The sequence below is a fragment of the Altererythrobacter epoxidivorans genome, from assembly GCF_001281485.1.
GTDB classification, from domain to species: Bacteria; Pseudomonadota; Alphaproteobacteria; order Sphingomonadales; family Sphingomonadaceae; genus Erythrobacter; species Erythrobacter epoxidivorans.
In genome coordinates this window covers 835733-1290668 of sequence record NZ_CP012669.1, presented here as the reverse complement: position 1 = coordinate 1290668, position 454936 = coordinate 835733, and the positions used below count along the sequence as shown (strand labels likewise).

General features: G+C 60.6%; 437 protein-coding genes, 9 tRNA genes and 1 riboswitch (1 of these 447 only partly in view). Of the genes, 228 read left to right on the top strand and 218 right to left on the bottom strand.

Annotation, left to right across the window (positions count from 1 at the left end):
• The 3 genes in view from AMC99_RS06495 to AMC99_RS06485 are tightly spaced (at most 41 nt apart) and all read left to right on the top strand, a layout consistent with a single transcriptional unit that may run on beyond the window.
• Positions 1-645: the end of a cryptochrome/photolyase family protein gene (locus AMC99_RS06495; RefSeq protein ID WP_061924379.1), read on the top strand. It extends 738 nt beyond the left edge of the window; only the last 645 of its 1383 coding nucleotides appear in the window; the start codon falls outside the window, past its left edge; it ends in the stop codon at positions 643-645.
• A gap of 41 nt (positions 646-686) precedes the next feature.
• The gene (locus tag AMC99_RS06490) at positions 687-1928 is read left to right on the top strand and encodes an SAM-dependent methyltransferase (RefSeq protein ID WP_061924376.1); all 1242 of its coding nucleotides are present in this window, start codon (positions 687-689) and stop codon (positions 1926-1928) included.
• A 2-nt stretch (positions 1929-1930) separates the two neighbouring features.
• A complete protein-coding gene (locus AMC99_RS06485) occupies positions 1931-3115 on the top strand; it encodes a serine hydrolase domain-containing protein (protein ID WP_061924372.1) in 1185 nt (394 codons plus the stop codon).
• 21 nt (positions 3116-3136) lie between these two features.
• Here AMC99_RS06485 and AMC99_RS06480 read toward each other — a convergent pair whose 3' ends face one another.
• From AMC99_RS06480 to purF, 3 genes are all read right to left on the bottom strand, one after another.
• Positions 3137-3481 carry a PilZ domain-containing protein gene (locus AMC99_RS06480; protein ID WP_061924369.1) on the bottom strand — a complete coding sequence of 115 codons (345 nt, stop codon included), beginning with the start codon at positions 3479-3481 and terminating at the stop codon, positions 3137-3139.
• 141 nt (positions 3482-3622) lie between these two features.
• Complete coding sequence (locus tag AMC99_RS06475) at positions 3623-4339, bottom strand: SDR family NAD(P)-dependent oxidoreductase (protein ID WP_061924366.1); 717 nt, start codon at positions 4337-4339, stop codon at positions 3623-3625.
• On the bottom strand, positions 4339-5811 hold the full coding sequence (gene purF, locus AMC99_RS06470; protein WP_061924363.1) for an amidophosphoribosyltransferase: 1473 nt from the start codon (positions 5809-5811) through the stop codon (positions 4339-4341). Before purF ends, AMC99_RS06475 begins: the two co-directional genes overlap by 1 nt.
• A 194-nt stretch (positions 5812-6005) precedes the next feature.
• On the opposite strand from purF, the gene AMC99_RS06465 reads away from it, so the two are divergent.
• The 6 genes from AMC99_RS06465 to dnaE all read left to right on the top strand — a co-directional run bounded on the left by AMC99_RS06465 (position 6006) and on the right by dnaE (position 13677).
• Entirely contained in the window at positions 6006-7247 is a 1242-nt protein-coding gene (locus AMC99_RS06465) for a lipoprotein-releasing ABC transporter permease subunit (protein WP_061927788.1), read from the top strand.
• The gene (locus tag AMC99_RS06460; RefSeq protein ID WP_061924360.1) at positions 7240-7914 is read left to right on the top strand and encodes an ABC transporter ATP-binding protein; all 675 of its coding nucleotides are present in this window, start codon (positions 7240-7242) and stop codon (positions 7912-7914) included. Before AMC99_RS06465 ends, AMC99_RS06460 begins: the two co-directional genes overlap by 8 nt.
• 46 nt (positions 7915-7960) lie before the next feature.
• Positions 7961-8239 carry a hypothetical protein gene (locus AMC99_RS06455; RefSeq protein WP_061927786.1) on the top strand — a complete coding sequence of 93 codons (279 nt, stop codon included), beginning with the start codon at positions 7961-7963 and terminating at the stop codon, positions 8237-8239.
• 64 nt (positions 8240-8303) lie between these two features.
• On the top strand, positions 8304-8783 hold the full coding sequence (locus AMC99_RS06450; protein ID WP_061924357.1) for a glutathione peroxidase: 480 nt from the start codon (positions 8304-8306) through the stop codon (positions 8781-8783).
• 171 nt (positions 8784-8954) lie between these two features.
• Positions 8955-10115 carry a DUF418 domain-containing protein gene (locus tag AMC99_RS06445; RefSeq protein WP_198143584.1) on the top strand — a complete coding sequence of 387 codons (1161 nt, stop codon included), beginning with the start codon at positions 8955-8957 and terminating at the stop codon, positions 10113-10115.
• A gap of 73 nt (positions 10116-10188) precedes the next feature.
• Positions 10189-13677: a DNA polymerase III subunit alpha gene (dnaE, locus tag AMC99_RS06440; protein ID WP_061924352.1), complete on the top strand. Its 3489-nt coding sequence runs from the start codon at positions 10189-10191 to the stop codon at positions 13675-13677.
• Here dnaE and AMC99_RS06435 read toward each other — a convergent pair.
• Complete coding sequence (locus tag AMC99_RS06435; RefSeq protein ID WP_061924349.1) at positions 13660-14004, bottom strand: hypothetical protein; 345 nt, start codon at positions 14002-14004, stop codon at positions 13660-13662. The two genes, dnaE and AMC99_RS06435, sit on opposite strands and share 18 nt — an antisense overlap.
• Positions 14005-14083: 79 nt before the next feature.
• Between AMC99_RS06435 and AMC99_RS06430 the strand changes: the two genes are divergently transcribed.
• Entirely contained in the window at positions 14084-15682 is a 1599-nt protein-coding gene (locus AMC99_RS06430) for a long-chain fatty acid--CoA ligase (RefSeq protein ID WP_157058358.1), read from the top strand.
• Between the two features lie 3 nt (positions 15683-15685).
• Positions 15686-16120, top strand: a complete 435-nt coding sequence (locus tag AMC99_RS06425; RefSeq protein WP_083440106.1) for a DUF1330 domain-containing protein — start codon at positions 15686-15688, stop codon at positions 16118-16120.
• On the opposite strand, the gene AMC99_RS06420 is transcribed toward AMC99_RS06425, so the two are convergent.
• From AMC99_RS06420 to AMC99_RS06400, 5 genes are all read right to left on the bottom strand, one after another.
• Entirely contained in the window at positions 16121-17104 is a 984-nt protein-coding gene (locus tag AMC99_RS06420) for a phosphatase PAP2 family protein (protein ID WP_061924346.1), read from the bottom strand.
• Between the two features lie 88 nt (positions 17105-17192).
• Positions 17193-18281 carry a PA0069 family radical SAM protein gene (locus tag AMC99_RS06415; RefSeq protein ID WP_061924345.1) on the bottom strand — a complete coding sequence of 363 codons (1089 nt, stop codon included), beginning with the start codon at positions 18279-18281 and terminating at the stop codon, positions 17193-17195.
• An 89-nt stretch (positions 18282-18370) separates the two neighbouring features.
• A complete protein-coding gene (moaB, locus tag AMC99_RS06410) occupies positions 18371-18910 on the bottom strand; it encodes a molybdenum cofactor biosynthesis protein B (protein WP_061924342.1) in 540 nt (179 codons plus the stop codon).
• Positions 18894-20609, bottom strand: a complete 1716-nt coding sequence (locus AMC99_RS06405) for a lytic transglycosylase domain-containing protein (RefSeq protein WP_232301523.1) — start codon at positions 20607-20609, stop codon at positions 18894-18896. The genes moaB and AMC99_RS06405 overlap by 17 nt, the downstream gene beginning before the upstream one ends.
• A 58-nt stretch (positions 20610-20667) precedes the next feature.
• Positions 20668-21351: a uracil-DNA glycosylase family protein gene (locus AMC99_RS06400; RefSeq protein ID WP_198143583.1), complete on the bottom strand. Its 684-nt coding sequence runs from the start codon at positions 21349-21351 to the stop codon at positions 20668-20670.
• Positions 21352-21524: 173 nt separating this feature from the next.
• Here AMC99_RS06400 and AMC99_RS06395 point away from each other — a divergent pair, with 173 nt between their 5' ends.
• The 7 genes from AMC99_RS06395 to AMC99_RS06365 all read left to right on the top strand — a co-directional run bounded on the left by AMC99_RS06395 (position 21525) and on the right by AMC99_RS06365 (position 29650).
• Positions 21525-23174 carry an electron transfer flavoprotein-ubiquinone oxidoreductase gene (locus AMC99_RS06395; RefSeq protein ID WP_061924332.1) on the top strand — a complete coding sequence of 550 codons (1650 nt, stop codon included), beginning with the start codon at positions 21525-21527 and terminating at the stop codon, positions 23172-23174.
• 12 nt (positions 23175-23186) lie between these two features.
• Positions 23187-23999, top strand: coding sequence for a 4-(cytidine 5'-diphospho)-2-C-methyl-D-erythritol kinase (locus AMC99_RS06390; protein WP_061924330.1), 813 nt, complete (start codon positions 23187-23189; stop codon positions 23997-23999).
• Entirely contained in the window at positions 23996-24730 is a 735-nt protein-coding gene (locus tag AMC99_RS06385) for an N-formylglutamate amidohydrolase (RefSeq protein ID WP_061924328.1), read from the top strand. Before AMC99_RS06390 ends, AMC99_RS06385 begins: the two co-directional genes overlap by 4 nt.
• A 125-nt stretch (positions 24731-24855) precedes the next feature.
• Complete coding sequence (gene ilvD / locus AMC99_RS06380; protein WP_061924325.1) at positions 24856-26715, top strand: dihydroxy-acid dehydratase; 1860 nt, start codon at positions 24856-24858, stop codon at positions 26713-26715.
• Between the two features lies 1 nt (position 26716).
• Positions 26717-27052, top strand: coding sequence for a hypothetical protein (locus tag AMC99_RS06375; RefSeq protein ID WP_061924323.1), 336 nt, complete (start codon positions 26717-26719; stop codon positions 27050-27052).
• Positions 27052-28443, top strand: a complete 1392-nt coding sequence (locus AMC99_RS06370; protein ID WP_061924321.1) for an NAD(P)H-hydrate dehydratase — start codon at positions 27052-27054, stop codon at positions 28441-28443. The genes AMC99_RS06375 and AMC99_RS06370 overlap by 1 nt, the downstream gene beginning before the upstream one ends.
• A gap of 10 nt (positions 28444-28453) precedes the next feature.
• Positions 28454-29650: a class I SAM-dependent RNA methyltransferase gene (locus AMC99_RS06365; protein WP_061924318.1), complete on the top strand. Its 1197-nt coding sequence runs from the start codon at positions 28454-28456 to the stop codon at positions 29648-29650.
• Here the strand turns inward: AMC99_RS06365 and AMC99_RS06360 are convergent.
• Genes AMC99_RS06360 through AMC99_RS06345 form a run of 4 tightly spaced genes read right to left on the bottom strand, consistent with a single transcriptional unit; the run spans position 29647 to position 32595 of the window.
• Positions 29647-30429 carry a hydrolase 1, exosortase A system-associated gene (locus AMC99_RS06360; RefSeq protein ID WP_061924315.1) on the bottom strand — a complete coding sequence of 261 codons (783 nt, stop codon included), beginning with the start codon at positions 30427-30429 and terminating at the stop codon, positions 29647-29649. The genes AMC99_RS06365 and AMC99_RS06360 overlap by 4 nt on opposite strands.
• Positions 30426-31118 carry a hypothetical protein gene (locus AMC99_RS06355; protein ID WP_061924312.1) on the bottom strand — a complete coding sequence of 231 codons (693 nt, stop codon included), beginning with the start codon at positions 31116-31118 and terminating at the stop codon, positions 30426-30428. Before AMC99_RS06355 ends, AMC99_RS06360 begins: the two co-directional genes overlap by 4 nt.
• 9 nt (positions 31119-31127) lie before the next feature.
• Positions 31128-31445 carry an acyl carrier protein gene (locus AMC99_RS06350; protein ID WP_061924310.1) on the bottom strand — a complete coding sequence of 106 codons (318 nt, stop codon included), beginning with the start codon at positions 31443-31445 and terminating at the stop codon, positions 31128-31130.
• 34 nt (positions 31446-31479) lie between these two features.
• Positions 31480-32595 carry a GNAT family N-acetyltransferase gene (locus tag AMC99_RS06345; protein WP_157058269.1) on the bottom strand — a complete coding sequence of 372 codons (1116 nt, stop codon included), beginning with the start codon at positions 32593-32595 and terminating at the stop codon, positions 31480-31482.
• Here AMC99_RS06345 and AMC99_RS06340 point away from each other — a divergent pair.
• From AMC99_RS06340 to AMC99_RS06280, 13 genes are all read left to right on the top strand, one after another.
• Positions 32491-34017 (top strand): acyl-CoA ligase (AMP-forming), exosortase A system-associated, encoded by a 1527-nt coding sequence (locus AMC99_RS06340; protein WP_061924307.1) that lies wholly within the window; start codon positions 32491-32493, stop codon positions 34015-34017. The genes AMC99_RS06345 and AMC99_RS06340 overlap by 105 nt on opposite strands.
• On the top strand, positions 34014-35240 hold the full coding sequence (locus AMC99_RS06335; protein WP_061924305.1) for a pyridoxal-dependent decarboxylase, exosortase A system-associated: 1227 nt from the start codon (positions 34014-34016) through the stop codon (positions 35238-35240). Before AMC99_RS06340 ends, AMC99_RS06335 begins: the two co-directional genes overlap by 4 nt.
• 170 nt (positions 35241-35410) lie before the next feature.
• Positions 35411-36055 carry an XrtA/PEP-CTERM system exopolysaccharide export protein gene (locus tag AMC99_RS06330; protein WP_061924302.1) on the top strand — a complete coding sequence of 215 codons (645 nt, stop codon included), beginning with the start codon at positions 35411-35413 and terminating at the stop codon, positions 36053-36055.
• 15 nt (positions 36056-36070) lie between these two features.
• Positions 36071-37594 carry an XrtA system polysaccharide chain length determinant gene (locus AMC99_RS06325; RefSeq protein ID WP_061924300.1) on the top strand — a complete coding sequence of 508 codons (1524 nt, stop codon included), beginning with the start codon at positions 36071-36073 and terminating at the stop codon, positions 37592-37594.
• A gap of 358 nt (positions 37595-37952) precedes the next feature.
• Positions 37953-38612 carry a P-loop NTPase gene (locus AMC99_RS06320; RefSeq protein WP_338021462.1) on the top strand — a complete coding sequence of 220 codons (660 nt, stop codon included), beginning with the start codon at positions 37953-37955 and terminating at the stop codon, positions 38610-38612.
• Between the two features lies 1 nt (position 38613).
• On the top strand, positions 38614-40248 hold the full coding sequence (locus AMC99_RS06315) for a hypothetical protein (protein WP_061924294.1): 1635 nt from the start codon (positions 38614-38616) through the stop codon (positions 40246-40248).
• A gap of 20 nt (positions 40249-40268) precedes the next feature.
• Positions 40269-41402 (top strand): XrtA/PEP-CTERM system-associated ATPase, encoded by a 1134-nt coding sequence (locus tag AMC99_RS06310; protein ID WP_061924291.1) that lies wholly within the window; start codon positions 40269-40271, stop codon positions 41400-41402.
• Positions 41402-42310 carry an XrtA system polysaccharide deacetylase gene (locus AMC99_RS06305; protein ID WP_232301522.1) on the top strand — a complete coding sequence of 303 codons (909 nt, stop codon included), beginning with the start codon at positions 41402-41404 and terminating at the stop codon, positions 42308-42310. The genes AMC99_RS06310 and AMC99_RS06305 overlap by 1 nt, the downstream gene beginning before the upstream one ends.
• Complete coding sequence (locus AMC99_RS06300) at positions 42307-43371, top strand: FemAB family XrtA/PEP-CTERM system-associated protein (RefSeq protein ID WP_061924288.1); 1065 nt, start codon at positions 42307-42309, stop codon at positions 43369-43371. Before AMC99_RS06305 ends, AMC99_RS06300 begins: the two co-directional genes overlap by 4 nt.
• Before the next feature lie 10 nt (positions 43372-43381).
• A complete protein-coding gene (locus AMC99_RS06295; RefSeq protein WP_061924285.1) occupies positions 43382-44605 on the top strand; it encodes a TIGR03087 family PEP-CTERM/XrtA system glycosyltransferase in 1224 nt (407 codons plus the stop codon).
• The gene (gene xrtA, locus AMC99_RS06290; RefSeq protein ID WP_061924282.1) at positions 44595-45623 is read left to right on the top strand and encodes an exosortase A; all 1029 of its coding nucleotides are present in this window, start codon (positions 44595-44597) and stop codon (positions 45621-45623) included. The genes AMC99_RS06295 and xrtA overlap by 11 nt, the downstream gene beginning before the upstream one ends.
• Before the next feature lie 11 nt (positions 45624-45634).
• The gene (locus AMC99_RS06285; RefSeq protein WP_061924280.1) at positions 45635-47533 is read left to right on the top strand and encodes an XrtA/PEP-CTERM system amidotransferase; all 1899 of its coding nucleotides are present in this window, start codon (positions 45635-45637) and stop codon (positions 47531-47533) included.
• 203 nt (positions 47534-47736) lie between these two features.
• Positions 47737-48660 carry a crotonase/enoyl-CoA hydratase family protein gene (locus AMC99_RS06280; RefSeq protein WP_061924277.1) on the top strand — a complete coding sequence of 308 codons (924 nt, stop codon included), beginning with the start codon at positions 47737-47739 and terminating at the stop codon, positions 48658-48660.
• A 7-nt stretch (positions 48661-48667) separates the two neighbouring features.
• Here AMC99_RS06280 and AMC99_RS06275 read toward each other — a convergent pair whose 3' ends face one another.
• The 4 genes from AMC99_RS06275 to AMC99_RS06260 form a co-directional block, all read right to left on the bottom strand.
• The gene (locus AMC99_RS06275) at positions 48668-49366 is read right to left on the bottom strand and encodes a pirin family protein (RefSeq protein ID WP_061924274.1); all 699 of its coding nucleotides are present in this window, start codon (positions 49364-49366) and stop codon (positions 48668-48670) included.
• Positions 49367-49439: 73 nt separating this feature from the next.
• Positions 49440-50555 carry a cell division protein ZapE gene (gene zapE, locus AMC99_RS06270; protein ID WP_061924271.1) on the bottom strand — a complete coding sequence of 372 codons (1116 nt, stop codon included), beginning with the start codon at positions 50553-50555 and terminating at the stop codon, positions 49440-49442.
• Complete coding sequence (locus tag AMC99_RS06265) at positions 50552-51007, bottom strand: PaaI family thioesterase (protein ID WP_061924269.1); 456 nt, start codon at positions 51005-51007, stop codon at positions 50552-50554. Before AMC99_RS06265 ends, zapE begins: the two co-directional genes overlap by 4 nt.
• A 5-nt stretch (positions 51008-51012) precedes the next feature.
• Entirely contained in the window at positions 51013-51795 is a 783-nt protein-coding gene (locus AMC99_RS06260) for a succinate dehydrogenase iron-sulfur subunit (RefSeq protein WP_061924266.1), read from the bottom strand.
• A gap of 239 nt (positions 51796-52034) precedes the next feature.
• Between AMC99_RS06260 and AMC99_RS06255 the strand changes: the two genes are divergently transcribed.
• Positions 52035-52769 carry an SDR family NAD(P)-dependent oxidoreductase gene (locus AMC99_RS06255; protein ID WP_061924263.1) on the top strand — a complete coding sequence of 245 codons (735 nt, stop codon included), beginning with the start codon at positions 52035-52037 and terminating at the stop codon, positions 52767-52769.
• Here the strand turns inward: AMC99_RS06255 and AMC99_RS06250 are convergent.
• Positions 52766-54118: a lipopolysaccharide biosynthesis protein gene (locus AMC99_RS06250; RefSeq protein WP_061924261.1), complete on the bottom strand. Its 1353-nt coding sequence runs from the start codon at positions 54116-54118 to the stop codon at positions 52766-52768. The two genes, AMC99_RS06255 and AMC99_RS06250, sit on opposite strands and share 4 nt — an antisense overlap.
• Positions 54119-54229: 111 nt before the next feature.
• Here AMC99_RS06250 and AMC99_RS06245 point away from each other — a divergent pair, with 111 nt between their 5' ends.
• The gene (locus AMC99_RS06245) at positions 54230-54976 is read left to right on the top strand and encodes a phosphocholine cytidylyltransferase family protein (RefSeq protein ID WP_061924258.1); all 747 of its coding nucleotides are present in this window, start codon (positions 54230-54232) and stop codon (positions 54974-54976) included.
• Here AMC99_RS06245 and AMC99_RS06240 read toward each other — a convergent pair whose 3' ends face one another.
• On the bottom strand, positions 54977-55405 hold the full coding sequence (locus tag AMC99_RS06240; protein ID WP_061924255.1) for an HIT family protein: 429 nt from the start codon (positions 55403-55405) through the stop codon (positions 54977-54979).
• On the bottom strand, positions 55402-56538 hold the full coding sequence (locus tag AMC99_RS06235; RefSeq protein ID WP_061924252.1) for a CDP-alcohol phosphatidyltransferase family protein: 1137 nt from the start codon (positions 56536-56538) through the stop codon (positions 55402-55404). Before AMC99_RS06235 ends, AMC99_RS06240 begins: the two co-directional genes overlap by 4 nt.
• Positions 56539-56653: 115 nt before the next feature.
• On the opposite strand from AMC99_RS06235, the gene AMC99_RS06230 reads away from it, so the two are divergent.
• Both AMC99_RS06230 and AMC99_RS06225 read left to right on the top strand, forming a co-directional pair.
• Positions 56654-57421, top strand: coding sequence for a nucleotidyltransferase family protein (locus AMC99_RS06230; protein ID WP_061924249.1), 768 nt, complete (start codon positions 56654-56656; stop codon positions 57419-57421).
• Between the two features lie 121 nt (positions 57422-57542).
• Positions 57543-58145, top strand: coding sequence for a class I SAM-dependent methyltransferase (locus tag AMC99_RS06225; RefSeq protein ID WP_061924246.1), 603 nt, complete (start codon positions 57543-57545; stop codon positions 58143-58145).
• Positions 58146-58201: 56 nt separating this feature from the next.
• Here AMC99_RS06225 and AMC99_RS06220 read toward each other — a convergent pair whose 3' ends face one another.
• The gene (locus tag AMC99_RS06220) at positions 58202-60994 is read right to left on the bottom strand and encodes an Rne/Rng family ribonuclease (protein WP_061924243.1); all 2793 of its coding nucleotides are present in this window, start codon (positions 60992-60994) and stop codon (positions 58202-58204) included.
• A gap of 427 nt (positions 60995-61421) precedes the next feature.
• On the opposite strand from AMC99_RS06220, the gene AMC99_RS06215 reads away from it, so the two are divergent.
• From AMC99_RS06215 to AMC99_RS06190, 6 genes are all read left to right on the top strand, one after another.
• On the top strand, positions 61422-62306 hold the full coding sequence (locus AMC99_RS06215; RefSeq protein WP_061924240.1) for an N-acetylmuramoyl-L-alanine amidase family protein: 885 nt from the start codon (positions 61422-61424) through the stop codon (positions 62304-62306).
• 79 nt (positions 62307-62385) lie between these two features.
• Positions 62386-64899, top strand: a complete 2514-nt coding sequence (locus AMC99_RS06210; protein ID WP_061924237.1) for a penicillin-binding protein 1A — start codon at positions 62386-62388, stop codon at positions 64897-64899.
• A 30-nt stretch (positions 64900-64929) separates the two neighbouring features.
• A complete protein-coding gene (locus AMC99_RS06205; RefSeq protein WP_232301521.1) occupies positions 64930-65478 on the top strand; it encodes a peroxiredoxin in 549 nt (182 codons plus the stop codon).
• An 87-nt stretch (positions 65479-65565) separates the two neighbouring features.
• The gene (gene prfB, locus AMC99_RS06200) at positions 65566-66693 is read left to right on the top strand and encodes a peptide chain release factor 2 (protein ID WP_061924231.1); all 1128 of its coding nucleotides are present in this window, start codon (positions 65566-65568) and stop codon (positions 66691-66693) included.
• Between the two features lie 38 nt (positions 66694-66731).
• Complete coding sequence (locus AMC99_RS06195; protein ID WP_232301520.1) at positions 66732-67409, top strand: class I SAM-dependent methyltransferase; 678 nt, start codon at positions 66732-66734, stop codon at positions 67407-67409.
• A gap of 103 nt (positions 67410-67512) precedes the next feature.
• On the top strand, positions 67513-68931 hold the full coding sequence (locus AMC99_RS06190; protein ID WP_061924225.1) for an NAD(P)H-dependent flavin oxidoreductase: 1419 nt from the start codon (positions 67513-67515) through the stop codon (positions 68929-68931).
• Positions 68932-69002: 71 nt separating this feature from the next.
• Here the strand turns inward: AMC99_RS06190 and AMC99_RS06185 are convergent, their stop codons facing one another.
• Positions 69003-69218, bottom strand: coding sequence for a tautomerase family protein (locus tag AMC99_RS06185; protein WP_061924222.1), 216 nt, complete (start codon positions 69216-69218; stop codon positions 69003-69005).
• A 122-nt stretch (positions 69219-69340) separates the two neighbouring features.
• Here AMC99_RS06185 and AMC99_RS06180 point away from each other — a divergent pair, with 122 nt between their 5' ends.
• Positions 69341-70912 carry a winged helix-turn-helix domain-containing tetratricopeptide repeat protein gene (locus AMC99_RS06180; protein WP_061924219.1) on the top strand — a complete coding sequence of 524 codons (1572 nt, stop codon included), beginning with the start codon at positions 69341-69343 and terminating at the stop codon, positions 70910-70912.
• A gap of 3 nt (positions 70913-70915) precedes the next feature.
• Here AMC99_RS06180 and AMC99_RS06175 read toward each other — a convergent pair whose 3' ends face one another.
• Together AMC99_RS06175 and AMC99_RS06170 are read right to left on the bottom strand one after the other, a co-directional pair.
• The gene (locus AMC99_RS06175; RefSeq protein WP_061924216.1) at positions 70916-72217 is read right to left on the bottom strand and encodes an ammonium transporter; all 1302 of its coding nucleotides are present in this window, start codon (positions 72215-72217) and stop codon (positions 70916-70918) included.
• A 118-nt stretch (positions 72218-72335) separates the two neighbouring features.
• A complete protein-coding gene (locus tag AMC99_RS06170) occupies positions 72336-73352 on the bottom strand; it encodes a 2-hydroxyacid dehydrogenase (protein ID WP_061924213.1) in 1017 nt (338 codons plus the stop codon).
• A gap of 93 nt (positions 73353-73445) precedes the next feature.
• Between AMC99_RS06170 and AMC99_RS06165 the strand changes: the two genes are divergently transcribed.
• Positions 73446-73916: an SH3 domain-containing protein gene (locus tag AMC99_RS06165; protein WP_061927778.1), complete on the top strand. Its 471-nt coding sequence runs from the start codon at positions 73446-73448 to the stop codon at positions 73914-73916.
• Positions 73917-73970: 54 nt separating this feature from the next.
• On the opposite strand, the gene AMC99_RS06160 is transcribed toward AMC99_RS06165, so the two are convergent.
• From AMC99_RS06160 to AMC99_RS06150, 3 genes are all read right to left on the bottom strand, one after another.
• Positions 73971-74375 carry a hypothetical protein gene (locus AMC99_RS06160; RefSeq protein WP_061924210.1) on the bottom strand — a complete coding sequence of 135 codons (405 nt, stop codon included), beginning with the start codon at positions 74373-74375 and terminating at the stop codon, positions 73971-73973.
• Between the two features lie 43 nt (positions 74376-74418).
• On the bottom strand, positions 74419-74793 hold the full coding sequence (locus AMC99_RS06155; protein WP_157058267.1) for a hypothetical protein: 375 nt from the start codon (positions 74791-74793) through the stop codon (positions 74419-74421).
• Positions 74794-74859: 66 nt separating this feature from the next.
• Positions 74860-76059, bottom strand: coding sequence for a thiolase family protein (locus AMC99_RS06150; RefSeq protein WP_061924204.1), 1200 nt, complete (start codon positions 76057-76059; stop codon positions 74860-74862).
• Between the two features lie 174 nt (positions 76060-76233).
• On the opposite strand from AMC99_RS06150, the gene AMC99_RS06145 reads away from it, so the two are divergent.
• From AMC99_RS06145 to AMC99_RS06045, 21 genes are all read left to right on the top strand, one after another.
• On the top strand, positions 76234-77664 hold the full coding sequence (locus AMC99_RS06145) for a coniferyl aldehyde dehydrogenase (protein WP_061924201.1): 1431 nt from the start codon (positions 76234-76236) through the stop codon (positions 77662-77664).
• Between the two features lie 192 nt (positions 77665-77856).
• Positions 77857-78231, top strand: coding sequence for an NADH-quinone oxidoreductase subunit A (locus AMC99_RS06140; RefSeq protein ID WP_061924199.1), 375 nt, complete (start codon positions 77857-77859; stop codon positions 78229-78231).
• On the top strand, positions 78228-78791 hold the full coding sequence (locus AMC99_RS06135; RefSeq protein ID WP_232301519.1) for a NuoB/complex I 20 kDa subunit family protein: 564 nt from the start codon (positions 78228-78230) through the stop codon (positions 78789-78791). Before AMC99_RS06140 ends, AMC99_RS06135 begins: the two co-directional genes overlap by 4 nt.
• A gap of 9 nt (positions 78792-78800) precedes the next feature.
• On the top strand, positions 78801-79655 hold the full coding sequence (locus AMC99_RS06130; protein ID WP_061924196.1) for an NADH-quinone oxidoreductase subunit C: 855 nt from the start codon (positions 78801-78803) through the stop codon (positions 79653-79655).
• The gene (locus AMC99_RS06125; RefSeq protein ID WP_061924193.1) at positions 79652-80863 is read left to right on the top strand and encodes an NADH-quinone oxidoreductase subunit D; all 1212 of its coding nucleotides are present in this window, start codon (positions 79652-79654) and stop codon (positions 80861-80863) included. Before AMC99_RS06130 ends, AMC99_RS06125 begins: the two co-directional genes overlap by 4 nt.
• Entirely contained in the window at positions 80863-81531 is a 669-nt protein-coding gene (nuoE, locus tag AMC99_RS06120) for an NADH-quinone oxidoreductase subunit NuoE (RefSeq protein WP_061924190.1), read from the top strand. The genes AMC99_RS06125 and nuoE overlap by 1 nt, the downstream gene beginning before the upstream one ends.
• On the top strand, positions 81531-81728 hold the full coding sequence (locus AMC99_RS06115) for a hypothetical protein (RefSeq protein ID WP_061924187.1): 198 nt from the start codon (positions 81531-81533) through the stop codon (positions 81726-81728). The genes nuoE and AMC99_RS06115 overlap by 1 nt, the downstream gene beginning before the upstream one ends.
• Positions 81718-83010: an NADH-quinone oxidoreductase subunit NuoF gene (gene nuoF, locus AMC99_RS06110; protein WP_061924184.1), complete on the top strand. Its 1293-nt coding sequence runs from the start codon at positions 81718-81720 to the stop codon at positions 83008-83010. Before AMC99_RS06115 ends, nuoF begins: the two co-directional genes overlap by 11 nt.
• A gap of 215 nt (positions 83011-83225) precedes the next feature.
• Complete coding sequence (locus AMC99_RS06105; protein ID WP_157058266.1) at positions 83226-83969, top strand: hypothetical protein; 744 nt, start codon at positions 83226-83228, stop codon at positions 83967-83969.
• Positions 83970-84231: 262 nt separating this feature from the next.
• Entirely contained in the window at positions 84232-86247 is a 2016-nt protein-coding gene (gene nuoG, locus AMC99_RS06100; RefSeq protein WP_061924178.1) for an NADH-quinone oxidoreductase subunit NuoG, read from the top strand.
• Positions 86244-87299, top strand: coding sequence for an NADH-quinone oxidoreductase subunit NuoH (gene nuoH, locus AMC99_RS06095; RefSeq protein WP_061924175.1), 1056 nt, complete (start codon positions 86244-86246; stop codon positions 87297-87299). The genes nuoG and nuoH overlap by 4 nt, the downstream gene beginning before the upstream one ends.
• On the top strand, positions 87296-87781 hold the full coding sequence (gene nuoI / locus AMC99_RS06090; RefSeq protein WP_061924172.1) for an NADH-quinone oxidoreductase subunit NuoI: 486 nt from the start codon (positions 87296-87298) through the stop codon (positions 87779-87781). The genes nuoH and nuoI overlap by 4 nt, the downstream gene beginning before the upstream one ends.
• A 12-nt stretch (positions 87782-87793) precedes the next feature.
• Positions 87794-88417: an NADH-quinone oxidoreductase subunit J gene (locus tag AMC99_RS06085; RefSeq protein WP_061924169.1), complete on the top strand. Its 624-nt coding sequence runs from the start codon at positions 87794-87796 to the stop codon at positions 88415-88417.
• Positions 88414-88719, top strand: coding sequence for an NADH-quinone oxidoreductase subunit NuoK (gene nuoK / locus AMC99_RS06080; protein WP_061924165.1), 306 nt, complete (start codon positions 88414-88416; stop codon positions 88717-88719). The genes AMC99_RS06085 and nuoK overlap by 4 nt, the downstream gene beginning before the upstream one ends.
• A 7-nt stretch (positions 88720-88726) precedes the next feature.
• Positions 88727-90718: an NADH-quinone oxidoreductase subunit L gene (nuoL, locus tag AMC99_RS06075; RefSeq protein WP_061924163.1), complete on the top strand. Its 1992-nt coding sequence runs from the start codon at positions 88727-88729 to the stop codon at positions 90716-90718.
• Positions 90718-92268, top strand: coding sequence for an NADH-quinone oxidoreductase subunit M (locus tag AMC99_RS06070; protein ID WP_061924160.1), 1551 nt, complete (start codon positions 90718-90720; stop codon positions 92266-92268). The genes nuoL and AMC99_RS06070 overlap by 1 nt, the downstream gene beginning before the upstream one ends.
• Positions 92268-93731 (top strand): NADH-quinone oxidoreductase subunit NuoN, encoded by a 1464-nt coding sequence (gene nuoN, locus AMC99_RS06065; protein WP_061924157.1) that lies wholly within the window; start codon positions 92268-92270, stop codon positions 93729-93731. Before AMC99_RS06070 ends, nuoN begins: the two co-directional genes overlap by 1 nt.
• Positions 93732-93756: 25 nt before the next feature.
• Entirely contained in the window at positions 93757-94467 is a 711-nt protein-coding gene (locus tag AMC99_RS06060) for a biotin--[acetyl-CoA-carboxylase] ligase (RefSeq protein WP_061924154.1), read from the top strand.
• 11 nt (positions 94468-94478) lie between these two features.
• A complete protein-coding gene (locus AMC99_RS06055) occupies positions 94479-95252 on the top strand; it encodes a type III pantothenate kinase (protein WP_061924151.1) in 774 nt (257 codons plus the stop codon).
• Entirely contained in the window at positions 95249-96910 is a 1662-nt protein-coding gene (locus AMC99_RS06050) for a ribonuclease J (protein WP_198143582.1), read from the top strand. Before AMC99_RS06055 ends, AMC99_RS06050 begins: the two co-directional genes overlap by 4 nt.
• Positions 96907-97179, top strand: coding sequence for a DUF1467 family protein (locus AMC99_RS06045; RefSeq protein ID WP_061924150.1), 273 nt, complete (start codon positions 96907-96909; stop codon positions 97177-97179). Before AMC99_RS06050 ends, AMC99_RS06045 begins: the two co-directional genes overlap by 4 nt.
• Before the next feature lie 2 nt (positions 97180-97181).
• Here the strand turns inward: AMC99_RS06045 and AMC99_RS06040 are convergent, their stop codons facing one another.
• Entirely contained in the window at positions 97182-99806 is a 2625-nt protein-coding gene (locus AMC99_RS06040) for a CCDC158 family protein (RefSeq protein WP_061924147.1), read from the bottom strand.
• Positions 99807-99878: 72 nt separating this feature from the next.
• On the opposite strand from AMC99_RS06040, the gene AMC99_RS06035 reads away from it, so the two are divergent.
• From AMC99_RS06035 to AMC99_RS06020, 4 genes are all read left to right on the top strand, one after another.
• A complete protein-coding gene (locus AMC99_RS06035) occupies positions 99879-100187 on the top strand; it encodes a hypothetical protein (RefSeq protein ID WP_061924145.1) in 309 nt (102 codons plus the stop codon).
• A gap of 82 nt (positions 100188-100269) precedes the next feature.
• Complete coding sequence (locus AMC99_RS06030; RefSeq protein ID WP_061924142.1) at positions 100270-101454, top strand: hypothetical protein; 1185 nt, start codon at positions 100270-100272, stop codon at positions 101452-101454.
• A gap of 23 nt (positions 101455-101477) precedes the next feature.
• Positions 101478-102440, top strand: a complete 963-nt coding sequence (locus AMC99_RS06025; RefSeq protein ID WP_061924140.1) for a hypothetical protein — start codon at positions 101478-101480, stop codon at positions 102438-102440.
• Between the two features lie 3 nt (positions 102441-102443).
• Complete coding sequence (locus AMC99_RS06020; protein WP_061924135.1) at positions 102444-103823, top strand: sensor histidine kinase; 1380 nt, start codon at positions 102444-102446, stop codon at positions 103821-103823.
• Positions 103824-103829: 6 nt separating this feature from the next.
• Here AMC99_RS06020 and AMC99_RS06015 read toward each other — a convergent pair whose 3' ends face one another.
• Genes AMC99_RS06015 through gltX form a run of 3 tightly spaced genes read right to left on the bottom strand, consistent with a single transcriptional unit; the run spans position 103830 to position 106798 of the window.
• Positions 103830-104039, bottom strand: coding sequence for a hypothetical protein (locus tag AMC99_RS06015; protein ID WP_061924130.1), 210 nt, complete (start codon positions 104037-104039; stop codon positions 103830-103832).
• A gap of 8 nt (positions 104040-104047) precedes the next feature.
• On the bottom strand, positions 104048-105334 hold the full coding sequence (locus AMC99_RS06010) for a citrate synthase (RefSeq protein ID WP_061924126.1): 1287 nt from the start codon (positions 105332-105334) through the stop codon (positions 104048-104050).
• A gap of 30 nt (positions 105335-105364) precedes the next feature.
• On the bottom strand, positions 105365-106798 hold the full coding sequence (gltX, locus tag AMC99_RS06005; RefSeq protein WP_061924123.1) for a glutamate--tRNA ligase: 1434 nt from the start codon (positions 106796-106798) through the stop codon (positions 105365-105367).
• Between the two features lie 27 nt (positions 106799-106825).
• Here gltX and AMC99_RS06000 point away from each other — a divergent pair, with 27 nt between their 5' ends.
• On the top strand, positions 106826-109006 hold the full coding sequence (locus AMC99_RS06000; RefSeq protein ID WP_061924120.1) for a ComEC/Rec2 family competence protein: 2181 nt from the start codon (positions 106826-106828) through the stop codon (positions 109004-109006).
• Positions 109007-109029: 23 nt separating this feature from the next.
• On the opposite strand, the gene lexA is transcribed toward AMC99_RS06000, so the two are convergent.
• From lexA to AMC99_RS05950, 10 genes are all read right to left on the bottom strand, one after another.
• Entirely contained in the window at positions 109030-109719 is a 690-nt protein-coding gene (gene lexA, locus AMC99_RS05995) for a transcriptional repressor LexA (RefSeq protein ID WP_061924116.1), read from the bottom strand.
• 100 nt (positions 109720-109819) lie between these two features.
• A complete protein-coding gene (locus AMC99_RS05990) occupies positions 109820-110992 on the bottom strand; it encodes a molybdopterin molybdotransferase MoeA (protein ID WP_061924113.1) in 1173 nt (390 codons plus the stop codon).
• Positions 110992-111471: a cyclic pyranopterin monophosphate synthase MoaC gene (moaC, locus tag AMC99_RS05985; protein WP_198143581.1), complete on the bottom strand. Its 480-nt coding sequence runs from the start codon at positions 111469-111471 to the stop codon at positions 110992-110994. Before moaC ends, AMC99_RS05990 begins: the two co-directional genes overlap by 1 nt.
• Positions 111472-111640: 169 nt before the next feature.
• Positions 111641-112426: an indole-3-glycerol phosphate synthase TrpC gene (gene trpC, locus AMC99_RS05980; RefSeq protein WP_061924106.1), complete on the bottom strand. Its 786-nt coding sequence runs from the start codon at positions 112424-112426 to the stop codon at positions 111641-111643.
• A complete protein-coding gene (trpD, locus tag AMC99_RS05975) occupies positions 112423-113415 on the bottom strand; it encodes an anthranilate phosphoribosyltransferase (protein WP_061924103.1) in 993 nt (330 codons plus the stop codon). Before trpD ends, trpC begins: the two co-directional genes overlap by 4 nt.
• On the bottom strand, positions 113412-113996 hold the full coding sequence (locus tag AMC99_RS05970) for an anthranilate synthase component II (RefSeq protein ID WP_061924099.1): 585 nt from the start codon (positions 113994-113996) through the stop codon (positions 113412-113414). The genes trpD and AMC99_RS05970 overlap by 4 nt, the downstream gene beginning before the upstream one ends.
• Positions 113997-114047: 51 nt before the next feature.
• A complete protein-coding gene (gene pip / locus AMC99_RS05965; RefSeq protein WP_061924096.1) occupies positions 114048-115010 on the bottom strand; it encodes a prolyl aminopeptidase in 963 nt (320 codons plus the stop codon).
• Positions 115007-115855, bottom strand: a complete 849-nt coding sequence (locus tag AMC99_RS05960) for a phosphodiester glycosidase family protein (RefSeq protein ID WP_061924095.1) — start codon at positions 115853-115855, stop codon at positions 115007-115009. Before AMC99_RS05960 ends, pip begins: the two co-directional genes overlap by 4 nt.
• Positions 115852-117309 carry an anthranilate synthase component I gene (trpE, locus tag AMC99_RS05955; RefSeq protein WP_083440103.1) on the bottom strand — a complete coding sequence of 486 codons (1458 nt, stop codon included), beginning with the start codon at positions 117307-117309 and terminating at the stop codon, positions 115852-115854. The genes AMC99_RS05960 and trpE overlap by 4 nt, the downstream gene beginning before the upstream one ends.
• 81 nt (positions 117310-117390) lie before the next feature.
• Positions 117391-119325 (bottom strand): peptidylprolyl isomerase, encoded by a 1935-nt coding sequence (locus tag AMC99_RS05950; RefSeq protein ID WP_061924089.1) that lies wholly within the window; start codon positions 119323-119325, stop codon positions 117391-117393.
• 201 nt (positions 119326-119526) lie between these two features.
• Here AMC99_RS05950 and tpiA point away from each other — a divergent pair, with 201 nt between their 5' ends.
• The 3 genes from tpiA to AMC99_RS05935 all read left to right on the top strand — a co-directional run bounded on the left by tpiA (position 119527) and on the right by AMC99_RS05935 (position 122477).
• Positions 119527-120288: a triose-phosphate isomerase gene (gene tpiA, locus AMC99_RS05945; protein WP_061924086.1), complete on the top strand. Its 762-nt coding sequence runs from the start codon at positions 119527-119529 to the stop codon at positions 120286-120288.
• Between the two features lie 89 nt (positions 120289-120377).
• Positions 120378-120752 carry a preprotein translocase subunit SecG gene (secG, locus tag AMC99_RS05940; RefSeq protein WP_061924083.1) on the top strand — a complete coding sequence of 125 codons (375 nt, stop codon included), beginning with the start codon at positions 120378-120380 and terminating at the stop codon, positions 120750-120752.
• A 90-nt stretch (positions 120753-120842) separates the two neighbouring features.
• Positions 120843-122477: a CTP synthase gene (locus AMC99_RS05935; RefSeq protein WP_061924080.1), complete on the top strand. Its 1635-nt coding sequence runs from the start codon at positions 120843-120845 to the stop codon at positions 122475-122477.
• Between the two features lie 333 nt (positions 122478-122810).
• On the opposite strand, the gene AMC99_RS05930 is transcribed toward AMC99_RS05935, so the two are convergent.
• Positions 122811-123287 (bottom strand): Hsp20 family protein, encoded by a 477-nt coding sequence (locus AMC99_RS05930; RefSeq protein ID WP_061924077.1) that lies wholly within the window; start codon positions 123285-123287, stop codon positions 122811-122813.
• 180 nt (positions 123288-123467) lie between these two features.
• On the opposite strand from AMC99_RS05930, the gene grxC reads away from it, so the two are divergent.
• From grxC to AMC99_RS05910, 4 genes are all read left to right on the top strand, one after another.
• Positions 123468-123731 (top strand): glutaredoxin 3, encoded by a 264-nt coding sequence (gene grxC / locus AMC99_RS05925; RefSeq protein WP_061924074.1) that lies wholly within the window; start codon positions 123468-123470, stop codon positions 123729-123731.
• Positions 123732-123739: 8 nt separating this feature from the next.
• Positions 123740-124558, top strand: a complete 819-nt coding sequence (locus AMC99_RS05920; RefSeq protein ID WP_061924071.1) for a carbon-nitrogen hydrolase family protein — start codon at positions 123740-123742, stop codon at positions 124556-124558.
• Positions 124559-124565: 7 nt separating this feature from the next.
• Entirely contained in the window at positions 124566-125039 is a 474-nt protein-coding gene (locus tag AMC99_RS05915; RefSeq protein WP_061924069.1) for a DUF1178 family protein, read from the top strand.
• A gap of 37 nt (positions 125040-125076) precedes the next feature.
• Positions 125077-125153 (top strand) — tRNA-Arg (locus AMC99_RS05910).
• A 9-nt stretch (positions 125154-125162) separates the two neighbouring features.
• Here the strand turns inward: AMC99_RS05910 and AMC99_RS05905 are convergent.
• The gene (locus tag AMC99_RS05905) at positions 125163-126365 is read right to left on the bottom strand and encodes an MFS transporter (RefSeq protein ID WP_061924066.1); all 1203 of its coding nucleotides are present in this window, start codon (positions 126363-126365) and stop codon (positions 125163-125165) included.
• A gap of 27 nt (positions 126366-126392) precedes the next feature.
• The gene (locus tag AMC99_RS05900; RefSeq protein WP_061924063.1) at positions 126393-127256 is read right to left on the bottom strand and encodes a mechanosensitive ion channel family protein; all 864 of its coding nucleotides are present in this window, start codon (positions 127254-127256) and stop codon (positions 126393-126395) included.
• Between the two features lie 177 nt (positions 127257-127433).
• Here AMC99_RS05900 and AMC99_RS05895 point away from each other — a divergent pair, with 177 nt between their 5' ends.
• The 4 genes from AMC99_RS05895 to AMC99_RS05880 all read left to right on the top strand — a co-directional run bounded on the left by AMC99_RS05895 (position 127434) and on the right by AMC99_RS05880 (position 131601).
• On the top strand, positions 127434-128597 hold the full coding sequence (locus AMC99_RS05895) for an acyl-CoA dehydrogenase family protein (protein ID WP_061924061.1): 1164 nt from the start codon (positions 127434-127436) through the stop codon (positions 128595-128597).
• 104 nt (positions 128598-128701) lie between these two features.
• Positions 128702-128977, top strand: coding sequence for an FtsB family cell division protein (locus AMC99_RS05890; RefSeq protein ID WP_232301518.1), 276 nt, complete (start codon positions 128702-128704; stop codon positions 128975-128977).
• A 134-nt stretch (positions 128978-129111) separates the two neighbouring features.
• Complete coding sequence (pdhA, locus tag AMC99_RS05885) at positions 129112-130197, top strand: pyruvate dehydrogenase (acetyl-transferring) E1 component subunit alpha (RefSeq protein ID WP_061924055.1); 1086 nt, start codon at positions 129112-129114, stop codon at positions 130195-130197.
• Positions 130198-130200: 3 nt separating this feature from the next.
• Positions 130201-131601, top strand: coding sequence for a pyruvate dehydrogenase complex E1 component subunit beta (locus AMC99_RS05880; RefSeq protein ID WP_061924052.1), 1401 nt, complete (start codon positions 130201-130203; stop codon positions 131599-131601).
• Between the two features lie 69 nt (positions 131602-131670).
• Here AMC99_RS05880 and AMC99_RS05875 read toward each other — a convergent pair whose 3' ends face one another.
• Genes AMC99_RS05875 through AMC99_RS05865 form a run of 3 tightly spaced genes read right to left on the bottom strand, consistent with a single transcriptional unit; the run spans position 131671 to position 133876 of the window.
• Positions 131671-132141, bottom strand: coding sequence for a TadE/TadG family type IV pilus assembly protein (locus AMC99_RS05875; RefSeq protein WP_061924049.1), 471 nt, complete (start codon positions 132139-132141; stop codon positions 131671-131673).
• Entirely contained in the window at positions 132138-132596 is a 459-nt protein-coding gene (locus AMC99_RS05870) for a TadE/TadG family type IV pilus assembly protein (protein ID WP_061924047.1), read from the bottom strand. Before AMC99_RS05870 ends, AMC99_RS05875 begins: the two co-directional genes overlap by 4 nt.
• On the bottom strand, positions 132593-133876 hold the full coding sequence (locus tag AMC99_RS05865) for a pilus assembly protein TadG-related protein (protein WP_061924044.1): 1284 nt from the start codon (positions 133874-133876) through the stop codon (positions 132593-132595). The genes AMC99_RS05870 and AMC99_RS05865 overlap by 4 nt, the downstream gene beginning before the upstream one ends.
• Positions 133877-134059: 183 nt before the next feature.
• Between AMC99_RS05865 and AMC99_RS05860 the strand changes: the two genes are divergently transcribed.
• Both AMC99_RS05860 and AMC99_RS05855 read left to right on the top strand, forming a co-directional pair.
• Complete coding sequence (locus tag AMC99_RS05860; RefSeq protein ID WP_157058265.1) at positions 134060-134713, top strand: squalene/phytoene synthase family protein; 654 nt, start codon at positions 134060-134062, stop codon at positions 134711-134713.
• Positions 134714-134752: 39 nt separating this feature from the next.
• Complete coding sequence (locus tag AMC99_RS05855) at positions 134753-135217, top strand: EF-hand domain-containing protein (protein WP_061924040.1); 465 nt, start codon at positions 134753-134755, stop codon at positions 135215-135217.
• Here AMC99_RS05855 and trmFO read toward each other — a convergent pair whose 3' ends face one another.
• On the bottom strand, positions 135218-136600 hold the full coding sequence (gene trmFO, locus AMC99_RS05850; protein ID WP_061927772.1) for a methylenetetrahydrofolate--tRNA-(uracil(54)-C(5))-methyltransferase (FADH(2)-oxidizing) TrmFO: 1383 nt from the start codon (positions 136598-136600) through the stop codon (positions 135218-135220). It abuts the gene before it with no gap.
• Positions 136601-136671: 71 nt separating this feature from the next.
• Here trmFO and AMC99_RS05845 point away from each other — a divergent pair, with 71 nt between their 5' ends.
• On the top strand, positions 136672-137328 hold the full coding sequence (locus AMC99_RS05845; RefSeq protein ID WP_061924037.1) for a lysoplasmalogenase family protein: 657 nt from the start codon (positions 136672-136674) through the stop codon (positions 137326-137328).
• Between the two features lie 3 nt (positions 137329-137331).
• Here AMC99_RS05845 and AMC99_RS05840 read toward each other — a convergent pair whose 3' ends face one another.
• Positions 137332-138174, bottom strand: a complete 843-nt coding sequence (locus AMC99_RS05840; protein WP_061924034.1) for a TauD/TfdA dioxygenase family protein — start codon at positions 138172-138174, stop codon at positions 137332-137334.
• Between the two features lie 8 nt (positions 138175-138182).
• Entirely contained in the window at positions 138183-141011 is a 2829-nt protein-coding gene (gene gyrA, locus AMC99_RS05835) for a DNA gyrase subunit A (RefSeq protein ID WP_061924031.1), read from the bottom strand.
• Positions 141012-141316: 305 nt separating this feature from the next.
• Here gyrA and AMC99_RS05830 point away from each other — a divergent pair, with 305 nt between their 5' ends.
• Positions 141317-142630, top strand: a complete 1314-nt coding sequence (locus AMC99_RS05830) for a hypothetical protein (RefSeq protein ID WP_061924028.1) — start codon at positions 141317-141319, stop codon at positions 142628-142630.
• A gap of 69 nt (positions 142631-142699) precedes the next feature.
• Here the strand turns inward: AMC99_RS05830 and AMC99_RS05825 are convergent, their stop codons facing one another.
• Together AMC99_RS05825 and AMC99_RS05820 are read right to left on the bottom strand one after the other, a co-directional pair.
• Positions 142700-143407, bottom strand: a complete 708-nt coding sequence (locus AMC99_RS05825; RefSeq protein ID WP_061924025.1) for an NYN domain-containing protein — start codon at positions 143405-143407, stop codon at positions 142700-142702.
• 55 nt (positions 143408-143462) lie between these two features.
• Entirely contained in the window at positions 143463-144116 is a 654-nt protein-coding gene (locus AMC99_RS05820) for a carbonic anhydrase (protein WP_061924021.1), read from the bottom strand.
• 59 nt (positions 144117-144175) lie between these two features.
• Here AMC99_RS05820 and lipA point away from each other — a divergent pair, with 59 nt between their 5' ends.
• Positions 144176-145132 (top strand): lipoyl synthase, encoded by a 957-nt coding sequence (gene lipA, locus AMC99_RS05815; RefSeq protein WP_061924018.1) that lies wholly within the window; start codon positions 144176-144178, stop codon positions 145130-145132.
• The gene (locus AMC99_RS05810; RefSeq protein ID WP_061924015.1) at positions 145132-145593 is read left to right on the top strand and encodes a type II toxin-antitoxin system RatA family toxin; all 462 of its coding nucleotides are present in this window, start codon (positions 145132-145134) and stop codon (positions 145591-145593) included. The genes lipA and AMC99_RS05810 overlap by 1 nt, the downstream gene beginning before the upstream one ends.
• Here the strand turns inward: AMC99_RS05810 and AMC99_RS05805 are convergent.
• Both AMC99_RS05805 and AMC99_RS05800 read right to left on the bottom strand, forming a co-directional pair.
• Positions 145554-146057 carry a CinA family protein gene (locus AMC99_RS05805; RefSeq protein ID WP_083440102.1) on the bottom strand — a complete coding sequence of 168 codons (504 nt, stop codon included), beginning with the start codon at positions 146055-146057 and terminating at the stop codon, positions 145554-145556. The genes AMC99_RS05810 and AMC99_RS05805 overlap by 40 nt on opposite strands.
• 14 nt (positions 146058-146071) lie before the next feature.
• Complete coding sequence (locus AMC99_RS05800; RefSeq protein WP_061924010.1) at positions 146072-147220, bottom strand: bifunctional 2-C-methyl-D-erythritol 4-phosphate cytidylyltransferase/2-C-methyl-D-erythritol 2,4-cyclodiphosphate synthase; 1149 nt, start codon at positions 147218-147220, stop codon at positions 146072-146074.
• An 80-nt stretch (positions 147221-147300) separates the two neighbouring features.
• On the opposite strand from AMC99_RS05800, the gene dusB reads away from it, so the two are divergent.
• The 7 genes from dusB (at position 147301) to hflX (ending at position 156496) form a co-directional block, all read left to right on the top strand.
• Positions 147301-148317: a tRNA dihydrouridine synthase DusB gene (gene dusB, locus AMC99_RS05795; RefSeq protein ID WP_061924008.1), complete on the top strand. Its 1017-nt coding sequence runs from the start codon at positions 147301-147303 to the stop codon at positions 148315-148317.
• Positions 148314-149387, top strand: coding sequence for a two-component system sensor histidine kinase NtrB (locus tag AMC99_RS05790; protein ID WP_061924005.1), 1074 nt, complete (start codon positions 148314-148316; stop codon positions 149385-149387). The genes dusB and AMC99_RS05790 overlap by 4 nt, the downstream gene beginning before the upstream one ends.
• Positions 149384-150796, top strand: a complete 1413-nt coding sequence (locus tag AMC99_RS05785) for a sigma-54-dependent transcriptional regulator (protein WP_061924002.1) — start codon at positions 149384-149386, stop codon at positions 150794-150796. The genes AMC99_RS05790 and AMC99_RS05785 overlap by 4 nt, the downstream gene beginning before the upstream one ends.
• A 59-nt stretch (positions 150797-150855) precedes the next feature.
• Entirely contained in the window at positions 150856-153069 is a 2214-nt protein-coding gene (locus AMC99_RS05780; protein WP_061923999.1) for a sensor histidine kinase, read from the top strand.
• Between the two features lie 25 nt (positions 153070-153094).
• Positions 153095-154495, top strand: a complete 1401-nt coding sequence (gene ntrX / locus AMC99_RS05775) for a nitrogen assimilation response regulator NtrX (protein WP_061923997.1) — start codon at positions 153095-153097, stop codon at positions 154493-154495.
• Positions 154496-154637: 142 nt separating this feature from the next.
• The gene (gene hfq / locus AMC99_RS05770) at positions 154638-155180 is read left to right on the top strand and encodes an RNA chaperone Hfq (RefSeq protein ID WP_061923994.1); all 543 of its coding nucleotides are present in this window, start codon (positions 154638-154640) and stop codon (positions 155178-155180) included.
• Between the two features lie 17 nt (positions 155181-155197).
• Positions 155198-156496 carry a GTPase HflX gene (hflX, locus tag AMC99_RS05765; protein ID WP_061923991.1) on the top strand — a complete coding sequence of 433 codons (1299 nt, stop codon included), beginning with the start codon at positions 155198-155200 and terminating at the stop codon, positions 156494-156496.
• Between the two features lie 16 nt (positions 156497-156512).
• Here the strand turns inward: hflX and mazG are convergent, their stop codons facing one another.
• From mazG to AMC99_RS05720, 10 genes are all read right to left on the bottom strand, one after another.
• Positions 156513-157271: a nucleoside triphosphate pyrophosphohydrolase gene (gene mazG / locus AMC99_RS05760; RefSeq protein ID WP_061923989.1), complete on the bottom strand. Its 759-nt coding sequence runs from the start codon at positions 157269-157271 to the stop codon at positions 156513-156515.
• A 75-nt stretch (positions 157272-157346) separates the two neighbouring features.
• On the bottom strand, positions 157347-157520 hold the full coding sequence (locus AMC99_RS14115) for a hypothetical protein (RefSeq protein ID WP_198143580.1): 174 nt from the start codon (positions 157518-157520) through the stop codon (positions 157347-157349).
• Positions 157517-158284, bottom strand: a complete 768-nt coding sequence (locus AMC99_RS05755; protein ID WP_061923985.1) for an MBL fold metallo-hydrolase — start codon at positions 158282-158284, stop codon at positions 157517-157519. Before AMC99_RS05755 ends, AMC99_RS14115 begins: the two co-directional genes overlap by 4 nt.
• Complete coding sequence (locus AMC99_RS05750; RefSeq protein ID WP_061923982.1) at positions 158281-159057, bottom strand: TatD family hydrolase; 777 nt, start codon at positions 159055-159057, stop codon at positions 158281-158283. The genes AMC99_RS05755 and AMC99_RS05750 overlap by 4 nt, the downstream gene beginning before the upstream one ends.
• Positions 159057-160625 (bottom strand): methionine--tRNA ligase, encoded by a 1569-nt coding sequence (metG, locus tag AMC99_RS05745; protein ID WP_061923979.1) that lies wholly within the window; start codon positions 160623-160625, stop codon positions 159057-159059. The genes AMC99_RS05750 and metG overlap by 1 nt, the downstream gene beginning before the upstream one ends.
• The gene (locus AMC99_RS05740) at positions 160618-161574 is read right to left on the bottom strand and encodes a hypothetical protein (protein ID WP_061923976.1); all 957 of its coding nucleotides are present in this window, start codon (positions 161572-161574) and stop codon (positions 160618-160620) included. The genes metG and AMC99_RS05740 overlap by 8 nt, the downstream gene beginning before the upstream one ends.
• Positions 161571-162206 (bottom strand): dTMP kinase, encoded by a 636-nt coding sequence (tmk, locus tag AMC99_RS05735; RefSeq protein WP_157058264.1) that lies wholly within the window; start codon positions 162204-162206, stop codon positions 161571-161573. The genes AMC99_RS05740 and tmk overlap by 4 nt, the downstream gene beginning before the upstream one ends.
• A complete protein-coding gene (locus tag AMC99_RS05730; RefSeq protein ID WP_061923970.1) occupies positions 162203-163339 on the bottom strand; it encodes a D-alanyl-D-alanine carboxypeptidase family protein in 1137 nt (378 codons plus the stop codon). The genes tmk and AMC99_RS05730 overlap by 4 nt, the downstream gene beginning before the upstream one ends.
• A gap of 78 nt (positions 163340-163417) precedes the next feature.
• A complete protein-coding gene (locus AMC99_RS14285; protein WP_157058263.1) occupies positions 163418-164434 on the bottom strand; it encodes an SPOR domain-containing protein in 1017 nt (338 codons plus the stop codon).
• On the bottom strand, positions 164418-165443 hold the full coding sequence (locus AMC99_RS05720) for a lytic murein transglycosylase (protein ID WP_061927770.1): 1026 nt from the start codon (positions 165441-165443) through the stop codon (positions 164418-164420). Before AMC99_RS05720 ends, AMC99_RS14285 begins: the two co-directional genes overlap by 17 nt.
• Before the next feature lie 147 nt (positions 165444-165590).
• On the opposite strand from AMC99_RS05720, the gene AMC99_RS05715 reads away from it, so the two are divergent.
• A tRNA-Ser gene (locus AMC99_RS05715) sits at positions 165591-165680 on the top strand.
• 16 nt (positions 165681-165696) lie between these two features.
• Here AMC99_RS05715 and AMC99_RS05710 read toward each other — a convergent pair.
• The 6 genes from AMC99_RS05710 to AMC99_RS05685 all read right to left on the bottom strand — a co-directional run bounded on the left by AMC99_RS05710 (position 165697) and on the right by AMC99_RS05685 (position 171594).
• Positions 165697-167559: a cation:proton antiporter domain-containing protein gene (locus AMC99_RS05710; protein ID WP_061923964.1), complete on the bottom strand. Its 1863-nt coding sequence runs from the start codon at positions 167557-167559 to the stop codon at positions 165697-165699.
• A gap of 28 nt (positions 167560-167587) precedes the next feature.
• A complete protein-coding gene (gene lpdA, locus AMC99_RS05705) occupies positions 167588-169000 on the bottom strand; it encodes a dihydrolipoyl dehydrogenase (RefSeq protein ID WP_061923959.1) in 1413 nt (470 codons plus the stop codon).
• A gap of 165 nt (positions 169001-169165) precedes the next feature.
• Positions 169166-169516, bottom strand: coding sequence for a hypothetical protein (locus AMC99_RS14110; protein WP_061923955.1), 351 nt, complete (start codon positions 169514-169516; stop codon positions 169166-169168).
• Positions 169513-169890, bottom strand: a complete 378-nt coding sequence (locus AMC99_RS05695; protein ID WP_083440101.1) for an acyl-CoA thioesterase — start codon at positions 169888-169890, stop codon at positions 169513-169515. Before AMC99_RS05695 ends, AMC99_RS14110 begins: the two co-directional genes overlap by 4 nt.
• A complete protein-coding gene (locus AMC99_RS05690; RefSeq protein ID WP_157058262.1) occupies positions 169883-170299 on the bottom strand; it encodes a hypothetical protein in 417 nt (138 codons plus the stop codon). The genes AMC99_RS05695 and AMC99_RS05690 overlap by 8 nt, the downstream gene beginning before the upstream one ends.
• Complete coding sequence (locus AMC99_RS05685; protein ID WP_061923947.1) at positions 170296-171594, bottom strand: pyruvate dehydrogenase complex dihydrolipoamide acetyltransferase; 1299 nt, start codon at positions 171592-171594, stop codon at positions 170296-170298. The genes AMC99_RS05690 and AMC99_RS05685 overlap by 4 nt, the downstream gene beginning before the upstream one ends.
• Positions 171595-171717: 123 nt before the next feature.
• Here AMC99_RS05685 and AMC99_RS05680 point away from each other — a divergent pair, with 123 nt between their 5' ends.
• Positions 171718-172164, top strand: coding sequence for a universal stress protein (locus AMC99_RS05680; protein ID WP_061923944.1), 447 nt, complete (start codon positions 171718-171720; stop codon positions 172162-172164).
• A 13-nt stretch (positions 172165-172177) separates the two neighbouring features.
• Here AMC99_RS05680 and rnr read toward each other — a convergent pair whose 3' ends face one another.
• The 8 genes from rnr to radA all read right to left on the bottom strand — a co-directional run bounded on the left by rnr (position 172178) and on the right by radA (position 181893).
• Positions 172178-174502, bottom strand: a complete 2325-nt coding sequence (gene rnr, locus AMC99_RS05675; RefSeq protein WP_061923942.1) for a ribonuclease R — start codon at positions 174500-174502, stop codon at positions 172178-172180.
• Between the two features lie 32 nt (positions 174503-174534).
• Positions 174535-176079 (bottom strand): proline--tRNA ligase, encoded by a 1545-nt coding sequence (gene proS / locus AMC99_RS05670; RefSeq protein WP_061923939.1) that lies wholly within the window; start codon positions 176077-176079, stop codon positions 174535-174537.
• Between the two features lie 75 nt (positions 176080-176154).
• Positions 176155-176712, bottom strand: a complete 558-nt coding sequence (phaR, locus tag AMC99_RS05665) for a polyhydroxyalkanoate synthesis repressor PhaR (protein ID WP_061927768.1) — start codon at positions 176710-176712, stop codon at positions 176155-176157.
• Between the two features lie 67 nt (positions 176713-176779).
• A complete protein-coding gene (alr, locus tag AMC99_RS05660) occupies positions 176780-177820 on the bottom strand; it encodes an alanine racemase (RefSeq protein ID WP_061923936.1) in 1041 nt (346 codons plus the stop codon).
• Positions 177821-177827: 7 nt separating this feature from the next.
• Positions 177828-179498 carry an MFS transporter gene (locus AMC99_RS05655; RefSeq protein WP_061923933.1) on the bottom strand — a complete coding sequence of 557 codons (1671 nt, stop codon included), beginning with the start codon at positions 179496-179498 and terminating at the stop codon, positions 177828-177830.
• Positions 179499-179534: 36 nt separating this feature from the next.
• Positions 179535-179969 carry an iron-sulfur cluster assembly scaffold protein gene (locus AMC99_RS05650; RefSeq protein ID WP_061923930.1) on the bottom strand — a complete coding sequence of 145 codons (435 nt, stop codon included), beginning with the start codon at positions 179967-179969 and terminating at the stop codon, positions 179535-179537.
• A 2-nt stretch (positions 179970-179971) separates the two neighbouring features.
• Positions 179972-180499 (bottom strand): CvpA family protein, encoded by a 528-nt coding sequence (locus AMC99_RS05645; protein ID WP_061923927.1) that lies wholly within the window; start codon positions 180497-180499, stop codon positions 179972-179974.
• A gap of 26 nt (positions 180500-180525) precedes the next feature.
• Positions 180526-181893, bottom strand: coding sequence for a DNA repair protein RadA (radA, locus tag AMC99_RS05640; protein ID WP_061923924.1), 1368 nt, complete (start codon positions 181891-181893; stop codon positions 180526-180528).
• A 72-nt stretch (positions 181894-181965) separates the two neighbouring features.
• Between radA and AMC99_RS05635 the strand changes: the two genes are divergently transcribed.
• Together AMC99_RS05635 and AMC99_RS05630 are read left to right on the top strand one after the other, a co-directional pair.
• Positions 181966-184284, top strand: a complete 2319-nt coding sequence (locus AMC99_RS05635) for a patatin-like protein (protein ID WP_061923921.1) — start codon at positions 181966-181968, stop codon at positions 184282-184284.
• Between the two features lie 103 nt (positions 184285-184387).
• Positions 184388-185722: a tetratricopeptide repeat protein gene (locus AMC99_RS05630; RefSeq protein ID WP_061923918.1), complete on the top strand. Its 1335-nt coding sequence runs from the start codon at positions 184388-184390 to the stop codon at positions 185720-185722.
• Positions 185723-185726: 4 nt separating this feature from the next.
• Here the strand turns inward: AMC99_RS05630 and dnaJ are convergent, their stop codons facing one another.
• Positions 185727-186860, bottom strand: coding sequence for a molecular chaperone DnaJ (dnaJ, locus tag AMC99_RS05625; protein ID WP_061927766.1), 1134 nt, complete (start codon positions 186858-186860; stop codon positions 185727-185729).
• A 75-nt stretch (positions 186861-186935) separates the two neighbouring features.
• Positions 186936-188858, bottom strand: coding sequence for a molecular chaperone DnaK (gene dnaK, locus AMC99_RS05620; protein ID WP_061923916.1), 1923 nt, complete (start codon positions 188856-188858; stop codon positions 186936-186938).
• A gap of 167 nt (positions 188859-189025) precedes the next feature.
• Between dnaK and AMC99_RS05615 the strand changes: the two genes are divergently transcribed.
• From AMC99_RS05615 to AMC99_RS05600, 4 genes are all read left to right on the top strand, one after another.
• Positions 189026-189502 (top strand): copper chaperone PCu(A)C, encoded by a 477-nt coding sequence (locus tag AMC99_RS05615; RefSeq protein WP_061923913.1) that lies wholly within the window; start codon positions 189026-189028, stop codon positions 189500-189502.
• On the top strand, positions 189499-190029 hold the full coding sequence (locus tag AMC99_RS05610; protein ID WP_232301517.1) for a vgr related protein: 531 nt from the start codon (positions 189499-189501) through the stop codon (positions 190027-190029). Before AMC99_RS05615 ends, AMC99_RS05610 begins: the two co-directional genes overlap by 4 nt.
• Positions 190026-190514 carry a GNAT family N-acetyltransferase gene (locus tag AMC99_RS05605; protein WP_061923911.1) on the top strand — a complete coding sequence of 163 codons (489 nt, stop codon included), beginning with the start codon at positions 190026-190028 and terminating at the stop codon, positions 190512-190514. The genes AMC99_RS05610 and AMC99_RS05605 overlap by 4 nt, the downstream gene beginning before the upstream one ends.
• A gap of 115 nt (positions 190515-190629) precedes the next feature.
• Positions 190630-191793: a PrnB family protein gene (locus AMC99_RS05600; RefSeq protein ID WP_061923910.1), complete on the top strand. Its 1164-nt coding sequence runs from the start codon at positions 190630-190632 to the stop codon at positions 191791-191793.
• A 62-nt stretch (positions 191794-191855) separates the two neighbouring features.
• Here AMC99_RS05600 and AMC99_RS05595 read toward each other — a convergent pair whose 3' ends face one another.
• Positions 191856-192443 carry a nucleotide exchange factor GrpE gene (locus tag AMC99_RS05595; protein WP_061927762.1) on the bottom strand — a complete coding sequence of 196 codons (588 nt, stop codon included), beginning with the start codon at positions 192441-192443 and terminating at the stop codon, positions 191856-191858.
• Positions 192444-192460: 17 nt separating this feature from the next.
• Positions 192461-193504: a heat-inducible transcriptional repressor HrcA gene (gene hrcA, locus AMC99_RS05590; protein WP_061923908.1), complete on the bottom strand. Its 1044-nt coding sequence runs from the start codon at positions 193502-193504 to the stop codon at positions 192461-192463.
• Positions 193505-193586: 82 nt separating this feature from the next.
• Between hrcA and rph the strand changes: the two genes are divergently transcribed.
• The gene (gene rph, locus AMC99_RS05585; protein ID WP_061923906.1) at positions 193587-194300 is read left to right on the top strand and encodes a ribonuclease PH; all 714 of its coding nucleotides are present in this window, start codon (positions 193587-193589) and stop codon (positions 194298-194300) included.
• On the top strand, positions 194297-194932 hold the full coding sequence (rdgB, locus tag AMC99_RS05580) for an RdgB/HAM1 family non-canonical purine NTP pyrophosphatase (protein ID WP_061923904.1): 636 nt from the start codon (positions 194297-194299) through the stop codon (positions 194930-194932). Before rph ends, rdgB begins: the two co-directional genes overlap by 4 nt.
• On the opposite strand, the gene AMC99_RS05575 is transcribed toward rdgB, so the two are convergent.
• Entirely contained in the window at positions 194933-195475 is a 543-nt protein-coding gene (locus AMC99_RS05575) for a CAP family protein (RefSeq protein WP_061923902.1), read from the bottom strand.
• Positions 195476-195655: 180 nt separating this feature from the next.
• On the opposite strand from AMC99_RS05575, the gene hemW reads away from it, so the two are divergent.
• Together hemW and AMC99_RS05565 are read left to right on the top strand one after the other, a co-directional pair.
• Complete coding sequence (gene hemW, locus AMC99_RS05570) at positions 195656-196807, top strand: radical SAM family heme chaperone HemW (protein WP_061923899.1); 1152 nt, start codon at positions 195656-195658, stop codon at positions 196805-196807.
• Positions 196804-197706, top strand: a complete 903-nt coding sequence (locus AMC99_RS05565) for a tyrosine recombinase XerC (protein ID WP_061923896.1) — start codon at positions 196804-196806, stop codon at positions 197704-197706. Before hemW ends, AMC99_RS05565 begins: the two co-directional genes overlap by 4 nt.
• Here AMC99_RS05565 and AMC99_RS05560 read toward each other — a convergent pair.
• The 4 genes from AMC99_RS05560 to rsmI are packed head-to-tail and all read right to left on the bottom strand — an operon-like array spanning position 197703 to position 200535.
• The gene (locus AMC99_RS05560; protein WP_061923893.1) at positions 197703-198314 is read right to left on the bottom strand and encodes a DedA family protein; all 612 of its coding nucleotides are present in this window, start codon (positions 198312-198314) and stop codon (positions 197703-197705) included. The two genes, AMC99_RS05565 and AMC99_RS05560, sit on opposite strands and share 4 nt — an antisense overlap.
• Positions 198315-198337: 23 nt before the next feature.
• Entirely contained in the window at positions 198338-199294 is a 957-nt protein-coding gene (gene gshB / locus AMC99_RS05555) for a glutathione synthase (RefSeq protein WP_061923892.1), read from the bottom strand.
• Between the two features lie 33 nt (positions 199295-199327).
• Entirely contained in the window at positions 199328-199678 is a 351-nt protein-coding gene (locus AMC99_RS05550; protein ID WP_061923889.1) for a YraN family protein, read from the bottom strand.
• Positions 199675-200535: a 16S rRNA (cytidine(1402)-2'-O)-methyltransferase gene (gene rsmI, locus AMC99_RS05545; RefSeq protein ID WP_061923887.1), complete on the bottom strand. Its 861-nt coding sequence runs from the start codon at positions 200533-200535 to the stop codon at positions 199675-199677. Before rsmI ends, AMC99_RS05550 begins: the two co-directional genes overlap by 4 nt.
• 38 nt (positions 200536-200573) lie before the next feature.
• Here rsmI and AMC99_RS05540 point away from each other — a divergent pair, with 38 nt between their 5' ends.
• Positions 200574-201740, top strand: coding sequence for a penicillin-binding protein activator (locus AMC99_RS05540; RefSeq protein ID WP_061923883.1), 1167 nt, complete (start codon positions 200574-200576; stop codon positions 201738-201740).
• A gap of 69 nt (positions 201741-201809) precedes the next feature.
• Positions 201810-203786: a DNA topoisomerase IV subunit B gene (gene parE, locus AMC99_RS05535; protein WP_061923880.1), complete on the top strand. Its 1977-nt coding sequence runs from the start codon at positions 201810-201812 to the stop codon at positions 203784-203786.
• Positions 203787-203805: 19 nt separating this feature from the next.
• On the opposite strand, the gene AMC99_RS05530 is transcribed toward parE, so the two are convergent.
• Together AMC99_RS05530 and AMC99_RS05525 are read right to left on the bottom strand one after the other, a co-directional pair.
• Positions 203806-205452 carry a pilus assembly protein TadG-related protein gene (locus AMC99_RS05530; RefSeq protein ID WP_198143579.1) on the bottom strand — a complete coding sequence of 549 codons (1647 nt, stop codon included), beginning with the start codon at positions 205450-205452 and terminating at the stop codon, positions 203806-203808.
• A gap of 13 nt (positions 205453-205465) precedes the next feature.
• On the bottom strand, positions 205466-205930 hold the full coding sequence (locus tag AMC99_RS05525; RefSeq protein ID WP_061923874.1) for a TadE/TadG family type IV pilus assembly protein: 465 nt from the start codon (positions 205928-205930) through the stop codon (positions 205466-205468).
• Here AMC99_RS05525 and AMC99_RS13975 point away from each other — a divergent pair.
• The gene (locus AMC99_RS13975) at positions 205929-206144 is read left to right on the top strand and encodes a hypothetical protein (RefSeq protein ID WP_157058260.1); all 216 of its coding nucleotides are present in this window, start codon (positions 205929-205931) and stop codon (positions 206142-206144) included. The two genes, AMC99_RS05525 and AMC99_RS13975, sit on opposite strands and share 2 nt — an antisense overlap.
• A 38-nt stretch (positions 206145-206182) precedes the next feature.
• On the opposite strand, the gene AMC99_RS05520 is transcribed toward AMC99_RS13975, so the two are convergent.
• Together AMC99_RS05520 and AMC99_RS05515 are read right to left on the bottom strand one after the other, a co-directional pair.
• Complete coding sequence (locus AMC99_RS05520; protein WP_061923872.1) at positions 206183-207070, bottom strand: type II toxin-antitoxin system prevent-host-death family antitoxin; 888 nt, start codon at positions 207068-207070, stop codon at positions 206183-206185.
• A 231-nt stretch (positions 207071-207301) separates the two neighbouring features.
• Positions 207302-208510 (bottom strand): bifunctional alpha/beta hydrolase/OsmC family protein, encoded by a 1209-nt coding sequence (locus tag AMC99_RS05515; RefSeq protein WP_061923869.1) that lies wholly within the window; start codon positions 208508-208510, stop codon positions 207302-207304.
• 112 nt (positions 208511-208622) lie between these two features.
• Here AMC99_RS05515 and AMC99_RS05510 point away from each other — a divergent pair, with 112 nt between their 5' ends.
• On the top strand, positions 208623-209480 hold the full coding sequence (locus AMC99_RS05510; RefSeq protein WP_061923866.1) for an AAA family ATPase: 858 nt from the start codon (positions 208623-208625) through the stop codon (positions 209478-209480).
• Positions 209481-209495: 15 nt separating this feature from the next.
• On the opposite strand, the gene AMC99_RS05505 is transcribed toward AMC99_RS05510, so the two are convergent.
• From AMC99_RS05505 to AMC99_RS05495, 3 genes are all read right to left on the bottom strand, one after another.
• Complete coding sequence (locus tag AMC99_RS05505) at positions 209496-210353, bottom strand: methyl-accepting chemotaxis protein (protein ID WP_198143578.1); 858 nt, start codon at positions 210351-210353, stop codon at positions 209496-209498.
• 193 nt (positions 210354-210546) lie between these two features.
• Positions 210547-211962 carry a methyl-accepting chemotaxis protein gene (locus tag AMC99_RS05500; protein ID WP_061923860.1) on the bottom strand — a complete coding sequence of 472 codons (1416 nt, stop codon included), beginning with the start codon at positions 211960-211962 and terminating at the stop codon, positions 210547-210549.
• A gap of 84 nt (positions 211963-212046) precedes the next feature.
• The gene (locus AMC99_RS05495; protein WP_061923857.1) at positions 212047-213444 is read right to left on the bottom strand and encodes a methyl-accepting chemotaxis protein; all 1398 of its coding nucleotides are present in this window, start codon (positions 213442-213444) and stop codon (positions 212047-212049) included.
• A 132-nt stretch (positions 213445-213576) separates the two neighbouring features.
• Between AMC99_RS05495 and AMC99_RS05490 the strand changes: the two genes are divergently transcribed.
• Both AMC99_RS05490 and AMC99_RS05485 read left to right on the top strand, forming a co-directional pair.
• Positions 213577-214758: a vWA domain-containing protein gene (locus AMC99_RS05490; protein ID WP_061923854.1), complete on the top strand. Its 1182-nt coding sequence runs from the start codon at positions 213577-213579 to the stop codon at positions 214756-214758.
• An 11-nt stretch (positions 214759-214769) separates the two neighbouring features.
• A complete protein-coding gene (locus tag AMC99_RS05485; RefSeq protein ID WP_061923852.1) occupies positions 214770-215414 on the top strand; it encodes an immunity protein Imm33 domain-containing protein in 645 nt (214 codons plus the stop codon).
• Here AMC99_RS05485 and AMC99_RS05480 read toward each other — a convergent pair.
• Genes AMC99_RS05480 through AMC99_RS05470 form a run of 3 tightly spaced genes read right to left on the bottom strand, consistent with a single transcriptional unit; the run spans position 215411 to position 218389 of the window.
• The gene (locus AMC99_RS05480) at positions 215411-216655 is read right to left on the bottom strand and encodes a M24 family metallopeptidase (RefSeq protein ID WP_061923849.1); all 1245 of its coding nucleotides are present in this window, start codon (positions 216653-216655) and stop codon (positions 215411-215413) included. The two genes, AMC99_RS05485 and AMC99_RS05480, sit on opposite strands and share 4 nt — an antisense overlap.
• Before the next feature lie 13 nt (positions 216656-216668).
• Positions 216669-217871, bottom strand: a complete 1203-nt coding sequence (locus AMC99_RS05475) for an exo-beta-N-acetylmuramidase NamZ family protein (RefSeq protein WP_061923846.1) — start codon at positions 217869-217871, stop codon at positions 216669-216671.
• Positions 217868-218389, bottom strand: coding sequence for a DOMON domain-containing protein (locus AMC99_RS05470; RefSeq protein WP_061923843.1), 522 nt, complete (start codon positions 218387-218389; stop codon positions 217868-217870). Before AMC99_RS05470 ends, AMC99_RS05475 begins: the two co-directional genes overlap by 4 nt.
• A gap of 78 nt (positions 218390-218467) precedes the next feature.
• On the opposite strand from AMC99_RS05470, the gene tyrS reads away from it, so the two are divergent.
• From tyrS to AMC99_RS05440, 6 genes are all read left to right on the top strand, one after another.
• Positions 218468-219697 (top strand): tyrosine--tRNA ligase, encoded by a 1230-nt coding sequence (gene tyrS, locus AMC99_RS05465; protein ID WP_061923840.1) that lies wholly within the window; start codon positions 218468-218470, stop codon positions 219695-219697.
• Between the two features lie 119 nt (positions 219698-219816).
• Positions 219817-220155, top strand: coding sequence for a PilZ domain-containing protein (locus AMC99_RS05460; protein WP_198143577.1), 339 nt, complete (start codon positions 219817-219819; stop codon positions 220153-220155).
• A gap of 149 nt (positions 220156-220304) precedes the next feature.
• Positions 220305-221522 carry an MFS transporter gene (locus AMC99_RS05455; RefSeq protein WP_232301541.1) on the top strand — a complete coding sequence of 406 codons (1218 nt, stop codon included), beginning with the start codon at positions 220305-220307 and terminating at the stop codon, positions 221520-221522.
• A gap of 2 nt (positions 221523-221524) precedes the next feature.
• A complete protein-coding gene (gene cysK, locus AMC99_RS05450; protein ID WP_061923832.1) occupies positions 221525-222442 on the top strand; it encodes a cysteine synthase A in 918 nt (305 codons plus the stop codon).
• Positions 222443-222548: 106 nt separating this feature from the next.
• Positions 222549-223481, top strand: a complete 933-nt coding sequence (locus AMC99_RS05445; RefSeq protein WP_061923828.1) for a phosphatase PAP2 family protein — start codon at positions 222549-222551, stop codon at positions 223479-223481.
• Entirely contained in the window at positions 223478-224170 is a 693-nt protein-coding gene (locus tag AMC99_RS05440) for a dienelactone hydrolase family protein (RefSeq protein ID WP_232301516.1), read from the top strand. Before AMC99_RS05445 ends, AMC99_RS05440 begins: the two co-directional genes overlap by 4 nt.
• Positions 224171-224224: 54 nt before the next feature.
• Here AMC99_RS05440 and AMC99_RS05435 read toward each other — a convergent pair whose 3' ends face one another.
• From AMC99_RS05435 to AMC99_RS05420, 4 genes are all read right to left on the bottom strand, one after another.
• Positions 224225-226033: an acyl-CoA dehydrogenase C-terminal domain-containing protein gene (locus AMC99_RS05435; protein ID WP_061923822.1), complete on the bottom strand. Its 1809-nt coding sequence runs from the start codon at positions 226031-226033 to the stop codon at positions 224225-224227.
• 51 nt (positions 226034-226084) lie between these two features.
• Positions 226085-226540, bottom strand: coding sequence for a MerR family transcriptional regulator (locus AMC99_RS05430; RefSeq protein ID WP_083440097.1), 456 nt, complete (start codon positions 226538-226540; stop codon positions 226085-226087).
• A 30-nt stretch (positions 226541-226570) separates the two neighbouring features.
• Positions 226571-226903 carry a phosphoribosyl-AMP cyclohydrolase gene (hisI, locus tag AMC99_RS05425; RefSeq protein ID WP_061927758.1) on the bottom strand — a complete coding sequence of 111 codons (333 nt, stop codon included), beginning with the start codon at positions 226901-226903 and terminating at the stop codon, positions 226571-226573.
• A 397-nt stretch (positions 226904-227300) separates the two neighbouring features.
• Positions 227301-228107, bottom strand: coding sequence for a ComF family protein (locus AMC99_RS05420; protein ID WP_061923819.1), 807 nt, complete (start codon positions 228105-228107; stop codon positions 227301-227303).
• Positions 228108-228235: 128 nt separating this feature from the next.
• Between AMC99_RS05420 and AMC99_RS05415 the strand changes: the two genes are divergently transcribed.
• A complete protein-coding gene (locus AMC99_RS05415) occupies positions 228236-228910 on the top strand; it encodes a methyltransferase domain-containing protein (protein WP_083440096.1) in 675 nt (224 codons plus the stop codon).
• Positions 228911-228916: 6 nt separating this feature from the next.
• On the opposite strand, the gene ppdK is transcribed toward AMC99_RS05415, so the two are convergent.
• The 3 genes from ppdK to AMC99_RS05400 all read right to left on the bottom strand — a co-directional run bounded on the left by ppdK (position 228917) and on the right by AMC99_RS05400 (position 234743).
• Positions 228917-231577: a pyruvate, phosphate dikinase gene (gene ppdK, locus AMC99_RS05410; protein WP_061923815.1), complete on the bottom strand. Its 2661-nt coding sequence runs from the start codon at positions 231575-231577 to the stop codon at positions 228917-228919.
• Between the two features lie 65 nt (positions 231578-231642).
• A complete protein-coding gene (gene glyS, locus AMC99_RS05405) occupies positions 231643-233835 on the bottom strand; it encodes a glycine--tRNA ligase subunit beta (RefSeq protein ID WP_061927754.1) in 2193 nt (730 codons plus the stop codon).
• Positions 233832-234743, bottom strand: coding sequence for a glycine--tRNA ligase subunit alpha (locus AMC99_RS05400; protein WP_061923812.1), 912 nt, complete (start codon positions 234741-234743; stop codon positions 233832-233834). The genes glyS and AMC99_RS05400 overlap by 4 nt, the downstream gene beginning before the upstream one ends.
• A gap of 279 nt (positions 234744-235022) precedes the next feature.
• On the opposite strand from AMC99_RS05400, the gene AMC99_RS13970 reads away from it, so the two are divergent.
• The 10 genes from AMC99_RS13970 (at position 235023) to AMC99_RS05355 (ending at position 242384) form a co-directional block, all read left to right on the top strand.
• Positions 235023-235190: a hypothetical protein gene (locus AMC99_RS13970; protein WP_157058259.1), complete on the top strand. Its 168-nt coding sequence runs from the start codon at positions 235023-235025 to the stop codon at positions 235188-235190.
• 20 nt (positions 235191-235210) lie between these two features.
• Positions 235211-235405, top strand: coding sequence for a helix-turn-helix transcriptional regulator (locus tag AMC99_RS05395; RefSeq protein ID WP_061923807.1), 195 nt, complete (start codon positions 235211-235213; stop codon positions 235403-235405).
• Positions 235392-235817 carry a hypothetical protein gene (locus tag AMC99_RS05390; RefSeq protein ID WP_061923803.1) on the top strand — a complete coding sequence of 142 codons (426 nt, stop codon included), beginning with the start codon at positions 235392-235394 and terminating at the stop codon, positions 235815-235817. Before AMC99_RS05395 ends, AMC99_RS05390 begins: the two co-directional genes overlap by 14 nt.
• A 45-nt stretch (positions 235818-235862) precedes the next feature.
• The gene (locus tag AMC99_RS05385; protein ID WP_061923800.1) at positions 235863-236795 is read left to right on the top strand and encodes a TraB/GumN family protein; all 933 of its coding nucleotides are present in this window, start codon (positions 235863-235865) and stop codon (positions 236793-236795) included.
• A complete protein-coding gene (locus tag AMC99_RS05380; protein WP_061923797.1) occupies positions 236792-237673 on the top strand; it encodes a TraB/GumN family protein in 882 nt (293 codons plus the stop codon). The genes AMC99_RS05385 and AMC99_RS05380 overlap by 4 nt, the downstream gene beginning before the upstream one ends.
• Positions 237674-237788: 115 nt before the next feature.
• Positions 237789-238475, top strand: coding sequence for a 50S ribosomal protein L25/general stress protein Ctc (locus AMC99_RS05375; protein WP_061923794.1), 687 nt, complete (start codon positions 237789-237791; stop codon positions 238473-238475).
• A 279-nt stretch (positions 238476-238754) separates the two neighbouring features.
• Positions 238755-239324 carry an aminoacyl-tRNA hydrolase gene (gene pth / locus AMC99_RS05370; protein ID WP_061923791.1) on the top strand — a complete coding sequence of 190 codons (570 nt, stop codon included), beginning with the start codon at positions 238755-238757 and terminating at the stop codon, positions 239322-239324.
• Between the two features lie 36 nt (positions 239325-239360).
• A complete protein-coding gene (locus tag AMC99_RS05365) occupies positions 239361-240359 on the top strand; it encodes an SDR family NAD(P)-dependent oxidoreductase (protein WP_061923788.1) in 999 nt (332 codons plus the stop codon).
• 64 nt (positions 240360-240423) lie between these two features.
• Complete coding sequence (gene ychF / locus AMC99_RS05360) at positions 240424-241524, top strand: redox-regulated ATPase YchF (protein WP_061923785.1); 1101 nt, start codon at positions 240424-240426, stop codon at positions 241522-241524.
• Positions 241525-241580: 56 nt separating this feature from the next.
• Entirely contained in the window at positions 241581-242384 is an 804-nt protein-coding gene (locus AMC99_RS05355; protein ID WP_061923782.1) for a DUF1206 domain-containing protein, read from the top strand.
• Positions 242385-242453: 69 nt separating this feature from the next.
• On the opposite strand, the gene AMC99_RS05350 is transcribed toward AMC99_RS05355, so the two are convergent.
• The 3 genes from AMC99_RS05350 to mutL all read right to left on the bottom strand — a co-directional run bounded on the left by AMC99_RS05350 (position 242454) and on the right by mutL (position 246526).
• A complete protein-coding gene (locus AMC99_RS05350) occupies positions 242454-244070 on the bottom strand; it encodes a M20/M25/M40 family metallo-hydrolase (protein ID WP_061923779.1) in 1617 nt (538 codons plus the stop codon).
• Between the two features lie 147 nt (positions 244071-244217).
• A complete protein-coding gene (locus AMC99_RS05345; RefSeq protein ID WP_061923776.1) occupies positions 244218-244697 on the bottom strand; it encodes a hypothetical protein in 480 nt (159 codons plus the stop codon).
• The gene (gene mutL, locus AMC99_RS05340) at positions 244697-246526 is read right to left on the bottom strand and encodes a DNA mismatch repair endonuclease MutL (protein ID WP_061923773.1); all 1830 of its coding nucleotides are present in this window, start codon (positions 246524-246526) and stop codon (positions 244697-244699) included. The genes AMC99_RS05345 and mutL overlap by 1 nt, the downstream gene beginning before the upstream one ends.
• Positions 246527-246717: 191 nt before the next feature.
• Here mutL and AMC99_RS05335 point away from each other — a divergent pair, with 191 nt between their 5' ends.
• The 11 genes from AMC99_RS05335 to AMC99_RS14105 all read left to right on the top strand — a co-directional run bounded on the left by AMC99_RS05335 (position 246718) and on the right by AMC99_RS14105 (position 255987).
• Positions 246718-247761: a rod shape-determining protein gene (locus AMC99_RS05335; protein ID WP_061923770.1), complete on the top strand. Its 1044-nt coding sequence runs from the start codon at positions 246718-246720 to the stop codon at positions 247759-247761.
• A gap of 13 nt (positions 247762-247774) precedes the next feature.
• Positions 247775-248680, top strand: a complete 906-nt coding sequence (mreC, locus tag AMC99_RS05330) for a rod shape-determining protein MreC (RefSeq protein WP_061923767.1) — start codon at positions 247775-247777, stop codon at positions 248678-248680.
• On the top strand, positions 248677-249234 hold the full coding sequence (mreD, locus tag AMC99_RS05325; protein ID WP_338021458.1) for a rod shape-determining protein MreD: 558 nt from the start codon (positions 248677-248679) through the stop codon (positions 249232-249234). The genes mreC and mreD overlap by 4 nt, the downstream gene beginning before the upstream one ends.
• The gene (gene mrdA, locus AMC99_RS05320) at positions 249234-251399 is read left to right on the top strand and encodes a penicillin-binding protein 2 (protein WP_083440095.1); all 2166 of its coding nucleotides are present in this window, start codon (positions 249234-249236) and stop codon (positions 251397-251399) included. The genes mreD and mrdA overlap by 1 nt, the downstream gene beginning before the upstream one ends.
• The gene (gene rodA, locus AMC99_RS05315) at positions 251396-252514 is read left to right on the top strand and encodes a rod shape-determining protein RodA (RefSeq protein ID WP_061923765.1); all 1119 of its coding nucleotides are present in this window, start codon (positions 251396-251398) and stop codon (positions 252512-252514) included. The genes mrdA and rodA overlap by 4 nt, the downstream gene beginning before the upstream one ends.
• A gap of 192 nt (positions 252515-252706) precedes the next feature.
• Positions 252707-253063: a hypothetical protein gene (locus AMC99_RS05310; RefSeq protein WP_157058257.1), complete on the top strand. Its 357-nt coding sequence runs from the start codon at positions 252707-252709 to the stop codon at positions 253061-253063.
• A 106-nt stretch (positions 253064-253169) separates the two neighbouring features.
• A tRNA-Lys gene (locus AMC99_RS05305) sits at positions 253170-253245 on the top strand.
• A gap of 61 nt (positions 253246-253306) precedes the next feature.
• Positions 253307-254557 (top strand): 3,4-dihydroxy-2-butanone-4-phosphate synthase, encoded by a 1251-nt coding sequence (gene ribB, locus AMC99_RS05300; RefSeq protein WP_061923760.1) that lies wholly within the window; start codon positions 253307-253309, stop codon positions 254555-254557.
• A gap of 69 nt (positions 254558-254626) precedes the next feature.
• Entirely contained in the window at positions 254627-255049 is a 423-nt protein-coding gene (ribH, locus tag AMC99_RS05295) for a 6,7-dimethyl-8-ribityllumazine synthase (RefSeq protein ID WP_061923757.1), read from the top strand.
• Positions 255050-255131: 82 nt separating this feature from the next.
• Entirely contained in the window at positions 255132-255347 is a 216-nt protein-coding gene (locus AMC99_RS05290) for a hypothetical protein (protein WP_061923754.1), read from the top strand.
• Positions 255348-255495: 148 nt separating this feature from the next.
• Positions 255496-255987: a helix-turn-helix domain-containing protein gene (locus AMC99_RS14105; protein WP_061923751.1), complete on the top strand. Its 492-nt coding sequence runs from the start codon at positions 255496-255498 to the stop codon at positions 255985-255987.
• On the opposite strand, the gene eno is transcribed toward AMC99_RS14105, so the two are convergent.
• Positions 255988-257274 (bottom strand): phosphopyruvate hydratase, encoded by a 1287-nt coding sequence (eno, locus tag AMC99_RS05280; protein ID WP_061923748.1) that lies wholly within the window; start codon positions 257272-257274, stop codon positions 255988-255990.
• Positions 257275-257460: 186 nt separating this feature from the next.
• Here eno and AMC99_RS05275 point away from each other — a divergent pair, with 186 nt between their 5' ends.
• The 6 genes from AMC99_RS05275 to AMC99_RS05250 all read left to right on the top strand — a co-directional run bounded on the left by AMC99_RS05275 (position 257461) and on the right by AMC99_RS05250 (position 260164).
• On the top strand, positions 257461-258036 hold the full coding sequence (locus tag AMC99_RS05275; RefSeq protein WP_061923743.1) for a hypothetical protein: 576 nt from the start codon (positions 257461-257463) through the stop codon (positions 258034-258036).
• Between the two features lie 23 nt (positions 258037-258059).
• Positions 258060-258491, top strand: a complete 432-nt coding sequence (locus tag AMC99_RS05270) for a phage holin family protein (RefSeq protein WP_061923740.1) — start codon at positions 258060-258062, stop codon at positions 258489-258491.
• A complete protein-coding gene (locus AMC99_RS05265) occupies positions 258488-258802 on the top strand; it encodes a hypothetical protein (RefSeq protein ID WP_061923737.1) in 315 nt (104 codons plus the stop codon). The genes AMC99_RS05270 and AMC99_RS05265 overlap by 4 nt, the downstream gene beginning before the upstream one ends.
• Before the next feature lie 50 nt (positions 258803-258852).
• Entirely contained in the window at positions 258853-259332 is a 480-nt protein-coding gene (locus tag AMC99_RS05260; protein WP_061923734.1) for a hypothetical protein, read from the top strand.
• 105 nt (positions 259333-259437) lie between these two features.
• Positions 259438-259668 carry a DUF4170 domain-containing protein gene (locus AMC99_RS05255; RefSeq protein WP_061923731.1) on the top strand — a complete coding sequence of 77 codons (231 nt, stop codon included), beginning with the start codon at positions 259438-259440 and terminating at the stop codon, positions 259666-259668.
• A 7-nt stretch (positions 259669-259675) separates the two neighbouring features.
• Positions 259676-260164, top strand: a complete 489-nt coding sequence (locus tag AMC99_RS05250; RefSeq protein ID WP_061923729.1) for a GNAT family N-acetyltransferase — start codon at positions 259676-259678, stop codon at positions 260162-260164.
• Positions 260165-260182: 18 nt separating this feature from the next.
• Here the strand turns inward: AMC99_RS05250 and greA are convergent, their stop codons facing one another.
• The 4 genes from greA to carA form a co-directional block, all read right to left on the bottom strand.
• Positions 260183-260659 carry a transcription elongation factor GreA gene (greA, locus tag AMC99_RS05245; protein ID WP_061923727.1) on the bottom strand — a complete coding sequence of 159 codons (477 nt, stop codon included), beginning with the start codon at positions 260657-260659 and terminating at the stop codon, positions 260183-260185.
• A 123-nt stretch (positions 260660-260782) separates the two neighbouring features.
• A complete protein-coding gene (carB, locus tag AMC99_RS05240; RefSeq protein WP_061923724.1) occupies positions 260783-264106 on the bottom strand; it encodes a carbamoyl-phosphate synthase large subunit in 3324 nt (1107 codons plus the stop codon).
• Positions 264107-264113: 7 nt separating this feature from the next.
• Positions 264114-264692, bottom strand: coding sequence for a DUF6680 family protein (locus tag AMC99_RS05235; RefSeq protein ID WP_061923721.1), 579 nt, complete (start codon positions 264690-264692; stop codon positions 264114-264116).
• Positions 264689-265870: a glutamine-hydrolyzing carbamoyl-phosphate synthase small subunit gene (carA, locus tag AMC99_RS05230; RefSeq protein WP_061923718.1), complete on the bottom strand. Its 1182-nt coding sequence runs from the start codon at positions 265868-265870 to the stop codon at positions 264689-264691. Before carA ends, AMC99_RS05235 begins: the two co-directional genes overlap by 4 nt.
• A gap of 199 nt (positions 265871-266069) precedes the next feature.
• Here carA and AMC99_RS05225 point away from each other — a divergent pair, with 199 nt between their 5' ends.
• The 9 genes from AMC99_RS05225 (at position 266070) to AMC99_RS05185 (ending at position 274637) form a co-directional block, all read left to right on the top strand.
• Positions 266070-266519 (top strand): GatB/YqeY domain-containing protein, encoded by a 450-nt coding sequence (locus tag AMC99_RS05225; protein WP_061923715.1) that lies wholly within the window; start codon positions 266070-266072, stop codon positions 266517-266519.
• A 13-nt stretch (positions 266520-266532) separates the two neighbouring features.
• Positions 266533-267276, top strand: coding sequence for a metal ABC transporter substrate-binding protein (locus tag AMC99_RS05220; RefSeq protein ID WP_061923712.1), 744 nt, complete (start codon positions 266533-266535; stop codon positions 267274-267276).
• A gap of 44 nt (positions 267277-267320) precedes the next feature.
• Positions 267321-269210 carry a DNA primase gene (gene dnaG / locus AMC99_RS05215; RefSeq protein ID WP_061923709.1) on the top strand — a complete coding sequence of 630 codons (1890 nt, stop codon included), beginning with the start codon at positions 267321-267323 and terminating at the stop codon, positions 269208-269210.
• 8 nt (positions 269211-269218) lie between these two features.
• Entirely contained in the window at positions 269219-271279 is a 2061-nt protein-coding gene (gene rpoD / locus AMC99_RS05210; protein ID WP_061923707.1) for an RNA polymerase sigma factor RpoD, read from the top strand.
• A 54-nt stretch (positions 271280-271333) separates the two neighbouring features.
• Positions 271334-271415, top strand: a riboswitch (ZMP/ZTP riboswitch).
• A 17-nt stretch (positions 271416-271432) separates the two neighbouring features.
• Entirely contained in the window at positions 271433-271870 is a 438-nt protein-coding gene (rpiB, locus tag AMC99_RS05205) for a ribose 5-phosphate isomerase B (RefSeq protein WP_061923703.1), read from the top strand.
• Positions 271871-271878: 8 nt separating this feature from the next.
• The gene (gene glyA / locus AMC99_RS05200) at positions 271879-273183 is read left to right on the top strand and encodes a serine hydroxymethyltransferase (RefSeq protein ID WP_061923700.1); all 1305 of its coding nucleotides are present in this window, start codon (positions 271879-271881) and stop codon (positions 273181-273183) included.
• Between the two features lie 10 nt (positions 273184-273193).
• The gene (locus tag AMC99_RS05195; RefSeq protein WP_198143576.1) at positions 273194-273427 is read left to right on the top strand and encodes a hypothetical protein; all 234 of its coding nucleotides are present in this window, start codon (positions 273194-273196) and stop codon (positions 273425-273427) included.
• Positions 273428-273904, top strand: a complete 477-nt coding sequence (gene nrdR, locus AMC99_RS05190) for a transcriptional regulator NrdR (RefSeq protein ID WP_061923697.1) — start codon at positions 273428-273430, stop codon at positions 273902-273904.
• Between the two features lies 1 nt (position 273905).
• Entirely contained in the window at positions 273906-274637 is a 732-nt protein-coding gene (locus AMC99_RS05185; protein ID WP_061923694.1) for an RNA methyltransferase, read from the top strand.
• On the opposite strand, the gene AMC99_RS05180 is transcribed toward AMC99_RS05185, so the two are convergent.
• Entirely contained in the window at positions 274627-274938 is a 312-nt protein-coding gene (locus tag AMC99_RS05180) for a chorismate mutase (RefSeq protein ID WP_061923692.1), read from the bottom strand. The two genes, AMC99_RS05185 and AMC99_RS05180, sit on opposite strands and share 11 nt — an antisense overlap.
• Before the next feature lie 207 nt (positions 274939-275145).
• On the opposite strand from AMC99_RS05180, the gene rpsD reads away from it, so the two are divergent.
• Positions 275146-275760, top strand: coding sequence for a 30S ribosomal protein S4 (gene rpsD, locus AMC99_RS05175; RefSeq protein ID WP_061923689.1), 615 nt, complete (start codon positions 275146-275148; stop codon positions 275758-275760).
• A gap of 64 nt (positions 275761-275824) precedes the next feature.
• Here the strand turns inward: rpsD and AMC99_RS13855 are convergent, their stop codons facing one another.
• A complete protein-coding gene (locus AMC99_RS13855) occupies positions 275825-276862 on the bottom strand; it encodes a hypothetical protein (protein WP_061923685.1) in 1038 nt (345 codons plus the stop codon).
• A gap of 48 nt (positions 276863-276910) precedes the next feature.
• Here AMC99_RS13855 and AMC99_RS05165 point away from each other — a divergent pair, with 48 nt between their 5' ends.
• Both AMC99_RS05165 and AMC99_RS05160 read left to right on the top strand, forming a co-directional pair.
• Positions 276911-277867, top strand: coding sequence for a TauD/TfdA family dioxygenase (locus AMC99_RS05165; protein WP_061923683.1), 957 nt, complete (start codon positions 276911-276913; stop codon positions 277865-277867).
• Positions 277868-277869: 2 nt separating this feature from the next.
• Positions 277870-278145 (top strand): hypothetical protein, encoded by a 276-nt coding sequence (locus AMC99_RS05160; protein WP_232301515.1) that lies wholly within the window; start codon positions 277870-277872, stop codon positions 278143-278145.
• On the opposite strand, the gene tgt is transcribed toward AMC99_RS05160, so the two are convergent.
• From tgt to AMC99_RS05115, 9 genes are all read right to left on the bottom strand, one after another.
• The gene (gene tgt, locus AMC99_RS05155) at positions 278130-279257 is read right to left on the bottom strand and encodes a tRNA guanosine(34) transglycosylase Tgt (protein WP_061923676.1); all 1128 of its coding nucleotides are present in this window, start codon (positions 279255-279257) and stop codon (positions 278130-278132) included. The two genes, AMC99_RS05160 and tgt, sit on opposite strands and share 16 nt — an antisense overlap.
• 99 nt (positions 279258-279356) lie before the next feature.
• Entirely contained in the window at positions 279357-279905 is a 549-nt protein-coding gene (locus tag AMC99_RS05150; protein ID WP_061923673.1) for an outer membrane beta-barrel protein, read from the bottom strand.
• 112 nt (positions 279906-280017) lie between these two features.
• Positions 280018-280788: an ABC transporter permease gene (locus AMC99_RS05145; RefSeq protein WP_061923670.1), complete on the bottom strand. Its 771-nt coding sequence runs from the start codon at positions 280786-280788 to the stop codon at positions 280018-280020.
• Positions 280785-281732 carry an ABC transporter ATP-binding protein gene (locus AMC99_RS05140; protein ID WP_061923667.1) on the bottom strand — a complete coding sequence of 316 codons (948 nt, stop codon included), beginning with the start codon at positions 281730-281732 and terminating at the stop codon, positions 280785-280787. Before AMC99_RS05140 ends, AMC99_RS05145 begins: the two co-directional genes overlap by 4 nt.
• Before the next feature lie 9 nt (positions 281733-281741).
• Entirely contained in the window at positions 281742-282773 is a 1032-nt protein-coding gene (gene queA, locus AMC99_RS05135) for a tRNA preQ1(34) S-adenosylmethionine ribosyltransferase-isomerase QueA (protein ID WP_061923664.1), read from the bottom strand.
• 38 nt (positions 282774-282811) lie between these two features.
• Positions 282812-283507 carry a peptidylprolyl isomerase gene (locus AMC99_RS05130; protein WP_061923662.1) on the bottom strand — a complete coding sequence of 232 codons (696 nt, stop codon included), beginning with the start codon at positions 283505-283507 and terminating at the stop codon, positions 282812-282814.
• Between the two features lie 101 nt (positions 283508-283608).
• Positions 283609-284121 carry a pantetheine-phosphate adenylyltransferase gene (gene coaD, locus AMC99_RS05125; RefSeq protein WP_061923659.1) on the bottom strand — a complete coding sequence of 171 codons (513 nt, stop codon included), beginning with the start codon at positions 284119-284121 and terminating at the stop codon, positions 283609-283611.
• On the bottom strand, positions 284118-285017 hold the full coding sequence (locus AMC99_RS05120) for a polyprenyl synthetase family protein (RefSeq protein WP_061927748.1): 900 nt from the start codon (positions 285015-285017) through the stop codon (positions 284118-284120). The genes coaD and AMC99_RS05120 overlap by 4 nt, the downstream gene beginning before the upstream one ends.
• A gap of 8 nt (positions 285018-285025) precedes the next feature.
• Positions 285026-285292 carry an exodeoxyribonuclease VII small subunit gene (locus tag AMC99_RS05115; RefSeq protein ID WP_061927746.1) on the bottom strand — a complete coding sequence of 89 codons (267 nt, stop codon included), beginning with the start codon at positions 285290-285292 and terminating at the stop codon, positions 285026-285028.
• A 67-nt stretch (positions 285293-285359) separates the two neighbouring features.
• Here AMC99_RS05115 and AMC99_RS05110 point away from each other — a divergent pair, with 67 nt between their 5' ends.
• From AMC99_RS05110 to purL, 3 genes are read left to right on the top strand one after another with little or no spacing between them, the layout of a single operon-like run.
• Complete coding sequence (locus AMC99_RS05110; RefSeq protein WP_061923656.1) at positions 285360-285761, top strand: DUF2177 family protein; 402 nt, start codon at positions 285360-285362, stop codon at positions 285759-285761.
• A 4-nt stretch (positions 285762-285765) separates the two neighbouring features.
• Positions 285766-286446 (top strand): hypothetical protein, encoded by a 681-nt coding sequence (locus tag AMC99_RS05105; protein WP_061923654.1) that lies wholly within the window; start codon positions 285766-285768, stop codon positions 286444-286446.
• Between the two features lie 10 nt (positions 286447-286456).
• Positions 286457-288709, top strand: a complete 2253-nt coding sequence (purL, locus tag AMC99_RS05100) for a phosphoribosylformylglycinamidine synthase subunit PurL (protein ID WP_061923651.1) — start codon at positions 286457-286459, stop codon at positions 288707-288709.
• 4 nt (positions 288710-288713) lie between these two features.
• Here the strand turns inward: purL and AMC99_RS05095 are convergent, their stop codons facing one another.
• Positions 288714-289523, bottom strand: coding sequence for a ubiquinone biosynthesis protein COQ4 (locus tag AMC99_RS05095; protein ID WP_232301514.1), 810 nt, complete (start codon positions 289521-289523; stop codon positions 288714-288716).
• 107 nt (positions 289524-289630) lie between these two features.
• Between AMC99_RS05095 and AMC99_RS05090 the strand changes: the two genes are divergently transcribed.
• A complete protein-coding gene (locus AMC99_RS05090; RefSeq protein WP_061927742.1) occupies positions 289631-290302 on the top strand; it encodes a nitroreductase family protein in 672 nt (223 codons plus the stop codon).
• Here AMC99_RS05090 and serB read toward each other — a convergent pair.
• Positions 290299-291183 carry a phosphoserine phosphatase SerB gene (gene serB / locus AMC99_RS05085; protein ID WP_061927740.1) on the bottom strand — a complete coding sequence of 295 codons (885 nt, stop codon included), beginning with the start codon at positions 291181-291183 and terminating at the stop codon, positions 290299-290301. The two genes, AMC99_RS05090 and serB, sit on opposite strands and share 4 nt — an antisense overlap.
• Between serB and miaA the strand changes: the two genes are divergently transcribed.
• From miaA to AMC99_RS05050, 7 genes are all read left to right on the top strand, one after another.
• Positions 291176-292123, top strand: a complete 948-nt coding sequence (gene miaA / locus AMC99_RS05080; RefSeq protein ID WP_061923648.1) for a tRNA (adenosine(37)-N6)-dimethylallyltransferase MiaA — start codon at positions 291176-291178, stop codon at positions 292121-292123. The two genes, serB and miaA, sit on opposite strands and share 8 nt — an antisense overlap.
• Before the next feature lie 126 nt (positions 292124-292249).
• Complete coding sequence (locus AMC99_RS05075; RefSeq protein ID WP_061923645.1) at positions 292250-293995, top strand: acetolactate synthase 3 large subunit; 1746 nt, start codon at positions 292250-292252, stop codon at positions 293993-293995.
• 11 nt (positions 293996-294006) lie between these two features.
• A complete protein-coding gene (gene ilvN, locus AMC99_RS05070; RefSeq protein ID WP_061923641.1) occupies positions 294007-294522 on the top strand; it encodes an acetolactate synthase small subunit in 516 nt (171 codons plus the stop codon).
• Positions 294523-294639: 117 nt separating this feature from the next.
• Complete coding sequence (ilvC, locus tag AMC99_RS05065) at positions 294640-295659, top strand: ketol-acid reductoisomerase (protein WP_061923638.1); 1020 nt, start codon at positions 294640-294642, stop codon at positions 295657-295659.
• Positions 295660-295781: 122 nt separating this feature from the next.
• The gene (locus tag AMC99_RS05060) at positions 295782-296438 is read left to right on the top strand and encodes a YceI family protein (protein WP_061923635.1); all 657 of its coding nucleotides are present in this window, start codon (positions 295782-295784) and stop codon (positions 296436-296438) included.
• Positions 296439-296529: 91 nt separating this feature from the next.
• Positions 296530-296874, top strand: coding sequence for an I78 family peptidase inhibitor (locus AMC99_RS05055; RefSeq protein WP_061923630.1), 345 nt, complete (start codon positions 296530-296532; stop codon positions 296872-296874).
• A 40-nt stretch (positions 296875-296914) separates the two neighbouring features.
• The gene (locus AMC99_RS05050) at positions 296915-298063 is read left to right on the top strand and encodes an alpha-hydroxy acid oxidase (RefSeq protein WP_061923627.1); all 1149 of its coding nucleotides are present in this window, start codon (positions 296915-296917) and stop codon (positions 298061-298063) included.
• On the opposite strand, the gene AMC99_RS05045 is transcribed toward AMC99_RS05050, so the two are convergent.
• Together AMC99_RS05045 and AMC99_RS05040 are read right to left on the bottom strand one after the other, a co-directional pair.
• Positions 298060-299187 carry an epoxide hydrolase family protein gene (locus AMC99_RS05045; protein ID WP_061923623.1) on the bottom strand — a complete coding sequence of 376 codons (1128 nt, stop codon included), beginning with the start codon at positions 299185-299187 and terminating at the stop codon, positions 298060-298062. The two genes, AMC99_RS05050 and AMC99_RS05045, sit on opposite strands and share 4 nt — an antisense overlap.
• A 2-nt stretch (positions 299188-299189) precedes the next feature.
• Positions 299190-299624, bottom strand: coding sequence for a PaaI family thioesterase (locus AMC99_RS05040; RefSeq protein WP_061923620.1), 435 nt, complete (start codon positions 299622-299624; stop codon positions 299190-299192).
• A gap of 217 nt (positions 299625-299841) precedes the next feature.
• Here AMC99_RS05040 and leuA point away from each other — a divergent pair, with 217 nt between their 5' ends.
• Positions 299842-301521: a 2-isopropylmalate synthase gene (gene leuA / locus AMC99_RS05035; protein ID WP_061923618.1), complete on the top strand. Its 1680-nt coding sequence runs from the start codon at positions 299842-299844 to the stop codon at positions 301519-301521.
• Positions 301522-301524: 3 nt separating this feature from the next.
• On the opposite strand, the gene AMC99_RS05030 is transcribed toward leuA, so the two are convergent.
• Positions 301525-303156 carry a vWA domain-containing protein gene (locus tag AMC99_RS05030; RefSeq protein WP_198143574.1) on the bottom strand — a complete coding sequence of 544 codons (1632 nt, stop codon included), beginning with the start codon at positions 303154-303156 and terminating at the stop codon, positions 301525-301527.
• 294 nt (positions 303157-303450) lie between these two features.
• On the opposite strand from AMC99_RS05030, the gene AMC99_RS05025 reads away from it, so the two are divergent.
• Together AMC99_RS05025 and AMC99_RS05020 are read left to right on the top strand one after the other, a co-directional pair.
• On the top strand, positions 303451-304497 hold the full coding sequence (locus tag AMC99_RS05025) for an amidohydrolase family protein (protein ID WP_061923612.1): 1047 nt from the start codon (positions 303451-303453) through the stop codon (positions 304495-304497).
• 66 nt (positions 304498-304563) lie between these two features.
• Positions 304564-305553, top strand: coding sequence for an NAD(P)H-dependent flavin oxidoreductase (locus tag AMC99_RS05020; protein WP_061923609.1), 990 nt, complete (start codon positions 304564-304566; stop codon positions 305551-305553).
• Here AMC99_RS05020 and AMC99_RS05015 read toward each other — a convergent pair.
• From AMC99_RS05015 to AMC99_RS05005, 3 genes are all read right to left on the bottom strand, one after another.
• Positions 305531-306058: an AHH domain-containing protein gene (locus AMC99_RS05015; protein ID WP_232301513.1), complete on the bottom strand. Its 528-nt coding sequence runs from the start codon at positions 306056-306058 to the stop codon at positions 305531-305533. The genes AMC99_RS05020 and AMC99_RS05015 overlap by 23 nt on opposite strands.
• A 20-nt stretch (positions 306059-306078) precedes the next feature.
• Complete coding sequence (locus AMC99_RS05010) at positions 306079-306891, bottom strand: hypothetical protein (protein WP_061923606.1); 813 nt, start codon at positions 306889-306891, stop codon at positions 306079-306081.
• Positions 306892-306974: 83 nt separating this feature from the next.
• A complete protein-coding gene (locus tag AMC99_RS05005) occupies positions 306975-307460 on the bottom strand; it encodes a flavodoxin family protein (protein WP_061923603.1) in 486 nt (161 codons plus the stop codon).
• 82 nt (positions 307461-307542) lie between these two features.
• On the opposite strand from AMC99_RS05005, the gene recJ reads away from it, so the two are divergent.
• The 10 genes from recJ (at position 307543) to phoB (ending at position 318348) form a co-directional block, all read left to right on the top strand.
• The gene (recJ, locus tag AMC99_RS05000; RefSeq protein ID WP_061923600.1) at positions 307543-309330 is read left to right on the top strand and encodes a single-stranded-DNA-specific exonuclease RecJ; all 1788 of its coding nucleotides are present in this window, start codon (positions 307543-307545) and stop codon (positions 309328-309330) included.
• Positions 309331-309388: 58 nt separating this feature from the next.
• A tRNA-Glu gene (locus tag AMC99_RS04995) sits at positions 309389-309464 on the top strand.
• A 97-nt stretch (positions 309465-309561) separates the two neighbouring features.
• Entirely contained in the window at positions 309562-310761 is a 1200-nt protein-coding gene (locus tag AMC99_RS04990) for a sensor histidine kinase (RefSeq protein WP_061923599.1), read from the top strand.
• A 139-nt stretch (positions 310762-310900) separates the two neighbouring features.
• Positions 310901-312292, top strand: a complete 1392-nt coding sequence (locus AMC99_RS04985; RefSeq protein WP_061923595.1) for an OprO/OprP family phosphate-selective porin — start codon at positions 310901-310903, stop codon at positions 312290-312292.
• Between the two features lie 125 nt (positions 312293-312417).
• Positions 312418-313464, top strand: coding sequence for a substrate-binding domain-containing protein (locus AMC99_RS04980; protein ID WP_061923592.1), 1047 nt, complete (start codon positions 312418-312420; stop codon positions 313462-313464).
• A 16-nt stretch (positions 313465-313480) separates the two neighbouring features.
• Positions 313481-314866: a phosphate ABC transporter permease subunit PstC gene (gene pstC, locus AMC99_RS04975; RefSeq protein WP_061923590.1), complete on the top strand. Its 1386-nt coding sequence runs from the start codon at positions 313481-313483 to the stop codon at positions 314864-314866.
• Positions 314859-316109, top strand: a complete 1251-nt coding sequence (gene pstA / locus AMC99_RS04970) for a phosphate ABC transporter permease PstA (protein WP_061923586.1) — start codon at positions 314859-314861, stop codon at positions 316107-316109. Before pstC ends, pstA begins: the two co-directional genes overlap by 8 nt.
• Positions 316110-316147: 38 nt before the next feature.
• A complete protein-coding gene (gene pstB, locus AMC99_RS04965) occupies positions 316148-316894 on the top strand; it encodes a phosphate ABC transporter ATP-binding protein PstB (protein ID WP_232301539.1) in 747 nt (248 codons plus the stop codon).
• Complete coding sequence (gene phoU / locus AMC99_RS04960; RefSeq protein WP_198143573.1) at positions 316894-317562, top strand: phosphate signaling complex protein PhoU; 669 nt, start codon at positions 316894-316896, stop codon at positions 317560-317562. The genes pstB and phoU overlap by 1 nt, the downstream gene beginning before the upstream one ends.
• Positions 317563-317655: 93 nt before the next feature.
• Positions 317656-318348 carry a phosphate regulon transcriptional regulator PhoB gene (phoB, locus tag AMC99_RS04955; protein ID WP_061927732.1) on the top strand — a complete coding sequence of 231 codons (693 nt, stop codon included), beginning with the start codon at positions 317656-317658 and terminating at the stop codon, positions 318346-318348.
• Positions 318349-318351: 3 nt separating this feature from the next.
• On the opposite strand, the gene AMC99_RS04950 is transcribed toward phoB, so the two are convergent.
• From AMC99_RS04950 to AMC99_RS04915, 8 genes are all read right to left on the bottom strand, one after another.
• On the bottom strand, positions 318352-319695 hold the full coding sequence (locus AMC99_RS04950; protein WP_061923583.1) for an MFS transporter: 1344 nt from the start codon (positions 319693-319695) through the stop codon (positions 318352-318354).
• Positions 319696-319752: 57 nt separating this feature from the next.
• Positions 319753-320484 (bottom strand): extensin-like domain-containing protein, encoded by a 732-nt coding sequence (locus AMC99_RS04945; RefSeq protein WP_061923581.1) that lies wholly within the window; start codon positions 320482-320484, stop codon positions 319753-319755.
• A 9-nt stretch (positions 320485-320493) separates the two neighbouring features.
• Positions 320494-324027, bottom strand: coding sequence for an error-prone DNA polymerase (locus AMC99_RS04940; RefSeq protein WP_061923578.1), 3534 nt, complete (start codon positions 324025-324027; stop codon positions 320494-320496).
• A 1-nt stretch (position 324028) separates the two neighbouring features.
• Positions 324029-325513, bottom strand: a complete 1485-nt coding sequence (locus AMC99_RS04935) for a UdgX family uracil-DNA binding protein (protein ID WP_061923575.1) — start codon at positions 325511-325513, stop codon at positions 324029-324031.
• Positions 325510-326754, bottom strand: coding sequence for a putative DNA modification/repair radical SAM protein (locus AMC99_RS04930; RefSeq protein WP_061923572.1), 1245 nt, complete (start codon positions 326752-326754; stop codon positions 325510-325512). The genes AMC99_RS04935 and AMC99_RS04930 overlap by 4 nt, the downstream gene beginning before the upstream one ends.
• 118 nt (positions 326755-326872) lie before the next feature.
• Positions 326873-327190 (bottom strand): PilZ domain-containing protein, encoded by a 318-nt coding sequence (locus AMC99_RS04925; protein WP_232301512.1) that lies wholly within the window; start codon positions 327188-327190, stop codon positions 326873-326875.
• 64 nt (positions 327191-327254) lie between these two features.
• Positions 327255-328802, bottom strand: coding sequence for a Y-family DNA polymerase (locus tag AMC99_RS04920; protein ID WP_157058255.1), 1548 nt, complete (start codon positions 328800-328802; stop codon positions 327255-327257).
• Entirely contained in the window at positions 328753-329436 is a 684-nt protein-coding gene (locus tag AMC99_RS04915) for a hypothetical protein (protein WP_338021457.1), read from the bottom strand. Before AMC99_RS04915 ends, AMC99_RS04920 begins: the two co-directional genes overlap by 50 nt.
• Positions 329437-329669: 233 nt before the next feature.
• Here AMC99_RS04915 and AMC99_RS04910 point away from each other — a divergent pair, with 233 nt between their 5' ends.
• Positions 329670-330152, top strand: coding sequence for a pyridoxamine 5'-phosphate oxidase family protein (locus AMC99_RS04910; protein ID WP_061923564.1), 483 nt, complete (start codon positions 329670-329672; stop codon positions 330150-330152).
• Positions 330153-330208: 56 nt separating this feature from the next.
• Here the strand turns inward: AMC99_RS04910 and AMC99_RS04905 are convergent, their stop codons facing one another.
• Positions 330209-331633: a sodium-dependent transporter gene (locus tag AMC99_RS04905; protein WP_061923562.1), complete on the bottom strand. Its 1425-nt coding sequence runs from the start codon at positions 331631-331633 to the stop codon at positions 330209-330211.
• Positions 331634-331749: 116 nt separating this feature from the next.
• Between AMC99_RS04905 and panB the strand changes: the two genes are divergently transcribed.
• Both panB and AMC99_RS04895 read left to right on the top strand, forming a co-directional pair.
• Positions 331750-332622: a 3-methyl-2-oxobutanoate hydroxymethyltransferase gene (gene panB / locus AMC99_RS04900; RefSeq protein ID WP_061923559.1), complete on the top strand. Its 873-nt coding sequence runs from the start codon at positions 331750-331752 to the stop codon at positions 332620-332622.
• Positions 332623-332630: 8 nt separating this feature from the next.
• Positions 332631-333695 carry a DUF475 domain-containing protein gene (locus tag AMC99_RS04895; protein WP_061927728.1) on the top strand — a complete coding sequence of 355 codons (1065 nt, stop codon included), beginning with the start codon at positions 332631-332633 and terminating at the stop codon, positions 333693-333695.
• Here the strand turns inward: AMC99_RS04895 and AMC99_RS04890 are convergent.
• The 7 genes from AMC99_RS04890 to AMC99_RS04860 all read right to left on the bottom strand — a co-directional run bounded on the left by AMC99_RS04890 (position 333655) and on the right by AMC99_RS04860 (position 343107).
• The gene (locus tag AMC99_RS04890) at positions 333655-334641 is read right to left on the bottom strand and encodes a bile acid:sodium symporter family protein (protein WP_061923556.1); all 987 of its coding nucleotides are present in this window, start codon (positions 334639-334641) and stop codon (positions 333655-333657) included. The genes AMC99_RS04895 and AMC99_RS04890 overlap by 41 nt on opposite strands.
• Before the next feature lie 50 nt (positions 334642-334691).
• Positions 334692-336317, bottom strand: coding sequence for a tetratricopeptide repeat protein (locus tag AMC99_RS04885; protein WP_061923553.1), 1626 nt, complete (start codon positions 336315-336317; stop codon positions 334692-334694).
• A 52-nt stretch (positions 336318-336369) separates the two neighbouring features.
• On the bottom strand, positions 336370-337734 hold the full coding sequence (prsR, locus tag AMC99_RS04880) for a PEP-CTERM-box response regulator transcription factor (RefSeq protein ID WP_061927724.1): 1365 nt from the start codon (positions 337732-337734) through the stop codon (positions 336370-336372).
• Entirely contained in the window at positions 337734-339851 is a 2118-nt protein-coding gene (prsK, locus tag AMC99_RS04875; RefSeq protein WP_232301511.1) for an XrtA/PEP-CTERM system histidine kinase PrsK, read from the bottom strand. The genes prsR and prsK overlap by 1 nt, the downstream gene beginning before the upstream one ends.
• Positions 339848-341233 (bottom strand): TIGR03013 family XrtA/PEP-CTERM system glycosyltransferase, encoded by a 1386-nt coding sequence (locus tag AMC99_RS04870; RefSeq protein WP_061923551.1) that lies wholly within the window; start codon positions 341231-341233, stop codon positions 339848-339850. Before AMC99_RS04870 ends, prsK begins: the two co-directional genes overlap by 4 nt.
• A 128-nt stretch (positions 341234-341361) precedes the next feature.
• Positions 341362-341649, bottom strand: coding sequence for a hypothetical protein (locus AMC99_RS04865; protein ID WP_061923548.1), 288 nt, complete (start codon positions 341647-341649; stop codon positions 341362-341364).
• A gap of 63 nt (positions 341650-341712) precedes the next feature.
• Positions 341713-343107 carry a helix-turn-helix domain-containing protein gene (locus AMC99_RS04860; protein WP_061923545.1) on the bottom strand — a complete coding sequence of 465 codons (1395 nt, stop codon included), beginning with the start codon at positions 343105-343107 and terminating at the stop codon, positions 341713-341715.
• Positions 343108-343263: 156 nt separating this feature from the next.
• Here AMC99_RS04860 and AMC99_RS04855 point away from each other — a divergent pair, with 156 nt between their 5' ends.
• Both AMC99_RS04855 and AMC99_RS14100 read left to right on the top strand, forming a co-directional pair.
• Positions 343264-344862 carry an isocitrate lyase gene (locus tag AMC99_RS04855; protein WP_061923542.1) on the top strand — a complete coding sequence of 533 codons (1599 nt, stop codon included), beginning with the start codon at positions 343264-343266 and terminating at the stop codon, positions 344860-344862.
• A gap of 18 nt (positions 344863-344880) precedes the next feature.
• A complete protein-coding gene (locus tag AMC99_RS14100; protein ID WP_198143572.1) occupies positions 344881-345054 on the top strand; it encodes a hypothetical protein in 174 nt (57 codons plus the stop codon).
• 125 nt (positions 345055-345179) lie between these two features.
• Here AMC99_RS14100 and AMC99_RS04850 read toward each other — a convergent pair whose 3' ends face one another.
• From AMC99_RS04850 to efp, 6 genes are all read right to left on the bottom strand, one after another.
• Complete coding sequence (locus AMC99_RS04850; RefSeq protein WP_198143571.1) at positions 345180-346979, bottom strand: SLC13 family permease; 1800 nt, start codon at positions 346977-346979, stop codon at positions 345180-345182.
• Positions 346980-347072: 93 nt separating this feature from the next.
• Positions 347073-349472: a mechanosensitive ion channel family protein gene (locus AMC99_RS04845; protein WP_061923539.1), complete on the bottom strand. Its 2400-nt coding sequence runs from the start codon at positions 349470-349472 to the stop codon at positions 347073-347075.
• Between the two features lie 165 nt (positions 349473-349637).
• Positions 349638-349722 (bottom strand) — tRNA-Leu (locus tag AMC99_RS04840).
• Between the two features lie 82 nt (positions 349723-349804).
• Complete coding sequence (locus AMC99_RS04835; protein ID WP_061923537.1) at positions 349805-350623, bottom strand: inositol monophosphatase family protein; 819 nt, start codon at positions 350621-350623, stop codon at positions 349805-349807.
• A 17-nt stretch (positions 350624-350640) separates the two neighbouring features.
• Positions 350641-350991 carry a hypothetical protein gene (locus AMC99_RS04830; protein ID WP_061923534.1) on the bottom strand — a complete coding sequence of 117 codons (351 nt, stop codon included), beginning with the start codon at positions 350989-350991 and terminating at the stop codon, positions 350641-350643.
• Positions 350992-351002: 11 nt separating this feature from the next.
• Positions 351003-351566, bottom strand: coding sequence for an elongation factor P (gene efp / locus AMC99_RS04825; RefSeq protein ID WP_061923532.1), 564 nt, complete (start codon positions 351564-351566; stop codon positions 351003-351005).
• Between the two features lie 125 nt (positions 351567-351691).
• On the opposite strand from efp, the gene AMC99_RS04820 reads away from it, so the two are divergent.
• On the top strand, positions 351692-352051 hold the full coding sequence (locus AMC99_RS04820) for a hypothetical protein (protein ID WP_061923529.1): 360 nt from the start codon (positions 351692-351694) through the stop codon (positions 352049-352051).
• Between the two features lie 11 nt (positions 352052-352062).
• Here AMC99_RS04820 and AMC99_RS04815 read toward each other — a convergent pair whose 3' ends face one another.
• From AMC99_RS04815 to thiE, 3 genes are all read right to left on the bottom strand, one after another.
• Positions 352063-352749 carry a M23 family metallopeptidase gene (locus AMC99_RS04815; protein WP_061923526.1) on the bottom strand — a complete coding sequence of 229 codons (687 nt, stop codon included), beginning with the start codon at positions 352747-352749 and terminating at the stop codon, positions 352063-352065.
• Positions 352750-352766: 17 nt separating this feature from the next.
• Positions 352767-353861 carry a L,D-transpeptidase family protein gene (locus tag AMC99_RS04810; protein WP_338021455.1) on the bottom strand — a complete coding sequence of 365 codons (1095 nt, stop codon included), beginning with the start codon at positions 353859-353861 and terminating at the stop codon, positions 352767-352769.
• Positions 353862-354041: 180 nt separating this feature from the next.
• Positions 354042-354674 carry a thiamine phosphate synthase gene (thiE, locus tag AMC99_RS04805; protein WP_083440090.1) on the bottom strand — a complete coding sequence of 211 codons (633 nt, stop codon included), beginning with the start codon at positions 354672-354674 and terminating at the stop codon, positions 354042-354044.
• 79 nt (positions 354675-354753) lie between these two features.
• Here thiE and AMC99_RS04800 point away from each other — a divergent pair, with 79 nt between their 5' ends.
• Both AMC99_RS04800 and AMC99_RS04795 read left to right on the top strand, forming a co-directional pair.
• Positions 354754-355158 carry a hypothetical protein gene (locus AMC99_RS04800; RefSeq protein WP_061923518.1) on the top strand — a complete coding sequence of 135 codons (405 nt, stop codon included), beginning with the start codon at positions 354754-354756 and terminating at the stop codon, positions 355156-355158.
• A 115-nt stretch (positions 355159-355273) separates the two neighbouring features.
• Positions 355274-355630 (top strand): hypothetical protein, encoded by a 357-nt coding sequence (locus AMC99_RS04795; RefSeq protein WP_061923515.1) that lies wholly within the window; start codon positions 355274-355276, stop codon positions 355628-355630.
• 10 nt (positions 355631-355640) lie between these two features.
• On the opposite strand, the gene AMC99_RS04790 is transcribed toward AMC99_RS04795, so the two are convergent.
• The 5 genes from AMC99_RS04790 to tkt form a co-directional block, all read right to left on the bottom strand.
• A complete protein-coding gene (locus AMC99_RS04790) occupies positions 355641-356525 on the bottom strand; it encodes a fructose bisphosphate aldolase (protein ID WP_061923513.1) in 885 nt (294 codons plus the stop codon).
• Positions 356526-356678: 153 nt separating this feature from the next.
• Entirely contained in the window at positions 356679-357107 is a 429-nt protein-coding gene (locus AMC99_RS04785) for a nuclear transport factor 2 family protein (protein ID WP_061923510.1), read from the bottom strand.
• Positions 357100-358299 (bottom strand): phosphoglycerate kinase, encoded by a 1200-nt coding sequence (locus AMC99_RS04780; RefSeq protein WP_061923509.1) that lies wholly within the window; start codon positions 358297-358299, stop codon positions 357100-357102. The genes AMC99_RS04785 and AMC99_RS04780 overlap by 8 nt, the downstream gene beginning before the upstream one ends.
• Positions 358300-358309: 10 nt before the next feature.
• The gene (gene gap / locus AMC99_RS04775) at positions 358310-359317 is read right to left on the bottom strand and encodes a type I glyceraldehyde-3-phosphate dehydrogenase (protein WP_061923506.1); all 1008 of its coding nucleotides are present in this window, start codon (positions 359315-359317) and stop codon (positions 358310-358312) included.
• 15 nt (positions 359318-359332) lie between these two features.
• Positions 359333-361333 carry a transketolase gene (gene tkt / locus AMC99_RS04770; protein WP_061923503.1) on the bottom strand — a complete coding sequence of 667 codons (2001 nt, stop codon included), beginning with the start codon at positions 361331-361333 and terminating at the stop codon, positions 359333-359335.
• Here tkt and AMC99_RS14095 point away from each other — a divergent pair.
• From AMC99_RS14095 to AMC99_RS04750, 4 genes are all read left to right on the top strand, one after another.
• Positions 361290-361760 carry a hypothetical protein gene (locus AMC99_RS14095; protein ID WP_198143615.1) on the top strand — a complete coding sequence of 157 codons (471 nt, stop codon included), beginning with the start codon at positions 361290-361292 and terminating at the stop codon, positions 361758-361760. The genes tkt and AMC99_RS14095 overlap by 44 nt on opposite strands.
• Complete coding sequence (locus AMC99_RS04760; RefSeq protein ID WP_061923498.1) at positions 361757-362209, top strand: cell division protein ZapA; 453 nt, start codon at positions 361757-361759, stop codon at positions 362207-362209. Before AMC99_RS14095 ends, AMC99_RS04760 begins: the two co-directional genes overlap by 4 nt.
• A gap of 193 nt (positions 362210-362402) precedes the next feature.
• On the top strand, positions 362403-362978 hold the full coding sequence (locus tag AMC99_RS04755; RefSeq protein WP_338021454.1) for a 5-formyltetrahydrofolate cyclo-ligase: 576 nt from the start codon (positions 362403-362405) through the stop codon (positions 362976-362978).
• Positions 362978-363193 (top strand): DUF2842 domain-containing protein, encoded by a 216-nt coding sequence (locus tag AMC99_RS04750; protein ID WP_061923492.1) that lies wholly within the window; start codon positions 362978-362980, stop codon positions 363191-363193. Before AMC99_RS04755 ends, AMC99_RS04750 begins: the two co-directional genes overlap by 1 nt.
• Positions 363194-363302: 109 nt before the next feature.
• On the opposite strand, the gene AMC99_RS04745 is transcribed toward AMC99_RS04750, so the two are convergent.
• The 5 genes from AMC99_RS04745 to thyA all read right to left on the bottom strand — a co-directional run bounded on the left by AMC99_RS04745 (position 363303) and on the right by thyA (position 368203).
• Positions 363303-363379: transfer RNA gene (locus AMC99_RS04745), tRNA-Asp, on the bottom strand.
• A 90-nt stretch (positions 363380-363469) separates the two neighbouring features.
• Positions 363470-364765 carry a dihydrolipoamide acetyltransferase family protein gene (locus tag AMC99_RS04740; RefSeq protein WP_061923489.1) on the bottom strand — a complete coding sequence of 432 codons (1296 nt, stop codon included), beginning with the start codon at positions 364763-364765 and terminating at the stop codon, positions 363470-363472.
• 6 nt (positions 364766-364771) lie between these two features.
• Positions 364772-365836, bottom strand: coding sequence for an alpha-ketoacid dehydrogenase subunit beta (locus AMC99_RS04735; RefSeq protein ID WP_061923486.1), 1065 nt, complete (start codon positions 365834-365836; stop codon positions 364772-364774).
• Positions 365833-367140, bottom strand: coding sequence for a 3-methyl-2-oxobutanoate dehydrogenase (2-methylpropanoyl-transferring) subunit alpha (locus AMC99_RS04730; protein ID WP_061923483.1), 1308 nt, complete (start codon positions 367138-367140; stop codon positions 365833-365835). Before AMC99_RS04730 ends, AMC99_RS04735 begins: the two co-directional genes overlap by 4 nt.
• 94 nt (positions 367141-367234) lie before the next feature.
• Positions 367235-368203 (bottom strand): thymidylate synthase, encoded by a 969-nt coding sequence (thyA, locus tag AMC99_RS04725; protein WP_061927720.1) that lies wholly within the window; start codon positions 368201-368203, stop codon positions 367235-367237.
• A gap of 113 nt (positions 368204-368316) precedes the next feature.
• Between thyA and AMC99_RS04720 the strand changes: the two genes are divergently transcribed.
• The 4 genes from AMC99_RS04720 (at position 368317) to AMC99_RS04705 (ending at position 370189) form a co-directional block, all read left to right on the top strand.
• Positions 368317-368393, top strand: a tRNA-Pro gene (locus tag AMC99_RS04720).
• A gap of 208 nt (positions 368394-368601) precedes the next feature.
• The gene (locus AMC99_RS04715) at positions 368602-369360 is read left to right on the top strand and encodes an SDR family NAD(P)-dependent oxidoreductase (protein WP_061923480.1); all 759 of its coding nucleotides are present in this window, start codon (positions 368602-368604) and stop codon (positions 369358-369360) included.
• A 108-nt stretch (positions 369361-369468) separates the two neighbouring features.
• Positions 369469-369651: a YqaE/Pmp3 family membrane protein gene (locus AMC99_RS04710; RefSeq protein WP_232301510.1), complete on the top strand. Its 183-nt coding sequence runs from the start codon at positions 369469-369471 to the stop codon at positions 369649-369651.
• Positions 369652-369697: 46 nt separating this feature from the next.
• The gene (locus AMC99_RS04705; RefSeq protein ID WP_061923478.1) at positions 369698-370189 is read left to right on the top strand and encodes a low molecular weight protein-tyrosine-phosphatase; all 492 of its coding nucleotides are present in this window, start codon (positions 369698-369700) and stop codon (positions 370187-370189) included.
• Here AMC99_RS04705 and recG read toward each other — a convergent pair.
• The gene (gene recG, locus AMC99_RS04700; protein WP_061923475.1) at positions 370176-372236 is read right to left on the bottom strand and encodes an ATP-dependent DNA helicase RecG; all 2061 of its coding nucleotides are present in this window, start codon (positions 372234-372236) and stop codon (positions 370176-370178) included. The two genes, AMC99_RS04705 and recG, sit on opposite strands and share 14 nt — an antisense overlap.
• A gap of 185 nt (positions 372237-372421) precedes the next feature.
• Here recG and AMC99_RS04695 point away from each other — a divergent pair, with 185 nt between their 5' ends.
• The 3 genes from AMC99_RS04695 to mfd all read left to right on the top strand — a co-directional run bounded on the left by AMC99_RS04695 (position 372422) and on the right by mfd (position 376757).
• Positions 372422-372847, top strand: a complete 426-nt coding sequence (locus AMC99_RS04695; protein WP_061923472.1) for a hypothetical protein — start codon at positions 372422-372424, stop codon at positions 372845-372847.
• A 75-nt stretch (positions 372848-372922) separates the two neighbouring features.
• Positions 372923-373201: an FAD assembly factor SdhE gene (locus AMC99_RS04690; RefSeq protein ID WP_061923467.1), complete on the top strand. Its 279-nt coding sequence runs from the start codon at positions 372923-372925 to the stop codon at positions 373199-373201.
• A 49-nt stretch (positions 373202-373250) separates the two neighbouring features.
• Positions 373251-376757: a transcription-repair coupling factor gene (mfd, locus tag AMC99_RS04685; protein WP_061923464.1), complete on the top strand. Its 3507-nt coding sequence runs from the start codon at positions 373251-373253 to the stop codon at positions 376755-376757.
• A 10-nt stretch (positions 376758-376767) separates the two neighbouring features.
• On the opposite strand, the gene AMC99_RS04680 is transcribed toward mfd, so the two are convergent.
• The gene (locus AMC99_RS04680; RefSeq protein ID WP_061923460.1) at positions 376768-377577 is read right to left on the bottom strand and encodes an EAL domain-containing protein; all 810 of its coding nucleotides are present in this window, start codon (positions 377575-377577) and stop codon (positions 376768-376770) included.
• A gap of 124 nt (positions 377578-377701) precedes the next feature.
• On the opposite strand from AMC99_RS04680, the gene AMC99_RS04675 reads away from it, so the two are divergent.
• The 3 genes from AMC99_RS04675 to AMC99_RS14090 all read left to right on the top strand — a co-directional run bounded on the left by AMC99_RS04675 (position 377702) and on the right by AMC99_RS14090 (position 378936).
• Positions 377702-378490: an NAD kinase gene (locus AMC99_RS04675; RefSeq protein WP_061923457.1), complete on the top strand. Its 789-nt coding sequence runs from the start codon at positions 377702-377704 to the stop codon at positions 378488-378490.
• Between the two features lie 77 nt (positions 378491-378567).
• Positions 378568-378642 (top strand) — tRNA-Asn (locus tag AMC99_RS04670).
• Between the two features lie 141 nt (positions 378643-378783).
• Positions 378784-378936 carry a hypothetical protein gene (locus tag AMC99_RS14090; RefSeq protein WP_198143570.1) on the top strand — a complete coding sequence of 51 codons (153 nt, stop codon included), beginning with the start codon at positions 378784-378786 and terminating at the stop codon, positions 378934-378936.
• Positions 378937-378939: 3 nt separating this feature from the next.
• On the opposite strand, the gene AMC99_RS04665 is transcribed toward AMC99_RS14090, so the two are convergent.
• The 4 genes from AMC99_RS04665 to AMC99_RS04650 all read right to left on the bottom strand — a co-directional run bounded on the left by AMC99_RS04665 (position 378940) and on the right by AMC99_RS04650 (position 383598).
• The gene (locus AMC99_RS04665; RefSeq protein ID WP_061923454.1) at positions 378940-379695 is read right to left on the bottom strand and encodes a sulfite exporter TauE/SafE family protein; all 756 of its coding nucleotides are present in this window, start codon (positions 379693-379695) and stop codon (positions 378940-378942) included.
• Between the two features lie 40 nt (positions 379696-379735).
• A complete protein-coding gene (gene secA / locus AMC99_RS04660; RefSeq protein ID WP_061923451.1) occupies positions 379736-382483 on the bottom strand; it encodes a preprotein translocase subunit SecA in 2748 nt (915 codons plus the stop codon).
• 93 nt (positions 382484-382576) lie between these two features.
• Positions 382577-382849 (bottom strand): hypothetical protein, encoded by a 273-nt coding sequence (locus tag AMC99_RS04655; protein ID WP_157058254.1) that lies wholly within the window; start codon positions 382847-382849, stop codon positions 382577-382579.
• Positions 382850-382914: 65 nt separating this feature from the next.
• Positions 382915-383598: an energy transducer TonB gene (locus tag AMC99_RS04650; RefSeq protein WP_061923446.1), complete on the bottom strand. Its 684-nt coding sequence runs from the start codon at positions 383596-383598 to the stop codon at positions 382915-382917.
• An 83-nt stretch (positions 383599-383681) separates the two neighbouring features.
• Here AMC99_RS04650 and argJ point away from each other — a divergent pair, with 83 nt between their 5' ends.
• Both argJ and AMC99_RS04640 read left to right on the top strand, forming a co-directional pair.
• The gene (gene argJ, locus AMC99_RS04645; protein WP_061923443.1) at positions 383682-384908 is read left to right on the top strand and encodes a bifunctional glutamate N-acetyltransferase/amino-acid acetyltransferase ArgJ; all 1227 of its coding nucleotides are present in this window, start codon (positions 383682-383684) and stop codon (positions 384906-384908) included.
• Positions 384905-385711: an inositol monophosphatase family protein gene (locus tag AMC99_RS04640; protein WP_061923440.1), complete on the top strand. Its 807-nt coding sequence runs from the start codon at positions 384905-384907 to the stop codon at positions 385709-385711. Before argJ ends, AMC99_RS04640 begins: the two co-directional genes overlap by 4 nt.
• Here the strand turns inward: AMC99_RS04640 and trxA are convergent.
• The 8 genes from trxA to ahcY all read right to left on the bottom strand — a co-directional run bounded on the left by trxA (position 385708) and on the right by ahcY (position 398561).
• Positions 385708-386028 (bottom strand): thioredoxin, encoded by a 321-nt coding sequence (gene trxA, locus AMC99_RS04635; protein WP_061923437.1) that lies wholly within the window; start codon positions 386026-386028, stop codon positions 385708-385710. The two genes, AMC99_RS04640 and trxA, sit on opposite strands and share 4 nt — an antisense overlap.
• A gap of 80 nt (positions 386029-386108) precedes the next feature.
• Positions 386109-389558: a double-strand break repair helicase AddA gene (addA, locus tag AMC99_RS04630; RefSeq protein WP_061923434.1), complete on the bottom strand. Its 3450-nt coding sequence runs from the start codon at positions 389556-389558 to the stop codon at positions 386109-386111.
• Positions 389555-392575 (bottom strand): PD-(D/E)XK nuclease family protein, encoded by a 3021-nt coding sequence (locus AMC99_RS04625; RefSeq protein ID WP_061923432.1) that lies wholly within the window; start codon positions 392573-392575, stop codon positions 389555-389557. The genes addA and AMC99_RS04625 overlap by 4 nt, the downstream gene beginning before the upstream one ends.
• On the bottom strand, positions 392568-393284 hold the full coding sequence (locus AMC99_RS04620) for a nucleotidyltransferase family protein (protein ID WP_061923429.1): 717 nt from the start codon (positions 393282-393284) through the stop codon (positions 392568-392570). Before AMC99_RS04620 ends, AMC99_RS04625 begins: the two co-directional genes overlap by 8 nt.
• Complete coding sequence (locus AMC99_RS04615; protein WP_061923426.1) at positions 393281-394267, bottom strand: aminoglycoside phosphotransferase family protein; 987 nt, start codon at positions 394265-394267, stop codon at positions 393281-393283. Before AMC99_RS04615 ends, AMC99_RS04620 begins: the two co-directional genes overlap by 4 nt.
• Complete coding sequence (gene tsaE, locus AMC99_RS04610) at positions 394264-394707, bottom strand: tRNA (adenosine(37)-N6)-threonylcarbamoyltransferase complex ATPase subunit type 1 TsaE (protein WP_061923424.1); 444 nt, start codon at positions 394705-394707, stop codon at positions 394264-394266. Before tsaE ends, AMC99_RS04615 begins: the two co-directional genes overlap by 4 nt.
• Positions 394704-397043, bottom strand: a complete 2340-nt coding sequence (locus tag AMC99_RS04605; RefSeq protein WP_061923420.1) for a PAS domain-containing sensor histidine kinase — start codon at positions 397041-397043, stop codon at positions 394704-394706. The genes tsaE and AMC99_RS04605 overlap by 4 nt, the downstream gene beginning before the upstream one ends.
• Before the next feature lie 105 nt (positions 397044-397148).
• Positions 397149-398561 carry an adenosylhomocysteinase gene (gene ahcY / locus AMC99_RS04600; RefSeq protein WP_157058252.1) on the bottom strand — a complete coding sequence of 471 codons (1413 nt, stop codon included), beginning with the start codon at positions 398559-398561 and terminating at the stop codon, positions 397149-397151.
• Positions 398562-398746: 185 nt separating this feature from the next.
• Between ahcY and AMC99_RS04595 the strand changes: the two genes are divergently transcribed.
• The gene (locus tag AMC99_RS04595; protein WP_061923415.1) at positions 398747-399226 is read left to right on the top strand and encodes a peroxiredoxin; all 480 of its coding nucleotides are present in this window, start codon (positions 398747-398749) and stop codon (positions 399224-399226) included.
• A gap of 75 nt (positions 399227-399301) precedes the next feature.
• On the opposite strand, the gene AMC99_RS04590 is transcribed toward AMC99_RS04595, so the two are convergent.
• From AMC99_RS04590 to AMC99_RS04565, 6 genes are all read right to left on the bottom strand, one after another.
• The gene (locus tag AMC99_RS04590; RefSeq protein WP_061923411.1) at positions 399302-399727 is read right to left on the bottom strand and encodes a PaaI family thioesterase; all 426 of its coding nucleotides are present in this window, start codon (positions 399725-399727) and stop codon (positions 399302-399304) included.
• 24 nt (positions 399728-399751) lie between these two features.
• Positions 399752-400366, bottom strand: a complete 615-nt coding sequence (gene folE / locus AMC99_RS04585; protein ID WP_061923409.1) for a GTP cyclohydrolase I FolE — start codon at positions 400364-400366, stop codon at positions 399752-399754.
• A complete protein-coding gene (locus AMC99_RS04580; protein ID WP_061923406.1) occupies positions 400363-401898 on the bottom strand; it encodes a phospholipase D-like domain-containing protein in 1536 nt (511 codons plus the stop codon). The genes folE and AMC99_RS04580 overlap by 4 nt, the downstream gene beginning before the upstream one ends.
• A 22-nt stretch (positions 401899-401920) precedes the next feature.
• Positions 401921-402412, bottom strand: coding sequence for a hemerythrin domain-containing protein (locus AMC99_RS04575; RefSeq protein WP_061923403.1), 492 nt, complete (start codon positions 402410-402412; stop codon positions 401921-401923).
• 126 nt (positions 402413-402538) lie between these two features.
• Positions 402539-402615 (bottom strand) — tRNA-Arg (locus AMC99_RS04570).
• 46 nt (positions 402616-402661) lie between these two features.
• Positions 402662-403066, bottom strand: a complete 405-nt coding sequence (locus tag AMC99_RS04565) for a (deoxy)nucleoside triphosphate pyrophosphohydrolase (RefSeq protein ID WP_269464966.1) — start codon at positions 403064-403066, stop codon at positions 402662-402664.
• 96 nt (positions 403067-403162) lie between these two features.
• Between AMC99_RS04565 and AMC99_RS04560 the strand changes: the two genes are divergently transcribed.
• Entirely contained in the window at positions 403163-403351 is a 189-nt protein-coding gene (locus AMC99_RS04560; protein ID WP_061923396.1) for a Flp family type IVb pilin, read from the top strand.
• 120 nt (positions 403352-403471) lie between these two features.
• Positions 403472-403651 carry a Flp family type IVb pilin gene (locus AMC99_RS04555; RefSeq protein WP_061923392.1) on the top strand — a complete coding sequence of 60 codons (180 nt, stop codon included), beginning with the start codon at positions 403472-403474 and terminating at the stop codon, positions 403649-403651.
• Positions 403652-403750: 99 nt separating this feature from the next.
• Here AMC99_RS04555 and AMC99_RS04550 read toward each other — a convergent pair whose 3' ends face one another.
• From AMC99_RS04550 to AMC99_RS13960, 5 genes are all read right to left on the bottom strand, one after another.
• Positions 403751-405229 (bottom strand): M48 family metalloprotease, encoded by a 1479-nt coding sequence (locus AMC99_RS04550; RefSeq protein WP_061923390.1) that lies wholly within the window; start codon positions 405227-405229, stop codon positions 403751-403753.
• A gap of 105 nt (positions 405230-405334) precedes the next feature.
• On the bottom strand, positions 405335-406282 hold the full coding sequence (locus AMC99_RS04545) for an acetyl-CoA carboxylase carboxyltransferase subunit alpha (RefSeq protein ID WP_061923387.1): 948 nt from the start codon (positions 406280-406282) through the stop codon (positions 405335-405337).
• 9 nt (positions 406283-406291) lie between these two features.
• Entirely contained in the window at positions 406292-407170 is an 879-nt protein-coding gene (locus tag AMC99_RS04540; RefSeq protein WP_061923384.1) for a tyrosine recombinase, read from the bottom strand.
• Positions 407170-409008, bottom strand: a complete 1839-nt coding sequence (locus AMC99_RS04535; RefSeq protein ID WP_061923382.1) for a hypothetical protein — start codon at positions 409006-409008, stop codon at positions 407170-407172. Before AMC99_RS04535 ends, AMC99_RS04540 begins: the two co-directional genes overlap by 1 nt.
• Positions 409008-409163: a hypothetical protein gene (locus AMC99_RS13960; protein WP_157058251.1), complete on the bottom strand. Its 156-nt coding sequence runs from the start codon at positions 409161-409163 to the stop codon at positions 409008-409010. Before AMC99_RS13960 ends, AMC99_RS04535 begins: the two co-directional genes overlap by 1 nt.
• A gap of 68 nt (positions 409164-409231) precedes the next feature.
• Between AMC99_RS13960 and AMC99_RS04530 the strand changes: the two genes are divergently transcribed.
• The 4 genes from AMC99_RS04530 to AMC99_RS04515 are packed head-to-tail and all read left to right on the top strand — an operon-like array spanning position 409232 to position 412131.
• Complete coding sequence (locus AMC99_RS04530; RefSeq protein WP_061923379.1) at positions 409232-409801, top strand: shikimate kinase; 570 nt, start codon at positions 409232-409234, stop codon at positions 409799-409801.
• Positions 409792-410901, top strand: coding sequence for a 3-dehydroquinate synthase (aroB, locus tag AMC99_RS04525; protein ID WP_061923376.1), 1110 nt, complete (start codon positions 409792-409794; stop codon positions 410899-410901). The genes AMC99_RS04530 and aroB overlap by 10 nt, the downstream gene beginning before the upstream one ends.
• Position 410902: 1 nt before the next feature.
• On the top strand, positions 410903-411673 hold the full coding sequence (locus tag AMC99_RS04520; RefSeq protein ID WP_061923373.1) for a cyclase family protein: 771 nt from the start codon (positions 410903-410905) through the stop codon (positions 411671-411673).
• 14 nt (positions 411674-411687) lie between these two features.
• Entirely contained in the window at positions 411688-412131 is a 444-nt protein-coding gene (locus AMC99_RS04515; RefSeq protein WP_061923370.1) for a hypothetical protein, read from the top strand.
• A 16-nt stretch (positions 412132-412147) separates the two neighbouring features.
• Here the strand turns inward: AMC99_RS04515 and AMC99_RS04510 are convergent, their stop codons facing one another.
• The 10 genes from AMC99_RS04510 to AMC99_RS04465 form a co-directional block, all read right to left on the bottom strand.
• Positions 412148-412519 (bottom strand): tRNA-binding protein, encoded by a 372-nt coding sequence (locus tag AMC99_RS04510; protein ID WP_061923367.1) that lies wholly within the window; start codon positions 412517-412519, stop codon positions 412148-412150.
• Positions 412519-414585 (bottom strand): acetyl-CoA carboxylase biotin carboxylase subunit, encoded by a 2067-nt coding sequence (locus tag AMC99_RS04505; RefSeq protein WP_061923364.1) that lies wholly within the window; start codon positions 414583-414585, stop codon positions 412519-412521. The genes AMC99_RS04510 and AMC99_RS04505 overlap by 1 nt, the downstream gene beginning before the upstream one ends.
• A complete protein-coding gene (locus AMC99_RS04500) occupies positions 414567-415421 on the bottom strand; it encodes an alpha/beta hydrolase (RefSeq protein WP_232301509.1) in 855 nt (284 codons plus the stop codon). Before AMC99_RS04500 ends, AMC99_RS04505 begins: the two co-directional genes overlap by 19 nt.
• Positions 415418-416440 carry a biotin synthase BioB gene (gene bioB, locus AMC99_RS04495; protein WP_061923362.1) on the bottom strand — a complete coding sequence of 341 codons (1023 nt, stop codon included), beginning with the start codon at positions 416438-416440 and terminating at the stop codon, positions 415418-415420. Before bioB ends, AMC99_RS04500 begins: the two co-directional genes overlap by 4 nt.
• Positions 416437-418593 (bottom strand): methylmalonyl-CoA mutase, encoded by a 2157-nt coding sequence (scpA, locus tag AMC99_RS04490; RefSeq protein WP_061923359.1) that lies wholly within the window; start codon positions 418591-418593, stop codon positions 416437-416439. Before scpA ends, bioB begins: the two co-directional genes overlap by 4 nt.
• Before the next feature lie 8 nt (positions 418594-418601).
• On the bottom strand, positions 418602-419213 hold the full coding sequence (locus AMC99_RS04485) for a glutathione S-transferase family protein (protein WP_061923356.1): 612 nt from the start codon (positions 419211-419213) through the stop codon (positions 418602-418604).
• Positions 419213-420001 carry an enoyl-CoA hydratase-related protein gene (locus tag AMC99_RS04480; RefSeq protein WP_061923353.1) on the bottom strand — a complete coding sequence of 263 codons (789 nt, stop codon included), beginning with the start codon at positions 419999-420001 and terminating at the stop codon, positions 419213-419215. Before AMC99_RS04480 ends, AMC99_RS04485 begins: the two co-directional genes overlap by 1 nt.
• Positions 420002-420069: 68 nt before the next feature.
• Positions 420070-420519 (bottom strand): methylmalonyl-CoA epimerase, encoded by a 450-nt coding sequence (gene mce / locus AMC99_RS04475; protein WP_061923349.1) that lies wholly within the window; start codon positions 420517-420519, stop codon positions 420070-420072.
• The gene (locus AMC99_RS13955) at positions 420516-420917 is read right to left on the bottom strand and encodes a hypothetical protein (protein ID WP_157058250.1); all 402 of its coding nucleotides are present in this window, start codon (positions 420915-420917) and stop codon (positions 420516-420518) included. The genes mce and AMC99_RS13955 overlap by 4 nt, the downstream gene beginning before the upstream one ends.
• Complete coding sequence (locus tag AMC99_RS04465; protein ID WP_061923343.1) at positions 420898-422430, bottom strand: acyl-CoA carboxylase subunit beta; 1533 nt, start codon at positions 422428-422430, stop codon at positions 420898-420900. Before AMC99_RS04465 ends, AMC99_RS13955 begins: the two co-directional genes overlap by 20 nt.
• A 111-nt stretch (positions 422431-422541) precedes the next feature.
• On the opposite strand from AMC99_RS04465, the gene AMC99_RS04460 reads away from it, so the two are divergent.
• The gene (locus tag AMC99_RS04460; protein ID WP_061927714.1) at positions 422542-423945 is read left to right on the top strand and encodes a helix-turn-helix domain-containing protein; all 1404 of its coding nucleotides are present in this window, start codon (positions 422542-422544) and stop codon (positions 423943-423945) included.
• A 9-nt stretch (positions 423946-423954) separates the two neighbouring features.
• On the opposite strand, the gene AMC99_RS04455 is transcribed toward AMC99_RS04460, so the two are convergent.
• From AMC99_RS04455 to AMC99_RS04445, 3 genes are all read right to left on the bottom strand, one after another.
• Positions 423955-424974 (bottom strand): NAD-dependent epimerase/dehydratase family protein, encoded by a 1020-nt coding sequence (locus AMC99_RS04455; protein WP_061923340.1) that lies wholly within the window; start codon positions 424972-424974, stop codon positions 423955-423957.
• Positions 424975-425036: 62 nt separating this feature from the next.
• Positions 425037-426386 carry a glutathione-disulfide reductase gene (gene gorA / locus AMC99_RS04450; protein WP_061923338.1) on the bottom strand — a complete coding sequence of 450 codons (1350 nt, stop codon included), beginning with the start codon at positions 426384-426386 and terminating at the stop codon, positions 425037-425039.
• A gap of 97 nt (positions 426387-426483) precedes the next feature.
• Complete coding sequence (locus AMC99_RS04445) at positions 426484-427896, bottom strand: DEAD/DEAH box helicase (RefSeq protein WP_061923335.1); 1413 nt, start codon at positions 427894-427896, stop codon at positions 426484-426486.
• Between the two features lie 297 nt (positions 427897-428193).
• Here AMC99_RS04445 and AMC99_RS04440 point away from each other — a divergent pair, with 297 nt between their 5' ends.
• Complete coding sequence (locus tag AMC99_RS04440) at positions 428194-428973, top strand: DUF2189 domain-containing protein (RefSeq protein ID WP_061923332.1); 780 nt, start codon at positions 428194-428196, stop codon at positions 428971-428973.
• 16 nt (positions 428974-428989) lie between these two features.
• Here the strand turns inward: AMC99_RS04440 and pgi are convergent, their stop codons facing one another.
• The gene (gene pgi, locus AMC99_RS04435; RefSeq protein WP_061923329.1) at positions 428990-430531 is read right to left on the bottom strand and encodes a glucose-6-phosphate isomerase; all 1542 of its coding nucleotides are present in this window, start codon (positions 430529-430531) and stop codon (positions 428990-428992) included.
• A 47-nt stretch (positions 430532-430578) separates the two neighbouring features.
• On the opposite strand from pgi, the gene lepB reads away from it, so the two are divergent.
• The 5 genes from lepB to AMC99_RS04410 are packed head-to-tail and all read left to right on the top strand — an operon-like array spanning position 430579 to position 434739.
• Positions 430579-431409, top strand: a complete 831-nt coding sequence (gene lepB, locus AMC99_RS04430) for a signal peptidase I (RefSeq protein ID WP_061923326.1) — start codon at positions 430579-430581, stop codon at positions 431407-431409.
• On the top strand, positions 431406-432077 hold the full coding sequence (gene rnc, locus AMC99_RS04425) for a ribonuclease III (protein WP_061923323.1): 672 nt from the start codon (positions 431406-431408) through the stop codon (positions 432075-432077). The genes lepB and rnc overlap by 4 nt, the downstream gene beginning before the upstream one ends.
• Positions 432074-432979, top strand: coding sequence for a GTPase Era (gene era / locus AMC99_RS04420; RefSeq protein ID WP_061923320.1), 906 nt, complete (start codon positions 432074-432076; stop codon positions 432977-432979). The genes rnc and era overlap by 4 nt, the downstream gene beginning before the upstream one ends.
• A 26-nt stretch (positions 432980-433005) precedes the next feature.
• Positions 433006-433461, top strand: coding sequence for an ASCH domain-containing protein (locus tag AMC99_RS04415; protein ID WP_198143569.1), 456 nt, complete (start codon positions 433006-433008; stop codon positions 433459-433461).
• A gap of 21 nt (positions 433462-433482) precedes the next feature.
• Positions 433483-434739: an MgtC/SapB family protein gene (locus AMC99_RS04410; RefSeq protein WP_061923314.1), complete on the top strand. Its 1257-nt coding sequence runs from the start codon at positions 433483-433485 to the stop codon at positions 434737-434739.
• A 2-nt stretch (positions 434740-434741) separates the two neighbouring features.
• Here AMC99_RS04410 and AMC99_RS04405 read toward each other — a convergent pair whose 3' ends face one another.
• From AMC99_RS04405 to plsY, 6 genes are all read right to left on the bottom strand, one after another.
• Positions 434742-435140: a response regulator gene (locus AMC99_RS04405; protein WP_061923311.1), complete on the bottom strand. Its 399-nt coding sequence runs from the start codon at positions 435138-435140 to the stop codon at positions 434742-434744.
• Between the two features lie 236 nt (positions 435141-435376).
• A complete protein-coding gene (locus AMC99_RS04400) occupies positions 435377-435649 on the bottom strand; it encodes a hypothetical protein (RefSeq protein WP_232301508.1) in 273 nt (90 codons plus the stop codon).
• 91 nt (positions 435650-435740) lie between these two features.
• A complete protein-coding gene (topA, locus tag AMC99_RS04395) occupies positions 435741-438281 on the bottom strand; it encodes a type I DNA topoisomerase (protein ID WP_061923306.1) in 2541 nt (846 codons plus the stop codon).
• 106 nt (positions 438282-438387) lie between these two features.
• Positions 438388-439101 (bottom strand): hypothetical protein, encoded by a 714-nt coding sequence (locus tag AMC99_RS04390; protein WP_061923303.1) that lies wholly within the window; start codon positions 439099-439101, stop codon positions 438388-438390.
• A 20-nt stretch (positions 439102-439121) separates the two neighbouring features.
• Positions 439122-440234 carry a DNA-processing protein DprA gene (gene dprA / locus AMC99_RS04385; protein ID WP_061923300.1) on the bottom strand — a complete coding sequence of 371 codons (1113 nt, stop codon included), beginning with the start codon at positions 440232-440234 and terminating at the stop codon, positions 439122-439124.
• Positions 440235-440250: 16 nt separating this feature from the next.
• The gene (plsY, locus tag AMC99_RS04380) at positions 440251-440859 is read right to left on the bottom strand and encodes a glycerol-3-phosphate 1-O-acyltransferase PlsY (RefSeq protein ID WP_061923297.1); all 609 of its coding nucleotides are present in this window, start codon (positions 440857-440859) and stop codon (positions 440251-440253) included.
• A gap of 109 nt (positions 440860-440968) precedes the next feature.
• Between plsY and murI the strand changes: the two genes are divergently transcribed.
• The 6 genes from murI to AMC99_RS04350 all read left to right on the top strand — a co-directional run bounded on the left by murI (position 440969) and on the right by AMC99_RS04350 (position 445934).
• Positions 440969-441766 (top strand): glutamate racemase, encoded by a 798-nt coding sequence (gene murI, locus AMC99_RS04375; RefSeq protein WP_061923293.1) that lies wholly within the window; start codon positions 440969-440971, stop codon positions 441764-441766.
• Positions 441767-441915: 149 nt separating this feature from the next.
• The gene (gene hemA / locus AMC99_RS04370; RefSeq protein ID WP_061923289.1) at positions 441916-443136 is read left to right on the top strand and encodes a 5-aminolevulinate synthase; all 1221 of its coding nucleotides are present in this window, start codon (positions 441916-441918) and stop codon (positions 443134-443136) included.
• Between the two features lie 4 nt (positions 443137-443140).
• On the top strand, positions 443141-443419 hold the full coding sequence (locus tag AMC99_RS04365; RefSeq protein ID WP_061923286.1) for a YdeI/OmpD-associated family protein: 279 nt from the start codon (positions 443141-443143) through the stop codon (positions 443417-443419).
• A gap of 42 nt (positions 443420-443461) precedes the next feature.
• Positions 443462-444319, top strand: coding sequence for a TauD/TfdA dioxygenase family protein (locus AMC99_RS04360; RefSeq protein WP_061923283.1), 858 nt, complete (start codon positions 443462-443464; stop codon positions 444317-444319).
• Positions 444320-444399: 80 nt separating this feature from the next.
• Positions 444400-445095 (top strand): nitroreductase, encoded by a 696-nt coding sequence (locus AMC99_RS04355; RefSeq protein WP_061923280.1) that lies wholly within the window; start codon positions 444400-444402, stop codon positions 445093-445095.
• Positions 445096-445160: 65 nt separating this feature from the next.
• Positions 445161-445934, top strand: coding sequence for a hypothetical protein (locus tag AMC99_RS04350; protein WP_061927712.1), 774 nt, complete (start codon positions 445161-445163; stop codon positions 445932-445934).
• 67 nt (positions 445935-446001) lie between these two features.
• Here AMC99_RS04350 and AMC99_RS04345 read toward each other — a convergent pair whose 3' ends face one another.
• From AMC99_RS04345 to AMC99_RS04325, 5 genes are all read right to left on the bottom strand, one after another.
• Entirely contained in the window at positions 446002-447207 is a 1206-nt protein-coding gene (locus tag AMC99_RS04345; RefSeq protein ID WP_061927710.1) for a type III PLP-dependent enzyme, read from the bottom strand.
• Positions 447208-447453: 246 nt separating this feature from the next.
• Positions 447454-447954, bottom strand: a complete 501-nt coding sequence (locus tag AMC99_RS04340; RefSeq protein ID WP_061923277.1) for a type III secretion system chaperone family protein — start codon at positions 447952-447954, stop codon at positions 447454-447456.
• 85 nt (positions 447955-448039) lie between these two features.
• The gene (locus AMC99_RS04335; RefSeq protein ID WP_061923274.1) at positions 448040-449218 is read right to left on the bottom strand and encodes a carboxynorspermidine decarboxylase; all 1179 of its coding nucleotides are present in this window, start codon (positions 449216-449218) and stop codon (positions 448040-448042) included.
• On the bottom strand, positions 449218-449607 hold the full coding sequence (locus AMC99_RS13950; RefSeq protein ID WP_157058249.1) for a hypothetical protein: 390 nt from the start codon (positions 449605-449607) through the stop codon (positions 449218-449220). The genes AMC99_RS04335 and AMC99_RS13950 overlap by 1 nt, the downstream gene beginning before the upstream one ends.
• On the bottom strand, positions 449607-450830 hold the full coding sequence (locus AMC99_RS04325) for a saccharopine dehydrogenase family protein (RefSeq protein WP_061923268.1): 1224 nt from the start codon (positions 450828-450830) through the stop codon (positions 449607-449609). Before AMC99_RS04325 ends, AMC99_RS13950 begins: the two co-directional genes overlap by 1 nt.
• A 191-nt stretch (positions 450831-451021) precedes the next feature.
• On the opposite strand from AMC99_RS04325, the gene AMC99_RS04320 reads away from it, so the two are divergent.
• The 3 genes from AMC99_RS04320 (at position 451022) to AMC99_RS04310 (ending at position 452921) form a co-directional block, all read left to right on the top strand.
• Positions 451022-451978 (top strand): threonine ammonia-lyase, encoded by a 957-nt coding sequence (locus AMC99_RS04320; RefSeq protein WP_061923265.1) that lies wholly within the window; start codon positions 451022-451024, stop codon positions 451976-451978.
• 65 nt (positions 451979-452043) lie between these two features.
• Positions 452044-452490, top strand: coding sequence for an MAPEG family protein (locus AMC99_RS04315; protein ID WP_061923263.1), 447 nt, complete (start codon positions 452044-452046; stop codon positions 452488-452490).
• A complete protein-coding gene (locus AMC99_RS04310; protein WP_061923258.1) occupies positions 452487-452921 on the top strand; it encodes an MAPEG family protein in 435 nt (144 codons plus the stop codon). Before AMC99_RS04315 ends, AMC99_RS04310 begins: the two co-directional genes overlap by 4 nt.
• Positions 452922-452972: 51 nt before the next feature.
• On the opposite strand, the gene trxB is transcribed toward AMC99_RS04310, so the two are convergent.
• Both trxB and AMC99_RS04300 read right to left on the bottom strand, forming a co-directional pair.
• Positions 452973-453959, bottom strand: a complete 987-nt coding sequence (trxB, locus tag AMC99_RS04305; protein WP_061923247.1) for a thioredoxin-disulfide reductase — start codon at positions 453957-453959, stop codon at positions 452973-452975.
• A gap of 57 nt (positions 453960-454016) precedes the next feature.
• Positions 454017-454796: a tyrosine-protein phosphatase gene (locus AMC99_RS04300; protein WP_061923245.1), complete on the bottom strand. Its 780-nt coding sequence runs from the start codon at positions 454794-454796 to the stop codon at positions 454017-454019.
• Positions 454797-454936 lie beyond the last annotated feature (140 nt).

Genomic DNA, 454936 nt, shown 5'->3' with positions numbered 1-454936 from the left:
CAGATCTGGCATCGCTTCAAGGACAAGCGAAGCCAGGGATGGAAGACCTTCGAGAAGGAACTGATCTGGCGCGATTACGCCCAGAACGTGATCTGCCAATTTCCGGACTATCCCAAGGAAAGCTATCGCGATTACGATGAACGTACTCTCTGGCGGAACCCCAATGCGGGCCACCTGATCCAGCAGGATATGGAATGCTGGCAGAAAGGGATGACGGGTTATCCCATCGTCGATGCCGGCATGCGCCAATTGTGGCAAACCGGCTGGATGCACAATCGCGTGCGGATGATCACCGCCAGTTTCCTTATCAAGCACCTGCTGATCGACTGGCGCCACGGCGAGCGCTGGTTCTGGGATTGCCTGGTCGATGCCGATTACGGATCGAACGGAGTGAACTGGCAGTGGGTGTCCGGCACCGGTGTCGATTCGAACATGTTCAGCCGGATCATGGCTCCGCTGAGCCAGTCGGAAAAATTCGACGCGGCGGGCTATATCCGGGAATACGTTCCCGAGCTGGCCAAGCTGTCCGATGACGAAATCCATGATCCCGCCGACAGCAAGCGCGGCGATTATCCGGTCAAGATTATCGGTCACAAGGAGGCCCGAGAGCGTGCGCTGACCGCTTATCGTGAAAGCAAGTCCTGACATGGTTGCCCGCGCGGGTGGCGCGGCTATATGCTGTCGCCATGACGGCACAGGGGTTAGACAGAGGTAAGGAACTGCTCAGCGGTGGAGAGCGCTTCGCGGCGACTCCCGGATTGCTGGCAAGGACCATGTCTCCCGGATTCCAGAAAATTCTCGACCTGATCGATGCCGGGCTTGAGCGCGGTTCGATCCTCGGGCACCTGCCCGATGGAACGACGCGCTTGCTTGGCGGCAAGGCTCCCGGTTTCGAAGCGGAAGTCCATCTGAAGGATTGGCGCGGGCTCCTTCGTCTGACCACCAGCGGATCAATCGGATGGTATCAGGCATGGGAAGCGGGCGAATGGGAAAGCCCCGACCTCGTGCCGGTTTTCGCCATCTTTTCGGACAATGCGCTTTCGCTCGGTAACACGGGCAGGGCGAGCGGACCGTTTCGCTGGGCGGCGCGATTTGCCCATATGTTCAACCGCAACAGCAAGAGCGGTTCGCTGCGCAACATCCAGGCGCATTACGATCTCGGCAACGATTTCTACCACCCATGGCTCGATCCCTCGATGACCTATTCATCGGCGTTGTTCGGCGCGTCGAAGGATTTGGCAGAGGGACAACGCGGCAAGTGGGCTGCGCTTGCCGAGCGGATTGGCGACGCGGAGTCCGTGCTGGAAATCGGATGCGGTTGGGGCTCGCTCGCGAATGACATCTCCGCGCGCGGCAACCGGGTGACAGCGATCAGCCTGTCCGATGAACAGCTGGCTTGGGCGCGGGATCATCAGGACAAGTCGATCGATTTCCGCAAACAGGACTACCGCGACACACAAGGCCAGTTTGACGCCATCGTAAGTGTAGAAATGGTCGAGGCGCTCGGCCGCGAGTACTGGCCGACCTTCATGGATTGTATCGCCCGTAACCTGAAGCCGGGCGGGCGGGCCGCTATCCAGTATATATCGATGCGTGACGAATTGTTCGACGCCTATGCGGCAAGCGCCGACTTCATCCAGGCCTACATTTTTCCAGGCGGATTGCTGATCCGCACGAGCGAATTTCGCGACCTGGCAGAGCAGCGCGGCTTGCAATGGCAGGACCAGGTCGATTTCGGGCTCGATTATGCTGACACTCTCCACCAATGGCGGGTGAATTTCGATGCGGCGGTTGCAGAGGATCGGCTGCCTGAAGGCTTCGACCAGCGCTTCTGCGACCTGTGGCGCTATTATCTCGATTATTGCGAAGGGGGCTTCCGCGGAGGCTCCACCGATGTGCACCAGGTGACACTGGTGAAGGGAGAATAAGAATGCGGACCAAGGCAATGCTGCTGGCGATGACGCTGGCGTTGAGCGGCTGCACCATGGGTGCTGCCACCGACGTACCCACTACGCCGCTGGCGGCAAACCAGGTAACTACGGTCACGCCGCCGGTGCGCGACCCTTCAGAATTGCAGGTGCTGTTCTGGAACGACGAACAGCGCAGCGCCCGTTTCCGCAATATGGAGGGCTGGTTCGCGGGTCTTGAAGTCCCGGCGTCGGCCAATCCGCGCGCGCTGCCGGATGGTGCGCCGCTTCCTGCCGCATTGCAGGAGGAGATTGCAGGCCTGATGAAACGCACTGACGCCGTCGGCGTAATGGTCTTGCAGGACGGGAAGAAGCGTTACGAGAATTATGGCGACGGCATGGGCGCGGATGATCGCTGGACCAGCTTCTCTGTCGCGAAGAGCTTCACTTCGACGCTTCTCGGTGCCGCTGTGCGGGACGGTTTCATCGCCGATCTCGGCGATCCCGTGACAGATTATATCCCCGAACTTGCGGGTTCGGCCTATGACGGGGTCACTGTCGAGCAGGTCGCAACGATGACGTCGGGTGTCGCGTGGAACGAGGATTATACCGATCCTGAGAGCGACGTTGCCCGGATGCAGTACTACATCAACGAGTACGGACCTGGCGCAATCGTGGCGCAGATGAAAACGGTGAAGCGCGAAGCAGAGCCGGGCACGAAGTGGGTCTACAAGACCGGTGAAACCAACCTGCTTGGCATGATCGTCGAAAATGCGGTCGGCCTGCCGCTGGCAACATATGCGAAGAACAAGATCGTGAACCCGGCCGGTTTCGAAGGCGACCTGTTCTGGATGACCGATCCCCGCGGCGGAAATGTCGGCGGGTGCTGTCTGTCCATCACCTTGTCCGACTATACCCGCATGGGCCAGTTCGTCCTCGAAGGTGGCGAAGGCGTTGTGCCGGAAGGCTGGTTCGCCAAGGCAGGGAGCCCGATCGTCGATCTCGGCAATGGGTTTGGTTACGGATACCAGTGGTGGACTTACCCGGGCGAAAACTTCGGTGCACAGGGCATCTTCGGCCAGTCGATAACGATTGTCCCCAGCGAGAAGCTGGTCGTCGCGGTTGTCAGCAATTGGCCGACAGCAACCAGCAACGATTATCGCGGGGCATGGCGCAATGTCGTCGGGAAGATCGCCTCAGCCGATTAACCTTTGGCAATTTAAAGCGCGTCAGATCGCGCGATACATTCCGGTGTTGCTATAACGCTGGATGATGTTGTCGTGCACGATCGGGCTGAGCAGTTCCGTGAACGCGCAGCCGACGATGCAGTTGTCCCACCACACGACCTGGGCTTGCAGCGATTCGAGGCCGGGAAGTGTGAGCCAGCAAACCTGACCTTCGTGCATCCGGTTGATCGAAGCGGCAGAAAAGCCCGAGATGGAGAGGTCGTGGACCACGCTCTGGAAGGCACGGCCGCCTGAGGCGCGGAGCGTCGACGGGATCGTCAGTTTCGTGCGCGGAGCACAGCGATCTTCCTGTGCTGCGATCTTGTAACGCTCGTCAGTCGTCTGCATGGCACTGAACCTTCTGAATGCAACGCCCGCTCGCCAAGCCTTCGCGCGCCTGTGCGCGGGGTCTTTGACGATGGTTTAGGCAGATTGCTCGGTCAGAGTTGCCAGCAGGTTACGCCGCTTGGTTACCGGCGATTTAAGGATCTAGCCGTCGATCCTCTCGCGGTGCCCAGTCGGAAAATCTTCTTGGACCAGCGCGACGATGCGATCGCCAACCGTTTCGGGCGCTTTTACCGTCTGCGGGTCTTCCCCGGGATAGGCACGGGCCCGCATGGCGGTGCGCGTTGCGCCGGGATCGACTATCGCGACCCTGATGTTGCCCAGTTTCTCGACCTCCCGGGCATAGGATTCGAGGATGTTGTCGAAAGCAGCCTTGGTAGAACCATAGGCAGCCCAGTAAGCCCGCGGGGTGGCACCGACGCTGCTGGTCAGTCCGACGACGCGGGCGGCATCGGCTCGCTTCAGCATGGGATCGAAATTCGCGAGAAGCGCCTGGGTAGCGAGTGTATTGATCGTCATCGCCTGGCTGAACTGCTTCGGATCGATCTGCGTGACTGGTGTCAACTGTGGCAGGTAAGCTGCTGCGATCACGAGGTAATCAAGCGCGTCCCAACGTCCACGAATAGCCGTTGCGAGCCGGGCAACCGAGTCTGCCTCCATCAGGTCGAGCGGCGCGATGGTCGAGGTCCCGCCAGCGTCGTGAATGGCGTCTTCGACCGCTTCGAGCGCTTTGACATCGCGTGCCGTCAGGACGACATGGGCTCCGGCGGCCGCAAAAGCTTTTGCCGTAGCAGCGCCGATGCCGCGGCTTGCACCGGTGACGAGCGCCAGTCTCCCGGCGAGCGGTTTTTGATCAGCCATTACGCTGCCTTGTGGTCTGGAAATGTCAGTTGGGCGGCGGCTGCTTCAGTCGCCTTTAGATCGGTCAGCGGCGTCGGATAGTCGCCGGTGAAGCAGGCATCGCAGAATTGCGGACAGGACTTGTCACGATGTTCCGATCCGACAGCACGATAGAGACCGTCGATCGAAACGAAGGCGAGGCTGTCTGCCTTGATGAACTGGCGCATCGGCTCGACGTCCATCTGTGCTGCAAGCAGCTTCGCACGCTCCGGAGTGTCGACGCCGTAGAAACAGCTATGCGCGGTCGGCGGACTTGCCACGCGGAAGTGGACTTCGCTCGCACCTGCCTCGCGCATCATGTCGACGATTTTCATCGATGTCGTGCCGCGCACGATCGAATCGTCGATCAGGACGATACGCTTGCCCGCCACTAGGTCGCGATTGGCATTGTGCTTACGCTTCACGCTCGAATGTCGGATGCCGTCGGAAGGTTGGATGAAGGTGCGACCGACATAGTGCGAGCGGATGATGCCAAGTTCGAAAGGCACGCCCGATTGCTGTGCGAAGCCGATCGCTGCAGGCACGCCGCTATCCGGAACCGGAACGACCAGGTCGGCCTCTACCGGGCTTTCGATGGCAAGCTGCTCACCAATCGCCTTGCGGGCGGCATAAACCGACTGGCCCGCGAAAAAGGAATCGGGGCGGCTGAAATAGACGTGCTCGAAAATGCACGGCCGGGCGCGATGCTTCCCGAAGGGATGAAGCGATTCGATCTGGCCGTCGAAATCGACGCGAACCAGTTCGCCAGGTTCGATTTCGCGGATGAATTCTGCGCCGACAACGTCGAAAGCGACGGTTTCGCTGGCAAAGACGATCGCATCGCCCATGCGGCCCATTACGAGAGGGCGAATGCCGAGCGGATCGCGGCAGCCGATCATCCCTTCCGGCGTCATCACGATGAGCGCGTAGGCACCTTCGACCATGCGCAGGGCGTCCGTCAGGCGGTCGATTATGGTGGGATAGCGGCTCGTCGCCACAAGGTGGATGATGACTTCCGTATCGGAGGTCGACTGGAAGATCGCGCCCCGTCGCACGAGATCGCGGCGAAGCGTCTGGGCGTTCGAGATATTGCCATTATGCGCGACTGCAAAACCGCCGCTCGCAAGGTCGGCGTAAAGCGGTTGCACGTTGCGCAGGCCCGACCCACCGGTCGTCGAATAGCGCACATGTCCTGCAGCCATGTAACCGGGCAGTTCGGCGATCGCGTCGGAGCTCGAAAAATTTTCCGCCACGTGGCCGAGGCCTCGCCGTGAGTAGAATTCCGTACCGTCGAAGCTCGTAATGCCCGCTGCTTCCTGCCCGCGATGTTGCAGGGCATGGAGGCCGAGTGCAGTCGCAGCCGATGCGTCGGATGCGTTGATGGCGCCGAAAATTCCGCACTCTTCGCGCAGCTTGTCGCCGTCCAGGTCGAGGAAGGGATGAGTGCAATTCATAGCCGGAAATGTCCGTTGCGCCGCGCCGTTAGCTCGCCGGACCCAATGGCGATGTTACGACTCGATTACAAGGGGAGAGCATGCATGGTCGCAAGGTTTTCGTCATCACAGGTGGCGTGGCATTTCGCATTGCGCCCTCAACCTTGCGTCCTTACAGCGCCGGTTCAGGGCCCCATTGCAAGAAGCACCACGTTTTGATCCTGTCACCTTTCGAATGGATGATCGCCAAACGCTACCTCCTGCCGGGCAAGGGGGAAGCGTTTATCGCACTCGTTGCCGGCATCAGCGTCGGCGTCGTCATGTTGTCGGTCGCCATGCTCGTCATCGTGATGAGCGTGATGAACGGTTTTCGGGCCGAGCTTCTCGACAAGATTGTCGGCCTGAACGGCCATGCGATCGTGCAGGCCTATGGCGGGCGGCTCGACAATTGGGAGGATGTGCTCGAGAAAGTGCGCAAGACGCCCGGCGTGGTTGATGCGTCCCCGCTGATCGAGCAGCCCCTGCTGACGACTTTCAACGGCCGGGTCGAGGCGATCCTGGTGCGCGGCAATACCGCAGAAGACATTACCGAGCTGGGCGAAAAGGTCGTTTTCGGGAACATTGGCGATCTGCGACCCGGCGAAGGCAGGGTGGCGATAGGTTCGCGCCTCGCACAGAACATCGGTGCGCGTGTGGGCGACACGATCACGATCATCAATCCGCAGGGCCGATCGACCCCCTTCGGCACGGTTCCGCGCCAGATCGGCTACGAGGTCGCAGCGATCTTCGAGATCGGTGTCTATGACTATGACAAGGCCTTCGTCGTCATGCCCATGCAGGATGCGCAGACCCTGCTGCTGACCGGCAATACGGTTGGCATGATCGAGGTGAAGGTCGACGATCCCGACAATGTCAGCGAGATTCTGGCCCCGGTCGAACAGGACCTGGCTGGCCAAGCCGTCGTCGCCGACTGGAAAACAATCAATGCGACCCTGTTCGAAGCATTGCAGGTCGAACGGGTGGCCATGTTCTTCGCGCTGAGCTTCATGGTTGTGGTTGCAGCGTTCAATATCCTGTCGAGCCTCGTCATGCTGGTTCGTGCCAAGACCCGCGACATCGCGATCATGCGCACGATGGGCGCGACCCGGCGTAGCCTGCTGAAGATTTTCGTGACCACCGGCTTCACGGTCGGTGCCATCGGGACGGTTGCCGGTCTGATCCTTGGCTTCGTCGTACTCTATTTCCGGCAAGGCATCGTCGAGGGCATCCAGTGGCTTCTGGGTATCGAACTCTGGGATCCTTCGATCCGCTTCCTTTCGACCCTGCCGTCGCGCACAGATCCTGTCGAAGTGATGGGCATCGTCGCGCTGGCTCTCGTCATGAGCTTCCTTGCAACGCTCTATCCGGCATTCAAGGCGGCGAGCACCGATCCTGTGCAGGTCCTGCGTTATGAGTAATCCCGTCGTATCCCTGCGCGGCCTGAAGCGCTCTTTCCACCAGGGCGATGTGACCATCGAGGTGTTGCGCGGTGTCGATCTCGACATCATGCCCGGAGAAATCGTCGCGTTGCTCGGCCCTTCCGGTTCGGGCAAGTCTACGCTGCTTCAGGCGGTCGGATTGCTCGAAGGCGGTTTTACGGGCTCGATCGCCATTGCCGGGGAAGAGGCATCGAAGATGGTGTCCGACGAACGCACCAGGCTGCGGCGCGAGAACCTCGGCTTCGTGTACCAGTTCCACCACTTGCTGCCCGATTTCAACGCGCGCGAAAATGTGGTCATGCCACAAATGGTCGCAGGTGTTTCCCGCCAGCAGGCTGACGTTCGGGCGGACGAATTGCTGACCTCGCTCGGCCTTGGCCACCGGCTCGATCATCGCCCGAGCCAGCTCTCCGGCGGCGAGCAGCAGCGCGTCGCCGTGGCACGCGCACTGGCGAACCGTCCGAACCTCGTTCTCGCTGACGAACCGACAGGCAACCTTGATGAGCATACGTCGGATCGTGTCCTTGCCCAGTTCCTCGACCTGGTCCGGGGCGAAGGCAGCGCAGCCCTCGTCGCGACGCATAACGAACGGCTCGCTGCGAAAATGGATCGGGTGGTGCGCCTTCATGACGGCAGGCTGGACTGACGGACCCAATCCGGCAGTCATTCGTTGGGTGGATCAGGAGGATATGATGACCGACCATCCAAGCACTTACAAAGCCGAAGACACTTTTCGCGAAGGCATCGATTGGGACGACCGCGCCGCCTTGCACGAGGCGGATGATGGACAGGGACTGTTCGACGGAGCGAAGGCACTTCGTCACGGCACGCTTGCCGAACTCGTGCGGCACGTAATGCTTCTCCCGGAAGCCGATCGGAAGAAATACGCGATACAGAAAGCCGGCGATCGCAAGTTTTCCGCGGCGGAGATAGAGGCGCTTGCCAACCATCCGGATTTTCCGGGTTCGTGAAGCTGGCTGGTAAAAGCCTTTCGAACCGGCTTATTGATCCAGCTTTGGCCTTGAGGGGACAGCCATGACGACGATTTCCGACTTCACCGTTACCACCAACAGGGGTGAGGAACTCGACCTTTCCAGCAAGCAGGGGAAGGTCCTGCTTGTTGTGAATACGGCCAGCAAATGCGGCTTCACCCCGCAGTATGACGGGCTGGAAGAGCTCTACCAGAAATACAAGGACCAGGGCTTCGAAGTGCTCGGCTTCCCGTGCAACCAGTTCGGCGCGCAGGAACCGGGAAATGCCGACGAAATCCAGGAATTCTGCAAGGTCAATTTCGGCGTCACCTTCCCGCTAATGGAGAAGGTGGACGTCAACGGGCCCGATGCCTCGCCGCTGTTCGACTGGATGAAGGGCGAGGCCAAGGGCATCATGGGCACTACCGCGATCAAGTGGAACTTCACCAAGTTCCTGATCGACCGCGGGGGCAACGTCGTGAAACGCTACGGCTCGACCGACAAGCCTGCCAGCATCGCGAAGGATATCGAAAAGCTCCTGTGATGAATTTCGCGTGACGGCTGCCGATTTTGGTGGCAGCCATCACGCAGCGGGAAAAGGTCGCACCGCCTTTTGGGGAAGGTGCAATATATGGACCATGGGGGCAACGCCCTGACAGCGCCAATTGCGCAGTCGGAGCGTATCGACGAACTCGACGCCTTGCGGGGGTTTGCGTTGTTCGGCGTTTTGCTGGTCAACTTCGTCGGTTTCGCCGGGGGCGGCCTCATGGCGACTGACGCACAACTCGGCGCGCTTCCGACGGCGCAGGTCGACCACGTGACCGATTTCATGGTTGAATGGCTGGCGACGAACAAAGCCAACACATTGTTTGCAACATTGTTCGGCTTGGGTTTCTACATCCAAATTTCGCGCAATGGCGACAAGCCCGGCTTCGCTAGACGCTATTCGCGCAGGTTGCTGTGGCTGCTCGCGTTCGGTGTTCTGAACATGACGCTGCTGTGGGTGTGGGATATTCTCAATCTCTATGCGGTCGCTGGTTTTTTGCTGCTGGCGGTTCGCGGATGGCGGACGAGGACTCTGGTGGCCGTCGGCTTCATCCTGGCAATGCTTTCTAGTTCGGTCATGAATGTTCTTGCCGATGCAGCCGGGATCACCTTGATGGATTGGAATCCCTACAGCGATGCCGCGGTTATCGAGCGCCAAAAGGCCAGTCTTGCAGGCGACTATGGCCAGCTTGTCGAACTGTTTTGGCGTTATACTTGGGTCGAATGGTTTGCGGGCGGCATGTTCTTCTTCTGGATTGCATATGCTGGAGGGCGGTTCATGTTGGGTGCGGCCATAGGGCGCAGCGGTGTGCTCGACGACATTCCTTCACACCTCCCCGTCCTGCGGAAAATTCGCAATCTGACACTCGCGTTCGGCCTCGCGCTGGCATTCGTGGTGGTGGCGCTGGCCGAATGGCCTGAACAGCTTCTTGGCGGGACGGGCGAAACCGCCGCAGAACTCCTCAAGTCGCCCAGCGCGCTGCTGCTCGCGGCGGGATATGCCTGCATGGTGGCGACCGGTTGGCACACCCCGACCGGCAGGAAGCTTCTCGCGCCACTTCGCCCCGTCGGGCAGATGGCGCTGACAAACTACCTGATGCAAGGCCTTGCCTATGCTTTTGTCCTTTTTGGAGTCGGGCCTGGCCTTGCGCTTGGTGGCAAGCTGGGAACGTTGGCTGTGGTCGGCATTATTATTGCCTTCTTTGCGTTCCAGTCGGTGTTCAGCCACTGGTGGCTTGCCCGGTTTCGCTTCGGTCCGATGGAATGGCTTTGGCGATGGCTGACCTATGGCGGCTCCATGCCGGTAATAAGGCGTCGCGCGACAGGCTGAAGCCCACAGTTTTTTCCAGAGCAAAGCCCCTGCCGCCCTTGGCCACGAGGCGCAAAATACGCATATTGCGACGATGGCATTCGCTCCTTTCGTCCCGCTGCGTGTTCTATCTTCCTATTCGATGCTCGAAGGGGCGATCGACCCGAAGGGTATCGCCAAGCTGGCAAAGGAACGGGGGTTTCCCGCCATTGCGATCTGCGACCGCAACGGATTGTACGGGGCGGTTATGTTCGCCAATGCGTGCAAGGTAGAAGGCATTCAGCCGATCATCGGCACTCTGCTGGGTGTCGCCCGCGACGAAGAAGGCAAGCAGGTCGATTACCTGCCGCTCTACGCGCAGGACGAGGCCGGTTACGACAATCTGTGTCATCTGGTGTCGAAGGCACATCTGGACAGGCCGCTCGAATATGAACCGCATGTCCAGCTTGCCGATCTAGACGGACATACGGACGGGCTGATCGCGCTGACCGGTGCTGGCGAGGGCGCACTCACCCGCTTGCTGGCGGAAGGCCAGGCGGGGCACGCTGAAATCCTCTGCGACCGGCTGCAGGCTCTTTTCCGCGACCGGCTCTATGTCGAGCTCGCCCGTAATGGTGACGAGGTTGCATCTCGTGCCGAACAGGCCCTGATAGACCTCGCCTATGCGCGCGACCTGCCACTGGTCGCGACCAATCCGGCAAACTTTTCCGAACCGCACATGTTCAAGGCGCACGACGCCATGCTGTGCATCGCGAATTCGACGCATATCGAGGCAGAGGATCGCGTCAGGACCAATCGTCAGGCCTTCGTCAAGACGGCGAAGATGATGGAGGAAGCGTTCGAGGACCTTCCTGAAGCCACCGCCAATAGCGTGGTCATCGCGCAGCGCTGCGCCTATGCGCCGCCCTATCGCAAGCCGATCCTGCCAAGCCTCGCCGGCGATCTCGAAGGTGAGGCCCGGATGCTCGCCGAAGACGCTCGCAAGGGTCTGGAGGCGCGGCTCGAACCTTATGGCGAGATGAGCGCCGAAGAGCGCAAGAAATATTTCGACCGGCTCGACTACGAGGTCGATATCATCGTGAAGATGGGCTTCCCGGGCTATTTCCTGATCGTTGCCGACTTCATCAAATGGGCGAAAGACAACGATATCCCGGTGGGTCCGGGTCGTGGCTCGGGTGCTGGCTCGCTGGTCGCATGGGCACTCACCATTACCGATCTCGACCCGATAAAGCTCGGTCTGCTGTTCGAACGATTCCTCAACCCGGAACGCGTGTCGATGCCCGACTTCGATATCGACTTTTGCGAAACGCGGCGCGGTGAAGTCATCCGCTATGTGCAGCGCAAATATGGGCACGATCACGTCGCGCAGATCATCACGTTCGGCAAGATGAAGGCCCGTGCCGTGCTGCGCGATTGTGGCCGCATCCTTCAAATGAGCTACGGCCATGTCGATCGCCTGTGCAAGATGGTGCCCAACCATCCCACTGATCCGTGGACGCTTCCACGGGCACTGAACGGGGCGGCGGATTTCAAGCGCGAATACGACAATGACAACGAGGTCAAACGTCTGATCGACCTCGCGATGGAACTGGAAGGGCTGCCGCGCAACAGCTCTACCCATGCCGCCGGTGTCGTGATCGGCGACCGTCCGCTGGCACAGCTGGTCCCGCTCTATCGCGATCCACGGTCGGACATGCCGGTCACGCAGTACGACATGAAGAATGTCGAAAGCAGCGGCCTCGTCAAATTCGACTTTCTCGGGCTCAAGACCCTGTCGGTCCTGCGCAAGGCAGTGGCCTTGCTGGAAAAGCGCGGCATCGACCTCGATCTTTCGCAGCTTCCGCTCGATGACACGGCGGTTTACGACCTCATGCAGTCGGGCAACACGGTCGGCGTTTTCCAGCTGGAATCGGAAGGTATGCGCCGCACGCTGACCGCGGTTAAACCGACCAATTTCGGCGACATCATTGCACTCGTTTCGCTCTATCGCCCGGGTCCGATGGACAATATCCCGCTGTTCGGGAAGCGAAAGGCGGGCGAGGTGCCGATCGAGTATCCGCACGAAAAGCTCGAAGGCATTCTCGCCGAAACCTACGGCATTTTCGTCTACCAGGAACAGGTCATGCAGGCCGCGCAGATCCTGGCCGGCTATTCGCTCGGCGATGCCGACTTGCTCCGCCGCGCGATGGGCAAGAAGGTGCAGGCGGAAATGGACGCTCAGCGCCAGCGCTTCACCGATGGCTGCAAGGAAGTCTCGAATATCGACGCCAAGAAGGCGAATGAACTGTTCGACTTGATCGACAAGTTCGCAGGCTACGGCTTCAACAAGTCGCACGCCGCCGCCTATGCCTTGCTCGCGTACCAGACCGCCTGGCTGAAAGCGCATTATCCCGAGGAATTCTACGCCGCTTCGATGTGTTTCGACATGCATCAGTCGGAAAAGCTTGCCGTGTTCGTCGACGATGCGCGCCGGTATCCCAACGGCAATGGCGGGGTCGAAGTCCTGCCGCCTGACGTCAATCATTCGGAAGCGCGCTTCACCGTCGAACAGACCGATCATGGATATGCCGTACGTTACGCACTCGCAGGTATCCGCAATGTCGGCGAGAAAGCGATGGAGGCCATCGTTGCCGAACGTGAGGGAAGCGGACCTTATACCAGCCTCCAGGATCTGTTCGAACGGATGCCGAAGGGGGCGATGAACTCCCGCCAGCTTGAGGGCCTTGCCGCCGCTGGGGCTCTCGACGGGCTTGAGCCGGACCGTGCGAAAGTGTTCTCCAATGCTGACATGCTGCTGGCTGTGGCAGATGCTGCAGAGCGCGAGAGATCAAGCGGGCAGGCCGGGCTGTTCGGCGGCGAGGGCGAGGTGGAGGACAGCCTGCGCCTGAAGGAAGTGGAACCGTGGACCCGAGCGGAACGGATGGCCAAGGAACGCGAGAATTTCGGGTTCTATTTCTCGGCCCATCCCGTTCAGCAACATTGGCCGATTGCATCGGCGAACGGCGCGCGCACTTATCAGAGCCTGATCGAGGCAGGGGCGCCTCCAGGTGGTCGCTCGTCTGCCGTCATGGCCGCCATGGTCGAAGGTTACAGCAAGGGGCGGACGAAACGCGGTGCCGACTTCATCCGCGCGGATTTCTCAGATTCGTCCGGGCAGTTTTCGGCTGCGTGTTTCGAGGAAAGCCTGGTGCCTCAATTCGAACGGTGGGCTTCCGATGGCACATGCCTGTTGCTGACGGTCGAGCTCGACGCGCCCAATCCGAATGACCCGCCTCGTGTCACGGTGCGGGGCGCACGCCCTCTCGACGAGGTGAAAGGCGCGACGCGGATGATCCTCACCCTCGACGTACTGACACCGGAAGCGTTGACCGAACTGAAGCTGCAGCTGGGAACAGAAGGCGGCGGTGAAAGTGAGGTAGTGGCGAGGCTGGTGCTCGGCGGCGGGCGCGATGTTTACGTGCGGCTAGGCCGAAATTTCACGCTCGATGGCGACCTCGCCGAAAGGATCTCGGCGGTGCAGGGATTGGATAAGGTGATGCTCCAGCCCTTGCGGTCGAAGGCGAGCCTACGTCTCGTCGCCTGACTGCGGCTCAGGTTTCCTGACAAACGTATCGGTGTAGCGAGCGAGAAGCATCAGCAGGCTCGGCACGAACATGGTGTTGACGATGTCCTTGAGGTTGCCGACGGGTTTCAAGGGATCGTCATCGGCAATCGAATACTGGATGTCCCAGACTTCCCCCAGCAACGCGAAGGCAAGGACGAGCAGCCATGGTTTCCAAGTCGATGCGCGCCAGCCGAAAACCACGCAGCTGCCCAGGAAAATCAGCACCGACACGTGAAGGTGCAGTGCATCCTTGCTGAGGTCGGTCAATTCGACGAGTACGTCCTTGGCCTGATGAAATAGGATCATTTCCGGCCTCTGCCCCCGATTGCAAAGCGCGGCAAGCCTCGGCATGAAGGGGGCAAGTAACAACACGGAGAGGAATTTGATGCTTGGAGCCATGCAGGACTGGACCATGCGTGTCACCCATGTGGTCGATCACGCTGCTCGCGAAGCCGGCACGCGTGAAATCGTCACGCGATGGGCGGACGGAAGCGAAACCCGGACCGATTGGGCAGGGGTTCGCCGCGACGCATTGAAAATGGCGCAGGCCCTCCAGGCGCTAGGTATCAAGAAAGGCGACCGCGTTGCTAGCCTGGCGATGAACCATTCGCGCCATTTGGTGAGCTGGTACGGTGTCGCAGGGATGGGCGGCGTGCTCCACACGGTCAATCCACGCCTGTTCGACGATCAGCTCGAATATATCGTCAACCATGCCGAAGACCGTGTCATGCTCTACGATGTGGCTTTCCAGCCGATCGTCGACCGGATGAAATCGCGCTGGACCACTGTCGAACATTATATCTGCTACGACTCCGGCGAATATTCCCAGTCTTTCGAAGACTGGATTGGCGAACAGGATGGCGATTTCGAATGGGTCAGCGGGGCCGAAACCGACCCCTGCATGATCTGCTATACCAGCGGTACGACGGGCAATCCCAAAGGCGTGCAGTACGAGCACCGCTCGACTGTCCTGCATGCCCTGGCGGGATTGCAGCCTTCATCTTTCAATTTTAGCGCGTCGTCGGTAATGTTGCCGGTGGTGCCGATGTTCCACGCGGCCAGCTGGGGGCTCCCCTACGCAGGCGGTATGGCGGGCATCAAGTTCGTCTTCAGCGCCGTCAACGATCCGGCGGTCCTTCACGATCTGATGATCCGCGAAGGCGTGACCGACAGCGCAGGCGTGCCGACGGTCTGGCTGGCGCACTTCCAGTATTGCGACAAGGAAGGCATCGATCTTCCGCCCCTGAAGGCGGCGACGATCGGCGGCTCTGCTGCGCCGCGCTTCATGATCGAACGTTTGATGAAGAACGGGACAAGGGTCCAGCACGCCTGGGGCATGACTGAAACCAGCCCGATCGGGACCGTGGGCGGGCCGACCTGGAACTGGGATCAGCTCAGCTTCGAGGAAAAGGTCGAAATGACGATGAAGCAAGGGAGACCGGTTTTCGGCGTCGAGCTTCGCACCGTCGATCTCGACGACATGATGACCGAATTGCCCCGCGACGGAGAAACGTCGGGTGCCCTCCAGATCCGCGGCCCGTGGATCATCAAGCGCTATTTCAAGGCCGAGAAGGATGCGACGAACAACGAAGGTTGGTTCGATACCGGCGACGTCGGCATCATCCATCCCGACGGCACCTTGCAGCTTACCGACCGGACGAAGGATGTGATCAAGTCTGGCGGCGAATGGATCAGCTCGGTCGAACTCGAGAATGCAGCCGTGGGTCACCCCGACGTTGCCGAGGCGGCGGCAGTGGGCATGTACCATCCCAAATGGGATGAGCGCCCCGTCCTGTTTGTCGTCAGGAAGCCGGGAAGCGAGCTGACCAGCGGCGAAGTGATCGAATTCCTGACCGACAAGGTCGCGAAATGGTGGCTGCCCGATGCTGTCGAATTCATCGACGAAATCCCGCACACCGCGACTGGCAAGATCAGCAAGAAGGACCTGCGGGACCAGTTTGCAGACTATAAGCTGGAGACCTGAGGCATGGGCGACATAAATTACATCGACCCATCGCCGATCAATTTTCAGGCGTTCAAGGATTTGTCTCGCGACGAGCCGATCCACATGCTCAACCTGCTGCAATATCGTGATCTCGCCCAATATCCCGCCGGGCACGAGCATCACGGCAACGGGTGGACCGGCAAGCGCGCCTATGAGGAATACGGAAAGACCAGCGGGCCGATTTTCCGCCGTGTCGGCGGCAAGATCGTCTGGCGCGGCGTTTTCCAGACGATGGTGACGGGGCCGGAAGATCGCCGCTGGGACGATGGTTTCGTCGCCGAATATCCAAACAGCGGCGCTTTTTTCGAAATGATCAAGGACCCTGACTATCAGAAGGCGGTGGTGAATCGCACGGCCGCGCTTGTAGATAGTCGGCTGGTCCGGTTCAGGCCGGGCGAAGCTGGCGAGGGCTTCTGATCAGGCAGCTTCGGGTACAGGATCGCTTTGCCAGGCCGGTGTGGCCGGGCGGGCGAAAATGAAGATTCGATACGCCATCAAATAGGTCGAAATGGCAATTGCGGCTCCGGCGATGCCGTCCACGGCATAGTGCCAGCCCAATGCTATCGAGAGCGTGAAAATTACGCACCAGGCTGCAATTGCTGGTGCCAGCCAGCGGCGGTCGAGGGCATAGGCCGCTATGACGACCCAGCTGCTGGTCGTCACGTGCATTGAAGGCATCGCGGAAATGCCATTGCCAGCGCCGTAACTGCCGCTCTGGTAAAAATCCCACAGGTAATTGGCGACGATCAGTGTTTCCTGATTGTGCTCCATTCCGGAGAACCTGTGCCCATATCCCATGGCTTCGAAGAAGATCGGGCCAGCGGCGGGCAAAAGGCTGTGCACCACCGGCGCTGCGACGGACCAGAGCGCGAAGTAGGTCACGATGATTGCCGACCTGCGCGGCGAGGGGGGAGCGAAAGCGGCCACCAGCAGGGCGATCGCTATCGAGAAGAACCACGCCGGGTGATAGATAACGCCGGCGAAAGGCACATTCGCCCATGACAGCAGCGTCCATGGGTCGTTGCCGAGAAAAATGGCCTTGTCGACATTCGCAAGAAGGGGATCGGCCCAGAACGGTACCAGCTTGTTGAGCAGGGGCTTGATCCACATGAATGTGATCATGTTGATGCCGGCAAGGGCAACCAGCAATGCCGCTTCCATGATCCGGCGCCAGTTGGATTTCGCCATCCGAACAAGCGTTTGCGTCGGGCAGGCAACACGGTTCAGGACCATGCTCGCATATACGCCGATGAGCGTGAGCATGGTGGCGGCCGCCATCCAGGCAGGCATGATGGCCATTGCCGGGAGCAGATCTGCGATCGAACCTGCATGCCATGCAGCAAAGCAGGCCGGCGCCAGCGTCAGAACAATACAGGCGATCCAGGCTCTAACGTCGAGCATCGTTCGCGCTGCGTGGTGGCCATTTTCCATCCCCTCGCATTACGCCGTCTTGGTAAACATGCGGTTGAGATTTAGGCGCCGATCATCGTCACAACAGGCGCAACTGTCCTCCTGTTTCGGGTGGACGAAAGCGTGTGCAATCGAGTTCGAATTTCGCGCCAGTTGATTTGGTGGATAAGCCAGCGCGCTTGCACGCGATGCGAAACCGGGTCCGGAAGAGTTCGGCCCAAACCCCGCTCGGCTTGAGGCGCGTGAAGAAGTTGGGATCGTTGTCCTTGCCCGACCTGATCGAGCGCACGATGCCCATAACCTTGCCCGCGCGTTCTGGGAAATGGACGTCGAGCCATTCTCGGAACAAGGGCGCCACTTCGTGAGGCAGCCTCAACGGTATCCAGCCTGCACTATCGACGCCCACGGCAGCGGCGCGCTGTACGATCTCTTCCATGAACTCGTCGGTCAGGGCGGGAATGATGGGGGCGATCGAACAATGGGTGGGAACACCGGCTTCGACCAGATGTCCCAGTGCCTTCAACCGCTTCGCTGGTGCTGCCGCTCGTGGTTCGAGCATGGAGGAAAGCTTCGGGTCGAGCGTCGTTACGGAAATTGCGACCGCGACGAGCCGGTGCTTCGCCATTTCGGCCAGCAGGTCGATATCGTCGATGATCCGGTCCGACTTGGTCGTTATCGTGACCGGATGCCGGGCATCGAGGCAAACCTTCAGAACCTCGCGCGTTATCCGATATGTTCGTTCAATCGGTTGATAGGGATCGGTGTTCGTGCCCATCGCAATCGGTTTCGGGCGGTATTTCGGCTTGGCCAGCGTCTCTCGCAACAGGTTCGCCGCGTTCGGCTTCGCGAACAATCGGGTTTCGAAATCGAGACCGGGCGACAGGTCATGATAGGCGTGGGTAGGGCGGGCGAAGCAATAGACGCAGCCGTGCTCGCAGCCTCTGTAGGCATTGATCGACCGATCGAAGAATATGTCGGGTGACGTGTTGAAACTGAGGATCGTTTTCGGGTGTTCCTCGGTCACTGTCGTCCTGAGCGTGACGGGAGGTCCGTCGAGCGATTCCATGTAGTCGCGCCAATCGCCATCGGCCTCTCTTGTGGAAAGGCCGAACCGTGTCGGGACGCTACCCGATTGGGCGCCCCTGCCATGGATTGGTGCCTGCGACATGTATCGCGGATACGCCAATCATCGGAACGAAACAAGAACAACATCACGTGATTGCTTGCGTCATCTGCTCTTGGGAGCGGAGGCCGAAACTACTTTTCGTTCAGGCGGGGCATCAATTCCACGAAGTTGCAGGGCCGGTTCCGACTGTCGAGCTGTTCTGCGAGGATGCCGTCCCAACCGTCCTTCACCGCTCCATTGGAACCGGGCAGGGCGAAGATATAGGTGCCGCCGGCTACAATCGCGCAGGCGCGCGACTGGATGGTGCTGGTCCCGATGGTCTTGTAACTGAGCCAGCGAAAAAGCTCGCCGAAGCCCGGAATGTCCCGGCCATCATGTTTCGCCTTTACCCGATCGAGAGCTTCTGGAGTGACATCGCGCCCCGTCAGTCCGGTGCCACCAGTCGATACGATCGCATCGATCTGCGGATCGGCAATCCAAGAAGTCAGGCGATCTGCAATTACTGCCGCGTCGTCTTTCTCGATAACGCGCGCTGTAAGGACATGACCAGAATCCTTGATCCGGTCAGCCAGGATGTCGCCCGAGGTGTCGTTCTCGGCGGTTCGAGTGTCCGAAATCGTCAGGACAGCAATATTGATCGGTTTGAAAACGCGATCAGGGTCGATTGACATCGGACCCGCCTGCTACCCGTTTTCCGTTCAGGTCTGGAAACAGCGGCCAGATCCCCTGCGCAAGAGCTTGCCTGCTCGGCGATTTGGCGCCAGCCTGTCGTTCGTACATCCAGTAGTTGCGCATGACGATCGCGACGTATCCGCGCGTCTCCCAGTAGGGGATCGATTCCATATAGAGAAGCGGATCGCCCTGGTCGCGAACCTCATTGTTCCAGCGCGTAACCGGTGTGAGGCCGGCGTTATAGGCTGCCATAATTTTCGGCAGGAGGCCCTGCGTGCCCGGATTATCGCGCAGCATCTCGAGATTACGCTGGCCGAACGCCAGATTGACCTGCGGGTCGTTCAAATTGACGTAGCTCGCGTTCATGTCGAGCCGCCCGGCATGTTGGCGGACCGTGATCGGAGTGATCTGCATCAGGCCGCGCGCGTTCGCGGGGCTGACAGCCCGCGTCTGGAAATTCGATTCCTGAAGGGCGTGTGCGAAGGCGAGGGCGGGATCAACTTTCCACCCGTCGCTCGGTATCCATTTTGCCGTCGGATAACGCAGCGCAGGTTCCGCTTTCGCCCCATAGGGCGCGTTGTGCGCCATCCAGAGCTGGGTCTGCGGCATGCCGAGCTCGCGTGCGAGCCGTGACAGCGCGTCATACTCGTTCGGATCGCCTATCCGTGCCTGGTGACGCAGGACTTCGTCCGCCAGACCTGATCGCCCGATCTCGTTTAGCGCAACCGCAACCCGAACGTTGGGTTCGTCGCGAAGCTTTTGCCAATCGTCTTGCGAGAAATCGGCCGATGCCATTTCTGTCGGCAGGTCGATTCCGAGCTGTTCGTAGGCAAGCATGCCGTAAAGCGTTTCATCGAATTGCGCGGCAGCTTTCAGATGCCTGTCCGCATCGGCGGGACGGCGGCAACGGGTGAAGGCGCGCCCCGCCCAGAAATGCCCTGCGGATCTCAATTCCGGGTTCCTGGCGCCTGCGGCTGACCTGGCGAAGGAATCGGCGGCAATATTGCAGTCACCCAGGCGCCACGCGGCAAGGCCGGCAACCCAATCGCCCTCGGCAACCCAGTCGCCGCTACCTTCACCAACCCTCTGCGCCATCGCCAGCGATGCCGCGTCCTGGTTCTCGATGTAATAGCTCCATGCAACGCGCTGGCGCCATTCGGCTCTCGCTTCGGGGCTTAGACTTGCGTCGATACCGTCCAGCAACAGCCGTGCGCCGTCGGGATCGTCATTCTTGATATGGTCGAGGATTTGGGTCCGGACAGACGACGGCATCGTGCCATCTTCGACCGTCCGGGGAAGAATCCGCTTCGATGAATAAGGCTGGCGTTTGAAGCTTCTTTCCGTGGGCAGCGGCGGGATGTTTTCAAGGCCGCGTTTTGCCCCCAGCCTGCCAAGTTGCTCTGCTTGCGGGAGTAACGTGCCCTCATCGAACCATGCGGCTACCTGTTCTGCCGAAACCTTGGGGCTGTTCGCGTCGGTGTAGTATTCCGCTTTCGCGACCTGGTGCAGCGGTCCGGTTGGACGCTCTAGAAACAGGCTGTCGACCTTCTCCCAATCCTGCCGCTCGATCGCGCGGAAAACCTCAGAGTAAAAGCGACGATCCGCTTCGCTCAGCACCGCGGGAACCGCGGTCTGGCTGATCCGTGCCTTGAAATATTCTGCCGTGGTGTTCGATTGCGCAAACGAAGTGGCAGGCATCGCCACGCCAGCAGCAAGCAGGATTGACGAAGTTAGTCTAAACGCCGTTCGGCTCATGTCAGTTCGCGGTCCAGTCAAGCCATCTACGCCAGAAATTAGCCTTGAGCCGAGGCATGCCCATCATGCTCTCGAGCCCTTCGGCAACCATCAACGGAGTGCTGCCCGTTTCATGGTTTAATTCACGTAAAGATCGAGAGTCCTGCGCCATATCGTGCCCCAAAAGTGGCAGGATGTTTGCGCCGAATGCCAGAACGCGTCGTGGCGCGACCAGAGCGACATGATGTTTGAGCACTTCCGCATAACCGGCCTGAAGCATGGTCTGGCCATCGGCCAACGGTGTAAATCGGGGAAGGGCGGAAGCGATATAGACCCGGTTTTCGCCGATCCCCATCGCCTTCAGCATTCTGGAAAGCAGACGTCCTTGTGCCCCGCTCAGCAGTGTCTCCTCGTCGTTTTCTTCCGGATCGGTCACCAGGATCATCAGGTCTGCGCCCGGATTCCCTCTTGGTGCGACCCTGCCGCGCGGCCCGATGGCATCGAGGCCGGGCGCGGTCAGCCACCATTCGATGAATGACGGGAGGTCTGTCGGTCGTTCCCCAGCGAAAAGGCTAATTTTTTCAGGCGGAGCCGCCGGAGTGTCGCGTTCAGCCTGTTTCGGCTGCATTTTCGGCGCTTCGGCGCCACTTTCAACGTCGCTTTCCCCAAGCCAATCCGTAACGTCATCGTTGAATTCGCAATCCACGCCTGCATCGCGCCACCAGTCGATCGCAGAAGCGATTTCGCTGGCCGAAAGAGCGGGTATATGGGTGTTGCGATCCGACATAGTGTCCGTGGGAGGTCTTGACCTTCGAAATGCCAGCAATCAAGGCATAGTGCAAAGGTTTGGATATAAAATTCTGAAGGGTGGAGTGCACCATGAGCGAACGTGAATCGATGCCATGCGATGTGGTGATTGTCGGCGGCGGCCCAGCAGGCCTGACCGCGGCGATCAAACTCAAGCAAATCAACGAAGAACTCGAAGTCGTCGTGCTCGAGAAGGGTTCCGAGATTGGCGCGCACATCCTTTCGGGCGCCGTGGTCGATCCCAAGGCGCTCGACGAGCTGTATCCCGACTGGCGCGACATGGACTGCCCCATGGCCGAAACGCCGGTAACCGATAACTGGCACTGGGCGCTCAGCAAGAACGGCAAGACCTCGCTTCCGCATTTCATGATGCCGCCTTTGATGAGCAACCACGGCTGCTACACCGGCTCGCTCGGCAATCTGACCCGCTGGCTAGGCGAACAGGCCGAAGCCCTGGGTGTGATGGTTTTCCCGGGTTTCCCCGCTGCAGATGTCATGTTCGATGACAATGGCGCCGTGACCGGCGTGATCACGCAGGACATGGGCGTTGCTGCCGACGGCAGTCACAAGGGCGACTACCAGCCCGGCATGGAAATCCACGCGAAGTACACTCTGTTTGCGGAGGGTGCTCGCGGCAATCTGACCAAGAAGCTGAAGGCGAAATACGACCTCGAGGCGAATTGCGAGCCGCAGGTCTATGGCATCGGCATCAAGGAATTGTGGGATATCGATCCCGACAAGCATGTGCCGGGCCGCGTGATACATACGCAGGGCTGGCCGCTGTCGGAAACCGACAACTGGGGCGGCGGCTTCCTCTACCACCAGGCCAATGGCCAGGTCGCGCTCGGTTTCGTGACCGCGCTCGATTACAAGAACCCGTATGTTTCGCCCTACCAGGAATTTCAGCGCTGGAAGCAGCACCCGGCGATCCGCGAATATCTCGAGGGCGGCAAGCGTGTCGCCTATGGCGCGCGCGCCATCAACGAAGGCGGTTGGCAGTCCGTGCCCAAGCTCGCCTTCCCGGGCGGCGCCCTGATCGGTTGCGCTGCCGGCTTCGTCAATGTGCCGCGCATCAAGGGCAGCCACACCGCGATGAAGAGCGGTATGCTCGCAGCCGAAAGCATCGCGGCGGCGATCGCAGCTGGCCACGAACACACTGAAGTATCGGATTACGAGGCGAACCTTCGCGAAAGCTGGATCGCCAAGGAATTGAAGCTGGTCCAGAACGCGGAACCGGCAGTTGCTAAGTTCGGCGGAGAGATCGGCACGATCATCGCCGGTGCCGACATGTGGATGCGCACGCTAAAGATCGGCCTGCCGATCAGCATGAAGCATCACCGTGATTACGAACAGCTCCAGCGCGCCGATCTTTATGCGCCGATCGATTACCCCAAGGCTGACGGCGAGATTACTTTCGACCGCCTGACGAACGTCGCATTCTCGTTCACCAACCATGCAGAGGATCAGCCCAACCATCTCAAGTTGAAGGATCCGGTCCTCCAGAAGGAAAGCGAGCTCAAGGTCTTTGCCGGCCCTTCGACGCGCTACTGCCCGGCGGGCGTGTACGAATGGCTCGCTGACGAGGACACCGGCGAAATGCGCTTCCAGATCAACTCGCAGAACTGCGTCCATTGCAAGACTTGCGATATCAAGGACCCGAACCAGAACATCGAGTGGACCACGCCTGAGGGCGGCGGCGGCCCGAACTATCCGAATATGTGATCGCGCCCCTGCGTGACGTTCGCGGAAACCGCATATGCCAAGATCAACCTCGCGCTGCATGTCCGCAGGCGGCGCGAGGATGGCTATCACGAACTCGAAACGCTCTTCGCCTTCGTTGACAACGGCGATGTGCTGAGCGCGCATGGGGCCGAGCGAGACAGCCTCGAAACCGTTGGCGAGTTCGCGGCCAACATCGACAATCCTTTCGGCAACCTCGTGATGCGAGCGCTCGCCGCCTTACCGCGCGAGCAGGGCATAGCCATCACGCTGGAGAAAAACCTGCCCGTGGCGGCGGGGCTGGGTGGCGGTTCGGCCGATGCCGGAGCGCTGTTCCGCATCGTCGAGGCTCTGCATAGTCTGCCCGATGACTGGGAGGCGCGCGCAGCGCGGCTTGGTGCCGATGTTCCGGCCTGTCTTCGCAGCGAAATGGCGATCGGGCGCGGAACCGGAACCGATCTCGAACCGGTGAAGAACGACCTTGCCGGTACGCCGGTCCTGCTCGTGAACCCGCGTATCGGTGTTCCCACAGGCCCTGTTTTCAAAGCATGGGATAGTGAAGATCGCGGCGGGCTGCCCGATGGCACGGCGCGCCAGATCGCGCTCGCCGGGCGCAACGACTTGCGCGATGCTGCCATCTCGATCTGTCCCCAGATTGCGGGGGTTCTGTCGGTGCTTTCGGAAACCGGATGCTGGATGCACGAAATGTCCGGCTCCGGCGCGACCTGTTTCGCGCTCTATGATAGCGCTGATCAACGCGACAAAGCCGCAGAAATGCTAAGGGTTCAGGAACCCGATTGGTGGCAGATGGTAGGTTTGTTGAGATGATTTTGGATGACAAACCCTATCGCCATGTCGGCGAGACAAGACGTGGCGGCTTGGTCTGTGTCGCCGATCATGCCTCCAACTACGTCCCGGACGATATCGAACTTGGCATCCCCGCCGAGCTTCTGACGCAGCATGTAGCAGTCGATATCGGCGTCGAAGGAATTGCAGAGCGCATGGCGCGGCGGTTTCGCGTCCCCGCCCACATTGCCTGTGTCAGCCGCCTCGTTTGCGATCTCCATCGTGAAGAAGATCACCCGGGTGTCGTACCTACCGAAAGCGACGGGCATCTGATCCCGGGCAATATCGGGGCAGACATAGAGGCCCGGCTCGAGCGGTTTCATCGACCATACCATCAGGCAATGGAGAAGTGGCTCGACGCGATCGAGCCCGACTTGATCATCTCGCTCCACAGTTTCACGCCGAAGCTTGCGACCAGCACGGAAGAGCGACCGTGGGACGTGGCGCTGCTCTACAACACCGATGACCGCGCCGCACGGCATGCCATCCGGCTGTTCGGCGAACAGGGTCTGACCGTTGGTGACAACGAGCCCTATTCGGGCAAGGATCTGAACGCGACGATGAACCGGCATGCCGAGGCCAAGGGACGCAATTACCTCGCGCTCGAAGTGCGGCAGGACCTCATCACGACGAAGGCTGACCAGGCGCGCTGGGCATCGATGATTGCAGACGTCGCAGGCCGCGTGGACCTCGCCCTCAAAGCCGAAGCCTGACCAGAGGTTTGTAGCGGGCATCGCGTCGCTCCAAGATTTTCTGTGCAGGATCGACCTGTTGCAGGGTTCGGTTTGCTGTCAAAGCGGTTGGCGACTACCATTCGAGCGCAAACCGGAGTTCGACAATGCCAGCCTATCGTTCCCGCACAACCACTCACGGTCGCAACATGGCCGGTGCGCGCGGATTGTGGCGCGCGACAGGCATGAAGGATGGCGATTTCGGAAAGCCGATCATCGCCGTCGTCAACAGCTTCACCCAGTTCGTGCCAGGGCATGTTCACCTGAAGGATCTCGGGCAGCTGGTCGCGCGAGAGATCGAAGCTGCGGGCGGTGTTGCGAAGGAATTCAATACCATCGCCGTGGATGATGGCATCGCGATGGGCCATGATGGCATGCTCTATTCGCTGCCGAGCCGCGACCTGATCGCCGACAGCGTCGAATACATGGTCAACGCCCATTGCGCCGATGCCATGGTGTGCATCTCGAACTGCGACAAAATCACGCCCGGCATGCTCATGGCGGCGCTGCGGATCAACATTCCGGTTGTGTTCGTGAGCGGCGGGCCGATGGAAGCCGGCAAGGTCGTGGTGAAGGGCAAGGAAGTCGCACTCGACCTGGTCGATGCGATGGTCGCTGCCGCCGACGAGTCCTACACCGACGAGGAAGTCACCGCGATCGAGCAGAATGCCTGCCCGACCTGCGGTTCGTGCTCGGGAATGTTCACGGCAAATTCCATGAATTGCCTGACCGAGGCATTGGGCCTTTCGCTGCCGGGCAACGGGTCCACGCTGGCAACGCATGCCGATCGCAAGAGCCTATTCGAGCGCGCAGGGCGACTCGTCGTCACGCTGGCCAAGCGATATTATGAGGAAGAAGACGAAAGCGTCCTGCCGCGATCCATCGCCAGCTTCGAAGCGTTTGAGAACGCCATGAGCCTCGATATCGCCATGGGCGGTTCGACCAATACCGTGCTTCACCTGCTCGCTGCCGCTCACGAGGCTGGCGTCGATTTCACCATGGAAGACATCGACCGGTTGAGCCGCAAGGTGCCGTGCCTATCGAAAGTCGCCCCGGCCAAGAGCGACGTTCACATGGAAGACGTTCACCGCGCGGGCGGCATCATGTCGATCCTCGGCGAACTCGAGAAAGCGGGCCTGCTCCACACCGCGCTTCCGACGGTGCACAGCCCGACAATGGCGGATGCTCTCGATGACTGGGACATTGGCCGCACCCAGAACAACAAGGTGCGCGAATTCTTCTCGGCTGCTCCGGGCGGCGTGCCGACGCAGACAGCGTTCAGCCAGTCGCGCCGTTGGGCTGAACTCGATCTAGACCGCGAGAACGGAGTGATCCGCAGCGCCGAGCATGCTTTCAGCAAAGACGGCGGTCTCGCGGTCCTTTACGGGAACATCGCGCGCGACGGATGCATCGTAAAGACGGCCGGTGTCGACGAAAGCATCCTGCAATTCGCGGGTCCGGCCAAGGTTTACGAGAGCCAGGACGATGCCGTGACGGCAATCCTCACCGGACAGGTGGTGGAAGGTGACGTCGTGGTTATCCGCTATGAAGGGCCTCGCGGCGGGCCGGGGATGCAGGAAATGCTCTATCCGACAAGCTATCTCAAATCGAAAGGGCTGGGCGCCGCCTGCGCGCTGCTGACCGACGGGCGCTTTTCGGGCGGTACGTCGGGCCTCTCCATCGGCCATGTTTCGCCGGAAGCGGCAGAGGGCGGCGAAATCGGCCTGATCGAGAACGGCGACCGGATCGAAATCGACATCCCGAACCGTACGATCAACCTGATGATCCCCGACGAAGAGCTTGCGGCAAGGCGTGCGGCAATGGACGCAAAAGGCAATGGGGCCTGGGCGCCGTCGGCCCCGCGGGAACGAAAAGTGTCGCAGGCCCTTCAGGCTTATGCCGCGATGACCACGAGCGCAGCCAAAGGTGCAATTCGCGACATATCCCAGCTAAAACAACGGAATTGATATGAAAGCACAGATCACCCTCGCAGCCGCAGTTTCCTGTTTGTTGGCGGCATGCTCTTCCGAAAGCGAAGCACCGCAAGGCGAGGTGATCCAGTGCGCAATCGGCGCAGGAGCAGAATTTGCGCCGTCCTGCACCTACCAGGAGCGCGAAGGCGGGCGAGAGGTCGTGGTCTATCACCCGGATGGAGGGTTCCGCAGGTTCAGCATGCTGCCGGGCGGCGCAGGCGTTGCCAGCACTGATGGAGCCGAACAGGTCATTCAGGGCATGATGGGCAACAATCTGGAAGTGACAGTTGGGGAAGATCGCTATCTCTTCCCGACCACGCCAGCCCAATAATGGTTGAATCGCAGGTCCTGACCGTCGCCCAGATGAGGGCAGCCGAACAGGACTTGATCGATCGCGGCTCGAGCGTCGATCGGCTGATGAAACTCGCAGGCGATGGTGCGGCCGAATGGGTCTGGCGGCTCGCATCGCGGCGCCGTGTTACAGTACTATGCGGGCCGGGCAACAATGGCGGCGATGGCTATGTGATCGCTGAAAACCTTCGCCGCCGCGGAGCGGAAGTGACCGTGGTCGCCCCGATGGCTCCCAAAACGGATGCTGCGAAGTCTGCACGTTCCCGATTTGGCGGTCCGGTCGTCTCCGATGGAGGTAAGGCGAAGGGCGGAGTGCTGGTCGATTGCCTTTTCGGATCCGGCCTGACGCGCCCCCTGGAGCCAGAGCATGCCTTGGCTCTCCGCGACCTAGGGAAACGTCACGAGCAACTGATCGCTATCGACTTGCCATCGGGGATCGAAAGCGATGGCGGCAAGATCCTCAATGAGAACCTGCCCGCCTATGACCTCACACTCGCGCTCGGCGCATGGAAATATGCGCATTGGCGGCTGCCAGCACGTTTCAGAATGGGGGAATTGCGGCTCGTTCCGATCGGCATCGGCCATTGCGAGAGTGCAGCAAGGCTGATTGGGAAGCCGAATATCGGCCCCCCTGCAAGCGACGCGCACAAGTACACGAGGGGCTTATGCGCGGTAATTGCCGGCAAAATGGCGGGTGCTGCCTTGCTTTCGTCCAAGGCGGCGATGCGGGCGGGGGCGGGCTACGTCAAACTCGTTTCCGATCATTCGCACCCATCGGCTCCGGCCGGATTGGTGCTCGAAACCGGCGATCTAGACGAAGCGTTGGCACACAGGCGGGTGAGGGCGGTGCTTATCGGCCCCGGACTTGGCCGCGACGACGAAGCACGTTCTAAATTGGCGAGTGTGCTGGCATCGAAAAAGTCCGCGGTCCTCGATGCGGACGCCTTGCACTTGCTCGATCCGTCACAGCTGCAACGCGATTGCTCTTACTTGGCGACGCCGCATGACGGTGAGCTTGAGGCGCTTTGCAGGAATTTTGCTGTTCTGGCCGCCGATCGTGCGGGCAAAGCGCTGGGCCTAGCGAAGGCGAGCGGAATGGTGGTCGTCGCAAAGGGTCCGGACACGGTTGTCGCCGCGCCTGATGGGACTCTGGCTCTCGCTAAACCGGCACCGACCTGGCTCTCGACAGCCGGAACTGGCGACATATTGGCTGGTATCGCCGTCAGCAGGATGGCGACAGGCATTCCGGCGTTCGAGGCTGCATGCGAGGCTGTCTGGCTGCACGGCGAGGCCGCACGCCTTGCCGGCCCCGCTTTTATTGCTGATGACCTTGCACACAAAGTAGCGGACGCTATGGCCGCCGCCTTGTAAGGCAGGGCTGATGACCGAAGATCAAGAAATTATCCGGATCGCTGCGAAGGGCGATGGCGTCGCGGCTGACGGCAGGCATTTTGCCCGAACCGCTCCGGGCGACATGGTGAAAGCCGACGGGACGATCGTGCAGGGCCCTCATCACGTCGTGCCGCTCTGTCGTCATTTCGGAACATGTGGAGGATGCCAGCTCCAGCATCTCGACGAAATTTCATTGGCCGGTTTCGTGACGGACCGCGTGGTCAATGCCGCAGCAGGCCAAGCTATCGAGGTCGGCGAACTGTTGCCGACCCATCTATCGCCGCCCAGAAGCAGGCGCCGTGCCACAATGCACGCCATGCGCGTCCACAATGGCGCTGTTATCGGGTTCCGCGAGGCCGGCTCGCACCGGATCGTCGACCTGACCGAGTGCCATGTCGTAGCGCCCGAAATCTTTGCCGCAATCGAGCCTCTGCGCGGCTTTGTTGCGAGGCATGCCGGGAAGGGGAACCTCGATATCGAGCTTACGCTGGTCGATCAGGGCATCGACTGCAGCATCAGGAACCTGACGCTCGAGGGTCTGGCTGCAACCGAAGCTGCCGTGGAGCTTGCCCAATCCGCCGGTTTTGCGCGGCTATCGGCCGATCAGGGATACGGTGCCGAGACGATGTGGGAGCCTGAGCCCGCGACTGTCACTCTTTCCGGCGTTGCTACACCGATCCCGGTCGGGTCCTTCTTGCAGGCAACGCGTGACGCCGAAAATGTCATGGTCGCCGACGCGCTGGCGTGGTCGCAAGGAGCTTCTACGATTGCCGACCTGTTCTCAGGCTTGGGCACGTTTTCCTTCGCTTTGTCAAAAAAGGCGAAGGTGCTGGCCGTCGAGGCGGCGAGGGAACAACATCTTGCCTGCAAGACCGCCGCCGGGGTCTCTGGCAGGCCGGTCCATGCAATGCACCGTGACTTGTTCCGTAATCCGCTCATGTCCAATGAAGTCGGACGTTTCGATTGTGTTCTGCTCGATCCTCCACGGGCAGGGGCGAAGGAGCAGGTCGGCCAGATCGCCGCAAGCAATGTCAGTCGCGTCATTTATGTCAGCTGTAATCCTTCCAGCTGGGCGAAAGATGCCAGGAAGCTGGTTGAAGCAGGCTTCAGACTGGAAAAGCTAAGGCCGGTCGGACAATTCCGATGGTCGACGCATGTCGAATTGACGAGCTATTTCACGCGCTAGACGGCGCGCAGGGCATCCAGGATTTGGTCCCTTAGCCAGACTCTTGCGTGTGGCTCGACGTAGGAGTGGCCTGCACCCTCGCACCTGCGAATCCGAGGGTCGGTTCGGTCCCAATTACTCTCGAATACCTGTGCCGTCCGGTCAGCTGTTGCCAGCAGGAAAGTGACCCTGCCTTCAAATTCGGCGATGCCGTCAGCCATTTCGTGTGCGAGCGTGCTCTGCGGAGAATTGGACTTGGTGGCATGGATAAGGCCACGCCCAAGCTTGCGCAGGTCGACGCCGCCTTTGACAAGGCGCAGGACCTCTGCGGGGTTCTTCAATTTCTCGAGATAGCGCGCCCGGATGGCGTCCGGAGGAGGGGCGGCATTCCCGTCGCCGCCTTCGATTGTCCAGGGGTTGGAGAGTACGAGACTGTCGCATCCTGCGCCTCTTGCCAGCATCAGAGCCGAAGCTGCATCGCAATTGCCGAAACCAACCACTCTTTCGAGCTGAGGAGAGATTGCACGAAATGCTTCAAGTGCCGCCCGCAAGTCTTTCTTGGATTTACGAAAACCCCGATTCTCACCCTCGCTATCACCGACTCCGCGACGGTCGAACCGGAAAACCGGAAATCCCGCCTCAGCAATATCACGAGCGAGTGATGCTTGGCCCGAATATGCCCCCGCTCGTACTTCATTCCCACCGGTTACGATCAGAAGTCCGGTCTTGCCCAGGGCGGTGTCGATCGTGCCGGCAAGGCGGTGGTCCTTGCATTCGAAATTCAGCTGGAGACGGTTCACTGCGACTCTCCATCGCCAAGCAGGGCAACGGCAATGATTGCCGCAAGAGCATCTGCCTGCTCGGGGTCCTCATCAGGCTCTGCGCGCAGCCACAGCCCCGCTCCACCGATGTTGGATTGGGAGATCACGTCTTGACCGGAAACCTGCTGAATTTCCGCCACTTCCAGATCGGCAAATAGCCTTGGGCCCATCTGCCATCCGCCAAGCTCGATGCCCTGTGAACGGCCAAGTTCCTGCATCTGCGCCATGGTTTCGTCGCGGCCCGCCTCTTTGGCTGCGATCGATCGAGCGCGCATCATCGAGCGTAGAAGTTTCGGACCCGAGAGCGGGGCATACTGCCATCCTGGAAGGGCTGAAGGTGACAGAAGGGCACCAGAACGGACCGCAAGCACATGTGTAGCGCGCAATGCTTCCGCTGCCGCCGCGATGGCGGCCTTCCAGCCCGAAAGCGTCTGCTGGTCGAGCGGCTCGCAGCTTTCGTTCGTACCCGGTAGATCCGGCAGGAAACTGTCGATGCCGGACAGGTCCAGGCGCCGCATGATCTCTACCGTCGTGCGCCTCAGCTTGTTCGCTTCATCGAACAGTGCGGGGATGACCAGCAGGCGATGCGCTCTGCTCTTGTCGAATTGCACGACAAGTTCCTCGCTGGTTTCGCCAGCGATGGTGGGGCAGTTCCAGGTTGAAATCACCGCTGGGGCTCAGCCTTCGACCATCTTGGCTTCGGCAAAGGCGAGAAGGCCGCCGTATGTCTCCAGCATTTCACCATCGACGTCATCATCGTCGATCATGATGTCGAGCCGATCTTCCATTTCGGTCAGCAAGCCTGCGACTGCCATGGAATCGAGTTCGGGCAGATGGCCGAACAAGCCGGTGTCCTGATCGAAACCGGCGACGTCGTCGGGGTCGAGTCCCAGTATGTCGCACAGGATCGACTTCAAGCGGCGGTCGATTTCCGCGCGACTTGGCGGCAGTCCTTGCTGGCCGCTGCTTTCACTGACTTCGGGTTGGCCCGTCATATCCCTGTCCGCTGCCGTAAAACGGTGGCTGGCCTTAGCCTTGGCCGCCGTGGTTCGCAAGCTGTCGCAGTTTTCGCTTGGCCAGAGCCGGCCAGGCCGCCGGTTGGCGTAGGTCGAGGCAGTCGATGCGATAGCGCGGGCGGACCTGCTCCATCCAGTCTGCCTTGTAGGCGTCATTGCCGGTCCCGAAGTCGATCAACTTTGCATGGTCGACATCTATCGCATGCTCGAACAGGGCTGCGCTCAAGGTCGTCCCGGCGGACAAATGCTTCATGTCTTCGAGATGGGCGAGCTTGTGGATGTAGGCAGTGCCGTTTTCGACGGTCCAGAATTGCGCCGCAACGGGATTTCCCTCGTGACGGGCTATGCCAAGGCGCAGTCGGCCTGCCATTCCCTCTTCCTTTGCGAAGCGCCGCAGCATGGCCGGGTCGCCTTCTTCGGGCTTCCAGCTATCGGCATAGATCCGCTCGTATGCAGCCCATCCCGCCTCATCGAACTGCGTGAGGACCTCAACATCGACCTTCTTGGCCTTGCGTTTCAGCGTCGTGCGCATTCGTCCCGGTCGCTGGGACCAGTAGTCGGCAAAGCTACGATCACCCACTTCGAGGACATGGTTGTGATCGCATTGTTCGCATAGCACGCTCCACCCGGCCTTTGCGAAGGCTGCCTCGAGCCGGCTGGCTGAGCCATCCTCGTCCGGAACGGGCCAGAGCGTGACGCGATGTGCGCGCTCGCGAAGCTGGCGGGCGATATCGACCAGCATTTCCTGTCCGCGCGGACCGCCCGGTGCCAACTGCCGCCAGGTGAAGCTGTACCAGCTGCGGAGCGGTTCGATACGGCCGTCGCACTCGGTAAGGGCGAGCGCCGCATGTTCGTCGCCGTCAGAGGCGAGGGCGACGAGCGGCATCATTCCCGCATCCTCGAGCAGTGCAAACCACTCGGAACGTTCAAAAGGTGACGGAGCCGGCTGACACAGGTCACGCAAGACGTTAACCGTCTTGTGGTAACTGATCGCTGTCACACGCTCTTCCTTCCGGACATATTGATGCCTGCCTCGCTCGATTCCACGCCCAAACCCATTGATCACATCGCCGAGTGCGGTGCTGATGCCGATCAGGCGCTGGTCCTGCGTGACGCCGCATTTAACCATGAAGAGTTAAGACACCGTGTTGCACGCATGGCGTCGTGGCTTGAAGCGCATGTCCCTGAAAAGGGTGCACGGGTCGCGACCTGGGCGGCAAAGGGTGAGCTGACCTGCCTGATGCCGCTGGCCGCTGCGCGTGCGGGCCTGGTCCATGTGCCGATCAACCCTCTGCTCAAGCATATCCAAGTCGCGCATATCCTGGCGGACAGCGGTGCAATGATGCTGATCGCGACGAAGGCGCGGCTGAATTCGCTCGAGGATACAGACATTCCGCCGGGTTGCGTGGCGGTTGAAGAAGGCGAGGCGCTGGCAGCATTCGCGGCGCATGCGGATATGCTTGGTCCGTCAGAGGCGGATCCGGAAAGTCTCGCGGCCATCCTCTACACCAGCGGTTCTACCGGGCGGCCCAAGGGCGTGATGCTGAGCCATACCAATCTCTGGCTCGGCGCGGTCAGTGTCGCAAGCTATCTCGAGATGCAGTCTGACGATGTGACATTGGCGGTCCTGCCGCTGTCGTTCGACTACGGCCAGAACCAGCTGTTTTCGACCTGGTACGCAGGCGGATCGGTCGTGCCGCTCGATTATCTGTTTCCCAAGGATGTCGAGAAGGCATGTGCCAAACACGGCATCACCACGCTGGCTGCGGTACCGCCGCTATGGGTCCAGTTGACGGAGCTCGACTGGAGTCCGGAAGCGAGCCAGATCATGCGGCGTCTGACGAATAGCGGAGGCGCGCTGACGGTGGATCTGGTCAATGCGCTGATCGAAGATTTTCCCGATGCGCGGCTGTTTCCCATGTATGGCCTTACGGAAGCGTTCCGGTCGACATTCCTCGATCCTGATCTTGTGAAAACCCACCCTACATCAATGGGTAAGGCGATACCTTTCGCAGAAATTCTCGTAATCGGGGATGACGGTGAAGTTGCCGATCCGAACGAGGAGGGTGAACTGGTTCACTGCGGACCGCTGGTGGCTCATGGTTACTGGCAGGATCCGGAACGGACCGCCGAAAGGTTCAAGCCTGCACCGCATGCAAGCAGATATGGCGGGATGGCTGTCTGGTCCGGCGACAGGGTCAAGCGCGACGAGGACGGGCTGCTCTATTTCGTCGGACGCCGCGACGCGATGATCAAGAGCGCGGGCAACAGGATCAGCCCTTCAGAAGTCGAAGAAGCTGCCCTTGCGACCGGGCTCGTCGCAGAAGCTGTCGCGCTCGGGATCGCCGATGACCGTCTGGGTCAGGCCGTGCATCTTGTCGTTCGCCCGTCTGCTGAGGCGCAGGACAAGAAGGATGACCTTGCGCGCAACCTGTCGCGCGAATTGCCGAACTTCATGCAGCCGAAACAGATACACTGGCGCGAGGCCATGCCGCTGAACCCTAACGGCAAGGTCGATCGAACCGCGCTGATGCAGGAACTCTCCAAATGAAGCCTCTTGGCCCGATTCCCGCCGGATACGAAGCGAAGGATGGCGAACTCGCCATCGGTGGCCGCACCGCCAGTGATTTGGTTGCAGAAGCTGGCGATACGCCTCTGTTCGTCTATTCCCGGTCCCATCTCGACCAGCGTGTCGTAGCGCTGAGGGCTGCGATGCCTGATAGATTGGGCGTCAATTACGCGGTGAAGGCCAATCCCTTCGCACCAGTACTCGATCACATGACAGGGCTTGTCGACGGGTTCGACATCGCATCGGGCGGTGAACTCGAAATGGTGCTGGCTGCAGGGATCGATCCGGATCGCGTCAGTTTTGCCGGTCCGGGCAAGCGGGATGCGGAATTGAAAGCCGCGATCGAAGCCGAGGTTACCCTCAATTGCGAGAGCGAGGGCGAAGCCGACCGGGCGCTCAGCATCGGCGAGACACTTGGTGTAGCCCCGAAGATCGCGATCCGCGTCAACCCGTCGTTCGAACTCAAGGGTTCTGGAATGAAGATGGGCGGCGGCGCAAAACCTTTCGGCCTCGACGCCGAACGCGTCCCATCGCTGGCGCGCAAGGTTATCGCCAATGGGGCGGATTTCCGCGGGCTGCATATCTTCACCGGCAGCCAGGCGCTCAGTGCGGATGCGCTGATAGAAACGAAAGGTAACGTGCTGAATCTGGCTGACGAACTTGCCGGAGAGATCGGGGAGCCCTTGCCCAAGCTCAACATGGGCGGCGGTTTCGGTATTCCCTATTTCGCGGGCGACGAACCGATCGATATCACGGCAATCGGCCGTGCGCTGGAGGACAGGTTCGCTCGCCTGCCAGCGAGCCTGCAGGACGCGCAGCTTTGCATCGAACTGGGCCGTTATCTCGTTGGAGAAGCGGGTGTTTATCTGTGCCGGATTGTCGACCGGAAGGTTAGCCACGGGACTACCTATCTCGTTACCGACGGCGGATTGCACCACCAGCTTGCCGCTTCGGGCAATTTTGGAACGGTAGTCCGTCGCAATTATCCAGTTGCGATCGCTACGCGCTTCGACGCCGACCCGGCAGAGGAAGTGAACGTCGTCGGATGCCTTTGCACCCCGCTAGACCGCCTTGCGGATGCAGCCATGCTGCCGCGCGCCGAAGTTGGCGATCTCGTCGCAGTGTTCTGCGCGGGGGCATACGGGGCCAGCGCATCGCCGAGCGCGTTCCTGGGACAGGGGCCGGCCCTCGAGATGCTCGTTTAACCATCGGGTAAGCTTCGTCCCGAAATGAGACCCGGGGCGAATTAGCCATTCAATACTAACGCAATGTTCACCCTTTTAAGCGAGGAAGGCCGCCTGTTCCGCGGGATTTGGACAGGCAGGTCGCTCCTGCCGCGCGTCTCTTCCCGCTGCCATGGCAAGGAAGAATATCGATGCGTTATCCGATCAACCGGTCTCTCCACACAGGCGTCGCCCTTGCGCTGATTGCGCTTGGAGGGTGCACGGCAGGCTCCGACAAGGAATTGCCGCCGGCTTCGTTCGTGGCCCTGCAGGAAGGGCCGGGCGAAGAATATGTGATCGGTCCGCTCGACGAATTGACGATCCACGTCTGGCGTAATCCCGAACTGAGCGCAGAGAAGATCCAGGTCCGTCCAGATGGCAGGATCACCATCCCGCTCGTTCGCGACATGCCTGCGGTCGGCAAGACCCCGACCATGCTGCAGGAAGATATCCGCCTGCAGTTGTCGCAGTACATCGAAGAACCGATCGTGTCGGTGATCGTCAACGAGTTTGCCGGCACGTTCAGCCAGCAGGTTCGCATCGTCGGTTCGACCGAGAAGCCTGCCTCCTTGCCATACCGCGCCAACATGACCGTTCTCGACGCGATGATCGGTGTCGGCGGGCTTGGCGAATTTGCCGCAGGCAACCGCGCCAAGCTGATCCGTTTCGACAAGCAGAGCGGCAAGCAGCAGGAATATGGCCTGCGGCTGACCGATTTGCTGAAGCGCGGGGACAGCAAGGCCAACGTGATGCTCAAGCCGGGCGATGTGATCATCATCCCCGAAAGCACCTTCTAAGAGGCCGCGCGCGGAATGAACGAAGTTTTCGAAGAGCTGCGCTCGGCGCTCTATTCGGTGTGGCATCGCCGATGGCTGGCGCTCGCCGTCGCCTGGGGTGTGTGCATCCTTGGCTGGCTGGTCGTGGCGATGATCCCGAACAGCTACGAATCGCGGGCTCGGATCTATGTCGACCTCGACGATGTGCTGAGCGAACAGATAGGTATCGCTGGCGATGGCCGTCAGGAAATCCAGCGCGTTCGCCAGACGCTGGCAAGTTCGGTCAATCTCGAGAAAGTCATCCGCTCTACCAGACTGGGCGACGGTATCACCGAACGTTCCGACATGGACAATGCGATCGCGGATCTGACCAAGAAGGTCAGCATCAAGAGCGAGGAGGACAACCTCTTCGAACTGGTGGCGACAGTGGGCAAAAGCGACCTGTCGGATGCAGAGAATGCCGTATTGGCGCGCGACGTCGTCCAGAAGCTGATCGACATTTTCCGCGAACAGAACATTGTCGGCAATCGCAACGAAGTTGCCGGGACCATCGTTTTCCTCGACCAGCAGCTGGAAGAGCGCAAACGCGAGCTTGAGGCGGCAGAACAGCGCCGCCTGGCGTTCGAAGCGCAATATCCAGAACTGATTGGCGGTTCGACCACGCTGGCGACGAAAATCCAGCAGTCGCGCACCGAATTGCGTGGGATCGAAGGCGATCTGGCCGCTGCACAGAGCGCGCTTGCTGCCATCAACGGCCAGCTTGCAGGAACGCCGCGCACAATCGTCACCGCTGGCGATGCTGGAGGATCGCGCGGCGCGCTGATGCAGGCGCAGGCCCAGCTGGCACAGCTGCGCGGACGCGGCCTGACCGACTCGCACCCCGACATCGTCGCGACGAAGAAGCAGGTCGATCTCCTCCGCAAGCAGGTTGCTGCAGAGGGGCCGGATTCGGTCAGCGGCCAGCCCAATCCCGCATATACTTCGCTGGTTTCGATCAGGGCAGAACGCCAAGCCAACATGGAAGCGCTGCAGGCGCGCCGTGCGGCCATCCAGTCAGATGTGGCAGCGTTGATGGCCAGCCAGGCGAGCGAACCCGAGGTCGCTGCCGAGGCGAACCACATCAGCCGCGATTACGAAGTGCTGCGCAAGAAATATGACGAACTGCTGCAGGACCGCGAGGAAATCCGCCTGCGGGGGCAGGTCGAAAACGAGCGGTCGTCGTTCAAGTTCGACCTGATCGATCCGCCTGTAATCCCGCAGAAACCGGCGGCTCCGAACCGTCCGCTTCTGCTGATCGGTGTGCTGCTTGCAGGTATCGGTGCGGGCATCGCTGCAGCCTTTGCGATGGGCCAGCTTCGTTCGACCTTCAGCACCGCAGGGAAGCTCGAGCGTGCGATGGACCTGCCGGTGATCGGCAGCATCTCTCTGACGCTCAAGGAAGGTGCCCAGGCGCTGCAGGCGAAACGGCTCAAGCAATTCATCGGTGCGAGCGCAGGATTGGGCGGGGTCTTCATGATCCTGCTCGCGATCGAATTCATCCAGGTCGGCAAGGTGGCGTGAGGGGCATATGACCGAACACAGCAAAATACCCCTCGATCACAAGACGCCGCTGGATAGCAGTTCGTCCCTTTTCGAGCGTGCTGACGGCGCATTCGGTTTCGGAGGGCTGAAGCCCAAGCTGCCGCCGAAGGATCTGCCTAAGCCGACGGTCCGCCGAGGGGTGCAAAACCCTCCGGCACAGCCGGCAGTCGAGCCAGCGCGGATGGAACCAGTTCAGGCTCGGCCCGCACCAGCGATAAGTGAGCCGAAGGCGGCCCCATCGCCTGCGCCAGAGCGGTCGGTTGAATTTGCTGCACCTCGGCAAGCGGTAAACCGTGAGCTTTTGCGCCGCAACGGGCTGATCGATCCCGATGGCCCTGTGACAACGCTGCTCGAGGAATTTCGCATCGTGAAGCGCGAACTGCTCGGCGATGCGCGTGAAAGCGGCACCGCCAATGCTCGCCGCATCCTGGTGTGCTCGCCGCATCCGGGCGAGGGCAAGACCTACTGCGCGATCAACCTTGCCATTTCGATGGCCGCAGAGCGGGATATCGAGGTGCTGCTGGTAGATGCCGATTTCGCAAAACCGTCGATCCCCGGCCTGTTCGGGCTCGAGACCTCGGCAGGCCTGATGGACTGTCTTTCGGATCCATCCCTGAAGCCGGAATCGCTGGTCATCCCGACCGATATCCAAGGGCTTTCGGTCATGCCTGCGGGCAATCGCACCACGCGCGATGCGGAATACCTAGCAAGCAGCCGGACCGCCGAGGTGCTTGCCCGCCTGACACAGGGTGCGCCCAACCGGATCGTCATTTTCGACACCCCGCCGGCGCTTGCCGCTTCACCCGCTGCCGATCTCGCCAGCCACGTGGGGCAAGCGCTGCTCGTCGTTCGGGCGGATGTAACCGGACAAAATGCGCTCGAGGATGCCTGCCAGCTCCTCTCCGCATGCCCGGATATCAAGCTCTTGCTCAATGCAACTCACTTCAGCCCCTCAGGCCGGACCTTTGGTTCCTATGGCGGCTACGGGAGCGAATAGAATGCGTTTTCCCTCTCTCATCCCGGCGGGTATCGCCGTTCTGACCGCGCTCGGTGCGCCTGCGGCTGCGTGGGCGCAGGATGCCGAACGCCCGTCGGGCGGCCGCGTCGTCGCCGTGCAGCCCTATATCGAGGTCTCTCAGATATTCCTCGCGGAACTGTCTCCGAACGACGACGTGCTGACCTACACCCAGGTCGCAGCAGGCGTGGATGCATCGATCGCCGGTCGCAACAACGGCGGGTCGGTCTCGCTGCGCTACGAACGCAATATCGGTTATGGCAGCGACACGGTCGATAGCGACACGATCAGCGGGGTGGCCCGCGGCTACATGTCGATCGTTCCCAATTCGGTTACTTTCGAGGCAGGCGCACTCGCGAGCCGCACGACCATCGATGGTAGTGGTGGTTCGGCGGTGAACCCGCTCGTCAGCGAGGATTCGGAAAGCCGGATATATTCCGCATACGCCGGTCCGAACGTGCATACCCGCCTTGGCGATGTGCACGTGAATGCCCTCGGCCGTATCGGATACACGAGGGTCGAATCCCCGGATGCGATCCCGGTGATCGGTGCCGAACCGCTCGACGTTTTCGACGAAAGCGTGACCTATCAGGGCGAAGTTCACCTTGCTACCAAGCCGGGCGAGGTTCTGCCGATCGGTATTGGCCTGGGTGGCGGCATCTTCCAGGAAGACGTCTCCAATCTCGACCAGCGCGTGCGTGACGCCCATGTCCGGGCTGACGTCACAGTGCCTGTGACGCCGACGTTCGCCGTTGTGGCCGGGGTCGGTTATGAGGATGTCGAGATTTCCAGCAGGGACGCCGTTCGCGACGTCAATGGCATTCCCGTTCTGGGCCCCGATGGCCGCCTGATTACCGATAACAGCTCTCCCCGGCAGATCGCCTATCAGGTCGATGGCCTGATCTGGGATGTTGGCGTCGTCTGGAAACCCAGCCGCCGAACGGCGCTGGAGGCGCACGTAGGTCGTCGTTATGATTCAACGACATATTACGGGTCTTTCGCATGGAAACCGAACTCCTATTCGCAGTTCAATGCGTCCGTTTATGACGGTGTCAGCGGTTTCGGCGGGGTAATGACCAATTCCCTGGCTGCGCTGCCGACTGAATTCGAGGCCGTACGCAATTCGCTGACGGGTGACTTCAGCGGATGCGTCGCTGGCGATACCGGATCGAGCTGCGTCGGCGGCGTGTTCGGCTCCGTGCGATCGGCCGTGTTCCGCGCACGCGGCGTACAGGCAAGTTACAGCCGCAAGGTCGGTCGTTTCAATACTTCGATCGGCGCAGGCTATGACCGTCGCAAGTTCATCGCGGCCCCTGGCACCGTGCTCGAGGCAGCGAACGGCGTCGTTGATGAAAGCTATTACCTCGCTTCGTCGGTCAGCGGTGATCTTGGCCAGAACGCAGGCTTCACCGTCAGCAGCTACATCAACTGGTTTGACGGCGGTTTCGACGATGCCGGCGACCTGACTGCAATGGGTGCTTCTGCCGCCTATAACCGCACGATCTCTGAGAAGCTTTCGGCACGTGCTGCCATCGCATTCGACAAGATCGAATCCGACATTTCCAACGAAGACATTGCAGCGGCTAGCGCGTTGCTTGGTCTTCGATACGACTTTTGACCTGTGAAAGGCACGTCATAATGTACGAGCAATTCTATGGCCTGACGGGGCGCCCGTTCCAGCTGACGCCGGATCCCGAATTCTATTTCGAGAGCGCCAGCCACAAGAAGGCTATGTCCTACCTGGGCTACGGCCTCCAGCAGGGTGAGGGCTTCATCGTCATCACCGGCGAGATCGGCGCGGGCAAATCGACCCTGGTGGCGCACCTGATGGGCTGCATCGACCCTTCCGAACTGACCGTCGGCCAGGTTGTGACGAGCGCTCTAGATGGCGAAGAATTGATCCATGTGGTCGCGCAGAGCTTCGGCATTCCCGTTCAGGGGCATGACAAGGCCGCGGCCCTTGGTGCTATCGAGCATTTCCTGGGCGAAGAAGCGCGTGCAGGCCGCCGCTGCCTGCTGGTCGTGGACGAGAGCCAGAACCTCGATATCGGCGCACTCGAAGAACTGCGGATGCTGTCGAATTTCCAGCTCGGCTCCTACCCGCTGCTGCAGACCCTGCTTCTGGGCCAGCCGGAATTCCGCGCGCTGGTCGCAAACCACCCCGGACTTGAGCAGCTTCGCCAGAGAATTATCGCTTCGCACCATCTGACGGCTCTCAAGCAGGAAGAGATCGAGCAGTACGTCGCCCATCGCATGGAGCATGTCGGTTGGGCGGGTAACCCGGAGCTTGGCGCCAATTTTTTCGCCGCGCTCTTCAAGGCGACAGGCGGGATTCCGCGCCGCGTCAACCAGGTGATGAACCGCCTCCTCTTGCTGGGTGCGATCGAGGAAGAATCCTCCTTCACCCCGGCAATGGTCGATGTGGTCGTCGCAGAGATGACGGGTGATACCAGTCGCGGTGCAGAGAATGCCCCGAGCAAGGCACCGATTACTCCTGTCCAAGCGGTTGAGAGTGCTGCGGCAGTCGAACCGCTCGACGATGCAGCCATGGCCGGAATGCTGGCGGAACGCGACGCACGCATTGCCGAACTCGAGCAGGCAGTCGCCATGCTTCGGGAGGCAAGCCAGCGTCCTGCAACGCCGCAGGAAATCGATCCCGCGTGGCTCAGCAATTTCGAAGATCGCCTCGAAGAACAGGAATATTCGCTGCGGCATGTGCTGACCATGCTGATCGAATGGTTCGAGGATACGTCTGAACGCGAGGCCGCGTAATGACGGATATGAGCGGCCACCCGGCTGCCCCGACGGCAAGCGATCACAGGATCGTCAACGGCCTCTCGGTCGATGTCGAGGAGTGGTTCCAGGTCGGTGCGTTTGAAAACGTGATCGATCCGGCAGACTGGGACAGTCTGGAATCGCGCGTGGAGCGCAACATTGCGCTCATCCTCGACCTCTTCGAGGAAGCCGGAGCCAAGGCGACGTTTTTTACGCTCGGGTGGGTGGCTGAGAGGCATCCTGCCATGATCCGGCGGATCGTCGATGCAGGGCACGAGATCGCCAGCCATGGCTATGATCATGCGCGCGTCTTCACATTCGATCGCGCGCAGTTTGCCGATGATATCTCAAAGGCGCGCAAGATTATCGAGGATGCGTCCGGTCAGAAAGTGATCGGTTACCGTGCACCCAGCTTTTCAATCGATCAGCGCACGCCTTGGGCTTTCGAAGTGCTGGCAGAGCAAGGCTATGCCTATTCGTCGAGCGTCGCACCGGTCACGCACGATCATTATGGCTGGCCCTCTGCGCCGCGCTTTGCATTCAGGCCCGTTGCAGGCGCCGACCTGGTCGAGATACCGGTTGCGACGGCAATGATGCGCGGCAAGCGGCTCGCGGCAGGCGGCGGCGGGTTCTTCCGCGTCCTTCCCTACGCATTTTCACGCTGGGCGATCGAACAACTGAACGATGAAGCGGGCAGGCCCGCACCCTTCTATTTCCACCCGTGGGAAGTCGATCCCGACCAGCCACGCGTCGCTGGCGCTCCGCTCAGGTCGCGGGTGCGCCATTACACCAACCTTTCGCGCATGGCGGGCAAGCTGCGCCGGTTGCTCCAGGATTTTGCTTGGGGGCGGATGGACACGCTCGCAAGTCTGGAAGCGGCGAGGGCAACGGATTTTCCGGGATGAACGCGCCGCTCAATCCTTCGACCGTTTCCTTGCGCGTACCCGATCTGGGCGCGCCCGACGAGGTGCGCCGGATCGAGGGTTTCGTCACCGAAATGGGCGGTACGTTGTTCCACACGCCGCAATGGCTGGTGGCCGTCGAAAATGGGGCAGGACCCAAGGCGACCGGGCTGCTGGCAGAACGCATAGGTTCGATTGTCGGCTGGCTCCCGCTGTCACAAGTGCATTCGCCGCTGTTCGGGCGCGCGCTGGTCTCGAGCGGCTTCGCGGTCGGGGGCGGGGTTCTCGCGACAGACGATCGTGTGGCAGAACGGTTGTTCCGGGGCGCGCAGGAGCTCGCCGTCAGGACAAACTGCCCTTCTGTCGAGCTTCGCGGCGGTCCCGTTCCTGCCAGTTGGAATAGCTGGAGTGATCGGCACGCCGGTTTCGTAGCCGAGCTCGCCGGGGATGATAAAGCGCAGCTGCTATGGATCCCGCGCAAACAGCGGGCCGAAGTTCGCAAGAGCCTGAGCGGCGATTTGCAGGTGCGTGTCGGCCGGGAAGAGGCAGATCGCGCTGCGCATTACGCGGTGTACGCCGAAAGCGTTCGCAATCTCGGGACGCCGGTGTTTCCACGCAGCCTGTTCGACGCGATGCTCGACAGGTTTCGCGATCAGGCCGATATTCTCACCGTGACCCTTGATGGAGTTCCGGTTTCGAGCGTCCTCAGCTTCTATCATGATGATACCGTGATGCCTTACTGGGGTGGCGGGACATTTGCTGCCCGATCGCTCAGGGCGAACGAGCGGATGTATTTCGAGCTGATGCTCCACGCCCGCCGCAAGGGCATGACGCGCTTCGATTTCGGCCGGTCGAAGGTCGATAGCGGACCCTATCACTACAAAAAGAACTGGGGCTTCGAGCCGCAGCCACTGACCTACGCGGCGTGGAATGCCGATCCTGCCCACGCGCGCAACATAGACCCGACGGATTCGAGTTATTCCGCCAAGATCGAGCTTTGGAAGAAGCTTCCTCTGTCGCTTGCCAATCGCATCGGCCCCTTCATCGCCAGAGGCCTGGCCTAGGCGCGCGACCATGGGCGACATCATCTTTCTGGCGCACCGGATGCCATTTCCCCCGGATCGCGGGGACAAGATCCGTTCGCACCACCTCCTCAAATTCCTTGCCGAAAGAGGCAATGTCCATGTCGGCTGTTTCGCTGACACCGATGCGGACATGGAGGCCGAGGACGATCTTGCGCGTATGAGCAAGAGTCATTGCCTGGTACGCCGGACAAAACCCCTCGTCCTCGCCGGGGCGGAAGCTGTTATTTCCCAATTACCTGTCAGCCTTGCTGCTTTTCACAGCAGGGCTCTCGAACGATGGGTGCGGGATACGGTCGACACGCACGAGATAGAAGCGATCTTCGTTTTCTCGGGCCAGATGGGGCAATACGTTCCTGACGACTTCACGGGGCGTGTCATTGTCGACCTGTGCGACGTGGATTCGGTCAAGTTCGAGGATTACGCGAAGGCTGGCGAGCGGGTCTGGCTCAATGGGCGGGAAGGGCGGCTGCTAGCCCGCGAAGAGGAGCGGCTGGCGCATCGTGCAAATGCCACGATCCTGATCAGCGAGAGTGAGAAGACCATTCTCCAGGGACGTTTGAAGAACGCCGCTGGAACACGCTTGCACGCAATCGGAAACGGTATCGATGCCGAATATTTCGATCCGGCATCGGTACTGCCCGAAGGCAGCATGACCGAGCGAAGCGGACCGCATTTCGTTTTCACCGGTCAGATGGATTACCGTCCCAACGAGCTGGCATCGCTTTGGGCGATTGAGCATTTCCTGCCTGAAGTCCGCGCATACTTTCCAGAAGCCGAGTATCATGTCGTCGGGCGCAATCCGACCGAAGCCTTGCTGGCGAAGAACTCGATCGAAGGCGCAACGATCTGGGGCGAAGTTCCGGACGTGCGCCCGTTCCTGAAGGCTGCCGATGTAGCGGTCACTCCTCTCACCATTGCCCGCGGTGTCCAGAACAAGGTGCTGGAGGCGATGGCGATGGAACTTCCGGTCCTGCTCACGCCCGGCGCGGCAACGGGTATCGACGCTCAGGATGGCCTGCACTGGATGGTTGAAGAGGCGGACGCAAAGTCCATGGCCGACCGGTTCCGGATCATTTGGAGTGAGCCTTCGAAATTGTCAGGGATGGGAAGGGCAGCACGGCAGTTCGTTCTCGACAATCATAGCTGGGACGCCGTCCTCAATCCTCTCGAAGATCTGCTGCTGATGGGAGGGCGCCAGCGTCATGCAGCATGAGCGTTCTTTGAACGACTGGCGCGAGAATGGCGCGCTGACAGGGCTTGCCCCTGCGTGGCGCAGTGCGATTGGGCACCTCGCTCTCGCATGGCTCGCCTTGATCGTCCTGGCTGCCCGTGAATGGGGAGAGATGCTCCACCAGTGGTGGAACATCGATACCTACAATCACATCCTGCTCTTGCCGCCGCTGATCGGCTGGCTGGTCGCATTGAGGCGGCATGATCTGGCGAAGCTACAACCCCAACCGTCTGCAATCGGGTTCGGCTTGCTCGTCGCAGCGCTGACACTCTGGCTCTCCGGAAGGATGACGGGCGTCAACCTGCTGGCACACGCCGGTGCAGTCGGGGCAATTATGTCCGCAGTAGTGCTGGCCTTGGGCATCCGCATCGGTGCCTTGCTGGCATTGCCACTGGGCATGATGGTCTTCCTCGTCCCGTTCGGCGATGAGATCATTCCCCCTTTGCAGATGATCACTGCCCGTATCGCCATCGAGCTTACCCACTTGAGCGGTGTGCCAGCGACTGTGGACGGCATCTACATCGACACGCCGGTCGGGCTTTTCATCGTTGCCGAGGCGTGTTCCGGCGTGAAGTTCCTGATTGCCATGGTCACACTGGGTATCCTGGTATGCTTCACGGCCTTCGAGAAGTGGTCGAAGCGTGCGCTGTTCATGGCCGCTTGTGTAGTCGTGCCGATCATCGCCAACGGTATTCGGGCATGGGGCACGATTTTCATCGCCCAGAGCCAAGGGGTCGAGTTCGCTGCAGGTTTCGACCATATCTTCTATGGCTGGATATTCTTCGCCATCGTACTTGCCCTCGTGCTGGGTGCGACATGGCGCTTCTTCGAGCGTAATCCGGAGGACGCCGGCTTTGCGCTGTCTGAAATCGACAGCAACCCGGTCCTATCGAAGCTGTCGCGCTATGATTTAGGAGGGAAAACGGCAGTGATCGGCTTCCTTGCGATAATCGTCCTTGCCTTTGCCGCGTCGATTTACGCTGCCCCCACTGTACTGTAAGCGCCGACGACATGTGCGGGATTGCCGGAATTTTTCATGCGGAAACGCCCAAGCCGGTCGATCCGCGACGGGTCGAGCGGATGTGCGACGCACTCGTCCATCGGGGGCCGGACGGGTCGGGGGTCTGGACCGGTCCGGGGATCGGCCTCGGTCATCGCCGCCTTTCCATCATCGACCTGGAAGGGTCGCCGCAACCCATGCATGCGCTCGACGACCGAGCGGTGATCGTCTTCAATGGCGAGATCTACAATTACCGGGAATTGCGGCGCGAGCTCGAGAAGCTGGGCGCCAAGTTCAGGACCCAGGGCGATACCGAGGTAATTCTCGCTGCCTGGCAGCAATGGGGAGCGGAGTGCCTGTCGCGGCTGGACGGGATGTTCGCTCTCGCTATCTGGGACAAGGCGAAGCGCACCCTGTTTCTCGCCCGGGACAGGCTGGGCGTAAAGCCGCTGTTCCTTGCGCAATTGAGTGACGGAGGGATCGCCTTCGCTTCGGAATTGAAGGGCATACTCGCCCATCCGATGTTCAAGCGCCGCCTCGATCCGCTGGCGATCGACGACTACCTCGCCTGGGGCTACGTGCCCGACACGAAATCCATCCTTGCTGGCGTAGAGAAACTCCCGGCCGGCCACTTTCTCCTGATGGAACAGGGCAAGCCGGTGCCACGGCCGCAACGCTGGTGGGACATCAGTTTCGCCGAACGCCGAAAGGGCAGCGAAGCTGATCTATCGGCCGAACTCGTCCATTTGCTTCGCGAGGCGGTGGAAAGCCGGATGGTCGCAGACGTTCCCCTGGGCGCGTTCTTGTCGGGCGGGGTGGACTCGTCGTCTGTCGTCGCGCTGATGGCAGAGGCGAGCAATGCTCCTGTCCGTACTTGCTCGATCGGTTTCGACGACAATGCGCTGGATGAAACTTCCTACGCACGGCAAATCGCCGAGCGCTTTGGAACCGATCACCGGGCGCGGGTCGTCGGCCAAGGCGACTTTGCCGAAATCGATACGCTTGCGGCGATGTTCGACGAGCCTTTTGCCGATGCCTCCGCCCTTCCGACCTGGCGCGTTTGCCAGTTGGCGCGCGAGGACGTCACCGTGGCACTCTCCGGGGATGGGGCAGATGAAGCCTTTGCCGGTTATCGCAGGCAGGTATTCCACCTGCACGAGGAACGCGCCCGTGCGATCATCCCGCAGCGCGTTCGCGAGACGATCTTTGGACCGCTCGGCAGGATCTGGCCAAAAGCTGACTGGGCACCGCGACCGCTGCGGGCCAAGAGCACGCTCCAGTCGATAGCGCAGGACGGGAACGAAGGATACGCCCGGAGCCTGTCGATCCTGACGCCAGAACAGCGCCGGGCGCTTTACTCCCCAACAGGCAGGCAGAGTCTGGGGGGATATGAGGCCGAGCGCGACCTGATCGCGCTGATGCGCGATGCGCCCGCACGAAGCGGGCTGGACAGGGCACAATATGCGGACCTGAAGTTCTGGATGCCCGGTGACATCCTGACAAAGGTCGACCGAACCAGCATGGCGGTCAGCCTGGAAGCTCGCGAACCCTTGATCGACCACAGGTTGATCGAATTCGCTGCAACCCTGCCCGAGCGGATGCGGGTGCGCGGGAAACAGGGCAAATACCTGCTCAAGAAGAGCATGGAACGATATTTGCCCGAAAATATCCTCTATCGCCCGAAACAGGGCTTCGTCACTCCGATTGCGGCATGGTTTCGAGGGCCGCTGGCGAACGAAGCTCGCGCTGTAGGCCGCAGTTCGATCATCGCGCAGCTTGGCTTTTTCGACCAGAAAACGCTGCAAGATCAGGCGGAAGCGCATATTTCGGGGCGGGCGGATCATTCGCGTCTGTTGTGGCAATTTGTAATGCTCGAAAGATCGCTCCAGCGGTTGAACCCGTCGGCCTGACGCGCTGTTGCCGAATTGGCACAAAGATTTCCCCAGGAATGATTATCGCGTCCCGGAGCGGCGCGGTTTGAAATTTTGTGTTTGCCAAGGGACTCGCCGCTAGCTTAAGATTCCGTAAAAATATGGTTGGCTCGATGGGAATGGCTGCGCTGACCGGTAACTAAAAACCAGAACTTCAATCTGTTGAACAGGGACGCGACAGAGTGGACAGCAGCTTAAACAGTGCAATTCCTTTGAGTGGTGATGACGAGCTCTTCACCGAAAGCGCCGTTCACGCATCTATTCCCGATGATATTTTCAACCTCGCCGAACTCGATGTCTTGTACGATGACCGTTCACAGGCATTGTGGACGTTCATGAACCCGGCAGGGCGCCCGAGTTTTACTCCGGCGATGCTCAAGGACTTCGAAAACTGGCAAGCCTTGATCAAGCAGGGGTTTGGTCCTGACAAGGTTCCGCTGCGATACCTGATCCTCGGTTCGCGCGCTGCCGATGTGTTCTGTTTCGGTGGCGATCTCGAGCTTTTCCAGCAGTTGATCCGGGAGCGCAATCGCGACGCATTGGTCGAATACGGTCACCGTTGCTGTGCGATCCTTCATCGCAATATCGCGACGCTCGACATTCCGATGCTGACAGTCGGCCTGGTACAGGGCGCAGCCTTGGGTGGCGGCTTCGAAGCCTTGCTGTCCTTCGACTACATCGTGGCCGAACGCAGTGCCACGTTCGGATTGCCGGAGGTAATGTTCGGTCTTTTCCCAGGAATGGGTGCGCACGCTCTCCTCGCACGGAAACTGGGGAGCGCGATGGCCGATCGCATCATCGTATCGAACGAAACCTACACCGCAGAGCAGATGTACGATCTTGGCATCGTCCATCACCTGGCCGAACCCGGCGATGGCGTGAACGCCTGCCGCGATTTCATCAAGAAATCGGACAGGCGGCACGCGGGCCTGGTCGGATCACGCCGGGCGATGAAGCAGGTCTGGCAGCTCGAACTGGCCGAACTGAACCGCATTACCGAACAATGGGCCGACACCGCGCTCGAACTGCGCGAGCAGGACCTGAAGATCATGAACCGGCTTGTTGCGGCGCAGGCCCGGCTTGCCGACCGGCTCGCCGCAGCCTGATCGCTACCTAGCGAGCGTCGACCAGCACGATCTCAGCATCGTCGATTGCTTCGACCTCGATCCGGGTCTCGCCAGTCACCGCAATCCCGTCCCTTGGCTGGGCTTCGATGCCGTTCACGCGAATGCGTCCCTTCGGTGCGACGAGATACTGGTGACGATCGGCACCCGTTTCCCACACCGCCTTCTGCCCAGCCAGCAAGTTTGCAGCAGCAACCCTGGCGTCGGTCCTGATGCCCAGAGTGCCATCGCCTTCGGGATCGCCGCTTGCGAGAATCTCGAAACCGCCGGCGCGCGAGGCACTTGGGAACTCGCGCTGCCCCCAACCGGGCTTTTCGCCGCGGCGGTCGGGTTCGATCCAGATCTGGAATAACGTAGTCGCCTCGTCCTCCAGATTGTATTCGGCGTGCGTGATCCCCGTTCCCGCGCTCATGACCTGAACGTCGCCTGCCGCAGTACGGCCTGCATTGCCCAGGCTGTCCTTGTGGGTGATTGCGCCCGAGCGAACGAAGGTCACGATTTCCATGTCGCTATGCGGATGCGGCGGGAATCCTGACTTCGGCGCAATCGTATCGTCGTTCCAAACGCGGATCGAACCCCAGCCCATGCGTGCGGGGTCGTAGTAATTGGCGAAGCTGAAATGGTGTCTTGCATCGAGCCAGCCGTGGTTGGCTGCGCCGAGCGAAGCGAAAGGTCGAATGTCGATCATCTGGCTATTCCCCATCGGCGGGGTATGTTCTGTCCGCCGGAACGGGAACGATATGGGTACGTGCGGCGTGCGTTCAAGAATCCTCGCCATGGCCAAGGGCCATGTAGTCCGTGCTCTGCATTTCCTTCAGGCGGCTGACGGTCCGCTCGAACTCGAAGCTGCCGTCGCCTGCCTGGTAAAGCTCTTCCGGAGAGGCATCTGCGGTCACGAACAATTTGACGCGCTGTTCGTAAAGCGCATCGACCAGTTTCGTGAAACGTATGGCCTCATTGCGTTTGTCCGGCCCCATTTGCGGAATGCCGACGACGATCACTGTGTGATAGGCGCGGGCGATGGCGAGATAATCGGACGCGCCGCGATTTTCGCTGCACAACCGTTTGAAGCTGAAGACGGCGACGCCCTTCAGGCTCTTGGGAACGTGGAGCTTTCTCCCTCCGCCTAGATCGAGTTCGGCGGACGGCACATGTTCAGCATCCTCGGGCTTGTAGTCGGTGAGGCGGAAGAACGCCTCGCGGACCTGTGCCGTTGCAGCCTCGCCAAGCGGCGTGTGCCATGTGTCGAGATCGCCCAGCCTGTCGAGGCGATAATCCACCGGCCCATCGAGCGCCAGGACGTCGAGTTCTTCCTGCACGAGATCAATAAACGGAAGGAACAGCGAGCGGTTGAGCCCGTCCTTGTAGAGGTCGCGCGGCGGCCGGTTGCTCGTTGTGACCACCGTGACCGCCTCGTCGCGGATCAGCGCCGTGAAAAGCCGGCTCATGATCGCGGCATCGGCGGTGTTGTTGACCACCATCTCGTCGAAGGCGAGGCAGCGAACATCCTGTGCCAGCTTGCGCGCGACAGGAGCAATGGGATCGCCCGATTCCTTGCGGCGCTCCTCCCTGATACGGGCATCCACTTCCAGCATGAATTCGTGGAAGTGAACCCGGCGCTTCCGCATGATCCCGAGGCTTTCGACAAAGAGGTCCATGAGCATGGATTTGCCGCGGCCTACGCCACCCCACATGTAAACGCCGCGGGGCTGGTTCTGTTTTCGTGCGAACAGTTGCGAAAGCAGGCCGCCCGAAGTTTCTGACTCGAGCTCCTTCTGCAGCGCGCTCAGTCGCTCGGCCGCCTTTCGCTGGTCGGGATCGGGGCGCAATTCGCCGGATGCCACGAGCTTCTCGTAGTTGGCGAGCATTCCGCTCATCGGGGCGGAAACTTGCGGATGATGCCGCTATAGGCCGCGACGGTGTCGTCTTCCTGGACGACCTCGCCGCGAACGAATACGAGTTTGCCCGTCTCGCGCATGATTTCCGTTACTGCATCGAGCGGACGCTTGGGGTCACCGCCACCGATAAACTGCGTCGAAAGCTCGAGCGTGACAGATGGGCCGGCATTGCCGCTGCCGACGACATGCATCGTCGTGAACAGCGAAATGTCGATCAGCGACAGGGTGATCGCGCCGTGGATGATTCCCTGCAGGTTCTCGTGCTTGCGTTCAGGAAACATCCGCAAGCGGCACTTGTCGCCTTCCTTGCGAGTGATGAGCCTGCCCATGACCGCGCCGTTGAACAGCGTGTCATCCTTCAGGTTCCAATGATACCAGCCCGGATTTTCGGGATCGGGCCCGTGCTCGAAAACGTCGTCCTTGAAAGCCATGCGGCTCAGATTGCCCGTTCGGCCATCATCTTCTTGGTTTCGGCGATCGCCTTCGCGGGCGAGAGACCCTTGGGGCAGACGTTCGCGCAGTTCATGATGGTGTGGCAACGATACAGGCGGAACGGATCTTCCAGCTGGTCGAGGCGCTCGCCGGTCATCTCGTCACGGCTGTCGGCCAGCCAGCGATATGCCTGAAGCAGGATTGCCGGTCCGAGAAACTTGTCCGAATTCCACCAGTAGCTGGGGCACGAAGTGGAGCAGCATGCGCACAGGATGCACTCGTAAAGCCCGTCGAGCTTCTCGCGCTGTTCGGGCGACTGAAGGCGCTCCTTGCCGCTCGGCGTCGGGCTGACGGTCTGCAGCCAGGGACGGATCGATGCGTATTGCGCGTAGAAATGGGTGAAATCGGGCACAAGGTCCTTGATCACATCCATGTGCGGCAGCGGTGTGATGCGGATTTCGCCCTTCAGGTCCTCGATCGCGGTCGTGCAGGCGAGGCCGTTCTTGCCGTTGAGGTTCATGGCGCACGATCCGCAAATCCCCTCGCGGCACGAGCGGCGGAAGGTGAGCGTCGGGTCGACCTCGTTCTTGATCTTGAGCAGGGCGTCGAGAACCATCGGGCCGCAGTTGTCGAGGTCGATTTCGAACGTGTCGTATCGCGGGTTTTCGCCGCTGTCCGGATCGTAACGATAGACCTTGAATTTCTGGATGCGCGAGCCGCCCTCAGCCTTGTGCTCACGGGTTTTGCCCGTGATCTTCGAGTTCTTGGGGAGGGTGAAAGTGGCCATGACCGATGAATCCTGTTGCTTTTCGAAACCTCTCTAGCGCCTTCGCCAGCGAGAGCAAGCCGCCGCATGTTGAGAGATTTTGTATGACTGTTGCAGCTTTTTTCAATGTCGGTGGCTGGCTGCAAATCCTACGCGATGGAACACATGGAACACAGTCCTGAGGGTAGAAAATTACCGCGGCAACGGCACAGGGTGGGCGTAGCTAGGAACTCGATGATCATCCGGCCTGTTTAAGCATTATGGACGATGTAGGACAGCAGGCACCGTGGCCGCAGCGTGCGGTGGTTTTCGGCGCATCCGGCGCAATAGGCGGCGCGCTCTGCAGGCAATTGGTGGAAGGCGGTGCGACGGTCATGGCCGGATCGCGTTCGGGCACCGCTATCGGAGGCGCGACAGGATTCCGGTTCGACCTCATGGATGAAGGTTCCATTGCGTCGATTGCGGCAGAATTGAAAGAGGTGCCGCCCGATTGTGTGATCGTGGCGACCGGATCGCTGACGTTGCCCGAAGGAACCGGACCGGAAAAGTCGCTCAAGCAATTATCGCCCGATGCCATGGCGCAGGCATTCGCGCTCAACACCATCGGCCCGGCTATGATTGCGAAGCATTTCCTGCCCATCATGCCGCGCGACAGGCGCAGTGTCTTTGCAGCACTATCGGCGCGCGTCGGATCGATTTCCGACAACAGGTTAGGCGGATGGCACAGTTACCGGGCGAGCAAGACAGCGCTCAATATGCTGATCCGGAATTTCGCCATCGAAATGCGACGCACGCATGAGCATGCGATCATTGTCGGTATGCATCCGGGGACGGTCAATTCGAACCTTTCGAAACCGTTCCAGGCGAACCTTCCTGCCGGACAACTGACCGACCCGGACGATGCGGCTTGCAACTTGCTGGCAGTCATCGGCAAGCTCGAACCGCACAATAGCGGTAACGTCTTCGATTGGCAGGGAAGGGAGATCCCCGCCTAGATGGTTTCCCCGCTGGCAAGATCGACCTTGCCGAGGTCCCGCTTCAAAGTGAGGTAAGCCATCAATCCCATTACGACATAGCCAACGGCTGCGCCGATCACGAGCGCCCATGCGACGCCTTGTTCCTGGTAATGCTGAACGAGGATAACGAGGGCGATACCTGCCGTTAACACGGTGAAGAAGCGGGCAAGGAGCGACAGGCGCGCGCGGCCGGTCGAATGCAGGACGGGTTCGAACGCGACACTGGCGAGTTCGATACTCGAAACCACCGTCAGCGGGATCAGGATTGTATAGCCCATGCGGAATTCCTCCCCGCCGAGAAGCGCGAGGATATGGCCGCCGACTGCGGAAACGAAAATCACGACCAAGGCGCCGCCCACACCGGCGAGGCGTGTCGTCTGCCATGCCAGCCGGCGGAACTCCTGCGCTGCCGAAGCCACCCTTGCACGGGCGATTTCGGCATAGGCTGCGCGGCTGAGCAGGCCAGAAAGTTTCGACAGGCCCTGAGCCAGCTGGTGAGCGAGGCGGTATATGCCGGCTGCGCTCGTTCCGACGAAGTATCCGACTGCGAGCAAAGGCCCGTGTCGGAAAACGGCTTCCAATGTTGCGCTGAGGTAGGTGATCCCGAAAAAGCGGATCAGGCCCGGATTTTCATGGCGAGCCTGGAAAGCACTGCCGAGGAATTTGAACCGGATCGATTGCGGACTGAGGCGCCGGGCGACGATCCAGTATATCGCCGCTTCGAAGAGGTCGATGATTGCCCATGCGATGAGGAAACGTGCAAGGCTGGGTCCGGTAAGGGCAATGACGGCAGCAGCAATCAGGCGCCCTGCCGGGACGATAGCCTCGACATAAACGGCGATGTCGAAGCGATCGAGGGCACGCACGATGCCGGTAGGCGCAGAAACGAGGGCCCACAGCGCCGCCACGTTGAACCAGAATGCCGTGTCGATGAGGCGAGGATTGAGGCTCAACTCGGCTGCAAAATGATAGAAAACGACATAGGCGATCGCACAACCGATCAGCGCACCGACGACGTCGAGGATGAAGGCCATCATGCTGAGGCGGCCGAAACCGTCCCAGTCCCCGTCATGGATGTGCTGGACACCGAAACGGACTACCGTGCGCCAGGTCTGGAACCCGGCAATGGCGATAAGCGCCTGCGCGGTACCGAAGATCAGCGAGAAGTGGCCGAAGTCCTTGAGACCGAGCGAACGGGTCAGGATCGCGAGGTAAATCAGCGAACAAACCGCGCCGAAACCCTTGCCGCCCACCAGCCAGGCGACGTTTGTGAGCATTCGCGACATCAACGAACGCGGTTCACGGGTGGCTTGGGCATTGTCCTGCATGGATTTTGCGCATTGGACGAGCGCGTCTCAACGCGCAAGCACCTCGCTTGCAATAGCCACATTCCTTCGGGCCGTTGCTAGTCGCACACTGTGCGCCTAAAGGGCTGCACCATGATCGAACATGCTATTCTCCTGAGCGCGGGCCAAGGCTCGCGACTATTGCCGCTGACTGCCGAACGTCCGAAGTGCCTGATCGATTTTTCGGGCAAGACCTTGATCGAATGGCAGATCGAGATGCTCGCCCGTGGCGGTGTAAAGCGCATCGATGTCGTGACCGGCTTCATGACCGACATGGTGGAAGCGAGGCTTGCGGAGATCCGTGATCCGCGTGTGGAAATCACCTGTCATTTCAATCCGTTCTTCAAGGTTGCCGACAATCTCGGCTCCTGCTGGATCGTTCGCGAACAGATGAAGGGAGATTTCCTCATCCTCAACGGCGATACGCTGGTGTCGGAAGACATCGTGCGCCGTGTACAGGAAGGATCGGACTGGCCGATCGCGGTCACGGTCGATGTGAAGGATTCCTACGACAGCGACGACATGAAGGTCAGCCGCGGCGAGAACGGGCGTCTGGCCCGGATCGGCAAGACCCTGACGGCCGAAGTCAGCAATTCGGAATCAATCGGCTTCCTCGCATTCCGCGGTGAAGGCGCGGAACTGTTCCGGGAAACCGTGCGGCAGACAATGCGCACCGCTGACGGCGTCAATCACTGGTACCTGAAAGTCATCGACATGATCGCCGACAGCGGCAAGGTCGGCACGAAGTCGATCGAGGGGATGGACTGGGCCGAGGTCGATTTCCTCAACGATATCGAGACTGCGACGGCCTTGACCGAACGCTGGGTCGCCGAGGGCTGACTAGCCGAGTAAAGGCGCGAGTTTTTCCTTGAGCGCGTCGATCTGGCTGGCGTCGAGTGCGACGGCATGACCGAGGTCGGGTAGCTTCGGCCAACCCACGTCGACGAATTCGACATCGTTCCATTCGCGTGACCCCTCGTAGCGGGGGATGACGTGGAAATGGACGTTGGGGTCAACCATCATCAGCATCAGATAGTTGATCTTGGCGTAATCGACGAAGGCCCGCAGTGCGCTTTCGATGGCTTTCGTCACCGTCGCCAGTTCGGCGTGCGCTTCTGCCGGCAAAGCCGAAAACTCGGTCGCATCGGACTTGGCCGCAAGGACGAGGCTGCCCAGAGTAGGCTGGGCGGGTCGTAGCAGGATGACCCAATGCTCGAATTCTGCGAGCAGCGTTCCGGGATAGCCGAATTTCTCGATCGTCTCGTTCATGCATCGTCTCCTGCGAGCCAGCTCGTGAGCTGCGCACCCTTCCTGGCGCGGGCGATTTCCGCCTGGACCAGCTGTACCACATGCACGGCGAGCGATGCGACGGTCCACCAGGCGACGGCGATGATGCCGAGGTCGGGCCGGCCGAACAGCATCGAAACGAACAGGATCACCATGTTGGGGTTACGACGCGCCGTGATCAGGCGGAACTGGCTGTCGAACCGCCGCCAGACATGGATGTGCATCATCCCGTTACGGCGCATGAACACGCCTTCGATCAGGCGCTGGACGAGGTAGCCCCCCTGGATGGCCGCCTGGACCAGCCAGAACGTCCGGTCGTCGAGTTCTAGGCCCCAGTAAACGAGGCCGGTTGCCCAGAACCACCACCAGAAAGGCGGGTGGACGAGGTCGATCCCATGGTCGAAGATATTGCCCCACCAACTCGAAGTGATGGTGCAACGAGCGAGCTTGCCGTCGACCGTGTCGAGCACCATGAAAACGAGGCCCATCGCCATGCCGGCCCAGTAATGACCGTAGGCAAAGGCGAATGTCGCAGCGACGCACAGGATCGCGCCGATGGCCGTGACCATGTTCGGCGTCATGCCGACCTTGGCGGCCATCCGTGTCAGGACGAGGGCCCATTCCGGCCAGAGATACTTGGTCAGAATGTCCGTGACGCCCTTGTAGGCGCCGAAATAGCTGGCACGCTCGATGGTGCGAACGGAGGCCGGCTCAAGCTTCATGAGGAACGGGGTCTCGCGCTTCCTCAACTGCTTGTTCTCGATCGTGGGGCCGTCCTCGAAACGGACGATATTGAGCGCACCCGTGTCGGCGATACCCGTGGCCGCGTTTATCGCGTTGCGGATGGATTGCGCCTCTTCCGGGGTTCGCGCATGGGCGAGGGCAGGCACTCCATCCACCGTCAGCACATAACCTGGATGCGCCACCACATGTCGCACCCAGGCAGGATCGGCAGTGTATTGCGCGTTCACGAGAATTGCGGATGAGGAGTCGCTGCCATCGAGACCGAGCGTTGCCCCGAGGCGGCGCGTGCGCTCCTGCATTGTCAGGCCCCAAAGCTTGGTCGGGTTCTGTCCGATGCTTTCGATGGCAGGCATGGAATTGTTGCTGGTCATGGCGCGGGATTAGGCGGCCCGGTGAAGCTGGGCAATGCCTTAGGCAGGCGATACTGACAGGCAAAACCCATACGAGGGGCTGTGCGATGGCTTCTGCGTTGATTATGGGCACCCTATGACCACCGCCAATGAACGCGTGACAGCCCTGATCCTTGCCGGGACTCGTCCCGGTGGCGATCCCCTGGCATCGGCAGAGGGTGTTTCGCACAAGGCACTGCTAGATGTCGGAGGGCGGACCGTTCTCGACCGCGTTATCGATGCCGTGCGGGGCGCAGGACCGGAAAGGATCGTCGTGCTGGCCGATGATGCAGCGGTCGTCGCGATTGCGGAAGCCAGGGGCGCCGAATGCATGGTGCCTGCTACCGGTCCCAGCCAGAGCGTTCATAATGCCCTCGAAGCCTTCGGCGCGCCCATGCTCGTGACGACAAGCGACCACGCGCTGCTCCGGCCCGACTGGATACGGCAATGCATCGACGATACGCCCGAGGCGGCGGACCTTGGCGTCATGCTGGCTCCGCGTCGTGCGGTCGAGGAGGCACTGCCGGGCAACAAGCGCACCTACCTCAAGCTCGGCGATGGCGAGTGGTCGGGCTGCAACCTGTTTTACCTCAAGACGCCTCGGTCCCGCGAGGCCATCCGGCTGTGGATGCGGATCGAACAGGACCGCAAGAAGCCATGGCGCATGGTCGCGAAGATCGGGCCGGGAATGTTGCTGGCATATCTCTTCGGCCGGTTGAGCATGGCAGACGCGATCAGGCGGATCGGCCAGCGCATCGGCATTCGCAGCGAGCTAGTGGCAGCGCGTGACGGGCTTGCAGCGGTCGATGTCGACAAGCCGCAGGATCTCGAACTGGTCCGCGCGCTAATGGCAGAGGGACGGTAACCGCCTTGGCGGTGATGACGTTTTCCTATTTGCAAATCGATTGAAACGGTTAGTCTCGGTGCGACGTGACCTTGGGAGGGGACGCGCGGTGGGATTGCAGAGCTGGTACGATCAACATCTGATGCCGCGACTGGTGGGCTATGCCTGCAGCCAGGGTCAGATCATGAAGCGCAGGTCCGGGCTGGTCCCGCTCGCCACAGGTGACGTGTTCGAGCTCGGCTGCGGCGGCGGGCTGAACCAGCAATTTTACGATACCAATGCCGTCACCAGTTTTTCCGGCATCGATCCGCATGGGATGATGCTGGACGAAGCGCGCAGCCAGGCGAGGGCCAAGGGCTGGGAAGTCGATATCCGCGAAGGGCGGGGCGAAGAAATCCCCTTCACTTCCGGCAGTTTCGACACCGTTGTGTGCACCTTTACCCTTTGCACCGTGGAAGATCCCGCACGCGTGATGAGCGAGATGCGGCGCATCCTGAAACCCGGCGGCAGGCTCCTCTTTCTCGAGCATGGGCGGGCGCCCGATGCGGAAGTCGTGAAATGGCAGGAGCGGATCGAGCCGACCTGGAAGCGTCTGGCCGGGGGGTGTCACCTGACCCGTCCGATCGGATCGGCCCTTCGCGGATCGGGCTTCGAGGTCGAACCCTTGGGGCAGGGCTATCTGCCCAAGTCGCCCCGTTTTGCGGGTTGGAACGAGTGGGGCATAGCGCGCAAGGCAGGCGTGTAGGCGTGAAAGAGGGCGCGAAGCTTTCGCCCCGCGCCCTCTGATTTTCTCAACCGGGATTACTCCCCGAAGGTGCGCTGCCACCAACCGCGACGCGGCTTGCCGTCGTCGGAGCCATCGCCTCCGTCAGTTGGCGTCTCCGATTTTGCCGCCGGTTTGACCTTGGGGGCGTCGGATGCTTCGGCTTTTTCCTCGCTACCATCGGCGGCTTTTGCCTTGGACTTGGCCGGTGCGCGTTTGCGCGCTGGCTTCTTCTTCGGCGCAGCTTCTGCTTCGTCTCCGGTGTCCGAAGGGGCTTCGGTAGTTGCGGTGACGGAGATGTCGTCGGTCAGCTGTTCCTTCACCTCTTCAGCTGCTTCTTCGACCTTCCTTTTGCGAGGTGCACGTTTGCGCTTCGGCTTTTCAGCCGGTTCCTCGGAGGCCTCGCCAGTTTCGGCCGGTTCAGCCTGTACCGCTTCGCTTTCGTCCGCCGCTTTCTTCTTGCGGGGCGCGCGCTTGCGTTTGGGCTTCTCGTCGGTCGCTTCGGCGTCATCAGATGCGGCACCGACGACGGCGATATCGTCCGTTACCTTCTCCGCGATGTCTTCCGCCTTGTCCGCAGAGGCTTCTACCGCATCTTCGACCGTCTCGGCGTTATCGGCGGTTTCGCCATCCTCGCGGTTCTTGCGACGGCGGCGTCCACCACGGCTCCGGCGGCGCTTCTTCTTCGGTGCGCCATCTTCATCGGTGTCGGAGTCGCCATTCGAACGGGATTCATCCTGCTCTTCGTCGGCATCGTCATTCGACGATTCGTCGCCCTGGTCCTCACCGCGGTTCTTGTTTCGCCCGCGACCACCACGGCGGCGGCGACGGCGCTTCTTCTTCGAACCGTCATCGTCATCATCGCGATCTTCGCGCTCTTCGCGATCATCCTCGTCGGTTTCATCGTCGATGATGTCGTCGTCATCGTCGTCGTCTTCGACGATCGGTTCGAATTTCGGTGCCGAAGACGGGCGAGGGCCCATGCTCGTAACCGTCATTTTCGCGCCTTCGTCTTCGCCTTCCGGCACTACTTCGACCGTCACATTGTAACGATCCTCGATTTCGGCGAGGTCGGCGCGCTTCGAATTGAGGAGATAGATCGCAGCTTCGGTACTTGCGCCGAGGCGGATGATCGTTCCCTTGCCCTTGGCAGCTTCGTCTTCGATCAGGCGGAGAGCCGAAAGACCGGCGGAACTTGCGGTGCGAACGAGGCCCGTTCCATCGCAATGCGGGCAGTCGCGGGTCGTTGCTTCGAGCACGCCGGTGCGAAGGCGCTGGCGGCTCATTTCCATCAGGCCGAAGCCCGAAATGCGTCCGACCTGAATACGCGCACGATCGTGCTTCAGCGCATCCTTCATCGCCTTTTCGACTTTGCGCGTGTTGGAATTGTATTCCATGTCGATGAAGTCGATGACGACCAGACCGGCCATGTCGCGCAGGCGCAGCTGGCGGGCGATTTCCTTCGCCGCTTCGACGTTGGTCGCAACGGCGGTCTGTTCGATGCCGTGCTCCTTGGTCGAACGACCGGAGTTGATGTCGATCGAAACCAGCGCTTCGGTCGGGTTGATGACGAGATAGCCACCCGATTTGAGCTGCACGACAGGATCGTACATCGCACGCAGCTGGTCCTCGGCGCCATAGCGCTGGAACAGCGGCATGGGGTCGGAATAGGGTTTCACGCGGCGGGCGTGGCTCGGCATCAGCAGCTTCATGAACTGCTTGGCCGATTTGTAGCCTTCTTCACCCTCGACCACGACTTCCTCGATATCGCGGTTGTAGATGTCGCGGATCGCGCGTTTGATCAGGTCCGAATCCGAATGGATCAGCGTCGGTGCAGCCGAAGCCAGCGTTTTCTCCCGTATACCGTCCCACAGACGTGCAAGGTAATCGAAGTCGCGCTTGATCTCCGTCTTGGTGCGGCTGAGGCCTGCAGTGCGGACGATCAGGCCCATGGTCTTGGGCAGGCTGAGGTCGCCAACGATCTGCTTGAGGCGCTTGCGATCTGATGCAGAGCTGATCTTGCGGCTGATCCCGCCGCCATGCGACGAGTTCGGCATCAGGACGGTGTATCGGCCAGCGAGGCTGAGGTAGGTCGTCAGCGCGGCGCCCTTGTTGCCGCGTTCTTCCTTGACCACCTGTACCAGCAATACCTGGCGGCGATGGATGACGTCTTGGATCTTGTAGCGACGGCGCAGGGCCAGGCGACGGGCGCGGACCTCGTCCACTTCCTTGGCGCGCGACTTGCCGCGGCCCTGGCGGCGACCACGACCGCGACGGCCACGTCCCGACTTGCGGCTGTCATCGCCGTTTTCTTCGTCGGAATCGTCTTCGTCTTCATCCTCGTCGTCACCATTGCCGTCGACGTGACCGTCTTCGATGGTGGCGACCCGGTCCTTTTCAGAGGTGTCGATTTCCTCGAGCCCGTCTTCGGCGAGGTCTTCGACCAGTGCTTCGGCCGATTCTTCGCTTTCGGCGTCGTATTCGTCGCCCGGCATTTCGCCGCGCTCTTCCTCTTCGGCGCGGAGGCGAGCCTCTTCTTCGGCAGCCTCGGCCTCTTCGGCCAGAAGCGCGTCACGATCGGACTGCGGGATCTGATAGTAGTCGGGGTGGATTTCGCTGAAAGCGAGGAAGCCGTGACGGTTGCCGCCGAAATCGACGAATGCCGCCTGAAGCGAAGGTTCTACCCGGGTTACCTTGGCAAGGTAGATGTTGCCCTTGATCTGTTTGTGTTCGGACGATTCGAAATCAAATTCTTCGATCCGGTTGCCTTTGAGCACCGCCACCCGCGTTTCTTCCGGGTGGCGCGCGTCGATGAGCATGCGCGTTGCCATTATGAATTCTCCAGGCGCAGCCGGGCGGGGCCAGTGACCGGGCCAGGTTGCGCGCAAATGTAGGGAAACCGGCGGTGTTCGACACCTCTCCGGTTGTGTTCAATCGACCCCGGGTTGAGTTCCAGCGGGGCGGAAGCTTCGTGTCTGCAATGCTCCGATCGCACTCGAACGGTGCGGCCCGGCCCGAACAGATTGCAGGACGCGATGAACGCGTTTGCAAGATGGTCGGGGAGGGGAATCGTGTCACTGCGTCAACCTGTATTGCGATCTTGCGGAGAAGCTCCGCGAAGATATCGGAATGGCGCCGGGCATGCGAAAATCAAATGCCTTGGGCAGTCCTCTTCCGGTAATCGGGTGCTAGCACCGTGCATTACGCCCCGCAACTATATTGCGCAAAGCATTGGCAAAGCCCTAACGGTGTCACACCATGATGCTCCGTTATCACCTGGCGGCGATCGTCCTCCTGCCCGTCGCGGTTGGCGCGGCACTGTTTGTGAGCGGGGTGCGGGTTCCGATTCCCGAGTTCGGCAGGGAATACGTTTTGCGTTTCCTCTTGCCTGGAGAGGGGGCGGAAACCGAGCTTCCCGATATTCTCGGCTCGGACGATCCGAACGATCCGCTGGTCGTGATCGACGCGGGACACGGGGGGCGGGACCCCGGAGCTGTTGGCGGCGATGTGCGCGAAAAGGACATTGTTCTCGGCCTCGCGCTTGCCTTGCGCGACGAGCTGGTCAGCCAGGGCGGGGTTCGCGTAGCCATGACCCGCGATGACGATCGCCTGCTGACCTTGGGTGAGCGCCCAGAGATTGCTCGGCGGATGGAGGCGGATCTCTTCATTTCGATCCATGCCGATTCTGCAGGAGAGAAAGCGCCTGTCACCGGAGCAAGCATCTACACTTTGTCGAACGAGGCATCTTCCGATGCGGCTGCGCGCTTTGCCGCACGCGAAAACGATGCCGACCGCCTCAATGGCGTCGAGATCGAAGGACAGAGCGAGGAAGTCAGTGCGATCCTCGTCGAACTTTCACAAAGGCGGACGCAAGAGGATTCGAATGTTTTCGCTGGTCTTGTGACACGTGCAGGAGAGGGCAAGTTGCTGTTCCATCCCCGACCCAAGCGTTCGGCGGCGCTCGCCGTACTGCGTGCGCCTGACGTCCCCTCGGTGCTCTACGAAAGCGGCTTCGTTACGAACCCCGAGGAGGCGCAGCGCCTGCTTTCCGATCAAGGACGCAAGCAATTTGCCGAGGTAATGGCACGTGCGATCCGCATATATTTCGCCCGGCAGGCGGGGACGCCGGCACCGGTATCGTGAAGCTGGCGCATAAGGCGTTCATCTGCGCGCAAATCCGGTAGCCTACCGCGAATTCTACGTGCTAAGGGCGGGACAAGTCATGGAAGAACAAACCACCGTAGAATATGCCCGCTTCCGCTTGCGGCGCGACAGCAACGCCGTGCTGGAATGGTTTCGCCGGAATTGGCGAGAGCGTCGCCTGTTCCGTTGGGCGGCCGCTGCCATCGGGGCATTCGTGCTGCTAACGATCGTTGCATGGTTCTGGCTGGCCCGCGATCTGCCGGATGCAGAAACCCTGCTCGATTACGAGACTCCCTTGCCGACCGTGGTGCGCGGCATCGACGGCGAGATCGTCCATTCCTATGCCCGCGAACGCCGCGTGCAGCTACAATATGTCGATTTCCCGCAAAGGATGATCGAGGCGTATCTTTCGGCAGAGGACAAGACCTTCTTCAGCCACGGCGGGGTCGATCTGACCGGTACTGCTAACGCCGTATTCGATTATGCGGTGAAGTACGGGTCGGGAGAACGCGCGGTAGGTGGTTCGACCATTACGCAGCAGGTCGCAAAGAACCTTCTGCTGGGTGACGAATATTCGGTCACGCGCAAGCTCAAGGAAATGATCCTCGCTCGCCGTATCGAAGGCGTTTTGAGCAAGCAGGAAATCCTCGAGCTCTATCTCAATGAAATTCCCCTCGGTCGCCGCAGCTTCGGTGTGCAGGCGGCAAGCCGCGCCTATTTCGACAAGGACGTGGGCGACCTCGACCTCCATGAAATGGCGTTCCTGTCGATCCTGCCCAAGGCGCCCGAGCGCTATGGCCGCAAGGCGAACGAGAGCATGGCCATCGACCGGCGCAATTTCGTGCTGCGCAAGATGGAGGAAAACGGCTTCATCACCGCAGCGGAGATGCGCGAGGCGCAGGCCAAGCCGCTTGGCCTGGTTACCCAGCGCAGCGAGCGTTCGGTCGATGCCGGATACTTTCTCGAGGAAGTGCGCCGTTCGCTAATCGAGCAATTCGGCGAGACGGCCGAAACGAGCAGCAACAGCGTCTATGCGGGCGGCCTGTGGGTGCGTACATCGCTCGATCCTGAAATGCAGATCGCGGCAAGGGACGCGCTGCGCGCCGGGCTGCTGCGCTATCACGGCAGTCGGGGCTGGACCGGTCCGATCGCGACGCTCGACGTCAGCGAAGGGAACTGGGCGAGCCAACTTGCGAGTTCCTACCTTTCCGTTCGCTATGAAGACTGGCGGGTCGGCGTCGTCACCCAGCGCAGCGGTTCGAGCGCTAAGATCGGGTTTTCCGATGGCAGCGAAGTTCCGCTTACAGGACTGCCGGACAAGCTGAAGGCTGGCGATGTCATCGCCGCATCACCGAGCGGTTCCGGTTACCGCGTGAGGACCATCCCCGAGGTTTCGGGCGGGTTCATAGCCGAACAGGTCCAGACCGGCCGCGTGCTTGCCATGCAGGGCGGTTTCGACAATCGCCTGTCTGACTTCAACCGTGCGACGCAGGCTCTCCGTCAGCCGGGATCGACGATCAAGCCGTTCGTTTACGCGACCGGCCTCGATAATGGCATGACGCCGGCGTCAGAGGTCCCCGACCAGACTTTCTGTTTCTACCAGGGCGCGAACCTCGGCGAGAAATGTTTCCGCAACTTCGGCGGTGGCGGTGGCGGTGTCCACACCATGCGCTGGGGCCTTGAACAATCGCGCAACTTGATGACGGTCCACATCGCGATGGAAGCGGGCATGCCGCAGGTTATCAAGACGTTCGAGAACATGAAGATCGGTTCCTATGAACCCTATCCTGCCTTCGCGCTGGGTGCTGGTGACACGACTGTCCAGAAGATGGTCAACGCCTATGCCGCCCTTGCGAATCATGGCCGCCTGCATGAATCGACACTGATCGACTATGTCCAGGATCGTCACGGCAAGGTGATCTGGCGCGCCGACAAGCGGAAGTGCACCAACTGCAACATGCCCGAATGGGATGGCAAGGCGATGCCGCGCTTCGGATTGCAGGGCAAGGAAGTGATCGATCCGCGTACCGCATACCAGGTGGTTCACATGCTCGAAGGCGTCGTGACGCGTGGTACTGCTGTCCGCCTGCGTGACCTGAACCTGCCGCTGTTCGGCAAGACAGGTACGACCTCGGGTCCGACCAACGCCTGGTTCGTCGGCGGTTCGCCTGAGGTTGTCGCTGGCGTCTATGTCGGGTTCGACCAGCCTCGGAACCTTGGCGGATGGGTACAGGGCGGAAACACTGCCGCTCCGATCTTCAAGGAATTCGTGCAAAAGACCAAGGATCGCTGGAAGGATGAGCCGCCGGTGGCACCTGCAGGCATCCGGATGGTCAGGATCGACCGTATCTCGGGCAAGCGTGTATTCGATGCATGGCCGACCGATGATCCGAAGGCGTCGGTGATCTGGGAAGCTTTCAAGCCCGATACGGAACCTGCTCGATCGACCCGGCAGGACGAGATCGCCGCGAAGCGCAAGGAAATCTTGGAACTGATCCGCCGTGGTCGGGGCGGCGGGGAACAGCAGACCGTCGTCACGGACGGCGAGGGGCAACCGGCCGATTTCGTCGAGGACCAGGGCGGCATTTATTGAGTCCAATCGGCTCGATGGGAAGGATTTGAGATGTTTGGGAAAATGAAGCTCGGCCTGCTGGCCACTGCCTGTGCGGCACTCGTGGCCAGCCCGGCTGCCGCGCATTTGAACAAGGGTGACAAGGCGCCGGCGTTCTCGACCCGCGCCGCTCTTGCCGGCGAGGAGTTCGGTTTCATTCTCCGCACCGCGCTCGCGAAGGGGCCGGTCGTGCTTTACTTCTATCCCAAGGCGTTCACTAAGGGCTGCACACTCGAAGCCAATGCCTTTGCCGACAATATGGCGAAGTTCGAAGCTGCGGGTGCGACCGTTATCGGCATGTCCAATGACGATATCGGAACACTGAAGCGCTTCAGCCGCGAGGAATGCCGCGATGCCTTTCCCGTCGGTGTTGCCAGCGACAAGATCATCAATGCCTATGACGTGGCTCTCGTCCGCGATGGCAAGGATACCGGCGTTACCAGCCGGACGAGCTATGTCATCGCCTCCGATGGCAAGATCGCAATGGTCCATGACGACATGGACTATCGCGAACATGTGCGCCTGACCCTCGACACGGTGCGCAAGCTCAAGAAGAAATAGGAAACGCGGACACCCGCGAAACTTTACAACCCGGGCAGTGGCACCTAGCGCGCTCGCTCGCAGAAACCGAACCTTGAAGGAATTCCCATGCGTGCCGAAGGGCAGGCCAATATCGACCGGATCGAGGCAGCACTCGACCTAGTGCGCCAGTCGCTCGACTGGGAGCGTGCGCTGCGCCGTCTCGACGAACTCAACGCCCGCGTCCAGGACCCGACCCTGTGGGACAATCCCAAGGAAGCGCAGGCGATCAGCCGCGAACAGAAACAGCTCGAAACCTCGATCAACACGGTGAACGAGATTTCGAGCGAAATGTCCGATGCGATCGAATTCGTCGAAATGGGCGAAGCCGAGGGTGATGACGATGTCGTCAACGAGGGGCTGAGCTCGCTCAAGCGGCTTGCCGATCGCGCTGACGCCGACAAGGTCCAGGCACTGCTGTCCGGCGAAGCGGATGGCAACGATACCTATCTCGAAATCCACGCAGGCGCGGGCGGCACGGAAAGCCAGGATTGGGCCGAAATGCTGCTGCGCATGTATGCCCGTTGGGCGGAGCGAAAAGGCTTCAAGGTCGAGACCGTCGAATACCAGGCTGGCGAAGCGGCCGGGATCAAGTCGGCGACCTTGCTGATCAAGGGCGAGAATGCCTACGGCTATGCCAAGACGGAAAGCGGTGTGCACCGCCTCGTCCGTATCAGTCCCTATGACAGTTCGGCGCGTCGCCACACCAGCTTCAGTTCGGTCTGGGTCTATCCGGTGATCGATGACGATATCGACATCCAGATCAACGAGAGCGACCTGAAGATCGACACCTACCGCGCGTCGGGCGCTGGCGGCCAGCACGTCAACACGACCGACTCCGCGGTTCGCATCACTCACCAACCGACCGGGATCGTCGTCGCCAGCCAGAACGACCGCAGCCAGCACAAGAACCGTGCCACTGCGATGAACATGCTGAAGGCGCGCCTGTTCGAGCGCGAAATGGCCGAGCGTGAGGCGGCTGCCAGCGGCGAGTACCAGGAAAAGAGCGAGATTGGCTGGGGCCACCAGATCCGCAGCTACGTCCTCCAGCCGTACCAGATGGTGAAGGACCTCCGCACAGGCGTGACCTCGACTTCGCCCGATGCGGTGCTCGACGGTGCCATCGATGACTTCATTTCCGCGGCATTGGCCCAGCGCGTAACGGGCGAGGCAGTCGACGTAGAGGACGTGGAATAGTGTTGCGCTGGCCCGGACTGTGCCTCTTGGCACTGCTCGTGGCCTGCAAACCGGCTACGGATGATCCGGCACGTCCGGAGACTTCCGCGGAATTCCCTCGGCCCGATCGCCCTGTTTCTGACCTCGGCGCGACGAACTTCTCGACCGAAGATGTCCGCGACAGCCGCGGCGAGGCGCAGAAGGTGATGGAGCTTGCCGATATACGCCCTGGAATGACCGTTGCCGACATTGGTGCGGGCGAGGGGTACTACACCGTTCGCCTGGCGGAACGGGTCGGTAATGGCGGGCGGGTCCTGGCACAGGATATCGACCGGCAGGCGCTCGATCGCCTGGGCCAGCGGGTGGAGCGCGAGCGGATCGAAAACGTCTCGATCAAGCTTGGGACCGAAGACGATCCGCAGCTGCCCTCGGACAGTTTCGACCGCATCTTCCTCGTCCACATGTACCACGAGGTAAGCGAGCCATATGCCTTCCTGTGGCGGATGTGGCCTGCGCTTGCCGAAGGGGGGCAGGTGATTGTCGTCGATAGCGACAGGCCAACCGACCAGCACGGCATTCCACCCTTGCTGTTGTCGTGCGAATTCGAAGCCATCGGCTACCGCCTGATCGAATTTGTCGAGAAACCGGACATCCGTGGATACTTCGCCCGGTTCGAGCGCGGCGACACGCGTAAGTCCCCTTCGGAAATCGCGCCCTGCAGCGTCCAGCCTGCCTGAATTGCGCCCTTCCACAGCTTGCGGTTAGAAAACCCTACGCATTCGGAGTGAATGTGGTCTAGGGCGGACAGGATACATCGGCGCGGCGTGTACCGCGCCCCCAATGGGGAGCCAATCATTGTTTAAAGGACTTAAGCCCATCAATTATGGCGGGCGAGAAGTTTGGCCGCTGGTCGAAGGCGGCAAGGGTGTTTCCGCGACCAATCATGCATCGAGCGGTGCGTGGGCCGCAGCCGGCGGCATCGGTACCGTCAGCGCGGTCAATGCCGACAGTTACGACGAAGACGGCAACCCCATTCCCCAGGTTTACCCGCAGGCGACGCGCAAGGAGCGTTTTGAACAGCTCGTCCGCTACGGCATCGATGGCGCGACCGAGCAGGTCAAGCGCGCCTATGAGATTGCTGACGGCAAGGGCGCGATCAATATCAACGTGCTCTGGGAAATGGGCGGCGCGCAGCAGGTGCTGGAAGGCGTGCTCGAAAACTGTCCGGGCATGATCACCGGCGTCACTTGCGGTGCAGGTATGCCCTACAAGCTTGCCGAGATCGCGGCGAAATACAACGTACACTATCTTCCGATCATCAGCTCGGCCCGAGCATTCCGTGCACTTTGGAAGCGCAGCTATTCCAAGGTTCCCGAACTGATGGCCGCGGTCGTTTACGAGGACCCGTGGCTCGCAGGCGGACATAACGGCCTTTCCAACGCGGAAGATCCGCGCGTTCCGCAAGACCCGTATCCGCGGGTCAAGGAATTGCGCGACACCATGCGCAAGGAAGGCGTTTCGGAAGAAACCGGAATCGTCATGGCCGGCGGTGTCTGGTTCCTGCGCGAATGGGAGAACTGGATCGACAATCCCGAGCTCGGCAAAGTCCTGTTCCAGTTCGGCACGCGTCCGCTGCTGACGCAGGAAAGCCCGATCCCGCAGGTCTGGAAGGATATGCTCCGCACGGTCGAGCCGGGCGACGTCCTGCTTCACAAGTTCAGCCCCACCGGCTTTTATTCCAGCGCGGTGAAAACCCCGTTCCTCTATGACCTGATGCACCGTTCGGAGCGCCAGATCCCGATTTTCAAGCGCGACGAGGAAGAGGGCACCGTTCCGCTGGCCGATCACGGCAAGGCGAAATACTTCTTCGTCCACCCCGGCGATCAGCGCAAGGCACAGGCGTGGATGCACGAAGGGTTCACGGAAGCCCTGAAGACTCCCGATGGCACGGTCGTTTTCGTGACGCCCGACAGCGCAGAGCAGATCCGCGCCGACCAGCAGGGTTGCATGGGATGCCTGTCGCATTGCCAGTTCTCGAGCTGGAAGGACCATGACGACCACACGACCGGTCGACTTGCCGATCCGCGCAGCTTCTGCATCCAGAAGACGCTGCAGGATATCGCCCATGGCGGCGACCCGGACGAAAACCTCGCATTCGCCGGCCACGCGGCATACCGGTTCAAGCAGGACCCGTTCTATTCGAACAACTTCACCCCGACGGTGAAGGAACTGGTCGATCGGATCCTGACCGGCGATTGAGCCTCGCACGAACAGATGCGCCGGAGGGATTTGTCCCCCCGGTGCAACCGTTCCAGATAATCTGACAGGCGTCAGGCAGCCTTGAGTGACTGCACGTCGCCGGCACCCAATCGGTTGCCACCGATTGCCCAGTCGCCCTGTTCGACTTCCATGATGCGGACCCAGGTGACCTGGCGCATGCCTTCACCCTCGACCTTGATCATGGCTTCGGTGACGTTTTCGATCAGTTCGGCCTTTTCTTCGGCGGTGAATACGTCCTTGATGACATCGATAGTTACGAGCGGCATTTCAATTTCCTTCATTTAGAGTTTGGTCCGGATCGCTATTGATCCGATGCCCTCTTGATATTCGTGTCGATCTGGCGATGCTTGGAGAGGGTCTGGAGATTTCATGGAGATTGCCTCCATAAATGCAGTCGGACGTCGTTCTTTACCGTTTTGATCGTTTCGAGCTCGATCCTGCGCGCTTCGAATTGCGCGCCGATGGCGTTGCGGTTGCGGTGGAACCGCAGGTGCTTTCGCTGATCCTGCTCCTCGTCGCGAACTCCGAAAGAATGATCGACAAGGACGAGATCATCGAAAAGGTCTGGGACGGGCGCGTCATTTCGGAAACCGCGATAACCTCCCGTATCAAGTCGGCCAGGCAGGTGCTGGGCGACGACGGCAAAGCGCAGCGTTTCATAAAGACGGTTCACGGGCGCGGATTACGCTTTGTCGGACACGTCGAAACCGAAGTGCGCCGGCTTGCCCCCGCTGCGGTTCAGACTGCGGATTTGACCGAACAGGTGGTCGCTGCCCCCAAACGACCATCCATTGCGGTCCTGCCTTTCAGGGTCGTCGGTGAGCAGGGCCAGATGGATTTCGTGGCCCAGGCTCTTCCGGGTGAACTGATCACCGACCTTGCCCGGTTAAGATATCTGTTCGTGATCGCTCGAGGCTCCTCGTTCCGCTTCAGCAGCGAAAGCGCCGATGTGGTTGCCATCGGGCAGGCGCTGAAAGTGGGCTATCTGATTACAGGAAGCGTCGAGAGCATCGGTGCCGAGGTAGTCATACGGGTCGAGCTGTCCGATGCACGGACGGCAGGCGTCATCTGGAACGAGCGTTATCGCGGTGCAGCCTCCGAAATTGGAGACCTGCGCGAAACGATCGTTGCCGGTGTGCTTGCCAATATCGAGCGGCGGATTCCGATGCACGAAGCTACGCGCGCACGCCGCATGCCGGAAACGCAGCTCGATGCCTGGGCGGCCTATCACCTCGGGCTCGACCACATGTTCCGGTTCAACCATCAGGATAATCGACGGGCTGCCGAACTGTTCGCCCGGGCCGTCGCGCAGGACCCCCATTTCGCGCGTGCCTATGGGGGATTGTCATTCACCCATTTCCAGAATGCATTTCTCTATGGGGCAAGCGACCGCGAAGCGCAGATAGACGCGGCCAAGGAAAAGGCGGAACAGGCTGTGCGGTGCGATGCGCTGGATCCGTTCGCGCATTTCAATGTCGGACGTACCCATTGGCTCGAGGGGGACGTTACCGCCAGCCTCGGTTCCTTCGAGCATTCGACCATGTTGAGCCCCAACTATGCTCAAGGAGTCTATGCCAAGGCATGGGCGCGCACGCTTGCCGGGGATAGCGCAGGCGGCGATGGCGATGCGGTTCTCGCACTCGAACTAAGCCCGCTCGACCCGATGCGATTTGCCATGGTTGGCACGCGCGCTTTCGCCCATCTAACCAGCGGCGATGTCGAACAGGGCTCGATCTATGCTGATCAGGCCGCCAACACACCGGGTGCACACAGGCACATCATGTTGATTGCAGCGATCGGCGCCCACCTGACAGGTGATCGCGAGAAGGCCGCGATGTGGCTTGCACGATCACGGTCGGTGGCTGAACCGAGCAGCGAGGAGTTCCTGCGCGCCTTCCCCTTTGCTGAAGGTCCGGCACGCGAGGTGATCGTCAGGGCGCTGGCCGACCTGAAGCTGTAATCCTCAATCCATTTCCCAGCCGCGTTCGCCGTGGCTGGTGATGTCGAGACCTTCGGTTTCCTCGTCCTTCGAAACGCGCATCGGAAACACGACGCTGACCATCACGGCGAGGATCGCGCTGACTATCGCGCTGTATATCGCGACAACAGCGACGGCGAAGGCCTGAGCGATGAACTGGTCTCCCATCGACATCCCTTCGGCGTAGCCTGTGCCGCCGAGGCCGGTGGAGAGGAAGATGCCGAGCAGCAAAGAGCCGAGAATGCCGCCAACGCCGTGGACGGCGAACACATCCAGCGAATCGTCGATCTTGAGGCGGAACTTCACCAGCTGGATGGCGCCGTAACAGATGACACCGGCAGCGGCGCCGAACAGGATGGCGGCTCCCGGCGAGATGAACCCGGCGGCAGGAGTCACGGTGGCAAGACCAGCGATTGCCCCTGTTGCCCAGCCGATGCTGGTCGGCTTGCCCACAGCGAATTTCTCAACCAGCAGCCAGACGAGCGAGGCGGTTGCTGCGGCGACATGGGTGTTGATGATCGCGCTCGATGCATCGTCGGTTGCTGCGAATGCGGAACCGCCATTGAAGCCGAACCAGCCGACCCAGAGCATTGCCGCGCCCATCATCGTCAGCACCGGTGCATGTGGCAGCATCAGCTTTTGCGGAAAGCCGTCCCGCTTGCCGATCAACAGGGCGATCACAAGGGCAGAAACGCCGGCGGTGGTGTGGACCGTGATTCCGCCAGCGAAATCGAGGACGCCGAACTGCGCTGCGAGCCAGCCACCGCCCCAGACCCAGTGTGCGACCGGTGCATAGACGGCGAGACCCCACAGGGCGCAGAAGCCCATCACCCAGCCGAACCGTGCGCGGTCGACCCAGGCGCCGATCATGAGCGCAGGAGTGATGACCGCGAAAGTCATCTGGAACAGGACGAAGGTGCTTTCAGGCATGGTCGTCCCGATACGCAGGGTGCCAAGATCGATCAGCATCCAGGCATTGCCGGAGCCAAGCCAGCCCGACGTGACATTTCCGAAGGCCAGCGTGTAACCTATGACAACCCACAGGACCGATGCGATGGCGGCCACGGCGCCGCACTGGACCAGCACCGACAGGACGTTCTTCTGGCGGACGAGACCGCCGTAGAACAGGCCGAGGCCGGGCAGGGTCATGAACAGGACGAGGGCTGACGCAGTCAGGATCCACGCAGTGTCGCCACTGTCGCTGCTAGCGATCATCGAGGGATCCTTCGCAATCGCTGCAGCAGGCATGATGAAGGAAGCTACCAGCAGCCCCGCCAAACGCTTCATGAAGAACCTCCCCTTGGCCGGGAAACGCCGCGACCGTGTGGCGTGCCCGTTAGGACATTTCATGAGGCGCGTTCAAGTGCGAACGAAACGATCGTTCACAAAGCTTTTGATGAAATTGTCAAACCAAACCTTCGAGCACCTGGTCAGGTGGACGATGGCCATCCATCCAGAAGCGGATATTGGCGATAACTTTTTCGCCAGAAGCCTCGCGCCCCTCGGTCGTCGCGCTGCCGATATGGGGCAGTGTCATGACGTTGGGATGTTCGATCAGGCGGTGATCGACGTTAGGTTCATCTGGATAGACGTCGAGCCCCGCACCGGCGAGGTGCCCCGACTGCAGCGCGTCGATCAATGCTTCCTGGTCGATCAGCTCGCCCCGAGCGGTGTTGATGATCGATGCGCCCGGTTTCATCAGCGCGATCCTGCGCGCATCGAGCATGCCACGCGTTTCTTCCGTGAGAGGGCTGTGCAGGGTCACGATATCAGCCTGCGCCAGCAGCTCGTCGAGGCTTTCGACATATCGCGCACCGAGCATTCGCTCGATCGCTTCGGGAAGGGGCTTGCGATTGTGATAGGCGATTTCGAGGCCGAACGCCTTGGCCCGGTGCGCGACCGCCTGACCGATGCGGCCCATGCCGACGATACCTAGGACCTTGCCACCGAGCTTGCGGCCCAGCATGCCGGACGGTGCCCAGCCGGTCCACGCCCCAGAACGAACGAGTTCGACGCCCTCGCGGATACGGCGGGGCACGCCGATGATCCCGCACATCGCAATGTCGGCCGTGTCGTCGGTAAACACGCCTGGCGTGTTGGTGACCATGATCTTGCGCGCCGCAGCCGCTTTCAGGTCGATATGCTCGGTGCCGGCACCGTAATTCGCAATGAGCTTCAGCTGGTCGCCCGCCTCGGCGATCAATGCAGCGTCGATCTTGTCCGTAACCGTCGGCACAAGGACATGTGCGCTTTGCATGAGAGCTTTCAGCTCTTCCCGAGAGAGAGGCTGGTCGGCCCGGTTCAACGTTACGTCGAAAAGCTCGGTCATCCGGGCTTCGACTTCGGGGACGAGATGCCGTGTCACGGCAACCTTCGGGGTGCCTTCGAACCGTTTGCCACTCGGTGCTGCGCTCGTAACCATTTCCGGGCGCTAGGCTGCATCACCCCTCGCGGTCAAGCTGCGTGCGAAGTCCGCTTGATGAGAAGAGGGGATAGACGCTATCAGGCGGCGATCATGAAACGCCTGCTGCCACTCGCATTGCTTCTCCTCGTCATCACTCCCTTTGCAGGGGCGTGGGCGCAAAACCGCGATGTCCCGTATTGGGCATCCATGCGCGCAGAGAAGGTCAACATGCGGGTCGGTCCAAGTGCCGAGTACCGTATAGACTGGGTTTACCAGCGCAAGGGCCTGCCGGTGAAGGTCGTGCGGGTAATGGAGGGCTGGCGTCTGATCGAGGACCCCGACGGCGCTCGCGGATGGGTCGTCGCGAGACTCCTGACGCCGGAGCGTGGCGCGATCGTCATCGGCGAGGGGCTGATGCCTATTCGCGATGCCGCCGGCAGTTCTGCAAGATTGAAATGGAATGCGGAGCCCGGTGTCGTGGGCACCTTGGGCAAATGCGAGGACGGTTGGTGCGAGTTCAACGCTGGTGGACACGCTGGATGGGCTCCACAGGACCGCTTGTGGGGCTCGGGCGAGCCCTGACAGGCAAAAGGCGGCCCCATCGGAGCCGCCTCTCGCTAATCTGGCATTCGGGCGTTATTCGGCCGGAGCATCTCCGACGCGTTTCACCGTTATGCTTTCTTCCTCGCCTTCGCGGGTCGTGCTGAACGAACCATCGGGTCCGATTTCGCCGTTGATGTAACAATAGGCTTCTTCATCGCCTTCTGGATCGAAACAGGTCTTGCTGTCGGCTGTGGTGTAGGTGCCGGTTTCGACCACATTCCCGTCTGGATCCTTGTCGGTGTAGGTTCCGTCTTCGAGCATGATGGTTTGCGCCATGCGACCGTCTTCCGTCGCGACTTCGTAAACACCCGAACCACCGGCGACGACCGCAGCTTCGACGCTTTCGGTGTCGGCTGTGGTATCTTCGGCTGCTGGCGCTTCCGCCTGCGAACACGCGGCAAGAACGAGTACCGATGCCAATCCAATCAATTTCTTCATATCACTTCCCCTTCCTTAGGTTGGCAACCCGAGTGGTCGGCCGTTATTCGGCTCTTATCTCGTCCACCGGAACGTCCGGCGAATAGGTGATGGTGTAGGTCTGCCCGTCCAGATCGGTGCTTTCGAAGGTCCCGCCAGGACGGATCGGGCCATTGGTCCAGCAGGTTTCGACTGCGCCTTCCGACGATCCTTTGAAGCAGGTCTGGTCGCCATCGCTGCGCACCTTGCCCACGCTTCGGCTCTTGCCGATTTGCGTTTCGTAGGTTCCGTCGCTGCGAATGATGGTGAGGTTGCGCGCCCCGTCGGGCATCATGCGGGTATAGGTGCCGGGATCGCCTGCTTTCGGCCCGTCGGGCGCAGTTTCACCGCTGCAAGCGGCAGCCAGTAAAATCAGGGTAAATCCAGCTGCTAAACGCAAAAACCCCCTCCCGCAGGAAATGCAGGAGGGGACCTAACACGTTTGCGCCAATTGGCGAAATCTGGCTCAGTCGAGCAGTTCTACGGCAATTGCGGTTGCTTCGCCGCCGCCGATGCAAAGGCTGGCGACACCGCGCTTCTTGCCGTTGTGCTTGAGCGCATTGATCAGCGTCACGATGATGCGGGTGCCGCTGGCGCCGATGGGATGGCCGAGCGCGGTCGCGCCGCCATTCACGTTGATCTTCGCATGGTCGATGCCGATGTCGCGCATTGCGAACATGGCGACGCAGGCAAAAGCTTCGTTGACTTCCCACAGGTCGACATCATCGACGCTCCAGCCAGCCTTTTCGAGGCACTTCTCGATTGCGCCGACAGGTGCAACGGTGAAGTCCTTAGGCTCGCGGGCATGCGCTGCCATTGCGACGATCTTGGCAACAGGTTTGACCCCCTTGTCGGCAGCAACGCTGGCGCGGGTGAGGGTGACGGCGGCTGCGCCGTCAGAGATCGAGCTGGACGTTGCCGCAGTGATCGTGCCGTCCTTGGCGAATGCAGGGCGCAGCGTCGGGATCTTGTCCGGACGGCCGCGACCCGGCTGTTCGTCGGTGTCGACGGTCTGTTCGCCAGCGCGGGTCGAATAGGTAACCGCCACAAGCTCGTCCGCGAATGCGCCGCTTTCGATCGCCGCATTTGCGCGGCGCAGCGACTCGATCGAATATCCGTCCATGTCCTCGCGGGTCAGCTGGTATTCGTCGGCGGTGTCCTGCGCGAAAGTCCCCATCGCGCGGCCCGCGTCGTAGGCATCTTCAAGCCCGTCGAGAAACATGTGGTCATAGGCCATGTCATGCCCGATGCGCGCACCGGAACGGTGCTTCTTGAGGAGGTATGGCGCATTGGTCATGCTTTCCATGCCGCCTGCGATCACCATGTCGACAGTCCCGCTGGCGAGTGCTTCTGCGCCCATGATCACGGTCTGCATGCCCGAGCCGCAAACTTTGTTGACGGTCGTTGCCTGGACCGATTTCGGCAGACCGGCCTTCAGTGCAGCCTGGCGGGCAGGGGCCTGGCCGAGGCCAGCTGGAAGGACACAGCCCATGTAGATTCGTTCGAAGTCGCTTCCGTCAACGCCTGACCGTTCTACCGCAGCACCAACTGCCGTTGCGCCAAGGTCGGTTGCCGATACATCGGAAAGGGCGCCTTGCATGCCGCCCATCGGGGTACGCGCATAGGAAAGGATGACGATCGGATCGTTGGCTGAGAACTGGGACATGAGGCGTTCCTGTTGGCTTGTGAGACTGGTTTCAGCGTGGCTCTAATGTTGCAGTGCGGCAAAGGCAAATCGAATAGCCAGCTCGCATTGTCGTCAATTCGTCGCATGCCCCGCTTGTCATTGCCAGCAGCTTGCGCGAAAACGATATCAAATCGAAACCCAAGGGAGAGAGTGATGGCTGACGACAAGCGTGACGAAATGGAGCGAATCCTTCGCTTGCAACGCAGTGCGTTTACCGCTTCGAGGCCCGAGCCGATGTCGATGCGCAAGGACCGGATCAAGCGTGCGATGGCGCTGCTCAAGGATCACGGGGAAAACCTCTGCAAGGCGATGAGCGCCGATTTCGGCAACCGCAGCATCATGCAGTCGATGATCACCGACATCGCCGGCACGGTCAGCGCAGGGAAAGACGCGCTCAAGCGGATGGACGGTTGGGCTAAAACCGAAAAGCGCAAGGTCCAGTTTCCGCTCGGCTTGCTCGGGGCGAAGGCAGAGCTGCGCTATGAACCCAAGGGCGTGATCGGCATTCTCAGCCCGTGGAATTTTCCGGTGAACCTGGCATTTTCGCCTCTCATGCAGGTTTTTGCAGCGGGCAACCGAGCGATGATCAAGCCGAGCGAGTTCACCGAGCGAACCTCTTTGTTGATGCGCGAGCTTGTCGAGGAATATTTCACGCCGGACGAACTGGCCGTGATTACTGGCGGGCCCGAGGTCGCCGCGGCGTTTTCTTCCCTGCCATTCGATCACCTCGTCTTTACTGGTTCAACGGCGACCGGTCGCCGGGTGATGGAGGCTGCGTCTGCCAACCTGGTGCCGGTGACCCTCGAACTCGGTGGCAAGAGCCCTGTCTTCATGGGTCGCAGTGCCGATTTCGCGAAAGCGGGTGAGCGCATCGCTCTGGGCAAGATGATGAATGCCGGGCAGATCTGCCTCGCGCCCGATTATATGTACGTCCCGGAAGACAAGATGGACGAGGCTATCGCCGGGGTCACCCAGGGTGTCACGAACATGTATCCGACGCTCCTCGAAAACGACGACTATGCCTCCATCGTCAGCGACCGCCATTTCGAGCGGCTCCAGGGATTGGTGGAGGACGCGCGTGAGAAGGGCGCCGAGGTTATCGAAGTCAATCCGGGCGGCGAGGATTTCTCGAACGCGAACATGCGAAAGATGCCACTGAACATCATCCGTAACGTCAACGACGATATGAAGGTGATGCAGGAGGAGATCTTCGGACCTGTACTGCCGGTCATGAGCTACAAGAATATCGACCAGGCGATCGATTACGTGAACGAGCACGACCGGCCGCTTGGCCTGTATTATTTCGGTCAGGATACCGACGAGCAGCAGCACGTGCTTAGCAAGACGATTTCCGGCGGGGTCACGACCAACGACGTGATCTTCCACGTCTCGATGGAGGACTTGCCGTTTGGCGGTGTCGGACCGTCCGGCATGGGCAGCTATCACGCGATCGAGGGTTTCCGCGAATTCAGCCATGCGCGCAGCGTCTATCACCAGCCCAAGATCGACATCGCCAAGCTCGGCGGGTTCAAACCGCCCTACGGCAGCTCGACGAAGAAAGCCGTTTCGACGATGATGAAATGAGGCTTGCCGCGGGCATTTCGGCTCCTCGCGAGCCGAGTGCCCGCTGCATGTCGATGCTAGGTAAAGATAAGCCTTTGGGCCAAATTCGCGGCAATGCATTGTTGGGTGCAGGGAATTCACGATTCGTGCCCTTGCGAACCAAGGGCGAGGGGCCTAGAGGCTGCGGCAGATTCTAGCCCCTGGGATGAATTTGTGATCGACCTCAGCCAATATCTGCCGATCTTGATCTTTCTGATCATCGCGGCCGGTCTAAGCGCCGCTTTCGTGTTTCTGCCGATGGGTGTGTCCTATCTCACCGGGACGCATAATCCCGATGCGGAAAAGCTCAGCGAATATGAATGCGGCTTCCCCGCGTTCGAAGACCCGCGCAGCCAGTTCGACGTGCGCTTCTATCTGGTGGCGATCCTTTTCATCATTTTCGATCTCGAAGCGGCCTTCCTGTTCCCTTGGGCGGTCAGCCTCGACCTCACGGGCTGGGCTGGCTGGGCGACCATGATGGTCTTCCTCGGTGAACTGGCGATCGGCCTCGCCTATGCATGGAAAGTTGGGGCATTGGATTGGGAATGAGCACTATTATCACCCCTCCTACCGGTTTGCCCCAGGCAGCGCAGGCTGGCGAAGTTCGTCAGCCCGATGCCGATTATTTCAACGCGCTTCAGACCGAAGTGAATGACAAGGGTTTCCTCGTCACTTCGACAGAGGACCTGTTCCAGTGGGCGCGTACCGGCTCGCTGTGGTGGATGACTTTCGGTCTCGCTTGCTGTGCGGTGGAAATGATCCACGTCAACATGCCGCGTTACGACATGGAGCGTTTCGGCGTTGCTCCGCGCGCATCCCCGCGCCAGTCGGACGTGATGATTGTCGCGGGCACGCTCTGCAACAAGATGGCTCCGGCGCTGCGCAAGGTTTACGACCAGATGTCGGATCCGAAATACGTGATCTCGATGGGCAGCTGTGCCAATGGCGGCGGATATTACCACTATAGCTATTCGGTGGTGCGTGGCTGCGACCGGATCGTTCCGGTCGATATCTATGTGCCCGGATGCCCTCCGACGGCGGAAGCGCTTCTCTATGGCGTGATGCAGTTGCAGCGGAAGATCCGCCGCAGCGGTACGATCGAGAGGTAATCGGCGATCATGACGGTTCTTCATTCCGCACCGCGTATCACTTCCAACGACGGCGTCCTTGACGCACTTTCGTCGACGCTAGGCAATCTGCTCGTCAGCGGCCGCGAGGAGCACGGCGAAATCGTGCTCACCATCAAGCGCGAAGGCATCGAGGATGCCCTTCGCCTGCTGCGTGACGAGCACGAATACCAGCAGATGATGGAAATCGCAGGGGTCGACTTCCCGCAGCGCGCCGAGCGTTTCGAAGTCGTCTACATGCTGCTTTCCCTGACCAGGAACCATCGGATCCTCGTCAAGGTCTCGACCGACGAGAACACGCCGGTTCCGACCATCACGACGCTGTGGCCGAATGCCGGATGGCTTGAGCGCGAGGTTTTCGACCTCTACGGCGTGAAGTTCGCCGGCAACACCGATCTCCGCCGTATCCTGACGGACTATGGCTTTGAAGGGCATCCCTTCCGCAAGGATTTCCCGCTCACCGGCTACGTCGAGTTGCGCTATTCCGAAGACGAAAAGCGCGTAGTTTACGAGCCGGTCGAGCTTGCGCAGGACCTGCGCCAGTTCGACTTCCTGAGCCCGTGGGAAGGTGCCGACTACGTTCTGCCGGGTGACGAGAAGGCGGCGACGCCGCCGGTCAATGAACCCAAGACGACCGAAAGCCCGAAGCAGACCGGCGCCGGTGCCAAGACCGACGAAAAGGCCGAGGAAAAGGTCAGCGCGGGTTCGCCTGCTGAAGAAGATACGGCAATCGACAATGACGCGCCTGAGCCGACCGAGGATCGTCCCGACCGGCCCGAACGCGAAGGCGGTGCGAAGGATACGCCCGCTGCGACCGAACCCGAAGACGGGAAAGACGACGCATGAGCATCCAGCTTGAAGAGTCGCCGACCACCGGCGACGAGGTCATCACCAACTACACGATCAACTTCGGTCCCCAGCACCCTGCGGCGCACGGCGTGCTGCGCATGGTCATGGAGCTCGACGGCGAGATCATCGAGCGCGTCGATCCGCACGTCGGCCTGCTTCACCGCGGCACCGAGAAGCTGATCGAGCACAAGACCTATCTGCAGGCACTGCCCTATTTTGACCGGCTCGATTACTGCAGCCCGCTGTGCATGGAGCACAGCTATGTCCTCGCGATCGAAAAGCTGCTCAATATCGAGGTGCCCGAACGTGCGCAGTACCTGCGCGTGCTGTTCGCCGAGCTGACCCGCATCTGCAACCACATGCTCAACATCGGCAGCCACGTGATGGACGTCGGTGCGATGACCCCGAACCTCTGGGTGTTCGAGCTGCGCGAAGACTGCATGAACTTCTTCGAGCGCGCATCGGGTGCGCGCATGCACAGCGCCTGGTTCCGCCCCGGCGGCGTTCACCAGGATGTGCCGGAAAAACTGCTGGTCGATATCGGCGAATGGCTCGATACGCGCCTGCCCGAACTGTTCGGCGACGCGATGAGCCTTGTGCTCGACAACCGCATCTTCAAGCAGCGCAACGTCGATATCGCGGTCGTGAGCCGTGATGACGCGGTGGCATGGGGTTTCTCGGGGCCAATGATCCGCGCGGCGGGCATCCCGTGGGACCTGCGCAAGGCGCAGCCTTACGACGTGTACGACCGCATGGATTTCGAAATCCCGGTCGGCACGAACTCGGATTGCTATGACCGTTTCGTCGTTCGCGTGAAGGAAGTTTACGAGAGCGCCAAGATCATCAAGCAGTGTCTTGCCGAGATGCCTTCGGGCCCGATCGCGAGCACCGATGGCAAGGTTTCCCCTCCCAAGCGCGGCGAAATGAAGAGCTCGATGGAAAGCCTGATCCATCACTTCAAGCTTTATACCGAGGGCTTCCACGTTCCCGCTGGCGAAGTTTACGTCGCGACCGAAAGCCCCAAGGGTGAATTCGGCGTCTATCTGGTCAGCGACGGCACCAACAAGCCATATCGCTGCAAGATCCGTCCGACCGCTTTCAGCCACCTTCAGGCTATGGATATGATGTGCAAGGGACATATGCTGCCTGACGCCACCGCAATTCTCGGCGCCATCGACGTCGTGTTCGGGGAGTGTGACCGCTAATGGCTGACCGTTCCCCCGCACCCGATACTCCCGAGCTGCGCGAGCGCTGGGGCAATTTCGCATTCACCGATGCGTGGAAGGCGAAGGCCGACAAGGCGATCGCGAAGTATCCCGAAGGCCGACAGAAATCGGCGGTGATGGCTCTGCTCGACTTCGCCCAGCGCCAGGTTGGCGAGGAAACCGATACGCAGGGGTGGCTGCCGCTGCCCGTGATCGAATATGTTGCCGACTATCTCGACATGCCCGTGATCCGCGTGCTCGAGGTCGCGACCTTCTACTTCATGTACAACATGAAGCCGGTGGGTAAGTACCACGTGCAGGTCTGCGGCACGACGCCCTGCATGCTGCGCGGTTCGGACGGATTGTTCGAAACCTGCAAGAAGCGCGGGATGAGCAAGGGGCATGTGTCGGAAGACGGCCTCTGGACCCTCACCGAAGTCGAATGCATGGGCAATTGCGCCACGGCGCCGATGGTCCAGATCAACGACGATAATTACGAGGACCTGTCGCCCGAGCGGCTCGATGCGATCCTCGATGCGCTGGCCAAGGGCGAGCAGCCGAAAACCGGCACCCAGATTGACGGGAAGCGGACCAGCGAACCCGAAGGCGGCCCGACGACGCTGAAGGAAATGGTCACAGAGAACCACGATTATCGGGGTGACTGGTAATGGACCTTCTCAATCTTCGTTCTCGCGCACGCCAGTTCATGGCGCTCGGGGCCGTGGCGATTATCGCCGGCACCGGGATCATGGTTCATGGCGAAATGAATTTTGGCGATGGCGTCCTGATTGCAGGCATCGTCCTGTTCATTCTCGGCGCTATCCTTCTTGCACAGACTCCCACTGGAGATAGCGATGCTGGCTGATAAGGACCGCATCTTCACCAATCTGTATGGCTTCCAGGACTGGGGCCTCAAGGCGGCGCAGAAGCGCGGCGATTGGGACGATACAAAGGCGCTGATCGCGCGCGGCCAGGATTCGATCATCGAAGAGGTCAAGGCCTCGGGCCTTCGCGGCCGCGGTGGCGCGGGCTTCCCCACCGGCCTGAAATGGTCGTTCATGCCGAAGGAATCAAAGGACGGACGTCCTAGTTTTCTCGTCATCAATGCAGACGAATCCGAACCCGGTTCGTGCAAGGACCGCGAGATCATCCGTCACGATCCGCACAAGCTGATCGAAGGCGCGCTGGTCGCCGGTTTCGCCATGCGGGCAAGGGCGGCCTACATCTACATTCGCGGCGAATACATCCGCGAGGCGGAAACGCTCCAGGCAGCCATCGACGAGGCTTATGATGCCGGCCTTCTCGGCAAGAACGCAGCGAAGTCGGGTTACGATTTCGATGTCTTCATGCACCGTGGCGCAGGCGCTTACATCTGCGGTGAAGAAACCGCGATGATCGAAAGCCTCGAAGGCAAGAAGGGCCAGCCGCGCCTCAAGCCGCCGTTCCCGGCCGGTGCAGGTCTTTATGGCTGCCCGACCACGGTCAACAACGTGGAATCGATTGCTGTTGTGCCGACCATTCTGCGCCGCGGCGCGAGCTGGTTCAGCAGTTTCGGGCGCGAGAACAACAAGGGCACCAAGCTCTTCCAGATCAGCGGGCATGTGAACAAGCCCTGCGTGGTCGAGGAAGCGCTTTCCATACCGTTCAGCGAGCTGATCGAGAAGCACTGTGGCGGTATCCGCGGCGGCAAGGATAACCTTCTCGCGGTGATCCCGGGCGGATCGTCGGTCCCGCTGGTTCCGGCAGAGCAGATCTGGGACGCGCCGATGGATTTTGACGGCCTCAAGGAGCTCGGCTCGGGCCTCGGCACGGCAGGCGTCATCGTGATGGACAAGTCGACCGATATCGTCCGCGCGATCAGCCGCCTCAGCTATTTCTACAAGCACGAAAGCTGCGGCCAGTGCACGCCCTGCCGCGAAGGCACGGGCTGGATGTGGCGCATGATGGAACGCCTGCGCACCGGCGATGCGGCGATCGAGGAAATCGACATGCTGCAGCAGGTTACCAAGCAGGTCGAAGGCCACACCATCTGCGCGCTCGGCGATGCGGCGGCCTGGCCGATCCAAGGCCTTATTCGTCACTTCCGTCCGGAGCTTGAGCGCCGGATCGAAGAGCACAACGCGAAGTTCGCCGAAGCAGCCGAATAAGCGCGGTTTCTGATCGGTCAGCCCGCGCTGACTGACGAGTATCCGACGTTTTGCAAGTAACTGCTCACGCGCGACCGGCATCCCGGATAACTTCCTGAGTCGCCGCGGTTTTGGCACGCGGTGAACGGCTCTGTTGGCTTGACTTTCGACCCCAAAGGTAGATTTTCGGCGTTTCGCGTGGCGACTCGTTTGCGCCCGAGTTTTGGGGAACATCTATGAAAAACGTTTTGAAAGCCTCTGCAGCCATCGTTCTTTGCGTAGGCGTCGCCGCGCCAGCGTTTGCGCAGGCGCAAGGCGGCAACCAGAATCCGCCCCAAACTCAGCCCCAACCAATTCCGTCGCCAAGCCGGGTGGATCGCTATCCCAATGGTAATTATTTCGAGAGGGAATTCGATCGCCGCAAGATCGACTTCAGTTCGCCCGATATTGCCATTGCTTATCGGGACTCGAAATCCGTCGCCGGTTGCCTTGCATCGATCGAAGAAGGCCCGCTTTCACCCTATGTAGGCGGCCCGCTTAGCGAAGATCCCAAGTACAAATTGTTGTCGAAACGCCTGCGCAAGAGTGCCGACAAATGCATCAAACCGAATCCGGCGGCATTGCAGATGCTGGTCGGCGCCTCGATCGCCGAGCTTCAGGTGCTTGGCCACGAAGGCACATACGAGCCCCGCGCCATGTCGCTCAATTCCGATGAGGCAGAAGCGTTCTACACGCCGAAGAATGGTTCGGCGACCGTCGATCATATCGGTCGCTGCGTCGCGGTCTATTCCCCAGGCCTCTCCGTCGACGTACTCAAGGCCGAGGTGGGTAGCCCGGCCGAAGAACAAGCGCTCGACAAGCTGTACAAATCGACGCCAGAGTGCGGTTTGAGTGCACGTCCTGCGAGCGTCCCCAATGTGCTTCAGCGGGCCGCGATCGCATTTGGCCTTCACGACTGGAATGCCGCCCACGGGGGCTGAAAACCGGTGTTTTGCAGCGCACGGATGGCGGTTGGCACTGGTCCCGCTCCGTCTGGCTGATGCATTCGCGTCCGCCGGATCGGCGATGTTTCCGAGATACAGTGGATTCTGATGCCGATTGAGGCAGGAACGCCCTTGTAATTGATGGCTTCATCGGCAAGAGGGGCGGCGTGTTTATTAAAGCCGCCAGAGTCCCTCTTCCGACCGATTCACGAGAATTGGCCGGACCGGGTTGCGGCAAGAGCGATTCAAAGGTTCGCTAATGCCCAAAGTCACAGTTGACGGACAGGAAATCGAGGTCCCGGACGGCGCGACCGTTCTGCAGGCATGCGAGCTTGCGGGTAAGGAAATTCCGCGCTTCTGTTACCACGAACGGCTCTCGATTGCCGGTAACTGTCGCATGTGCCTCGTCGAGGTGAAGCCTGGCCCGCCGAAGCCGCAGGCAAGCTGCGCCCTTCCGGCGACCGAAGGTCAGGAAATCCGCACCGACAGCGAAATGGTCAAGACCGCTCGCGAAGGCGTGATGGAATTCCTCCTGATCAATCACCCGCTCGATTGCCCGATCTGTGACCAGGGCGGCGAGTGCGATCTCCAGGACCAGGCCGTTGCTTACGGCCGTGGCGGTTCGCGCTACCACGAGAACAAGCGTGCAGTGACCGAGAAGTACATGGGCCCGCTGATCAAGACGATCATGACCCGCTGCATCCATTGCACCCGCTGCGTGCGGTTTTCGGAAGAAATCGCCGGTGTGGACGAAATCGGCGCGCTTTACCGCGGCGAAGACATGCAGATCACGACCTATCTCGAACAGGCTGCAGAGCACGAGTTGTCGGCCAATGTGATCGACCTGTGCCCCGTCGGCGCACTCACCTCGCGTCCTTACGCTTTCGAAGCGCGCCCGTGGGAGCTCAAGCGGACGATGTCGATCGACGTGTCCGACGCGATCGGCGCCAATATCCAGCTTCATTCCAAGGGCCGGGAAGTCATGCGCGCGGTTCCGCGCATCAATGACGACGTGAACGAGGAATGGATCAGCGACAAGGCACGTTACCAGGTCGATGGCCTGTCGAGGCGCCGCCTCGACAAGGTCTTCATGCGCAAGCGTGGCGGCCTGCAGGCTGCGACCTGGGACGAGGCGTTCAGGGAAATTGCCAAGGCGCTTAAGTCCGACAAGTCCTCCATCGCAGCTGTCGCCGGCGACATGGTCGATTGCGAGACGATGTTCGCAGCCAAGACCTTGCTCAAGGCATGCGGCTCTTCGCTGGTCGAAGCGCGGCAGACCGGCATCACATATGATGTTTCGAACCTTGCTGCGGTGAACTTCAATTCGACCTTGCCGGGTATCGAAACTGCCGATGCGATCCTGATCGTCGGCAGCCACATCCGCTGGGAAGCCCCGCTGCTGAACGTCCGCCTGCGCAAGGCGGTGAAGCGCGGTGCCAAAGTCTATGTCGTCGGTCCGGAATGGGATCCGACCTATCCTGCGACCTTCCTCGGTAGCGATCTCTCGGTCCTGGCGAACCTTCCGGGTGAACTGGTCGATGCCTTCAAGGGCGCGGATCGCCCTGCGCTGATCCTGGGCGGCGCGGCACTGGGCAAGGGTGCGCTGGCGGCATGCCTCGGCCTCGTCGACACGCTCGGCCTCGTCAAGGATGGCTGGAACGGCTTCAACGCCCTCCATTTCTCGGCAGCTCGCATGGGTTCGCTCATGCTCGGCTTTGCGCAGAAGAACGGCATGGCCGACATTGCCAAGGCCGCTCCGAAGGTTCTGCTGGCGCTCGGCGCGGACGAGATGGATTTCGAACCCTACGCGGATAGCCTCAAGGTCTATATCGGCCACCACGGCGACAAGGGCGCGCATCAGGCGGACATTATCCTGCCCGCCGCGTCCTATGCCGAAAAGGACGGGACTTACGTCAACACCGAAGGCCGTGTGCAGTTTGCCGAGAAGGCCGTATTCGCACCGGGCGATGCGCGTGAGGACTGGACGATCCTGCGGGCGCTGGCCGATGCGCTGAAGGTCGAAGTCGGTTTCGACAGCTTTGTCGAACTCCAGGCGGCCATGATCAAGGCTGTCCCTGCTCTTGGTGAAGAGGGCCTTGCCGACTACGGCGCGCTGCCCAAGGCCGATGCGAAAGCCAAGGCGGAAGGCACGATCGATGCCTATCCGATCAAGGACTTCTATCTGACCAATCCCATCGCACGCGCGAGCGAAGTGATGCAGCAGTGTTCGGCAGAATTGCTCCACGGTGATGAGCTGAAGGAGGCTGCAGAATGACCGAGTTCTTCCAGTCCCTCGGCATGAATTACGAATGGGCGTGGTTCACCGCCACGATCAGCGGCATCCTGCTCATTGCGCTGCCGCTGATGCTCGCCGTCGCGATGATCATCTATGTCGATCGCAAGGTGTGGGCGGCTATCAACCTGCGTCGCGGCCCCAATGTGGTCGGCCCGTTCGGCTTGCTCCAGTCTTTTGCTGATGGTCTGAAGGTTTTCCTGCAAGAAACCATCATCCCGAGCGCAGCGAACAAGGGAATTTTCATCCTCGCGCCGATCGTGACCTTCACGGTTGCGCTCGCTGCATGGGCGGTCGTCCCCTTCGACGCCGGTGTCGTGCTGGCCGACATCAATGTCGGTTTGCTCTACATCCTCGCGATCAGCTCGCTGTCGGTTTACGGCGTGGTGATGGCGGGTTGGGCGTCCAACTCGAAATACCCCTTCTTCTCCGCCATGCGCGCCGCCGCGCAGATGATCAGCTATGAAGTTTCCATCGGCTTCATCCTCATCTGCGTTGTCCTGTGGGCCGGCACCTTCAACCTGAGCGAAATCGTAGAAGCGCAGCGTGGACACGGCTTCGGCATCGTGAACGGATATTTCTTCAATATCCTGCTCTTCCCGATGTGGGTGATGTTCTTCATCAGCTCGCTCGCGGAAACGGCTCGCGTTCCGTTCGACCTTACCGAGGCAGAGAGCGAACTCGTCGCCGGCTACCAGACCGAGTACAGCTCGATGAGCTTCGCCCTGTTCTGGCTGGGCGAGTATGCCAACATCCTGCTGATGTGCATGCTGAACGCGCTGCTGTTCTTCGGTGGCTGGCTGCCGCCGATCGACTGGGCGCCGCTGTATTACGTGCCCGGCATCGTATGGCTGCTGGTCAAGGCGTTTTTCTTCTTCTTCATGTTCAGCTGGGTCATGGCGACCGTTCCGCGTTACCGTTACGACCAGCTGATGCGGCTTGGCTGGAAGGTGTTCCTTCCGATCAGCCTCCTCTTCGTTTGCGTAATCAGTGGTTACCTGATGGCCACCGGACATTTTGGAGCGACCGCATGACCGTCGGCCAGCTCATAAAGAGCTTCACCCTGTGGGAGTTCGTGAAGGCGCATGCCCTCACGCTGAAGTATTTCTTCAAACCCAAGGTGACGATCAACTACCCGTTCGAGAAGAACCCGCTTAGCCCGCGTTTTCGCGGTGAGCATGCGCTGCGCCGTTATCCCAATGGCGAAGAACGCTGCATTGCCTGCAAGCTGTGCGAGGCGATCTGCCCGGCGCAGGCGATCACGATCGAGAGCGAACCGCGCGAGGACGGCAGCCGCCGCACCACGCGTTACGACATCGACATGACCAAGTGCATCTATTGCGGTTTCTGCCAGGAAGCCTGCCCGGTGGATGCGATCGTCGAAGGGCCGAACTTCGAATACGCGACCGAAACGCGCGAAGAACTGCTCTATGACAAGGCGAAACTGCTGGCCAACGGGGACAAGTGGGAGCGTGCGATTGCCGCGAACCTTGAAGCCGATGCGCCGTATCGATAGGGGGCCCGCGAAATGATCCAGACGCTTGCCTTCTACATGTTTTCGATCCTCATGATTGCCAGCGCGATCCTGGTCATCATGTCACGCAATCCGGTGCACTCGGTGCTCTGGCTGATCCTCGCATTTTTCAACGCGGCCGGCCTTATGGTCCTGGTCGGCGCTGAATTCATCGCGATGCTGCTGGTGATCGTCTATGTCGGTGCCGTCGCGGTGCTGTTCCTGTTCGTCGTCATGATGCTCGACATCGATTTTGCGGAAATGCGCGCTGGCTTCATCAAGAATTTCCCGCTCGGCCTGCTGGTTGCGATCATCCTGCTGGCTGAACTCGTGTTCGGTGTGGGCGCATATCGCGCTGGCACGATCGCTCTTGGTACGCCGGATGGTTCGGCAGCGACGCCGATCGGTGCGAGCAATCTCGAAGGCATCGGCGCCATGCTTTACGGCAAGTACGTGCTGCTGTTCGAAATCGCCGGTATCATCCTTCTGGTCGCGATGATCGGTGCGATCGTCCTGACCCATCGCCGTCGTCCCGACGGTGCACGTGGCAGCCAGAACATCGCCAAGCAGGTCAGCCGTCGTCCGGAAGAGGCAACGGTCATGAAGAGCCCCGAAGTGGGCAAGGGGGTCGAGCTGTGATCGGCATCGAACATTATGTCCTGGTTAGCGCGGTGCTGTTCGTGCTCGGCGTTCTGGGCATCTTCCTCAACCGCAAGAACATCATCGTCATCCTGATGGCGATCGAACTGATCCTGCTCAGCGTGAACATCAATCTGGTCGCTTTCAGCGCCTTTCTGGGTGATTTGACCGGCCAAGTCTTCGCCATGCTGGTGCTGACCGTTGCGGCGGCAGAGGCCGCAATCGGGCTCGCGATCCTCGTGATCTACTTCCGTAACCGCGGAACGATCGCGGTCGAAGATGCCAATCGGATGAAGGGATAAGCTACCCGTGCAATCTATCCTTCTCATCGTTTTCCTGCCGCTACTTGCGGCCATTGTCGGCGGTTTGACGAACAAGGCGGCTCCGGCTGTCTTCACCAAGTCGATCACGACCGGTGCGCTGTTCATTAGCTGCCTGCTCAGCTGGCCGATCTTCATCGGATTTCTGACCGGCGCCAACGAAGCGACCGTCGTGAATGTGCTGACCTGGGTCCAGTCCGGCACGCTTACCTTCGATTGGGCCTTGCGCGTCGACACGCTGACGGCCGTCATGCTGGTGGTGATCACCACCGTTTCGGCGCTCGTCCACCTGTATAGCTGGGGCTATATGGAGGAAGATCCGGACCAGCCGCGCTTCTTCGCCTATCTGTCGCTCTTCACCTTCGCCATGCTGATGCTGGTGACTGCCGACAACCTCGTCCAGATGTTCTTCGGATGGGAAGGCGTCGGGCTCGCATCCTATCTGCTGATCGGGTTCTGGTTCCGCAAGCCAAGCGCCAATGCCGCTGCGATCAAGGCTTTCGTGGTCAATCGCGTCGGAGACCTTGGCTTCATGATGGGCATCTTTGGTACTTACCTGGTGTTCCAGACGACTTCGATCCCTGAAATCCTTGCTGCCGCGCCCGGCATGAGCGGCTCGTCGATCGGTTTCCTGGGTTACCGCGTCCACACCATGGACCTGCTCTGCATCCTGCTGTTCATCGGCGCGATGGGCAAGTCGGCACAGCTCGGGCTTCACACCTGGCTTCCCGACGCAATGGAAGGCCCGACGCCCGTTTCGGCACTGATCCACGCCGCAACCATGGTGACTGCTGGCGTGTTCATGGTCTGCCGCCTGTCACCGATGTTCGAAACCGCGCCGATTGCGCTGGGTTTCGTGGTCTTCATCGGGGCTGCAACTTGTATCTTCGCAGCTACGATCGGGACGACGCAGTGGGACATCAAGCGCGTCATCGCTTATTCGACCTGCTCGCAGCTTGGCTACATGTTCTTCGCAGCAGGTGTCGGTGCATATAACGCCGCCATGTTCCACCTCTTCACGCACGCCTTCTTCAAGGCTCTTCTGTTCCTCGGCGCAGGTTCGGTCATTCATGCGATGCACCACGAACAGGACATGCGCTATTACGGCGGCTTGCGTAAGGAAATCCCGCTGACCTTCTGGGCGATGATGTTCGGAACGCTCGCGATTACCGGTGTCGGTATCTATAACCTGCATCTTGGTTTCGCAGGCTTCTGGTCGAAGGATGCGATCATAGAAGTCGCGTTTGCACGCGGCACGACCGTTGCGACCTTCGCTTTCTGGATGGGTGTTTTCGCAGCACTGCTGACGAGCTTCTACAGCTGGCGACTGATGTTCCTGACCTTCTGGGGCAAGCCGCGCTGGATCGAAAGCGAGCACATCCAGCACAGCGTTCATAAGACCCCGGAACAAGCTGGCGAGGACAAGACGGGTGGCTATCACCCGCACGAAAGCCCGCTGACGATGCTCATTCCTTTGGGTGTGCTGTCGGTTGGCGCCATTGCTGCCGGACAGGTTTTCGCTCCGTATTTCCTCGATAGCGCGGAATTCTGGAACGGTTCGCTGTTCTACAACGAGCCGCTGGTCCACGCGATGCATGCAGTTCCGTACTCGGTGAAATACGCAGCCTTCATCGTGATGGTCCTCGGACTTGTCACGGCCTGGTTCGCCTACATCCGCAACACCTCGATCCCGGGCAAATTCGTAGAGCAGTTCAGCATTGTGCACCGCTTCGTGTACAACAAGTGGTACTTCGACGAGCTGTACAACGTCCTGTTCGTGAAGCCGGCCTTCTGGCTTGGCCGCCAGTTCTGGCAGCGCGGCGACGTCGGCCTGATCGACCGCTTCGGCCCGAACGGCGCAGCCTGGGTCGTGCAACGCGGCGCACTTGTCGCGAAGAAAGTGCAGTCCGGTTACCTCTATAGCTATGCGTTGATCATGCTCCTGGGCTTGGTCGCCGCGATCACGTGGGTTCTTTTCTGATGGACGGGTTTCCGATCCTCTCGCTGATGCTGCTCGTTCCGCTGGCAGCGGGTATCGCTTGCTTCTTCCTCGAAGCGACCGCTGCTCGCATGACTGCGCTGATCGCAACGCTGGTCAATCTGGGCCTCGGCATCCTGCTGTGGCTGAACTACGACATTGGCGGGGCGCAATGGCAGTTCACCGAACGCGCCGATCTGTTTGCCGGTTTCAGCTATGCCCTCGGCATTGACGGTATCGCGCTGATGCTGATCGTCCTGTCGGTTTTCCTGATGCCCATTTGCATCCTTGCGAGCTGGGAAGGCATCAAGAAGCGCGTCGGCGAATACATGGCGGCATTCCTGATCATGGAAATGCTCATGATCGGCGTATTTGCGGCGCAGGACCTGTTCCTGTTCTACATCTTCTTCGAAGCAGGTCTGATCCCGATGTACCTGATCATCGGTGTCTGGGGCGGCGATAACCGCATTTACGCCAGCTACAAGTTCTTCCTCTACACGCTGCTCGGCTCGGTGCTGATGCTGATCGCGATGTTCTGGATGGTTGCGGAAGCGGGCACGACCGACATCCCAACGCTAATGCAGTATGATTTCCCTGTTGGGGCCCAGACTTGGCTGTGGCTAGCGTTCTTCGCTAGTTTTGCGGTCAAGATGCCGATGTGGCCCGTGCATACATGGCTTCCCGATGCTCACGTTCAGGCGCCAACTGCCGGTTCGGTCATCCTTGCAGGCGTCCTGCTGAAAATGGGTGGCTATGGCTTCATCCGTTTCAGCCTGCCGATGTTCCCCGATGCTTCGGCGCAGTTTGCCTGGTTCGTCTTCATCCTCTCGATGATTGCGGTGGTCGTCACTTCGCTCATCGCGCTCGTCCAGCACGACATGAAGAAGCTGATCGCCTATTCATCGGTCGCCCATATGGCGATCGTGACGGTCGGCCTGTTCGCCTTTAACGTGCAAGGCCTTGAGGGTGCGATGATGGTGATGCTCGGGCACGGGCTCGTATCGGGCGCATTGTTCCTGTGCGTGGGCGTGATCTACGACCGCCTGCATACGCGCGAGATCAGTCGTTACGGCGGCCTGTCGATCAACATGCCCCGCTACGCCACCTTCTTCCTGCTGTTCACCATGGCGAGCGTCGGCTTGCCGGGTACCAGCAACTTCATCGGCGAATTTCTGTCGCTGGCAGGCATCTACAAGGTATCGACCCTTGTCGCGCTGGTGTGCACGACCGGGATCATCCTTGGCGCTGCATACATGCTTTACCTCTATCGCCGCGTCGCATTCGGTGAGCAGAAGAACGCCGATGCGGCCGCGATGCCCGATCTCAATGTCCGCGAATGGACAATGCTGGCGCCATTGGCTGCGGCGGTCCTGTGGATGGGTGTCTATCCGGAAAGTTTCCTTGCGCCGATGCGTGCGGATATCGCCGCACTTGATGCAAGGCTTGCCCGGGTTGCCATCGCAGCCGATCCGGCTCTCGTGGTAGGCGAGCCAACCGGCCATTTTGCCAACGAGATCCAACACCATGAAAATGCGGGCGAGGGGGCCCACTGATGGATTACGCAACCTCCCTCGCGCTCATTGCGCCTGAAATCACGCTCAGCATCGCTGGCCTGGTCCTGCTGCTGATTGCCGCATGGGGCGGCGACAAGGCTGCACGCCTCATCGCAATCCTTGCAGTGACGGCGCTGTTCGCCGCCGGTTTCCAGCTGGTTCCGACACTGCATGACGGTTTGGTCGGGGCCGAGACTTTTGCCTTTGGCGACCTGTTCCGCGCGGATGCATTTGCTGCATTCGCAAAGGCGATGATTTACCTCGCTTCGATCGGATGTCTGGTCGTCGCGCCGCCTTATTTCGAACGCTTCAAGGCCATGCGCGCCGAATATCCGGTGCTGATCCTGTTTGCGGCGCTCGGCATGAGCATCATGGTGTCGGCGAGCAATTTCCTGACGCTGTATGTCGGCCTGGAACTGAACAGCCTTGCTGCCTACGTCCTCGCGGCAATCCTGCGCAGCGATGGCAAATCGGCGGAGGCGGGCCTGAAGTACTTCGTGCTCGGCGGCCTCGCTTCGGGCATTCTTCTTTACGGTATGAGCCTGCTTTACGGGTTCACGGGATCCACCAGCTTCGCACAGGTACAAGTCGCCTTGTCGGGTGAGCTTTCGACCGGGGCACTGTTCGGCCTGATTTTCGTCCTCGCGGGTCTCGCATTCAAGGTGTCGGCAGTGCCGTTCCACATGTGGACGCCGGATGTGTACGAAGGTGCGCCTACGCCCGTTACTGCGTTCTTCGCAACCGCGCCCAAGGTCGCAGGGATTGCGCTGACCGCCCGTGTCGCGCTCGAAGTCTTCGGTGGTCAGGCGGATGCATGGCGCCAGATCGTCATCTTTGCGGCTCTGGCATCGATCGTCGTCGGTGCGCTCGGCGCGATCGGACAGGAAAACCTCAAGCGCCTGCTCGCCTACAGCTCGATCAACAACGTCGGCTTCATCCTGCTCGGCCTGGCCGTCGCGACCAATGCTGGCGCCCGTTCGATGCTCATTTACCTGTTCGTCTATGTCGTAATGTCGCTCGGCAGTTTCGTTGCCTTGCTCATGCTCCGTGATGAAGAGGGCAATCTGTATGAACGCTTCGCCGACATCAGCGGGCTATCGACCACTCGTCCGCTCCTTGCCTGGAGCTTGCTGCTGCTGATGTTCAGCCTCGCTGGCATCCCGCCGATGCTTGGTTTCTACGGCAAATTCGTCGTGTTCCAAGCGACGGTCGAGGCCGGTCTCGTATGGCTCGGTGCCATCGGCATCGCGGCGAGCGTGATCGGTGCGTTCTATTATATCAAATTCGTCAAGGTCATGTTCTTCGATGAGCCTGCCGATGTCGTGACTGGCAAGAGCGAGCGCAGCCACTGGATCGTCCTGCTGATTTGCGCTGCCATCATCTCGCCTGTGGGATATCTGCTGACACCGTCGCTGACCGATCTGGCGGACAAGGCCGCTTCGGCGCTTTTCCTCGCACTTTGATCGGACACCGTCCGGGATTGCCGCATTGATCGAAACAGTCGCGGAAACGGGATCGACCAACGCCGATCTGCTCATCCGCCTCGCTAGCGGGGAGAGGGTGGCCGAAGGCGACTGGCTTGTTGCCGAACGGCAGAATGCGGGAAGGGGTCGCCAGGGCCGCGAGTGGTTCGACGGTCATGGCAATTTCATGGGGTCCACGGTCGTAGCCCTCGGGCCGAATGATCCGCCGGCTTACACGCTCGCGCTCGTAGCGGGCCTGGCGGTTTACGAGGCATTAGTTCCCTTGTTGCCGGATCCTTCCGCCCTCGTACTCAAGTGGCCGAACGATGTCCTGCTGCAACATGCAAAACTGTGCGGGATGCTGCTGGAGAGGCAGGATACGACCGTGGTCGTGGGCATAGGTGTCAATCTGGCCGTGGCGCCTTCGGTCGAAGGTCGTGATACGATCGCTCTCGGCCAAGTAACGCCTGCGCCGGCTCCATCCGATTTCGGCAAAGCGCTTGCGCTTTCTTTTGCTACCGAAATTGAACGCTGGCGGACTTTCGGGCTCGAGACGGTCATTCGCCGTTGGTCGGCTGCCGGAACGCCGAAGGGCACACGGTTGAAGGTGCATGAGCCAGACGGAAGGCTCGTCGAGGGAGACTACTCCGGCCTCGACGCGCTTGGAAATTTGGAGCTGCGCTTGGATGATGGCTCCATACGTGCCATCCACGCGGGCGACGTAACGCTCGCCTAAGGGAGATCGCCATGCTGCTTGTCGCGGACGTGGGAAATACCAATGTCGTATTCGCCGTATTCGATGGCGGAGAGATCAAGGCGAGATGGCGTATTGCGACCGATCCCCGGCGCACGGGGGACGAATATGCGGTCTGGTTGCTCCAGCTTGCCGAATTCCAGGGATTTTCAAAGGACGACATCGATCAGGTCATCATCGGATCCGTGGTGCCGCGCGCGATCCACAACCTCACCGTGCTGTCCGAGAAGTACCTTGGCGTAACGCCGCTGGTCGCGGGGCAGGGCGATGCGCAATGGGGTTTCGATCTCGACATCGAACAACCCAGTTCGCTCGGTGCAGACCGGGCGCTGAACTCATTGGCCGCCCACGCGAAATACGAAGGCGATCTGATCGTTGTTGATTTCGGTACTGCCACCACTTTCGACGTGGTCGACTTTAACGGTAGCTACAAAGGCGGCATCATCGCCCCCGGCATCAACCTCTCGCTCGATGCGCTGGTCGGAAATACGGCGAAGCTTCCCCGCATCGCTATCGAAAAGCCTGCGACCAGCAGCGTGATCGGCCGCAACACCGAGGATCAGATGCTGATCGGCGTTTTCTGGGGCTACGTCGCCCTGATCGAAGGTCTGATCACGCGTATGAAAAAGGAAATCGGCAGGCCGGCAAAGGTTGTGGCGACCGGCGGTCTCGCGATCCTGTTCGATGAGCATACAGATCTGTTCGATGCGGTCGATGCCGACCTGACGCTCAATGGGCTCGCATTGCTCGCGGAGCGTTCGGCTTGAAGAAAGACTGCACTCCCGAAAACGAACTGCTTTTCCTCGCGCTCGGTGGCTCGGGCGAGATCGGCATGAACGTCAACCTCTATGGTTGCGACGGCAAATGGCTGATGGTCGATCTCGGCATGACATTTTCCGGCAACGAGTATCCGGGTGTCGACCTGGTGTTTGCCGACCTCGAATTCATCGAAGAGCGCGCTGATGATCTATTGGGCATCGTCCTGACGCATGCGCACGAAGATCACATCGGCGCAGTGCCCTATTTCGCCGCCGAGCTCGGCGTTCCGCTATACGCCACACCGTTTACAGCCGACCTCGTCCTGCGGAAGCTGGAAGAAGCGGGTATCGCTGGCGAGATCGAATTGAACGTAATTCCCGACGACCACGGCTCTTTCGAGCTCGGCTCGTTCGGCATCACTTATATTCCGCTGGCGCACTCGATTGCAGAGGGCAACGCCCTGCTGATCGAGACGCCCTATGGCCGCATCTTCCATACGGGCGACTGGAAACTCGACGAAGAGCCGATCATCGGTGAACCGACAACCGCAGAAGAGCTGACCGAGATCGGTGACGAGGGGGTTCTCGCGCTCGTCTGCGACAGCACCAATGTCTTCAACACGGCATCGAGCGGGTCCGAGGGCGCGGTCTATCGCGGCCTGATGGAAGAAGTCGCAAGGCACCCGGGCAAGCGGGTTCTGGTCACGACTTTCGCCTCCAACGTCGCAAGGCTGCAAACTCTGGGAGATGTAGCCAAGGAAACCGGCCGCCAATTGTGTGTTGCCGGGCGCTCGCTCGACCGCATTATCGAGGTGGCGCAGGATAATGGTTATCTCACGGACCTGCCCGATCTGATCGATTTCGACACCGCCATGTCGCTGCCGCGGGGCGAAGTCCTGATTCTGGCAACGGGCGGCCAGGGTGAGCCGCGCGCGGCACTCGCCCGGATTGCTGAAGGAAATCATCCCATCGAGCTCGTTAGCGGCGATGTCGTCCTGTTTTCGTCGCGCCAGATCCCTGGAAACGAACTGTCGATTGGCCGGGTCCAGAACCAGCTCGCGTCTCGCGGCATCACGATGGTGACCGACCGGCAAAGCGAAATCCACGTGTCCGGCCACCCGGGACGCCCCGATCTGGAAGCGCTTTACGGTTGGCTGCGACCTGAAATCCTCGTGCCGGTCCACGGCGAAATGCGTCATATGCGGGAGCAGGCCAAATTCGGCCGCTCGACCGGAATCCCCCAAGCTGTTGTCCAGCAGAATGGCGATATCGTTCGCCTTGCTCCGGGCAAGGCTGGGAAGTTGGCCGATGTGCGCGCCGGGCGGCTCGTCCTGGATGGGGATATCATCGCTCCTGCAGATGGCGATGCCATCACCATGCGGCGTCGTCTGGCGCGTGACGGGCTGTTGATGGTCGTGCTCGACCAAAGCCTGCAGCCGACCATCGAAGCGATAGGTCTTCCGCTCGACGAAGACCTGCCAGAATTCCTCGCCGAAGCTCAGAGCGACATCGTCGATGCGCTCCGCAAGCTGAAAGGGCGCGGCGGCAGGAGCATCGATGACGTGCACGAAGCGGCACGGCTTGCTGCGCGCAGGGCTGCGCAGCGGTGGTCGGGCAAGAAGCCGCAGGTCAAGGTGATCATTCTACCCGGGAGCAGCAATCGATGAAATGGACGTCCATTCTCGCCATCTACGCCCTGTTCTGGGTCATGTCGGCCTTCGTCCTCTTGCCGTTCGGCGTAAAAACGCATGATGAACTGGGCGTAGAGAAGGTGCCGGGGCAGGCCGATAGCGCGCCTGCCAATTTCCGTCCGGGCAGGCTAGTGCTGCGTGCATTCGTGCTCGCAGCCGTGCTGACCGCGCTTTACGTGCTCAATTTCATCTATGGCTGGATCGGGGTCGAGGACGTGGATTTCCTCTCCGCTCTCCGCGGCTAGGCTCAGTTCCTCAGGCGCTCGATAGCCTGAGCGAGCGCGACATAGAGCTTGCCCATATCCGAACTCAGTACGGTCACGCCCAGTGAATTGCCATCGCGCGTTGAAAGCAACGAGCGGAGCATCGCTTCGAAATCGTGAATGTACCGGCTGACGTGCTCGCGGAAATCGTCGTCGGTTTCGTATAGCTCGACGATTTCGCGAGCTTCGGAATTGTCGATCAGGCGAACCGCGCGGCGGGTGAAGATACCGCGGTCGCCGCGAAGGTAAGCAGCCCAGGAGGTATCGGCAACGTCCTCTGCCAAGGCCTTGCTTATGTCGATAGCGCTTGAATTGAGGCTGTCGGTGATGAGCGCCATGCGACGCGCAAAATCATTGTCGACCTGTTCCTGTGCGATTTCCCGCGCCCTCGTGACGCGCTGTTCCAGATTGCCGGCGAGTTCGTTCACCTTGGACAATTGATCACGCAGCTGGATCGTCGTCTCGCGGCCTGCCTGCGAGGCCTTGATCGCGACCTGTTCGATTTGCTCGATTGCATCGAGGCTGTGCGTCTGGAGCGAGCGTTGCACAGCACTGCTCGCCAGACCGGCGACACCATCTGCGGCCTTGTTCACGACATCTTCGGCGCTTTTTTCGAGCGTAGCGAATGCTTCCTTCGAAGCCTTCAGCAATTCGCTGATGGCATTCTGCAAACTGTCGCTGGCATGGTTAGCCAGACGCTCGCTGCTACCTTCAAGGTCACTGACAAGGGCCTGAAGGGACTGCAAGCGCACCAGATTATCGTCCGAATGGGCCCTAAGGCGCATGTGCAACGCGTCGATGTTCTTGCCGGTGTGTTCGATATTGTCCTGCGTAGTAATCAGGTAGTTCGACAAGGCGTCGCCGCGATTGCTCGCCTCGTTCATCGTGTCGCGCAGGAGCGCAGCACGCTCTTCCACCCTCTCGAGCTTGGCGGACGCTGTCTCGATTGCCTTCGGCAAATCCTCACGGCTTTGGCGGGCACCCGACTGCAGGATTTCAAGCAAGCGAATGCTCGATTCCGTCACCTCAGCCAAGGCAGCGTTTGTCGCTTCCAAATTGCTGCGATTGTTCGAAAGCTTGTCTTCGAGACCGCTCAGGCCGGTGTCCAGCTGTTGCGATGCGCCGCTGGCATGTTCGGAAACCCGCTCAAACAGCGAATTGATCTCGCTCACCTTCGCAGCCAGTTCCTGCCCGTGCGCGACCATCCGTTCCGCCCGCGCAAGCTGGGCTTCCGTACGCTCTTCTATTGCGTCGTCGAGATCGGAAAGTCGCTGAGCAAGGGCTTCGCTCGCCTGCGTTTCACGCGTTTCGAACTGGTCCTGCCTGTTGGCGATTTCCTCGTTGAATTTCGCGTCGCGAACGGCGAGCAGATCGTCGAAACGGCCTGCTTCCTCGTGCAATGCCTTGACCCGCGCCTGCGCGGCTTCAAGCGCCTTGGCATCAAGCTGGTCGAGATCAGATATGACGGCCGCGACTTCATCGTGAAGTCGATCCTTGGCGTTGCGAAGGTTCTTGAATGCCAGCTCCTCGGCTTCGCGAATGGAGGCGCCGATGGCGCTGCCTTCTTCGCGTACGAGTTCGATTCGCGATTTCAGCGCATCGAGGCTGCGTTCTTCCTCGTCTGTGAACTCGCTTTGCAGGGCGACGAGGCCATTCCGAAGTTCGTCCGCCCTGTGGCGCATGGCGGCAAGAGCATCCACTTCACGTCCGTCGAGATCGACCCTGAATTCCTCGCTCTTTGCCGCGAGCGCCTCGAACCGTTCGGTGGCCAGCACATCGAGTCGATCCACTTGCTGTTCGAAGGCGTCGATGGTCGATGCCACCTTCGCGCTTAGTGCGTCGACCTGATTGCCGCTCGCTGTGCCGAACTCGTTCAACCGGCCGAACCCGGCGATCAGCTTGTCCAGCTGTTCCCGGGCGGTTCTTCCGGCGTTTCCGACCTGGCTCGACACATCCTTTGCCGAATTCGCGATAACCGGCAGATCGTCCCGCAGTTTCTGCATGTTTTCCAGCGCAGTCGTGCTCACCGAAGAAATGGAATCGATCTGCGCGCTGTTGTTGTGGATGAGTCCCTGCAACTGGTCGGCATGCGTCGAAAGGCGCTCCGCTGCGATCCTTCCAAGCGATTCAAGGTCCCGCGATTGCGATCCGAGGAATTCGCGTGCGAGGCTCAATTCGCGGTTCACGATGATGAGGCGGCTTTCGAGCTCGCGCGATTCGCGTGCAAGGGCAGCTGCCGCATCGGCAAAGCGCACGGATTCGCGGCGACTGTTGCGCATGGCCAAGAGCCAGAGCGACACGATCAGAAGGACAGGAACCGACCAGTTGATCACCCAGCCGATCCACTGCTCCGGAGTTCCGCCAGACAGGATCGCGTCGCGGAACGTCCAAACGAAAAAGGCGGTCCAGGCGATGACAGAGAATATCGCGGCGGCCGGGACGATCCATGCGAACGAGCGTGCAGCACGCTCTTCCTCGAGCTCTTCCCACTCGTCCTGCCACTCTTCCTCGAGCGCAAGCGTGTCGTCGCTTGTCTGCTCGACAGCGTGATCCTGCGCTTCTTGCGCGGCTTCGGGGCCAACGGCCCGGATATGCGATCCCCCGGTCATATTATGGAATCTATCACGTTTCAGAGCAGGTTAAACCCTGCTTTAACCCTATCCGTCGTATTCCCGTGTCCTATGGCATACGAAAGCGGAGCATTGGACGCCACTTTGGCGGCAGCAGCAGGCGAAGACAGCGCGCTGATGGCCGAACTGCGCCTCGCGTTCGTGGAAAGCGCGCGCAAGCAGGTCGACCTGCTGAAACGGTCGCGTTGCGATGGCAATTGGAACGTCGCTGCGATGCGGCTCAAAGGGCTGGCTGCCAGTTTCCATGCGAGTGAGCTCTACGATCTTGCAGAAGAGGCGCTGACTTCGGCGCCCGGAGAACCCACCGTCGTCCGCAAGATCGAGCAGGTGCTCCAGGTTTTTTCGCCTAAGCAGGCATAAGCTCGCGAAAATCGGTTTTTCGGCGCTTGGCAGTAGCCCCGCCTGAAGCCTAGATTGTCGCTCCTTCTGGAGAGACAATCACTTGCGCGTCGCACTTCTATCTGCCGTTGAACTCACCGACCAGGGCACGCTCAGGGCGTTCCTGACCATCGGCAGTCGTTCGGTTATCGCCTGGCAGGTGGATCTTGCCGTAAGCCTCGGTTGCGAAAGGATTATCTGCCTCGCGACCGGACCTCGACCTGAACTTATCGAATTGCAGAAAGAGGTCGAGGGCAGGGGCCTTCAGTTCCGGATGGTACGCGGCCCACTGCAACTCGTCGGGCTCATGTCCGCCGATAACGAGATCGTCGTGATCGAAGATGGCCTGGTAATGGATGTGGCCCTTGCAGGCGAAATTGCCGGCAATTGTCGCGGCATTGCGGCGCTTCCTGGCGATGAAGGTGTATCGGCCGGTTTCGAGCGGATCGATGCTGACAGGGCGTGGGCAGGGCTTATTGTGGCTCGTGGCAACATCGTGGAGCGCCTTGCCGATATGCCGGCAGACGCAGATGCCGTTTCGCTACTTCTGCGGTTGGCGCTGCAATCCGGGACGCAGGTCGTCTTGCTCGATCGTCAACGGATGGCCTCAGGCGAACTCATCCTGGCATCGGACGAGACTTCGATAGCTAAAAGGGAGGTCGCACTCCTCGATCAGGCAGTGACGCGCAGTTCGTGGACCGCACCGGCTTCTGCGATCTCGAGCCGATTTGCGCGCTGGTTGGCGCCGCGAGCGCTCAAGAAAGGACCGATAATCGCCAAGGCCCTTGCAGTTGTTACTGTGGGCGCAGGGATCGCCTGTTCGGTTGTCGACTACACTTGGGTCGGCCTGATCCTTGCCGCAATCGCTTTTCTTGCATGGCAGGTTGGCAGTGCGCTGAGTGATATGGACAGCCGGATGCGAGGGGCCGCCAAGTCTGTTAAAAAGAATATTATAACCAAGTCCTTGGTGGACATTGTTCTGATCGCGATTCTTGTTTTACCAGCATCGCTTCCGATGCTCGCTAGCCAAATATTCCTGCCCTTGATCACGATTGGCCTTGCCCGACTGGCACAGCGGGATGCGGGAAAGATGCTCTCGGGTCTCGCATCCGACCGAGTGCTTCTTGCCCTTATGCTCGCACCGGCTGCATCCATCGGTCGTCTCGACGAAATGCTTGCCCTTGTTGCCCTACTGTTTTTGTCGGCAGCGCTTTTCGTTCTTCGCCCGTCGCGGATAACAGGGGATTAACCCTATCGGGGTAAGATCTAGGCATGACCGAACCAGCGGCTCAAATACCCTTGGCGACAGATGTCGAGACGCTGCTTCGCGGCGACCTCGACCAGAGTGATCGCGCCCTGGCAGGGGTTGCCCCGGTGCTCAGCTACCTGCTGGCAAGTTCTGGCCAGTCGTTGATTTCGGACGATCTCCTGGCCCGGATGCGCGGGATGCTCTCGGACATTGCAGGACAGCTTCTGCGCATACAGGAAGAAGCGACCGCCCCTTTCCCATTCAGCGGGGGCGACGATCAGTCGCACGACAGCCTGATGGTCAAACTGGCTGCCAACACGCGATTGCTGAGCCATTGTTTCGCCGTGGCGGTGGAAGCGCAGCTGAGCGAGGAACTCGAACTCCGGCTCGGCCTCGATCAGGTACTCTCGCCCCTGATGCAGGAATTGATTGCCTCGAAAGATGCCAAGCTGGCGGAACTCGCGATGGCAGCGATGAGCGCGCAAGCGCGGTTTGTGCAGGCGCGCAGGCGTATGGGGCTGTCGCTGAACGATCTGCCGGCCGATATTTTTCACAGCCTGATGGCGAGCTGGAACGAGATTGCGGGCAGCTCTGCCGCAGCCACGCGGGCCAAGGGTGAGGCGCTTCTTCGCGCAAATTACGATGAAAGTTTGGGGCGAACCGCGCTCCTGACCCGCCTTGTAGGGGCTTTGGGTGGTGCTGCGCGGGCAGCGCTGGCAGTCGATCACGCGGGTGTGGCGCTTTTCGTTACGAGCCTTGCAGCTCTCTCCAAACAGCCGCGAGAACTGGCAGCGCTTTCGTGCCACGATACGCAGGGAACGAGGCTGGCGCTGGCACTCAGGTCGACCGACCTCTCCCCCGAAAGGGTGATCGAACAGGTCGCCCTGCTGCACCCCGGGGCTGAGCTGCCGCAAGAGGTGGCGAATATCTCCGCTGACAGGGCGCAGGTGCTCCTCGAGGAATCGCGCAGCGGAGTGGACGGATAAGCCATGGCCGGTTCGGAAAACTTGCTGGCCGCTCGGGGCATCACCGATGGCGAAGATCGCCTGTTGAGCGCGGATCCTCCGCTTGCAGAATTGCAGGAGCGTTGCGGCGGATCGATACCCGGAACTCTGGCGATCCCTGAACTTCTCGACTTGGTGCGGCAGGGTCGGCAGATGGGGTTACGTTTGGCGCGGGAATTCAGCGCTTTCGACGGCGTCGACAAGGTGAGCGGCTTCGTCAGGATCAATCCGCTTGAGACTGACGACGGAGCAGTTTGCGAATTGCTGGTTGAGAATTGGCACAGGGAAAGCCGCCCGGTGGAAGACGCTCGGGAAATGGCCGCACGGCAGGACGCGATCGACCGCGCCAGCGCCGAGTTTACCGCCCGGCTCGATGCAAGCCAAAGGGTCCTGACTATCGATACGCAGGGCGCAGACTTGTTACAGCTTGCAGGTGCAATGCGCGGCGAACCCGGCAAGTGCTGGCACGACTACGTGCATTTGGAAGGCATTGCCCACCGTCAGCCACTGCACTGGCGCCTCCTCGACGGATCGCGATGCACTGTCGAAGGTTCGGAGCGCGGATGGACCGCTCGCCTGATGCCGATCGGTGGCAGCACGCAGGAACCCCATGGGTTCGAACTGCTTCTGATTGCCGATCATCCGCTCATGGACGAAGCAGATAACGACGCTGGTGCTGAGGATAACGGGGACGGCAGCCTTATCGGAGAAGCGCTCGCGCCGGCGTTGAGGCAGCCAGTGTCGCGCATAATTGCGAATGCAGAGACAATCAGGGCACGTCTCGCAGGTCCGTTGCGCCCCGAATACAGCGATTACGCCGCCGATATCTCTGCCGCAGGGCAGCACCTGGCAGGCCTGCTCGATGATCTGGCCGATCTTGAAGTGGTTGAAGCGCCGGACTTTACCGCTGCAAAGGATCGTATCGACCTTGCCGATGCCGCGCGCCGGGCAGGCGGCATCCTGGGCGTGAGAGCGCGTGACAAGGACATCAATCTGGTGCTGCCGCAAGGTAGTATGGACATCGAGGCCATTGGCGAATTCCGCCGTATCCTCCAGATCCTGCTCAACCTTGTCGGCAACGCGATCAACTATTCGCCTGCCGGCAGCCGTGTCGAGGTTACGGTCGGACAAATCGGCGCCCAACGCGTCACGATCAGTGTCTCCGACGAAGGGCCGGGAATTTCCGAAGAACAACGCGCGCGTGTGTTCGAAAAGTTCGAAAGACTCGGGCGCGATGGCGACGGTGGATCAGGCCTGGGCCTGTACATATCCCAACGCCTGGCAAACGCCATGGGCGGTGAGCTTCAAGTCGAGAGCGAGGAAGGGGCAGGGGCGACTTTCACCCTTTTCCTGCCCCGAGCCTGACCGGTTTTAGCCGCGGCGTGCGATCTGCCGCGATAGCAAAATCAGCAAAATACCGACGATGGCTATGGCGATGCCATAGGTGACCCAGTCGCCGTTCGCCAACATGAAGCTTTCTGCCGGCCACATAATGATGCCGGCACCTTGCAGTGCGAAGAAGCTTCCGAAGATCGCGAGCACGAAGCCCGCGATCAGGAAGAGATAACGCAAGAAAGCCATTGCTGCGCTTAACGCTGGCCGACCGGCACGTAATCGCGCTGCGTCGGACCGGTGTAGAGCTGGCGCGGACGACCGATGACCTGGCCTGGATCGGAAATCATCTCGTTCCACTGCGCGACCCAGCCAACGGTACGGGCAAGGGCGAAGAGCGCGGTGAACATGGTCGTCGGGAAGCCGATGGCCGAGAGGATCACGCCGGAGTAGAAGTCAACGTTGGGGAAGAGCTTCTTTTCCTTGAAGTAATCGTCGTTGAGAGCCATTTCTTCAAGGCGCAGCGCGGTTTCGAAGACAGGGTCGCTGACCTTGAGCGCGTCAAAGACTTCACGAACGGTCTTCTGCATGACCGTCGCGCGCGGATCGTAATTCTTGTAGACGCGGTGACCGAAGCCCATGAGACGGAACGGATCGTTCTTGTCCTTGGCGCGCTCGATATAGTGCGGAATGCGATCCGGCGTGCCGATCTCGCGCAGCATGTTCAGCGCAGCTTCGTTGGCGCCGCCATGGGCAGGGCCCCACAGACAGGCGATGCCCGCTGCGATACAGGCAAACGGGTTGGCACCCGAAGAACCGGCAAGTCGAACGGTCGAGGTCGACGCGTTCTGTTCGTGGTCTGCGTGCAGGATGAAGATGCGGTCCATGGCCTTCTCAACGGCCGGGATTACTTCGTAATCTTCGGCAGGAACGCCGAAGGTCATGCGCAGGAAATTGCCGGTGTAGCTGAGCGAATTGTCGGGCTGCATGAAGGGCTGGCCGACCGAATACTTGTAGGCCATTGCAGCAATCGTCGGCATCTTCGCGATCAGGCGGTGGCTCGCGATCTTGCGCTGCTCGGGATCGGCAATATCGGTGCTGTCGTGATAGAAGGCCGACAGCGCACCGACGACACCGCACATGATGGCCATTGGGTGCGCGTCGCGGCGGAAGCCCTGGTAGAACTGGCGCAGCTGGTCATGCAGCATGGTGTGGCGGGTGATGGTGTAGGTGAAGTCGTCCAGCGTTTCCTGTTGCGGCAGCTCGCCGTTCAGCAGGAGGTATGCGACTTCCATGAAGCTGGACTCTTCTGCCAGCTGACCGATCGGATAACCGCGATGGAGAAGGATACCTTCGTCACCATCGATATAGGTCAGTGCGCTTTCGCAGCTGGCAGTCGACTTGTATCCGGGATCGAAGGTGAAGGCGCCGGTCTGGCCGTACAGCTTGCGAATATCGACCACGTCGGGCCCGGTGCTGCCTTCCAGCACAGGAAATTCGTAAGTCTGACCACCCAGTTCGAGTTTTGCCTGTTTGTCCGACAAAATGCTTCTCCTTTAAACGTTTTCCCGCGCTCAGCCTGCTGTTGCAGCCTGCGCTTCGATCCGCGCAAGTGCTTCTTCCCGTCCCAGAAGGACCAGAACATCGAAAATACCGGGCGACGTCGTCGTTCCGGTAAGGGCTGCGCGCATTGGTTGCGCGAGCTTGCCGAGACCCAGTTCGAGCTCCTCGGCGATTGATTTGGTAGTGGCTTCGAGTGCCTCGATTGTCCAGTCATTTTCACCGCGTAGCCGCTCTCCGATCACGGAGAGGCGCTGCCTCGCGTCATCGTCCAGCAAGCCGGCGGCCTTTTCCGTCATTTCGAGCGGACGCTTCTTGAACAAAAACTCCGCACCTTCAGCGAGTTCGTCGAGGTTCTTCGCACGTGTCTTGAGGACTGGCATCGCCTGCGCCAGCAGCGCGACATCGGCTTCCGGACCAATTCGCGGGGCGACCAGTTGGGCCAGGCGGTGGTCGTCTGCCTCGCGAATGTAGTGCCCGTTGAGGTTCTCGAGTTTCTTGAGGTCGAAGCGCGAGGGGCTCTTGCCGACGCCATCGATGTCGAAGAGGGCAATCGCCTCCTCGCGCGATATTTCCTCGCGGTCGCCGTGACCCCAGCCAAGGCGCAGCAAGTAATTGAACAGGGCCTCTGAAAGGATGCCCATATCGTCGCGATAAGAGTCCACGCCGAGGGCACCATGTCGTTTCGACAATTTGGCGCCGTCGGCACCGTGGATCAGCGGGATGTGCGCGTAGACGGGCTGCGCCCAGTCGCCCTCGATCTTGTCCATCGCGTGATAGATCGGAAGCTGACGGAATGCGTTGTTGAGATGGTCGTCCCCGCGGATCACGTGGGTCACGCCCATGTCCCTGTCATCCACGACTGCTGCCAGCATATAGGTAGGTGTGCCATCTGCGCGCAGGATGATGTAATCATCCAGTTCGGCATTACGGACCGTCACCTTACCCTGGACCTGGTCCTCGATGGTGGTTTCGCCTTCTTCCGGCGTTTTCAGACGGACTACGAACGGAGCGCCGAGCGGCGCTTCACTCGCATCCCGGTGTCGCCACCGGCCGTCGTAACGCATCGGCTCCTTCGCTGCTCGCTGGGCAGCGCGCATTTCCTCGAGTTCTTCTGGAGTGGCGAAGCACTTGTAGGCATAGCCCGCTTCCAGCAGCTTTTCAGCGACCTCGACATGGCGTGAACCGCGTTCGGACTGGAACACCGGCTCTTCGTCATATTCCAGCCCGAGCCACTGCAGACCGTCGAGAATGGCATCGATCGCTTCTTGCGTGGAGCGCTTGCGATCGGTGTCCTCGATGCGGAGCAGGGCCTTGCCACCGTGATGGCGGGAAAAGAGCCAGTTGAACAAGGCAGTCCGGGCTCCGCCGATATGGAGGAAGCCTGTGGGGGAAGGGGCAAAGCGAGTGATGACCGTGCCGGTCTTTTCTCCGCTTTCGCTTGCCATAAGTGCCTCAATCCTTTCAATAAACACATGGGGACACGTCACACGCCGATGGTGCCCACGGGGGACGGTCAGGGCAGCTTGGATGCTGCAGTGCAGCGCAATTGGCTTAGTGCAGCTCAATTGTCCAGTGCCGTGTCCTTGCTGGAGCGGAATTTGGACCGTTCCGGGTTCGATCGTGCGCCATGGCTGGTCGTCGCTTTCTCCGCTGGCATCGCGAGCTGGTTCCTGATGCCCGGTCCGCTTCAATGGGCCTTATCTATCATCATTTGCGTTCTGGTGGCCGTGTCCGCCGCGGCGGTGTGGCGCGACGACGGATCGAGATCGCATCTGCGAATGGCTGTCATCGCCTTGTCGGTGATGTTCGCACTCGGTGTCGCGACAATCTGGACGCGCTCCGAGATGGTTGGTGCGACACCTGTCGACAGGCCGATGGTCACGACCTTGTCGGGTTATGTGATCGACCGGGAAAATCAGCCAGCGCAAAAGCGCGCGCGGTTGACGCTGGCAATCAGGGAGGCGGATCGCGGCGCGGCGTTGAAGGTTCGCGTCAATGTCGACGAGGATGATTTATACCCTTCGGTGAGTGAGGGTTCGATCATCAAGCTTCGTGCTCGCCTGATGCCACCAGCGCCACCCATGTTTCCCGGCGGCTATAATTTTGCAAGGCGGGCGTGGTTCGACGGTTTGGCCGCCACGGGTAGCGCGATCGGGCAAGTGGAAGTCATCGACGGCGACCCAGCGCAATCCGGTCTCGCCAATGTCCAACGGCGGCTTGCCAGCCATGTTCGGAGCCAACTGGACGGTTCCGCGGGAGCTATTGCTGCAGCATTCGCCAGCGGAGATAGGGGGGCGATCTCCCCTGCCGACGATGAGGCTATGCGCGACGCCGGGCTGACGCACCTATTGTCGATCAGCGGCCTTCACGTGAGCGCGTTGATTGCCGGTGCATATTTTCTCGCCATCAGGCTCCTCGCGCTCTTTCCGGCAATCGCCCTGCGCGCCCGGCTTCCGATCGTTGCGGCCGCAGTCGCAGCAGGCGCCGGGATTGGATACACCCTGCTGACCGGAGCCGAAGTGCCGACTGTCAGGAGCTGCGTCGCCGCCTTGCTAGTATTGGGAGCGCTGGTGCTGGGTCGTGAGCCGCTGTCGCTGAGACTGGTCGCGGTAGCTGCCTTCACGGTTTTGCTGTTGTGGCCGGAGGCGATCGCCGGGCCGAGTTTCCAGATGAGCTTCGCCGCCGTCATAACAATAATCGCACTGCATGGTTCGCGGCCCGTGCGGGAGTTTCTCTCGCCGAGGGATGAAAATTGGCTTGCAAGGTTCGGTCGGCGAACACTCATGCTGTTAGTAACCGGCTTCGTTATCGAGATCGCGCTGATGCCGATTGTCCTGTTCCATTTTCACAGGGCGGGCGTTTACGGCGCGCTTGCCAACGTGATCGCTATCCCGCTCGTAACCTTTGTTTCCATGCCATTGATCGCGTTCGCACTGGCATTGGACGTGGTTGGGCTTGGCGCTCCCGCGTGGTGGATCGTGGAGCAGAGCCTCGACCTTCTCCTGAAGATCGCTCACACTACAGCAGCACAGCCGGGCGCGGTTAAACTGATGCCGCAAATGACATACGCGACGTTCGGTTTCTTCATCGCAGGCGGGCTTTGGCTTGCCTTGTGGAGTGGCAGGTTCCGGCTGCTCTCTGCTGTTCCGATTGCCATCGGATGCATCATGCTGGCGCGCACGCCTGTCCCTGACCTGCTCATATCAAGCGATGGTCGACACGTCGCCATCACAATGCCGGACAATAGATTGCTGAGCCTTCGCGATACGAGATCGGATTACGCAAGGGACAACATGATCGAACTGGCGGGAACCCGCAGTGAGCCCGTCCCGGTCGAAACTTGGCCAAGCGCCGATTGTTCTCCCGAATTCTGTGTCCTTGATATCGAACGCGACGGACGGAAGTGGTCGTTGCTGATGGCGCGAAACAGGGTCAGGGTAGAGGAGCGGTCACTCGCTGCCGCTTGCGAACGTTCCGACATTGTCGTGGCAGATCGCTGGCTACCGGCGTCTTGCAGGCCGCTCTGGCTGAAAGCGGACGCTGCCTATCTGAGGGAAAATGGCGGGTTATCGATCGACGTTGAGGGGCGAGAGATCACCACAGTGGCATCAGCGCAGGGGCAGCATGGTTGGTGGCAAGCCGCCGAGAAGTAGCGGCTCGCCAATCAACCGGATTTTCAGTGATAGCGGCGGAGCAATCCGGCTAGCTTGCCCTGAACAACCACTTCATGAGCATCGTAAATCTGCGGATCGTACATTCCGTTTGCCGGATCGAGCCGAACCTTGCCGTTCTCACGGCGCAAATACTTGAGTGTCGCTTCCTCGTTCCGCACCAGGGCGACAACGATTTCCCCGTCACGGACGGAATCGGTCCGGCGCACGAGGGCGAAATCACCATCGAAAATGCCCGCTTCGATCATCGAGTCGCCAGAGACTTCGAGCGCATAGTGCTCGCCAGGGCCGAGCAGGGCGGCAGGCACCGGCATCGATGACTGGCCTTCGATCGCCTCGATCGGGGCACCGGCTGCAATCCGGCCATGAAGCGGAACATCGATGATATCGTTGGCCGGTTCGGGCGTACGAGCCGCAGCTGCACGCGACATTGTGACAGGATCATTGGCTGCAACCGGACGCTTGACCGCAGGGGTCGCATCTTCGGGCTGCTTGATGACTTCAAGTGCGCGGGCGCGATTGGGAAGCCGGCGAATAAAGCCGCGTTCCTCGAGCGCGCTGATCAGGCGATGGACACCCGACTTGCTCTTGAGATCGAGCGCCTCCTTCATTTCTTCGAAGGATGGCGAAATTCCCGTATCTTCAAGCCGTTGCTGGATGAAGCGGATCAATTCGTGCTGCTTTGCCGTCAGCATGGCGAAAACCTCCTCTGGTCGCCCGTTCTCGTGCACCGATAAGGTGAACGAATAAGGAACAATTAGGCAACAGTTTTCACCAAGTCAAGCTGCGAGGCTGTTAGAGCAAGATGCACTCCACCCGTGAACCAGTCGCAAGCGCCGTGCTTTCAGCCGGACGATCAATAAGGCAGTTCGACGCAGCAAGCGTTGCAAGCGCGGATGAATCTTGCGAGTCCGAGGTGACAACCGTTGTCCCGTCCCAATATCCGCGCAGGAATTCCCGTCGCGATCCGGTCGGCGCCAGATCGCAACCCAATTTCGCTACGGCTCTGAATGGCATCGGAGCGGCCGCGCCCATCGCGGCTCTCGCATATGGCATGACGAAAAGGAGGCAGGTGACGAAGCTGGAAACAGGATTGCCGGGAAGCCCGAAGATCACGGTCTTCTCTCTCCGCGCCACCATCAACGGCTTGCCAGGCTTGATGGCCACTTTCCAGAAGTCGATGTGAGCGCCCCAGTTTTCGAGGGCAGGACGCATCAAATCGTGATCGCCGACAGATGCGCCGCCAGAAGTTACGAGCATGTCGAGGCCGTCGGCTGTCGCGAGGGCTTCTGCCAGGGCATCCGGATCGTCGCCGACAGGGCCGATCCTGACGATTTCGCAGCCCAGCTCTGCGAGCATCGCGGAGATCATCGCGCCATTCGATGCAGGTATCTGATCGGGTCCGCAATCTTCGGGATTTGCGGACAGCTCGTCACCGCTGTCGAGTACGCCGACCCGCAGGGGCTGCATTACCGGCAGCTTCGCATGGCCCGAGCCGATGGCGAGTGCGAGCTGTGCAGGTCCGATCCGCACGCCCGCCTTCAGCACGAGGTCGCCTTTGGCAAAGTCGAAGCCGCGGCGGCGAACGTGCTTGCCCCTATCCGGATGGTCATGCGTGCATTTGACCAGACCTCCTTCGACCTCTGCATTCTCCTGGATGAGAACTCGGTCCGCGCCTTCGGGCATGCTGGCGCCAGTAGAGATCCGCACGCATTCACCGGCACCGACCGGTTCTGCGAACGGGTGACCTGCGCGGCTCTCGCCAACCAGTTGCCACGGTCCGTCGCCGTTTAAAGCGTATCCATCCATTGCGGAGAGGTCTGCCGGGGGTTGGGTGCGGTTCGCCCTGAGGTCTTCGGCGAGGTAGCGTCCGATACATCGATCGACCGGCAGTGTGATAACAGGGCGCGGATCGACGAGATCCAATACACGGCTCTGTGCGTCTTCGAGGGATAGCAAGGCAGCCATCAGTCGGCGATTTCTGCCCGCCAGTGACCCGATTTGCCGCCGGTCTTCTCCAGGAGACGAACCCCTTCGATGACCATGCCTTTTTCAAGCGCCTTCGCCATATCGTAAATGGTGAGCAAGGCTGTGGATGCGGCGACCATTGCCTCCATTTCCACCCCGGTTTTCCCGGTGAGTGCGGCGGTTGCGGTTACGCGGATCGCGCAATCCTCGAAATCGAATTGCACTTCGACAGATTCGAGCCCGAGTGGATGGCAAAGCGGGATCAGGTCGGCCGTCTTCTTCGCTGCCATGATCCCGGCAATCCGCGCGGTGCCGAGAACGTCGCCTTTGGGAGCATCGCCAGCCCTGATCGCCGCAAGCGTTTCCGGCTTCATCGTGATGCGACCGCCTGCAACAGCCTTGCGCACCGTTTCCGCCTTTGCACCGACATCGACCATGCGCGCTTCGCCGCTTTCACCGAGATGGGTCAGATCGCTCATCCGCTTGCTCATTCTTCCGCTGCAAATCCTACTGGATGGAACACATGGAACACAGTCCATGTAGAGGAAAACTGGGGCGTCGGCGCAAGGCTGTCCTGGCGCATTTCAACCGGATGTCCCGAAGACTACATGCGCCGTGCCTGCCAGAAAATGCGGCAGTAGGATAGCGTCAGCCGAGCAGTAGCTTGCGAGTTGCAGCCTCGACATCAGCTTCGCGCATCAGGCTTTCCCCGACAAGGAAGGTTCGCACGCCTGCGCTGGCCAGCCGCAGGCAATCCCGGTGCGAGTTGATCCCGCTTTCGCCCACCAGCAAGGTCCCTTCAGGCGCAAGTCCCGCCAGCCGTTCGGTCGTCGCAAGGTCTGTCCTGAACGTCTTGAGGTCTCGGTTGTTGACCCCGATCAGGCGTGATTTCAGGCGCGATGCCCGTTCCATTTCGGCCTCGTCATGCACCTCGACGAGCACGTCCATCCCGCGTTCCAGCGCAGCAGCCTCGATTTCCTGCATTGCGCTGTCTTCCAGCGCAGCGACGATGATGAGGATCGCGTCTGCACCGATGCTGCGGGCTTCTGCGACTTGCCATGGTTCGACCATGAAATCCTTGCGCAGAACGGGGAGTGCGCATGCATTCCGCGCCGCGACGAGGTAATCTTCGTGACCCTGGAAATAGGGGGCATCGGTCAGGACGGAGAGACACGCCGCACCGCCTGCCTCGTAAGCCTCTGCGTGAGCCGGTGGGTCGAAGTCTGCGCGGATCAAGCCTTTCGAAGGCGATGCCTTCTTGATCTCCGCAATCAGGCCGAAACCGTCCGCACTGGCCGCTCGCAATGCTGCTTCGAAGCCGCGTGGAGCCGACTGTCCGGCTGCCTCGTGATCGAGCGCGGTGATCGACCTTTCGGCCCGCCGCTGCGCGACCTCGATGCGCTTGTTCTCGCAAATCTCGTCGAGCTTGTTCATCGGGCCATCTCGATCCAGTTGGCCAGCAGGCCCTTTGCCGCACCGCTATCGATCGCCTCGCCAGCCATAGCGGCAAGGTCGCCCAGCGTTTCCGTCTTGCCTGCAACGCGCAAGGTTGCCGCCGCATTGAACAGGACGGCATCGCGATATGGGCCGGGCGTCCCTTCGAGCAGGGCCTTGAGCGCGGCAGCATTGTGGACCGCGTCGCCGCCCCTGATCGCCTCGATCGGTGCGTGCGGCAGGCCCGCCATTTCCGCGTCCATGCGCCGCATGTCGAAATCATTGCCTTCGACAACTGCGACCTCGTTACCGCCGGCGAGGCTCAGCTCGTCCAGCCCCTCGTCACCCGATACGATCATCGTGTGGTCGGTGCCGAGTTTGGCCATAGCCTCTGCATAGATAGGCACGTACGCAGGGCGGGCGATACCGATCAGCTGCCGCTTCACCCGCGCGGGATTGGAAAGCGGCCCCATCAGGTTGAAGATGGTACGGCGCCCGATCCGGAGGCGGATAGGCTGGATGCGGCCCATCGCCGGGTGGTGGTTCTTCGCAAAGAGGAAGCAGATGCCGAGTTCCGCCAGCGTCTTTTCCGCCGTGCGACCAGCTGCTTCCATGTCGAGGCCGAGCGCCTCTAGCGTGTCGGCTGCACCCGACTTGGAAGAGGCAGCCCGGTTGCCATGCTTCGCCACCGGGATCCCGCAGGCTGCAACGACGAGGCTGACGGCGGTGGATACGTTCAGCGTATGATGGCCGTCGCCGCCGGTCCCGCAGCAGTCGATTGCATTTGCGGGTGCGTCGACCGGGATCAATCTTGCCCTGAGGGCACGTGCAGCCCCTGCGATCTCATCGGCGGTTTCACTCCGCTCCGTCATCGCGAGCAGGAAGCGGGCGATTTCCTCTTCACTCGCTTCGCCGTCGAGGATCCAGCCGAAGACTTCTTCAGCCTCGGCCTCGCTCATATGCGGTACTGCGAGAGGGAGCGTCTTCATTGCGGCACCCTCTCGTTCATCCCGCACATGTCGAGGAAGTTTGCGAGCAGGGCATGGCCGTGTTCGGTGGCGATGCTTTCCGGATGGAATTGCACGCCGTGGATCGGCAGTTCGCGGTGGCGGAACCCCATTGTGAAGCCATCGTCGGAGGTCGCATTGACGATCAGCTCTTCCGGCTGATCTTGCACCACGAGGCTGTGATAGCGGGTCGCGGTGAAGGGGGAGGGAATGCCTGCAAAAACGCCGCTGTCGTCATGCGTAATCGGGGAGGTCTTGCCATGCATCAGCCCGCCGCGGTCGACCCTGCCGCCGAAATGCTGGCCGATCGATTGATGGCCAAGGCACACGCCGAGGAGCGGCTTGCCCGCATCGGCGCATGCTGCCACGAGATCGAGGCTGATGCCCGCCTCCGTGGGAGTGCATGGGCCGGGCGAAATGAGGAAGCCGGCAGCATTGGTAGCGAGTGCCTCGGTCGCGGTAAGGGCATCGTTGCGCTCGACGCGGACCTCTGCACCCAGTTCCATCAGGTAATGGACTAGGTTGAAGGTGAAACTGTCGTAATTGTCGATGACGAGGATCATAGCCTGTGCGCCATCGCGGTTTGGCCCGCGGCAATCAAGACAGTTTTGGTTTCACCCACCGCGCTTGGCAAACTCGTCCGTCGCGCGGACCAGCCCGTCGATAATGCCCGGTTCGCCTGCAGAATGGCCCGCATCGTGCACGATCCTGAGATCGGCATCGGGCAGGGCCTTCATCACCTGCCAAGCCGAGACAGGCGGCGTGCAGATGTCGTGGCGACCCTGGACGATGATCATCGGAATGCCCCGGACCCGATCGATATCGCGCAGCAGCTGGCCCTCCTCGAGATAGAAATCGTTGAGGAAGAAGCGGGCGCAAATGCGCGCGAACGGTACAGCCTTCGACGGGTCGGCAAATTCGCTCAGCAGATCTTCATTGGGCAGCAGGGTCGAGACCGTACCTTCCCACATCGACCACTCGCGGGCTGCGGCAAGGCGGGTTGCCTCATCATCGCTGGTCAGGCGGTCGTGATAGGCTTTCACGAGGTCGCCGCGTTCGTCTTGCGGAATGTGGCCGCAGAACTGGTCCCACTGTTCGGCCATGATCTCGCCCGCGCCATAGCGATAGAGCCAGCCTTTCTCGCGCTCGGTCGCAAGGAATACGCCGCGCAGGATGATCTCGGTGGTCCGCTCGGGGTATTTCTCCGCATAGGCGAGCGATAGCGTCGCGCCCCAACTGCCGCCGAACACCTGCCATGCCTCGTGCCCGCACATTTCGCGCAGGCGCTCGATATCCTCGACGATACGCCAGGTATCGTTGTGCTCGATTTCGGCGAACGGCAGTGATTTGCCGCAACCGCGCTGGTCGAACAGGAGGACGTCGTAAAGCTCAGGGTTCCACTGGCGGCGATGGGACGGGCTCATCCCGCCGCCCGGGCCGCCGTGAAGGAAGACCGCAGGCTTTGCTCCGGGGGTTCCGACCCGCTCGTAATAGAGCGAATGGCCTTCGCCGACATCGAGCATACCGGTCTCGTATGGCTCGATTTCGGGATAGAGCGTGCGTTCGTAAGTGATCATGGCTGTTTCCTTGTCACGACGATGAGCGGCCCGATCGGGACGCCCTTGTCGAGCCTTCCGCTGGCGGGATTCCAGAGTGACGACACGTTCCCGTCGAGGAATAGCGCATTGGGCGTTTTCAACTCGTCTCGGAAATAGCGTGCCAGTTGGCCAAAGCTGAGAGGCGAGTTCGAGATGACGAAATGCGCCCGGCCAGCCTTGTCCACGCCCACGCCATTGCGGATTGCCTTCGACGGGCCGTTGTCGGTGATTTCAGGATGCAGCTTGCCATCGACGACCAGCATCGGTCCCGATTGCGTGCCGAATTCCGGCCGGGTGCCCACGGTGCGATAAAACTCGTCCGAAGTTTTCACCTGCCAGCTGCCGCCCGTTCCGTAGAACACGCCGTTGGGCTTCATGTGGAAATTGCCGGGCCCGTCCGCTTGGTTCAGTTCCTTCGCGCGGTTGGATTCCTCGACGTAGTAACCGATCGGCTTGCCTTCGCCATCATACATGCCCGCATTCATCGCAAAGGCGACATCGGCCTTGTCGACCGTATTGGAATAGGCGGCGAGCGACCTGTAGGGAGCGCCGCCTTCCGGTCCGAGAGCGGTAGTGATCCGGTTCTTTGCTGGGTCGGCAACGCAGTGGGTCAGTGCGACCTGTTCGAAGGTTACGACCTCGCAGGCGTCATCCTGGTCCGATTTCGCCGCGACTTCTTCGGCAGGTTCGGCCTGATCGGCGCCCGTCTGCCTGATGGTGGTTTCACCATTCTCGCCGAATTCGATGACGGTGACAGCCTTGCCTTCAGGCTCCTGGGTGCACGCCGAAAGGGCGAGCGTGGCTAACAGTAATACGCGTTTCATTGTCCGAATCCGGGCTCGCTTGCGACACGGGCCGCTTCTTTCGCGGCGGCGATCAATGCCCCGGCCTTTGCCTTGCATTCATTGAGTTCATAATCGGGATCGCTGTCGGCAACGATTCCGGCACCGGCCTGCACATGCATGACGCCGTCCTTCACGACTGCCGTGCGCAGCACGATGCAACTGTCGACTGAGCCATCGGGCGCGAAATAGCCAACGCCGCCGGCATAGGCGCCACGGGTTTCAGGTTCGAGTTCGGCAATGACTTCGCAGGCGCGGATCTTGGGTGCACCCGAAACCGTACCGGCGGGAAAACCGGCGAACAGCGCGTCGAGCGCGTCGCTTTCTTCCGCCAGCTCGCCAACGACATTGCTGACGATGTGCATGACATGGCTGTAGCGTTCGATGGTGAAGCTGTCGGTGACACGAACCGTGCCCTTGGCCGCGACCCGTCCGACGTCGTTGCGACCCAGATCGAGCAGCATCAGGTGTTCCGCACGCTCCTTGGGATCGGCGAGCAGGCTCGCCTCGTTCTCGCGGTCGCTTTCGGGATCGGTACCACGCGGCCGGGTGCCGGCGATGGGCCTGATCGTCACTTCTTGTTTGTCCGCTGCGTTCTTGCGCACTCGGACGAGGATTTCGGGGCTGGAACCGACTACCGAGAACCCCGGTAAATCGAGGAAATAGAGAAAGGGCGAGGGGTTCACCCTACGCAATGCGCGATAGAGCGTGAACGGCGGCAGCGGGAACGGGCAGGTAAATCTCTGCGCCAGCACCACCTGGAAGATATCGCCTGCCACGATGTATTCCTTGGCACGTGCGACGAGTGACTTGTACTCGTCAGAGCCAAGAACCGGTTGGAGATCCATCGGGGGCAGGTCGGCGCTGCGATCCTGCTGCACCGCTGCGGCGGAAAGCTGGCTCAGCGCATCGTCGATCCGTTCCGCAGCGCGCTCGATTTCTGCCTCTGCATCGGTCGCCGACCAGATAGGCGCAATGCAGAAAAGTTCTTCGGTGAGGCCGTCGAAAACGAAGATCAGGGTCGGCCTGACGAACAGCATGTCGGGCAGGTCCAGCTCGCTTTGCGGCGCGCGGGGCAGATCCTCTACCAGCCCGATCGTCTCGTATCCGAAATATCCGACGAGGCAGGCAAGGGCAGGGGGCAGGCCGTCTGGCACGTCGATGCGGCATTTTTCGACCAGCGCGCGCAATTCGGTCAGGCTGTCACCTTCGCACTCGGCGAAAGCATCGCGGTCGTGCCGCCATGCTGCGTTGACTTGCGCCGATTTTCCGGATGCACGGAAGACCAGGTCGGGATCGAGCCCGAGAAGGCTGTAGCGTCCGCGGACCTCGCCGCCTTCGACGGATTCGAGCAGGAAGTCGCCTCTACCGGCAACGATCAGCTTGGCAGCCGCACCAACGGGCGTTTCGGTGTCGGCGATGACCTTGCGCCAGATAAGCGCAGGCTTCCCGCTTTTCAGCAGGCGAGCAGCATCGGCGGCATTCTGTGGCGCGTTAGAGGCCAGTTCGACCTCCCGTCAGCTTTCGCCGGTCAGCTGCTTGCGGACAGCTTCGATCGCCGTCTCGTTGCGTTCGACGCCGATTTCTTCCTTGATGGCTGCAACCAGCTGCGAGGCATATTCATTGCCGATCGCAGGGCCCAGGTTCTGCTTCGTCGCAGCGACCAGCGGATCGTCCTTTGCAATGGGTTCGACGCTGATATCGTCCAGATCGACAACGAACCATCCGATGTCGCTAGCACCTTCAAGCCGCTTCACCGTGCCTTCGGCCATGCTGAACAAGAGTACGAGCGGTGGCGGCACCTGCTGCGACTGCGTCACCAGCTGCTGGCGGTTGAGGTCGATCTGGTCGACCGGCGGCAAGGCGACCTTCTCGGCCTGCATGGCTTCAGCGAGCGAGGTGCCCTTGCGGACAGCCGCTATGATCCGGTCGCTCGCGGCCTTCGCCAGCCGCGAACCTTCCGACAGGCGCCATGCGGCCACGAGGCGATCCTTGATTTCGTCCATGGGAGCGGTTGCCGATGGCGTGACTTCCTGCACTTCGAAGACGATGAAGTTCTGGCCGCGCGTAACCTCTGCCAGTTGCGGCTCGCCTTCTTCCATCTGGAATGCGGTTTCGATGATCGGCATCAAGACGTCGGGCGAACCGCTTTCAGGCTGACCGTAGATGCGGCCATCGGCCGTCAGGGCTGGCGTCGAGCGCAGGGTCAGGTCGTAGGTCTTGGCGATTTCGCTGAGCGAAGCGCCACCGTCGAGCTCTTCCTCGATCTGGGCGGTGACATCGGCAAGTGCGGTCAGGCGCTTCTCGTTGGTCAGCGCTTCGCGAATTTCCGGAGTTACCTGCGCAAGGCTGCGAGCAGCTTTCGTATCGACGGCATCGACGCGCATGACGTGCCAGCCGAGCGGGCTGCGGGCAGGGGCTGCAACCGCGCCGCGCGCTGCGTCGAATGCCGCCTTGGCCACCGCTTCATTGGCGGTCGAGACCAGTTCGCTGCGCGTGATCGGTCCCACCTTCGATGTGCTGAAACCGGCTTCGCGAGCGAGTGTGTCGAGCGAGGCTCCGGACTGGGCCCGGCTACGCAGGGATTCTGCGGCCTGCTGCGTCGGCACGATCAACTGGGTAAAAGTACGCGCCTGGCTTGCCGAATACTGAGCCTTGTCGCGCTCGTAACGTGCCGCGATTTCTGCATCGGTGGGGGCAATGCGGTTTTCCACGATAGAAGCGTCGAAACCGGCGTAGCGCAGGGTCCGGCGCTCAGGACGGATGTAGCGGCCGCGGTTGGCTTCGTAGAAGGCCTGCAGCTGCTTGGCAGTGGGTTCACCCTTGGGCGCATATGCGGAACTCGGGATCAGTGCGATGGCACCCTTGCGGCGTTCGCGGAGAAGCGAGGCATAGCGCAGCGCGATTTTGTCCGGCATCCTGTTGCCGAGCAGCGTATGCGAAACGAGCTGGCGGGCCATCAGCGATTCAGTCACGTCGCGGCGGAATTGCGCATCGGTCAGGTTCCGCTGGCGCAGCGCTGCAAGGTATGCCTGCTGGTCGAACGAACCGTCAGGCCCTGCGAAAGCGCCGATCTGCATGATCTCGCTGTTCACCAGGTTGTCGCCTGCACGAAGACCGGCCATGCGGGCATATTCATTCAGGGCAAAACGGTCGATGAGGCGGTTGATCGTGCTTTCGAGGCCGCCGCCTTCGACGAAGGCCTGCATGCTCAACGTGGGATTGCTCTGCCGGGCCTCTTCGAGGCCGCTGTTAGCACCGTTCCTCAGTTCTGCGGTGCCGATCTTGGCATCGCCGACCACGGCGACGCGGTCGCCACCGGAAATGCCCCCGAAAGTGCCGGAACCCGACACATCCATGCTCGCAAAGGCAAGGCCGATGAGTCCGACGAAGGCGATGGTGATCGCAAGACCGATCTTCGAGGCGAAGAATCTGCGGAAGAACTGGATCATGGGACGGGTCTGGTTTCCGGTTGAAAATCATGGGAGCCGATTGGTGCGTCGGCGGGAACGTCAGGCGCTTTATCCGGCATGCGACCTCGCGGCAACACTTAGCCAAGGGTTTTGACTGGATTGCTCAGGTCGGCTAGCGGACCGGCCCCTGCCGTCCCTATATGCACGGCCAGATTCGCATTCAGTTCAGGAAATACCCCCATGGCCCAACGGCCCTATATTGTCGGAAACTGGAAAATGAACGGCACGCGCGCCATGCTTTCCGAAGCGCGCGCGATCGACCGGGCTGCCCAGCGTCACATGAAGGTGGAGGTCGCAGTCGCTCCGCCGTTCACTCTCATTCATGCAGTTCACCGCGAGGCCGAACAAATCGGCGTCGGTGCGCAGGATTGCCACCCCGGTGAAGATGGCGCCCATACCGGCGACATCTCCGCTAGCATGCTCGCCGATGCCGGTGCCAAATTCGTCATCCTCGGCCATAGCGAGCGGCGCACCGCCCACGGCGAAAGCAATGACCTGGTAAAGAGCAAGGCCCAGGCTGCGCTCGAAGCCGGCATGCGCGTGATCATGTGCTGCGGCGAAGACGAAAAGACGCGCAATTCGGGCAAGGCAGAAAAGTTCGTTCTCGACCAGCTTCGGGCATCGCTTCCCGAAATGGACAATGCCGAGGAACGCCTGACGGTCGCTTACGAGCCGATCTGGGCGATCGGCACCGGCAACACTGCTACGGTCGAAGACATCGAAGCCATGCACAAGGCGATCCGTGGCCTGCTCGTCGAATTGTTCGGCGAAGAGCAGGGTGCAGAAGTGCGCATTCTCTACGGCGGCTCGGTAAAGCCCGACAACGCCCGCGAAATTCTCTCGGCCGAGGAAGTTGGCGGCGCCCTTGTCGGGGGCGCAAGCCTCACCGCAGACAGCTTCATGGGTATCGCGCTTGCCGCAGGCGAGGGCGCCGAAGGCTGATCGCCCTGGTGGCGCTCTGCCTCGCAGGCCTTGCTCTCGTGGCGGTGCGCCCCTAAATGCCCAGCGAAACAGTTTCAGAGTAGATTTTCATGTCCGTTTTCATCTTCCTCACCGTGCTACAGGCGATTGTCGCCGCTGGCCTCGTCGTCGTCGTGCTCATGCAGCGCTCTGAAGGCGGCGGTCTGGGTATCGGCGGTAGCCCGGGCGGCCTGATGGGCGCACGCGGGGCGGCCGACTTTCTGACCCGCACGACCAAGTGGCTGGCTGTCGCTTTCGTCGGTCTGTCGATCGCGCTTGCTGCGGTTGCCGTGGAAACGACCGGTTCGGACGAAATCAGCTCGACGCTGGATCGCAACGTCCAGCCCGCCGATCCGCTTGGTAGTGCACTGGGTGGTTCGGAAGAATCGGTTCCTGCTGCAGTGCCCGCAGAACCGGCTGATCCGCTGGCAGACGCCACAGAATAACTTTTTTCACCCGCGATTTGTGGATTGCGCGCTCGACGCGCCGCTAATCGCTTGCATCGAATCCAATTCAAGCCTTAAGGCCCAACTCCCATGGCGCGGTACATTTTCATAACCGGCGGCGTGGTCTCATCGCTCGGCAAAGGTCTCATGGCAGCATCGCTTGCTGCCCTTCTTCAGGCACGTGGGTACAAGGTGCGTATCCGCAAGTTTGACCCGTACCTGAATGTCGACCCAGGCACGATGAGCCCGTATCAGCACGGCGAGGTTTACGTCACCGATGACGGTGCGGAAACCGATCTCGATCTCGGCCACTACGAACGCTTCACTGGCGTGTCTGCCCGGCAGAGCGACAACATCACCTCGGGACGTGTCTATCGCGACATCATCGCGAAGGAACGGCGCGGGGACTATCTCGGCGCGACGGTACAGGTCATCCCGCACGTAACAGACGCGATCAAGGCTTTCGCGCTCGACGATCAGGACGATCACGATTTCATCCTCTGCGAAATCGGCGGCACGGTGGGCGACATCGAATCGCTTCCCTTCATGGAGGCGATTCGCCAGCTGCGTAACGAACTGGAGCCGAACCAGACGGTTTCGGTCCACGTCACGCTGGTTCCCTACATCGCCGCTGCAGGCGAACTGAAGACGAAGCCGACGCAGCACTCGGTGCGCGAACTCGCCAGCCTGGGTATCAAGCCTGATATCCTGCTGTGCCGTGCGGAACATCCGCTGCCGGAAGGCGAGCGCCGCAAGATCGCCCAGTTCTGTAACGTTCGGGCTGAGGCGGTCATTCCCGCGCTCGATGCTCCGTCGATCTATTCCGTGCCGCAGCAGTACCACGAGGAAGGTCTCGACGCAGAGGTGCTGCGTGCATTCGGCATTACCGATGCCCCGATGCCGAACCTCGCATCGTGGGAAGATGTCACGGATCGCTACTTCAATCCCGAAGGCGAGGTGACGATCGGCGTGGTCGGCAAGTACGTCGGTCTGCCCGATGCCTACAAGTCGCTGAACGAAGCTCTGATCCATGGCGGCCTGGCGAACCGTGTGAAGGTCAACATTCGCTGGATCGACGCCGAAGTATTCGAAGGCGATGAATCCGATATCGCAGCCAAGCTCGAACCCATGCACGGTATCCTGGTGCCGGGTGGTTTCGGAGAGCGCGGCAGCGAGGGCAAGATCGCCAGCGTCCGCTTCGCTCGTGAGCGGAAAGTGCCGTTCCTCGGCATTTGCCTCGGCATGCAGATGGCCTGCATCGAAGCGGCCCGCGCAGCTGGTTTCGAAAATGCGTCTTCAACCGAATTTGGCGAAACGAGCGAACCGGTCGTCGGTATCATCACCGAATGGATGAGCGAGGAAGGCCTTCAGAAGCGCGAGTCGGGTGGCGATCTCGGCGGCACGATGCGCCTCGGCGCCTATGACGCGAAGCTCTCTGGCAACAGCCATGTCTCCAAGATATATGACGGCGCGACCACGATTTCCGAGCGCCACCGTCACCGTTACGAGGTGAATGGTGCTTATATCGAGCCTTTGGAGAAACAGGGCTTGGTATTTTCGGGCATGTCACCGGACGGTTTGCTGCCCGAAATCGTCGAACGTCCGGACCATCCGTGGTTCGTCGGTGTGCAGTTCCATCCTGAGCTGAAGTCGAAACCGTTCGAGCCGCATCCGCTCTTCGCAGGCTTCATCGAAGCCGCACTGGAACAGTCGCGCCTCGTCTGATCGGGCGACCGAAATGTAGTTTCGATTGCTGCGGATGCACACGACTTTTCGTGTCGCATTTATACAAGTTTTTGAAATTTCCCTTGCATCAACAAGGGTTTTGGCTCACGCAAATTCTACCCCTTCAGCTTTTCTGAAGGGGCGGGGCAGTAATCTGTCGAGAGGAATTTGAGGGTGGGCTCGACTTATCCTCGACAAGCTCGCACCGGAATTGACCGTCTTATGCGACCCGGACGGTGAATTCTGGTCGAGGCGACTTCAACGGTCGCGGGGGCGGAACCCGATCCGCCCCCACTTACCTTCAAGATTTTGCAAAAAAGTCAAAAGCGCGGGTCAGGCCGCGTCGGCTTCGTCGCCCTTGCTGTCGGGAACGGCAGTCAAAGTGGGCTGGCCGTTTACCGCGATCTTCTTGGGCTTCATCGCTTCAGGCACTTCACGCACCAGGTCGATGACCAGCAGGCCATTTTCCAGATCGGCGCGCTCTACGCGAACGTAATCGGCCAGTTCGAAGCGGCGCTCGAACCCGCGATTGGCGATGCCGATGTGCAGCATGTCGCCCTGGAGTGCGTCGTCTTCACGCTTCTTGCCCTGGATCACTAGCAGGTTCTGCTGTGCGGTAATGTCGAGGTCTTGCGGACGGAAACCGGCCACCGCCACGGTGATGCGGTAATCGTCGTCGCCGCGACGCTCGATATTGAAGGGGGGGTAGTTGTCGCCGTTGTTGTTGCGCACCTGCCCTTCGAGCAGGTCGAACAGGCGGTCGAAACCGACAGTGGTACGGCGGTAGGGGGTGAAATCGGTACGTGACATCGAAACAAATCCTCTCTTGAGCAATTTGAACACTGATGAGGCCTGCAGCACGCAGCACCTCGGTCAAATATCGCACGGCCCCTTTTGGCGGCCGCCGACTGCTGATATTTAGGATGGAAACCGGCCGGTTCAAGCGTCAACCAAAAGGCGCTACCGGATTGAAAACGCGAAGGGTTCACAATGGCGACGCCGACAATCGACATCTACACCAAATTCGGCTGCGGCTTTTGCTATCGCGCCAAGCGCCTGCTCGACAGCAAGGGCGTGGAATACAACGAATTCGATATCACCATGGGCGGGCCGAAGCGCGACGAGATGCTGGAACGTGCACCCACGGCACGCACCGTACCGCAGATCTTTATCGGAGAACATTATGTCGGTGGGTCGGACGAGCTTCACGCGCTTGATCGCGACGGCAAGCTCGACCCGATGCTCGAAGGCTGACCGCGACCGTGACGCGCATCGCCGTCTTGCAGATGACGTCGGGGATCGATCCCGATCGCAACTCCAATGATATTTGCAAGGCTGTAGCCGATGCCTCCGCAGGCGGCGCCGAAATTCTGTTTACGCCCGAGATGTCGGGTCTCCTCGACCGGGACAGGCAGCGCGGTTCGGCTTCGATCGTCGAAGAAGGACATGATGGTGTGCTGGAGAGCGTCAGGCAGGCCGCGCGGGAGACAAATATATGGGTCGCAATCGGATCCCTCGCGATCAGGCGGGACGATGGGCGGTTTGCCAACCGAAGCTTCCTGATCGGCCCGGACGGCGAAATCGCCGCGCGCTATGACAAGATACACATGTTCGACGTCGAACTTTCCACCGGAGAGAGCTGGCGCGAAAGCGCCGCTTACGAGCCCGGGACCGAAGTGGTGACGGTAGACAATACGCCGGTTGGGCGGCTCGGTCTCTCGATCTGCTATGACATTCGTTTTCCGGCCCTTTTCCAGGAGCTTGGCAACCGGGGCTGCGATGTAATTGCCATCCCTGCTGCCTTTACCGTTCCGACGGGCAAGGCGCACTGGCACCTGATGCAGCGTGCACGCGCTGTCGAAGCGAGTGCCTTTGTCGTTGCGGCTGCGCAGGTCGGCAAGCACGAGGACGGTCGGGAAACCTTCGGCCACAGTCTCGTGATCGACCCGTGGGGCGAAGTGTTGCTCGACATGGGCGGCGAGGGCGCAGGTCTTGGATTTGCGGAGATCGACCTCGGGCGCATTGCAGAAGTCAGACGGCAGTTGCCGAGCCTTGCCAACCGGCGCGAAATCGCCACATAGGCCCGCGATGATCGTTTACGACCTAATCTGCGACCACGGACACCGTTTCGAAGGCTGGTTCGGAAGCTCCTCCGACTTTGCCGAACAGCAGGAGCAGGGTTTCGTGTCCTGCCCCGAATGCGGATCGATGGAGGTTGGCAAGGCCCCGATGGCGCCAGCCGTTCCGGCCAAAGGCAACAGCGGCGCTGCAATGTCCGGTCCGTCCGAAGACAATGCGCATCCTGTGTCGAATATGCCGATCCCGAAGGAAGTGCAGAATGCGCTCGCCGCGCTTGCAAAGGCGCAGAGCGAAGCCCTGAAGAAGAGCACCTGGGTCGGTGACAAGTTCGCCGAGCAGTCGCGCGCGATGCACTACGGCGAACAGGACGAGAAGCCAATCCACGGCCGTGCGAGTGCGGAAGAGGCACGGAACCTGGCCGATGAAGGGATAGCGGTCGCAGCGCTGCCATTCCCCGTTTCACCGCCCGAAGAACTCAACTGATTGCGTTCGCGAACGCTCGCCCCTAAACGGGCCGCGGGCGCCCGTAGCTCAGCAGGATAGAGCACCAGATTCCTAATCTGGGGGCCACAGGTTCGAATCCTGTCGGGCGCACCAATTCCCCTCTCACTCGCCCTTGCGAGTGGCGACCCAGCTCAACACAACGACCGCGACCGACATGGCGATGGCCAGCATTGAGTTGCCGGCCCATCCGGCATGTTCGTACGCATAGGTTCCGGCCCAGCTCGCGATCCCGCCGCCGACGAACATCATCACGATAAAAGCTGTCATCAGGCGTGTCCGGACCCCGGGGTCGAGCGATAGAAAGGTCATCCGCGAGGTGACGTCGATCGATGGGCCGACAACGTTTGTGATGATGATCGGGATGATGAGCAGCCACAGGTTCCAACCGAGTGGGTAGTAGAGCGCAACCGCAGCAAACTGGACCAGCGCGATGAGAAACCGCGCTTTTCGCGGGCCCATGCTGTCGGCCCACCTGCCGATCCTGGGCGTAAAGTAGATGCTGACGGCAGCGATACCGGCCAGATAGCCCACGGTATCGACACCATAACCCATCTCGTCGCTCGTAAGGTGGAGAGCGAGGCCAAGCCAGACCGACAGGAAGATACCGAAATTGAGCGCCTGTATTGCGCCTGAAAGGAAGACTTCCGGATGCTGCCGCAGGAGCGGCACAATCGAGACCAGGAGCGCGGCATAGCTTTCCTTCGCTTCCGACCGTCCCGTCTTGCGGGCAGGCTCCATTACGCGCGGGAGTGAAAGCGTGATGGTCAACATGATGAGAGCGGCGGCGATGTAGACAGAGCGCCAACCGAAATGCTCGGTGAGTATGCCGGCCCCTACACGCGCGATAAGGATGCCGATGATGATACCCACGGTCAGCGTCGCGGTTGCTTGTCCCAGCCTCTCTACCGGCACGCGTTTCGACACATAGGCTGGCAGGAGATAGGGCACGATCGTGACGAAACCGAGCAAGGTCGATGCGCCAACGAAGAGGGTGAAGTCGCGAGCGAAGGCCATGACGGCCAACATTGCAGTCTGTGCGCTGGCAAAGATCAGGCTGAGGTTGCGATTGCCGAAGCGATCTCCCAGCGGGAGCAGCAGCAGAATGCCCAGTGCCAGCGCGAGCTGGTTGAAGGCTGGTACGACACCGATCGCCGCATCGCTAACGCCGAAACCGTCGGCGACTTCCGAGATGATCGGATGAATGTAATAGGCATTGGCGACCGTGGCACCGGTAATCGCCGCAAGAGCCAATTCCCTGCCACGCGAAAGACCGGCTGCCGGCTCACCGGCGTCTTTTTCTGTCATGTCGTGCCCCACCTCAGCGCTATCGCGTCAGTTCGCGTCGCCTGCGCCTCTGTCGAGCGGTACCTTCTCCTTGAAGGTATGGGTGATGTAGGGGAACGGGATCTCGATCCCGGCATTGTCGAGCGCCGCCTTGATGGCGCGGACGACCTTGTCCCGGCTTTCATGCCCTGCGCGCGGCGATGAACCGGCCCACCAGCGGACGTTGAAATCTACCGAGCTTGAATTGAACTCGCTTGCGAAGATGTCGATGCCCTTGTCGATATCCACCGCATCGACCGTTTCCACGGCCTTTCGAATGACTTCGGCTGCCTTGTCGAGATTTGTGTCATAGGAAACGCCTACGACAACCGAATGTCGGCGCTGGTCCGCGTCCGTGAGGATCTCGACTGGGTTCTTGAACAGGATCGAATTCGGCACGACCGTCAATTCGCCCGAGGGGGCGCGAATATGCGTTTCGCGCAAGGTGATATGCTCGACCTTGCCCATGATGCCTTCGCATTCGATCATGTCACCGATGCGCATCTTCTCGCGCAGCATGATCAGGACCCCGGCGAGGAAATTTTCGAAGATGTCCTGGAAGGCGAAACCGATCGCCACCGCACCGATTCCCAGGCCCGCAATCAGGCCGGCGAAGGTCATTCCCGGGAAGATGACGATTGCGGCGATGAATATCCCGACCAGCCATACTCCAAGCTTGACCAGCGTTTCGATGAGGTTGCGCAGCGAAGGGCGAAGCTCTGTCTTGCCGACGACTGAGTCGACGATCTTCGTCGCGAAGCTGGCGGCGATGCCGGTGATCATCAATATGACCAAAGCGATCGCGAGGCTCGGTATCGCCTGCACGAAGCTGTACCACATCGCGCTCAGCTGGTTGTTGATCGTGTCCATCATGTCGAACGAATTTCCCCCGGTGTTTCAGGCAACCAACCATGCTGCGCCGCCTGTGTTCCGCCATTTCAAGTATTCCAACTAACCGTCGGGGCATAGTCACGACAAGGGCAGGTGGACATGGCATGCCATTCTCTGCATTGAGCTTCGCGAGAGATGAGATTTTCCGGCAGGGGCAAGATGGCTAGCGAATCCGAAGAACTGGCAGAAATCCGGCGTGCCGTGCGCGCCCTTTGCGAAGAATTCCCTGGCGAATACTGGCGTGAGAAAGATCGCGAACGTGCCTATCCGGCGGAGTTCGTCGATGCGCTGACCAATTCGGGTTTCCTTGCCGCCCTGATCCCCGAGGAATTCGGCGGCAGCGGGCTGAAGCTGGATGCGGCCGCGGTGATCATGGAGGAAATCCAGGCATCGGGCTGTAATGGCGGTGCTGCGCACGCCCAGATGTACATCATGAATACCCTCTTGCGGTATGGCAGCGACGCCCAGAAGGGCGAGTATCTGCCGAAGATCGCAAGCGGGGAATTGCGGCTCCAGGCTTTCGGCGTGTCCGAACCGACCAGCGGAACCGACACGCTGTCTCTCAAGACACGCGCAATCCGTGACGACGACGAATATGTCGTCAACGGGCAGAAGATATGGACGAGCCGCGCTGAACATTCCGATCTCATGCTGTTGCTGGCCCGGACGACGTCGGTCGAAGAGGTCGAGAAGCGCACCGAAGGCCTCTCCATTTTTCTGGTCGATATGCGCGCTGCCCGCGAGGCTGGCGGAATGACGATCAAGCCGATCCGCACGATGATGAATCACTCGACGACCGAAGTGTTCTTCGACGACATGCGCATCCCGGCGTCCTCGCTGATTGGCGAAGAGGGGAAGGGCTTTCGCTACATCCTGTCAGGCATGAATGCGGAGCGAATCCTGATCGCGGCCGAATGTGTTGGCGATGCCAAGTGGTTCATCGAGAAGGCGAGCGATTATGCGAAGGATCGCACCGTCTTCAAACGTCCGATCGGTCAGAATCAGGGAATCCAGTTCCCCATCGCGCGCTGCTACGCCCAGATGCGTGCCGCAGAATTGATGGTCCACAACGCCGCCCACGTTTACGATCAGGGCGGCAATGCGGGCGAAGAAGCCAACATGGCCAAGTTGCTTGCCTCGGAAGCGAGCTGGGCTGCTGCCGACATGTGCGTGCAGACCTATGGCGGCTTCGGATTCGCCGAGGAATACGACGTCGAGCGCAAGTTCCGCGAGGCACGACTTTATACCGTTGCCCCTATTTCCACGAATCTCATCCTGTCGTATCTGGCCGAACATGTGCTCGGCCTGCCGCGGTCCTATTGAATTACGACTAGCTGATGCCAGAAACCGCTTGAATAGGCGGGTTAACTATGATTCTGTGCGTTTAGGGAACTGAGGGGCTAATGCGTAAACCACCAAAAGAGCAGATGAGGCAGTTTCTTGCGCTCGGCGGGCTCTTGGTCTTGACCGGTTTTGCCGTTGCCGGCCCCACGGGATTGCTCTCGTGGAGCGAGAATTCGAACCTTCTCGAACAGCGCCACGCACAGATCGCCCAGCTGACGCACGAACGTGACGAGCTCCGCAACCTGGTGGACGGCCTCGACCCGGAAGCTGCCGATCCCGACCTGGTTGGCGAACTCCTTCGTCGCAACCTCAATGTCGTTCACCCTGACGAAGTCGTGATCACACTCGAAGACGAGTAGGCGCGCCGCGCATTTTTCCAAGATTTCGTATGCAGGATGCGTGCTTGACGTTGCGTCATGCGCGAGGATGCCTTTATAGCCGCCAGCGGCCTCAATGATCTCCCCAGGGGCCTCAAGATAAAGAGGATTACAGCTTGGCCCAGTCGGCAAAGAAGTCCGATAAGACGAGCGCGAACAACGCGCCCGCAACCGATGACAGCGATTTCGCCCTGCGTTCATTGCAGGAGCTCCACGAGAAGACGGGTCGCTACGACGCGAGCATGGATGAAATGCTCACCTTCTACGAACAGATGCTGCTCATTCGCAGGTTCGAGGAAAAGGCCGGCCAGCTGTACGGGCTCGGCCTGATCGGCGGTTTCTGCCACCTCTACATCGGCCAGGAAGCGGTCGCGATTGGCCTTCAAAGCGCGCTCGATAGCGACAAGGACAGCGTGATCACCGGCTATCGTGACCACGGGCATATGCTCGCTTACGGGATCGATCCCAATGTCATCATGGCCGAGTTGACCGGGCGCCAGGCCGGTATCTCGAAGGGCAAGGGCGGGTCGATGCACATGTTCTCGACCGAGCATAAGTTCTATGGCGGCCACGGCATCGTCGGCGCGCAGGTCGCGCTCGGCGGCGGGCTCGCGCTAGCTCACAAGTACCGCGAAGATGGCGGACTCTGCCTGGCCTATTTCGGTGACGGTGCTGCCAACCAGGGACAGGTTTACGAGACATTCAACATGGCGAGCCTGTGGAACCTGCCGATCGTGTTCGTGGTGGAAAACAACCAGTACGCAATGGGTACGGCCGTGCGTCGCAGCTCTGCTGAAACCGAATTCTATCGCCGCGGCACGGCGTTCCGCATCCCCGGCATGGACGTGAACGGGATGGACGTTCTCGAAGTACGCGGCGCTGCCGAAATCGCGTTCAAGCACGTGCGAGAGGGCAATGGTCCCGTCCTGATGGAACTCAACACCTATCGCTATCGCGGACACTCCATGTCCGACCCTGCGAAATATCGCAGCCGCGAGGAAGTGCAGGACATGCGCGACCACAAGGATCCGATCGAGGGTCTGAAGAAGAAACTGATCGAACTGGGCAAGACCGAAGAGGATCTGAAGGCCATCGACAAGGCGATCCGCGCGCGCGTCGCCGAATCCGCCGATTTCGCCGAAAACTCGCCCGAACCGGCACCGGGCGAACTCTACACCGATGTTCTGGTGGAGGAGTATTGAGCCATGGCTATCGAACTCAAGATGCCCGCGCTTTCGCCCACCATGGAAGAAGGCACTCTCGCACGCTGGCTCAAGAAGGAAGGCGACGAGATCGTTTCCGGTGACATCATCGCCGAAATCGAAACCGACAAGGCGACGATGGAATTCGAGGCCGTCGATGAAGGCACGCTGGCCAAAATCCTCGTTTCGGAAGGCTCCGAAAACGTGAAGGTCGGGACTGTCATCGCAATGCTGGCAGGCGAGGACGAAGATGCGTCCGACGTCGCAGCACCGCCTGCCGCCGAAGCTCCTGCCGCCAAGGTCGAAGACGTGCCGGGTGAAGGCAAGGATGTCGGCCGCGATGACGATGACGGTTCTGTCACTCCGGCAAAACCGAAGTCGGAACCGAAATCCGATCCTGCGATCCCTGAAGGAACAAGCTTCAGCCAGGTTTCCGTTCGCGAGGCCCTTCGCGACGGGATGGCAGAGGAAATGCGCCGCGACGACCGCGTTTTCGTGATGGGCGAGGAAGTCGCCGAGTACCAGGGGGCCTACAAGGTCACTCAGGGCCTGCTCGACGAATTCGGTCCCAAGCGAGTGATCGATACGCCCATTACTGAATACGGCTTTGCCGGCATCGGCACGGGCGCTGCGATGGGCGGCCTGCGCCCGATCGTCGAGTTCATGACCTTCAACTTCGCCATGCAGGCGATCGACCACATCATCAATTCGGCAGCCAAGACCAATTACATGTCGGGCGGCCAGATGCGTTGTCCGGTCGTCTTCCGTGGTCCGAACGGCGCAGCCAGCCGCGTCGGCGCACAGCACAGCCAGAACTACGGGCCGTGGTACGCATCGGTCCCCGGCCTGATCGTGATCGCGCCCTATGACAGCGCCGATGCGAAGGGCCTGATGAAGGCTGCGATCCGGAGCGAAGATCCGGTCGTATTCCTAGAGAACGAACTGGTTTACGGACGCAGCTTCGATGTGCCCGATCTAGACGATTACGTCCTGCCGATCGGCAAGGCACGCATCATGCGCGAAGGCAGCGATGTCACCATCGTCAGCTACTCCATCGGCGTCGGTTTCGCACTCGAAGCGGCCGAGAAGCTGGCGGATGAAGGCATTGATGCAGAAGTTATCGACCTGCGCACCCTACGCCCGCTCGATCGTGAGGCGATCCTTACTTCACTCGCCAAGACCAACCGAATTGTCATCGCGGAAGAGGGCTGGCCGACATGTTCGATCGCATCGGAAGTGATGGCGATCTGCATGGAGGACGGCTTCGACCATCTCGATGCGCCGGTTCTGCGCGTTTGCGATGAAGACGTTCCGCTTCCCTATGCCGCAAACCTCGAAAAGCTCGCGCTGATCGATGCAAATCGCATCGTGAAGGCAGTGAAGAAGGTCTGCTACAAGGACTGACAGGGCGCTGGCGGGCGCGCGAAATCGGGCAGGGGCGATGACCCAAAGCCTGGTTTCGGTGCCTGCTTCCTATTCTTCGTCCTCTTCGTCCTCTTCCTCGGCTCCGGAGACGACGAAGATCGGACGATCATAGGTCATGTTCAGTGCGTCGAGGCCGGGAATCGGAAGAAAATCTTCCCCGGTGTAGGACAGGGCGATGGTGTATTCGACCGCGCCTTCGATCCTGCTCGTGCCTTCCTGATTGACCGAAACTTCGAGTTGCTCTGTGTGCAGCCTGTAAGGATCGCCGACTGCAATGCTTCGTGCGACAGCGCTGATCTCATCGACCGACAGTTCGTTTTCGCGCTGGTATTCGACCATGATCCGCCGTGCGGTATCCGAAGCGACGGAGCGCAGCGAATTGTAGTTCTGCATGTAGAACGCGACCTGGAACACTCCGATCATGGCGATGATGATCACTGGAGCGAGAAAGGCGAATTCGATCAGGATCGAACCGCGCTCATCGCGTCGCAAACGGTGCAGGAAATGGGGCAGGCTCACGGCAGCAGCACCGTGCGTTCGACCTTCATGTCGATTTTTTCACCGACACCGAAATCGGTCCACAGCGGATCGTAAGAATCCTCGAGCGTCAGCTTGATGTATTCCGTGACCACGGCGCCTTCTTCGCAGCTGTCGGCACTTTCGACCGTGCTTTCATTGGCATCGCATCGGAAGAACTGTTCGACCTTGATCTGGCTGTTATTGAGGTTGACCGATTCCTTCAGGATCGCCTTGATTTTCGATGCATCGGTCGTGGCCCCGGTGGCGGCGGCCAGTGCGATGATCTCCGATTCCCCGGCGGCAGATTGCATCTCGTATTGGCGCGAGATGATCATGCTGGTCTCGAACCCGCCCAGTGCCATGACGCACAGGATCGGCAGGACGAAGGCTGTCTCGACGGCGAGTGCGCCATGCTGGTCACGCGCGAGTTTGCGGATGAGGGCCAGATTCATCATGCGACCAGCCTGATCTTGCCGCTCGCCGAGCCGACATCCGAGGAATCCTCGGTCGGGCACAGCGTTTCGAGCTTTGCGCCGCCGCGGATGTCGATCCGGTATGCCGAGATCAGCAGGCACTGCGAGTTGACGTCGGCCGTGCCGTTGATCCGCAAAGTGCCCGAGGGCATGTAGATCAGCCCTTCGATGATCGAATTCGAATTGCCATTCATGATGTGCCCGGGCTCGCCCGGATTGTTGTCACGCTCTTCGAAAATGAGGATGTCTGACAGTAGATCGGCCTGGTCGGCATATCCTGCCGTGACAAGGTCCGCCGCAGTCATGGGAGACAGGCGGATCGAGTTGCCGTTGCCGTTCCCGCCCAGCTTGACCTGGGCACCATTGCGAAGGACGAACATCACGCCCGTTCCGGTCACGTTGTAATTGGCCGAAAGATCAAGAAGACCGCCGTCGATCACGTAAATACCGGACGAGAGCACCGTGGTGCACCCGACGACCAGCGAACCGTAGGTCCCGGGCAGCAGCGAAGCCTGCTTCGCCTTGCCCTTGCCGGTGCACTCATATTCGCGGTCGCGGTCATCGTCCGGCGGATCGAGATCGGCATATTCGTCATAGAGATTGTCGGCGCCCTCAACGACCTTGTCGCGGAGTTCCTCGGGTGCATCGACCTTGCCGCATGCAACGATAATATCCGTATCGACGTCGGCATTGCTGCCGATCGTGATGGCATCGTCACTGCAGGAAAGTGCTGCGATGCCGCACTTGGCCTTGATCGTTGCGTTGCCGCCAATGGTAGTGCCGCCGCCCTCTTTCGCCAGCGACACGATGCAGGCGCTGTATTCGCCGCCCTGCGCGAAGCTGGCCTGCGCGGACACCGCGACAGTTGTTGCCGACCCGGTGAGGAAGCTGCTGAAGGGCAGGCGACGTGTCACCTGCGCGCGAACGAGCACGCTGTTGTCGCTGCCACCGGCGTAGTCGACGATCTCGATCGTAGGATCGGATGCATAATCCTTCGTGATCGAAAGGTTGGCATCGAATTCCTGGGTGACCCGCAGGGAATAGGTATCCGCCGACGCATCGGCAGAAAGGGCCTTCGCCCCTGCATATGCACCTTGGTCGACTGCCTGCTGAAGTTCGCGCTTCCAGAGATACCACTGCGCGGTATCCACGGCAAAACCGGCGCCGCCGATCAGTGCCGGCATACCCAGCGCAACGAGAACGGCGGCATTGCCTGCGCGGTTGTCGCGCAGCTTGGTGAAGAGGTTTCGGATGGCACCCATCTGGATCGCTTCTCCCGTGAAGCATGACTTCGAACGATCCGATAAATGCCAGAACTTGGTGAGGTTATAATTAGATTACGTGGTTAACGCCGGGTTACGGGAATGCAGGTCTTTCCTATGGTTCCGACGCTTGCTCGCATGGGTGAGGTTGACAGGAGGATCGCGTTCACGCCTAGCGACCCGATGGATCCTATCGAACAGGACATTTCAGACGAACAGCGACTGGCGCTGTCATATTGCGCGCCCAAGCTGCGCCCTATGCTCGTGGCGGGGCTCGCACTGGACAGGCGGCTTGCGCGGATCGTCGCAACAGCCAACGAACCCATGCTCGCGCAGATGCGGCTCGCGTGGTGGCGCGATACGCTTTTACAGCCCGTCGCTTCACGTCCGATTGGCGATGTCGTCCTGGGTGCCATTGGGTCGAGCTGGGAGGGGCATGAGCGATCGCTACTCTGTCTAGTCGATGGCTGGGAAGGCATGATCGGCAGCGAAATCCCGCCGCGTGAGTCTTTCGCTTCCTTCGCCAATGCCCGGGCAGGCATTTTCGAAGCCGTGGCCGAAGTGTCTGGATCAGCCGATGCATCCGTTGTCGCAGAGCATGCCAAGCTGTGGGCGCTTGTCGATGCCGCGGTGAACAACGGCCAGCAGGAAGAGCGCGAAATACTCGCGGATCTAGCGCGGGGAGTAATCGCTACGGGGCGCGTCCGCCGGGAGATGCGGGGCGTGGCGGTGCTTTCCGCGCTGGCCCGGCGTTCGCTGGATCGTGGACTGCGGCCATTGCTGGAGGGCAGGGGGGCAGCACTCACGGCGATGAAGGCAGGCTTGTCTGGCCGCTAGAAAGCTCTATCCTTCAGCAACTTATCGCGGGGGAGCAGAATGGGCAGGGTCGTATTGGGGCTGTTTCTGGGGCTGATTGTCGCCACCATCGGACTTTATTGGTGGCGTGGTGTAGCGCAGGTCGAAGAAAATGCGCCGCCTCCGCCAGAGGTTGAAATCGCTCCTGATCCTGAATCGCTCCCTTCCGCTGATCCATCGGACTTGAAAGGGCCGAGCCCGCCTGAAGCGAGCGAACTGACCCGCGAGCAGATCCGGTTCTTCCGTTACGACCGCAATCGCGACCTTTCCATCACCCGCAATGAGATGCTTTCGACGCGCAGCGATGCGTTCCGCAAGCTCGACGTCGACGGCAACAATCTGCTCACATTCGAAGAGTGGGCGGTGACGACCGCCAATCGTTTCGATGGGGCCGATGCCGACGGGAACGGCAAGTTGTCCCAGCGCGAATTTGCAACGACGGCGCCTAAGCCGACGACGCCCAAAAAGCCCACCTGCCGTTGTTGATCAGGTCGCGGGCAGAGCCTCGGCTTCAGCTACCCACATACGTAAGTCCTCTTTTGCGCGCGAAGTATAGGCTTCCTTGCGCTGCTTTTTCTTCACTTCGTGCAGGGGTGGGAACAGGCCGAAATTGACGTTCATGGGCTGGAACGTCTCTGCCTCGGCGTCGCCGGTAATGTGGCTCAGCAAGGAGCCGAGCGCGGTGGTGCGCGGCGGCGGGGTCCAGTCACGGCCTGCCAATTCGCTTGCCGCCATCATGCCCGCAATCAGGCCGACTGCAGAGCTTTCGACATAACCTTCGCAGCCGGTGATCTGGCCGGCGAAGCGGATGTGTTCGCCACCGCGAAGTCTCAACTGCCGGTCGAGTACGAGAGGCGAATTGATGAAAGTATTGCGATGCAGCCCGCCAAGCCTTGCGAACTCGGCATTCTCGAGCCCCGGAATGGTACGGAACAGCTCGATCTGGGCGCCGTATTTCAGCTTCGTCTGGAAGCCGACCATGTTCCACAACGTGCCGAGCTTGTTGTCCTGGCGCAGCTGCACAACAGCGTAGGGCCAGCGGCCCTGCGGGTGTTCCTCGGTCGTGTCATAGGGGTTGTCGAGACCGACGCCCTTCATCGGACCGTACCGCAGCGTTTCGACGCCGCGTGCGGCCATGACCTCGATCGGCATGCAGCCATCGAAATAGGGTGTGTCCGCTTCCCATTCGCGAAATTCGGTCTTCTCGCCATCCATCAGCCCCTGGTGGAACGCGAGGTACTGCTCTTTCGTCATGGGGCAGTTGATGTAGTCGCCGTCCTCGTTCGAGGCCTCGGTGCGCTTGTTCCAGCGGCTCTGGATCCAGCATTTCGACATGTCGATGCTGTCGCGGTGGACGATGGGGGCAATGGCATCGAAAAAGGCGAGCCGGTCCTGGCCGGTTGCACTTACGATGCTCTGCGCGAGCGATTGCGCGGTGAGGGGGCCGGTGGCGACAATGGTCGCGCCGGAGGCGGGCAGGGAGTCCACCCGCTCTCGCACCACGGTAACATTGGGATGCTCTTCCAGTGTTCGTTGTACTTCGGATGAAAAGACGTCGCGGTCCACCGCCATCGCACTACCCGCCGGTACGCGTGCCTTTTCGCCAGCGCTCATCACGAGGCTGTCGAGCGCGCGCATTTCGTGGTGTAGCAATCCGACGGCGTTCTTGTCGCTATCGTCGGAGCGGAAGCTGTTCGAACAGACGAGTTCTGCAAGGCCGTCTGTCTGGTGGGCAGGGGTCATTTCCCCGCTTCCGCGCATTTCGGAAAGGCGGACCTTAAACCCTCGCCGGGCAAGTTGCCACGCAGCCTCGCTGCCAGCGAGGCCGCCGCCGATAATGTGCACGTCGTGATCGGTATGTTCTGTCATTTCGAGCGCCACCTAGTGCTTGCACCCCCATGTCATCAAGTCCAAGAGCAATCGAAAGGAGGGATTGGTCAATGCCCAAACGCGCGCTGTCGGAACATCGCCCATGGTTGCTGGTCGCTGTCGCCTGCGCCGTGGCATTCTATTTCATGCGCGATGAGGCGATCGGCGGCCTTTACCTGATCATCTTGAAGGGGGCTGGTGTCGGCGCGCTGGCAGCCTATGCCTTCCATCGCGGCAAGGGCACGCCGGGCATCCTTATCGGCTTGGTCATGACCCTGTCGGCGATAGGCGACATGGCAATCGAACTGACGCTGGAAGCGGGGGGTACTGCGTTCTTCCTCTCGCACCTCGTCGCGATGGCGCTTTATCTGAAGTTTCCCCGTCATCACACGACTGCCAGCCAGAAGGGGCTGGCCGTTGTGCTGCTGCTCGGAACACCGCTGATCTGCTGGTTTCTTTCCCAGAATGCGTCGATTGCGCTTTACGGCCTCGCTCTGGGCGGCATGGCTGCGACTGCCTGGATGAGCCGTTTCCCGCGCTACCGTGTCGGGCTCGGCGCCGTACTGTTCGTCGTGTCGGACTGGCTGATCTTCAGCCGCGAGGGTCCGGTGGACCTGACGCCGATTCCCGACCTGGCGATCTGGCCACTCTATTTCGTCGGGCAGTTCCTGATTGCGACCGGAGTGGTGCAGACATTGCGCCACGAATTGCGTGAGGAAGACGACTAAGCCTTAGCCGCGATACGCCGCGATGGTGGTCCGGTGCAATTCGCGCCGGTGCCCTTCGTAACCGCCGGTCGCCTTGTGCAGTACGCTGCGGTTGTCCCACATGACAAGCATGTCCGGTTCCCAGCGGTGGCGGTAAACGAACTGTTCCTGCGTCTGCCACTTGGCGAGTTCAGATAGGAAGGCATACGCTTCCTCATCCTCCATCCGCTCGATCCCGACAATATAGCCAAGGGTCGAAAAGATGGCCTCCTCAGCCGTTTCCGGATGCTGGGTGACGAGAGGATGCGTGCGGGTTTCTCGCGCGCTTTCATCAGGTCGGATTGCCATCGAACGACCCTTGTCACGCTCGCCATAGGCACCTTCAGGCGCATAGGCATGCTTGGCGCTGTGGATCGCAGTAAGAGAGCGAAGATGATCCTTCCGATCGTCCGGGAGCGCCGCGAATGCCGCGATCTGGTCGGCAAACAGCGTGTCTCCGCCAGTGGGCGGGATATCGATTGCCAGTAGGCAGGTTCCCGCCGGTGGCTCGCCAAGGAAGCTCCAGTCGCTGTGCCAGCTTTCGGCGAAAAGTGGTGTCGTTTCGTTTGCCTCGCGAAGGATTGCCGCGATATGGTCACGCCCGGGGATCGCCGCGAAGAATGGATCTTCGCCGAAGCCCCCCATGGCGATGGTGAAGCGTTCGAGCGCGTCGTCGTCCATGCGCTGCGCAGGGAAGGCGACCACACGGTGCCTCAGCCAGGCAGCGCGGATTTCTTGGACTGCACCGGGGGCCAGTGGCGCCGCAAGGTCGATCCCGGTGACGCGCGCTCCGCACGTAGCATCCGGGGTTTCGACTTGCAGCGCCATGATGAACCCTAGCCTCCAGGTTCGCCGTCGATGTTCTTGTCGGAATGGGCGGTCGTATGTGGTTCGGTCACTTGGGCTTCGCGGTCAGCTATCTCTTCCATCACCGCCTCTTCAGCCTCGTTCTCGGGCTCTTCGGTTTCGTCGATAAGGGCAGCGCCAACAACGTGCTCGCCCTTGCCGACATTGAAGATCCGAACGCCTGCCGAACCACGGCCGATGATGCGGAAGCCGCCCGGGTCCTCGCCTTCCATCATGTGACGGAAATCGATCGGAAGACGGATAAGCTTCGCCTGATCGGTTACGAGCATGAGCTGCGAACCATGCCGGACGGGGAAGCTGGCCACGACCGGACCATTGCGGTCGGGGTTGCTGTCGGGCGTGCCGATGTTGGTCAGGCCCTGTCCGCCGCGCCCGATCGTACGATATTCGTAGGCCGACGAGATCTTGCCGTAACCATTGGCCGTGATGGTCAGGACGAACTCCTCGCCCTCGGCCATGCGCTCCAGCGTTTCCGCATCGAGCGTCTGTTCGGCGTCGTTGTCCTTCCAGCTTGCCGCCTTCAGATAAGCATCGCGCTGTTCCGTGGTCCATTCGCCTGCGTCGAGCACAGCCATGGAGACGACCTTCTGGCCATCCTTCAGCTTCATGCCGCGAACGCCGATGCCGGTGCGGCTCTTCGTTTCGCGCGCATCCGTGGCGGAGAAGCGGATCGCCTTGCCGGCATCGCTGGCGAGGAAGATTTCCTGGTCTTCCGACAGCAATTCCACGCCGATCAAGCGGTCGCCGCTGCCTTCGACGAAGCCCATCGCGTATTTGCCGTTGGTCGGGACGTTGGTGAAAGCGTCCATCGAATTGCGGCGAACCATGCCTTGCTCGGTCGCGAACACGATGTTGAGCTTTTCCCACTCGCTCTCGTCTTCGGGCAGGGCGAGCACGTTGGTCACGCGTTCCTCGTCGCCCAGCGGCAGGAGGTTGACCATCGGGCGCCCCTTGGTCTGGGGTCCGCCCTCGGGCAGTTTCCACACCTTCATGCGATAGACGCGGCCGGTGTTCGTGAAGAACAATACGGGATTGTGGGTCGACGTGACGAACATCTCGACCACGGCATCTTCGTCCTTGGTCGCCATGCCGCTGCGGCCCTTGCCGCCACGGTTCTGCGCCCTGAAGGTATCGAGCGGCGTACGCTTGATGTAGCCACCGTGAGTAACGGTCACGACCATTTCCTCGCGCTCGATCAGGTCCTCGTCTTCGAGGCCGTCCCAGGCGGGCGCGATCTCTGAAACACGCGGCGTGGCATAGGTCGCACGGATCTCTTCGAGTTCCTCGCGCATCACGCGGTACAGTTTCGCACGGTCTGCCAGGATCGAGAGATATTCTTCGATAGCGAGCGACAGTTCCTTGAGCTCATCGCCGATCTCGTCGCGGCCGAGCGCGGTGAGGCGGTGCAGGCGCAGGTCGAGGATTGCCTTCACCTGCCGTTCGGACAGGCGGTAGGTGCCGCCTTCCTGGTCGGCGGTCGGCTCGATCGCTTCGACAAGGCGGATGTATTGCGCGATGTCGCCAATCGGCCATTCGCGGGCGATCAGCTTTGCCCGGGCGTCCGCAGGGTTGGATGAGCCGCGGATGATCGCCACGACCTCGTCTAGGTTCGAAACGGCAACTACAAGGCCGAGCAAGATGTGCGCCCGGTCGCGCGCCTTGTTCAGTTCGAACTTGGTGCGGCGGGTGATGACCTGCTCGCGGAACTGGATGAAAGCCTGGATGATGTCGCGAAGGCAGAGAACTTCCGGACGTCCGCCACGGATGGCCAGCATGTTGGCCGGGAAGCTGGCCTGCGCCGGGGTGTGGCGCCAGAGCTGGTTGAGAACGACTTCGGGCGTCGCATCGCGCTTTAGATCGACGACGACGCGCACACCTTCGCGCGAACTTTCATCGCGAATGTCGGAAATGCCCTCGATCCGCTTTTCCTTGGCCGCATCGGCAATCTTCTCGACGAGGCCGGACTTGCCGACCTGGAAGGGGATCGAGGTAAGCACGATCGATTTGCGATCGCCGCGGGTTTCCTCGATCTCGTGCCGGCAACGCATCAGGATCGAACCGCGACCAGTCGTATAGGCGGCCCGGCTGCCGGAAGAACCGAGGATCAGCGGGGCGGTCGGGAAATCGGGCCCCGGAATATATTCGATCAGTTCCTCGGACGTGATTCCCGGGTTCTCGATGAAGGCAAGACAGCCGTCGATCACTTCGCCCAGATTGTGCGGCGGCACATTGGTCGCCATGCCGACCGCAATACCACCGGCGCCATTGACCAGCAGGTTGGGGAAGCGGGCAGGGAGGACCGTCGGTTCGCTGCGCGATCCGTCGTAGTTGTCTGCGAAATCGACCGTATCCTTGTCGAGGTCGTCAAGCAGGCTGTTGGCGACACGTGCAAGGCGCGCCTCAGTATAACGCATCGAGGCCGGCGGATCAGGGTCCATCGAACCGAAGTTACCCTGACCATCGACCAGCGGAACGCGGAGTGACCACGGCTGCGTCATGCGGGCCAGCGCGTCATAGATCGCGGCGTCGCCGTGAGGGTGGTAGTTACCCATCACGTCACCGACGATCTTCGCGCTCTTACGATAGGGGCGTCCCGCAACAAAGCCGCCTTCCTGGCTGGCGAACAGGATCCTGCGATGGACGGGCTTCAGGCCGTCGCGAACATCGGGCAATGCGCGGCTGACGATCACGCTCATTGCATAATCGAGATAGCTCGTCTTCATCTCATCGACGATGTCGATGCGTTCATATTCGCCCATGGGCGAGGCAGGTGTCAGGGTATCGATTTCGTCGCTCAAAACGTGGCCGTTTCTGGTCTGTTGTCGGACATGTAGCTAAGGTTCACAATGTAGGGAGTAACAGGGGTTTTCGCCACCATCGGCGCGGAACAAAACCCGTACCTCGTGCGCTTTATCCACATAAAGCCTTGCTGGAGCGACGCGTGGCGCATTCTGCAAGTTGAATGGACCATTCAATGGCCATTCAGCCGGTTTCGGCTAGGTAGAATTGCAATATGCGGGATAGAGGTTCATTAGCCCGCGCAGAGATGAATTGCAGGCGCAGACATGCGCTTCACCCCCGCAAGTTTCAGGAGAGTTAGTAAATGCGTTCATTCGTTACCCCCAAGAGTGCCCTCAAGATGCGCGGAGCATCCGCAGCACTCGCGATTGCCCTTGCCATGGGTACTGTCGTAGGCGTCACCGGCTTTGCCGATACCGCTCACGCACAGAAGAAGGACAAGAAGGCCAAGCCTTCCTACTCCAAGGAATACATCGCGGTTTATAAGCCGATCGAAGATGCCGTTAATGCGGAACCCACTGCGGTTGCCACGGTAAAGGGCAGCATCCCTGCGCTGATTGCGGCTTCGATCTCGGCCGACGAGAAACTCGCCACGGGCAACATCCTCTATAACGGCGGCGTGAAGTCGCAGGACCAGGCGCTGCAGCTCCAGGGTATGAACCTGATGCTTGGAAGCGGTCTCGTGCCGGCCGAGAACATCGGCCAGTACAATATCGTCGGCTACCAGCTGGCGAATGCCCTTAAGGATACGGCTCTCTCGCGCACGTTCCTCAAGGCAGCCATCGATGCGAATTACGGCAACGAAACCACCTCCACGGACGACCTCCGTTTCGTGCTGGTTGAATCCTATTTCGCCGACGGAATGTATGACGAAGGTCTCGCCGCGTTCAAGAATGCCATCGCGATCCGCAAGGCATCGGGCCAGGTGATCAAGGAAGACTGGTACAAACGTGGCCTTTCCGTTGCCTACAAGGCAGAGCAGGTGCCGGGTGTTTACGAAATCATCGCCATGTGGTTGCCGGAATACCAAAGCCCGGGCAACTGGCGCGATTCGATCAACATCGCTCGTAATCTGAACGATTACAAAGCGCCGGAAATGCTCGACCTCCTTCGTCTGTCGAACCGCGTTTCGGCCATGCAAAACAAGATGGAATACATCGACTTCATCGAAGCTGCCGACCCGCGTCGTCTGCCCAAGGAAGTCGAAACCGTCATCGAGCAGGGTTATGCCAGCGGTGTAGTGAGCCGTGATGACATCTACGTCGCGGATTCGCTGAAGACCGCAAAGACGCGCATGACCGCAGACCGTGCCGACCTCCCTGCGCTCGAAAAGGACGCACGCGCCGCATCGGCATCGCTGCGTACCGTCAGCGCGGCAGGTGACGCGTTCCTCAACTATGGCGAATACGCCAAGGCAGAGGAATTCTTCCAGAAGAGCCTCGGCATGCCGGGTGTTGACGCCAATGTTGCGCTGACCCGTCTGGGTATCGCGCAGGCCGAACTTGGCAAATACGACGCTGCACTGGAAACCTTCGGCAAGGTGACCGGCAACCGTGCCGCAATAGCCCGCCTCTGGTCGATCTATGTTGCTGGCAAGAAGGCTGGCGCTACCAGCTAAGCTGGAGCCCTGACAGCTAACAGAAGCGGCGCGAGGTCATCACGACTTCGCGCCGTTTTCTTTTGCGCTCTAACGAAGCCGCCTGACGTACATCTGGTTGTCCGGTCCGCGCTTCAATTCGAAGCGATCGATGGCAGCTACCAGCTCCGAAAGGCGCTTGAAGCCGTAATTACGCACATCGAAGCTCGACCGGTTGCCGGCGATCTGCCCGACTTCCTGAAGCTTGGCAAAGCCGTCATCATCGCGGCTCGACGCTTTCCATGCACCCCCGAGCAGATCGATGAGTTCATCGTCTATCCCGGTGTCTTCCTTGCCCGCCGGTCCCTTTTCGTCGCCCTTCATGAGCTTGGCGATATCGATGAAGCGGGTGCAGGCGGTGCGGAGCGCCTCGGGCGTCTTGGCATCGCCGAAGCAATATACCGGAAGCCCATCCTGGCGCAGGCGAGTCACCAGCGGCGTAAAATCGCTGTCCGAACTCATGATGCCGAAACCGTCCACCTTGCCCTGGTAGAGCAGGTCGATGGCATCAATCGACATCGCCATGTCGGTCGCGTTCTTGCCGCGGGTCAGGTCGAATTGCTGGTGTGGGCGAATGCCGTAACGATTGGTGATGTCGCCCCAGCGCTTCAGCGCATCCTTCGCCCAGTTGCCGTATGCGCGGCGAATGTTGACCTGTCCGAGTTCAGCAAGAACGGTGAGGACAGCGTTGATCCCGCGCGGATCGACATTGTCCGCGTCGATCAGGAGAGCGATGTTTTTTGCGCCGATTTCAGACATTCACGCCCTATCGCAGTGGCGCGCCTGTCAGGCAAGCGCAGTGTCGGGCAAGGCGTCAGACGATCGCGCGGAAGCGATCCTCGCCCTCGTCGAGAACATTGAGGATGCCGTCCGAAATCGCGAAATGCGCACCGCGCAGCTTGAGCTGGCCATTCTTCAGCTTGTCCGACACGAACGGGAAGGTTCGCAGGTTGGCGAGACTGACCTTGACCGCTTCCTTCTCCATTTCGAGCTCGGCCTCGCGCGAATGGGTGCCATGCTTCGCCGCGATCGGCTTGCGCGCTTCGTCCAGCAGCGAAATCCATTGTTGTACGAACCGGCCTTCGCCGAAATCGGCCCCGTCCATCGCCTGCGTCAGGGCAGCCTGGCAGCCGCCGCACATGCCGTGACCCATCACGACGACTTCCTTTACCTTCAGCACCTGGACCGCAAATTCGAGCGCGGCTGACACACCGTGCTGGCCGGGCGTCGTCTCATAGGGCGGGACAAGGGCGGCGACATTACGGACGACGAAAATCTCGCCCGGGTCGACGTCGAAGATCTGCGAAGGATCGACCCGGCTGTCGGAACAGGAAATAATCATCACCTGCGGCGATTGACCTTCCTTCAGTTCCGCCCAGCGGGCGCGGTAGGGGGCCCATCCGGTTTCACGAAAACGGCGATAACCTTTGATCAGGGAGTCGAGAGCGGGGGTCGAGTCATTAATCATAGGTATGCGCCATGGCTTGAACCATTGCTTCTGGCAAGTCCCGCGACTAGATCGGCGCCATGAACGAAGTGACCAAGGTTTCTCCCGAAGGCGAACAGCCGCGTCCGGCCCGCCAGCGCAAGCCTGACTGGATCCGGGTGAAGGCGCCTGTCAGCCAGGGTTATAATGAGACGCGCAAACTGATGCGCGACCTCAACCTGCACACCGTTTGCGAAGAAGCCGCCTGCCCGAACATCGGCGAATGCTGGACGAAGAAGCACGCGACGGTGATGATCCTTGGCGATACGTGCACGCGGGCTTGCCGGTTTTGCAATATCAAGACCGGTATGCCGATGCCGGTTGATCCGCTCGAACCCGAACATACCGCAGTCGCCGCTGCAGCGATGGGGCTCGAGCATATCGTCATCACCAGCGTCGACCGAGATGACCTGCCCGATCGCGGTGCCGGCCAATTCGTGAAGGTGATCAACGCGCTGCGCCGCGAAACGCCAAACACCACGATCGAAATCCTCACGCCCGATTTCAAAGGGCGAATGCGTGAATCAATCGAGGAAATTTGTGAGGCAGGTCCGGATGTCTTCAACCACAATCTGGAGACCGTGCCGCGGCTTTATCCGACCATCCGGCCGGGCGCGCGCTACTACGCCTCGCTTCGCCTGCTAGAAGAAGTGAAGAACCACAATCCGCTGATCTTCACCAAGTCCGGCATCATGCTGGGGCTGGGCGAACAGCGTCTGGAAGTGCACCAGGTGATGGACGACATGCGCAGCGCGCAGATCGACTTCATCACGATGGGGCAGTACCTCCAGCCAACGCCAAAGCATGCGAATGTCGAGGAGTTCGTAACTCCCAAGGCGTTTGCGGCATATGGTTCGATTGCGCGTGCCAAGGGCTTCCTGCAGGTCGCTTCGAGCCCGCTGACGCGCTCAAGCTATCACGCAGGCGACGATTTCGCGCAAATGCGCGCCGCCCGCGCGGAGAAACTGGCAAAGCAAGCAGCAGCCGAAAACGCCTGATGCCGGGTATCCACGAAGTCCATGCATTGCCGTACAGCGCGGAACAGATGTTCGACCTTGTGGCGGATGTTGCGCGCTATCCCGAATTCCTCCCCTGGGTCGTCGCCACCCGCATCCGCTCGGATACCGAGACCGAAATGATCGCGGACATGGTGGTCGGCTTCAAATCCCTGCGCGAGAAGTTCACCTCCAAGGTGCACAAGAGCAGGCCGGGACTGATCGACGTCCACTACGTCGATGGGCCGCTGCGCGATCTCGACAACAAGTGGGAATTCCGGGCACTTGGCCCGACCAGTTGCGAAGTCGATTTCTGCGTGGATTTCACGTTCAAGAACCGGGTGTTCGAGGCGATGGCCGGCCAGTATTTCGACCGCGCTTTCCGCAAGATGGTCGACGCGTTCGAAGCGCGCGCCGCGGTTCTTTACGGCAGCAGCAATTCCAGCGCGCAGACTGTTGCCTGACGCCTGATGTCGGCGCGGTTCTCGCCGTCGAAATGCTTCAGCTCGCCCTCGGGCTCATTGTCGCTGTTGCGATAGGCACGTGCAAACACCACCGTGCCGACCGGCTTCAATTTCGTTCCGCCGTCAGGGCCGGCAACCCCGCTCACCGCGATAGCGACATCGGCATTGCTGCGCTCGAGCGCGCCCTGTGCCATCGCCCAGACGCAGGCGATTGAGACCGCACCGAATGTCTCGATAATCTCGCTGGAGACGCCGAGCATCTCCATCTTCGCTTCATTCGAATAGGTAACATAGCTGCGGTCGAGCACCGCCGACGAGCCCGGGACCTCGGTCAGCGCACCCGCCACTAGGCCGCCCGTGCAACTCTCTGCGAGGACGACCGTGCGTCCCGCGGCCTTATTGGCCTCGATCACCTTTTCTGCGAGATCGGAAATCTCGGCCGGCAGCAAATGTCCCTGGTTCATATTCATCTCCAGCCTTACGATCCGTAGAGGCTCACGATTGCTTGTGCGGCAATACCTTCGCCGCGGCCAGTAAATCCGAGCTTTTCGGTCGTGGTCGCTTTTACGCTGACCCGTCCTGCATCAACACGCAGAAGCTCGGCAAGTTTCGCCCGCATGGCGTCCCGGTGCGGGCCAATCTTCGGCTCTTCGCAGATCAGGGTCAGATCGACATTCCCGATCGCAAATCCCGCTTCGGAAACCAGATGGACGGCATGCTCGAGGAAGCGGGGGGAAGGGGCCCCTTTCCACTGCGGATCGCTTGGCGGGAAATGCGTGCCGATGTCGCCATCACCGATGGCGCCCAGCAGCGCGTCGACAACGGCATGCAGTGCGACGTCGGCGTCGGAATGACCTGCAAGCCCTTTGTCATGTTCGATCTTGAGGCCGCAGAGCCAGAGCTCTTCCCCGGTGACAAGGCGATGGACGTCGAAACCCTGTCCGACACGGAAATCCGGCACCATGTTCGCAAAATCCTCCGCGAATGTGATCTTCTTCAATCGCTCGTCACCGAGCACGAGATGGACCGAGCCGTCGTTAGCCATCAGGACCTGAGCATCGTCGCCCGCATCACTTTCGCCCTGCCATGCACGGTGCGCTGCAAGTATGGCTTCGAAGCGGAACGCCTGCGGTGTCTGGACCCGGCGCAGCACGTCGCGATCGGCCTTGCCCGACATCGTGTTTCCATCGGCAACGGCAATGCTGTCCACCACCGGCAGGACCGGTATCGCGCCATCGGCCTTCGCAAGCTCGAGCATGAGTGACGATGTAACGGCATAGGGCAGGTCGGGGCGAGCGGCGTCATGGATCAGGACCCTGTCGCAATCGGCTTGAGCAAGAGCTTCCAGCGCGTTCCTTACCGATTGCTGGCGCGTCTCGCCGCCAACGACCATTTCGAACGCTTCGATCCCTTTCAGCGCCTCTTGTGTCGCGCTCTCTCCGTCCTGCGGGATGGCGACAACGACGCGTTCGGCACCGTGTTCCAGCAATGCCTCGACCGAATGACGGAGCAGCGGCTTGCCGCGCCATACGCGGAACTGCTTGGGCAGTTCGCCGCCAGCTCGCAAGCCTTTGCCGGCAGCGACGACGATTGCCGAAAAGCGGGGAAGGGGGGCACGACCGGCCATAGCGCGCTCGCGCTTAGGGACTGGACGGAAAATGCGCAATCCACTATGCGCTGCCCAAAATTTAGGCACACCCTCCGCACATGAACGAAATTCCCTCTCCCCCGGCTGTTACGCCCATCGATATCGGTCCTGTCAGGATCGAGACGCCGGTCGTCCTTGCGCCGATGACGGGCGTTACTGACCTGCCGTTCCGCCGGCTGGTGCGCCGCTTCGGTTCCGGGCTCAACGTGACCGAAATGATCGCAAGCGAGGCGGCCATTCGCGACACGCGCCAGTCGATCCAGAAAGCGGCATGGGATCCAATCGAGGAACCTGTTTCGATGCAACTCGTCGGATGCGATCCCGAAAGCATGGGCGAAGCGGCTAAGCTGCAGGAAGGCAATGGTGCGGCGATCATCGACATCAATTTCGGTTGTCCGGTCCGCAAGGTCGTCGGGCAGATGGCCGGCAGTGCGCTTATGCGCGAAGTTCCATTGGCGACGAAGCTGATGGAAGCGACGGTCAAGGCAGTCGATGTACCCGTCACCGTGAAGATGCGGATGGGTTGGGACCACGCCAGCCTCAACGCGCCCGAACTCGCGCGCATCGCAGAGGATCTGGGCGTGAAAATGATCACGGTCCACGGCCGGACCCGGAACCAGATGTACAAGGGCAGCGCCGACTGGGCTTTCATTCGCAAGGTGAAGGACGCCGTATCCATCCCGGTGATCGTCAACGGAGATATTTGCGGCATCCAAGACGCTGCCAAGGCTCTCGAACAATCGGGCGCCGATGGCGTCATGATCGGCCGGGGCGCCTATGGTCGGCCCTGGTTGCTCGGACAGGTAATGCACTGGTTGAAAACGGGGGAGGTTCTATCGGATCCGCCTCTTTCACAGCAATATGCCGTTCTTACAGAGCATTACAGTGCAATGCTCGAGCTATATGGCCAGAACGTCGGGACCAAGATCGCACGCAAGCATCTTGGTTGGTACACCAAGGGCCTCCATGGCTCTGCCGAGTTTCGCAACAAGGCCAACTTCATCGACGATCCGAACGAAGTGCTTGGCGAGATAGAGCGGTTTTATGCGCCCTTCCTGGAGCGCGAAGCAGCGTGACGGCGGCGGGCGAGAAGCCTAGCGCGGCGAGCCAGATCGGCGGAATGATCTTCGCCGTTCTGCTCATCGATCCCGATCTTCGCATTGTCGAAAGCAACCACGCGGCCGAAAACCTGCTCGGCCAGAGTTCGAAACGCCTCGCCGGGCGGCAATTGACCGAAACAGTCCAGTTGCTCGACGACCGCGTGCTCAACCGCCTCGATGATCCTGACGCGTCGATACTTGCCCGCGATGTAGGCTTGCTGGTCGCAGGGCAGGAGTTCCGCGTCAACGTGACCGTTTCGCCCCTCTCGGCCAACCCGGGCTGGCGGGTCCTGACCTTTTCGGACGCAGGGAGGAGCGATGACGGTCGCGAAGAAGCGCGCGACAGCGAAATCGGCGCGCCTTCAATCTTGGCTCACGAAATCAAGAATCCCCTATCGGCGATCCGCGGGGCGGGGCAGTTGGTCGAGCGCAAGCTGCAGCCGCAGGATCGTGCTCTCGCACGGATGATCACTGGCGAAGTCGATCGCATCGCACGCCTGATAGACCGCATGCAGGAACTGGGCCGTACCACACAGGAACCGGTCGAAGCCTGCAACCTGCACGAAGCGATCCGCTCTGCCATTGCGACGGTCCGGGCGGCAGGAGACGAGGTGGAGATTACCGAGGAGTTCGATCCTTCAATTCCGCCGGTCCTCGCCAGCAGGGATGCGCTCGAACAGGTCCTGATCAACCTCATCTCGAATGCACGCGATGCGGTATCGGGGATGGAAAATCCGATGGTGACCGTACGTACGCGGTTTGTCAGCGGACTGGTGTTCAGCGCGGTCAGCCTGGGGCGATCGGTAAAGCTTCCCGTTGAGATCACGATCACGGATAACGGGCCCGGAATTCCGGCCGAAATTCGCAATCACATCTTCGAACCCTTCGTCACGTCGAAGAAATCGGGGCAGGGCCTTGGCCTCGCTCTGGTTCGCAAGTTGGTGAGGGACATGGCGGGTAGGATCGGACACGAGAGGGACATGAGGGAAGGCCTGACGCATTTTCGCATCCACCTGCCGCTGGCCAAGGAAGGGCGTAGCCAATGACCGAACGGGTTCTGCTGGTGGAGGACGATACATCCATTGCGACGGTCATCACCGCCGCGCTGGAGGACGACGGATATACCGTCCACCGATGTGACAGCATCGAAAAACGGGACGAATTTCTCGCCGCAAATGATTACGCAGCCATGCTGACAGACGTGATGTTGGCCGATGGAGACGGCATCTCGGCGCTGGACCAGATGCGTGCTGCGGGTCACGACATGCCCGTCATCATCCTTTCTGCGCAAAATACGCTCGATACGGCGGTTAGAGCGAGCGACAGCCACGCGTTCGAGTATTTCCCGAAGCCGTTCGACCTCGACGAACTGGTGCGGGCAGTGGGGCATGCAGTCGGGCAGCGCGAGGATCGCGAGGCCGCTCCGGAGTTCGAGGGCGATGGCATGCCGCTCGTTGGGCGCAGCCCGGCGATGCAAGGCGTTTACCGCATGATTACGCGGGTTTTGCGGAACGACCTGACTGTCCTCGTCACCGGTGAAAGCGGAACCGGCAAGGAGCTGGTTGCCGAGGCGATTCACAACCTTGGTTCGCGCAAATCGGGACCATTCGTGGCTGTCAACACTGCGGCAATTCCCCGCGAACTGATCGAAAGCGAACTTTTCGGGCATGAGAAAGGTGCGTTCACCGGCGCTGTCAGTCAGGCGATCGGCAAGTTCGAGCAAGCGAATGGGGGTACGCTGTTCCTTGACGAGATTGGCGATATGCCTGCCGAAGCGCAGACACGGCTCCTCCGCGCGCTCCAGTCGGGACGGATCCGGCGGGTCGGCGGCAGGCAGGAGATCGCCGTCAATGTGCGGATTATCGCTGCGACCAATCGCAATCTGGTGCCCATGATCGCAAGCGGAACGTTCCGCGAAGACCTCTACTACCGGCTCAACGTAGTGCCCATCGAACTTCCGCCATTGCGCGAGCGGCGCGAAGACATCGGCGTCCTCGCCCAGCATTTCCTCGTTCTCGCAGCTGAAGAAGGCCTGCCCAGAAGGCAGATCAGTCCCGACGCCATCGCGGAACTGGAACGGCGCGAATGGCGCGGCAACGTGCGCGAACTTCGCAATGTAATTTTCCGTCTCGCTCTGATGGCACGAAAGGAGATGGTCGATGCCTCGACCGTCATCGAGACAATCGGGCTGGAAGCCGCCTTAGAGCAGCCGCAAGGTGCGCAGGGTTTCGAACTCGCCTTGAAGGACTGGCTCGACCAGAACCAACCCGTTTCCGGGGCTGTATATCAGGGGGCATTGGCGGCTTTCGAGAAGCCGCTGCTGGAATTTGCGCTAGGCCAGACGGGCGGCAATCAGGTGCGCGCCGCGAAGCTCCTTGGCATCAATCGAAACACTTTGCGAAAACGCCTTGCGGAACTCTCGATCGAACCCGACCGCTTCGCGCGCTCGCTTTGACGCAAAAGCCACACTTTTCACTTGCATGATTGCAACACCGCCGTTGTAAGCGTGCAACGATGAGTGAGGCGCAGATCATCAAGGCCAAGCGCTCCCCGCGTTGGTGGAGGCGGTTTCTTGTAGCCTCGCGGCGTGCGAACGTCTTTCTCTGGCTGGAAATCCTGTCGGCTATAGCTTTGCTTGCCGCGATCTGGACCACCTGGTTCGCATTTACCAGTGCACCGGCGGACGGCCAATTGCTCCCGTCGATCCAGGTGTCGGTTCTACTGATCGCGACACTGATACCGGCGATGACATTGCTCGTTCTCGTCGGCCGGAGGCTGGCTCTCAGGCGCGCTGCGGTGAGCACTGCGCGACTACATGTCAGGCTCGTCTTCTTTTTCTCGCTGATCGCTGCCGTCCCGACCTTGCTCGTTGCAGGGTTTGCCGCCTTCCTTTTCCAGTCCGGGGTGAATTTCTGGTTCTCGAGCGATTCCCGCGGGTTGATGCAGAACGCCAATGAACTGGCGCAGGGTTATTACGAGCAGAACCAGCTCGAGGTCGGGAACGAGACGATCGCCATGGCAGGCGACCTTCGTTTCTATTTCGAGCGCGGCTCTCTTGCCGACGATGGCTTTGCCGACTTCTACAAGTATCAGGCGCAGGCCCGCGACGTCACGGAGAGCGCTATTCTCCAGCGGATGCCCGACGATACGCTCCGAACGGCGGCAATCTTCGATCTGGTTGCGGGCAATCGCCCGCTCGACTTCGCATCGAAATCCATTGCCCGGCTGAACGAAGGCGAACTCGTGGTTGTCGAGGGAAGCCCCGAACGCATTGCCGCGCTTGCCCCGATCGACGAGCAGGGCGGGATCTTCCTCTATAACGCCCGAACGGCAGAGGCGGCTTCCTTCAACTATTGGGAGCGTGCCAAATCGGTCGTCGCTTCCTATGATGTCCTGACAAAGCGGGCGAGGGCGCTGCAATTGCGGTTCAACCTCGCGCTGTTGGTGATCAGCCTGCTGCTGGTCGGACTTGCTGTCTGGTTTGCGCTGCGATTTGCAGACCGGCAGGTCGAGCCTCTGACCGAGCTGGTCGGGGCCGCGCGAAAGGTCGGGGCAGGCAATTTCGCGCTTCGTGTCGCGGGCAGGACCGGTGCGGATGAAATCGGGATGCTCAACCGTGCGTTCAATCGCATGACCGCACAGCTAGAAAAACAGACCGATGCGCTTGTGAGTGCGAACCGCCAGTTGGACGATCGCCGCGCATTCATGGAAGCGGTGCTGGAATCGGTAACCGCCGGGGTTATCTCGACCGATGGCGAAGGCAACGTCTTGCTGATGAACGGCACGGCGCAGGAACTCCTAATGGAAGATGCCGACAGGCCGCTCCTCGGCCTGCGCCTATCCGATCTGTCGAACCAGATCGATCAGATGGTCGAAGCTGGGCTGGCCAGTGGCGTCGTATCGCACCAAAACAATGGTGAGCATTTGACCCTTGCGGTAAAGATTGCCCCGGAAACAGATGGTTATGTCATAACCTTCGAAGACATTACGAGGCAGCTGCTGGATCAGCGGCAAGCCGCATGGTCGGACGTGGCGCGCCGCATCGCGCACGAGATCAAGAACCCGCTGACGCCAATCCAGCTTGCAACCGAACGGCTGAAACGCCGCTATCGCAAACAGATCGAAAGCGATGGCGATCTGTTCGACGAATTGACCAATACGATTGTCCGACAAGTCGGTGACCTGAGGAAGATGGTTGATGAATTTTCGTCATTCGCCAGGCTGCCGAAACCCCATTTCCGACAGGAAGATGCCGTCGATCTGGTGCGGCAGTCGCTGTTCCTTCAGGAAGTAGCTCACCCGCAGATCAATTTCGACCTTTCGACGAAAGACGTCGAAGCAGGCCAGATTAGCTGCGACCGTCACCAACTCGGCCAGGCGATGACCAATGTCCTGAAAAATGCGGTCGAAGCGGTCGAGGCGAAGGCGGCAGCATCGGATCTCGATTTCCGCGGCCGTATTCGTGTGACGCTGGCGTCGGACGACGAAATGTTCTGCGTGACGGTTGATGATAACGGGATCGGACTTCCGCAAGAACGCGACCGGATCATGGAACCCTACATGACGACGCGCGAGAAGGGCACCGGGCTCGGCCTCGCCATCGTCAACAAGATCGTCGACGAGCATGGCGGCGACATGGTTTTTTCGAGCAGTGAAGATGGCGGCACACGCGTCGTCCTGCGCTTTGCTCGCGACCCCCTGGAGCGGACCGAAGAGGCCGCCGAATGATTATTGACCGGAGGAACTTGCCGTAATGGCACTCGACATCCTGATCGTAGATGACGAACGCGATATCCGCGATCTCGTGGCTGGAGTATTGAGCGACGAGGGATACAGCTGCCGAACCGCTGCCAACAGCAGCGATGCCCTTGCTGCCATCGACGAGCGTAGGCCGAGCCTCGTTCTGCTCGACGTCTGGCTGCACGGGAGCGAGATGGACGGGCTCGAAGTACTCGACGCGATCAAGCAGCGTGAACCCGCGCTCCCGGTGATCATCTTTTCGGGCCATGGCAATATCGATACGGCCGTTTCTGCGGTCGGTCGGGGCGCGATGGATTTCATCGAGAAGCCATTCGAAGCCGAACGCCTTCTCCTGCTGGTAGAAAGAGCGACCGAAACCGAACGGTTGCGCCGTGAGAACTCGCAGCTGCGCGAACGCGATTCCGTCGCACGCGGCGAAGAATTCACCGGCAATTCGACCGCCATCAACACGGTGCGCGCAACACTGAAGCGGGTCGCAAACACCGGCAGCCGCGTGCTCATATCGGGTCCGGCAGGCGCGGGCAAGGAAGTAGCAGCCCGGCTGCTACACAGCTGGAGCCCGCGGGCCGATAACGCATTCGTGATCGTCAATTCCGCTCGCATCACACCCGAACGTTTCGAACAGGAACTGTTCGGCGAGGAGGCCGATGGGAAGCTCGTGCGCCAGGGCATGCTCGAACTTGCCGATGGAGGCACGCTTTACCTCGACGAGGTTGCGGACATGCCGCTGTCGACACAGGCCCGCATCCTGCGCGTACTGACCGATCAGAGTTTCGTCCGCGTAGGCGGCAGTCGCCAGATCGGCGTCGATGTCCGCGTCGTATCATCGACTTCACGCGATCTGACGGTCGAGATGGAGGAGGGGCGCTTTCGCGAAGATCTCTTCTATCGCCTCAACGTCGTGCCGGTGACAATCCCCTCCCTGGCAGAACGACGGGATGACATTCCGGCGCTGGCCGAACATTTCTTCACGCGTTACGCCACCGAGCAGGGGTTCCCCCCGCCCGAAGTGAGCGATGAGGCGACAGCCGCGCTCCAGGCTTATGATTGGCCTGGTAACGTCCGCGAACTGCGCAATGTCGTGGAGCGCACGATCATCCTTGCCCCCCGCGACCGGCTCGAAACCGTGGAACCGGACATGCTTCCGGCGGAAATTACGGGCGGCGAGACTGCGGATTCAGGCTCGGGCCTGACAGCGATGATGGGCGCACCCCTGCGGGAAGCGAGGGAAAGCTTCGAACGCGAATACCTGACCGTCCAGATCCGCCGTTTTTCCGGAAATATCTCGAAAACCGCGACCTTCATCGGGATGGAACGATCGGCCTTGCACCGCAAGCTCAAGCTGCTCGGCATGACCGAACGCAAGGATGGGCAGGACAAAGACGAGGATTGACCTCTATTTGACGGCTTGAATTCGAGGATTGCGAGACGATCTTTATTCGGCAATATTAAGTCGGAAAGTCGGTGGGAGTGCTTTGCGCGCCCCCACCAGATTGCGGACTGCAAAAGCGGCCGCCAAAAACAGGAGAATAACTATGACCAATGGGCGAACCCTTTCTGCCCGACCGCGTTCCGAGCCCGATCCAGTCTCTTCGAAAGATAGCAGGCAGGCCAATCTCCAGGACGCGTTTCTTAATTTGCTGCGCAAGAACAAGGTTCCTGTAACGATGTTCCTGGTGAAGGGCGTCAAACTGCAGGGCATTGTCACGTGGTTCGACAACTTCTCGATCCTTTTGCGCCGCGATGGCCAATCGCAGCTTGTTTACAAGCATGCGATATCGACCATCATGCCCGGTCAGCCGATCGATGCCGAACAGTTCGCCAGCCAGGCGGGGAACAAGAAGCAGCGCCTGTTGCAGGATGTTTTCCTATCGCGCGTCAGCGAAGTGAACGTCCAGGTCACGATGTTCCTCGTGAACGGCGTGATGCTCCAGGGGCGGATCGCAGCATACGACCTCTTCTGCATGTTGCTGGAGCGCGACGGGTTCGTACAGCTTGCCTACAAGCACGCAGTTTCGACGATCCAGCCTGCATCGCCGGTCGACCTGACCGACGATTGGGAAGGTGACGAAGACTGAGTTTCGATGACGACTTGATGGGCGAGGTTACCCGCGGTGCGCGGGCCCTTGTCCTGTGTCCGGACATCAGGTCGCAGAAATACGATCTCGATGCGAAGGAACGGCTTGAGGAAGCGTGCGGCCTTGCGCTCGCAATCGGCGTGGTCATTGCCGATGCACAGATCATCCCCGTCAGGGACGTCAGACCCAATACGCTGTTCGGTTCGGGCCAGGTCGACAACATTGCTGCCGCTTGCGAACAGAACGAGGCAGAACTCGTTATCGTCGATGGCGCGCTTTCACCGATCCAGCAGCGCAATCTGGAAGACAAGCTGAAGCGCAAGGTCATCGACCGGACCGGTCTGATCCTCGAGATATTCGGCGAGCGCGCCGCGACCGCCGAAGGGCGGCTCCAGGTCGAACTCGCGCATCTCGACTATCAGCAAAGTCGCCTGGTGCGGAGCTGGACGCACCTCGAGCGCCAGCGCGGCGGCTTTGGCTTCCTTGGCGGACCTGGCGAAACCCAGATCGAGGCCGATCGCCGCATGATCCGCCAGCGGATGGGGCGTTTGCGCCGTGAACTGGAGCAGGTTCGCAAGACACGTAGCCTTCATCGCGAAAGACGTGAACGCGCCCCGTGGCCCGTGATCGCGCTCGTCGGATACACCAACGCCGGGAAATCGACGCTGTTCAATCGCGTGACAGGCGCCGAGGTTATGGCCGAAGACCTGCTGTTTGCGACGCTGGACCCGACCATGCGGGCGATCAGCCTGCCGGGCGTCGAGAAGGCGATCCTGTCGGATACGGTTGGCTTCATTTCGGATCTTCCTACCCAGCTCGTTGCGGCCTTCAGGGCGACGTTGGAAGAAGTAACTGCGGCCGACGTGATCTTGCACGTTCGAGACATGGCCAATGCCGGTAATCAGGCACAGAAGAAACAAGTGCTTTCAGTGCTCGCTGATCTCGGAGTGATCGATCCCGATGACGGGTCGAGCAATATTCCCATCCTGGAGGTCTGGAACAAGGTCGATCTGCTCGAGCCCGAGGCTGCGGACGAACTGCGCACGGCTGCCGAAAACATTGACGACGTCGCGATCATATCGGCGCTGACCGGGGAAGGAATCGATGCCCTGTTCGAGCAGGTGGGGACGATGCTGACTGGGCAGGCCCGTGAATGCGAGTTTGTCGTACCGGCTAGCGACGGAAGGCGACTGGCTTGGCTCTACGCGCATGGAGACGTGCTGTCGGACGAGCAAAGGGAAGGGGACACTGGCCCCGAGCATCGCGTCAGGGTTCGCCTGAATCCGAAGGAATTGGGGCAATATCAAAGCCTATAACGCTGTATTCTAAGCGTTATTCCCGGCTTTTGACTTGCTGCCAAAGTGCCTCTTGGGCATCAAGGTCGAGTTGTTCGAATGTGCCTTGGGCAAGCTCTTCCATCCCACGAAATCGCCTTTCGAACTTCGAATTTGCCGCCCGGAGCGCATCCTCTGCAGCTATATCATGGGCGCGCAAATAATTGACGATTGCGAATAGCAGATCGCCGGCTTCTTCCTCACGGTGGGTTTGCGAAGTAGCCGATTCAAGTTCCTCAATTTCCTCGAAAACCTTTGCCCTGGGGCCCTCGATATCGGGCCAGTCGAAGCCAACCCGCGCTGCGCGCTTTTGCAGTTTCTGCGCGCGGATGAGGGCTGGAAGTGCTGTCGCCACACCGTCGATTGCGCTTTGCGAGCCTTCAGCGGCACGTTCCTTGGCTTTCAGGGCCTCCCAGCGTTCCTCGCGCATCCCGCCGGGCAATTCTTCGTCGCCGAAGATATGCGGATGCCTTGCTTCGAGCTTGTCAGACATTGCGCGGGCAACGTCCTCGAAATTGAAGTGTCCTGCTTCCTCGGCGATGCGAGATTGAAAGACGACCTGGAAAAGCAGGTCGCCGAGCTCGCTACGTAGATCTTCGAGATCGTTACGTTCGACAGCGTCGGCGACTTCATAGGCTTCTTCGATCGTGTGCGGAACGATCGTCTGGAATGTTTGCGCCAGATCCCATTCACAGCCTTCTGTGGGGTGACGAAGGGTGCGCATGATGTGGAGGAGGCGGTCGATCTGGCTGGTCATATATCGAAAGCTAGGTTAGGATGATAATATATATTATGTTAAATTAAACAAAGCGCGGCGACTGTGGCAAAACCCCTATTGGCCCCTGACCAAGGTAAACAGCACAAACACTGCTCCGAATATCGCAATCCATGTGAGCGCCTGCTTTAGCGATGTCTTCCAGTTGAGCTTGTACGATGCAAACGCGCCGCCAGCCAAAATGAGCCAACCGATAAGCGCAATCAGCGAAACAGCATTGCCTTCGTTCACAACACGATCTCCAGCTGGTCATAGCCCACTATGACATTATCCGGAGTTTCATCCTCCAGGGTCCGGTAATCCATGCTCTTGTCGAGATGGCTAAGGACCAGCCTGCCGGCGTTGGCTCTCTCGGCGAGTTCCATGGCCATTCCCAGGTGCGCATGCGTCGGATGCGGATCGCGCCGCAAGCAATCGCTCACCAGAAGATCGACATCCTCGACCAGGTCGACCATGTCGTTTGTTATCTCGCTATAATCAGTTAGATAGGCGATCGACTTTCCATCGCACTCAAACCGGAACCCGGTTGTTTCCGTGGGGCCATGCGGCATCTGGCACCATTCGACCGAAAATCCCGAAAACATCCGCAACCTGTCCAGGGTGTCGAGCGAAACAATTGTGGGATAGCCATGCTGCCCGGCAAAGACATAGCCGAAACGTTGGCGCAGTCGGTGCACGGTATCTTTCGAAGCAAATCCTGGAATCGGTCCTCCACGACCGTACCGCAATACACGAAGATCATCGATACCGTGGCAATGGTCGGCATGATCATGCGTCCAGAACACACCATCAATGCGGTCGATCGCGTTATCGAGCAATTGACGCCTAAGATCGGTCGATGTGTCGACCAAGAGACGGTTGCCGTCGTTGTTCTCGACCATGATGGAGACGCGGCTACGGCGATTGCGCGGCTCATCCGGATCGCAGGCGCCCCAATCGTTTCCGATCCTTGGCACGCCCGTGGAGGTGCCGGAACCGAGCATGATCAATTTCAAGCCGCAGCCTTCCGGAACAGGTTGAAGAAGTTTCGAGAGGTCGTTTCTGCCAAAACCTCCAGCGGCTCTTCGCGCAATTCGGCGATGAAACGCGCGGTGTCAGCCACGAATGCCGGTTCGCACTTGCGCCCCCTGTGCGGGACCGGAGCCAGAAATGGACTGTCAGTTTCTACCAGCAGGCGATCGGCAGGAACTTGCCGGGCAACATCCTGCAAGTCCTTCGCATTCTTGAAGGTGACAATCCCCGATATCGAAATCGATAGACCAAGATCCAGCACGGCTCGCCCAAACTCGGCCGAGGCGGTGAAACAGTGGATCAGCGCCGGGAAATCACCCTTGCCCTTCTCTTCCGTCAGGATCGAGAGCGTATCATCTTCTGCATCACGCGTATGGATGATGAGCGGCAACCCGGTTTCGCGAGCGACATCGATGTGCATCCGAAACAGGTCTCGTTGAGTGTCGCGCGCCGAATTGTCGTAGTAATAATCGAGCCCGGTTTCGCCGATGCCGATGACCCGCGCATTTTCCGTTGCCTTGATGAGGACATCGCGGCCGAGATCTTCATGGGCATCGGCCTCGTGCGGGTGGATGCCGACACTGGCCCAGACATCGCTTTCCCGATTGGCGGTCCCAACAACCTGTTCCCACTCGCTCTGGCGGGTCGAGATATTGAGGAAACCACGCACCCCAGCCTCGCGTGCCCGGTCAAGCACCCCCTGCCGGTCGTCCACCAACCCCTCATATTCGAGGTGACAGTGGCTATCGATCAACATCAGGATTCCATTTCCTCTGGCATCTCGAGACGCGGGAATATCGGGGTCGGCTTGTCGACAGTGAAGCCCGAAGCGACGAGGTCATCGAACCAGCCATCGGATGCGAGTGCAGCGAAATCACGAGCTTCAGCGGCGATGCCGAGCTGGTCGAGCAATGCCCCCGCCTTTTCTGGCACGACCGGGCTGATCGCGATGGCAAGATCGCGCAAGGCCAGGAAAAGCGTCTGGAGGACCGCCTTCATTCGCTCCGGGTCGGTTTTGCGCAAGGTCCAGGGAGCCTGTTCGTCGACATACTGGTTGCAGGCATAGACTGCCCTAATCCACTCCTCGATGCCGAGTGAGAATGCGAGCCGTTCGAAATGGTCGGGCAGGCCGTTTGAGCAGGCTGTGCGAACAGTGGCCAGAAGGGCCTTGTCTTCTTCGCTTTGTTCAAAGGCTTCGAGCTTGCCGTCCATGTTCTTCGCGATCATTGACAAGGTACGCTGGGCAAGGTTGCCGAAGCTATTGGCCAGTTCCGCATTTGCCCGATTGACGATGGCATCAGGCGAATAGCTGCCGTCCTGCCCGAATGCGATTTCGCGCATGAAGAAGTAGCGAAGGTTCTCGACCTCGAACTGCTCTGCGAGCGCCATCGGATCGACGACGTTGCCAGCGCTCTTGCTCATTTTTTCGCCGCCGCGGGCCAGAAGGAAGCCGTGTCCGAAAACCTGCTGCGGCAGGGGAAGGTTCGCGCTCATTAGGAATGCAGGCCAATAGACCGTGTGGAACCTGACGATGTCCTTGCCGATCATATGGATATTGGCTGGCCAGTAACGCTGAAACAGTTCGCCATCCGCATCGGGGAAGCCGACGCCGGTCATGTAGGTCGTCAGGGCATCGACCCAGACGTACATCACATGCCCATCGCTGTCCGGCACTGGCACGCCCCAGTCGAAACTGGTCCGCGAAACGCTCAGATCCTTCAGGCCGCCCTCGACGAAGCGGAGAACTTCGTTGCGGCGGCTTTCGGGCCGGATGAAGTCCGGATTGTCGCGATAGAGCGCGAGCAGCTTGTCCTGATAGTTGGAGAGGCGGAAGAACCAGGTTTCCTCGGCCGTCCATTCGACAGGTGTGCCTTGCGGCGAAAGCTTTTCCCCGCCTTCACCTTCGACCAGCTCGCTTTCGTCGTAAAACGCCTCGTCGCGGACAGAATACCAGCCCTCATATCGATCGAGATAGAGGTCGCCGGCTTCCTTCATCCGCCGCCATAATTCCAGGCTGGCTGCATGATGGCGTGGCTCCGTCGTGCGCACGAAGTCGTCATACGAAAGATTGAGAACATCAGCCATCTCACGGAAATAGCCCGACATTTCATCCGCCAGATCGATCGTGGCACGGCCAGCCTTGCGGGCTGTCTGGTCCATCTTCAGGCCGTGTTCGTCGGTCCCGGTGATGAAGCGTACATCACGCCCCATGAGGCGCTGAAACCGCGCCATGACATCGGTCGCAATCCCTTCATAGGCATGGCCGATGTGGGGCCGCCCGTTGGGGTAATTGATCGCTGTGGTAATGTAGAATGGTTCACGCATTGGCGGGCTCGCTAGCCTCAGCGACACGCGCAAGCAAGGTGCCAATCTCTATCGAAAGCAATCCTGCGTCGAAATTGAACGTCGGCGCCTGGCCCGAGAGCCTCACGAACTCTTCGTGCGCATCGACGATCGCCTGTTGGTGAACGCCGGAAGTCAGGTGGATCTGCTCACCCAGGATCGATAGCGCGAGATCAAGGATCGCGGTCAATCGGGCCCTGTCGGGGCGCGGCCCGATGGCGCGGGACAGCTGGCCACGCAATTCGAAATGCGGATCGCCCTGATCGAGTATGCGGTGCATGAGCGACGAAATCTCGCCCAGCTCCTGCTCGATGAAGGTCAGCGCATTGCCAAGCGAGCCGCCAGCTGCAGCCAGCGCCGCTTCGCGCAGGTCCGGCATGGTCATCGGCGCCTGCTGATCGAGCAGCAGGGCGATCTGTTCGTCCGCCAGCGTCGGAAACCGCAAGACGCGGCATCGTGAGCGGATGGTTGGCAACAACCGCGCCGGGCGATGCGTCACCAGCAGGAAGTAAGTTCCAGCGGGGGGCTCCTCGAGGCTCTTGAGCAGCGCGTTAGAGGCATTGCGCTCCATGTCGTCGGCAGGGTTGATGATGACGACCCTTTTGTCGCCCAACGTCGGCCGCGTCGTCAGACGGTGCTGCATCTCGCGGATCTGGCCGATGCGGATGCTCCGGGCACGTTCGTAATCCTTGCCTTCAGCGCGCTTCTTGTCCTCTTTTTCGTCCTTCGGCCCGTAGGTGATGGAGTGAATGTCGGGATGGTGGTCCATGCCCGGCGCCCTGCCCAGCAATTCGCGTGCTGCAGCTTCTGCAAACTCGTGCTTGCCGAGACCGGACTTTCCCGCAAGCAGCCAGGCGTGATGCATGCGATCACCCTGCATGGCGTCGCGCCAGCTCCGCCAAGCCTCGAGATGATTGGGCCAATCGATCATAACAGTCCCAACCTCGCTTCGACAGCATCGAGGACCCTTTGATGGACTTCTTCGGGCGTCCCATTGCCGTCGATAATCACGAACCCGTCGCGATCGTCATCCGCAAATTTGCGGAAAGCTGTCCACACCGCTCTGTGATATTCGAGATCCCGACCGCCGATGGCGTCGGTATTATTGCCATCCCTAGCGGAAAGGCGCTGTGCGACCGCATCCTCTCCAACTTCGATCAGGATAGTGAGATCCGGGCGCATCCCGCCGCTACCAATCTTGTGGAGTTCGACGATAGCCTCATCGCCAAGTGAGCCCGCACCACCCTGATAGGCACGACTGGAATCCACGAAACGGTCGCTGATGACCCATTTTCCCTCGGCAAGGGCTGGTTCGATCCGGCGCGCGACGTGATCCGCCCTCGCCGCAGCGAAAAGCAGCGCCTCGGCTTCTGCGCCCCACCCCTCACCCGGAGGTTGCAGCAGCAGATCACGGATGGCTTCCGCACCGGGCGTTCCGCCAGGTTCGCGAGTGCAATCGACCGAAATGCCACGCGCATTTAGGGCATCGGCAAGCAGCCGGGCCTGTGTGGACTTTCCTGCCCCCTCCCCGCCTTCGAATGCTATGAATTTTCCGCGCTTCACGAGAACCATCCTGCAAGCCCGTTCCATACACGGTCAAGCGGGCCTGCTTCTGCAACATCGTCCTGCGCGACCAAAGCTATGCGCGATTGCGGCATCCCATCGACATCCATGACGAGCGAGGCAACCTTGTCACCTTGCCTGATCGGTGCGCGAAGAGGGCCTTCGTAAGAAATGCGGATGGAGACTGCGGGGGTGGTCCCTTTTGGCACGGCAAGCTTGATCGGCTCTGCCGCAACCAGGCCGACCGAGCGCGCAGACCCGGCTTGGACTTCGGCATCGGCGACTTTCAGTCCGCGCGAAAACAGTAGCTTGCGGTCGAATGCGGCGAATCCCCATTCGATCAGATCGCGCGCGGCCTGCCCCCGTTCGCGCCCGCGATCAACACCGGCAACGACCATGATCAGCCGGGTGCCGTTACGCTCGGCACTGCCCAGAAACCCGTATCCAGCTTCGTTGGTGAACCCGGTCTTGAGGCCATCGGCCCCTTCTACCTTGCCTGTAATCGGATCGTGGTTCGCCTGTGCAATCCCTTTGTAATTCAGACCTTCCTTACCGAAATAGCGGGCGTATTTGTCCGGATGGCGCGAAATCAGGGCACGTGCGAGCTTCGACAGATCACTGGCCGTCGTGAAGGTCTTGCCATCGTCCATATAACCGTTGGGCGTGTTGAAATGGCTATTCGACATCCCAAGGTCGGCCGCGGCCTTGTTCATCCGATCGGCCCAGGCGTCGAGCGATCCTGCCGCACCTTCCGCAAGGACAACGCAGGCATCATTGGCTGACACCGAGGTTATCCCTTGGAGAAGCGCATAGACCGGCACCTGCTCCCCTTCGGTCAGGAACATAGTAGAACCCTTGCGCTTCCAGACCTTTGCCGCTTCTTTGGAGAAGGTGAATACCTGACGCTCGTCCAGTTCGCCGCTTTCGATCATTTCGAAAGCCACGAATGCGCTCATCACCTTGGTTATCGAAGCAGGAACGAAGCGGCGGTCGGCTTCCTTCGAATAGAGAACCTGCCCCGATCGCATATCGACCAATAAAGCGATCGGCGCTGCATCAGTTACTTCGTCGACACTTGCGACGCGTTCGATTGAGGGACCACTTTCGACGGCGATTGACGCACTGCCGGCCATTGCGAGCAACGCTAGGCCACCGCCGATTTTCAACACATATTGCAAACTGATCAGTCCCGCCGCCGGCAGGACCGGCGTTTATCCAGCTTTGATAACTCTGGCGTCGCTATAACCGGCTGCCCGCACCTTGGCGAGCGCTGCATCAGCCTGTCCACGAGTCTCGTAAGGCCCGGTGCGAACCCTGAAGAGTTTGCCTGACGATTCAACGAAACCGCTGATTGTTTTTGCCGCTCGATCTGCGTTGGCCTTGCTCGAGAAAGCGGCGGCCTGGATCACGAAATCGCCAGTGGACCTCTTCGGTTCCGCCGATGATTTCTTTGGTTCAGGAGCAGTTTGGGCAACTGTCGTGACCGTCGGACTCTTCTGCTCCGACGCATCCGGAGTTGGCAGCACATCCTGAACAGCGATCAGCTGTTCCTGCTTTTCCGTAGCGACCGCGAGATCGGCCATTGCTGCATCGAAGCTGTCGCCGTTCTCATTAGTGGGCGCGACAGGTTCAGCTTTTGCGAGTGAAGCGGAACCGGCAGCCGGCAGTTTCCTTTTAAGGATTTCAACCAGCGACATCGGTGTATCGAGGCGATCCGGCGCAGCCTGGCCGCTTCTCAAGGCCGCACGCTCAACCTCTGGAGGATTGATCCGGCGTACCCTTATGGCTGTTCCTTCCGTTGCCGAGAGAAGCGCCTGCGCACCTGCAGACAGGCCGATCAAGCGCTCGTTCGTCATCGGGCCGCGGCGTTCGACACGCACGACGATCGTCTTGCCGTTCTCAAGCGATGTGACTTCCACATAGCTGGGTAAGGGCAAAGTCTTGTGCGACGCCGTTACGCCCTGATCTGGGTTGAACGTGGCGTAGCCGACTTCGTCATAGTTCCACACATCGGCCGGAACGTACTCAATGCCGTCGATCTTGTAAGCATCGCCGATTACGACTGGATAGTCAGCTTCCGGTCCGTTGGTGGAAACGCTGGCCAGGTCATTTGCCTGCGCATTGGCGGTATCCGGACGCGACGCACTGCTGATGCCGCCGCATGCCGCGACGGTTACCAGCAATCCCAGCGTCAAGCTGAGCCGAAAACTCTCATTGGGCAATCTCATCTGCCAAAAGCCCCACACTCATAGCGTAGTAGTTGGAGCAGTTATACTCGAGGATAACCCTATAATTTGAGGTTAAGAGCCAGGCAGGCATGTTTGGGCCGTCGGGCTGGAACAGCGAAACCATGACGTCGTCGGCCAATGGTTTTTGGGCCCTGACACCCAGATTGCGCCACTCCTTTACCGTCTTCCACTGGCTGTGGCGTTCATGGACGCGCGAGCATACCGGTGCATTCAGCTTGGTCTTGTAGCGGTCGACATCGAAGCCCGCCGGCACAAACGCGCGCACGCCCCAAGGCTGACCTTTGCGCCAGCCCGCATCCTGGAAGTAGTTTGCAATCGAAGCGAATGTATCGGCGCGATTGTTGAAGATATCGGCGCGGCCATCACCATCGCCATCCTTCGCCAGTCTAAGGTAAACGCTCGGCAGGAATTGCGGATTGCCGAAAGCGCCAGCCCAACTGCCCTGCAAGGTGGAACGCGGGTAACCCTTATCGGCAACCTTGAGCAGGTCCACGAATTCGCCCGCGAACAATTCCCGGCGGCGCCCTTCCCATGCAAGGGTCGCGAGCGAACGGGCGAGATCGAAATTACCGGTCACCTGGCCATAGGCCGTTTCATGCCCGAAAATCGCGACGACGATTTCGCCAGGCACTCCGTACTCGTTCTCCATCGCGCGCAACGTGGACCGGTTCGCCGCGAAGACATTTCGCCCACCGTTGATGCGCGCCTGGTCGACATGGGTGGCAATGTAAGGTGCAAGCGCAGGATAGCCGCTGCGAGTAGGCGTGCCCGGCTGCGACTGGTCGAGCCTGATGACGCGCTCGTTCGGCGTCAGGTCGTAGGTCATTCGCCGGATAGTTGCCTCACTGACACCTTCGGCCCGCGCCCGTGCGATCAGCAACTGAAGATATGCGTCGAACGAAATGTCGGGACTTTGCGCGATCGAAGGCACCGATGCGGTTGTCGAACAGAGCAGAGCGGCGGCGAGGAAAAGGCGCTTTATGACCATGTTCGCGATTGTGTCATTTTCGACCTTAAACGCCAATGACTGAATGAGAATTTTCGACGAACGCCGCGAAAAACATGATCGCGTGGTGTGTTTTTGGCGTTTGCGGATGACAAGTATCGCAACAAAGGCTAGCGAGCGGCGCCAAGCGGACAGGTGGCAGAGCGGTTGAATGCACCGGTCTTGAAAACCGGCAAGGGTGCAAGCCCTTCGTGGGTTCGAATCCCACCCTGTCCGCCACTTCTCACCAGTTCGATCAGCTCCGTCGCCGCTTGGTGATCTCGTCCATCTGCTCCCGCAGCTTGGGGTCCCATTCCGAGCGCAGCTCCCGGATTTTCGCGAGAAGCTCCTCGTTTTCGTGCGCAGGCGTATCGACCCGATAGGCATCGGCGATTTCGCGCATCGAGCTGCGATCCATTTCCTCGAACGCGTCGACCATCGCCTGCGCCTCTTGCCGGTCGTGGCCAAGTGCTTCGAGCGCGGAACGCCCCATCCGCATCGAACCATCATAGGTCTCGCGGATGATATCGCGGCACCCCAGTGACCAGAGTTTGTAAACGTGATCGCGGTCGATCGCGCGGGCCGTCACATGAAGATCGGGGTACGTCTTGCTGGCATAACCGACCAGCTTGTCGATCTGCTCTTTCTCGTCGAGCGCAACGACCAGCAGTTTGGCGTTCGCTATGCCTGCGCTCTCGAGCAGGTCAGGCCTTGTCGCGTCGCCGAAATAGCTTTTCACGCCGAACTTCTTGAGGATTTCGAGATGGCTGGAATCGTAATCGATGACTGTCGCCTTGTACCCTGCCGCGTCCAGGATCCTGTCGATCAGCCCGCCGACCCGGCCGCGTCCTGCCAGGATGATGTCGTTCTTTTCGTCGATGGCGTCAGGTTCGCGCTCTGTCGCCCCGCAATAAATGCGCTCGACGACCTTGTCGTAGAGGATGAACAGCAGCGGAGTGACCAGCATGGTCAGCGCGACGATCAACAGCAGCAGGTCGGCAAGATCGCGACCGAAGACGGCATTGGCGACGGCAAAGCTGATCAGGACGAAGGCAAACTCGCCCGCTTGCGGCAGGCTGAGTGCAAACAGCCACAGTGATTGCTTGCGCAGCCCATAAAGCCAACCGATCGTGAAGAGCACGACGAATTTCGTCGCAATCGTCACAAACGCCCAGAACAGGACATCGCCGATCATCTCGGACGCAAGGCCGAAATCGATACCAGCGCCTACCGTGATGAAGAACAAGCCGAGCAGCAGTCCCTTGAACGGGTTTATGTCGCTCTCGAGCTCGTGCCTGTACTCGCTGGTGGCGAGGACGACGCCTGCGATGAACGTGCCGAGCGCCGGTGAGAGGCCCACCAATGTCATCAACAAGGCGATGCCGATTACGACCAGAAGGCCGGCCGCGGTGAACAGTTCGCGCAAGTTCGTCCCGGCGATGAAGCGGAACAGCGGGCGGGTCACATAGGCACCGAAGAACAGCACCGCCCCGACTGCCGCGATACGTGCGATTGCCGCACCCCACCCGCTCATGTTCTCTGTCAGATCCAGTCCGCCTCCATGCGCCCCCTCGCCCCCAGAATGCGCGGCTACGCTGGCGAGCTCGGGCATGGCGAGCAGCGGGACGATGGCAAGGATCGGGATGACCGCCACGTCCTGCATCAACAGGACGGAAAAGCTGGCTTCGCCGCCCTCGCTCCTGAGCAGTCCCTTTTCGGTAAGCGACTGGATGATGATGGCGGTTGAGGAAAGTGCGAGGACCATGCCGATCGCAAGCGCCGTCTGCCAAGGCTGGTGGTCGAGCAGGGCAATGCCCGCGATCGCCAGCGTTGTGAGCACTATCTGACTGCCGCCGAGGCCCAGCAGTTTGCCGCGCATCGCCCACAGCCGCTTGGGTTCCAGTTCGAGCCCGACGATGAACAGCATCATCACGACGCCGAATTCGGCAAAGACCTGCAGCGCCTCGACATCGACCCCCAGTGCGGAGAGCAGTGGACTGATCGCCATGCCTGCCAGCAAATAGCCGAGCACCGACCCTAGACCGAGCCTGGTCGCTACAGGAACCGCAAGCACCCCTGCGACGAGGATCACGAAAGCGAGTATCAGGAAACCGGTCAACTCGCCCTCCCCCTGTCAGCAGCGAATGTCAGATATGGAGCGCGCGCCCGTAGCTAGCAAGGACGCTTTCGTGCATCGATTCCGAGATCGTCGGGTGCGGGAACACGGTGTTCATCAGTTCCGCCTCGGTCGTCTCCAGCGTCTTGCCGACGACGAAGCCCTGGATCATCTCTGTCACTTCCGCGCCGACCATATGCGCGCCCAAGAGTTCGCCGGTCTTGGCATCGAACACGGTCTTCACGAAGCCTTCCGCCTCGCCCAGCGCGATGGCCTTGCCATTGCCGATGAATGGGAACGTGCCCGCCTTGACCTCGTAGCCAGCTTCCTTCGCCTTTGCCTCGGTCAGGCCGACGCTGGCGATCTGCGGGTGGCAATAGGTGCAGCCCGGGATGTTGCCGCGATCCAGCGGGTGCGGGTGGACGTCCTTGTTGCCCAGCTCCTTCGCGATCGCTTCGGCGGTGGTGACGCCCTCATGGCTCGCCTTGTGCGCCAGCCAGGGTCCCGGCGTGCAGTCACCGATGGCCCACAGGCCCTTCGACTTCGTGCGACCATAGGGATCGATCTGGATGAAGCCGCGGTCCATTTCGGCCAGCTTTTCCAAGCCCACGTTCTCTGTATTCGGCACGATGCCGATGGCAGTGATGCAGTGGCTGAATTCGGTTTCGGAGACCTTGCCGGACTTGTCCTTGATCTTGGCCTTCACGCCGCTGCCAGTGACCTTGATGTCTTCGACACCCGCACCGGTCATGATCGTCATGCCTTGCTTCGTCAGGCTCTTCTCGAGGAAGACGGAGACGTCCTTGTCCTCAACCGGCACGATCCGGTCGAGCATTTCGACCACGGTCACATCGCAGCCCATGTCGTTGTAGAAGCTGGCAAACTCGATCCCGATGGCGCCCGATCCTATCACGAGCAGCTTCTTGGGCATTTCGCTGGGCGTCATCGCATGGCGATAGGTCCACACGCGCTTGCCGTCGGCAGGGGCGAACGGCAGGTTGCGGGCGCGCGCGCCGGTGGCGACGATCACGTGTTTGGCGGTGAGCTTCTCCTCGCCCTTGTCCGACTTCACGGTCAGGCTGGTCGGCCCGGTCAGCGTGCCCGTACCCATGTGCACGGTGATCTTGTTCTTCTTCATGAGGTGCGTGACGCCCTGGTTCAGCTGCTTGGCAACGCCGCGGCTGCGCTTCACCACAGCTTCGAGGTCCGCCTCGATCTTGCCCGCGATCTTCAGTCCATAATCACTCGCGTGCTGGGCGTAGTGAAGGATCTCGGCGCTACGCAGCAGCGCCTTGGTCGGAATGCAGCCCCAGTTCAAACAGATGCCGCCAAGCAGTTCGCGTTCGACGATGGCGGTCTTCAGGCCCAGCTGCGCGCAGCGGATCGCCGCGACATAACCGCCGGGTCCGGAGCCGAGAACGATGACGTCATACTGGTCGGACATTCAGTTTGAACCTCTTAAATCTGAACCGATGGAACACATGGAACACTGTCCATGACTTCAAAAACAGGCCGCTCTCGCAAGGGAAAGCGGAATAGGTATTCGCGGGTCAATATGCGGCGGATCATGTGATCAGCTTGCCACAAGTGAGGGGGAGTAGGACACCGATCACGGCCCATCACAGTGTAGCGTTTTATTCTCAAGCAGAACTTGCTGGGAGACGAAGCCGATCGGAATCGCGATCAGGAGTAACCAATAAATCGGTCTGATAGCCTCTCTCCAGACCGCAACAAACCCTACGATCCATGAAAGCGACAGCGTCAGCCAAATGAGTAGTCCAACCCGCTCCAAGGCTGGATTGTCAGGAAAGGTCGCCAAGCAGACAATTGAGATCAGGCTTGTTTGAGATGTCGTCAGATCCACGCCGCAGCCTGCGAGTTGAAACACCAAAAGGCCAATTGTGACCTTCCGCGCAACATCGCTTGCCCAGAAAGGGCCACGGCTCTCTTCCTCTATCACGCCAATGCCTGCGACACCGCACGCGGACGGTTATTCTCGTCCAGCAGCACGAATTTGAATGTGCCCTGCGCCACCTTGGTCTCGGCTTCGCCGTTACGCTCTCGGGCGATGGCTTCGGCGGTGATGGAGAGCGAGGTGTTGCCCCTCGCCGCGATCTCGCAATAGACCGAGAGCTCGTCGCCTACCTGCATCGCGCCGGGAAATGCGAAATCCGTGGCAGAGACGACCACCGCCTTGCCCTTTCCCTCGCGGCTCGCGAGCGAACCGGCGCCGAGCGCCATCTGGCTCATCAGCCACCCGCCGAACACCCCGCCATAGGGGTTGAGGTCGGTCGGCATGGCCGTGACGCGGATGAGGGGGGAGCGGTCAGGCATTGGCATGGCGTTCCTGCATCACAGTCCATGTGATGGCGGCTACTACGCCCCCGACTAGTCCAGCACAGCACGTCACGAAAAAAGACTCTCTCAATCCGCCCAGCAATACCATGACCGAAAGGGCATATAATGCGCCTGCTACAGCGCCGACACCGGTCATTGCAGCCACGGATCGAGCAATGTCAAAACGGCGGGCCAGAGCCAAAAATCCCAAGCCGAATGTCAGCCCTCCCACGAGGGTAATCGGCAAACTAAAAATCGATAAAAACATCATGCCTGAAATGAGTTCGCTGACGGTCGCTCGCGCGATGTCGTCAAACAGAAAGGGCATGAAAAAGGCTGCAAGTGCTGTGAAATTCGCTGCCAAAAGGCAAACTAGAAAAACTCCGACAGGACGATACTGGCTCAAACCAGCAGCCCCATCGGGTTCTCGACCAGCTGCTGGAAAGCCTGCATCAGCGCCGCCCCGTCCGCACCGTCGATGGCGCGGTGGTCGAAGCTGCCCGTGGCGCTCATCACCGTAGCGACGCCCAATGCGCCGTCGATCACCCACGGACGCTGTTCGCCCGCGCCGACCGCGAGGATCATCGCCTGCGGCGGGTTGATCACAGCATCGAACTGCTTGGTGCCGAACATGCCGAGGTTGGAGAGGCTCGCGGTACCGCCCTGGAATTCATGCGGCTGCAGTTTTCCGTCCTTGGCCTTGCCCGCCAGCTCCTTCATCTCGGTGCTGATCTGCGCGAGGCCCTTGCGGCCCGCGTCTCGGATGATCGGGGTGATGAGGCCCGAAGGCGCGGCCACGGCGACCGAGATATCCTCGCGGGCATACTGGAACAGCTCGTCGCCCTGGAAGCTGACGTTGCACTTCGGCACGCGCTGGAGCGCACGAGCGAGCGCCTTGATCAGCAGGTCGTTGACCGACAGTTTCACGCCGTCCGCCTCGAGGCTCTTGTTGAGTTCGCCGCGCAGCTTGAGCAGCGCATCGAGGCGCACGTCCACGGTGAGGTAGATGTGCGGGATCGTCTGCTTCGCTTCGGTCAGGCGCTTCGCAATGACCTTGCGGACATTGTTGAGCTTCTGCGCTTCGTAAGGCGCATCGAGATCGCCGCCGAGCGTTGCTGGCTTTGTAGGAACAGCCGTTGGCGCCGGTGCCGCAGCTTCGACCTTCGCAGGAGATGCGCCTGGCTTCGCGCCCTCTACGTCTGCCTTGACGATACGGCCATTGGGCCCCGAACCGGTGAGACCCGACAGGTCGATACCCTTCTGCTCGGCAATGCGCTTCGCGAGCGGCGACGCGATGACCCGGTCGCCCGAAGGTTTCGGAGTTGGAGCCGGTGCAGGAGCGGATGAAGCGGCGGGTGCTGGCGCGGGCGCTTGGGCCGGAGCCGTTTCCTTTTCAGCGGCAGGTTCCGCCGGCTTGCTTTCGCTCTTGGGTGCGCTCGCAGCCGAACCGACGGCTTCGCCATCCTCTGCAAGCACCGCGATGACAGTGCCGACCTTGACGTTCTCGGTCCCCTCTTCGACGGCGATCGAGGCAATGACGCCTTCATCCACCGCTTCGAATTCCATCGTCGCCTTGTCCGTCTCGATCTCGGCCATGACGTCGCCCGAATTCACCGTGTCGCCGACCTTCACAAGCCAGCGGGCGAGCGTCCCTTCTTCCATCGTCGGGGAAAGCGCAGGCATCTTGATTTCGATCGGCATCGAGCAGGTAGTTCCTTCAAACTTACGTTACGGCAAGTCTCTGGCGAATTAGCGCGCAACGAGCAAGGTTCTTGCGAAGAATACGTTTTCAGCAGATACCGTGCGAGCAATTCGAGGGGTCAGATGCGTACATTCTTGGTGATCATGGACAACACGCAGGAGGCAAGCGCCGCCATGCGTTTCGCCGCGCATCGCGCTGCGGCCGTCGACGGGGCGGTGCATATCCTTGCCCTCGTCCCGCAGCAGAATGTCAGCGCATTCGGCGGTGTTCAGGCGACGATAGAGCAGGAGGCACGCGACCGCGCCGAAATGCTGGCGCATGGGGCCGCGGGCAATTTGCTGAGCGAATCCGGCATCATGCCGGCGATCTCGGTCCGCGTCGGCACCGGCCAGAGGCTGATCCAGGAATTCCTCGACGAACACAACGAAGTGGCCGCGCTGGTCCTGGGGGCCGCGTCGGGCGGCGCGCCGGGACCGCTGGTATCGCACTTCTCCGCGCACGCAGGCACGCTGCCCTGCCCGCTCTACATCATTCCCGAGGGATACGAGGAAACCGAAGACAAGATCTGACGCTGCTGCCGCGTCAGCGTTTCTTGCGTCCCTGGTGGCGAATGTTGCCGGGGCGCCCGCGCTTGCCCTGGTCGTGGGACTGGCGCGGTGCACCCTTCCCCTTCTTGGGACCGCCGCGTGTCGGCTTGTTGCGCGGCGGTGGCCGGTTGCCCCGTCGCTCGATCCCGCCGCCATCGCTGCCGGGAACTTCGAACTTTAGCGCGCCGGTGAGCGGGTTAGCTTCGGCCAGCTCCAGCTTCAGACGATCGCCCGAAGCATAGCGGGTGCCGCTTTCGGATCCGACCAGCGCCTGCGCCGCCTCATCATAGCGAAAATGTTCGCGCCCAAGCGTCGAGACCGGGACGAGCCCGTCGCCGCCAAGGCCGACGATGGTGGCGAAGAAGCCGAAGCTCTGGACCCCGGTGATGCGGGTGTCGAATGTCTCGCCCACACGGCCCGAAAGCCAGGCGGCAACATAGCGGTCGATCGTATCGCGTTCCGCCTCCATCGCGCGCCGTTCGGCTTGGCTGATCGCATCGGCTACCTGCTGCAGTGACTGCCTGTCGCGGTCCGAAAGCCCGGTCGTTTCGGGGATGCCAGATGGCGCCTTGGGTTGTTCCAGCTTGTAGGCGTCGACCAGCGCGCGGTGCACCAGAAGGTCGGAATAGCGGCGGATCGGCGAGGTGAAGTGCGCATAGCTCCCGAGTGCGAGGCCGAAGTGGCCTGCGTTCGTGGGCCCGTAATAAGCCTGCATCTGGGTGCGGAGAACGGCCTCCATCACCTGCGCCTTCTCGGCTTCGTCGGTCACGTCCTTCAGCATGCGGTTGAACAGGCTTGGCGTAACGACCTGGCCCAGCGCCAGCTTGCGGCCGAGCGTGCCGAGATATTCGCGAAGCGCGATCAGCTTCTCGCGGCTTGGCGGTTCGTGCACGCGATAGACGACCGGCGCCGTTTTGGCCTCCAAGGCCTTCGCCGCAGCGACATTGGCCGCAATCATGAAATCCTCGACTACGCGGTGGGCATCGAGCCGTTCGCGCACGGCGATTTCGGCAATCTGTCCCTTCTCGTCGAGGATGACGCGGCGTTCGGGCAATTCGAGCTCGAGCGGGTCTCGCGCCTCACGCGCTGCCGACAGCAGCTTCCATGCACCCCAGAGGTTCACGAGATATTCTGGCGCCGAACCGTCATCGATCTGGGCCTGCGCATCCTCGTACGCGATGTTGTGGGCAATGCGGACGATGGCGCGGGTGAAGCGCCAGGAGGTTACCTTCCCTTCCGGCGAGATCCTGATGTGGCATGCCATCGCGGCGCGATCCTCGCCCTGTTTGAGCGAGCAGACGTCGGCAGACAGGACCTCCGGCAGCATCGGAACGACGCGGTCCGGGAAATAGACCGAATTGCCGCGCTTGCGGGCCTCGCGGTCGAGTGCCCCGCCGGGACGGACGTAATAGCTGACATCGGCAATGGCGATGATCGCCTCGTAACCGCCGTCATCGGCGGGTGAGGCCCAGATGGCATCGTCATGATCGCGGGCATCGGCCGGATCGATCGCAACGATCGGCACATCGCGAAGGTCCTCGCGGTGTTTCTCGCTGAGAGGAAGGTTCGCTGCACGCTTTGCCTCTGCCAGCGTTTCGTCGGGGAAGATGTGCGGAATGCCGTGCTTGGCAATGGCGATCAGGCTGAAACTGCGCGGAGCGAGCGGATCACCGACGACTTCCGTCACCCGCACGCCGCTGCGTTCCGACTTACCGGTGCGCTCTGCGATGACGAGCTGGCCGGCCTCTGCCCCGCCGAGATCGGACACGGGCGAAGAATTGCGGATGCGCTTGTCGACCGGCGCAAGCCAGGCCTTGCCACTGCCATCCAGTTCGACGACCCCCATCAGCCCTTCTGTGCGGGCGGGGAGCTTCTTCATCGGATGGGCGATCCATCCGCGTTCGGTTTCTTCGGTGCGGGAAAGGACGCGGTCCCCGCGTTTCAGCGCTGGCCCGGACTTGCCGCCCTTGCCCTTCATTTCCTTCATCACGAGACGCGGCGGCTTGTCCGGCGCATCGTCCGACCAATTGTCCGGAATGGCGATAACGTCGCCATCGTCGATCTCGACAATGCGGAGCACGGTGACCTTGGGTACCCCGCCCATGCGATGATAGGCGGTCTTCTTGCCGTCGATCAGGCCTTCTTCGGCCATGTCCTTCAGCACGCGCTTGAGGGTGATCTTTTCCTGCCCCTTCAACCCAAAGGCCTTGGCGATTTCTCGCTTGCCGGCAGGGGTGTTGGAGGTCTGGATGAATTCGAGGATTTGTTCCTTGCTCGGCATGCCCTCAGGCCGCCGAGGCTGTTTCTTATTTTTATTCATGGCCCCTCATATCGTGACGAGGGACCCCGCGATCAATATGCCTTGGCGACAAGGATACGTTCGACCGCCGGTTCCCCGGTGAAAATGCATGTGCCGTCGGCAGGTTCGGCATCGCGTGGCACATTGCGGAAGGTCAGCTTGTGCGCCTTGAGCTTCTCGACGACCTTATCGAGAGCATCTCCGGTCGGCTTCGACCACTGAACCTCGATCCATCCCGGATATTTGGTCGAACCGTCATAGAAGGCGGCAATTTCGTCGAGTGATCCGACACCGCGGGTGATATTCGCATCGCGTCGTTCGCGCGCCTGCTCGAACATGCCCTGCTGAATTTCCTCGAGCATGGCAGCGGCCTGGCTGCTGAATTCATCGCGCGGGGTGAAGGCGAAATCGGGCTTGCCGTTTTCGCTGTTCCAGAGCCTGTCGCGGCGAAGCACTGCGACCTTGCCACCTTCCATATCGCGGGGGCCGACCTCGACGATGATGGGTGCGCCCTTGCGTACCCAGTCCCAGCGCTTGCCCGCTGCCTTGCCCGGACGCTTGTCGAGCAACACGCGGATCGGTTCGCCGCAAGCCGATTGGGCCGCAAGTGAAGCACGGACTTCCTCGCAATAGGCGAGCAGTTCTTCGTCCTCGGGCTTTTCGCGAAGCATGGGCAGGATTACGATCTGCTGCGGCGAAATGCGCGGCGGCACGCGCAGACCATCGTCATCACCATGCGTCATGATGACGCCGCCGATCATACGCGTCGAAACGCCCCAGCTGGTCGTGTGGCAGAACTGTTCCGTACCTTCGCGATCTTGGTACTTGATACCGGCAGCATGGGCGAAATTGGTGCCGAGATAGTGGCTGGTTCCGGCCTGCAGCGCCTTGCCATCCTGCATCATCGCTTCGATCGACCAGGTTTCGACCGCGCCGGGAAAGCGCTCGTTTTCGGGCTTCTCGCCCGCGATGACCGGCAGAGCCATGTCCTCTTCCGCACAGGCCCGGTACATTTCGAGCGCACGGTGCGTTTCTTCGAGAGCCTGTTCACGGTTTTCGTGCGCAGTATGGCCTTCCTGCCAGAGGAACTCGCTGGTGCGCAGGAACATGCGGGTCCGCATTTCCCAACGAACCACATTCGCCCACTGGTTGGTGAGGAGCGGCAGGTCGCGCCAGCTTTGCACCCAGCGCGCCATCGCGTCGCCGATGATTGTTTCCGACGTCGGGCGCACGACCAGCGGCTCTTCCAGCTTGGCTTCGGGATCGGGCATCAGGCCGCCCTTCCCGTCCGAAATAAGGCGGTGATGGGTCACCACTGCCATTTCCTTGGCAAAGCCTTCGACGTGTTCGGCCTCGCGCTCGAAATTGGCGAGCGGGATGAAGATCGGGAAATAGCAGTTCTGAACGCCGGCAGCCTTGATCCTGTCATCCATCAGGCGCTGGATACGTTCCCAGATTCCATAGCCCCAAGGCTTGATGACCATGCAGCCGCGCACGCCGGAATCCTCGGCCATGTCGGCGGCAGAGATGACTTCCTGGTACCATGCGGAAAAATCGTCTTCGCGCTTGGTGTTGAGGGCGTGGCGGATATTGGACACGTGTTGTTTTCCTGCTGTGCGGCCGTTGTCCGGCTCGTGTGCGAATCTTCGGCGTTGGTCAGGCGCCCGTTCGCGTTATTTGCCGAGTTCGTCCAGCTTCTTCTGCATGGCAGCCATCTGGGCGCGCAATGCGTCGATTTCATTCGACTGCGATTCCGAAGCAGCCGGTTTTTCCGCCGCCTTCGCCGCGCCGGGCATCAGCACGTCGGCAGCGGCCCGCATCATCGCCATGTTGGTTTCATGAATCTTCGCGAGCGGCGTGTTGCTGATACCCTTTTCAAAGGCCTCGCGAATCTTCGACTGGTTCTGGCGGAAGTTTTCCATGCTCGCTTCGAGGTAGGACGGCATGAGCGACTGCATGGAATTCCCGTACATGCTGATCAGCTGGCGCAGGAAACTGACAGGCAGCATCTGTTCGCCGCTCGCCTCTTCATCCATGATGATCTGCGTCAGGATCGAATGGGTGATGTCGTCACCCGATTTGGCATCGAGCACCTGGAACTCGACATTGTCGCGTACCATACCGGCCAGATCCTCGAGCGTGATATAACTCGAAGTGCTGGTGTTATAGAGCCGCCGGTTGGCGTATTTCTTGACGATTACCGGTTCGCCCGGTGCCGTGTTCTTCCCCATCGATGCCTGTCCTGTTGCAGTTGCACCCAACGCTTAGCACCTGCACAATGTGCAGCGCAACATTGCGCTATTTCGCTTTCAGGCGTGTCCCGAGCAGGGTCAGTAATTCATATTGAGATAGAGTGGTTTGCTGCGCAGCATCGGGCAGGAAATAGTCGGCACTTACCCAATCGCCCTCGTGCAGATCAGGTGCATTTTCCAGGTCGATCACGATCATGTCCATCGAGACCTTGCCGAGGATGGGGAGGCATTTCCCGTCATGCACGACATGGGCCCCGCCCCAACATCGCAGGAAGCCATCGGCATACCCCAGCGATACGACGCCGACACGCATCGCGCGCTGGGCCGTGAAGGTCGCATTGTAACCGACGCGATCTCCTGCTTCGAGCTGCCGCGTCTGAATGATTGCGGCCTCCGGATAGGCGACCTGCCCGATCTGCCCTTCCAATTCGGCACGCGGAACGCCGCCATACAGCGCGAGGCCCGGGCGCGTCACATCGAAGGCGTAGTCCTTGCCAAGCGCGATACCGGCGCTGTTCGACAGGCTTGCTTCGCGATGTTCGATCTGACCAACGACATCCCGAAACTTCGCAAGCTGCTGCGCGTTCATACCGCTATCCTCATCGGCACAGGCGAGGTGCGACATCAGAGTACGGACATCCAGTGACTGGACTAGTTCGCTGCCTATCTCGTGCATGCCAAGGCCGAGTCGGTTGATGCCGGTATCGACCATCAGGTGGCACGGCCCGCCCCCTGCATCTTGCCAGACCTTCGCCTGATGGAGCGAGTTAATCACGGGCACTACGCCCGTTGCAAATGCATATGCCGCATCCTCGGGACGCACGGGGCCATGCAGAACGGCAATGCTACCCGGCTCGACATGCCGCCTTACCATTTCGACCTCGCTCCAATGCGCGACGAAGAATGACGCAGCGCCCGCATCGCGTAGGACGGGAACGCAGCGATCGACACCTAGGCCATAGCAATCTGCTTTCACTGCAGCGCCCGCCCTCGCGCTGCCCGACATGCGATCAAGCGCGCGCCAGTTTTCCGCCAGCGCCGAAGTATCCAGTCTGAGCCGCAATGTCGGCGGTGGTTTTTGCGTCATATCTCGATCACGGAAGTACCGGGGATGCCGGAGGGTCTTGGTGGCTATCCTCGAAATCGCTCGGCGGACCACCGGGAATGCCCCACCACGCCACAATTACGCCAAAACCGACGACCGTCATCGTGTACCACAGGCCGGAATAGGCATTGCCGGTCATCGCGACGATATAGCTCGCGATGAGCGGGAGGAACCCGCCGAGATAGCCCGCGCCGATGTGGTAGGGGATCGACATGGAGCTGTAGCGGATGCGCGCCGGGAACATTTCGCTTAGCAGCGCAGCTACCGAACCATAGGTCAGCGCCGACAGCACGCCGCACACCATCAGCAATGCGATGATGCCGAGGACGTTCATGAGAGGCGGATTCTGCTTATCGAAATCGTAGCCATTATCCTCGAGCCAGCCCTTGATCGTATCGCGGCGGTTCTCATTGCTAAGGCCATCATAGACGTAAAGCTGGTCGCCGATGATCATCGGAGCGGCAACGCATTCCGCCGTGGGGCCGCATTCCTGTGCGTCGATGTCATAGGGAACGCCAAGGGCGGTCAGGTCCTGAAGCACCCGGCCGCACTGGCTCGCCTGGACTTCTGCGAATGGGTCGTACTCGCATGCAGGGCCTGAAACGACGACAGGCGCCGCTTTTGAGCTTTCGACGAGGCCGGGATTGGCGAGGCTACCCATACCCCAGAAGATCGGGAACAACAGCGCGAGCGACGCCAGTGCACCGATGATGATCGGCTTTTTGCGGCCGACGCGGTCAGACCACTTCCCGACGATGATGTAGAAACCCATCGAAAGCGCGCCGGCGATCAGCATGATCCATTCGACCAGGCTTTCATCCATGCGCATCGGTCCGCGCAGGAAACTGAGGCTAGAGAAGAACGCCGTGTACCAGATCGTAGTCAGGACGCCGGTGATCCCGAACAGGGCAACGAAGATGCGCTTCGGATTGCCGGGATAGGTCATGCTTTCCTTGAACGGATTGCCCGATGTTTCGCCTGCTTCCTTCATCGCCTGGAAAACCGGGCTTTCAGAAAGTTTCAGGCGCATCCACAAGGAAATGCCGAGCAGGATCAGCGACAGGAGGAACGGGATCCGCCAGCCCCATTCAGCGAAATCTTCGGCAGGGATCAAAGCTCGGCAAGCAAGCACGACCAGGATCGAAAGCACGAAGCCGCCGACCACGCTCGCCTGGATGAAACTGGTATAGAACCCGCGCTTTTCCGGAGGCGCATGTTCGGCGACATAGATCGCCGCGCCACCGTATTCACCGCCCAGCGCCAGCCCCTGAAGGATGCGCAGGCAAATGACGATCAGGGGCGCTGCAATTCCGATCGTCGCTGCGCTGGGGATCAACCCGACACCCGCAGTGGCGATGCCCATGAGCGTCACCGTCACGAGGAATGTGTATTTCCGCCCAAGCTTGTCGCCGAGGAAACCGAACAGGATTGCGCCCAAGGGGCGGAAGCCAAAACCCACGGCAAAACCGGCCCAGACGAGCAGGGTTTCGAGGGTCTTGTTATCGCTGGGGAAGAACGCAGCGCCGATCAGCCCGGCGAGCGTCCCGTAGATGAAGAAATCGTACCATTCAAACACCGTGCCCGCCGAACTGGCGGCAATGACCAGCCTGATCTCTTTGTCGCTCGGTTCGCGCATTGCTGCGGCAGTCGCTTGCCCCATCGGTTCTACCCCTCCCGGTATCTGATTGCCGCTGCTCTATCGTGTCGCAGGTTCGGAGGAAAGCGCATCGAGCGCAGCATTCCACGGTAGGAGGATCGCACCGTGACGCCCGGCGTGCTCTCGCGCGGCCGCAAGACATTCGATCTGCGGCCAGTCCGGGAGAGAGCCCCCCCCTGCCAGCCATGCCTCGATCTGGTCTTTGAGGCCCTGTATTTCCGACCGATCTAGCCCGACCGCATTTTGCGCAAATATGGCGCATGATGCCTGTCCGACCGCACAGGCCGCAGCCTGCAAGCCGACCGATTTGACCCGGCGGTCTTCATCCAGTGCGAAACCGAGCTTAAGCGAGCTCCCGCAGGTGCGCGATCGCGCCTCCGCGACAATCGGAAATTCGGAAGTCAGCGGATATTTGAACAGGCTGGTGGCGAGCGCCAGGAGTTCAGGCGTGTAAAGCTTGCCGCCGGTATGCATCGTCAGCCGCCAGCTGTCGCTTCCGCTTCTTCACGCAATTTCGCGCGACGTTCGGCAATCACGGACACGAGATCGCGCGAGCTTGCATCGACGAACGGATAGGTGCGCGCCGTGGTGATCCAGTTCGGACGACCTTCCACGCCCCAGATCGTGTCATATCCGAGGACGAGCAGTGAAAACGCAAAGACGACGATCAGCGCGCCTTTGAGCAGGCCGAATCCGAAGCCGAGGATCCGGTCGATCGGACCGAGGATAGAATTGCGCGAAGCCTCACCCACATTGTTCGCGATGACCTTCATCGCGGCGTAGGGGATCAAAAGGAGGAGTGCGAAAGCGAGGATCGAAACCGTCGGCTCGGTATCGAGATAGGTCTTCAGGCCGTCCGTCAGTGGCGAGTGCAGGTAATATATGGCGAATGCTGCCAGCACCCAGGCTGCGAGCGACAGGACTTCCTGCACCAGTCCGCGCAGGAAACCGCCAATCGCGGCGACACCCACGATAATGAGCACAATGATATCGAAAACTGACATAACGATCCCGTCCTTGGACGAAGCAACTAGGTGCTCCCCATCACCCGGTCAACGAGGTTCGCAAGCTGCGTAAGCCCGCTGAACTTGAGGGTAGATGAACCGGCTTTCGTATCGGACGGGCCGAAACCGGACGAAAAGCCGAGCTTTGCAGCCTCCCTTATGCGGAGCCCTCCATGCGCCACAGGGCGGATTTCGCCCGCGAGCGATATCTCGCCGAACCACACGCTTTGCGCTGGCAATGGCTTGTCCGCCAATGCGGAAACCAGCGCTGCCGCAACGGCGAGGTCCGCCGCAGGATCGGACAGGCGATAACCGCCTGCAACGTTGAGATAGACTTCGGCCGAGCTGAAATTCAGACCGCAGCGCGATTCGAGCACTGCAAGCAACATCGCGAGGCGACTGTTGTCCCAACCCACGACCGAACGGCGCGGAGTGGCACCCGATTGCAGCCGCACGATCAGTGCCTGTATTTCGACCAGCACAGGCCGCGTGCCTTCGAGCGCTGGGAATACCGCGCTCCCGGCAAGAGGCTGGTCGCGCCCCGAAAGGAACAGCATCGATGGATTGCTGACTTCTTCCAACCCTTCCTGAACCATCGAGAATACGCCGATCTCATCGACCGCACCGAAACGGTTCTTGAGTGCGCGGAGAATGCGATACTGGTGGCTGCGTTCACCCTCGAAACTCATCACCACATCGACCATGTGTTCGAGCACGCGGGGGCCGGCGATGTTGCCATCCTTCGTCACGTGACCGACCAGCACCAGGGCGACGTTGTTTTCCTTGGCATAGCGGATCAGTTCGAAGGCGCATCCGCGAACCTGGCTGACCGTGCCAGGCGCGCCTTCGATCGTGTCCGAATGCATCGTCTGGATGGAATCGATGACCAGCAAGGCGGGAGCTTCCATCTGGCCAAGCGAGGTGAGGATATTCCGCACAGAAGTTTCCGATGCCAGCCGCACGGGTGCCTCTGCCAAGCCGAGGCGTGCTGCGCGCATACGGACCTGCCCCGTCGCCTCTTCACCGCTCACATAAACGACGTCGCCGCCTTCATTTGCGATCTTGGCAGCAGTCTGGAGAAGCAGGGTCGATTTACCGATGCCGGGATCACCGCCCATCAGCACGGCTGATCCCGGTACGAGCCCCCCGCCCAAAGCACGGTCGAATTCTGCAAGGCCGGTCTTGCGCCGGACGGGCAATTCGCTTGGCTGGTTCAGCGCGACGAATTCGATCGACCGGCCGCCTCTCGACAAATCGTGCTTCTGCGAAAAGACAGTTGCCGGTGCCTCTTCCGATAGCGTGTTCCACTCGGCACAGTCCGGACATTGGCCCTGCCAACGGTGACTTACGCTGCCGCAAGCCTGGCAGACATATCGCTTTTTGGGTTTCGCCATGGGCCGAGCGATACCCAGAACATTTTAGGAACGCAATTGCCTTTCCCGCTTATCCCCGCCATCAGGACGGGAATGCGGCAAAAGGAACTTCGCCTCGCCCTGGTCTGCTACGGCGGCGTCAGCCTTGCCGTGTACATGCATGGCGTCACGAAAGAGATCTGGCACCTTGCCAAGGCAAGTCGCGGGTTCCTCGCCGGATCGCAGCCTTCCTCTGGCGTGGAGCAGATTTATCGCAACCTGCTCGAACATATCGAAACCAATCATAGCCTGCGTTTGAGGGTCCTGCCCGATATACTCACCGGTTCGAGTGCAGGCGGGATAAATGCAGTCTTCCTTGCCCAGGCGATCCATTCCGGAAACTCGCTGGAACCACTGACCGACCTGTGGCTCGACAACGCCGATGTCGACCGCCTCCTCGATCCCGATGCGCGGCCGATGTGGCGCTTTGCCAAGTTCTGGGCCCAGCCGATTGCCTGGTGGTTGTTTACCAGGCCCGGCAATGCGGTGAGCGAAAGTGTTGCGCCCGAAACAAGATCGGAAGTCAGGCGCAAGGTCTCCCGGTTTGTCAGGGGCCGGTGGTTCCAGCCCCCGTTTTCGGGAATAGGCTTTTCAAAGCTGCTCTATGATGCGCTGATAGCGATGCGCGACGGCGAGCGCGGCGATCCCTTGTTGCCCCCTGACCATCCGATCGACCTGTTCGTGACTGCAACAGACTTTCGCGGGCACCTTGAACTGCTCCGCCTGAATTCGCCGCCGGTGGTGGAGGAAAGCGAACACCGGATGCCGATCGGCTTCGCTGCCCGAACGCCCATGTCAACCGGAATAGACCTAGCCGATCCGCTTGAACTGACTTTTGCGGCACGTGCGACGGCGAGTTTTCCCGGCGCATTCCCCCCGCTTCAGGTCGGTGAGATCGACCGCCTGGCCAAACAGCGGGAACGAAGCTGGAGGGGGCGCTCGCAATTCCTGCAGCGTATCATGCCGGTGCACTACCGCAATGAGGCCGTGTCCGGCGTCTCGCTGATCGATGGGTCCGTGCTCGTGAACAAGCCTTTCGGTGAAGCGATAGAGGCGCTCAGCGGACGCCCTGCCCTGCGCGAGGTCGATCGCCGCTTTGTCTATATCGATCCGCGCCCCGACCGTTTCGGTTCGCAGCGGGACAACGAAGAATCTCGCCCGGTCGGCTTCTTCAACGCGATCTTCGCATCGCTTTCGATCATCCCCCGCGAACAGCCGATCAGGGACAATCTCGACGCGCTGGAGCATCAATCGCGAGAGGCCGCGAGGCTTCGGCGGACAGTCAATGCCTTGCGACCGGAAGTGGAACGTGCGGTCGACAAGCTTTTCGGTCGCACGCTCTTCTTCGATCGGCCGACACCGCGCAGGTTGCACGGCTGGCGGGCAAAAGCGCAGCAGGCGGCGGCGCTGGACGCGGGATATGCGTTTCACTCCTACGCCCAGACCAAGTTCACCGCGATTGTCGAACACTTGTCCCAGCTTGCTTACGATGCTGCTCCAGAGCTCGGCTTTCCAGATGCGCGACCAATCGAAGACGTGCTGAGGGCGGAACTGGAACGCCGGGGACTTGTGACCCTGTCTGCTCCGTCAGGAGGGGCCAGCGACGAGGCAATCGCTTTCTTCCGCGCGCATGACGTCGGTTTCCGCATTCGCAGGCTACGCTTGCTCGTTCGCAGGCTGGCCCGTGACTGGGAAGCAGACCCGGAGATACCCGACGCCGATCTCGATATTGCAAGAGAAGCGATCTATTCGATCCTCGCTCTCTATTACGAGCACGAGGCCGCCGGCAGCCTCGGTGCCGAGTTCCGCGATCTTGCACGGAACGTGATGGGCGATCCTGCCAGCTTCCTCGATCATATCGAGCAGCAACGCGGCCTTGCCGACACCGATCGCATCGCTGAAGAGATGCTTGCCGAAGCGCTCGAGATAATGCCGAAAAACCTGCGCCGCCGCATGCTGCTGACCTATCTCGGCTTCCCGTATTACGACATTGCGACCTTGCCGCTGCTGCGAAACGAGGGCCTGACGGAATATGATCCGGTCAAGGTCGACCGAATTTCTCCGGACGATGCCAAATCGATCCGCGAGGGCGGAACACGCGCGACCTTGCGAGGGATCGAATTCTACAATTTCGGGGCCTTCTTCAGCCGCGCCTATCGCGAAAACGATTACTTGTGGGGCCGCCTGCACGGGGCCGAACGCATGATCGACCTGGTCTGTTCGACTGTCGAGGAAAGCGTCGATGAAACCGCCAAGCGGGCATTTAAGCGCGACCTGTTCCTCGCCATCCTGGACGAGGAATCGGACAAGAAGCGTGTGCGGCAACGCTTCATCGACATAATCCGGAGCGAGGTCGAAGGGCGGCTTGGTTGAGCATACAAAACTCCCCCGAGGTGTCGTAAAATTACTATAATTACTGCATATTTTCGCGGTACCGGGTGAGCTATCAGTCAAAGTAACCCGAGAATTCCCCGACATGAAACGACCTATAGCGATCTCCATCGCCGCAGCTTTTCTCACCCCGATTGCAGCTGCGGTGCCAGCCAGCGCACAGGACGTCGGTACCTTCACCCGTGAGGACCTGAAGGCCGATATCGAGGCTTTCCTTACGTCGAGCGAAATGGCGCGCGTGCGCACCAGTGCGGACCGCGGCGATCCCTATTCGATCATCAAGGTCGTCGATGCCCTCGACAAGAAGTACTCGGGCAACTCGATCGTCCTGATCGAGGTCAAGGTCCGCTACCTCGCGGTCGCAATGGGCAAGGGATACGGCCCGGCCTTTTTCCGCATGGGTGAGATGGTGCGGCTCGGCCAGCTTCCCGAAGGCGGCCCGATGGATGCTCTCGACTTTTTCGAGAAGGGTGCGGCTGCTGGCGATGCCGACAGCGCGATCGCCTATTTCAAGATGGCTCGTGACCTGCGCGTTTGCTCGATCTGCGAACAGGGACCGCGCGGCACGGAAACAAAGCTGATCGAACAGGTCACGCATTCGGAAACGGCTGCAATGAAAAACGCAGGCGTCTTTTCAAACGAATACGTGCAGATTCGCCGGGGCATCGAGGATCGCACAGTCAGTACCTACAACGTCGAAAAGATGGCGCTGGTCAAAAAGGCCATTGGCTTGCTCGACCAGGACAGCCTGAAAGCCAATTGGGACGCCCAGTCCTTCCTCGCCAATGCATACATCTATGGTGTCAACGGGGCCAAATCGATCGATTTGCGCAACGGCAAATTCGTCGAAACCGGCGACAGCAAGTTCATGAATGCCGATCCGGCAAAGGCCAGGCCAATCCTCGAACGCTTTGCCGCGAGCAAGGAACAGGGTGCGCTCGACCTGCTGAGCCGCCTTTACCTGACCGGAGTGATCAATGGTTATCCGAAAGACCGGGCAAAGTTCATCAGCTACACTTCGCAGCTTGCCGATCTGGGCAACACCAATGCCGCCTATCGCCTTGGTCACTTCATGGTGGCAGGCGATCCGTTTCCGCCCGATTTCGACCTAGGTGCGAAGTATCTCTACATCGCGCATGAGGCCGGTTCTGCCCGCGCAACGCTGGACCTTGCCCGCATGTTCTATTCGGGTCGCGGCGTTCCGAAGAACGAGGCAACCGCCTTTTCCTTGTTCGAGATTGCCGGGAATCGGGGATCGAGCGATGCCGCAGATGTCATGGCACAATACTGGCGCGACGGCATAGGCGGAACCGCCAATCCCATGCGTGCCGAAATCTGGGCCAAGAAAGCCAAGGAAAACCGGGACAAGGAAGCCGCCGCTGCCGCACTCACGAAGCAGCTGGGACTTTCACCGATTTAGGGGATCAACCGCCGAAAGCGTCTTTGAGCTTGTCGAAGAAGCCCCGACTTTCGGGGCATTCGTCACCCGTTTCGGTTTCGCGAAACTGCTGAAGGATTTCCTTCTGCTTCTTCGACAGCTTGGTCGGCGTTTCGACCATGATCTCTACCACCAGGTCGCCTCGGCCGCGTCCCTGAAGGACCGGCATACCGGCACCGCGAACGCGCAACTGCCGGCCCGACTGGATGCCTGCGGGAATATCGACCTTGTTGGTCTCGCCCGACAGGTCGGGAATTTCCACGCAGCCGCCGAGCGCAGCCGTGGTGAAGCTTATCGGAACACGGGTCAGCAATGTTGTGCCCTCGCGCTGGAAGACAGCGTGCGGCTTCACATGGATGAAAATATAGAGGTCGCCAGACGGCGCACCGCGAGGACCGGCCTCGCCCTTGCCGGACAGGCGGATGCGGGTCCCGGTATCGACGCCTGCAGGAATATCAACCTGGAGAGACTGCGGCAGGTCAACCCGACCTTCGCCGCGACAATCGTTACAAGGATCTTCGATGATCGATCCGCGACCATGGCAGGTCGGACACGGACGCTCGACCACGAAAAAACCCTGCTTTGCCCGGACCTTGCCGTGCCCGCCGCAAAGATTGCACTGCCGCTCGCCAGTGCCAGGCGTCGCGCCTGAACCGTCACAGGTTTCACACGACTGGCTGACCTCGATCTCGATTTCGCGCGTTTCACCATGGAAAGCCTCGTCGAGCGAGATTTCCATGTCGTAACGAAGATCGGCACCCCGGCGCGGCTGCTGGCGACCGCCGCCGCCACCGCCGAAAGCCTGTCCGAAAATAGTCTCGAAGATGTCGCCGATGTCGCCGAAATCGGAGCCGGCATGACCGCGACCACCGCCTCCGCCCATTCCCTGCTGGAACGCCTCGTGCCCGAAGCGATCGTAAGCGGCCCGTTTCTGCGGGTCTTTCAGGCAGTCATAGGCGGCACTTATGGCCTTGAAGCGCGCTTCACTTTCCTCGCAACCGGGATTGCGGTCGGGATGATACTTCATCGCAAGCTTGCGATAGGCGCTCTTGATTGTTGCTCCATCCGCATCACGCGAAACTTCGAGCAGTTCGTAATAATCGATTTCTGTAGCAGACATGATGATCCCGTCCCTCAAACGCTAACCGCCACCAGCGCGCGTTGCACTGGTGGCGGCCAGGTTTCCATCAGGACATCAGCCCTTGTTGTCTTCGTCGACTTCCGAGAACTCGGCATCGACGACTTCTTCGTCGTCCGAGCTATCCGATGCACCTGCATCAGCCGAGGAAGCAGCAGCAGCCTGCTCCTTCTCGTAGATTTGCTGGCCCATCTTCATGGCGGCATCGGTCAGCGCCTGAGCCTTCGCATTGATTGCATCGACATCATCGCCTTCGAGTGCGGTCTTGGCTTCAGCCAGCGCAGTTTCGACAGCCGACTTGGTGTCGGCATCGATCTTGTCGCCATGCTCCTCGAGCTGCTTCTCGGTTGCGTGAACGAGGCTGTCGGCCTGATTGCGCGCTTCCGCCTGCTCGCGGCGCTTCTTGTCTTCGTCGGCAAACTTTTCGGCATCCTGGACCATCTGGTCGATATCGGCTTCCGAAAGTCCACCCGATGCCTGGATGCGGATTTGCTGTTCCTTGCCCGTACCCTTGTCCTTTGCAGACACGTTGACGATGCCGTTGGCGTCGATGTCGAAGGTGACTTCGATCTGAGGCACACCGCGCGGAGCGGCCGGGATGCCGACGAGGTCGAACTGGCCAAGCAGCTTGTTGTCTGCGGCCATTTCGCGTTCGCCCTGGAAGACGCGGATCGTAACGGCGTTCTGGTTGTCTTCAGCGGTCGAATAGGTCTGCGTCTTCTTCGTCGGGATCGTCGTGTTGCGATCGATCATGCGGGTGAAGACACCGCCCAGCGTTTCGATACCCAGCGAAAGCGGGGTCACATCGAGCAGCAGAACGTCCTTGACGTCGCCCTGAAGAACGCCGGCCTGAATGGCGGCACCCATCGCAACGACTTCGTCCGGGTTCACGCCGGTGTGCGGCTTGGAACCGAAGAACTTCTCAACGACCTCGCGAACCTTCGGCATGCGGGTCATACCGCCCACCAGGATCACTTCGTCGATCTCGTCCTTGCTGACGCCGGCATCGGCCAGAGCCTTCTTGCAAGGCTCGAGCGTGCGCTGGATCAGGCTGTCGACCATCTTTTCGAGGTCCGAGCGGCTGATCGTCTCGACGAGGTGAAGCGGGGTCGAGCTGCCGCCTTCCATGCGCGCGGTGATGAAGGGCAGGTTCACTTCGGTAGTCTGCGAGCTCGAAAGTTCGATCTTCGCCTTTTCCGCCGCTTCCTTCAGACGCTGCAGAGCGAGCTTGTCGGTCCGCAGGTCCATGTTTTCCTTCTTCTTGAACTGGTCGGCGAGCCATTCAACAATCGCGCTGTCGAAGTCTTCACCGCCAAGGAAGGTATCGCCGTTGGTCGACTTCACTTCGAAGACGCCGTCGCCAATTTCCAGCACGGAAACGTCGAACGTACCGCCGCCAAGGTCGTAAACGGCGATCGTCTTGCCGTCTTCCTTGTCCATGCCATAGGCAAGGGCTGCCGCGGTCGGCTCGTTGATGATGCGCAGGACTTCGAGACCGGCGATCTGGCCGGCGTCCTTGGTCGCCTGACGCTGGGCGTCGTTGAAATATGCGGGAACGGTGATGACCGCCTGGGTCACCGTTTCACCGAGATAGCTCTCGGCGGTTTCCTTCATCTTCTGCAGGATGAAGGCCGAAATCTGCGAGGGGCTGTAGTCTTCGCCGCCGGCTTCGACCCAGGCATCGCCATTCTTGCCCTTCACGATGTCGTACGGGACGAGCTCCATGTCCTTCTTGGTCATGGGATCGTCGAACCGGCGACCGATCAGGCGCTTGATGGCAAACAGCGTGTTGTCGGGATTGGTGACGGCCTGGCGCTTTGCCGGCTGGCCGATAAGGCGCTCGCCATCCTTGGTGAAGGCAACGATCGAAGGCGTCGTGCGCGCGCCTTCCGAATTCTCGACTACCTTTGGCTTGCCGCCATCCATAACTGCGACACAGGAGTTGGTGGTGCCGAGGTCGATACCGATTACTTTGGCCATGGATTCCCCATCTTCTTTCAAATAGTTGGACGCCGCTTCGTTGGCCTCCCTCAAGAGGCAAGACCGTTCGGCAGCTCGATTACATTTGGGATATAGGTGCGGTTTCTCTTGGCACAAGGGACGCACGCCACTAGTTTTCGAATGTGTTTTTTGGGGGAGTTCATCACGTGAAATTCAAGATTACCGCCGCCGCGATCCTGCTTGCATCGACCACTGTACTTGCCGCGTGCGGCGAGGCGGAAGCTCCCGTCGCCGAAGAACCCGCAGGCGTTGCCGGCATGACCGTAACAAATGCACGCATGGTGCTGAACGCGGTCGATGGTAACCCCGCGGCAGTGTATTTCGACCTTGCTTACGATGGCGATCGCAACACTTCGCTGCGCAAGGCAGAAGTCGCAGGCGCCGAAAGCTCGATGATGCACGATTATGGCGAGTGGGAAGGCAAAATGCAGATGGCCGAGATGGGCCCGCTGATGCTCCAGCCCGGCGACAAGGTATCGTTCGAACCGGGTGGCAAGCACGTGATGGTGATGGGCCCCTCCGCCGAGATGAAACCGGGCGGGACGGCTGACGTCACGATAACCGTTATCGGGGGCAAGACCTTCACTTTCCCGGCCGAGATCAAGTCCGCCGGGAGTGAATGATCGACGAGGTTTCATCAAATCCGAGTGACGATTTCGCCCCCGCTTGTGCAATTGGCGGGGAGCGACCTCTGACGCCGGGCGAGGTCACCCTCGCCCGCAGCGTTTTCGGCACCGCGATAGATTACGCAAAGGTCACGGTCAGGCGCCGAAAGTGGTTTCCGTTCCAACCACGGAAAGTCACCATGGCTCCGCGCGGTCATCTCCATTTTCATCCGCTGTCAGCCAATTATTGTGACGATTTTTCACGGGTCGCTTTGACCAAACAAGCGCATTTCATCCATGAGATGACGCATGTGTGGCAGGTGCAGACCCGGGGCGAATGGTTCCTGCTGCTCAACCGTATGCCCTGGTCACGCTACGATTATTCCCTGAAGCCCGGGCAGTCGCTCGATCGATATGGCGTCGAACAGCAAGCCGAAATCGTTCGCCATGCTTTCCTGCTTCGGAATGGCATGAGGATCGCCGGGGTATCCGATCCTGCCGCATACGATCTGCTCGTCAATTTTCCTGGGACCGAAGCGTTATGAGCGAAGTGATTTACCGCCCGTTCGAGGACAGGGATGCCAAGGCCTTTGCCGGTCTCAACCTTGCCTGGATCGAACAGAACTTCTGCGTGGAGGATAGCGACCGCGAGCAACTGCTGGAGGCGCGCAAGAACATTATCGACCAGGGCGGCTATATCGTCGTTGCGGAACTCGATGGGGAGATCGTCGGGACCGGCGCGCTGGTTTCGCCGCACTACGTTCCGGACGATGGTCATTGCTGGATGGAAATCATCAAGATGGCAACTTCCCCGAAGGCGCAGGGGCGCGGAATTGGTGGCGCCGTTATCGACAAGCTGTTTGAACGTGCCCGGGAACTGGGCGCCGACCGGATCTGGCTTGAGACCAATGATGCGCTTGGTCCGGCCGTGCGACTTTACGAGCGCAAGGGATTCAGGGCGCTGTCCGAACATGAGCTGTGGGAGACGCCTTATGCGCGATGCAACCTGCAGATGATTTGCGAGATCTGAGACAACCGTCGTTCGACCGGGGTTATCCACCAGCATCGCTTGACCATCAAGTTTCAATTGATACCACTTGCCCCGTCCGGGCGGCCCAACCCGCGCCCGGCCACGAGTCAACACAATGGAGCTTGAAAACTACGGTATGAGCCGCGAGCGCGGCTATCTTTCGCATTACGAAATCGACGAGATCCCCCTCCCTGAAGGTTTCGCGCCCATCGTCGCTGCAGGAAGCGACCTTTCGAACCTTCTGACGAGCGGCCGCGTAAGACACTTCCTCGACCGCCTGCCCGATCCCGAACTTTCCGAATGGGCACAGACCGCATCCGAGGAAGAAGTCCGGACAGCGATGGTCCATTATTCCTTCCTCGTACAGGCATATGTCTGGGGCGAGGACACACCGCCCGCTTCACTGCCGGCAAATCTTTCCCGACCGATCTGCGCGCTTGCCGACAGGCTGGGCCAGGCACCCCTGCTCCCCTATTCAGCCTATGTGCTCGACAATTGGTACAGGCTCGACAAGTCGCAGCCGATCAGTCTCGACAACATCGGAATGTATCAGAACTTCCTTGGCGGAGCGGACGAAAACTGGTTCGTACTCGTCCACGTAGCCATCGAGGCCGAAGCAGGCGTTCTGCTGGACAACGCGGCCAAACTGGTCACCGTAGCCAGGAAAGCAGATCAGGTTGAAGCCACCCGACTGCTCCGTGAAATGGATGAAGCATGGGAGCGCATTTATGGCCATTTCGCCAGAATGCCCGAACGCTGCGACCCCTATATCTATTTCAACAGGGTGCGTCCCTACATCCACGGGTGGGCAAGCAACCCCGCACTCGATGGCGGTCTGATCTACGACGGAATGGATCGCTATGAAGGCAAGCCCCAGGCTTTCCGCGGACAGACCGGCTCCCAATCCAGCATCGTTCCGGCGATGGATGCGCTGTTCCAGGTCGGTCATAGCGACGATCCGCTCAGAAGCTTCCTCGACGAGCTGCACCATTACCGTCCGGTCGAGCACCGACGGTTCATCGAGGATCTCGCTGCGCAATCGACGCTCCGAGATTTCGTGGGCGCGAGCGCCTATGAAGAACTGAAATCGGCGTTCAACGCTTGCGTCGAGCAGTCTGCGCGCTTCCGCACACGGCATCTCGAATATGCTGCGAGCTACATCAACAAGCAGATGAGCGCGAACAGCGGTAACGACCCTGACGTCGGGACCGGAGGTACGCCATTCATGAAGTATCTCAAGAAGCACCGCGACGAAAACCGCGAACAGGTCGTCGCCTGAAATGCAAAGGGCGAGGCAGCCTGAACTGTCTCGCCCTTTCAACAATCGGTTCTAAGTGCCGGTCAGTCCGGCTTTTTCGCCACGCCGACCATCGCGGGGCGCAGCAGGCGGTCCTTGATCATCCAGCCCGACTGCATTTCCTGCACGACGGTTCCGGGTTCGTGATCGTTGCTTGGGATTTCCATCATGGCCTGGTGCTGGTTGGGATCGAGCGGCAGACCGACAGAAGCCACACGGGTGATGCCATGCTGGCCGAAGACCTTCTCGATCTCGCGCTGGGTCGCTTCGATGCCCTGGATGAAACGATCGGCCTTGTCGTCGCCGCGCAGTGTTTCGGGAACATGCTCCAGTGCACGGGCAAGATTGTCCGCCACGCTCAGGATATCGCGCGCAAAACCTGTCGCGGCATAGGCACGTGCGTCCTGCATGTCCTTTTCAAGCCGGCGGCGCACATTCTGCGTTTCCGCCTTGGCATAAAGCACTTCCTGCTTTGCCGCTTCGAGGTCTTCGCGCAATCGATCGAGCGCAGTGTCGAGTGCGCTCGTTTCTTCATTGGCAGTCTCGGCATCGTCGCCGTCGAGAAATTCCTTCGGCACGCCGTCCCGTTCCTTTTCAACCGCTTCGTCGCGCGGCTTGTCGTTGTCGATCATTTCAATAAAATCCAAAGCTATCCGAAAAGCTTGCCCAGTGAACGGGCAGTCAAATCCACCATGGGGACGACCCGTGCGTAATTCAACCGCGTTGGGCCGATAACGCCGAGCACTCCAACCACCCTGCCCTCGCGGTCGCGATAGGGTGATGCAATCACCGATGAGCCCGAAAGAGAGAACAGCCGGTTCTCGCTTCCGATGAAAATTCTCGTCGATTCCGCTTCGCGCGCGCTTTCGAGCAAGGTCGCGACCGACTGCTTGTTTTCGAGATCGTCGAGAAGGGAACGTACGCGCTCGATATCGCCCATCGCGCTTTCATCGAGGAGGTTTGCCTGCCCCCTGACGATGAGCACCGGGCGGCGTGCGGCGTCTTCGCTCCAGACGGCAAGGCCCCTTTCAACCAAGTCGGCGCTGGCCTTGTCGAGTCTCGACCGACCCGCTGCGATTTCGCTGCGCATCGCGATAGAAGCTTCCGAGAGCGTCCTTCCGGCAAGCCGGGCAGTGATATAATTGCTGACCTGCTCCAGCATCGACGGTGATGCCATCGGGTCGATTTCGACGACCCGGTTCTCTACCGCACCATCTTCGCTGACGAGGACCGCGAGTGCCCTTCCCTGCCCGAGGTTCACAAGGCTGAATTGCGCCAGGCGATGCTCGCGTGTCGGCACCATCACCATGCCAGCAGCGCCCGAAAGATCGGAAAGAATGGCGCTGGTCTGCTCGAGTGCCTGTTCGATCGGACCCGGTTCGGACAGTCGTTTTTCGATCTGTGCACGTTCCTGCGGTGTCGGTTCGGCAACGCGCATCATTCCATCGACGAAAATCCGCAGGCCGGTCTCAGTCGGCATGCGCCCCGCGCTCGTGTGCGGCGCCGCGAGCAGGCCGAGTTGTTCGAGGTCGGCTAGTACCGACCGGATGGACGCAGGCGACAGATTTATGTCGCGGTCACCTGCCAGCGTTTTCGATCCGACGGGTTGGCCTGTTTCCAGATAACCTTCGACGACGCGCTGGAAGATATCCCGCGCACGCTCGGTCAGTTCGGAAATCGGCAAGAACGACATACACCTTATCTAGCGACTGCACTTGCAGCCTCAAGCCTTCACGGCCAAACCCGCGACAATTCGAATCGAACAAGGATTATTCATGCGACCTTCCGGCCGCGCGCCCGACGAGATGCGCGCTATCACCATCGAAACCGGCTTCACCAAACACGCAGAAGGCTCTTGCCTGATCAGCTTTGGCGACACGCGCGTGCTGTGCAATGCGAGCGTCGAAGAACGGATCCCGCCATGGCTTCGCGGCAAGGGTGAAGGATGGGTAACGGGCGAGTATTCGATGCTGCCGCGATCGACCCACACTCGCGGACAGCGCGAAGCGGCCAAAGGCAAGCAGTCGGGACGCACGCAGGAAATCCAGCGCCTGATCGGGCGCAGTTTGCGCGCCGTGGTCGACCTCAAGAAACTTGGCGAACGCCAGATCACCCTCGATTGCGACGTCCTGCAGGCCGATGGCGGCACCCGCACGGCATCCATTACCGGTGCCTGGATCGCCCTGCGCATTGCAATCGACAAACTGATGGCTGAGGGCGCGATCAAGGAAGACCCGATCACCGGTCAGGTCGCGGCGATCAGCTGCGGCATTTTCAACGGCACACCTGTTCTCGACCTCGATTATCCGGAAGATTCCTCGGCCGAGGCGGACGCCAATTTCGTCCTCATCGAAGGCGGGCAGATTGCAGAGGTCCAGGCGACAGCAGAAGGCGCAACCTATGACGAGGAAGGACTGCTTCGCCTGCTCCGCCTCGCACGCATGGGCTGCGACCGGATCTTTGCCGAACAGCGGAACGCGGTGAAGTGAACTCGGCGCGGCGTCTCGGTTCGGGTTCGCTCGTCATTGCGACCCACAATTCAGGCAAGCTGAAAGAGATATCCGCGTTGCTCGACCCTTACGGGATCAAGTGCATCAGCGCGGGTTCTCTCGGCCTGCCCGAACCGGCCGAGACTGGTACGACCTTCGTACAGAATGCCTTGCTGAAAGCGCGCGCTGCGGCAGAAGCATCTGGACTCGCCGCGCTTGCCGATGACAGCGGCCTGTCGGTCGATGCTCTCGATGGCCGACCCGGTGTTTACACCGCCGATTGGGCGGAACGGCAGTGGTTCGAAGGCACTCCGGGCCGCGACTGGTATATGGCGATGGGCAAGGTCGAAGGGATGTTGCTGCAGATCGGTACCGACGTCGATCGCAGCGCCGCTTTCCACTGCGTACTTGCGATCGCATGGCCGGACGGTGAGCATGCTGTTTACGAAGGGACCTGTGCGGGCTCGCTGACCTGGCCGCCGCGTGGCGAACTCGGTTTCGGCTACGATCCTGTATTCGTGCCCGAGGGCCGCTCGCAGACCTTTGCCGAAATCGATCCAGCAGAAAAGCACTCCATCAGCCACCGGGCCGATGCGTTTGCAAAGCTTGTGGCCGAGCAATTCGGCGCCTGATCAGCGCGATGCGAGCTGCCTGATCTCGACGCCGTAGGTGTTGCCGGCAGGCCAGTAGCGACAGACCAGGAAATCATCGCGCTGGTTGCGAGCAACTGCACATCCGATTTCCTTCGTGCCGTGCCACACGACCTGCGTGTAATGCCCGACATCGCGCCAGTTGCCGGTGCGCGAGATGTGGGGGAACTTGCCTTCACGGAAGTGACGTTTCTCCTCGGCGAAAGCCCCGACCATGAAGCTCGCGGAATATTGTCCGGCTGGCCCCATCCAGAGGTTTTCGCCCGCGCCTTTCCGCTCGTCATTCGTTGCGTGGCGCATGCGACCCTCGCGGGCCAGGGTCTGGGCCCATTGATGCGCTTCTGCAGCCAGCTTGTCGCTCCACTGCAACTTCGGCGCGCCAAAGGTGACCCGCTCCGAATTGTGCGCCTCGAGCAACTCGCCGGCAAACCGGTTGCCGGGTGCGCCCGCACCAATTGCGCTTGAACCGGCCGCAGCCAAAACGGCTGCAGCAGCGAATGCTGAAATGATCCGACCCCTCGTCATGGCTCCCTAGCCTTGCGATCCCTACCTAATGTCATCCCTAGAAAGCTGGTTAACGCGCACATTGCCATATCATTTGACGCAGAAATGGTCGTGGTTTGGCCAGGGCGTTTTGCAATTGCGGCGAGCAGTTTTCGATTGCGCGATTGGCATTTCCTCCCCGTGATCGCATAGGGTGGGATCGTGACCCGCGCGCTCTACATCCACTGGCCTTTCTGCGCCCGCAAATGCCCTTATTGCGACTTCAACAGCCATGTTCGCGCAAGTGTCGACATGGCCGCGTGGGAGAAGGCGCTGATCGCCGACTTGAAGCACGAGGCTCTGCTCGCGCCAGAGCAGCCAATCCATTCGATATTCTTCGGCGGAGGCACGCCATCGCTGATGCCGCCGGAACTGGTCGGCACATTGCTTGGCGAAGCAGAACGACTGTGGGGTTTCACCCCCGACGTAGAAATCACGCTCGAAGCCAATCCGTCCTCGGTGGAAGCGGCCAATTTCAGGGCGCTGGCGGATGCGGGCGTCAATCGTGTTTCTCTTGGAATCCAGTCGCTTGATGACGAAATCCTGAAATTCCTCGGGCGGTTGCACTCTGCCGGAGAGGCCCTGGCGGCACTCGAAACGGCGCAAGGCGTTTTCGACCGGGTGAGCTTCGACCTTATCTATGCAAGACCCGGCCAGACACCCGACGAATGGGCGGCAGAATTGCAGCAAGCGCTTGGATTCGGAACCGGCCATCTCTCGCTATACCAGCTGACTATCGAGCCGAGTACACGGTTCGAAACCGACGTAAGATTGGGCAAATTCAATCCCTTGGACGATGATCCTGCAGCGGATTTGTATGCTCTCACGCAGCAAATGACCGAGGCCGCGGGCCTGCCTGCCTACGAAATTTCGAACCATGCAAGACCCGGCGAGGAAAGCCGCCACAACCTGACATACTGGCGATATGGCGACTATTTCGGCGTCGGGCCGGGTGCGCATGGAAGGCGACTGAACAGGGCCACAGAGCGACACAAGAAGCCAGAGAATTACCCGACTGCCTGCGAAGCGCATGGGCACGGGACCAAGCACGAGCGCATCCTGGCCATCAACGAGCAGGCATCGGAAGCCTTGCTTGTCGGCTTGCGATTGATGGAAGGAATCGATCTCGAGAATTTTGCCGCACGTTTCGAAATGTCGCCCGATGCGCTGGTCGATCGCGAAAAGCTCTCGCTCTTTGTCGACCTTGGCCTGATGTGGCAGGAAGGGAGCAGGATCGGCCTCACGACGAGGGGGATGCCCCTGCTCGACGCACTGCTCGGCCAGGTTGTCGGCGATGGACTCGTCGAAGCGTGAGCAGGCATGATCTCCTTGCCACATGGCGCGATCACCTGGTCAATTCCCGGCGGCGTAGCGACCACACGGTGCGGGCATATTCCGCTTGTGCGGCACGCTTGCTCCAATCGCTCGAGATCGAGGAATGGGATCAGGCCGCGAAACTCGACGCGCCGGACCTGAGGCGGTTCATTGCCGACAGGCGGGCTGATGGCATCGGCAATGCGACGGCGGCGCGTGAATTGTCCGCGCTCAAATCCTTCATCGCATTCGCACGGCAACAGGTCGGTGACGGAGATGGCGAGGCCCCGCGGCTGCGCGGTCCGCGTATCAAGAAAGGTCTCCCCCGCCCCGTCACCCCGGACGATGCCGTCAACATGGCGGACCTCGTCGCAGGCAATGCCGTGGCAGACTGGATCGGCGAACGCGATCGCGCGGTCATGCTGCTGCTATACGGATCGGGACTGCGCATTGCAGAGGCGCTGTCGCTGAAGGGCGCCAACCTTCCCTTGGGCGAAGTCATCCAGGTGACCGGAAAGGGCGGAAAGCAACGGATCGTTCCGATCCTGCCGATTACCCGCGAGGCGGTTGACCGATATGCAGCCAAGTGCCCCTACACCCTCGGCGCTGAAGAACCGCTTTTCCGCGGGGCAAAGGGAGGGGTCTTGAGCCAGGGGATGGTGCAGAAGGCGATGGCCAAAGCGCGCAAGATGCTGGGTCTGCCCGACACGGCGACCCCGCACGCGCTGCGCCACAGTTTTGCGACCCACCTTCTGGGTGCGGGCGCGGACCTCAGGAGCCTGCAGGAACTGCTCGGCCACGCCTCGCTCGGATCGACACAGATCTATACGAAGGTCGACGCGGCCACGATGCTCGAAAACTACCGTTCCGCCCATCCAAGGGCACGGAAAAAGGGCTAGTCGGCTTCCGCCGAAACCGGTTCCCAAACGATCAGGCGATAGACGTACCAGATCACCCCGCCGCCGATAAAAGCCAGGATCGCCCACTCAGCCACTGCCTCGTATTCCGAGATCAGCCCGGACAGTGCCGAGCCACCCGCGATCAGCGCACCGTTCCAGACCAGCGACCCGAGAAAGGTGAAGAGGAGGAAACGCCACATCTTCATCTTCGCAAGGCCCGCAGGCAACGAGATGATCGTGCGGAGAAAAGGCGAGAAGCGCAGGAAGAAAACAATCCAGTCGCCGTTTCTGCGAAAGCGGTCGCGTGCGCTTTCGAACTCGTGCCATTCGAAAGTGAGCCAGCGCCCATGCCGTGCGATGAAGGCGCGCAGTTGGGGCTCGCGCCAGCGATAGCCCAGCCAGTACCAGAACAGGTTCCCGACAACCGTGCCGCTCGTGCCGATCAGCCATAGAGGCAGGAAATCCATCTGCCCGCGGGCCACGAGAATGCCGCCGAAGCCCATGATGATTTCCGATGGGATAGGCGGGAAGATGTTCTCCAGCGCCATCAGGAGGAAGATCCCCCAGTATCCGCCCTGGGCAATCGTCTGCAGGATAAATTCGTTCATGATCGGACCAACGTCCGTATTGGCTAAAGGTTCGCCAACCTCGCTTCGATCGCGTCCCAGATCTTGCCTGGGGTGTCGGTGCCATTGAATCGGTCGATGGCGACGATACCCGTCGGCGAGGTCACGTTGATTTCGGTCAGGTACTTGCCGCCGATCACGTCGATCCCGACGAATGTCAGGCCGAGGCGCTTGAGTTCAGGTCCCATCGCATCGCAAATTTCACGCTCGCGCTCGGTCAGCTCGGTCGCTTCGGCGCTTCCGCCCTGTGCAAGGTTGGAGCGGAACTCGCCCTCGCCCGGTTTGCGGTTGATAGCCCCGGTAACTTCCCCGTCGATCAGGACGATGCGCTTGTCGCCCTCTGCCACTTCGGGAAGGAAAGGCTGGACCATGTGCGGTTCGGGCCAGGTCTGGTTGAACACTTCGAACAGGGCGGAAAGATTGTCGCCATCGGCGGGAACGCGGAAGATCGCCTTGCCACCGTTACCGTGGATCGGTTTCACCACGACCGCACCATGCTTGGCCATGAAGCGCTTCACTTCGTCGACAGAGCGGGTGACCAGCGTCGGGGGCATGAAGCGGCGATAGTCCAGCACCATGACCTTTTCCGGCGCATTGCGGACGCTTTCGGGGTCGTTGACGACCAACGTTTCGCTCTTGATTCGCTCCAGCAAATGCGTGGCCGTGATATAGCCCATGTCGAAAGGCGGATCCTGCCGCATCAGCACCACATCGACATCGCGGCCGAGGTCGAGACGCTGCGCCTCTCCCTTGGTGAAATGGTCGCCCTCGACCCGTTGGACCGTAACCGGGTACGCCTGCGCATAAAGTCGGTCGTCTTCGTCGAGGGTCAGGCTTTCGACATGATATTCGAACACTTCATAGCCGCGCTCCTGCGCTGCGAGCATGAGTGCGAAAGAGGAATCCCCCGCGATCTTGATTGTCTCGATCGGGTCCATCTGAACGGCGACACGCAGGGTCATAGAATTCTCCGCTTATCCCTCCGGCGCCGGAGGTCAGGGTTGCCAGGCGTTGACGATGTGGCGTGGCATTGCGCCCGGCGCAAGGAGCACGACGTCGATACGCATGTCGTCACCCTCCCTCACATAGTCGTGCGCGACACATTCGACCGCCGCTGCCACGCGTTGCAGGCGGTGGGCATCAATTGCGTGATCGAGATCTTCTATACGCTTGCGCCACTTCACCTCGACAAAGACCACGATGCCAGATTTGCGCATCACCAGGTCGATCTCACCGCGAGGGGTCTTCACGCGGCTGGCGAGCCGCTTCCACCCCTTTAGCCTCAGCCACGCCGATACCCACAGCTCTGCCCGGCGTCCCTGTTGCTCTGCTCGCTGACGGGTCACCCGCGCTTGAGCTCCATCGCCCTTGCGTACAGCTCCTTGCGATCGAGCCCGGTTGCCTTGGCGACCAGGGCGGCCGCCTGCGACGGCTTGTGATCGGCCAATGCCTCACGCAGCAACTCGTCGGGGTCGATCTCTTCGCCGCTGGTCCCCGGTGGCCCGACCAAGAGTACGATTTCGCCCTTCGGAGGTTCGGCCTCGTAGTGTTCGAGCAGGTCTGCGGCGCTGCCCGTGCGGCATTCCTCGTAAAGCTTCGTCAATTCGCGAGCGACCGCGACTTCGCGATCCGGCCATATCTCGGCAAGCACAGCCAGCGACTTCGTCAGCCGCGGGCCGGTTTCGTAGAAGATGAGGCTTGCGGGTACTCTCTCAAGTTCCTCCAGCATGTCGCGCCGCGCCTTGTCCTTTGGCGGCAGGAAACCTGCAAAAAGGAAACGGTCGCTGGGTAGGCCGGACAGGGTCATTCCAACGATTGCCGCACACGGCCCGGGCAACGATGTAACGCTGATGCCCCTGTCCCGGGCTTCTCTCACCAGCCTGTATCCAGGGTCCGATATGAGCGGCGTGCCCGCATCGCTGACAAGCACGATCGCCTCGCCAGCCATCATTTCGAGCAGCTTGCTACTTGCCTGTTCGCTGGCGTGATCGTCGAACCGGATCAAGGGCTTGGAAATGCCCAGATGCTTGAGCAGTTTCCCGGTCACGCGCGTATCTTCGCACGCGATCCGGCCGCAGCGGCTCAACATGTCGACCGCACGGAGCGTTATGTCGCCAAGATTGCCAATTGGCGTCGCCACGATATAGAGGCCGGGTTTCAAAGGTTCGGACAAGTCAGGATCAGGTTTGCGGGTGTCGGTCACCCGTAGCCTTTTGATCGAGGGAAATGGGGTCGGCAAGCATGATCGGGAAAATCTTCAACCGTCGCATGATGATGACCGCCGGTGCGGCCGCTCTGGTTGCCGGCTGTCAGGTCATTCCGAAGGGCGCAGGCCCGGCGACGACACCGGACACCGGCCCGACGCCGGAACCGAGTGCCACAGCGCTGCCGACGGATGAAACGCGCCACCGCGTCGCCCTGCTGGTCCCGATGTCCGGCACCAATGGCGCAGTTGGCCAGTCTATCGCCAATGCGACCACGATGGCCCTGCTCGATACCAATGCCAGCAATTTGCGCATCACGACATATGACACGGCGCAGGGTGCTCGCAGCGCCGCGGAAAAGGCGATTGCCGACGGCAACCGGCTGATCCTTGGCCCGATGCTCGCGGACAATGTCTCGCAGGTCGTATCTGTCGCCCGCGCCGCCAAGGTGCCGCTGATTTCCTTCTCGAACGACACCAGCATCGCTTCGGGCGATGTTTACGTGATGGGGCACATCCCCGAACAGTCGATCGAGCGCAGCGTGCAGTATGCCCGCAGCAGGGGTGCACAGCGGTTTGCCGCGATCCTTCCGCAAGGCGATTACGGCCAGCGCGCCGAGAGTGCGCTCACCAACGCCCTGCGCAGCTATGGCGGAGCGCTGGCAACTTCGGAAAGCTATGCCCGCGGCAACACCTCGATCGTGAGCGCGGCCCAGCGCCTCAAGCAGCGTGGCGGCTATGACACCGTCCTGCTGGCCGAGGGTTCGCGGCTCTCTATTCAGGCCGCCGATGAACTGAAATCGGGCGACGGCGCCTCGACGCGCCTGATCGGTACGGAACTCTGGAGCGGCGAAAGCACGCTGACGCGGGCAGGTTCGCTGCGCGGCGCGCTGTTCTCGGCAGTCTCTGACGGCCGCTACAAGCGTTACAGCGACAGCTACAAGACACGCTTCGGGGCCAGCCCCTACCGGATTTCGACGCTCGGTTACGACGCCGTCCTGCTGACCCTGCGCGTGGCTCGCGACTGGAAGGTCGGGCGAAATTTCCCCGTATCGAAACTGCGTGAAGACGGCGGCTTCCTCGGCCTCGACGGTCCGTTCCGCTTCGGCAGTAACGGGGTGGTCGAACGGGCGATGGAAGTCCGCGAAATCCGCGATGGCGACGTGGTCGTCGTCGATGCCGCTCCGGCGCGTTTCGACGACTGACGCACAGCGTTGACGATAACAAGCCGGCCCCGCTTGTGAGCGGGTCGCGCAAGGCCATATAGCTTGCCCATGTCCGATGACCTGTTTGATGGTACGCCCGCCTCGAGCGGCGACTACGATGCCTCCTCGATCGAAGTCCTCGAGGGGCTTGAGCCTGTTCGCCGCCGTCCCGGCATGTATATCGGCGGCACTGACGACCGTGCCCTGCATCATCTCGCCGCCGAAGTGCTCGACAACGCGATGGACGAAGCGGTCGCAGGCCATGCGAACCGGATCGAGGTGCGCCTCGAAGAAGGCAATCGCCTGACGATTTCGGACAACGGCCGCGGCATTCCGGTTGACGAGCATCCCAAGTTTCCCGGCAAGTCCACCCTCGAAGTCATTTTGTCGACGCTGCATTCGGGCGGCAAGTTCTCGGGCAAGGCCTATGCCACCAGCGGCGGCCTGCACGGCGTTGGCGTTTCTGTCGTCAATGCGCTGTCCGAGCACACAAGGGTCGAGGTCGCACGCGACCGCCAGCTTTACGCGCAGGAGTTCTCGAAGGGGCAGACCCTAGGCAAGCTCGAAAGCCTCGGTCCGACACCGAACCGCCGCGGCACCACCGTCAGCTTTGTTCCCGATCCGGAAATCTTCGAAGGCAAGCAATTCAAGCCAGCCCGCCTGTTCAAGCTCGCACGGTCCAAGGCCTACCTCTTCGCAGGGGTCGAAATTCGCTGGAAGTGCGCACCGTCGCTGGCGAGCGAGGATGTGCCGGAAGATGCCGTCTTCAAATTTCCCGGTGGCCTTGCCGATCACCTTGCCGAACAGATCGGCGCGCGCGAATGCGTCACCAGCCAGCCCTTTACCGGCAGGCAGGATTTTGCCGAGGACAAGGGTCGCGTCGAATGGGCCGTTGCCTGGCCGCTCTATTCGGATGGCTCGACCAGCTGGTACTGTAATACGGTTCCCACACCGGATGGCGGAACACATGAGCAGGGCCTGCGCGCTGCACTGACCAAGGCTTTGCGGGCTTTCGGCGAACTGGTCGGTGCCAAGAAGGCGAAGGACATCAGCGCCGACGACGTGATGACCGGCGCCGAAGTGATGCTGAGCGTGTTCATTCGCGACCCGCAGTTCCAGTCGCAGACCAAGGATCGCCTGACATCGCCCGACGCTGCGCGTCTCGTCGAGAATGCGGTGCGCGACCACTTCGATCATTTCCTGACCGACAACATGGAGCGCGGGAAGGCGCTGCTGGGTCAGGTCATGGAGCGGATGGACGAGCGCCTGCGCCGCAAGCAGGAACGCGAGATCAAGCGCAAGACTGCCACCAATGCCAAGAAGCTGCGCCTGCCCGGCAAGCTGACCGATTGTTCGGGCGACGGCAAAGGCGAAACCGAACTCTTCATCGTCGAAGGTGACAGCGCCGGTGGTAGTGCAAAGCAGGCCCGTGACCGCAAGACGCAGGCAATCCTGCCGATCCGTGGCAAGATCCTGAACGTCGCGTCGGCCACGGCCGACAAAATCCGCGCGAACCAGGAAATCGCCGACCTGACGCTGGCGATGGGCTGCGGCACGCGCAAGGAATGCGATCCCGAAAACCTGCGTTACGACCGCATCATCATCATGACCGACGCCGACGTCGACGGTGCGCATATCGCAACGCTTCTGATGACGTTTTTCTTCCAGGAAATGCCCGAGATCGTTCGAAAGGGGCACCTGTTCCTGGCGCAGCCCCCGCTCTATCGCCTGACTGCCGGCAAAGAGAGCCGTTATGCCCGTGACGATGCGCACCGCGCCGAGCTTGAGGAAACCGTATTCAAGGGCAAGAAGGTCGACGTCGCGCGGTTCAAGGGTCTCGGCGAAATGAACCCCGGCCAGCTCCGCGAAACGACGATGAACCCGGAAAGCCGGTCACTCATCCGCATTACGCTGCCGCCGGAATTCGAGCAGCGCGCTGCGGTGAAGGATCTGGTCGATCGCCTGATGGGGCGCAATCCCGAACACCGGTTCAATTTCATCCAGAACCGGGCCGGCGAAATCGACCGCGACCTGATCGACGCCTAGGCCCAACCGGACCCGAAAATCAGCCGATAATCGTCGGGCGGCCGCATGACAGGCTGGTCACCCCGACATCGGCGACACCCAGTTTGACGCCGACCATGTCGGTCACTTCATTGAGCACGGCATCGACCGATGGCGCAATATTCGCAAGACCACGCAGCAGCCTGTCTTCTATCGCAGTGCTTTGCCGGCCGAGCCCGATATCGAGGGTCCTGATTTCGACATCGAGATCGCTGATCAGCGAATTGATCAGCGCCTGGACTGTGTCATTGGTCGCCACGCGCTTGCGCGTGCCTGCCCGGATTTCTGCAAGCGAGAGCCGAGGATACTGGTTCTGGTCGCCGCCTACCGACAGGTCCGCGTAGCCGAGAATATCCAGGACCGGCGTATCGATCAGGGTTCCTTTCGCAACCGTGGGGTTGGTCGAGAAATCGTAGAAATCGCCATCGTCGACTTCGCCGATCTTGGCCGATCCGATCGACGGCTTGACCCGGAGCGTTACGCCGTTGTCGCTTTCCGAAGGGTCGCATTCGACATCGTAAATCTGCGCTTCTGCCGGTGCCAGCTCCAGATAGAGCGGCACTTTAACGGCACCGATGCTCTGCGCCGTAGTCTTTGCCTCCACAGCGATGCGCGTTTCGGTCGTGTAGAGGGTGATCTTCTTGAGAGGATCGACGGCGAGGAAGGGTGAAGACGTGGTGTGTTGTCCACCAGCTATCTTCACATCGACCGACCCGAAGCTCTGGATCTCGGTCCTGATCTCTGCCGAGTATTCATCACCCTGCGCATTCTGCAGGGCGGCCCGCAGCATCATGTACGCGCCGACATTGAGCCGGTCGCTGCCACGATCGGCCATCTGGCGACCCAAAGGACCAAGATTTACGAGGCTGCTGAGGGCGATCTCGTCATCGCTCAACTGGTTGGCAATGCGTTCGAGCGCCTCCTGCCCATCAGAAGTGCTGGCTGCAGCAGCCATCGCCGACACGATCTCGTAGAGCGAAGCTTCGCCCGAAAATACATCCCCGAGGGTGTCGTCCTCATCCCCGATCCTGTCGCGCAGGATTTCAGCGAAGAGACCGACATCCACCTGCGCCCCCAGGATCGCGTTCACTTCGATGCGATTGAGGCCGAGATTGGTGTCGGCAAGAGCCTCCAGATACCGGCCCGGCAAGTTCTTGTCGAAGCCGAGCAGATCGCTGCCGAGATCGAAGGCGACGAGATCGGTCCGCGCCGCCCTCGCCCGCGCCGTGACGGACGAAAATTCCTTGCCCATCAGCTTTCCGAGCATCAGCGGCACCCGCCGTTCCAGCTGGACTTCGACGGCATTGGCCTCGTCGTCGTTCTCGACGAAGCGGTCGGACATGCTCACCCCGGTATCCGCGTTGAACTTGCCCGGTTTTACCGACACGATGCGGATGTCGAGCTCGGGCGACTGATCGAGAATGCCCTGTACTTTCTCTTCGCCATAACTCGGAATATCGGTTGGCAGGACGGCAGCCATCGCAGCTGCATCTGCCACGCCCTGAAGGTCGCGCTCCTCGAGATAGAGCATGCCGAAATCGATGGCGATCGCGGTCGCACCGAGCAGGGGCGGCGCAGCCAGGCTGAAGAGTATGGCCGAAGCGCCGCTTTCGCTTCTCAGTAGGGATTTGAGAGTGTTCTTTGCCATGATCATCGTCCAGTCAGTAGGTCGGCAGTTCGACGGTGGCTGAGCGGGCTATCGTTTCGCTTGGCAGCGGAACGAATGAGCTCTTGAACAGAGCATTCCCGCCGACGTCATAGCGAAGGGTGACGGTGTAGAACTGGTCGTCGCGGCTCGTGGATACGGCGACGTTTTCATATTCGATACCGTTGCGCTCCAGCAGGCTAGCTTCGATCGAATCCTGGACAAGACTAAGTCGTTCGGCCTCTGTCATGCCTGCCAGGCTCGCCCGCGCGGCATCATTGGTGACCTGCTGGATACTGTGAGCCTGCATGAACCAGGTTGCGTAGGTAAGGACCGCGAACATCATCGCGATGAGCATCGGGATGACGAATGCGGACTCCGCGAGAACGGACCCGTCCTCGTTAGTGCGGAAGCGATGGAAGATGCACGGCGACGACCCCGCGTCGCCATTCATCTTGTGAGTGATCGTTGCGGTTTCCATGACCGCTACTATCGCCAAAAGGCTTAAACACGATGTAGAACAGTCGAAATACGAAAATTTCGCAAATTACGCAGCGCTTGCTGCGGCGCACACAAACATAACTGGCGGAATCGCGTTCATAGTTAAATTCGATTTACCTGTGATTTTGCGCAAGTGGCAGCCAAGTACTGATTTTTCCATTGATTTAAATCAACGTGCGAATTCGCTCCGCTAACGCAGAAACGAATCGCCTGTTCTGTAGTTCAGAAAAATCTACTCTATAGTAAGAACGACGATTGCGCCTTCTACACCATAGGCACCGTGCAGGCCGTGAATACCGGCTACGCCTGAAAGGAGAGTGCCCGAATTCGTCAGCAGGCTCGTCTGGATCCTCTCGCCCACATTGTTGCGCAGGCATTTCTCCAGCGCTTCTCGGAATTCGACGCGAGATTTCACATCGACAAGATCGACGAACGGCACACCAACCAGGCGATCTTCGTTCAAGCCAAGTTTCTTGGCCAATGCCTTGTCACAACGGTCGATCGTGCCCCGCGGCGACAGGCGCGCGTATCCGATGCCACCGTGTATATCCATCGCTGCCAGGATCGATTCCTTGACATCGGCGAGCCGGAAATTGGTGACCTCTTCGGTTATGTCGCGAAACAACGCGACAATGTGATCGCCCCACGGAAAACAACGCATGTGTATCCAGCGCCCTACGTTGAAAAACGAAGGGAAGTCGGCAACGCTCGACTGGCCGGTAGTGGAAGTCCGGATCAGGAGGGATTCCGCAACACTGCCACGAATATTCACGTGGAGGTCCGTCACGGTCAGACCGATCAGGTCCTTGCGCGATTTGTGAAGCATCATTTCCAGCTGCTGGTTGACGGTCTCGATCTTCAGATCGTGGTCCATCACCATCAGGGACTCAGAGATCCAGTTGGCAAAATTTTCGATTACTTCAAGCGGATCGGCCGCTTCACCCGACGCCGATTTGGAAGCATAACCCTGCGCTTCCTCGTAATCTGCAATCGACAATAAAGCGTGTGTTTTACGCCCGTGGTTGGTGACGATTACTGGCCCCGTTTGCGCAGCTTCGCGATATTTCGCGAAGTGGCGGACAAAATCTGCCGCAGTTACATTACGATTATCTTCGTTCATCGCTGTGCCCCTTCAGAACAAGTGGCTCATCTCCCCAGATGCGACGAACGTCATATTGACGCTCATTATGTTAAAAAGTCAATTAAAAGCCTGAATTTACTTAAATTCAACCACAAGCTATCCCTGCTTTTTGATGTGGATCAATATTGGTTTCGTGGTGATCGTTCACAATTTCTGCAATTTTCGGAAATCGACTATCCAAAACCTGAAAGTCGGGTTTGCCGCTCCACGCTAGGAAATCCGCTCGGTTAGTATTTCGAGTTTTCCTTCCAAGGTTCGATGAACCGGACATTTGTCGGCAATTTCGAGCAATTCCGCCACTTCGCTCTGATCGAGGTCACCGTGTAACTCGATCTTGCGATGCAATGCCTGGATCCGCACACCCTTCTCGCAATTTTCGCAATCTGCATGGTAATCGCGCTCGTGAGTCACGTGCACCGTCACACTTTCCAGGGGGAAGCCGACCCGATCTGCATACATCTTCAGTGTCATTGACGTGCACGCACCCAATGATGCGTTCAAAAGATCGTATGGCGTCGGACCTGTATCATCCCCTCCGTAATCGCGCGGCTCGTCAACGATGAACCGGTGACGCGCAGAGTGCACTTCCGTCCCGAACTTTCCATGACCGGATTTCACGACCACGCCTTCTGCAGGGAGAGGCCAATCCTCCTTGAGCGGAAGGTAGCGCTGCGCCCAGCTGGCAATCATCATTGCGGCGAAATGCGCGTCTGCATCATCAAGCAGCAGATGGTCTGCTCCGGCAAGGCTGACAAAGGATTTCGGATGCTTCGCAGCAGCGAACAAAGTGCTGGCATGATCGACACCGACCACCTCGTCGGTCGGGCTATGAAGGATCAGCAGCGGCTTGCGCAGCCTTCCCACCTCCTCCAGCAGATCGACTGCGGAGGTCCGCTCGATGAAATCCTTGCCGAGCGAGAACTCCCGCCCGCCGATCTTTACCTGACCCTCGCCTGTCTCACGGATTGCGTCCAGGTCGCCGTCGATATTCGACAGTACATGCGGCACATCGGAAGGGGCACCGATGGTCGCGATCGCTGCCACGGTGTCCGTTTCCAGCTGATCGGCAGCCGCCAGGACCGCCGCCCCACCGAGACTGTGCCCGACCATGAGTATTGCCGTGCCGAAGCGCTGATAGAGGTAGTTTGCCGCATGGGCGATATCCGCAACATCGGTGACGAAACCGGCCTTCCCGAAATCACCCTCGCTGTCGCCCAGGCCGGTAAAATCGAACCTGAGGCATGCAATGCCCTCGCGCGCCAGTGCACGAGCGACTTCGACCGCTGCACGCGAATTCTTCGTGCAAGTGAAGCAATGCGCGAACAACGCCGCGCCGCGGACCAGGCCGGTCGGCATTTCCAGCGATCCCGCCAGAGTGTGTCCCGATGCAGTCTGGATGGAAACAGGTTCTGTCGGCATTCTCGCTCCGTTTGCTATTCGCGGTATGCTGATGCAACGCGCTCTTGCTCTTCGCGTGCCCTCCCCCTAACGCAAACGTCAAGTTGCAAAGCGAAACTCCAAGGGAGCCTACATGACCGAGACGACGCGCTTCGAGGGCACCAGCTCGTATATCGCCACCGATGACCTGAAAGTCGCAGTGAATGCCGCAGTGACCTTGCGCCGACCGCTCCTGGTCAAGGGCGAGCCCGGCACCGGCAAGACGGTGCTGGCGCATGAAATCGCCAAGGCGACCGGTGCGCCGCTGATCGAATGGAACGTCAAATCGACGACCAAAGCGCAGCAGGGCCTCTACGAATACGACGCGGTTGCCCGTCTTCGCGACGGCCAGCTCGGCGACGAACGCGTCCACGACATTTCGAACTACATCAAGAAGGGCAAGCTGTGGGAGGCCTTCACCAGCCCCGAACTGCCCGTCCTGCTGATCGACGAAATCGACAAGGCCGACATCGAATTCCCGAACGACCTCTTGCAAGAACTCGATCGCATGAGTTTCGACGTGTACGAAACGCACGAGCGGATCGCGGCCAAGGAGCGCCCGATCGTCGTCATCACCTCGAACAACGAGAAGGAACTGCCCGACGCCTTCCTGCGCCGCTGCTTCTTCCACTACATCAAGTTCCCCGACCGCGAGACGATGAAGGACATCATCGAAGTCCACTATCCGGGCATCCAGAAGACACTCGTCAGCAAGGCGATGGATATCTTCTACGAACTGCGCGACGTTCCGGGCCTGAAGAAGAAGCCCAGCACCAGCGAACTGCTCGACTGGCTGAAGCTGCTCCTGAACGAAGACATGCCGCTGGAAGTCCTGCAGGACAGCAATCCCAACAGTGCAATTCCGCCGCTGCACGGTGCGCTGCTGAAGAACGAACAGGACGTGATGATGTTCGAACGGCTTGCCTTCATGGCACGCCGCAACCCGAGCTGATCTGACGCAGGAAAATCAGGTTTGCGGTGCTTCGATCTGCTTGACGAAGCGCTGCAGATCCTCGGTCCGCTCTTTCAGGCTGACGATACGCTCGGACGCAGCGGCAATTTCCCGGCCGTGATTCCCTAGGCGGCCATCACCGGCGTCGATCGCCTTGGTAGACTTTGCGAGGTTTTCCGACATGTGATTGCTCACGTCCCCGATGCGGGACTGGGCACTGTCCACCTCGACCAGCGAGACGCAGACATCCTGGATGGTCTGCTTGATCTGACCAATAGAATGGGAAACATCGCTGCACGCGTCGGCACCCGTCGAAACACGCTCGCTCATGGTCTTCGTTTCGGACGCGAGTGCGTTCACCGTGCGGTTGATCCCGGAAGCCGCCGCCTTGGCCTTGACCGACAGCGCCTGGACTTCGCTCGCGACAGTCTGGAAATTATCGCCGCTGCTGCCGGAGACAGCCGCCTCGATCCGCGCATTCAATGACAGGATGTCGGTCGCATCGGCCAATTCCGCGATCTTGTTGGCCGCTTTCTGCACAACCTCCATCGCCTTCGAAAAGCCTGCAATGCGCTCCATCAGTTCGGGCATGATGGCAATGAGTTCTTCGATCTCTCCCAGTGTAGAATCGATGACCGCTGTGCCATTGCCCAATTGCTCGAGTGCATCTTCGGAGATTGCCTGGGTCGCGCCACTCGCCTGGCTCATTACCTGCTGGTCGGTCGCAATCTTCGCGAGGATGGTCTTGAGCTCGTAGCGACCGGTCCGACCGGCATCGTTTGCGGCAAGCGCTGCTGCGAGAGTGTTCGAGACGTCGTCGAAACCTTCAAGAAGGCGAGCACTCGAGGCGGTGATCCCGCCTTTATGCATCATAGGATTGAGCTGTCCCATACCGACCTCTCCCGACGCTCCTGCGCCAGATCGCCAGTCTCATACTGGCTGAACAAGCATCGCTTTCCGGATCGAATCTCCTGTTCGACTGAGCTTAGATTACGCCAGCCCAGTAAACATTCTATTATTGCTCATTTTGTGTATTTCTTGTAATTTTAGAAAAGCTCTTGTTGCGTCATTTCCGATCGCTTCGGAGGCGATAACCCACAACGAAGTTACCCCAACGCCGACCATTGATTACAAACGGAATACTGGCGCAACGCATCAGCCAGAACTTACCGTCCGCGCGTGGCTGGCGATAAGTGTACATGCTGTAGGTTTCGAGCGGCATGCTTTCCCACTTGCGCCGATCGACCTCAATCATCCGCCCGTTGAAGCAATAAAGTTCGTCATGCTTCAGGTCGCCTGTCGGCGCCTGGGATTGCGCCGAGATATGGGTCGGCAGATAGCCGTTCATGTCATTCAGCAACGCAAAGATGATCGCGTCATCCTTCTCCGTCGTTGCGTCCAGGATGGGTCGCCAATTTTCGTGCGCCCAATCCATCAGGCGGTTGCGATAACGCTTTGGTTTGCTCCCCGCGATCTCCTGGTAATTCTCGTCGAAAATCTGGCTTTCGCTGATGACGCCGTCGGCAAGGGCCTGCTCGGTGACGCGCATTGCCTCCGCGTGACCTTCGGTGGCCGCTTTCGCCATCCTCTCATCGATCGCGGCGACGCCGGAATGAACGAGCTGGTTGAACAGGTCGTTGGCAATATCTTCCAGACCGGTAAGGCGCTCGCTCGATCGGCTCAGCTGGCGGTCGTTGGCGTCGGATGCCGCATCGAAGGATTCAAGGACATCCTTCACTCGCAACACGTGGTCGCTGATGGTGCAGGTCGAGCGCGCAATCTGGTCGTTCTGCTTGTCGACCTCTTCGACCAACTGGACAACGCTGCCGAGCGTCTGCTCGATGCGAGAGACGCTTTCCTGCGCCAGGCGGCTCTCGGATGCACCATCCTCGATCTGGGTGATGACTGTGCCGGCCTCGGACGCGAGAGCATCCATGGTCTTGCCGATTTCTTCGGTGGCCTTGCGCGTATTGGCGGCGAGCGTCTTGACCTCTGTCGCCACGACCGAAAAATTCGCGCCTGCATCACCCGCCCGCTGCGCCTCGATAGAGGCATTGAGCGCGAGCATGTTCGTCGTCTCGGCTATCTTCTCGATGTCGAGCGTGCTGCGGCGCACCTGGTCCATGGCGGCGGCAAAGCCGGTCACATGATCGGTCAGCGCGCCGACGAGTTCGATCAGTTCGTTGATCCGTTCGAGCGATCCGCTGATCAGTTCGGTCCCCTCGCCAAGCCTGGCGATGGCTTTTTCGGACAGCAGGCGGGCTTCGTCGCTCGCCTGGCTGACGCGGTCCTGGTCGGCTTCGAGTTCCTGGATGTTCTGGCGCAATGCCAGGTGATCGTCGCGAAGGCTGTTGCTGCTGCCTATCACGCTGGAAATCAGCCCAGCGACATTGGAAGCGGTATCGACCACACGCCCGCAATTGTCGGGCAATCCGCGAAGAACGGTCTCTTCGGAAATCTCTATCTTGCGATACTCGGTCATTTGCCCTCCCGACAAATGGCCGCCTGATTGCCCACGCTGCTCGATATTTTCCAAGTCAGCGATAGCGGCGGCTATTTGATTATCTCAAAGTACGTAGGCCAGCTCGAAATCACCCCAGCGCCGACCGTTTACGATGATCGGAACATAGACATTGCGCACGATATGGTAGGTCTTGCCGTCGCCTTCCTGGCGATAGACCGCCATCATGTATGGCGCGGTGCTCTTCTTCGCGGCAATATCGACGCCTTCGAGCATGATCCGGCCGTTGCGGCAGTATTTCGTATCATGCGCGAGATCGCCCGTCGGCTTACGCGAACAATCGGTGATATGCGTCGGCAGGAAGCCGTTCATGTCGGCGCTCGAACACATGCGAACGACGCCGCCGTCGGCAACCACACCATCGAAAATCGGGCGCCAGTTGGCATCGGCCCAATCGCTGAACGACGTGCGGAACAGTTTCGGATTCGTGCCCGGCACTTCGCGATAGTTCTGGTCGAACATCGCATCGATCCTGAGCTTGCCTTCCGCGATGGCCTTTTCTGCCGTTTCGGCAACACGGCGCGCAACGCTCTGGGCGCGCTCGACCTGTACACTGTCCTCGGGCGAAAGCCCGGCCTTCACGATCTGGTCGAACATGTCGCTGGCAGTCAATTCCAGCTCTTCCATCCGGCTATGCGCCTGTTCGAGCTTGGCCTCGTTATCGATGGCCGCCGTGTCATAGCTGTCGAGCACGTTCTGGACGCGCTGGACATGGCCGCTGATCGTGCTGGTCGAACGTGCGATCTGGTCGTTCTGCTTGTCGACTTCCTCGACAAGTTCTCCAACGCTCGAAATGGTCCGCTCGATCTGCGAGACGGAGGCCTTGGCCTCGTCGCTTGCCTGCGAGCCGGTCTGGATGCGTTCGATGACGAGGCTCGCCTCGGATCCCAGCGCTTCGACCGTGGCTGAAATCTCGTCGGTTGCCTTGCGCGTATCGTTCGCGAGGCTTTTCACTTCGCCTGCGACGACAGCAAATGTCCGTCCGGCATCACCTGCGCGCATCGCCTCGATCGTTGCATTGAGGGCGAGGATATTGGTCGTTTCGGCAATTTCCTCGATGTCCTTGGCGCTGCGACGCACCTGTTCCATCGCGGCGGCGAAGCTCGTAACATGCTGCGAAAGCGCTTCGACCAGCCCGAGGACCGAATTGATCTTGCCGAGCGATGCGTGGATCAGGCTCGTGCCCTCACCAAGCCGTTCGATCGCACGTTCGGACAGGAGGCGAGCTTCGTCGCTGGCTTCGGCGACCTTTTCCTGATCAGCCTCAAGCTCGGTTACGGTCCCCCGCAGGGCCGTATGTTCGTCACGCAGTTTTTCGGACGATTCGATGACAGCCTGGAGAATGCCCGCGACATCGGTGCAACTGACGGTCACATCCCCGCAGCTGGCAGGAATACGATCAAGCGCCTGAACACCCTCGCCGTTTATCTCAATTGCTTTCATCTAGCGCCCCGAACCCCGAATTTCGAAATAGTCAGTGGACACAGGTAACCGTTCATGGTTTCCGAATGTTTAAGCCTGATGCAATTAATGCAGCCGCTGGCGCTGAGCGCGGAGCGGCGCTAGGAGTGCGGAATGTTTTTCAACTTCGTCGACGAGCTTCGCGCAGCGGGCATTCCCGCGAGCTTCAAGGAACACCTCACCTTGCTCGAGGCGCTCGACAAGGATGTGATCGAACAGAGCCCCGAGGAGTTTTATTACCTCTCGCGCGCCACCTTCGTGAAGGACGAAGGGATGATCGACCGGTTCGACCAGGTATTCGCGAAGGTTTTCAAAGGTATCTTGTCGGATTACGGACAGAACCCCGTGGAAATCCCCGAGGACTGGCTTAAGGCCGTTGCCGAGAAATTCCTCTCCGAAGAAGAGATGGAGAAGATCAAGAGCCTGGGCGACTGGGACGAGATCATGGAAACGCTGAAGAAGCGGCTCGAAGAGCAGCAAAAACGCCACGAGGGCGGCAACAAGTGGATCGGCACGGGCGGCACCTCGCCCTTCGGCCATTCGGGCTACAATCCGGAAGGCGTGCGGATCGGCGGCGAGAGCAAGCACAAACGCGCGATCAAGGTCTGGGAAAAGCGCGAGTTCAAGAACCTCGACAACACCAAGGAACTGGGTACCCGCAACATCAAGATGGCCCTTCGCCGACTGCGCCGCTTCGCACGCGAAGGTGCGGCCGACCAGCTCGACATCGACGCGACGATCGACGGCACGGCCAAGCAGGGCTGGCTCGATATCCATATGCGGCCGGAGCGGCGCAACGCGGTCAAACTGCTGCTGTTCCTCGATGTCGGCGGTTCGATGGATCCTTTCATCAAGCTGTGCGAAGAATTGTTCAGTGCGGCGACTACCGAGTTCAAAAACCTCGAGTTTTTCTATTTCCACAACTGCCTCTACGAAGGCGTGTGGAAGGATAACAAGCGCCGTTGGCAGGAACGTACCAAGACCTGGGACGTGCTTCACAAATATGGTCACGACTACAAGGTCATCTTCGTAGGCGATGCCGCGATGAGCCCCTACGAGATTACCCATCCCGGCGGCAGCGTGGAGCATATGAACGAAGAGGCAGGCGCGATCTGGATGCAGCGTGTGACCAACACCTATCCTGCGACCGTTTGGCTGAACCCGGTGCCCGAGAAGCAGTGGAATTATTCCCAGTCGACCAAGGTCATCAAGCAGCTGGTAAATGATCGGATGTACCCGCTCACGCTCGACGGTCTCGATGACGCAATGCGCGAACTGAGCCGCAAGCACGGGTAGACTTCGGTTCGATGAGCCTGCCCGACGGTATCAGCCTGCGCGACCCGCGACCGATTGCCGCCGAAAGCCCCTATACATTCGAATTGCCGCATCCCGAGCACGTGGCCGCGGCGCGCGAAGGCGATCTGGTAAAGGCGATCTTTGTCGATCGTGATGGCGCTTACGATGCCGAACGCATGTGGATGCGCATCGAAAACCGCACAGCCGGCGCGTTTGTCGGTGTGCTCGACAACGAACCATCGGACATGGTGAACCTGGCTTGCGGCGATCCCGTCACGGTTCCGATCGACCATGTCATCGGCGTTTTCACCGGGGATGGCCGCGAACTTCCAGAAGTCGAACCACGGAGAACCTACTGGGATCGCTGTTTCGTCGACGCATGCGTTGCCGATGGCCGTTGCCATGCCGATTACCTCTACCGTGAAGAGCCGGACATGACCGAGGATGGCGACAAATACCTCGACAGCGGGTGGCGGATCAGGGGAACGGTCGGGGCCATCGCTATCGACAAGGAGAACGGCGACAAGCCGCGCTACATCGCCATCGGCGCAGTCCTCAATGCCGACGACCGCTGGGTCGACCTGGTCGACCGGGATCACCCATGCGCCTTCCAATGGGATGAGGAAGCGCAGCAATACATCGAACTGGATCGCTAGCCGAAGGGGGCGTCTATCGATCGTGCTGGCTCGCTGAACCAGCGCGGCCCACTCTCCGTCATATAGAAGCAGTCTTCCAGCCTGATCCCGAATTCGCCGGGAATGTAGATCCCTGGCTCGTTCGAAAAGCACATGCCTGCCGCAAGCGCGGTTGTCTCGCCGCGTACGAGGTTGACCGGTTCATGCCCGTCGAGGCCGATCCCGTGCCCTGTCCGGTGCGAGGTCCCGGGCAACTTGTACCCTGGGCCGTAGCCCAGCGATTCGTAATACTGACGTACGGCGTCGTCGACCTGCCCGGCCTCCACACCGATCTTTGCGGCCTCGAAAGCCACCTCCTGCCCCATGCGCATCTGAGCCCAGACCATTCGCTGTTTCGCCGTCGCTTCACCGAATACGAAGCTTCGGGAAATATCCGATTGATATCCATGCACATTGCAGCCGCTGTCGAGCAATACGACCTCGCCGTCGCGCACATGCTGCGGCTTGCCGGTCCCGTGGGGGTACGCACTCGCTTCACCCAGCAGGACCAGTGCGAATTCGGGCGATCCACCCATCTGCCGGGTCGCACCGTTGATAAGGGCGCCGATGTCCTGTGGTGTCATCCCCTCTTCGATGCGCGGAAAAGCGTAACGATAGGCGGCCAGAGTAATCTCGTTCGCGGTTTGCATCAGGGCGAGTTCGGCCGGCGATTTGCGCATCCGGCAACCGCGTACGACCGGATTTGCGCTGGTAATCTGAGCTTCGGGCATGGCGTGACCCAATGCATCGACGGCGAAGAAACGCACGGTTTCCTCGATCCCGATCTTGCCAGACTTTAGGCCGCGTGATCCAAGCCATTCGGCAATCAGGGCCAGAGGATCTTCATCCTCGTCCCAGGTGAGGATTTCCGCCTCGATCGCCAGGCTTTCGCGGACCGATGGTTCCTCGAAGAATGGTGTCACAATGGCGATCTCGCCGTCGCGGGTCAGCACGGCACCCGTCAGTCGCTCGCTGCGCCACCAATGTACGCCGGTGAAATAGACCAGACTGGACCCCGCCTCTACCAGCACTGCATCGATATCGTTGGCCTGCATGAGCGAGGCCGCCATCGCGACACGGGAAAGGCGCTCCTCGACGCTGATCGGCGATGCATTCGCCGCAAGATTTGGCAATTCGTCGCCAAAAGCCAGGCTACCCGACGAGAAAGCGAATGGAGTTGCGGCCGCCGTTGCCGTCGCTGCGATAAATCTGCGTCGGTCCATAACCCCGCCCCCTCTAGTACAGCAGGTGCTGGCGCAATGTTGCAATCCAGCTTGCCTCGTCATTGGACGCAAGCGCGTCCAGATCGCCCGGTTGCGCCGCCTTGTCATCGACCCATTCACGCAGCGCGGGGCCGCCGTTGATCACGTCGATGGCGAGCCGGTCGAGCTCGTACTCATAGGGGAAGTCGCGCCAGAGATCGTAATCCGGATAGAGATTGCGGATCGCCTTGAAGGCAAGCGCCTGAAGCCGCCATGGCCGGAAGCGTTCATGGTCGTAAAACGGACCTTCTGCGTGGATCATCAGAGAGTTGCAGAGTGAACCTGCGTGCTTGTGAAAGGTAGGTTCGAACCAGCATTCGCGCAAAGCGCAGCCTGCGAGCCAGTCTGGTTCGAGCGATGCCATTTCCGTGAAGACAGCCTTCGCATCGACGTCAGGTGCGCCGAACAGCACTTCGAGCGGCCGGGTAGTGCCCCTGCCCTCGCTCAAGGTCGCACCTTCGAGCATTACCGTACCGGCATAGGCCCGTGCCATGTTTACATTGGCCGCGTTCGGGCTGGGATTTATCCAGATCCGGTCCGTGGGCCAGCCATGCCCGGGACCATCGGGATCCCAGCCTTCCATTTGGATCACGCGGTAATCGACGTCGAGGCCGAAATGGTCGATGAACCAGTGGCCCATTTCGCCCATCGTCAGGCCGTGGCGCATAGGCATCGGGGCTGCTCCGACGAAACTCTCCTGGCCCGGTACCAGAAGCGTGCCTTCGACCGGTCGGCCGGCCGGATTAGGCCTGTCGAGAACCCATACGGCTTTTCCTGTTTTGGCCGCTTCTTCAAGGAGATAGAGCAGGGTCGTTACAAAGGTATAGATGCGGCAGCCGAGGTCCTGGAGATCGAAGAGGAAAACGTCGGCAGACGACATCATCTGTCCCGTCGGGCGCCTCACTTCTCCATAGAGCGAGAAAACCGGGATGCCGTATTGTGGATCGGTTTCATCCGCAGTTTCGACCATGTTGTCCTGCTTGTCGCCCTTCAGTCCGTGCTGAGGTCCGAAAGCGCTGGTCACGTTCACACCGCATTCGATCAATGCATCGAGTGAATGGACGAGGTTGGCTGTCACAGATGCCGGATGCGCGACCAAAGCGACCCGTTTGCCCTGAAGCTCGGCAAGCAGCTTGTCCTCCGTCAGGAGCCGGTCGATGCCGAAAAGAACAGTCATTCAAGGGTCTCCAGTTCGATGGTCCTGCCACAAGCGTGGTGGAAGTCGGGCTTACCTGCAGGATGGGCAAGCGCCCAGTACTGGATGTCCCCATTTTCCAGTTCGATGACGGAAGTTAGCCCCGCTGTAGCGGGTAAAGGCAGAGAGGTCGCGACACTGGCCTTCAGGATGAATTCCCGGTCATTGCGCGAGCAAGCAATAGCTATTGCATCGACCGGCGCGTTGCTCATTCCCTCGCGCGTGGCCGTAAAGGCATAGCTTGCCCATCGGCTCGATGGCGAAAAGTTGAACTCGCGATAGGCGATCTCGCCCTTGCCCTGCCAGAAGACCTCGAAACAGGTCGCCTTCCACAGCCCGTCCGTCCGTTCGGCAACTTGATGCTCCGGAAACCGGACGCGCGCCAGATCGCCTGCCACACGGTATTCGACCTCAAAGCCCTGCGATGTTGGATCGAGGCTCGCGCTGATCGAATTGATTGGGCCGTCGACGCAATCCGGATGCAAAATCAGGGATTTCATTATCGCTGCCTAAGTTTGTGAGAAGCGCACCGCAAGAGGCTTACACGACGCTTCGTCCGCTGCTAGAGGCGGCGCATCATGAGCACCTACAAATCCGATCTCCTGCGTGTTCTTTCCGAACGCGGCTATATCCACCAGATGACCAATGCAGAGGGTCTGGACGCCCTCGCCCAGACGCAGGTCATTCCCGGATATATCGGCTTCGACGCCACGGCACCCTCGCTGCACATTGGCAGCCTGGTGCAGATCATGATGCTGCGTCGCCTTCAGCAGGCTGGGCACAAGCCGGTCGTCGTGATGGGTGGCGGTACGACACGTATCGGCGATCCGACCGGCCGCGACGAGAGCCGCAAGATGCTGACCGACGAGGCGATCGAAGAGAATATCGCCGGCATCCGCACCGTTTTTGAAAAGCTGCTCAAGTTCGGCGACGGTCCGACCGACGCGGTCATGGTCAACAATAACGACTGGCTGGGCAAGCTCGGTTACATCGAGCTGCTGCAGGAAGTGGGCACGCATTTCACCGTGAACCGGATGCTCACTTTCGATTCGGTCAAGCTGCGCCTCGACCGCGAACAGCCGATGACCTTCCTCGAATTCAATTACATGATCCTGCAGGGATATGATTTCCGCTACCTGGCCAAGGAAATGGGCGTGCGCCTGCAGATGGGCGGCAGCGATCAATGGGGCAACATCGTCAACGGCATGGAGCTCGGCAGGCGCATGGACGGGACCGAACTGTTCGGCCTGACCACGCCGCTGCTGACCACGGCAGATGGCGCGAAGATGGGCAAGACCGCTGCCGGCGCGGTATGGCTCAATGAAGCGCAGCTGCCGAGCTACGACTTCTGGCAATACTGGCGCAACGTGGACGACCGCGACGTCGGGCGCTTCCTCCGCCTGTTCACCGACCTTCCACTCGACGAGATCGAACGCCTTGAATCGCTCGAAGGCGCTGAGATCAACGACGCCAAGGTCGTGCTCGCCAACGAAATCACGAAGCTCGTCCGCGGCGAGGAAGCAGCCAAGGCCGCCGAAGCCACTGCGAAGGAAACCTTCGCCGGCGGCGGTGCGGGCGAGGACCTGCCGACGCTCTCCGTTGGCGAGGAAGGGATGCGGATCGGTGCCGTGCTGACCGCAATCGGCTTCACCCAGTCGAATGGCGAGGCAAAGCGGAAACTGGCAGAAAGCGCGGTCAAACTGGACGAACAGGTGGTCACCGATCCCGGTTTCCTCGTGCTTCCCGATGGGCCTGACCCGATCAAGATCAGCCTCGGCAAGAAGAAGCACGGACTGCTTTATCGCTGACCTCCCCCATTTGGGGGACATGGACGCTGTCCCAAAATAGGACAGTAAGCCTTTACAAAATATCAGCCTTTCTGGCGCATTAGTGATCGCTGACAACCAAGCAGTGGAGGGTCACATCTGTGTCTGCGGGAGCAAACCTTAGCGTAACCGACATGCGCCGCGCGGCGCGTCACCCGGTCGATTTTCCGGTGATCGTCGAGCATCACAAGCGTGGTGACATCAATATGCATGTCGCCAATATTTCAGCGCACGGCTTCATGGTCGACGATTCTGCAGGATTGCAGCGCGGGGACCGCGTGATCATTCGCCTGCCTGTCGTCGGGCGGATCGAGGCCTATGTCATATGGAACCGCGACGATCGTGCCGGATTTCAGTTCGAACGGATCATCCGTCTCGACGATTTCATGGCGATCATCGACACGCTTCAGCCGAACCCGCGCCTGCGCCGTTCGCGCTAAGTAGTTACGCTTCCAAATCAGCTAGATTTTGACGTCTTGGCAGGCCCTCTGCGGCCTGCCATTGCGTATGCGTGAGCGACGCCGACACCACCCAAAACCACCCGTTCAAAATCGCCAATTTCCGGGCATACTGGCTCGCGCGGCTGACGATGACGCTGGCTCAATATGCCATGCTGCTAATCATCGGGTGGCAGACCTACAATATAGCGCGTGACGACGGACTGGGGCTGGCAGCAGCCTCGGGCCAGCTTGCGCTGATCGGCTTGCTGCAATTCGCGCCCCTGTTCGTCCTGACGCCATTCGCCGGATTAGCAGCCGACAAGTTCGACCGCAGGAACATTGCCCGCCTGACCGTGACGCTCCAGATGCTGTGCGCGGTCGGCCTCGCCTGGGCGACTTGGTCGGGAGTCATCAGCCTCGCCATCCTGTTCACTGTTGCCGTCCTGCTCGGCATTGCGCGGGCTTTTTCGGGTCCGGCGCTTTCAGCGCTCGCTCCCAACCTGGTTCCGAAATCGATCCTGCCCAATGCCATCGCACTGTCTTCGATCAGTTGGCAGGTCGGGATGATCGTAGGACCGGCCCTGGGTGGCTATCTCTATGTCCTCGATCCGGCAGCACCCTATGCGGCTGCGGCGGGACTTTTCATCGTCGCATTCCTCGCAATCGCGTTCATCGGCAACGTCCCGCAGCCAGCGTTGAAGAAGGGTGTCCACCCCGTCAGCCAGATCGTTGATGGCCTGCATTACGTGATCCAGAACAAGATGGTATTGGGTTCCATCACCCTAGATCTGTTTGCGGTTTTCCTCGCCGGTGCCACGGCTCTTTTCCCGGTTTATGCGCGCGACATCCTGCAGGTCGGCGCAACCGGCCTCAGCCACCTTGCCATGGCACCCGCCAGCGGGGCAGCAGTCACGGCACTGTGGTTCTCGATCAATCCGCTCAAGAACAATGTCGGTCCCAAGATGCTCTGGGCGGTCGGCATTTTCGGTTGCGCCACGGTCATCTTCGGCCTGTCGACATCGATGCCGCTGAGCCTTGCGATGCTGTTCATCGTCGGCGCCGCCGATATGTTCAGCGTCTATATCCGCCAATCGCTGATCCAGCTTCACACGCCTGACGACAAGCGGGGCCGCGTTTCGGCAGTCTCACAATTGACCATCAGCGCATCGAACGAATTCGGCGACTTCTTCTCGGGAAGCTTGGCATTCCTGCTGGGGCCGGTCGCGGCGGTCGTAACCGGGGGTGCCGGGGCCATCGCAACTGTGTTACTCTGGGCGAAGCTGTTTCCGGTCTTGCGGACGACGAAGACGTTCGACCCTCCTCCCGAATTGCTGGAAGACAGCACAGAACAAAAGATCAGGAGTTAGCCATGAAAGCTGCCAATATCCTCGAAACCATCGGCCGCACCCCGCATGTCAGGGTGTCCAAGCTGTTTCCTGATCACGAGGTCTGGATCAAGTCAGAGCGCAGCAATCCGGGCGGTTCAATCAAGGACCGTATTGGCGTTGCCATGATCGAAGATGCAGAGGCCAGCGGCGCGCTCAAGCCCGGTGGCACGATCATCGAGCCCACCAGCGGCAACACTGGTATCGGCCTTGCGATGGCGGCGGCGGTGAAGGGTTACAAGCTCGTGCTCGTCATGCCGGAATCTATGTCGCTCGAACGTCGCAGGCTGATGCTGGCATATGGCGCGAGTTTCGACCTGACCCCCAAGGAAAAGGGCATGAAAGGCGCGATCGAACGTGCCACGCAGCTCATTTCTGAAACCGAAAATTCCTGGATGCCAAGCCAGTTCGACAATGATTCCAACTGGAAGGTCCATGTGCGGACGACCGCCAAGGAAATCCTCGAAGATTTCGCCGATACGCCGATCGACGTTCTTATCACAGGTGTTGGCACCGGCGGACACCTGACCGGCTGCGCTGAGGAACTGAAGCGGCACTGGCCACAGATGAAAGCGTTCGCGGTCGAACCCAGCCTTTCGCCGGTTATTTCAGGCGGCCAGCCCTCTCCCCACCCCATCCAGGGCATTGGTGCGGGCTTCATCCCGGAAAACCTGCATACCCAGTCGATCGACGGTGCGATCCAGGTCGATCCTGAAGATGCGAAGGAAATGGCCCGCCGGTCCGCTAGCGAGGAAGGAATGCTCGTCGGGATCTCTTCCGGCGCAACCCTGGCCGCGATCAAGCGCGCCTTGCCCGAAATCGAACCCGGCATGCGGGTCCTCGGCTTCAATTACGACACGGGCGAGCGCTATCTTTCGGTGCCCGATTTCCTGCCGGAATAAATCCGGCAGGGCTTGCGCGCCCTCAATCCGGCAAGCTAGTCCCGTTGCATCCGTGTAGGGGGAATGGATCATCCGCTGGGTCGTCGCTCTGGCAATCGCGCATTTCGTGCTCGCGCTCGTCATCGGCGACCGCGCGCTGGCCGATTACTTCACGCTGACGACCATCGGCGAGGCTGTGTCGATCCTCGTCATTCCGCCGATCCTGATCTTCCTCGTGCTGCTGGTTCGGGCAGTCCTTGCTCGTCCAGACAATCTCATCGGGGATGTGAAGGACACGCTGGTCGCGAACCGCCAACGCTTCGCATCGGGTATCGTGCTGCTGGGCTGCTATGTGCTCGTCAACCGTGCCTATCGCGCGATCAAGGTCTCCATCCCGTCGATCAATGAATATTGGGCCGACCCGCTTTTCACGCGCTGGGACCGGGCGATCTTCGGGACCGATCCCTGGCGGCTGACACACGAAATGTTGTCACCCCTCGCTTCGCAATTCATCGACATGATTTATCTGCTGTGGCTGCCCGTAATGCTCCTGGCATTCGGTTTCGCAGCCTTCGCAAAGGAACCCGCGTTCCGCGTCAGGGCGGCGCTCAGCTATTTTCTCGTATGGATCCTGCTCGGAAATATCCTGGCGATCGTTTTCGCTTCCGTCGGCCCGTGTTTCTACGGCGACTTCTATCCGGCCAATCCGTTCACCGGACTTGAACAGGCACTCGCCGCGCAAAATGCCACCGCGCTGAAGGTGCAAGGATACCTACTGGAAAGCGCGGGAAACGAGGCGATCGGAAATGGCATCAGCGCCCTTCCCTCCGTCCACTGCGGAATGACCATGCTGATCGTGCTGATGCTGCACAACCGCTTCGGTTGGGGCTGGCAGACGATCCTTGCGATATTCTATCACCTCGCGATCCTAGTCGGCTCAGTGCATCTCGGATGGCATTACGCTGTCGACGGCCTGTTCTCGACTGCTGCGGTGCCGTTGATATGGTGGCTGATGGGCAGAGCGGTGCGGCTGATGCAGTTGGAGGACCGGAAAGCGTGACGATTGAGGAAATCAGCTATCGGGACGGCGCGATTGATCTCAAGGGCACCCTGTACCGTCCCTCGGGCGTTGCTCGTGCCGCAGTCGCCGTCTTTCCTACCATCATGAACCCGACCCCTGCTGTCGAAGCGAAGGCGCGCGCGCTGGCGGACGCCGGCTTCTTGGCGATGATCTGCGACTTTTACGGGGCAACCCCCGCAGATTTCGCCCAGTCGCAAGAATGGGCCCGTGCTCTGGTCTCTAATCCCGATGCGCATCGCGCCCGCCTTCGTGCGAGCCTCGCGGCGTTGGGAAAGATTGCACCGGACTTGCCAATAGGAGCGATCGGGTTCTGCATGGGCGGGCAGGCGGTGCTCGAACTGGCCCGCGACGGAGCCGACCTGTTTGTCGTGGCAAGCTTCCACGGTTTGCTCGAAACGCTCCGCCCTGCGGAAGAAGGCGCTGTCAAGGCCCGCATTCTGGTCTGCCACGGCGATGCCGACACTCTCGTACCGCGCGATCATGTCACCACTTTCTGGGAAGAGATGGACCGGGCCGGGGCCAATTGGCATTTCCATTCCTACAGCGGCGTTCCACACGGCTTTACCAATCCCAATCCCTCACCGACGGGCGCTGTTGCCTATGACGCGAGTGCCGACCGCCAAAGCTGGGCCGCGCTGATGAGCCTGCTCGACGAGGAACTTGGCTAAAAAGAAAAAGGCCCAGACAAACGCCCGGGCCTCTTCCAATAGATTGTTCGCAAATCAGGCTGCGGTGAGGAATGCCTCTTCCGGCAGGGCCATCATGTGCTCTGCACCAGCTTCGAGCTTGCGGCGAAGCGCGCCTGCATCCGGCAGGTAACGCTCGGCGTAATACTTCGCCGAAACGAGCTTGGCTTCGTAGAATGCGGGATCCGCAGCGCTACCGTCTGCGAGCTTTGCAACAGCGACCTTGGCCATGCGAAGCCACATATAACCCAGCGTCACAATGCCCATGATGTGCATGTAGTGATGCGCGCCAGCACCAAGATTGTTCGGATTGGTCATGGCGTTCTGCATGAACCACATCGTCGCAGCCTGCTGTTCGCCAAGCGCTTTTTCGAGGCGCTCGGCAACCGGAGCCAACTTCTCGTTGCTTTTCGCTGACGCAATTTCCTCGCCCACGAGCTTGAAGAATGCCTGGATCGCCGCGCCACCATTCTGGGCCAGCTTACGGCCGCAAAGGTCCATGGCCTGGACACCGTTAGTGCCTTCGTAGATCTGCGCGATACGGCTGTCGCGAACGAACTGGCTCATGCCCCATTCTTCGATGTAGCCATGGCCGCCGAACACCTGCTGCATATTGTTGGCGACTTCATAGCCCTTGTCGGTGCCGTAACCCTTGATGACGGGCGTCAGCAGGCTGATCATCTCCATCGCTTCGGCGCGTTCTTCCTCGGTCTGGGCCTTGTGGCTCAAATCTTCGAGCAAGGCGCCCCACAGGCAGAGTGCACGCATGCCTTCGTTGAAGACCTTCGCGTCCATCAGCATGCGGCGAACGTCGGGGTGAACGAAGATAGGGTCGGCCTTCGCTTCAGGCTCTGCCGGACCGGTAAGGGCGCGGCCCTGGCGACGATCGAGCGCATAGGCGACGGCGTTCTGATAGGCTGCCTCGGCCTGTGCGAGGCCCTGCATGCCAACGCCGAGGCGCGCTTCGTTCATCATGATGAACATTGCAGCCAGACCCTTGTTCTCCTCGCCGACGAGCCAACCCTTGGCGCCGTCGTAGTTGAGGAGGCAGGTCGAATTGCCGTGGATGCCCATCTTGTGCTCGATCGAACCGCAGACGACGCCGTTGCGTTCGCCGACTGATCCATCCTCGTTCACGAGGAACTTTGGCACGACGAACAGGGAAATACCCTTTGAACTGTCGGGAGCACCCGGTGTCTTGGCCAGCACGAGGTGGATGATGTTTTCCGCCATGTCGTGCTCACCGGCCGAGATGAAGATCTTGGTGCCGGTGATTGCATAGCTACCGTCACCGTTAGGCTCTGCCTTCGTGCGGATGAGACCCAGATCGGTACCGCAATGCGGCTCTGTCAGGTTCATTGTGCCGGTCCATTCGCACGTCACCATCTTGGGGACATAGGTCTGGATCTGCTCGTCCGTACCCTTGGCCAACAGGGCAGCAATCGCGCCGTTGGTCAGGCCCGGATACATGCCGAACGCCTGGTTGGCGGACGACATCATCTCTTTCAGCGCGAAGCCGACTACCTGCGGAAGGCCCTGGCCACCCAGCTCTTCCGGCTGCGACAGCGTGCCCCAGCCCGCCTCGCGGTACATGTCGAAAGCTTCCTTGAAGCCGGTCGGCGTCGTTACCGAGCCGTCTTCGTGGCGGGTGCATCCTTCGATATCGCCGACGCGGTTCAGCGGGGCGATGACTTCGGATGTGAACTTGCCCGATTCGTCGAGAATCGATTCAACCATGTCGGGCGTCGCGCCCTCGAAACCGGGAAGGTTCCCATAGCTTTCGATGTCGAGCATCTCGTTGATGATGAAGCGGAAGTCGCGATTGGGGGCTTTATAGCTGGGCATCTGCGTGTCCTTGCGTGGGGAATTTATCGGTGCAGCGAAACGCTCTTCGCCTCAGGAAGGATCGAGACCTTCGATCATCTTGATGAACTCGGTGAGTTCACGGATCGAAGAATCGATATCCGCCCGTTGACGCTTGAGCTTGGCCACGTGTTCCCGGCATTTCTCGATCGTGACGCGGCGCTGTTCTACGCGGCCGTCGTCAAGATCGTAGAGATCGATCATTTCCCGAATTTCGGTCAGGCTGAACCCGACGTTCTTTGCGCGCATGATCCATGCGAGCCGGGCGCGGTCACGCTTGGAATAGACGCGGGTCAGGCCGACTCGCGCCGGCGCAATCAATCCCTCGTCTTCGTAGAAGCGCAGCGCGCGTGCGGTGCAGCCGAATTCGGATGTCAGATCGGAAATGGTAAACTGTTCGCGAGCCAGCTTGTCAGGGCGTTCGAGATGCGCCCCGGAATGCTTGCGACGCTCACCATTTTTGGGATCATTTGCTGGTACACTAGCCATGACCCCAAATAGCTTACCTTTACGTTAGCGTCAAGTATTGACCCTTACGAGAGCGTCATCCTCGAGCAACCGGTAAAAACAGCTTTCCGCCCCCGTGTGGCAAGTCGGCCCTGCTGGATCGCAGCGAAGAACGAGCGCGTCCTGGTCACAATCGACCAGGATTTCGCGCACGGACAGCACGTTTCCGCTGCTTTCGCCTTTCATCCACATGGCCTGGCGCGAGCGCGACCAGAAATGCGCCTTGCCGGTCTGGCGCGTCAGAGCGATCGCTTCCTCGTTCATGAAAGCGACCATCAGAACGCCACCCGTTTCGGCGTGAACGACAACCGCGGTTAGCAAACCGCTGGCGTCGAATTTGGGCATGAAGCGCGACCCCGCTTCGCGCTCCACGGCGTCAGATGATGATGACACGAAACTTCCTTCGGCAAGTTGAGGCGTACATGCGATAATTTGTTGCACGATAACCACAGATCACGTTCAAAATCCAACCCCGGTGAAGATGACGCTTTTAAGAAATGACTTTGTTTGAGACATTTCTGCTTACGGACTTGATGGTTCGTCACCGAACACACGGTACCAACAGAGTGCCAGGTTCAGGGGGTAGTCGGTAGCCTGGCAACAGGGGGTGTTGTGGCAACCGGCTCGAACGATGAGGGATAGAATCCTGATGGCTTCTAAGGGGGAATGCCATCTGAGCTCTCCAAGAGCGGATTCAAGGTAATTCGTCACGTGGCGCCCGAGGCTTTATGCCTCGGGCGTTTCACTTTGTGGCGCCAAGTTGCTCTTCCATATCCAGTGTTTGTGCGCTGCCCTTCACGACGGCATCATCAATGACGCGAGCAAAGCAGGCTATCCGAACCGAATTTGCTCCTGCTTTCAACAGGGCGTGGACGCAAGCGTCGGTCGTTGCTCCGCTCGTCAACACGTCGTCCACCAGGAAGACCTTCTGGTCCCGAATCTCTTGCACCCGACTTTGCCTGACCCTGATTGCACCCTTCAGAACCTTGGCACGAGCTTTCTTGCCAAGACCGCCCAGGGACGGCGTGGCGACAGTCCTTTCGAGCGCGTCCACGCACAGTCGCCCTTTACCTCCGCGAACCAGCTCACTCGCCAAGAGAGCAGCCTGATTGTAGCCGCGCGACCAGAGCCGCCATCGATGAAGCGGCACCGGCACGACTATAGGAAGTTCGCCATCCTCGATATCGGGCAGACGTGCCGCCATCATGCGCCCCAGCAACGGCGATAGGCCGATCTTGCCTCCGTGCTTGAACGACAGGATGAGCTTGCGCGACACTTCGTTGTAGAATGTCGCTGCGAAAATGCCCGAATGCTTGGGATTTTTGACGAGACATTGCGCGCATCGAGCGCCGACTGCGATAGATTCTGTTCCGAGGGGCGACCTGCAACTGGCACATTGTGGGTCGCGAGGTATTGAAAGACCGCTCCAGCAATCGAGGCATAGTGCACCCTGCTTTCCCGTTGCGTCACCGCAAACCGGGCAGCGGGGCGGATATACGAGATCGAGGGCGGGCTTCAGCCCTTCCGATAAAATTGCGCGCAGACCCATTTGCCGTGTGCTGCACGTCTTGCATGGATCACGCAAGCGGTGCAGACGAAAGCATGGTCGCAACTGGGGCACCGCGAATATTTTCTGCAGCGCGTCGGCGTGCGAGGAGTGCCCGCTCGGCCACTCGCTTGGGCCAGGCAGGTTCTTCGTGCTGGCTCCTGCAACATCTCGAAAGCGAAATCATCGAACGCATCGACTTCATGCGTCATGAGCCTGACCAGGCATTGCTCATCGGGTTGAACACTCAGGAACTGACCAGCGAGCTCGATCGCATGGGGGCGAAGGTCAATTCGCTTGCCTTGCGAGATGATGAAACGCCGATCGAAACCGGGCCGTTCGACCTGATCGTCTCGATGGCGATGCTCGATACGGTCAACGACCTGCCCGGCGCGCTGATACATTTGCGGAATGCGCTGGCGGCTGGCGGAGTGATGTTTGCGCCGATCCTGGGGGCCGGAAGCCTTTCGAGCCTGCGCCAGATCCTCATGGCCGCTGATGGAGAGCGCCCCGCGGCAAGGGTTCACCCTCAGATCGACACCCGAGCGGCAACAGCTCTGCTCGAGCGCGCCGGATTTGCCCGACAGGTGGTCGATACGCACACATTGTCTGTGCGTTATGGCAGCCTCGATACACTGTTCGGCGACCTTCGTGCGCAGGCCCTGACCAACGTTCTTGCCGATGCCCCGCCGCCACTGACCCGCACATCGCTCGAACGTGCAAGGGCCGCTTTCAGCGAAATGGCTGATGACGAAGGCCGTGTTACCGAGACCTTCGAGATCCTGACGCTGACCGGTTGGGGCTGAACCGCCTTACTTGAGCGATGCCTGCGCCGCAGCGAGGCGCGCGATCGGCACGCGGTATGGCGAGGCCGAAACGTAATCGAGCCCGACCTTCTCGCAGAACCCGATCGAGGCCGGGTCGCCGCCGTGTTCACCGCAAATGCCGAGCTTGATGCCAGGACGCGTCGCCCTGCCCCGTTCGGCAGCCAGTTCGACCAGCTGGCCGACACCGTCGATGTCGAGACTGACGAACGGATCGCGCGGGAAAATCCCCTTGTCGACATAGGCAGACAGGAACCGGCCTGCATCGTCACGGCTGACACCGAGCGTAGTCTGCGTCAGGTCGTTCGTGCCGAAGGAGAAGAAGGCGCCCTCTTCGGCGATTTCGCCAGCCATCAGGGCAGCCCGCGGCAGCTCGATCATCGTGCCGACGAGGTATTCGACCGGGCAACCCGTCTCTTCGAAAACTTCACCCGCAACCTTGTCGACGAGAGCCTTGAGCAGCTGCAATTCGCGCTTCGTCGCGACCAGCGGGATCATGATTTCCGGCACCGGTGCCTCGCCCGAATCCTTCGCAACCTCGCACGCAGCCTCAAAGATTGCGCGCGCCTGCATTTCGTAGATTTCGGGGAAAGTGATGCCGAGGCGGCAACCGCGATGGCCAAGCATCGGGTTGAATTCATGCAGTTCGCCCGCACGACGCTTCAGGTGGTCGATGCCGACACCGGATGCATTCGCGAGTTCCTCGAACTCCTCATCGCCATGCGGAAGGAATTCGTGGAGCGGCGGGTCGAGCAGGCGGATCGTGCATGGCAGGCCAGCCATCACCTCGAAGATTTCGCGGAAATCCTTGCGCTGTTCGGGCAGCAGCTTTTCGAGCGCGGCCCGACGGCCTTTTTCGTCATCGGCGAGGATCATCTGGCGCACGGCGCTGATGCGGTTCGCGTCGAAGAACATGTGCTCTGTACGGCAAAGGCCGATACCTTCCGCACCGAACTGGCGAGCCATCCGGCAATCGTCAGGCGTTTCGGCGTTCGTGCGAACCCGCATGCGGCGATGCTTGTCGGCCCATTCCATCAGCACGGCAAAGTCGCCAGCGAGTTCGGGTTCGATTGTCGGGACTTCGCCCGCCATCACCTGCCCGGTCGCTCCGTCGAGCGTCAGAAGGTCGCCTTCCTTCAATTCGTGGCTGCCGATCCGCAGCGTTTTGGTCGCGCGATCGATCGAGACGGCCGACGCGCCCGAAACACAGGGGCGACCCATGCCGCGTGCGACGACGGCCGCGTGGCTCGTCATCCCGCCGCGAGCGGTCAAGATGCCCTGCGCCGCGTGCATGCCGTGGATGTCTTCCGGACTGGTTTCCACGCGAACGAGGATCACCTTTTCGCCCCGCCCCGCCCAGCTTTCGGCGGTATCGGCATCGAGCACGATCTTGCCACTGGCAGCACCCGGCGAAGCAGGAAGGCCGCTGGTCAGCACATTGCGCGGCGCATCGGGATCGAGCGTCGGGTGGAGCAACTGGTCGAGAGCCATCGGATCGACACGGCGGATAGCCGTTTCTTCGTCGATCAGGCCTTCATCGACCATTTCGACCGCCATGCGGAGTGCTGCCTTGGCAGTGCGCTTGCCGCTGCGGGTCTGCAGCATCCACAGCGTGCCCTGCTGCACCGTGAATTCGATGTCCTGCATGTCGCGGTAGTGGTTTTCGAGCAGGTCGAAGACGTGCGCCAGCTGGCCGTAGGCATCGGGCATTGCCTCTTCCATCGACAGCGGCTTGGCATTGGCAGCCTCGCGTGCGGCCTTGGTGAGGTATTGCGGCGTGCGGATGCCGGCCACGACATCCTCGCCCTGCGCATTGATCAGGTATTCGCCGTAATAGGCGCGTTCGCCGGTCGCAGGATCGCGGGTAAAGGCAACGCCGGTCGCGCTGGTATCGCCCATGTTCCCGAACACCATCGCCTGTACATTGACGGCAGTACCCCAGTCGGCGGGAATGTCGTTCAGGCGGCGATAGACCTTTGCGCGGTCCGAATCCCAACTGTCGAACACGGCGCGGATGGCACCCCAGAGCTGTTCCGTAACATCCTGCGGGAAAGACTTGCCCAGTTCATCCGACACGATCTGCTTGTATTCGGTGACCAGCGACTGCCAGTCGCTCGCTTCCATCTCGGTGTCGGCGTAATAGCCCTTGTCTTCCTTGGCGATCTCGAGCGCTTCTTCGAACAAGCCGTGATCGAGGCCGAGAACGACGTCGGAATACATCTGGACGAAGCGGCGGTAGCTGTCCCAGGCGAAGCGTTCGTCACCCGAAGCGCTGGCAAGGCCCGCAACGGTTTCGTCATTGAGGCCGAGATTGAGGACGGTGTCCATCATCCCCGGCATCGAAACCCGCGCGCCCGAACGGACCGAAACGAGCAGCGGGTCCGCCGCATCGCCAAAACCCTTGCCAACGGTCTTTTCGATATGAGTCAGCGCCTCGGCAACCTGGGCGCGCAGATCGGCGGAGAAGTCCGCGCCATCCTGCAGGTAGCGCACGCATTCTTCGGTCGTGATGGTGAAGCCCGGCGGCACCGGCAGGCCGATGCTCGCCATTTCGGCAAGGTTCGCGCCCTTGCCGCCCGTGACGGTCTTGTCCTTCTGGCGAGGATCCGAGTGATCGGCGTTTCCGCCGAAGGTGTAGACTGTCTTCATGCCCGAGGTATTCTCCCAATTCCTACGCGATGGAACACATGGAACAGTGTCCAGGGTTTGAATTCTCACCCCTCGATACGTGAGAAATCCGCGACTTTGTGCACTGCAGCACGAAACTGTGCAAGCAAGTCCAGGCGATATGCACGTTTGTTTTCTTCATCCGCATTTACCGTGACTTCATCGAAGAAGCTGTCGATCGGTGCGCGCAGCGAAGCCAGAGCCGACATTGCTCCGGCAAAGTCCTCTGCAGCGATTGCGGCGTCGGCCTTGGGCCCGGCGGCGGCGAGCGCATCGATCAGCGCCTTTTCGGCCGGTTCGGGCGTGTAGGAAAGCTCGGCTGCATGACGCTCGGCCATCTTGGCGTCGATTACAGCCTTCATGTCGGGATCGTCGACCAGAGCCAGCGGGTCTTCCTCGCCCGTGCGGCTGATTTCGCCTTCAAGGCCGTGCCAGTCTTCTTTCTTGAGGATATTGGCAGCGCGCTTGTAGCCGGCGAGCAGGTTCGCACCGTCCTCTGTTTCCATGAAGGACTGGAGCGCTTTCACGCGGGAGAGCAAGCGGACGAGATCGTCCTCCCCGCCGAGCGCAAAGACTGCATCGATCAGGTCATGGCGGACACCTGCCTCGCGCTGCTGGACCTTGAGACGGTCGGCGAAGAAGTCGAGCAAGTCACCTTCCGCAACACCGAAACGAAGGCCGTTGTCCTGGACGATCCGGATGACACCCAGTGCAGCACGGCGAAGGGCGAAAGGATCCTTGGAGCCAGTCGGCTTTTCATCGATGGCGAAGAAACTACGCAAGGTATCCAGCTTGTCGGCCAGGCTGACTGCAACCGTCACCGGAGCGGTGGGCACATCGTCACCCTGCCCGACCGGCTTGTAATGATCTCGGATTGCGTCGGCGACGGCATCAGGCAGTCCTTCAGCGCGGGCGTAGTATCCGCCCATCAGGCCTTGCAGTTCGGGAAACTCGCCGACCATTTCGGTGACGAGATCGGCCTTGGCGAGACGCGCTGCCTGTTCGGCCAGATCCGGATCGGCTCCCTTGACCACGCCTTCTTCCGCCAGCCAGCGGGCCAGCTTCGCCACGCGCTCTACCTTGTCGGCAACGGTACCCAGCTTCTCGTGGAAGGTGATGCGCTCCAGCCCCTTGGCGTGCTCAGCGAGCGTTTTCTTGCGGTCGACATCCCAGAAGAAACGCGCGTCGGACAGACGCGCCGCGAGAACCTTGCGGTTGCCGTCGACGACCACTGCCGGGTCCGCAGCCTCGATATTGGCGGTGCAGACGAAGGCGTTGGCGAGATTGCCTGCGCCATCTTCACACACGAAATACTTCTGGTTGACGCGCGCGGTGAGTTGGATCGTTTCCGGCGGCACTTCGAGGAAGTCCTCCTCGAACCGGCCGAGCAGAGGCACCGGCCATTCGGTAAGGCCCGCATTCTCGATCACCAGCCCTTCGTCCTCGACCAGCTTGAGACTTGCACCCTTCGCGGCGGCCATTGCGCCAATTCTGATTTCTTGCTCGCGAAGCCTGTGGTCGACAATCACATGAGCATCAAAGAGCTTGCGCTGATAGTCGTCGGGATTACCGATTTCGATCATGCCGTTGCTGTTCAAAACAGTCGGGTCTTTGTCTTTGAAAAACTCGACCGGCAGCCCGAAATTGCGCGACTTAGGATCGGATTTCCTGATGCTATGGAAGCGATGGCCCGCAGTTTCGCGACCGCTCGTCACACCATGCACTTCGCATTCTACCACATCGTCACCCAGCAGCGCGACGATGCCCGACAGCGGGCGCACCCAGCGTAAGGATTCGGTCGAGAGCGAGGCAGCGCCCCAGCGCATCGACTTTGGCCAAGCGAAGTCGCGAATGATTGCCGGAATGGCGTCAGCCAGCAGGTCTTTCGTGGCGCGGCCAGGGATGTTCTTCACCGCGAAATAGGTTTCGCGGCCCTTGACGTCGCGGACTTCCAGGTCCGACTCGTCGACGCCGGCCTTGCGACAGAAACCCTCGAGGGCCTGTTCGGGCGCGCCGACGGGTGGGCCCTTCAATTCCTCGCTGACAGCCTTCGTGGCTTCGGGAAGTCCGCGCGCAATGAGGGCGAGCCGCCGCGGCGTCGACCACACGGTGATCTCGCCGATATCGACACCGGCGGCGTCCATTTCGCGGCGGAACAGCTTTTCGAGTTCGGCGCGGGCGCCGGCCTGCATCCGGGCCGGAATTTCTTCGCTGCGCAATTCGAGGAGGAAGTCGCTCATTTCGACCACTCCGGATATTTCTCCGCCCACACGGGCGCTTCCTTCTCCATGTGAGCCTCGCACGATCCGCGCGCAAGGTCGCGGACGCGGCCCATGTAGCTGGCGCGTTCCTGCACGCTGATCACGCCGCGAGCCTGCAGCAGGTTGAAGATGTGGCTCGCCTCCACCGCCTGTTCGTAGGCGGCAATCGGGACACCTGCGGCGAGCGCATTCCTGCATTCCGCCTCGGCCTTGTTGAACAGGTCGAACAGCGCGTCGGTATCGGCGACCTCGAAGTTCCACTTCGACATCTGCTTCTCGTTCTCGAGGAACACGTCGCCGTAGCTGACGCCCTGCTGGTTAAATGCGAGGTCATAGACGTTGTCGACGCCCTGGATATACATTGCGAGGCGTTCGAGACCGTAGGTAAGCTCGCCCGCAACAGGCTTGCAGTCGAAGCCGCCCATCTGCTGGAAATAGGTGAACTGGGTGACTTCCATCCCGTCACACCAGACCTCCCAGCCAAGCCCCCACGCGCCCAGCGTCGGGCTTTCCCAGTCATCCTCCACGAAGCGAATGTCGTGCTTCAGCGGATCGATGCCGATCACCTCGAGGCTCTTGAGATAAAGGTCCTGGATGTCGGGCGGGCTCGGCTTCAGGATCACCTGGTATTGGTAATAGTGCTGCAAACGGTTCGGGTTTTCGCCGTAGCGGCCATCGGTCGGACGACGGCAAGGCTGCACGAAGGCGGCATTCCACGGTTCCGGACCGAGCGCACGCAGCGTGGTGGCGGTGTGGAAGGTTCCTGCCCCCATGCGCATGTCATACGGTTGCAGGATAACGCAGCCCTGCGCGCTCCAGAAATCATGGAGCGCGAGGATCATGTCCTGGAAGGACGCCTTGGGGTTTCTGTCCGGCACAGCAGTCATGGCGGGCGCAATGGCGGAAGCGCTTGAGAGCGTCAATCCTGCAACTCCCCTGCGCGAAAAAGGACAGGTCATCACGACATTGTGTCAGGTAGTGTTGACATAGTCAGCGAATCGCGACATATAGTCAGGCATACCTGACATACAGTCAGCAAATCATGACAAATCGGAGGACCGAAAAATGGAAATCGACGTAACACCGCGCAATGCTGCAATCTTCAGCCTTATCCTCGTTCTCTGTGCGGCGGGTGGATATGCGCTCGGCCGCCTGATTGGTTCGCTGTGAACTGCACAGAGGCCAAGGACATGGACCAGGCAAACAACACCCCCGTCAGCAACGCATTCGATCACGTATCAAACATGCGTGGCCAACGGATCGCCATGATCGCCCTGCTCTTCATTCTCGGCGCGATCGTCGGACTGATGGTCGGCTCGCGCATCTGGCCCTGAACACGGGGCGAGGAGCTCATATGAACAATCGTCTCAAGGTTCTGCGTGCCGAACGCAACTGGAGCCAGGCGGAGTTGGCAGGACGGCTCGACGTCTCTCGACAAGCGGTCAACGCTATCGAGACCGGCAAGCACGATCCATCGCTACCGCTGGCCTTCAAGATCGCCCGACTTTTTGAAATGCAAATCGAGGAAATCTTCGATGACCAAGCCTGATTACGAAACCATTGGCGAACAGCGCCACAACAGCCGCCGCTCTGCCTTTTTCCGATACGTTGCGATCGCATTCGCTGTCGCGCTTGTCGCAGGCGCCGTTACCGGTGCCGGAGCGATCATGGTGAAAGTTGGCGACCTGCCGATAGGCGTGCTGATCGCCGTTTGGGTCATCGTGACGATCGGCTTCATCTGGTTCTCGCGGGACTATTTCCGCAAGGTCGACGAGCTCGATCTTTCGGACAATCTCTGGGCCTGCACGATCGGCCTTTATGGCAACATGATCGCATACGGCACCTGGTGGTTCTTCAACCAGGCGGGCGCATTGATCGAGCCTGATGCCGGCGCGATCTTCTGGATGACTTTCGCGCTTACCGCTGTCGCCTATTTCGCGCGCCGACTGGGCCTTCGCTAAAGCGTTTTAATTCCCTATTCACACCCATAATCCAAGGACATTCCTATGACTTCTCTTACTCGCAAGCTCACTGCTGCCCTCGCCGCATCGACCATGCTGTTCAGCGCCCCGGCCTTTGCTGAAGATGCCGCAGCAAGTGCCACCGCCAATACCGAGGTCGCAGCGACTACGGCGGCCCCGACCGGCCCCGCGCTGTGGAAGGTCGCAGACGAAGACACGACCGTTTATCTGTTCGGCACGGTTCATGCGCTGCCCGAAGGTATCGAATGGCTCGACGGGCCGATCGCCGATGCCTTTGCCGCTTCGGATACCATCGTGACCGAAATCAAGATGGACGACAGCATGGCCGCCGAAATGCAGGCGCTGGTGATGGCGAAGGGCATGTTGCCTGCCGACACGACGCTGCGCTCGCTCCTCGACGAAGAACAGCTTGCCACATTCGACGGCGCGATGACGAAGCTCGGCCTGCCGGTCGAGGCATTCGATCGCTTCGAACCGTGGTATGCCGGTATGATGCTGACCATGCTTCCGTTGATGCAGCAGGGATATGCCCCCGATTCAGGCGTGGAGATGGTCCTTCTTCGCCAGGCCGGTGAGCGCCAGAAGGGCGCGCTCGAAACCATCGACTTTCAGATTGGCGTGTTCGACGGATTGCCGCAGGAATCGCAGGTGAAGTTCCTGGTCGATGCCGCGGCGAACACGGACGAGGTGAAGAACCAGCTGGACGCCATGCTCGCCGAATGGATCGAAGGCGACGCCGACCAGCTTGCCGAGCTCCTGAACGAAGGAATGGAAGACAAGGCACTGGCAGAGGCGCTGCTTTACAATCGCAATGCCAACTGGGCCGAATGGATCGATGACCGCATGGATGATCCGGGCACTGTCTTCATCGCAGTGGGTGCAGGCCACCTCGCCGGCACAAAGAGCGTGCAGGACCTGCTGAACGGCCGCGGTATCGAAGTGGTGCGCGTAAGGTGATCCACCGCCTTGCCCTGATGCTCGCTGTGCTCCTTTGTCTGGGCGCATGCCAGGACGAACCGGGCGGCGGGTACACGGGCGGTGCATCGCCAATCCTGTTCGAAGTCGCGGATGCGGATGGAGAGACGAAGGCATGGCTCTTCGGAACGATCCATTCGCTGCCCGACGATACGGAATGGCGAACGGACAAGCTGGATGAGGCGATTGGCAATGCCGACAGCCTGATCGTCGAGATCGCCGCACTGGAAGACAGTGCGGCGCTTTTCGATATCTATCGAAGGCTGTCGGTCACTCCGGGACAGCCGGACATCGGATTGAAGGTTACGGCAGATCGCCGCCCCGCCCTCTTCTCGCTTATCGACGAGGCCGGATACCGGCCGCGCGATTTCCAGTCTCTCGAAACCTGGGCGGTGGCGCTCAACCTCGCGCAGGTCTTCGATACCGGCGAACCCGAGAACGGCGCGGACCGTGCCATGATCCACGCCTTCAAGGGCCGCCCGATCCATGAATTCGAAGGCGTGGAGAAGCAGCTCGGCATTTTCGACCAACTTCCCGAGAAAGAGCAGCAGGACCTCCTCGCCGCGGTGGTGGAAGAGGCAGACACCCGTTCCGCCGATCCGGCCCGGCTGCAGCGCGCCTGGCTGTCAGGCGATATCAAAGTGCTGGAAGAAGCAACGACAGAAGGTATGCTGGCCGACCCAGAATTGAGGCAAGCGCTGTTGGTCGATCGCAATCGCGACTGGCTCTCGCAACTCATCAAAAGGCTGGATCAGGGTCAAAGGCCCTTGGTTGCGGTTGGCGCAGCCCATCTGGTCGGACCGGACGGGTTGCCAGCACTGCTGGAACGACAGGGCTACACCGTCTCGCGCGTGCAGTAAGCAATAGCTTGCCATTCACGGTACGGGCGACTAAAGGCCCGCCCTTCGGCGTCATGGTCATCCCTGGAGGCGTGGCGGACCGAACAACCAATTAGCAATTCGAAAGGTATGTGAAATGAGCGACGCTCTGACCCTGCCGGCCGAGGCGCGCGAACGGGCTGGCAAGGGAGCCTCCCGTCAACTGCGTCGTGAAGGCCGTGTCCCCGCCGTGATCTATGGCGGCAAGGAAGAACCCACGATGATCCACGTCGAGGCGAAGGAACTGGTCCGCCAACTCGGCACCGGTCACTTCATGAACTCGATCGTGCAGATCGAACTTGATGGCAAGACCATCCGCACCCTTCCCAAGGACGTTGCTCTGCATCCCGTCAACGACCGTCCGGAACACGTCGACTTCCTGCGCCTCGCAAAGGGCGCCAAGGTCGAAGTGAACGTACCGGTCGTATTCGCCAACGAAGACGCTTCGCCCGGCCTCAAGAAGGGCGGCGTGCTCAACGTTGTCCGTCACGAGTTGGACCTCGTCTGCGACGCGGACAAGATCCCGACCGAAATCGAAATCGACGTCACCGGCAAGGAAGTCGGCGATTCGATCCACATCAGCGAAGTCACTCTGCCCGAAGGCAGCGAGAGCGCCATCACCGATCGCGACTTCACCATCGCGACGCTGGTCGCTCCGTCGGCTCTCAAGAAGGCCGAAGGCGCTGAAGCTGGCGAAGAAGTACCGGCAGACGGCGTGGCCGCGACCGAACAGGGTCCGGACGACGATGCCGCCGACGAGCAGGAAGAAAAGAGCGAAGACTAATTCGCGCTTTCCTGTCGGAAATCACCAAGGCGCCGGTCCAGAAATGGGCCGGCGTTCTTGTTTGTGTCCCGACCTCCGTCGGAACATCCTCGCTAGATGTGCAGCAAGCTGCACCCGCTGCGGGCACACATGCATGCTTGCCGTGTCTCCACCGACCCGGTTCCTGGTCACGGCAGTCAGAGCGCGACTGCGCGTCGCCGCCACTGCGGCGAAGCCAAGCCGCACGGAGGTGCGGCGCCCAGCGCTTGAGGGGCACGCCCAGCGTGCTAAAGGCTAATCATGCAGATCTGGACTGGCCTAGGAAATCCCGGACCCAAATACGCCATGCACCGGCACAATGTCGGCTTCATGGCGGTCGACGTCATTGCCGAGATGTATAGGTTCGGTCCGTCGCAGAAGAAGTTCCAGGGCTGGATCCAGGAAGGCACGATTGCCAGTGAGAAGGTTATCCTGCTGAAACCCGCGACCTTCATGAACGAAAGCGGCCGAAGCGTTGGCGAAGCGCTGCGTTTCTACAAGCTCGACACAGATGCGCTGACCGTCTTCCATGACGAGCTCGACCTTGCCCCGTTCAAGGTAAAGGTGCGTACGGGTGGCGGCCTTGCCGGCCATAATGGCCTGCGATCGATCAACCAGCACCTCGGCCCGGACTTTCGCCGCGTGCGGATCGGCATCGGTCATCCGGGGCACAAGGACCGGGTTCACGGCCACGTGCTGGGCAATTATGCCAAGGCCGAACAAGACGATCTGATCCAGATGCTCGCTGCCATCGGGGCAGAGGCTGAATGGCTCGCCAAAGGCGACGATCCGCGGTTCATGAGCGACGTGGCGCTGCGAATGCAGGATTGATGTGCTAACAGGTCTCCTCGTCAGAGGAGATCACGCATGCCAACGTTCGACCGCAGAACCCTCATCGCAGGTGCCGCCGCAACAGGGGCCCTCGCCTCGGGTGCATCCACCCTCAAGGCGACGAGCATCCCCTCGCCGCCGGACCTTTCCGGCAAATCCATTCTCATCACCGGATGTTCGTCAGGCTTCGGGCGGCTGGGTGCGGAATATTACGCACGCCTCGGTGCGAAGGTCTTTGCGACAATGCGCAACACGCCGCGCCCCGAGGCCGAGGAACTGACCGCACTCGCCGAAAACGAAGGCCTGGACATACACGTGGTGCGGCTCGACGTGCTTCTCGACAACGAGATCGATGACGTCCGGACCTATATCGACAAGGAGCTAGGCGGCGGTCAGGTCGATGTCCTCATCAATAATGCTGGGATCGGAATTTCCTCGCCGGTCGAGGTGCAGGACATGGAGGCGACGCGCCTCATCTTCGAAACCAACGTGCTTGCTCCGCACAACATGGCGCGCATGGTGCTGCCGGGAATGCGGGTGCGCGGTTCCGGCCAGATTATCCAGATTTCGAGCCAGCTCGGCAGGGTGATCGTGCCCTATTCAGGACACTACTCTGCAACCAAGTTCGCGCTCGAGGCGATGAGCGAGCAGCTTGCCTACGAGCTTGTTCCGCACAAAATCGATGTGTCGATCATCGAACCTGGCGGCTATCCGACCAATGTGTGGGTCAACCGCAATCGATATTCCGCCGAGCTCAAGGAGCGTCTCACCGGCGTCCATTCTTCGGGCTATCCGCAACAGGTCTCTCGCATGGGGGCAGAGGATGGCTCCGGCCGCACTGCCGATCCGATGGACGTACCAAAGGCTATTGCCAGGCTGATCGCGATGCCCGCAGGAGAGCGCCCTCTTCGTGTGCCGGTCAGCGGCGGCTACATCCCGCAAACGCCTATCAATGAAGTCTGCGCGCAGGTACAAACGCGCTGGCTCGGACAATCTCCCTTCGGTCCGCTCGTTAAAGCGGTCCACGACGTCTAGACCTCTGGCATTTCCCGCCCCCTGCGGCTAAGGCGCGCGCCAACATTCTATTCCGGAGTTTTCGATGGGTTTCCGTTGCGGGATCGTCGGCTTGCCGAACGTAGGCAAGTCCACCCTTTTCAATGCACTGACAGAGACGCAGGCCGCGCAGGCTGCGAACTATCCGTTCTGCACGATCGAGCCGAACGTCGGCCAGGTATCCGTGCCGGACGAGCGGCTGGACAAGATTGCTGCCATCGCCGGCAGCGCGAAGATCGTACCGACCCAGCTCGCCTTCGTCGACATTGCTGGCCTCGTGAAGGGCGCGAGCAAGGGCGAAGGCTTGGGCAACCAGTTCCTCGGCAATATCCGCGAAGTGGACGCGATCGTGCACGTGCTGCGGTGCTTCGAGGATGACGACATCCAGCACGTCTCCAACAAGGTCGATCCGATCGCCGACGCCGAAGTCGTCGAAACCGAATTGATGCTGTCGGATCTCGAAAGCCTCGAAAAGCGCGTACCGGCTGCTGCGAAGCGTGCGACCGGCGGCGACAAGGAAGCCAAGATCATGGCCAGCGTTCTTGGCCAGGCGCTTGAACTTCTTCGCGATGGCAAGCCTGCCCGACTGACCGAGCCCAAGGATGACGAGGAAGAACGCGTATTCCGCCAGGCACAGCTGCTGACGGCGAAACCTGTCCTCTACGTTTGCAACGTGGCGGAAGAAGATGCCGCCACCGGCAACGAACTATCGGCCGAAGTTTTCGCTAAGGCAGAGCGCGAGGGCGCACAGGCTGTGGTGGTATCGGCTGCCATCGAGAGCGAGCTTGTCGCCATGCCGGCCGAAGACCGCGCCGAATATCTTGCGGAGCTGGGTCTTGATGAATCAGGCCTCAGCCGTGTCATCCGTGCAGGTTACAAGCTGCTCGGCTTGCAGACCTTTTTCACCTGCGGTCCGAAAGAAGCGCGCGCGTGGACTTTCCCTGCAGGCGCAAAGGCACCGCAGGCTGCCGGCGAAATCCACACGGACTTCGAACGCGGCTTTATTCGTGCCGAAACCATCGCCTATGACGACTATGTCGCGTTGGGAGGTGAGAACGGGGCCAAGGAAGCTGGCAAGCTGCGCCAGGAAGGCAAGGAATACCTTGTCCAGGATGGCGACGTGATGCTGTTCAAGTTCAACGTCTAGGGACCGTTTTCAGGCTTCGACCGTTCCCCCTCAAACGTTCATCAGGGGAAACGGCAATGGTCGACAAATCGGAAAAGTTCAGCACGCTTGTACGGGTGGGCTATTTCAGCCGCGCCATCATGTACTCGGTGCTCGGCCTGATCGCGCTCACCAGCGCAGGCAAGATCGGCAAGGGTACTGCCGGTATTTTCCGTGCGATCGAGGACTTCCCCCTCGGCGAAGCGGTGCTCTGGCTGATGGTCGTCGGCTTGCTGGCCTATGCGATGTTCCGCTTCGCATCGACCTTCTTCGATATCGAGAACCATGGCAGCGACACCATCGGTTGGGGCAAACGTATCGGCCATGCCGGCAGCGCGATCGGCCACCTTGCTCTCGCCTGGTCGGCATTCCAATTTGCCGGAACCAACAGCGAGGGTGCCGGTTCGGGCGGTGCGCAAGAAGCCGCCGCCGGTGTGCTTTCGATCACCTTCGGCGGTGTCATCCTTGGCATCCTAGGCATTGCGTTCTTCCTCGCCGCGTTCAACCAGGCGAAGAAGAGCTACACCGCCGATTTCATGAACCGTATTTCCGGTGCCGCTCCGGGCCAGACGAAGCTGCTGGGCCGGATCGGCTTTGCCGCGCGCGCGGTCGTCTTCGTCATTATCGGTTGGTCGCTGATCAAGGCCGGCTTTGGTTCCGCCGGAAGCGAACAGATCAAGACGCTGGGTGACGCGCTCGCATCGCTTGCAGGAGAGGGGATCGTCTTCCAGTTGGTAGCGATCGGCCTGCTGATCTTCGGCCTCTTCAGCCTGATCCTGGCCCGCTATCGCATCATTCCGGACATGGATGTTGAACGCCACATCCCGCAATTCCGCGCTTAGAAAATTATCGAAAGCCAAAAAAATCGGTGCCGATCGCAAGGACCGGCACCGATAGCACTTGGACAGAACTCAGTCTGTCTCGGGGTAATCGTATTTGAACGGATCACTGGCCGACTGCGGTTCAGGCAGCGGCTTGCGCGGCAGTTCTTCCTTGTCATTGGCCGCAGCCATCAGGACACCGGCCATCACAGTCGCTGCCTGGCGAAGGTCGTCCGGGCGCAAGTGATCGAAGGTGTCGATGTTGGTGTGGTGAAGCCGCGCGCCATAATCGAGCGGATCCTGGATGAACTGGAAAGCCGGAAGGCCGATCGCGTTGAAGAATACGTGATCGGTGCCGCCGGTCTCGCCAGCGACGACCGACGATGCGCCGAGATCGCCGAATGGCGCCAGCCACGACCGAAGTAAACGTTCAGCACCGACGTTGCCCTCTGCATAAATGCCGCGCAGCTTGCCGGAACCGTTGTCCATGTTGAAATAGGCTTTCATCTCCGAATAGCCGGGCTTCGCAGTCACCGGGAAGAGATAGCGCCATTCGCGATAGACATTGCCGGGGGTGAGAGCCTCTTCGCCTTCGCGAGCAACGAGATGGCGACGGACGTAGCCGAGCGAACCGTGCAGGCCCTGCTCTTCGCCGCTCCAGAGCACGAACTTGATCGTGCGCTTCGGCTTCACGCCGGTTTCCTGGAGGATGCGTGCGGCTTCGAGGATGGTGATGCTGCCAGCACCATTATCGACTGCACCGTCACCGGCCAACCAGCTGTCGAAGTGGGCCCCGGCCATGACATAACCCGCCTTGGGGTCGCTGCCCGGGATTTCTCCGATGATGTTGTAGCCCTGCGTATCGCCATCGACGAAACGCACGTTGGAATTGATCGTCAGCTTCGGAGCCGGTCCGGTCTTGGCCAGGCGCGCCAGGCGGCGATAATCCTCGGCAGCCATTTCTATGCCGGGAAGCTTAGGCGTCTTGCCGACTTCATACCCGCTGCCTTCACCGTGCAGGAGCTTGCCATCACGGCGGGCCTTCTTCACCCAGGCAACAGCACCCTCGCTCGCAAGGAAATCGTCGAGCTCCTGTGCAAATTCGGAGCGCTTGCGCCAGCGTTCGATGGCACCGGGATCGAAGCTCGGCAGGTCGATTTCGTCATTCTTCGAGATATCCGACTGGTCGAGGCGCTTGAACGCCGGCGTCGTCGGCTCGTCGCCCATGCCGGGGATGGTCAGCAGAACGATCTTGCCGTTGAGTTGACCACGATAAGCGTCGAAATGCTCTTTCTTGGAAATCGGCGCGACGATGATCTCGGCTTCGACGGGACCGTTCGTCGGCGGCGTCCAAGCGACAGGAATGGCGGTGAGTTCGATCGGGCGCGGCGAAGTCATGCGAACGTCAGACGAAATCAGATCCCAGCCACGGCCGAAATCGAAACCTTCCTTGTGGACGTTCTTGAGGCCGAGCTTCTGCATTTTTTCGACGGCCCATGCCTCAGCCTTGCGCATATTCGTCGAATTGGTGAGCCGCGGACCAATCTGGTCGAGCAGTTCATGCGCGAGAATCTGCGCTTCTGAACGCGCCAATCCCTCGTCGATGATCTGGGCGGTCTTGTCCGGTTCGCCGGCAAACAGCGAGCCTGGAACGGCCAATAATGTGGAAGCAGCCAGCAAGCTGGCAACGAAACGCTTATTTCGCATCGAGGAACCCCTATCCTGATTTGCCGGGCCGAGCGGTTTCCAGTCCCGTCGGCTTTGGCCTGGCGATATCTACGCAGCACCCGCGGCTGGCGGCAAACGCTTTCGCCGATGCTGGAATGCCGTTGGTCGACCTGTGGAAACCCAAGGTCATGCTCCGCACTCGTAGGTTCCGGTCTGTTCGTAAACGACGCGATCCTGATCGTCGCGAACGATCAATGTGCCGGAATAGGTGGAAACCTCGTAGTCTTCGGTCAATTGCTCGCCCTCATCGAGGTTGAGCTCGAATGCTTGAGACAGACCGTCATATTCCGCCCTGGCACCATAGGGCAGCTCACGCGATCCGGCATCCGCTGCGGCTTGCACGGCTTCACCGCCAATGATGATCGTAGCCTCCTGATCGTTGGCGATGATGGCGAGATCGGTCCAGCCTTCGGGCCTGAAACTGCAGCCCGCACCGAACAGGTCGAATTTTTCGATCAGCGCGAAGTTGATGGGATCGAGCGTAATCTGCACGGGCGGGCCGAGTGCATCCTTGTTCATCTGCTCTATGTCAACCGGTGCAGGATCCTCTGGCTTGTCGCAGGCGGTCAACGCGAGTGCCAATGACGCAACTGCCAGCAACCGCATCAATGACGACCGAACAGCTTCTCGACGTCTTCCATCGACAGTTTGACCCATGTCGGCCTCCCGTGATTGCACTGGCCGGAACGCGGGGTGCGCTCCATTTCGCGTAGCAATGCGTTCATTTCCTCGACCCGCAACGTGCGCCCTGCCCTGACCGATCCGTGGCACGCCATGGTCGCCAGCACATGCTCGATCTTTTCACCCAGCAGCAATGCTTCGCCATGCTTGGCAATATCGTCGGCAATGTCGCGCAGCAGCGCAGCAGGGCTTGCCTTGCCAAGCGCATGCGGCACGGCGCGAACCAGTATGGCCGAGGGGCCGAAACGCTCGATCACCAGGCCAAAGCGGGAGAGGCCCTCGGCGGCATCTTCGAGACGGCCGCAGTCGACCTCGTCCATTTCGACGACATCGGGAACCAGCAGCGCTTGCGAACGAGCAGCTGCCTCGCCAGCCCCGGCAGCTCGCAGTCGTTCGAGGACAAGGCGTTCGTGCGCGGCATGCTGGTCGACCAGCACCAATCCGTCGGATGCCTCTGCGACGATATAGGTCTTGGCTACCTGCCCGCGTGCCACGCCGAGCGGATAGGTGTTCGCCGACTCGTCATCCTCGACCACGGTCTCGGTCGCGCGGCCCATGGGTGCTGCCAGTGGGGCAGAGCCAGAAACCGCCTGTTCCCCCTGCCACTGTGAAATCGGTTCTGCAAACCGCGTGCTCTGCTGACTCCAATCACGGCCATCGAAGATCGACCGAAGCGCCGGTGATACCTCTTCGCGAACCGGCTCCTGTTGCCAGCGCTCCATGGCACCGCGGTCCGGACCCTGGGCGCTACGCCGGTCGCCGGTCGCCAGCGCCTGCCTGAGCCCGGATACGATGAAGCCGCGCACGCCTGCGGCATCGCGGAAACGGACCTCTGTCTTGGCCGGGTGGACATTCACGTCGACATCCTCCGGCTCCAGATCAAGAAACAGCGCCAGCACGGCGTGCCGATCCCTCGCGAGCATGTCGGAATAGGCACCACGAACAGCGCCTACGAGCAGGCGATCCTTCACCGGCCGTCCGTTGACGAACAGGTACTGATGATCGGCAACGCCGCGGTTGTAGGTGGGCAGCCCGGCAATCCCGGTGAGACGCATCGGGCCGGAAGGTCCGGGGCGCTCTAACGCGATCTCTACGCAATTGTCTTTCAGCTCGCGGGCGATCAGTCCGGCCACGCGGTCCGGCAAGGGCTCCATTGCCTGGGTGGCAAAGATGCGCCTGTCGCCATGCTCTAGCGAGAACGCCACATCGGGTCGCGCCATCGCCAGCCTGCGCATGACATCGAGGCAGGCTGCATATTCGCTCCGTGCGGTTCTGAGGAATTTGCGGCGCGCAGGCACCTTGCTGAACAGGTTTTCGACCCGCACCCGCGTTCCCGGGGGAAGTGCGGCAGGGCCTTCCTCGCGCAATGCGCCGTGATCGACCACACGGCGCCAACCGGTATCGGTCTCGCGCTCCCTGCTTTCGATGGTCAGTCGCGCGACGCTGGCGATCGACGGAAGGGCCTCGCCACGGAAGCCGAGGGTGGCGACCTGCTCGATCGCTTCATCGGGAAGCTTCGAGGTTGCGTGCCTTTCAAGCGCGATTTCCATGTCCGCAGCACTCATGCCGCAGCCGTCGTCGGTCACCTCGATCCGGTCGAGTCCGCCCTCAACCAGCTTCACCGCGATTCGGGTCGCCTTGGCATCGATGGCATTTTCGACCAGCTCTTTGAGCGCGGCAGCGGGCCGTTCGACCACCTCGCCGGCGGCGATACGGTTGACCAGATGTTCGGGAAGTCTGCGAATTTGCGGCATTTGCCTCATGCTAGCGTCAATGCGCCGCAATTTCGAGGCGGACAGTGGAAAATAGGCCATTCGCTCAACAAAATATTTTGGCCTTTTCGCGTCGCTTTCGTTAGAGACGCTCCATCCAGTCACAACCGGGTCGTAGAGGTCGCATGGAAGCGCGGCCAGCGCCTCCCCCCATCCATGGAACAGACATCTAAATGAGCTTCTTTTCCAATCTTCTGAAATTCGGTTCGCAGAACATGGCCATCGACCTCGGTACGGCCAACACGCTCGTCTATGTGCAGGACCAGGGCATCATACTGAACGAACCTTCGGTTGTGGCGATCGAAACGATCAACGGTATCAAGCGCGTCAAGGCTGTTGGCGACGACGCCAAGATGATGATGGGCAAGACGCCCGACAGCATCGAAGCGATCCGCCCGCTTCGTGACGGCGTGATTGCCGACATCGAAATCGCGGAAGAGATGATCAAGCACTTCATCCGAAAGGTCCATGGCAAGCGCAGCCTGTTCCGCTTCCCTGAAATCGTGATCTGCGTTCCGTCGGGTTCGACCTCAGTCGAACGTCGCGCGATCCGCGACGCGGCGTCGAATGCCGGTGCTTCCGAAGTTTACCTGATCCTCGAACCGATGGCAGCAGCCATTGGCGCGGACATGCCCGTAACCGAACCGGTCGGCTCGATGGTGGTCGATATCGGCGGCGGCACGACTGAAGTTGCAGTCCTTTCGCTGCGCGGCCTTGCCTACACCACCTCGGTCCGCACCGGTGGCGACAAGATGGACGAAGCAATCGTCAGCTATGTCCGCCGACACCACAACCTGCTGATCGGTGAAGCAACTGCGGAACGCATCAAGAAGGATTACGGCGTCGCCGTTCCGCCGGAAGACGGCATTGGCGAAACGATCACCTTGAAGGGCCGCGACCTCGTCAATGGCGTGCCGAAAGAAATCACGATCAACCAGGCGCATGTCGCCGAAGCGTTGAGCGAACCGATCGGTGCCATCGTCGAAGGCGTTCGCATCGCACTCGAAAACACCGCTCCTGAACTGGCGGCCGACATCGTCGACCAGGGCATCGTGCTTACCGGTGGTGGCGCACTCATCCGCCGCCTCGACGAGCATCTGCGCGACGAAACCGGCCTCCCCGTCAGTATCGCCGAAGACCCGCTGTCCTGCGTTGCTGTCGGCACAGGCCGCGCGATGGAAGATCCGATCTATCGCGGCGTGCTGATGACAGCCTAAGGGGGTTCAGCGCGTGGCGCCTATTTCGTCCAGGCGCTCGGGCCATTCGCGAAGAGCGCAATTTTCGGTCTTTACCGGCTATGTCGTCGCCGCCATCGGCGCGGTGATAGGCGCTATCCTGCTCGCCGTTTCGCTGTGGAACCCCGGTGCCTTCAGTGGGCTGCGCGGCACAGCGAGCGACGTGGTCGAGCCGGCCGGACAGGCAACAGCCACTGCACGCAGCGGAACCAGCAATGTCTTCGACACGATTGCCGCCTACTGGCGCGCCGGCAGCAAGAATGCGGCCCTTCGTGACGAACTCGAACTGGCGAGGATCAAGCTCGCCGAAGCCGCCGCTACCGAACAGGAAAACGTGCGGCTCAAGGGTTTGCTCGGGCTGAAAGACAAGGAGGTCGAACCGGTTGTCGTTGCTCGCCTCGTCGGTTCCACATCCTCCAGCCCGCGCCGCTTTGCATATTTGGGCGCCGGACGATCCGACGGTGTTGCTGTCGGCATGCCCGTACGCAGTGCTCGCGGTGTCGTGGGGCGCATCCTCGAAGTAGGTAGCAGCTCTTCCCGCGTCCTCTTGCTGACCGACAGCGAGAGCGTGCTCCCGGTCCGCCGGGCGAAAGATGATACGGTCGCCTTCGCAGAAGGACGTGGCGATGGAAAACTTCGTATCCGCCTGATCAATCTCGGCATCAACCCCATCGAAAAGGGCGATCTTTTCGTGACCAGTGGAGCCGGTGGTTTTTATCGCCCGGGTGTCGCAGTCGCGATCGTCGACGAGGTCACAAATGACGGCGGCGTTGCGCATCTCGTCTCCGACCCCGCATCGGCAGATTTCGTATCCGTCGAACCAATCTGGCAGCCCGAAGCAGTCAGTGGCGCATCTACTCCGCAGGAAGAAGTGCTCGGGGAAGGAGACGCGCAGGAGTGATCCAGCGTATCAACCCCCGGTCACGTGCGGACCAATATGGTCGGCGCATCAATCGCGACCATGCCCCCCTTCTCGTCTACACCGTCCCTGCTCTCACCATCATGCTGGGATCGATCCTGCCGGTCCTGCCTATTGCAGGTGTCATGCCGATCATTCCGCCCATCGGATTCATGCTGTTCCTGGGCTGGCGTCTCATGCGGCCGGGCCTGCTGCCGCTATGGGCCGGGCTCCCCCTCGGTGCATTCGACGACCTCTTCAGCGGACAGCCATTCGGCAGCGCTATCTTCCTCTGGTCGATCACCATGATCGTGGTCGAGCTGTTTGAATCCCGTTACCCTTGGCGGGGATTCTGGCAGGACTGGTTAACCGCAGGTCTAATCGCCATCGGCTATCTCTTCCTGCAGCTAGCTTTCTCGGGCACATCGCCCTCGATCAACCACATCGTCGCCGCCGGACCACAAGTGCTTTTGTCCATTCTCATCTATCCGATCATCGCGCGCCTCGTCGCGTGGTTCGACCGGATGCGGCTGCTCCGCCTGCGGAAGGTCGGCTGATGCCCCTCCGCCGCTCCAGGCCGCTCATCACGGCGTCCACCCTCAAGAATGCATTCGACCGTCGCAGTTTCGTGATCGGTTCGGGCATGGGCGGCATTGGCGCGCTCCTCGCTGTCCGCATGGGATATCTCGCGATTGCCGAGAACGAAAAGTATCGCACCGAATCCGAAAGCAATCGCGTCAACCTGACCCTGATCCCGCCGCGTCGGGGCTGGATCCTCGACCGCAATGGAGCACCACTGGCATCGAACAGGGCGGATTTCCGCGTCGATGTCATTCCCGAACGGTTGAACAATCCCAATGCGGTGATCGAAAACCTCGGAAAACTGCTGGACCTGCAGGCGGACAAGGTTGCCGATATCAAGCGGCGTGTCGCAGATGCGCGCGGGTTCCAGCCAGTCGAGGTTGCGAGCGGGCTTGCTTACGACCAGTTCGCCGCCGTCAGTGTGCGCTTGCCCGATATGCAGGGCGTCGTCCCGCAGAGAGGCTTCTCTCGCTATTATCCCACCGGCCCGGCTGTCGGACACCTGATAGGATACGTAGGCGCAGCCTCTGCCGAGGAATATGAGGCTGACCGCAATCCCCTGCTCGTTACGCCTGGCTATAAAATCGGGAAGGACGGGCTCGAAAAACAGTTCGAACAGACGCTCCGCGGCGTTCCAGGTGCTCGCCGCGTCGAAGTGACTGCGTCGGGGCGCATCATCCGCGACCTCGAGACACGCGAAGATGTTCAGGGCGATCCCGTCAGGCTGACGATTGACGGGCCGCTGCAAGATTACGCCGCACGTCGCTTGGGCCTCGAAAGCGGCTCGGTAGTGGTCATGGACTGCGACAGTGGCGACCTGCTTTGCATGGCATCCATGCCGAGCTTCGACCCGAACAGCTTTTCCGACGGTATCGGCTCGGTCGAATATTCGATGCTGCGAGACGACGACCGCGTGCCGCTGCGCAACAAGGTGCTAAAGGGTCTTTATCCGCCCGGCTCGACCGTGAAGCCGATGGTATCCATGGCGCTGATGTCGCAAGGCATCGACCCGCACGAGACCGTGTTCTGTGGAGGCGGTCTTCGCGTCGGTAACCGCGTCTTCGGTTGCTGGAACCGCCGCGGGCACGGCGCGGTCGATATGGCCAAGGGCATCTACCAGAGCTGCGATGTCTATTTCTACGCCATGGCACAACGCGTCGGGATGGAACCGATTGCCGAAATGGCCCGTCGTTGCGGCATGGGGCAGGAATTCCCCCTGCCCGTGACTAGCCAGTTCTATGGCACCGTTCCCGATCCCGCCTGGAAAAAGAAAAAATACGACCGCGAATGGCAGGCGTTCGACACGGTCAACGCCACGATCGGGCAAGGCTACATGCTCGCCAGTCCGCTGCAGTTGGCAGTCATGGCCTCTCGCATTGCGACCGGCCACCACGTCATGCCGCGCCTTACTCTCAATACTAAGCCCAAGGGCTTCAACGAGATCGACTTCCCGACCGATCAGGTCGAATATGTCCGCAAAGCGATGAGCGATGTCGTCAACGGTCCCGGCACGGCAGGTCGTGCCCGCCTTCCGATTGACGATGTACTGATCGCAGGGAAAACCGGCACTGCACAGGTGGTGGGCCTGAACATATCGGACGGTAAGAGCGGACCGTGGAAGTACCGCGACCACGGGCTCTTCATATTCTTCGCGCCATACGACAAGCCCAAGTATGCAGGGGCGGTCGTCATTGAACATGGTGGTGGCTCGGGCGCGGCCTATCCGATCGCACGCGACGTGATGACCTTCATGTTCGATCCTGCAAAAGGGATGGAGGCGCTCCATGCGCTAGAAAAGCAATGGGGTGGTACTGCGCAGCAACGGCTTGATGCAAAGTACCGCGCCTATGCCGCTGCAGCAGGTGAAACCGTGGGCGCACCGCCCCGCAGGGACGAAGATATTTTCGACCAGGTCGAAGCCGAGGCGCGCGCGGCTGCCGCACAACCGGAAGCCATCGCGCAAGACGCGGTGACCCCGCGCCCCGATCCGACGCCCTCCGGGTCACCAAGCGCGCCAGGATCGACAGCACCAGCGGACGGCGCGGCGACAAACAATGGAAGCCCGCTGGTGGCAGAGCCGGCACCTGCAACGAGCCGGGCCGCACCTGCATCCGCGCCGACACCATCGGCTTCGCAATGAACGGGATCGTACCCGCCCCGATCGCTCGCCAGCCTTGGCAGATGCTGATCCCGCTTTTCGTGCTGGTCGGTTTCGGTGCGCTCGTCCTCTATTCTGCTGCCGGTGGATCGTGGCAACCGTTTGCGATTTCTCACCTGATACGCTTCGCCGTATTCATGGTCGCTGCGGTGATCATCGCCAATATGCCCCGGGTATTCGTCACCTTCATGGCCTATCCCGCCTACATCGGCGTTGTGCTGCTGCTCGTCGCGGTGGAAGCAATAGGTTTCGTCGGAGGTGGCAGCCAACGATGGCTCAACCTCGGCTTCATGCAATTGCAGCCTTCCGAATTGATGAAGCCGGTTATCGTCCTGACACTTGCGCGGTTCTACGATACCCTGCCAGTTGGACTGATCGGCACGTGGAGATCGTTGATCCCTGCAGGCGTCCTGATCGGCATACCGATGGCTTTGGTGCTGCTACAGCCTGACCTCGGCACGGCGCTCGCGATCGGCTTCGGGGGCGCAGTCGTCATGTTCATGGCCGGCCTGCCGATGCGATGGTTCCTGATGGCCGGAGGCGCCGGATTGATCGCCGCCCCTCTCGCCTTCTTCTTCGGACTGCAGGAATACCAGCAGCGCCGCGTTACGACTTTCATGGACCCGGAAAGCGACCCCCTGGGAGCCGGCTATCACATCACGCAGTCGAAGATTGCGATTGGCTCGGGCGGCATCACCGGCAAAGGTTTCAACGAAGGTTCGCAAAGCCACCTGCAATATTTGCCGGAACCTCACACCGACTTCGTGTTTGCGACAATGGCGGAAGAATGGGGACTGATCGGCGGCTTCGTCGTCATAGGGATCTTTGCAATGATCCTTGGTTGGGGCCTTGGCGTTGCGCGCAAGTCCAATGACCGTTTCGCACGGCTGCTGGCCATTGGCATGACCGCGACCATCTTCTTCTACGTTGCAGTGAACCTGATGATGGTCATGGGACTTGCCCCGGTTGTGGGCATTCCCTTGCCCTTCATGAGCCACGGTGGATCCTCGATGATGACCAATATGATCTGCATCGGCGTTCTGATGATGGTCAACCGCTGGAACCGGGAGGCCCCGCACAGCGGCTTGTCAGCCTAGCCTGTCCCCCGAATAGGCGACTTTCCATTAACCGTGATTTCTCTATTCGGCGCGCAGAACATAAACGCTCAGGCGTGTCGCGCATAAATCCCGCAAAGACGGGTTCACGGCCAACGGCCTGCTTCGCTGAAAACGAGAAATACTGCGGCCCCCCATCTGCCGCCGAACTTCGTGTCGCAACGGAATCACCTGGTGTCCAATACTGCAAAGATCGCGCGCCCATTCGGCTTGCTGCTATCCTCAATGCGCTCGATCGTGCGCGCAACCCGGCCCATCAAGCCAACCCTTATGTCCGTGGTCGACGACGGTGCAATCGGTGAACTCATCACGGCAGTCGGCAACCGACAGCTTGCCGGTGAGAGCACTTCGCTGCGGCAGTTGCACAAGATCATGGAGATCGAGCAGAGCCAGGCACTGCGACTGGCATCCAAACTCGTCGAGGAAGGCCTGGCGGAGCTTTCGCCAGCCATTCACGACCGGTTTGAATCCGAAATCACCCTCAAACAGCCTCTTTTGCGCGCAGTCAGGGCAGAAAATCGCACTGACTGACAAAGCGGCCTTTTCTTTGGCGAAATCGGCGTTATATGCAGCGCCTCCCGAGTCGGAAGCGGCACACCGCTGCTGATGATCGAGGCCGATGTGATCTTCGGCGAGTGGACGCATAGCTCAGTTGGTAGAGCAGCTGACTCTTAATCAGCGGGTCCTAGGTTCGAGCCCTAGTGCGTCCACCATCACACTCCAAATCACATTCACACGCTTCCCAATCACATTTTGATGTGATAATTGGCGCCTATGAGCACAAACATCATCGATAAAGTCCGCGATCTCGTCACATCGGGCAGTATGACCCGCGCTGGCCTGGCACGCGCTGCCGGGCTTCACGCCAACACTCTCAGAGATTGCGGTGACGCCAGTTGGAACCCGACAAACGAAACGCTGGTGAAGCTGGAAAACTTCCTTCTCCATAACGATGATCGCCCGGCATTGGTCGGCATAGAAGAGATCATCGATGAAGCCCGCAATGGTCGGATGTACATTCTCGTCGATGATGAAGATCGCGAGAATGAAGGCGATCTGATCATTCCGGCCCAGATGGCCACGCCGACCGCAATCAATTTCATGGCCACGCATGGCCGGGGACTGATCTGTCTCGCGCTCGACCGAAAGCGTGTCGAAACGCTCGGGTTGCAGCCGATGAGCCGCGACAATCGTGAAAGCATGCAGACTGCCTTCACGACCTCGATCGAGGCAAAAGAAGGCGTGACGACCGGCATTTCGGCAGCGGACCGTGCCCGAACCGTGTCAGTTGCGATCGACGCCACGAAGGGTCCGGACGACATCGTGACCCCTGGCCACGTTTTCCCCCTGACTGCTCGCGATGGCGGCGTTCTGGTTCGCGCCGGCCATACGGAAGCGGCTGTCGACATTTCGCGTCTCGCCGGCCTCAACCCCTCGGGTGTGATTTGCGAGATCATGAACGAAGACGGTTCGATGGCGCGACTGGACGACCTGATCGCATTTGCTCGCAAGCATGACCTGAAGATCGGCACCATCCGCGACCTCATCGAGTACCGCAGCCGGAACGACCACCTGGTCGAGCGGATCAGTGAACGTGCATTCGAATCCGATTACGGCGGCCAGTGGCGGCTGATGACCTATCGCAACAAGGTCGATGGTAGCGAAGCATATGTCATCCAGAAGGGGCACGTCGTCCCCGGCGAGCCAACGTTGACCCGCGTACACCCGATCTCCATTTTCGATGATCTGCTGGGCCAGTCTGGCCCACGCAAGCGGACCCTGCAGCGCGCGATGAAGGCTGTGGGCGAGCACGGATCAGGCGTGATCGTCCTGATCACCGCGCGTTATTCGGAAGTCGCCAACCGCGGGCCCGACCACGAACACCGCAATGTCGGCATCGGTTCGCAAATCCTGGCCGACCTGAATATTCACGACATGATCCTGCTCAGCAATTCTCAGCCCAATGTCGTGGCGATCGAGGGCTACGGCCTCAATATCGTCGACCATATGCCGATCCCGGACTGAACGCATCGCATCGTCACGGAATAAAACCAATCGCGAGGCACCCGCTGCCTCGGCACAATGAGGTAAACAATGGCCCGCTTTCTTATCGTCGAAGCACGTTTCTACGCCCACCTGAACGACATGCTCGTCGCAGGTGCGCGCTCGGCTCTCGAAGCGGCAGGGCACGAGGTAGAGGTTCTAACCGTCCCCGGTGCGCTGGAAATCCCGGGGGCAATCGCACTTGCAGCCGAGAGCGGGCAATACGACGGCTTCGTTGCAATCGGTGTCGTTATCCGCGGCGAGACCTACCACTTTGAAATCGTCGCCGGTGAAAGCGCACGCGCAATCATGGCACTGACGATGGACGGTATCGCGATTGGCAACGGCATTTTGACGGTCGAGAGCGAGGAACAGGCGATCGTACGTGCAGATGCTGCGCAGAAGGACAAGGGCGGCGAAGCGGCCAAAGCAGCGATGGCCCTGCTCGACCTCCAGTCGAAGTTTGCGGGATAATCGGAAAAGCAGACCCTGATTTCAATATCAGATAGATTGATTTTCGATCAAACTCGGCTGTCTCATATTAGAGGCCTGAGATATGTCTTTTGATGCAGGACCGGACGGGGAAGATCCGGCCTTGCTGACAGGACAAGAAAAAACAATGATCGATCATTCGACCGACAACGGCCGCAGTATTGCGCCGATCGTGACCATACTCGAAACCCAAATGGCCCAGCTGGATAATCTGGGTGCCCACATTCCAGCTGCCTACATCGATGCTGCGATCCAGCACCTCAAAATATCGAGCGGATGAATGTGCGCTTTGCGTGGACCATGGACTACGCATTCTCACGTAATGCCAAGGGCTTAACTAGGGCCTATCAATCTTCTGACTCAACGGCGTTTCCGTCGCTGGGCGGATTGGGGAGCGCCGCGTGGAAGGTCGCAATGCTGCGTCCATAATGATCGAAAATGGAGCCGAAGGCTTCAGTTCCGAGATCGCGGACCTTGCAGAGCAACTGAGCCAAATCGCGAAGGACCTGCTTGGCGTTGCTTCGCACGGCGAAATCGCACACGAACGCCAGAATACTCAGGCCACTGCGGGTCCAACCCTGCTGGAACGCGCCGAACGCCTATATGCCGATCGCCGTCAGCGCAGCCCGCTGATTGGTGGTTACGAACTGTTCGGCGAGCCTGCCTGGGATATCCTGCTCGACCTCTACATTGCGCATGCGCGGGGCAAAGTCGTTTCGGTATCGAGTGCGTGCATCGGTTCGGCAGCACCGCCCACAACCGGTCTCCGGTGGCTGGGAATCTTGCAACAGGAAGGCTTGGTCCTGCGGGAGAACGACCCGCAAGACCAACGCCGCGTTAATGTCCGGCTCTCTCCCGACGCCATAACACGCCTGGAGACTTATCTGTCAGGCCTGACCGACAAGTCGGGAAAGCAATAGCTACCCAGCAAGTCGTCCGAATGCGTTGAAACCGGCATAGACCGCGCTCGTGCCCAGTTCCTCTTCGATCCGGATAAGCTGGTTGTACTTTGCAAGCCGGTCGGAACGGGCAAGCGACCCGGTCTTGATCTGCCCGCAGTTGGTGGCGACTGCCAGGTCGGCAATGGTCGCATCCTCGGTCTCGCCGGACCGGTGGCTCATGACCGACGTATATCCGGCACGGTGGGCCATCTCTACGGCAGCGAGCGTTTCGGTCAGTGTCCCGATCTGGTTGACCTTTACGAGAAGCGAATTTGCCAGGCCCTTCTCGATGCCCATCGAAAGGCGTTCGGGGTTGGTCACGAACAGGTCGTCGCCGACGAGCTGGACCTTGTCGCCAATCTTGTCGGTCAAAAGCTTCCAACCCTCGAAGTCATCTTCAGCCATGCCATCCTCGATCGAGCGGATCGGGTAAGCCTTGCAAAGCTCGGCGAGATAGTCTGCCATCTCGGCGGGGCTCAGCGAGGTGCCCTCGCCCGCCATGTCGTACCGGCCGTCGGCAAAGAATTCGGTCGAAGCGCAATCGAGCGCGAGAACGACATCGCCGCCCGGCTTGAACCCGGCCTGCTCGATCGAAGCCATGATGAAATCGAGCGCATCGCGGGTCGATGCGAGGTTGGGTGCAAAACCGCCTTCGTCACCGACTGCGGTTGCGAGCCCCTTGTCCGACAGGCCCTTCTTCAGCGTATGGAAGATTTCCGCGCCCCACCGCACTGCCTCTGCGATGCTTTCCGCACCGACGGGCATGATCATGAATTCCTGGATGTCGATCGGGTTGTCGGCGTGTTCGCCGCCATTGATGATGTTCATCATCGGAACCGGAAGCCGATGCGCTGCGACACCACCGAGATAGGAATAGAGCGGCAGGCCACGGGCGTTCGCAGCTGCCTTGGCCACGGCAAGGCTGGTCCCGAGAATGGCGTTGGCGCCGATCCGGCCCTTGTTCGGCGTGCCGTCGAGCTCGAGCATGGCGAGATCGATGTCGCGCTGGTCTTCTGCATCGAGGCCGAGGATCGCGTCCGCAATCTCTCCGTTCACCCCGTCGACCGCCTTCAGGACGCCTTTTCCGAGATAGCGCGTCTTGTCGCCGTCACGCAGTTCAACCGCTTCATGCGCGCCAGTGGAGGCACCCGAAGGGACCGCCGCCCGGCCGAAGCTGCCGTCTTCCAGAAGCACGTCGACTTCGACTGTTGGGTTGCCACGGCTGTCGAGGATTTCACGGCCATGAATGTCGATAATCGCGGTCATTGAACTGTCTCCGGCGTCAAAAAAATGCGGACAGGTGTTGTATTCGCCTACAACACCACCATGTCGGTAGTTGGCCGCCCTGTATGCTTCGGAACATTCGGGCGCAAGTTGCGTTGCAACATAGAAGGCTGATCAGGCAGGTTCAGTCACATTATTACACAGCCACGGAGGGCAAAGGACCAAGTCATGGCAGAAGCAACCACTACCCCCACCACCACGAAAGCCCGCAAGACCCCGGCGAAAAAGTCGACCGCGAAGAAAACCGTCGCGGCGACTGCTACCGACAACACGGCAGAAGCGAAGAGCCGTTTCAACGCCGCGCTCGACGAAGCCAAGGCCGGCGCCGCAGCGCTGCGTGCAGAAGCTGGCGAGCGTGCCGGTGCTTACCGCGATTCGGCAAAGTCGAAGGGAAATACGCTCATGGCCGATGCGAAGTCCTACGGCGCCGAAGCGAAGACCCGCGCAGGCGATCTCGCAACCGACGGCAAGACAAAGGTCAGCGATGGCCTCGCCTCGCTCGGGAAGGTCGTCGCAGACACTGCTACCGATCTCGATAGCCGCTTTGGCGAACAGTACGGCGATTACGCCCGCAAGGCTTCGCGTTCGCTCCAGGAAGCATCGGCAAAGCTCGACAGCAAGAGCGTCGACGAGCTTGGCGAAGATGCTCGCGAGTTTGTTCGCAAGAGCCCCGGTGTCGCTGTCGGCATCGCAGCAGTTGCAGGATTCCTGCTTGCACGCGTATTCCGCGGCAGCCGCGACTGATTTGCGGCTGAGAGGGGCTGATAATGCGTGAGGAGGACCTGCCGAATGAACGGCAGGAAGAGCACGGCGTCGAAGACGAATTCGACGCCGCAATGCTCGGCGAAGATGAGGCAGGCTACTCCGGTGGCTCGCTGACGGATGATGTCGTTGCCCTGTTCGAGGATGGCAAGACTTATGTCGAGGCCGAACTGGCCTACCAGAAGTCCCGCGCCGCCTTTGCAGCAGAGAACGGCAAGTCCGCGGCACTGCTCGGCATATCGGCCTTTGCGCTCATCCACCTCGCGCTCATCGCCCTGGTTGTCGGGGCAATTATTGCACTAGCTCCGATCGTAACCGCCTTCGGAGCCATCGCGATCGTCGTAGGCGTCCTTCTTGCCGCGGCTTTCGCGCTCGTCGTCATGATGCGACGTCACACGCGGGCCATCGGCAAGGCATTTTCGGAAGGCGAGAAATGAGCGATCTCGAACGACGGATGATCGAAGACAGGGCTATTCGCGACGCCGCGAAAGCTCTCGTGCATGCCGATTATGCGCACTTGCGCGCAGATTTCGCCGGCAAGGGCATCGGCGAGCGGATGCTCGACAATGTCGGCGAAGGCGCCCGCGATGTGTTCGAGCGCGCAGCCGACGCAGCCGAAACTCACCGTGGGGTCCTCGCGGCCCTGATCGGAGCGGTGTTCGTATGGTTCGCCCGAAATCCGATCATGTCGCTTTTCGTCGCCGAAGGAGGTGACGATGGCCAGGACGAGGACGCGGAACACGATTGAACTGCGGCACGCCTTGCCACTGAAATCAAATTCGAACTTTGGAGCATTCCATGACGACTGAAGAAAAACGCGCCGAACTTCGCGAGAAGATTGAAGCCGGCGAGAAGCGCAATGCCGAACGCACCTTTGTCGATACCGCGCGTGAAGCCGCAGACAGCGCGACTACCTTCGTCAAAAAGCACCCTTTCGCAACGCTAGGCGGCGCTGTCGTTGTCGGCCTCGCCATTGGTGCCATGACCAAGCCCGGACGCCACCTGACGAAGCGCGGCGGAGTCCTTGCCGGACTGGCCGCCGATGCCGCCCTCGCTTACGGCATGACGATGATCGACCGCGCTGGCGACCTCGCCCGCGACGGACAGGACAGACTAGAGGATTTCGGCGATTCTCTTGGCGATACCGCCCGTCATGCAAAGCGGGAAGCCAGCTACCTCGCAGGAACCGCGTCGGACAAGACGCGCTCTGCGGCCCGCGGCGTTGCCCGCAAGGCCGGGCGTGCAGCGCGTGACCTGCGCGCGCGCGTCAACCACTAGAGCACCAGACATTGGTCGCAAAGCGGCGCGACGGGGTTTGCCTGTCGCGCCGCTTCGTTTATGGGCGCGTCGAAATCCCCTCCCCAAGGATCGAAAGCACTCACAATGGAAGAAACCGAAACCAACCAGAAGCTCCACCTCGTGATGGGTGGCCGCGTAAAAGATCCGCGCAGCATGGAATTTGCTGATCCCGAAAGCCTCCATGTCGTAGGCGTCTTCAGCAATTATGACGCAGCGGTCGATGCATGGCGCGCCAATGCGCAGCGCACTGTCGACGACGCCGAGATGCGTTATGTGGTGGTGCACATCCACAGGCTGCTGACGCCGGACGCCTGATCGCGTTGTGGCCTATTCCATCCGCGAATATCGCGACGGCGACGCCACTGCCCTTGCGAGGCTGCTCGCCGAAGCGATCGCCGTCATCGGGCCACATAGATATAGCGAAGCGCAAGTGGCCGCCTGGGGTGCACGTCACCCCGGGCCGGACCGCCTGAAGCAACGCGTCGATGACGGGGCGATGATCTTCGTTGCCGCGGACAGCCATGATGTGCCGGTGGCCTATGCGATGCTGGAACCCGATGGCCATCTGGACCATCTATACTGCCATCCCGACCATACACGGCGCGGCCTGGCCCTCGAGGTACTGATGGCCGCTGAATCGAAGGCGCGACAGCTTGGCGTGGAGCGCCTTTTCACGGAGGCAAGCGAGCTAGCCCGCGCAGCATTCGAGCGGGCAGGCTACGAGGTCACGCACCGGCGCGACTTCGAGATCGTTCACGACGGCAAGGCCGTCCCGATCCACAATTATGCGATGGAAAAGCGGCTCGATTGAGCCGCCCTCCTCTCTCGATCAGATGAACTCGATCTTGTCGACGAGGTAGAACTTGTCACCCGAAGGAACGGTCACCTCTACCTCTTCGCCGACTTCCTTGCCGATCAAGGCGCGGGCGATGGGCGAATTGTAGGAGATGCGGCCTTTGCCGGCATCGGCTTCGGTCTGACCGACGATCTGGTATTTGACCGGCTTGTCGTCTTCATCGAGCAGGGTGATCGTTGCACCGAAGATAATCTTGTCACCCGACAGCGTGGCGGGATCGATGATCTGGGCGCGACTGACCTTGTCTTCCAGTTCGGCGATCTGCGCCTCTACCTGGCCCTGCCGTTCCTTCGCAGCATGGTATTCGGCATTTTCCGAAAGGTCGCCATGCGCGCGGGCTTCCTCGATCGCATCGACAATCTTCGGGCGTTCCGCACGGAGCGTCTTGAGATCGGCAGTGAGCCGCTCGTAACCCTCGGCGAGCATCGGAACTTTTTCCATCGTAGCCATCCCAGTCTTCCTTTGGCGCGCCGCCTCCCAATTCTACCGCAAGAGGGTCATTTCGTCCTTGGCCGCATCTGGCGAAGCGGCTGTCCGGGCTCGAAATGTAGGGAAGGACGCTAAATTCGAATTTCAGCTATAATAGTCCTGCAACGAGCGGACTTCAAGCTGGCTTGCATTAACTGCACGAATTGCGCTTGTTGCAGCAATCGAAGCGGCAGCAGTCGTGTAATACGGAACCTTCGCCTCGAGCGCGGATGCACGGATCGATTTGGAGTCCAGCAAGCTCTGCCAGCCCTCGGTGGTATTGAAGATCAGGTCCACTTCGCCATCGATAATCCGGTCGACGATATGCGGCTGTCCTTCCGCAACCTTGTTGACGCGCTCGACTTCCAGCCCCTGCTCGCTCAGGAAAGTTTGCGTTCCCCCGGTGGCGATAACGTTGAAACCTTGTTCGATCAGCGAGCGAACCGCCGGGACGATCGGACCCTTGTCGGTATTCTTCACCGAAACGAAGACCGTTCCTCCGGTGGGCAGCTTCATCCCGGCACCGAGCTGCGACTTGTAGAAAGCCGCTTCGAAATTGCGATCGATGCCCATGACTTCACCCGTCGATTTCATTTCGGGGCTCAGGATCGGATCGCTTCCCGGGAAACGGGCGAAGGGGAACACGGCCTCCTTCACTGCCATGTAGGGCAGGTCGCGCTTGAAGGGTTCGAACGTGGCAAGCTTTTCGCCAGCCATCACCCGGCTCGCGATCTTGGCAACGGGCTGTCCAATGGCCTTTGCGACGAAGGGCACAGTGCGGCTTGCACGCGGGTTCACTTCGATCAGGTAAACCTCGCCATCCTTCACCGCGAACTGGACGTTCATCAGGCCAACGACGTTCAACGCCTTGGCGAGCGAGACCGCCTGGCGCTCCATCTCCTCGATGATCTCTGCAGGCAGAGAGTATGGCGGCAGGGTGCAGGCGCTATCGCCCGAGTGAACGCCGGCTTCCTCGATATGCTGCATTACGCCGGCGATGCGCACTTCCTCGCCATCGCAGAGTGCGTCGACGTCGCATTCGATTGCGTCGCGCAGGTACTGGTCGACCAGGACCGGGCTTTCGCCCGACACGTTGACGGCGGTCTTGATGTAGTCGTCCAGCTGCGCTTCGCTGTCGACGATCTCCATCGCACGTCCGCCAAGGACGTAGCTTGGGCGCAGCAGCACCGGATAGCCAATGCGCGCAGCGACCGCAGCGGCTTCGTCGCGGCTGTAGGCGATGCCGTTCTCCGGCTGCTTCAGTTTCAACTTGTTGACCAGCTTGGCAAAGCGCTCGCGGTCTTCTGCAAGGTCGATCGCGTCGGGTGATGTGCCGAGGATCGGAATGCCCGCATCTTCCAGCGCCTGCGCCAGTTTCAACGGAGTCTGACCGCCGAACTGCACGATGACGCCAACCAGCTCACCGCGAGACTGCTCTACCCGGAGGATTTCGAGCACGTCTTCTGCGGTCAGCGGTTCGAAATAGAGGCGGTCCGATGTGTCGTAATCGGTCGAAACCGTTTCCGGGTTGCAGTTGACCATGATCGTTTCGAAGCCCGCTTCGGCCAGAGCGAAACAGGCGTGAACGCAGCAATAGTCGAACTCGATGCCCTGGCCGATGCGGTTGGGACCGCCGCCGAGGATGACTATCTTCTTGCGGTCGGAAGGCTGCGCCTCGTTCTCCGGTTCGCCAAAGGTTGGCGCTTCGTAGGTCGAGTACATGTAGGGCGTGATCGCTTCGAACTCGGCGGCGCAGCTGTCGATCCGCTTGAACACCGGATGCACGCCCAGCTTGTGCCGCAGTTCGCACACTTCCTTCTCGCTGGTCGCACCCGCCATGACCTTGAGCGCATCGTGCAACAGGCCCGAGCGGCGCGCCTGAGTTTCGGCAAGCCCGCCGGCCACGCCCACGGAACGGACGGCCAGCGTGGCAAGGCGCTTGTCGGAAAAGCCCATCGCTTTCAGGCGGCGCAGGTCGGCAGCCTCGCGCGGGAGGCCTTCTTCGCCGATACGCTTTTCAGCGGCGATGATCTCCTCGATCTGGCGCAGGAACCAGGGGTCGTAGGAAGTGACCGTGTGGATTTCCTCAACGCTCATCCCCTCGCGGAATGCCTGTGCGACTTGCAGCAGACGGTCCGGCGTTCGCTTCGAAAGTGCTGCGGTGATGACTTCGCGCGAAACGCCTTCCAGCTCGGTCACGCGATTGAACCCGTCGAGACCGGTTTCGAGGCCGCGCAATGCCTTTTGCACGCTTTCCTGAAAGTTGCGGCCGATCGCCATGACCTCGCCCACCGACTTCATCGCGGTGGCGAGTTCGGGCTTGGCCCCCTTGAATTTCTCAAAGGCGAAGCGCGGAATCTTGGTCACGACATAGTCGATGGTCGGTTCGAAGCTGGCAGGCGTTGCGCCGGTGATCTCGTTCGTGATCTCGTCCAGCGTGTAACCGACCGCCAGTTTCGCCGCGACGCGCGCAATCGGGAAGCCGGTTGCCTTTGAAGCCAGCGCCGATGAGCGTGACACGCGCGGGTTCATCTCGATCACGATCAAACGGCCGTCTGCCGGATTGACCGCGAACTGAACGTTGGAGCCGCCCGTCTCGACGCCGATCTCGCGCAGCACCTCGATGCTGGCGGTGCGCATGATCTGGTATTCCTTGTCGGTCAGCGTAAGCGCAGGGGCAACGGTGATCGAGTCCCCAGTGTGAACGCCCATCGGATCGACATTCTCGATCGAGCAGATGATGATGGCGTTGTCGTGCTTGTCGCGCACGACCTCCATCTCATATTCCTTCCAACCGAGCAGCGATTCCTCGATCAGAACCTCGGTGGTGGGTGACGCGTCGAGACCTTCGCGAACGATGCGCTCGAATTCGGCCTTGTTGTAAGCGATGCCGCCGCCGGTGCCGCCGAGCGTGAAGCTGGGGCGGATGATAGAGGGCAGTCCGGTGGTTTCGAGAACCGCGAAAGCCTCGTCCAGCGTATGCGCCACGCCTGAGCGCGCGCTTTCAAGCCCGATTTTGTCCATTGCAGCGCGGAAACGCTGGCGATTTTCCGCCTTGTCGATCGCGTCCGCCTTGGCCCCGATCATCTCGACACCGAACTTCTCCAGCACGCCCATGGAATCGAGCGCCAGCGCGCAGTTCAATGCGGTCTGCCCGCCCATCGTGGGCAGCACAGCATCGGGTCGCTCTTTCTCGATGATCTTGGCGACGATTTCGGGCGTGATCGGCTCGATATAAGTCGCATCGGCGAACTCAGGATCGGTCATGATCGTGGCCGGGTTCGAGTTTACCAGGATGACGCGATAGCCGTCTTCCTTCAGCGCCTTGATCGCCTGCGTGCCGGAATAGTCGAACTCGCAAGCCTGTCCGATGATGATCGGACCGGCGCCAATGACGAGGATCGAGGAGATGTCAGTACGTTTGGGCATTTTGTTCCTACTTGGCAGGCGGAGCCACTTTTTCAGGTTGCTCGACGGGCTCTGTCGATTCTTGCTGAGTGATTTGCTCCCAAGTTTCGCCCCCGAGCAGTCGGGTCTGCATCCACAATATATTAGCTACATCTCTCATCGCCTTCTGCGAATCCTGCAAAAGGTTGTCGCGATAATAGAATCCTCGGCTTCCGAAACCGCCAGTTTGTATGTCAGTTTCTCGCAAGCTTAGACCCGCTGCTTTCGACATCTCAAACAAGAGCCGAGTGAGCTTCACCGATGTATTTTCCCCGACCTTTCGGACTTGCTCGTCAGACATATTTTCGGTGTCGACGTTTGCCGCTTCTAAGAATTCACGATGCGCGGAAAGAACGGATGGGCAATCGTTAAACTCAACTGGCACTAGCTTGATTGCGACCTGATAGGACGGATCGCTAGGAAAATCTCGCGAAGACAACAGCAAGCGCAACGTAATGAGCTTCGCATCTTGTCGTTTGCGACGGCCCTCAATCCAAAGGGTAATCCCGACCGCTACGATTGGGCCGATGACTATTGCGGCGATTGTGATCCAATCCGATGAAGTCACCCCAGCATCCCCACGAACTTCTCGAACAGGTAGAAGCTGTCCTGTGGACCAGGGCTTGCCTCGGGGTGGTACTGCACGCCGAAGGCCTTCTTGCCGGTAATGCTGATCCCGCAGTTGGAGCCGTCGAAGAGCGAAACGTGGGTCTGCTCGACTTCAGGCGGTAGGGTGTCGGCATCGACCGCGAAGCCGTGGTTCATGCTGGTGATCTCGACGAGGCCCTGCGTTTCGCCCCATGCCTCGCCCACGCGCTGTACCGGGTGGTTCGCGCCGCGGTGGCCCTGGTGCATCTTGGTGGTCTTGGCACCCGCCGCCAGCGCCAGCATCTGATGGCCGAGGCAGATGCCGAACAGCGGGATGTCGCGGTCGAGCAACGCCTTGATCACCGGCACGGCATATTCACCCGTCGCTGCCGGATCGCCCGGACCGTTGGAAAGGAACACACCCGCCGGTTCCAGTGCAAGGATATCCTCAAGGCTGGTCTTGGCCGGAACCACCGTCACCTTCGCCCCAGCCTTCACCAGATTGCGGAAGATGTTGTCCTTCGCGCCGTAATCGATCGCGACGACATGCGGCTTGCCCGACCAATCGGCACGGCCATAGCCGTGGCCAAGCCGCCAGTAACCGCCGCCCCAGTCTTCCTGCGCTTCGCGGCTGACGCGTGTGGCGAGGTCCATGCCCTCCAGCCCGGCCCAGTCCTTTGCCCTCTGGAGCAGCGCGGGAATATCGAAATTGCCCGCCGGATCGTGCGCGATCACGGCATTGGGTGCGCCGGCAAGGCGGATCTTGCGGGTCAGCGCGCGGGTATCGACGCCCGAAAGCCCGATCTTGCCGTTCTTCTCCATCCAGTCGGTAAAGGTCAGCTCGCTGCGGAAATTGCTCGGCGCGGTCACGTCCTCGCGCGTTACGCAGCCGATGGCCCCTTCGACCTTGCTCTCGATATCTTCGGCATTGGCGCCGACGTTACCGATGTGGGGGAATGTGAAGGTGACGATCTGTGCCGCGTAGGACGGATCGGTCATCACTTCCTGATAGCCGGTCATAGCGGTGTTGAAGCAAACTTCGCCCACCGCACTTCCGGTGGCGCCGAAGCCCTTGCCCCAGATCACGCTTCCGTCGGCCAGAACGAGGACTCCCGTCGCACCTTTAGGTTGCGCAGGAGTAGAGGCGGCAGAAGCCATGTGGCGCTCCGTTCAGTTGGTTTTCCAGCAATGTCGCTAAGTCTCAGCCGCTAGCCATCCGCCCCGCCCCCGTCAATGCCGCAGTGCGGGAAAAGTCGACAAATCCGGGCAGAATTTCCATTTTCCGGATTAAGGCCTATCTGGCCCGTAAATCCGAACAGCAATTCACGCACCAATTCGAACCTCAAGGGATCAAACAATGCTCCGCGACGACATCAAGACCGCCACCGTCACCGCCATGAAGGCCGGTGACAAGGACCGCACGGCGACACTTCGCCTGATCGGCGCCAAGATCAAGGACCGCGACATCGAGCTGCGCACCTCCTCGAAAGAGGTCGCAGACGACGATCTCGTCACCGAAGTACTACAAAAAATGGCCAAGCAGCGGCGCGAGTCGATAACCATGTATGTTGACGGTGGTCGCGAGGAACTGGCCGACCAGGAACGCCGCGAACTGGCAGTTATCGATGAGTTCCTGCCTCAGATGCTTAGCGAGGAAGAAACGAAGGCTGCGATTGCGGATGTGAAGGCAAGCATTGGCGCCGATTCCATTAAGGATATGGGCCGCGTCATGGCGGAACTGAAGGCGCGCCACGGCGCTGTACTGGACATGAGCATGGCCAGCGCACTGGTCAAACAGAGCTATTGAAAGTGAGCCAAAAATGAAAACCCTGTCCCTCGCCCTGACCGCGGTATTAGCAACCGGCCTGGTCGCCTGCACCGACGAAGCATCGGTCGAGAATACCGACCTCGACGTCGCCACGACCGACGGGGAAGCTGCCGCCAAGGCGAGGGAAATCCAGGGAGGCGACCTTGCCGACCTGCAACTGGGTGCGAAGATCGTCGGACCCCAGGGCGAAGAAGTGAAAGCACGCCTGACCAACGAGGCCGGGGCCTTCGCCGACATCACATCCTACGTCGCCTGTCCAAAGGGCGTGACGGAGTGCGATCCAGCGACCGCGCCAAACGGCATGATCTACACCTATGTCCACACCGTCTATCCGGGAGAGGATAACCAGGATGACAGCGGCAGCGGGACCGGTGCAGACAGTTCGGATGTCGAGATCGCGACCAGCTTCATGATGACGCAGCCCGCCTATGGCTTCACCGGCGCGGTGGGCTATTCGACCGCAGAGGTCATCCGCGCCGTCGGCAACAAGGCGCAAGTCGTCATTACCTGCCTTGATGGCGGCATCGTCTGGACAATCAATGCAGGTGGCGGCGGCGACCAGTGGGAACAGGCAGAACCCATAACCTTCTGGTGGCAGTCGACAGTACCGCCTGCCGGCCCTGCCGATGCCTATGCGATCAAGGCCAACTATGTCACCGCAACCGGAAATGGACCTTATCCCGCCAAATCCGATCAGGCGCCCAGTGCTTGCACAGCCCCTTCCACAGACGGCTGACGCTATCTCTTGAACTGGGGGCCGGTGGCGCGCATTGAAGCGTGATGGCCCTATCCCCGCAATGGCTGGATGAATTACGCGCGCGCATCACGCTTTCGAGTGTGATCATGCGCACGACCAAGCTGCAGCGTGCGGGCCGCGAATGGAAGGCGTGCTGCCCCTTCCACGATGAGAAGACGCCCAGCTTCTACGTCAATGACCAGAAGGGGTTCTACCACTGCTTCGGCTGCCAGGCGCATGGCGACGTCATCAGGTGGATGACAGACCAGCGCGGCCTGCCGTTCATGGACGCGGTCAAGGAATTGGCCGAAGAGGCTGGGCTCGAGGTACCCCGCCCCGATCCTCGAGAGGCCCAGCGCGCAGAAAGACGCGCTACGCTTGTCGATGTGACAACAGCAGCGCAGGACTGGTTCGTCGAAAACCTTCACGGCGACGCTGGCGCCAAGGCGCGCGACTACTTGCGATCGAGAGGTTTCAGCCGCCGGATCGTCGGTGAATTCGGCTTCGGCTTCGCGCCCGACAGCAAGGTTGCCCTCAAGGGCGCGCTCGGCGAATTCGACGAGGCAATGCTGGTTGAGGCTGGCCTGCTGATCTCTGTTGACGACAAGGCACCCTATGACCGGTTTCGCGACCGGTTGATGCTGCCCATCCAGGATGCACGCGGCCGCATGATCGCATTCGGTGGACGCATTCTCGAAAGCCGTGACGGCGTCGCCAAATATCTCAATTCGCCCGACACTCCGTTATTTGACAAGGGACGCACTCTCTACAACCTGCATCGCGCAGGCCCTGCATCACGCCAGAGCGACCGTATCGTCGTGGTCGAAGGCTATATGGACGTGATCGCACTCGCCAATGCCGGGATCGCCGATGCCGTCGCACCACTCGGCACGGCCCTGACCGAGACCCAGATCGAGATGCTCTGGCGACTGGTGGACTCACCCGTCCTCTGCTTCGACGGAGACAATGCAGGGCAGCGAGCGGCCATGCGGGCGATTTCGCGCGCGCTCCCCATGCTTCGTGCCGGAAAAAGCCTTTCGATCGTGCGCCTGCCGACCGGCCTCGACCCGGACGACCTGATCAAGCAGGAGGGCGCTCCCGCGATGGAGAAGCTGCTGTCGCAGCCGGTGTCGCTGTTGCAGACCCTGTGGGAGTTCGAGCGGGATGCAGCACCGCTAAACACGCCGGAAGACAAGGCCGGGCTGAAAGCGCGCATCCTGGCTCATGTCGACAGCATCGAACATCCCGACATCAAGGCGTTGTATCGGCGCGAGCTTCTCGAGAAATTCTCCGCCTTCGCCTTCCCTCCCCGACCGCAGCGCGAATGGCGTCCTGGCGGCGGAGGCCGCTCGCAGGTCAGGCCCCAGGCGACAGTCTCGGGCGATGCCGTGGCGAAGCTTTCGAAAGCCCTTTCGGGCGGCGCACGAGACGCGCTGACGCTGGCAACCGTTCATGGACTTCTGCGCCACGCCAGCGAGATTGCGCGGCATTCCGAAGCACTCGGCAGGCTTGCCCGACTGGACGAGAAAACCTCACCCATGGTGGAATCTCTCTTCGAGGTGTCGGAAACGCTTGATTCGCACGACAATGTAGCCATATCGGTCGCGCAAGGCCTTCCCGCCCCACCGGAACCTAACCGTTACGCCTTCCTCAGAGAAGGCACAGACCCGGTAGATGCGCGCGAGGAATTGGCCGAAGCTGTTTCGCTGCTGGTCGAAAGACCGGCGCTGGAGGCTGCCATCAAGGCGGCCACCGCGCGTTTCGACGAAGACCCCGAGGGCTCCTTTGCCGAACAGGCCAGGCTGCGACAACGGCTCGCCGGATTGAATGACCGCCTGAAAACTTTCGGGCGCAAGAAGGCCGCAGCCGCGGCTGAACTGGAAATTGCACCGGAACCGGCTGACGAGCCGGTCTCCGATTTGGAAACGGACTGACAGAGCATATGGCCTCCACCGCAAAAGGCGCTGACAAAGACGATGCGCCGCTGATCGATCTGAACGAAGCGCAGATCAAGAAGCTTATCTCGAAGGCGAAGAAAAAGGGTTACGTCACCTATGACGAGCTCAACGAAGCGCTACCTTCAGGCGAGATGAGCCCCGATCAGATCGAGGACATCCAAACTGCACTTTCCGAAATGGGCGTGCAGATCGTCGAGAACGACGAGGAAGCCGAAGCCGAGGCGGAACAGGATGCCGAAGTCGAGGAAATGACCGTCGACGACGATTCCGATGACGACGACGATGACGGCGAGACCAAGAAAACCGCCAAGAAGACGACGGCTGCTGCCGCCAAGAAAACCGCCACCGGTGAACGTACCGACGATCCGGTACGCATGTATCTGCGCGAAATGGGGGCAGTCGAGCTCCTCAGCCGCGAGGGCGAAATCGCCATTGCAAAGCGTATCGAGTCCGGACGCGACATGATGATCATGGGCCTTTGCGAAAGCCCGATCACCTTCCACGCGATCATCCAGTGGTCCGAAGCGCTCAACAACGAAGACATGCAGCTGCGCGAGATCCTCGATCTCGACGCCATGCTTTCGAAGGAACCGCCGGCGGACAAGCTTGCCGACGACGCCGAAGACGATGACGACGATGGCGAGATTTCGGAAGAAACCGCAGGTCCGACCATCCGCGACGACGATGATGCCGACGACGACGATGACAGCGATTCCGACGACGAAGACGGCGAAGAAGGTTCGTCCAAGCGTCGCGAGGAAGAGGACGAGGAAGACAACACCATGTCCCTCGCCCAGATGGAGGCCGCTCTCAAGCCGGATGCCATCGAACGCTTTGCGCGTATCACCAAGCTGTTCAAGACATTCGAGAAGCTTCAGGCAGAACGCGTCGATATCCTTGCTGCAGGCGACGAATTCCCCGCCGCGAAGGAACGGAAGTATGAGGCCCTTCGCGAAGAGCTGACGGCCGAGGTTGAATCGGTCCAGTTCCACGCGACGAAGATCGAATTCCTCGTCGACAACCTCTATGCCTTCAACCGCCGCCTGACGGCCCTTGGCGGCCAGATGCTGCGCCTTGCCGAGCGTCACAAGGTCAAGCGTATCGACTTCCTCAATGCCTATGTCGGCAACGAGCTGGACGAGAACTGGCTGTCTGAAAAGGCGAAGAAGGACAAGAAATGGGCTGCCTTCGCCGAGAAGGAAGCCGATGCGATCGACCGTATCCGCACCGAAATCGCGGATATCGCGAGCCAGACCGGCATGTCGCTCGAAGAGTTCCGTCGCATCGTCAACATGGTGCAGAAGGGCGAGCGCGAAGCGCGTATCGCGAAGAAGGAAATGGTCGAGGCCAACCTGCGCCTCGTGATTTCCATCGCCAAGAAATACACCAACCGCGGCCTGCAGTTCCTCGACCTGATCCAGGAAGGCAACATCGGCCTGATGAAGGCGGTCGACAAGTTCGAGTACCGCCGCGGCTACAAGTTCAGCACCTATGCCACCTGGTGGATCAGGCAGGCGATCACCCGCTCGATCGCCGACCAGGCACGCACGATCCGTATCCCGGTCCACATGATCGAAACGATCAACAAGCTGGTTCGCACTTCGCGCCAGTTCCTTCACGAGGAAGGCCGCGAGCCGACCCCCGAGGAAATGGCAGCGCGCCTGTCCATGCCTCTCGAGAAGGTCCGCAAGGTGATGAAGATCGCCAAGGAACCGATCAGCCTTGAAACGCCGATCGGCGACGAGGAGGATTCGCACCTCGGCGATTTCATCGAGGACAAGAACGCGATCATCCCGGTCGACGCCGCGATCCAGGCGAACCTCAAGGAAACCGTCACCCGCGTCCTTGCCTCGCTCACCCCGCGCGAAGAGCGCGTGCTGCGCATGCGTTTCGGTATCGGCATGAACACCGATCACACGCTGGAAGAAGTCGGCCAGCAGTTCTCGGTCACCCGCGAACGCATCCGTCAGATCGAGGCGAAGGCGCTTAGGAAGCTCAAGCACCCGAGCCGCAGCCGCAAGATGCGCAGCTTCCTGGATCAGTAAACAGGAAGCCGCCCTTGCCCGCTTGCGAGTCTGCGGCGGCTTCAATATATCGCGATTCGCTTGCGTAACTGACGAGACAGGCGGAGCACCGCCGTGGAGCGCGAGCCTTGTTTTGCCGCTCGTCTGGGCACCCTCCAACAACAAAGGTGTGCCATGCGCATTGCGATCGCTTCTGACCATGCAGCCATCGACCTGAAGGCCGCTCTGCGCGAGTGGTTGATCGAAGAAGGGCACGAGGTTGCCGACCTCGGCCCGGATTCGCACGATAGCGTCGATTATCCCGACTTCGGCTATAAACTCGCCGGTGTCGTCGCCGACGGCACTGCCGAACGCGGAATTGCGCTCTGCGGAAGCGGCATCGGCATTTCCATCAGCGTGAACCGCAATCCCGCCGTTCGATGCGCACTCGTTTCAGAACCGCTGTCGGCTGAGCTTTGCCGCGAACACAACGATGCAAATTGCATCGCCATCGGCGCGCGCCTGACCGGGATCGACATGGCCAAGGCATGCGTGACCGCATTTCTCGAAACCGAATTCGCCGGCGGGCGCCACCAGCGCCGCGTCGACAAGCTTTCCAACCCCAGTTGCTGAGTAATCCCATGACCACCGACACGCTCAATCGCCCGATGCAGGGATTCTGGAACGACACGCTCGAACAGGCAGATCCGGAAATTTTCGCCGCCGTTCGCAAGGAACTGAAGCGCCAGCAGGACAAGATCGAACTGATCGCGAGCGAAAACATCGCCTCACGCGCAGTCCTCGAAGCGACCGGCAGCGTCTTCACCAACAAATACGCCGAAGGTTACCCGGGCAAGCGCTATTACGGCGGGTGCGATTATGCCGACGTCGTCGAAACGCTGGCAATCGAACGTGCCAAGCAGCTCTTCGGATGCAATTACGCCAATGTTCAGCCGAACTCCGGTAGTCAGATGAACCAGGCGGTGTTTCTCGCGCTACTCCAGCCTGGCGACACGTTCATGGGCCTCGACCTCAATTCGGGCGGGCACCTTACCCACGGTTCACCGGTCAACATGAGCGGAAAGTGGTTCAATCCCGTAGCCTATGGCGTGCGCAAGGAAGACGAGCGTATCGACATGGACGAAGTCATGGCGATTGCGAAAGAACACAAGCCCAAGCTCATCATCGCAGGCGGCACCGCCTATTCGCGGGTGTGGGATTGGGAAGCGTTCCGCAAGGTTGCCGACGAAGTCGGGGCCTACCTGATGGTCGACATGAGCCATATTTCGGGGCTCGTCGCTGGGGGTGCCCACCCCTCGCCCTTCCCACATGCACATGTCGTAACCACGACCACGCATAAGAGCCTGCGCGGCCCGCGCTCGGGTGTCATCCTCTGGAATGACGAGGATCTGACCAAGCCGCTCAACATGGCGGTCTTCCCCGGTATGCAGGGTGGCCCGTTGATGCATGTCGTCGCGGCCAAGGCCGTCGCTTTCGGCGAAGCGCTGCGCCCCGACTTCAAGGATTATGCTGCAGCGGTCGTCGCCAACGCCCGCGCACTTGCAGCAAGCCTTGAGGAAAATGGCCTGCGCATCGTTTCGGGCGGCACCGACAACCATTCGATGCTGGTCGATCTGACGGCAAAGGACGTTACCGGCAAGGACGCCGAAAAGGGCCTCGATCGCGCTTGGCTCACCTGCAACAAGAATGGTATCCCCTACGACACGCGCAGCCCCTTCGTGACCAGCGGCATTCGCCTCGGCACTCCGGCCGGCACCACCCGCGGTTTCGGCACCGAAGAATTCCGCAAGGTCGGTGCCCTGATCGCCGAAGTTGTCGAAGGGCTTTCGAAAAACGGGCCCGAGGGGGATGCGCAAGTCGAAGAAAGCGTCCGCCGCAAGGTCAGCGAACTCTGTGCGGACTTCCCGGTCTATCCGGGCATGTGAGGAACAGACAATGGCAGCAGACGACCCCCAGGAACCAAAGCACCAGGATCACGAACTGATCCCCGACGCGACGGCTGAAATCAAAGGCATAGCGAAAGAAGGCATGAAGCACCCCTCTACCAAACCGGTGCTGACAGGTGCAGCAGTCGGCGCGGTTGCAGGTGCGCTCTTGCCGGTAGTGACATGGCCGGTAGGCCTGATCGCTGGCGCCGGTTTCATGCTGTACAAACGGATACGCCCCTGAATGCGGTGTCCGTTTTGTGCGCATGATGACAGCCAGGTAAAGGACAGCCGACCGACCGAAGACAGCACTTCGATCCGTCGACGCCGCCAATGTTCAAGCTGCGGCGCGAGGTTCACGACTTTCGAGCGCGTTCAATTGCGTGAAGTCATCGTGGTGAAGAGCGGCGACCGCCGCGAAGCCTTCGATCGCAGCAAGCTGGAGCAGTCTGTCGCCCTCGCCTGTCGCAAGCGTAGCGTGGAGCAGGAGCGGATTGACCAACTCGTCTCGGGGATCCAGCGCCAGGTCGAGACCGCTGGAGACTCAGAGGTCGCCTCGGCACGGATCGGCGAGATGGTCATGAACGGCCTGCGCCAGATCGACACCGTGGCCTATATCCGGTTCGCCAGCGTCTATCGCGACTTCAGCGAGGCAAAGGACTTCGAGGAATTCGCCAGCACCGTGCAGGAAGCCGCACAGACCGAGACAACCGGAGCCTGAGATGGCCGGAAATCAGCCCGTGATCGTGCTCGTCCGGCCGCAACTGGGCGAAAATATCGGCAAGGCCGCGCGCGCCATGCTCAATTTCGGGCTGACCGAGATGCGACTTGTCGCGCCGCGAGACGGCTGGCCCAATCCTTCCGCCGGTCCGGCAGCGGCCGGCGCAGACATCATCCTCGACCAGGCGAAGATCTACGACACGACTGCCGAAGCGGTCGCCGATTGCACCCATGTCTATGCCTCCACCGTGCGCAAGCGGGGCGTGACCAAACCTGTTGTCGGCCCGGATGAAGCAGCGCGCGCCATCCACGCGGAACCTGGCAAGAGCGCAATCCTTTTCGGACGCGAGGCCTCCGGACTTGAAACAGAAGATGTCGCCCTCGCCCGCACCATTCTGACCGTTCCGATCAATCCTGAATTCGGATCGCTCAACCTGGCCCAGGCCGTGATTCTCTGCGCCTACGAATGGTCGAAGCAGGCATCGGTCGTTCAACCGACGCAAGAGGAACATCTGCCACCCGCTCCTCAGGAAGAGTTGGACGGGATGATCGCCCATCTGGAAGGCATGCTCGAGCCGAAAGGCTATTTTTTTCCCGAGGCCCGTGCGGACGCGACCCGCAAGACCTTGCGCACCCTGCTGACCAAGCCGGGCTGGAACCATCTTGAAGTGCGGACGCTGCGCGGGGTGCTCAGTTCCCTCGAACGCGCGCCGAAGGATCGGATCAGCTCCTGATCCTGTCCCATTCGACGAGTTCGTAGGCAATGGAGCTTTCAACGAGAAGCTCCCAGATTTCCGCGATTTTTTCGCCCGGAAGGCCGCGTTCAATCGCGTCCGCGCGCGCATTTTCGATCACTTGGGCCTTGCGTGCCTCGTCGCGAACATGGCCACGATCGGCTTTTATGCGCGCCGCTGCCCGCATATAGCCGAAACGCCTGTCAAGCAGCGCCATCAGCTCGCGGTCGGTCGCATCGACCCCGGTACGAACTTCGCTCATATCGCGGCAATCGTCGGGCAAGAGGTAATCGGTTTTCATATGCGCGCCCCTGCCTTGCCACGCGCGCGATGTCGAGCATCTATTCCGCCCTTGACGAAAGCCGCGAAATTGCTATTTGCGCGCCTTCGCGAATTGGCCCCGTATCCCGGTGAAGCGGTGGCCGCGTTGGATGACACGATCCAGCGGTGCGATGCCGGGTTGAATGGCCGCCAATGGGGTGGCTCAGCAAATTGAAGGATACGACATATGTCGAAGCGCAAGAGCGCCAAGTACAAACTCGACCGCCGGATGGGTGAAAACATCTGGGGTCGTCCGAATTCTCCGGTGAACAAGCGTTCCTACGGTCCGGGCCAGCACGGCCAGCGCCGCAAGAGCAAGATGAGCGACTTCGGTCTGCAGCTTCGCGCCAAGCAGAAGCTCAAGGGCTACTACGGCGACGTGACCGAGAAGCAGTTCAAGCGCACCTACACCGACGCGACCCGTATGAAGGGTGACACCGGTCAGAACCTCATCGGCCTGCTCGAGCGCCGTCTCGACATGATCGTCTATCGCGCAAAGTTCGCTCCGACGATCTTCGCTGCACGCCAGCTCGTCAGCCACGGTCACATTCGCGTCAACGGCGTGAAGTGTAACGTTGCAAGCCGTCGTTGCGACGTCGGCGACGTCATCAGCCTCGGCAACAAGGCCAAGGAAATGGCTCTCGTTATCGAAGCGCAGAGCCTGCCCGAGCGTGACATTCCCGACTACGTTTCGACCGACGGCAACGAAAAGGTGACCTTCACCCGCGTGCCGAAGCTCGACGAAGTTCCTTATCCGGTTACGATGGAACCGAACCTGGTCGTCGAATTCTATTCGCGCTGATCTTTCGGATCATCCGGAAAAAAGAAGGCGGTCCCTCGGGGCCGCCTTTTTTGTTGGCCAATCTCTACTGCAGAAGTCGTGGCGCATCCCCGACCAGCGGCTTTGAAAACCGCTCGGGCAGCGCGAACTTTTCGGCAGCTTGCGCAGCCCAGGCATGCGCTGCTGCGATCTCCTTTTCGAGCCTCGCAATAGACTCTGCCTCGCGCGCAAGGCGGACTTCGGGATCGTAATCGAGGGCCGGGTTCTTGGAATAAGAGTGATAGAGCTCGCTCTCGCAGATCTCGCGGGCTTCGCCCGGTCGCAACGATACGCCGAACAACTCTGCCGCGGCGATCACCGTATCTTCTGCGTTGTCGAAAATCTCTGCCGCATGAAGGCTGTACACGTTGGGGAATTCGTCCAGCAAGCGGCTGTAGAGGATCATTTGCGACAGCCACAGAGCAGCGGCTTTCTCGGCGGGCGAATTTGCCGCAGCATGCTCACACCATTCGCTGTCGGCCATGCGCATTTCGTCGAATACGCGCTCGGTCCAATCGACATGGCCGGGCGTGCGCAATGTCGCAGCCACGTAATTTGAGAGCGGGAAATACAACATTACGGCAGGAGCTTCTGGCTCTATCCGCATCAATCGATCCGCGATGAAATTGACAGGGACCGTGCCCTTGATCACCAAAGGAGCGCCTTGTTCCCATCGCTTGGCCAGAGCGTGGCGCACCATGGGCAACAACCGCTCGCCCATCTCGTCCAGTTGTCCACTGCCGCCTGCGCGAATACCGACACGGCGGAGCGCTGCCGGCTCTCTCAGAACCAGGCTACGACCCGGGTGATCGAGCGCCCGGGCGAGCAATGTCGAACCGCACTGGGCTATGTGGAAAATCCACCCGATGCTGCGCGTTTCTCCCGGAGCATTCTCATAGCCGGAGAGTAGCTGGTTCAACGGCGCCTGGATCGGCGGAGCACCCGCATGGCGAATACGCCCATCCAGAAAGATCGAACGGAGGTAATCCTCTCGCTTCATCTGCAGGAAATGGGCGGAATCCGCATCCATTTCGTAGAGGAAAATACGCGGATCGTTGAGCACATCGGCAAGTGTAATCGACATGCGACCTGCCCTAGCATGCAGTTCAAGGATAGACTATCTAGCTTGGCCATGACCGCTCTGGATACACTGGCAAAACCTTCCACTCCCGTCCTTGTTGAAGGCGACGGACGCTCGCTCAACGATGTCGACGTCGACCGAGTCCGCGCTGAGATCGAAAAGCATGGCGCGGTGCTCCTGCGCGGGTTCGAAACCGACGTTGACAGTTTTGCCGCGTTGGGAAGCAACCTGTGCACGTCCGCTTCCTATAACGAGAGTCCCAATCGTGAACTTCTTCACAAGGACGGAGCGGTCCAGACGGTAAACCTCGGCAGCGACCCTTTTCCTCTCCACCCCGAGCTTTCGCGAGAGCCATGGCGGCCCGACCTGGCAATGTTCGGATGCATCGAGCCTCCTGAGGTCGGGGGGCAGACCAATATTTGCGACGGGATTGCCATCGCCAGAAACCTGCCACCCGATGTTCGGGCGCAGCTCGAAAAAGGCACTCTGTTCTATATCCGTGCAGCTTCGCCGGATGTTCTCGAATTCTGGCTCGGCACGCGGGAGCCTTCCGACGAATTGCTGGCCAACCCTCCAGCCAGCTGCCCATATTGGTTTCGCCGCCGCGAGGATCGGGTGCTGCGCGGATTTACCCGCCCAGCGCTGGAGCCGACCCTCTTCCAGAACGAAGGTGCGTTCGTAAATTTCATTCTTTTCGCCCGCGATTATCTGCGGTCGACAAGATTCCCGCTGATGGACGGAAAACCAATTCCGGACGAAATGCTCGACCAGATCCGCTCGGTCGCACGATCGCAAACCTATTCGCACCGATGGCAGCAGAACGACGTTGTCTTGCTGGACAACAGCCGTTTCATGCATGGACGAAAGGCCATTGCTAACCCGGATGGTCGCCGCATTGCGACTTACTTCGGTTATCTCAAAGGTGTGACACGGCTTGGAGTGGAAATAGCTGACCCGATCTGGAGGCGCGAGACATTCATTCCGCCGGACCGGCCGGACGACAGCTAATTTTGAACGGCCCAAAAAAGCCTCTCTTTTTAGCAATCGCCCGATGGATTGCGGGAACCGGCAAAGCATTGACGTATTTGCATAAAATCATGTGCAAATACCGTTTCATTACGAAAAATCGCGTCGGGAAATGGTATCCGACACTGGAAGAAGCGCAAGCGCAGGCAAATGCCATCGGCGCCGGGTTTTACGACCAGTATTCGGGCCGATTCACACCGTATCGTGGTACGTTGCTGGAGTTCGGCGAAGGCGGTTCACGCCTTCAGGACTGGAGATAATCCTGCCTGAATTTTGCGGCGAATGCAGTAAAGCGCCCTTCCCCGATCGCATCGCGCATGGCCTGCATCAGTTGCTGGTAGAAGCTCAGATTGTGCTCGGTCACCAGCATTGCACCCAGTATCTCGCCCGACTTTTGCAAATGATGCAGGTAGGCGCGTGAATAGGTCCCGCAAGTCGGACAAGCACATCGTTCGTCGAGCGGGCCGGTATCCTCGGCATGGCGCGCGTTCCGCAGGTTCAACGGACCGTCCCAGGTGAACGCCTGGCCGTTGCGGCCTGAGCGCGTTGGCAAAACGCAGTCAAACATGTCGATGCCGCGCTCGACAGCGCCGACGAGATCGTCGGGCTTGCCGACGCCCATGAGGTAGCGCGGGCGATCCTGCGGCAGCATATCAGGCGCGAAATCGAGCGTTGCGAACATAGCCTCCTGCCCTTCGCCAACGGCTAGCCCACCTACCGCATAACCGTCGAAGCCGATCTCGGTCAGCTTCTCGGCACTGATACGGCGCAGGTCTTCATCGAGTGCGCCTTGCTGTATCCCGAACAAGGCTGCACGTGCTGCGTGCTCCCCACCGCTATCGAAAGCATCACGACTGCGCTTCGCCCAGCGCATCGACATTTCCATGCTCCGCGCAATGACCTCGCGCGACTGGTCGGCACGCGGACATTCGTCGAAAGCCATGACGATATCCGAACCGAGCAAGCGCTGGATTTCCATGCTGCGTTCGGGCGTCAGCATATGTTTCGAGCCATCGATATGACTGCGAAATTCCACCCCTTCCTCGGTCAGCTTGCGAAGGTCGGACAGGCTCATCACCTGGTACCCTCCGCTATCGGTGAGGATCGGGCGCTCCCAGTTCATGAACTGGTGCAGGCCGCCCAGTCGAGCAACCCGTTCGGCACCAGGCCGCAGCATCAGGTGGTAGGTATTGCCGAGGATGATGTCGGCACCCGTTTCGCGCACCGCCTCCGGTTTCATTGCCTTTACTGTCGCGGCCGTGCCGACAGGCATGAAAGCGGGCGTACGAATATCGCCGCGCAGCATGGAAATGCGTCCGGTGCGTGCCTTGCCGTCGGTGGCGGAGATCTCGAATTTGAAGCGTTCGGCCATGGACGGTGCGCTAGCTTCCGAAGTCGGGCCTGTCATCCGACAAATGAAAAGAGGCTGGCCTGCAGTGCAAGCCAGCCTCCGGATCAGTTTGCGTCGTTATCAGAAGTTGAAAACGAAACCGGCAGTGCCGCGCAGGGTGTCGAAGCTGATCGTGTCGACGTTCACGCGGAAGGCGCCCTGGCCAACCGGGAAGTCTGCACCGATGCCGACGAGGTAGTCGCCGCCGGTGTCGTCAACGTCGTCTTCGAGACCGCCGAGGTCCATGTCGAGCAGTTCCTCAACGTCGATGTCGACCCACTGGTAGCCACCACGAACGTAGTACTTCGCGCCGCCTTCCGAGCGGAAACCGAAGCGTGCCGAAGCGCCGTATTCGGAATCGACAGCACCGGTGCCGAGGTGGAAGTTGCCTTCAACACCAGCGAAGGTGGTCGAACCCATGGGGAAATCAACGCCGCCGACAACGCCGAAGATCACGGCAGAATCGTCGACTTCGATGCCGAAATCTTCAGCAACGTCATCTGCACCGAGGTCATGCAGACCGGCCGAAAGACCGACATAAGCTTCCGAAGTAGCTTCCTGTGCACTGGCGACCGACGGGGCAGCAATTGCAACAGCGGCTGCAGCCGTCATCAGAGCAAGCTTTTTCATGGTACTTGTATTCCTCCTAAATGAGATCTTTTTGCTTCCATCCCGAGGAAGCAACGCCGTTTTGATCAGGCGCAACTTTCATTTAGGTGAACGATATTTCCGGACAATCCGATTATTCGCGCAAACGCCATCCGGTGCGAAATATAACCGTAATAGTTGCAATACAGACACATAAAAACACGAGTGTCAGGCCGAAAGATATCCCTATCGGCACATCCGATACTCCGTAGAATGTCCAGCGCAGGCCGCTCACAAGAAAAGCGATGGGGTTGGCGAGCGCGATCTTGTCCCAAGGCTCGGGCAGCATATCGATGGAGTAGAATGTCCCTCCGAGAAATGTCAGCGGCATCAGGATCAACATCGGAATGATGCCGAGCTTTTCGAAGCTATCGGCCCAAACACCCAGGATAAAGCCAAACAGCGAGAAACTCGCCGCGACCAGCAAGATGAAGCCGATCGCCAGGAATGGATGAACTATGGTGTAATCGACGAACAGGTGAGCGGTCCCAAGAATGATCGCCGCCAGGATCAGGCTTTTCGTAGCCGCGGCGCCGACGAAACCGATAAGCGTTTCCGCAACACCAACCGGGGCAGAAAGCAATTCATAGATCGTCCCGGTGAAGCGGGGCATGTAGATCCCGAAACTCGCATTGCTGGTCGTCTCGCCCAGCAAGGTGAGCATCAGCAGACCCGGTATGATGAATTGCGCATAATCGACGCCCAGGATTGGTGGCATCCGCCCGCCAATCGCCGAGCCGAACACGATGAAATAGAGCGAGGTCGTCAGGACCGGAGCGAGGATCGATTGGAAGGCCGTGCGGAAGGCCCGCATCAGCTCTCGCGTGTAGATCGACCAGGCGCCGCGGAGGTTGAAATGCCTCATGCCTGCCCCTCCCCGCCATCGGCCACCAGCCCGACGAAGATATCCTCGAGCGTGCTTTCATGAATATCGATCCCGTCGTAGTCGATCCCTGACGCGACCAGCAGTTTGGTCAGCTCTGCAACCTCGGCCTTGCCCTTGCCGGTACCGTCTCCTCCGCGATAGCAAAGCGAGTGACCATCGTCGGCCAGTTCCACCGGCAAACGCGCGATCGCGTCGGGAAGTGATGTAAGCGGCGATGTGAGCGAAATGACTGCCTCGGTCCTGCCGAGGCGCGCCATCATGGCATCCTTCTCGTCCACCATCAGCACCCGCCCCTTGTTGATCACGCCGACACGGTCGGCCATTTCCTCGGCTTCCTCGATGTAATGCGTCGTCAGAATCACGGTCGTCCCGCGCGCGCGCATGGCGGCGATCTGCAGCCACATGTCACGGCGGAGCTCGACATCGACACCGGCGGTCGGTTCGTCCAGGAACAGCAGGTCCGGTTCGTGCGCCATCGCCTTCGCAATCAGCACTCGCCGCTTCATCCCGCCCGAAAGTTCACGGATCTGCGAATCCCGTTTGTCCCACAGGCTGAGCGAGCGGAGCACTTCCTCGATGCGCGCACTGTCCGGCGGATGACCGAACAGGCCCCGCGAATAACTGACCGCGTGGATCACCTTCTCGAACATATCGGTCGAGAGTTCCTGGGGGACAAGGCCGATGCGCGACCGGATTTCACGCCAGTCCCGCCGCATGTCGAGACCGAATGCCTTGATTGTTCCGCTGCTCGGCCGGACAAGACCGCAGACGGATCCGATCAGTGTGGTCTTGCCCGCGCCATTCGGGCCGAGAAGCGCGAAAATTTCGCCTTTTCGAATTGTCAGGTCGACACCGTCGAGCGCCTTCAATCCGCCGCGGTAGGTCTTGGTCAGCCCTTCAAGCTGCAGGATCGTTTCGCTCATCTGACCCGATTACGGGAGCAGAAGCGACGAGTCACCATAGGAATAAAAGCGATAGCTGTTCGCAATCGCATGGGCATAGACTTCCTGCATGCGCTCGCGCCCCATCAGTGCGCTCACCAGCATGAACAGGGTCGATTTCGGCAGGTGGAAATTGGTCATTAGCCCATCGATGGCCTTGAACCGATAGCCTGGCGTGATGAAAATCGAAGTATCGCCTTCGAACGGCATGATCGTTCCATCGTCACGCGCAGCACTTTCGAGAAGCCGCAGCGATGTCGTCCCGACCGAGATTATCCTCCCGCCTGCGGCACGCGCCGCATTCAACCTGTCAGCTGTTTCCTCGCTGATGGTTCCCCATTCGGCGTGCATCCGGTGGTCGTCCGTATCGTCCACTTTCACGGGCAGGAAAGTACCCGCGCCGACATGCAAAGTAAGCGTTTCCGACCTTATTCCTGCATCCTTCAATGCAGCCAGCAATTGCGGCGTAAAATGGAGAGCGGCTGTCGGAGCAGCGACTGCCCCATCCTTTTCCGCAAACATCGTCTGGTAGTCTTCGCGATCCTGCTCGTCCGTCGGACGCTTGCCCGCGATATAGGGTGGCAAAGGCATGCGCCCGGCGCGTTCCAGCAAAACCTCGACCGGCTCGTCGCCGCCAAAACACAGCGAGTAACTGCCGTCGTCATGGCGAGTTTCCGCAATGGCAGTCACACCGCCGCCAAAGACGAGTTGATCCCCCTCGCGTACGCGTTTCGCATTTCGGATGAAAGCCTGCCAGCGCCGCAGATCGATGCGCTTGTGCAGCGTGGCGCCTATCTTGGCCTCACCCCGCATTCCTTCCAGTTGCGCCGGAATGACGCGGGTGTCGTTGAAAACGAGGACATCGCCTACACGCAGGAAAGACGGCAGGTCGCGCACGCCCGCATCGATCAGAGGCTGGTCGCCACCTTTCGCAACGAGCATGCGCGCAGCGTCCCGCGGTTTCGCAGGACGCAGGGCTATCAATTCTGTCGGTAAATCGAAATCGAACAGGTCAACACGCATGGCACGCCCACTAGGCCCGCCGAAGCGCGTTGAAAACCCTACTCGCTGATCGGCGCGCTCAGCATCTCGGCTGAAATGTCAGTCGGCCTCGGCGCAGTCTGCCGGACGACCGGAACCGGTTTGTCATCCGATGCGATCGACGCCTGTACGATGCGGGTCGGGTTCGCCGGCGGTTCGCCACGGACAATCGCGTCAACGCCGCCCATGTTCGAGATCACTCGGCCAAAGTTGGTATAACGCTTGTCGAGGCTGAAACGCGGATAGAACACGATGAAGAACTGGCTGTTCGCGCTGTCTTCCGAAGCTGCGCGAGCCATCGAGACCGTGCCACGCAGGTGCGGCATCGGGTTGAATTCTTCCTTCAGGTCGGGAAGTTCGGAGCCACCCTGACCTGTTCCCGTCGGATCGCCGCTCTGCGCCATGAAACCGTCGATCACGCGGTGAAAGATGATCCCGTCGTAGAAACCCTGGCGGGTAAGCGTCTTGATACGCTCGACATGGTTGGGCGCCCAGTTGGGCATCAGGCGGATCATCACGCGCTCGCCATTGGAAAGGTCGAGCACCCAGATATTGTCGCGGTCTTCGGCTGCGTCGAAATTCAGCTTGTCATAGGTTCTGGGAGCCTGGGGCGTCGCTGCCGCATCTTCGGAAGACGCCTCATCCTGAGCGAAACCGGCCTGCGGAGCCGAAAGGAGCGCGAGCGTCGCTGCCGCAGCAAAAATGTTCTTCAGCATGTGTGCCTTCACGTAAAAACAGTTGTCTCAATGTCGGTTGGCGGTCTAGCCGCGCCAGACTTGCACTGCAATGAATGATCTGGAGCGCTCAACAGCCGCGATCAATAATCGCCCAGCTGGCCCTTCGCCTTCACCCGCTCGATCACGTCCTCGCAAACCGATTGGCTCACGAAAGGCGTGATGTCGCCGCCGAACAGGGCAATTTCCTTCACCAGCTTGCTGGCGATCGGCTGGAGTGAAACATCCGCCATCAGGAATACAGTCTCGATTTCATCGTCGAGTTGCTGGTTCATGCCGGCCATCTGATACTCGTATTCGAAGTCGGCAACGGCGCGCAGACCGCGGATCAGGACGTTGGCGCCCTGTTTCTGCGCAAACTTGACCAGCAATGCGTTGAAACCGACCACCTCGACATTGTCGAGACCGAGCGCGCCGACTTCCCGCTCGACCATCGAGAGGCGTTCCTCGGTCGAGAACATCGGGTTCTTCGACGGGTTCGTCGTCACCCCGATGATCAGCTTGTCGACCAGCTTGCTGCCGCGGCGGATGATGTCCGCATGGCCGAGCGTGATCGGATCGAAAGTGCCCGGATAAATGCCGATGCGTTCAGTCATCTGTCCCTCTCCACGATAAACCGGGCAATCGACCGAAGCAGGTCCGCCTCAGGTCCATATCCCGAAAGATGCCCGATCGCTTGGTCGACCAGCGCGCGTGCCTGTTCCCGTGCCTTGTCCGCCCCCATCAGGGTCACGAAAGTCTGTTTCCCCTGCTCCTCGTCCTTCCGCAAAGCCTTGCCGGCCTTCTCCTCGTCACCTTCGACGTCGAGCAGGTCATCGGCGATCTGGAAGGCAAGCCCGATATCGCGGGCATAGGCGTGTAGGTGATTGCGGCCTTCCGGCGGAACATGGCCCAGGATGGCGCCCATTTCGACAGATGCCGCCAGCAGCGCGCCTGTCTTCAACTGCTGCAGGCGGGTCACGGTATGCAGATCGTAATCTTCATCCTCGGCGACGATATCCATCATCTGTCCGCCCGCCATACCGTCCTTGCCGCTTGCCTTGGCCAGGCATTCGACGAGCTGGGCCCTGACGAAGGGGTCGCCGCTCATGTCCGGGTCCGACAGGATTTCGAACGCCATGGCATGAAGGCAGTCACCCGCGAGGACCGCCGTCGCGTCATCATAGGTCTTGTGCACGGTCGGATGGCCATGCCGCATGTCGTCATCGTCCATGCACGGCAAATCGTCGTGGATGAGCGAATAGACGTGGATGGATTCGACCGCGCATCCTGCGCGAACGGCCTGATTGCGATCGACGCCGTACAATTCCGCAGTTGCGACGACGAGCAGCGGCCTGATCCGCTTGCCTCCGCCAATCGCCGCGTATCTCATCGCTTCGACCAGCCGCGCGCGGGTATCCTGCGGGACCGGCAGTAGCGCATCGAACAGCGAATCGACCTCGGCTTGTATCTGACCGAGAGCGTCCGACAGGCTTTGCGATTCGGTCGTCATGTCCACAATCAGACTTCTTCGTCGAGTGGGCGGGTGCCAACGGCCTGACCGGACTGATCGGCCACAATGCGCTCGATCCGCTTCTGGGCCGAATCGAGCCTGGCCTGGCAATGCTTCCGCAATTCCTCTCCGCGTTCATACAGAGTGATCGAGCGGTCGAGCGGAACGTCGCCGCGTTCGAGCTGCTGAACGATCTCTTCGAGCGCACCAAGCGCCTGTTCGAAGCTCATCGTCGAGATATCGGTATCCGCGCCTGCGGTTTCAGGGTCTTCCATAAAGGCGAGCATTGACCGGCACCGCTCTGGCGGTCAAGGCTAACGAAAAAACAGGGGACAGACTCGCATGCAATACGTGATCGCTTACATCGTGGCGGCCATCGCTTTCGGCATTCTGGATTCAATCTGGTTGCGCTGGGCCGGGCCCAATCTCTATCGCCCGGTGATAGGCGAGATGATGGCAGACAGCTTCCGTGTCGTGCCGGCGCTCCTGTTCTACGTGATTTATCTTTTCGGAATGGTCTATTTCGCAATCCGGCCCGGCCTGGAAGCAGGCAGCGTTGTAAGCGCCATGCTGAATGGCGCGATCCTCGGCGCACTTTGTTACGCGACATTCGACCTGACCAGTCAGGCCGTTTTCAAGACCTGGTCCTCCTATATCTCGGTCATGGATATCGCATGGGGCGCGGTTGCAACCGGCGCAGCATGCGCTGTCGCGACCGCAATTACTCTCAAGGTGACCGGCTGAGCCGATGTTCATAGGTCACTTCGCGCCCGCCTTTGCCGCGGCAGCCGTTTCGTCGAGAGCGCCCAAGCTCGCCACCCTGTTCATCGGTGCCCAACTGGTAGATTGGGCATTCTTCACGCTCGCGATCTTCGGCGTCGAGAAAATGCGGATCACCCCCGGCATCACGGCGATGAACGGGATGGATCTTTATCACATGCCTTACACTCACAGCCTGCTCGGCAGTGGTGTGTGGGCATTGGCGTTCGGCCTGCTCCTGTTCGTTTCATATCGCCAGCTCGTCCCCGCCCTCCTCGGCGCCATTGTCGTGATGTCGCACTGGGTGCTCGACTGGCTGGTGCACCGGCCAGACCTGACACTGGCAGGCAGCCCGCCGAAAATGGGGTTGGGACTGTGGAACTATCCCTGGATCGAGATGCCGCTCGAGATCATCCTGACCCTCGCGGCTTTCGTGTGGTTCCTGCGAACGACCAAGGGACCGATCGGCCCTGCGATCATCCTGATTATCGCACTGTTCGCAATGCAGGCGATCGACTGGTTTGGCGGCGCTCCCCAGCAGGCGGGCATCGGTCTCTACGTCCTGGCGCTGGTGAGCTATGCGATTGCGACCGCGCTCGCCTGGTGGGTGGACGACACGAGGTGGCATAAACGGCAAGTTGGGCTAGCGGTGCCAAGCATGCCCCGCTAAGGGCGCGGACATGTCAAACGCCGCCGAATCCATCACGCCCGAAATCGTCGAACAGCACGGCCTTTCGCCGGAAGAGTACGAGCGCGTCCTGCACGCCCTTGGCCGCGAGCCCAATCTGGTCGAGCTCGGGATCTTCTCGGTGATGTGGTCGGAGCATTGCTCCTACAAATCCTCGCGCCTGCATCTGAAGAAGCTGCCGACAGAGGCGCCGTGGGTCATCTGTGGCCCGGGCGAGAATGCCGGCGTGATCGACATCGGCGACGGACAGGCCGCCATCTTCAAGATGGAGAGCCACAACCACCCGAGCTACATCGAGCCTTACCAGGGTGCCGCGACCGGCGTAGGCGGCATTTTGCGCGATGTGTTCACCATGGGCGCACGCCCGGTGGCGAACGCCAACGCGCTTCGTTTCGGACGGCCCGACCATCCGAAAATGCAGCACTTGGTCAAAGGTGTCGTTGCCGGAATCGGCGGCTATGGTAACTGCGTGGGCGTGCCGACCGTCGCAGGCGAAACGAATTTCAACCCCGCTTACGACGGCAACATCCTCGTCAACGCGATGACCGTCGGCGTCGCAGATGCGGACAAGATCTTCTACTCGGCTGCCACTGGCGTAGGCAATCCGATCGTCTATGTCGGTTCGAAAACCGGGCGCGACGGCATCCACGGCGCGACCATGGCTAGCGCGGATTTCGAGGAAGATGCGGAAGCCAAGCGCCCCACCGTCCAGGTCGGCGATCCCTTCACCGAAAAGCTTCTGATCGAAGCGTGCCTCGAACTGATGGCGACCGATGCCATTGTTGCGATCCAGGACATGGGCGCAGCGGGCCTCACCTCCTCCAGCGTCGAAATGGCGACCAATGGCAAGGCCGGCATCCGCCTCGACATGGACAAGGTCCCCTGCCGCGAAACGGGTATGACGCCATACGAGATGATGCTCTCGGAAAGCCAGGAGCGCATGCTCATGGTGCTGAAGCCCGGCAAGGAGCCGATGGCAGAGGCAATCTTCAAGAAGTGGGAACTCGACTTTGCCGTTATCGGCGAAGTGACCGATACGCAGCACATGGTGCTGGAATTCGGCGGCGAAGTCGTGTGCGACATTCCGCTCGGGCCGCTCGCGGCAGACGCACCGGAATATGACCGTCCCTATCTATCGAAAGAGGATTACACCGCCTGGGCCGGTATCACGCCGATGACCGACGCGCCCGACACGGACGATGTGGGTGCCGACCTGCTCAAGATGATGGCGCACCCCAACCTTGCCTCGCGCCGCTGGATTTCGGAGCAATACGACAGCCAGGTGATGGGCGATACGCTGCAGACCGGCGGCGATGCCGGCGTCGTGCGGGTTCATGGCACGAAGAAAGCGCTCGCGATCAGTACCGACTGCACGCCGCGCTATGTCCATGCCGACCCCTATGAAGGCGGGAAGCAGGCCATCGCCGAAGCATATCGCAACCTTTGCGCGGTCGGGGCACGCCCCTTGGCCGTGACCAACTGCCTCAACTTTGCGAACCCGCAGCGACCAGAGATCATGGCGCAGTTCGTTTATGCTCTCGAAGGCATGGGCGATGCATGCCGGGCGCTCGACTTCCCGATCGTTAGCGGCAACGTCAGCCTCTATAACGAAAGCAAGGCGACGGGCGGCGGCAGCGCGATCCTTCCGACCCCCGCCATCGGCGGCGTGGGCATCATCGACGACTATGCGCAGATGATGACGCACGGTTTCAAGAACGAAGGCGATGCGATCTACATGCTGGCGCCGGAATTCTGGGCGCGGCCGGATACGACCCGCTCACACCTCGGCAAGTCGCTGTGGCTGGATATCGTCCACAACCGCGACGATGGCCGTGCCCCGCCGGTCGATCTCGCCGCAGAACTCGGCGCAGGTCAGATCATTCGCCGCCTGATCGAAGCCGGACTGGTGAACGCCGTGCACGATTTTTCCGACGGCGGCCTCGCAGTCGCGCTTGCCGAAATGGCGCTGGCCGGTGGCTTGGGTGCCGACGTGCAGGGTAGCGAGAATTACACCGCGGCGCAGTGGTGGTTCGGTGAAGACCAGTCGCGATATGTGATGACTGTAAGCGCGGACAAGATCGACGCTTTCAACCGCACCCTGGCCGAAGGACCGGAAATCGCAGAGGCCGAAATGGTCGGCTTCTACCGTGTCGGTACAGTCGGCGGAGACAGCCTGCTGGGTGTATCGCTTAAGGACCTTCGCGAGGCCCACCAGAGCTTCTTCAAGGACTGGATGGAAGCGTAACGCCTCAGGCAGCCGCCGCCTGCGGCTGCATCAGGTCGTCTTCGAGGTAACCCTCGGCTTCCAGTTGCGCGAGGCACTGGCGGTAGATAACCGGATCGCCAAGGTTCAGCCGCTTGCGGGCAGCATCGTAATCTTCGCGCATCAGCGCTTCGATATCCTCGTGCGCGATACGTCCGGCAGCGCGCCCGATCCGCCGGCCCTCGCTCACCGCGGCCCGCAGAGGCGCGGTGGTCCCGGTCGATTTGCGGATCTCGTTAGCGCCTGCATAGGCGATGAAGAGAATGCCGAGATTGTGGTTCTGCTCGTAACTGTAGCCGAGCAGGCAGGCCTCGCCCAAGGCATCGCGCCCATATCCGGTCAGCACGTGGAACAGGTCGTGCGTGTCGCGCAGGCGCTCGAAATACCATTCGGTCTGATCCTGCAGCCGGGCCTCTGGCGGCTGCCACTTATGGCTTTCAGCCACCAGTCCCGCAGCCGACAGCCCTTCGCGTTTCATGAAGCGGATATAATGCTGAGCAACGCTGTTCGGGCCGCAATCGGCCCATAATGCGTGATCGTCGAGATGCGAGGGAATGCTCCATTCCCGCTTCATCATCGCCTGCCCCTTGTCGGAACGGATGAAATCCCACGCCTGCTTGTGGCTCCTGCGTCCCTTGGTCGCCTCGATGATGTGGAAGACCTGTTCGGTATCTTCCTTGTCGGCGACGAGCTGGCGGAAATGCTTCCAGACCTTCAACGGGTGGAAACCCGAAGTCTTGCGTTCGGGGTGGACCAGTGGACGATCGATAACAGGCATGGCGCTCTCTTCGTTCATTCGCAGGTGCGTATCAAACTGATACTTACAACAATGTAAATTGTCTGTCCATCGCATCCAAATTGCATGGCTGGTCTTTCGCGCGGGATTTGGCGATCATGCTGGTGATGAAAGATCACGACCAGATACCTTACGCCCTTCCCGAGATCACCGATGCGGAGCGCATCGCCCGCGCACGAGCGGCGCGGGACAGGTTGAAGCAGCGCCGGACCTGCCGCTTTTTCTCCGACCGGGACGTCCCGCGAGAAGTGATCGAAGCCGCGATCGAGGCGGCCGGAACCGCCCCTAATGGCGCCAACCACCAACCCTGGCATTTCGCTGTCGTCTCCTCGCCCGAAAAGAAACGCGCGATCCGCGAGGCAGCCGAGGCCGAAGAGCGAGAGTTTTATGCCGGCAAGGCTAGCGATGAATGGCTCGGCGCGCTCGCACCGCTAGGCACGGATTCGGACAAACCATTCCTTGAAACCGCGCCGTGGCTGATCGTTGTATTTGCGCAGCGCAAGGGTGGTATCGAGGAAGATGGCGAGACGCAGAACTATTACGTCACCGAAAGTGTCGGGATCGCCTGTGGCATGCTGATTTCAACCCTGCACGAGGCGGGCCTTGCGACCTTGACGCACACCCCCTCGCCCATGGGCTTCCTGCGCCGGATTTGTGAACGCCCGGACCATGAAAAGCCGCTGATGATTGTCGTTGTCGGTCATCCCACCGCTGATGCGACGGTGCCGGCGCATGCGATGCGCAAGAAACCGCTGGGGCAGATTGCCAGCTGGCTCTAGCCGGCGACCCAGTCGCTTTCGGGGATGTTCAACAGCTTCAGGATCGAGGTCAGGTCGCCCCGATCGATCCGGCCATTGGCGGCTGCACGCGCCTTTGCCTTGGCTCGGTAGGCGATGCCATAATCCGCAGCTTCGATCATCGGGATGTCGTTCGCGCCGTCGCCCGTTGCCAGCGACAGGGCATTGTCGCCGAGCGATACCAGCTCTTCTTCAAGGACGCGCTTCTTTACGGAAGAATCCGTGATCGCCCCGACCAGTCCACCGGTCAGCTTACCATCGGCAACCGCCAGGCGATTGCCGACGACCCGCTCGAAACCGAGCTGCTCGCCAACCGGGTCTGCGAAGTGGTGGAAACCACCTGTGACCAGGACCGTGCGGCAGCCCTTCGACCGCAAAGTCCTGACGAGGGTGCGTGCACCCGACATTGGTGAGATCCGTTCGTCCAGGCATTGTTCGATTGCGCTTTCGTCCAGCCCTTCGAGCAGGCCGACCCGCTCACGCAGGGCACTCTCGAAATCGAGTTCGCCCTGCATCGCGCGCTCAGTGATCTCTGCAATTTGCGGCTTGATACCGGCATAATCGGCCAGTTCGTCGATGCACTCCTGCCCGATCATGGTGGAATCCATGTCGGACACAAACAGGCGCGGGATCGCGATATCACCCTTCGACACGAGCATATCTGCAGGCGAGAAATATGTGTCGAGCACCTCGAGAAGTGCATCGATCCTGCCCGACGCCAGCGAAATCTGGAGCACATCCCCGCAGAAATCGAGCATTCCGGCCATGGCAATTTCCATGCCCTGATCGGCAAGCGCAGCCTTTGCGGCGTCGAGGCGCGTTTCCAAGGTGGCTGGGTCTGCTATCAGGCGGGCAATGAGCAAGCGGGAATCTCCAGTGAAACAATCGGTCGCGCTCATCGCAGGGCCAACCGCCAGCGGCAAGAGCGATCTGGCCGTGAACCTTGCTATCGGCCTGCAAGATCAGGGTCGGCGGGCCGTGGTAATCAATGCCGACAGCGCCCAGGTCTATTCCGATCTTCGCATCCTCAGCGCCCGCCCTTCGGCAGATGACATGCGCGGGATCGAACATCGCCTGTTTGGCACATGGGACGGGGCGACCGCCTGTTCGGCTGCCGATTGGGCCGCTGCGGCAAAGCGCGAAATATCTTTACTACATGCCGAAAATGCCGTGCCGATCCTGGTGGGCGGCACCGGACTTTACATGCGGACTTTGCTCGACGGGATCGCGCCAGTCCCCGAGATTGACCCCGAAGTTCGCGCCGTTGTCCGAAACATGACAGCCGGTGAACTGTATGCGGCGCTCGGGGTCGAGGACGCGGAGCGTGCCTCCGTGCTCGACGCGGCAGATGTCCAACGCCTGTCGCGCGCTCTCGAGGTGGTACGGTCGACCGGACACCCCTTGTCCCATTGGCAGCAGCAGATGGAGGGCGGCATTGCAGACGAGATCGACCTGCATCCGCTCGTCCTGCTCCCCGATCGCGACTGGCTTTATGAACGATGCGATCGTCGTTTCTCGCTGATGATGGAGCAAGGCGCGCTTGGTGAGGTCGAGGCACTCTTGGCTCGGTCTCTCGACGCCTCCCTGCCCGTCATGAGGGCGATAGGCGTGCCAGAGATCGCATCGCATCTTAAAGGCGAGCTTGCGCTGGATGAAGCCATTGCCGCTGGCCAGCAAGCCACGCGCAACTATGCCAAGCGGCAATATACATGGTTCCGTCGACAGCCGCCCGAAAATTGGCCACGATGCGAGTCAGAGAATTATACCTGGAGCACTCATTTCGCACGATTATTGCGTTATTAATTGTTGACACGATAGATTCTAACGCATAGCGAGCACCCACGACTGGCCCGGTGCTACCCATGCATCGGGCCGCATTCATTATGGCAGAGACGGCAAAACGTCGTCCGCGCAGGAAGGGAAAGTATTGTGGCACAGGAGCGCAGCGGCACAGCCATCCTGGTCGATTGCCTAGTCGAACAAGGGGTCGAGTACGTCTTCGGCTACCCGGGCGGTGCCGTGCTGCCCATCTATGACGAACTGTTCGATAACGACCGTATCCGCCATGTCCTGGTGCGTCACGAAGCTGGCGCTGCCCATGCTGCGGAAGGTTACGCACGCTCGACCGGCAAGCCCGGCGTCGTCCTCGTTACGAGCGGACCAGGTGCGACGAATGCCGTAACCGGCATTGCCGATGCCTTCCTCGATTCCATCCCGCTCGTCGTCATCACGGGACAGGTCCCGACGGCACTGATCGGCACCGACGCCTTCCAGGAAGCCGACACCATCGGCATCACGCGTCACTGCACCAAGCACAATTTCCTTGTGAAGGAACCGGCCGACCTCAAACCGACGCTGGAAGAGGCGTTTCGCATTGCGACCACCGGCCGCCCTGGTCCCGTGGTCGTCGATATTCCCAAGGATGTGCAGATCGCCGTCCCCTCGTTCAGCCGCGAAGGAAACGGTTCGGCGACCCACCGATACCAACCCCAGATGGTCGGTGCGATCGAGGACATTGCCGAAGCAGTCGAGCTGCTGGCGAAGGCAGAACGCCCCGTCTTCTATACCGGTGGCGGCGTCATCAATTCGGGTCCACGCGCTACGGAATTGCTGCGCAAGCTCCAGGACCTGACCGGCGCACCGGTTACCTCGACCCTGATGGGCCTTGGCGCATTTCCTTCGGACCATCCCGACTGGCTCGGTATGTTGGGCATGCACGGCACTTACGAAGCGAACATGGCGATGAACCGCTGCGACCTGATGGTCTGCATCGGCGCGCGGTTCGACGACCGGGTGACCGGAAGGCTCGACGCCTTCAGCCCGGATTCGACCAAGATCCACATCGATATCGACCGCAGCTCGATCAACAAGACCGTCGCGGTCGACCTGCCGATCGTCGGCGATTGCGCGCACGTCCTCGAACAGATCATCAGCGTCTGGGGCGACCGCAAGGCGAATGACCTCAGCGAATGGAACGCACGTATCATGGGATGGAAGGCGCGCGACTGCCTCGCCTATCCGGAAAAATCCGACCTGATCATGCCGCAGAAGGCGGTCGAACGCCTCTTCGCCCTGACCAGGGATCGCAACCCCATCATCTCGACCGAGGTTGGCCAGCACCAGATGTGGGCCGCGCAATATTTCGGCTTCCGTGATCCGAACAAGTGGCTGACCAGCGGCGGCCTCGGCACGATGGGCTATGGGCTGCCCGCCGCCATCGGGGCTCAGCTCGGAAATCCCGACGATCTGGTGATCGACATCGCGGGCGAGGCCTCGATTCAGATGAACATCCAGGAGCTGGGTACGGCGAGCCAGTATCGCCTGCCGGTGAAGGTGTTCATCCTCAATAACGAATACATGGGCATGGTCCGCCAGTGGCAGGAACTGACCTACGAAAGCCGCTATTCGAACAGCTATTCCGACAGCCTCCCGGATTTCGTGAAGCTGTGCGAAGCATACGGCTGGAAGGGCATTCGCATCCATGACGAAAGCGAACTGGACGCCGGCATCCAGGCGATGCTCGATCACGATGGCCCGGTCATGGTCGACTGCCTCGTTTCAAAAGAGGCGAACTGCTTCCCGATGATCCCGTCGGGTGCGGCGCACACCGAAATGCTGCTCTACGGCGACCAGGTCGAGGGCACGATGGACGACGAAGCCAAGGCGCTGGTGTAAGGATCGACCCCATGAAAATTGCACAGGCAGCCTCGGAACGGCACGTTCTCAACATCACAGTCGATAACGAGTCCGGCATTCTCGCCAAGATCGCAGGACTCTTCACCGCGCGCGGTTACAATATCGACAGCCTGACCGTGGCCGACATCAGCGAAAACCACGCCGTCAGCCGCATCACCATCGTCACCAACGGCCCGCCGCAGGTGATCGATCAAATCGAAGCGCAACTCGAACGGCTGGTGCCGGTGCACAAGGTCGTCGACCTGACGCAGGCAGGCCCGCACGTCGAACGCGAACTCGCGCTGATCAAGGTATCCGGAAAAGGCGACGCGCGCGTCGAGGCGCTGCGCATCGCTGAGGTGTTCCGCGCCAGCGTGGTCGACACCACGACCGAAAGCTTCGTTTTCGAACTGACCGGCGCACCCGACAAGATCGACAGTTTCGTCACTCTCATGCGCGGCCTCGGTCTCGTCGAGGTCGGACGAAGCGGCGTCGTCGGCATGATGCGCGGCGCCGAAGGAGCTTAGGCTGCCATAAGATTTTATTCGTGGTCCGGGTGGACAACCGGGCCTAACCACCGCCTCGCTGTACTAGCGAACTCATCTGGGCCCCTGCCGCAGCAGGGGTGACGAGGGACAAAAGACATGAAAGTTTACTACGACGCCGATGCCGACCTGGGCCTGATCAAGGACAAGAAGATCGCCGTGCTCGGCTATGGCAGCCAGGGCCATGCCCACGCACAGAACCTGCGCGACAGCGGCGTGAAGGACGTCGCCATTGCACTGCGCGAAGGCTCCGCCACCGCAAGGAAGGCCGAAGGCGCAGGCTTCAAGGTGCTGAGCAATAGCGAGGCAGCCAAGTGGGCCGACATCCTGATGATCCTCGCGCCCGACGAACACCAGGCGGCGATCTGGGAGAATGACCTCAAGGGCAACATGAAGCCCGGCAGCGCGCTTGCCTTTGCCCACGGCCTCAACATCCATTTCGGCCTGATCGAAGCACCCGACGACATCGACGTGATCATGATCGCGCCGAAGGGGCCGGGCCACACGGTGCGCAGCGAATACCAGCGCGGCGGCGGCGTGCCTTGCCTGATCGCGATCCACCAGGACGCGAGCGGCAGCGCCCATGATGTTGCTCTTGCCTATGCCAGCGGCGTTGGCGGCGGCCGTTCGGGCATCATCGAAACCAACTTCAAGGAAGAATGCGAAACCGACCTCTTCGGCGAACAGGCCGTGCTTTGCGGCGGGATCACGCACCTCATCCAGGCCGGTTTCGAAACGCTGGTCGAGGCTGGATACGCCCCTGAAATGGCCTATTTCGAGTGTCTCCACGAAACCAAGCTGATCGTCGACCTGCTGTATGAAGGCGGCATCGCCAACATGCGCTACTCGATCTCGAACACTGCCGAATACGGCGACATCAAGACCGGCCCGCGCATCATCACCGACGAAACCAAGGCGGAAATGAAGCGTGTCCTGGCCGACATCACCTCGGGCCGTTTCGTGAAGGACTTCGTGCTCGACAACCGCGCAGGCCAGCCCGAGCTCAAGGCGAGCCGCAAGGCAGCCGAAGCGCACCCGATCGAAAAGACCGGTGCCGAACTGCGCGCAATGATGCCGTGGATCAGCGCCAATAAGCTGGTCGACAAGGAAAAGAACTGATCAAAGGAAGGCTGCCCCGGCCGCATGTCGATGACAGGCCGGTAACAGGGGTGTGCCTTCTTGAAACCAATCAATGGGCAGGCGACTTGTCCGTGTGAGTTCCACCATAAGGAGACACACGAATGATCCGCCTGCCCAAATTTCGTTATGCGCTGCCGCTTGCCGGCAGCATCGCCCTTGCCGCCGCATTCCCGCTCGTCGCGCAGCAATCGGTTTCGCTTCCCGGACAGGTCGACCTGTCCCGCGTCGAAGCCGGAACCTACGCAACCGACCCCGGTCACACATTGGTCGGCTGGCGAGTCAATCACTTTGGCTTCAATGACTATTTCGGCATCTTCGGATCGATCGAGGGTACGCTGCAACTCGATCCGGCCAATCCAGAAGCGGCCAAGCTTGATGTGACGATCCCGATCAATGAGGTCGCGCTCGCGTCTGCCGGTCTGAAAGAGCATCTCCTTCGCCCCGGCAAGGATGGCAAGGCACCCGACTTCTTCGGCCCCGATCCCGATACGGCGCGGTTCGTATCGACCAGCGTGACGCGCACCGGCGAAACCAAGGCCATGATCGTTGGCGACCTCACCATGAACGGTGTAACCCGCCCGGTTGCCATCGCGGCCGAATTTACCGGCGCGGGCGCCAACCCGATGTCCAAGGCCAAGACGATCGGCTTCGAAGGTCGAGCCGTGCTGAACCGCAGCGATTTCGGTCTCGCTACCTTTGTCCCGGTCGTTTCGGACCAGGTCGAACTCGAAATTTCTGCCGCATTCGAGAAGAAGTAACACGGCACTGCCAACGGCATCGCAACTCAACTCATTGAGCAGATGCGAATGCCCGGCAGGAACCAAGATCGGCAGCGGGGGTTTGAGAGCCATGCTCAGACATGCTCTCGCCCTTGCTGCCGCCCTTCCACTAGGCATCGCTGCCTGCGGAGATATCGAAGCCTCCGCCGACAGTTCGGAGACGCCCGTGGCAGTCGCCACGCAGGCAAGTGCCGACGACCTGGCCATCGATCCGTGCAATGCGTCCCGGGCGACAAAGTTCATCGGCGACGAGGCAAGCGAAGAAGCGCGTGCTGAATTGGCGATCGCAGTCATGCCCATCGAAACCGTACGCTGGGTGGCCCCCGGCGAAGCCACGACCGACGATCTCGATCCGAACCGTCTCAACGTGATGTTGGATGTCGACAACAAAATCGAATCCGTCGGCTGCGGTTAATGCGTCGACAGGCGCGTCCACGTGGGCCTAAGACTGCGGGATGCGACTTACAGACTGCCATAATATCGATGATTTCCGGAAGTTGGCGAAAGCGCGGCTTCCCTGGCCCGTATTCGATTACATCGATGGCGCGGCCGATGATGAACTGACCAAGGGGCGCAACACCTCCGCCTTCGACGATGCGGACCTCGTCCCCGACGTGCTCGCGGGCGTGGCGGAAATCGACACGAGTTGCACCATCCTTGGCCGAAAGAGCGCCCTACCCCTCGTGCTGAGCCCGACTGCCGTGCAGAGGGCATTCCATCATGAAGGCGAGACCGCCGTTGCAAAAGCCGCGGCGAAATTCGGCCTGTGGTTCGGTATCTCGAGCCTCGCCACGCGCAGCATCGAAGAGATCGCCGCCCTGACTGACGGGCCCAAGATGTTCCAGCTCTACGTCCACAAGGACAAGGGCCTGAACACTTCGATGATCGAACGCTGCCAGGCCTCCGGCTTCGATGCGATCGCGCTGACGGTCGATACCATCGTATCGGGCAAGCGGGAGCGTTGCCTTCGCTCGGGGTTTACCACCCCTCCCCGTTTCACGCCGAGCGCTGTCTGGAGTTACGCGACGCGTCCGCGCTGGACGCTCGATTACCTGCTGCGCGAGAAATTTCGCCTACCCAACCTCGATACGCATGTCAGCGAAGGCACCGGCAAGGCTGTCAGCATCGCGGAATATTTTAATACGATGCTCGATACCTCAATGGATTGGGACACCGCAGCCCGGATCAGGCAGGACTGGGGCGGGAAGTTTGCGCTGAAAGGCGTGATGAGCGCCAATGACGCGCGCCGCGCGGTCGAGATCGGTGCCGATGCAATCATGATCTCAAACCATGGTGGGAGGCAGCTGGACGGCAGCCGCGCGCCCTTCGACCAGCTGCGTGAGATAGTCGACACGGTCGGCGGCGAAATCGAGATTATCGTCGATGGCGGCGTGCGACGCGGCACGCATGTCCTCAAAAGCCTGTGCGCTGGCGCCACGGCGGCCAGCGGAGGCAGGCTCTACCTCTACGCCCTTGCGGCGGCGGGACAGCCCGGCGTTGAGCGCGCTATCGGCATCCTGAAGGACGAGATCGAGCGCGGCATGCGGTTGATGGGCGTGACCTCAGTGGACCAGCTGACCCCGGAGCGATTGCGCTGGCGCTAAACCATTTTCGCAAAGCAGGCGCGCAGTTCCTTCACGAACAGATCGGGCTGTTCCCAGGCGGCGAAATGGCCGCCCTTCTCGACCTCGTTCCAGTACACGAGATTGGTCAGCGTACGTTCGGCCCATTCGCGCGGCGCAGGCAGGATTTCCTTGGGAAAGGCGCTCGCACCCGATGGAATGGATACCTCTCCCGCACCGAACCTTGCGAAGCTTTCCCAATATAGCCTGGCGGCAGAGGCGCCGGTCGCAGGCAGCCAGTAAAGCATGATGTCGTCGAGCACCTGGTCCATGGACAGAGCATCCCATGGCGATCCGTCATTGTCGGTCCAGTAATAGATTTTCTCGAGTATCCATGCGGCAAGCCCGACCGGCGAATCCACGAGCGAATAGCCGATGGTCTGCGGGCGGGTGCTTTGCTGCTTGGAATATCCGGAATCCCATTCCTGGTAGAAACCGAGCGCTTTCAGCGCTTTCAGCACCCTCGGGTCCTGGCTCGCCATGTCGTCCGGGCCAGGACGACCGATCGGCATATTGAGGTGGATCCCCTTGCACCCCTCGGGCGCGAGCTGGCCGATGGCGGTGGTTACGGCGGCACCCCAATCGCCGCCTTGCGCAACCCATTCGCTGTAGCCGAGCCGTTGCATCAGCTCCGCCCACGCCCGCGCGATCTTCTCGATCCCCCATCCGGTCAATGCCGGTTTCCCTGAAAATCCGTAACCGGGGAGCGAAGGCGCAACGACATGGAAAGCCAGCGCATGCGGATCGCCTGGTTCGGTCAGTTCGTCGATGACGCCGAGAAATTCAACCACCGAGCCCGGCCAGCCATGCGTGATGACCAGAGGAATCGCATCGGGACGAGACGACCGTTTGTGCAGGAAATGGATCGAAAGGCCTTCGATCTCGGTGGTGAATTGCCCGATCTCGTTGAGCCTCGCTTCGCAGCGCCGCCAATCGTAGTCGAGCCGCCAATAGGCCACCAGTTCCTGCAGCGCTGCTAGCTTCGTTCCCTGCGACCAGTCGTCGACCGGCTCCTGCTCGGGCCAGCGCACGTGATCCAGCCTGATCGCAAGCGCTGCGAGTTCCTCGTCGGGAATGGCGAGATGGAACGGCCGGATTTCAGCCATCCTCAGGCCCCTGTCGCTTTCTTCGATGCGGCGACAACACGCGACATGTCTGCCAGAAGGATCGTGCTCGTCGCTTTCGCCAGCACGGTCCCGTCGGGCGCCTTCAGGTGGCCCTCGTAGAACGTCGTACGTTTGCCGTGTCGTTCGACCCAACCTTCGGCAATCACCTTGCCGGGCCGCGCAGGCGCGAAGAAACTGACCTTCAGCTCCAGCGACATCGGCACGATGTCGCGGCCGTTCTTCGCCATCGCAGCATGCGCCATCGCGGCATCGATCCATCCGGTGATGAAGCCGCCCTGCACCACGCCGCCCGAATGGCACATCGAAGGCTTCGCCTCGTATTCCAGCGTCGCACGCCCTTCCGGATCCAGCTTCACGACCCGGATCAATCCCAATGCATCGTGCAGCGACTGGTCGGCCTTCGTATCTTCGGACATTCCCTCAACTCTCCCCAATGGCAGTTTTCTGCTGTTCTTCCTTGCCATGCGGGAAATTATCGGCAATTGAAACCGTCATGACGCGTAACGGATCGCTGCTGCTTCTACGACTTACACGCCCTTGGGCGTGACTTGCCGCGTGCCCTGAACGGCGCGCCGGGCGCTCAAGGGACCGATCTTCGACCAGCACAACAATTCTCGTTACGAGCAGATTTCCATGCCCATGCTTTCCGATCCCAGCCACAAGTACCGGCCCTTTCCGCAAGTTCCGTTGCAGGACCGCCAATGGCCCAGCAGGACGATCACGTCCCCGCCGCGCTGGCTGTCGACCGACCTTCGCGACGGCAACCAGTCGATCATCGACCCGATGGATGCAGTGAAGAAGAACCGGTTCTTCGATCTCCTTGTCGAAGTCGGAGTGAAGGAAATCGAGGTCGGTTTCCCCAGCGCCGGCCAGACAGAATTCGACTTCATTTCCGGGCTCGTCAGGTCTGACCGCATCCCCGACGACGTGATGGTCCAGGTCCTGACGCAGAGCCGTGAGGACCTGATCCGGACAAGTTTCGAAAGCCTCGAAGGCGCACGCGCTGCCATCGTCCACCTTTACAACGCGGTCAGCCCGGCATGGCGCGAGATCGTGTTCCGCATGTCGAAAGACGAAGTACGCCAGATCGCCGTCGCGGGTGCCAAGGTGCTGCGGGACGAAGCCGGCAAGCGACCGGACACAGACTGGCATTTCGAATACAGCCCCGAGACGTTCTCTACCGCAGAGCTCGATTTCAGCATCGAGGTTTGCGAAGCGGTTATGGAGGTGCTCCAGCCAACTCCCGATCACCCGATCATCCTCAACCTGCCCGCGACGGTCGAGGCTGCGACGCCCAATATATACGCCGACCAGATCGAGTATTTCTGCCGCAACCTGCCCAATCGCGAGAGTGCAGTCATCAGCCTGCACACCCATAACGATCGCGGGACCGGCGTTGCAGCGGCAGAGCTGGGACTGATGGCGGGCGCTGACCGCGTTGAGGGATGCCTGTTCGGCAATGGCGAGCGGACCGGGAACTGCTGCCTCGTGACGGTGGCGCTCAACATGTACACGCAAGGGGTGAACCCGGGTCTAGATTTCTCGGACATCGACCGGGTGATCGAGACGGTCGAATATTGCAACGAACTGCCGGTCCACCAGCGCCACCCCTATGGCGGCGAACTGGTGTTCACTGCCTTTTCCGGATCGCACCAGGATGCGATCAAGAAAGGATTCGAGGCACACTCGCAGCAGAACGACGAGGAATGGCGCGTCCCCTACCTGCCGATCGATCCGGCAGACCTCGGCCGCAATTACGAGGCTGTCATCCGGGTCAATTCGCAATCCGGCAAGGGCGGGTTCGCATGGGTGCTAGAGCAGGACCAAGGCCTGAAGTTGCCGAAGAAAATGCAGGCGGATTTCTCCAAACATGTCCAGCGTATGGCCGACGAGTTAGGCCGGGAACTCAACGCGGCAGACATCTGGGATGCTTTCCGTCACGCCTATCACGTCAAGACGCACCCGAAGCATTTCCAGCTGGTCGACTACGAGGAAAGCCGCGCTGCCGATGGCACGCGCATATTCTCGGGCAAGATTGCGGTCGAAGGCCAGGAACAGACGGTCAGCGGTCGCGGCAACGGCCTGATTTCGTCAGTGATCGCCACGCTGGAGGACAGCTTCGGGCTGGATATCAGCGTTGTCGATTACACCGAGCATGCTCTGGGATCGGGCCGCGACGCGCGCGCAGCTGCCTATCTCGAATGCATATCGGGTGACCAGACCATCTGGGGCGTCGGCATCGATGAAGACATTGCAACCGCCAGTGTTCGTGCGGTCCTCAGCGCTGCTAACAGCGCAATCGCGCTGAAGTGACCGTCAAGGCAGCTTGCTGAGCTTCAGCTTGGCAAGCCCTGCCTGGTCATCCAGCGCCAGCTTGCGCCCCTTGTCCTTGACCGAATAGTTGAAGACGAGGTCGGTGTTGTCGATCAGCAGGCGCTCGCCTTCATGCTGGTAGGTCTGCCTCGTCACGGCATCTTCAGAATGCTCGTGGCGCGGATAGATCAGAAAACCGCCGGCAGCGGTAATCTCGACGATGTCACCCTGTTTCGCACCGATCAGGCCTTTCTCGTAGCGGACCTCCCACCGGCCCAGCAGTTCTGACGGGGCGGCTTTGTCTTTCGCAAGGGCCATGTTCTGGGCCAGCTTCGCCACCATTGCCCGTTCGCGTTCGAGCAAGGGGATTTCGCCGCGCGCCAAGCGTGCATTGAGATACGCGACCAGTTCGATGGCACGATCGCGATCAACGCCGGAATGCCAGATGCCGAGCGCATTTGTCAGCACCTCGTATTCGTCGATCAGGTGCTGCGCCGTCACCAGACCCTGTGCCGGAGTTGCAGAGGTTCCGACGATGCTCGCCGGTCCTTCACCTGCGATGGCAAGCCGAACCAGTGCATCCGTGCTCTCTGCACGCTCGCCGCCAGTTTTCGACAAGGCAAAATATATCCCGTCGCGGCGGTTGCGCAGGAATGATGGCCCGACATCCAGCGACACGGCACCGTTTTCGGCATGCGACACGAGCTCTGGCGGGACGCCGTAGATTGCCGAGATCGAATATCCTGCGGAAGGAGAGATGGTTATGGTCCCCTTGCCTGACGGGCCGCCTTCCATCGCTGCCCATTCAGCGGCAAAAAACTCTTCGGCAACGTCGCTTGGACCCATTTCGTGGAAGCTTCCGCCCGGCATCGACGAAAGGGCAAACGCAACCGCATTGTCGAACCGCTGGTCCACGCCGACGAAACTGAGGCCGATGCCGCGTTCGGCAGCTTTTCCGGCCAGATCCATGAAGCTACCGCCGCGCCCTTCGTAGATATTGGGCAGCTGGTCCGTGAGAAGGATGACACGACTCGCGTCTTCTTGGATGGCCTGCTGCAATCCCATTTCGAAGCCGGCGGCCATATGGGTCTCGCCGCCGGCCTTCAGGCCACCAATGGCGTCTTCGATTTCATTCCGTGCGCCGGCAACCGGCGAGAATTCGCGGACGACATGAGCAACCTGACCGAAGCTTACGACCCCCAGCCTGTCCTGGTCGCCGATCCGGGAAAGGATAGAGCCAAGGCCCTGCTTCACGGCATCGAGTTTCCAGCCGCGCATCGAACCCGAACGATCGATCACGAGGACAATGCCGTTGGCATCGCGTGCCTGATCCACAGCTGCCCCTGTATCGGCAGCAAGCGATATGCCGACAAAGAATGCAGCATCGGGCCGCATCGCCAGGTCCGCTGCAATCGCTTCCCCGGCAATGCATACCGGCTGACCGCAAGGGTCGGGAGCCGGCAGCGAGAGCCGGTGTTCGGCGAGCAGCGTTTCGAGGGAGATGCTTTCGGCAAGCGGCACGAACTGGCTCTGCGCCACGACCTTGCGGAAATCCCTGATCTTGGCCGCGCCTTCGACCTGCTCCAGATCGCTGGCCACGATGTCCGGCGCGCCGCTTTCCTGCGCGGAAGCCAAACCCGTAGTTCCCAACAAGAGCACTGCCAAAGCAATGCGACCGCTCGACCCGATCATTCGTTTCCCTCGCTCGATATCCGACCGCATCCTAGCACAGCCAGTCTGGATTGCCGCGACCGATGATACAATTTCCTACCTTCTTTTCATCAACTAAACATCGGGGGATGCTGGTTTGCTCGTCAGAAAGCCACAATTCCCGAACTCGGCTGCCGCGAAACAACCGGCAAGTTTCTCTTGTCAGGACAGTGTTCCATGTGTTCCATCCAGTAGGAAAACTGGGAGACAATTGCGGCCATGCCTGAACAGATAATCGAACCCGACCTGCCGATCATCGATCCACACCATCACCTGTGGGACCTGCGTCCGATGATCGGCGCATTTCCGGAGCCGCTACATCCGTTCATCTCTGCCCTTCCCGACAACGCCTATTACACCTTCGACCAGCTTCATGCGCACATGACCAGCGGTCACAACGTGATCGGCACGGTCTTCATGGAGTGCGGTGCATTCTACAACGCAGCCTATGGCGATGCGAAAAAGACCGTCGGCGAGGTCGAATTCGTCAATGGCGTTGCGGCACAGGGAGCCAGCGGCCTTTATGGCGACCTGCGCCCCTGCGCAGCGATCATCGGCCACGCCGATCTTCAATTGGGCGATGGGGCTGCCGAAGTGCTGGAAGCGCTCAAGGCTGCCGCACCGGGAAGGTTCAAGGGCATTCGTCACCAAGGCGCCTGGGATGCCGATCCCGAGGTGCTGGGTGCGCCCTTCCATGCACCGGAAGGACTCTATCTCGACGCGACTTTCCGCGAAGGCTTCGCCCATCTCGGGAAGATGGGGCTCACCTTCGATGCTTGGGTGCTCGAACCGCAGTTGCCCGACGTCATTTCGCTGGCAAAGGCGTTCCCGGACCAGCCGATCTGTCTCGATCACTGCGGCACGCCTCTCGGCATGGGCAGCTATCACGGAAAACTGCATGAACGCTTCGACACCTGGCGTCACAACATTCGCGAGCTGGCCCAGTGCGAAAATGTTGTCGTGAAGCTCGGCGGCCTGGCGATGGCGTTCTGCGGCCTGCCGGATAAGGGCCCCGCAGCAGGAACAGGCTCGGAAGACCTTGCTGCCATGTGGCGCCCCTATGTCGAAACCTGCATCGACGCATTCGGACCGGCGCGCGCAATGTTCGAAAGCAATTACCCGGTCGACTATTGGGGTGCAGAATACCCGGTCCTGTGGAATGCCTTCAAGCGCCTCGCCACAGGTGCCGGACAGGACGAGAAACGCGCCCTGTTCGCGGGCACCGCAGCGCGGTTTTACGACATCGAGGATATTCTACCGTCTTGATGCCTCGACATTGAAGCCGAGCGCGCATAAGCCAAACAAAAGTTTTAAGCTGCAACGGAGTTTTGGATGTCTCTTCCTGCCCCTTTCGATCGCCTGCGCCTTCCGCTGATCGGATCCCCGCTGTTTATCGTGTCCGGTCCCGAACTGGTGATCGCGCAGTGCAAGGCCGGCGTTATCGGCAGCTTCCCCGCGCTCAATGCGCGTCCGCAGACCTTGCTCGACGAATGGCTGCACCAGATCACGGAAGAACTGGCCAAGCACAATCGCGAGAACCCTGACCGGCCCGCCGCTCCGTTTGCGGTCAACCAGATCGTCCACAAGACCAACGACCGTCTCGATGCCGACATGGCGACCTGCGCCAAATGGCAGGTGCCGCTCGTCATCACTTCGCTCGGCGCGCGCCCGGAAATCTTCGACGCCGTACGCAGCTGGGGCGGCATCACGATGCATGACGTGATCAACAACCGCTTTGCCCACAAGGCGATCGAAAAGGGTGCGGACGGCCTTATCCCCGTTGCGGCAGGTGCGGGCGGGCACGCCGGCACGCAATCGCCCTTCGCACTGATGCAGGAAATCCGCGAATGGTTCGATGGACTGGTCGCCCTGTCGGGCTCCATCGCCAATGGCGCATCGATCCTTGCTGCCCAGGCGATGGGCGCTGATTTCGGTTATGCCGGCAGCACCTTCATCGCCACTGAAGAGGCCAATGCGGTCCAGGCTTACAAGGACTGCATCGTCGCGAGTAGCGCCGACGAGATCGTCTATTCGAACCTGTTCACCGGTGTCCACGGCAACTACCTGCGCCGTTCAATCGAAGCGGCCGGAATGGATCCGGACAACCTCCCTGTCAGCGATCCCAGCAAGATGAATTTCGGAAGCGGCGGCAATACCAAGGCCAAGGCATGGAAGGACATCTGGGGCTCTGGCCAGGGTGTCGGCGCGATCAAGTCCGTCGGAACGGTCGAGGATATGGTCTCGCGTTTCGAGCGCGAATATCACGCGGCCAAGAAGGCGCTGGACGCAAAGTCCGCCTTCAAGCCGTGGATTGCGCAGTAGATCGCCACAGTTCCTCTGCCATTGCATCGAGTTCTGTAAAATCGAACCCAGTGCCGACGGGGTCCTTGCGGTTCAGGATTATCCGGCGACGCTCTTCCAGGAGACGGCGTCGGAGAGCAAGCTGCAGCAGCTGAAGCCTGAAGATGGCGTCTATCGCAGCGCGCCCGTCATCTGAGGGATGTTTCGACGCCCATGCGGTTTCGATCGAGCCGACGCGCTCGATCACGATTTCATTGTAGTGGCGGTGCGGTCCGCGATGGAGTGGCAGCCCCATCGCGATCGCCCTTCCCTCGGTTGACGGAAGCAAGAGGCCGTTGGAGCGAAAATCGTCGAAGCCGAGACTGGCACAGCCCACACGGGCGAAAAAATTGCCAAAGCACCTACGGCTGATCAATTGGCGCGGCAGGATATGGTGCCGCTGGACGTCGTCGAGATAGCCGGGCGCATCGCGGCGATTGACCGAACGAAACGGAATCGCCTTACGGCGACTGATTTTGCGACCCAAAAACCCCTCCGCTTCCGCCGCTAACCCGGCCGGATATGAACCTCCGCGCCCCTCGCCTCGGGCGTCATCACAAGCCTGCTTCCGTCGGGCGCGATGATGTCTTCACGCTCCGACAGTTTGCCGGTCAGTACGAGTTGATTGACGATCCGCGATCCCAACCGCGTGGCTGCGAGCCTGTCACTGGCCAAAAGCGGATCGATGACGATTTCCTGTCCGATGAAATGCGCAAGGCCCACTGATCTCAAGGAGCCGCCCCCGCCCGCTTCGAACGTTGCCAGTCCGGGCGCCGGGAAAGGCCCGCCGCCCAGCCAGGCACTGACCGTGGATTCGAAGTATCGCCTGCCGATCATGGCCCCCGCCGGCATCCAGGCGACAGCAGCAAGTGTCCCGAAATGCGAGACGAGGTCGCGTGCAAGTTCCATCATGACGCGGATGACTGGAAGAGTTCGTTCGCCTCCGGACAGATGTGCGCCGGGCGCCATGCAAATGGCTTCCCATTCCATGGGGCCGTTCGCGTCCTTTATGTCGAACAACTGACTGGCAGTTGGCATGGCTATGCTTTCGCCCGGAGTGAGGCCGGACAATTCGAAAGTCAGCCCTGAACTCAACATTTCAAGCCAAGCAGGTGCTGCCTCCCGAGGTTTCGCCCCGTCGGCAAGTTCGGATGACGAACTGGCCGGATCAAACGAAATGCCGTGCTGCGGATCGGCTGCAACAAAGGATTGCAGGCCATCACGGTCCGGGCGGGTTCCTGCCTCGAACAGCAAATAGATGCCATGATGGCAGGCATGCTGCTTCGAAGGCTGCGCCGAGGTGCCGTTCTTGTCGCTCAATATCCCGTCCTGAGAGCAGTTTAGTGATTTACGATCTGGCGTCGAGTCAGGTTAGCGCCAAATTCGATATTTCATTCAGCAGTTTAGAAAATACCGAGGCGCAGTCCCTCTGCCATTCCGGAACCGAGATCCTGGCAATCATCGATTATGGATTGCGGCACAGTTTTCATGGCGAGTATTTCCGCAGGCGTCTGTGCGTCGAAATTGACGATCATCTCGTCCATGACCCGGCGCAGCCGCCAACCTGTAGCGATGCGATCGATCTGGCGCTGTGCGCCCTCGCCATCCGAACCAGCGGCAATGATCGTGGCGTAGGCTCGCCCCTCTATCGATCCGAGCAACGGATAATACAGCCTGTCGAACATCTCTTTCATCATCCCGCTCATGCTTGCGAGATTTTCCGGGCAGACGAAGCAATAGGCACCGGCGGACTCGAAATCTTCGCGCCGCACTCCCTCTGCTTTCAGCAGAAGTGCTGCCTCGCCAGCCCCCTTCGCGACCGCTTTCGCCATCGCTTCACTCGCACCGGTCCGGCTGTGCCAGACGACCAAAAGCGTCTTCTCGCTCATATGCTTGGTGAAGCCTGCAGCCTGTCGATTGTCAATCTCGCGGCACTGGCAGCGACTGGCCCGATGGTTTATCCTGCATCGTATGGCATCGCGCGCAATTTCAGCAGCATTAGGAATCGAACACTCGCTATCCGGCAAGAAGTGGCAGTGGCGTGGCGGCAATTTCGGCATCGAAGGCGGTATTTCGGGCCTCGAGGACGATATTCTCACGCAGCTCTTGCTTACGCGCGGCGTGGCACGAGAAGACATCGAGCGTCATGCGAAACCGACCCTGAAGGGATTTCTGCCGAACCCGTCCGAATTTCGTGACATGGACGTGGCAGCCGAACGCATCGCGCAGGCGATACTGAGCGACGAAAAGATCACGATCTACGGCGATTACGATGTCGACGGCGCGACAAGCGCGGCCCTGCTGGTCAATCTTCTCAAGGATCTGGGTGTCGACGCAGGCTATTACATTCCCGACCGCCTGCTCGAAGGATATGGGCCAAGCGGCGAGGCGCTGGTGCGGCTCGGCGATGAAGGGTCGAGCCTGATCGTTACCGTCGATTGCGGGGCAATGGCGCACGAGGCATTGAAGCAGGCAAGCGATGCGGGCGTCGATGTCATTGTCGTCGATCACCACAAGTGTTCTCCCGACCTTCCCATCACGGCAGCCTTGGTGAACCCCAACCGGCTCGACGAGAACGACCTCGCCAGTTCGCACGGCCATTTGGCGGCAGTAGGTGTCGCATTCCTGCTGGCGATTGCTCTGGTTCGAACCTTGCGAGCCCAAGGCTACTTCGAGAACCGGCAAGAACCCGACCTGATGGGGTTGCTCGACCTCGTCGCCCTGGGGACAGTTGCGGATGTGGCTGCCCTGCATGGGCTCAACCGCGCTTTTGTCGCGCAAGGCCTGAAGGTGATGGCGCGGCGTGATCGCATCGGCATGGCAGCACTCATCGATGCAAGCCGATTGAACCGCGCACCAAAGTGCAGCGATCTCGGCTTCGCACTAGGCCCCCGCATCAATGCAGGCGGCCGTGTGGGCGAATCGACCCTCGGCGTCAGGCTGCTCACCACGACCGATATGGATGAAGCACGCGCGATCGCCGAACAACTTTCGGCCCTCAACGAAGAGCGCCGCGCGATCGAAGCGGAAGTGCAGGAGGCGGCGGAAAGCCAGATCGACAGCCAGCACAATCGCGGCGTCATCCTGCTATCCGGTCACGGCTGGCATCCCGGCGTGATCGGCATCGTTGCTGGCCGGATCAAGGAAAAGACCGGCAAGCCCTCGATCGTTATCGCACTCGATTCGGAAGAAGGCCTTGGCAAGGGTTCGGGCAGATCGATTAGCGGCGTCGACTTGGGAGCGGCGATTATTGCTGCCCGCGAACACGATCTTCTCGTCGCAGGCGGCGGCCACGCCATGGCTGCCGGTCTGACCGTAGAAGAGGCCAAGTTGAATGCATTGTCCGAGTTTCTCGACGAGCGGCTTGCGAAACAGGTCATGCTCGCGCGCGAGAACCAGGAGATGCAGATCGACCTTGCCGTTTCCGCAGGCGGCCTGACACCCGATCTGGTCGAGACGCTCGAACGCGCCGGCCCCTACGGCGTCGGCTGGCCCGGTCCTCGCGTGGCCGTTGGCCCCGTCAGGATCGTGAAAGCGGACATCGTGGGCAAGGATCACTTGCGAATCATCGCTGCGGGCCAGGACGGGCGGTCGTTCAAGGCGATCGCGTTCCGTGCTGCGGAAAGCGATATGGGTCAAACCCTGCTGCAACGTCACACGGGGGCGCTCTTCCATCTCGCAGGTCGCGTCAAAATCGACGATTGGGGTCCACGCCCCCAGGCCGAATTGCATCTTGAGGATGCGGCCCGAATTAATTGAACAATCGGGGTTGACCCCAATGAACGACCCGCCTAGAGGCGCGTTCTCGCAAGCGAGTGGCCCCTTCGTCTAGCGGTCTAGGACGCGGCCCTTTCACGGCTGAAACACGGGTTCGAGTCCCGTAGGGGTCACCACCTTCCTTCTACCAGGTGGTGCTTCAACAGCGTGTCGAACATGACACGCGCTCCTTGCGACTTCACATCACGATTACTCCTGTTATGGCCTGCCTCGATGGATTCGGGGCACCAGATACCGGTTGCCGGCATTTTGCTGGCCCTAGCCGCAGGCATTGCGATGCTGGTGTTTCGAGTCGACGTTTTCCTCGTCATCGCCGTTCTCGTGATCTGGATCGGGTCGCTGATGCTCGCGCATTCCAGGCCTCCTGAAATCCAGTCGAACAAGCGCTCGCAGCCTCTCATGCGAGAAGCAATCGCAGAACTGATCGAAAGCTCCTACACCCCGCTGCTGGTGACCGATCGCGACCGGGTGGCAATTGCCAACAGATCGGCACGCCAGATCCTGGGCAACCATATCATCGGACAGGACGTGCGTGTGGCCTTCCGCCATCCCGAAGCCATCGCCCTCCTCACCGATGACCGCAACGGAACCGCCGTCGTGCGCGGTCTCGTCCAGCGTCGCGACATCTGGCGGATCAGCCGCCAGTCGGTCGGGGACGATCTGGCAGTCATCGAATTGATCAACCAGACGGCCGAAGCGGACATCAGCCGCGCGCACACGGACTTCGTTGCCAATGCCAGCCATGAGCTGCGCACCCCCCTCGCCTCAATCATCGGTTACGTCGAAACGCTCGACGACGATTCGGATTCGATCGATCCGGCGACATCGAAACGTTTTCTCGAGCGCATCAGGCAGGAGGCCAACCGGCTGCAGAACCTTGTCAGCGACCTGATGTCACTGTCACGGGTCGAGGCTGAAAAGCACGACCTGCCGGAAACCGTCTTTTCTCTCATGCCTGTCGTAGAGCGCGCGGCGCGCGACGGTGCGGGACACGACCGCTTCGCCCGCGTGGAGTTGTCGACCGAAGAAGACTTCCACATCAGGGGTGACGAGCGGCAGATCGAACAGCTCGTGCGGAACCTCGTCGACAACGCGCTCAAATACGGCGCGCCGGACGAGAAGGTCACGGTAGAACTGAAATCTGCTCGCAACCGCCAGGTATGTCTTTCGGTAACCGACCGCGGCGAGGGAATTTCACCGGAGCACCTGCCCCATCTCACCCGGCGATTCTATCGCACCGATCCCGGTCGAAGCCGGGCATCAGGGGGTACCGGCCTCGGTCTTGCGATCGTCAAGCACATCGTGGAGCGCCATCGCGGGCGTCTCGACATCGAAAGCGTTGTTGGAAAAGGCACGACCTTTTCCGTCAGGTTCCCGGTCGCGCAGTCGACACCAGAACCGGATCAGGACTAAAAATCACTGTTATCCACAGGGTTTCCACCGTGCAGCCGCATGGCGCTCGGTCGTGTCACAGAAGCGTAACAGAGTGGTCATAGAGGCGTCGCCGATCGGTAAGATCGTCATGAAACCGTAAGACAAGGACATTGGTCCAATGAAAACTCTTCGACGCATTTCGCTGGCGGCTGCAGCCCTGTCCTGCACCATGGCGACCCCGGTCCTGGCCCAAGGCAAGGATTCGGCGACTGATGAACTCGCCGCCCTGCGCGCCGAACTGGCACGTTTGAGCGCCCGCGTAGACCAGCTCGAAACCGAGCTCGACCAGGCAGAAACGAAGGCCGAAGCGGCGACTGCCGCTGCTGCTGCCGCTAGCCAGAGCGCCGCGAGCGCGTCCGAAAGCGCCGCTGCCGCGCAGGCAAGCGCCGACAAGGCGCCGAGCATCAAGTTCAAGGGCGCCCCTCTGATTGAAGCGGCCGGTGGCTGGAGCTTCAAGCCGCGTGGCCGACTCCAGTATGATGCGGGCTTCACCAACGCACCCGGATCGACCGGTCGTGAGGATGGCTTCGGCAACGAAGTGCGCCGCGCACGACTCGGCGTCGAAGGCGATATTCCTGGCGGGTTCGGCTACAAATTCGAAATCGACTTTGCCGGCAACGAAACCGAAATCACCGATGCCATCCTGACCTACGAAGACGGCGGGCTGAAGGTGAACGTCGGCCAGCATAACAACTTCCAGGGCCTGGAAGAGCTGACCAGCAGCCGTTTCATCTCGATGATGGAACGTGCAGCCTATACCGATGCCTTCGGCTTCGAACGCCGGGTCGGCACCTCGGTCCAGTACTCGGGCGGCAATGTCCTTGTTCAGGGCGGCCTGTTCACCGACAACATCAGCGATCTGTCGAACAAGAACTGGAGCGCCGACGGCCGCGTCGTGTTCATGCCCAAGATGGGCGACACCCAGCTTCACTTCGGCGGTTCGCTGCACTTCACCGACCTCGTCGGAGGCAGCACGGTTCGTTATCGCCAGCGCCCCTTCGTCCACTTCACGGGCGAGCGCTTCATCAACACCGGCACGTTGGGTGCCGATGGCGAGACCGGATATGGTCTGGAAGCGGCAGCCATCAACGGCCCGTTTCATGCCGCTGCCGAAGGTTACTGGCAGAAAGTGGACATGCCGATTGGTGACGACCCGACCTTTTTCGGTGGATATGCCGAAGTCGGTTACTTCCTCACCGGGGGCGACAGCCGCGGTTACAAGGGCGGCACGTTCGACCGCGTCAAACCGGCCAATCCGGTTGGCGCAGGGGGTATCGGGGCCATCCAGCTTAACCTTCGTTACGACTATCTCGACCTCAACGACGCCGGGATCGTCGGCGGGCAGCAGAGCGGTTTCGGTGTTTCGATGATCTGGACCCCGACCGACTACACCCGCTTCATGATGAACTACGGTAAGATGAGCTACGACGATGCCGTCTATGCCGCCTCGGGCGGTGACACGTCGTACGATGTCGATGCTTTCGGGGTTCGCGCACAGGTTGACTTCTAAGCCGCGGCTTGGTTCGGGGTGGCGATACCGATTTCCGGACCTTGTCGTCAAACGATCACATTTCGGCGCTTAGGCGCTTTCGATCAGATTCCCGCGCCCAGGCGCGTTCAATGAAGGAAATTGAAATGTCCAAGACGATTAAGATTGCGATGATTGCGGCATCGGCACTGGCGCTTTCGGCCTGCGGCGACACCGGCGGCGCCGGCGGTTCGCGCGATTCGATCCGCGCTGTCGGCTCCTCGACCGTGTTCCCGTTCGCCAAGGCTGTTGCCGAAAGCTTCGTTCGTTCGAATGCCGGGTTCAAGTCGCCGATCATCGAATCGACCGGTACTGGCGGCGGCATCAAGCTGTTCTGTGCCGGCCTCGGCCCCGATACGCCTGACATGGCCAATGCTTCGCGCCGGATGAAGGCATCGGAATTCGCCACCTGCGCGGAAAACGGCGTCACCGACATCATCGAACTGCAGGTCGGCCTCGACGGGATCGCCTTTGCTTCGGCCAAGGACGGTATCACGATGAGCCTCACGCCCAAGATGGTTTACGAAGCACTTGCCGCTTCGCCCTATGGCAAGGAACAGACGGCCAAGAACTGGTCGGACGTCGATCCTTCGCTCCCGAACAAGCCCATCCTCGTTTACGGCCCGCCGTCCACCTCGGGCACGCGCGACGCGCTGAAGGAACTGATTCTCGAAGCCGGTTGCAAGACCGACCCGGCAATGAAGGACCTGAAGGAAAGCGACGAGGACCGTTACGACCAGCTTTGCACCGAAGTCCGTTCGGACGGCGCCTATGTCGACCAGGGCGAGCAGGACAACCTGATCGTGCAGAAGATCGAGGGCAACTCGGACGCAGTCGGTGTTTTCGGCTATTCCTATCTTGAGGAAAACGCCAACAAGGTGCAGGGCCTGCCCATGAATGGCGTCGATCCGACCTACGAGAACATCTCGAGCTTCAACTATCCCGGCGCCCGCCCGCTGTTCGTCTATGTAAAGAAGGCGCACCTCGACGCGATCCCGGGCCTCAAGGAATACCTCGGCGAATGGACCAAGAGCTGGGCCAAGGACGGCCCGCTCGCCAAGATCGGCCTTGTCGCATCGCCTGACGATGTCATGGCCAAGAACGCCAAGGCTGCTACCGAATACACCACCCTCGACGGGTCGGAACTGAAGTAAGGACTTAGTCTAGCGTATGTCACCAACCATCTTGCTTCTCCTGGCCCTAGGGCTCGGGCTCGCCGGATGGTTGGCGGCCCGCGCGCGAGCATGGAGCTTCCGGAGCCAGTCGCCCAATGGACGACTGGCTTCGCTTCCGTCGTACCATGCCTGGTATGTCGCGTTGTGGACCGTCATCCCCGTTGTTCTTTTCATCGCGCTGTGGAGCTTCATTGCGCCGCAGCTCGTGACGCAAAGCGTCCTCGCGGACCCGGCCGCAGCCGACTTGCCTGCGTTCGATTTTCAGCGTCAGACAATCCTCAATGAAGCGCGTGCTGTCGCCACCGGCGCAGCAAACGGCGTCTTCAACCAGGAAGCGGACGCGCTGGTCGAGCCGTATCGTGCAGCGATATCCCACTACCGTCTGATCGGCATTGGAGCCACGCTCGCGATTGCACTGCTGTTCGGGAGCTGGGCTTTCCTCCGGCTGAAGCCGGACTTCGCAGCCCGCACCAAGGTCGAGCGTGCAGTGATGGGCATCCTGCTCGTCGCCTCGCTTGTCGCGATCCTCACCACGCTCGGCATTTTCGTCAGCCTGGTGTTCGAAACCTTCCGTTTTTTCGGAATGGTAAGCCCTATCGATTTCCTTTTCGGCACGCATTGGGCACCGGACCCGATGGCCAATGCCGCAAACCCAGATGGCAGCCGCTACGGCGCTATCCCGCTGTTCTGGGGCACGATCTTCATCGGTGCGATCATCGCGATGATCGTCGCAATCCCGCTCGGCTTGATGAGCGCGATCTATCTTACCCAATATGCAGATCCACGCTGGCGCGCATGGCTGAAGCCGGCGCTGGAAATTCTCGCGGGCGTTCCAACGGTGGTTTATGGCTATTTCGCCGCGCTGACCGTTGCACCTTTCATTCGCGACCTCGCGCTGTCCGCCGGCATGTCCAATCCCTCCAGCGAGAGCGCGCTTGCCGCAGGTCTCGTCATGGGCGTGATGATTATCCCATTCGTATCTTCGATGGCGGACGACAGTATCGCTGCCGTTCCGCAGGCCATGCGCGATGGCAGCCTGGCCATGGGCGCGACAACGTCTGAAACCATTCGCCGTGTGCTGGTCCCGGCAGCATTGCCGGGGATCGTCGCCGGCGTGATGCTCGCCATCAGCCGTGCGATCGGCGAAACAATGATCGTCGTCATGGCAGCTTCGACCGCAGCCAATCTCAGCGTCAACCCGCTAGAAGCAATGACCACGGTCACCGTGCAGATCGTTGCCATGCTGACCGGCGAAGGCAGTTTCGATCACCCCGCAACGCTCAGCGCATTCGCTCTCGGTTTCGTGCTGTTCCTGGTCACACTGGGGCTGAATTTCATCGCCCTTCGCGTCGTCAAGAGGTTCCGCGAAGCTTATGAGTGAGCATATCGCCCCCACCCGCACCGAAGCATTCGAGAAGCGGCTGAAACAGCGCTACGCGGCGGAAAAGCGTTTCAAGATGCTTGGCCTCGGCGCGATCCTTTTCTCGGTTATCGTGCTGGCATTCCTGCTGATCACGATGTCGATCAACGGCATTGGCGGATTCCAGCGCGTCGAATTGACGGTGCCTGTCGACTTTACCGAGTCGGGCATTTCCGGCGACCCGTCGACGCTCTCGCAAAGCGGCGCGATCCAGAACCTCGAGGCCCAGGGACTGCCCGAGGTGATCGAATTCTTCGCCAGCCAGGCATTGGGCGACGAAGGGGCCAGCGAGATCAGCAGCGAAGCCTGGCGCGAAGTTGCCACTGCCGTGATCGAGGATCCCGCGATCCTCAGGCAGTCGGTCGTGTTCGAATTGCCCGCCAGCGCGGATCTCGCATCGGCCTACAGGGGCGAAGGCGATCCTGAAACGCGGGAGCTCGCACAGCAGCTAGAAGCGAAAGGCCTGATCGGCAGGAATTTCGACACCGGCTTTCTGTCCCGTGCAGACGCTACCGATCCCCAGCAGGTCGGTATCTGGGGCGCGCTCAAGGGTTCGATCCTGACGATGATCATTACGCTGGCGCTGGCATTCCCGGTCGGCGTTCTCGCGGCGCTCTATCTGGAAGAATATGCGCCCAAGAACCGCTGGACCGACCTGATCGAGGTTTCGATCAACAATCTCGCCGCCGTGCCCTCGATCATTTTCGGCCTCCTCGGCCTCGCCGTCTTCCTGTGGATTTTCCCGAATTATCGATCCGCGCCACTGATAGGCGGCATGACGCTCGCCCTCATGACAATGCCGGTCATCGTGATTTCAGGCCGCAACGCGATCAAGGCGGTACCGCCGTCGATCCGTGACGGTGCCCTCGCCATCGGCGCATCGCCTGTGCAGGTGGTATTCCACCATGTCCTGCCACTTGCCCTCCCGGGTATCCTGACGGGAACGATCATCGGCATGGCCCGCGCACTCGGCGAAACGGCCCCCTTGCTGATGATCGGGATGCGCGCCTTCGTTGCAACCCCGCCCGACGGGTTCACATCGCCCGCCACCGTGCTGCCGGTGCAGATCTTCCTGTGGTCCGATGAAATCGACCTCGGCTTCGTCGAACGCACCAGCGCGGCGATTATCGTGCTATTGCTGTTCCTCCTCGTGATGAACGGCCTTGCAATCTACCTACGCAACAAATTCGAGAAAAAGTGGTGACCGTAGTCCATCCCAATCTTGAGCAGACCGAAGCAAAAATGCGCGCGCGCAGCGTGTCGGTCTATTACGGCGACAAGAAAGCGATCGACGACGTGTCGATCGAGATCCCGTCGGAGTTCGTGACGGCCTTCATCGGCCCGTCGGGCTGCGGCAAATCGACCTTCCTGCGCTCGCTCAACCGCATGAACGACACGATTCCTTCGGCCCGGGTCGAAGGGACCATCGAGCTGGACGGAGAAGACATCTACGGCTCCGGCATGGATGTCGTCCAACTCCGTGCGCGAGTGGGGATGGTTTTCCAGAAGCCCAACCCGTTCCCGAAGTCGATTTACGAGAACATCGCCTACGGACCGAAGATCCACGGCCTCGCCGATGGCAAGGACGATCTCGACGAAATCGTCGAGCGTTCGCTCCAGCGTGCGGGCCTGTGGAACGAGGTGAAGGATCGCCTGAGCGATTCGGGCACCGCACTTTCTGGTGGCCAGCAGCAGCGCCTCTGTATCGCGCGCGCAATTGCGGTCGATCCGGAAGTCATCCTGATGGACGAGCCATGTTCGGCACTCGATCCGATCGCGACCGCGAAGATCGAGGAACTGATCGCGGAACTCAACGGTCGCTACGCGATCATCATCGTGACCCACTCCATGCAGCAGGCTGCGCGCGTTTCGCAGCGCACCGCCTTCTTCCACCTCGGCAAGATGGTAGAGTATGGTCGCACTTCAGACATTTTCACCAATCCGATCGAAGAACGGACGAAGGATTACATCACAGGGCGCTACGGCTGATGGCAGAGCATACGGTAAAAGCATTCGACGAGGATATCACACGCCTTCGCGGCATGATCGGCGAAATGGGCGGCCTGGCTGAGGTCGCGATCCAGCAATCGCTCGAAGCGCTTGTGCGCGGCGACCAGGAACTCGCGCAGAAGGTTGTCGAACGAGACAAGAAGCTCGACGACCTGGAAATGCAGGTCGACAAGCTCGCGGTGCGCGTGATCGCCCTGCGTGCGCCAATGGCGGACGACCTTCGCGAGGTCATCGCGGCGTTGAAGATTGCCGGCGTTGTCGAGCGTATCGGCGACTATTCCAAGAACATAGCCAAGCGTGTTGGCGAGATCGAAGGCCGCGAGAAGTTCGAGCCGCTGACCCTGCTTCCGGCCATGGCGGAAATCGCCAGCGAAATGGTGCACGACGTGCTGACGGCATATGCTGCGCGCGATCCCGAACTGGCACTCGAAGTGATTGCGACCGACAACAAGGTCGACGCATTCTACAACAGTATTTTCCGCAATCTTGTCAGTCACATGGTCGAAAACCCTGCGACGATTTCGAGCGCGGCGCAGCTGCTGTTCATCGCCCGGAACCTGGAACGCATCGGCGACCATGCGACCAATGTTGCCGAAATGGTGCACTTTGCTGCGACCGGAACTTATCCGCCCGATCACGACGATTGATTCTGACAAAATCGGGGCGATTGAAACAAAACTGTAGCGAGGCTGCAATATCGCAGGAGGCGTCAAGGGATGGATCGTAAAGGATCAGACGCAATGCCTGCCGCCAAGCTGCTCTTGGTCGAAGACGACCCGGCGCTGTCCGAACTGCTCGAATACCGTTTCCAGAACGAAGGATACGAAGTCCGCACCACATCCGATGGGGACGAGGCTCTCGTTCTCGCCAGTGAGGAGCGCCCCGACCTCGTGATCCTGGACTGGATGATCGAAGGCACGAGCGGGATCGAAGTGTGCCGCCGCCTGCGCCGCGACAAGGAAACTGCGCACGTCCCGATCATTATGCTGACCGCTCGCGAAGCGGAAGATGACCGGATTCGCGGCCTCGACACAGGCGCCGACGATTACCTGACCAAGCCGTTCAGTCCGCGCGAATTGCTCGCCCGGGTCGCCGCAGTCATGCGCCGAATCCGCCCTGCACTCGCCGGAGAAACCATCAGCGTGGGCGACATCTCGCTCGATCCCGTTGCTCACCGGGTGGAACGCAAGGGGCAAACTCTGCAGCTCGGCCCGACCGAATACCGCCTGCTCAAGTTCTTCATGGAAAGTCCCGGCCGCGTATTCAACCGCAGCCAGCTGCTCGACGGTGTCTGGGGAACAGGGAGCGACATCGAGCTGCGCACTGTCGATGTGCATATTCGCCGTCTGCGAAAGGCGATCGAGCGCGAAGGTGCTCCCGATCCGATCCGTACGGTCCGCTCCGCCGGCTATTCTCTCGAACCGATAAACTAGCGCTCAATTCTCCGCAGGAGCCGCGCCGACCCCGTGGTGGGTTGCCTGTTCCTGTTCGGGAGTAACCTCGCCCCGCTTGAGCAACAGCGTGCTGAGCGCGGCAGCAATCATGATCGCACCGATCGTACCGAACATCAGCTGGGGGTCCAACGAGCTCGTCGCAGCCACGATCGATGCGCCGATCGGTCGCCCGAAATTGCCGAGAGCCATGTAGATGGTGAATTGGGTCGCCGCGACGGAAGGCGAGCAAACCTGCATTGCCAGCGGGATCATCGCGATGGCAATCATGATGCCGAAGAGATCGATGCCCCAGACGAGGGCATAGAGAACCGCTGGATTGCTCCAGTACTCCGGGATCAGAGCGACCCCGATCAGCAGGATCGCAAGCAGGCTGAAGTTGATCGCAAGGATCCGGCCCTTGCCGACCTTTGCAACCAGCCATCCACCTATGAACAGGCCGAACAGGCCGGTCGCCAGCGCACTGAGCGATGCGATTCCGGTATAGGCGCTGGTCGAATAGCCAACATATTTGGTCGCAAGGACGGGGTTGAAGATGTCGTAGATCGCGGCCGGTATGCTCCGCATCAGCAGGAACGGCACGATCACGAGACTGGATTTGGCGAGCATGGCGAAGAAGCTTGTCTTCAGGAGCGGCCACCATGCCTCGATCTGGATGTCGAGATTGCGCGGATGCGACTGGCCTTGAGACCAGGGGAACCGCCGTTCTTCCGGTCGTTCGCGCAGGCTGATCGCGAAAACGACGCCAGCGAGCAGGAAAGCGGCGACCGCCAGGAATGTCGGTGCCGAACCGTAATGCTGGAGCAGGTAACCGCAAGCAGCAGCAGAACCGGAGATGCCGAGCGTTTGCGCGCCGAACATGATGCCGCCCGCCTTGGCCTGTTCGTCTTCATCCATGATATCGACGACCAGACTGTCGATCGAAACGTCCTGGAACGTGGTTGCCATGCTCACGCAAAATGCGATTGCGGACAACACAGCCGTCTGTGTCGCTTCCGGATTGAACAGGGACGCAATCAGCATGGTCAGCGCCATCGTCAGCTGCGAACCGATGATCCAGATGCGCCTCCTGCCCATTGGCAGGAAGGTGTAACGGTCCATGATGAAACCGTTGACGAGCTTCAGCGTCCAGGGGAGCGCGAAGGCACCGACGACCGCGGCGATTTCGGTCGTGCTCGAACCGCCGCTCGCCATGAAGGCCGGTATGGCGATGTAGAACAGCCCCATCGGGACGCCTTCGAAGATGTAGAAGATAAAGACCGTAGCCAGACGCAGGAACGGGTTCTCTGTCAGCGGCCTGAACATGCCAGCCTGTGCGGTTTCGGTCATAAGCCCTCCGGCGACATGTGTGACGCCAATCGCCGCCGCGGGCAAGTCATTGCCCTGCTAACGGCACACGCCGTTCCAGGCGATGCCCTGATCAAGGTGGAAATGATCCGCGTGTTCGGCGTTGTAATCCGGAGAAAGCACGGTCTGGAAACTGTCGCAGGCGGCATCGCGCGCTGCCTTCAGGAAGGTGCCGCGCGCATCCCGTCCCCAATCGTCGAGCACCGAGATGCGCCGTCCATCGGCCAGCACGAATGCGGCGATATCGATCGCATTGCCGGTCGCGTGTTCGCTCCATGGGGCGGTTCGGCTGCTGTTGATGCGGCGACAGCTGTTTGTGCCCAAGTGTTCGAGCCTGACGACGCGTGAACCGAGACTGGCCTCTGCCGCCTGTTGCAGGCCATTGTTGAACCACACTTCCAGCCCTGCTGCGACGGGGCAGGTCGCCGTCGGGATTGCAGGTGCGAGCGGAGCGTCTGTCATCCTGGTCCGGTCGATTAGGGCGCACGCCCCCTCGCCCGTCGGGGTCAGCGTCTCGAAAGCGACATCGCTCCTTTCGAGGGTTGCGTGGCAGGCTGCCGTGTCGCCGATGAGGCTGCGGATCTTGAAGCTGGTGGCGACGCCGACCGGTTGCCGCGTATCGAGCGGGGCGAAAGGGTAATGCTCAGGGTGCGCCTTGAGATAGGTGAAGCCTGCGAAAAATACCGCGATGGCGATCATCCATCCGACCACGCGAGCATCCGTCGCATAGCGTTTTACCGTCTTCGAAACGTCCCAGGGATTGCCAGCCATTGTCCCGCCTCAGTGGAAATCGCGCGAGGGCGGGAGCATGCGCGGCAGCAGCCGGACGTTGCGCGGATGCGTGCGCGTGTTGGGCAGTTCGTCGATCAGGTCGCGCGGCCGGAAGGTCCTGTTGGCGGGATCGTCATCCCCCTCCAGCAAATTGTCGCGTGGATTGAATTTCGACGGCAAGGGTGTGTTGACGTGGTCCGCGCGCGCAATCGGCGCGTTGAGCATGTCTTCCGAAAGCATGTGGAGCGATGCAGTTGCATCGGTCATGTGATGCGCGATCACGTGTATCACCTCGTCGTCATATTCAACACGCCCGCGCACCTCCATGAGGCGGGCTCCCATGACGACCCGGCGCTGTTTTTCTTTTAAGTCCGGCCAGACGACTAGGTTAACGACTCCGGTTTCATCTTCAAGGGTAATAAAGCACACCCCCTTGGCCGAACCCGGTCTTTGTCGAATAAGTACAACTCCGGCGACATTTACCATGCTGCGGAACTTGCGCGCCCTCAGATCGCAGGCACGCACGAAGCCGCGTTCGGCAAGACTGGCGCGCAGGAACGCCATCGGATGCGCTTTCAGGCTGAGCCGCGTCGTCTGGTAATCGGCTACCACTTCTTCCGACAAGGGCATGTGCGGCAGGGCGGTGCGCGATTTTTCGGCCCCCTCGTCCCGCTCCGCAGCGGCCTTGAACAGGGGCAGGTCGGGCGCACCGATCAGGCTGCGGGCGTCCCACAGTGCCTGCCGCCGCGACATTTCGAGCGAGCCAAAACAATCCGCGCTTGCAAGCCGTTCGATATGCGCAGGCGAAAGCCCTGCCCTGTCCCTCAACTCGCCTACGTCGCGATAGGCACCGTTCTCGGCCCGCTCTGCCACCAGTGCAGCAGCGACGTGCTCCGGCAGGCCGTCGATCTGCCGCAGTCCCAGGCGCAGCGCGACATGACGGTCATAGCGCCCTGCCCGTGCACCATCCGCCGCCCGCTGCTCCTCCAGCGTGCAGTCCCACATCGAATGGTTCACATCCGGCGGCAGGATCTCGACACCGTGCTCTCGCGCATCGCGCACAATCTGTGCGGGGGCATAAAAACCCATCGGCTGCGAATTGAGGAGCGCGCAGCCGAAAGCCGCGGGAAAGTGGCATTTGAGCCAGCTCGACACGTAAACGAGGTGGGCGAAACTGGCGGCATGGCTTTCGGGAAAGCCGTATTCGCCGAAACCCCGGATCTGGTTGAAACAGCGCTGGGCAAAGTCGCGGTCGTAACCGCGCGTCACCATGCGTTCGACCATCATGTCCTGTAGTTCGTCGACCATTCCGCGGCTGCGGAATGTCGCCATCGCCTTGCGCAGGCGGTTCGCCTCCTTCGAACTGAACCTGGCCGCATCAAGTGCGATCTTCATCGCCTGTTCCTGGAAGATCGGCACGCCCAGCGTACGTTCCAGTATGCTCGACAATTCGTCCGGCGGGCCATGTTCGGGCGAAGGTGCGGGAATCTCGACCTTTTCCGCGCCGCGTCGCCGCTTGAGATAGGGATGCACCATGTCGCCCTGGATCGGCCCCGGGCGAACGATCGCCACCTGGATCACGAGATCGTAGAACTCTCGCGGCCTAAGGCGCGGCAGCATGTTCATCTGCGCGCGGCTCTCTACCTGGAATACGCCCAGCGAGTCCCCCTTGCGCAGCATGTCGTAGGTTTCGGGATCCTCGCGCGGGACAGTCGCCAGCGTCAGCCGCCGGTCGTGATGATCCTCCAGCAGGTCGAGGCACTTCTTGATGCAGGTTAGCATCCCCAGTGCCAGCACATCGACCTTGAGGATGCCGAGCGCTTCGATGTCGTCCTTGTCCCACTCGATAAAACTGCGTTCGGGCATGGCACCATTGCCGATCGGGACCGTCTCGGTCAGCGCGCCCTCGGTCAGGATGAAACCGCCGACATGCTGGCTGAGATGGCGCGGCATGCCGATCATCTCGCGTGTCAGCGCGAGCACGCGGCGAAGATGCGGGTCTGTCACGTCCATGCCGGTTTCGCCGACATGCTTTTCACCGATCTCCCGGCCCCACCCGCCCCATACGGTGCGGGCAAGCGCGCTGGTGACATCCTCCGACAGGCCCATCGCCTTGCCCACCTCGCGGATCGCCATGCGCGGGCGGTAATGAATCACCGTCGCGCATAATCCTGCCCGCTGCCGGCCATAGCGGCGATAGATGTACTGGATCACCTCCTCGCGCCGTTCGTGCTCGAAATCGACGTCGATATCGGGCGGTTCGCGGCGCTCCTCCGAAATGAAGCGGTCGAACAGCAGCTGGTGCTTTGCCGGGTCGACCGAAGTGATCTCGAGGCAATAGCAGACCGCCGAATTCGCCGCGCTGCCGCGCCCCTGGCACAGGATCGGCGGATCCACGCCCCGCGCGAAATCGACGATGTCCTTGATGGTCAGGAAATAGCGGGCCAGTTCCAGCTTGCCGATAAGCGCAAGCTCGCGTTTCAGCGTCGCACGGACGCTTTCGGGCAAACCTTCGGGATAGCGGCGCTCCGCCCCCTTCCATGTTTCGCATTCGAGATATTCCTGCGGCGTCATGCCGTCAGGATAAATCTCCTCCGGATATTCATAACGCAGCTCGGCAAGGCTGAAATTGCAGGCATCGGCAACCTCGCGGGCAGCGGCAATCGCATGCGGCCAGCGGGCGAAGAGATATTGCATTTCTTCGGGCGACTTGAGGTACCGCTCGCCGTTGGGATTCAGCAGATGCCCGGCTGCCGCAACGGTAGTCTTGTGCCGGATCGCCGTCATCACGTCATGGAGCGGCCGGCGCTGGGGCGCGTGATACTGGACATCGTTGGTCGCCAGCAAGGCCAGGCCATTGGCCCGGGCCAGGGCATCGAGCCGGGCGATCCGCGCCTGGTCATTGCCGCGATAAAGGTAACTGGCGGCGACATGGCGTAGCGAAGGCAATCCTGCAGCGAGATGCGGCAGGAATTCTGAGAAATCGCCGGTGACTTCGTCCGCAAGGTCGCTTCCATCCAGGGCAACGACATTGCCGGCCCAGGCAGGCACGGTGATGCGCGTTTCCAGGTTTTCCGGAGGGACGAGGATCAGCTGCACATCCTCGCTGTGTTCGGCCAGCATGGGCAAGGAGATGTGGCATTCGCCCTTTTCCTGCCATTCGCCATCGAGGGTCTGCATCCGCCCGGTGGAGATCAACCGGCATAAATGCCCATAGGCCGCCCGGTTCTTGGGATAGGCGAGAAAGGCCAGCCCCTCGACCGTTTCGATGCGGCAGCCGATCACGGGCCTGAGCTTGAGAGTGCTCGCTTCCGTATGCACGCGCACCACACCGGCCATGGAATTGGCATCGGCAATACCGATGGCGTCGTAGCCGAGCGTGCGCGCCGTCATCACCAGGTCGACGGCATCGGACGCCCCTCTCAGGAAGCTGAAACAGGAAGCAAGGCCGAGTTCGACGAAGGGTGCCCGATCAGGCGCGTCGATCAGGTCCGGATCGATGTCCAGCGTGCGTTTGTCGGGGGTGAGCGGCGCCTCGGGCATGTCATGCCTCTAGCTGCGCGAGCCGGGCCTTTACCGCCGCAAGATCGGCCGCGAACAACCGCTCCTGCTCTTGGCGTGCATCCCCCTCCAGCCTCAGCAAGTAGGACGGGTGCGCCGTGACCCACAATTCGCTGCCATCCTCGAGCTGGATCGGCGCGCCACGAGCCTTGGAAATGCTCACTGTCTTGCCCAGCAACCCGCGCGCAGCCGATGCGCCCATTGCCAGCACCAGCCGGGGTTGCACGATCTGGCGCTCTGCCTCCAGCCACCAGCGACAGGTGTCGATTTCCTTTGCGCCGGGGTTCTGGTGCAGCCGGAGCTTGCCGCGCATCGAAAATTTGAAATGCTTGACCGCATTGGTGACATAGGCACGGCGGCGGTCGATCCCGGCCATGCCCAGATGCACGTCGAGCAATTGTCCTGCCGGACCGACGAATGGCCGCCCCTGCAAGTCCTCCTGGTCGCCCGGCTGTTCGCCGACGATCATGAAACGCGCATCGTGTGGCCCCTCGCCCATCACCGCATGGTTGTTAAGCGAGCCGATGGGACAATTACGGCAGCGATGGATCGCCTCGTCGATGGCTTCCAGCGTTTCGGGACGATCCTCGAACTCCAGCGAACCGCTCGCCACCATGGTGCTTTCCCGCTTTTGCGCATTTGCGATCAGGTCGGGGATCAGCGCCGCCTCGGGCATGTTCTTCCAGTATTTGCGCGGCATTTCCTTCAGCATCGCGCCGACCTTCAACCGTGCCGGATTGAAGATCGAGGCGTAATAGGTGCGCCACAACTCTTCCGTGGGATCGCCGGAAGGTGCGTCGGATCGCTGCGCCGACGGCCCCTCGCGCATCACCTCGCCATCCCAGTGCAGGCAGCCTCGCGGCGTCAGGATCGACCAGCGCATGTTGGCGAAACGGCGCATGAAGAAACCGGCATTGGCGCGCACGATGTGATGATCGGGCTCGAACCAGGCGACGTAATGGTCGTTTTCGCCTCCGCGCGTGCCCTCCTCGCCCGGTTCGCCTTCCACCAGGCGAAAGCGGACGAAGGCATGCATCTTGTGACTGTCGCGGCGCACCGCCTTCGCCAGTTCCTCCGCACGGCGCACCTCGGGATCAGCGCTGTCTTCCATCAGCCGGTGCTGGGACTGCAGCCGCCACAGCAGGGAATAGAGCAAGGCGAAACGCTGCGGATCGGAATGAAGCGCCGCATTCCTTGCAATGCTCACGAAGCGCTTGCTCGCCCGCACCGGACGGTTGGCGTTTTCCGGCACCGGCAGTCGCTTTTCACCGCGCGCAGGCCCTTCATGCGCGAACAGGTCCGACGTCCCGCCGGGCTCGACCCATGACACGCGATCGGGCGGGACATCGCACTGGACCAGGCCGCGCGCACGCTCGCGCCAGAAATCGAAATCGTCGCTCGTCGGCAGGTGAACGACGTAGTGAGATCCGAGCGCGACGTTCCGGACGAAAGAATTGAGCGAGGTCATGCCGCGAACAGTTCCAGCTGCTCTGCCTTGGGTGCGAGCATGCTCCTCAAATCGGCGCGGTCGGTAAGGAAGGTCGGGCGCCAGTCGCAAGTCACGATGAAGGGCCGAACCTTGGCGATCGACTGCGTCAGCTTGGCCACGTCGTCGAGCCTGAGGGTCCGGTGCCGACGCGCGATCAGGATACGCTTTACCGCCGTCGTGCCGAGCCCCGGCACCCGCAACAATTGCTCCTTTGCCGCACGGTTGACGTCGACCGGGAAGGTTTCGCGAAATTTCAGCGCCCAGGCCAGCTTGGGATCGATGTCGAGCGGCAGATTGCCGTCCGCCCCCGCCGCCTGCACGATTTCACCTGGCTTGAACCCGTAGAAACGCATCAGCCAGTCGGACTGGTAGAGCCGGTGCTCGCGGATCAGCGGCGGCCGCTTCAACGGCAGCACCGCGCTCGCATCGGGGATCGGGGAGAAGGCGCTGTAATAGACCCGCCGCAAGCCGAAGCTCTTGTAGAGGCCGCTCGCCTTGCCGACGATGTCGGAATCGGTGGCGGCATCGGCCCCCACGATCATCTGTGTCGACTGGCCCGCCGGGGCAAAGCGCGGGGCATGCTTGAACCGCTTTCTGGCATCCTTGAGCTCCACTATGTCACTCTTGACCCTGCCCATCGCGCCTTCGATCTGGCGCGCATTCTTGTCGGGTGCGAGACGGGTCAGCCCGCTGTCGGTCGGCAGTTCGACATTGATCGAGACACGGTCGGCATAGAGCCCCGCCTGGTGGACCAGTTCGGGGTCGGCTTCAGGGATCGTCTTGAGATGGATGTATCCGCGAAAATCGTGTTCTTCCCGCAGGATACGCGCAGTTTCCACCAGCTGCTCCATCGTATGGTTGGAGCTTTTCACGATGCCCGAGGAAAGGAACAATCCTTCGATGTAATTGCGCTTGTAGAAGGCGATGGTGAGGTCCGCGACCTCTTGCGGGGTGAAGCGTGCACGCTCCACATTCGAGCTCTTGCGGTTGACGCAATAGTGGCAGTCGAAGACGCAGTGATTGGTCAGCAGGATCTTGAGTAGCGAGATGCATCGGCCGTCGGGAGCATAGGCATGGCAGATGCCCATCCCTTCGGTCGAGCCGATCCCCTTGCCGCCCAGCGAGTTCTTTTTCGCCGTCCCGGACGATGCGCAAGAAGCGTCGTATTTGGCCGCGTCAGCCAGTATCTGAAGTTTTTCGAGGGTCGTTCGGGTTGCCATTTGTTCCTTATATGTTCTTACAGACATCCCGCCAATATCAAATGATGCACAGGCGGCTGTGCATGGCGGATTCTGTAAGAGGTATAAGTCGGAACTGTCCCGGAGGGCCGGGAACTCGTCAGCTGTTGCGAGCGAGAAGTTCTTTCTGGAGGTGATCCAGCACAGCCTCGTGCATGCGCCCCTCGAACGCCACACCAGCAAAGTTGTCTTCTACCCATACGATCTTGCCAAGCGGGGCGCGGACCCCGTTGATCTTGAGGCTGATCGTTTCGCCTTCAGTGGCGAAGCCCAGTTTGCCGCGGATCTTGCACCCGCCCTGCGACACGTCGATCAGGTCGAAGCAGACGCTGCGCGAACGCATCCGCCCTTCGACCAGTATGCCAAGGTTTCGCCTGTCGGAATCGCGTATGACTTCTGCGCCGTTCATAATGTTCATTTGGCATCAAAACTTGAAAGAGTGCTTGATCCAAATGCCTTCGATTAGCTTAATGTAAGACCTGTTAACCAAAGAAACCGTGCATGAACCAGGCAGGCATACCGCCCCGGCCATCGCCGATAATTCCATTGCGATAGAGCCAGTAACGCCGCCCTTCGCGATCCTCGATGCGATAGTAATCCCTTAATCTGGCAGAGGATTTTTCCCGCCACCACTCGGGCGCGAGCCGTTCCGGGCCTTCGACCCGCACCACTTCGTGGACAGCCCCCCGCCACTGGAAAGAACGCGGATAACCATCGGGCGTGGCGTAAAGCACCGCAATCGGCTCTGCCCGATCGAGCAATTTGAGCGGCCGAAAGTTAAAGGCCAATTCACCTTGACTGGCAGGCTCCGGTTCGAGCGGCGGCTGCCATCGTTGAGATCTTTCGGGCAAGTGGCTGGCATGGGGAACGGGTCGGCAAACCGCATTCTGCCCGAGCCTGACAGTCAGCCGGTCGATAAAGGCATTGAGCGAAGTGCCATGGTTTTCGGCCGATGCCTCGATCTCACCCTGTTCCAACGCCAGCGGTTCGGCCCAGCTTGCCCGCAGGCGCACGGTCTCGATGCCGAACCCGGCGTCTATATCGTCCAGCTTGACGGCAAACAGGCGCTTTATATGGGCAGGATCGCGTGTTGCGGCAGAAAGCTCGAGCGCACGGATGAGCACCTCGCCATCGACCCGCCAAAGTCCCAGTTCGAGCCTTCGCGCGCCCTTGCCCATACCTTCGAGTTCGCGCGCCATGTCGTGCGCCAGATCGTGCAATACCTGGTCGAGCAGGTCGCGGTGGCGAATAGGCTCCATCAGCCGCCGCTGGACCAGCGGCACCTGCTGCGGAACGACCGGCAACAGCGGTTCGGGCAGGCGGCCAAGGATCTGGTCAAGCCTCAGCAGCGGATTGGCAGTCGGCGACTTGCGATTGCGGAACCGCCGCTGCAAGGCATCGCGCCCGACCCCCGCCAGGTCACCGAGCTTCTTCAGCCCGAGGCGCCGCAACACCGTCAGCACATCGCCATCCAGCCTCAGCGCAGCGACAGGAAGGTCCGAAAGCTGCGCCGCCATGTCCTGCCCACCGGGCAAGATGCTGCCGCCATCCGCAGTCCGCCGCCCGTAATGGGCGAGAGCCCATGCCGCACCGGCAGTAGGCGCTATGGCGAGCCGCACATCGAGATCGCGTTCGGCAAAGGCCTTGCGGGCATCGGCCAGCAACCGGCGTTCCCCGCCGAAAAGATGCGCGACTGCAGTCACGTCGACGATCAGTCCGTCGGGTGGATCGAGTGCGCTCCATGGGCCCCACCGGCGCGACCACAGGGCCAGCTTTTCCAGGAAGGCGAGATCGCCAGCAGGATCGGACGGGGCAACCTTGATTTCGGGGCAAAGCGTCCGCGCATCGGCGAGCATCATTCCCGGGCGTGCGCCAGCTTCCGCACCGGCGCGGTTGGCAGCATCGACCCGCGGGCCATGCGCAGTTTCGGTAATCAGGGCATAGGGTTCGGCATCGGTGCCGCCCTTTTCCCCCTGCGCGTCAGACAGCCGCCAGCGATCGACCGCCAGCTGCGCGAACCAGATCGCCATGATGCGGCGATCCGGACGTTTCGGAGGCAGGTGATCCGGCAGCGACGAGGTTTCCGCCGTCATCGCGCAAGGTCCATGTACCTGGAGGATGGGTGCGAGCGCGAAACAGTTCGGCCCGCCATGAAGCTATACCCGGCGCATGCGCATTCCATCGCGCAGGCGGGGAAACCGCGGACCGCGCCTGCCAGCGCAGTCTGGCGGAAGACAGGTCGGGCCGTGCGTCGAGCCGCACCAACCACAGCGGGACGCCGTGCTTTTCCGCGGCAAGACTGAGCCTGCGAGAGGAAGTAAAATCGAGGGCACGCGGATTTCCGGCGATTTCGCCCAGTACGAAAGCCAGGTCCCGGCACCGCAAACCTTCTTCCAGCGCGAACAGGGCATCGGCCGGGCTCTTGACCTCGACATGGATCAGGCGATGGCGAAGATCCGCCGGCAAACCATGCAGGTAAGGACGCCCACCCCGCTTGATCGCATCGCGATCCTGCACCCACAACACCATGCGGCGATCATCGGTTTCGCTCAGGGGATTGGTAGCAGCCGCGGCAAGGGTATCGCGGGCAAGAGCCAGCGCCAGCGCCGCGCCGCATCCCTCGTCACCGCTCGCGAACACCTCGCTATGCGAAGCCCCCGCCAATCCCGGGCGCCAGCGCGCAGCCTGCCGACTGCCAAAGGCAATCGCAGGACCAATCCCACGGGGTGAAACAATAGAAGGCATAGCGGAATGACGCATATGTTCTTCTTATGTTCCATTATGGATCGATTCGCAATCACCGGCTGCAATTGATCCCCCGCCCCGCTCAGCTTGGCGCTCACTCAGGAACAAGCGGCGCTCCATCCCGTTGAAAGAACAACAAAGGAGACACCCCCATGAACTATACCAACGGAAATGCAGACGAACTGAAGACCAAATTCTGGAAGGCACTGGACGATTCTTCGTACCTCTTCCTACAGCGCGACGACGATCCAAAAACCGCAGTCCCGATGACTGCCCAGCTGGACAAGGACGCGAACAGCTCGATCTGGTTCTTCACCCAGAAGAACAGCGACTTTGCCAAGCTCGGCAACGTGACCGCGACCTATGAAGGCAAGGATCACAAGATGTTCGCACGCTTCGGCGGCACGCTATCCGTCGAAACCGACCAGGGCCGTTTCGAACAGTTCTGGAACAACTTCGTGAAGGCCTGGTACGATCAGGGCAAGGACGATCCCGACCTGCTGTTCCTGCGCATGGATCTTGGCGAAGCCGAAATCTGGAGCGGCGATGTTGGTCTCATGACCGTCGCCAAGATGGCACTGGGCAAGACAGTGCATGATGAAGTCCAGGACAAGCACGTCGAAACGACGCTGTAAGAGCTTCGACGACTCGAAAAGAAAGGCCGCCCCGAGAGGCGGCCTTTTTTGTACCTTCAGCCGAGAAGTCCGGGGAACAACCCAAACAGCAGCACCAGGAATACCGCTATCGGCGCGGCCCAGCATACCAGCAAGCGCCAGAGCGCGAACATCCCGCCGGAAAGGCCGGTTTCGGCCTCCACCAGGTTGCGGTCTGCGCGCCAGCCGACGAACACAGCCACCAGCAATGCTGACAGCGGCAGCATGATCTTGCCCGTGAAACCATCGATGCTGTCGAGGATGTCGGCGTTCTCAAAGATACCCCAGAACGAAAGCGGGCGGACGTCCGACCACACATTGTAACCAAGTGCACAAGCGACGCCGATCAGGAAGGCCGAGCCGCCAACGACCATTGCCGCGGTACGGCGTTCAAGGCCGAAACGATCGATGACCCAGGCCGTCGGCCCCTCGAGCAACGAGATCGAGCTCGTAAGCGCTGCGAAGAAGATCAGCACGAAGAAAATCATGCCGATCAGCGCGCCTGCGGGCATCGAATTGAATGCGACCGGCAATGTCTGGAAAATCAGGGCAGGACCCGCTGCCGGATCGAGACCGACGGCAAAGACGATCGGGAAGATCATCAGGCCGGCCAGGATGGCAACAAGCGTATCGGCAAAGGCGATCGTACCGGCTGTCGGGGCGAGATTGACGTCCCTCCCGACATATGCGCCGTAGGTCAGCAGGCCGCCTGCAGAAAGGCTCAGCGAGAACAAAGCCTGCCCCAGGGCCTCGTTGAGGACTTGCGGCGAAAGCTTGGCAAAATCGGGCGTGAACATGAATGCCAGCGCCTGGCCGAAATCACCGGTGAATGCGCCATAGATGGTCACGATTACGAGCAGCACGAAAAACGCCGGCATCAGCCATGTCGCTGCCTTCTCGATCCCGTCATGCACGCCGCTCGCGACGATCCAGACAGTCGCAACCATGAACAGGAGGTGCAGGCCGATCAGCCGCACCGGGTCGGCAAATAATGCGCCCATCCGACCGGTGATCTCGTCCTGCGTCTCTCCGTTAAAGGCGCCTGCAAACGGGTCTCCCGAAGCGATCGCGCTGAACCAGTCGGCGCCCGAGAGGAAGACGTAGTTGATCACCCAGCCTGCGACGACCGAATAGAACGACAGGATCAGGAAGCCGGCGATGATCTGGAGAGCGCCCAGGCCTTTCCAGCTTTCGCTACGACCGGATTTACGGGCGACGTTGCGGACCGATCCGATCGCATCCTCGCCGCCCGCCCTGCCCAGCAGGATTTCCGACAAGACCAACGGGGCGCCAAGGAGCAAGACGAACCCGATATAGACGAGGACGAATGCGCCGCCGCCGTTTTCTCCAGCGAGAGTTGGAAAACGCCAGATATTTCCGAGACCAACAGCGGCACCGATCGCCGCCAAAACGAAAGCCGTGCGCGAGGACCAACCCCCGCCCTCTGCAGCTTTTCCTGCCATGTTACAAATCCTTCCCAGCCCTCTCCGGGGCGCGATAATGCGAACTGTTTGCACGTTTTGCGCAAGTCAGTCGAGCGAGCATTTGCGCAAATCCCCCGCTCGTCTAGAAGGCCGCTATGTCTACGACCTTCCAGCTCGACACCTCGACCAGCCGCGCCAACCCGACGCCGCAGCCCATGCGCCGATTGACCGTTCCCCGCATCAGGGCGCGCAAGAAGGACGGCCATACGGAACAACCGCTGGTCATGCTGACTGCATATACTGCGCGGCAGGCGCAATTGCTCGATGCGCATTGTGACCTGCTGCTGGTCGGCGACTCCCTCGGACAGGTCATCTATGGCCTTGCCTCGACTGTTCCCGTCACACTCGACATGATGGCAAACCACGCCGCCGCGGTCGTGCGCGGTTCGTACCACTCGGTGGTCGTGGTGGACATGCCGTTCGGCTCTTACGAAGCGTCGAAGGAAAAGGCGTTCGAAAGCGCGAGCTACCTGCTCAAGCAATCAGGCGCCGCCGCGGTCAAGCTGGAGGGCGGCGAGGCGATGGCCGAAACGGTCGCTTTCCTGAACCAGCGCGGCATTCCGGTGATGGGTCACGTCGGCCTCACACCGCAGGCGGTCAATGTGCTTGGCGGATATGCAGCCCGCGGCCGCAGCGATGCAGAAGCCGGAAAGATCGTGAGTGATGCCAAGGCGCTGGATGATGCCGGTGCCTTCGCCATCGTCATCGAGGGCGTGGTCGAACCGATCGCAATCGAAGCGACGCAGGCTGTCAGCTGCCCGACGATCGGGATCGGTGCATCGGCCCAATGCGATGGGCAGGTGCTCGTCACCGAAGACATGCTCGGGATGTTCGAGCGGGTGCCACGGTTCGTGAAGCGCTACGAGGACATCGCCTCGATCATCGACAAGACCGTTGCGACCTACGCAGAGGAAGTTCGCGAACGCGTTTTTCCCGGCGAGGAACAAACTTACCAGCCCAAGGATTGAACGGCGCGATGAACAGCTTCCTTCGCTTTTACGGCTTCTCCCTTGTCTTCACCGTAGTCTGCCTTGCCCTTGCAGGCTGGTATGGGTGGTATGCGACCGGCACGATTGCTGGAACTGCACAAATCCTATGGATCGTCGCGATCCTTTCCGTGCTCGAAATATCGCTCAGCTTCGACAACGCCGTCGTCAATGCCTCCGTCCTCAAGGAGATGGACGAGGTCTGGCAGAAGCGCTTCCTGACATGGGGCATCGCCTTCGCTGTCTTTGGGATGCGGGTCGTTTTCCCGCTCGCCATCGTCGCGATAGCGGCCGGGCTTGGCCCCCTCGAAACCGTGAACCTGTCGCTGAACAACCCCCAGGAATACGAGCGGATCGTCAGTTCGGCACACGTCGGGATTGCTGGTTTCGGCGGCGCGTTCCTGTCGATGGTCGGCCTCAAGTTCTTTTTCGACATGGACAAGGACGTCCACTGGATCCGCTCGCTCGAGGAATGGCTGTCACGTTTCGGCGCTCTCCCAGCTGCCGAAATCGCACTTCTGCTGCTGACGATCTGGGGTATTTCCACGCTCCTGCCCGATGCAGAGGCACTGACCTTCCTGATCTCCGGGATCTTGGGTCTCGTCACCTTCATCGCCGTCGAGGGCATCAATACCATCCTCGAACTGAAGGAAGAGGCAGCCAAGTTGCAGGGCGCCGTCGTCCGCAGCGGTCTTGGCGGCTTCCTCTACCTCAACGTTCTCGATGCAAGCTTCAGCTTCGATGGTGTGATCGGTGCCTTCGCGCTTTCGAACAACATGGTCGTAATTGCACTCGGCCTTTCGATAGGTGCGATGTTCGTGCGTTCGATGACCATCCATCTCGTGCGCAAGGGAACCTTGGCCCAGTACCGATTCCTGGAACACGGCGCTTTCTGGGCGATCATCGCTCTTGGCCTGATCATGCTCTTCTCGGCCAAGGTCCACATCCCCGAGACTATTACCGGTCTCATCGGAGCGGTCCTGATCGGCCTGAGCCTCTATTGGTCGGTCCGGTTCAACCGGAAGCACGGGGCAGAGCTGGATCCGACCGCGTAAAATAGGCCGCGATGGGCGCTGCAATCACCAGTTGGAGCAGGTGATAGAGCAGTAGCGGAGCGATCAGGAACCCGCCGACTTTCGGTGCGAACAGGATCGCCGCGAGTGGCGCCCCCATTGCAACGCTCTTCTGTGATGCTGCGAAGAAGAAGGCGATGCGATCACGCCGATCGTAACCAAGCACTCCGCCTGCGACCCACGAGCCGAAAGATGCCAGCGCAAGGAAGGCGACGACACCGGCTGCCAGCACGATCCAACCAGCGACGTCCAGAAGCTCGGTAAGGCCCTGCGCAACTGCGCCTGAAAATGCGACATAGACGGCCAGGCCGATCACGAAGCGATCCAGCCAGACGATGCGCTGCTTTCGTTCGATCACCCAGCCGCGCGTCCAGTGCTGCAGTACTTGGCCAATCACGAATGGCAGGACCAGGATGGTCCCGATGCGAATGATCGCATCGCTACCAAGGTCGGCAACCGCCCCGCCACCCATGATCGCGAAAAGCGGAGCGCTCACGAACACGCCCGCGATATTGATGACCGCCGCGCCGACCACCGCCAGGGCGATGTTCCCTTCAGCCAGCGTGGTGTAGGAGGTTGCCGACTGGATCGTGGACGGCAGGATTCCGAGATACAGGAACCCCAATGCAATGAGGGGCGGAGCAAAGTTTCCGACGGCCAGCGACATCGCCCAGCCGACCAATGCCATCACGCCGAAGATCCATACGAAAAGCGGGAAAAAATACCGCCAGTTGGTGACCGCCTGAGCCATTTCGCCATGGGATACGCGAATGCCGTTCAGCAGGAACAGAACGAAGATGCCGATGTTAGATACCAGCTTGATGCGCTCTTGAGCCTGGCCTTCGGCCGGAAAGAGCAGCGCACAGGCAATGCCGATGATCAATACCGCCAACATCGGATCGGCCAGGGCTTTTATTCGCGAGGTCATGCTCGCCAACTGACCGATCGATACAGCAATGTCGAGCGGCTTGAGAGCGTTTAGCGCCTGCCAGCGAACGCCATCGGACGCATTCGAAGCGCCATCTGATCGAGCGTATTCGCCAAGGCATCGTCACCTTTGTCCCTCGCGATACGCGCCCTTAGCCCGATTACCGAGGTGTCTGTCATGGCACCGGACCTCATGGCTCCATCAAGAAGCGCGCCCGCTCGTTGAGCTTCACCCCTGTCCGCCAGGGTTTTAGCCAAAAGGTAGAGTGCTTCGGCGTTCATGGGGTCGCTGCGGACATGTGACGCCAGAATGATCTCGGCATCGCGTTCCCGGCCTGTCGCTTGGTAGATCGCGACCATTTTCTTCGCCATCGCCCATGGACGCCTGACCACGGCAGCTTTCTCGTAATATTCGATCGCACCCTGCAAATCGTCAGAAGCTGCATGGACGTCGCCTGCCATTGCCAGCGTATCGGCCGAGCCCGAAAACTTCTCCGCCATCCCATCGGCAAGACGCAAGGCTGCCGCCCTGTTACCGCGTACCAGATGTGACCTGATTTGCTCAGGCCAGCCGCTGTCGCCCCCTCCAGATGGCTGGACCACGACAATGGCGGTTTCCCTTGGCTTTGCTGCGTTATCGAGGAACCAGGCGGCCTGCTTCCGCTCGCCCAGTGCCTCATAAGATCGACCGACGAGCAATCGGAGATATGGTGATGCGCTTGGGCGCTTTGCCCGTTCGTCGAAGCGCTCCACCAATTCGCGATCATTACCGGAAAGCGAGAGCGACCGGGCAAACAGTTCCGCCACCAGCCTGTTGTGAGGCTGCTCTTCCCAAAGCCCTTCGAGCGTAGCGGTCGCACTTTCGTAGCTTTCGAGATCGAGGTCGATCAGCGCGCCGAGCAATCTTGCCGAAGCATGCTCCTTGGACGGGCCTTCGACACGTTCGAGCAGGTTCCGGGCAAGCTGCGCCTGGCCAGCTCGTGCGGCCAGAACCGCCTGCAGGAACAGCCCCTTTCCTTCGCTAGCACCCTTCACTTCATTCGAACGAAGCACTTCGAGCATGCGCTTGGTCCGGAAACTATCACCTAGGCCAGCCGCATATTCGAGCGCGACCTCTTCACTGTCGGGGTCTGCACTCGAGGCTGCTTCGAACCATGGCAAGGCGGCGTCATTACCCTGCGCATCCCTTACAAGCTGCGCCTTGAACAGGAGGGCGCGTGAATTGCCGGGTTCCGATGCCAGGGCTTCTTCAGCCGCCTCGATCGCTGCGTATTGTTCACCGCCAACATAGCGAAGCCGACCGACATCGACCCACAGGTCCGCATGTGCGCCACCAAGTCCGAATGCCTTGTCGTATGCCAGGCCGGATCCAGGCAGGTTGCCGCTCAGGAATTCGAGGCGCCCGAGCATGTGATAGCCGTGCGCGCGGCTGGCATCATCGAATTCGGCTGGACCGAGCCATTCCCTTGCTGCGGCGAGATGTCCCTGAAGCAACTCGGCTTCACCCATATATGCGGCAAGGCGTTGCCTTGGATAGGCGGCGTCCTGCCGAACGGATTCGAGGATCAGTTCGGCGGCATAGCCGTCGCCTTCAGCCAGAGCTTTCTGCGCTCTTTCAATCGGCGTGGTTACCGCCGTATCGCCTGAGCATGCGGCAAGGCCGGCCAGCGCGGCCATTGCAAGTATCCTGATATTTCGGAACATGACCTGCCCCGATGTCTCACGGTTTTCAGGCAGACAGGTCATATTGCTTGAGCAGGTCGTACAATGTCGGACGACTGATCCCGAGCATCTTGGCCGTGCTGGAAATATTCCCCTCACTGCGCGCCAGTGCATGCCTGATGACACGTCGGTCGGCCTGCTCGCGTGCAGCCTTCAGGTTCAGCACGTCATCTCGATCTTCGGCATTTTCCTGCAGATCGAGATCGCCCGCACCGATCATTTTCCCGTCGCACATGATGACTGCGCGCTTGATCCGGTTCTCTAGCTCGCGAACGTTACCCGGCCACGACCAGCTGTCGATGGCAGCGAGTGCATCGGGGCCAAGGCTCTTGACCTGCGGATTGAACTCGCCGGCGTATCGCTTGAGGAAAGCCTTCGCCAAAAGCACGGCGTCGCCGGGTCGTTCTGCCAGGGTCGGAATGCGAACGACGATTTCGGCTAGCCTGTAGAACAGGTCCTCTCGGAACAAGCCTGCGCCGATCATCGATTCCAGGTCCTGATGGGTTGCACAGACTACGCGCGTGTCGACGCTGATTTCCTTGCGGCCGCCGATGCGCTCGATCTTGCGCTCCTGCAGGAAGCGGAGAAGCTTCACCTGCAGGGGAAGCGGGATATCGCCGACCTCGTCGAGAAACAGAGTGCCGCCGTGCGCACTTTCGATCTTGCCTTCGGTCGTTTTCACGGCGCCGGTAAACGCACCTTTCTCGTGACCGAAAAGCTCGCTTTCGAGGAGGTTTTCGGGGATCGCTGCGCAGTTGATCGCGATGAATGGGCCGTTCCGGCGTTCGCTGGAATCGTGCACGCCGCGAGCCAGCAATTCCTTGCCGGTCCCACTGGCGCCCAGCAGCATGACAGACACGTTGGTGTTGGCGACACGCTCGATCGTGCGGGCCACCTTTGCCATTTCGGGCGCGCCGGTGATCAGATTGCCGAGCACGGTCTTTTCTTCGCTAACCCGTTCGGAAAGACGGCGATTGTCCTCCTCGATCTCGTGCAGGGCAAAGGCACGCCTGACGATGAGGCCCAGCGCCTCGATATCGACCGGCTTCTGGTAGAAGTCGTAGGCGCCACATTCGATAGCCCGCAGTGCGCTTTCGCGCGCGCCATGACCGGACGCGACGATAACCTTCGTATCGGGCTTCAGCTCCATGATGGCTTCGAGCACCGCAAAACCCTCGCTCGTACCATCGGGGTCGGGCGGCAGGCCGAGGTCCAGTGTCACCACCGCGGGTTCATGCGTCCGCAGTGCTGCGATCGCGCCTTCACGGTCGAGAGCAGGGACGACTTCGAAATCGTCGTAAGCCCATTTGAGCTGCGCCTGCAGCCCCTTGTCGTCTTCAACGACCAGCAGAACCGGTTTCTTCTCGGCCATCATGCCACCTTCCCTATCGACGCTTCCTTGCGCCCGTCGTCCTCTCCCGCTTCGGCAAGCGGGAGCCGGACAATGAATTTCGTGCCAATTCCTTCGCGGGATTCGACTTGCAGTCTCCCGCCCATCGCCCCGATCAGTTCGCGCGCCTCGAACGCGCCGATGCCGAAACCACCATCTTTCGAAGAGACGAACGGCTTGAACAGTCCGTTGCGAATGAATTGCGGCGACATCCCCTGCCCTGAATCGATGACCTCGACGAAGGCGTTTCCATCGTCGACACCGACGTTGAGATGCACCGCTGCACCATCCTCGCTCGCATCGATCGCGTTCTGCACCAGATGCGTGAGCGCCTGTTCCAGCGCATCGCGGTTGCCCAGTACGAACGCCGGTGTCGAGGTTACGAGGGCGACATTGCGCGTCTTGGCGAAACGCCCGACGAGCGATGAAGCAAGCTCGTGCAGCGCGATCCTGACCCTGTTTTCACCATGACCCGAACCATACCGCCCAAGGCGTGCGAGCAGCGAATTCAGCTTCTCCGCACTGCTGCGCAAGGTAACGAGCATATCGGCGCGGAATTCCGGATTGTCGGCATGCTTTTCGGCGTTGCGGGCAAGCAGGTTCACCTGGCTGGCGAGGTTCTTGATGTCGTGCATGACGAAGGCAATGCGGCGATTGAACTCGTCGAACCGGCTCGCTTCCATCAGCGCCTGCTGGCCGGCGCGTTCTGCCAGATAGCTGGCAAGCTGGCGGCCAACGACGCGCAACAGGTCGAAATCCTCCCAGTCGAGGCGCCGAGCAGCAGCAGGGCGCGCCAGGACGACGGCACCCACGAGACGCTCGAAGTGGAGCAGCGGCACGACGGCCCAGACGCGGGTTTCCTGCACCAGCCAGTCGGGCACATCGGCAAAGGCCTTCGATGTCGGATTGCCTCTCACCTCGTCCAGGTCGAGGATGAATTCCTGCTCCTCCAGCATGGCTGAAAGTGCGGCGGTTGCCGCCACGGCCGGAACTTCGATCGCCGGCCATTTCCAGTGTGCGACGAGTTCAAGCTCGGCTTCCTCATTCGGCGCCAGAAGGATGCCCGCCGGACTGTCGGTGATGTCGGCCACAGCGCGAATGGCGCGTTCGTCGAAACTTTCCTCGGCAGAGCCGGGTCGGCCGATCGTCGCGTTGAAGCGTAGCCATTCCTGACGATAGTCGTAGCGATGCTGGAAGAGATGCTTAGTTGCGGTAACCTTCAGCCATCCTCGAAGTCGCGGCGACGGCAACCACAGGATCGTCGCAATCGTGGCGAGGACGATGAAGCCAACCTGGGTGAACCTCGCGAGGTCCCCGCCCAGCATTGCAAGCGACCGCGTCATCAGCATCATCAGTGCAAGATATGCCCCGATCACGAGCAGAGAGAGCGTCTGGAATGCGACAGCCCGCGACGGTCGAAACTGCATTTCGGCGGCTACCGCATGGCTGCCGAGCGCAAGCGGGATCATAAGGAGTCCCGCCGCAATACCGCGCCCGGCCTCGAGCATGACCGGGTCCTGGCCGGTGAAATAGGCTACCGCATAGAAATTGAGCTCGAACGCCCACAAGCCGACAAGAGCAAGCGCGCTCCACCGCAGAAGGTGCCGCGAGGGCTTGGCCGCACCTGCATAGAGGTTGTGCAGCAAGACCAGGGCGCCGATGGCGACCAACATATGCAGGATGGAGGAGATTTGCTTGGTCAGCGCAAGCAGGCCTGCAGTGATGGCAAAGCGGGTTTCGATCACCAGCAGGATCGGCTGCAAACACTCGACGAAAATCAGCGCAACGATAACCGGCCGCACCTGACGTACGCTCTCGTCACGGCCGTCATTGCCGAACAGGCGGAACAGCAGGAATATCCACGCAAGGTTGCGCGCCGTTTCGGCGATATGGCTGAATTGTGCATTCGATCCGAAAGCAGCACCAAGAGTGCACCAGATCGCAGTCAGCGCGATCGCTGCCATGGTGGCAGTGCGGTCAGCGCGATTGCGATCACCCCGCTTGGCGATCGACCAACCGGCAATCACGCATGCGACGGCACCGGCGAGATAGCCGGTGAAGCCGAAAAGCATGAGGAAAGGCTGGCCCGCCGGAATCAACGGGCACCCTCCGGCCACAGGATGACGCGTACGGTTTGCAAAAGCACGACAAGGTCGAGGAAAGGCGTGTAGTTCTTGGCGTAATAGAGATCGAATTCGAGTTTCTTGCGGCTATCCTCGATCGAGGCGCCGTATGGGTAATTGATCTGCGCCCAGCCGGTAATGCCCGGCTTCACCATGTGACGCTCGGCATAATAGGGCAGCTTGTCATCCAGGTCGTTGACGAACTGCGGCACTTCGGGTCGAGGCCCGACGAAGCTCATTTCGCCCTTCAGCACGCTCCAGGTCTGCGGTAGTTCGTCGATACGAACCTTGCGAATGAAGCGGCCGATGCGGGTGATACGCGGATCGTTCTCTTCTGCCCATTTGGCACCGTCCTTTTCGGCATCGGTGCGCATGGAACGCAATTTCACCAGCTTGAATGTCTGACCATAGAGGCCGACGCGCTCCTGCCTGAAGAATGCGGGGCCCTTGCTGTCCATCTTCACCGCCAGCGCAAAGATCGCAATGATCGGCAGGGTCAGCACCAGCAACAGCAAGCTGGCAACGATATCGAACGCTCGCTTTGCAGCGCTCGAGAACATTCGTCCCGACGAAAAACCATCCGAGAAAATGAGCCAGCTCGGATTCACCGTGTCTAGGTCGACGCGGCCGGTTTCTCGCTCCATGAAGCTTGAAAACTCGTTGACGTGAACGCCCTTGGTTTTCATGCGCAACAGGTCTTTCAGCGGCAAGGCATTGCGCCGTTCCTGCAAGGCCAACACAACTTCGCTGACGCCGAGGTTTTCGACAAACCGGCCGAGATCGTGGATCGCGTCGCGTGGAATCGCTTCTTCGACCACGCGTTCGCCATCGCTCATTGCAAGGAATGCGACGATTGCGAAGCCGCTCTCGGGCTTTTCGCCAAGCTTGCGAAGTCGCTGTGCCCTGTCGCCAGATCCGAGCACCAGTACACGCCGCTTGAAGGCCGATGATCCCAAAAAGCTGGTCAGGAACAGACGGTCAGCAACCATGAAGACCACCGTCAGGCACATCGTGTAGAACAGCGTCGAGCGCCAGAAGGTCTGGCTTTCCAGGACGAACTCAACGAGCGCGAGCACAAGGATGGAAAGGCTGATAGCAACCAGCAGCCGCGCGCCGGCATAGCGCAAGGAACGCAGCGCGTTCGGGCCGTAAACCCCGACCGAGATCATCGCGAGCCAGATGACCAGCGCCGATCCGGTAAGGGACAGCCAGCGTTCGGTGAATGGTCCCGCATCCATCCCGATCTGGTCTGCGCGAACCTGCCAGGCCAACTCTCCGGCAAGCAGGAGCAAGCCGAGATCGAGTAGGCCGAGCAGGATCACGGCATGCGGAATATAGTGTTTGAACAGACGGATCATTCGCCCAAGGCTCGCCAAAAAACTTCGTTTCAGCGAACCCGATTAAAGGGCAGAAATGAAATGTCGGTAAACTTTACACCTGCTCCCGAAACCCGCGCAATTGGCGGGTTCCGAAACTTAAGGCGGTGTTATTCTCCGTCCGTCACTTCGTTAGCGACGCTCTCGACGGAATCGCCCACTTGCTGTGCGGCATCGCCTACCTGGTTTGCGGCGTCAGCAACGGCGTTGTCCTTTGCAATTTCCGCGCCGCTCGTTTGCGAAAAGAACCAAGCACCTGCGGCCAGCGCAATAACGAGCACTATAATGAGAATGGCCATACCGCCGCCCCCGCTCTTGCCGTCATCCGTGGTTACGGTGTGGGTGGTGTGGGTCGAACCATCGGGCTCTTCGACGGTGGTAATACGTTCTTCGGTCATGGAATATTTCTCCTCGGATAGAGAAGTAAACGCCACATTTTCGCCACTGTTCCCGAAGGTGGTTTAGTTCCGCTCTTCCAGGGGCCTGAACTCGAACGGTGTCAGTCCTCGCATCAACCGCTCGATCTGAAGCGGAACTCCCCGGGGCGGAAGCGAACGCTGGCGACAACCGACGATATGGCAGCGAGCGCATCCCATGCCAATTCGAGTGGCAGCGGATGGATCGAGGTTGACGCCCTTGGCAGCGACACAATCGCCACACAAGCGTGCCTCGACCCCTAGCACGATGACGAACCGCGCCTCTCCGGTCGCTCCGGCAGCCTCGACAGTACGAGCCATCGTAAGCCAGTGCGCCGGACCGGAATCTGCACCCTCGACCATGACCGGTTGAACGCATAGCTCGCCGCGTCGCTCGAACGCCTCGTGTATCACCCAGAGGGGACAGCTTGCCTCGCTTTCGAGGATCGTCGCTCCGCTCGCTCCTGAAAAACGTTTCGAGAATTGCCCTGCACGGTCCACGCGAGCCATGAAGAACGGGAGCCCGCGCTGACCCACGCGTTGCAGGGTCGTGAGGCGGTGCGCAGTCTGCTCGAAACTGGTGCCGAACCGTCGCATCAGGATGGTCAGGTCATAGCCGGTCTGCTCGCATGCGCGCAGGAACCGGCCGTAAGGCATAAGCAGCGCTGCCGCGAAATAACCCGTCACATGGCGCTCGAACAGCTGCCGCGCCGACGGGTCCGGCAATTGCGCGCCTGCAACGAGGTTATCGATCGCATCCCGCTGTTCCAACTGGGCGATCTGCAGCGCAATCTGGAAGTTGCGGGACGATCGGTCGAGCATTTCGGAGAGCTGCAGCTGCCGTGCGTGCAGGTCCAGGCGGCGGATTGCTCCCGGCATGACGTCGAGCGGCAAGATCCGTACAGACAGCTGGTGCTTTTCGCGCAGGCGCTCCGTCATAGCAGAGGTGATATCCGCCCGGCTCAGCCGCATCTCGTCGGCAATCGCCTCTGCAGCTTCGTCCAGATCCGCAAAATGATTCCGCCATCGCTCTATTTCGCGGCGGGAAGCTATCAGCGCATCGGGCACGCCGCCTTGTTCCGGCAGGCCGCGATCGTAAAGCCTCGCGAATGCAGCTGCAGCTTGCGGAGTAGTCGAGAGGAACTCGCTGACTTCGTCCCGGTCGATCCCGAGGTCGGAAAACCGTTCATCGGCGAGCCTCCTCGCAAGACCGTCCACCCCTCCGATCGTTTCGTCCTCTTTCAACGCGCGAGGGTCGAAGTCGTACTGGTCGATCACCTGCACGAGGACGCGGGCCGATAACGGGCGTTGATTGCGCTCGATGAGGTTGAGGTAACTCGCCGAAATGCCGAGCGAAGCAGCCATGGCGGCTTGCGTGATACCTTCGCGCTTGCGCAAACGCCTGAGTGCAGGACCTGCAAAAATCGGGTTTTCGACCACGGATCACCTTTGTAAATTTGTTTACATCTTTACAGACCAAATTCGCAGAACGCGCGCTCCAAGACAAGATATTTTGTAACTTTTCATGTCCGAATCGGGCGGGCTTTGCCAATTTCTCCTCACAGGGGAACCTCCCCGCCCCGCAGGAGAATGAAATTGACCTACCAGAACAGCATCGAGCAATTCCGCAAGACCATCGCGAGCAATGGCGCTTCCTGGAATGCCATCGACGCCGAGAGCGCTGCGCGTATGGCCGTGCAGAACCGCTTCCCGACCGGACTCGACATCGCAAAATACACCGCGAAGATCATGCGCCAGGACATGGAAGCCTATGACAATGATCCGGCCAACTACACGCAGTCGCTCGGTACTTGGCATGGTTTCATCGCCCAGCAGAAGCTGATCAGCATCAAGAAACATTTCGGCAGCACTAAGCGCCGCTACCTTTACCTTTCGGGCTGGATGGTCGCAGCGCTGCGCAGCGAATTCGGTCCGCTTCCCGACCAGTCGATGCACGAAAAGACCTCGGTCCCTGCCCTGATCGAAGAACTCTACACCTTCCTCAAGCAGGCCGACGCTCGCGAACTCGGCGGCATGTTCCGCGATCTCGACGCTGCCCGTGAACGCGGCGACGAAGTCGAAGCAAAGCGCATCGAACAGGCTGTCGACAATTACGAAACGCACGTCGTTCCGATCATTGCCGACATCGACGCAGGTTTCGGCAATGCCGAAGCTACTTACCTGCTCGCCAAGAAGATGATCGAAGCCGGTGCCTGTGCACTGCAGATCGAGAACCAGGTTTCGGACGAAAAGCAGTGCGGTCACCAGGACGGCAAGGTTACCGTTCCGCATGAGGACTTCCTGCAGAAGATCCGCGCAATCCGCTACGCATTCCTCGAAATGGGCGTGGAAGACGGCATCATCGTCGCTCGCACCGACAGCCTCGGCGCTGGCCTGACGAAGCAGATCGCATACTCGACCGAGCCGGGCGACCTGGGTGACCAGTACAATGCCTTCCTCGATTGCGACGAGGTCGATCCGGCCAACATCACCAACGGCCAGGTTTTCATCAGCCGCGATGGCAAGCTGCTTGCTCCCAAGCGCCTGCCGAGCAACCTCTACCAGTTCCGCGCCGGAACCGGTGAAGACCGCTGCGTCCTGGATTGCATCACCGCGCTCCAGAATGGTGCAGACCTGCTGTGGATCGAAACCGAAAAGCCGCATGTCGAACAGATCGCAGGCATGGTCGATCGTGTCCGCGAAGTGATCCCCAATGCCAAGCTGGTCTACAACAACTCGCCAAGCTTCAACTGGACGCTGAACTTCCGCCAGCAGGTTTATGATGCCTGGGCAGAAGCCGGCAAGGACGTGTCCGGTTTCGACCGCGCCAAGCTGATGAGCGTCGACTACGACAACACCGAGCTGGCCGCCGAAGCAGACGAGAAGATCCGTACCTTCCAGGCAGACGCCGCGAAGCGTGCAGGTATCTTCCACCACCTGATCACTCTGCCGACCTATCACACGGCGGCACTGAGCACCGACAACCTTGCCCGCGAATATTTCGGGGAACAGGCGATGCTCGGATACGTCAAGAACGTGCAGCGCCAGGAAATCCGCCAGGGTATCGCCTGCGTGAAGCACCAGAACATGGCCGGCTCCGACATCGGTGACGACCATAAGGAATACTTTGCCGGTGAAGCAGCCTTGAAGGCTGGCGGCAAAGACAACACGATGAACCAGTTTGCAGCTGCGTGATTCGGAGAGGAAATGACAATGAGTGACGATGAAACCAAACCCCGCGAACCTTCACGGGCCCGGGCTTTGCTCTCGACAGCGGACATGAAGCTGCTGCGCAGGGCGCTCGAAAGCCATGCCAAGGCAACCGAAGATCGCGAGGAACTGGCGAAGATCAACGCACTTCATCACAGGCTCGGCACTTACAACTAAGCCTGATCAACCAGTCTCCTGGGGAGGAGAGCACGGCCGTCGGAGCGCCCCCATGCTCCGGCGGCCGTCAATTTTTGTACGAATGGGAAATGATCCGACGGCCTGGCAGCGGCTCTCGCCCCGACCTACATTTCGTAACGCAGCACCAACAGCACCGATAGCGTCGTCACCATGATGATGACCAACGGCACGCCGGTACGGATGTAATCCTTAAACTCGTAGCTACCTTCCGACATGATGAGCATGTTGGTCTGATAAGCGATTGGTGTCGCGTAGCAGAGATTGCAGCCAAACAGCACCGCCAGCACCATAGGTTCGGCAGGCAGTCCCAACTGCTCTGCGATGCTGAACGCGATCGGTGTCCCCACAGTCGCCGCGGTCGCATTCGATGCAAAGTTCGTCAGGACCGTCACGAACAGCATGACTGCGGCGAGCACCATGGCAGGCGGCAGATATTGGAGCCCGAGCCCAAGGGTCTGACCAAGCCATAGCGCAGCGCCGCTCTCGTCGATGATGCGCCCGATGGCGATGCTGGCAGCAACCAGAACGATAACGCGGGCAGAGAGGGCACGCCCGACCCGGTCGAATTTGACGCAACCGGTCACGAACATCAGGATCGCACCAGCCAATGCGGAAATCGCGATCGGGAAGATACCGACGGCCGCCGTAAAGACCGACACACCCATGATGATGCCCGCCAGAAGAGCCTTCGAACGGCGTGGAAGCTCCCTCGCCCCTTCAAGCATGAGAAGGCTGTCGCTTCGTGCGAATTCCTGCAGGTCTTCGGGAAGGCCCATTACCAGCAGCACGTCGCCTTCCGCGATGCGCAGGTCGCCGTTCTCGCTGTACTGGTCCTTCTCGCCCATTATCCGGTCCGGACGGTGGATACCCAGCACCGCAACGCCATGAAGATCGGCAATGCCAGAAGTCGGTAGGGTGCGGTTTATAAGCCGAGAATCCGCAGTTACCGTCATTTCGACGACCAGGATGTCCTGTTCGCGTGAAGACGCCTCGCGCTTGATCCGGTCGAGCACCCAGCTGGGCGCAAGCTCACCCTTCAGCACCCGTGTCGCATCTTCCAGCGCATCGTGAGTACCCGATAGCAGCAACCTTTGCTGGGGCTGGATCGGACCCGAAGGCTGGTCGATTATCGAAATGTTCTTCGGCAGCCGTGACAGGACCGTGGAGATATCCTCGCCGACCAGTGCACTATCCTCAGCCACCCTCAGGCGCGTGTGGAAACGGCGCATCTCCGCCTCGTTCACCACCGTATTGTCGGGCAGCAGTCGCGGCATGACCAGCCACAGGTAAGGCAGGGCGACAAGCGACGCCATCAGGACGATGGGGGTGAAATCGAACACGCCCATCTCTTTCATCCCGAGGTCGACCGCGATCGAAACGACCAGGATATTGGTCGAGGTCCCGATAGTCGTTGAAACCCCGCCAAGAAGCGATGCGGCATTCAGAGGGATAAGCGTCTTGGAGGCCGGTAGCGCCCCGCGTTGCGCGAGCGCGACGAAGATAGGCATCAGAAGGACGAGGACAGGAGTATTGTTGACGCCCATCGACAGGACGAACGCAATCAGCAGCGAAAGCAGCAGGCCCAGCTGGACGTTGAATTTGAAAACACGCTCCAGGAACCGTGCCGCGGGATCCAGTGCGCCCGTGACCACCAGTCCTCGGCCCATGATCATCAGCGCGCAGATCGTGATGAGCGCATAGTGACCGAAACCGCCGAACGCGATTTCCAGCCCGTCGATCCCCTTGTGCCCTTCAAGCGGGAAGAAATAGAGCCCGACAGCTATGACTGCGATTGTCAGGAGCGAGATGATCTCGATCGACATTCGTCCACGGACGAAGGCAACAAACATGACGATGGTCACGACCATCGCTGCAATCGCATGATATGACGGGATTTCGATCATCCAAGCGCTGACTCACAGAGCAGGCGAACAATTACAAGATAATTGTGATGGTCGGCTCGAGGTGCCGCTCCAATGATCAATCCAGAATCATGATCAGGCGCCGGCTGGTTTTGTATCGACTTGGATACTGTCGGCCCCCCGCAGTGAAATCACTCTCTGAGGGAAAGGTATCTCGATACCCTCCTCGGCAAAACGCTTGGCGATCGCGAAGTTCAGTTCCGATTTGACCCCGGCCCCTGTCGTAACGTCTCCCACGAAAGCCAGAAGCTTGAGATTGATCGAATTGTCTCCAAACTCCTCGACGGCAACGGACGGCTTGGGATCATCGATGATGAGTTCGTGATTACAGGCTATGTCGAGAAGGACATCGCGTACGCGCTCAAGATCCGTGTCATAGCTTACACCGATGGGCACAATAATCCTTGCAGCGTCGCCCGCAAAGCTGAGGTTCTTCACGCTCTCGGTGATCAACTGCGAATTGGGGACGATGATCTGGTGTCGATCGAAAGTCTCGATCCGCGTCGAGCGAACCGAAATCTTCCTCACAATTCCCGAATATGGGCCGACTTCGATCCAGTCGCCCTCGCGCACGGGCCGCTCCAGCAGTAGAATGACGCCGCTGGTAAAGTTCTCGACCACCGATTGCAGCCCGAAACCAAGACCGACCGAGAGCGCACCGGCGACGAATGCGAGGCTGGACAGGTCGAGCCCGGTGGAAGTGATCGCTACAATCGCTGCCAGCACGATACCGACGTAGCCGACGATCGTCACAATCGCGGAACGCGCACCCAGGTCGAGAGCGAACTGCGGGAGGATCGACAACCTCAGTATGCGTTGCAGCCAGCGCGTGATCACAAACCCGAGGAAGAAAACGAAGGCGAAAGCGAGGACGTCTCCGGCAGAGATTGTAATTTCACCGAGGGTTACGCCATTGCGAAGCGCCAGGATCCCGTCGAAGATTTCTTGAGCGTTGTACCCCCAAACGATCGCCAGCAGCGGCAGGGCGGCAAGTGCGATCAGAAAGCCTGTAAATACCGGCAACAGGTGAATGATCCCTCGGAAACGTCGCAGATACCCTTCGGCCAAGACGACGAGAACCAGTCGAACCGTTCTCTGGACCAGGAACGCGACAGCAACCACGGCGAGGGTCGCGACAATGTCGAAAAAGATCTCCCGCGCCATGTAGATGAAGCCGGCCAATGCGCTCAGCGCGGCCACCAGCGACACGACCTTGACCAAACGGCTTATGGGACCGGCAAAGTCGATCGCTTCGTGCACCTGGACTTCCGCCGAGGTCTGATCGGCAAGCGGGTCTGGCTGCGGCGGAATGCGTTCGCGCCGGGCCAGAACTTCGGCGAGCCGCCAGATGAGCCAACTCCCCCAAAGCACCAGCAGGGCCGAAGATAGGATTGAGACTTCCGCCGCCAGCAAGCCATCGTTCTCGACCATTTCGAGAATGGCTTCCAGACCGACCGCAAGCCCAAGCGCGGTTGTCAGCTTTGCCGCCTTCTTGCCGTCAACATCCGACAAATGCACGATGCGCAGCGTGTCGATTGGTGATCGAAAGATGCTTCGCCCCAACCAACGAGCGACAGCCAGAACGATACCGGCGACAAACAAGGTCAAGACGAACGAGGCGAGCTTCTTTTCTTCGATCGATCCCGAGAGAAGCAGGAATAAACCGCCGGATACGATAGCCATGACGACGACTGCCAGAAGCAAGCCGAGTGCATCTTCGATGAGCAAGATTATGAGCGAACGTGCATTGCCAGAAACTTCGTGTGCTCGCTTTGCAATCGAAGCCAATCCCCTGTGACCGAGCAAGACAAGGCCGAAGGGCAGGACGAGTAAGAGAATGCCGAGCAGGATTTGGCCGAAACCTACGTTTGACACGAAGCCACTGACGGTCCGATTTACCGCTCCCAATGCAGTGCCCCAAAGACCGGGCTTCAATGGCGTGCCGTTGTAGCTGAGCAGTCTGTCTTCGCGGATGCTTGCGATCCGATCGTCGATTTCAGAGGTCAGTGTTGCAGCTCTGATCTGATGATCGCGCCAAACCAGGATTGGTGCAAGTTCATCCGACAGCCGACGATCGAGCAACTTGCGCCGCATGGATGCCGCAGCAGGTTCGAAGGCGCCATCTACAGGCGGCGGGCCAAGAGCATCTATTTGAGCGGAAATTATCCGGGACTTGAGCGATCCTTCGTCGGCGTATTTGCGCGCCAGTTCCCTGCGCGCACCAAGAGCGCTCCGCAATTGGGTGAGCCTCGCAATCCTCGTCAGGCTGTATTCGCCCGGCGGTGAGGCGAGGATTTCAGTAGCTACTGCGATCGGATCAGCTTCAATTTCTTCGGCAGAAATCTTTTCGATGTCACGGCTCGAAGGAATCGCCGGGACAGTTTCGACCTGCTCCTGCTTCACATCCGAAGGGGTTGAAGATTGAGCATGGGCAACTGTCGGCGTCAGCGAACCGATCGCCAGGACGGCTAGCATATTGAGCCAGAAAGGTCGCATTGCAGTCGCCCCCGCGAAAAAACCAGATCGTATCGAACGATAAGCGCCAGCGGAGCATTACTGCAAGCCGGCAGTGCGATCTTCGTCCAGCAAGGATGGTAGCTGCGCTGCGGGAAGCGCCTGACCTATTCAGGCGCTCTCCCTTGGTACCCCTGGCCGGACTCGAACCGGCACTTCGTAAGAAACTCGATTTTGAGTCGAGCGCGTCTACCAATTCCGCCACAGGGGCACTGATGCGGGAGCGCGGCGGATAGCCGTGCCAGCTTCAGTCATCAAGTCTCCAAAACCGATTGGACGGCCTGGACGCTCGTTTATTTGAGGGCGCCTGCGAGCAGCTTGTGCAAGCGGGAGTGCAGGCCGTCGTTTGCCGCGAGCACCTGATCGGTGTGGATCGGCTGCGAACGACCGCGATAATCGCTCACGAAGCCGCCCGCTTCGCGTACGAGGAGACAGCCGGCCGCAGTATCCCAAGGCTTAAGGCTGCTTTCCCAGAAGCCGTCGAAACGGCCCGCAGCAACCCATGCGAGGTCGAGCGAAGCGGCACCGAAACGGCGGATACCGGCGACTTCGGGGCCGATGGCACCGTAGATCTTTGCCCATTCGGCCGGATTGCCAGCACCTTGGAAGGGAATACCGGTCGCGATCAGGGCATCGGACGGACGCGAGCGCGACGATACGCGGAGGCGACCATCGTGGAGCCAGGCACCGCGAGACTTTTCGGCCCAGAAGGTTTCATCGGTGATCGGCTGATAGATCACGGCCGCCGTGACATCGCCCCAGCCCGAACCATCGAGCTTCGGTTCCTGTACCGCGATGGAGATCGCGAAGTGAGGAATCCCATGGAGGAAGTTGCTGGTGCCATCGAGCGGGTCGATGATCCAGCGCGGCTGCCCCTCTTCGCCTTCGATCTCGCCGGCTTCTTCCATGAGGAAGCCCCAGCCAGGGCGCGCCGCCAGCAATTCGTCATAAAGCGTGCGTTCTGCGCGCATATCGGCCTTGGATACGAAATCCGCAGGACCCTTGCGGCTGACCTGCAAATGTTCGACTTCGCCGAAGTCGCGCCGCAGGCGACCGCCCGCCTTGCGAGCCGCACGTTCCATGACGCGGATGAGGCCAGTGATGGCTGCCATTTTAAACCAGTTTCCTGTCAGTCCACCGCGATCTGGATCGATTGCGCGGTCAGTTCAATTTCACCCCAACCACTGGAGATGAAGGCATAATCGCCTTCGATCGTGGCTGAATAGATGTCGCTGTAATCCACTTCCTTGCCGTCTTCGGGCTTGGCCTTACGCAGCCTCAAGTCCTCGAAATCGGAGAATCGGATGAATCCCTTGCGGTAACAACCTTCGTCGCTGTCGGGTTCCTCGAAACGGGGATGATCCTGCATGAGGCGGAAGTCCATCTCCAGCGTGAGCGACTCATCGTCGTAAATCACGCCTAGGATGTAGCTATTGTCGATATCGACAGCGGCCAGTTTCGGATGTCCCGCACCCTGCATAGATTACTCCGTTAGCCGGCTTTCCCGACGTAAGACTGTTCATACACGTCGACGATGATACGCGTTCCGCTTTCGATGTGCGGCGGAACCATGATCCGCACGCCATTGTCGAGCATAGCAGGCTTGTAACTCGAAGAAGCTGTCTGCCCCTTAACGACGGCATCCGCCTCCACGATTTCAGCTTCGACCTGCTGCGGCAGCTCGACACTGATCGGGCGTTCTTCCCACAATTCGAGCGAAACCTGCATACCATCCTGAAGGAAGGGACGCGCATCGCCCAGAAGGTCGCTCGGCAGGTTGATCTGTTCGTAGGTGTCGGTGTCCATGAAGACCAGCATATCACCGTCTTCGTACAGGAACTGATAGTCCTTGGTATCGAGGCGCACCTTTTCGACCGTGTCGGCGCTGCGAAAGCGGACGTTGGTCTTGCGGCCGTCGATGAGGTTCTTCATCTCGACCTGCATATATGCCCCACCCTTACCGGGCTGGGTGTGCTGGATCTTGGCGACTTTCCAGATGCCGCCTTCGTATTCCAGGATGTTGCCGGGGCGAATATCGACGCCGCTGATTTTCATCGGAGAAACCTTCTTGTGGGAGAGCGGACGAGCTGCCCGCAAATCTGCGCCGCGCCCTTAGCTTACCCGTGGCGATACGGCAAGGCGGCTGGAATTCGCCACTTCTTCCTGATAACGGACCGCCCATGCGAAAGCTCATTGCCCTCATCGCGGTACTGGCGGCATCCGCGCCGGCCCATGGCTTGAACGGCGGTATGCTGAAGACCATGCCTCATGGCCGCTACGAATGCGCCCTGCCCGGCGATGCGACGGGTCCGGCGTGGACCAGCGTCCCGGACGAAAGTTTCGTCCTTAGCGGAGCCTCTAGCTATCGGTCCGAAGCAGGTCACGGCACCTACATCCTCAAAGGCCGCAATTTCACGTTTACCCGTGGGCCGTTCAAAGGCCGCAATTTCCGCCGCACTGGTAACGCCGAACTTCAGTCGATCGAACCGGAGGGCTCGCTCGGCCGCATGATCTGCATCAGGGTCTCAAGCACTCACTGAGCTTTTGCCGGTTACTTCTTCAACAAAGGATACGGATTGACCGCATTGGTTGGTTCCCACCAACTGGCGTCGGCCGTGGTGCGCAGAATGGCAAAATGGAGATGCGGCGCCTCGCGTGACGCGTTTCCGGTGCTACCCACCGTCCCCAGCCGCTGACCGCGGCGGACCTTCTGGCCCTCTTTCAAACCTTCCGAATATTCGTCGAGATGTGCGTAGTAGTAGATCGTCTTGCGATCGGTGCTGCGCACATAGATCGTGTTGCCGCCGGCTTCCGAAACGAACAGCTTCTCAACCGTGCCAGGCGCGGCGGCCAGGACACTGGTGCCCCTGGGCGCCATGATATCGATTGCTTCATGCATTCGGTCGCCGCCGCCGCGTTCATCCATGAAGGTGTCAGTAAGATCGCTCGGCCGGACATTGTGGACGGGTATCTGGAGCACATCGTCTGTAGCCCCTGTGACGCTTCGCGTGTCGAGCGGAGCATCTTCGGATGCGACCGTGGTATTGTCGCCGTTCGGCACTGCGACGGCCGGGGGTGATTCCGGTGCATCGCTCGGCGCGGCTTCGGCAGGCCGCAGCGACCTTTCCCCCTCACGGCTCCCCGCCATTTCAATCAGGCTGCCACCCGCGACAATCCACACAGCAGAGGTCAGCGTGGCGGTAATGACGATGGTGAGAATGCGATCGATAATGCCCATTTGTCCCCTCTAACCCATCATGCCTCGAAGATCACCTTTGTGCTCCCCGAAACCATCTCGGCAAGACGTGCGGCGTCCCAATTCGTCAGTCGGACGCAACCGTGGCTCTGCGTACGTCCGATGGTCTGCGGCTCCGGCGTGCCGTGGATGCCGTAATGCTCCTTGGTCAGGTCGATCCATACGACGCCGACCGGGCCGTTCGGACCCGGAGGAAGCTGCTGCTTTTCCTCGTCGTCCGAAACGTCCCAGAACAATTCCGGGTTATAAGCAAAGGGCGGATTGTGCGCGACTCCGGTGATGCCCCATTCGCCCAGCGGCAGGGGATCGTGGCTCGATCCGGTCGTAACCGTGAACAGCGCTACTAGCTTGCCGCCCATGTCATATGCCTTGAGCGTGCCGGCGCTCTTGCTGACGACTATTTTCGAAACATCGGGTTGATCGCTTCCGACACCGAGCGATGCCAGCGTCGAACGCCATCCGTCGTCGCTCACCGCGCCCTTCGTGATCTTGTCCGCACCGATGTTTGGCACACGGATTTGCTGTCCTGCCTGAAAATAGCTGTCCCCGGGACGCTTGGTTGGGGGCGGATCGCTCTCGGCAGCTTCGCCAGCCGATGACGATTTGGAGGATGGGTTCGGTGTCGCCGAATTACCCTCAGAGTTGCCATCGCTGATGCCTGCCGGACGACCGCCGGGATTCAATTGTCTAAGCACTTCCAGCGTGGTGTGAAAACGCTCGGCGAGTTTTTCATCGAGCGTTTCGTACCCCATGCCCTCCATCTCGGCTTGCTTGGCAGGGTCGTCGGGAATTTCCTCGAACGACAGGCTCCCCCAATTGTCGGGAATGGTGACAATCCGGGTGGCGGGAATGCGATCCCATTGTGCGAGAGCCTTCGTGGTGGCTTCGTCGTTCTCGCCAGTTATCTCGAGATCATTCGCTTCCTGAAAGCCGCGCAGCGCGTTTTCGGTGCTCATGCCCGTCTTGCCGTCGATGACACCGGGCCCGAACCCCAATCGATCGAGCACCACCTGAAGCTGCATGACCGGACGATCTTCACTGTCAGGAATGTCGAGCGATTTGTCGGTGCTTTCACCGTCGTCGTCTGAAGCCATAGCATCGGCAAGGTTTTGCGTCGTTGCATTTGCAGTACGATCTGCCTCGGCCGCTGCTTCGTCCCCTGACGTGTCCGGTGAGCCGCAAGCTACAAGGGCAAGCAGGGCAGCAGAGGCGAGAAGGCGGCGCATAGATGACTCCCAATGTCCGGACCGGATGGTCCGTTTCGGGTCATCAACTCACGCCGACGCGATTTTATCCGAAAAAGCTTTTACCGCAGCAACTTCGTCTCCGCCCCATACCGCGTTGGAGACGGCGAGAAAGTCTGCCCCGGCCCTCACCAGAGGCGCGCAATTGTCCGGTGTGATCCCGCCAATTGCAACGCAGGGGATCTCGAACAATGTGCTCCACCATTCGAGGATATCTGGACTTGGCCTATGCTCGGTTTCCTTCGTGGACGAAGGGTAGAATGCACCGAACGCGACATAATCGGCACCGGCTTCACCTGCTTCCATCGCAAGGTGCTTACTCGCATGACAGGTCACGCCAATCTGGGCTTCGCGACCCAAAACCTCGCGAGCTTCCTTCGGATTTCCATCACCCTGCCCCAGATGTACGCCATCGGCTCCAACGCGTTTGGCGAGGGAAATGCTGTCATTCACGATGAAAGCAACGTCGTGCTCCGCGCAGATTCTCTGCAACGGTTCGGCCAGCAATGCCGCCTCATGCTGGTCGATATCCTTCACGCGAAACTGGAAAGCAGTGACCAACCCGGCCCCTGCGGCGAGCGCATTCGATAATCTCGCGGGAAAGTCTCCGGAAACGTCGAGCGGCGAAATCAGGTAGAGCTGGCAGGGTGCAATATCGGGCATGAAACGCCCTCTAGCCATATCGTTTGCCCTCGTCACCCATTCAGGCGAGCGACAGCGATGCAAGCGCTAACTTCGCGTCATGATCGACACTCACAAACTCGCAATCACTCTCACCCTCGCTGCCTCTTTGACCGCATGTGCAGTCATCCCTGATGCACCGATCGTTGAAGGCACCCCTCGCGCTGAAGGCACGCCAGTTGCCTTGGATCAACCCGTCGTGGTCGGTGACCTCGTCGTCACTCCAAAAGCGATCAAGGAGGATAGCCGGTGCCCCGCGAACGCACGATGTGTCTGGGCTGGACGGCTGGTAGTGACGACCCGGATCGATGGCGCTGGCTGGCGCGATACGGCCGATATCACCCTTGGCGAAATGTACGGAACGCATGATCGCGTCATCAAGCTGATCGACGCAGCGCCGACCGTAATGACCAATGGCCCGGTGCAGAAGACGGATTACCGGCTAACCTACGCCCAGGCGCTCTAGCTCGTCCCGAACAGGGTTAACCGTCTCGAAACTCTGTTTCCAATCAGGACAGTGCATACGGGCACGATACGAGGCGCGAGGAAAATGATACATCGGCTGTGAAGGAGTTTCCGCCATGCCGATTGCCAGCGCCCTGGGCCTCATCCTCGCTTCAACGCCCGTCTATCTCGCCGACACTCCCGTCTTTCGCAGCTACGCGCTGGCGAGCGACCTTTCGGTGACTGCCGTGGCGATTATCGAAGATTCGCGCTGCGAAACTCCGGCACCATGCTTCGGCCGGGACCGGTTGCTCGTCGCCGCGGTCGTTCGGGATCGTGGTCATGACTGGGAATATTCGGCAGAACTCGGCGAACCGATTTTCCTGCGCGAAGGCGTGCTGACCCTCGTCGATACTGCGACGCCGCCGCGCGAAGGCAGCGCGATCCCGCTTTCACGCTATCGACTGGACTGGGTTTTCGAGCCCTACGAATAGGGACCGAAGATCAGTTGGACGCTGCTGCGATCTGATCGATCGCCTTGCCGAGCGCCGCGTCGAATTCCTCGTCCGACAGATCCTTGCGAAGATCCTGCAACAGGCCGCGGCTGAAGCTCGCGATCATGCCGGGGTTCTTCGCCAGGTGCTCGCAAGCATCGTCGGTCGAAAAGCCACCAGAAAGAGCGACTACGCGCAGAACGTTGGGATGTTCGATCGCAGGGGTGTAGAGACCCGGCTCGACTGGGATGGAAAGCTTCAGCATGACCTGGCGGCCTTCCGGAAGAGCGTTCAGGCCCTTCATCAGCTCATCTAGCAGGATCTTTTCGCCTTCTGCGCGATCGTCGGCCGTGATGTCGTATTCCGGCTCGAGAATCGGGACGAGACCGGCATCGCAAATCTGGTTCCCGACCTCGAACTGCTGGGCCACGACGTCGGCAATCCCCTTCGGATTTGCCGACTTGATGACCGAGCGCATCTTGGTTCCGAACATGCCGGCGTTAACCGATTTCTCGAGAAGCGCGGGAAGCTTGTCGAGCGGCTTCATCATCTGAGCGCCGTCCTGCTCGTCGGCCAGTCCCTGATCGACCTTGATGAAAGGCACGACGCCGCGAGCCTTCAGCGCATCAGCTGTGGTCTTGCCGTCGACCTCACCATCCATCGTCTTTTCGAACAGGATCGCGCCGATAACCTTGCCATTGCCGAAACAGGGCGAGGTGATGACGCGGCTGCGCATTTCGTGGATGCGGGCGAACATTTCGTCATCGCCCGACCATTCGTCATCGCCGACACCGTATCCACGCAGAGCCTTGGGAGTCGAACCGCCGGACTGGTCCAGCGCCGCGATAAAGCCTTCACCGGTGGCGATCTTGGTCTTCATTTCTTCGAAGTTCATAAGTCCCTGCCCTGTGCATCTGGTGCGGTGCATACGAATGCGTTGGCGCGCCAATAGCCACGCCCCTCGCCGCTTGCAACAGCACGTGGAAAACCTTTCCTAAACCTTGGTGTAGCTGCCGCTAATGATGGCCGAACTCGCCCCGGCAAAGCTTCAATGCCAGAGCTGCAGATGCCGGATCGAGGCAGGCAGTTTGTCGTCACTGTCGGTACGTGCAAGACTGCGTTCGACGAGCTTCCAACCACGTTTCACCCTGCCCTTCATCCACAAGTCGCTGATCCAGAACTTGCCGGTCCAGTCGCGGCGATCGATTTTGAGTTCCAACTCCGCACTGGCCGTGAACCAGGCCGAGCGCCCATGCTTTCGCACACAGACTTCGTTGAAGCGGAAGCCCTGACACGAAAACGGCCCGGACATGGCTTCGACGAAGCTTGGGCGATCAAGCAGTTGTGACGGTTCGGATGCGACAATCATCATGAAATCGCGCGCTGCCAGCTTGCGCAATTCGCCCGCTTCACGGCGCATCCATGCGCGCATGAAGCGGTGTTCGAGCGTTTCGATTTCTGCGGCAATATCAGCCATTGAGAGCCGCTACACCGGGCAATTCCTTGCCCTCCATCCATTCGAGGAAAGCACCGCCCGCGGTAGAGACATAGGTGACCTGGTCGGCCACGCCTGCATGTGCGAGCGCGGCGACGGTGTCACCGCCCCCCGCTACCGAAATCAGCGATCCTTCCTGCGTCAGTGCGGCTGCCGTCCGGGCAAGCGCTACGGTCGCTGCATCGAAGGGTTCGGTTTCGAATGCGCCCAGTGGGCCGTTCCAGACGAGCGTACGGCAAGTCTTGAGCACATCGCCAAGCGCCTCGACCGCAAGTGGTCCGACATCGAGGATCATTTCATCTTCGGCGACTTCATGGACGTTGCAGATGCGCAGGCTGGGCGGGTTGGGAGCGAACTCCTTTGCCACCACGACATCATAGGGCAGATGGACCGTGCAGCCGGCATGATCCGCTTCGTCCATGATTTCGCTGGCGGTTGCGGTCAGGTCATGTTCGCACAAGGATTTGCCGACATCGACACCCTTTGCGGCCAAGAAAGTATTGGCCATGCCGCCGCCGATGATCAGGTGCTGCACCTTGCCGACGAGGTTTTTCAGGACGTCGAGCTTCGTCGAAACCTTTGCCCCGCCCACGACTGCGGCAACCGGCGGTTCGGGATTGCCAAGCGCGGAATCGAGCGCGGTGAGTTCCCTCTGCATCGCGCGGCCTGCATAAGCCGGAAGCAGGTGCGCCAGACCTTCAGTCGATGCATGCGCGCGGTGCGAGGCAGAAAACGCGTCGTTGACGTAGAAATCGCCATTCGCCGCGATCGCCTTGGCGAAGTCTGGATCATTCGCCTCTTCACCAGGCCAGAAACGGACGTTGTCCATAAGGCCGATGTCGCCGGCCCGCAGGATACCGAGTGCCTGCTCGACCACAGGACCGGAAACTTCCGGAATGAACATGATCTCCTTGTCGAGAACACGTTCGACATCGCCCTGGACCATGCTCGTCGAAAGCACCGAGCTGCGCTGGCCTTTCGGGCGACCGAAATGGGCGAGAAGGACGACCTTGGCCCCCTTCTCACTCAGTTCGAGAATGGTGGGTTTCACCGCTTCGACCCGCGTCACGTCGCTGGCCGAACCGCCCTTCATCGGGAGGTTGAGGTCGACCCGGACGAGCGCAACCTTGCCGGTTATGTCACCCAGGTCATCGAGCGTCTTGAAACCCGCCATCAGTCAGTCCTCAGATCAGGCCGGCCATGACGCCAGCAGTGTCGATCATGCGGTTCGAGAAGCCCCATTCGTTGTCGTACCAGCTGACGACGCGGCAGAGCTTGCCTTCCATGACCGAGGTCTCGAGGCTGTCGATGGTCGAACTCGCCGGATGGTGATTGAAGTCACTGCTCACCAGCGGCTGATCGGTGTAATCGAGCACACCCTTCATCTTGCCCTCAGCTGCAGCCTTGAGCGCGGCGTTGAGTTCCTCGGCGCTGGTATCGCGGCCCGGGGTAAAGACAAGATCGACAAGGCTGACGTTCGGCGTCGGAACGCGAACCGAAGATCCGTCCAGCTTGCCGGCGAGTTCAGGCAGCACAAGGCCGACCGCGCGGGCAGCACCGGTAGTGGTCGGTATCATGTTCTGCGCACCGCCGCGCGCACGGCGCATGTCGCTGTGCATCTGGTCGAGCATGCGCTGGTCGTTGGTGTAGCTGTGGATCGTGGTCATGAAACCGCGTTCGATACCGACCGTGTCGTGAAGCACCTTGGCCATCGGCGACAGGCAGTTGGTGGTGCAGCTGGCATTGGAGACGATAACGTCGTCTGCAGTCAGCGTTTCGTGGTTCACGCCGTAAACGATGGTCGCCGACACGCCAGATGCGGGCGCCGAAATGAGCACGCGCTTTGCCCCCGCCTTCAGGTGCGGTTCCGCTGCGTCGTGGCTCTGGAAGAAGCCGGTGCATTCGAGCGCGATATCGACGCCCTGCTCTGCGTGCGGCAGGTTACCGGGATCGCGTTCGCTGGTGACCACGATCTTCTTGCCGTTGACCGTGATGAAGCCTTCGCCGACTTCGACGGTGCCCGGAAAGCGCCCATGCGTGCTGTCGTACTGGAACAGCAGGGCGTTCGATTTGGTGTCCGCCAGATCGTTGATCGAAACCAGTTCGAGATCGTGGTCGTGACGTTCCAGAATGGCCCGGGCAACAAGGCGCCCAATACGTCCGAAACCGTTGATCGCAACCTTCGTCGCCATGAAAGAAACTCCTGTTTAGTCGTTCAATTTGTTCATGATTTGCGGAACGATAGCGTCCGCAGTGAAGCCGAATTTTTCAAAGAGCTGTTCTGCCGGTGCAGAGGCACCGAAGCGGTCCAGGCCGATATTCAAACCGTCGTTCCCGGTGTATTTCTGCCAACCAAGCGTGCTGCCGGCCTCGATCGAAACCTTCAGCGCGTCCGCAGGGAGCAGTTCCGAGCGATAGCCGGCATCCTGAAGGTCGAAGATGTCCATGCAAGGCATCGAAACGACGTCCGCGCCAATGCCCTTGCCTTTGAGTTCGTCGGCTACTGCGACCGCCAGTTCGACTTCCGAACCCGTCGCGATCAACACGACCTTGCGATCCGCAGAAGCCGGACGCAAGCAATAGGCCCCCTTGGCAGAACGGTTCGAAGCAGCAGACCAGCCGCCGTCCCCTTCGCCGCGAAGCTGCGGCAGGTTCTGACGAGATAGCGCAAGAACCGACGGCGTCTTGTCGTCCTGCAATGCGAGCGCCCAGCATTCCGCCGTCTCGATCGTATCGCACGGGCGATAGACGTTTAGATTCGGGATCAGGCGCAGGCTCATTACCTGTTCGACCGGCTGGTGCGTCGGGCCGTCTTCGCCGAGACCGATCGAATCATGGGTCAGGACGTACACCGCGCCGACCTGCTGCAATGCCGATAGGCGGATCGCGTTGCGGCAATAGTCGCTGAAGATCAGGAAGGTCCCGCCGTAGGGCGTGACACCCCCGTGCAGGGCCATGCCGTTCATCGCGGCAGCCATGCCGAATTCGCGAATACCGTAATAGACATACCGGCCCGAATAATCGTCAGCCACGAACGGCGCAGTGAACTGCGTCTTGGTGTTGTTCGATCCGGTAAGGTCGGCCGATCCGCCAATCAGCTGAGGGAGCTTTTCGGTCAGCGGGCCAAGCGCCAGTTCCGACGCCTTGCGGGTTGCGACCTTCTTTGGCTCTGCAGCCAGCGCCCTGATGTGCTGTTCCACAGCCATAGATGCGCGATCGCCAATGCCGGCCATATGATCGTTATATGCAGCGCCGCGGCCTTCGTCGGCCGCCAGTCGGGCGTCCCAATCCGACGAGATGCCTCTACCGGCGTCACCCGTCGATCGCCAATCGGCAAGGATATCGTCCGGTACTACGAAGGGCTCTGCGGTCCAGCCCAGCGCCTCGCGCGCGGCGGCAATCTCGTCCGGACCGAGCGGCGCCCCGTGAGTCGCGCTGGTGCCCTGTTTGTTCGGGGCGCCCTTCCCGATGATCGTCTTGCAAGCGACCAGCGAAGGCCTTTCATCGGCCATCGCTTCTTCGATTGCGCGCGAAATGTCGGCAAAATCGTGACCGTCGCACTCGGCGACATGCCAACCGGTCGCGCGATAGCGCGCTTTGATGTCTTCGGAGGTCGAAAGATCGGTCGTGCCATCGATGGTGATGTTGTTGTCATCCCAGAGGACGATCATGCGGCCCAGCTTGAAATGGCCGGCAAGCCCGATCGCCTCGTGATTGATACCTTCCATCAGGCAGCCGTCACCGGCGATCACCCATGTGCGGTGGTCGACCAGTTCATCACCGAAGAGGGCATTGAGGTGACGTTCGGCCATCGCCATACCGACACCCATCGCCAGGCCCTGTCCCAATGGGCCGGTCGTGCATTCGACACCGGGCAGGAGGAAATTCTCCGGGTGACCGGCACACGGGCTGCCAAGCTGTCGGAAATTCCTGATGTCGTCCATCGTCGGCTCTACGTAGCCGGATAGGTGGAGAAGGCTGTAAACCAGCATCGAGCCGTGACCCGCACTCAGCACGAAGCGGTCGCGGTCGTCCCAGTCCGGACGGGCGGGATCGAACTTGAGATACTTGGACCACAATACGGTCGCGACGTCGGCCATGCCCATCGGCATGCCGGGGTGCCCGGAATTTGCCGCTTGGACCGCGTCCATTGAAAGGGCGCGAATGGCGTTTGCCATGTTTTGCAAACGGGCGGTGTCGAAACTCATGCGGACAAGGCTCCTGCTGGTGTGCGCAGGCCTCCAGAAAACCGCGTTGGCCCGCGTGTCGATTCGGCGCGGGGCGACCCTTCGCGGATGGGTCCAGCTAGGTCAAGCAAGACACGCTGCACATCCCCATAAGTCGAACTTCGTCGCCCTGCCGCGAACACTTATCAACAGGACGGCCCAAGGTTTTGCCTTGAAACGGCAAAGTTGGTATTTTCACGTCATGGAGGAGGACCGTCGCGAAGCCGCACAGGCACGGATCGAGGCCGCATTGGCCCGTATCGATGCTGCGACTTCCATTTTATCCACCTCGGCGAATGGGGGATCATCCAAGGTCATGGCCCTGATCAACAAGCACGAGGCCTTGCGCGAAGACGTCGCCGACACGCTCCGCGATCTCGACAAGCTTATAGCGGACCTTGAATCATGAGCCAGGTTACACTGCAGATTGCAGGCAGGAACTACACGGTCGCTTGCGCAGATGGCGAAGAGGCGCAGGTGCGACACCTCGGCCAGGTTATCGACGAAAAGCTGGCGAAACTCGGCGGCAATCTCAGCAACGCGCCCGCCCAGAACCTCCTGTTTGCAGCGCTCCTCCTTGCCGATGAGGTCGATGAGTCGCGAAAAAGCAATGGCTCAGCAATAGATGCTGGCGCCTCCGACGAAACGGCGGAAAAGCTCAAGGAGCTGCAGCTCGAGCTTTACGCGCTGAAGGCGGAGCGGGACGCCATGGCGAAGGAATTGGCACGCTATGAAGAACGCAAACCTGCCAAAGCCGACGTCGAGCCAAGTGACGCGACAGCACCGCTGCTCGAAATGATAGCCGAAAAACTCGAAAAATCCGCCGACCTGCTTGAGGCAACGACGAGCGGCTCCTAAATAGGGATCGGCGGGACTGCCCGGCACGAGCCGTTTGAATATCCCTGAGGCTATAAGCAATCCTAGGGAGCTGTCCCTGCTCCGGTTTACGGGTTCGTCCCGGGGGCTGGAGTAAACGGCGCCCACCTGACGTTTAGGCGTCAGAGGATTTCTCGAGCAAACGACCCATGGTGGTTCCGCTACCTTTGCAAGCATGATGAAGACCAAATCCCAACTCCGCACTGAACTTCGCAATTTGCGCCGCCAGCATGTCGATGCTTTGCCCGACGCGATGCGCGGACTGGTCTTCCGTCGACCTCCGCGGCCCCTGCTCGATCTGATTCCGGCAGGATCTACGATCGGGCTCTACCGCGCCAACGCGGACGAGGCGCCCGCAACACATTACGCCGGCTTTTTCCATGAAAACGGTCACAGGCTGGCACTTCCCCGTTTTGCTGCTCGAGATTCCGCAATGGAGTTTGCGTCGCATATCGATCCTTTCGCGGAAACTGACTTGGTCGAGGGGCCTTTCGGATTGATGCAGCCAGGACCCGCCGCAGAAAAGATCGTACCCGATGTGCTTGTCATGCCGCTGATCGGCTTTACCGAAAGAGGTGAACGCCTGGGTCAGGGTGGCGGTCATTACGACCGCTGGCTAGAGCAGCATCCGGAAACCAGAACAATCGGTCTCGCATGGGACTGCCAACTGGTGGACGAATTGCCGGTCGAGGCCCATGATCGCCCGCTCGATCTGGTAGTCACCCCCACCCGCATGTACGGACCATTCTGATGCGTGAAGAACCCACTTGGCGAATCCCGGTCGGCATCCTCGGATTGCTGGCAGCTCTGATCGTCTATGGCCTCGTTGTGGCACGTTATGTGCCCGATGTGATCGCCTCGTGGCCTGGCTTGTTGCAGATGGCGGTTTACATCGTGCTCGGCCTGATCTGGCTTCTGCCTCTCAGGCGGTTTCTAATCTGGATGGAGACTGGCCGCTGGGGCTGAAAGGCCTTCCCGCAACCCGATTTCTCAATTTCAGGAATGTACGCGCAAGAAGGCAGGCGGTAGAACCGCCTGCCTCTGCACTTCCATCATTTCTGTGAAAGTTCCCAAGTGGCGCGAGTGACGGGACTCGAACCCGCGACCTTCGGCGTGACAGGCCGACACTCTAACCAACTGAGCTACACCCGCGCATATTGAGCGGCTAGCGCCTCTTGGGAGACGCGCCAATAAGGCTGCCGACAGATGCTGTCAACAAGCCTTGGCGCTAAAAATCAAACTTTATTCGGTCAGCAGCAGAACAGGTGTTTCGACGAGCTTTTTCAGCTCCTGGATGAAGCTTGCAGCATCGTATCCATCGACGACCCGGTGGTCGCAGCTGATCGAAATATTCATCAGCTTGCGCTTCTCGATTCTCTCGCCGCCCTGCCCGTCGCTGACGAACATCGGACGCTCGATAATACGGTTCGGGCCGATAATCGCGACTTCCGGTCGATTGATCACAGGAGTGGTCGCGACACCGCCCAGCGGGCCGAGCGAGGTCAACGTCAGTGTCGAACCGGAAAGTTCGTCGGATTTGGCAGAACCATCGCGCGCTGCATTGGCCAGGCGACCGATCTCGCTCGCCAGCTGCCAGAGGTTACGCGATTCGGCATTGCGGATCACCGGAACCATCAGGCCATTGTCCGTCTGTGCAGCCATTCCGAGGTGCACGGAACCATGTCGCGTGACGATATTGGCTTCGTCATCGTAACGCGCGTTTATCATCGGGAACTGCGGGAGTGTCTTGCAGATCGCCGTAATCAGCAGCGGAAGCATGGTCAGCTTCGGCTTGCTTCCCCGCGCCTCGTTCAGCTGCGCACGCAGGCGTTCGAGCTCGGTGACATCGCATTCCTCCACATAGGAGAAGTGTGGAATGTGCCGCTTCGACGCTGCCATGTTCTGCGCGATCCGCTTGCGCAGGCCGATGACCTTTATCTCTTCATCCTGACGAGAGGCGGCAGCAGGCGAAAACCCTCCGCCCGAATTATAGGCAAGGAACTGGTCGAGATCGCCATGACGAACACGGCCATCCTCTGCCGGTTTGATCTCGGAAAGGTCGATCCCGAGATCGCGGGCCCGCTTGCGCACTGCAGGAGTGGCTAGGACTTTTGCTTCGTGCCTCGGTTCCGGGGCAGGCGTAGGAGCAGGCAGCGGTTCCGGGGCGGGATCGGCGGCCAGAGCATCATCGGCATCGCTCGCGTCGGAGGTTTCAACCTCTATCCGCTCCGCGACTTCTTCCGCTTTGGGTGCAGGTGCAGCACCCTCGCCCTCTTCGGTGTCGTCGGGAACCTCGCCTTCAACTTCGACGACGACGAGCATCGAGCCCACTGCGATCGTATCGCCGGCTTCACCAGCCACTTCGACGACTATGCCATCGACAGGGCTTTCGATGTCGATCGTGGCCTTGTCGGTCATCACATCGACCAGGTGCTGGTCTTCGGAAACCGTATCGCCGACCTTAACGTGCCATTCGACGATTTCCGCCTCGGCAACGCCTTCGCCCACGTCGGGCATGTTGAATGTGAACTTTGCCATCGCTCGTCAGTCCTTCAGGATCTTGTCGATCGCATCGCCGATACGAACCGGGCCAGGGAAATAGGCCCATTCGAGGCTGTGCGGATAGGGTGTGTCGAAGCCGGTGACCCGTTCGACGGGCGCTTCGAGATGGTAGAAACAGCGTTCGGTCACCAGCGCGCTAAGTTCTGCGCCAAAGCCCGAAGTACGCGTCGCCTCGTGAACAATTAAGCAGCGCCCGGTCTTCTCGACCGATGCTTCGATCGCTTCGATGTCCAGCGGCACGAGCGTGCGCAGATCGAGGATGTCGGCTTCGACACCCTTCTCTCGGCAGACCGCCTCTGCGACATGCACCATCGTGCCGTAAGTCAGAACCGTGAGCTGCTCGCCCTCGGTGACATGACGCGCCTTTCCGAGAGGGATCTTGTAGTATCCCTCGGGAACGACGCTGTCCTTGTGCTTCTTCCACGGCTCGACCGGTTTGTCGTAATAGCCAGAGAACGGACCGTTATAGATGCGCTTCGGTTCGAAGAAGATCACCGGGTCATTGTCTTCGATGCAGCTGATCAACAGGCCTTTCGCATCGTAGGGCGTTGACGGAATGACCGTTTTCAAACCCGACACATGTGTGAAGATGGCCTCGGGGCTTTGGCTGTGTGTTTGCCCGCCAAAAATGCCGCCACCGAAAGGCGAGCGAACCGTCAGCGGCGCAATGTAGTCGGTAGCCGAACGATAACGTAAACGAGCCGCCTCACTGATCAGCTGGTCGAGACCGGGGTAAATGTAATCGGCGAACTGGATTTCGGGGACCGGGCGCAGGCCATACGCGCCCATGCCGACAGCAACGCCGATGATGCCGCATTCCGAAATCGGAGTGTCGAAGACCCGGGTCTTGCCATGTTTTTCCTGCAGGCCCGCGGTGCAGCGGAAAACGCCGCCGAAATAGCCGACGTCTTCGCCCATCACGATGACATCGGGATCGCGTCCGAGCATCGTGTCGAGCGCGTCGTTGATCGCCTCGATCATGTTGATCCGGCGCTCGCCCGCTTCAGCCGCCTGGCTGGCATTCTTCGTTTCGATGTCGGTGCTCATGTCTTGGGCCCTCCACCTTGCGGCCATTTGATCTGGCGCTCGCGCGTTGCCTGTTCGGCCTGTTCCTTGAGATGCCATGGCAACTCCTCGAACACGTCTTCGAACATGGTATGGAAGGGATGGTGCATGCCATGACCGAGAATGCCGTTCTTCTCGGCTTCCTTGGTCGCAGCCTTCACCTTTTCGGCAGCCTCGAGGTCCATCGCCTGCTGGCGGTCCTCGTCCCACTCACCAATCGCGACAAGGTGGTTTTTGAGACGCATGATCGGATCGCCGAGCGGCCATTCCTCGCGCTCCTGTGCGCTGCGATACCCTGACGGGTCGTCGGACGTAGAATGCCCTTCTGCGCGATAGGTGAAGTACTCGATCAGCGTCGGCCCGGCGTTCGCGCGAGCGCGGTTTGCGGCCCAACGCTGTGCCGCATAAACCGCAAGAGCGTCGTTTCCGTCCACCCGCAGGCCTGCCAGACCATATCCCAGTGCTCGGGCAGCAAACGTCGTCCGCTCTGCACCGGCAAAGCCGGAGAAGCTCGAAATGGCCCACTGGTTGTTGATCACGTTGAAGATGACCGGCGCATTGTAGACAGTCGCGAACGTACAGGCCGAATGGAAATCGCCCTCTGCAGTACTGCCCTCACCCACCCAGGTCGCTGCGATCCGGCTGTCGCCCTTGATTGCACTTGCCATTGCCCAGCCGGTTGCTTGCGGCAGCTGGGTCGCAAGGTTGCCAGAAATGGAGAAAAAGCTGTGCTCGCGGCTCGAGTACATGATCGGCAGCTGGCGCCCCTTCAGCTTGTCCGCCTTGTTCGAATAGATCTGGTTGATCATGTCGACGATCGGGTAACCGCGGGCGATCAGTATGCCTTGCTGGCGATAGGAGGGGAAAACCATGTCGTCGCTGGCGAGCGCCATGCTTGCAGCCACGCTGGTCGCTTCTTCACCGGTGCACTTCATGTAGAAGCTGGTCTTGCCCTGTCGCTGCCCGCGAAACATGCGTTCATCGAACGCACGCACCATGGCCATGTGACCCAACATCGTGCGCAGGGTCTCGGCGTCCAGATTCGGATTCCACGGCCCGTGCGCCTTGTTGTCCTCGCCAAGCACGCGGACGAGATCATAGGCGAGCGCGCCCATATCTTTCGGATCGCACGTTTCATCCGGACGAGCCTGGGCACCTGCCTCAGGGATGTTCAAGTGACTGAAATCAACCGTATCGCCCGGGCGATAACGGGGTTCGGGCACATGGAGCGAAAGGGCCGGCTTGTTGTGCCCGGTTTCGCCAGCGCCATCAGGCCTGTCGGCCATAATCTGCTCTCCCTCGCGGAAAAATTGCCTGAAGCAATCTTTTAAACGTGCGACATTTTATTTCACACGAGGCAGGAGGTCAAGTTTGCCTCTCTCAGACTGCGACAGGAGCCTTGATCGCGCCCTGCGGCTGGTAGTCATGAACCTCGAAGTCTTCGATCGTGTATTCGAAGATGCTCGGTGGATGCCTTACTATCTCAAGCCTTGGCGCGCCTTCGGGTTCCCGCGTCAACTGCTCTGTGATGAGGTGCTCGTGATTGAGATACAGGTGAACGTCACCGCCCATCCAGACAAGTTCACCCGGCTTCATGCCAACCTGCTGGGCGATCATGCGGTTGAGCAATGCAGCCGACCATAGATTGAACGGCAGTCCCAGTGCGACGTCGCAGCTGCGCTGGTAAAGCAGGCAATTCAAACGTGCATCCTCGCCCTCGCCCGAGACATGGAACTGATAAGTCTTGTGGCAGGGTGGCAGGGCCATCCGCTCGAGCTCTGCGACGTTCCAGCCCTCGATGATATGACGCCGGCTGCCGGGGCTTTTGCGAAGGGATTCGATGACCTCCGCAACCTGGTTCACACCCTGACCACGCTCGAACAATCCGTCTTCACGCGGTGTGTAGGTTGGCCAATCGACCCACTGCTTGCCATACACTGGGCCCAGATCGCCCCATTGCTCAGCGAACGCTTCATCTTTCGCAATCCGCGCCACGAAATCTTCGAGGGAGATGTCGTCACCGGTTTCCTTCACATAGTTCGCGTGCGGCCACTCGTTCCAGATCTTCACCCCCTGCAGGACTAGCGGGCGGATGTTCGTCTCGCCGGTAAGGAACCACAGCATCTCGCGCGTAGCGGTCTTCCAGTACACCCGCTTTGTCGTCAGCAAGGGCATCGCACCGTCGGAAAGGTCGAACCGCAGCATGGCACCCGCGATGGAACGCGTGCCGATGCCGGTGCGATCGATACGCTCGCTGCCATTTTCCCAAATGTCTCGCATGAGGTCGAGATACTGCCACTCGGGGTGGTGGGTGCGGGTCGTTCGGTCGGGAATCGCAGCGCTTGCCATATCCATGTCCCTAAACCTGCAATTGGCGGCTTGCCACCCCGCGCACTCCTCCCTATAGGGCGCGCCTTGCCTCGATCCACAGCTCATTTGCAGCATTGTGCGATCGACACGGTCGGGGAGTAGCTCAGCCTGGTAGAGCACTGTCTTCGGGAGGCAGGGGCCGGAGGTTCGAATCCTCTCTCCCCGACCAGTTCTTCTCTCTTTTGGGGGCCCAAGGGATCGGAAGCTTTATGCGCAAATTATCACTGCTCTTCGCGCTAGCAGCGCTCACCGCTCTATCTGCATGTAACACCGTTCGCGGCCTGGGACAGGATCTCGAATCGGTCGCGAATGCCGGCGACGAAGTAATCTAGGCCGTCGCGCTTGCAGGATGGCGCCGATTTCGCCAACCTGCGCCGATGCAATTGTTCGACCTTAGCGGGCACACCGCAGTCATTACCGGCGGTAACGGCGGGATCGGCCTTTCTATGGCGCGAGGCCTCGTCAAAGCAGGCGCGCACGTCGCGATCTGGGGGCGGAGCGAGAGCAAGAATGCCGCTGCCTTGGGAGAGCTCACCGGCCTGGGCAAAGGCGAGATAGGCGCCTTCGTTTGCGATGTGACGAGCGAAGATTCGATCGCAGCGGCGATGGCTGCAACGCTCGATCGGTTCGGCCAGGTTGATAGTTGTTTTGCCAATGCCGGCGTCGGCGGTGGTCGCGCATTGCCGGAAATGACCGCCGAAGCATGGGACGCGACGATGGCAGTGAATGCCCGCGGAGTGGCGCTGACATATGCCCATGTCACGAAACACATGATCGAGCGCGGCGGTGGCGGAAAGCTGCTCGCTACGTCGTCCGGTCAATCCATCATGGGCACCAATCGCAGCTCCAATTACGCGGCCTCCAAAGCGGCGGTGAATGGCCTGACACGCGGTGCTGCCTTCGAGCTGGCCCGCTACAAGATTACGGCCAACGCATTCCTGTTCGGCTTCTACGAAACCGACATGACGGAAGCAGCCGATCCGCGGTTCGCCGAATGGATGACCAAGCGGATTCCCTTGCGGCGCTTCGGCGATCACGAGGGTCTGGAAGGGCTCGCGGTATTCTTCGCATCGGCAGCAAGCGATTACATTACCGGCCAATGCTTGCCGGTGGACGGCGGATTATCCATCAGCTGATCCGCCTTTTGTTCCCGATAATTTTCCGGAACTTGGCTCGTGAGTTTCCGTTGATCCTGCAACCCCCGCACACAAATGCGGGAAAAGCAATCAAAGGAATATCCCGACATGATGGCCATCATCACATTTATCGCAACCATCCTCCTTCCGCCGCTCGGCGTGGCAATGAAGCATGGGCTGGATCGCGATTTCTGGATCAACCTGGTCCTTACGCTGATCTTCTTCGTACCAGGCGTGATCCACGGTATTTACGTGAACTTCCTGCGTGGCGGTACTCACGCAATCGCGTAACGCGCATTCACTTGAACCCTACGCTGCGGGGCGGCATGATTTCGGAATGACAAGTTCCGATCATGTGCGCCCCGCAGTGCTATTCGTCTGCCTCGGCAATATTTGCCGATCGCCATTGGCAGAGGCTGCATTTCGAGAAGCGGCCGAAAAAGCAGGACTTGAAGCAGTGGCGGACAGCGCAGGAACATCCGACTACCATGTCGGCGCGCCGCCTGATCCTCGCAGCGTGGACACGGCCCGCGACGCTGGCATCGACATCTCTCATTATCGCGGTCGCCAGATCGAAGCTGCAGACTTCACGCGGTTCACGCACATCTATGCGATGGATCACCAGAACCTGCGCAACCTCGAAGCGATCAAACCTGCGGAGGCGACGGCACATGTCGCCTTATTGCTGGACGCTGTGGCGGGACGCGAGGGCGTAGCGATTGCAGACCCTTATTACGATGGCGAAGACCGGTTCGAAGACACCTGGGCCGATGCCAGTGAGGCCGCCGATGCCATCGTCAGCCAATTGCTTGCCGCTAGCCGCCCCTGAGCAATTGCACGCCCCAATCCCTTTCGAACAGATAGAGCAGAATACGTGCCGCCTGGCCGCGCTCACTCGACAAGCCTCCGTCACGATCCATTAACAGGCGCGCATCGGCGTGCGCTGCGGGCAAAAGCCGCGTGATCTGTTCCAGGTCGGCAACCCGAAACGGAGTGTCGCCCGATTGCCGCGTACCCAGCAATTCGCCGCCGCCGCGAAGTTCCAGATCTTCTTCTGCGATACGGAAACCGTCCTGCGTTTCGCGCATCAGTGCAAGGCGCTTGCGCCCGGTTTCACTGAGTGCAGATCCACGCAAAAGGAGGCACACGCTCTTTTCGCTGCCTCGTCCGACGCGGCCACGCAGCTGGTGAAGCTGGGCCAGACCGAAACGTTCGGCCTGTTCGATAACCATCAGCGTGGCTGCGGGAACATCGACCCCGACCTCGATCACGGTAGTGGCGACGAGAAGTTTTGCATTGCCGCTCGCAAAGCGCTCCATTGCCGCATCCTTTTCCTCCGGACGTAGTTGCCCGTGCACGAGGACCACATCCCCACCGAAACGCTCTTTCAACAGGGCATAGCGCGCTTCGGCAGCGGCAATGTCGTCAGTCTCGCTTTCACGGACCATCGGGCAAACCCAGTACGCCTGCTGACCGCCCTCCACGTGGCGAGCAACACCTGCGATGACATCTTCAAGTCGGTCCTGGGATACCACCACGGTATCGATCGGCTGCCTCCCCGGAGGCATTTCGTCCAGCCTGCTCACATCCATTTCGCCATATTGTGCGAGCGTCAGCGTGCGCGGGATCGGCGTAGCCGTCATCGCCAGAGTGTGAGGCGGAGCCTTTCCCTTGCTTGCCAGCTGCAGCCTTTGCTGCACTCCGAACCTGTGTTGTTCGTCGATCACGACCAGCGCGAGGTCCCTGTACCCGACACTTTCCTGAAAAATAGCATGCGTGCCGACCACGATATCGATCGACCCGTCGAGCAGACCCATCAGTATGCTTTCGCGCGCCCTGCCCTTGTCCCTGCCTGTAAGCAGCGCGATCTCGACACCGGTCGGAGCCGCCATCTGCCGGAGAGTTTCATAATGCTGCCGGGCAAGTATTTCGGTCGGCGCCAGCAGGGCCGCCTGCTTCCCCGCCTCATTGGCAATCAGCATCGCCATGAGGGCGACAACAGTCTTGCCCGCTCCAACATCGCCCTGAAGCAGGCGAAGCATCGGCGCTTCTTGAGCCAGATCGCCTTCGATCTCGCGAACCGAACGCGACTGGGCACCCGTCAGGTCGTATGGAAGCTGCAGCTTGTCGCGTAACTGCCCGTTGCCGATGATGGATTGACCACGTCTCCTACGATTGTCGGCACGAACCAGCAAAAGCGCGAGCGAGTTTGCGAGCAATTCGTCATAAGCCAGGCGGTCCCGAGCCGATCGATTTTCGGACTTATGCGCGAGATGCAGCGCGTCCCGCCAATCAGGCCAGGCTTCCCGGTCCAGCTGGGATGGCTCGATCCATTCCGGCAAGTACGGTAGGCGCCCCAGTGCCTGCTCGACGAGGCTCGCGACACGCGGCTGGGTCAATCCTTCGGACAATGAATAAACGGGTTCGTTCAGCCGACCGAGGCTGGCGCTGCCCTCTTTCTCGACATGGTCGGGGTGGACGATCTGCAATGCGTCGCCAAACCGGTCGAGGCGGCCGGAAGCCCAGCGCTTTTCTCCCACCGGAAGCAGTTTCTTTGCGGTGAAAGATGCTCGCCCGAAATAGGTCAGCGTGCAGACATTACCGGCATCGTCCTGGGCCAGAACCCGATATGGCCCCCGATTGTTACGCGAAGCCCGATGCTCGACCACGGTGAGCGGGATGACGATCTGCTCGCCCTCGCTCGCCTCGTCGAGGTTCTTCACCGGACGGCGCGTCACGAACCGGTCCGGCAGGTGATAGGCGATGTCGCGCACCCGCGTGAGGCCGAGCTTTTCGAGCGGCTTCATCATTTTCGGCCCGACGCCTTCGAGCGCGCTGGTCTCTACAAACAGGGGATTGAGGACTTCGGGGCGCATGCTCGTATCCCCTAACGTCATTCGCTCTTCCTGCGAAGTCGCCTGGCACGCTTGCCAGTGGAACGATTTTGCGCTCTAACGCTGCGCAGTTGGCGACACTCCAAGGGGGGAGTGGGTCGCGCCCTCGCAGAAGTGATAACAGCCAGGCCTTACCGGGTCGCGTCTTGTCACGAGAGGGACTGATTATGATCCGTAAGATTTCGACGACTATCGCCGCAGCAGCATTCATGCTGACTGCCGTACCTGCCTATTCACAGGATGCAGAACAGGCGCGGACCACCTATCGCATCGAATTCCTGAAGCTGAAGGCGGGACAGCAGGAACGCTGGATCGAACTGGGCGAAAAGTATTTTGGCCCGGCGACCGACGCGGCGGGGCAGAAACAGCCCGACGTTCATTACCTCATGTCAGGTCCGTGGGACATCATGATGGTCATGGAGATGCCTCGCGGAATGGCGATGCTGGATTCCCACAATCCGCCCGAAAGAGCTGCATTCCGCGCCGCTTTCGAGAAGGTTGCGGGAGGCAAGGAAGCGGCTGAGAAGCTGTTTGCCGAAGATGATGCCATCGTGACCGAATCGATGGTCCTTTACAGCCATACCCATCCCTGATGGCGACAGCCCCTTGATCGGGGGCACGCTATCCAACATAGGGGCGCCACACGAAACCGTCTGGCGCCCCAATTCATGCCCGAAGCACTCACATTTTCCGCCCGCCTCGCCCGCGCCAAGTTTCGCGCTTGGCACCGCGGTACGCGTGAAGCCGATTACATTTTCGGCGGATATTTCGATCGCTATGCAGAGAAGTGGGAAGAAGCAGACCTTCGCTGGTTCGAGGCGCTGCTAGATCAGGACGATGTCGACGTGATGGCCTGGGCCATGCAGACCCAGCCGGTGCCGGAACGTTTCGCCGGCCCCCAGATCGAACTGATGCAGAAACTCGATTACGTGGACATTCCCCGCTAACGCGGCGGATATGCGGGAACGCGTCCCGTCTCCAACCTTTGACCTGACTATGCCCGACCTTTCCCGCATCCTTTCGGCATCCGAGCCGCTCACTCTCTCCTCGGTGGCCCGCGGGGCGCAGCCGCTGGTGATGAGTGACCTCGCCCGCGCAGCGAAAGGGCGGGCAGTCTTCATCGCTCCCAACGAGACGGCAATGCGTTCGGTCAGCGAAGCGGCAAGTTTCTTCGCGCCAGAGCTCGAAGTCATTGAATTCCCGGCATGGGATTGCCTGCCTTACGACCGCGCCAGCCCTGCGCTTTCAGTAAGTGCGAAACGGCTTTCGGCGCTGTTTCGATTGCAGTCCGGCAAGGCGGGATCGCAATTGCTGGTCACGACAGTCAATGCACTGACGCAGCGCGTGCTCACCCCATTCCGCATTCGCGAGAGTGTGCGCGAGTTCAAGGCCGGGACAACGATCGGTCACCAGAGCCTCGCTGCGCTGCTCCAGCGCCAGGGTTATTCGCGCACCGACACGGTCGTCGACCATGGCGAATATGCGCTGCGTGGCTCGATCGTCGATATTTTTCCATCGAGCCTAGACCAGGGACTGCGGCTCGACTTCTTCGGCGACGAACTGGAAAGCTTGCGCCTTTTCGACCCGACGACGCAGATGTCGACCGGAACGCTGAAGCAACATCTCCTGCTCCCTGCATCCGAAGCGCTTCTCGACGACGAAACCATCAAACGCTTCCGCTCCCGCTATCGCGAGATGTTCGGAGCCAATGCAACGCAGGATCCGCTCTATGAAGCGGTCAGCGAGGGGCGCCGCCTCGCCGGGATGGAGCACTGGCTTCCTCTCTTCGAAGAGAAGCTGGCGACGCTGTTTGATTACATCGGCAGGGATGATGTCGTTGTCATCGATGCTGCAGCTCAGGCAGCGGTCGATGAGCGTTTCAAAGACATCGCGGACTATCACCAGTCCCGTAGCAAGACCGCAGGACAGGCGGCTGGCAGCTACCGCCCGCTGGATGAGGACGCGCTTTACCTCGGCTCCGGTGAACTCGGCACGCTGTTCGCGGAAACCAAAGTCCATCGAAGCGTGATTTTCGCGGAGCCCGAAAGCGCCAAGGTCATCGATTTCGGCTTCAGCTCAGCGCGTGATTTCGCGCCGGAGCGAGCACGCGGCGACAATGTTTACGAAGCTGCTGCGGCCTATCTCCAGCAACTCGCCAAATCGGGCAAGCGACCACTCCTCGCCGCTTATTCAACGGGTAGCCGATCACGCATTGCGTCGATCCTGTCGGAAGCCGGTGCCGAGACCAAACTGGCGGAAAGCTGGCAGGAAGCGCTCGGCATGGCGGCCCCCGGGTCGGCTGGTCACGGGCAACCGGTCGCCATGGTGTTGCCGCTCGAAACGGGCTTTGCGAACGACCAGCTCGAACTGCTGACAGAGCAGGACTTGCTCGGGGATCGCCTTGTCCGGCGGAAAAAGCGGCGCAAGGATTCCGATGCCTTCCTGGCGGAATTGCAGGCCCTCAATCGCGGCGACCTAGTGGTTCATGTCGAACACGGCATCGGCAAGTATCTCGGGCTGGAACCGATTACCGTCGGCAAGAGCAAGCACGACTGCGTCATGCTCGAATACAAGGGCGGCGACAAACTCTACATCCCTGTAGAAAACATCGACGTTCTCACCCGCTACGGCAGCAGCGAGGAAGCCGTGATGCTCGACCGCCTCGGCGGAGAAGCATGGCAGAAGCGCCGGGCACGACTGAAGGAACGCATTCGCGAGATTGCGGGCGAGTTGATGAAGGTTGCAGCCCAACGCGCGCTTAAGAAAGCGCCGGTGCTCGAGGCCGAAGATGGGCCCTACAACCAGTTCGTTGAAAAATTCCCGTGGGAGGAAACCGACGATCAGGACCGCGCGATCGAGGATGTCCTGCGCGACCTTGAAAGCGGCCGCCCCATGGACCGGCTCGTCTGCGGCGATGTCGGCTTCGGCAAGACGGAAGTGGCGCTCCGCGCTGCATTCGTGGCAGCGATGAACGGCCAGCAGGTCGCCGTTGTTGCGCCAACCACACTGCTTGCCCGCCAGCACTACCAGAACTTCACCGAGCGTTTTGCTGGTTTCCCGCTCAGGATCGGGCGCCTCTCGAGGCTCGTTCCGTCGAAGGAGATGGGCGAGACCCGCGACGGACTATCGAATGGCGACGTCGATATCGTGGTCGGCACCCATGCCATCCTGTCCAAGAGCACCGAATTCAAGAACCTCGGCCTCGTCATCGTCGACGAGGAACAGCGGTTCGGCGTCACGCACAAGGAAAAGCTAAAGCAGCTGCGCGCCGACGTCCACGTGCTCACGCTTACCGCAACGCCGATCCCCCGCACGCTTCAGATGGCGATGTCGGGCTTGCGCGAACTTTCGACCATCCAGACCCCTCCGGTAGACCGGCTTGCGGTTCGGACCTACGTCATGGAATGGGACGACATGGTGATGCGCGAGGCCCTGCTGCGCGAACACCATCGCGGCGGCCAGAGCTTCATCGTTGTGCCGCGCATTTCCGATATGGCAGAGGTCGAGGACTGGCTTCACGAACACGTGCCCGAGGTGAAATATATCGCCGCTCACGGGCAAATGGGCGCCGGCGAGGTCGAAGAGCGGATGAGCGCCTTTTACGACCGAAAATACGACGTCCTGCTCTCGACGACGATCGTCGAATCCGGCCTCGACATTCCCAGCGCCAACACGATCATTATTCATCGCGCTGATCGCTTTGGCCTTGCACAACTTTATCAACTTCGCGGCCGTGTCGGGCGCTCCAAGCTACGCGCCTATGCCTACCTCACCTATGGCAAGGACGTTCAGCTCTCCGAAGTGGCTGAGAAGCGTCTCAAGGTGCTCGGCGATCTCGACAGCCTTGGCGCAGGTTTCCAACTCGCCAGCCACGACCTCGACATCCGCGGCGCAGGCAACCTTTTGGGCGACGAACAGTCGGGCCATATCCGCGAAGTCGGCTTCGAACTTTACCAATCCATGCTCGAAGACGCGATCCTAGCGGCAAAGGCGGGCGAGATGGGCCTCGAGCCCGAACGCGACAAGGTCAGCCCGCAAATCACGGTCGATGCGCCGATCATGATACCCGAAGACTACGTGCCCGATCTGGCTGTCCGGATGGCGCTCTATCGCCGCCTGAATGATGCCGGTGACAAGGCTGAAATCGAAGCTCTGGCCGCTGAAATGATCGACCGCTTTGGTCCCCTGCCCCAGGCGACACAGAACCTCGTGAGGCTGATCGAGATCAAGGATCAGGCGATCAAAGCCAATATCTCGAAGATCGACGTTGGCGCGCGCGGGACTCTCGTCACTTTCCACAATGACGACTTCCCCGATCCGGCAGGACTGCTCGCTTATGTCGACAGGCTCAAGGACACGGCAAAGCTGCGTCCGGACATGAAGCTGGTCATCAACCGTGCATGGAGCGACCCGCAAAGCCGCCTCAACGGTCTCTTCCAGTTGACCAAGGGTCTTTCCGGCATCGTCAAGAAAGCCAAAAAAGCGGAACAGGTCGCGGCCTGATCGTCCTGGATCAGGCTGTTGCCAGTTTCAGCATCTCGTCATTGCGCATTGGTTCTGCACGCAGGAACCCCTGCCAATAATCGCAACCTTCCGCCACCACGACATCGCGCTGCGCCTCGGTTTCGATCCCCTCGGCAACCACTTCCAGTCCGAGAGCCGACGCAAGTCCGACGATGGCGCGAAGGACAGCGAGGTCACGCTCGTCCCGGGAAATTCCGATCACCATGGACCGATCCAGCTTGATCGCGTCCAGGGGCAGTTCCTTCAGGTAGCGGAAATTGCAGAATCCGGCTCCAAAGTCGTCGAGCGCAACGCGCAAGCCGGTCTTTTTGAGGGCCGCAAGGGCCTCTCCTGCGAGCCGCAAGTTCGCGAGGAGGACGTCCTCTGTAATTTCCAGCGTCAACCGGTTCGGCGCGATCCGCGAGCGGCCGAAATTCGTGGCGAAGTCCTGGGCGAAGCTCTTCTCCGCGATTTCTTCCGGAGTGATGTTGAGCGACAAACGCAGATGTTCGGGCCAGCTTGCTGCCTGGTCCAGCGCCTGCGCGACGATCTGCCGCGATACCGGCGCAACCAGCTTCGCCTTTTCTGCAATGGCGAAAAGATCGCGCGCGCCGATTTCCCCGAGCGTTGGGTGTTGCCAGCGCGCAAGTGCTTCGGCCCCAATCATTACGCCGTCGATGCTCGCAAATTGCGGTTGGTAGAGTACCTCGATTTCCCCTCGCCCCAGCGCGAGCGCCAAGTCGCTCTCAAGCGCACGAGCGAGGGCGCGCGGCATCAGGCCGCTACGCAAGGTTCGCAATGGGTAACTCTCTCCCAGCATTGGAACCCACCTAGGCGCGACAGTTCAGATTTGCGAAGGCGTAAATCACTTGCGTTGAAAAATGGCACAGTCCGCCATAGTGAGTGACAACAAGGAACGACCCGGAGAGAGGGGCGCCGAAAAAGTGACCAAGTCACAGGAATTCAACAGACTGGCACTCGTTGCCTCCGACACGGCGCGTGCCCAGGAAGCATTCGCCCAATTGGCTGGCGAGCACGACTGGGTGTCCATCGCAGAAGCGGACGCGGTCGTCGTCCTCGGCGGTGATGGCTTCATGCTGCAAACCCTGCACGGAATGCTCGATACCGGCCGGGTCATCCCCGCCTATGGGATGAATCTCGGCACCGTCGGTTTTCTCATGAACCGGTTTCGTGCCGGGGCCAGTGTCACTCGCCGTCTTGCAAAGGCGCGCTCTATCGCAATTGCTCCGCTGCGCATGCATGCGGTGAGCCAGGATGGGCACGAAGAGGTCTTCTGCGCAATCAACGAGGTTTCGTTGCTGCGTGAAACCCGCCAGACGGCAAAGATCGAAGTCTCCGTGGACGACAAGGTCCGCATCGAGGAACTCGTCTGCGACGGCGTACTCCTTTCCACCCCGGCCGGTTCAACGGCTTACAACCTGTCGGCACACGGCCCGATCCTGCCGCTCGATTCGGAATTGCTGGCACTCACCCCGATCAGCCCGTTCCGCCCTCGCAGATGGCCAGGGGCGATCCTGCCCGATCGGAGCCGAATCAGGTTTCGTGTCATCGAACCTGACAAACGCCCCGTTTCCGCGGTCGCAGACCAGAAGGAATTGCGCGATATCGCCGAGGTTTCTCTCGCGATCGCCCGCGATTCTGAGCTTACACTGCTGTTCGACCCCGGTCATGCGCTGGACGAACGTATCGTCGCCGAACAATTCGTCGTTTAGACACGCGAAAAGGCGCGAAAACGGGGTTGCAATGCGCGCGCGCCGCCCATATAGGCTCGCCTCCGCCGTAAGGCTGCTCCCCGATAGCTCAGCGGTAGAGTAGGTGACTGTTAATCACTTGGTCGTTGGTTCGAATCCAACTCGGGGAGCCACTCTTTCACACCAGATCCGGCTAGCAAGCCCATTAACTTTCGACTTGTCCGCAATCCCATATGTGGACGCGTCAGGTTAACGCGGTGGGCGATTAGCGGTCGTATGGGCAATTTTCCTCCTCCTGCTTGAGGAGAAATGCCATGTCGCATCACACTTTCCATTCGAGCCGTCCGGACAACTGGACACAGCCGCGTGCGCATCGCGATCCGGGCCTTCGCCGTATGCATTACGGACGTATCCAGCCAATGGAGCAGGAACGCGGTTTCTTCGCTCGCCTATGGCACTCGCACTGAGGCCTAGAGCCCTAACAAAAGCCTCGCACCGACCCAGATCACCAGCGCTGCTGTAAGCCAGCGGATTATCCGTGGGGGAAACAGGCGAGCGGCGAACAGGCTCCCGAGCTGCCCCCCGACAGCGACTGCCAACAGCAGGGGCAGGCTTTCATAAACCGCTCCTGCAAAAGTGCCTCCGCCGTGCTTGGCCAATTGACCGGCCAGGCCGAACAAGGAATTCACAAGAATGAAGAAACTGGCGGTGGCCGCGATGGCCCTCGCGTTGTGCCACCGCGTAAGATGCAGCAATGGTGCGAGGAAGATTCCTCCGCCAATCCCAACGAGCCCTGCCAGATAGCCGAGCGGAGCTGCCGCGAACGGCATGAAACGCGCATATCGCGTTGGATTTGCATCCCCGCCCTGCCCGATGGGCAGCAGCATCGTCACACCCGTCAGCAACAGCGATGCTCCCAGCAAGAGCAGGAAAGAGGATTGCGAAATGGGCGTCATACCGCCCAGAAAGGCTGCAGGCGCAGCGAGAGAAGTCAGAATGATGGCACCGCGCCATGGAGTAATCGAAGCGCGGGCAAAACGGACCGAGCTACCCGTAACCACCACGATATTGCAGGCGAGCGCCACAAGCGGCAGCAGGCGGTAATCGAGGCCAGAGAGTGCCAGAAGCGCCGCATAGGTCGACCCGCCCCCGAAACCGACGGCGGCGTAAAGGAGAGCAGTAACAAAGAATGCGGCGACAAGCGCGAGCGGGACGAGACCTGCCATCAGACTGTCCCGCCCCGAATGCTCGTTGCCTCAGCGCGCCTCAGGCTGCGCCGTGGCAATGCTTGTATTTATTGCCCGAACCACACGGACACGGAGCATTGCGGCTGATTTCCATGTCGGCATAGGGATTGTGGGTGTCCGACCCGCCGGGGCCGACAGCAGCACGCGGACTACCGGCGAGCGAACCGAACAGTTCGGGACGGTCCATCGAACCGTCGCCGTCGTTCGAGTTTTCGAGGCCCGTCAGCGGATCGATGTGCCCGGTCAGGAAATCGGGGAGATCTGGCAGGCCCTGCGATTGAACCGGCTGCATGCGGATTTCGGCCAGCATCAGGATGCGCGTCACGTCTTCACGCAGGGTATCGAGCAGGCGCTCAAACAGGCCGAAAGCTTCCTGCTTGTATTCGTTGATAGGCTGCTTCTGCGCGTAAGCGCGAAGGTTGACGACCTGGCGCAGAGCATCGAGCGTCGCGAGGTGTTCCTTCCAGTGATGGTCGAGACGTTCGAGCAGGATGCCCTTTTCTGCCTGGCGCCAGTCTGCCGCATCGGCACCAGCCATCTTGCGCTCCATGATGGCATCGGATTCCTGACGCAGACGCTCTTCGATCAATTCCGGTTCGACGTGATCTTCCTCGATCCAGGAATCGATCGGCGGCGTCATGCCCAAAACGTCCTGAACCCGCTCCTTCAGTCCTTCGATGTCCCATTGCTCGGGATAGGAGCCGGGAGGGCAGGCGTCGGCGACGATCGAATTGATCGTGTCGTGGCGCATATCGACGACCACATCATCGACGCGGTCGGCTTCCATGATCTCGCCGCGCTGTTCGTAGATGACCTTGCGCTGGTCGTTCATCACGTCGTCGAACTGGACCACATGCTTGCGAACATCGTAGTTGCGCGCCTCGACCTTCTTCTGTGCCGTCTCGATGGCCTTCGAAAGCCACTTGGAGCCGATGGCCTCGCCGTCGGCGAGGTTCGAATTCATCATCTTGGCAAAGAGGGTATCCGGCCCGAAGATACGCAGCAGGTCGTCTTCGAGGCATAGGTAGAAACGTGACAGGCCGGGGTCGCCCTGGCGGCCCGAGCGACCACGCAGCTGGTTGTCGATACGGCGGCTTTCGTGACGCTCCGTACCGAGAACGAACAGGCCACCCGCTTCGAGGACCTGCTGCTTTTCAGCTGCGACTTCGGCCTTGATACGATCGATTTCGAGCTGCTTCTTCGGATCGTCGTCCGCGATATCGGCAAGCTCGTCCCCGATGCGGAATTCGACATTGCCGCCAAGCTGGATGTCGGTGCCGCGGCCCGCCATGTTGGTGGCAATCGTCACAGCGCCAAGACGGCCAGCCTGCGCCACGATATGCGCTTCGCGCTCGTGCTGGCGGGCGTTCAGAACTTCGTGCTTCACGCCTTCCTTCTCGAGGAACTGGCTGAGCAATTCGGACTTTTCGATCGAAACGGTACCAACGAGGACAGGCTGGCCGATCTCGTTCTTTTCCTTGATCGCTTTCGCAATGGCGGCAAACTTGTCGAGCGTGTTCTTGTAGAACTCGTCTTCTTCATCGATGCGCTGGACCGGAACATTGGTCGGTATCTCGACCACGTTCATCTTGTAGATGTCCCAGAATTCGGCAGCTTCGGTGGCGGCCGTGCCGGTCATGCCCGACAGTTTGGGATACATGCGGAAGTAATTCTGGAAGGTGATCGATGCGAGGGTCTGGTTCTCGGGTTCGATCGGAACGCCTTCCTTCGCCTCGACAGCCTGGTGAAGACCGTTCGACCAGCGGCGCCCGTCCATCATACGACCGGTGAATTCGTCGATGATTACGACCTTGTTGTCCTTCACGATGTAGTCGGTGTCGCGCTTGAACATGTGAACCGCGCGCAGCGCCTGGTCGAGGTGATGGACGACCTGCGTATTCTCGACGTCGTAGAGGTTCTGCGTTTCGAGCAGGCCCTTCTCCAGCAGGAGCTTCTCGATTTCCTCCGTGCCGTCTTCGGTAAGCTGGATAGAGCGGGCCTTCTCGTCCTTCTCGTACCATTCTTCCGGGATGGTCTTCACCACCTCGTCGATCGCGATGTAGAGATCCTGCTTGTCCTCGGTCGGACCCGAGATAATCAGCGGCGTACGTGCTTCGTCGATAAGGATCGAGTCGACCTCGTCGACGATCGCGAAATTGAAGGGGCGCTGCACCATCTGGCGGCGCTCGTGCTTCATGTTGTCACGAAGGTAGTCGAAGCCGAATTCGTTGTTCGTGCCGTAAGTGATATCGGCATTGTAGGCTTCGCGGCGCTCGAACTCGTTGAGGTTCGGGACGATCACGCCAACGCTGAGGCCCAGCCAGTTGTGCAGCTGTCCCATCCACTCGGCGTCGCGCCTTGCGAGGTAATCGTTGACGGTGACGACGTGGACACCCTTGCCTTCGATTGCATTGAGGTAGGTCGCGAGCGTCGCGACAAGGGTCTTGCCCTCGCCCGTACGCATTTCCGCGATTTCACCGCGGTGCAGGACGATACCGCCGACCATCTGGACGTCGAAATGCCGCATGCCGAGCACGCGGACCGATGCCTCGCGAATGGTTGCGAACGCTTCGGGGAGGATGTCGTCGAGTGATGCGCCGTCGTCGAGCTGGCGGCGGAACTTGTCCGTCTGCGCTTTCAGCTCGTCGTCGGAAAGAGCCTGTATCTGCGGTTCGAGCGCATTGATCTGGTTTACGACCTTGCCGATCGATTTGACGTAACGGTCGTTGGACGATCCGAATACGGACTTGAGTACGGTGTTGAGCATGTATGATGGTCCTGGTGGGCCGAATATGAGGAATGCGACCGCGCATGGATGCCGCGATCGCTGGAAACTGGTCAGAATATGGGGAAATGCGCGCTATTCGTAAGCGCGATCGGCACCGAACTGGACAGTTGGAATATAGACCCGAATGGTGCGGCGCGCCGATCCCAGAGGTTTGCGCGACGGCCTTTCGGTGCAAGGTGCTGTTTCCGAAGCGCAGGCGCATGCCTGTCCGCCTTCGGATTGTTCGGCCATGACGCTAGCGCCGATCTGGCCTGCAACGACGTCAGCCATAGCCGGGCTCGCCGGCGCGCCAAGGGCGGCAAGTCCGGTAAAGAGAGCAAGGCAGGCAAGAAGACGGCGTAACATTGCTGGCACGAGATAATAGCGCAGCGTTTAAAAGTCCACTTACGCCCGCAGGAAATCGTCAGCCATCAGTCCATGTCAGGAATTTCCATGACATCGGTGGAATAGCTCTGTGTAACGCGCCGACGCACCGGATTGCCGTTTTCGTCCAGAAATGGCTCGTATTTGGCATTCCTGGTGCATGGATTCTGGGCGAGCAGCGCCTTGGGCACGGTCCCTATCATGCCGCTGACTTCGCAATCCTCTACGGTCCCGTACTCGGTAACGGTGAAGGAAAAGGCCGCACCGAAAGCTTCGGGTGTCGGCCGCGCGTCGAGCTTCCATCGCACTGCCGTCTCGTATTTCGAAGCAATGGCTTCGCCCTTGGCATCGAACGCCGGCCTGAAACGGGCTCTTGATCGCACATTGCGGCATGTCGCAGTGTCGAGCTCGGAAGAACCGCTGCTTTCGGTGACGATACAATCGACCACTCGGCCGAACTTGTTGATCGTCAATTCGATCGCCGTCCTGCCCTCGTCCACTGCTCGCTTCGCTCTTGCCGGATAGTCGTTCCTCGCGATCCAGGCTGCCCGGTCGCCAAGCACTTCCGGTCCGGCAGGAAGCTCTGCGGGGGGATCGAATGCTGGCACTTGGAACTCTGGCGAGATCCGCACGACCGGCGTGTCATTCTTGGAATCTTGGCCAAGGGCGATGGTTTGCCCTGCGCAGACCGCGGATGCGACAGCGAGAATTCGAACATATTTCAGCATCATACGACCTCCCGGTCGCATCAATGCCCCCTATTCGTCCGAAAGCAAGCTTGTTCAGCACTTGTTGCTGGATTAACGGCGGGAACATGGATCTAGCCCCCTCGCCTCTCGCCGTTCCGTTTCCCGACATGCCCGCGATCGGGGGCGTGACGCTGCGTGTTGCGAATGCTCGCTACAAGGATTGGGGGCGCGCCGACCTGACTTATGCAGAGCTGGGCGAAGGAACCAGCGTCGCCGGCGTTTTCACGAAAAGTGCCTGCGCTTCATCGGAGGTCGAACTCGGCCGCGAGCAAGTGAAGGCGGGACAGGCTCGTGCGCTGATCGTCAACGCAGGCAATTCCAACGCGTTCACTGGATATCGCGGCCGCGAAGCTGTCGACCAGATCATGGAACAGGTTGCCGACCACCTGGGCTGCGCGCCGTCTCAAGTGTTCGTGTCTTCGACCGGGGTGATCGGCGTGCCTCTGCCGAAAGACAAGGCCCGGGAAGGCGTCGCAAAAGCGCTCGAAAATGAGCCGTGCAGCTGGGAAGATGCCGCCAAGGCCATCGGCACGACTGACACCTTTACGAAGGGTGCGACGGCCACTGCGGTCGTCGGCGGCAAGACCGTGACACTCTGCGGCATCATCAAGGGCAGCGGCATGATCGCGCCCGACATGGCGACGATGCTCGGTTACATCTTCACCGACGCTGCAGTCGAACCTGCCTTTCTTCAGCAATTGCTGAGCGCCGCCAATCGCGAGACATATTCCTGCATAACCGTTGATGGCGACACCTCGACCAGCGACACCGTTCTGGCATTCGCAACCGGAAAGGCCGGAAACCATCCGCTGTCAGGCTTTGGCGATGCAGGGGCAGACGCTTTCGCAGCAGCGCTGAGCGATGTTTGCCGCCAGCTTGCGCAGCTGGTCGTGCGCGACGGAGAAGGCGCGACGAAATTCATTTCCATCACGGTAACCGGAGCCGCTTCTGACGACAGCGCGCACCGTGTGGGGATGTCGATTGCAAATTCGCCGCTCGTGAAGACGGCAATTGCCGGAGAGGACGCCAATTGGGGCCGCGTCGTCATGGCCGTGGGCAAGGCCGGCGAACCTGCCGACCGCGACAAGCTTTCGATTGCATTCGGCGGTGTCTGGACAGCGCGCGATGGACTTCCGATAGCGGATTATGACGAAGCGCCGGTCGCAGAGCATCTGAAGGGCAAGCAGATCGACATTTCCGTCGATCTTGGCATTGGCGAAGGCAGCGCCACCGTCTGGACCTGCGACCTGACCCACGGATACATCAGCATCAACGCGGATTATCGCTCTTGAGCGCAGGACTCGATCGGGCCGTCCTCGACCTGGTCCGCCAGGTCAGCGAGACAATCATCCTGCCGCGGTTTCGCAATCTCTCGGCAAGCGACATCATCGAAAAATCGGCTGACGATCTCGTCACGATTGCCGATCGCGAAGCAGAGGACGCCCTCAACGAAGGGCTTGCCCGCATCGAACCCTCAATCGCAATCGTCGGCGAGGAGGCAGCACATGCCGACCCTTCGGTGTTGCAAGCACTTTCAGGCGATTGCTGGATTGTCGATCCGATCGACGGCACGCACAACTTCGCCCATGGCCAAGCGCCGTTCGGCATTCTTGTCGCACGCGCCGAAGGCGGCATTGCAACTTCGGGATGGATCTACGACTGCCTGACGGGTCGGTTCTGCAGCGCGCATTCGGGTGCAGGCGCCTTCGTTAATGAGGAAAGAATCGCGGCCCAATCGACTGGTACAACCCCTCCGATTGCCGCGATTTCTCGCCTGTTCCTGACCGAGCGACAATGCGCGGCTCTAGATCGCGAAATTGCGCCACATTACGGCATTGTCGACATCCCGAGATGCGCTGCGGAGCAGTACCCTCGCCTGGCTCTGGGCCAGAACGACGTTTCCAGCTTCGAGCGAACATTGCCGTGGGATCATGCCGCAGGTGTACTCTGGCTCAACGAAGCCGGGGGCAAGGCTGCGCGGCACGATGGCTCGCAATACCGTGTCGACGAATATGAAAAACCGGGCCTGATAGGTGCATCAAGCCCGGCTATCTGGGATGAATTTGCGAAGCTTGCGCTTGCAGCGCGGGTTTAAAGTTCGCCTTCAAGCCATGCCTTGAGCTGGCTTTTCGGGCGCGCACCGGTCAGTTCCGCGACCTTTTCACCGCCCTTGTAGAGCGCGAGGTACGGGATGCCCTGCACGCCGAGGCTGCCCGGGGTTTCCGGGTTGTCCATGATGTCCATCTTGGCGATCGTGACCTGGTCGGCAAGCTCATCGCTGATTTCCTCGAGCGCGGGTGCAATCATCTTGCACGGGCCACACCAATCGGCCCAGAAGTCGACGAGCACGGGCTTGTCGGACTGGAGCACATCGGACTGGAAGCTGGAATCGGTCACATTGACGGTGGCCATGGATAGATCTCCTGAATTTCTGTTGCTGCCAATTTAGGGAGCTTTTCGGTCGTCACAACGCCCCGAGAGGCAAACCTTTGCTAGTTTTCCTCAAACGCGGTCTTGAATGGCGCGATTGCACCGCTGTCCACGACGATCAGACGCGGGGCATGGGTATAGAGAAGGGCGGCAACTATCTCCCGATCCGGATAGATCTCGCCCAGGGCGGCAACATAAGCTGCTATCTGCCTCAATGTCGCTGCCGGAACGTCGTCCAGAGCTTCAGGCGGGCGGCGCGTCGTCTTGAAATCGACGACCGTGATCCGGTCCGCTTCTACCAGCAGCCTGTCGGCGATACCTGCGATGACCTCGCCGCCAACTCTCGCGGCGAGCGGCACTTCCGCCAAGGCTTCGGGTGCGAAAACGTGAGCAAAGTCGGGATGCTCGAGAACCTGCAACGAATGCTGCACGATTTCCGCGCGCGCGGCAGGCGTCATATCGGCAGCCTGTCTCGCCAGCCATGCGTCGGCAGCGCTGGCCCGTTCTGCCACTGTAACATCGGGCAAACGCTCCAGCAGGCGGTGGATCAGGACACCCCGTTGAGCAGCCGCTCGGGCCTCTGCAGGCGCCAACGGCGGATCTGCGGCCTGATCTTCTCCTGCCCCGGATGGCGCCAACGGACGCGGTGGCCGAGGCCCCGGACCGATCGGAGTCACTGCCCACGACGGGAGCGACGAAGCAGCGCTCTTGGCCGTATCGCGAGAGCTCACGACAGGCTCGGCCCGCTCGCCGATTTCCCTGCGAGCGCCCCACAGCTCGTCCGTCAGTCCATCCGCCCCGAACAGGGGGGCAAGCCGCGCATACCAGCTATCGATATGCGGCCCCTTCGCTTCGCGCGGCCCAAGCGAGCCGCCAATGAAAAGCGCTTCTTCCGCACGCGTCATGGCAACGTATAAAAGGCGCCAGTGCTCCTGCAATTCTGCTGCCGCCGCCGCTGCCTTGCTGTCAGAAAGAGGCCCCGCGATCTCTTCCTTCTTCAAGCCGGGAATGGGCACTTCCCGACCGGTCGAGCCGGGAAGCTGCTCATCGAGCGTAAGGTCCCCACCATCACTCGGAGCGCCGGTAGCATCGGCGAGGATGACAATCGGTGCCTGTAGCCCTTTCGAGCCGTGGACGGTCATCACGCGGACGAGATTGGACGCTTCACCCGCATCGCGCTTCAATTCCCCCTCGCCGACATCGAACCAATGGATGAAGCCGGCAAGGCTGGGAGTATGCACCGACTCGTATGCGAAGGCCGCATTGATTAGTTCGTCGATCGGATCGTTCGCCTCCCTGCCGAGCCGCGCGACGAGGTTTCGCCTGCCCTGCCACGGCCCGACGAGCATCCAGTGAAGCAGGGATTCGGGCGTATCGAAATCTGCGCGCGTCAGGAGGTCGCGCAGACGCGCCAAGGTTTGCGCGACCAAGGGCTCGCTGCTTTCGCGCAAATGGTGCCACAGCCTTTTCTTCTCGGGCCGCGGGCAATGGGCGAGAAGGTCGTCCTGGCTCCAGCCGATCAATGGCGACGACAAAAGGTTGGCGAGATTGAGATCGTCCAATGGCTGTGCTGCGAATCGCAGCCCCGCCATCAGGTCCTTCACGGCGAGGGGCGCGCCCAGCCTCAACCTGTCGACGCCAGCAACCGGAACGCCCTTCGCGTGCAATCGCGCGACGATCAACGAGGCGAGTTCGCGCCGCCTGCGAACCAGAACCATGATGTCGCCCGGCCCGGCGTTGCGCGGTTCACCCTTGGCAAGCGCGAAGGGCTCCTGTTCGCTCGTCCACCGCTGGACCTGGTCCGCGATCTTGTCGGCCAGCAAGCGGTCATGGCGGGCCAGCCAGTTCTGCTTGTCGTCGTCACCGCCATTGGCGCGCGCGTCGTGAACCGGCTCCCACATGGTCACCAGGCCTGGACGGTCCTGACCTTCGTGCTGGTGGTATTCCTTCAGCCCCAGCGCTCCGGGACCAATGGCCTCGATGGCCTGGTCGACAAAGCCGAGAACGCTTGCCGAAGTCCTGAAAGACTGGCCAAGATCGAGGTTGGAGAAGACCGGCATCCGGGACGAGCTTCGCATCCGGTCGAGGTTCTCTGACGCCGCGCCGATCATGGCTTTCACTCGCTGGCGTGCCTTCTCGAAGTTTTCAGGGCTGGTACCCTGGAAACCGAAAATCGCCTGTTTGTAGTCACCAACGGCGAAGATCGTGCGCAACCGGTTTCCGGCAGCACCCTCGCCCGCGAAGAAATCGTCGATCAGACCGTCGAGAACGATGTCCCACTGATCGCGATTGGTATCCTGCGCCTCGTCGACGAGGATGTGATCGAAACGCCGGTCGAGCTTGTACCGGATCCAGTCGGCGCTGGCCTGTTCCTTAAGCAGGATGGCCGCGCGAAAGATGAGGTCGTCGAAATCGAGCAGCCCCTCCCGCGTCTTGGCATCGTCCCATGCCAGGGCGAATTTCCGCCCGAGTTCCAGCGCGGGGGCGAGGAAGTCCGCCAGGTCCAGTAGTGTCCGGAACGACCGTATCAGGTCGATATGTGCTTTCACGCGATCGATGTAATTGCCGTATTCGGCGTCGCGTTTCAGCACATTGGCCAATTGCTTCGGTGCATCGGTCGTCTTGGTGAAAAGGCCGAAATAAAGATCGTCGATGGACTGGGCGCGTCCGACGGCATCGGCAGATAGCCACGCGGCAATGGCTTCGCTCCCCTCCCTACCGGCTTTCGCGTCCCATTCGCTCAAGGTCTGCCAGCAGCGTTTCAGGCTTACAGTGTCGAACGTCACATCGTCGCACATTTCTGCAATGTGCTTTTCACTCGCATCGCTGGGCAGGCCCAGAAGCTGGAGGACTTGCGCGCGCATCGGCGGCTGCCATGCCGTCCGGCCGAACCAGAGCGATCGCTGTTTGGCGCAGCGCATCAGCCATGCTCGCAGCGCATCGGGATCCTTGCGACAGGTAAAATCGGCAACGGCATCGAGCGTGGCGACGTCGTTTGTCCGTTCGGCTTCTGCAAGCATGTCAGCCAGGACATCGCTTGCCAGGACTTCACGCTCGCGATCCTCCATCGGCCTTGCGCCGGGGATCAATTCGGCCTCGTTGGGGAAATTGGCTAGCAGCCACTGCGAGAAAGCGTGGATCGTGTCGATCCTGAGCCCGCCACCGGGGCAATCGAGCACGCTCGCAAACAAGGTCCGCGCCCGCTCCCTCGTTGCCGGATCATAGGGTGCCCCGAGATATTCGAGCTCGTTTTGCAGCGTTATGTCATCCAGCCTGACCCACCGCGCCAGCACGGAATTGATGCGCACCGCCATTTCGGCAGCCCCCGCCTTGGTAAAGGTCAAGCAGAGGATTTCGGACGGATCGACCTCGGGTCTAAGCAAGAGCCGCAAAACGCGCGCGGAAAGAACCTGCGTCTTTCCTGTCCCGGCAGAGGCAGAGAGCCATACGTTACGTTCCGGATCGACCGCCAGTCGCTGGTTGCCGTGCAGGGGAAGGACCGCGCCGCTCATTCACCGCCCTCCCCGCTTTCGCCGTTGTCGAGATCGACCACACGGATTTGCCATTCCTCGAGGCGCATCAGCTGATCGAAATCAGTGTAGCCTGGATAGTCGGGGTTCTCCTTGGCGGTGAACGGATCCGTGCCCTTGACGAAGCGACTGATCGCTTCTTCCAGAAACTGTTCATGCCGCGGCAGGAACTCGTCTGCAGTCAGCCCCGACCGTTTGCCACCTGTTTTCAGCGGCTCGTCAACGAACCCGAAATCGCCATCGTTTTTGGCGAGCGACCAGTACTCGAACGTATTTGCTTCACCGGTGAGCCCCTCGAAGTCGCCTTCTCTTGCAATCAACCCCAGAAGACCGAGCTGGAGCGCGTATCCGGCCTCTACCTTGGCGGCTGATGGCGGTTGTCCCGTCTTGTAGTCGACAATGGCAAGCGTCCCGTCCGGCATCCTGTCGATACGGTCGGCGCGGCCATAAACTCGCACACCGCCGTAGGTCATGGAGCCTTTGCGCTCGACGCCGATGACCGTGCGCCCTTCCGCTTCAAGCCGCGCAATTTCGTCGCCGATCCATTGCAGTGCTGCGAAAAGGCGCGGTTGCCACAATCCGCGCACCACCGGATGGAGGTTGCTTTCGCGCAAGAGCTGCGCCGCTATCGGAAGGATCGGCGTCTTTGGATCCTTCTCGCGGGCCTTATGCCAGACCTCCAGAACCTTATGCGCCAATGTTCCCTGCAAAGCCGGGGTCGCATCCGCCTCGAGCGGGTCGAGCGGTCGAAGCGCGAGGATTTCCTGCGCGTAGAACTGGTAGGGGTCGCCAAGAAGGCGGTCGAGCGCGGTCACCTTGATCGGGACATCGCGCAATTCGCCTTTCGGATTGGGACGGGGGCGCGGATAGGGCTCGGCCGCGGGAGTCTCTCGGTCCAGCTGTCCTGCCATTGCCGTGATGTCCTTGTCGCGATGCCGGTCGGCATTTTCGCTCAACAAGGCCTCGATCCTGAGGACGAAGCGCGACGGGATGGTTGGACCGTCCATGTCACGCTCTGCCCTGCTCAGCACCACTTCAGGCGCTCCGAGCGCACCTGCCAGGTCGTGCGCGGACAGCCCGATGCGGAAGTCGGCACCCGGAACGCCCAAGGCTCTCAGGATAGGCGGCGCCAGCAGGGAATCTGTCACCGATGCGCCCGGCCAGGTGCCCTCGTTCAGTCCGCTGCAGATCACCAGATCGGCACGGGTCATGCGGGATTCGAGCAAGCCGTAGATCGCGACGCGAGGATGGCCTCCGTAAGGTGGCCGCACCGCAACTTGCTCCATTGCATCGCTCAGAACCGCATGGATCTCGCCTGTCTCCACGGTGGCTTGGGTCGCGAGCGAATTGGCCCTCAAGTCCTCGATAAAACGCGAAAGTGCGCGGCCGTCTTCCTGAGCCCACAACCCCTCACCGGCAAGCGCTTCACCTGCGGTGGCGAGGCAATCGAGGACTTCGGCGAGCGGCGCATCTGCTTCCAATGCGCCGAGTTGAGACAGGATAGGCAGGACCTCCTCATCCCACCACTCGGCGACACCGGCGTCTCCGGCGGCTTGCGTCAGCACAGCCAGCCCCGGCAAGGGCTTCGGCCCCCGCAGACGCCGCTCGAACTGGCGAAGATTTGCCAGCCATTCGCGTCGCTCCTCACCCCGCCTGACGAGTGGATGAGCAAGCGCCGCGACCATCTGCACAGGTGCAAAATCTTCGGTAACGGCCTCGGCGAGTTGCAGGATGAAACGTCCCGCAGCAGTCAGGTTCAGCGGCCTGCCTGCCGTATCATCCGCAGCGATATTCCAGCGTTCGAGATGACGCACGACCCTGCGTGCCAGCGCGCGGTCCGGCGTCACGACTGCAACCCGCTTTTCAGGTGTCTCCAACGCCTGCCGCACGAGCAAGGCGATAGCCTGCGCCTCCTCCTCGCTCGTCGGCATGGTCAACAGGCGCACGCCGGAAAGACGGCGCTTCTTTGCCTCAAGATCGACCCATGACTTGCTTGCTTCGGGAGGAAGAAAGAGCGTCGAGATGGCATGTGTTCGCTCGGGCGAAGCAGCGCCGATCCCTTTGCGGTGCCACTGCTGCACTTCCTCGCGATTGGCGTTCATGCGGTTGAGGAGCAACTTCAAATGGTATTGCGGATGCGTCAGCGCGTCTCCGCGTGCGAAGACTGGTCCGTCCGGCTCTTTCGCCTGTCCTGCAAGACCAAGTTCGTCCCAGGCTGCGCCATCCATGGAAAGGTCGAGGTCCGGCAGGATCACGGCTCCGTCCGGAAGCAATGAAATCGATCGCAGCATGCGCGCCAGCGCTGGCGAGGCACTGGTGACGCCTGCAGCGATTATCGGCGTGTCCGGCGGAGTTTCGCGCCAACGACGGGCAGCTCGTTCGAACAGCATGTTTCGACGCGTCGCCGCATCGACTTCGCCCCGTTCTTCAAGCCTGCTGCGCCAACGCGCCTGGACACGTGCGAACAGGCGGATCGAATCCTGCCAGTGCCCCGACAGATTGCCGAGCATGTCGAGGACCTTTGCGCCGGTCAGATCGTCCGGAGTGATTTCCTCAACCAGCAGACGATCCATCGTCGCAGCGGTCTCGCGCGCCAATCGCATCAGGCCGGCGCTGCCGGGGAGCGGCCTGCCAAGCTCTTCGATTTCGATTTTGAGCAGTCCCGCCAGTTCGAGCCAGCGCCTCATTGGATCGACGGCCGGAGGAATATCACTGGCACCTAGCGGGTCGATCAAAGAACCTAGGGTCTCGTCGAGATCGAGATCGCCGACCATTGCCATCCGCGGCATCAGCAATCCCCGGAGCCCTTCTTCACCAGCCAGCCGGATAAAAGCTTCGCTTACTGTCCGGGCCGCGCGGCTCGACGGCAGCAACAGGGTCAGCCGGGATAATCCGAGATCGCTGTCGAAGTGGCGCGCAAACAGCCCTGCCACCAGTGCATCCGCAAAACCTCGATGGGCAGCGATCGAATAGATGTTGGGGTGGCGCGCCTCAGCCACGCGCGAGCGCGTCTTCCGTCGGCTTGATCGCCTGCGGAGTGCCTACTTCGAACCAGAGGCCGGTAAAGCTTGCACCGAACAGCCTCCCCTCTTCGATCGCCCGGTTCCAGAGCACATTCGTCGAAAAATTGCCTTCCGGCGCATCGCGCAGCAGCCGGTGGGAGACAAGCTGGATCCCGGTATAGATGAACGGCGCAACCCTGCCCGGCTTGCGCCGTGATAGCCGGCCAACCGCGTCCATGTGAAAGTCGCCCTGGCCGTTGAAATTGACCGCACGCGTATGAGGGACCACCAGCAGCAGCGCGTCCATCTCGTTCGGATTCCAGCGGTTCGACAGGTCGTGAAATCCGGAGGCAGGTCCGTCGAGCCAGATGTTGTCCGCGTTGAGACAGAAAAACGGATCAGGTAAATGGTCCTTCGCCTTGATCATACCGCCGCCCGTCTCGAGGAGGAGATCACGCTCGTCGGATATGATGATCGAAGGGGACTCGCGCTCCGTGATGTGGGCTTCAAGCGCATCGGCGAGATAGTGTACATTGACAACGGCCCGACTGACGCCTGCCTCGGCCAACCGGTCGAGTGCATGGTCGATCAGAGGCTTCCCCGCCACCCGAACCATTGGCTTGGGCTGTGTCGCGGTAAGAGGTCGCATTCGCTTGCCGAGCCCGGCGGCCATCACCATCGCGGTATCGCTCGCCAAGCCGCTCATTTTACCTCACCGCCCAGCTTGGCTCGCAATTCGGCCGGGATATTGGCGTCGAACCAGTGTGCCACCGGAGCCAGCGCCGGATGCGCCAGGTCCCGCTCCATCGCTTCCCACACGCGGGGGATGAAGTCGAGGTATCGCGCCTTGCCGTCACGTTTGTAGAGACGCGTGAAAATGCCCACGATCTTGGCATTACGCTGCGCTCCCAGCCGGGCATAGTCGGCTTCGAAATCCTCGCTTGCATCTGCCGACGCAAGATACCGGTCGAGCATCGCACGCTCAAGTTCGACCGAAACGTCCCGTCGTGCGTCCTGCAGCAGGCTGACAAGATCGTAGGCGGGATGACCTACAAGGGCGTCCTGGAAATCGATCAGTCCCTGCGGTGCGCCTTCTCGCGGATCGCCAAGAAGCATGATGTTCTCGGCGTGATAGTCGCGCAGCACCGTTACCCCTGGGTCTTGCCGTTCCAGCATGGGCACCAATGCATCCTGCCATGCAGAGCGATACGCACTTTCATCCACTGACAAGCCGACCGCGGGGCAATACCATTCGGTGAATAATCCTGCCTCGCGCTGGTAAACTTCCATGTCATAGGGCGCGAATGGACCGGCGGGCTTGTCGTGCAGCTCGACCAGCGCATCGATCGCGCCTGAATAGGCCGAATGCTCGCCGTCAGGCTGCAGATCGAGCCAGTCGCGCATTCGGTCATTGCCGAAATCTTCCAGAAGTATCCATCCAGCCGCTGGATCGGCGGCATAAACCTCGGGTGCGCGAAGGCCGTGACCCGTCAACCAGCTGCCCACTTTCAGGAACGGTTCGGGATCCTCGTGCGGCGGAGGTGCATGCATAAGCATTGCGCCCTCGTCGCCCCTTCGGATGCGAAAATAGCGGCGGAACGACGCGTCGCCCGGGATAGGGTCGATTTCGCAATCTCCCCAACCCGCGACGTGCAGAAACTCATGAATTCCTTCGGGAAGTGCGCTCATGGCATCCGACCTACCCAATTTGCCCCCCCTTCGACAGTCGCAAGACGGCCTTCATCCTCAATTTCGAGATTGATCGAAAGGCATCCCGGCTCTGCTGAGAAACCTCCGGCCTTTTCGGGCCATTCCGCGATCAATACCCGCCCTTCGCGATAGTCGTCGAGGCCAAGCTCTACCGCCTCCGATGGATGGTCGAGACGATAAAAATCCGCATGGGCGGCCGCTACCTTCATGGCCGGATCGTCGTAAGTCTCGATGATCGTGAACGTCGGAGACGGGACATCGCCCGTGTGACCCAATGCAGAAAGGATGAACCGAGCGAGAGTGGTCTTTCCCGCACCGAGATCACCCGTCAACGAGACGACGTCGCCGCTCGCAACTCGCTCTGCAATACGAGCGCCCAAGCGTTCCATCGCGGCAAGGTCCGGCAACTGCTCGATCATGGTAGGAGGATGATCGCGGTCGTCCCCGCGCCCGGTTCGCTCTGCAATGTCAGCGTTCCGCCATGCGCTTCTACCAACTGGCGTGACAACGGCAGGCCCAGGCCCTGGCGACGTTCGACGCTGCCATCGGACGATGCGCGAAGACCGCCGAGTGCGCGCGCCAGCTCTTCCTTAGTCATGCCCGGGCCATTGTCGGACACGACGATCCTTGCACCCTCCCGCGTCTTTGCAACATCGACGAGGATCTTGCCGCCGCGCGGAGTGGCAGCGATCGCATTATCGACAAGGTTGCCGATCACACGGCCAAGCTGCCGCTTGTCAGCTTCTACCACGCCGCCTGCATTGCCACGGAGGTCGAGCGAAAGGCCGCCCGATACGATCGGCTCTTCACGCCCTCGCACCACTTCGGTGACGAAGGGCAGAAGTTCGAGACGTTCCTTGCTGAGCGGCAAAAGTCCCGCCTCGCTCTGCGACAGATCGAGCACGTTTTCGACCTGGTCGGTCAGGCGAGCCACCGATTCCAGGATGGCATCGGTGTATTCGGCCATCTGGTCGGACACGGGGCCTGCCGCACCGCTCTTTATCAATTCGGCAAAGCCACCGATCGACGTCAAAGGCGTGCGGAATTCATAGGACATGTTGGCGAGGAAGCGCGCCTTGACCGCGTCGGCCTCTTCCAGCGCGGCATTCCGTTCGCGCAGCGCATTTTCGGCCTTCTGGGAATCGGTGATGTCGAGGACGGTCAGCAGGCCGTTACCATCTGGCAGCGGAACACCAGCAGCCTCCAGAGTTCGACCATCCGAAAGCTCGATCCGGCCACCCTTCTCCTTGCGATCCAGCGTGGCAGCCCGGATGATCTCGCCGATCGTCTTTGCGCGGGCGGGCCGAGCAAGATTTGGTGCAATCAATTCGAGCAACTGATCCGCGCTCGGGTGCGAATCGAGTTTCTCTTCCGGCAAGCCCCACGTGCCCGCGAAACTGCGGTTCCACAGCTGGAGAGAGCCATCCGGTGCGAAGACCGCAAGCGCTTCGAACAGGCTGTCGAGCGTGGCTGTGCGGGTCCTCAGGAGGGTGTCACGCGTCGCCGAAAGCGCAAGCTGTTCGGTGCGATCCTCTGCAATCATGACGAGGCCGCCGTCAGGCATAGGCTGCGCGACAATGCGAAGGTGCGTGCCGCCGGGAAGCGGCCAAGCTTCCTCGAGCGCCTCTTGTGCAGCGAACCATTCGACATGTTCGCGCCGCCACGCGGGAAAGTCGCGCACTTCAGGCGTCCGGCGCTTGTCGCGAGCGTCGCTCAGGAAACGGTCGAACGTCACGCTTTCGCCGACGATGTCCGGCGAAAGGTCGAACTGGCGCAGGAACGGCTGATTGGCGAAGACAAGCTTTTCGCTCGCATCGAATTGCGCAACGCCGACACTGAGCTGGTCGAGCATCGCACGCTGCGCCTTGCGGAAGGCCCGGAATTCCCGCCGCTGCGCTTCCAGATCTTCGATATCGATCGCATAGCCTGCGACGCCTTCGCTTCCGAGTGGCAGGTCGCTGACCCGGAATGACCGACGTTCGCCACGGATCGTAACCGGGACAATTCGCTCGGTTGCCATGCCCTGCTGCGCCGCCTGCGTCGCAATCTGTGCGGGGCTGAGTCCATCGACGGGTTCGATCAGTTCGACCTGGTTTGAAACGACATTCTCGGCCGATTCGACGCCAACCGCCTCGACATAGGCCTTGTTCACCAGCCGCAAACGACCTTCCGCGCCGCGAAACCACATCGGCATCGGAGCGGCCTCGATCAGCCCGACAAGGGCAGCGAAATCCCCCTTTGCGCGCGATGCCTCTTCCCTCAGTCCGGCAAGTTCGTGCTCACTTTCGGAGAAATCAAAAACCCACACCAGGGCGGCTCCGCCCGGCGAGATGCGCGCATCTGCCAGTACTCCGCGCAAGGCGAGGCTCCGATTGGAGCCTGGCGGCGTCACAACCATGCGGAACGGGGCTGCGGACTTTTGCGTCGTACGCACAAGCGCCGACAATTCTTCCAGCTGCGTTACTGATAGCCCACTACCGTTGCCCGGTGCGATCTCGCTGAGAAACTGCGGCATCGAATCGAGCCCGAGCCAGCGAGCCAGGCGTTCGGGTGCCTCTATCTTTCCGTCTGCGCGAACGAGCATCGGAATGGCCGGCCCTTCGTCCAGCATCTTGCTCATACGCTTCATGCTGGTCCGCATGGCATCGTAACGACGCGAACGACGAGAGGCGCGCACCATCATCACCGCAGCCGCAACCGTCCATGCGGCCAGCAGCAGACCAATCAGAGTCAGTGCAATGGGCGAAAATTCCATGAGCTTCCAGCTATGCTCGCACCGGCATCAAAGCAATGGTCGATACACGGAAAAGCCCCCGCAAATGCGAGGGCTTTCCATTCTTTAGCGACGAGCTGCAAAAGCCTAGTAGCGATAATGCTCCGGCTTGAACGGGCCATCCACAGGCACGCCGATGTAGTCGGCCTGCTTTTGCGACAGCTTGGTCAGCTTGACCCCCAGCTTGTCGAGATGAAGCGCGGCCACCTTTTCGTCGAGATGCTTGGGCAGGACATAAACGTCGTTTTGGTACTCGCCAGCCTTGGTGAAGAGCTCGATCTGGGCCAGCACCTGGTTGGTGAAGGAACAGCTCATCACGAAGCTCGGGTGACCGGTTGCACAGGCAAGGTTCACCAGTCGTCCCTTGGCAAGGACGATGATTTCCTTGCCATCGGGGAACTTCACCAGATCGGTGCCTGGCTTGAGCTCTTTCAACTCGTAATTGTCGAGTGCGCTGATCTGGATCTCGCTGTCGAAGTGGCCGATGTTGCAGACGATGCTCATCGGCTTCATTGCCTTCATGTGTTCGGCGGTGATGACGGCTTCGTTGCCGGTCGTCGTCACGAATATGTCGGCGCGCTTCACTGCATCTTCCATGGTGACAACCTCATACCCTTCCATCGCTGCCTGAAGCGCACAGATCGGATCGATTTCGGTTACGAGAACGCGTGCGCCCCCATTGCGGAGCGACTGCGCGCTGCCCTTGCCGACATCGCCGTAACCGGCAACGCAGGCGACCTTGCCCGAAAGCATTACGTCGGTTGCGCGACGGATCGCGTCGACCAGCGATTCACGGCAGCCGTAAAGATTGTCGAACTTGGACTTGGTGACGCTGTCGTTCACGTTGATTGCGGGGAACGGCAGCTTGCCCTGCTTGGCAAGGTGATAAAGGCGATGAACGCCGGTTGTCGTTTCTTCGGAAACGCCGCGGATATTCTTCACCGATTTCGTCAGATAGCCAGGCTTCGCCTTGAGAAATGCCTTGAGCGCACGCTGGAATTCGATCTCCTCGGCATTTGCAGGTGCGGGCATCTCTTCGCCTGCTTCGATACGCGCGCCCCACAGGGCAAACATCGTCGCGTCACCGCCGTCATCGAGGATGATGTTGGCGGTAAGGTCGGGATCGGCATCGGTCGACCAATCGAAAATGCTGCCAACGTAGTCCCAGTAATCGGAGAGGCTTTCCCCCTTGACCGCGAAGACCGGGATACCCTGGTCCGCGATCGCCGCTGCGGCATGGTCCTGCGTCGAGAAGATGTTGCAGGTCGCCCAACGGACTTCAGCGCCGAGTGCGACAAGCGTTTCGATCAGGACGGCGGTCTGGATCGTCATGTGCAGCGAGCCGGTGATGCGTGCGCCCTTCAGCGGCTGCGCACTGCCGTATTCATCGCGCAGCGCCATCAGGCCGGGCATTTCCGTTTCGGCAATGGCGATTTCGTCGCGGCCATACTGGGCGAGCGAAATGTCCTTGATGATGTAGTCGTGCTTGGCTTCGGCCACGCGGCTTCTCCTGAAATCATGCAATTGCGCCCGGCGATTGCGGGCTTCCCAATTGGCCGCGCGTCTAGCGGCTGGAGACTGGCGAATCAAATATAAAGCGATCTTTATATGATGCGTTGTTGCGGACCTGCGGCGAGGCCCTATATCGGAGGCCCAAGGACGGGATCAGGAAAGGATATTTCACGATGGCAATTTCGGTTGGGGACAAGCTTCCCGAAGTGACTCTGGTCAAGGCGACCGAAAACGGACCGGAACAGGTGAACTCGAGCGAATATTTCGCCGGCAAGAAAGTTGCGCTGTTCTCTGTCCCGGGTGCCTTCACGCCGACATGTTCCGCGCGCCACCTGCCGGGCTATGTCGAGAAGTCAGAAGAGCTCAAGGCCAAGGGCGTCGACGAAATCGTCGCAACTGCGGTCAACGATGCTTTCGTCATGGGCGCTTGGAAAGCGTCTGCCGGTGCCAACGACATCACCATGCTCGCAGATGGCAATGGCGACTTCGCCGAAGCTGTCGGCCTGACCATGGACGGTTCGGGTTTTGGCATGGGCAAGCGAGGACAGCGTTATTCGATGGTGATCGAAGACGGCGTGGTGACGGAACTCAACGTCGAAGCACCGGGCGATTTCTCGGTCTCGAGCGCGGAGCACATGCTCGGCCAGCTCTGATACCTGACCAACTGAGAAGCTTTGAAAGGCTCGCCAGCTTCAGGTTGGCGGGCCTTTCTTCTTGCGCAAATGAGATCAGGGAAGCGCGTAAGTCACGGTCGACTGCGCGACGATGTGACTTTCCTCGCCCTGCCATAGCCGGACATCGACGCTCGCCAGCTTGCGGCCCAGCTTGAGCAGGGTCGCGTCTGCAAAGACGTCTTCCTTTTGCACGCCGCGCAGGAAGCTCATGTTGAGATTGCTGGTGACTGCCATCGCGACCGGACCGATATGCGCCAGGATCACGGCATAGGCGGCGCGATCGGCGAGGCCCATCTGCGTGGGACCCGAAACGAGTTCTCCCGGACGCAGCATGGTTTCGTCGGGCACAAGCTTGATGCGAAGGAAACCTGGCTCGAAGCGGTCGAAGATGAAGTTGCGCTGCGGGTCGCCGGGGAACGCCTCAACGAAGAAATCCGACAACTCTTCCGCTGTCATCCTGAGTTCGAACGAACGCGCCATTTAGCCCCTCCCCAGACGGTCTATCTAACCGTAGCCCATCAGGCCCAGCACTTCCTTGCGGCTACGCTGGTCTTCGAGGAAGCAGCCGTGGAGGCGGCTCGTGATCATGCCGACGCCGGGTGTGCGGACACCGCGGCCTGTCATGCAGCCATGCTGCGCTTCGATCACGACAGCAACGCCATGGGGTTCCAGATTGTCCCAGATGCATTGTGCGACTTCTGCCGTAAGGCGTTCCTGGATCTGTAGCCGCCGCGCAAAGCCGTGCAGCACGCGGGCCAGTTTCGATATGCCCACCACCTTGTTTTTCGGCAGATATGCGATCGCTGCCTTCCCGGTGATCGGGGCCATGTGGTGTTCGCAGTGGCTCTGGAAGGGGATATCTTTCAACAGGACGACTTCATCATATCCGCCGACCTCTTCAAAGACGCGGCTGAGATGGATTGCAGGATCTTCCTGGTAACCCTGGCAGTACTCAAGCCATGCCCTGCCGACACGCTTGGGAGTATCGAGCAAGCCTTCGCGTGACGGGTCATCGCCTGCCCATTCTATCAGGGTGCGGATCGCGTCCTGCACGTGGGCGGGCACATCCGGCTTGCTCGGCAAACCGGGGTCGTCAGAATATCCGTCTCCGCAGCTCACTGGCCCTCTTTCCTCTTCACTCTCTTGCGCACCCTGTCGAGCAAGCTTCCTTTGCGGAAAAGTCCGCCGGACGCAAATGGCTCGAACATGTCATCGGGTCTTTCCGGATCGAGCAATTGTGATCCGGCGAGGGTTTCTTCGACTTCGTTGAGTTCGGGGATCTGGAAACGCCGCAACTGACGACCATGCCGCCGGCCGAATTCCTCAATCACCTCCGTCATGCTTTTTGCATTGTCGAGGATGTCGCCAATGGCATCTTCGTCGATCCCGCAGTGCTCCGCGATCAGTGAATGGCGCAAGGCCTTGATAGCATCCTCATGGCCCTTCCCCATGTTCGCATCGCGCCTGCAATCGATGAAAATGTCGGATTCGCTGTCGAGCCCCATCGAACGGTTGTTAAGATTGGCAGAGCCGATTCGCAGGATCTCGTCATCGACAATCGTCAGCTTTGCGTGGACATAGATCGGTGTCTCGCCGGAATAGGGTACGAAAAGGTGAAATCGGTCCTTGTGATCGACCTCTTGGAGCATCCTCGCGAGGCAGGCGCGCGCATGGTCCATCGCCTGCTGTTCCAGCCAGCCCTCAGCCGTTTCGGGATGCACGATAACGATTTCTGGCGGATCGTCTTCCTTCAGCCGCTCAGCGATCGCCTCGGCAATTTTTCGCGACGTGAAATACTGGTTTTCAATGTAGATAAAGCGCTTGGCACATTTGATATGCTTTAGCGCCAACTCCTCGATCTCGTTCACCGCACAAACGCCCTCGTATTCGGCGCGAGTCCGGGCAATACCGATTTCGACATTCTCAAAATCGACCTCGAGTTTTTCGGGCCATGGGCTTTGTTCGGGCGGATCAAATTCCACCAAGGGTTCGGCCCCTGCCCTCACCCAGCGGGCCTGGCACAGATCGGATAGGGCAACGGCGACGTCACCTTCCATCATGACGGTAATGTCATGCCACGGACCGTAGGGCGAGCCACCAGGCTGCCGCCGACGCGGGTCCTCTTCTCGGTGTGAGCGCGTGTCCCAACGGTCGTTGGTCATGTCGATGCCGCCGCAAACTGCGAGCTTGCGATCCAAGACGGCAATCTTTTGATGATGAGAGCAACCGATAGGGTGCTTGGTATCGAATTTGAAGTTGAGCTGGCGCTTGGGCCACATGCGCATGATGTCGAGCGTCATCGACCCGCGCGTGAGAAGCTGGATGAACGACAGTCCCCACTTGAGGACGTTGACCTCAAGTTCCTTGCGGTTGCGGGCAAGCCACAACAGGAAGCTGCCCAAACGCGAGGGGTAGTCGGCGTTGAAGGGGCGATGATACCAGCGCCGACCATGCGTCAGGTGGATCCTCGTGTCGAAGTCCCACCCGATCAGCATGATCTGGCGCTGCGCATTCAGCATCGCCTGCTGCATGTGCGCGAAATAATTCTCGGCATCTACGATGACGCCGACGCGCGCGGCGTGGGCGTAACGCCACACACCGGTTTCGACCGATTCGTCTCCGTCCGGCCGTTTCAGCTCGGCTTCGCTCAAGACTGCCCCCTCGACCTGCCGCCTATTCCTTGGCGTCTTCCTTCTTCTCGGGAGTAACTTCGGCAGAAGCTTTCTCTTCTTTCTTCCGACGCTCGAACACCTGCTCCATGTGGCGGGTGTCTTCATCCGTCAGGTAATTTTCGAAGTCGGGGAAATGCTCTTCCTCCTCTTCGTCGATGTGGTGGCGGTAATCGTGCGCGAAGGTCTTGAACTTCGTCAGCCAGCCACCTTCCGACATATCGGTCGCTGCCAGGTCGTTGAGCGCCTCGTCGATTTCGTGGTGCTCGGCAACCGAGTGGCGCGTCTCGTCAGTGGTCGGCGGCTTGCGCAGCATGGTCGAATAAAGCGCCTGCTCTTCCGCTGCAGCGTGTGCCTTCAGTTCCTTGGTCAATTCGGTGAAGAGCTCCTTGCGCTCCTCGGTTTCGCCGCTCGTTTCGAGCAGCTTGTCCAGCAGCTCGCGATGACGGTCGTGATCCTGCTTCAGGCGTTCGAAAATTTCGGTCGTGTCGGACATGGGTGTCTCCTGAATTGGTTTGTTAATCCAACCGACAGAGAGCCACCGGGTTCCAGCGCCCATCCGAAGAATCGCGGTGCGGACGCCGAAACCAAAAAAGCCCACCCCGCAAGGGATGGGCTTTCTTGGCGCGCCAGGAAGGATTCGAACCTCCGACCGCCTGATTCGTAGTCAGGTACTCTATCCAGCTGAGCTACTGGCGCGCGGTGAGGGGCGGCACATAGGCAGGGTTTTCCGGCTTGGCAATCCCTATCGACCCTCTTTTTCAAACAATCGTGCTGCCAGTGCTACGTCGAGCGGTGGCTTCTCAAGTTCACCGACCTTTACAGGTTCGAACCAGTCGATCGCTCCACCTTCCAATGCGGCCGGGACGCCACTCCAACTACGTATGGTGTAAAGGAGGATGACAATCCCCGATCCACCGTTTTCGGCCATGTCATGCGCGAATCCGCATGGCTCGCAGTGCATCGGATTGACCTCGATTCCGAGCTCTTCGGCCAGCTCGCGAACCAGCGCAAAGCACGGATTCTCGCCGCTTTCGACCTTCCCACCGGGGAATTCCCACAAGCCGCCGTGGTGCTTGTGATGGGGCCTGCGGTGCATCAGCCAGCGCCCGCTGTCATCCACGAGCGCTCCTGCCACGACCAACTGCAATGTCGGAAAATTTTGCAACTCGAGCGCCCTTCTCAACTCTTTCTTAACTGCTGGGGTCCAAAACGGAGAAGTCAGGAACGTAATGACAGGTGTTTCATGCTTTTGGTCAAAATTCTGAAGAAGATCGGAACAGACGAAAGCGGGAGCACCGCTGTCGAATACGGACTGATCGCGAGCTTGGTCGTGATTGCTTCAATCGGTGCGTTCGAGGCTGTTGCCAACGAGAACACCGGTTTGTGGGCGGTCGTCAAAACCAAGGTCACGGCCTCGATGGGCACTTCGTAACTTTTCCGAAAGGTCCTGAATTAGGATTTTCTCAACAGCTGCGAATTATCGGGGAAATCGTCTGTTCGAAAATTTTTACGAGCGGGCACGGGTACCGAAGACTGAACCAGGAGACTACACATGAAGTTCATCAACAAGCTGCTCCGTGACGAGCAGGGCGCAACCGCCATCGAATACGGCCTGATCGCTGCTCTGATCGCTGTCGCTGCGATCACTGCAATGCAGAGCCTCGGCAACGAACTCAGCACGACCTTCTCGACCGTTTCGACGAAGCTCGGCGAGTCGAACACCGTTTCGTAAGAAACGCGTCAGTCGTAAAAAAGAGAGCGGCGGGGTCCAACCCCGCCGCTTTTCTTTTGCGCGCTCGAGATTTGCGAGCGCTGGCTTGTTCGCGATCGCTCAGCGAGAGCGGATCACGACCTTCACCTTTTCGCCGACCCGGACCGTATCGTTCGCACCAAGCGAATTGAGCACGCGGAAACGTGCCTCCTGGCCGCTGCTGTAAGCCATGCGGCTGGAGATCGAGGCGACGGTGTCGCCGCTGCGCACCGTGTAGATGTCGATTTCACGCGGAATTACTGCTGCAGCTTCGGTCGCGGTTATGCGGCGCATCGAATTGAACATCGAAGAAAACACATTCGAACCGCCAGCAGGCGTGATCGCGACGAAATGATAGGCCGTATTGTTCGAGAACTCATAGGCGAACACAACGACATCGACCTGGCTTGAGCCATTGCTGACCCTGGCAGTGCCATAAGCGGCGGGCAGGCCGTTCACAGTCGTGCGCTGCAACGAGGACGGCTCTAGCCTCTGTTGGTCACCGCCAAGCGCCGCAAACTGCTGGCGAACATAGGTTTCCAGATTGCCGTTGTATGTGGCGAGCGTCAGTTGTGCCTGCCCACTCTGGCCATTGATGCTGACCGCGCGTGTGCCGTTGATCATGTAAAAACCGGACGGCGCGCTGAACGACAGGCGCATTTGCGGATGGATGAACTGGTTGCCCTCGATCACGCCTTGCTGCGGATCATCACCATAGAGGAGCCCATCGATTCCGGCGAGGAACCCGTCACGGTTCGTTACGCCCGTTCCAAGCGGTTCGGCCTTTGTCAGTGCCGATTGCACGCGGCTTGCCGGATCGGGGTGGGTCGATGCCCATTCGGGCACAGTTGCGTTCTGGCGGCCCTGAAGCTGGGCTTCGAGGGCATTCTGGGCAGCAAGGCTGTAAAGCACCGTACCCATCGCGCGCGGATCGTAGCCGGCGGTGTCGAGATACTTGATGCCAAGCTCGTCCGCCTGGAGTTCCTGGCTGCGCGAGAACTTGAGCGTCAGGAGCTGCGAGCCCTGAAGCAGGGTCTGCGAGATCTGCTGTCCGATACCGCTATCGCCGAGAAGAATACCCGACAGGATCGCGCCAGCTGCGCCTAGCAAGCTGTTCTGCTGGGCTTTCTGCTGGCGGCGCTGCGAGTGGCGCGCCGCGACGTGACCGACTTCATGACCGAGGACAGCGGCCAGTTCGGCCTCGTTGTCCATGAGCGCCACAAGCTGACGCGTGGTGTAAACATAGCCGCCCGGGATCGCGAAAGCGTTGTTAACCGAGCTGTTCAGCAGCGAAACGGTGAAGGCGTTCGGCGAGCTTGCAAGGCCCGACTGGACGGCAATTTTCTGGCCTACGGACTGCACATAGGTCGCTTGGCGACCCGACATTGCACCGCCGAATTCTGCCAGAAGTTGCGGATGAAGTTCCGCGCCCTGCTGCGCTTCGTTTTGCGTGATAGGCGTGGACGCGCTCGGAATTTCGCCACCGCCCATGCACCCGGACAGGACCAGGCTAAGCGGTGCAACGGCAGCAAGTGCTAGAGATTTCTTCGAAAATGGCATGGGAACTGTCCTCCTGACTGCATTGGGCAGCGCCCACCTATCGCTGCGTCCCTCATGAACACAGCAACCAACGTCGTCAGGTGATGTTCCCGAGCGGGAGGATTATCAGAAGCTTCCGATCTGCAGGAAGCGTTCCTCACGCATCCGCCGCAGCGTATCGGAGGGCAAATCTGCCAGCGCGTCGATTTCCTCGCCGATCGCCTTCCCCAAGGCCTTGGCTGTCGCCGTCGGGTCGCGATGTGCGCCGCCGACCGGTTCCTTGATGATCCGGTCGATGACCTTGAGCTTCTTCAAGTGCTGCGCCGTCACTTTCATCGCTTCGGCTGCGTCGGGCGCCTTTTCCGCAGTCCGCCAGAGGATCGAAGCGCAGCCTTCGGGTGAGATGACCGAGTAAACCGCATGCTCCAGCATCAGGACGCGTTCCGCACTCGCCAGCGCAACTGCACCGCCGGAGCCGCCCTCGCCCACGATGGTAGCAACCATCGGCACCGGCAGCGCAAGACAAGCCTCGGTCGAACGCGCGATGGCTTCCGCCTGGCCGCGTTCCTCCGCCTCGATGCCGGGAAAGGCACCCGACGTATCGACCAGCGTGACCACAGGGAGGTTGAAACGGCCTGCAAGATCCATCAGGCGGATCGCCTTCCGGTATCCTTCCGGCTTCCCCATCCCGAAGTTGTGACGCAGCCGGCTTTCGGTGTCGTTGCCCTTTTCATGCCCAATTAGAACCACCTTGCGCCCGTTCAGGGTCGCAAACCCGCCCATGATCGCTTCGTCTTCGCCGTAATGGCGGTCACCGCCGAGCGGCACGAATTCATCGAATGCGTGCTCGACGAAATCGCGAAAATGCGGGCGCTGCGGATGGCGCGCAACCTGCGTCTTCTGCCACGGGGTCAGAGAGGCATAGGTGCTGGCCAGAAGATCGGCGCTCTTGGTTTCGAGGCGCTGCAGTTCCGTCGCGATATCGACATCGTCGCCCTCTGCTGCGGCGCGCAGTTCTGCAAGCCGCTCGTCGAGCTGGGCAACGGGTTTCTCGAAGTCGAGGTAGGTAATCATCGCGCCCCGCTAGTCCGATGTTTGGCTTCGGGCAAGAGGATGACGTGCATTGACCAGTTCGACAAGGCGCGCTGCATCCACATGTGTGTAGATCTGGGTGGTCGAAATGTCCGCATGACCGAGCAGGGTCTGCAACACGCGAAGGTCTGCCCCGCCCTCGAGAAGATGCGTCGCAAACGCATGACGCAGGACGTGCGGACTGATCGATCTGGGATTGAGATCGGCCCGGACAGCGAGCTCCTTCAGCAACTGGAACAAGCGCACCCGTGTGATGTGTCCAGTCCGGGAAGGAAACACGAAGCGCGACCCATCGGGTCGCACATCGAGCCAGCGCGATAGCGCCTCGCTCGCACGGTCGCTGACGGGCACCATCCGCGCCAGCCCGCCCTTGCCCATGACGGTCAGGACCGGAGCATCGCGGGGAACAGCAGACAAGGGAAGCGAGACAAGCTCGGTTGCGCGCAAACCAGACCCATAAAGCAGCTCCAGCAAGGCAAGGTTGCGCAGCGATTGCGGCGTCCCGCTTTCCGCTTCCAGTTCAGCCCTATCGAACAGCTTCTCGATCGCATCGTGCGACAGTACCTTTGGCAGAGGTCGCCGGGTAACCGGCCTGGGCAACGCGGCAGAGGGATCGTCCTTGCGCCAGCCTTCATCTACCGCAAATCCGAAGAATTGCCGCAAGGCCGAGCTTTTGCGAGCTGCCGTGGACGCAGCGTAGCTCGACCATGCTCCCGCCAGTCCTGCGACAGCGTCGCGGTCCGCCACTGAAAGGTCGCCGATCAGCTCTTCGGTCGATTCGAGATCGCGGCGATAGGCTGCCAGAGTATTCCTGGCAGCGCCCCGCTCTGCTGCAAGCATGTCGAGAAATGCCTCAACGGCAGCCGACATCAGCCTCGCGCCACCGCCTCCGCTGCGATCATCCGCGCTTCGGCCTTCAGACCCACGCGATTGAGCGCGGAGACTATATGATAGAGATGCAGCGGCGTCATCTGCGCCCAATTCTCGCCCTGCATGCCGAGGCCAGCGAGCAGCGCGACGAGAGCCGGATTGCCGACGTCGGCAGCCTTGTCGATAGTGCGTGTCCACTTGGTCTGTCGGCCAAGATCGATTTCCACGCGGCCCGTGAAATCGGCCAAATCATCGCTGGCGATGCGGTTCAGGCCAGCCAGCCCGGCGAGCAGGAAGCGCGACTTGCGCTGCGATGCACTGCTGTCGTCATCGATAAAGCCGTCGATCGCATCAGCCGATGATTGCCGGTCGGCCTCCGACGAAAGCGCGATCAGCGCCCAGGCCAGGCTTCCGCTATCGACCACGCCCGCCCACGCAGCCGCGTCGCGATCGAGCCCGGCAGTAAGCATGGAGGCGATCAGCTTGTCCGCATCGTCGGCCAGGTCCTCGCTCGCCGGCACACGCGCCGCCGCATAGGCAGTCAGCACCAGCCGGCCATAATCGGTATCGCTGCCGCCCCAGACATCGCGCATGGCGGCGATACGATCTGCAGGTGAGGCCGATACATACGCCTCGCGAAGGCGGGAGGCGCGGAGTGCTTCATCTCCCGCGATCGTGTCGTCTGCGTAAATCTGGCTGTAAAGATCGACCATCGCCCGGGACGACATCAGGCCTTCACGCGCAGCCCGATCCGAAGCGATCACACGGGCGATGAGAGGCAGCATCGGCGCAAAGGCGGAGACGCGCTGGTAATATCCATCGTCTTCCGGTTGCAGGTTATCGGGGATTTCCTCGCCCACGGCGGATGCCAGCGCAAACCGCCAGGGCGTCATGTCATCAACATCGTCCCATTCGATATCGACCGCCCGTCGACCTCGCCCGGCAGCCCCGGCAAATCGTTGCGCCAGCAGGACATCGATGCGCGGCGCAATGCCTTGCCGCAATGCACGGTCGAGTTCCGTTCCGGCCAGCGCACCTTCACCTGCATAGGCGTTGCATATCGCCTGCAGCATTTTCCATTGTGCGTCCTCGCGGGCTGAACCCTGCACCCGCACTGCCGGACATGCTCCGACGATGTCGCCCGTCGCCACATAAGCCGACAGGGCCTGATCCGTCAGCGACGTATTCCAGTTGCCAGCGTCGACGTCCTGGACAAGGCCCCGAGCCGCCGCGAATTCACCCATCCCATTGAGGACTTTCGCCCGCAGTGCCGCGAACTCGACAGGATTCATGCCTTGGGGAGCGGCAAGACGGCTGACAAGTGCGCGCCGCATCAGGATATGACCCCAGCGCGAAACCATTGGCCCATCGGTTCCTTGCAGCGCCGCGCGAACAAGCGAAGCCGGTTGCTTGGCGAGCGATGCCGAAGGCAGTCCGCCCTCTGCCGAAGACAGGATGCCAACCTTCGCCATCGAGCGACGCGCAGCAGGCGGAATGTCGAACTTGGGCTTCAGGCCCAGCAGTTCGTCGAGCTCGTCGGGGGACATCGCCTCCAGCTCGTCGAGCGAAGGGATCTTGGACAGATCCATGCCGCCGATGCTGGGCACTTCCGGCATATCGGGAATGTCCTGTATGACAGGCGTCCCACCGCCAGTCGGAACAGAAGGCGCAGTTGCCCCGCCCGGCTGCGGAGCGGCAGTAGGCCGCGGAGCGGGCGCAGGCGCCGGCGCCGGATCATCGAACCCCGGCGGAAGAAGCGATTCCGGTGCTTCCTGCGCGAAGGCCAGACTGGCACCGAGAGCAATCGCAGCAACACCTGTCCAAAGCTTCACACTCATCAACGCCCCTCCGGCATGGAAACTTGCACTTCGATAGGGTGGATCGGCTCCTCCCCACCGTCGAACCACGCCAGCGCCAGAACGCCAATCAGGGCAATGGCCGCCCAAAGGATATGTCGCTTGCGCGAACCTCCTTTGTCGAGCGAACCTTGCATGGGCTGAATCCGTGAGTGCTTGCGAGCCATATTGCGCGGGCACTACCCCATCTATAGGCGAAGGGGCAATGACCGAAGAAACAACATCCTTCGGCGATAAGGAAATCGCACAAGTTTCCCGGCGGATCGACCGGCCGATCGTGCTCGTCGGCCTGATGGGCGTCGGCAAATCGACGGTCGGGCGCAAGCTCGCAACGCTGCTCAATTGCGATTTCGTCGATGCAGATGAAGAAATTGAAGTTGCAGCCCAGCGTTCGATACCGGAAATCTTCGCCGATTTCGGAGAAGCATATTTCCGCGACGGCGAGCGCCGGGTGATAGCACGATTGCTGGATGCCCATTCCGGCGTCATTGCCACCGGCGGCGGCGCCTTCGTCAATGATGAAACCCGCGCCCTCATCCTCGAACGGGGTATCGGGGTGTGGATCGATTGCGATGTCGACACGCTCGTCGAACGAACAAGTCGCAAGGACAACCGCCCGTTGCTAAAGCAAGGCGATCCAAAACAAATACTCACGCGGTTGCTTGAAGAGCGCCGTCCCTACTACGCACAGGCACAGATCCGTGTCATGAGCGAGGACGGACCGCACATAAACACCGCGATCAAGATTTTGGAGGCAATCGACGCATGGCTGTAATCCCGGTCGCCCTCGCCGGACGATCCTATGACGTCATCGTCGCGCCAGGCCTTCTCGACCAAGCGGGCGAACGTTCAGCAGCACTTCTGCGTAAGAAGACCGTCCCTGTCGTGGCGGATGAAAACGCTTGGGCGGCGCATGGCGATCGGCTGACATCGTCACTTTCACGTGCAGGACATGAAATCGCACTATTTACAATCGCTTCGGGCGAAGGATCGAAGAGCTGGGACAGCCTGCGCGCATTGACCGACTGGCTGCTATCGGAAGGTGTCGAACGCGGCGACCATGTCATCGCACTGGGTGGCGGCGTCGTAGGCGACCTGACTGGTTTTGCCTGTTCCATCGTCAAACGCGGTTGCGGTTTCATCCAGGTTCCGACGACCCTGCTATCGCAGGTGGACAGCTCGGTGGGCGGCAAGACTGCAATCAACACCGGAGCGGGCAAGAACCTGATCGGAGCGTTCCACCAGCCCGGCCTCGTTCTCGCCGACCTGTCGACGCTGGACACATTGCCCGATCGCGAGATGCGCGCAGGTTACGCCGAGGTGATCAAATACGGGATCCTTGGCGATTTCGAGTTCTTCGAATGGCTTGAGAATAGCGGACCCGCAGTTCTGGCGCGCGATTCAGGCGCGTTGGAACAGGCGGTGGCGACCAGTGTCGCGGCAAAGGCCCGCATCGTGGCAGAGGACGAGCGTGAGACGACTGGCACACGCGCGCTCCTCAACCTTGGCCACACATTCGGCCACGCCCTCGAAGCGGAAACTGGATTTTCCGACCGTTTGCTCCATGGCGAAGGGGTCGCTCTCGGCATGGTCCTCGCCGCACGGTATTCTGCGCGCCGCGGCCATGTCACGGAGGCAGACGCGCAGCGGGTTTCCGAAGCGATTGCCGCAGCAGGTCTTCCGTCAGAGATTTCGGCGCTCGGCCTCGATTGCGACGGCAAACGGCTTGCCGATCATATGCTGCATGACAAGAAGATGGACGCAGGCACCCTGCCCTTCATCCTGCTCAACCGCATTGGCGATGCCTTCATGGCGCGCGACGTCGAAATGAGCGATATCGCCGCCTTCCTCGACGAAGAACTGCAGGCGCACTGACGTGTCGCGGTTCGTCGATCTTTCGATCCCGATCACCAATGACGTGATATCCGATCCGGAGGTCATGCGGCCGAAGGTCACCTACATGACCCACGAGGACACATGGCAACAGATCGCCATGTTCTTCCCGGGCCTGGAGAAGGAAGACCTTCCCGACGGCGAAGGCTGGGCCGTCGAAATGCTCGAGTTGTCCACGCACAACGGCACCCATATGGACGCGCCGTGGCATTATCACTCGACGACGGACAGCGGTGAAGCCCCCGCCCCGAGCATCGACGAAGCTCCGCTCGACCGGTTCTTCCGACCCGGTGTGAAGCTGGACTTCAGCCATCTGCCGCACGGGCACGTGGTCAGCGCAGCCGAGGTCGAACAGACGTTCGAAAAAATCGGATACGATCTCAAGCCGCTCGATATCGTGCTGGTGCAGTCGGGCGCGGTCTACGGCACCGAAAATTTCATCGACCAGGGCGTCGGCCTTGGCGCGGAAGCGACGCTTTGGCTGACCGAGCGCGGCGTCGAGGTGGTCGGCACCGATGCGTGGAGCTGGGACGCACCGTTCAGCCACACCGCGAAGCGTTGGGCCGAGAACCGCGATCCGGCGATCATCTGGGAAGGTCACAAGGCGGGGCGCATCAGGCCCTATTACCAGATCGAGAAACTCACGAACCTGTCGGCATTGCCCGATTTCGGCTTTATGTTCAGTTGCTTCCCGGTAAAGATCGAACGGGCAAGCGCCGGCTGGATTCGTGCCGTCGCAATCATCGGGGACTGACGGGGTACGCTGAAATGAAGAAATCGGTATTGGCTGGCGCAGCCTTCGCTGCTGCGGTTCTTGCACAACCTGCGGCGGCAGCAGAGGACATTCTCGATCTGACGCGTCCGACCGAGGCGGATTACGTTGAGGCAACCAAGGTTGTCGAAACAATCACCCAGGCACTAGTTGCGGACAAGAGCGGCGAGGTCTTCGATCTCGCTTTCAGTGGCAGTCCGCTTTACCCGCGCATCAAGCCCCAGATTCCCAATCTCAACGCGCAGTTCAGCGTTTCCCGATCGACTTATGGCAAGATCCAGCGTTGCGAGAAGGCCGAACGCAGTTTCAGCGGATCGATGGTCATCCGCTTCAAATATCTCTGCCAGCACGAGTTGTTCGTCACCGAGTGGAACTTCACCATGATGAAGGCGAACAGCGGCTGGATGATCGCGACCATGGCGTTCAAGGACGCCAGCTAACCCGAACTACCTGACGCTAGAACAGCCGCGATCCGTCCGGTACTTTAACATCGGGGGCGAACAGCACGACTTCGCCTCCCTTGTCTGCAAAGCCAAGCGTCAGTACTTCCGACATGGCCGGTCCAATCTGTCGCGGCGGGAAATTGACCACTGCCGCGACCTGTCGCCCGACCAGTTCATCGACATGGTAATTGGCGGCAATCTGGGCGCAGCTCTTCTTGCGCCCAATCGTCTCGCCGAAATCGATCACCAGCCGATAGCTAGGCTTACGCGCCTTGGGAAATTCCTCCGCCGAAACGATCGTGCCGATGCGGATATCGACCCTCAGGAATTCGTCGAAGCTGATTTCGTCCGCGGCGGGGGCATCGGGTGAATGGTGCAAGTGCACTATTCGAGTTCCAGGATGATCTCGTCGACCGCCAGGCTGTCGCCCTCACCTGCGTTGATCTTCGAAATCACCGCCTGCTTTTCGGCGCGCAGGATGTTTTCCATCTTCATCGCCTCGACCGTTGCCAATGGCTGGCCCGGCTGCACTTCCTCGCCTTCTGCAACATGCAGTTTCACCAGCAAGCCCGGCATCGGGCAGATGAGGAGCTTGGAGAGATCTGGCGGTTCCTTCTCGATCATGTGGCCGGCAAGATGCGCGATCCGCTTTTCCAGGATGCGCAAATGATGCGTCGCCCCGTGAGTCGTGATTGCATAGCCGGTGCGCGTCGGGCGTAGCTGCATGCCATAGCTTGCCACAGGCTCGGCATCGTCGTCGGCGTCATTCTCGAACAGGTCGACTTCGATGAACCGATCGCCGGGCGTGTAGCTGAGCGCCAGCGTCACCTGCTCCCCATCGACGGTAATCGCATTCTCTTCCAGCCGCACGTCATGGGTCGACGAGCTTTCCTCGCGTTCTCCGATGCGGACCGACCAGTCGCCCGGTGCATAGAGATCGCCGTCGAGCTGCTGATCGATCCGGCGTGCCCGGTCGGCGTCACCAGTGGCAATGATGCCGCCGACCGCAGCCAGTACGCCCTTGAGGCGCGTATCCGCCGCAGCGCCTTCGAAGCCGTCGGGATATTCTTCGGCGATGAAGCCGGTCGTCAGATCGCCCGAGCGGAAGCGCGGGTGCTGCATGATGGCGCTGAGGAAATCGACATTGTGCCCCAGCCCTTCGATCTGGAATGCGTCGAGCGCGGCAATCTGCAGGTCCGCCGCTTCGTCGCGCGTTTCGCCCCAGGTGATGAGCTTCGCGATCATCGGGTCGTAGAACATCGAAACTTCGCCGCCTTCATAGACACCGTCGTCGATACGGATGCCATCGACGCCGCGGCGACCGTTTTCCTCGCCGTCATCGGCCCAGGGTTCGACCGGCGGCTGATAACGCACGAGACGGCCGGTTGAAGGCAGGAAGCCGCGATACGGGTCTTCGGCATAGACGCGGTTTTCGATCGCCCAGCCGTCGATCTTGATATCGTCCTGCGTCATTTCGAGCTTTTCGCCCGCCGCAACGCGGATCATCTGTTCGACCAGGTCGACGCCGGTGATTGCTTCGGTAACGGGGTGCTCGACCTGCAGGCGGGTGTTCATTTCGAGGAAGTAGAAGCTCTCCCCCGTCTTGTCGGCGCCCGAAACGATCAATTCGACCGTGCCTGCCGAATGATAGTTCACCGCCTTCGACAGCGCGACGCACTGCTCGCCCATGGCCTTGCGCATCTGCGGGGTGACGAAGGGCGACGGCGCTTCTTCGACTACCTTCTGGTGGCGGCGCTGGATCGAGCATTCGCGCTCATTCAGGTAGAGGACGTTGCCGTGCTTGTCGCCGAGGATCTGGATCTCGATATGGCGCGGATCCTCGATGAATTTCTCGATGAAGACGCGGTCGTCGCCAAAGGAGTTGAGGCCCTCGCGCTTCACGCTTTCGAAGCCCTCGCGCACGTCCTTCTCGCTATAGGCCAGGCGCATGCCCTTGCCGCCGCCGCCGGCGCTGGCCTTCATCATCACCGGATATCCGATGTCGTTTGAAATCTCGACCGCGTGGTCGGTATCGCGGATTTCTCCGACGAAGCCGGGCACGACATTGACGCCGGCTTCCTTGGCCAACTTCTTGGACTCGATCTTGTCACCCATTGCCGCGATGGCGTTTTGCGGCGGACCGATGAAGGCGATGTTTTCCTTTTCGAGCGCTTCCACGAAGCTCGCACGCTCGGACAGGAAGCCATAGCCCGGATGAACCGCCTCGGCGCCGGTCTGCTTGCATGCGTCGATGATCTTGTCCGCAATCAGATAGCTTTCGGCCGCAGGCGCAGGGCCGATGTGCACAGCCTCGTCAGCCATGCGCACAAAGGGCGCGCGCGCATCGGCATCGGAATAAACGGCAACCGTCTGGATACCCATGCGGCGAGCGGTTTTGATTACACGGCAGGCGATTTCGCCACGGTTAGCGATCAGGATTTTTTTGAACATTTTACCTCGAAGCCCCACTCGGGTTCAAAATCGTTGTCGGTTGGGAAAAGAAACTGCAGCGCTTGCGGCGTCAGCACGTGATAGGCGGTGGCATGTGTCAGGTCCGGGCGCGGAACGAGGCAGCCCTGATCCCCGGCCGACCTGGCAATAAGGCGAGTACCTTTCTCCGTCATCGGACCTTCATTGGAATAGGTCAGCAGGATCGGCCCGCGCTGCTTGCCATCCTGCACCATGGAGGCAGCCGATTTGCCCAGCGCTATGTCGTTCCACCACAGGCTTGGGTCGATTGCGGCAAACCGGTCGAACAGTTCGGGTTCGCGCAGCCAGGTTTCTGCAATGAAGAGCCCCGCCAGGCTTTCGCCCATCACCGCATCTGCGCCGTTTGTGCGATAGTTCGCCTCGGCATGCGGCTTGACCTTGTCCCGCAGGAAAGCTCGAAAAGCAGCCGAGCCGCCAGCGGTCGGGAATTGCGACCGTTCCTCCGCATTGCCCTTGCTGCCGATCAGTTCGGCGCGGCGGTCCACGGTCTGTATCCCGACCACGATGACCGGGGCCGAACGTCCCCACATGGCATTGAGCGCGGCGGTGCCGGCAACATGGAGGAAGTCCTGATCCAGCCCGCCGTCGATCAGGTACAAGACAGGATAGCTTGCCTCTCCATCGGCATATCCGTCGGGGAGATAGACGTTCACTTCACGCAGATCGCCCGGAGCATATTCGAGGAAATGCGTCGTCCCGATGGTGATCGGCGCACTTTCGAGCACGTTCGGCCCGGCGTTCTGCGCCATCGCCGGTGCCCCGATCAAGGCCAGGGAAAAGGCGGCGGCGAGTTTCACTCGGCAGGCTCCATGACCTTGCAGGCGCGCCCAGATGCTCTGAGGGGCTCATCCTGCTGGAGAGCTGTCAGGCCCAGCTTCGCGAACAGCGCGGCGTCGCTGTCGTCGCCAGCGTTGGGCGCGGTCAGCAGCTTGTCGCCGGTGAAGATCGAGTTCGCGCCGGCCAGGAAGCACAGCGCCTGCGTCGCCTCACTCATGCTTTCGCGACCGGCAGAAAGGCGCACCATGCTCATCGGCATGCAGATACGCGCCACCGCCACGGTGCGGACGAATTCGATATCGTCGATCTTGGCGAGCGGGGTGTCGGCCAGCATGTCGCCCAGCACCGTGCCCTTGACCGGCACCAGCGCATTGACCGGCACGCTTTCGGGATGGCGCTCCAGCGTGGCGAGCGTGTGGACGAAGCCCACCCTATCCTCGCGCGTCTCGCCCATGCCCACGATCCCGCCGCTGCACACATTGATACCCGCGTCGCGCACGTTCTTCAGCGTATCGAGCCGGTCCTGGTAATTGCGGGTCGAGATCACGCGTTCGTAATATTCCGGCCCGGTATCGACATTGTGGTTGTAGTAGTCGAGGCCCGCTTCCTTCAGCATGTCCGCCTGTTTCGGCGTCAGCATGCCCAGCGTCATGCAGGTTTCCAGCCCCATGGCGCGCACGCCCTTCACGATCTCGACGATGGCGGGCATGTCGCGGTCTTTGGGGTTGCGCCACGCCGCACCCATGCAGAAGCGCTGGCTGCCCGCATCCTTCGCCTGCGCCGCGCGCTGGAGGACCGATTGCACCTCCATCAGCTTGGTCGCCTCGACGCCGCTGTCGGCCTTCACCGACTGCGAGCAATAGCCGCAATCTTCGGGGCAACCGCCGGTCTTGATCGACAGCAGCGTGCAGAGCTGGATTTGCTCGGGCGGATGGTACTCGCGGTGGACGGTGGCGGCCTGGAACAGCAGCTCGGTGAAAGGAAGGTCGAACAGCCCCGCGATTTCCTCGCGTGTCCAGTCGGTACGGATTTGGGTCATTCCGCCGCCTCGTCCAGATCCTCGCCCGCAGGCGGCATGTTGTGACCGAGCAGGCGCAGCACGTCCGCCGCGCATTCGACAACATTGCTGCCCGGTCCGTAGATGCCCTGCACCCCGGCATCGCGCAGGAAATCGTAGTCCTTCTGCGGGATCACGCCGCCGGCGATCACTTTGATGTCGCTGCGGCCCGCATCCTTCAGCAGGCCGATCAATTCGGGGATGAGGGTCTTGTGGCCTGCCGCAAGGCTGCTCGCGCCAATGGCGTCGACATCGTTTTCAAGCGCCATGTCTCGGGTTTCCGCAGGCGTCTGGAACAACGGGCCGGAGACAACCTCGAAGCCCATGTCAGCAAAGGCGCTGGCGATCACATTCGCGCCGCGGTCGTGGCCGTCCTGGCCCATCTTGGCGACCATCAGCTTGGGCGCGCGGCCAAGGCGACGTTCGACCGCCTTCACGCCTTCGACCACCTGGCGGTAGCGATTATCGTCCGAATAGGCCTGCGAATAGACACCGCGCACAGGTCTCGGCACGGTGTCGTAGCGGCCAAACTCGCTTTCCATCGCGGCGGAAATTTCGCCCAGCGTCGCATCGTGGCGCGCCGCCTCTACCGCCAGTTCGAGCACGTTCGCGCCGCCCTTTGCACCGTCGGTCAGGGCCTTCAGCGCGGCCTGGCAGGCGGCCTCGTCACGGCCGGCGCGCACCTTTTCGAGGCGCGCGATCTGGCTCTGTCGAACGGCGTGGTTGTCGATGTCGAGCGTCTCGATATCGGCCTCTTGCGGCAGGCGATACTTGTTGACGCCGACGATCACAGTCTCGCCCTTGTCGACGCTGGCCTGCTTGGCCGCAGCCGCTTCTTCGATTTGCGCCTTGGGCTTGCCGCTGGCGACATAGCGGGTCATGCCGCCTGCCGCCTCGACCTCGTCGAGCATGGCACGCGCTTGTTCGACCAATGCCGCAGTCAGGCTTTCGATGTAGTAGCTGCCGCCCAAGGGATCGGCGACCTTGGTCACGCCCGTTTCTTCCTGGATCACCAGCTGCGTGTTGCGCGCGATGCGGGCGGAGAAGTCGGTCGGCAGCGCAATTGCCTCGTCCAGCGCGTTGGTGTGGAGCGATTGCGTCCCGCCGAGCACCGCCGCCATCGCTTCGATCGTGGTGCGGATGACGTTGTTGTACGGGTCCTGCTCTTGCAGCGAGACACCCGACGTCTGGCAGTGGGTGCGCAGCATCTTCGACTTGGGATCCTTGGCCCCCAGCCCTTCCATCACGTCGTGCCACAGCGCGCGGCCCGCGCGCATCTTGGCGATCTCCATGAAGAAGTTCATGCCGATGCCCCAGAAGAACGACAGGCGCGGCGCGAAGGCGTCGATATCGAGGCCCGCTTCCATCGCGCGCTTGGCGTATTCCTTGCCGTCGGCGATGGTGAAGGCGAGTTCCTGCACGGCAGTCGCACCGGCCTCGTGCATGTGATAGCCCGAGATCGAAATGCTGTTGAATTTCGGCATGTTGGCCGAGGTATATGCGATGATGTCGGAGACGATCCGCATGCTCGGTTCGGGCGGATAGATATAGGTGTTGCGGACCATGAACTCCTTGAGGATGTCGTTCTGGATGGTCCCGGCGAGCTTGTCCTGGCTCACCCCCTGCCGCTCTGCCGCGACGATGTAGAACGCCAATACGGGGATCACCGCGCCGTTCATCGTCATCGATACGCTCATGGTGTCGAGCGGGATCTGGTCGAACAGAATTTCCATGTCGCGCACGGTGTCGATCGCAACGCCCGCCTTGCCGACATCGCCGACCACACGCGGGTGATCGCTGTCATAGCCGCGGTGGGTCGCAAGGTCGAAAGCGACCGACAGGCCCTTCTGCCCCGCCGCGAGATTGCGGCGATAGAAAGCATTCGATTCCTCGGCAGTCGAGAAGCCCGCATACTGGCGGATAGTCCACGGACGGCCAGTGTACATTGATGCATAGGGCCCGCGCGTGAACGGCGCGATCCCGGGAACGCCGGGGTCGATCCCCTGCGTGTCGGCGCTGGTATAGAGCGGCTTCACGGCGATACCCTCCGGCGTCTGCCAGGTCAGGTCGCGGCCCTTCACCTCCTTGTCGGCAAGGGGCTTCCAGTCGTCAAAGGTCGGGGTCTTGTCGGTCATTTTCGCACTCAGGCTTCTGCACTCGGGCGGGCGGACACGCGTTCGTGCCAGCCGCGCAGGTTTTCGCAATCATCGGGCATGCCGCAGCCGACGAATCCGGCGAAGTCGGCGGTCGTCAGCAGCAGTATATCGGCGGCGCTATAGGCGTCTCCCGCCAGGAATTCGGTGTCCTTCAGGGATTCGTCGAAGAACCGGAAAGCATCCGCAACGCGCGGCCGGTTTGCCTCGCCCCAGTCGGCATTGCGGCCGGGCAGCGCGGCTGTGAACGGATGGGTATGGACCCAGACCGCAGCAACCGCAGGCATCAGGATCATTTCGACCCGCCGGTTCCACATCTCGATCGCGGCAATGTCTTTCGGCGCGGTACCGAACATCGACGGTTCGGGATGCAGCGCCTCCAGATAGCGCATGATCGCCACGCTTTCCGCGATCACCGTGCCATCATCGAGCTCCAGCGCCGGTGTCTGGCCGCGCGGGTTCTTCTCGAGGAATTCGGGCGATTTCTGCTCGCGCTTCGGGATCGAGACTTCCCGGCTGGGAAGCTCGATACCCTTTTCCGCCGCAAAGATGCGGACCCGGCGCGGATTGGGCGCGGGATTGGGGCTGTCGTAGAACAGCATTACTTGCCCTTGAACTCCGCCTTGCGCTTCTGGAGGAAGGCCATACCGCCTTCCATCGCATCGACGCTGGCACCGGCAATGCGCTGGCCCTCTGCCTCGGCGCGCAGCACCTCGGTCAAATTGCCGTCGAGTGCGGTGGCGATGTTCTGCTTCATCGTCGCGTAGGCTAGCGTCGGACCGTTCGCCAGCTTTTCAGCCAGCGCACGAGCCTCCGTCATCAAGGCATCGTCATCTACCGCCTTGTAGATCAGGCCCCAGTCTTCTGCCTGCTCGGCACCGATCTTCTCGCCCAGCATCATCATCCGGGTGGCACGGGCGCGGCCGATGGCGCGAGCGAGCAGCCAGGTCGAACCGCCATCGGGCACGAGGCCGATGTTGACGAAGGCCTGCAGGAAATAGGCGCTCTTGCCCGCCAGCACGAAATCGCCCGCCAGCGCGAGCGAACAGCCGACACCGGCGGCAGGGCCATTGACTGCCGTGATGACCGGAACCGGCGCGCGCAGCACCATGTTGACTGCCGGGTTGTAGTGGTTCTGCAGGGCGCGGTGGCTGCCGCCCTTGGTTTCAAGGGCGCTGCGTTCGCCGCGGGCGGCAAGGTCGGCACCCGAACAGAAACCCTTGCCCTGTCCGGTGATCAGCACCGCACGCGCATCGCCCAGGTCATAGAAGGCAGAGCCGATTTCGTCCGCCATCTGCGGCGGCATGGCGTTGAGCCGGTCAGGCCGGTTGAGCGTAATGGTCATCAGCGGACCGTCGCGTTCGACGATGATGGTTTCGTATTCGGACATCTCAATCTCCCCTTCCGGGCGGGCCGCATGGCCTCACCCCTGATCTTTGCAAAACTGTCTTGTGCGCCTCAGTTGGACCAGTGTGCGTCGCCCTTGGGCGTTTCCATGATTTCGGTGAGCTGGCCCATCATGTCCTTCGGGTGAAGGAAGAAGATGGGCGTGCCGTGCGCGCCGATGCGCGTTGGGCCGAGGATGCGCTTGCCCAGCCCTTCGAACCAGCTGCGCGCTTCCTCGATATCGTCGACCTCGTAGCACAGGTGATGCTGGCCGCCCGCCGGGTTCTTGGCGAGGAATCCGGTCAGCGTGCTGTTGGGGCCGAGCGGCTCGATCAGTTCGATCTGCGTGCCATGGGTGCCCTCTTCGCCCGGCGTATCGACGAAGCAGACCTTCACCCCCTGCTCCTCCAGATCGAAAGGCTCATGGGTGATCGTCGCGCCCATGACATCGCGGTAATAGCGGATCGATTCCTCGATCGAGGGCGTGGCGACACCGATATGGTTGAGACGTCCGAGTTTCATCTTTGATGACCTTTGTTGGTTCCCTGAAACGTAGTGCGATTTGCATCAGGCGACAGAAAGTCGAGGACCAGTACCATCGGCTCTCCTTTGGCGCACAAAGCAACTTGAACGCTGCGGGCGGCTCCTTGCTGTGTCGTGCGGCGATGATAACCGTAAAACCCGCAATTCTTGGAGCCGCGATTGGGCTCGAACCCGGCGGCGAGAAGTTCGGCCACCACCGCTTCGCGATCTTCCCGAGCGTGCAGCGCAAGCGCAGTGAGATGTGCTTTGGCCGCCTCCGCCTCACCCAGAACGACCGATTCCAGAGGGCTTCGAGCCGAAAGGTCGAGTTCCTGCGCGTATAGGGCGTTCGGCGTCAGAGTGGCAGCAAGCCAAAGGCTAAAGCGGAATATTATCATGCTTCTTCCACGGGTTCTCGAGCTGCTTGTTCCGTAGTTTGCGTAACCCCAGCGCAATTCGCTTCCGCGTGGAGTGCGGGTAGATCACTTCGTCGATATAGCCGCGCTGCGCTGCGACGAAGGGGTTGGCGAAGCGGTCTTCGTATTCCTTCGTTTTCTCGGCGATCTTGTCCGGATCGTCGCGGTCCTGGCGGAAGATGATCTCCACCGCGCCCTTTGCTCCCATCACGGCGATTTCGGCGGTGGGCCAGGCATAGTTGAGGTCGCCGCGCAGATGCTTGGACGCCATCACGTCGTAGGCGCCGCCATAGGCCTTTCGGGTGATCACGGTGATCTTGGGCACAGTCGCTTCGGCATAGGCGAACAGCAGCTTCGCGCCGTGCTTGATGATGCCGTTGTGCTCTTGCGCGGTGCCGGGCAGGAAGCCGGGCACGTCGACGAAGGTCAGGATCGGGATTTCGAAGGCATCGCAGAAGCGCACGAAGCGCGCGGCCTTCTTCGAGGAATTGATGTCGAGCACGCCGGCGAGCACCATTGGCTGGTTCGCCACTACGCCCACCGTGCGCCCCTCCACCCGGCCGAAACCGCAGATAATGTTGCCCGCATGGGACGGCTGCACTTCGAAGAAATCGCCTTCGTCCAGCGTCTTACGAATAACCTCGTGCATGTCGTAAGGCTGGTTGGCGTTGTCTGGGATCAGCGTGTCGAGGCTCGGCTCCTCACGGTCCCACGCATCGCTGGTCGGGCGCTCCGGCACTTCCTCGCGGTTCGACAGCGGCAGGTAGTCGAAGAAATCGCGTGTCGCCAGCAGCGCTTCGATGTCGTTCTCGAACGCGATGTCCGCGACGCTGGTCTTGGTCGTGTGCGTAACCGCGCCGCCCAGTTCCTCCTGCGTGACTTCCTCGTTGGTGACGGTCTTCACCACTTCCGGGCCGGTCACGAACATGTAGGAGCTGTCCTTCACCATGAAGATGAAGTCGGTCATGGCGGGGCTGTAAACCGCGCCGCCTGCGCACGGCCCCATGATCAAGCTGATCTGCGGCACCACGCCCGATGCCAGCACGTTGCGCTGGAATACGTCGGCATAACCGCCCAGCGATGCCACGCCTTCCTGGATGCGCGCGCCGCCACTGTCGTTGAGGCCGATGACGGGCGCGCCGTATTTCATCGCGCTTTCCATCACCTTGCAGATCTTTTCCGCGTGGCGTTTCGACAGCGAACCGCCGAACACGGTGAAGTCTTGGCTGAAGACATAGACAAGACGGCCGTTGATCGTGCCGCTGCCAGTCACCACGCCGTCACCCGGGATCTTCTGATCCTGCATCCCGAAATCGACGCAATCGTGTTCGACATAGGTGTCGAGCTCTTCGAAACTGCCTTCGTCCAGCAGCACTTCGAGCCGTTCGCGCGCCGTCAGCTTGCCCTTGGCATGCTGGGCAGCGATGCGTTTTTCACCGCCGCCCATGCGGGCGGCTTCGCGGCGTCGTTCCATTTCGGCGATGTTGGCAGACATGCAATCCCCGTAGTCAGTTCTGTCTGAGCTTCTGTTGGCGCGCAGTTTCAAACAAGTCCAATGCAATGTTGCGAAGTTGCAAAGTCGAACTTTGCAAATTATGTGAAGTCCGTGACAAGCCGCCGTCGCCTCTTTGCCGGACAGCGCCTGCGCCAGCTTCGCGCCTCGCGCTCGATGCGCCAGTCCGAACTGGCAGAGGACCTGGGCGTCAGTGCATCCTATCTCTCGCAGCTCGAAAACGACCAGCGGCCATTAACCCCGGCGCTGATCGAACGGCTGGCTGACCTGTTTCCGCTCGACTGGCAGGACCTGGGCGCAGACGGGACCGAACGGCTTGCCGTGGCCCTGCGCGAGGCCGCAGCCGATCCGCTCTTCTCCAAGCCGATACCCCCTGCACGGCTTGCCCGCATGGCCGAGCAGCAGCCCGACCTCGCCGAACGGTTCGTGACATTGCACGAGGCCTATCGACGTGCTGGCCAGAGGCTCGAAATGGTAGACGATGCCCTCGCCGCCGGATCCCCTGCCGGGGCGCGCCTGCCGTGGGAGGAGGTGCGCGACTGGTTTCACCTCGCCAACAATTACGTCGATACGCTCGACCGCGCATCGGAAGCGCTGGCTGCGCGCCTGGGCGAGCCCTCCCCATCCATCGCGACCATGGAAAACTACCTTCGTAGCGCGCTGGCGATTTCGCTGATCTATTCGGCGCAGGGCGGCATTCGCAGCTTCGACGCGGAAATGGCGCACCTGACGATCGATCCGGGCCTGCCCGCCGAAAGCCGCCGTTTCCAGCTCGCACACCAGCTCGTTTCGCTGGCGCTGCGCGATGAAATCCTCTCCGTGATCGAGGCGGCGGCCCTGCCCAATGCCGCATCGCGCCAGTTGCTGTTCGTGGGATTGAGCAATTATGCCGCAGGGGCGCTGCTGATGCCCTACATGGCGTTCCGCAGCGAGGCGCGGCGGCTGCGGCACGATATCGACCGGCTGGCGCAGGTCTTCGGGACCAGTTTCGAACAGACCTGCCACCGGCTTTCGACCCTGCAGCGCGACGGTGCCCGCGGCGTGCCGTTCTTCTTCTGCCGTGTCGACATGGCCGGAAACATCACCAAACGCCATTCCGCGACCAGGTTGCAGTTCGCCCGTTTTGGCGGCGCCTGCCCGCTGTGGATCGTGCACGAAGCGGTGGCCGTACCTGACCGCATTCTCGTGCAACTCGCGGAAACGCCGGACGGGCTGAGGTATATCTCGATGGCGAAGGGGCTGGTGAAACCTTCAGGCACGTTCGAGCGCCCTCCCCGCCGCTATGCCGTCGCACTGGGCTGCGAGACCGCCCACGCAGACGAGTTCATCTATGCCGACGGGCTCGACCTCGCGTCGGACCGAACGGTGGTGCCGATCGGCATATCCTGCCGCATCTGCCCGCGAGAGGACTGCGACCAGCGCGCCTTCCCGCCCAGCGACCGCGCGATCGAGGTCGATCCCGACAGCCGCGGCGTCGTGCCTTACCGTTTCAGCTGAGGGCCGCGCTCAAACCTTGACGATCCCCTTGTCGACGAGGCTGCGAACAGTGTCCTCGATCGTCTGGGCAGGATCGATGAAGGTGAAGCCGAGCACCTCCTCGGTGTGCTTGCCCGAAACATTGCGCACATTGCCGAGCTCGCCCTTCACCTGCTTCATCGCCGGAACGAAGGGTGCGAGCAGTTTCACGACCCAGTCCGGCATGCGGCGCGTCGCAACCTTGCGCGAATGTTCTGGCGCACGTTCGCGGGCAATCTTCGCCATCTCCTCTATCCAGAGGAAATCGGTCGATGTCGGAAAGCGTTCGCCGCGCACTTTTTCTGCCGGGCCTTCTATTGCTGCGACATGGGCACGGGCCACGTCGCGCACATCGGTGATGCAGATGCCCATGTTCGGCAGCGCCGGGATCGTGCCGTCAATCAGTTGCTTCACCATTTCGACCGAAGTCGAAAGGTCGTCATTCTCGACCGGTCCGAACACCGCCACCGGATTGACCGAACAGAAGATCATGTCGGGCGCATGCAGTGCGACCCAGTCGCGCGCGGCACGTTCTGCCACCGTCTTGGATTCGATATAGGGAGGGACGCCTGCGGCAAGGTTCGTCCAGTCGGTATAATCGAAATGATCCTTCTCTGGCTGGCCATAAGCAATCGCCGCAGCAGAGCTGGTCTGGACGAAACGGGTGATGCCCGCCTCTTTCGCGAACTTGAGCGCACGTAGCGTGCCTTCGCGCGCAGGTATGACGAGTTCGTCCTTGTCCTTCGGTACGCCGAGCGGAAAAGGCGAGGCGACATGGGCCACGGCATCGCAGCCGACATTGGCCTCTGCCCAGCCATCGTCGCTCATCAAATCGGCCTGGAAGACCTTCAGCCGCTCACCCGCATCGGGCCAGCGTTCACGTAGGCGCGCTTCGCTTTTCGCCTTGTTGCGAACCGTCGTGTGGACCGTCTTCCCGGCCGCCAGCAACTGGTCGATGACCTCGCCGCCGATATAGCCGGTGCCGCCCGTTACCAGGACCGTATCTGCCATCGCTTGCCTCCCAGAATAAGGGTGCAAGCGTATCTACGCATTAGGGCGCTGGCAACGCGCGATCAGCGCATCAGGACGAGTTCTTCGGCCATTGTCGGGTGGATCGCTGTCGTCGCGTCGAAATCCGCCTTGGTCAGCCCGGCTTTCACCGCGATAGCCGCAGCCTGCATCATTTCCGGCGCTTCGGGCGCGATCATGTGGATGCCCACAATCTTGCCGTTTTCGCCGTCGCAGATCATCTTCATGAGGCTGCGCTCGCTGCGGCCGGCAAGGACGTTCTTCATCGGGCGGAAGTCCGACAGATAGACCTTCACGCTGCCCAGCTTGTTCTTAGCCTCGCCCTCGGTCATGCCGACCGCGGCAATCGGGGGGTGGCTGAAGACCGCGCTGGGAATGCAACTGTGATCGACAGCATAGGGATCACCGCCACCAAAGACGCTGTCAGCAAAGGCCTGGCCCTCGCGAATGGCAACCGGCGTCAGTTGCACACGATCGGTCACGTCGCCGACGGCATAGATATAGTCGACACTGGTCTTGCTGAACCGGTCGACCTTGATCTCGCCATTCTCGCCCAGTTCGACCCCGACCTTGTCGAGGCCGAGACCTTCTGTGTTCGGCACGCGGCCAACGGCGAACATGACGAGGTCGGCCTTTTCCTCATCGGAATCGGAAAGCTTCACGAAATAGCCGCCTTCCTCGCACGGCTTGATATATTCGAACGTGGTGTTGAAGCGGAACTTGATCCCCTTCATCGTCGAGATCTGCAACAGGCGGTCACGTACTGCCTCGTCATAGCTGCGCAGCAGGGTATCGCCGCGATTGACGATATGAACATCGCTACCGAACTCGTTGAAAATCCCGGCAAACTCGTTCGCGATGTAACCACCGCCGGCGATAATGACTTTCTTCGGCAATTCGTCGAGGTGGAACGCCTCGTTCGAACTGATGGCGTGCTCAGCGCCCTGGCATTCGGGCATGCGCGGCCGCGCCCCGGTCGCGATCAGGATCCGTTCTGCGGTGATCTTGCGACCGCCCGCTAACGTAACCTCGTGGTCGCCGGTGATTTCCGCACGCTCGTGGAAAATCGTGACGTCGTGGTTTTCCAGCGTATCGGTATAGGCGCCTTCCAGCCGGTCGACATCGGCCAGGACATTGTCGCGCAGGACTTTCCAGTCGAACTTCTTGCCTTCGATCTTCCAGCCGAACTGTTCGCAATCCTCCAGGTCTTCTGCGAAATGCGCACCGTAGACGAGCATCTTCTTCGGCACGCAGCCGCGAATGACGCAAGTCCCGCCCACACGGTATTCTTCCGCAATGGCCACCCTCGCCCCATGAGCCGCCGCCACACGGCTGGCACGAACGCCGCCGGAACCGGCACCGATGGTGAAGAGGTCAAAGTCGTATTCGGCCATGTGCGGATCTCCTGTCAGGCGGGCGATATGGCGGTTGGTATCGAGAATGCCAACCGCCAACGTCCCTCAGGCCGCAATGTGCCGGGAATGATCGAGGTCAGGCGCTGCCCGAACGGCGCTGACCGCCGCGGTTGTTGCGTCGATTGCGATTGCCGCCACCCGGCTTGCCCTGCCCGGCGAATGCGGGCTTGCCCTTGCGCGCAGGATGTTTTTGCTTCGGCTTGCGGTTGCCGCCCTCTCCTTCGGCTGCACCCGTACGCGGAGCACCGCCGCGGGGCGCGCCCCTGGGCTTCGCCTTGACGCGTTTCTGAGGTGTGCGCGGTGCAGGCTTGGTCGGGCCAACGCCTTCGACAACAGCGCGGAAGTTGTCCGGCAGCGGCAGGCGCTCGAATTCCGCATCCGTGTTGCGCTGGATATCCTTGAGATATGCGCGCTCGTCCTCTGCACAGAATGCGATTGCGACGCCGTCCTTGCCCGCACGGGCGGTGCGGCCGATGCGGTGGACATACTGTTCCGGCACGTTCGGCAGCTCGTAGTTGATCACATGGCTGACGCCCGGAATGTCGATCCCGCGTGCGGCGACGTCGGTGGCGACGAGCACGGGCACCTTCGCACGCTTGAACTCGTCGAGCGCACGCTGGCGCTGCGGCTGCGACTTGTTGCCATGTATCGCGTTCGACTGGATGCCGGCCTGCGCCAGCTTCTTCACGACGCGGTCGGCACCATGCTTGGTACGGGTGAAGACGAGCACACGCTCAAGCTCGCCCGGGACCTTGTAACGGCCCGACAGGATCAACTCGATCAGCGACTGCTTTTCTTCCTGCTGCACCATGAGCAGGTACTGGTCGATCCGTTCGGCCGTGGTTGCGGCAGGCGTCACCGATACCTGGACAGGGTTGTTGCAGTAATTGCTGACGAGATCCTTGATCGCCTTGGGCATGGTGGCGCTGAAGAACAGCGTCTGGCGTTCTTCGGGCACCAGCTGGTTGATCCGGCGCAGCGCGTGGATAAAGCCGAGGTCGAGCATCTGGTCGGCTTCGTCGAGCACGAGGATTTCGACACCGCCGAGGTTGAAAGCCTTCTGGTCGACCAGGTCGAGCAGGCGGCCCGGCGTGGCGACGAGGATGTCGGTCCCGCGGTGCAGCTTGTTACGGTCCTTGTTGACCGAAGTGCCGCCGACGATCGACTGGACCTTGAGCCCGGCCAGTGCGCCATATTCCTTGGCATTGTCGGCGATCTGTCCGGCAAGCTCGCGCGTCGGTGCGAGCACCAGCATGCGGCAGCTCTTGAAGGGAATATGGTTGTCGCTTTCGCGCAGGCGGTCGATGCTGGGCAGCATGAATGCCGCCGTCTTGCCGGTACCCGTCTGGGCAATGCCCAGCAGGTCGCGACCTTCGAGAACCGGCGGGATTGCCTGTTCCTGGATCGGGGTCGGCGTATCGTAGCCCTTCATGTCGAGGGCCTGGAGAACGGGCTGCGAAAGCCCGAGATCACTGAAATGAACTGTCATGTTAACTCGCATTGCATGCGGCGCGCTGCTCCTGAATCCAGACGGATTCCGGGCGCGCTCGCGGTGGTTTCAAAACCGCCCGCGTGAATAGGGAAGTCTCTTTGGGAAAAACCGAAACGCGGCCGGGGCTGGCATGTCTTCGCCGCCGCTTCACGCTGGCGTGCGCGTTTCGCTGGATGGGCATGTGGATGTTGCAGCGCAAAAAGTCAAAGGATTTCGCCGAATGAGGCGGCTCCGGTCTTGATGAAACGGCTGTTTTGAGCCAATTTCGCTGCCAGCTTTCATGGGGAGAGGGCGATGGAAACGACGGTTCAACCGCAAGCGGCCGCAATGCCAGTGGCAAGCGACCTGACGATCGGCGACCTGTTTCGGGCGCTCGGCGCGGGATGGCGGGATTACCGAACCCGCCCGACCTGCGGCCTGTTCTTTTCCGGCATATTCGTCGCTGCGGGCCTGTTCCTGTTCTTCGTCCTCGATGGCCGCTCTGACATGGCGTGGCTGATCCCCGCCGCCGCCGGTTTCCCGATCCTCGCTCCCTTTGCCGCAGCCGGCCTTTACGAGGTAAGTCGCCGCATCCAGTCGGGCGAGCCGATCCGCTGGGCCTCAATCCTCACCGCCGTCAGGGGCCGGGGTGACGACCAGCTGCCACTGATGGGCGTGATTGCCTTCGTCGTCTTTTCCTTCTGGGTGATCATCGCCCACGGCATTTTCGGCATATTCCTGGGCGAATCCGGTCTCGGGGCAGACTGGCTCGAGACGCTTGGATCGGGGCCGGGCGTGGCAATGCTGGTTGTCGGCAGCCTGATCGGTGGAGCGATGGCGTTCGCCTTTTTCTCCATGACCGTCATCAGCTTCCCCATGCTGATCGACCGCGAAGTCGACTTCATCTCCGCAACGATCGTGAGCGTACGTTTCGTGCGCAGCAACCTTGCGGTGATGCTGTTCTGGGCAGCAATGGTTGCGGTCAGCGTTTTCGCTGCGATGATCCCGCTGTTCCTCGGCCTGCTGGTCGTCCTGCCCGTGCTGGGCCACGCGACCTGGCACCTCTATCGCAGAGCAGTCGACCCCGCGATCTAGCGCGCAGGGAAGGTCTTCAGCCTCCCAGCCCCGCAGCCTTCAGCAGTTCTGTCGTGCTGGGATCGAAGGAAGCCTCTCCGCCCTCGATGTCCTTCGCCATTTTCTTGCCCAGCTCCACGCCGAACTGGTCGAAGGGATTGATCCCCATCAGCACGCCATTCGCAAACGTCCGGTGTTCGTGAAAAGCGATGAGGGCGCCTAGAGTCGCAGCATCGAGATCGTCGCACAGCATGGTCGCACTCGGCCTGTCGCCGGGGAAGGCGCGCGCCGGGTCCTTGCCATCTGCAGCCATGTTGCCGCCGGCCATCAGCGCTGCGCCTTGCGCAAAGCAATTGGTCAGAAGGATCTGGTGATGCGCGGGGTCCAGCGCGTCGCCCGGCGCAATGCTGGCGATGAAGTCGACCGGCACGAGGTGCGTGCCTTGGTGCAGCAGCTGGAAAACCGCATGCTGGGCATCCGTCCCCACCCCGCCCCAGGTGATCGGCGCGGTCGGCCCATTGACCGGCTCGCCCTCGCTCGTCACGCGCTTGCCATTCGATTCCATTTCCAGCTGCTGGAGGTAATCGGGAAACAGGCCCAGTCGTTCGTCATAGGCAAAGACCGCGCGGGTCTCGCATCCGCGCAGGCGAGCATAATATTGGTCGGCGAATGCGGCGCGCAGGGGCAGGTTGTGGCGCCCCTCTGTCTCGCTGAAGTGCACGTCGACTGCCCTTGCGCCCGCCAGCATGGCTTCGAATTCGTCCCAGCCAACGGCCAGCGCGACGGGGAAACCGATGGAAGACCAGATCGAGTAACGACCGCCTACGCTTTCGGCGAAAGGCAGGATGCGGGTTTCATCGACACCCCATTCGACCGCCTTTTCAGGGGAAGCGGTCAGTGCAATCACCCGGCCCGAAGGGTCGGTCACGCCGTTGTCGGACAGCCATTTCAGCGCGCTCTGCGCATTGGTCATGGTCTCGATCGTGGTGAAGGTCTTGCTCGCCACAGCGACCAGCGTCGTCGCCGGATCGCACGCGGCGAACGCCTCTTCCAGCGCGACGCCATCGATGTTCGAAACGACATGCACATCGACCAGTTCGAGGTCGCGGGTGAGCGCATTGACTGCTAGCGCCGGACCCAATGCGCTGCCGCCGATGCCGATATGGATGAGGTGCTTTACCTCGCCGAGAGCGCCCTGGTGGATCGCCTCGACCAGCATGCGCATGCGGGCGTGGAGTGCCATCGCCTCTTCTACCGAAGGTTCCGCCCCGATCCCGCGCTGTGCGGTATGTTCGACCGCGCGGCCTTCGGTCACGTTGATCTTTTCCCCGGTCAGCAAGGCTGCGCGTTTGCCGCCAAAATCGGTCGCCGCTGCAAGCGCTTCGAAGCCGCCAAGGAGTTCATCCGAAAGGTGCGTCTTGGACCAGTCGAACAGGATGCCATTGCTTCCCTCTTCCGCGTCCCATTCGATCCTGCCCCCCATTTTCCCGACCCGTTCGCCATCCTCGAAAAGCTCGACAAGCGTGCGGTTCGGCAGGGCGCGGAGATTGTCCCAGGCGGACTGGACGGGGGAACTCATGCAAAAATCCTTCCTTGGCGTTGAAGTGGCGACTAGGGACGTCAGCAATGGATGGAAAGACCGAAGATACGATTGCATCGCCCGAGGGTGGTGAGGAAAAGCGCGAGACCTGGGGAAGTTTCCTGGGGTTCGTGCTGAAGCTGGTGGTTGCGGTGCTAATATTCCGCAGCTTCTTCTTCTCTCCCTTCTCGATCCCGTCGGAAAGCATGCTGCCACGCCTGTGGAACGGCGACTACCTGCTCGCCTCCAAGTGGTCCTATGGCTATTCGCGATACTCGCTTCCCGGCGAAGTGCCGCTGATTCCAGGGCGAATCCTGGCGCAGCAGCCCGAGCGCGGCGATGTCGTTATCTTCAAGCATCCGATCGACGGGACCGACTATATCAAGCGGGTCATCGCCCTGCCCGGCGACACGATCGAGATGCGCAGCGGGCAGCTGGTGCTGAACGGCACCCCTGTGCCCAAGACGCGCATCGAGGATTTCATGATCCCCGTTTCCCCCAACACGCCATGCGCATGGGGTGCGACACCGGGCAAGGATGCTGATGGAGGCGATGTCTGCCGCTATATGCGGTATCGCGAAACGCTGCCCTCGGGCAAAACTTACGAAGTGCTCGATTTCGGCATGACGCCGGCCGATAATTATGGCCCGGCAATCGTGCCGGAAGACCGCATGTTCGTGATGGGCGACAACCGCGACAACTCGCAGGACAGCCGCTTTCCAGCAATGCCTGCAGGCGGTGTCGGCCTTGTCCCGCAGGCGAACCTCGTCGGCAAGGCGAGCGTGATGATGTGGTCCACCGATGGCAGCGCGGAATGGATCAAGCCCTGGACCTGGTTCTCCGCCGCGCGCTGGAACCGGATGGGGTCCGGAATATGAGCGGGATTTCAGCCGAAACTCGCGAATGGCTGGACAATCTCGGCATCGAGATCGTCGACGAAGAGGCGTGGCTCGACGCGCTTACCCACGGCAGTTTCGAAGCGGATAGCGATTACGAACGGCTCGAATTCCTGGGCGACCGCGTCCTCGGCCTGTCGGTGGCAGAGTGGCTGTTCGCCGAAAACAACGCGCCCGAAGGCAAGTTGTCGCAGCGGTTGAACGCGCTCGTCAGCGGCCAGACCTGTGCGCGCATTGCCCGCAAGATCGGCCTGCCCGAACATGTGCGACTGGGCAAACAGGCCCGCGACGATGGCGCGCGCAACAGCGACAACATCCTCGGCGATGTGATGGAGGCGGTGCTCGGCGCGCATTTCCTCGATCATGGATTTGCCAGCACACGCGACCTCGTCCACCAATGGTGGGCAGAAGAGTTGAAAGGCGATCTGGGGCAGGCAAAGCATCCCAAGAGCGCGCTTCAGGAATGGGCCGCCGGCAACCAGCGCAAGCCGCCGGAATACGAACTGATCGACCGGTCCGGACCCGATCATGCAGCACAATTCACGGTTCGTGTCAGTGTCCACAAGGTGGGCTCTGCGGAAGGAACCGCCAGCAGCAAGCAGGAAGCCGAACGGCGCGCTGCACAAGCATTTATGGAGCAATACGGATGAGTGACGACAGCCAGACCAGGTGCGGCGTTGTCGCAGTGATCGGCGCCCCCAACGCGGGCAAATCGACGCTTGTGAACCAGCTTGTCGGCCAGAAGGTCGCGATCACTTCGTCCAAGGCGCAAACGACGCGCGCGCGAATGCTCGGCATCGCGCTGCAAGGCGATACGCAGATGATACTGGTGGATACGCCCGGTATCTTTGCACCCCGCCGCAGGCTCGACCGGGCGATGGTCAGCGCGGCATGGGAAGGCGCGGAAGCGGCCGACGCGATCCTGCTGCTGGTCGACCCCATCAAGCAGCGCCGCCACGAACTTGAACCCCTGATCGAGGTCCTTGCCAACCGGCCCGAGCGCAAGATCCTCGTCCTCAACAAGGTCGACAAGGCGAAGAAGGAACCGCTTCTGGAACTGGCGCAGGAATTGACCGGCAAGATCGAGTTCGGAGAGGTGTTCTTCGTATCGGCCCTGACCGGGGACGGCGTTCCCGAAATGAAGGCTGCCCTGGCCGATCTCATGCCCGAGGGACCGTGGCATTATCCCGAAGACCAGGTTTCAGACGCTTCGGAACGGCTGCTGGCTGCCGAGATCACCCGCGAACAGCTGTACCAGCAATTGCACGAGGAACTGCCCTACGATTCGGCAGTCCGCCCCGAACTCTACCAGCACAGGCCCGACGGCAGCCTCGAAATCCACCAGCAGATCGTGGTCGGGCGGGAAAGCCAGCGACCCATCGTCCTTGGCAAGGGAGGTAGCCGGATCAAGGCAATCGGCGAAGCTGCGCGCAAGGAAATGGCCGAAATCCTCGGCGTGAAGGTCCACCTGTTCCTCCATGTGAAAGTCAGCGAGAACTGGGCCGAGGACAAGGAAGTCTTCGAGGAAATGGGCCTCGACTGGGTGCGATGACCAACCCGAGCGTCAGCCGGCTATGGATGCGGTTTCGCGCCGCGAATCCTCATGCGCCGGAGGACGTCCCGCTCTCCTTCCATTTCTGTGACACGAAGGATGCAGCGGATATCTGCGCAGACCTTGTCGTGGCAGGTCGCAAACAAGCCACCGCATCGAGCCTGAAAGAGCTTGAACTGGCGGGGTTGGAGGTCGCCCAACCCGGCGAACTGTTCATCGTCACGGATTTCGGCGGCAAGGCGATGGCCGTGATCGAGACTACCCGGGTCGACATACGCCGTTTCGGCGAAATCGATGAAGACTTCGCCCGCGCAGAAGGTGAAGGCGACCTCACGCTGGAATGGTGGCGCGACGCACATCGCGCCTATTACCAACGCGTGCTTAGCGGCAGCGGCGTCGCGGTTGATGACGACCTCATGATCGCCTGCGAATATTTCAGGACAGTGATGACGTCCGACGATGGCGCATTCCCATTGCAGTGAGCGCCTGAGATCGTGCCCGCCATGCCATCCGCTGATTTGCTCCACTTGTTCTCCGCGCTCGCGGTCGGGCTGTTGATCGGGATCGAGCGCGGCTGGAACCTGCGCGGCTGGCAGAGCGGCAGGCGCGTTGCTGGAATACGGACATTCACTCTGCTGGGCGCGATGGCTGGTCTGTCGGGCTGGCTATCGGCGGCAGGATACCAGGCGGTGGCTGCAATCCTCGTCGCAGGCTGTGTCGGCGTGGTCGCAATCGGGTTCTGGCAAAGCATAAAGCTCGACGGAAAGCCGGATGCGACGACGGCAGTCGCGGCCATGGTGACACTTTCGCTCGGGTTCATTGCGGGGATTGGAGAGCCTGCAATCGCTGTCGCCGGCGCTGCCATCGTCACGCTCGTCCTGGCCTTGCGCAGCGAATTGCACGGCATGCTGCGTTCCCTGGATGAGGCCGACGTGAAGGCATTCGCCCGTTATGCCGTGATCGCGCTTGCTGTGTTCCCGTTCCTGCCGGAAGGCCGCTACGGACCTTACGACGCGTGGGAGCCGACCTCGCTCTGGTTCGTGGTCGTCATCGTCACCGGCTTTTCCTTCGCAGGATATGTCGCCAACCGCATCTTCGGCGCGCGAAAGGGCACGATCGCCACCGCAGTCATTGGCGGGGCCTACAGTTCGACCGCAGTGACCCAGTCGTTTTCGCAAAAGCTCGGTGCAGGTACCGGTGGAAGCGCCGAAAACGCCGGGATCGCGCTCGCGACGGCAGTGATGTACCTGCGCGTAATCGTGCTGGTCGCAGTGCTCGCAAGCCCGTTGCTGGTCCCTTTCATAAAGCTGGTAGCCCCCGCCCTGCTGGTCGGGTTCGTCGTCAGCTTCTGGCTCTATCGCCGCGCTTCGGACAGCTCGGGCGCAACCCCACCCGGCAATCCCATCGCGCTCATTCCCGCCTTTACCTTCGTTGCCTTCATTGCGGTGGCCGCCGTCGCTGCGCGTTGGGCGCAAGCGAACTTCGGTGAAGAAGGCATCGCCGTGCTCCTGCTGTTGATGGGCAGCATGGATGTCGATGCGGCTATCGTGACTGCTGGCGGGCTGGAACCGGGTACAATCGCCAATGAACTGGCGGCGCTGGCGATAGCTGGCACTATCCTCGCCAACATGACCGTCAAGCTGGGAGTGACGCTCGCTTACGGGAAATCGCGCGGTCGGCCTGCGGCTTTTGCCCTGGCTGCGAGCATGGTCGCGCTGGCGATCAGCCTGACCGCCGGCTATTTCTCTTTGTCCGCCTAGGCTTACTGGACGCCGAGTTTTTCGAGCTTTGCCTTCAGGGCCGATTCCTCGAACGGTTTGACGATATAATCGTCGGCGCCCGCACGGATCCCTTCGTGAACGTCCTTTGCCGTGCCCTTCGACGTGCAGAACACGACGGTCGGTTCATGGACCGTCGGAATGGCGCGCAAGGCCGCGACGAATTCGGGACCGCTCATCACCGGCATCTGCCAGTCGGTCAGGATCAGGTCGGGCATGCGCTGCTTACAGCGAGCAAGGGCTTCTTCACCGTTTTCGGCCTCGACCACCTGGTAGCCCAGGCTGACTGCGATCTTGCTCGAAACCTTGCGGATGACGCGGCTGTCATCGACGATCAGGCACAGCTTCGGGCGGGCCTGACGCGTTTCGTGGATGTCGCGCATGGCCTTTGCCTGACGGACGAGTGCATCTGTGTCCGACGCTTCCGCAATTCCAGCTTCGGCCGGCGCTTCGCGGGATAGCGCGCGTGCGTCGATCGTGCCCTCTGTCTCTGCAAAATCTTCCGAAGGATCCTCGATCTCGCCGAGCTCGCGGCCGACATCGGCCAGCTTTTCAGCCAGTGTCTTGCGTTCGCCGCTGGGCGAGCCCTTGCCCGCGTTGGGGCCGGTCGTGCGTTTGATCAGATTTTGAATGGTTCGAGCTCCCGCTGGACGTCGAAGCCCGCGTTTCCGATGTCGCCCGCCGTTTCGCCGGGCGTCATGCAGACATGAAGATAGGGGACCCAGACATCGCCGAATTCGGCTTTCTGGTACCACACGTCGAGAACGTCGTAGCTGGCCCACATCCCATCGGGACCGCGCAGGCGCAGCCCCTCCCCAATGCGAGGAACAGCCGCAAAGCGCATGCGCTCCTGCGACTGGTTCGTCTCGTTCTGGACTTCGATTTCGATCACGCAACAGGTCCTCTGCTATCGGACCTTGCTAACGCGGAAATCTTGATGATTTCCCAACGCGCAAAAGTGAATTTGCGGGATCGGGACGTGGTTACTTTTTCGCTGCTGCAGTCTTTTTTGCGGGTGCCTTCTTCTTGGCGGGAGCCTTGCGGCGCTTCTTCTTCGCCGGCCCCTTGGCAGCGCGAGCGTCGATCAGCTCGATCGCCTGCGCCTCGGTCACTTCCTCGGGCTTCACGTCCTTGGGAATGGTCGCATTGGTCGTGCCGTCGGTGACATACGGCCCGTAACGGCCGGGCATCACCTTGATCTCTCCGCCGGACGTCGGATGTGCGCCAAGCGTCTTGATCGGCTCGGCCTTGCCGCGCCCGCCACCGCCGCGGTTGGCAGCCTGCGCCAGCAGGTCGACCGCACGGTTCATGCCGACGTCGAACACTTCCTTTGTGTTCTGCAGCTTGGCGTATTTGCCGTCGTGCCGCAGGTACGGGCCGTAACGACCGATATTGGCTTCGATCTCGTTCCCGGTTTCGGGATGCGCGCCGACGATGCGCGGCAGGTCGAGTAGCTTGATCGCCCATTCGAGGTCGAAATCGTCGAGATCCTTGGGGATCGAGGCGCGCTTCTTGGCGTCGTCGACTTCCATCTCGATATAGGGGCCGAAGCGTCCGGATTTGCGATGGATTTCCGCACCCGTTTCAGGATGGGTACCCATCAGGCCGTCCTCGTCACCCGTGCCGCCATCGGCGCCAGGCTGGGCAAAACGGCGGGTGTATTTGCATTCGGGGTAGTTCGCACATGCGACGAAGGCGCCGAAGCGACCGCCGCGCAGCGCCAGCTTGCCACCCTCGCGCCCTTCCTGCTCGCACAGCGGGCAGAAACGCGGGTCCTTGCCGTCCTCGCGCGGGGGGAAGAGGAAATCCGAAAGATAGCTGTCGAGCGATTCGGTCACTTCCGAAGGCAGCTTCTCCATGACCTCGTCGGCCTTGGGCTTGAAGTCCTTCCAGAACTTGGCGAGCAGGTCCTTCCATTCCTCGCGCCCGTCGGAAACCGTGTCGAGCTCGTCTTCAAGCTCCGCAGTGAAATCATAGGCGACATAGGTCGGGAAAAACCGTTCGAGAAATGCTGTCAGAAGCCGACCCGATTCCTCTGCAAAGAAACGGTTTTTCTCCATCCGCACGTAATCGCGATCGCGCAGGGTCTGGATTGTCGAAGCATAGGTCGAAGGGCGGCCGATGCCGAGCTCTTCCAGCCGCTTGACCAGCGATGCTTCCGAATAACGCGGCGGCGGCTGGGTGAAATGCTGGTTGGCCTCGACCGACTTCCTGAAGGGGCTGTCGCCCTTGTGCATGACCGGCAGCAGGCCGTCCTCGTCATCGTCCGACTTGTCGTCCCGGCCTTCCTGATAGACCGCGAAATAGCCGGGAAACTTGACGACCTGGCCGGTAGCACGAAGCTCGTGCTTGCCGGTCGGATCGCGCATGGTGACGGTCGTCCGCTCAAGCTGGGCTGCCGACATCTGGCTCGCCATCGCCCGCTTGAAGATCAGGTCGTAAAGCTTTGCCTCGTCCCCCGAACCGGCATGCTCGCGGCGGAAATCGGTCGGACGGATCGCCTCGTGCGCTTCCTGCGCGTTCTTGGCCTTGGTCGAATAGAAGCGCGGTTTTTCGGGCAGGTACGACTTGTCGTAACGATCGCCAATCGCGTCGCGCAGCGCATTGATGGCACCGGGGTCCATCTGGACGCCGTCGGTACGCATGTAGGTGATTGCGCCAGCCTCGTAGAGCGACTGGGCGAGGCGCATCGTATGGCTCGCCGAAAATCCGAGCTTGCGCGCGGCTTCCTGTTGCAGGGTGGAAGTTGTGAACGGTGGCGCAGGGTTGCGCTTCAACGGCTTGGTCTCGATGTCCTCGACCGTGAAGCGGGTGCCCTCGACCGCGGCCTTGGCGGCCATGGCGCTGCCTTCGTTGCCCAGCGTCATCTTGTCGAGCTTGGCCCCGTCGTAACGGACCAGGCGCGCATCGAATTCGGTCCCGTCATGCTCCATCTTCGCAAGGACGGACCAATATTCCTCCGGCTTGAAGATCTCGATCTCGTGCTCGCGCTCGCAGATGAGACGCAGCGCGACCGACTGGACTCGCCCGGCCGATTTCGCACCGGGCAGCTTGCGCCACAGGACCGGCGAGAGGGTAAATCCGAACAAATAGTCGAGTGCGCGCCGCGCCAGATAGGCGTCGATCAGATCGGTATCGAGCTCGCGCGGGCTTTTCATCGCATCGGTGACCGCGGTCTTGGTAATCGCGTTGAAGGTCACGCGATCAACCTTGGACGGCAGCGCCTTGCGCTTTTTCAGCAGCTCCTGGACGTGCCAGCTGATCGCTTCTCCTTCGCGGTCAGGGTCAGTCGCGAGGACGAGACGATCGGCCTTCTTCGCCGCATCGGCTATTTCCTTGAAGCGGCTCTGCTTGTCGCGATAGAGTTCCCAGTCCATCGCAAAGTCTTCATCGGGGCGAACGCTGCCATCCTTGGGCGGCAGGTCGCGCACGTGTCCGTAGCTGGCGAGAACCTTGAAGTCCTTGCCCAGGTATTTCTCGATGGTTTTCGCCTTTGCGGGCGACTCGACGATAACGAGCTGCATTATATTTTGTATGTCCCTTACGCGTATACGTGTGCGTACGCGCAAAGTGGGGTCCCGCTTTCGCGTTCGTCAAGTCATCCGTTCAGACGAAATGCCCGTGGTGCTGTCAGGCAAAGACGTCGGCCGTTTCCGTGCTGTCATCGGCAACGAGCGTGTACACGCCGATTCCGAAGGCAAAGGCCAGCACGTTTCCGGCCGCTTCACCAATGCTCGATCCCAGTGCGATCATCAGGTCGATGCCGGTGAACGCCAGCATCGCACCGAAAGCGCCAGCGATGATGATCAGCCCCAGGAAAAGGACAAGAGCTGCAAAGAAGATCGACCAGCTGTAACCACGGGTCGCTTCCCAGCTGGCGCCGAGCGATTCCGTAATGCCCCTGCGCCCCCCGATCAGGAAACCCGATGCTGCCGACCAGCGCACCAGCAGGATCAGGCCGGGAACGATGATCAGGATCAATCCGAGCACGATGCCGATCATCGAAAGGATCGACATCCCGATATAGGCCCAGATCCGCGTATCCGTTGCCTTCAGACGGCCGGCGCTTTCGAGCAATTTGGAAAGCACGAAATAGCCGGCGATAATCGATAGGATCGCCACGCCCAGTTGGAACGCCGCAGACGTCAGGCTGTCCGACGCATCGACGCTGAACCCCATTCCGGCACCGGCGATCGTGTCCGTAGAATCGATGAGGCCCGCCATGAGCCCGAATGCGTTCAACCCGCCGATAACCACGATGTAGAGGAAGACGACGGGAATGTTACGCCCGACAAGATCGAGCGTTTGCCCCATGAAACCTGCGAAATCCCTGTCACGCTGCATTGATACCCCCCGAATGTTGCCTAGGCTGAAAGCGACACGCGCCCACCAGCATGCCGGACCAATTTTCCCGATATTTCAAGATCAAGCAAGGCCATCTGGACAGAAGCTGCCGTGCTGTCCGACTGGCGGATCAATTCGTCCACACCAATCGGCGCGGTGGTAAGCAGGCTACCGATGTCGGCAGGTTCGGAATCGGCCAGATCCTCGAAGTCATAGAATTGCTCCGATCCGCTTTCGCGAAAGCTTGATCGCGGAACACCGTCGAAACCGGAAAGCAGTTCGACCACGTCGTCGGGCGATTGCACCAGCACGGCCCCCTCGCGGATCAACTGATTGCATCCCTGGCTGCGAGCATCGAGCGGACTTCCCGGAATCGCCATGACCTCCCGCCCCGCCTCGCCCGCCAGGCGTGCCGTGATGAGCGACCCGGACTTGGGCGCCGCTTCCACCACCAGTGTGCCTGCCGCCAGACCGGCGATGATGCGGTTGCGGCTGGGGAAATGGCTGCCGCGCGGTTCGGTGCCGGGCGGTTGCTCGGCGATCAGCAGGCCGTCACAGGCGATCTTCTCCTGCAAATCGGCATGCTGCGGTGGATAGGCGATTTCGATCCCGCTCGCGATGACGCCGATGGTTGCTGGAAAGGCGCCCTCGTGGGCGGCACCATCAATCCCGCGCGCCAGCCCGCTGACGACCGTGAAGCCTGCCTCGGCCAATGCGGCGGCGAATTCCCGCGCAATCTTGATGGCCGCAGCGCTTGCATTGCGCGCACCCACCATGGCGACGCACGGCCGGGTAGCGAGCGCCAGATTGCCGCGATAGCTGATGATCGGCGGCGCGCCCCCGATCTGCGCCAGCAGCAGCGGATAATCTGGCTGGTCGTGAAACAGGTAGCGTGCACCGGCCTTGCGGGTTTGCTGCACCTCAGCCTCGATCGATGCGACAGGGGCGGCGCGATACTGCCTGCCGGATCTGGCCGCGACGTCTGGCAGGGCATCGATGGCGGCAAGGGCATTGCCGAACCGGGCCAAAAGCTGGCGATAGGAAACCGGGCCGATGCGCGGGCTGCGCAGCAATCGGATCCGTGCGAATGCTTCCTCTTGCGAGAGGACCGGCTGCGACCCCTGGTCCTGCATCAGCGGCCTGCCCGTCTCATTTTTTCGAACCGACCCTCGGCTCTTCACCGGCGATCAGGCGCTGGATGTTCTGGCGATGCAGGAAAATGATCAGGCCGGCGATCACGGCGAGTACGGGAATGAATTGCTCGTAGCCAAATGCGGCAGCGGCAATGGCTGCCGCCACCACCGCGCTCATCCCAGCAACGGAGCTGATGCGGACCAGAGCAAGTACGCTCAACCAGACAATGGCGTAGGCGAGACCGATCGGCCAGCCGAGGCCGAAGCTGACGCCCGCATTGGTCGCAACGCCCTTGCCCCCCTTGAACTTGAGCCAGACCGGGAAGCAATGCCCGACCACCGCGCCAAGGGCAGCTGCGGCCATCGGGCCCATGCTCGCCTCTGCCAGGCCGTATCCCTGATAGAACTGCCCTGCCAGGAAGACGGGCAGGAACCCTTTGACGAGGTCGGCCACCAGCGTTGCAGCGGCCAGCCCCTTGTTCCCGGTGCGCAACACGTTGGTCGCGCCGATATTGCCGCTGCCGATGTTGCGTACATCGCCGAGCCCGGCCGCTTTCGTAAGCAGCAGCCCGAAGGGGACGGAGCCAAGCAAGTATCCCAGACCGAGTGCGTAGAGCGTTTCCATCGGCTGCCGCCATTCCTCCCTAGAGATCAGGACGATGCCCTGCTTTCAATTTGAACAGGCCTAGGTAAAAGACCGGCGTTCGACAAGCCAAGCCAGACGGGAAAGCACCATTTCCGACGCATCCGCCCCCATCCTGCTGTTCGATTCCGGTGTCGGGGGACTCACGGTGCTGGCAGAGGTGCGCAAGCTGCTGCCCGATGCGCCGGTGATCTATGCCGCAGACATGGCCGGATTGCCCTACGGGACAAAGTCGGAGGCCCAGATCGCCGCGCGCGTGGCGGGGTTGCTGGGGCGGATGAGCGAACGCTATCGCCCTCGCCTCGCCTGCATCGCCTGCAACACGGCGAGCACGATCGCGCTCGGCATGGTTCGCGAAGTGCTCGAAATTCCGATTGTCGGCACCGTGCCCGCGATCAAGCCGGCTGCGGCCATGACCAGGACCGGGACGATCGGCCTGCTTGGCACCGAAGCGACGATCCGCCAGGCCTATGTCGACAATCTCGAGGCCGAATTCGCCACAGACAAGCTGCTGTTGCGCCACGCCGCCCCGGGCCTCGTCGAAGCAGCGGAAGCCAAACTGCGCGGAGAGGTGGTGGATGGTACCGCTGTACGATCTGCGGTCGATGCGCTTACCGAAATGGCCAGCGGCAACCGGATCGACACCGTGGTCCTTGCCTGCACGCACTTCCCGTTGCTGAGGGACGAACTACAGGCGGCATTCGGACCTGAAGTGGCGCTGATCGACGGTGCCGAAGGCATCGCCCGGCGGATCGTGCATCTGACGCAAGGGCAGGAATTCGACGGCTCTGCTTCGAGCATGGCGGTCACGACCGGACCGCTGGAAGAGTTCGAGAGACTCGCACCGGTATTCGCCGGGTTCGGTATCGAAAAGCTGGTCCGTTTCTGATCGCACCCGCCGCCAGAATCACCGGAAATCACCCCCTGAGTAATCGCGAATCATTCGCAAAGATCGCAGTGGCAAAATGCATCCGAAACGCCTAAGTCCCTGCCACTTGGACGGCGGCACTGGCCGCAGCAGATAAGCGGAACAACCGCGTGAACTACGACCAGATCTTCGACAAGGCGATCGACCGCCTCCATGAAGAAGGGCGCTACCGCGTCTTCATCGACATCATGCGCAACAAGGGCGCGTTTCCGAACGCGCGCTGTTTTCACGGCCATAACGGCCCGAAGCCGATTACCGTGTGGTGTTCGAACGACTATCTCGCCATGGGCCAGCACCCCAAGGTGATCGAGGCGATGGAAAACGCGCTGCACGACGTCGGTGCAGGGTCGGGCGGCACGCGCAATATCGGCGGCAATACGCACCTCCACATCGAACTCGAGAGAGAACTCGCCGACCTTCACGGCAAGGATGGCGCGCTGCTTTTCACCAGCGGCTATGTCTCGAACGATGCAACCCTGTCGACGCTGGCGAAGCTGCTGCCGGGCTGCGTGATCTTCTCCGACGAATTGAACCACGCCAGCATGATTGCCGGCATCCGCAATTCGGGAAGCGAGAAGCGCGTCTTCCGCCACAATGACATGGCGCATCTCGAAGAACTGCTCGCCGCAGAAGACCATGACACGCCCAAGGTCATCGCTTTCGAAAGCGTCTATTCGATGGATGGCGACGTCGCCCCGATCCACGAAATCTGCGACCTTGCCGAAAAATACAACGCCCTGACCTACATCGACGAAGTCCATGCGGTCGGCATGTACGGCAAGCGCGGCGGCGGCATTTCCGAACGCGACGAAGCCGCGCACCGCATCGACATCATCGAAGGCACGCTGGGCAAGGCGTTCGGCGTAATGGGCGGCTATATCGCTGCAGACACCCGCATAATCGACTGCATTCGCAGCTATGCGCCGGGCTTCATCTTCACGACCTCGCTGTCGCCCGTGCTCGTTGCCGGCGTCCTTGCAGCGGTGAAGCACCTCAAATCTTCAAGTGTGGAACGCGATGGCCAGCAGGCTGCCGCTGCCACGCTCAAGCAGAAGATGCGCGATGCGGGCCTGCCGGTGATGGACAGCGTGACGCACATCGTGCCGTTGATGATCGGCGATCCTGTCCGCGCCAAGAAGATCAGCGACATCCTGCTCGCCGAATACGGCGTGTATGTGCAGCCGATCAATTTCCCGACCGTGCCGCGCGGGACGGAGCGCCTGCGCTTTACCCCCGGCCCTGCCCACACCGCGGAAATGATGGACGAACTCGTTGCCGCCCTGGTGGAAATCTGGGACCGGATGGAACTGGAACTGGCGAAGGCCGCCTGATGCGATGACGGAAGCGGCCGATCCCGACTTCCGGCATTCCACACCTCCTGAAATCGAAGATCTGCTGGCGAATGTGCCGGGGCTTCAATCCCGGTGGGACAAGCTGACCGAGCTTGGCCGCAACGAATACATCTGCTGGACCATTTCGGCCAAGCAGGAGGCAACGCGCGAAAAGCGGCGCCAGCGAATGGTCGAGGAAGTTCTCGACGGCAAGAAGCGGCCCTGCTGCTGGCCTGGCTGCCCGCATCGCCGGGAAAGCGCGAGAAAGTTCGTCGACGCTTGACCTTTGCGCAGGATCGCGCATCCTCCCGTCGGGGAGAGAAATATGGCGACCGTTGCAGACAGGACAGGACTAGATACCGGCACACTCGATGTGCGCCCGATGACACCGGCCATCGGTGCGGAAATTCATGGCGTCAATCTCGGCGCGAGCGACATCGCATCGCGCATACCCGAAATCCGTGCCGCGCTTCTCAGGTATGGCGTGGTATTCTTCCGCGATCAGGAAATGACGCAGGAACAGCACATCGCCTTTGCCCGTCATTTCGGTGATCTGGAAATCCATCCCGCAACACCGAAGGACCAGGAAAATCCCGAAGTCCTGCGCATCGTTCATGGGCCCAACAGCCGCGGTTCGGAAAACAACTGGCATTCCGATGTCACCTGGCGCGAATGCCCTTCGCTCGGTTCGATCCTGTACGCCCGCGAAGTGCCCGAATGCGGCGGCGATACGCTGTTCGCCAACATGCATCTCGCCTACGAGCGCCTGAGCGAAAAAATGCAGCAGTTTTGCGAAGGGCTGACGGCGGTCCACGACATCGCCCGCGTCTTCGCCAAACGCCTCGGCAAGACGCCGGAGGAACTGCACGAGAAATATCCGCCGATGAGGCATCCGGTCATCCGCACCCATCCGGAAACCGGTGAACGGGCGATCTACGTCAACACCGGCTTCACCAGCCATATCGAAGGCCTCTCACGAAAGGAGAGCGACTGGCTGCTCGACCACCTCTACAAGACCGCCTGGGACGTCGAGGTCCAGTGCAGGTTCCGCTGGCAACCCAACTCGGTCGCCTTCTGGGACAACCGCGTATGCCAGCATTTCGCCGTATCGGATTATTTCCCGGCGCGGCGCGTGATGGAACGTGTGACCATCGCCGGAGACCGGCCTTACTTCACCGCCTGACACCACGTTTACGTAAGGGATTTTGCTCGCCGCTCGCGGTGGTCTAATCCTGTGCGCAAAGAGAGAGAGGACCAACCAACGTGACACCCGGCAGCCCTGACCAGACTTACGAAGACGTCGTGCGCGGACGGCGCAGCATCCGCGGCTATCTGGACAAGCCGGTGCCACGCGAACTGATCGAGGAAGTGCTGTCGATGGCGATGCGCTCCCCCACCTCGATGAACACGCAGCCGTGGCACTTCCACGTCATCACCGGCGAGCCGCTCGATCGTATTCGCAAGGGGAATACCGAGCGCATCCTCGCAGGCGAGCCCGACAGCCGCGAATTCCGCCGCGGCCATGCATTCGAGGGAGTGCACCGCGAACGCCAGGTCGAATGTGCGGTGCAATTGTTCGGCGCTATGGGGATCGAGCGCGACAACAAGGAAAAACGGCAGGACTGGGTCCTGCGCGGCTTCCGCCAGTTCGATGCGCCCGTCTGCGTCATCGTCACCTACGACCGCGAGCTTTCCGACAGCGACGACACGGCATTCGATTGCGGCGCTGTGACTACGGCACTCGTCAATGCCGCCTGGTCGCGCGGCCTCGGCTGCGTCATCAACTCGCAAGGCATCATGCAATCGCCCGTGGTGCGCGAACATGCGCATATCCCGGACGACCAGGTCATCATGAAAGCGGTCGCACTTGGCTGGCCGGACCCGGACTTCCCGGCGAACTCCGTCTATACCAATCGCAAATCTGTCGACGAAAGCGCCAATTTCATCGGTTTCGACTGAGACCTGGCAGGCAGGGAAACTTATAGGCCCCGCGCCGTTTGTTGACCAAAGGCACGGAGGGCATTTTGAGCGACGACATCATCGATCTCGGCAGCGGCTTCTACTCGATCCGCGGGGACTTTCGCATTGGCGGCATCCTCAATGTCGGAACGCAATGTTCGCTGGTCGAGTTTGAGCCCGGCCGCTTCGTGTTCCTAGACAGCTATACCCTGCCCGACGCGGTGCGCGAGGAAGTGGACCGCATGACCGATCGCGGTGAGAAGATCGAAGCGATCCTCAACCTGCACCCGTTCCACACGCTGCATTGCGAATGGATGCACGGCACCTTTCCGGATGCAAAGCTGTATGGAACTGCGCGCCACAAGCGCAAGATGCCCGACCTTCCGTGGCAGGACACGCTATGCGAAAGCGATGCCCTGTCTGGCCAGTTTGGCGAGTGGTTCGAATTCTCGGTCCCTGCAGGCGTACCGCTCGTCTGCGACGACGAAAATGTACATTTCTCCTCCGTCCTCGCGCTTCACAAGGCGAGCGGGGTGATCCATGTGGATGATACCTTCACCTACCTGCGCAAGGGCTTCCCGCTTTCGGTCCTGCCGATGACGGACCGCATGGACTTCCATCCCACGCTGGCAAAGGCATTGAAGCCGGAAGCAGGCGCAGCCGACGCGTTCCGCGAATGGGCGATCGATCTCGGCATCCGCTGGCACGAGGCGAAGATCGTCGCTGCTGCGCACAACGCGATCCTCCATCTCGAGCCGGAGCAATTTCCGAAGCTCGTGGGTGAAGCGCTGGGCCGCGTGAAGAAGGTGCTCGACAAGCACCGCGCCGCGCACGGTTAGTCGAGCGGTTCGACGAAAAAGCTGAATTCGTGGTGCGAACAGGGCGGCTGAGCCGCCCTGCCCTCTATCAGCGCAGGCTGACGACGTTGTCCACTTCCGGACGCGCGCGGCTGCCATCGTAAAGGCTGGCCATCGGCTCATCCGTCACGACGACCTGTTGCGCATCGCCGAAACCGTTGAAGCCGGTCTTCATCGCCGCGCCATAGGCACCGAGCATTCCGACCTCGATGTAGTCGCCGGCCTGGATGTCCGACGGAAGCGGGAACGGACCCTTCATGTAGTCCGCATCGTCGCAGGTCGGGCCGTAGAATGCGAAATCCGCATCGGGATCGCGCAGGTCGTCTTCCAGCGCACGAACAGGGAAACGCCAGTTCACATGCGCAGCATCATAGAGCGCGCCATAGGCGCCGTCGTTGATGTAGAGTTCCTCGCCGCGACGCTTCTCAACGCGCACGATCATCGAGGAATATTCGGCCGATAGCGCACGGCCGGGCTCGCACCACAACTCGGCGTTGTAGGCAATCGGCAGCGCATAGAAGTGCTGGTGGATGATCTGGAAGTAATCTTCGAGCGGCGGAGGCTCGAGATCGGGATACCAGCTCGGGAAACCGCCGCCGACATCGATCATGTCGATCACGACCGAAGCTTCGGCAATCGCTGCGCGGGTGCGGTCAAGCGCCTGGACATAGGCGAACGGGCTCATGGCCTGGCTTCCGACGTGGAAGCAGATGCCAAGCCAGTCGCAATGCTGGCGGGTTTGCTGGAGCAGCAGCGGCGCTTCCGACAGGTCGCAACCGAACTTGCTCGCCAGCGACAGCTCCGAATATTCGCTCGAGACGCGCAGGCGCACCGCGAGCCGCAAGTCGGTCGCCGCTTCGCCTGTTTCGGGATTGCGGCACGCCTCGACGATCTTCTCCAGTTCCTCGACGCTATCGAGGCTGAAGGTCCGAACACCGTGCTGGTGATACGCCTCGCGGATCGCACCGGGCGTCTTGATCGGGTGCATGAAGCACAGCGTCGCATCGGGCAGGAGGCCGCGCACCAAGCGCACTTCGGCAATCGAAGCGACGTCAAAATGGGTGATGCCCGCTTCCCACAGCACTTCGATCAGGTCGGGCGTGGGATTCGCCTTCACCGCGTACAGCGACTTGCCCGGAAACTTCTCGACGAAGAAACGGGCAGCGCGCGCGGCGGCGTGCGGACGATTCAGGATAACAGGCTCGTCCGGCGCAAGAGCGCGAATTACAGACCGAGCGTCAGGGTAGATGTGCAACTCAAGGGACCCCCAAAACGGTTCTTTGAAACCATGAAACGACAAGCTGCCTTGCGGTTAGGAAGTCCCCTTGGGGCAGCGGAAGCGCGCATATAGGGCCTGCAGGGTGAATCGCAAATGAAAAATGGCGTCGTTTTCGGTGTTCATGCCGATTCAATCGACGCCATCCTCACATGTTCCGAAGTTCAGCGCCCGCATGCAACGGGCCGTCGAACTTGAGCATGGTTTGAAACAGGGATTTACGCCCTAGTTGCTTCCCGTCGCGATCGCTTTCGCCCTGGGCGCAACCGCGAGAAGGACCTTCAGATTTTCGCGCAGGTTCGCCATCGTGATCCCGTAATCGAGAACGACATAGCGGCTGAAACCGAGCGAATCGGTGTCGGCCAGATACCACGAGGTAATTGCCGCATATTCGAGATTTGCTTCGGCAAGGTTTGCGTCGGTTATGCCCGAGCTTCCGTTCCACCGGACCTGCATGTTCACACCCTGGCAGCCCGATACGCCGTTGGCATCGCAAGCGGTCCCGATCAGGATGTAGCTGAGACCGTCTTTTTCCTTCGCACCGACGAGGCGGCTGTCGTCTGCGATCTGCACGACCTCGTGATCGAGGCTCTTGACGATCGCGACGAGGTCGTCGTTTTCGACAGATTTGACGATGCGGTCAGGATTATAGGTGGTTTCCGCCAAGGCTGGCGCCGGAATAACGGCGGCTGCGATTGCGGCTGCTGCCACGAACTTGAATGTCATGAATTGCCCCTGTCCAATGTGGAAACGACCCGTTCCTGCCGGACAGTAAAGCGCAGAGGTTAACCCAACACAACTGCCCAGGCGATCAGCTCAGCCGATTTCGGAAATCCTCGTATCCGAATTCCCGCACCAGCTCGAGACCGTCGGTTTCGCTATCCCAGAGATAGATCGAAGGCAGCGGCACCCCATTGAAGGTGTTGGTCTTCACCATCGAATAATGCGCCTGGTCGAGGAAGGCGAAACGTGCGCCCGGTTCGGCGGGCACCGGCAAACGATAATCGCCGATAACATCGCCTGCGAGGCATGACGGCCCGCCCAGCCGGATCGGAATCTGCTCTTCACCCGTCAACTCGCCCAGCATGGCGGGGCGATAGGGCGCCTCGATCACATCGGGCATGTGGCAGGTCGCGGACACGTCGGTGATACCGACCGGCATTTCGTTGAAACCGGTGTCGAGAATTGTGCCGACCAATATGCCTGCGTCGAGCGCGACGGCTTCTCCGGGTTCGAGATAGATTTCGGCGCCCGTGTCTTCCTTCGCATCGCGCAGGAATTCGACCAGTTCCTCGCGCTGGTAATCGGCGCGGGTGATGTGATGCCCGCCGCCCATATTGAACCACTTGAGCTGGCCGAAATAGGGTTCGATCGCGTCGAACACGCGGTCCCAGGTCTGGCGCAGTGGCTCGAGGTCCTGCTCGCACAGATTGTGGAAATGAATGCCCTCCACGCCCTCCATGTGCTCGTCGGTCAGCTGGTCGAGCGGAAAGCCAAGGCGCGAGCCGGGCGACGATGGATCATATCGCGGCACTTCGCCTGTCGGCACCTGCGGATTGATGCGAAGGCCGACGTCGAAATCGCCCCCGGTTGCCCTGCCTTGCTCCATGATCAGCGCGGCGCGTTGCAGCTGGCCCGGCGAATTGAAAATCACGTGGTCGGACAGGCGGCAGATCTCTTCCAGCTCGTCCGGCTTGAAGGCGGCGGAGTATGTAGCGATCTCGCCGTCGTAGAACTCGGAGGCCAGCCGAGCTTCCCACAGGCCGGAGGTGCAAACACCGTCGAGATACTCGCCGATGATCGGCGCAACCGACCACATGGAAAACGCCTTCAACGCGGCCAGCACCTTGATGTCGGCCGCATCGCGGACGTCGGCGAGGATCTGGCAGTTCGCGCGCAGCTTCGCCGCGTCCACCACGAAGGCAGGGCTATCGACCCGGTTCAGGTCAAAATGGGCGAATGCGCCCGGATCGCCGGCTTTGGTTTCCATCAGTCTACGCAAAGTCCCGGCTGCTCAACACCATCCAAAATTTCGGCGAAGCATCCAAAATGCGCATTATTAACTTCGCAAAATCCGCTCGTCCGATTCCCGTCCAATTTCCGGTTGTTCGAGAGTTCCACCGTACATTTTCCTTCACAATCACTGGAATCGCGGCAGGCTTTACCCGCATCCAGGTAGGGAACGACACAACTCGGAGCGCCAACCATACCGACCGCTTCGTAGGCCCCTCCATTCGAGGCACAAATTTTTCGATCTTCGTCCGAAACCTTTCGCCACTCTTCAGCCTGATACGCCTGGACGCTTTCATCAAGTGATGAGCGACATGCGACCAATCCGCAGGCTGCGAAAACGAGCACAAGAAAGATTCGGAATGGCATCAGAAGTCGACTGGACCGTCCATTTCCTTCACCTGCCAGGGCAGGCCGTGTTCGTTGAGCATGTCCATGAAGGGATCGGGGTCCATCTGTTCCATGTTGAATACACCGTCGCCTGCCCACTTGCCGGTGACCATCATGGCCGAACCGATCATCGCGGGCACGCCGGTGGTGTAGGATACGGCCTGGTTGCCGGTTTCCTCGTAAGCCGCCTCATGGCTGCAGATGTTGTTGATGTAGAAGGTTTTCTCGCCTGACCCGTCGAGCGCTTCGCCGGTGGCGATGACGCCGATATTGGTGTTGCCCTTGGTCGTCTCGCCCAGAGTTTCAGGCTTGGGCAGGACGGCTGCGAGGAACTGCAGCGGGATGATTTCCTTGCCCTTGTACTTGATCGGGTCGATCCGCGTCATGCCGACGTTCTGCAGCACGGTCAGGTGCTTGATGTATTCATCGCCGAAGGTCATCCAGAAGCGCGCGCGCTCAAGCTCGGGATTGAACTTGGCGAGGCTCTCCAGCTCCTCGTGATACATCATGTACATGTTCTTGGGGCCGACGCCCTCGAAGTCGAATTCGACTTTCTTGCCCATCGCCGGGGTTTCGACGAACTCGCCGTTTTCCCAGTGCCGCGCGGGCGCAGTCACTTCGCGGATGTTGATTTCCGGGTTGAAGTTGGTGGCAAAGGCCTGACCGTGATCGCCGCCGTTGCAGTCGAGAATGTCGAGCTGGCGGATGGTCTTCAGCTTGTGCTTCTTCAGCCACATGGTGAACACGCTGGTCACGCCCGGATCGAAGCCCGAACCGAGCAGCGCCATCAGGCCGGCATCCTTGAATCGGTCGTGATAGGCCCACTGCCAGTGGTATTCGAACTTGGCCTCGTCCTTGGGCTCGTAGTTCGCGGTATCGAGATAGCTCACGCCCGCTTCGAGGCAGGCGTCCATGATCGGCAGGTCCTGGTACGGCAGCGCGAGGTTGACGACGAGGCTCGGCTGAACCTTGCGGATCAAATTGACCATCGCCGGGACTTCCTCGGCATCGATCTCGTAAGTGCTGACTTCCTGGCCGGTACGCTCTTTCACGCTCGCGGCAATCGCGTCGCATTTCGACTTGGTGCGGCTGGCGAGGTGGATATCGCCAAAGATGTCGGCGTTCATCGCCATTTTGTGGACGCAGACCGAGCTGACGCCACCGGCACCGATGACCAGCACGGTTGAGGGGACTGTCGACATGTTTTGTTTCTCCGGAAACGAATCTTGTGGGCGCTCTAATGCAATGCATCGGATGCGTAAATCGATCCGGGATTTCCTACCCAGCGATCATCGCGATAATCGTGCCCGATGGACGAAAACTCACCGAAAACTGCGGATGATTCCAGTGCCAGGACTGTGTTCCATGTGTTCCATCGCGTAGGACTTCGCACATGAGCGAGGCACAAAGACGACCGACCCGCGAGGGCGTGATCGAAGCTGCGGCGAAGGTTGCCGCGATCCTGCCCCCTACCCCGCTGCTGACTGCAGAGATCGCCGGCCAGCGGTTCTGGGTAAAGGCGGAGGTGCTCCAGCCGATAGGTGCCTTCAAGATCCGCGGTGCGTGGCACAGGCTCTCCGCTCTCAGCGAAGAAGATCGACGCCGCGGCGTGGTCGCCGTTTCATCGGGCAACCATGCGCAAGGCATCGCCTGGGCGGCAAAACGGCTCGGCATTCCGGCCGTAATCGTGATGCCGCACGATGCGCCGCAGGTGAAACTCGATGCAACGCGGGCACTCGGGGCCGAGATCGTCCTCTACCAGCGTCCGGGCGAAGATCGCGACGCAGTGGCAGCCAATGTGCTTGCCGAGCGCGGCGGAACGCTCGTCCATGCGTTCGGCGATCCGTGGGTGATCGAAGGCCAGGGCAGCGCGGGGATCGAAATCGCGCAGCAGCTGGGCCGGGCACCATCGCGCCTTGTTGCATGCTGCGGGGGTGGAGGACTGACTGCCGGGCTGGCCCTCGCCTGCCCTGAAAGCGAGATCATCCCGGTCGAACCGCTCGGGTGGGACCAGGTCGGGCAATCGCTGGCGGCAGGGGAAATTGTCCCTGCTTCGCCCAATCCGCCGAAGACGATCTGCGATGCGCTCCAGCCGCTCGCGACAAAGCAGATCAATCTCGACGTACTGCTCGGACGCTCCGAACCCGGCGTGGTGGTGACCGACGACGAGGTTCGCGCGGCGCAGCGCTTCGCATTCTCGAAGCTGCGTCTCGTGGTCGAACCTGGCGGCGCAGCAGCCCTTGCCGCGGTCATCGCCGGCAAGGTCCCGGTCGATGACGGGACCGTCGTGATGCTGACAGGCGGAAATGCCGATCCGGCCGCTTTTGCGCAGACGATAGCCGAAGGATGATGCGTTGCATTTGACAATTGGAATTGCCGCCAGCAGTTTCGCGGCATCTTAACGGGAGGGATTCAATGCAAGCTCAAATGCTCGCACCGGCAGCGGTGCTGGTCGCCTGGTCACTGGTGATGCTGTTCTGGATGGCTGGAACCCGCCTTCCGGCACTCGCCAAATCGGGCGCGATGAAAAATGCCAAGCCCGGTGGCCGCGGCCAGGACCTCGACGGCGTCCTTCCCGACAGCCTCCAGTGGAAGGCTCACAATTACAATCATTTGATGGAACAGCCGACGATTTTCTACGCGACGGTCGTGATCATCGCGATGCTCGGCGCGCAATCGGGTGACGTGCTGGCTGCGTGGATCTACGTCGGCCTGCGCATCGTCCACTCGCTGTGGCAGGCCATGGTCAATGTCGTGCCGGTGCGCCTGCTGATCTTCCTGATCTCGACGTTCGCGCTGGTCTATCTCGCCTATCGCGCAATCGCGCTCACCCTCTTCGCAGACCCCGGAGTTCTCGCATGATCGGAATGGCCATTCTTCAACCTGTCGTCGTATTGGCAATCTGGACCATGGTGATGTGGGTCTGGATGTACGCGACGCGCATTCCCGCAATGAGCGCGGCAGGTATCGACGGCACCAGGCTGGTCGGCTCCACGGGCGCCAGCCTGCGCGAGAAACTCCCCGACGAGGTGAGCTGGAAGGCTGACAACTACAACCACCTGCACGAACAGCCGACCGTGTTCTATGCAATCGCGATCGTCCTTGCGATCATCGGCTTGGGCGACGGAATGAACGCGCTGCTGGCATGGATCTATGTCGGGCTTCGCATCATGCACTCGCTGGTGCAGGCCACCGCCAACAAGGTGATGGTGCGCTTCATCCTTTTCGCCGTGTCGAGCATCGTCCTGATCGCGCTGATCTTCAGCGCGACCTTTGCGGTCTTCGAGATCTAGGGCAAAAGCTTTGGAGAGGCCCCTTTCGCGGGGGCCTCTCACAAGGCCAGTCTATTCGGCAGCCTCGGTTGCGGCGTGCGCATGGCCGTCGAGGTCGATCTCGAGGCCCGAAAGAAAGCGCTCTGCATCGAGCGCGGCCATGCAACCCATGCCTGCTGCGGTCACCGCCTGGCGATAGGTGTGATCGGTCACGTCGCCGGCTGCGAAAACGCCCGGCTTTTCTGTCTTCGGACTGCCTGGCTCGGTCAGGAGATAGCCGCTATCGTCGAGCGGGAGCTTGCCCTTGAACAGTTCGGTCGACGGAGCGTGGCCGATGGCGACAAATGCACCGTCGACTTCCAGGGTCGATTCCTCACCGGTCTCCGTATCTTTCAGCACGATATGCGCAAGCGTGCCGTTTTCGGCCGCTTCGAAACGGTCGACCGTCTTGTTCCATAGCGTCGATATCTTGTCCGACTTGAACAGGCGATCCTGCAGGATCTTCTCCGCGCGCAATTCGTCGCGGCGATGGATCAGGGTCACGTCATCCGAGTGATTGGTCAGGTACAGCGCTTCTTCAACAGCAGTGTTGCCGCCGCCGATCACGGCAACCTTCTTGCCGCGATAGAAAAACCCGTCGCAGGTCGCACAGGCAGAAACGCCCTTGCCGCCAAGCTCCTGTTCCCCTGGCACGCCCAGCCATTTCGCTTGGGCGCCGGTGCAGATAACCAGCGTATCGCCGATGTATTCGTCACCGCTGTCACCCACCGCGCGATAGGGTGGCCCGCTGTCGAGATCGACCGAGACGATCGTGTCCCACATCATGCGCGTGCCCACATGCTCGGCCTGCTTCTGCATTTGCTCCATCAGCCAGGGGCCCTGGATGACATCGGCAAAGCCGGGATAGTTCTCTACATCGGTGGTGATCGTCAGCTGTCCACCGGGCTGCAAACCCTGCACGACGATCGGTTCGAGCATTGCGCGCGCGCCATAAATCGCGGCGGAATAGCCAGCCGGGCCTGAGCCGATAATGAGCATCTTGGTGCGATGGGTCGCCATGGTAATTCGTCCGTTGGAATCAGTTCATGAGATAAATGGGAAGCGAACCCGCTTCTGTCACGCCACGAACTTGTCGCGCAACCTCTCTCGCATGGCGTCATCCACACCCAAGGTGCGGGTTATGAAAGCATCGAGCGACCCGTGATCGCTTTCGATTTCGGCCAGATAGGTCGCGAGATAGTCTTCGTGCACTTCCAGCAAAGCGCGCACGGCATCTTCATCCAGCTTGCGGCCGAGCCGTTGCTCTATCGACGGAACCGACTGTGCGCGAAGGACGTCGAGAGTGGGCGCGTGGTTTGTTAGGAGAAATTCCTCCATCTGGTCGTCCTTGCTTGCGCCAAGGACGTGCAGCAGCAAGGTTGCGGCAACGCCAGTTCTATCCTTGCCGGCAAAGCAATGGACTAGGCTCGCTCCGTCGCGCTCGTCCAGCGCGCGGAAATATCGCGAGAACATCTCGATCATCGCCGGGTTGCGCGGCATGCGCGTATAGACGGCCATCATCCGCTGACGGGCGTATTCGGCAGTCGTCGTTTGAGCGTCGATATCCATGTGGGGCGGGCTGGAGGTCGTCTCGCCTTCGTAGGCGATGACTTGTGCATCGAAGCCTTCGATACGCCGACACGGGTTATTGCCTCGCTCGCTCTCGCCCCTGAGGTCGATTATCGTGCGGATATCCAGATCGCCAACCTGCGCGAGATCATCGTTGGTCGCCGCCACGTGCTGGCCCGAGCGGAACAGCAGACCGCGCTTGACCGTGCCGCCGCCAGCAACCGAATAGCCGCCATAGTCGCGGAAGTTGTGAATGCCCTCTGTGGGCAGGAATCTGTTGCGAATCATCGCCGGCGACCGTGGCAGCAGGTGCGTGCTTACTCAACTGCTCGTGAACAGCCTTAGGGACATTCCCCTATCCGCCCCCAAACCTGAGCTTGTTGCCATGGCGTTAGCAGGGGAGCTTCCGAAGACAGGCAAGAGGATTG

What these genes read in the sequence shown, in the direction of transcription:
- AMC99_RS05635 (WP_061923921.1), top strand. Translation starts at nt 181,966, where the DNA reads ATGCGGCAAAAGGAACTTCGCCTCGCCCTGGTCTGCTACGGCGGCGTC.
- mfd (WP_061923464.1), top strand. Translation starts at nt 373,251, where the DNA reads ATGCCCGACCTTTCCCGCATCCTTTCGGCATCCGAGCCGCTCACTCTC.
- AMC99_RS05530 (WP_198143579.1), bottom strand. Translation starts at nt 205,452, where the DNA reads ATGGCAAAGAACACTCTCAAATCCCTACTGAGAAGCGAAAGCGGCGCT.
- AMC99_RS04465 (WP_061923343.1), bottom strand. Translation starts at nt 422,430, where the DNA reads ATGTCTGCCAACATCGCCGAAATGGAACGACGCCGCGAAGCCGCCCGC.
- AMC99_RS06295 (WP_061924285.1), top strand. Translation starts at nt 43,382, where the DNA reads ATGGGCGACATCATCTTTCTGGCGCACCGGATGCCATTTCCCCCGGAT.
- AMC99_RS06435 (WP_061924349.1), bottom strand. Translation starts at nt 14,004, where the DNA reads ATGATCCTATTTCATCAGGCCAAGGACGTACTCGTCGAATTGACCGAC.
- AMC99_RS05780 (WP_061923999.1), top strand. Translation starts at nt 150,856, where the DNA reads ATGAGTGAGGCGCAGATCATCAAGGCCAAGCGCTCCCCGCGTTGGTGG.
- AMC99_RS04335 (WP_061923274.1), bottom strand. Translation starts at nt 449,218, where the DNA reads ATGGAAACCAAAGCCGGCGATCCGGGCGCATTCGCCCATTTTGACCTG.
- AMC99_RS06025 (WP_061924140.1), top strand. Translation starts at nt 101,478, where the DNA reads ATGACCGAACCAGCGGCTCAAATACCCTTGGCGACAGATGTCGAGACG.
- AMC99_RS14090 (WP_198143570.1), top strand. Translation starts at nt 378,784, where the DNA reads ATGTCGCATCACACTTTCCATTCGAGCCGTCCGGACAACTGGACACAG.
- hfq (WP_061923994.1), top strand. Translation starts at nt 154,638, where the DNA reads ATGACCAATGGGCGAACCCTTTCTGCCCGACCGCGTTCCGAGCCCGAT.
- AMC99_RS06420 (WP_061924346.1), bottom strand. Translation starts at nt 17,104, where the DNA reads ATGCTCGACGTTAGAGCCTGGATCGCCTGTATTGTTCTGACGCTGGCG.
- AMC99_RS05720 (WP_061927770.1), bottom strand. Translation starts at nt 165,443, where the DNA reads ATGGTCATAAAGCGCCTTTTCCTCGCCGCCGCTCTGCTCTGTTCGACA.
- AMC99_RS06150 (WP_061924204.1), bottom strand. Translation starts at nt 76,059, where the DNA reads ATGTCCCAGTTCTCAGCCAACGATCCGATCGTCATCCTTTCCTATGCG.
- ppdK (WP_061923815.1), bottom strand. Translation starts at nt 231,577, where the DNA reads ATGAAGACAGTCTACACCTTCGGCGGAAACGCCGATCACTCGGATCCT.
- AMC99_RS05605 (WP_061923911.1), top strand. Translation starts at nt 190,026, where the DNA reads ATGAGCGAAGTGATTTACCGCCCGTTCGAGGACAGGGATGCCAAGGCC.
- AMC99_RS05120 (WP_061927748.1), bottom strand. Translation starts at nt 285,017, where the DNA reads ATGACGACCGAATCGCAAAGCCTGTCGGACGCTCTCGGTCAGATACAA.
- AMC99_RS13955 (WP_157058250.1), bottom strand. Translation starts at nt 420,917, where the DNA reads ATGATAATATTCCGCTTTAGCCTTTGGCTTGCTGCCACTCTGACGCCG.
- AMC99_RS06180 (WP_061924219.1), top strand. Translation starts at nt 69,341, where the DNA reads ATGCAGTCGGACGTCGTTCTTTACCGTTTTGATCGTTTCGAGCTCGAT.
- AMC99_RS06255 (WP_061924263.1), top strand. Translation starts at nt 52,035, where the DNA reads ATGGACGATGTAGGACAGCAGGCACCGTGGCCGCAGCGTGCGGTGGTT.
- AMC99_RS04690 (WP_061923467.1), top strand. Translation starts at nt 372,923, where the DNA reads ATGCCCGAAGCACTCACATTTTCCGCCCGCCTCGCCCGCGCCAAGTTT.
- metG (WP_061923979.1), bottom strand. Translation starts at nt 160,625, where the DNA reads ATGCGTGAACCATTCTACATTACCACAGCGATCAATTACCCCAACGGG.
- AMC99_RS04890 (WP_061923556.1), bottom strand. Translation starts at nt 334,641, where the DNA reads ATGACCTCGCGAATAAAAGCCCTGGCCGATCCGATGTTGGCGGTATTG.
- AMC99_RS04845 (WP_061923539.1), bottom strand. Translation starts at nt 349,472, where the DNA reads ATGCTAGCCGTCCTGGCGATCGGTTCGCTGACGCCGACAGTTGCCCAT.
- AMC99_RS05355 (WP_061923782.1), top strand. Translation starts at nt 241,581, where the DNA reads ATGGTCGACAAATCGGAAAAGTTCAGCACGCTTGTACGGGTGGGCTAT.
- hflX (WP_061923991.1), top strand. Translation starts at nt 155,198, where the DNA reads ATGGGCGAGGTTACCCGCGGTGCGCGGGCCCTTGTCCTGTGTCCGGAC.
- AMC99_RS05335 (WP_061923770.1), top strand. Translation starts at nt 246,718, where the DNA reads ATGAGCTTCTTTTCCAATCTTCTGAAATTCGGTTCGCAGAACATGGCC.
- carB (WP_061923724.1), bottom strand. Translation starts at nt 264,106, where the DNA reads ATGCCCAAACGTACTGACATCTCCTCGATCCTCGTCATTGGCGCCGGT.
- rodA (WP_061923765.1), top strand. Translation starts at nt 251,396, where the DNA reads ATGAACGGGATCGTACCCGCCCCGATCGCTCGCCAGCCTTGGCAGATG.
- AMC99_RS04405 (WP_061923311.1), bottom strand. Translation starts at nt 435,140, where the DNA reads ATGCGCGACATCCACGAAACGCGTCAGGCCCGCCCGAAGCTGTGCCTG.
- AMC99_RS05475 (WP_061923846.1), bottom strand. Translation starts at nt 217,871, where the DNA reads ATGACTGTTCTTTTCGGCATCGACCGGCTCCTGACGGAGGACAAGCTG.
- AMC99_RS06490 (WP_061924376.1), top strand. Translation starts at nt 687, where the DNA reads ATGACGGCACAGGGGTTAGACAGAGGTAAGGAACTGCTCAGCGGTGGA.
- AMC99_RS06000 (WP_061924120.1), top strand. Translation starts at nt 106,826, where the DNA reads ATGGGGACACGTCACACGCCGATGGTGCCCACGGGGGACGGTCAGGGC.
- lepB (WP_061923326.1), top strand. Translation starts at nt 430,579, where the DNA reads ATGGATGGAAAGACCGAAGATACGATTGCATCGCCCGAGGGTGGTGAG.
- hisI (WP_061927758.1), bottom strand. Translation starts at nt 226,903, where the DNA reads ATGCCCAAATTCGACGCCAGCGGTTTGCTAACCGCGGTTGTCGTTCAC.
- nuoI (WP_061924172.1), top strand. Translation starts at nt 87,296, where the DNA reads ATGACCGTCGGCCAGCTCATAAAGAGCTTCACCCTGTGGGAGTTCGTG.
- recG (WP_061923475.1), bottom strand. Translation starts at nt 372,236, where the DNA reads ATGCGCCCCGAAGTCCTCAATCCCCTGTTTGTAGAGACCAGCGCGCTC.
- AMC99_RS06460 (WP_061924360.1), top strand. Translation starts at nt 7,240, where the DNA reads ATGAGTAATCCCGTCGTATCCCTGCGCGGCCTGAAGCGCTCTTTCCAC.
- AMC99_RS05195 (WP_198143576.1), top strand. Translation starts at nt 273,194, where the DNA reads ATGGCAGCAGACGACCCCCAGGAACCAAAGCACCAGGATCACGAACTG.
- AMC99_RS04835 (WP_061923537.1), bottom strand. Translation starts at nt 350,623, where the DNA reads ATGGCAGCCATCACTGGCCTCATCCGCGTCATGGAACGTGCGGCTCGC.
- trpC (WP_061924106.1), bottom strand. Translation starts at nt 112,426, where the DNA reads ATGAACAAGCTCGACGAGATTTGCGAGAACAAGCGCATCGAGGTCGCG.
- AMC99_RS04930 (WP_061923572.1), bottom strand. Translation starts at nt 326,754, where the DNA reads ATGGCAACCCGAACGACCCTCGAAAAACTTCAGATACTGGCTGACGCG.
- AMC99_RS05655 (WP_061923933.1), bottom strand. Translation starts at nt 179,498, where the DNA reads ATGGGGCAAGCGACTGCCGCAGCAATGCGCGAACCGAGCGACAAAGAG.
- AMC99_RS06115 (WP_061924187.1), top strand. Translation starts at nt 81,531, where the DNA reads ATGGACCTTCTCAATCTTCGTTCTCGCGCACGCCAGTTCATGGCGCTC.
- dnaE (WP_061924352.1), top strand. Translation starts at nt 10,189, where the DNA reads ATGGCATTCGCTCCTTTCGTCCCGCTGCGTGTTCTATCTTCCTATTCG.
- mazG (WP_061923989.1), bottom strand. Translation starts at nt 157,271, where the DNA reads ATGACCAGCCAGATCGACCGCCTCCTCCACATCATGCGCACCCTTCGT.
- AMC99_RS06225 (WP_061924246.1), top strand. Translation starts at nt 57,543, where the DNA reads ATGCCGCGACTGGTGGGCTATGCCTGCAGCCAGGGTCAGATCATGAAG.
- AMC99_RS04445 (WP_061923335.1), bottom strand. Translation starts at nt 427,896, where the DNA reads ATGACAGTTCATTTCAGTGATCTCGGGCTTTCGCAGCCCGTTCTCCAG.
- AMC99_RS04415 (WP_198143569.1), top strand. Translation starts at nt 433,006, where the DNA reads ATGCGGTTTCGCGCCGCGAATCCTCATGCGCCGGAGGACGTCCCGCTC.
- AMC99_RS06135 (WP_232301519.1), top strand. Translation starts at nt 78,228, where the DNA reads ATGAGCACTATTATCACCCCTCCTACCGGTTTGCCCCAGGCAGCGCAG.
- ilvD (WP_061924325.1), top strand. Translation starts at nt 24,856, where the DNA reads ATGCCAGCCTATCGTTCCCGCACAACCACTCACGGTCGCAACATGGCC.
- AMC99_RS05430 (WP_083440097.1), bottom strand. Translation starts at nt 226,540, where the DNA reads ATGGCTAGTGTACCAGCAAATGATCCCAAAAATGGTGAGCGTCGCAAG.
- lipA (WP_061924018.1), top strand. Translation starts at nt 144,176, where the DNA reads ATGAACGAAGTGACCAAGGTTTCTCCCGAAGGCGAACAGCCGCGTCCG.
- AMC99_RS05810 (WP_061924015.1), top strand. Translation starts at nt 145,132, where the DNA reads ATGCCGGGTATCCACGAAGTCCATGCATTGCCGTACAGCGCGGAACAG.
- AMC99_RS05865 (WP_061924044.1), bottom strand. Translation starts at nt 133,876, where the DNA reads ATGGGTGCCATCCGAAACCTCTTCACCAAGCTGCGCGACAACCGCGCA.
- parE (WP_061923880.1), top strand. Translation starts at nt 201,810, where the DNA reads ATGTCCGATGACCTGTTTGATGGTACGCCCGCCTCGAGCGGCGACTAC.
- pip (WP_061924096.1), bottom strand. Translation starts at nt 115,010, where the DNA reads ATGATCACTTACGAACGCACGCTCTATCCCGAAATCGAGCCATACGAG.
- lexA (WP_061924116.1), bottom strand. Translation starts at nt 109,719, where the DNA reads ATGCTGACGGCAAAGCAGCACGAATTGATCCGCTTCATCCAGCAACGG.
- AMC99_RS06265 (WP_061924269.1), bottom strand. Translation starts at nt 51,007, where the DNA reads ATGGCTTTCAAGGACGACGTTTTCGAGCACGGGCCCGATCCCGAAAAT.
- AMC99_RS04755 (WP_338021454.1), top strand. Translation starts at nt 362,403, where the DNA reads ATGATGAAGACCAAATCCCAACTCCGCACTGAACTTCGCAATTTGCGC.
- AMC99_RS04990 (WP_061923599.1), top strand. Translation starts at nt 309,562, where the DNA reads ATGGATTCGGGGCACCAGATACCGGTTGCCGGCATTTTGCTGGCCCTA.
- AMC99_RS04985 (WP_061923595.1), top strand. Translation starts at nt 310,901, where the DNA reads ATGAAAACTCTTCGACGCATTTCGCTGGCGGCTGCAGCCCTGTCCTGC.
- hrcA (WP_061923908.1), bottom strand. Translation starts at nt 193,504, where the DNA reads ATGTCGTTCTTGCCGATTTCCGAACTGACCGAGCGTGCGCGGGATATC.
- tkt (WP_061923503.1), bottom strand. Translation starts at nt 361,333, where the DNA reads ATGAGTTTCGACACCGCCCGTTTGCAAAACATGGCAAACGCCATTCGC.
- AMC99_RS06425 (WP_083440106.1), top strand. Translation starts at nt 15,686, where the DNA reads ATGGGCGACATAAATTACATCGACCCATCGCCGATCAATTTTCAGGCG.
- trxB (WP_061923247.1), bottom strand. Translation starts at nt 453,959, where the DNA reads ATGGCGACCCATCGCACCAAGATGCTCATTATCGGCTCAGGCCCGGCT.
- AMC99_RS04795 (WP_061923515.1), top strand. Translation starts at nt 355,274, where the DNA reads ATGCCGATTGCCAGCGCCCTGGGCCTCATCCTCGCTTCAACGCCCGTC.
- AMC99_RS05855 (WP_061924040.1), top strand. Translation starts at nt 134,753, where the DNA reads ATGGGCAGGGTCGTATTGGGGCTGTTTCTGGGGCTGATTGTCGCCACC.
- AMC99_RS04865 (WP_061923548.1), bottom strand. Translation starts at nt 341,649, where the DNA reads ATGACCGAAGAACGTATTACCACCGTCGAAGAGCCCGATGGTTCGACC.
- dnaK (WP_061923916.1), bottom strand. Translation starts at nt 188,858, where the DNA reads ATGGCCAAAGTAATCGGTATCGACCTCGGCACCACCAACTCCTGTGTC.
- thyA (WP_061927720.1), bottom strand. Translation starts at nt 368,203, where the DNA reads ATGGCAAGCGCTGCGATTCCCGACCGAACGACCCGCACCCACCACCCC.
- AMC99_RS06210 (WP_061924237.1), top strand. Translation starts at nt 62,386, where the DNA reads ATGGAAGAACAAACCACCGTAGAATATGCCCGCTTCCGCTTGCGGCGC.
- AMC99_RS05180 (WP_061923692.1), bottom strand. Translation starts at nt 274,938, where the DNA reads ATGAAAACCGATTACCTCTTGCCCGACGATTGCCGCGATATGAGCGAA.
- AMC99_RS05220 (WP_061923712.1), top strand. Translation starts at nt 266,533, where the DNA reads ATGAAAACCCTGTCCCTCGCCCTGACCGCGGTATTAGCAACCGGCCTG.
- AMC99_RS05990 (WP_061924113.1), bottom strand. Translation starts at nt 110,992, where the DNA reads ATGGCTGCCTTGCTATCCCTCGAAGACGCACAGAGCCGTGTATTGGAT.
- moaB (WP_061924342.1), bottom strand. Translation starts at nt 18,910, where the DNA reads ATGTCAATCGACCCTGATCGCGTTTTCAAACCGATCAATATTGCTGTC.
- AMC99_RS04545 (WP_061923387.1), bottom strand. Translation starts at nt 406,282, where the DNA reads ATGATTACCTACCTCGACTTCGAGAAACCCGTTGCCCAGCTCGACGAG.
- AMC99_RS05490 (WP_061923854.1), top strand. Translation starts at nt 213,577, where the DNA reads ATGTTTTTCAACTTCGTCGACGAGCTTCGCGCAGCGGGCATTCCCGCG.
- AMC99_RS05060 (WP_061923635.1), top strand. Translation starts at nt 295,782, where the DNA reads ATGATCCGCCTGCCCAAATTTCGTTATGCGCTGCCGCTTGCCGGCAGC.
- AMC99_RS05270 (WP_061923740.1), top strand. Translation starts at nt 258,060, where the DNA reads ATGCGTGAGGAGGACCTGCCGAATGAACGGCAGGAAGAGCACGGCGTC.
- AMC99_RS05005 (WP_061923603.1), bottom strand. Translation starts at nt 307,460, where the DNA reads ATGAGCGAGAAGACGCTTTTGGTCGTCTGGCACAGCCGGACCGGTGCG.
- nuoH (WP_061924175.1), top strand. Translation starts at nt 86,244, where the DNA reads ATGACCGAGTTCTTCCAGTCCCTCGGCATGAATTACGAATGGGCGTGG.
- AMC99_RS05575 (WP_061923902.1), bottom strand. Translation starts at nt 195,475, where the DNA reads ATGACGAGGGGTCGGATCATTTCAGCATTCGCTGCTGCAGCCGTTTTG.
- rph (WP_061923906.1), top strand. Translation starts at nt 193,587, where the DNA reads ATGCGACCTTCCGGCCGCGCGCCCGACGAGATGCGCGCTATCACCATC.
- bioB (WP_061923362.1), bottom strand. Translation starts at nt 416,440, where the DNA reads ATGACCCAAATCCGTACCGACTGGACACGCGAGGAAATCGCGGGGCTG.
- trpD (WP_061924103.1), bottom strand. Translation starts at nt 113,415, where the DNA reads ATGAAGACGCTCCCTCTCGCAGTACCGCATATGAGCGAGGCCGAGGCT.
- AMC99_RS05610 (WP_232301517.1), top strand. Translation starts at nt 189,499, where the DNA reads ATGATCGACGAGGTTTCATCAAATCCGAGTGACGATTTCGCCCCCGCT.
- AMC99_RS04695 (WP_061923472.1), top strand. Translation starts at nt 372,422, where the DNA reads ATGATCCGTAAGATTTCGACGACTATCGCCGCAGCAGCATTCATGCTG.
- pth (WP_061923791.1), top strand. Translation starts at nt 238,755, where the DNA reads ATGCAGATCTGGACTGGCCTAGGAAATCCCGGACCCAAATACGCCATG.
- AMC99_RS05505 (WP_198143578.1), bottom strand. Translation starts at nt 210,353, where the DNA reads ATGATGCATAAAGGCGGGATCACCGCCTCGAGTGCTCGCCTTCTTGAA.
- gorA (WP_061923338.1), bottom strand. Translation starts at nt 426,386, where the DNA reads ATGGCCGAATACGACTTTGACCTCTTCACCATCGGTGCCGGTTCCGGC.
- ntrX (WP_061923997.1), top strand. Translation starts at nt 153,095, where the DNA reads ATGGCACTCGACATCCTGATCGTAGATGACGAACGCGATATCCGCGAT.
- purF (WP_061924363.1), bottom strand. Translation starts at nt 5,811, where the DNA reads ATGAATTGCACTCATCCCTTCCTCGACCTGGACGGCGACAAGCTGCGC.
- AMC99_RS05105 (WP_061923654.1), top strand. Translation starts at nt 285,766, where the DNA reads ATGTTCATAGGTCACTTCGCGCCCGCCTTTGCCGCGGCAGCCGTTTCG.
- AMC99_RS05350 (WP_061923779.1), bottom strand. Translation starts at nt 244,070, where the DNA reads ATGCGAAATAAGCGTTTCGTTGCCAGCTTGCTGGCTGCTTCCACATTA.
- AMC99_RS05950 (WP_061924089.1), bottom strand. Translation starts at nt 119,325, where the DNA reads ATGATCCAGTTCTTCCGCAGATTCTTCGCCTCGAAGATCGGTCTTGCG.
- AMC99_RS04550 (WP_061923390.1), bottom strand. Translation starts at nt 405,229, where the DNA reads ATGCCATTTTCGAAGAAATCTCTAGCACTTGCTGCCGTTGCACCGCTT.
- AMC99_RS04735 (WP_061923486.1), bottom strand. Translation starts at nt 365,836, where the DNA reads ATGAGCACCGACATCGAAACGAAGAATGCCAGCCAGGCGGCTGAAGCG.
- AMC99_RS04650 (WP_061923446.1), bottom strand. Translation starts at nt 383,598, where the DNA reads ATGATGCTGAAATATGTTCGAATTCTCGCTGTCGCATCCGCGGTCTGC.
- AMC99_RS06260 (WP_061924266.1), bottom strand. Translation starts at nt 51,795, where the DNA reads ATGGCCACTTTCACCCTCCCCAAGAACTCGAAGATCACGGGCAAAACC.
- AMC99_RS04925 (WP_232301512.1), bottom strand. Translation starts at nt 327,190, where the DNA reads ATGAACATTATGAACGGCGCAGAAGTCATACGCGATTCCGACAGGCGA.
- AMC99_RS05650 (WP_061923930.1), bottom strand. Translation starts at nt 179,969, where the DNA reads ATGCATACCGGCGGCAAGCTTTACACGCCTGAACTCCTGGCGCTCGCC.
- glyS (WP_061927754.1), bottom strand. Translation starts at nt 233,835, where the DNA reads ATGAGCGACTTCCTCCTCGAATTGCGCAGCGAAGAAATTCCGGCCCGG.
- AMC99_RS04760 (WP_061923498.1), top strand. Translation starts at nt 361,757, where the DNA reads ATGAGCCAGGTTACACTGCAGATTGCAGGCAGGAACTACACGGTCGCT.
- AMC99_RS05050 (WP_061923627.1), top strand. Translation starts at nt 296,915, where the DNA reads ATGCGACTTACAGACTGCCATAATATCGATGATTTCCGGAAGTTGGCG.
- nuoE (WP_061924190.1), top strand. Translation starts at nt 80,863, where the DNA reads ATGGCTGACCGTTCCCCCGCACCCGATACTCCCGAGCTGCGCGAGCGC.
- AMC99_RS06370 (WP_061924321.1), top strand. Translation starts at nt 27,052, where the DNA reads ATGGTTGAATCGCAGGTCCTGACCGTCGCCCAGATGAGGGCAGCCGAA.
- AMC99_RS06055 (WP_061924151.1), top strand. Translation starts at nt 94,479, where the DNA reads ATGCTGCTTGTCGCGGACGTGGGAAATACCAATGTCGTATTCGCCGTA.
- AMC99_RS06345 (WP_157058269.1), bottom strand. Translation starts at nt 32,595, where the DNA reads ATGGTTAAATGCGGCGTCACGCAGGACCAGCGCCTGATCGGCATCAGC.
- AMC99_RS04505 (WP_061923364.1), bottom strand. Translation starts at nt 414,585, where the DNA reads ATGTTCAAAAAAATCCTGATCGCTAACCGTGGCGAAATCGCCTGCCGT.
- AMC99_RS14285 (WP_157058263.1), bottom strand. Translation starts at nt 164,434, where the DNA reads ATGAGATTGCCCAATGAGAGTTTTCGGCTCAGCTTGACGCTGGGATTG.
- AMC99_RS05455 (WP_232301541.1), top strand. Translation starts at nt 220,305, where the DNA reads ATGACGCTGGCTCAATATGCCATGCTGCTAATCATCGGGTGGCAGACC.
- AMC99_RS14100 (WP_198143572.1), top strand. Translation starts at nt 344,881, where the DNA reads ATGAGTGACGATGAAACCAAACCCCGCGAACCTTCACGGGCCCGGGCT.
- AMC99_RS04485 (WP_061923356.1), bottom strand. Translation starts at nt 419,213, where the DNA reads ATGCTGTTCTACGACAGCCCCAATCCCGCGCCCAATCCGCGCCGGGTC.
- gshB (WP_061923892.1), bottom strand. Translation starts at nt 199,294, where the DNA reads ATGACCCTGCGTGTCGCCGTTCAGATGGACCCGATCGAGACAATCAAG.
- AMC99_RS05870 (WP_061924047.1), bottom strand. Translation starts at nt 132,596, where the DNA reads ATGATGAATCTGGCCCTCATCCGCAAACTCGCGCGTGACCAGCATGGC.
- AMC99_RS04365 (WP_061923286.1), top strand. Translation starts at nt 443,141, where the DNA reads ATGACGGAAGCGGCCGATCCCGACTTCCGGCATTCCACACCTCCTGAA.
- dnaG (WP_061923709.1), top strand. Translation starts at nt 267,321, where the DNA reads ATGGCCCTATCCCCGCAATGGCTGGATGAATTACGCGCGCGCATCACG.
- gap (WP_061923506.1), bottom strand. Translation starts at nt 359,317, where the DNA reads ATGGCGACGAAGGTTGCGATCAACGGTTTCGGACGTATTGGGCGCCTT.
- miaA (WP_061923648.1), top strand. Translation starts at nt 291,176, where the DNA reads ATGAGCAAGCGGGAATCTCCAGTGAAACAATCGGTCGCGCTCATCGCA.
- AMC99_RS13855 (WP_061923685.1), bottom strand. Translation starts at nt 276,862, where the DNA reads ATGTCGATTACACTTGCCGATGTGCTCAACGATCCGCGTATTTTCCTC.
- AMC99_RS06235 (WP_061924252.1), bottom strand. Translation starts at nt 56,538, where the DNA reads ATGACCAGCAACAATTCCATGCCTGCCATCGAAAGCATCGGACAGAAC.
- AMC99_RS04740 (WP_061923489.1), bottom strand. Translation starts at nt 364,765, where the DNA reads ATGGCAAAGTTCACATTCAACATGCCCGACGTGGGCGAAGGCGTTGCC.
- trmFO (WP_061927772.1), bottom strand. Translation starts at nt 136,600, where the DNA reads ATGACAGAACATACCGATCACGACGTGCACATTATCGGCGGCGGCCTC.
- AMC99_RS04895 (WP_061927728.1), top strand. Translation starts at nt 332,631, where the DNA reads ATGAACAGCTTCCTTCGCTTTTACGGCTTCTCCCTTGTCTTCACCGTA.
- glyA (WP_061923700.1), top strand. Translation starts at nt 271,879, where the DNA reads ATGACCACCGACACGCTCAATCGCCCGATGCAGGGATTCTGGAACGAC.
- AMC99_RS04980 (WP_061923592.1), top strand. Translation starts at nt 312,418, where the DNA reads ATGTCCAAGACGATTAAGATTGCGATGATTGCGGCATCGGCACTGGCG.
- AMC99_RS04615 (WP_061923426.1), bottom strand. Translation starts at nt 394,267, where the DNA reads ATGAGCGCACTTCCCGAAGGAATTCATGAGTTTCTGCACGTCGCGGGT.
- carA (WP_061923718.1), bottom strand. Translation starts at nt 265,870, where the DNA reads ATGGCTTCTGCCGCCTCTACTCCTGCGCAACCTAAAGGTGCGACGGGA.
- AMC99_RS05890 (WP_232301518.1), top strand. Translation starts at nt 128,702, where the DNA reads ATGAGGCAGTTTCTTGCGCTCGGCGGGCTCTTGGTCTTGACCGGTTTT.
- AMC99_RS06185 (WP_061924222.1), bottom strand. Translation starts at nt 69,218, where the DNA reads ATGCCGCTCGTAACTATCGATGTCATCAAGGACGTATTCACCGCCGAA.
- AMC99_RS05140 (WP_061923667.1), bottom strand. Translation starts at nt 281,732, where the DNA reads ATGAGCGAAACGATCCTGCAGCTTGAAGGGCTGACCAAGACCTACCGC.
- AMC99_RS04870 (WP_061923551.1), bottom strand. Translation starts at nt 341,233, where the DNA reads ATGATCCGTCTGTTCAAACACTATATTCCGCATGCCGTGATCCTGCTC.
- AMC99_RS06020 (WP_061924135.1), top strand. Translation starts at nt 102,444, where the DNA reads ATGGCCGGTTCGGAAAACTTGCTGGCCGCTCGGGGCATCACCGATGGC.
- AMC99_RS04780 (WP_061923509.1), bottom strand. Translation starts at nt 358,299, where the DNA reads ATGGCGGGTTTCAAGACGCTCGATGACCTGGGTGACATAACCGGCAAG.
- AMC99_RS06205 (WP_232301521.1), top strand. Translation starts at nt 64,930, where the DNA reads ATGTTTGGGAAAATGAAGCTCGGCCTGCTGGCCACTGCCTGTGCGGCA.
- rpiB (WP_061923703.1), top strand. Translation starts at nt 271,433, where the DNA reads ATGCGCATTGCGATCGCTTCTGACCATGCAGCCATCGACCTGAAGGCC.
- AMC99_RS05960 (WP_061924095.1), bottom strand. Translation starts at nt 115,855, where the DNA reads ATGAAACGCGTATTACTGTTAGCCACGCTCGCCCTTTCGGCGTGCACC.
- AMC99_RS05345 (WP_061923776.1), bottom strand. Translation starts at nt 244,697, where the DNA reads ATGCGGTTGCTGGCAGTTGCGTCATTGGCACTCGCGTTGACCGCCTGC.
- AMC99_RS05150 (WP_061923673.1), bottom strand. Translation starts at nt 279,905, where the DNA reads ATGAAAAAGCTTGCTCTGATGACGGCTGCAGCCGCTGTTGCAATTGCT.
- AMC99_RS05540 (WP_061923883.1), top strand. Translation starts at nt 200,574, where the DNA reads ATGATCGGGAAAATCTTCAACCGTCGCATGATGATGACCGCCGGTGCG.
- rnc (WP_061923323.1), top strand. Translation starts at nt 431,406, where the DNA reads ATGAGCGGGATTTCAGCCGAAACTCGCGAATGGCTGGACAATCTCGGC.
- AMC99_RS05025 (WP_061923612.1), top strand. Translation starts at nt 303,451, where the DNA reads ATGCCTGAACAGATAATCGAACCCGACCTGCCGATCATCGATCCACAC.
- AMC99_RS05970 (WP_061924099.1), bottom strand. Translation starts at nt 113,996, where the DNA reads ATGATCCTCGTCATCGACAATTACGACAGTTTCACCTTCAACCTAGTC.
- AMC99_RS04315 (WP_061923263.1), top strand. Translation starts at nt 452,044, where the DNA reads ATGCAAGCTCAAATGCTCGCACCGGCAGCGGTGCTGGTCGCCTGGTCA.
- AMC99_RS04605 (WP_061923420.1), bottom strand. Translation starts at nt 397,043, where the DNA reads ATGGAATTTTCGCCCATTGCACTGACTCTGATTGGTCTGCTGCTGGCC.
- greA (WP_061923727.1), bottom strand. Translation starts at nt 260,659, where the DNA reads ATGGCTACGATGGAAAAAGTTCCGATGCTCGCCGAGGGTTACGAGCGG.
- AMC99_RS06230 (WP_061924249.1), top strand. Translation starts at nt 56,654, where the DNA reads ATGACCACCGCCAATGAACGCGTGACAGCCCTGATCCTTGCCGGGACT.
- AMC99_RS05800 (WP_061924010.1), bottom strand. Translation starts at nt 147,220, where the DNA reads ATGGCCGGTCGTGCCCCCCTTCCCCGCTTTTCGGCAATCGTCGTCGCT.
- AMC99_RS06300 (WP_061924288.1), top strand. Translation starts at nt 42,307, where the DNA reads ATGAACGCGCCGCTCAATCCTTCGACCGTTTCCTTGCGCGTACCCGAT.
- AMC99_RS05805 (WP_083440102.1), bottom strand. Translation starts at nt 146,057, where the DNA reads ATGAACCAGGGACATTTGCTGCCGGCCGAGATTTCCGATCTCGCAGAA.
- aroB (WP_061923376.1), top strand. Translation starts at nt 409,792, where the DNA reads ATGGCTGTAATCCCGGTCGCCCTCGCCGGACGATCCTATGACGTCATC.
- AMC99_RS05630 (WP_061923918.1), top strand. Translation starts at nt 184,388, where the DNA reads ATGAAACGACCTATAGCGATCTCCATCGCCGCAGCTTTTCTCACCCCG.
- AMC99_RS06475 (WP_061924366.1), bottom strand. Translation starts at nt 4,339, where the DNA reads ATGGCTGATCAAAAACCGCTCGCCGGGAGACTGGCGCTCGTCACCGGT.
- AMC99_RS06310 (WP_061924291.1), top strand. Translation starts at nt 40,269, where the DNA reads ATGTACGAGCAATTCTATGGCCTGACGGGGCGCCCGTTCCAGCTGACG.
- AMC99_RS06430 (WP_157058358.1), top strand. Translation starts at nt 14,084, where the DNA reads ATGCTTGGAGCCATGCAGGACTGGACCATGCGTGTCACCCATGTGGTC.
- AMC99_RS04300 (WP_061923245.1), bottom strand. Translation starts at nt 454,796, where the DNA reads ATGATTCGCAACAGATTCCTGCCCACAGAGGGCATTCACAACTTCCGC.
- AMC99_RS04705 (WP_061923478.1), top strand. Translation starts at nt 369,698, where the DNA reads ATGACAAGTTCCGATCATGTGCGCCCCGCAGTGCTATTCGTCTGCCTC.
- scpA (WP_061923359.1), bottom strand. Translation starts at nt 418,593, where the DNA reads ATGACCGACAAGACCCCGACCTTTGACGACTGGAAGCCCCTTGCCGAC.
- AMC99_RS06165 (WP_061927778.1), top strand. Translation starts at nt 73,446, where the DNA reads ATGAAACGCCTGCTGCCACTCGCATTGCTTCTCCTCGTCATCACTCCC.
- nuoN (WP_061924157.1), top strand. Translation starts at nt 92,268, where the DNA reads ATGGATTACGCAACCTCCCTCGCGCTCATTGCGCCTGAAATCACGCTC.
- AMC99_RS04850 (WP_198143571.1), bottom strand. Translation starts at nt 346,979, where the DNA reads ATGATCGAAATCCCGTCATATCATGCGATTGCAGCGATGGTCGTGACC.
- recJ (WP_061923600.1), top strand. Translation starts at nt 307,543, where the DNA reads ATGGCATCGCGCGCAATTTCAGCAGCATTAGGAATCGAACACTCGCTA.
- AMC99_RS04515 (WP_061923370.1), top strand. Translation starts at nt 411,688, where the DNA reads ATGAAGAAATCGGTATTGGCTGGCGCAGCCTTCGCTGCTGCGGTTCTT.
- rpoD (WP_061923707.1), top strand. Translation starts at nt 269,219, where the DNA reads ATGGCCTCCACCGCAAAAGGCGCTGACAAAGACGATGCGCCGCTGATC.
- AMC99_RS04340 (WP_061923277.1), bottom strand. Translation starts at nt 447,954, where the DNA reads ATGACATTCAAGTTCGTGGCAGCAGCCGCAATCGCAGCCGCCGTTATT.
- AMC99_RS04920 (WP_157058255.1), bottom strand. Translation starts at nt 328,802, where the DNA reads ATGGCGATCTGGTTCGCGCAGCTGGCGGTCGATCGCTGGCGGCTGTCT.
- AMC99_RS05040 (WP_061923620.1), bottom strand. Translation starts at nt 299,624, where the DNA reads ATGTCCGAAGATACGAAGGCCGACCAGTCGCTGCACGATGCATTGGGA.
- AMC99_RS04655 (WP_157058254.1), bottom strand. Translation starts at nt 382,849, where the DNA reads ATGTTACGCCGTCTTCTTGCCTGCCTTGCTCTCTTTACCGGACTTGCC.
- AMC99_RS05420 (WP_061923819.1), bottom strand. Translation starts at nt 228,107, where the DNA reads ATGGGTCTGCGCGCAATTTTATCGGAAGGGCTGAAGCCCGCCCTCGAT.
- secA (WP_061923451.1), bottom strand. Translation starts at nt 382,483, where the DNA reads ATGCTCAACACCGTACTCAAGTCCGTATTCGGATCGTCCAACGACCGT.
- AMC99_RS05185 (WP_061923694.1), top strand. Translation starts at nt 273,906, where the DNA reads ATGGCCGGAAATCAGCCCGTGATCGTGCTCGTCCGGCCGCAACTGGGC.
- AMC99_RS06350 (WP_061924310.1), bottom strand. Translation starts at nt 31,445, where the DNA reads ATGACGGGCCAACCCGAAGTCAGTGAAAGCAGCGGCCAGCAAGGACTG.
- AMC99_RS06160 (WP_061924210.1), bottom strand. Translation starts at nt 74,375, where the DNA reads ATGAAGAAATTGATTGGATTGGCATCGGTACTCGTTCTTGCCGCGTGT.
- AMC99_RS05515 (WP_061923869.1), bottom strand. Translation starts at nt 208,510, where the DNA reads ATGCCGACAGAACCTGTTTCCATCCAGACTGCATCGGGACACACTCTG.
- AMC99_RS04455 (WP_061923340.1), bottom strand. Translation starts at nt 424,974, where the DNA reads ATGGCAGATACGGTCCTGGTAACGGGCGGCACCGGCTATATCGGCGGC.
- AMC99_RS04830 (WP_061923534.1), bottom strand. Translation starts at nt 350,991, where the DNA reads ATGCAGGGTGCGGGACATCCGAAACTGGCCGCTGTCGATATCGACAAT.
- AMC99_RS14095 (WP_198143615.1), top strand. Translation starts at nt 361,290, where the DNA reads ATGGCGTTTGCCATGTTTTGCAAACGGGCGGTGTCGAAACTCATGCGG.
- AMC99_RS04785 (WP_061923510.1), bottom strand. Translation starts at nt 357,107, where the DNA reads ATGGCTGATATTGCCGCAGAAATCGAAACGCTCGAACACCGCTTCATG.
- nuoF (WP_061924184.1), top strand. Translation starts at nt 81,718, where the DNA reads ATGCTGGCTGATAAGGACCGCATCTTCACCAATCTGTATGGCTTCCAG.
- AMC99_RS14105 (WP_061923751.1), top strand. Translation starts at nt 255,496, where the DNA reads ATGATCGAAAATGGAGCCGAAGGCTTCAGTTCCGAGATCGCGGACCTT.
- AMC99_RS05930 (WP_061924077.1), bottom strand. Translation starts at nt 123,287, where the DNA reads ATGTCACGTACCGATTTCACCCCCTACCGCCGTACCACTGTCGGTTTC.
- pstC (WP_061923590.1), top strand. Translation starts at nt 313,481, where the DNA reads ATGTCACCAACCATCTTGCTTCTCCTGGCCCTAGGGCTCGGGCTCGCC.
- AMC99_RS06240 (WP_061924255.1), bottom strand. Translation starts at nt 55,405, where the DNA reads ATGAACGAGACGATCGAGAAATTCGGCTATCCCGGAACGCTGCTCGCA.
- AMC99_RS05560 (WP_061923893.1), bottom strand. Translation starts at nt 198,314, where the DNA reads ATGAACGAATTTATCCTGCAGACGATTGCCCAGGGCGGATACTGGGGG.
- leuA (WP_061923618.1), top strand. Translation starts at nt 299,842, where the DNA reads ATGCCCATGCTTTCCGATCCCAGCCACAAGTACCGGCCCTTTCCGCAA.
- AMC99_RS06375 (WP_061924323.1), top strand. Translation starts at nt 26,717, where the DNA reads ATGAAAGCACAGATCACCCTCGCAGCCGCAGTTTCCTGTTTGTTGGCG.
- AMC99_RS05390 (WP_061923803.1), top strand. Translation starts at nt 235,392, where the DNA reads ATGACCAAGCCTGATTACGAAACCATTGGCGAACAGCGCCACAACAGC.
- AMC99_RS05845 (WP_061924037.1), top strand. Translation starts at nt 136,672, where the DNA reads ATGCCCAAACGCGCGCTGTCGGAACATCGCCCATGGTTGCTGGTCGCT.
- AMC99_RS05045 (WP_061923623.1), bottom strand. Translation starts at nt 299,187, where the DNA reads ATGGCTGAAATCCGGCCGTTCCATCTCGCCATTCCCGACGAGGAACTC.
- AMC99_RS05145 (WP_061923670.1), bottom strand. Translation starts at nt 280,788, where the DNA reads ATGAGGCATTTCAACCTCCGCGGCGCCTGGTCGATCTACACGCGAGAG.
- AMC99_RS06085 (WP_061924169.1), top strand. Translation starts at nt 87,794, where the DNA reads ATGATCCAGACGCTTGCCTTCTACATGTTTTCGATCCTCATGATTGCC.
- grxC (WP_061924074.1), top strand. Translation starts at nt 123,468, where the DNA reads ATGGCGACGCCGACAATCGACATCTACACCAAATTCGGCTGCGGCTTT.
- AMC99_RS04950 (WP_061923583.1), bottom strand. Translation starts at nt 319,695, where the DNA reads ATGACCGAAACCGCACAGGCTGGCATGTTCAGGCCGCTGACAGAGAAC.
- AMC99_RS05600 (WP_061923910.1), top strand. Translation starts at nt 190,630, where the DNA reads ATGGAGCTTGAAAACTACGGTATGAGCCGCGAGCGCGGCTATCTTTCG.
- AMC99_RS05470 (WP_061923843.1), bottom strand. Translation starts at nt 218,389, where the DNA reads ATGAAATCCCTGATTTTGCATCCGGATTGCGTCGACGGCCCAATCAAT.
- ilvN (WP_061923641.1), top strand. Translation starts at nt 294,007, where the DNA reads ATGAAAATTGCACAGGCAGCCTCGGAACGGCACGTTCTCAACATCACA.
- AMC99_RS04310 (WP_061923258.1), top strand. Translation starts at nt 452,487, where the DNA reads ATGATCGGAATGGCCATTCTTCAACCTGTCGTCGTATTGGCAATCTGG.
- AMC99_RS05525 (WP_061923874.1), bottom strand. Translation starts at nt 205,930, where the DNA reads ATGGAAACCGCAACGATCACTCACAAGATGAATGGCGACGCGGGGTCG.
- tsaE (WP_061923424.1), bottom strand. Translation starts at nt 394,707, where the DNA reads ATGATCGAGCAGTTGCCGGACCTTGCCGCGATGGAACGCTTGGGCGCT.
- dnaJ (WP_061927766.1), bottom strand. Translation starts at nt 186,860, where the DNA reads ATGTCTGCTACAGAAATCGATTATTACGAACTGCTCGAAGTTTCGCGT.
- AMC99_RS05500 (WP_061923860.1), bottom strand. Translation starts at nt 211,962, where the DNA reads ATGACCGAGTATCGCAAGATAGAGATTTCCGAAGAGACCGTTCTTCGC.
- prsR (WP_061927724.1), bottom strand. Translation starts at nt 337,734, where the DNA reads ATGGCCGAGAAGAAACCGGTTCTGCTGGTCGTTGAAGACGACAAGGGG.
- AMC99_RS05510 (WP_061923866.1), top strand. Translation starts at nt 208,623, where the DNA reads ATGACCGAGACGACGCGCTTCGAGGGCACCAGCTCGTATATCGCCACC.
- AMC99_RS04540 (WP_061923384.1), bottom strand. Translation starts at nt 407,170, where the DNA reads ATGTCGGCTGCCGTTGAGGCATTTCTCGACATGCTTGCAGCAGAGCGG.
- AMC99_RS05055 (WP_061923630.1), top strand. Translation starts at nt 296,530, where the DNA reads ATGCTCAGACATGCTCTCGCCCTTGCTGCCGCCCTTCCACTAGGCATC.
- AMC99_RS04590 (WP_061923411.1), bottom strand. Translation starts at nt 399,727, where the DNA reads ATGGCGCGTTCGTTCGAACTCAGGATGACAGCGGAAGAGTTGTCGGAT.
- AMC99_RS04885 (WP_061923553.1), bottom strand. Translation starts at nt 336,317, where the DNA reads ATGGCCGCGCTGGCCGGCCTTGCCGCATGCTCAGGCGATACGGCGGTA.
- AMC99_RS06245 (WP_061924258.1), top strand. Translation starts at nt 54,230, where the DNA reads ATGATCGAACATGCTATTCTCCTGAGCGCGGGCCAAGGCTCGCGACTA.
- purL (WP_061923651.1), top strand. Translation starts at nt 286,457, where the DNA reads ATGTCAAACGCCGCCGAATCCATCACGCCCGAAATCGTCGAACAGCAC.
- panB (WP_061923559.1), top strand. Translation starts at nt 331,750, where the DNA reads ATGTCTACGACCTTCCAGCTCGACACCTCGACCAGCCGCGCCAACCCG.
- AMC99_RS04810 (WP_338021455.1), bottom strand. Translation starts at nt 353,861, where the DNA reads ATGGCTTCAGACGACGACGGTGAAAGCACCGACAAATCGCTCGACATT.
- AMC99_RS04575 (WP_061923403.1), bottom strand. Translation starts at nt 402,412, where the DNA reads ATGTCCGACACGACCGAAATTTTCGAACGCCTGAAGCAGGATCACGAC.
- AMC99_RS04665 (WP_061923454.1), bottom strand. Translation starts at nt 379,695, where the DNA reads ATGGCAGGTCTCGTCCCGCTCGCGCTTGTCGCCGCATTCTTTGTTACT.
- AMC99_RS06415 (WP_061924345.1), bottom strand. Translation starts at nt 18,281, where the DNA reads ATGTCGCAGGCACCAATCCATGGCAGGGGCGCCCAATCGGGTAGCGTC.
- mrdA (WP_083440095.1), top strand. Translation starts at nt 249,234, where the DNA reads ATGCCCCTCCGCCGCTCCAGGCCGCTCATCACGGCGTCCACCCTCAAG.
- pstA (WP_061923586.1), top strand. Translation starts at nt 314,859, where the DNA reads ATGAGTGAGCATATCGCCCCCACCCGCACCGAAGCATTCGAGAAGCGG.
- pstB (WP_232301539.1), top strand. Translation starts at nt 316,148, where the DNA reads ATGCGCGCGCGCAGCGTGTCGGTCTATTACGGCGACAAGAAAGCGATC.
- AMC99_RS06250 (WP_061924261.1), bottom strand. Translation starts at nt 54,118, where the DNA reads ATGCAGGACAATGCCCAAGCCACCCGTGAACCGCGTTCGTTGATGTCG.
- AMC99_RS04595 (WP_061923415.1), top strand. Translation starts at nt 398,747, where the DNA reads ATGGCAATTTCGGTTGGGGACAAGCTTCCCGAAGTGACTCTGGTCAAG.
- phoU (WP_198143573.1), top strand. Translation starts at nt 316,894, where the DNA reads ATGGCAGAGCATACGGTAAAAGCATTCGACGAGGATATCACACGCCTT.
- mce (WP_061923349.1), bottom strand. Translation starts at nt 420,519, where the DNA reads ATGAAACTCGGACGTCTCAACCATATCGGTGTCGCCACGCCCTCGATC.
- prfB (WP_061924231.1), top strand. Translation starts at nt 65,566, where the DNA reads ATGCGTGCCGAAGGGCAGGCCAATATCGACCGGATCGAGGCAGCACTC.
- argJ (WP_061923443.1), top strand. Translation starts at nt 383,682, where the DNA reads ATGGATCTAGCCCCCTCGCCTCTCGCCGTTCCGTTTCCCGACATGCCC.
- AMC99_RS05260 (WP_061923734.1), top strand. Translation starts at nt 258,853, where the DNA reads ATGACGACTGAAGAAAAACGCGCCGAACTTCGCGAGAAGATTGAAGCC.
- AMC99_RS05480 (WP_061923849.1), bottom strand. Translation starts at nt 216,655, where the DNA reads ATGGACCGACGCAGATTTATCGCAGCGACGGCAACGGCGGCCGCAACT.
- AMC99_RS04535 (WP_061923382.1), bottom strand. Translation starts at nt 409,008, where the DNA reads ATGAGTGTGAAGCTTTGGACAGGTGTTGCTGCGATTGCTCTCGGTGCC.
- AMC99_RS05915 (WP_061924069.1), top strand. Translation starts at nt 124,566, where the DNA reads ATGATCGTTTACGACCTAATCTGCGACCACGGACACCGTTTCGAAGGC.
- AMC99_RS05880 (WP_061924052.1), top strand. Translation starts at nt 130,201, where the DNA reads ATGGCTATCGAACTCAAGATGCCCGCGCTTTCGCCCACCATGGAAGAA.
- dusB (WP_061924008.1), top strand. Translation starts at nt 147,301, where the DNA reads ATGAACGAAATTCCCTCTCCCCCGGCTGTTACGCCCATCGATATCGGT.
- AMC99_RS04620 (WP_061923429.1), bottom strand. Translation starts at nt 393,284, where the DNA reads ATGAGCGGCTTGGCGAGCGATACCGCGATGGTGATGGCCGCCGGGCTC.
- AMC99_RS04730 (WP_061923483.1), bottom strand. Translation starts at nt 367,140, where the DNA reads ATGGCCGACAGGCCTGATGGCGCTGGCGAAACCGGGCACAACAAGCCG.
- AMC99_RS06125 (WP_061924193.1), top strand. Translation starts at nt 79,652, where the DNA reads ATGAGCATCCAGCTTGAAGAGTCGCCGACCACCGGCGACGAGGTCATC.
- AMC99_RS06105 (WP_157058266.1), top strand. Translation starts at nt 83,226, where the DNA reads ATGAAAAACGTTTTGAAAGCCTCTGCAGCCATCGTTCTTTGCGTAGGC.
- AMC99_RS05400 (WP_061923812.1), bottom strand. Translation starts at nt 234,743, where the DNA reads ATGACTGCTGTGCCGGACAGAAACCCCAAGGCGTCCTTCCAGGACATG.
- AMC99_RS04390 (WP_061923303.1), bottom strand. Translation starts at nt 439,101, where the DNA reads ATGCAGCGTGACAGGGATTTCGCAGGTTTCATGGGGCAAACGCTCGAT.
- rnr (WP_061923942.1), bottom strand. Translation starts at nt 174,502, where the DNA reads ATGAATAAAAATAAGAAACAGCCTCGGCGGCCTGAGGGCATGCCGAGC.
- moaC (WP_198143581.1), bottom strand. Translation starts at nt 111,471, where the DNA reads ATGAGCGATCTGACCCATCTCGGTGAAAGCGGCGAAGCGCGCATGGTC.
- tpiA (WP_061924086.1), top strand. Translation starts at nt 119,527, where the DNA reads ATGGCCCAACGGCCCTATATTGTCGGAAACTGGAAAATGAACGGCACG.
- AMC99_RS06405 (WP_232301523.1), bottom strand. Translation starts at nt 20,609, where the DNA reads ATGCCTGCCACTTCGTTTGCGCAATCGAACACCACGGCAGAATATTTC.
- AMC99_RS04910 (WP_061923564.1), top strand. Translation starts at nt 329,670, where the DNA reads ATGAACTATACCAACGGAAATGCAGACGAACTGAAGACCAAATTCTGG.
- AMC99_RS05130 (WP_061923662.1), bottom strand. Translation starts at nt 283,507, where the DNA reads ATGCTGAAGAACATTTTTGCTGCGGCAGCGACGCTCGCGCTCCTTTCG.
- AMC99_RS05820 (WP_061924021.1), bottom strand. Translation starts at nt 144,116, where the DNA reads ATGATTAATGACTCGACCCCCGCTCTCGACTCCCTGATCAAAGGTTAT.
- AMC99_RS05095 (WP_232301514.1), bottom strand. Translation starts at nt 289,523, where the DNA reads ATGAACGAAGAGAGCGCCATGCCTGTTATCGATCGTCCACTGGTCCAC.
- AMC99_RS05435 (WP_061923822.1), bottom strand. Translation starts at nt 226,033, where the DNA reads ATGCCCAGCTATAAAGCCCCCAATCGCGACTTCCGCTTCATCATCAAC.
- AMC99_RS05785 (WP_061924002.1), top strand. Translation starts at nt 149,384, where the DNA reads ATGACCGAACGGGTTCTGCTGGTGGAGGACGATACATCCATTGCGACG.
- AMC99_RS05265 (WP_061923737.1), top strand. Translation starts at nt 258,488, where the DNA reads ATGAGCGATCTCGAACGACGGATGATCGAAGACAGGGCTATTCGCGAC.
- AMC99_RS04800 (WP_061923518.1), top strand. Translation starts at nt 354,754, where the DNA reads ATGATCGACACTCACAAACTCGCAATCACTCTCACCCTCGCTGCCTCT.
- AMC99_RS05825 (WP_061924025.1), bottom strand. Translation starts at nt 143,407, where the DNA reads ATGTCTGAAATCGGCGCAAAAAACATCGCTCTCCTGATCGACGCGGAC.
- AMC99_RS05900 (WP_061924063.1), bottom strand. Translation starts at nt 127,256, where the DNA reads ATGATGGACACGATCAACAACCAGCTGAGCGCGATGTGGTACAGCTTC.
- AMC99_RS06045 (WP_061924150.1), top strand. Translation starts at nt 96,907, where the DNA reads ATGAAATGGACGTCCATTCTCGCCATCTACGCCCTGTTCTGGGTCATG.
- AMC99_RS06215 (WP_061924240.1), top strand. Translation starts at nt 61,422, where the DNA reads ATGATGCTCCGTTATCACCTGGCGGCGATCGTCCTCCTGCCCGTCGCG.
- gltX (WP_061924123.1), bottom strand. Translation starts at nt 106,798, where the DNA reads ATGGCAAGCGAAAGCGGAGAAAAGACCGGCACGGTCATCACTCGCTTT.
- ychF (WP_061923785.1), top strand. Translation starts at nt 240,424, where the DNA reads ATGGGTTTCCGTTGCGGGATCGTCGGCTTGCCGAACGTAGGCAAGTCC.
- AMC99_RS05110 (WP_061923656.1), top strand. Translation starts at nt 285,360, where the DNA reads ATGCAATACGTGATCGCTTACATCGTGGCGGCCATCGCTTTCGGCATT.
- AMC99_RS05020 (WP_061923609.1), top strand. Translation starts at nt 304,564, where the DNA reads ATGTCTCTTCCTGCCCCTTTCGATCGCCTGCGCCTTCCGCTGATCGGA.
- AMC99_RS05115 (WP_061927746.1), bottom strand. Translation starts at nt 285,292, where the DNA reads ATGGAAGACCCTGAAACCGCAGGCGCGGATACCGATATCTCGACGATG.
- AMC99_RS04680 (WP_061923460.1), bottom strand. Translation starts at nt 377,577, where the DNA reads ATGCTGGGAGAGAGTTACCCATTGCGAACCTTGCGTAGCGGCCTGATG.
- AMC99_RS05375 (WP_061923794.1), top strand. Translation starts at nt 237,789, where the DNA reads ATGAGCGACGCTCTGACCCTGCCGGCCGAGGCGCGCGAACGGGCTGGC.
- ilvC (WP_061923638.1), top strand. Translation starts at nt 294,640, where the DNA reads ATGAAAGTTTACTACGACGCCGATGCCGACCTGGGCCTGATCAAGGAC.
- AMC99_RS04935 (WP_061923575.1), bottom strand. Translation starts at nt 325,513, where the DNA reads ATGACCTCGCTCAATTCTTTCGTCCGGAACGTCGCGCTCGGATCTCAC.
- radA (WP_061923924.1), bottom strand. Translation starts at nt 181,893, where the DNA reads ATGGCGAAACCCAAAAAGCGATATGTCTGCCAGGCTTGCGGCAGCGTA.
- AMC99_RS04440 (WP_061923332.1), top strand. Translation starts at nt 428,194, where the DNA reads ATGGAAACGACGGTTCAACCGCAAGCGGCCGCAATGCCAGTGGCAAGC.
- AMC99_RS06035 (WP_061924145.1), top strand. Translation starts at nt 99,879, where the DNA reads ATGGCATACGAAAGCGGAGCATTGGACGCCACTTTGGCGGCAGCAGCA.
- AMC99_RS06480 (WP_061924369.1), bottom strand. Translation starts at nt 3,481, where the DNA reads ATGCAGACGACTGACGAGCGTTACAAGATCGCAGCACAGGAAGATCGC.
- AMC99_RS04555 (WP_061923392.1), top strand. Translation starts at nt 403,472, where the DNA reads ATGAAGTTCATCAACAAGCTGCTCCGTGACGAGCAGGGCGCAACCGCC.
- xrtA (WP_061924282.1), top strand. Translation starts at nt 44,595, where the DNA reads ATGCAGCATGAGCGTTCTTTGAACGACTGGCGCGAGAATGGCGCGCTG.
- AMC99_RS05840 (WP_061924034.1), bottom strand. Translation starts at nt 138,174, where the DNA reads ATGGCGCTGCAAGTCGAAACCCCGGATGCTACGTGCGGAGCGCGCGTC.
- tyrS (WP_061923840.1), top strand. Translation starts at nt 218,468, where the DNA reads ATGAGCACCTACAAATCCGATCTCCTGCGTGTTCTTTCCGAACGCGGC.
- AMC99_RS06170 (WP_061924213.1), bottom strand. Translation starts at nt 73,352, where the DNA reads ATGGTTACGAGCGCAGCACCGAGTGGCAAACGGTTCGAAGGCACCCCG.
- AMC99_RS06325 (WP_061924300.1), top strand. Translation starts at nt 36,071, where the DNA reads ATGAACGAAGTTTTCGAAGAGCTGCGCTCGGCGCTCTATTCGGTGTGG.
- plsY (WP_061923297.1), bottom strand. Translation starts at nt 440,859, where the DNA reads ATGGAAACGCTCTACGCACTCGGTCTGGGATACTTGCTTGGCTCCGTC.
- dprA (WP_061923300.1), bottom strand. Translation starts at nt 440,234, where the DNA reads ATGCAGGACCAGGGGTCGCAGCCGGTCCTCTCGCAAGAGGAAGCATTC.
- AMC99_RS04320 (WP_061923265.1), top strand. Translation starts at nt 451,022, where the DNA reads ATGAGCGAGGCACAAAGACGACCGACCCGCGAGGGCGTGATCGAAGCT.
- AMC99_RS06455 (WP_061927786.1), top strand. Translation starts at nt 7,961, where the DNA reads ATGACCGACCATCCAAGCACTTACAAAGCCGAAGACACTTTTCGCGAA.
- coaD (WP_061923659.1), bottom strand. Translation starts at nt 284,121, where the DNA reads ATGACTGAACGCATCGGCATTTATCCGGGCACTTTCGATCCGATCACG.
- AMC99_RS06385 (WP_061924328.1), top strand. Translation starts at nt 23,996, where the DNA reads ATGATTTTGGATGACAAACCCTATCGCCATGTCGGCGAGACAAGACGT.
- AMC99_RS05385 (WP_061923800.1), top strand. Translation starts at nt 235,863, where the DNA reads ATGACTTCTCTTACTCGCAAGCTCACTGCTGCCCTCGCCGCATCGACC.
- ribB (WP_061923760.1), top strand. Translation starts at nt 253,307, where the DNA reads ATGAGCACAAACATCATCGATAAAGTCCGCGATCTCGTCACATCGGGC.
- eno (WP_061923748.1), bottom strand. Translation starts at nt 257,274, where the DNA reads ATGACCGCGATTATCGACATTCATGGCCGTGAAATCCTCGACAGCCGT.
- efp (WP_061923532.1), bottom strand. Translation starts at nt 351,566, where the DNA reads ATGAAAATCAGCGGCGTCGATATTCGCCCCGGCAACATCCTGGAATAC.
- AMC99_RS06015 (WP_061924130.1), bottom strand. Translation starts at nt 104,039, where the DNA reads ATGGCTTTCTTGCGTTATCTCTTCCTGATCGCGGGCTTCGTGCTCGCG.
- tgt (WP_061923676.1), bottom strand. Translation starts at nt 279,257, where the DNA reads ATGGCCGAACGCTTCAAATTCGAGATCTCCGCCACCGACGGCAAGGCA.
- nrdR (WP_061923697.1), top strand. Translation starts at nt 273,428, where the DNA reads ATGCGGTGTCCGTTTTGTGCGCATGATGACAGCCAGGTAAAGGACAGC.
- rpsD (WP_061923689.1), top strand. Translation starts at nt 275,146, where the DNA reads ATGTCGAAGCGCAAGAGCGCCAAGTACAAACTCGACCGCCGGATGGGT.
- ribH (WP_061923757.1), top strand. Translation starts at nt 254,627, where the DNA reads ATGGCCCGCTTTCTTATCGTCGAAGCACGTTTCTACGCCCACCTGAAC.
- AMC99_RS04905 (WP_061923562.1), bottom strand. Translation starts at nt 331,633, where the DNA reads ATGGCAGGAAAAGCTGCAGAGGGCGGGGGTTGGTCCTCGCGCACGGCT.
- AMC99_RS05395 (WP_061923807.1), top strand. Translation starts at nt 235,211, where the DNA reads ATGAACAATCGTCTCAAGGTTCTGCGTGCCGAACGCAACTGGAGCCAG.
- AMC99_RS06040 (WP_061924147.1), bottom strand. Translation starts at nt 99,806, where the DNA reads ATGACCGGGGGATCGCATATCCGGGCCGTTGGCCCCGAAGCCGCGCAA.
- secG (WP_061924083.1), top strand. Translation starts at nt 120,378, where the DNA reads ATGTCCGTTTTCATCTTCCTCACCGTGCTACAGGCGATTGTCGCCGCT.
- AMC99_RS13960 (WP_157058251.1), bottom strand. Translation starts at nt 409,163, where the DNA reads ATGCAAGGTTCGCTCGACAAAGGAGGTTCGCGCAAGCGACATATCCTT.
- AMC99_RS04480 (WP_061923353.1), bottom strand. Translation starts at nt 420,001, where the DNA reads ATGTCCGAATACGAAACCATCATCGTCGAACGCGACGGTCCGCTGATG.
- AMC99_RS06340 (WP_061924307.1), top strand. Translation starts at nt 32,491, where the DNA reads ATGCCTGCCTCGCTCGATTCCACGCCCAAACCCATTGATCACATCGCC.
- AMC99_RS05275 (WP_061923743.1), top strand. Translation starts at nt 257,461, where the DNA reads ATGGCAGAAGCAACCACTACCCCCACCACCACGAAAGCCCGCAAGACC.
- thiE (WP_083440090.1), bottom strand. Translation starts at nt 354,674, where the DNA reads ATGCCCGATATTGCACCCTGCCAGCTCTACCTGATTTCGCCGCTCGAC.
- AMC99_RS05225 (WP_061923715.1), top strand. Translation starts at nt 266,070, where the DNA reads ATGCTCCGCGACGACATCAAGACCGCCACCGTCACCGCCATGAAGGCC.
- AMC99_RS05935 (WP_061924080.1), top strand. Translation starts at nt 120,843, where the DNA reads ATGGCGCGGTACATTTTCATAACCGGCGGCGTGGTCTCATCGCTCGGC.
- AMC99_RS04360 (WP_061923283.1), top strand. Translation starts at nt 443,462, where the DNA reads ATGGCGACCGTTGCAGACAGGACAGGACTAGATACCGGCACACTCGAT.
- AMC99_RS05830 (WP_061924028.1), top strand. Translation starts at nt 141,317, where the DNA reads ATGCGTTCATTCGTTACCCCCAAGAGTGCCCTCAAGATGCGCGGAGCA.
- AMC99_RS05895 (WP_061924061.1), top strand. Translation starts at nt 127,434, where the DNA reads ATGGCTAGCGAATCCGAAGAACTGGCAGAAATCCGGCGTGCCGTGCGC.
- addA (WP_061923434.1), bottom strand. Translation starts at nt 389,558, where the DNA reads ATGAGCGGCGCGGTCCTTCCCCTGCACGGCAACCAGCGACTGGCGGTC.
- AMC99_RS05165 (WP_061923683.1), top strand. Translation starts at nt 276,911, where the DNA reads ATGACCGCTCTGGATACACTGGCAAAACCTTCCACTCCCGTCCTTGTT.
- AMC99_RS06145 (WP_061924201.1), top strand. Translation starts at nt 76,234, where the DNA reads ATGGCTGACGACAAGCGTGACGAAATGGAGCGAATCCTTCGCTTGCAA.
- AMC99_RS05495 (WP_061923857.1), bottom strand. Translation starts at nt 213,444, where the DNA reads ATGAAAGCAATTGAGATAAACGGCGAGGGTGTTCAGGCGCTTGATCGT.
- AMC99_RS06450 (WP_061924357.1), top strand. Translation starts at nt 8,304, where the DNA reads ATGACGACGATTTCCGACTTCACCGTTACCACCAACAGGGGTGAGGAA.
- phaR (WP_061927768.1), bottom strand. Translation starts at nt 176,712, where the DNA reads ATGGGGAAGAACACGGCACCGGGCGAACCGGTAATCGTCAAGAAATAC.
- phoB (WP_061927732.1), top strand. Translation starts at nt 317,656, where the DNA reads ATGCCTGCCGCCAAGCTGCTCTTGGTCGAAGACGACCCGGCGCTGTCC.
- cysK (WP_061923832.1), top strand. Translation starts at nt 221,525, where the DNA reads ATGAAAGCTGCCAATATCCTCGAAACCATCGGCCGCACCCCGCATGTC.
- nuoG (WP_061924178.1), top strand. Translation starts at nt 84,232, where the DNA reads ATGCCCAAAGTCACAGTTGACGGACAGGAAATCGAGGTCCCGGACGGC.
- AMC99_RS04560 (WP_061923396.1), top strand. Translation starts at nt 403,163, where the DNA reads ATGCTTTTGGTCAAAATTCTGAAGAAGATCGGAACAGACGAAAGCGGG.
- AMC99_RS06330 (WP_061924302.1), top strand. Translation starts at nt 35,411, where the DNA reads ATGCGTTATCCGATCAACCGGTCTCTCCACACAGGCGTCGCCCTTGCG.
- AMC99_RS06485 (WP_061924372.1), top strand. Translation starts at nt 1,931, where the DNA reads ATGCGGACCAAGGCAATGCTGCTGGCGATGACGCTGGCGTTGAGCGGC.
- AMC99_RS05730 (WP_061923970.1), bottom strand. Translation starts at nt 163,339, where the DNA reads ATGGCCGGCAGTGCGTCAATCGCCGTCGAAAGTGGTCCCTCAATCGAA.
- mutL (WP_061923773.1), bottom strand. Translation starts at nt 246,526, where the DNA reads ATGCCGCAAATTCGCAGACTTCCCGAACATCTGGTCAACCGTATCGCC.
- topA (WP_061923306.1), bottom strand. Translation starts at nt 438,281, where the DNA reads ATGCAGCTCGTTATCGTCGAGTCGCCCGCAAAGGCGAAAACCATCGAG.
- alr (WP_061923936.1), bottom strand. Translation starts at nt 177,820, where the DNA reads ATGACGCAAAAACCACCGCCGACATTGCGGCTCAGACTGGATACTTCG.
- AMC99_RS05255 (WP_061923731.1), top strand. Translation starts at nt 259,438, where the DNA reads ATGGAAGAAACCGAAACCAACCAGAAGCTCCACCTCGTGATGGGTGGC.
- AMC99_RS04790 (WP_061923513.1), bottom strand. Translation starts at nt 356,525, where the DNA reads ATGAACTTCGAAGAAATGAAGACCAAGATCGCCACCGGTGAAGGCTTT.
- AMC99_RS05595 (WP_061927762.1), bottom strand. Translation starts at nt 192,443, where the DNA reads ATGATCGACAACGACAAGCCGCGCGACGAAGCGGTTGAAAAGGAACGG.
- AMC99_RS13950 (WP_157058249.1), bottom strand. Translation starts at nt 449,607, where the DNA reads ATGCCATTCCGAATCTTTCTTGTGCTCGTTTTCGCAGCCTGCGGATTG.
- AMC99_RS04325 (WP_061923268.1), bottom strand. Translation starts at nt 450,830, where the DNA reads ATGTCGACAGTCCCCTCAACCGTGCTGGTCATCGGTGCCGGTGGCGTC.
- AMC99_RS05365 (WP_061923788.1), top strand. Translation starts at nt 239,361, where the DNA reads ATGCCAACGTTCGACCGCAGAACCCTCATCGCAGGTGCCGCCGCAACA.
- AMC99_RS06335 (WP_061924305.1), top strand. Translation starts at nt 34,014, where the DNA reads ATGAAGCCTCTTGGCCCGATTCCCGCCGGATACGAAGCGAAGGATGGC.
- AMC99_RS05860 (WP_157058265.1), top strand. Translation starts at nt 134,060, where the DNA reads ATGGATCCTATCGAACAGGACATTTCAGACGAACAGCGACTGGCGCTG.
- AMC99_RS04940 (WP_061923578.1), bottom strand. Translation starts at nt 324,027, where the DNA reads ATGCCCGAGGCGCCGCTCACCCCCGACAAACGCACGCTGGACATCGAT.
- AMC99_RS05680 (WP_061923944.1), top strand. Translation starts at nt 171,718, where the DNA reads ATGCGTACATTCTTGGTGATCATGGACAACACGCAGGAGGCAAGCGCC.
- AMC99_RS05905 (WP_061924066.1), bottom strand. Translation starts at nt 126,365, where the DNA reads ATGACAGAAAAAGACGCCGGTGAGCCGGCAGCCGGTCTTTCGCGTGGC.
- AMC99_RS04715 (WP_061923480.1), top strand. Translation starts at nt 368,602, where the DNA reads ATGCAATTGTTCGACCTTAGCGGGCACACCGCAGTCATTACCGGCGGT.
- queA (WP_061923664.1), bottom strand. Translation starts at nt 282,773, where the DNA reads ATGCGTGTTGACCTGTTCGATTTCGATTTACCGACAGAATTGATAGCC.
- AMC99_RS05290 (WP_061923754.1), top strand. Translation starts at nt 255,132, where the DNA reads ATGTCTTTTGATGCAGGACCGGACGGGGAAGATCCGGCCTTGCTGACA.
- AMC99_RS04815 (WP_061923526.1), bottom strand. Translation starts at nt 352,749, where the DNA reads ATGGGCATTATCGATCGCATTCTCACCATCGTCATTACCGCCACGCTG.
- AMC99_RS06130 (WP_061924196.1), top strand. Translation starts at nt 78,801, where the DNA reads ATGACGGTTCTTCATTCCGCACCGCGTATCACTTCCAACGACGGCGTC.
- AMC99_RS04410 (WP_061923314.1), top strand. Translation starts at nt 433,483, where the DNA reads ATGCCATCCGCTGATTTGCTCCACTTGTTCTCCGCGCTCGCGGTCGGG.
- AMC99_RS04945 (WP_061923581.1), bottom strand. Translation starts at nt 320,484, where the DNA reads ATGGCTGGCAATCCCTGGGACGTTTCGAAGACGGTAAAACGCTATGCG.
- zapE (WP_061924271.1), bottom strand. Translation starts at nt 50,555, where the DNA reads ATGAGCGGAATGCTCGCCAACTACGAGAAGCTCGTGGCATCCGGCGAA.
- AMC99_RS06275 (WP_061924274.1), bottom strand. Translation starts at nt 49,366, where the DNA reads ATGATCGACATTCGACCTTTCGCTTCGCTCGGCGCAGCCAACCACGGC.
- AMC99_RS06395 (WP_061924332.1), top strand. Translation starts at nt 21,525, where the DNA reads ATGAGCGAACGTGAATCGATGCCATGCGATGTGGTGATTGTCGGCGGC.
- AMC99_RS05090 (WP_061927742.1), top strand. Translation starts at nt 289,631, where the DNA reads ATGAAAGATCACGACCAGATACCTTACGCCCTTCCCGAGATCACCGAT.
- AMC99_RS06220 (WP_061924243.1), bottom strand. Translation starts at nt 60,994, where the DNA reads ATGGCAACGCGCATGCTCATCGACGCGCGCCACCCGGAAGAAACGCGG.
- AMC99_RS05520 (WP_061923872.1), bottom strand. Translation starts at nt 207,070, where the DNA reads ATGAACGAAGATAATCGTAATGTAACTGCGGCAGATTTTGTCCGCCAC.
- AMC99_RS04710 (WP_232301510.1), top strand. Translation starts at nt 369,469, where the DNA reads ATGATGGCCATCATCACATTTATCGCAACCATCCTCCTTCCGCCGCTC.
- AMC99_RS05695 (WP_083440101.1), bottom strand. Translation starts at nt 169,890, where the DNA reads ATGCCTGACCGCTCCCCCCTCATCCGCGTCACGGCCATGCCGACCGAC.
- AMC99_RS05485 (WP_061923852.1), top strand. Translation starts at nt 214,770, where the DNA reads ATGAGCCTGCCCGACGGTATCAGCCTGCGCGACCCGCGACCGATTGCC.
- AMC99_RS06305 (WP_232301522.1), top strand. Translation starts at nt 41,402, where the DNA reads ATGACGGATATGAGCGGCCACCCGGCTGCCCCGACGGCAAGCGATCAC.
- AMC99_RS06175 (WP_061924216.1), bottom strand. Translation starts at nt 72,217, where the DNA reads ATGAAGCGTTTGGCGGGGCTGCTGGTAGCTTCCTTCATCATGCCTGCT.
- AMC99_RS06285 (WP_061924280.1), top strand. Translation starts at nt 45,635, where the DNA reads ATGTGCGGGATTGCCGGAATTTTTCATGCGGAAACGCCCAAGCCGGTC.
- AMC99_RS06070 (WP_061924160.1), top strand. Translation starts at nt 90,718, where the DNA reads ATGGACGGGTTTCCGATCCTCTCGCTGATGCTGCTCGTTCCGCTGGCA.
- AMC99_RS06365 (WP_061924318.1), top strand. Translation starts at nt 28,454, where the DNA reads ATGACCGAAGATCAAGAAATTATCCGGATCGCTGCGAAGGGCGATGGC.
- AMC99_RS06190 (WP_061924225.1), top strand. Translation starts at nt 67,513, where the DNA reads ATGGGGAGCCAATCATTGTTTAAAGGACTTAAGCCCATCAATTATGGC.
- AMC99_RS06315 (WP_061924294.1), top strand. Translation starts at nt 38,614, where the DNA reads ATGCGTTTTCCCTCTCTCATCCCGGCGGGTATCGCCGTTCTGACCGCG.
- AMC99_RS04530 (WP_061923379.1), top strand. Translation starts at nt 409,232, where the DNA reads ATGACCGAAGAAACAACATCCTTCGGCGATAAGGAAATCGCACAAGTT.
- AMC99_RS05685 (WP_061923947.1), bottom strand. Translation starts at nt 171,594, where the DNA reads ATGCCGATCGAAATCAAGATGCCTGCGCTTTCCCCGACGATGGAAGAA.
- AMC99_RS05750 (WP_061923982.1), bottom strand. Translation starts at nt 159,057, where the DNA reads ATGTTGATCGATAGCCACTGTCACCTCGAATATGAGGGGTTGGTGGAC.
- pgi (WP_061923329.1), bottom strand. Translation starts at nt 430,531, where the DNA reads ATGAGTTCCCCCGTCCAGTCCGCCTGGGACAATCTCCGCGCCCTGCCG.
- trxA (WP_061923437.1), bottom strand. Translation starts at nt 386,028, where the DNA reads ATGGCCACCGTCAATGTGACCGATTCCAGCTTCCAGTCCGATGTGCTC.
- era (WP_061923320.1), top strand. Translation starts at nt 432,074, where the DNA reads ATGAGTGACGACAGCCAGACCAGGTGCGGCGTTGTCGCAGTGATCGGC.
- AMC99_RS05740 (WP_061923976.1), bottom strand. Translation starts at nt 161,574, where the DNA reads ATGATCGATTGGCCCAATCATCTCGAGGCTTGGCGGAGCTGGCGCGAC.
- AMC99_RS04750 (WP_061923492.1), top strand. Translation starts at nt 362,978, where the DNA reads ATGCGTGAAGAACCCACTTGGCGAATCCCGGTCGGCATCCTCGGATTG.
- AMC99_RS05645 (WP_061923927.1), bottom strand. Translation starts at nt 180,499, where the DNA reads ATGTCAGTTTTCGATATCATTGTGCTCATTATCGTGGGTGTCGCCGCG.
- AMC99_RS13975 (WP_157058260.1), top strand. Translation starts at nt 205,929, where the DNA reads ATGACCGCTACTATCGCCAAAAGGCTTAAACACGATGTAGAACAGTCG.
- AMC99_RS04820 (WP_061923529.1), top strand. Translation starts at nt 351,692, where the DNA reads ATGCGAAAGCTCATTGCCCTCATCGCGGTACTGGCGGCATCCGCGCCG.
- lpdA (WP_061923959.1), bottom strand. Translation starts at nt 169,000, where the DNA reads ATGTCCGACCAGTATGACGTCATCGTTCTCGGCTCCGGACCCGGCGGT.